Origin of the sequence: Mycobacterium sp. PDNC021 (genome assembly GCF_048282635.1) — a bacterium.
GTDB lineage: Bacteria > Actinomycetota > Actinomycetes > Mycobacteriales > Mycobacteriaceae > Mycobacterium > Mycobacterium llatzerense.
Genome location: NZ_CP182502.1, coordinates 164,790 through 626,162, shown reverse-complemented (window position 1 = coordinate 626,162; position 461,373 = coordinate 164,790). Strand labels below are relative to the sequence as shown.

Sequence of the window (461,373 nt, the reverse complement as noted above, 5' to 3'; positions counted from 1 at the left end):
GTTCGGCTTCGCGGTGCTTGCCGGCGATAAGGCGGTAAACAATTGGCATTACGCTCTCGCGCCTGCCGGTGATGGCACGGATGTCACCGAGTCGTTCTGGATGACGCCTGGCCTGCTCGACACGGTGTTCGGCATCTTCGGTGGCCAATTGCGCATCCGCCGCAACATCCGGGACATGACCACCACGCTCAACCGGATCAAGGCCGAGGTCGAGACGGCCTGATGGTGCCGTGGCCATCTAGGTCACGAGCCGCTGACCGTCTCTAGTGCAATCAGCGGAATCGTCCGTGAAGGTGGAACTCGTCGGGCGTACCTGCGCCAGTGGCTGGTGTACGCGAGCGCTTGAGGCCACAGCGCCCGGCGTTCCGCGGGCCCCAGTTCCCTTGCAGTCATCTCGACGCTGCGAGCACCGATTTGGACGGTCACGACGGGATGCGCCCGCAGATTATGTAGCCAGGCCGGGTTCTTCGGGTGGCCGCCTTTCGCCGCGACGATGAGGTATCGATCTCCGTCGGGCATATAGACCAAGGGTGTCGTCCGCCGCGATCCACTCTTGGCCCCGATGTGGTCGAGCAGGAGCATCGGTGGCACGCCGGGCACGTGTTGTCCAAGGCGTCCTCGACTGGCGCGATAAATCCAGACGTGGCCGCGCACGAGGTGACGAACGATGCTCCATGAGCGATCGATGACCCGCATCAGCAGTTCGACAGGTGACACCGACATGCGGATCCTCCTGGTCGTGAGCGGACTCCCACCAGGGCCGTCCAACCGATCCTCCGACAAAAAGGGTACTCGTGAGTACCCTTTTCGTCTAGAACGTCTCCCGCTTGCACTCCCACGATCGACCAGCACCTCAGCACAACCGAACAGAAAGGTTGCCCCGATATGCCCGCAGACCGCACGGCCAAGGTCGCGCAGCAGCACCTCAGGTTGCTCGACGGTCTCGCCGCGGCGATCCGGGAAAAGGGGCTCGCTCATACCCAGGTCAGCGACATCGTTGGTCACGCGCATGCTTCGCGTCGGACGTTCTACAAGCACTTCGTGGACAAGGACGCCTGCCTCGTCGAGCTTGTTGATCTCAGTACTTCGCGCATCATCGAAACCGTCTCTGCGGCAATCGATCTCGACTCGCCGCGTGCTGTCCAGATCGAACAGGCCATCGACGCCTACTTGGCGATACTTTCTGGCGAACCCGCGTTGGCGCTCGCGCTGTCCAGCCCTTCGGTTGGTGAACGAGTTCTTCGCGCTCAGCGGGAGGGGTTGGAGCGCTTCGTCGAATTCCTCGTCGCATTGATGGCAGGCACCACCCAGGCCGGGGCACCGCCAGCACCGATCTCCGTCGAATGTGCATTCATGCTTGCCAGTGGGCTGCGCGCTGCGGCGCTTCGCGCGATCGAGCGCGCGGACGGACTCGAGCGCGTGGGCGGGGAAGCAAAGGTAATTTTCAAAGCGATACTCGACCGCAATGCGTAGTTGTCATCGTCGGGTCGAACATGTGAAGGCGTAGCCAGAGTCTGATCCTCCAAGGGTGCCCTTCCAGCCGCTATCGGCACGGGTTTTCCCGATAGGTCCATAGCGGGCGCGCAACGATGAAGGCCTTCGTCCTACGCGAACACGAGAGCTCGTGCTCAACGTTCCCTGCCTGGCCGAGGGGATCGAGCTGTGGGAATGTGAAGGCCCGCGATCGGAGGTCCGAGGTGAAATGGGCAGCAAGGGCATTGTGCGCGGCGGCGATGGGTGCGGTGCTGGCCGCATCGGGGTGCAGCCTGGACGGTGCGCGCGGCAACTATGGCACCGGCCCGGACGCGATCATCACCGTCAACGGTGGTGAACCACAGAACGGCCTGGTGCCCACCAACACCAACGAGAACATGGGCGGTCGCGTCGTCGATTCGTTGTTCACGGGGCTCTACAGCTACACCGCCGACGGCACGCCGGTGTTGGCGAACGCGGAGTCCGTGGACACCACCGACAACCAGAATTACACGGTTCACCTCATACGGAACTGGACCTTTACCGACGGCACCCCGGTGCGGGCCGAAAACTACGTCCGCGCATGGAATTTCGGTGCGGCTACGGTCAATGGGCAGCTGCAGCAGAGCTTCTTCGCACCGATCGAGGGATACGACGCCGTCGCCGCCGAGGGGTCCCCGCTGACCGAGATGTCGGGCTTGAAGGTGGTGGACGACTACACCTTCACGGTGCGCCTCACCAGCCCCAACATCGACTTCAAGCTGGGGCTCGGGTTTACGCCCTTCAAGCCATTGCCCGATGTGTTCTTCACCGAGGGCGCGGCCAAGTTCGGCGAGCATCCCGTCGGGAACGGCCCGTACATGCTGAAGGGCCCAGACGCCTGGCTGCACAACGTCAAGCTCGACGTGGTGCGCAACCCGAATTACAAGGGTCCGGACAAGCCGAAGAACGGTGGCCTGAGCTTCATCTTCTACAGCAGCTTCGACACCGCGTACACCGACCTCGAGTCCGGCAACCTCGACGTGCTCGACACGGTGCCGGTGAGTGCGTTGGGCACATATAAGAAGGTGCTCGGGAGCCGGGCGTTGACCAAACCGACCGCCCAGAACCTGCAGCTCGGAATCCCGTATTACCTGCCGCATTTCAGCGGCGAGGAGGGTCGCCTCCGACGTGCGGCGATTTCGATGGCGATCAACAGGCCCGAGATCATCAAGGCGATCTTCCGCGGCGCCCGCGGTGCGGCGCAGGACTTCACCGCCCGGTCGCTACCGGGTTGGGACCCGAACATCCCGGGCAACGATGTGTTGAAGTTCGATCCGGTCAGAGCCAAGCAGCTGTGGTCGCAGGCCAACGCGATCGCGCCGTGGTCGGGATCGTTCGAGGTCGCGTACAACTCCGACGGCGATCACCAGGTGTGGGTTGACGCGTTGTCGAACCAGTTGAAGAACACGCTCGACATCGACGCGCACGGCGCACCGCAGCCGACGTTCAAGCAGGTCCGGGACGCCATCACCAAGCGGACCATTCGGACCGCGTTCCGGAGCGGGTGGCAGGGCGACTATCCGTCGATGATCGAGTTCCTCCAGCCCCAGTTCGTGACCGGCGCGGGCTCCAACGATCCGGTCTACAGTTCACCGGCTTTCGACGCGAAGCTGACAGAGGCCGAACGGGCGCTCGATCCGAACCAGTCGTATGCGCTGGTCAATCAGGCCCAGGCAATCCTCCTGCACGATCTCCCGGTGATCCCGCTCTGGGACTACACCGCTGCCGGCGGCGTCGGGCCGGGTGTGACGGCCCAGCTGACCTGGAACGGTCTGGCTGATTTCACCCAGATCACCAAGGGCGACGTCGCCGAGAACACCAAGGGATAACCGATGCTGAGATACGGATTGAGCCGGGTCGGACAGCTGGTGATCGTGTTCTTCGGTGCCACTTTCCTGATCTATGCGCTCGTCTTCCTGTTGCCCGCCGACGCGATTTCCGCGCTGGGCGGCGGCAAGCCCATGTCGCCCGCGCTGATTGCGACGCTGCGCGCGCAGTATCACTTGGATCAGCCGTTCTACCTGCAGTACTGGCACTACATCAGCGGTGTGTTCCGGTTGGACTTCGGCACGTCCTTCTCGGGCCAGCCGGTGTTCGACGTGATGAAGCGCGCCTTCCCCGTCACGGTCGACCTCGCGCTCATCGCGATCGCCGTCGAGGCGGTGTTCGGTGTGACGTTCGGCGTGCTCGCGGGTTTGAACAATGGCAAGTGGGTCGACACCACGATCCTGATCGTGACGCTTCTCATCGTCGCCGTCCCGATCTTCGTGATCGGCTTTGCGGCTCAGTACCTGTTGGGTGTGCGCTGGCAGATCTTCCCCGTCACCGTCGGCGGCCACCTCGACCTCTATCACCTGCTGCTGCCCGGATTCGTGCTTGGTGCGGTGTCGTTCGCATATGTCGTCCGGCTGACCCGCTCGTCGATCGCGGAGAACCTCTCGGCGGACTACGTGCGGACCGCCACTGCGAAGGGGCTGCCCCGCCCGCGGGTGATCGTGGTGCACGTGCTCCGCAACTCGCTGATCCCGGTGGTGACGTTTCTCGGCGCCGACCTCGGTGTGCTGATGGGCGGCGCGATCGTCACCGAGGGAATCTTCAACATCCCAGGAGTGGGCGGAACCATCTATCAGGCGGTGATCCGGGGCGAGTCGTCGACCGTGGTGTCCTTCGTCACCGTGCTTGTGCTCATCTACCTGGCGTCCAATGTGGTGGTCGACCTGCTCTACGCCGCCCTCGACCCGAGGATCCGCTATGCCTGAGACCCCGACCCAACCCTCCCGGTACCCCGGTCAGGAGCGTTTCGTCGCGGGTCCTGACGCGGTCAGCGTCGCCGCGGTCGACGCGGTCGATGCCGACGTGCAGCCCGCTGGTTTCTGGAAGTCGGCGTGGTTGGAGCTGCGCACCAAGCCGCAGTTCATCGTGTCGATGGTGCTGCTGGCGGTGATCGTGGTCGTCGTGCTGTTCCCAGGACTGTTCACCAGTCAGGACCCGCATTACGGTTCGCTCGAGCAGTCGCTGCTCCCGCCCAGCTCCGAGCACTGGTTCGGGACCGACCGGCAGGGCTACGACATCTACACCCGAACGATCTACGGCGCTCGCGCTTCGGTGGCGGTGGGCGTACTGACCACGATCGTCGTGGTCCTGATCGGTGGCCTGCTCGGCAGCGTAGCCGGGTTCTTCGGTGGCTGGATCGACTCGGTGATTGCGCGGCTGGCGGACATCTTTTTCGGTATTCCGCTGATCCTGGCGGCGGTGGTCACGATGCAGATGATCAGCTCCCGCACCGTGTTCACTGTGGTGATCGTGCTCGCGGTCTTCAGCTGGCCGCAGATCGCGCGAATCGCCCGATCGGCCGCGATCGCGGTCCGCAACGAGGAGTTCATCACGGCGGCGCGGTCGCTGGGAGCGTCCCGGGTTCGCACCCTGTTCACCCACGTCATACCCAACGCGCTGGGTCCGGTGATCGTGGTCGGCACCATCTCGCTGGGCATCTTCATCGTCACCGAAGCGACGCTGTCGTATCTCGGCATCGGACTACCGTCCACGGCAGTGTCGTGGGGCATCGACATCGCGGCTGGGCAGCAACTGCTCCGCGAGGGCACGCCCATCTTGTTCTACCCCGCGGCGGCGCTGGCGATCACCGTGCTCACTTTCATGATGCTCGGTGACGTGCTGCGCGACGCGCTCGACCCGAAGGCGAGGACCCGCTGATGACCCAGACGTCGAAGGACGGATCTGTGCCGCTGCTCGACATCCGCGACCTGCAGGTCGAGTTCCGGGTGCAGAACAAGTCGGTGCCCGCGGTGCGAGACGCAAGCCTCACCGTTTACCCGGGGCAGACGGTGGCGATCGTCGGAGAGTCCGGGTCGGGCAAATCCACCACGGCTGCTGCGGTGCTCGGCCTGTTGCCGGGGACCGGCAGGGTGACCGGCGGTCAGATCCTCTTCGACGGCCAGGACTTGGCCGCCGCGTCCCGCCGCGACTTCGAGAAGATCCGCGGCAGCGGCGTCGGTCTGGTCCCGCAGGACCCCAACACCAACCTCAACCCGGTGTGGCGCGTCGGATTCCAGATCCGCGAAACCCTGCAGGCGAATGGCGCAGCGAAGCGGGGCGACACGCGCAAACGTGCGATCGCGCTGCTGAGCGAGGCAGGCATGCGCGACCCCGACAAGCGAGTCAATCAGTTCCCGCACGAGTACTCAGGCGGCATGCGCCAGCGGGCGCTGATCGCGATCGGACTCGCGTGCCGGCCGAAGCTGCTGATCGCCGACGAGCCGACCTCGGCCCTGGACGTGACCGTGCAGCGGCAGATCCTGGACCATCTCGAGGAATTGACCGCCGAGCTCGGCACCGCGGTCCTACTCATCACGCACGACCTCGGCTTGGCCGCGGAACGCGCCGGCCACCTGGTCGTCATGTACAAGGGGCGGGTGGTCGAGTCGGGACCTGCCCTGCAGATCTTGCAGGACCCGCACCACGAGTACACCAGGCGGTTGGTGCGCGCGGCGCCCTCCTTGGCCTCCCGGCGTGCGCATGGCAAGACTCTCAGCGACCTGGACCACGGCGAGCTCGTCGGCGATCAGGTGTTGCAGCCCAAGGTCACCGGCAGCATCGCCGAATCCACCAAGCACGCGTCGTCCGGTCCTCAGGACGTGGTGGTCGCGGCGAACCTGGTCAAGGAATTCCCGATCCGCGGTGCGGTGCCCTTCAGCGGCGGTTCGACCTTTCGTGCCGTGAACGATGTCAGTTTCACCCTGCGTCGGGGGACGACCACCGCGGTGGTCGGCGAGTCCGGCTCGGGAAAGTCGACGGTGGCACGCATGGTGCTGGGACTGTTGGAGCCGACCTCAGGCACGGTGCACTTCGACGGGAAGGACGTCACGTCGCTGCGCGGCGCCGAAGCGAAGGAGTTCCGCCGCCGGGTACAGCCGGTGTTCCAGAACCCCTACGGGTCGCTGGATCCGATGTACTCCATCTACCGGGCGATCGCCGAGCCGCTGAACATCCACGGCATAGGAGACAAGTCCTCCCGCACCGCCCGAGTGAAGGAACTGCTGGACCTGGTCGCGCTGCCGCAGTCGGTCATGCAGCGCTTCCCCAACGAGCTGTCCGGCGGTCAGCGGCAGCGCGTCGCGATCGCCCGCGCGCTCGCCCTCAACCCGGAGGTGGTCGTGTGCGACGAAGCGGTGTCGGCGCTGGACGTCCTGGTGCAGGCACAGATCCTCACGTTGCTCAGCGAGCTGCAGAAGGAGCTCGGCCTGAGTTACCTGTTCATCACCCACGACCTGGCGGTGGTGAAGGAGATCGCTCACAACGTGATCGTGATGTCCCGCGGCGAGGTGGTGGATTCCGGGCCTACCGACCAGGTGTACGAGAATCCAACGTCTGACTACACCCGAATGTTGATCGACGCCATCCCGGGCGGCACGATCGAGCTCGCTGGCTGATCCGGTGATCGATTGGTGTCCGCCGCTGTGAGGGCTGTGCAGGGGAAACAGCCTGAATTCCTGCGCAGCACTCACACCCGCAGGCTGAATCTTTGATTTGTGCGAGGAACCGGGCTGATCGAGCCGGTAACCCTTCCTCGACCGCGGGGCGATGCGCACACTCGGTACACGAATTTGGGTCGGCGAGCGGGAGTGATCGGCGTGGAGACAAAGATCGTCTACGAAATCCCGGCGCCGACCCGGGTCGCTCCCGCCACCGGCGTCGATTGGTACACCGCGGTCGAGGCGACCGCGACATCCTGGCGCCGACCGTCGGTGCTGCAGTGGGCAGCCAGCACAGATCACCGCGGGACGCACCACCGCTGCGAGCGGTACGACATTTCCGAGCAGTTCACGCCGGGTCTGCCCGCGTATGTGCTGACCGGGTACGGACTGGATTTCATGAGCGGCAGCGTGGACTTCCTGAAGTCGGTCGCCGACGAGCACTACGACCGGATCACGCGCCGTCAGCGCTGGAGTGCGATGAATCCGCACGCCGCGCTGGGCGACCACTGTGAGCCGCCGCTGTGGATGGCTGGGTCCGCTATCGGCGCGGCGTAGCGCCACCGCGTGCCCCGGCGGGCCACATCGGTAAAAGTGACCACATGGTAATATCGGCTGAGTCCCGGTGAGAACACCGTGTGGGAGGAAGCCATGTCCATTCGCAATGCCATTCAAGAGCTCACTCAGCGCAGAACGCTTCTGCCAGAGCGGGTCGATGCCGCGCTGTCCGGACCCGGCCGTGATGTCAGTGACCTCACGATCCTGGTGACGGGCGCCTCGGCGGGCATTGGGCGACAGGCGGTGTCGCAGCTCAGTGCCCGCGGGGCCACGGTCATCGCGGTCGCCCGGCGGGAAGACGAACTGCGGACCTTGGCTGATGAGACCGGATGCCATTGGCGCACGTGCGACCTGAGTGACCAGGACGCGACCGCCCAGCTGCTGGCAGATCTCGCCGACCAGCGCGTGGACGTCCTGGTGAACAACGCCGGCCGCTCGATCCGCCGCAGCATCGTCGATGCCACCGACCGGCTGCACGACTACCAGCGCACGATGTCTCTCAACTACCTGGCGGCCGTCCAATTGAGCCTGGGATTCCTGCCGGGCATGATCGAGCGGGGCCGCGGCCAGGTGATCAACGTCTGCACGTGGGGCCTGCACGCCAATACCTTTCCGCGGTTCTCCGCATACGCGGCGTCCAAGAGCGCTTTGGCGATCTTCGGTCGCAGCCTCAACGCCGAGCGGCCCCATCCCGAAATCCGCGCCACCAACGTGTATTTCCCGCTGGTACGCACCGAAATGATCGCGCCCACAGCCGAATACGCCGGCGCCGTAGCGCTCTCGGCGGAGGAAGCGGGCCGCTGGATCGTCCGCGCGGTCACGCATCAGCCGGTGGAAGTCAGTCCCGCGGTGCTGCGCGCCGTCCTGCCGACGATCGACCTCCTCTCCCCCGCTGCGGCGGACCGCACCATCGCGGCGCTCACCTAGCCGCCGACCGCCCGCTGCTGTCCCGACTCAGAAAAGGACCCGATGAACAAGCACCTGATCTCCCGTGCGCTGTCGCGCGTCGTCATCGACGGCCTGCTGCCGCTGGTCGACAGCCGGCTGCCGGCGTCGCGCCTGCCGTTCGATGCCCCTGAGATTCTCAAACCCCACGATGTCTCACGCGCCTGGGGCGTAACGCATTTCGGGGTGTTCGTCCCGGACCTGCCGGAGCCGTACCGCTACCTCAACACCATGACGCTGCTGGGCGCATCGGGTACGGAACTGTTCGACCTCGACCACCTCGCGGCGCCCGATGCGCGCGATACGTCCACGGTCTTCTCGTCGACGGCTCATGCGGACCAACGCTTCTATCGGGCCTACGACATGCACGCTGACTGTTGGTTCACCGCCGACGCCCGCCGGCTGCGCTGGGCCGAGGACCTGGCCATCAATGTGGCGTTGCCGCGCGTCGTGGTCCGCGGCCGCTACCCGCAGTTCGACGTCGACCTGAAACTCGATGTCACAGACCAGGTTTCGTACTTCGTGAAATCGCCGGTGTACGACCACCTGAGCCTGCTCGCGCCATACACCGGCACCGTCGACGGCGTCGAGGTCAGCGGTCTCGGCACCTTCGAGTACGCGAGAATCCGCACGCACCAGGCACTTACCCGTCGTCCGGTGCCGGCCCGGCTCAAACTGCCGATGGACTTCTTCACCTACCAGATCATCAACCTCGACGAGCGTACTCAGGTGCTGCTGACCGACGTACGGGCTCGGGGCCGGACTGCCTGCAAGTTGGCTCACGTACGCGTCCTCGGCGCTGAAACCGAGGTGTACTCCGACGTCCACTTCGCGGTCGTCGAGTACGGCGAGCCACTGGTCGACGACCGCGGCAACACCATGCGAAGGCCGCGCAAGTTCAAGTGGTCGGTGCGCGACGGCGGCCGGGAAATTCTGGCCCTGGTCGGCACCGTCGACTCGCCGTGGCGCCACGGCCACGGACCGGGATATGCCGCCGCGTACTCGTATACCGGTACCTGGGGTACCGGATCGGTTTCGGGCAGTGCATATCTGGAGTGGATCGACGTTCAGCCCGACTGAATCGGCCCGTTCGTCCCGGGCACCGGTCAACAACGGTTCGAACACCCGACAAGCCTGATTAGGCTGTCACGATGACCACCCGGCCCGTCAGCGGCAGAACCGGCACCAAAGGGGTGCCGCGCGGTGAGCGCGAGCAGCTGATCGTCGAGGCGGCGATCGCCGAATTCAGCCGGGCCACCTACGCGGGTGCGTCGCTGGCTGCCATCGCAGCGCAGGCGGAGGTCTCCAAGACCTTGATCATCAGCTACTTCGGGTCCAAAGAGGCGGTCTACGCCGCGTGCGTCACCAAGATCGGAAACCAGATCGAGCAGGCTGTCGGCGACGCGCTCAAGTCGCTCGATCACCTGGCCGGGGCCGGCGCCGCCGCTGGTGAACCGGTGCTGGCCGCGATCTTCACGACGTTCGAGGGGCATCCGGGCGACTGGCATGTGCTGTTCGACCGGTCGGTGCCCAACGGCCCGGCGCGGGATGCGGCGCGTGAGCAGCGCACGATCCTGCGCCAGCAGGCGTTCGCGGGAGTGTCGAGGTCCCTCGGAGTCGTCGGCCTCACAGATCCCGTCGATCTGGTCGCCGCCACGGGCGTGTGGGAACACATGGTGTCGGCACTGATGCTGTTCTGGCGCAATCATCCCGAGGAGCCCGCCGCTGAGATGGTCGCCCGGGCCCACCGGGTCCTGGCGGCCATGGCCGGGCACACGCTGGACAGTACGACGGGCTAGTTCACGATCCATCCGCCGATACCGTCCGCCAACAACCTGCGGGGCGGCTCGGTCCCGTCGAGGAGCCGGGTGACGCGTTTGACGATCAGCCAGCCATGCGGCGAGTCGGCTGCGCGGATCAGGTGGAAGTGGCTGACGCCGGCCCGGATGGCTTCGTAAGTCGTTGCGCGCCTGAGCAATAGCGTCGATTCGCAGACCGCGACCGCCTCGTCGCCGTGGATGGTGACCACGGCGGGACTCAGGAAGTGGGTACATCCGGTGGTGATGAAGTCCTGATGACCGGGTGAGCGCACCATCGCGGCGATGTCGTCGCGACCCGTCATGAGCCAGTTTTCGACGTCGTACACCCCGTCCGGTGCCCACATCGCGGCGACGGCGTCGGCCTCACCGGCGTCGACGAGCGGTCCGTACGAAGCGATCATCCGCTCGATGGCGCGCTCGTCTTCGATGCGGCGCAGGCGGGCTTCGAGCTCGGCGAGTCGCTGTTCGGTCATGACTGCTCCGTGGCCGGCAGGTTGGTCAGGTCCGCCAGTGCGCCGAGCTGTTCGCAGCAGTGCGCGGCGGATCGGGAGGCGATCACGCACGTTGCCGCCGTCGCACCGGCGTCTTCGAGTGCCCCGAGTTCGTCGAGTGTCTGTTGCGGCGCGCCCATCGGATCCAGCGGCCCCGTGGCGAGCACGATGTCGAAAGGATCCGGAAGGTCCACGGCAGCAAGCATTGTCGCTACCTCGGCTGCCGTGAGGCCGAAGGGCATCCAGCCGTCCCCGAGCTCGACGGCGCGGCGAAGCGAACGCCGGGTTCGGCCGCCCACCCAGATCGGTACCCGCAGTTGCAGCGGGCAGGGGTCCATGACAACGGAGTCGTAGTTGTAGTACTTACCTTGGTGCACAGGGTGATTGGTGGCCAAGGCCCCGCGCAAGGCACTCATTGCCTCGTCTGCCCGGGCGCCCCGGTCGTCCCAGGCGGCGCCCAGCAGGTCGAACTCTTCGCGCAATGACCCGACGCCCACCCCCAGGATCAGCCGGCCGCCGCTGACCTGATCCAGAGTGCCGTAGCGCTTGGCGATCTCCAGCGGATGGTGGTAGCCCAGCACCAGCACCGAGGTGGCCAACTGAATTCGCGATGTTCGCCCGGCGATGAAAGCCAAGGTGGCCAACGGATCCCAGTACGTCGACCCCCGAGTGGCCGCGACATCACGAGGCACGACGACGTGTTCGGAGCAGGTGAGGTAGTCGACGCCGAGCAGATCGGCGACAGCGGCGATCTCCCCGATTTCCGTGGCGCCCGCGGTTCTTTCCCACGTCGACGCGGTGGCCGGAACTTGGATGACCACCGGTGTCTGCAGTCCTATCCGCATGCATACGCCCTTCCGTCTCGGCGTCTGGATCGGATACCCTCGGACGCGGTAAAACTAAAATGAATTTTAGATATGGAGCCTGAACTTGTCTAGCGAGGATGCGCTGCAGTTGCAGCAGTACGGGCCGTGGGCCGTCATCGCGGGTGGCTCGGAAGGCGTCGGCGCCGAGTTCGCGGCACTGCTGGCGCAGGCCGGCATCAACCTGGTGTTGATCGCCCGCAAGCCGGGCCCGCTGCGGGCCACCACGAACCGGTGTCGCGAATTGGGCGTGGTGGTACGCGACCTCACCGTCGACCTCACCACCGACGATGGTGTCGACCAGATCATCAGCGCGACAGCTGATCTGGAAGTCGGGCTGCTCATCTACAACGCGGGCGCCAACACCCACAGCGCGGAGTTCCTCGACGGCGACCTCGGCGCGTTCCAGCGGGTCATCGATCTGAACATCACGACGCCGCTGCGGCTGGTCCAGCATTTCGGAGCGCCGATGCGCGAGCGCGGCCGCGGTGGACTGATGTTGGTCGGGTCGCTCAGCGGGCATCTCGGGTCGGCGCGGCACACCGTCTACGGCGGCGTGAAGGCATTCAGCCGGATCTACGCCGAAGGGCTCTGGCTGGAGCTGCGCGAGCACAATGTGGACGTCCTCGAGCTCGTCCTCGGCCTTACCAGGACACCGGCGATGGAGCGGGTCGGCCTCAGCTTCGACATCCCCGGGATGCCCGCGTCCGAACCGGCCGATGTCGCTCGTGAAGGCCTGGCGAATCTCGCCAACGGTCCGGTGCACATCATCTCGACGCATGCCGACAGCCCGGCCGTCCACGCCACCGGTAACCGCGACAAGGTGCTGTTGGCGTCCCACGCGATGATCCAGAAGATGTTGCAGGGCACGCCTGCTGGACCACCGGAGTAGCCATGCCCCGTGCACCACTCGACCGGGAACCGGCGACCCCGAGGACCCCCGCACAGATCGGCCGCTGCGACCGCATCCTCGCCACCGCCGCGCGGCTCGGGGCGCGGCACGGACTCGAAGAAGTCCGGATGCAGGACGTGGCGGACCAGGCCGAGGTGTCCATCACCACCGTCTACCGCTACTACCCCACCAAGCATCATCTGTTCGCTGCACTGCTGTTTCACCTCACCCAGACCGCCGCACCACCGGGCCCGACGACGGGGCACCCGGTCGTCGATGTCACCGAGTTCATGGTCGGCATCATCCAGAACATGCTGGCCCGTCCGCTATTGGCCCGCGCGATGATCACGTCGGTCAATGCCCGCCGCGCCGAGTCGACGGCCCGCGGCGACTACAACCTGCGAAGCAATATCCTCGATGTCGCCGGCATCTCCGCACCGACCGCGGATGAGACGCAGATCGCGCTGCTGCTCGAGCAGTGCGCGTACGGCATCTTGTCATGGGCCATCACCGGCGAGACGACGCCCGAGCAGGCCGAGCGCGATATGCGCCGCGCCTGTGAGCTGCTCTTGGCGCCGTGGCGCCGACGCACCCGAACGAGACGAAACGAGATCGACCGATGACCGCCGACATCACCCTGAGCACCGGCGACCAGGCACACGCCATCGAGGCCATCAAGCGCACCTTCGCCCGCCGCCTCCGGTGCATGGACACCAAGCAGTGGGAGATCTATCCGACGCTGCACACCGACGACGTCGTCTCCGAAACCTGGGATGGGTTGCCCGACAACAACAATTGGACACCCAAGGCCGGCAGTGGAAACCGTGTCGTCGGCAAAGAGCCACTGACGCGGGCCATTCGGTCACTGCTCGACGGCGGCACCACCGTCACAACCGTGCACCACGGCCACACCCCCGAGATCGAGCTGACCAGTGACACCACCGCCACCGGAATCTGGGCCATGGAGGACCGGCTGTGGTGGACCAACGGAGACGTCGAAGAACATCTACACGGCTGCGGCCACTATCACGAGCAGTACCGCTTGGCAGACGGAAGGTGGCTGATCAGCTACCGCAAGCTGACGCGCCTGCGGGTCGACACCACACCCCGCTTCTTCGACTTCCTCAAGCAGCGGTAGGGCGCACCCTCACTTCAGCTGACTGGCCGCGTAGTCCTCGGGCCGGTTCGTTTTCATCCAGGCCCGCACGGGCCAGAACAACACCCACAGCACGCCGTATCCGGCGTAGTAGATCGCTCCGCACAGCGGCGCCGCGAACAGCCAGCCTGGGTAGATCAGTAGCAGGCAGAACTGCAGAAACTGTTTGACACCAACGGGATAACCGTTGGCCAACGAGAAGAAGAATTTCGGGTGCATCGAATCCAACAGGCCACGCCAGGCCGGGATCTTGGGTTCCGCCGGTGCCCCGTCATCGGCGGCGGTCGGGTCGGGATGGCTCATGAGGCGGGCTCCTTGATGATGGATGTCAGAGGGTCAGGCAGGGCTTGGCGCCGTCGTACACACCGCGGTGGTATGCGTCGATGCGTTCGGTCCCTTGGCCGTGGTGTTCGACGTCCCCGCCATCGGTGCGGTACAGCAGCAGGGCGGCGACGGCCTTGTCCAGGTCGCCGGGAGAGAGGCTGTATCTGCTGTTGGGGCGGTTGTGCAGCAGGATGCTGGCAGCCCACGAACCGGCCAAACAGTCTGCGCGCAGCGAGGTCTGCTTCGAATCCTGAGGCTGGCCCATTCGCATCAGTGCCGCCAGCCCGTACTGCGTCGCGATGAGCGTCGCCACGGAGAAATCGCCGCCGCTGTCATAGATGTCGGGCATCGTCTTGACGTTGTCGAAGGCGACGTAGTCGTCGTCCACGCAGTAGTACAGCACCGAACCCTTCATCGACTTGCCACCGCAGTCGGGGGCCTTGGCGGGATCGATCTTGCGCGGTGCCTTCAGCGGGGTCCAGTCGTATTTGCCGTCCGTCAGCTCGGGGATCAGCTGCGTGAAGTAGTCCTCGAGATCCTCTGGGACACCCTCGATTATCGCGTCATACGGGGCTTCGCCGCCGGAGGCTTGGTCGGCGGCATTGTTGAACGGCAGTTCGACCACCACCGGGTCGCCGTTTCGATAGTCCGCGCAGGCCTTCGGGCCTTTACCGAACCCGGTACGGAACGAGCTCACCCGGTCGAATCCACTCCCGTGCGCACTCAGATCGTGTTTGGCGGTGCCGGGTTCGTCGCGCAGGAACAGGAAACCGGCGAGGGCGTTGTCCATATCGTCAGCGCTGACGTTGTAGATGTCTTTGGCGTGTGCGGCCCATGCCCCGGCGAAGCAGTCGGCCTGGATCTCCTTGGTCACCGTCTCACCCTGGAAGTTGGCCCGCGCCTGGACGGCGTGACCCCACTCGTGGGCCAACACGAGCGGAATGACAAAGTCACCGAACTTCTTTTGCAAGTCGGGTAGCAGCCCCGTGGCGTCCCAGGCCACGTCGTCGCCCTTGGAGCAGTAGAACGCGTTGCCGGCGACCTCTTCCGGTGAGTCCGCGCACGGCGGCACCGGACCCTTCTTCGGGTCCACGCCGTAGAAGCCGCCTTTGACCGGCGTGTAGTCCTTGTTGTAGAGCTCGGGAAACTCGGTCTTCCAGTAACTTTCGATGTTGCCGATGGCTTGTGCCGCGATCTTGTTCACGGGATCCGATGTGTCGCCGTGGATCTCGGCAGGCGGAGCCATCGGCTTCGTCGACGACGACGGCCCCGCTTGCGGTTTCAGGTGTTTCTCGCCGCAGCCGGCGACGGCCAGGGTGCAGACCGCCAGTAGCGCAGATGCCCGCCAGAGGGCCCGGTGCATTCCCATCGCTTACGACTTGGGCTTGTCGTCGACCTTGAACCCATAGTTCACGTCGGAGCCGTCCACCTTGTTGACGGTGACCGTCACGCCGTACGTCTGGCCGCTGTCCTTGAGCTCGCAACGAAGGGTTGCGCCCTCGGTACCCTTCAGGTTCTCCGGGCACGTCAATGATTCGGGCTTGGTCCCGAACTGCTGACCAAGCTCCTCGCTGATCTGCTTGGCGACTTGGTCCTTGTCGATGGTCTGGACCATGTCGAACTTGACCTGCTCACCTTCGATACTGGTGACCGTGACGTTGACGGTGCTGGTCTTGTCGCCGACCTTCATGGTGCAGTTGATCTCGGCACCCTTTTGGCCCGCAAGGTTTTCGGGGCACGTCACCGAATCCGCCTTCTTGCCGTCGGCGCCGGTCATCTTGGTGATGATCTGGCTCTCGACGTCCTTCTTGCTCACCGACGGCGTCCCGCTGGAGCAGGCAGCGGCGCCGAACACGGCAACCGTGATCGCGGATGCGAGGACGAGCCTCTGACACGTCGTGTTGGTCATGTCGCCAACCCCTTCCGAGTTTCGGGCGCCACTCACCGGCGCCGCACTGATCAAGCCGGACGGCAAAAGTTAGCTCCGCGGTGTTGGAATCCGGTTGGAAGTCCAGGCCGGTCTGGTTGGTGGCCGCCGGCGTTCCAACCACGTGCCGCGGCGAGTTCAACGGAATTCCAATCGGGCGTCCATATCGTGACGCCGAGGACGTGACCGACGTCCGTCGTCTAACCCTGAGGAGTCACGATGCAGATGTCGCATCGGCCTGTCATCGCCGTTGCCGCCGCCGTTTGCCTGAGCTTCACGCTGGGCGCCTGCGGAGGCGACAAGGACAAGAGCCCGAGCAGCTCGAGCTCCAGTTCCAGCTCGTCGAGCTCGAGCAGCTCGAGCGCATCGTCGTCGACGAAGGCGGCGCCCAAGCTGAAGCCGCGCAAGGCTGATGAATCCGGGACGAACCCCACGATCGCCGACTACATCAAGGAAGAGAAGATTCAGGAGACGTCGATCCATCCCGGGGATCCGGGCGCGCCCGCCGTGGACATCGAGCGTCCGACCGGCTGGGACAGCGCCGGGGAAGACACCCCTGACTACGCGTACGGCGCACTCGTCTACACCGGCCCCGGCGCGCAGAGCACCGACTACACGGCGAACATCGTCGCGCTGGTGTCGCGCCTGGACGGTCCGGTGGATCCGGACAAGCTACTCAAACTCGCCGGCGGTGAGGTGAAGAACCTTCCCGGGTTCGAATCGGTCGGTGAGGAACCGGGGACCTCGGCCGGCTTCCCCGCTTTCCGGATCGCCGGTACGTACAACCTCAAGGGCGGTGGCAAGGCGGCATTCGGCCAGGAGACCGTCGTGTTCAAGGGGCCCGACGGCCTGTACGTCCTGCAGATCAACGCGACCAGCGATGAGAGCCAGGGCCACGAGCTGTTCGAGGCGTTGGACGCAGTGGACAAATCTCTGAAGATCACCTTCTGACGAGATGGCGACGGCGCCACCCCGAAGTAAGGCCTATCTCCTCAAGAGCCGAACCAACACCTGGTGGGTGAACGTCGAACTGGAGTTGACGGACACCCAGGTGCGGTGCTTGGCGTCCGAATATTCGAAATGGGTCGATGACCAGTTGGACCTGACCGACTATCAGGCGAAGCTGGCCGCGGGCCAGGAGGTGGTGATCTTCGACTACCCGCGGGACGCGGTGACGGTCACCTGGCTGCGTCAGTTGTATCGGGGCGGCTGTGAGGTCAGTCGTGGGAACTCCCGCAAATGGGTTGTCTCCCTGGTGTATCCGGCCGGATTCGGCAGTGTGCTGGATCTGATGACGGACCGGGCGATCTGGCGTCAGTGGCGGGAGGAACTGCCCGACCGGGCCGTGCAGGCCTGATTCAGACCGGCTCGACCGACTGGGCCGCCCGCCGCTGCGCGATGCCACGGGCGAAGGCTTGTTCGCCCGTGGCATCGGCCAGGCGGCCGGCTCGGTGCACCAGGGCGCGGGCACTGTCGGGCCGGCCCTGGTACAGCTCGATGTCGGAGAGCAGGCACAGGAACATCGTGTTCATCACCGTGGTGCCGTCACAGGTGTATTCCTCGAACGCCTGGAAGGCGACGGCGGCGTCCCCCTCGCCGGAGCCGAGCACCTGTGCCCAGACCCGGACGATGCGCGCGCACGCGGCCCATTGCGGGCTGCCCGCCGCGCTGAACTCGACGTCGACCTGGTCGGCCAGTTCGACGATGCCGTCGGTGATACCGAGGACGGCCGCGCATTCGACGTAGGTCAGGCGGGCGGCCAGGATGTTGAACACGTCGCCGCGGCTCTGTGCGAGATGCAGTGCGCGGCGGTGGTATTCGCGCATGGCGTCCACATCACCGCGGACTGCCTCGGCGATGGCCATCCAGCAATAGACGCGGGGATGGAAGAAGTGCAGCGGATCGGTGACGGTCTCGGGCGGCGGGAAGGTGTCCATCATGTGCAGCCCGGTGCTGATCAGCATGTCGGTGTTGCCGCGCAGGGTGTACAGCAGGATGTGCACGAAGTCGTTGACCAGACCGATCACCGGATCACCGGATTTGTCGTACTGGTCCTGCAGACCGATCGCGATGATCTCGACCTCGTCGATGCGGCCGTGCGCGCACAGCAGCATGGACTGCAGCGCGATGGCGCCATAGAAGTTGCGGCCCTTGACTTCCTGGCCGATCTCGAAGGCCCGCTGGACGGCCGCGGCGGCCGACTCACTGGCCTGCCCCTCGAGGATGTTTTTCGCGCCGGCCAGGTGTAGCCACAGGGTGGCTTGCCGGTCCAGGTGTTCGGGCTTGGCCGGCAGCCGGTCACTGATCTGCAGCGCGTGCTCGGCGAGCCCGGCGACGTCGTGGTAAGCCGACCGGTTGAGGGCCCGTTGGATGGACATCTCGAGGATGCCAAGGGCCACATCAGGATTGAGCTCGGCGCCGGCCCGCCAGGCATGGTCGGCGGTGGCGATGACGTGTTCGTACGCGGCCGTCGCAAGCGTGGCAGCTCGGGTGGTGGCGATCGCGGCGTGCACGCTGGTGCGGTCGGTGGTGGCGAGCTGAGCGATGAGCGCGTCGCGTACCAGCCCGTGGCTGAAGCGGTAGGCACCGGGGCGTGCCGGCAGTTCGTCGAGCAGGCCGGTCTGATACGCCGGACGCAGCCGGTTCTGCACTGTGGACACCGAAAGGTCGACGATGTCCGCCAGGTCGGCGACGTTGAATTCGGGCCCGACGACGGCGGCCGCGCACAGCACCCGCCGGCACGGCCGATCCAGCACTCCGAGCCGCCGGCCGACGACGCCGACCACCGCGTCCGAGAGGGCGGGATGGCTGCGTTGCGGGCCGCCGTCGGTATCCAGCGCCCGGGCGAGTTCCTTGATGTAGAACGGGTTTCCGCCGGCCTGTTCCCAGACCTGGGCCGAGACGGCCGGCGGGATGGTGCCGCCGGCCACCGCGTCGACGAGGTGTGCGGCGGCCGCGCGGTCGATGCCGTCCAGATGCATCGTGACGGTGTCGTTCGACCGGACGATGCGTTCGAAAGACGACCGGTTCATCGGCCGGTCGGCGCCGAAGAATGTCCAGTTGCCGATGATCTGGATGGGGATGCGCGGGAACTCTTCGGCCAGCAGCACCAGCGTGTTGATCGAGGCGGGGTCCGCCCGTTGCAGGTCGTCGATGACGAGCATCAGCGGGGCAATCGCCGACAGCTCGCGCAGCGCCGACACGATTCTCTCGACCAAGGCGAATCCCGTTGGTGCGAAACGACTGCCGGTGCTGAGGTCGTCGTCGCCGTGCCATTCGGGCACCAGGGCATTCACCACGCCAGGGGCTTCCCGCAGAACCGCCTTGCGGCCGGCGGATCCGAGCTCGCCGCCCAGCTGGCGCAGCAGCTGGATCCAGGTCCAGTGCAGGGGCAGCTTCACCCCGCTCGGGTGTCCGGCCCAGGCCACGGCGATGCCCGCCGCGCGGGCGCGGGCGACGGCCGCCTGAGCCAACGTCGTCTTGCCGATGCCACTGTCGCCGGTGACGAGCGTCAGTCCGCCCGCTCCGCCCTCGGCGCGGCGCACGGCGGCGTTGACCGCCCCGAGTTCGGTGTCCCGGCCGACGAACGGCGGCGGTGCCGCCGGGTCGGGGTCGAGTGCGTGCAGCGGTGGTGCGACCCGCAGTTCCGCGGCCCCGTCCCGGATCTTCTCGAAGAGGGTCTGCAGGCCTTCGCCAGGACGAGTGCCGACCTCGCGGTCGAGCGTGGTGCAGGCGCGCTCGAACGCCTGGATCGCGTCGGCGGTGCGGTTGGACCGGTGCAGGGCCAGCATCAGATGGCCCCACAACCGTTCCTGCAGAGGATGTTCCGCCAGTGCCGCCTCGACCTCGGGAACCAGTTCCCCGCCGCCGCCGAGTTGCAGGGCGGCGTCGAATCGCGCCTCGATGGCTGTGGTCCGCAGAGCCGCGAAGCGGATGGCCTCAGGCGCGGCGAATTCGTGATAGGCGAACTCTCCGAACGGATCTCCGTGCCAGAGTCCCAGTGCCTCGGTCAGCATCTCGACGGCGGCGCCGGCCGCGTGGCGGACCAGCGCCGTCCGGCCTTGCGCCACCAGGCTTTCGAAGCTGAGCAGGTCGATGGCGTCGCCGGCGAGCAGATTCAGCTGGTAGCCGTGCGGATGCGAGGCGAGTCGTTGGCTCTGGCTGTCGGCCCGGCGGTTGTCCGGGGTCTGGACAGGTCCGATATCTGCGCCCGGATCGAGGACGCGACGGAGGTTGGCCACATAGGAGCGCACGGATGCCAGTGCCTTCGGCGGTGGCTCGTCGCCCCAGACGGCGTCGATCAGGCGGTCGATGCTGACCACCGTGCCGTGATGGGCCAGCAGCACGGCCAGTACGCACCGCTGCTTCGGTCCGCCGAGCGCCGCCGGCGTGCCGTCGACCCGGGCCGTTACTGCACCCGAGAGGTAGTACTGGACCATTTCCCCCGATTCACAGCAAATTTGGAATTGGGGAGACGATACATCCGCGCGTGACCTGCGGCAGCCCGGATGAACCTGGCAATCTGCTGGACCGCCCGGTCAAATCAGAGGATTTCCGGCCCCCGTTTACGCCCGGCCCGGCTCGCGATCCCGAATCCAGCGCCCACCAGGAGAAACGGGGCGCTGATGATGGCGAGCAGGGTCGGCAGGAACCACACCTGCCAATAGGTGTTGATGGTCGCGTCGTGTGGGTCATCGGGGTGGTAGCGGACGTCGACGTGCTCGCCGACCGTGGCCGGTGGTGGATTGCTACTGATCGAGCTGAGGAAGCGGATGTGGCTGCCTGTGGATGTGGCGAATTCGACGCGTGCCCGGTAGCGCGGGCTGCTGCCGCCGCCGCTGGGCACCAACTCGACGACCGTCCCGTCCGCGTGGCGGTCGGACGAATTCGATTGGGCCACAAACCCCGCGCAGACGCCGGCCGCGATGGCCAATGACAGTCCGACCGACAGGAATGCCTTCGCCAGGACCGGTGCCGGGGATTTCTTGGGCACGTCGGCGGTGGTGCCGAGTTCTGTTGCGATGGTCGTGGTGCCGGAGGACGCCTTCCGGGCGCGTTGTTTGCGCAGCAGCGCAACGAGAATCGCGATGTCCACGAGCACGATGACGGCGATCAGCACCACGATGTATTCGACGCGCATGGCCCCTCCGGAAAATGTCGACACGGAGAGGGTAGGACGGCAGACGCCTGTGAGGGTTGTGTACGCGTATCTCGGGTTCCGCGTACACAACCCTCACAGGGATGCGGGGACAGGGACGGGCTAGGCCGGCCTAAGCATCCGTCTGCCCCAAGGTCACCTGCACGGAGCGTTCGGCTCCGGACGGGTCGGCGTAGGTCACGGTGACGTTGTCGCCGGGCGCCTTGGACCGGATCGCCGCGACGAGCGCCTCGGGACCGTCGATCGGCTGGTTGTCGACCTTGGTGATCACCGCGCCCTTGTCCAGGCCCGCGGCGGCGGCGGGGCTGTCGGCGACGACACCGGCCACTGCCGCGCCCTGGGCGCTGGTGTTGGCGGCCAGCTTCACACCCAGCGAGGCGTGCTGCACGGTGCCGGTCGAAATGAGTTGGTCGGCAATGCGTTTGGCCTGATCGACCGGGATGGCGAAGCCGAGGCCGATCGAACCGGGCTGTGCACCACCGGAATCCGGGCCGCCACCCAGCGAGGCGATCGCCGAGTTCACGCCGATGAGGTTGCCGTTCATGTCGACCAGCGCACCACCGGAGTTGCCGGGGTTGATCGCGGCGTCGGTCTGGATGGCACTCATCACCGACTGCTGTCCGGTCTGCTCGTCACCGGTGCTCACCGGACGGTTCAGCGAGCTGATGATGCCGGTGGTCACGGTGCCCTGCAGGCCCAGCGGGGAGCCGACGGCCACCACGTTCTGCCCGACGCGCAGGTCCTTCGATGAGCCGATGCTGATCGGGGTCAGGTCGGACACGCCCTGGGCCTTGACCACCGCGATGTCGTCGGCGGGATCGGCGCCCACCACGGTGAAGGGCACCGTGCGGCCGTCGGACAGGGTGACGGTGGCCTTGGTGGGTCCGCCGGCGGTCATGCCGCGGGGCAGCCGGCCATCCGGGCTCAGCCCGCTCGGCAGTGAATCCTGTTGCGCGGCAGCCTGGTTCGCCTCGGCGACCACGTGGTTGTTGGTCAGGATCAGCCCGTCCGCGGTGAGGACGATGCCCGAGCCCTCGCCGCCCTGCTGGCCGGTCTGGACCTGCAGTTTCACGACGCTGGGCAGCACCTTGGCGGACACCGCTTCGACGGAGCCGGCCGGGGCCGCCGGCGCGTGCGCGGCAGCGGTTGGCAGCGAGCGGTTCTGAATTCCGGTGGCGAGCGGAACCTGCGCGGCCGGCACCACGCTGCCGAAGTGATCGACCGCGGCCATGGTGCCGGCGGCACCGGCCGCGATGGCAACCGCGGCGACGCCGAAGGCCAGCAGTCCGGAGCGGGAACGCTTAGCTGGCGCCGGCGGAACGGGCGCGGCGGGGTACTGGTGCGGTGCCCCGTACGGAGTCCGCAGTGGCTGGGTGTGATCGTCGGAAGCGTAGGGGCGCCGGTAGCGGTCATTGCTCCACTGGACCAGTTTCTCCTGCTCAGTGGCGTACTGCCGCGACCAGAGATGCTGGTTGTCCGGCGTCGGGGGTTCTGACGGGTGTCTCATTGGCGTTGACTACTTTCTCGAAACGTCGGTAAGACATGCGTGTTCACGCTTGATGTCTCCACCGTGCCGTCGCCAACTGAGGCGTTGCTGAGAAAGAGTTCGGGACAGCCCAAGACTTTTCAGATCACAAAAAGTGTCATTCCTGGCCGGGGCTCGGTACCGTCTCCGCATGTTCCGACGCGGCGTCGTGGTGCTCCTGACCATGTGGTTGTCGATCCCGGTCGGCACCGCGCAGGCGTGGGCGGAACCGGGCGTCGACCCCGGCTCACCGGCCGGCGAGGCCATCGTGGCGCCTGCCGTCGCGGCGGTGGCGACCGAACTCGGCAAGCCCGCAACTCTTGCGGTCCAGGTCATCAATAGCTCTGAGCCGTGGGCATTCGTGTACGGCGGCATCCGCGCGGCCGACGGTCAGCCGTTCGACTTCCGCGGCACACCCCTCGCCGAAGGCGCCGCCGAAGGGTTTGTGTCCCGGACCTACGCGGCCCTGTTGAACCACCGAGGCGACCGGTGGACGGTGACGGAACAGGCCGTCGGCCCGACGGACGTCGCGTGGCAGGACTGGCCGCAGCGGTACGGCGCCCCGGCGTCGTTGATCGCGATTCCGTGAATCCCGGCTGAACTTCGGACCTTGATTCCGGTGTTGGGCTCGCGTGACGGTCCGTGCTGGGCCACCATCGACGGGTGCGTCCGACCCGACTGACCGCCGCCGGTGAAATTCCGGACACGGGCCTCCCCGACGACTTGTCGGCGACCATGACCATCGCCGAACAGCACGACTGGCACCAGCAGTACCTGCGCCGGCACCGCGTATCGCGGCGGAACTTCCTGCGCGGGTCGGCCGCAGCCGCCGCGGTGGCGGCCCTGGGCCTGGCACCGTTCGGGCGCCGTGCCTACGCGCAGGACGCGCCGCTGAGCGTGGCCAACCGCCGGGTCGGCTTCGGCGGTGACGCCACCAACCAGCTGAGGCTGTCCGCGCAGCTGTCGCGAAATCCCGGCAGTACCAAAGTGTTCGTCGACCACGGACCCACCGATCAACTGGGCGCGACCTTCGAGGCCGAGGTACGCAACCTCGTCACCCAGATTCCGACCAACGACCGCGGCGTGCTGGCGGCCGAGCAGTTCTACGCTCATGTTCCGGTTGACGGCTTGCCCGGCGGCACCGCGCACTTCTACCGGTGGCGCACCGAAGACGGCTTCGTCAGCGACGTGCGGTCTGCCAGGACGGCGATGCCCAGCGTGCGAAAGACGTTGGCACCGTTCCGGTTCACCATGATGGGCGACCAGGGCACCGATGATGTGCCCCGTCAGCCTGTGGGGCTCAGGCCGGGTGACTACGACGATCGCTACTACAAGCCGGACAACGAGCCCGACGCCCCGCACACCGCGAACGTGTTCAACCAGATCGTCGCGTCCAAACCCGAATTCCATCTGCTGGCTGGGGATATCGCCTACGCCGACCCGTCCGGCGGCGGCAAGCCGCTGTCGTTCGTCGCCTCCGGCAAGCCCGCGCACGGCTTCGACAAGTACAACCCGTTCGTGTGGGACGTCTACCTGGGGTCCATCGAGGCCAGCGCGGCGAGCACACCGTGGATGTTCGCGACGGGCAATCACGACATGGAGGCCTCGTATCCGAGCCACGGATACGGCGGCCACCTGGCGCGCATGGACTTTCCGGACAACGGCCCGGCGGCCTGCCCCTCGGTCTATTCATTCAGCTACGGCAACGTCGCGGTGCTGTCGCTGGACGCCAACGACGTCAGCTTCGAAATTCGTTCCAACACAGGCTATTCCGACGGCACGCAGAATTCCTGGGTCGAGCGGACCCTCGCGGCCTACCGGGCCGACCCCAACATCGACTTCATCGTCTGCTTCTTCCACCACTGTGCCTACTCGACCACCGACTCCCACGCCAGCGACGGCGGTGTCCGGGCGGCCTGGTGCGAGCTGTTCGACCGCTACCAGGTCGATCTCGTGCTGCAGGGACACAACCACGTCTACGAACGCACCGACCCGATCCGCGCCGACCGCCCCACCAAGGTCGCCGGTGACAACTCCACCGTGGACGCGGAAACCGACGGCACCGTCTACTACACCGTGGGCTGCGCCGGCCGGCCGCGATATGGCTTCCAGCCGGGCGAGCCCGAGAGCTACCGCGGCCACGAGTCTCCCGACACCTTCGTCCCCAACAGCTATGTCTGGACGTCCGACGGTGAGAAGAAGGCCGAGGCCGTCGGCTGGTCGAGGGTGCGCTTCCGCAACTACGCCTTCATCCGCGTCGACGTCAGGCCCGGGCAGCTGCTCAGCGAAATGGACGTGACCGCGGTAGACGAACACGGCCGGGAATTCGACAAGGTCACCTATCGTCGCAGGGTGCGCGCATAACCGCGGATCACCCACCTCTGGCAGCTGACGCGGCTGCCTCTTATGGTTAGCCGGTGGATGGGACACCGTTCGGCCGCTACCGGCTGATTGAGCTGCTCGGCCGCGGCGGCATGGGTGAGGTCTGGAAGGCCTACGACACCACCATGAAGCGGGTCGTCGCGATGAAGGTGCTGCCCCCGACCTTCGCGGACGACGAGCAGTACCAGGTGCGTTTCCGGCGGGAGGCCCACGCGGCGGCCGGGCTGGACGAGCCGCACATCGTGCCGATCCACGATTTCGGTGAGATCGACGACCGGCTGTATGTGACGATGCGGCTGATCGACGGCAAGACCGTCCAGGAGCTGCTGGCCAACGGCCCACTGACGCCCGACCGTGCGGTCTCCATCGTCGAGCAGATCGCCGCCGCGCTCGGTGCGGCGCACGGTGTCGGCCTCGTGCACCGCGACGTCAAACCCGCCAACATCCTCGTCACGCCAGACGATTTTGCCTACCTCATCGACTTCGGTATCGCCCGCGCCGCCGGCGAGACCAAGCTGACCCACACCGGCGCCACCATCGGCACGGTCGCGTACATGGCGCCCGAGCGTTTCACCAGTGATCGTGCCGATGCCCGCTCCGACATCTACGCGCTGACCTGTGTGCTGCACGAATGTCTGACCGGCGCCCCGCCGTTTCCCGGCGACAGCATGGAGCGGCAGATCACCAGCCACCTCTACTCGGATCCGCCGCGGCCGTCGACCATGCGGCCCGGCATTTCGGCGTACATGGATCAGGTCATCGCCACCGGCATGGCCAAAGATCCCGAACTGCGTTATGCCACAACCAAAGACCTGGCTGCCGCCGCCCGTGCCGCGTTGGCCGGACCGGCGCAACCCGCTCCGTTCGGTCAGCCCGCGCAGCAGACACCCCCGCCGGCGTGGGCCGCCCCGTCGGTCCCCTACCCCACGACCGGCCCCGAGTCCTACCCGGCGCATGCGCACACGCAATACGCGAGCCCGGCCCCCAGCCCGGGGCCCGGATCAGCGCAGTGGTCACCGCCCCAGCTGGCGAATGCCCAACCGGCACAGTCGTGGTGGCGCAACTCGGCGGTCGTGATCGTCGCCGCGTTGGTCACGGTGGTCGTCCTCGGAGGTGCCGGCATCGCCTACGTGATGTGGCCCGAGAGCGGTTCGAGTGATCAGCCGGCGGCCACGAATGATCCCAGCGCGCAACTGTTTCCGTCGATGCCCACCGGCCCCGGCGGCACCGTTGGGTACCCGACCGGCGGCATGTCCACACCCGCCTCCACGGCGGCATCGACGCCGTCGGGACCGAGCCAGCTGCAGACCGCCGACGGCCTGACCAATCTGATCGGGACCATCAAGGCGAAGTTCGGGGACGCCATGGGATTCAAGCTCGTGGTCTACCCCGACTACGCGATCATGGATCGCGTCTCTCCCACCAACAAGCACGTCGACCAGAGCTTCATGTACCGCGGCGGCAGCTGGAACAAATGGGGCTCGGACACCAGCACCAGTTCGTTCGACGTGCTGGCGGATCTCGGCGCGATCAATGCGCAGGCGGTGGCGGCCACGATGGCCGGCGCGCCGCAGCAGATGGGCGCGGAGCCGGGATCGCAGATGTACCTCATCATCGAGGGTGAAGAGGGCGGCGGCCTGGGCCTGGCGATTCACTCGACCTCGCCGGGGACCGGATACATATCGGCCAACGCCGACGGGACCATCAAGCAGATCTACCCGCCGTAACGGGGCACGCTCCCACCGCGTAGTAACGGAGCGATCGCTCTGTTATGGTGTGCCGGTGCCCCGGCCTCGTGTCTACGACCTCGATGCGGTGCTCGACGCTGCCGAGTCGCTGGCTGTCGAGGCCGGACCGGCCGGCGTCACCACTCGCGCCGTGGCGACTGCGGCCGGGATCTCCAACGGCGCGATCTATCACAACTTCGGCTCGCGGACCGAGCTCGTCGCCCGGACGTGGCTGCGTGCGGCACGCCGATTCCTCGATGTGCAAACGGAATTGGTCGATGCGGCGCTGGCCGACGCGGCTGCCGACCCGGTGGACGCCGTCGTCGCGGCCGCGCAGGCCCCCGCGGTGTTCTACGAACGCCGGCGGCAGTCGGCTCGACTGGTGTGGCGGGTGCAGCGCGACCAACTGCTCGGCCCCGACCTGCCGGCGTTGCTGGCGGCCGAACTCAAAGACCTCGACCGTCAGCTGATCGACCTGATGGTGCGGCTGTCGTCGCACCTGTGGGACCGGCGTGACGGTGCGGCGGTCGATGCCATCACGGTGTGCATCGTGGATCTGCCGACGGCAATCATCTTGTCCCGCAATAGAATCAGCAACAGCTGGGCGCGGGATCGGCTGTCCGCAGCCGTCCGCGCGGTCCTTGCCGACGAACCCACCCCAACCAGGAGGAAACAACCATGACCATTACCGTCAGCTACCAGGACAAGATCGCCATCCTCGATCTCGGCGATGACGAGAACCGGTTCTCGCTGGGCTTCCTCGACGACATCAACGGCGCCATCGACGATCTCGTCGACAATGGCGCCCAGGGTCTGGTCACCACCGGTGCCGGGAAGTTCTACTCCAACGGGCTGGATCTCGACTGGCTGATGGCGCACGGCGACCAGATGCAGTCGTACGTCGGGCGGGTGCATGCGCTGTTCGCGCGGGTGCTGACCCTGCCGATCCCGACGGCCGCAGCGGTCAACGGGCACGCCTTCGGCGCCGGCGCCATGCTGGCGATGGCCCACGACTACCGGACCATGCGCTCTGACCGCGGGTTCTTCTGTTTCCCCGAGGTCGACATCCGGATTCCGTTCACGCCCGGGATGGCCGCCCTGATCCAGGCCAAACTGACCCCGCAGGCGGCGATCGCCTCGATGACCACCGGCCGGCGCTTCGGTGGTGACGACGCCGCCAAGTACGGAATCGTGGAGGCCGCCGCGGCCGAGGACGCGGTGGTGTCTGCCGCGGTGGAGCTGGTGATTCCGGTGGCGGGCAAGGATTCTCAGACCATGGCCGCCATCAAGGCGACGATGTTCGGCCCGGCGATCGCGGCGCTGCGGGCCGAGTAAGAGCCGGCAGCTGGGGCAGCTGGGCAGCTCGCTGCCGGGTCCGATGGGCGGCTCGCTGCCGGGTCCGATGGGCAGCTCGCTGCCGTGGCCTGATAGGCATAGGAGCGTGGGACAGAACGAGCGCAAGAAGATCGTCATGACCGACGACGAGATCGTCGAATTCATCGATCGCAGCCGGACCGCGACCATGGCCACCGTCCTGGCCGACGGCCGGCCGCACCTGGTGGCCATGTGGTACGCCGTGCTCGACGGCGAAATCTGGTTCGAGACCAAGGCCAAGTCGCAGAAGGCGCTCAACCTGCGCCGGGACTCGACCATCACCGTGATGATCGAGGACGGTGACACCTACGGCACCCTCCGCGGCGTCTCGATCGACGGCACCGCCGAGATCCTCGACGACGTCGACACCTGTCTGCGCGTGGGCATCAGCGTGTGGGAGCGCTACACCGGCCCCTACACCGATGAGATGCGCCCGTTCGTCGACCAGATGATGAACAACCGCGTCGCGGTCCGCGTCGTGCCCAGCCGGATGCGCAGCTGGGATCACCGCAAGCTCGGCATGCCCGACATGCCGGTCAGCGGTTCGACCGCGCAGTACCTGGGCCAGCAGTGATCTCGGCGCGCCCCGTATCACTCTCCGATACGGAGCGCGCCCAAACCACTCAGGCCGGGTCGACCAGCGGCGCGTACTCGGGATGCTTGGCGATGTATCCGCTGACCATCGAGCATTCCGGGACGATGCGTAACCCTGCGGCTCGCGTGGCGTCCAATGCCTCGGCGACGAGGATCGTCGCCAGCCCGCGGCCACCGTATTCGGGCTGAACTTCGGTGTGCGGGAAGATGCGTCGGCCGCCCTGGTCGAGGTAATCGATCAGCCCGACAGTCTTGCCGTCGACGGCGATGGTGAATCGTCCGGCTTCGGCGGTGACGGTGGTGGGTGCTCCGGTGTTGTCGGTAACGCTCATCCCGTCACGGTAACCCTCGTGCGTAGAACCGATGCCCGCGCTGCCGCCCCCTCAAACGGCAGCGTGGGCATCGGGGTACTACGCGACTTCGAGGAAGATTCGGCGCTGACGGCGGACCGGGTAGCCATTGGCTTCGGCCAGGGACCGCAGCTGCTTGAGCGCGAACGTCCGGCCGCGACCCTCGTCGGCGGGAATGACGATGCCGGCCCAGAGCCCTTCGGCGCGGGGCAGTTCGACGGCGTCACGCGCGCAGGCCCAGCGGCGGGGGCACTGCCGGCAGAGGCTCTTGGCTTCTTCGCTGGCGATCGTCGTCCACTGCTCCGGGCTCCGGGTGCACTCACCGAGCGGCAGGCCGTCCATGGCAATTGCGGTCATCGGGGTACTCCTTAGCTGTTGCGCTGCGACTGTTCCGTCGCGGTTGAGAAGAATCTATAGCACCAGACTGCAGTAACGCAACAGTTAAACCGTAGCGTTGCATATAACTGCAGGTCAGAGGTCTGCCAGGGCGCCGATTGTGTTCGGTTGAGCAGGAATAACATTGGTGAAAGTCGTCGTTTGGACTGGGTGTACGGTCTAACTGAAGCGCTTGTGGGCCTACCGATACGGTTCAGTGACTGTCAACGCAATAGTTATGCGGGACGGAACGGGCTAAGCTGTATCGGACCGCTGACAGCGCTCCGGATTTCTTGTTGAGCGCGGGCCGCAATGAGATGGAGGTGACCTCGGGTGCCGAACATCGATCCCGATGACGTCACCGAGTACATCGCCCTGCCCGCCGTCGATCCCGGGATGGAGCGCGCCGGTGCGGCCGCCGCAGCTCGGCGCCGCGAGCTCGACATCAGCCAGCGCAGCCTGGCGGCCGACGGCATCATCAACGCCGGTGCGCTGATCTCCTTCGAAAAAGGCCGGAGCTGGCCCCGTGAGAGAACGCGCCTGCGCCTCGAAGAGGTATTGCGCTGGGCGCCGGGAACCATCGCACGGATCCGCAGTGGCGAGCCGGTCCCGGCGCAGGCGCAGTTCGCGGCGGCACCACAAGCCGCGCCTGCCCCACCGTTGACCAACGTGGGTGAGGTTCCGCTGATCGCCCAGGCAGTCGTCGCCGCGGTGAACACCTTGGGTGCCACAGCCGACGCCCTGCCGGCCATCGAGGATTCCGAATTCACGCCGTGGGTGACGCAGATTCTGTCCGACCTGCGGCAGCTCGAAGCCGTCGCCGCGAGCGCCGCCCGGCTCGGGCCGGTATCGCCGCCGCTGATCAAAGCACTGGGACTGGTGCGCGCCCGGATCGACGAACTGACACTGCTCGGCGCCAAAGCGCCGACCGCGACTCTTGGGCAGCGGCTGTACGCCGCGCGGCGCGGTGCCAATCTGACCATCCAGGAGACGGCCCTGGCCGCCGGCGTGCCCGAGGCCGTCGTCGTCGGTGCCGAAGCCGAAGCGACCGTGTCGGAGCAGGACAAGCAGTTGGTCGAAAAGCTGCTCCTGCAGCTGGTCTAGCTGTAGGTATCAGGAACGCTCGCGGTGCCGGTCGTCACTGGTCGGGAAGTTCGCCGCGAGTGCGGCCGCGATCTCGATGAACTTACGCCGCGTCGCCGGCGACAGCTGCCGGGTACCGGCGATGACGCCGCCCGGCCGCAGGTGCCCGTCGAACGGGACCTCGACGACAGCCTGACCCTGCCCGGCGAACTGCTGGGCCAGCACCGAGCGCGTGCGCTTGTCGGCATGGCCGTCGGAATCGTTGAGCACCACCACCGTTCGCTGCAACAGACCGTTGAGGCCGTGTGCCGCCAGCCAATCCAGCGTCTGCCCGGCCGCGCCGGCCCCGTCGACCCAGGGTGATGAGACGACGATGAGCGCGTCCAGATCGCGGAGCACCTCCTGGGTGACGGGGCTGTCCATCGTCGAGCTGCAGTCGATGATCGAAATGGTGAAGTGCCGATCCAGCCGGGAGGCCGCCTCCCGGTACACCGCGGGGTCCAGCACCCGCCGGCGGGCCGGGCTCGCCTCACCGGCCAGCACGAACAGTCCGGCGGCATTGCTGCCTACGCGGTTACGGATATCGGCGAAACTCTCGAGATGCTGGTCGGATGCCAACTCCCAGTACGAACTCAGGGCTTTGGGATCGACGCGGCTGCCGAGCTTGCCGAATGCGGTGTCGGCGTCGACGGCCACGACCCGGTCCTCCTGCCGGAGCTCGGCGAACAGCGAGCCGATCGAGGCGGACATCGTCGTCTTGCCGACGCCGCCCTTGCCCATGACGCCGACCTTGTAGTGACCCGACAACGCCGACCGAATCCGGTTGATCTGCTGGGCCTCGTGGATCTCATCGGGTGACGGCCCGAGGTTGACCAGCCCGAACGTCGCTTTGAACAGCGTCTTGCGCCAGCCACGACCGGGCTCGGGCTTGCGGGCCCGGAGCAGGTCGTCCCGGCGGATGGCGTCGGCGTACGACCCCGGTGCCGTGAACTGACCCTGCGGGCCGTACGGCCACGGCTGCTGTGGCGGGCGACCGGGCTGGATGGGGCCGGGCTGCGGCGGGTAACCGGTCCTGCGCTGCAGCGGTTCGGTGTGCTGCATGCCGGTATTGCCGCCAGCCGGATTCACGCGTGGCCAGGCCGGCGGCGTGTTCACCGGATGTCCGGCAAAAGCGCTTTCCGGGGGGTTGTGCTGCGGTTCGAAGTGGTCAGTCACCGAATACGCGCTTTCTCTCCTCGGTTCGCTCGACGCAGGTGCCAAGACGCAGATGCCCTCCCAGTATCGACCACGTCAGTGGCGATAGCGGGATGGCCGGGCCCAAGACCGTTGCCTGCCGTCCAGCCGACGGTTCGATAGGGGTTCGCGGAGTGCTGTCGAATTACTTGTCCACCAATACCTTTCGGCGCACGACGGTGGCGGTCGACCAGGCCGTGGCGGTGTCGAATTGGTGCGGACCTGTGGTCAGACCCGCTGGTAGGCTCGATGCGGGTTGTGGGGAAGCGCTGTGGGGGTGGTGTGGGGCCGCCTGTGCAGGTCAGATGCCGTGACTCGCGTAGGAGTTTGGCCATCGGCCTGCCGCCTGTGAGGTGGCGTACCAAGATGGTCACGGAGGACAGCGATGCCCGGCGCTTGGCGTCGGGAACAGGGGGTGGAGCCGAGATGCAGCGGGTGGACACAGGTACCGGGCGTGATGCCAGGTCGTTGACGCTGTCGGGGCAGTGGACGTGACCGGCCCGTACTCCGCGGCCAGCAGCGCCTCGGGCGGCATCGACGACGTCGTGGCCGTCGAGGTCACCATCGACGGCATGCTCGTCATCGCCGACCAGCTCGGTCTGATGGATTTCCCGCCGAGCCTGGGCATCCGGCCGAACATCCCGCAACTGGACCTGCGGAACATCGTCTGGGAACAGGTGCGGCGGGATCTGACGTCGCAGGGCGTCCTCGACATCTACGGGAACCCGCATCCGGAAGTGGCCGCGATGGTCGACACCCTCAGCCGCGCCGACCGCACCATCGAGGGTCGTTGGTGGCGCCGCGACGTCGGCGGGAAGATGCTGCGGTTCGTGGTCTGTCGCAAGGGCGAACGGCATGTGGTCGCGGCCCGTGACGGCGAGATGCTGGTCCTGCAGCGGGTTGCCGGGCAGGTGGGACTGGCCGGCATGGTCAACGCCGTGCTCGGCTCGGCCAACCCGGCCAACGTCGAGCCACTGACCGCATCGAGCAGCCGTCTCACCGAGTCCCGCACTCCCGACCAGCTCACCCAGTTCGGCATCAGCCTGAGCTCGGCGCGGACCTACTCCGAACTCATCGGCAACCCCGACTCGTGGGTCGAACTCACCGCCAACGAGCGGCACGAGGGCGGCACCTTCAGCCAGGCCGATGTGGCCGCCGGTGTCCTGGACTCCCGGCTGGGCCGCATCGTGTCCCTGCCGCGGAAGGTCAGTGGGGAGCTCTACGGCAGCTTCCTCGCCGGCACCGACGAGAACCTGGAACGCGCACTCCAGGGACTGATGGAGTTCCTGCCGTCGCGCTCGTGGTTCGACAAGCCCTCCGCGGGTGCCTCCGGCGACGATTACCAGGACTGACGTTGGCGGCCCACCATCCAGACGACGGGTTTGATGACGAACCGTCGGGCGATGATCCGGACGACGGTTCGGACGACGATCTCGGCGGCGCACTCGACTACCTGTACGCCGATGACGACGCGGTCACCCCGGGCGCGGTGGCTGCCGAGGACGGTGAGCCGTCCGTCGACGATCAGCCGGTCCCGTTCGGCTACACCGTCGCGAACCCGCCGCAGACGGTGACCGTCACGGCTCTCATGGACGGCCGGATCCACCGGGTCCGGCTCGCTCCCGGCGTCACCGACATGACGGAAGTCGAACTGGCGCAGGAAGTTCTCTTGATCGCCGACCTGGCCCGCCAGGACGGGCGATCGGCGCAGTACGACGTCATGTACTCGGGGCTTCGGGAACTGGGCCACGACCGCGCCGAGGCCAAGGATTTCCTGTCCCGCAGTCTCGACCTGCCGTCGCCCGAAGAGGCCGCCGCGACCCGCGCCCACATCTTTGCCACCAGATATTCAGGGGAAACACATGAGTGACCAACTCGCCGCCATGTTCAACAACGCCGTGGGCATGCTGGACACCGCCCCGGCGCGCTCGATGCAACTGTTCACCGAGATCACCTCGGTCGACGAGACCGCGTGCGACGCCTGGATCGGACGGATCCGGTGCGGCGACGCAGACCGGACCACGCTCTTCCGCGCGTGGTACTCGCGCGGCAACCTCGGCATGCTCGCCGGGCAGGCCGAGGTGTCGCTGGCGCAGGTCAACGCGCGGGTGCGGATCGGTGGCGAGCTCGGTGACATCACGTATCCCGTGAATTCGCCGCTGGCCCTCACGCTGGCATTCGCGGTCAACGAGGCTGCCGAGGGCAACTACGCCGACGCGCTCGAGGCCGTCGAGGGTGCCGCGGTCGGCGGTTCCGAGCATCTGGTGGCGTGGGTCAAGGCCGTCATCTACACCGGTGGCCAGCGCTGGACCGACGTCATGGAGGTACTCCGGGGGTCGGAGAGCTGGCCGGACGCCTTCCTGGCCGGCGCGGCCGGAGTGGCCCGCGGCGTCGCGGCGGCCAACCTCGGACTCTTCACCGAGGCCAAGGACAAGCTGACCGAGGCCAACGAGTCGCCGGCGGGGACGGCGTGCGGCCGGCCGATCGCCTGGTACCTGGCCATGACCTTCCGGGATCAGGGCAACGAGGAGGGCGCCCGGCGCCTGCTGGAGTGGTTGCAGGCCAACTTTCCGGAGCCGAAAGTCACTGAGGCGCTTCGTGATCCGAACTTCCGGCTGCAGACCACCACGACGGAGAAGATCGCCGCCCGCTCCGACAAGTGGGATCCGAACAGCGTGGTGGCCGACACCTCGGCGCGGGACCGCATGCTCGTCGAGGCGCAGGCCGAGTTGGAGCGGCAGATCGGGCTGGCCAAGGTCAAGGAGCAGATCGAGACCTACCGCGCCGCAACGCAAATGGCGAAGATCCGGGCCGCGCGTGGCATGAAGGTCGCGCAGCAGTCCAAGCACATGATCTTCACCGGGCCGCCGGGAACCGGCAAGACCACCATTGCCCGGGTGGTCGCGAACATCCTGGCCGGCCTCGGCGTCATCTCCGAGCCCAAGCTGGTCGAGACGTCCCGCAAGGACTTCGTCGGTGAGTACCTCGGTCACACGGCGGTGAAGACGTCGAAGGTCATCGACCGGGCCCTGGGCGGCGTGCTGTTCATCGACGAGGCCTACACACTGATCCAGGACGGGCTGCAGGGCGGCGACGCCTTCGGTTCGGAAGCCATCGACACCCTGCTGGCCCGCATGGAGAACGACCGCGACCGCCTGGTCGTCATCATCGCGGGATACAGCTCGGACATCGACCGGCTGCTGGAGGCCAACGACGGTCTGCGGTCCCGGTTCGCCACCCGCATCGAGTTCGAGTCCTACTCCCCCGACGAGATCGTCGAGATCGCGAAAGTCATTGCCAAGAACAATGATTCGTCGATCAATGACGAGGCGGCCAAGCACGTGCTGGAGGCCGCGACCACGCTGGGCCAGCATGAGCTCAATGGCAAGCCGGCCATCGACATCGCCGGTAACGGCCGGTACGCGCGCCAGCTGGTGGAGGCCGGCGAGCAGGCCCGCGACATGCGCCTCGCCCGGTCCATGGACATCGAGAGCCTGGGTGTCGACGCACTCAGCGAGATCACCGGTGACGACATGGCATCCGCGATCAGCGGCGTGCACCGGCGCCTGAACATCGGCGAATAACCGATGGCAGATTTCCGGCTCACCACCAAGGTTCAGGTCAGCGGCTGGCGCTTTCTGCTCCGTCGTGTCGAGCACGCCATCGTGCGGCGCGACACCCGCATGTTCGACGACCCGCTGCAGTTCTACAGCCGCTCGGTGTCGGCCGGCATCGTCGTCGCGGTGCTCATCTGTCTCGGCGCCGCGATGATGGCCTACTTCAAACCGCAGGGTAAGCGGGGCGAGGACACCCTGCTGGTCGACCGCAGCACCAACCAGCTGTACGTCGTCATGCCCGGGACACAGCAGATCCGCCCCGTCTACAACCTCACCTCGGCCCGGCTGGTTCTCGGCCACACCGGTGAACCACAGGTCGTCAAACCTGCCGAACTCGCCAAGATGTCGAAGGGCCAACCGATCGGTATCCCCGGGGCGCCCTACGCGACAGCGGTGAACGGCACGCCGGGCACCTGGTCGGTGTGTGACACCGTCACCAAGCCCGAGAGCGTTACCCCGACCGTCGAGACCTCGGTGCTCGTCGAACCCGTCGTCGTTGGCGGCGGCGTCGGGCCCATCCGCCCGGACCAGGGGGTGCTGGTCAAGTACCAGGACAAGACCTGGCTGATCACCAAGGACGGGCGGCATTCGATCGACCTGGCCGATCGAGCCCTGACTTCCGCCGTGGGCATTCCGGTCGGGTCGAAATCGGCGCCCATCTCGTCCGGCCTGTTCAACGCGCTGCCGAACGTCGGCCCCTGGGCTCTTGCCCCCATTCCGGCCGCCGGCGCGCCCAACACCGTCGGCCTGCCGCCGAATCTGGTGAATGGCACGGTGTTCCAGACCGTCACCGACAACAGCAAGCAGCAGTACGTGGTGCTGCCGGACGGCGTCGCGAAGGTCAACGACACCACCGCGGCCGCGCTGCGGGCGACCAACTCCTATGGTCTGATCTCGCCGCCATCGGTGGAATCCAGCGTGGTGGCCAAGATCGCTGAGCAGACCTACACCTCGCCGCTGCCGGCCAAGCCCATGACCATGCTGCTGCCGCAGGATGATCCGACCGTGTGCTGGACGTGGCAGCGCGAAGCCGGCGACCAGGGCGCCAAGACCACGGTGATCGTCGGCCGGCACCTGCCGATCCCGGTGAGCTCGATGGGCAACGGCATCAAGCAGATCAGTGGCGACGCCACCGTCTACATCGACGGCGGCCAGTACATCCGGCTGCAGTCGCCCGACCCGAGGTACGGCGAGGCCCAGTACTACGTCGACGCGCAGGGCGTCCGGTACGGCATCGCAAATGACGACACCGCCAAGGCCCTCGGTCTCACCGGCGCCTCCACGGCGCCGTGGCAGGTGGTCGGTCTGCTGATGGAAGGCCCGGTGCTGTCGAAGGAGGCGGCGCTGCTCGAACACGACACACTGCCGTCGGATCCGAAGCCGCGCAAGGTCGCTGGCGGAAATGATTCGGCACCCACGACGGTGCGTCCGGGAGGTGCGTCATGACGACCAAGAAGTTCACCCCGTCGATGAAGCGGGGTCCGCGCCTGACTCCGGGCGAGATCAACGTGACCCCGCCTGACGACCTGGGCATCGAGATCCCGGCGTCCGGCATGCAGAAGGCGATGCCGTACGTCATGGGCGGCGGCATGCTCGGGATGATCGCGATCATGATCTTCACCGGCGTCCGCCAGCTGTCGCCGTACATGCTGATGATGCCGCTGATGATGATCATGGGCACCGTCGGCTACATGTCCAGCGGTGGTGGCGGCGGCAAGAAGGTGCCGGAGATCAACGAGGACCGCAAGGAGTACCTGCGGTACCTGGCCGGCCTGCGGACGCGCGTGACGTCGTCGGCGGACGCCCAGGTGACGTTCTTCAGTTATCACGCGCCGCACCCCGCTGATCTGCTGTCGATCGTCGGTACGCAGCGGCAATGGTCGCGCAGCGTCAGCGGCAACAATGCCGACTTCTTCATGGGCGCCCGGATCGGCATCGGCGCGCAGGCGGCGGTGGACCGGTTGCTCAAGCCGAACATCGGGTCGGATCTGGCAGGCCCGATGGCCGCACCGCAGGCCCACCTGGAACCGGTCAGCCACATGTGGGTGACCAAGTTCCTGCGCACTCACGGTCTGGTGCACGACTGCCCGAAGCTGGTGATCCTCAAGAGCTATCCGACCATCGCCATCGGCGGCGATCCGGAAGGGGCGCGGGGGTTGCTCGCCGCCATGATCTGCCACCTCGCGGTCTTCCATCCGCCGGACGTGCTCCAGATCCGCGTCCTGATGGAGGATCTCAACGACCCCGACTGGGCCTGGCTCAAGTGGTTGCCGCACGTGCAGAGCCAGACCGAGTTCGACGACGCCGGGCCCAAGCGCCTGGTGTTCACCAAGCCCGACGGGCTGGCCGACCTGACCGCGCGCGGTCCGCACAGTGCCGACGCACCCCCCTCGGGACCTTATGTGCTGGTCGTCGACCTGACCGGCGGCAAGGCCGGGTTCCCGGTCGACGGGCGTGCGGGCGTCACCGTCATCACCAAGGGCAACCACAAGTCCGGGTACCGCATCAAGGTCAATCCCGACGGCTCGTGCGAGGACCGGGCGGCGAACCAGCCATGGCGCGAGGTGACCACCGTGACCGACTCGGTAACCCCGTCTTCTGCGGGCCGGCTGGCGCGCAAGCTCGCGGGGTGGTCGATCACGGGCACGATCATCGACAAGGGCACCCGCGTCCAGAAGAAGGTGTCGAGCGAATGGCACCACCTGGTGGGCGCGCGCACGGTCGAGGAGGTCACGCCTCGGCGGTGGCGGATGTACTCGGACCTCGATCAGGACCGGTTGCGCATTCCGTTCGGCCACCAGCTCAAGAACGGCGAGATCATGCATCTCGACATCAAGGAAGGCGCTGAGTTCGGTGCCGGCCCGCACGGCATGCTGATCGGTACGACGGGTTCCGGTAAATCGGAATTCCTTCGCACCCTGATCCTTTCGTTGGTGGCCACGCACCACCCGGATCAGATCAACCTGCTGCTGACCGACTTCAAGGGCGGTTCGACGTTCCTCGGCATGGAGAACCTGCCGCACACGGCGGCGGTCGTCACGAACATGGAAGAGGAAGCCGAACTCGTCAGCCGGATGGGTGAGGTGCTCACCGGTGAATTGGACCGTCGGCAGGGCATCCTCCGGCAGGCCGGCATGCAGGTCGGCGCGGCCGGTGCGCTGTCGGGCGTCGCCGAATACGAGAAGTATCGCGAACGTGGAGCTGATCTGCCGCCGCTGCCAACGCTTTTCGTGGTCGTCGACGAGTTCGCGGAGTTGCTGCAGAACCACCCGGACTTCATCGCGCTGTTCGACCGCATCTGTCGCGTGGGCCGGTCGCTGCGCGTGCATCTGCTGCTGGCGACGCAGTCGCTGAACACCGGCGGTGCCCGCATCGACAAGCTGGAGCCGAACCTGACGTACCGAATCGCCTTGCGTACCACCAGTTCCGCCGAGTCCAAGGCGGTGATCGGCACGCCCGAGGCGCAGTACATCACCAACAAGGAGAGTGGCGTCGGCTTCCTCCGGGTGGGTATGGAGGATCCGGTCAAGTTCAAGAGCATCTACACCGGTGGCACCTACGTGCCGACGGTCGCGGAGATCGACGACGACGACGCGCCAAGAGTGGTGGCGCAGAACACCTTCCGCATTCGCCCGTTCACCGCGGCGCCGATGTCTGATTCGGGGGTTGGGCGATGACGAACACCGAACAGCGCGCCCTGCGCGAGGTGGTGCTGAACCAGCTGACCACCGCCGAGAGCCGGGCGTACAAGATGTGGCTGCCGCCGCTGCTGGATCCGGTGCCGGTCAATGAACTGGTGGAGCGCGACCAGCGGTCCCCGCTGCGGTTCGGCCTCGGCATCATGGACGAACCGCGCCGCCACAAGCAGGAGGTGTGGGGCATCGACACGTCGGCCGCCGGTGGAAACATCGCGGTCGGTGGTGCGCCGCAGACCGGTAAGTCGGTGTTCTTGCAGACGCTGATCCTGTCCGCGGCCGCGACCCATTCCCCGCGAGATGTGCAGTTCTACTGCGTCGACCTCGGCGGTGGCGGCCTCATGTACCTCGAGGACCTGCCGCACGTCGGCGGTGTCGCCACCCGCTCCGAACCGGATCGGGTGATGCGCGTCATCGCGGAGATGAAAGCCGTTCTGCGGCAACGTGAATTGACGTTCAAAGAGCACCGCATCGGTTCGATCGCCAGCTATCGGCAGTTGCGTGACGACCCGAATCATCCTGCGTCGCAAGACCCGTTCGGTGACGTCTACCTCGTGATCGACGGCTGGCCGGCGTTCGTCGGTGAGTTCCCGGATCTGGAGCCGGTGGTGCAGGACCTCGCCGGCCAGGGGCTGGCGTTCGGTGTGCACGTCATTATTTCGACGCCGCGCTGGACCGAATTGAAATCCCGCGTCCGCGACTACCTGGGCACCAAGGTCGAGTTCCGCCTCGGTGACGTCAACGAGACGCAGATCGACCGCATCACCCGGGAGATTCCGTCGAACCGGCCCGGTCGGGCGGTGTCGATGGAAAAGCACCACCTGATGATCGGCGTGCCCCGGATGGACGGGGTGCACAGCGCGGACGACATCGTCCCGGCCATCACCGCAGCGGTCGATCACGTCGCTGCGCTACACACCGACATGGCACCCCGTGTTCGCGTGCTGCCCGAGCGGATCTATCTGCACGAACTCGATCCCAGCCCGCCCGGGCCGGAGAACGATTACCGGACCCGCTGGACGGTGCCAGTCGGCGTGCGCGAGTCCGACCTCTCGGTGGCGTACAACCACATGTACAACACGCCGCATCAGCTCATCTTCGGTGCGCCGAAGTCTGGCAAGACCACCATTGCGCACGCGGTGGCGGAGGCGATCTGCAAGCGCAACAGCCCAGATCAGGTGCGGTTCATGCTGGCGGACTTCCGCTCGGGCCTGCTCGACGCGGTGCCGCAGACGCATCTGCTTGCCGCGGGTGCGATCAACCGCAACATCGCCGCCCTGGAGGAGTCGATCAAGGCGCTGGCAGTCAACCTGAAGAAGCGGCTGCCGCCGCCGGATTTGACGACGTCGCAGCTGCGGTCGCGGTCCTGGTGGACTGGTCCGGACGTGGTGCTGCTGGTCGACGACTGGCACATGATCGTCGCGGCCAGCGCTTTGGGATCACCGATGGCTCCGCTGGCTCCGCTGTTGCCGGCCGCCGCGGATATCGGTCTGCACATCATCGTGACGTGTCAGATGAGCCAGGCGCATCGTTCCACGATGGATAAGTTCGTCGGTACCGCATACGGCGCGGGAACGCCGACGATGTTCCTGTCGGGTGAGAAAGCCGAGTTCCCGTCGAGCGAGTTCAAACTCCGCCGCAGGCCTCCTGGCCAGGCACTTTTGGCATCGCCGGACGGCAAGGAGGTCATCCAGGCGGCCTATGTTGATCCTCCCGCGGAATAAGTGTAGGTGACCCCCCAAAACCATCGGTAGTATCTGTTTCAGACGTTCAGCAACGCTAAACGCCCGCTGATCGGCAAAGGGGAACGGGGGTTCCGTGGGGATCTTTATTTCGTTTTCTGTGCCGTTCGCACAATTCCATACCGCGATCTTGAATTGGTAAGGAGAGAAGAATGCAGCCTTTGGAACACAATCCCGGTGCGGTAGGTGTCGGCACGCAGGTGGTGGCCAATGGTGCCCGGGGCCTAGCCACGGGCACCGCAACGTTGACGGAAGCCGGGGCGCTGGTTCCGGCCGGCGTCGACGAGGTGTCGATGCAGGCAGCCATGGCTTTCGCCGTTGAAAGCGCGGAGACCATGGCGCTCCATTCCTTCGCCCAGGAAGAACTGGCCCGCGGTGGTGCGGCGTACGTGGAAGCTGCGGCGATCTACGAAGCGGCCGACACAGCCAACGCCGCGACCTTGATCTAGACGCTGCCAAGCCGAATCTTCCGAGTCCGAGGACAGCGAACTATGGTTGCCCTACCCGCCATGCCGGCGATGTTCTACGGAGCATTCCCCCCGGAGGTGAACACCGGGCGGTTGATGGCCGGCGCAGGTGCTTCTCCGATGATCCAGGCGGCGGCCGGATGGGAAGCCCTGGCGATCGCGTTGGAGGCACAGGCGGCGGAACTTTCCGCCAGCCTCTCCGCGTTGAGCGCGAACTGGTCGGGGATGGCGAGTGAGCGGGCGGTGTCGGCGACCATGCCGATGGTGACGTGGTTGCACACCACTGCCATGCAGGCGCAGAAACGTGCCATGCAGGCTCTGGCGCAGGCAGACTCGTACGCGCTGGCCCTCACGACTACACCGCAGATACCGGAGATCGAAGAGAACCACGTCACGCATGCGGTACTGGAAGGGACCAACTTCCTCGGTATCAACACGGTCCCTATCGGCTTCAATGAGGCGGATTACCTACGGATGTGGGCCCTGGCGGGTGCCGTCATGGAGGCGTATCAGGCGGAGACCAGCATGAATACGCTGTTCGAGCCGATCCTGCCAGCACAGCCGATCGTCATGCCGGGTGTGGCAGCGAGCGGCGCGGCCGCGGCGCTGGCGCAGACCGCTGCTCGAGCGCCGGAAGCGATGGTGCGCGACATGATCTTGGCGCAGGTGACCGGCCAATCTGCGCTAGAAGATGCCGCGCTGATGATGGGTGGCGGTGCGTCGCAGCTCAGCTTTGCCGCTGGACGGGCTGAAGAACAGGCGCAGAAGTCAGAAGGCGCCGTGCAACAGGCCACCGGACAGCAGGACAAGGCGCAGCAGGGCACTCAGATGATGATGCAGGTGGCCTCGCAAGTCGGCTCGCAAGTGGCCCAATTGCCGCAGCAGCTGGGCCAGTTGATCACCCAGCCAGTGCAACAGCTGAGCCAGCCGATGCAGCAGTTCACGCAGATGTTCACCCAACTCGGCAGCAGCTTCGGTCAGAACAATGGGCCGCAGATCGGCCTCATGGGCGCGAGCCCATTCTCCAACCATCCGCTCGCTGGTGGGTCGGGGGCAACATCGGGTGCCGGCCTGGTCCGGGCGGCGTCGCTGCCGGGGATGGGCGGTTCGGTACCGCGAACGCCGCTGATGGCCTCGCTGGTCGGCAGCCTCGAAGGCGCCTCGACCGCTTCGCTGGAGGCGGGCGCGGCAGCCGGCGCGCCGGGCGCCGGCAAGGCGCCGGTGAGCAGTGCCGCTGGCGCCGGGGCCGGCATGGGACCCGGCCGAAAGGGCGAGAAGGGCGGGGGGACGAGGGAGGCCCTCAAAGCCCCCGGGGTTCTGGTCCAGGACCTCGACGACGATGACGACGATTGGTGAGTTGTCGTGTAACACAAAAGCTTTCCGGCCCCGGGGGGTCGGCAAGGACTCGCCATTCCCGTGGTGAGGACACAGGAAAAGAAAAGGTGATCCAAACATGACAAGCATGAATACAGATGCTGCGGTCCTCGCCTCGGAGGCCGCAAACTTCAACCGCATCCACGGTGAGCTCACGACCCACAAGACTGGCGTCGATTCGACTGCGCACGAACTCCAAGCCTCGATGGTGGGCGAAGCCGGTTCCGCGACCACCGTGGCGCTGGCCCGTTTCGATGAGGCCATGCAGCAGCAGCTGAAGGAGCTGGAAGACATCTCCAGCAACATCCAGTCCGCCGGTACGCAATACACCGCGGCTGATGGGGACGCGGCATCGAGCCTCGCCAGCCAGATGCGTATCTGACCCGGCCCAATCCAACACATCTAACTCACAGAGAATACGGAGAAAGAAATGGCACAAGTTTGGCGCTTTGCGGAAAACCACACGCATGTGGGCACCATCATGGCTCACAAGGGCGCCATCGACGGCCTGCTCGACGAGGGCAAGGCCTCGCTGGCGAAGCTGGCGTCCGTTTGGGGCGGCTCCGGTTCGGAGGCGTATCAGGCGGTGCAGCAGCGGTGGGACAACACGGCATTGGAGCTGAACAACGCGTTGGCCAGCCTGGCGCATGCAGTCGGTGAGTCCAACACCGACATGGCCGGTGTTGAGGGCAACGTCACGGGCTCGTTCGGCTAAGGCAGACGGCGGCACCGGAGGTGGGCAGGTTGGCGTAGGGTCGACTCTGCCCACCTCATGTGCGTTCCCGGAGTAATCCACACACAATCGAGAGGTACTCATGTCCGCCGACTATGACCGGCTTTTCAACAACTCGCCGGGCCAGGCCGACAACGAGGAAGCCACGCGAACCGTCGACCATGCGACCCTTGCTGCCGCCGCGCAGATGTCGGCTTCCGCGGCCGCTGCCTCGGCTGCAGGGGCCGATAAGCCGTCGGGTCCGCCCGTTGCCGGACAACCACAGCAGCCGCCTGGCATGGTTCCGCCGCCGCGGCCGTCCGAGGTGACGACTCAAATGCCGCCGACGCCACCGCAATTCATGCAGAACGGCCTGATGCGCTCGCCGCAGGGCGCGCCCATGGCAGGCGCCCAGTATGAGCAGCCGCAGCACGCCCCGATGATGATGCCGCCGCCACCGCGGCATATGCAGCCGCCGCCACAGCATTACGGCATGGATCCACAGGCCGACATGCAGTGGACCGAGCAGCACATGCCCGACCAGACGTCAGCCGCCACCATCGGCGACCACCGTGCCATCGATGCGCTGTCGCACGTCGGCGTGCGCGCCGGGGTGAAGATGCCGTCACAGCGCGGCTGGCGGCACATGCTCTACCTGCTGACCCGCATCAACCTGGGCCTATCGCCCGACGAGTTGTACGAGTTGGACCTTTACACGCGAATTCGTCGCAATGCCCGTGACTCGTACCAGATCGGTGTGCTGGGGCTGAAGGGCGGCGTCGGCAAGACGGCCGTGACCGTCACCCTCGGCTCCGTCATGTCGAAGGTCCGCGGCGACCGAATTCTGGCTGTCGACGCCGATCCGGACGGTGGCAATCTGGCCGACCGTGCCGGCCGGCAGTCGGCCGCAACCATCTCGGATCTGTTGTCCGACAAGGAACTTGCGCGCTACAACGATATCCGCGCCTACACCAGCATGAACGCCTCCAATCTCGAGGTGTTGTCGTCGGCCGAGTACAGCGTCGCGCGCCGTGACTTCAACGAAGACGACTGGGCCGCTGCGGTCAAGATCGTCTCGCAGTACTACAACCTGGTGCTCGCCGACTGCGGCGCTGGCTTATTCCACCAGGCTTCGCGCGCCGTGCTGTCGACCGTGTCCGGGTTGGTGATCGTGGCCAGCGCCTCGATCGACGGTGCCCGCCAGGCCGCGGTGACCATGGACTGGTTGCGGCAGAACGGATATCAGGATCTGCTGGGCCGGGCGTGTGTGGTCATCAATCACGTGACACCCGGCAAGACCAACATCGACGTTGACGATCTTGTGCAGCAGTTCGAGCGGCATGTGCCTGCGGGCCGCGTCGTCGTGCTGCCTTGGGACAAGCACATCGCCGCCGGTTCGGACATCCAGTTCGATCTGCTGGGCAAGACATATCAGCGCCGGATCACTGAGCTCGCCGCGGCCCTGTCCGACGACTTCGACAGGCTCGAGCGCCGGTGACCGCATCGGCCGGCCCCGCCACCGTCGCGCCTGCCGCGGCAGCTGACAATCCGACACGGCAGTCGACCACCCGGGTCACCATCCTGACCGGTCGACGTATGACCGACCTGGTGCTTCCGGCGTCGACGCCGATCGAGACCTACATCGACGAAACGGTCAACGTCCTCGCCGATCTGCTCGACGACACCCCGGCCGACGTGCTGGCCGGATTCGACTTCAAGGCGCAGGGCCTGTGGGCGTTCGCACGCCCGGGTTCGCCGCCGCTGAAGTCCACCGAGTCGCTCGACGAAGCCGGAGTGGTCGACGGTGCCCTGCTGACCTTGGTGTCGGTGAGCCGGACCGAGCGGTACCGACCGCTGGTCGAGGACGTCATCGACGCCATGGCGGTTCTTGAGGAGTCCCCCGAGTTCGACGGCAACGCGCTGAAACGTCTTGTCGGACTGGCTATCCCGATTGCCACGTTCGCCACCGCCGCAGCGTCGTTGTGGTCGTGGTCGCAGTCGGGACACGGATGGTGGTGGCCGGCCGCTCTTGGGCTGCTGGGTGCGCTGGTGTTGGCCGGCAGCTTCATCGCCAAGGGGCGCTACGACAACGTCGACCTGTCCGAAAGTCTTCTGGTGGCCTCGTTGCCGCTGCTGGGTGGCGCGGCGGCTCTGGCCGTGCCGCTGCCCCGCGGCATCAACGACATGGGCGCGCCACAACTTGCGGGTGCGGCGTCAGTGATCCTGATCGTCGTATTGGCAACCCGCGGCGGGCCACGGAAGCGCGCGGCGGTGGCGTCCTTCCTATCGGTCATGGCGGCCGCGGTGACCGGTGCCGCCATCGCGTACGGGTACGGCGGAGCCTCGTGGGTTCCCGCGGGGGCCATCGCTCTCGGCCTCATCGTGATCACGAACGCCGCGAAGCTGACGGTGGCGGTGGCGCGGATCGCGCTCCCGCCCATCCCCGCCCCGGGTGAGGTGATCGCGAACGAGGAACTGCTGGATCCTGTTGCCGCGCACAGTGACGTCATCGACGAGGAATCGGCGACATGGCGCGCGATCATCGATTCGGTGCCCGATTCCGCGGCGCGGCTGACCGAACGCAGCACGCTGGCGCGGCAGCTGTTGATCGGATTCCTGAGCGCGGGTGTGACGGTGCTGACCTACGGTGCCATCGCGGTCGTCGTGCAGGGGCACTTCTTCGTGCACTCGTTGATCGTCGCGGGATTGGTCACGGTCATCTGCGGATTCCGGTCGCGGCTGTACGCCGAACGGTGGTGTGGCTGGGCGCTGTTGGCGGCGACCGTGGCCATTCCCACCGGCGTGATGATCAAGTTGGTGTCGTGGGACCCGGACGGCTCCTGGCTCGTGATTCTGTTGTACGTCGCCCTCGCGGTGGTGGCGCTGATCATGGTCGGCGCGACGGACGGTGTCGGGCGGGTGTCGCCGGTGACGAAGCGAATCCTGGAGCTGACCGATGGGGCGGCGATCGCTGCGGTGATTCCGTTGTTGCTGTGGATCGCGGGGGTCTACGACAACATCCGGAACATCCGGTTCTGAGGCCGGTTCGGTCGCGCAGGTGTGTGACGACACCGCCGCGCGACAGACCGGTCGGCGCCCGTACGGTGTCTTGAGCAGTCAATTTTTAGGGAGACCACGATATGTCCGAAAATCACGACGCCGGCTCGGTGAATGCGCAGCAGCCGCCGGTGGTAGGTGATCTCGAGGAGAAGACCCAGTTCGTCGACCGGTCGGCGTTCCAGCCGCCGGCGGCAGCTGCCCCGGAGGCCGGCGACCAGACTCAGGTCGTGCCGCCGACCGTCACGGCCCCGCAGTGGCAGCCACCGCAGCCGCCCGCCGCGCCCAACCCCTACGGCCAGGAGGCGCCGCCCGCGGCGCCGCAGTGGCAGCCGCCGCAGCAGCCGGGCTATCAGCCGCCGGCTCCGCAGCCGCAGTTCGGTCAGCAATCGCAGTTCGGTCAGCCCGGCGCGCCGGTGCCGCCGCAGCCTGAGCAGCCGTGGAATCCGGTGGGTGCTCCCGTGCCGCCGCCCCCGCCGGGGTTCGGCGCTCCGACGTACGGCGCCCCCGGTTTCGGTGCTCCGGTGCCGCCGCCGGGATTCGGCCCGGGTGGTGCCCAGCCGGGTTTCGGCGCACCGCAGCCAGGCGGGTACCCCGGACCGGGTGGGCCGCAGTTCCCTGGTCAGATGGGGCCGCAGCAGACTCCCGTCGACATGGCCAAATCGCTGCTCAACAAGGGTGATTCGTTCATCTTCCGGTTGATGACGCGCGGTGTCCGCGGCGAGCTGATCCAGCAGCCGTGGTTCCAGAACATGCGCAACAATCCGCAGGGCTCCAATCAGTTCGTCTACCTCGGCTACGGCGGAGCTGTGCTGATCGGGTTGTTCCTGAGCCTGTTCGGCGGTATCGGTTCGCTCGTCGCAGCTGTGGTCTGGCTCGGCTTGGCGTACTGCTTCTTGGCGTTGGGCACGAAGCTGGCAGCGCAGTTCGTGGCTTACGGCATCTGTGGTGTGGGTGCGGCAGCCAGCTTGCTGGGTGTATTGATCGGCGTCATCGGCCTTGCCGGCGTAAGCAGCAGTCCGTATGTGTCCGGCAGCCTTACCGCGATGCTGGTGCTGGCCGTGGTGATCAACGGCATCATCGCAGTTGTGCTGGGCTACATCGGGATTCAGGTCCACAAGGGCATTCAGAAGATCGCTACCGGTCAGTTCTGACAGCCCGACCGATGAACGGTGCACCCTGAACTCGGGGTGCACCGTTCGCTGTTCTGAAGCTGCCGGCAGGCCATAGTCTGAACCGAAGGTCAGGGGGCACGATGACAGACGATTTCGGATTGCGGATGGTACGCGGAACTGCGCTGCGACGCTCGCTGGCGGTGTGCGCGGTGGTGCTCCTGGCAGGCTGTGCGCCGACAGTCACCGGCACGGCGGTGTCGCCCGTCAACGACCCCTTCCACGTTGCTGACCTGCCGGCCGAGGACGGTCCGAGCGGACTGCGCGACAACGCACCCGCTGCGGTCGGCAAGGTGCAGAACACCAACAACAGCGAAGTCGATCGACTGGCACTACAGGCGATCAACGACATCGCCGAGTACTGGCAACATGACTACAGCGCTTCGGGTTTGAAGGGTTCGTTCAAACCCATTGAGAAGTTCCTGTCGTACGACGCCCGCGATCGGCAGAGCCCGACAGCGTGTGACGAAGACACCGCCGGCCTGGTGAATGCCTTCTACTGCCCCAGCGAGAAGCTCATGGCGTGGGACCGCGGCGTCATGGTGCCGACCGGTCGCAAGTACTTCGGCGACGTCTCCGTGGCGGGCCTGATCGGGCATGAATACGGCCACGCTATCCAGTACATGGCGAAATTGGTGACCCGTAGTACACCGGTCATCGTCCGTGAACAGCAGGCCGACTGCTTCGCCGGCGCGTATTTGCACTACGTTGCGGCCGGCGATTCCAAGCGGTTCATGATGAGCACCGGAGACGGCCTCAATCATGTGCTGGCCGGATTGATCACCGTCCGCGATCCAACGCTGGGTCCGCACGACGACGACATGCTGACCGACGGCCACGGCACGGCACTGGATCGCGTCAGCGCGTTCCAGCAGGGTTTCACAGTCGGGCCGCAGGCCTGTGCGGCCATCGATCTGGAGGACATCAAGCAGCGCCGCAAGGGGCTGCCGATGGAACTCGAAGATGAGCCGATGGATGATGACCACCGGTCCGCCGATCTACCTATCGACAAGGACACGATCGGCACCCTCGTCGAGTTGCTCGGGGTGATCTACTCCCCGAAGCAACCCCCGAAGTTGACGTATGAGCCGGCGAAATGCGATGTCAGCCAGGGTGATTCACCGGCTTCGTACTGTCCGTCGACGAATACGATCTCGGTTAATCTCCCTGCCCTGAAACAAATCGGCACACCGGCCGACATGGCTGAGAAATCCCTCATCCAGGGCGACAACACGGCGTTCTCGATCGTCGTGTCGCGGTACATGATGGCGCTCGAGAACCAGCGCGGGGTGAAGCTGGACAACCCGACAGCCGCGCTGCGCACGGCCTGCTTGACCGCGCAGGCTCAGCGCCAGATGGCCAAGCCGCACGACCTACCCAGTGGCGCCAGCTTGCAGTTGACGGCCGGCGACCTGGACAAGGCCGTCGCGGGGCTACTGACCAACGGCTACGTCGCCACGGCGGTCGACGGGCAGGGCGTCCCGGCAGCATTCACCCGGATCGCGGCTTTCCGGGCGGGCCTGGCCACCGACGACGAGGGCTGCTACCAGCGCTACCAATGAGGAGAGTGCATTCGTGAGCTCCGTCCCGCCGCTCATCGTGACGCTCGGCGGCGCCATGTTCACCTTCCCGCCCGGCAAGGAGGTCACCGTCGGCCGCGGCGAGGCGTCGGACGTCAGAATTCCTGACGCCGGCCCCGGCGCCAAGCATGTGGTATCCCGGTTGCACGTCATCATCCGGGTGGACCCCGGCGTCGGTCAGTGGGTGGCAATCGACAAGTCCCGCAACGGAATCTTCGCGAACCGGACGCGGGTGCCGTCGGCTGTCATCAGCGACGACCTCGTGCTGGCAGTCGGTGCCCCGGACGGACCACAGCTGCATTTCCGGACGGCCACGCAGGTCATCCCCGTCGCCAAGTTCCGGCCGCCGCCGGCGCAGGCGGTTCCGCCGCGGCCGTCGCAGCCGATGCCCTCGTCGCGACGGCCCGTCCCGCCGCCACCGGCACCACCGCGCCCACCAGCGCCCGCGCCGCAACGCTCATCGGGTCCTCCCCCGGGGGCGGTCACCATCGGGCGGCACTCGACCGCGACCATCAAGGTCGAGGATTCGCTGGCCTCCCGAATCCACGCGTACCTGGTGGCCGCGCCGACCGGAACTCAGCTGTACGACAACGGTTCGGGCAACGGCACTTTCGTCAACGGCCATCGTGTCGACGCGGTCACGTTGCGGCCCGGGGACGTCATCACAGTCGGCAACACCGACTTGGTGTTCAGCGGCGGTACCACGGTCCAGTCGCGTCAGGCGGTCGCCACCGGTGGTATCGAAGTGCGTCAGGTCGGCCTCGCCATCGACGGTCATCAGCTGCTGACCAACGTCTCGTTCGACGCTCGGCCCGGCACCCTCACCGCGGTGATCGGGCCGTCGGGGGCAGGTAAGTCGACGTTGATCAGGCTGCTCGGCGGCGTCACCAAACCCACGTCCGGACAGGTCACCTTCGATGGACATGACGTACACGCGCACTATGCGTCCCTGCGGTCGCGGATCGGCATGGTGCCCCAAGATGACGTCGTCCACCGGCAGTTGACGGTCAGCCAAGCCCTGAACTATGCCGCCGAACTCCGGTTGCCGCCCGATACCAGCAAGGAAGATCGACAGGCGGTGGTGGAACGGGTGCTTGCTGAGCTTGAGCTCACCCAGCACCGCGACAAGCGCGTGGACAAACTGTCGGGCGGGCAGCGCAAGCGAGCTTCCGTAGCGCTCGAATTGCTCACCGGCCCATCACTTTTGATCCTTGACGAGCCGACCTCAGGATTGGACCCGGCGCTGGACCGGCAGGTCATGCAGATGCTGCGTCGACTGGCCGATGCCGGGCGCACGGTGCTGGTGGTGACGCACTCCCTCACCTACCTGAACATGTGCGATCAGGTGCTGCTCCTGGCGCCCGGCGGTAAGACCGTCTACGCGGGACCGCCGCAGGCGGTCGGTTCGGCAATGGGTACCCAGGACTGGGCGGACATCTTCGCCTGGGTCTCGGGCAATCCGGATGCCGCGCACGCGGTGTTCTTGCAGAACAACCCGGCCGCGAATGGGCCGCCGGCACCGCCGGAACCCGCGGGCCCGCTCGGCGCTCCGGCCCGCACAAGTACAGGTCGACAGATGTTCACCGTAGCGCGCCGGCAATTGCAGCTGATCTTCGCCGATCGGATCTACACCAGTTTCCTGTTGCTGCTCCCGTTCATCCTGGGTGCGATGTCGCTGATTGTGCCGGGGGACACCGGGTTCGGGGTGGCGACTGTGGGTCACTCCCCCAACGAGCCGAACCAGTTGCTCATCGTCGCCAACATCGCGGCGGTGTTCATGGGGACCGCGCTGACGATCCGCGACCTGGTGGGTGAGCGCACGATCTTCCGCAGAGAGCAGGCGGTCGGTTTGTCGGCCGCGGCGTACCTATCTGCGAAAGTCATTGTGTACAGCGCATTTACCGCCATCCAGACGGCGATCGTGGTGGCGATCGTGGTGATCGGGAAGGGTGCGCCCACGCAGGGCGCGTTGGCGCTGGGTAGTCCGACGCTGGACCTGTACGTGAGTCTGACTGTGGCAGCGATTGTTTCGGCGATCCTGGGTCTACTGCTGTCCTCGGTGGCGCGATCCAGCGAGCAGATCCTGCCGATGCTCGTCGTCGTCATCATGCTGTCGATCGTGTTCTCCGGCGGCATGATTCCCGTGACGGGACGTGCGGGATTGGATCAGGCGTCCTGGTTCCTGCCGGGACGGTGGGGATTCGCGGCCTCGGCGAGCGTGGTCGACCTGCTGAAGATCGCCCCACTGATGTCGGTAGACGACCAGCTGTGGCATCACGAATTGCGTTGGTGGGCCCTCGATATCGGTGTGCTGGTCCTGCTGGGTGCGGTGGCGGCGTTCGTGGTGTACCGGCGGCTGCGGTTGCCGGGTGACCGTGGTGCGAAGGCCGGGTCGTCCAAAGTTGTCGCGATCGTGGTTGCGGTGGTGTTGGCCGCGGGGTTTGTGGCCGGCATGACCTACCTGACCCGGGACTCCGGGAACCGGCCGACGCAACCGACGGCACCGACAGCGCCGCCCAAGGCTGCGGCGCCTCTGGGGCACCGCCTCGACCTGGCCAACCTGCTCCCTGATGGGAAAGCGGTGAGCGCCGTCATGCAGTCGCCGCCAATGGCGGCGGCGACCATTGTCACCGCGGAAACTCCACGAGCCGGGACAGCCACTCCCCCGCCGTGCGCGGGTATCGCGGATGCGGGCAGCGCCACGACCTTCGCGCCGGGATTCACCGGGATGTCGGGTATGGAGTTGCACAATCCGGCGGATCCGAACACCTGGATGGTGGCGTATGTCGTCGGCTACCCGGGAACGCAAGCGGCAGCAGGGATTCCGGCTGCCGCGACGTGGTCTGGCTGTGCGAATACGCCCGTGACATTCACGGCCGACGGTCAGCCGCGGCAGCTGGCGGTCGGTGCAGTCACCGCCGACAAGGGCACGATCACCGCGACGTTCACTGAGCCGGGGCACAGCTGCCAGCACGTATTGACCAGCAAGAATGACGTGGTCGTCGATGTGTTGACGTGCAGCCCGGCTGGCGGCACTCAGGCAGCGGAGCTGGCCAAGCAGATCGCTGACAAGGTCAGCTGAGAAAGGAACAGATGAACCGGGTCGGAGTGTGGCGCGCACCTTTGGTTGTAGGCGTGGCGGTCGCATTGGTCGCCGGATGCTCCCCGACGATCTCGGGGACGGCCATACGGCAGTCGACGGGAGCCGGACCAACGACGTCGACGTCAGTTCCCCGCAGACCTGTTGATGATGCCGGCCTGCCGGCATTGTTGGCGTCCCCGTCTGAGATCAGCGACGTTGTGGGCGTAGCCATGACGCCGGAGGCGATCTTCCGAAAGCCAGAGACGAAGCTGACGGTCGACCCGCTTCGGTGTGCCGACGCCTTGATGCCGGGTCTCGACACGGGGTCGTATTACGGTCGAACTGGTTACGCGGGGCAGCCTCTCCACGGCGATCGGCACACGCGAGTGGTGCAGGTGCTCGCGTCGTTCCCATCGGATGCGGACGCTGAGACCTATCAGGGTTACACCGTTGACCGCTGGCGACGGTGCCAAATTCAGCAAGCCACGATTACGGACGGTAAGAGCACTGGCACCTACGAACTGGGCAACGTCGACTCTGTGAATTCCGTCGTCAGTGTGTCGATGTCGGGCACCGCGGCAGACGGTGACAGCGTTCGATGCCAGCATTCGCTTGGTGTTCGTAAGAACGTAATCGTGGACGTGCGGGTCTGCGCCTTTGACGTGGGCAACGAAGCTCGCGATCTTCTGTCGAAAATCACCGCTAAGCTGAGTTAGCGTATGTTCCCCATCAGCGGGACGAGGTTGCTGTCGAGGTATTCGGTAGCCAGGTAGCCGCCGGGATCAGCAAGTGCCGCAATGATATTAGGGTCATCCACGATGATCATTGAGCCGCGGTACGTCGCGAGTGGGCGGGGCAGGCCCGCAGCGCCCCCATGCCCGGCACCTTTATCGGTTCTCACCACCACGAGCACGTCAGTGCGAACTTGGTATAACTTGACCACGTCGGGCATTGTCCGGGCAGAACCCTGGTCGCCGGCTTGGCGCCCCAGGCTCGGGTCGTAGTTTAAGCCAAGCGAATTCAGGTAGTCCGCCGCATTCGACGGGGTGAGTGTCTGGCTGACACCACTGTCGGACACATTGATCACCTGAACGCTCTTCCCGGCGGCCTTGGGATTCTGGTTCTTGAGATCGGTTTGCTGCGAGGCGACCTGGTCGATCAGTTTGTCGGCGTCCTTGTCGCGCCCGACGATCTTGCCGATCCATTTGAGCTGGGTCTGCCAGTTCCAGGTCCGGCTGGAGTCTTTCGGCGCTGTGACGGTCGGAGCTATTGCCGCGAGGCGCTGATAAGTCGTGTCGTCGATGTCCCCGGTGGCGATGATGACGTCGGGTTTCGCTGCCTCGATGGCGCTGGTGTCAATGAAACCGACAGTGTCTTTGACCGACGGGTCTCCGGTGATCTTGGACTGCATCCAGGAAGGCAGGGTCGTGCCCGCGCCGGCGATTGCCACGGGTTGTAGGCCGAGCGCCAGCACGGCATCGGCATCGCCGGGGCCCAGGGCGGCGACAGCGGTTGGCGCCCTGGTGATTTCGGTGGTGCCGTGGGCGTGGGCGAATGTCTGCGCAGTGTAGGCGGGAGCGCCGGGCTTGCCGAGCAGCATGATCGAGGCGACGACCACGATGACGGTGACGACAGCGGCGGCCGCGCCGCCGATGACCAACCGGCGCTTACGTCCGCTGGTCGGTGGAGCGGTCAGCGGCCCCGCCCCCGTCATCTGCGGTGGCATCGGGCCGCGTGGCGGTCCCGGGGGGTACGGGCCGCTGAACTGCCCGCTCGGATAGGTCAGTACGCCGTTCGGTGGTGTCGGTTGGCGCGGCTGCCAGGATTGCTGTGCCGGCGGCGGTAGTTGGCTGGGTGGTGGCGCCGCCGGGTTGGTATTCGCTACGGCGGCTGTCGCTGCGGCCGCGAATTCGCGCGCGGTCTGGAAGCGGGCATTGGGGTCTTTCGCCATGCCGCGGGCGATGACCTCATTCAGTGCCCACGGCAGATGGGGCACGCGATCGGTGACACGCGGGATTTCCCCCGTCACGTGTGCTGCCGCGATGGCGGCGATGCCGCCAGGTAGGCCGCCGTACGGTGTCCTGCCGGTGAGCAACACGAAAAGGCTGCAGGCCAGCGAGTAGACGTCGGCGCGCGAGTCGACGTGCTGCCCGCTGAGTGCTTCGGGTGGGGCGTAGGCGATGGACGCCATGACTGAGCCGTCGGTGGTCAGGTGTGCGGCATCGTCGAAGGCGCGGGCAATCCCGAAGTCCGCCAGGAACACTCGCTCGTCGTCGCCGGGACCCTCCGCTTTGGCGAGCAGAAAGTTGGCGGGCTTGACGTCGCGGTGCATGATGCCGCGCCGGTGGGCGTAGTCGAGCGCCTTCGCAACTTCGGTGATGATGCGGGCCGCGCGTGCCGGTGACATCCTGCCCGAGCGGACTTCCTGGTCGGCATCGGTACCGGCGACGTACTGCATGGCGATCCAGAGTTGCCCGGCCTCGGTTTCGCCACGGGAATAGACCGCGACAATGTTGGGGTGGTCGAGCGTCGCCGCGACGTTGGCTTCGCGCAGGAAACGTTCCCGAAACTGTCCGTCACCCTGTATCGACGTGGTGAGGACCTTCAAGGCGTCGCTGCGGGGCAGCTGAGGGTTCTTGGCCTTGTAGACCACGCCCATGCCGCCGACACCGAGGACGGCTTCTATGGTGTAGCCGGCCACGATGTCGCCGGGATTGAAAGTCGATGTCATCGCGGTCGATTATTTCGCAGTCAGGAGCAGATACTGCGCAGCCATCTTCTGAGTGGTGTCAAACGGCTGAACCGCAAAGGCTTCGAACGCCCACCTGCCGACGGCTGAGTAGCAACTGTTGACCTGGGCCTTTATTCGTTCGTTGGTGGCAGCCACACATCTGGCCGACGGCAGGCCCGGGACGGCGGGGCCGGGCTCGGTGCCGGCACTCGGTTCGGTGAACTTGGCGGCCAAGCGAGTTGCGGCGGCGGCGTCGCGCGTCTGGAAGACATGCGTCCCCCGAATTGATACAACGTCTACCCCGGCGTCGGTAAGGATGGCCGAGCTGGCGATGGGATCGTCTTCGAAATGGAGATAGCCGCGCGGCGCCCACAATCCCTGGTTCAAAACCGGGTCCTTGGTGGGCATGGTGCGCCTGAGCAGTCCGTCGGGATCGAACTGCATGTTGGCAAACTGGCTCGGGTCCGTCGGTCGAAAGCCATCAATTCTTGGGGCCTGCAAGTCAAGCATCTTGACAGCCAGCTGCGTCGACACATCGGCGCCCTGCTCTGCATCGGCATACTGTGTCAGCACAAATGGGCCGTGCGGCGAGTACGCCACGGTGGCGAATTGCCTATCAGCCATCATAAAGCGATATGCATGTGTCTCGGGGTGACCGGGTATCGGAAGATCGAGCTGCGCCGATGGATCGTGGGTCATGGGATCCTGCGCATAAAGCTCCGCCGCGGCGGCAGCCGCGGCCTCTGGGTTGGGAAAGCGTATTACCGCGTTTTGTACTCCGCGTGGGTGGTCCGCGTGAGCGCCCGCGCCGCGCGCTGAGCCGAACCCGTAGATGAATTGGTGTTTTCTCGCGATGTCGTCGGCCACGGATGACAGGGGCTTTGCATCGAGCCACAGACCCGTCGAGGTCGCGTCGACATCCAGGAGCTGGGGGTCAACCTCCCACGGCCCGGCGACATATGCCCCCATGCGTTCGCCGTCGATGATCCGTCCGGTCTCTGAGCCCGGCTTCAGCGCAGGCCCAGGCTTGGGTGCCGTCGGGTAGTTCCCCGGATTCAGCAGGCTGACGATGGCGTCACCCGGCTTGAATGACGGGTCTTTCGTCGCCTCGCCGTTCGTCACCGTCGTGCAGCCCGCCAGCAGTGACACTGCTGCGGTTGCTGCGGCCAACTTGGCCATCTTCATGACGCTCCCCATCGTCTCCCCTGACTGCGCAGCACCGTAAGGCGCTGCGCAGTGACTCTCCGCGAACTGTACGCACTGGAGCGTTTGAGTGCGTCGGGCGACGCTATGGCTGAGCGGGCGGATTACCGGCCGTGATCTCCGCGACCAGCTCGTTGAGCCGGGCCCGGTCGGCGTCGATGGACTCAGTGGCCTTGGCAGTCGCATTGCCGAGGGCCTCGTTGATCCGGGCTTCGACGGTGTCCGCGCCGAGGCGGAGCAAGCCGTCTTCGATGAACAGATCCGTCAGCCAGTGATGGCCGTTGAGGGTGACCTCGACGGTCTTGGCTTCGTCGGTCGCGGTGAACGACTCGGTGTTCATCTTGGCGAGTTGCTCGTCCATGACCGACTGCAGGCGCTGGGCCTGCTGGAGAACCGCAGCGACCTCGGGGTGCATCTCGATCATTTGGTGTCCTTCTTGTCATCGATCTTGGTGCGGCGCCGGTGCCCGATGACGCCGTCGGTGAAGGCGCGGTCCTCCTTGTACAAGACCTCGTCGGGCGACAGATTCGCGTTCCGCTTCTTCTCCTTGCCGCCTTCGCGGCCACCGCCGTGGCCGCCCATGCCGCCACCCATGCCGCCGCCCATACCGCCGCCGCCGACCGGGGGACGGCCTGCGGCTTGGCTGGCGCCGCCCGCTTCCGCACCACCAGCGCCCAGTGCGGGTGCGACGGCGGCCGGCTGCATGGGCTGGCCGCCCAGTCCGCCGCCACCGCCGCCGGATCCACCGCCCGCGCCGCCACCGGCGGACGCCGGGCTCACGCCCGGGCCGTCGGGCAGGCTCGGCATCTCCGGTTTGTCGCCGCCCAGGCCGCCGGGCATGCCGCCGCTCGGTGAGCCTTGTCCCGAACCGCCAGATGGTGAGCCACCACCGGAAGGTGAACCGCCAGAAGGTGATCCACCGCCCTCGGGTTTCTGGGCTCCGGCACTGGCCGGGCCGACGCTCGGCGACTCCGGCATCGAGGGCTGCCCGCCGCTCGGGGTCCCGCCACCGCCACTGGGCGACGGACCGCCGCCGCCAGGGCCCCCGGGTGTGTTCTTTCCTGGGTCGTTCTTCGTGGGCGCCACATCTCCCGGTTTGACGGCGGGCCACGCGCTTGACCCGAAGTTGGGGGGCGGCGGTGTGACGAGGGAGCGGATCGCCGCCTGCTGCGCGTACTTCGCCCGCACGGTGTCGGATTCGTGCTGCTTGGTGGCATGGCCGGCGAAGAAGTCGTATGCCGCCTGACCCACGGTCGCGAGCACACTGGCGTTCTCGTAGTCCGCCACGTCCTGCATGCTGGGGTGCTCCGGTCGCCTCCCGCCATGGATCGCGGACAGGTCTATGGCCTGGACGGCCAGGTTGTTCGCCGCCTGGGTCATCGCCGTCAGCCAGGTCGAGTAGTCCTTCAGCGCTTTCTCTGCGGCTTCGGCAGCGTCGCCTTCCCACTCGACGCCGGCCATATTGAACTTGCTGTTCAGTTCAGCCAGTTTCGCTGCCACTCCGGTCATTTGCGCGCCGAACTCGATCATCGAGGACCCTTGGTCGCCGCTGTTGATCTGCGCAGCGGCCTCCTCCCAGTTCAACCCGGGGTTGCTCGGATGCGATTCCGCCCCTCCGAGCGATTCGAGCATCCAGGGCAAGCTCCCGACCGGGTCCGCGGGGGGCGGGGCGGGGGGCAGGTTGGGCGTGATCGGTGCACCCCCGCCGGCGCCCAGCGCGGTGGCATCGATACCGGCTTTACCGGCGGCGTCGGCGGCGTCGTAGGCCGCGGCGGCCGCCCGCAGGCAGGCGGCCAGTCGTTGATTCTGGCTTCTCCCTGCCTTGAGTGCGGCGTCGAGTTGCTGCAGGTTGTTCTTGAGGAAACCGGTGGCGTCATGCGCGATGGCCAATTCGCACGGCGCTTGGGGCGCTTGCGGCAAGGTCGGCAGATCTACGTCAACCTCAGCGGCCTTGGCGTTCAGGGTCTCCGAGGAGACCTTGAGTTTTCCGGACATCTCCCTGCTCCCCCCTACTTCTCCAGCGCCATCTGGAACCGGCTCTCTTCGCGCGGGTTGATCAGCTGGATCGGCAGCTGACGGTGGCGCGGAGTGTCGATAAAGTTGTGGCGCAACAGAATTCGTGAAACTCCAGGGTGTGGCCCCAGGTAGGTGGTGGCATTCGGCCACGCCACCTTGGGGACGTTCCCGATCCGGGCGTTGATGAACGCCGCGAATTCCTTGAACTGCGGTGCCAGGGTGACGACGGCTCCGGCCGCCGCCGAGCGGACCACGAACTGCGTGAACAGGTGCGCGTCACCGAGGTTGATCGTGGAATCGACGTTGTCGAACGGCATGTATACCGGGTAGCGGTCGGCGGTCTCCCCCACGAGCACGCCGGCCGAGCCGATCGGCAGCTCGTAGTGCCGGTCGGTGATGGGGCTCAGCCCCTCCAGCGCGGCGCGCTGGCCACCGAAAAGGCACGAGAACCCACGGGGCGTCGTCGGCGTGGCCAGCGTCGTCAGCAGCACCGTCGCTGTCGGGGCTTGGCCCGGCTTGACCCGGACCCGGGTGATCGTGTGGTCGGCGCGAGCCGACCACCACGTGTTCGGCCCACCTGGCGCGGAGTACGCCGCGGTAAATGTGCTGCGGCCCTTGATGGTTGACCACGTCTCGCGCTCGAAGCTGATCGCGGTCGCCCGATCGAATTCCTCGAAGCTGCGGGCCGGGCGAGCGTCGATGCCGTGACTCGCCAACTGGTCGGCGATCCGGGTCGTGGTCGCCACCAGGTAGCTGGCCAGGCCGGACACCCCGGTGCCGCGACGCATTGCCGAGCGGCGGGTCTCGTCGGGGTTGGCGCGCAACACGATCCAGGTCCGTCGGTTCGCCGGTGCGGCGTAGGGCCCGACCACCTGTTCGTACAGCGCGACGACGCTCGACGGCGCGGTCTTGCCGACGCGGTACCCCGCGGAGACGATGTCGGCCTCGAGGTCCGGCGCGTGCCCCACGAGCAGCTGCTCCACCAGCCGGGTATCGAGATTGTCGTCGGTGAAGGCCTCGCCGTTGACGATCACCGTCGGCGTGAAGGAGCGCGGCACCAGTTCGACCACCGAGATCAGGTGATCGCCCAGCCAGCGCACCGCCACGTGATCGCCGGGCATGACCGTCGCGCCCACGGCGGGCTCCGACGGTGCGGGCGGGGACACCTTGCGTCGGCGCTGCCACGCGAACATTGCGGCGATCCAGCCCGTCAGCCGCCGTCCGCGGATGGCGAGGACCGAGAACAGCGCGATCAGCACGCCGAACGTGATGCCCAACCACAGCAGGTCGAAATGCATGCACAGCAGCACGACGGCGGGCACCAGCGTCGCCGCCCACAGCAGATGCCCCGTGGTGAAGCGGAACCCGAAGTGCCTCATCGGCGCCTCAGCGCCCGGCGGGTCACCGCGCCCAGGCCGAGCAGCACGACCAACGCGGCGCCGGCCACCACGACCATGGTGATGGGTCCGCGGTCCGGCGGCGGGATGTACACCGGCGGCGGGATGCTCTTGACCTGATAGGGCGCTTGCTTGGGGCCGGCGGGCACATCCCAGGTCAGCGCCGCCACCGGGTCGATGACACCGGCGCCGACGTAGTTGTCCACTCCCCCACCGGGATGCCGGGCTGTCGCGGTGATCCGGGTGACGATCTGCGCCGCGGTCAGGTCCGGGAAACGTTGCCGCAGCAAGGCGGCCAGCCCCGAGACGTACGCCGCGGCGAACGAGGTGCCGTTGATGGGGATGGGGCCGTCCTGCCCCGCCAGCGCGTTGACCGGATTGCCGTCATAGCCCAGCGCGGTGCCGCCTTCCGCGGGAGCGGCGGCACCGACCCACGGGCCGGACATCGAGAAGTTGCTCGGCTGCCCCGTCTGCCCGATGCCGCCGACAGTCAGCACCAGCGGCGAGTACCAGGCGGGAGAGACGATGGTCTGCACCTGCTTCCAGCCCCGCGGGTCCGACGGCACTCCGGCGTCCGGTGGCGGGTTCTGGGTGCAGTCCTGGCCGGTGTTACCGGCCGCCACGACGACCACGGCGTTCTTGACGTTCACCGCATAGGCGATGGCCGAACCCACAGTGGTCTCGTTGATGGCGCGGGTCACCTTGTAGCAGGCGGCTTCTGAGATGTTGATGACCTGGGCACCGAGATTCGCCGCGTGCACGATGGCGCGCGCCAGGCTGCGCAGTGACCCGGCGGTCTGGGTGGTGTTGGGGTCGTTCGGATCGCTGCGGGAGTCCTTCGGCTGGAAGGCCTCCGAGGTCTGGCGTAGCGACAGGATGCGGGCCTCGGGGGCGACGCCGATGAACGCGTCCGTCGGCGCCGGGCGGCCGGCGATGATCGACGCCGTCAGGGTGCCGTGGGCATCGCAGTCCGACAGGCCGTTGCCGCCCTTGTCGACGAAGTCGCCGCCGGGTTCGGCGGGCACGCGCGGCGAGGCGTTCACGCCCGTGTCGATGACCGCGACGGTGACGCCCGCCCCGGTGGCGAATTTCTGCGCCTCCGCGAGGTGCAGATAGTCGGCCGCCCACGGCTTGTCGGCGAAGTTCGAGTTCGGCAGCACGGTCGGCGCGGAGCAGATCTTGCGCTGCTCCATCGCCTGGTCGGGGCCGGTGTCGTCGGGAGGGACGGCGCCGGGGTCGATGGCCGGCGGTTCGATGGCCAGTGCGGGTGGCGCGCTGGCGACAGCCAGCAGCAACGCCGCAGCGACGGCGGCTAGTCGACGCACGAGCTACCGCCCCCACCATGGGGACGACCGCTCGTGAACTTCCGAGTCCCCCGTGACATTTTCCCTGCTACGACATCTGCGTGAACCGCGATGCCTTCCCCGTAACCATGTAGCACGAATTCATACTAGTGGTGTGTAGCGGGGGCTCTGTGCGCTTTCTGTGGCCGCTGGGAGTGACCCCGAGCGGTGCGTGTCAGGCGTCGAGGTCCTGCGACACCAGGTCGGCGACCACCGCGAGCGCGGTTTCGTCGTCCGAAGCCACTGTGACCTGGGCGCCGTTGCCGGCCCCGAGCGTCATGATCATGAGCGCCGAACCGGCGTCCACGGGTTCGCCGCCGTCGACCGCGAGGGTCACCTGCGCGCCGGAGTTGACGACGGCCTCGGAGATGACGGCTGCCGGACGGGCGTGCAGGCCGATGGCGGATCCGACGGTGACGATCTTGCTGGGCATGGCTTCTCCTTTGTGGGGTTGGGTTGGTTGTCTGATCTGGAAGTTGTTCAGCTGCCGGCGGGCTGCAGGGACGCGCTGGCCTCGGCCGCCGGGACTGCCCTGCCGGCGCTCTTGGCGACGATGACCGCCAGCGCGCTGCAGACGGCTCCGACGACGACGGCCACGACGAACCAGATGAGGTGGTCGATGGCGAAGAAGACGAAGATGCCGCCGTGCGGTGCCTTGGAGGTCACGTCGAACGTCATCACCAGGGCACCGGTGACGGCGCCGCCGAACATCATCGACGGGATGACCCGCAGTGGGTCGGCCGCGGCGAACGGGATGGCGCCCTCGGTGATGAAGCATGCGCCGAGAAGCCAAGCGGCCCGGCCATTTTCGCGCTCGGGTTCCGTGAAGAGCCGGGGCCGGACGGCCGAGGCCAACGCCATGGCCAGCGGCGGCACCATCCCGGCGGCCATGACGGCGGCCATGATCCGCAGCGATGCGACGTCGGTCATGTTCAGACCGGCGGCGGCGAAGGCGTAGGCCGCCTTGTTGACCGGTCCGCCAAGGTCGAAGCACATCATCAGGCCGAGGATGACGCCCAGCAGGACCAGTGAGCTGCCGGTCATGCTGCCGAGCCAGTGGGTCAGGCCCGAGGTGACGGCGGCCAGGGGACGGCCCAGCAGCAGGAACATCAACAGGCCGACGATCAGTGAGGCGCCCAGCGGGATCACCACTACCGGCATCAGGCCGCGGAACCACTGGGGCACTTTGAACGACCCGATCCACAGTGCGGAGAACCCGGCGATCAGCCCACCGACGATGCCGCCGATGAACCCGCCCCCGACGGCGACGGCCACCGCGCCGGCGGTGAAACCCGGTGCGATACCGGGACGGTCGGCGATGGCGAACGAGATGTAGCCCGCGAGGGCCGGGACGAGGAACCCGAATGCCAGCCCGCCGAGGGTGAACAGCACTGCACCGAGGTACTGCAGGAGCCCCCCGGCCGGCAGGTTGGTCAGCGAATTGGTGGTCGCGATGACGTGTGCGAGTGAATCAGTTTGTCCGGCAGGCTTGTTGGCGATCTCGTAGCCCGCGAACAGGAACCCCAACGCGATCAGCAGGCCGCCGGCCGCCACGAACGGGATCATGTAACTGACACCGGTCAGCAGGATCTGGCGCAGCCGCGTGCCCCAGCCCAGTCCGCTGCGGGCATCGGTGGCCGCGGGGGCCGCGGTCTCGCCCTGCACCCGGGCGGCCCGCGGATCCTTCGCCGCGGCAACGGCTTCGGCGATCATGGTGTCGGGTTCGTTGATGGCCCGCTTCACGCCGGAGGCGACGACGGGCTTGCCGGCGAACCGCTGCTTGTCCTTGACCCCGACATCGGTGGCGAAGATGACGGCATCGGCCGCGGCGATGGTCTCGGCCGATAGCGGGGTCGAGCCGGATGACCCTTGGGTCTCGACGCTGAAGCGCACTCCCGCGCGGTCGGCGGCCAGTTTCAGGGCGTCGGCGGCCATGTAGGTGTGGGCAATTCCGGTGGGACAGGCGGTGATTGCGATGAGCGAGGCCGCAGGTGCCGATTCGGGGGCAGGGGCCGGGGCCGCCGCCGGAGTCGCAGGTGCCGGGCTGACGACGCCCTCGACGAGAGCGACCACCTCGGCGTCTGTGCCCGCGGCACGGAGCTGTTCGACGAAGTCCTTGCGCACCAGCGCCCGGGCCAGGCTGGACAGCAGCTTCATGTGTTCGGCACCGCCCGATTCCGGAGCCGCGATCAGGAACGCCAGGTCGGCGGGACCGTCGGGTGCGCCGAACGGGACCGGGGGTGCCAGCCGGGCGAAACCGATGGTGGGCTCGTCGACATGGGGCGATCGGCAGTGCGGGATCGCGATGCCGCCAGGAAGTCCGGTGGCGGACTGGGATTCGCGCGCCAGCGCCGCTTCGATGAGTCCGTCGCGGTTGGTGGCGCGACCGGCCGCGGCCATCCGGTCGGCCAGCAGTTCGATCACATGCTGCTTGTCGGGACCGGCGTCGACGTCGAGTGCGACGAGGTCCGAGGTGATGATCGGCATGGGTGTTCCTTTGATTAGACCGGGATCAGAGAGGGGCTGACTCGGATGTGACTGCCTGTACGCGAACGGTTTTCACATCGATCTGCTCCGGGTTGGGCAGGGCGGAACCTGGTAGCGAGGCAGCGGCGCTGCCGTAGGCGACGGCTGTCTGGAGCCGCTGCGCGGGCGGGGCGCCGGCGATGGTGGCGGCGAGATACCCCGCGAGCGACGCGTCACCCGCGCCGACGGTGCTGCGCGGCACGATGGACGGGGCCGTTGCCGCCCACACGCCGTCGTGGTCGACCAGGACCGCCCCGGCGCCGCCGAGCGTGACGAGCACGGTGTGCGCCCCGCGGGTGACGAGCTGCTGAGCCGCGGAGACCACCGGCGAGGGATCACCTTGTGCGGCAGCATCTTCCAGCTGGTGCGCTGAGCGGCCGGTCAACGACGCCAGTTCCTCGGAGTTGGGCTTGATCAGATCGGGCGCCGCGGTCGAGAAGGCTCCGGCCAGTGCGGTGAGCGGCCGTTCGGAGGTGTCGACCGCGACGCGGCACGGCAGCGCTGCCAGCTGGGCGACGATGTCGGCGTACCAGCTGTCCGGAACGCCCGGCGGCAGCGATCCGGACAGCACCACCCAGGTGGCCCGCGCCGCGTGATCGCGGACGACGGCGGTCAGCGCCCCCAGGGCGGCGTCATCCAGATGTGCCCCTGGCTCGTTGAGTTTGGTTGTGGTGCCGTCATTTTCGGTGATCGTCAGATTGCTGCGCACGGTGCCGGGGATGTCGATGTTGTGAAACGGCACCCCGCGGGTCCGCAGCTCCGCCAGGATCGGATCGTGGCCGGCGGCCGGCAACAGGGCGACGGTGTCGACACCGTTCTGCGTCAGCGCGCGAGATACGTTGACGCCCTTGCCCCCTGGCTCGGTGGAGACGGGGATCAAGCGGTGTACCGCTCCCCTGGTCAGCGGTTCGTCGAGGGAGAGGGTGCGGTCCAGGCTGGGGTTGAGGGTGACGGTGACGATCACGAGCTGGCCTCCGCGCAGATGACGTCGACTCCGGCGTCGATGAGTTGGCGGCGCTCGTGATCGCGGATCTCGTTGTCGGTGACGACGGTCCGCACGGCCGACAGCGGTGCGAAACTGACCAGGTCCTCGCGGCCGAACTTGCTCGAATCAGCCGTCACCACAACGTGGTTGGCGCACTTGACCATGGCGCGCTTGATGGCGGCCTCGTCACTGTCGGGGGTGGAGAAGCCGTGCCGGACGGTGATGCCGTTGGTGCCGAGGAAGGCGACGTCGACGCGCAGGGAGTCGAGGGTGCGCAGCGCCTGCTCCCCCACCACGGCCTGGGTCAGGCTGCGGACCCGGCCGCCCAGCAGTTGCAGGGAGATTGTCGGGTTGGACGTCAGCTTCGCGGCCGCGGGAATCGAGTTCGTGATGATGACGAGGTCGCGGTCGGTGGGGATGAGTTCGGCGATGCGCGCGGTGGTGGTGCCGGCGTCGATCAGCACCGTCCCGCCGGTGGCGGGCAGCAGGGCAACCGCCGCTGCGGCGATCGCGGCCTTCTGTTGGGTCTGGGTGGAATCGCGCTGGACCACGCCCTGCTCCACCAGGTGCAGTGTGCGGGCCGGCACCGCTCCCCCGTGCACTCGGCGGATGACCCCCGCTTTGTCGAGGACGTCGAGGTCGCGGCGCACCGTTTCTGTGGTGACGTCGTAGGCGTCTGCCAGTTCGTTGACCGAGGCGCGGCCGTCGGCGAGCACTCGCGAGGCGATGGCTTGCTGCCGTTCTTCCGCGTACATGACCCTCCAAGATTGTGGGAACACATCCGATTCGATCTTTGTATAGTTTGTTTTACGCTTGGATATGTTGACTTGTCAACGGTTCGGAGTAATCTACATCACATGAGCCAGACATCTGTGAGCCCGGCCCCGACGCCACAGTCAGTGCCAGTCGACGTGGAAACCGGCGGCGCGCCGGTGGTACTGCGCGGAGTTCCCGCAGTCGGCGGAGTGCGTTACGCGCCGGTGCTGTGGCCAGGGGCGCGACCCACGCCCGAGGCCGACGCCGCGCCCGTTGAACTGGGGGAGCCGGAGCGGGCGGGGGAGCGGGATCGCTTCGCGGCCGCGTCGGTCACCGTCGCGGACCGCCTCCGGACCCGGGCGGCCAAGGCCACCGGAGCGGCCGCGGAGGTGTTGGCCACGACGGCGACGCTGGCGCAGGACCGGGCCTGGGCGGCGGCGACGGACAAACGCATCGCCGACGGCATGTCCGCGGTGCGGGCCGTCGTCGCGACGGCAGACCAGTTCGTCGAGATGTTCACCCGGATGGGCGGATTGATGGCCGAGCGGGTCGCCGACCTCAGGGATATCCGGGATCGCGTGATCGCCGAACTGCGCGGACTTCCCGAGCCGGGGGTGCCGGTGCCGGACGTGCCGTCGGTGCTGTGCGCCGAGGACCTGGCGCCCGCGGACACGGCCGGGCTGGACCCGCAGCTGGTGGTGGCGTTGGTGACCAGCCTGGGCGGGCCGACGAGCCATACCGCGATCATCGCCCGCCAGCTGGGCATTCCGTGCGTGGTGGCCGTTTCCGGGCTCGAGCAGGTGCGGTCGGGCGCGATGGTGCTGGTGGACGGCACCCACGGCACGGTGGCGATCGAGCCCGACGCGGCCGCGGCGGCCGAGGCCGTGGCGCAGGCGCGGCGTGAGTCCGACCTTGCCGACAGCTGGCGTGGCCCCGGATCCACCGCCGATGGGCATCGGGTAGCGGTGCTCGCCAACGTGCAGGACGGCGCCGCCGCGCACGCGGCCGCCGCGACCCCGGCGGAGGGCATCGGGCTGTTCCGGACCGAATTGTGCTTCCTGAACAGGGATCTGGAACCGACCGTCGACGAGCAGGCGCACATCTACGGCGACGTGCTGGCGGCGTTCCCGGAGCGAAAAGTGGTGGTGCGCACCCTCGACGCGGGTTCGGACAAGCCGTTGCGATTCGCCGGGCATGCCGATGAGGCCAACCCGGCGCTCGGGGTGCGCGGCATCCGCATCGCCCAGGGCAATCCGGATCTGCTGACCCGACAGCTCCAGGCGATCGCGGCTGCGGCCGCGGCGACCGGCCAGCGTCCATGGGTGATGGCCCCGATGATCGCGACGCCGGCGGAGGCGAAAGCCTTTGCGGCGCAGGTGCGGTCCTTCGGCCTGACGCCCGGCGTGATGATCGAGGTGCCCGCCGCCGCGCTCCTGGCCGGCCGGATTTTGCGGCACGTCGACTTCCTGTCGATCGGCACCAATGATCTGACGCAGTACACGATGGCGGCCGACCGGATGTCGGCCGACCTCGCGACGTTGAGCGACCCGTGGCAGCCCGCCGTGTTGGCGTTGGTCCACGCGGCGGCCAAGGCCGGCGCGGAGCACGGCAAGCCCGTCGGCGTGTGCGGCGAGGCGGCGGCGGATCCGGCGCTGGCGTGCGTGCTGGTCGGGCTGGGCGTGACGTCGCTGTCGACGGCGGCTGCCGCGGTGCGCGCGGTCGGTGCCGCGCTGGCGGGGGTGACGCTGGAGCAGTGCCGTGCGGCGGCCGACGCCGCGCTCGCCGCCGAGTCGTCGGATGAGGCGCGCAACCTCGCGATCGCGGCGCTGGAAGGGCGTTGACCTGCGCTGTTGTTGTTCGGAATTAATCGGACTACGGTCCGGTTATAGATGGCATGCCTGCTATCACTGCTGACACGATCAGCTTGCCGCGTATTGCTCCTGCTGCGCCGAGCGATACAGAACGCCCGGTGCGGTCCATCACCACCGGCCCCCGGGGCTACGAGGGCGAGGGTTTCCCTGTGGTCCGCGCCTTCGCCGGGGTGAGTCCCGCCGACCTCGATCCGTTCGTCCATATGGACCAGATGGGCGAGGTCGAGTACGAGCCCGGCGAACCGACGGGTACCGACTGGCACCCGCACCGCGGCTTCGAGACCGTGACCTACATGATCGACGGCCGCTTCGCGCACCAGGATTCACACGGTGGCGGCGGCCTGATCACCGACGGCGCCACCCAGTGGATGACCGCCGGATCGGGCATCCTGCACATCGAGACGCCGCCGGCCGAACTCGTCGAGAGCGGTGGCCTGTTCCACGGCCTGCAGCTGTGGGTGAACCTGCCCAAGAAGGACAAGTTCGCCGCCCCCAGGTACCAGGCCATCGAGGGCACCGACGTGACCCTGTTGTCCTCTGACGACGGCGGCGCGCTCGTGCGCGTCATCGCCGGCGAGATCGGCGACGCCACGGGGCCGGGCGGTACCCACACGCCAATCACCATGGCGCACGCCACAATTGCGCCCGGAGCTCGACTCGACGTGCCGTGGAACCGCAAGTTCAACGCGCTCGTCTACATCCTCTCCGGCCGCGGCACCGTCGGACCCGTCGGGCACCCCATCCACCAGGGCCAGTTGGCCGTGCTGGGGCCGGGGGACCGCATCACCGTGGCTGCCGACGCGGGCCAGGACTCCAACCGGCCCGCGCTCGAGGTGCTGTTGCTCGGGGGCCAGCCGATCCGGGAACCGGTCTTCCACTATGGCCCGTTCGTGATGAACTCCAAGTCGGAGCTCATCGAAGCGTTCGAGGACTTCCAGTCCGGCAAGTTCGGCCAGATTCCGCCGAATGCGTTGAAGCCGCACCGGCCCGGCCGCTGATCAAGCGGGCGCGGGGTCGGGGTAGAGCAGCTCCAACTCACCGAGGCTGGCCGCGACGGTCACCAGAGGCAGTGCGGCCTCGACCGACAAGCTTCCGCCTCCGGATTCGGCGCGCAGAGCGAGCACGAAGTCGTCACTGATCGGGCTGCGCTCCGCGGCGCCGGGATCTTCGGTGCCCGAGATTCGGGCGCAGATCGACGCGGTGTGCTCTTCGAGTACGGCACGGGCGGCCGGGTACGGGGCCAGAGGCGGCGGCACGACGTCAGCGATGAGGTCGGCCGCCGCCCGCAACCGGACCGTCTGATTGGCGGCCCGGACCACCGGCGCCCGCAACTCCGTGGCCCCACTGCTCTCCGAAAGAAAGTGGCGCACAGCATCATCCACAGTTCGGGAGGCGGTCAGGGCGTCATGGCTCAGTGCGTGCACCCGGTCGGTGGCTGCCTCGGATGCGCCGCGGGTCACGCGCCGCACGGCGGCGGTCAGGTACCGCGTGCCGGCGGTGCGCGCCGAGTCCAGCGTGCGCTGCACCACCGCCGCTGAACCTCGTGGCCACAGCAGCAGCGACACCACGACGCCCACCGCGGCGCCGACCAGGACATTCTCGAGCCTGATCAGCCCGACCCGCCAGCCCGCCGGACTGAGCAGGTTGTAGATCGTGAGCACCAACATCGTGAACATCGCCTGGCCCGCGACGAACGAAAACACGTCGGGCACATAGGCGGAACCGAACGCCACGATCGGCAGGAGCAACCACAGCAGGACGGGATTCGCCCCGATCAGGTGGATCACCACGGTGCCGAGCAGGAACCCGATCGCGGTGCCGCCGACCGCACGCACGACGCGCGTCCCGGTGGTCAGCGCACTGCTGCGCAGCACGGACAGCGACGCCATGGCGATCCAGAATCCGTGCTGCAGGGGAAACAGATGAACGACGGCCACCGCCACGGCCAACCCGATGCCGGTGCGCAGGCTGTTCTGCACCACCACGGCCCGGGTCGCGACGAACCCCGACGGGATGGCGGACACCGCCTGGGATTCGGACAACACCCGGTCGAAGTTCCCGGATACCGGCAATCGCCGACCCAGGACGCGGGCCCACACCGGGCGGGCGTCGGCGTCGGCCGCCAACCCGATGACCCGGCCGGTGGCCCCCACACATGCGGAGAAGGTCCGTAGCCGCAACAGTTTTCGGCCGGCCGCGACAGCCAGGAGGTCGTCGGGCTCGCCCCGGATCAATTCGATGTCCTCGCGGTAGCGCCCGCGGGTCGCGGCGCGATGCGCGGTCAGCGCCTCGGCCAGATCGGCGCGGTAGCGATCGCGGCCCTCGGCCCGCGGCGTGCTCAGCACCCGGGCGCAGTCGTTCAGTACCCGAATGGCCGGCCCACGGGTTTCCGCCAGCAGCGAGCCGGTGGCGTCGGTGGCACGGTCGCACAGCCAGCGCAGATCGTCGACCACCCGCACCAGGGCGCGACTGCCGGCGGTCAAACCGACCGGGCGGAAATCGGCGCCGAGGAAGTTGTCACCCAGCACCTCCATCGCATCGGAGAGCTCCTGAGCCGTTGCCGACCCCTCCAGCCGGGCCGCCAGCAGCCGGCACACCTGCGCCGCGTGCTTGCGCAGGTCGTCGTGATGCGTGGGCGGCAGCAAGAACAGGGCGGCGGGGACGGCAATGGTCCAGGCCACCGCCCAGCCGAGCAGTCGATCGGGGACCGGGCCTGCCGGCGTGCACACGGGTAGCACGAACGTCATCAAAGTGGAGCGCTGGCCGGCGGCGATGATCTCGCTGAGGACACCGGAGAACGTCACCAGCACCCCGACGGCGAACATCGTCGGCACCGCCACCCACGGATGCGGGGACAGCAGCGTGCCCAGGGTGATCAGGACCGCACCGTTGAAGCCGAGGCCGGCATAGGCCAGCGCCCGCGCCGGCCGGTTGCCGGGAAAATCCACCACCACCAACAGCGCGACCGCGCCGAAGATGGCGAACATCGTCGTCTGCGAACCGCTGCCCACGGCGGTACCGACCGCCAGTCCGACGACCGCGACGACCGGCAGCACCAATCCCGCACGGGTCGCCCGGCGCAGGGCGTCATGTTCGGGATCACCGTCGTGCGGCCGCGCACGGAACTGCTGCCAGCGCACCGCCAGAGACTCTCGCGACACCACGCCCGCCATGGCGCCCAACATTAATTTGGCTGACGTCGTCGTGCGCCGGCAACGACACGCCACCGGGCCGGCTTTCTCCCGGCCGCCGCCGGTGCGGGGTCGTTCCTGGCCGGGCTACCGATCGGGACCGGCCGGTGGCCGCGAACCTTGCGCTGTGCGGCAATCGGTCATTGACATAACTGCAAGTTTGCTGGAAGAAGCAATTTCGGCGGCTGTGCTTCGCATACGAGCAGGGACGGGCCGAGATCTGTGGCACAATTTGACGATGCCGTACATCGCCACCCGAGGCCCGGGTCGCCCTCCCGCGGCGAAGGCGGCCGAAACCCGTGAGCGCATCCTGCGCGCTGCCCGCGAGGTTTTCAGTGAACTCGGTTACGACGCAGCAACATTCCAAGCCATCGCCATCCGCGCGGATCTGACGCGCCCAGCGATCAATCATTACTTCGCGAACAAGCGGGTGCTGTACGGCGAGGTCCTCGATCAGACCAACGCCTTGGTGGTCGCTGCGGGCCGTCGCCGGGCCGAGGAGGAGACCACCTTCATCAGGCGCTTGTCGTCCTTCTTCGTCGCCGCCATCCAGGGTGACTCCGAGGACCGATCCGCCGCGGCGTTTCTGGTGACCTCGATTCTCGAGGCTCAGCGACATCCCGAATTGCGCCAGGAGGAGCACGACGCGCTCGTGGCCTCCCGTGACTTCGTGACCTGGGCTGTCACCGACGCCATCGAGCGCGGTGAGCTGGCCGTCGACACCGAGGTGCCCACCGTGGTGGAGATGCTGATCGCCGTCATGTGGGGGATGGGCTTCTACGCCGGATATGTCGGCAGCCACCAGGAGCTGACCGCCGTCATCGAGCGGCTCGAACTATTGCTCGCCAACAAGTTGTGGCGCGTAACCGAATAAGCCCGCGTCAGCTGGTACATCTAGTACATGGGCAGCGAACGCTCCGACGACGACACCTGGGACATCGCTAGCAGCGTCGGCGCGACGGCGGTGATGGTTGCCGCGGCGCGGGCCGGGGAATCCGAACGTGACGACGCGTTGATCCGCGATCCGTTCGCCAAGATCCTGGTCGCCGGCGCCGGTACCGGCGTGTGGGAGACGATCCTGGACGCCGACTTCAACAACCGGATGGCAGGCGCCGATCCTGAGGTCGCCGCGGTGCTCGAGCACATGGGCAACTACCAGGCGGTGCGCACGCATTTCTTCGACGCGTACTTCGCCGACGCCACCGCGGCCGGGATCCGGCAGGTGGTGATCCTGGCGTCCGGGCTGGATTCGCGGGCCTACCGATTGGACTGGCCGGCCGGCACGACGGTCTTCGAGATCGACCAGCCGAAGGTGCTGGAGTACAAGGACCAGACCTTGAAGGCGCACGGTGCGACGCCGGTCGCGGTATTGCGCCAGCTGCCGATCGACCTGCGCAACGACTGGCCGAAAGCGTTGCGGGACACGGGATTTAACGATTCGGTACCGACCGCCTGGCTGGCCGAAGGGCTGCTGATGTACCTGCCGGCCGACGCGCAGGACCGCCTCTTCGACAACATCACCGCGCTGAGTGCACCGGGTAGCCGCATCTCGGTCGAGACGGTCGGTGAGCACGCCGCCGAACGCCGGCAGCGGATGCGCGATCGGTTCGACAAGCTCGCCGGGCAGTTCGGCATGGGACAGGTCATGAACGTGCAGGACCTGATGTACGAAGACCCCGATCGCGCCGACGTGGCCCAATGGCTCGACTCGCACGGCTGGTCGTCCAGGTCGGTCACCTCCCAGGACGAGATGCGCCGGCTGAATCGCTGGGTGCAGGTTGATGCCACCGATGACAAGGCGTTTTCTACGTTCGTGACCGCACTCAAGCGCTGATCCGGAGCGGCTGGCCCTTCTAACCAACCGGCCGGTTGGCTAGGATTCGAATGTTGCCTGGCTCACGTAAGGACGTTCGTCATGACCCTTGATTCAGCTGTATCCGTCGGCCCAACAGCTGCTGATATCCCGGCGGTTGTCGCCGGCCTACGCAAGACCTACGCCACCGGGCGCACCCGTGACCTGCAGTGGCGCAAGAAGCAATTGCTCGCGCTGGCCCAGGCGATGGAAGAGAACGAGACCGCCATCGCCAAGGCGCTCGAGGCCGATCTCGGCCGCAAGCCCTTCGAGGCCTGGCTCGCGGACAGCGTCGGCACCATCGCCGAGGCCAAGGACGCGGCCAAGAACTTGCACAAGTGGGCGAAACGTCGCTACCGCCTGTTGGAGCGCTCGCAACTGCCCGGCCGCGGCTGGGTCGAGTACGAGCCCTACGGCACCGTCCTGATCATCGGCGCCTGGAACTTCCCGTTCTATCTCACCCTCGGTCCGCTGGTCGGCGCGCTCGCCGCGGGAAACACCGTGGTGCTCAAGCCATCTGAGATCGCCCCAGCCTCGTCGCGACTGATGGTCGAGCTGGTCGAGAAGTACCTGGACACCTCGGCCATCGCTGTGGTGGAGGGCGACGGAATGGTGAGCCAGGAACTCATCGCGCAGGGCTTCGACCGCATCATGTTCACCGGCGGCACCGAGATCGGCAAGAAGATCATGGCCGCGGCGGCGCAGCACCTGACGCCCGTGACACTGGAACTGGGCGGCAAGAGCCCGGTGATCGTTGCCGCTGACGCCGACATCGATGTCGCCGCCAAGCGCATCGCCTTCGCCAAGGTGATCAACTCGGGCCAGATCTGTGTGGCGCCGGACTACGTGGTGGCTGAGAAGTCCATCCGCGACGAGCTGGTCACGAAGATCCGCGACGCCATCGTGGCCTTCACCGCCGACGACGCCGACGGCCTGCCGATCGTCAGCGAGCGCCAGTTCAACCGACTCAGCAGCTACCTGGGCACCGGCGGGGACGTCGTCACCGGAGGCGGCACCAACCCGGCCCGGCTCACCATGCAGCCGACCGTTGTGGTCGACCCGCCGCTGGATGCACCGGTGATGACCGAGGAGATCTTCGGCCCCATCCTGCCGGTGATCACCGTCGATTCGCTCGACCATGCCATCGCCTTCGTCAACGCCCGGCCCAAGCCTCTGGCTGCGTACCTGTTCACCAAGGCCAAGGCCGTCCGCGAGCGGTTCATCCGTGAAGTGCCGGCCGGCGGCATGCTGGTCAACCACCTGATCTTCCAGGTGTCGACGGCCCGGCTGCCGTTCGGTGGCGTCGGACCGTCCGGCATGGGCGCCTACCACGGCCGGTACGGCTTCCTGGAGTTCAGCCACGCGAAGTCGGTGATGACGAAGCCGACCCGGCCCGACCTGGGCAAGCTGATCTACCCGCCGTACACCGACAAGGCGTGGAGGATCGCGCGCAAGTTCTTCTAGGCCGGTCGACGTCAGACCGGACCCACCGATGCGGCGGCCAATCGGTCGCCGTATACACAAGGGGACGCCCACTGCGGTGTCCCGTTGACCTTCCACGAGAGGAAACCCATGCCCGGAGTGCAGGATCGCGTCATTGTCGTCACCGGTGCCGGTGGCGGCCTGGGTCGCGAATACGCGCTGACGCTGGCCCGTGAAGGCGCCTGCGTCGTGGTCAACGACCTCGGCGGCGCGCGTGACGGCACCGGTGCCGGCCACAACATGGCCGACCAGGTCGTCGAGGAGATCAAGGCCGCCGGTGGCCGCGCCGCTGCCAACTACGACAGCGTCGCCGAGGCCGAGGGCGCCGAGAACATCGTCACCACCGCGATCGAAGCCTTCGGCAAGATCGACGGCGTGGTGTCCAACGCGGGCATCCTGCGGGACGGCACCTTCCACAAGATGACCGCCGACCAGTGGGACATCGTGCTCAAGGTGCACCTGTACGGCGGGTACAACGTGATTCGTGCCGCCTGGCCGCACTTCCGCGAGAACGCCTACGGCCGCGTCGTGGTCGCCACCTCGACCAGCGGTCTGTTCGGCAACTTCGGTCAGGCCAACTACAGCGCCGCCAAGCTGGGTCTGGTCGGTCTGATCAACACCCTGGCCCAGGAAGGCGCCAAGTACAACATCAAACTCAACGCCGTCGCGCCGATCGCGGCCACCCGGATGACCGAGGACATCGTGCCGCCGGAGGTCTTTGCAAAGCTGTCGCCGGAGTACGTGGCGCCGGTGGTGGCGCAGCTGTGCAGCGAAGAGCTGCCGGAGACCGGGTCGATCTTCATCGTCGGTGGTGGCAAGGTGCAGCGCACCGCACTGTTCCAGAACGACGGTGTCACCTTTGACGACGTGCCCAGCGTCGACGAGGTCGCCGCGCGGTGGGGCGAGATCACCGACCTGTCTGCCGCCAAGGCCGCGTCGTTCGCGCTCGGCTGATAGGTGAAAGCGCTTGTCGCACAGTCGCTGACTGGTCCCTCGGGTCTTGCCTACGCCGATATCGATGATGCCGCCGACCCTTCGGGCAATGCGGTGGTCATCGATGTCGGTGCGGCCGGCGTCTGCTTCCCCGATCTGCTGCTGATCCGCGGCGAGTACCAGCTCAAGCTGCCGCCCGGGTTCACCCCGGGCATGGAGGTGGCGGGTACCGTCCGGTCGGCGCCCGAGGGATCCGGTTTCGTTGCCGGTCAACGGGTTTCGGCCTTCACGATGATGGGCGGCTATGCCGAGCGGGCGCTGGCCCTGCCGTCGTCGGTGATCCCGACGCCCGACGGACTGGATGACGCCTCGGCGGTCTGCCTGCTCGGCAACTACTACACGATGTACTTCGCGTTGGCCCGCCGCGGCGGGCTGTTGGCGGGGGAGACGGTGCTGGTGCTCGGCTCGGCCGGCGGCGTCGGGGTCGCGGCCATCCAGATCGCAAAGGCCATGGGCGCCAAGGTGATCGCGATGGTGCACCGGGTCGAGGCGATGGATTTCGTGGCCTCGCTCGGTGCCGACGTGGTGCTGCCGCTCACCGACGGCTGGCGCGACGCGGCGCTGGCGGCTACCGACGGTCGGGGAGCGGACCTGGTGGTCGACCCGGTCGGCGGCGACGCCTTCGATGACGCGATTCGGGTGCTGGCCACCGAGGGCCGGCTGCTGGTGCTGGGTTTCGCTGCCGGACAAGGTATCCCGTCGGTCAAGGTGAACCGGCTGCTGCTGCGCAACATCAGCGTGGTGGGCGTCGGTTACGGCGAGTTCATCAACCGGGTGCCCGGGTCGGCCGCCGAGATCGGCGCCGGCCTGGCGAAGCTGGTCGAGGCCGGGCTGCGACCGCCGGAGCCGATGCGCTTTCAGCTGGCCGACGGCGCCGCGGCGCTGCAGGCGTTGGCCGACGGGAAGATTCACGGCAAGGCAGTTCTGGAGCCCTAGTCGTGAATACCTTGGGAACAGTGCTGGTTGCGCTGGTCATCGCGATCGGCCTGGTCGGCATCGTGGTGCCGGTGCTACCCGGCGGATTGGTCGTATTCCTCGCGATCGCGGTGTGGGCGGTAGTCGTCCACACCGCGACGTCGTGGGTGGTGCTCGGCGTCGCGGCGGCATTGTTCTTGGCCGGCGAGGTGATCAAGTACCTCTGGCCGATGCGCCGGATGCGACGGGCCGACGTCGCCACCCGCAGCCTCGTCGTCGGCGGAATCCTCGGTGTGATCGGGTTTTTCGTGATCCCGGTGCTGGGGCTGGCTCTCGGCTTCGTGCTGGGGGTCTACCTGTCCGAGTACTCGGCGCTGCGGGACAAGGGCCGGGCCTGGACGTCTACCAAGCACGCCATCAAGGGCGTTGCATTGGCCATGGGGGTCGAGTTGACGGCCGCGCTGCTCTCGACGGTCGCCTGGGTGACGGGTTTGGTGGTGGGCAATTGACCGCTACGCAATGGAGTCTCGGCGTAGCCGACGGAGAGTTGTTGTTGCACACGGGCGTTACCGGTAGCGCGGCCCGGATGGGCCACCGCTTGACCATCGCGTTGCGCTCCTGGCGGGCGACCGTGGACTGGGACGGAGACAAACCCGCCTCAGTCGAGCTGATTGTCGACCTGAACTCACTCGACGTGCTGGCGGGCGAGGGCGGGATGACTCCACTGTCCGGCGCGGAGAAGTCGTTGGTGCGGACCAATGCACTGAAGACGTTGCAGGCCAAGCGCTTTCCGCAGGCGACATTCCGCTCGTCATCGATCGAACCCGACGCCGACTCGTGGCGGCTGACCGGAACCCTGGACCTCGGCGGACGCAGCAACGAGCAGACCGTCGACGTCGAGGCGATACGGGACGACGCCGGTTGGCGGTTGAGCGGCGCCGCGGTCGTACGCCACAGCGACCACGGCATCAAGCAATATTCGATGCTGATGGGCGCGATGAAGGTGACGGACGAGGTCAGGGTGACACTCACCGCGAGACGCGGCTAGGCGCAGCCTCAGCCCCGCAGGACGCCCCGCAACCGCGTCAACTGGTCCTCGGTAACCCCGATGGCGGCAAGGTAATTCGCCAGCGAACCGTACTCGGCATCGACAACGCCGAGAGCGGTGTCCAGGTACTCCTCGCGGACCCCGAGCACCTCTTCGGTCAGCCGTGCCTCGGCGAAGGTGACCACCTCGGCCGTCTGCCCGGCCCGGGTGCGGATGGTCTCCAGGATGCCCTCCCGCAGCTGCGGCACCGCGTCGTTGCTGCGCAGGAAGTCGGTCAGGATCGCGTCGCGCCCGACTCCGACGGCGCCCAACACCGTTGCCACCGTGAATCCGGTGCGGTCCTTGCCGGCGAAGCAGTGCGCGATCACCGGGCGGGCGTCGGCGAGCATCGAAATGACCTGGCGGACCGCAAGATGCGCGCCCGGCAGGGTGGGGAAGCGGCGGTACTCCTCGACCATGAAGCGACCGGCGGCTGCCGCGACGTCCTCGTCGTCGGGCTTCTCCGTCATCAACTTCTCGAACGCGTTCTCGTGCGGCGCCTCGGCTTCCTCGGTACCCGCGGCGGCCAGCTCGTGGAACGGCAGCAGGTGGATCGCGACGCCGTCGGGCACCTGCCCGGGGCCCCGGCGCTCGACCTCGCGCAGTGACCGCAGGTCCGCAACGTCGCTGATGCCGTAGCGCTGCAAGGCTTCACGGCCGTCGTCGTCCAGTCCGCTCAGCTCGCTGGAACGGAACAACCGGCCACCGGCGATGCCCGTCTCCTCGGCGACATCGCGGAAGTTCCAGGCGCCGGCGAGCTCCAAACCCGTCGACTTCATCAGCGACCCAACGCCGCGGCCGCCAGTGCCGACTTCTCCCGGCCGAGTTCGGCGCGGGCGATGGTGCGCATGTGCACCTCGTCCGGACCGTCGAACAACCGCATCGCCCGGTGCCATCCGTAGAGCCGGGCCAGCGGGACGTCGTCGCAGATGCCGGCGGCGCCATGCACCTGGATGGCGCGGTCGATCACATCGCACGCCACCTGCGGGGCCACCGACTTGATCTGCGACACCAGCACATGGGCAGCCTTGTTGCCCTGCTGGTCGATGGTCCAGGCCGCCTTCTCACACAACAGCCGGGCCTGGTCGATCTCGTTGCGGGAGCGGGCAATCGACTCGCGCACCACGCCCTGCTCGGCCAGCGGCTTGCCGAACGCCACCCGCGTGGACACCCGGTCGATCATCAACGCCAACGCCCGCTCAGCGGCACCGAGGGCACGCATGCAGTGGTGGATGCGGCCCGGCCCCAGGCGGGCCTGCGCGATCGCGAACCCCGAACCCTCCTCGTGCAGCAGGTTCTCCGCCGGCACCCGGACGTTGTCGAAGACGATCTCGCAGTGCCCGTGCTGGTCCTGCCAGCCGAACACCGGCAGCGACCGCTGAATATCCACGCCAGGGGTATCGACGGGCACCAGGATCATCGACTGCTGCTGGTGTGAGGCCGCATCAGGGTTGGTGCGGCCCATCACGATCAGAATCTTGCAACGCGGGTCAGCGGCGCCGGTGATCCACCACTTGCGGCCGTTGATGACATAGTCCCCGCCGTCGCGCAGCATCGTCGTCTCGATGTTGCGGGCATCGGAGGAGGCCACGGCGGGCTCGGTCATGGCGAACGCGCTGCGAATCTCCCCGGCCAGCAGGGGTTCGAGCCACTGCTTGCTCTGCTGCTCGTTCGCGAACAGGTGCAGGGTCTCCATGTTGCCGGTGTCCGGCGCCGCGCAGTTGATGGCCTCGGGTGCGATCTCCATGCTCCAGCCGGAGATCTCGGCCAGCGGGGCGTACTCCAGGTTGGTCAACCCGGACTCCGACGGCAGGAACAGGTTCCACAGGCCACGCTTGCGGGCCTCGATCTTGAGCTCCTCGACCACCGGCGGGACCGTGTGGTCTTTCGGGCCCTTCTCCTCGCGATAGGCGTGGTAGGAGGCCTCGGCCGGCAGCACCAGTTCAGTCATGAACTCGGTGAGCCTGTCCTGGTAATCCTGCGCTTTAGCCGACAACGCGAAGTCCATGACCGCCACGATATGCCACTTGTCTAACGATGTGACGAGCGGTCGCCGGCGCGATGCCCGGCCCCGCAATGACGGATTCCCTCCCCGCGACGACTTCGGGGAGGGAATCCGGGTTTGGGTCCGGTCAGCGGCCCTGCAGGGCGGCTACCCGGTAGACGCCGCGGTGCCAGATGGCGCCGGGCAGCGGCGTCCCCGCCGGCGGAGCGATGATCGACGGGGTCGCGACGATGTGCGGCGGGCGGACGTCGGGTCCGAGGGTGGTGGCGCCGGCGGCGCCGGCCAAGCCGAGTGCCGAGCCACCCAGGATGCCGGCGGCGATGATCGAGAAACCGAAGGTGCGGACGGTGGTGCTCATTTTGAATTCTCCTGTGTCAGTAGGTTTTTGGGGTCTTGCTCCGGTGTGTTCCGGTGATGACTCAAGAGTGCCGGGTTGGGGGTCCGATGTCTGTCCGGTGATCGGCTGGTCCGCCGGTGGATTCGGATGTCCCCTGATCGGGGGACACTCGGCCGCCAATCGGCGATCTTGTTACTTTTTCGCTGGTCGCCGTGCGACGCTGACGGCATGACCGACGAACGGGTTCGCGTGGTGGTGGGGGACGACCACCCGATGTTTCGCGACGGCGTCGTCCGCGCGCTGACGGCGAGTGGTGCCATCGAGGTACTGGCCGAGGCGGACGACGGGACGTCGGCGCTCGAGGCGATCCGGACCCACAAACCTCAGGTCGCTCTGCTGGACTACCGCATGCCTGGCATGGACGGCGCCGAGGTGGCCGCGGCGGTGCTGCGCGACGGCCTGCCGACCCGGGTGCTGCTGCTCTCCGCCCACGACGAGGCGGAGATCGTGTACCGCGCCCTGCAGGAAGGCGCGGCGGGCTTCCTGCCGAAAGAGTCGACGCGCAGTGAGCTCGTCAACGCGATCCTCGAATGCGCGAAGGGTCGCGACGTCGTCGCACCCAGCCTGGCCGCGGGGCTGGCCGGCGAGATTCGTCGTCGGGCCGAGCCGGACGCGCCGGCGCTCAGCCCGCGTGAACGCGAGGTACTGAAACTGATCGCCGGCGGCAGCAGTATCCCGGCCATGGCCAAGGAGCTGTACCTGGCGCCGTCGACCGTCAAGACCCACGTGCAGCGGCTCTACGAGAAGCTGGGGGTCGGGGACCGCGCGGCGGCCGTGGCAGAGGCGATGCGTCGCAAGCTGCTGGACTGACGTGAGCCCGACACTCAGCCGGATCGGCGAGTACCTGGCTGCCGAGCCGGTGCGGATTTCCGCCGGTCTGCGGCTTCCGCTGATCGCGTTGATCGGCGTCCTGGTGTGGATCTGGGAGGTCGACCACTGGCTGCCCGTGCTGTACGCCGTCATTCTGGGGCTGTACGCCATCGCCGCGGTGATCTGGCTGGTGGCGGTGCTGCGCGGGCCGGTGCCGCGATGGGCGGATTGGGCGTCCACCGGCATCGACCTGCTGGTGATCCTGGCGCTGTGCCTGGTGTCGGGTGGCGCGACCGCGGCCTTGCTGCCGGTCTTCTTCCTGCTACCGATCTCGGTGGCGTTCCAGGACCGGCCGCTGATGACCGCGGCCATCGGCACGCTGACGGCGGCCGGCTATCTGTCGGTGTGGATCTTCTACTCCAAGCACGATGACCGTATGGGCCTGCCGAACATGGTCTACACCCACTTCGGGTTCCTGGTCTGGCTGGCGGTGGCCACCACGGTGTTGTGTTTCGTGCTCGTACGGCGCCAGGAAAACGTGCAGGCCTTGCAGGAGGTGCGCCGCCAGCTGGTGTCCGAGGCCATGCAGTCCGACGAACGGCACAACCGGGAAGTCGCGGAAGGGCTGCACGACGGTCCGTTGCAGACGCTGCTGGCAGCCCGTCTGCAGCTCGACGAGGTCCGGGAACGGACCCCCGGGCCGGAACTCGATGCGGTCTACGCAGCGTTGGAAGACACTGCAGCGGCGCTGCGCTCGACGGTCACCGAGCTGCATCCGCAGGTGCTCGCGCAGCTCGGCCTGACCCCGGCGGTGCGGGAACTGTTGCGGCAGTTCGAGTCTCGTACCCACCTGGTGGTGCGTGCCGACCTCGAGGAGGTGGGCAAGCCCGATTCGCAGCAGCTGTTGTACCGGGCGGCCCGCGAGCTGCTGACCAATATCGGCAAGCATGCGCAGGCCACGACGGTGTCGGTGCGGCTGGGCCCCATCGGCGATCGGATCGTCCTGACCATTGCCGACGACGGCGCCGGGTTCGACGCGGCCGTGGTCGCCCAGTACGTGGCCGACGGCCACATCGGCCTGGGCTCGCTACTGGCCCGGTTCGACGCGATGGGTGGCTCGATGCTCGTCGACTCCGCGGCCGACGGCGGCACCCGCGTGACGGTGACGTCACCTCCCGAGCGCGAACAGACGTGAAAACCCCCTATTTGAGCCTGATTTGGGGGTTTTCACGTCTGCTCGGCGGAAAATGGTGTGCCTGCCAGCAGGTGGTGACGGTAGCGTCGCGCCATGAAGCTACGCATTCTGGTCGGTCTGGTGGTCGCGGCGGTGGTGGCGCTGGTCGTGAACATGGTGGTCGTGGAGCACACCAGCCGGGCGGCAGAACCGTTCGCCGGCGGTCACGTCCTCAAGCTCGATGGTCCCGACCTGAATGTCCGCGAGTACGGGCCGCCTGGTGACCGGGCAATCGTTCTGCTGCACGGTTATTCGGCCTCTATCGAGTGGTGGGAGAAGGTCGCACCAGCGCTGGCCGCGCATCAGCGGGTGATTGCCATCGACCTCGTCGGCCACGGTGGCTCCGAGGCGCCGACCGATGCCGCGCCGTATCACGTCGACGGCCAGGCCGAGGCCGTGCATCGGGCGCTGGAGGCGATGGGTGTCCGGCACGCCGAACTGATCGGACATTCGATGGGCGGTAAGGTGGCCGCCGAGTTCGCCACCAGATATCCGGAAATGGTTGAGCGCGTGGCGGTTTCGGATACCCCGGCCGCCGAGGATCTGGTCGCGATGCCGTTGCTCGGCAGGATGCTGTGCTGGCCGGTCATCGGGCCCGCGCTGGATCGCTTCCGCGGCGTCGACGCCATCAGTGAAAGCTCGCTGCAGACCGGGTTCGCCGCCGACTACCCGGTTCCGCCGCTGGCGTACCGCTCGTTGAAGCAGCTGAACTACGCGGGGGTGTGCGACTCCAAGGAAGCCGGCCGTCCTGTCGTGGAGACGCTGAAGGGGCTCGGGAAACCGGTGCTGGTGCTGTGGGGCGACAAGGATGTCCTGACCCCGACCGCGTCCAACGTCGCGCGCTACACCGCCGCCGGGCTGCCGCCGCACCTCATCGCAGGCTCCGGGCACAGCCCCATGGTCGAGAAGCCGGACCAATTCTTCGCCGCGATCGGCGATTTCGTCCGCTGACGGGGTTGGGGGACCGCAACCGAGTACGCGGCGCAATCACAACGTCGGGCTGAGAGCGTCGATAACCGTATATAGCCTTAACGGCGCTCTCAGCCCGACGTTGCGTTCGGCACCGACACCACAGAAACCACAAAGCCGCCAATCCCGACGGGGAGTGGCGGCTTTGTCGTGTACTGGGTTGCTACAGCGCAGCCAGGATGTCGTTGACGCGGTCGCGGGCGTCGCCGAAGAGCATCTGGGTGTTGTCGCGGAAGAACAGCGGGTTTTGCACGCCCGCATAACCCGAGGCCATGGAGCGCTTGAACACGATGACGTTCTCGGCGTTCCAGACGGTGAGCACCGGCATGCCGGCGATCGGGCTGCTCGGGTCCTCGGAGGCGGCCGGGTTGACGGTGTCGTTCGCGCCGATGACGAGCACGACGGCGGTGTCGTCGAAGTCGTCGTTGATCTCGTCCATCTCGAGCACGATGTCGTAGGGCACCTTGGCCTCGGCCAGCAGCACGTTCATGTGACCGGGCAGGCGGCCGGCGACGGGGTGGATACCGAAGCGGACGTTGACGCCCTTTTCGCGCAGCTTGCGGGTCAGGTCGGCGACGCCGTACTGGGCCTGGGCGACAGCCATGCCGTAGCCCGGCGTGATGATGACCGAGTCGGCGGAGCCCAGCAGCTCGGCGGCGCCTTCGGCGGTGATCTCGCGGTGCTCGCCGTAGTCCTTGTCCTCGGCCGGGCCGGCTTCGATGCCGAAGCCACCGGCGATGACGGAGATGAACGACCGGTTCATGGCCTTGCACATGATGTAGGACAGGTAGGCACCGGAGGAGCCGACGAGCGCGCCGGTGATGATCAGCAGGTCGTTGGACAGCAGGAAGCCCGACGCCGCGGCGGCCCAACCGGAGTAGCTGTTCAGCATCGACACCACGACGGGCATGTCGCCGCCGCCGATGGAGGCGACCAGATGCCAGCCCAGCAGCAGGGCCAGGACGGTGACGCCGACCAGCAGCCACAGGTTCGGCGAGATGCAGAACCACACGGTCAGCGCGACGAACAGCACCAGCGAGCCGACGTTGAGGAAGTTCTTGCCCGGCAGCATGAGCGGGGAGGAGCTGATCTTCGCCGACAGCTTCAGGTTGGCCACGATCGAACCGGTGAAGGTCACCGCACCGATGAACACGCCGATGAACACCTCGGCGGAGTGGATGCCGAGCATCCCTTCCTTGGCGAGCTCGAGGGCGCCCTGGCTGTTCGGGTCGAACTCGGCGTGCAGGTAGCCGCTCCAGCCGACGAGCACGGCAGCCAGACCCACAAAGCTGTGCAGCAGCGCGATCAGCTCTGGCATGCCGGTCATCTCGACGACGCGGGCGCGCCACAGACCGATGGCCGCACCGACGGCCATGGCGCCGACCAGCAGCGCCAGGCCCAGCGGCTCGATCTTGTTGTTGATGGCCAGGACGATGGTGGCGATCAGTGCCACCCCCATGCCGGCCATACCGAAGGCGTTACCGGCCTTGGAGGTCTCGTGCTTGGAGAGCCCGGCCAGAGCGAGGATGAACAACAGGGCAGCGACGACGTAGGCCGCGTTCGCCACGTTGGTGATGGTTTCTGCGTTGAACATGAATCCGTTCCAAAGGTCTCTGAGGTTCGCAGGCTCTAGCTGCGGGAGAACATGGCCAGCATGCGGCGGGTCACCGCGAAGCCACCGAAGACGTTGATGCTGGCGAGCAGAATCGCGACGCCGGCGAGGGCGGTGATCGGGGTGTTGTGATGCCCGATCTGCAGCAGCGCGCCGACCACGATGATTCCGGAGATCGCGTTGGTCACCGACATCAGCGGGGTGTGCAGGGCGTGGTGCACGTGCCCGATCACGTAGTAGCCGATCACGATCGCCAGCGCGAACACCGTCAGGTGGACCTGCAGGGCGGCCGGCGACGCGGCGATCAGGGCGAAGAGCACGGCTGCGGCGCCGAACGTCACACCGAGGCGACGCTGCGTCGACATCGGCTCCTTGGCCTTGGACACCACCGGCGCGGCAGCGGCCGCGGCTTGGGCGGGGGCGGCGGAGACCTGCACCGGCGGCGGGGGCCAGGTGATCTCGCCGTCGCGCACGACGGTCACGCCGCGCTGCACCACGTCGTCGAAGTCCAGGACGACCTGGCCGTCCTTCTCCGGGGTGAGCAGCTTGAGCAGATTGACCAGGTTGGTGCCGTACAGCTGCGAGGCCTGCGCAGGCAGGCGGCCGGCCAGGTCGGTGTAGCCGATGATCGTCACCCCGTTGTCGGTGACGATGGACTGGTCCTTGACGGTGCCTTCGACGTTGCCGCCGTTGGCTGCGGCCATGTCGACGATCACGCTGCCGGACTTCATCGAGGCGACCATGTCCGCGGTGATGATCCGCGGCGCGGGACGGCCCGGGATCAGCGCGGTGGTGATGATGATGTCGACATCTTGGGCGAGTTGGGCGTAGAGCTCGGCTTCGCGGGCCTTGTAGTCGTCGCCCATTTCTTTGGCGTAGCCGGTGGCGGAGACTTCGCCGGCGTTGGGGTCGACCGAGACGTATTCACCGCCGAGGGAGGCGACCTGGTCGGCCACCTCGGGACGCGGGTCGGTCGCTCTCACGACCGCACCGAGCGAACCGGCGGCGCCGATCGCGGCCAGACCGGCGACTCCGGCGCCGACGACGAGGACCTTGGCCGGCGGGACCTTGCCGGCGGCGGTGACCTGGCCCGTGAAGAACCGGCCGAATGCGTGGGCGGCTTCGACGACGGCGCGGTAGCCGGCGATGTTGGCCATCGACGACAGCACGTCGAGGGACTGGGCACGCGAGATACGTGGCACCGCGTCCATGGCCAGGACGGTGATCGGGCGCGTTGCGAGCTTCTCGACCAGTTCGGGCTTCAAACCGGGGGAGATCAGCGACACGAGGGTGGCGCCGTCCTTGACCGCGGCGATCTCGCCGTCGTCGGGGGCGTTGACCTTCAGCACGATGTCGGCGGCCCAGGGGGAGCCGATGTCGGCCCCGGCCTCTACATAGGCGGCGTCGGCGAAACTGGACAAGTTGCCCGCGCCGGACTCGACCACTACCGAATAGCCGAGCTTGATCAGCTGGCCGACAGTTGCAGGAGTAGCGGCAACCCGCGTCTCACCAGCCAGAGACTCGCGGGGAATCCCGATGATCATCGAATTCGATCCGATCTGTGTTGGTTTGCTTGCAAGAGTCTCCCCCATCCACGTATGGATGGTGCTCTTACCCCCCTATACGAGTTAGCAATCGCTTATAAATTAGCAGTCGCTCATAAGTCCATCAAAAGCTCACTGCCGACATTGCCTGGATATGTCTACGTCACCGACGGGGGTTCGGGTACGCAAAATTCCGGCCGGTGGGACGACGTGCGTCTGACACCGGCCGGTGGGGTGAAACTGGTTGTACGTCTACACCGGGGGGTACGCCGGGGGCGGGTATACGCCGCGGATGCCCCACGGGACCCAGTTGAAGAAGTACTCGACCTCGTCGCTCGCGTCGTAATCCGGACTCGGATCCATCAGTACCTCCAGCCGACATGCTTGTTACTGCGGAGTTTAGCTGCTGGAGTCCGCCTGCGAGTGGCAGATCGGCCGTCGAGATGCCACGGCATAGACTGGCCAACCAGTTGATTGGGTCCCGGGCCGCGCGCCCGGCTGCATAGAGTTGAGCTGATATGTCCACAGAGTCGTCGACAAAAGGGTCTGCAACAGGATCCTCCGCAGGCGTCGCGGCCGCGTCGAACGGCTCGTCGCGGCGCGAAGAGTTGCTGGCGGTGGCCGCCAAGTTGTTCGCGGCCCGCGGCTACCACGGGACACGCATGGACGACGTGGCCGACGCTGTCGGCCTCAACAAAGCGACGGTCTACCACTACTACGCCAGTAAGTCCTTGATCCTCTGGGACATCTACAAGTCGACCGCCGACTTCACCGTCGACGCCCTGCACGACGACCCGACCGCATCGGCGCGGGAGACCATCTTCAACTTCACCCGACGGCTGCTGACCGGCATCGCCACGGATCTGGAAGCCGCGGCGGTGTACTTCCAGGAGGGGCCGTACATCACCGAATGGTTCACCGAGGAACAGGTCGCCTATATCCGCAAGGCGGAGACCACGGTCTATGAGCATGTCCGCGACGTCATCGACCGCGGTATCGCCAGCGGCGAGTTCAACGACTGCGACTCGCATGTGCTCGCCCTCGGCTACATCGGCATGACGCTGGGCGCCTACCGGTGGCTGCGGCCGCACGGCCGGCGCACGGCCTCCGAGATCGCCGTGGAGTTCAGCACCGCTCTGCTGCGCGGCCTGATCCGTGACGAAACGATCCGTACCGAGGATCCCCTCGGCGGCGGCGCATAAACCCGCGATCGAGAGGTACCGAGGTCCGATGAAATCTCTGCTGCTGTCCCGACGAGACCTCGACTTCCTGCTGTACGAGTGGCTGAAGGTCGACGAGCTGACCGCTCGCAAGCGGTTCGCCGACCATTCGCGCGAGACCTTCGACGGGGTCCTGGACCTCAGCGAGCAGCTGGCCGAACGCTACTTCGCGCCGCACAACAAGAAGAGCGACGCCAACGAGCCGACCTTCGACGGGCAGACCGTCACCATGGTCCCCGAGGTCAAAGAGGCCTGGGACGCGTTCGTCGCGGCCGACCTGATCGGCATGTCGATGGAAGAGTCCGTCGGTGGGGCGCAACTGCCCGCGGTCGTCGCGCAGGCGGCGTTCGCCTGGATCGCCGCCGCCAACGTGTCGACGTCGGGCTACCTGATGCTGACCATCGCCAACGCCAATCTGCTGACCAAGTTCGGTACGCCCGAGCAGATCGAGACCTACGTCAAACCCATGCTGGCCGGCCGCTTTTCGGGCACCATGGCGCTCTCGGAGACCCAGGCCGGGTCGTCGCTGGCCGACGTGGCCACCCGCGCCGAACCGCAAGACGACGGCACCTATCGGCTGTTCGGATCCAAGATGTGGATTTCGGGCGCCGAGCACGAGATCACCGACAACATCGTCAACCTGGTGCTGGCCAAGCTTCCGGGTGGACCTGCCGGCACCAAGGGCATCTCGCTGTTCATCGTGCCCAAGTGCCTGGTGAACGCCGACGGGTCGGTCGGCGAGCGCAACGACGTCGCGATCGCGGGCCTGAACCACAAGATGGGGCAGCGCGGCGTCACCAACACCGTACTGAATTTCGGTGACACGCAATTCAATCCGGGCGGCGAGAATGGCGCGGTCGGTTATCTGGTGGGCGAGCCGCACCGCGGCATCGTCTACATGTTCCAGATGATGAACGAGGCCCGGCTGGCCGTCGGCATGGGTGCGGTGGCGCTGGGCTACACGGGTTACCTCAAGTCGGTGCAGTACGCGCGGGAGCGGCCGCAGGGCCGCCCGCTGGACGTCAAGGACCCGACGACGCCGCAGGTGCCCATCGTCGAGCATCCTGACGTCCGGCGAATGCTGTTGGCACAGAAGGCCTATGTCGAAGGGGGGCTGGCCCTGGGCCTGTACTGCGCGCGACTGGTGGACGTGCAGCACAGCGCGGAGTCGGACGCCGAGGCTGACGCGGCCGGGCTGTTGATCGACATCCTGACCCCGATCGGCAAGAGCTGGCCGTCGCAGTGGTGCCTGGAGGCCAACAACCTGGCGATCCAGGTGCACGGCGGGTACGGCTACACCCGCGAATACGATGTCGAGCAGCATTACCGGGACAACCGGCTGAACCCGATCCACGAGGGCACCAACGGCATCCAGAGCCTGGACCTGTTGGGCCGCAAGGTGACTCAGCGTGGCGGAGCCAGCCTGGCAGCGCTGGGGCAGGTCATCTCGGAGACGGTCCGGGCGGCGAACGAACTGGGCGGCGATGGCGCCGAACTGGCGGGCGCGCTGGATGCGTCGTGGCAGCGGCTGGTCGCCGTGACCACCGGCATGTTCGGTTCGGGCGATATTCCCGCCGTGATGGCCAACAGCCACGTCTACCTGGAAGCGTTCGGGCACATCGTGGTGGCGTGGTTGTGGCTGGAGCAGTTCGTGGCCGCCGCGGGTAAGGACGGCGACTTCTACGACGGCAAGCGGCAGGCCGCCCGGTACTTCTTCCGGTTCGAATTGCCCAAGACCGCACCGCAACTGGACCTACTCGAATCGCTCGACCGCACCACGCTGGAGATGCGGGACGGCTGGTTCTAGCCGTCGAACGTGAACTAGATTGCGAAGATTCGGCGAATTCACGCGATCTACTTCACGTTCGGCGACTAGAACTCAACGATCTGGCGCACCGCACGTCCGTCGGCCAGGGCGTCCATGCCGGTGTTGATGTCGTCGAGGGAAATGGTGTCGGACACCAGCTTCTCGACAGGCAGCCGTCCGGACCGCCACAGCTCGATGAAGCGCGGGATGTCCCGGGCCGGCACCGCCGATCCGAGATAGCTGCCGATCAGGGAGCGACCGTCGGCGACCAAAGCCAAGGGCGACACCGTGATTCGCGCATCGGGGTGCGGCAGCCCGACCGTGATGGTCTTGCCGCCGGGTGCGGTCATGCCGATCGCGGTTTCGAGCGCGGCAGGATGGCCGGCGGCTTCGATGACCACATCGGCCTTGAGGTCGCCGGGATCGGTGACGGCGTCGTGCGCGCCGAGTGCGCGAGCCTGCTCGAGCTTGTCGGGCAACCGGTCCACCGCGACGACGCGGACGTCGTCGTGCGCCAGCGCGGTGAGCATCGCGGCCATCCCGACCCCGCCCATACCCACGATGGCCACTGTCTGGCCCGGTTTCGGTTGTCCGGCGTTGAGCACCGCGCCGCCGCCCGTCAGTACCGCGCAGCCGAGCAGCGAAGCAACGACCGCGGGTACATCACTGTCCACCGGAACCACCGAACGGCGGTCCACCACCGCGTACGTCGCGAAGGCGGAGACCCCGAGGTGATGCAGAACTGTTGTGCCGCTTCGGGATAACCGCGTCGCACCGCCGAGTAGCGTGCCCGCGCCGTTGGCGGCGCTGCCCGGGATGCAGGGCGCCAGGCCGTTCGTCGCGCAGGACCGGCACGCCCCGCAGCGCGGTAGGAACGTCATGACCACCCGTTGGCCGACGGCCAAATCAGAAGTGCCGCCGACCTCTTCGACGATGCCGGCAGCCTCGTGGCCGAGCAGCATGGGAACCGGTCGGACCCGGTTGCCGTCCACCACCGACAGATCGGAATGACACAGCCCGGCGGCCTCGATGCGGACCAGCACTTCGCCGTCGCCCGGCGCGGCCAGATCCAGTTCACTGATCGTGAGCGGCCGCGATTCGGCGTACGGGCGGGGCCGCCCGATCTCCTCGAGTACGGCACCGCGAATCTTCATGGCCTCAGCCTGACAGACTGGCCGCCATGGAGCAGGCACTGACCACCGCGGACTTTCCGGTGCACTGGCCCGTGCAGACCCGGTGGACCGACAACGACATGTTCGGCCACCTCAACAACGCGGTCTACTACGAGCTGTTCGACACCGCGATCAACGCATGGATCAACACCACGCGCGACGTCGACCCGGTGGCAGCACCGTGGCTTGGGGTGGTCGCCGAATCGGGTTGCCGCTACTTCGCCGAGCTGAAGTTCCCGTCGCAGCTGGTGGTCGGGCTCGCGGTGAGCCGGCTGGGCAACAGCAGCGTCACCTACCGGACCGGGTTGTGGGCGGACGGCGACGGCACACCTGCCGCGGTCGGCAGCTGGGTGCACGTCTACGTCGACCGCGACACCCGTCGTCCGGTTCCCATCCCGGCTCCCATCCGGGAGCTGCTGGAGACCGCCGTCGCGCGTTGAGCCTGTACTCAGGGCGGGAAATGCCGAGAGACGTGCGCCCTCAGTTCAGGGTCAACGGCTACACGCGCGGGATCGACGGAATAGCGGCCTCGATATGCTCTGGCCCATGCCGATCGTGAGCAAGACCGTCGAGGTCGCCGCACCAGCAGCGCAGATCCTGGGGATCGTCGCCGACTTCGAGGCCTACCCGCAGTGGAACGAAGAGGTCACCGGCTGCTGGATCCTGCACCGCTACGACGACGGCCGGCCCAGCCAGCTCCGTCTGGACACCAAGATTCAGGGCATGGACGGCTCCTACATCCAGGCCGTCTACTACCCGGGTGACGGCCAGATTCAGACCGTCATGCAGCAGGGCAACCTGTTCTCCAAGCAGGAGCAGCTGTTCTCCGTGGTCGACCTCGGGGCGAGCGCCCTGCTGACCGTCGACATGGACGTCGAGGTCGATATGCCGGGTATCCCGGCGATGATGGTCAAGAAGGTCGTGGGCGACGCGCTCGATCACCTGGCCGGCAACCTGAAGACGCGCGCCGAGCAGCTCGCCGCCAACTAGCCCGGCCACAACCCGAGCTCGTCCAGCCGCCCGGTCAACCGCTCGGCGGCGTCGTCGAACTGGCGGCGGGTCTGCCGGACGACCTCGTCGATGTCCTTGTCCCGCAAGGCCGTAATCAACTCCCGGTGATTGGCCACCGCCGCTGCACCCCATTGCGGGTCGGCGGCGTAGATGCGGACCGGCAGGTACCGGGCCGCGTGCAGCAGGAACCACGCCAGCTTGGTCCGGCCCGCGGCGCGGTTGAACTCCTTGTGGAACAGGAACTCCGCCAGAGCGATCGCGTCGACGTCGCCCGCCGCGACGGCATCGGCGAGTTCGTCGGTGAGCCGGTCGAGTTCGGCGATGCCGGGTTCGGTGATCCGCCGGGCCGCGTTCGCGGCGATCTCGGTGGCGATGGTGGCCTGCAACCAGAAGATGTCGGTGATGTCGTCGCGGGTGAACGCGGACACCACGTGACCGCGGTTGGGCTCGAGCTGGACCATGCCCTCGCCGCGCAGGGTGCGCAGTGCCTCGCGGACCGGCGTGATGCTCACGCCGAGTGCGGCGGCGGTCTCGTCGAGCCGGACGAAGGTGCCCGGCCGCAGCGTGCCCGACATGATCGCCGTTCGGAGATGGGCTGCCACCTCGTCGGACAGCTGTTCGCGCCGGCGCAGGCCGGGCAGCGGTTTCGCCGAGACGTTCACGGCATTCCTTCGGGTGGGCGGGGCAGGGGTACCCGGAGGTTGTCCGGATGGTGGGGTCGTCCTATTGTGACGGCGGCAACACTATATTTGATCAAATATCAGCATCGCTTGTCGCGACCATTCCATTTCCGCTGCGATGCCGATCGAGACACAGGAGTAGACCGTGTCATCCGCAGCACTCGAGCAGCCCTACCTGGCCCGTCGGCAGAACTGGACCACTCACCTCGCCCGCCACGCCCTCATGCAGCCGGAGGCGACCGCGCTGCGGTTCGTCGGCCAGACGGTCACCTGGGGTGAACTGGAGCGACGCGTCACCAAGCTCGCGGGAGCCCTGAGCCGTCGAGGGGTCGGCTTCGGCGACCGCGTGCTGATCCTGATGCTGAACCGCACCGAATACGTCGAGGCGTTCCTGGCCGCCAACCTCCTCGGCGCCATCGCGGTCCCGGTCAACTTCCGCATGACCCCGCCCGAGATCGCCTACCTGGTTCGGGACTGCGACCCGAAAGCCGTGATCACCGAGCAGGTGCTCGCCCCGGTCGCCACCGCGGTGCGGGAGCTGGAACCGTCGCTGGGCACCGTGATCGTCGCCGGCGGCGCGACCGACGGCGGCGTGCTGGGCTACGAGGACGTGCTCGCCGAGGAGGGAGCGCCACCCGCACCGGTCGATATCCCCGAGGACTCACCGGCGCTGATCATGTACACCTCGGGGACCACCGGATATCCCAAGGGTGCGGTGCTCACGCACGTCAACATCATGGGCCAGGGCATGACGGGCCTGTTCACCATCGCGCCGGACATCAACAACGACGTCGGCTTCATCGGTGTGCCGTTCTTCCACATCGCCGGCATCGGCAACATGATCAGCGGCCTGCTGCTGGGCCTGCCGACGGTGATCTACCCGCTCGGTGCGTTCGACCCCGGCGCCCTGCTCGACGTGCTGGAAGCCGAGGGCGTCTCGGCGATCTTCCTGGTCCCGGCGCAGTGGCAGGCGGTGTGCGCGGCGCAGCAGGCCCGGCCCCGCGACGTGAAACTGCGGGTGTTGTCGTGGGGTGCCGCGCCGGCGTCGGACACTCTTCTGAGGGAGATGGCGTCGACGTTCCCCGGCGCGCAGATCTTTGCTGCGTTCGGTCAGACCGAGATGTCGCCGGTGACGTGCATGCTGCTGAGCCAGGACGCGCTGCGGAAGCTGGGATCGGTCGGACGGGTCATCCCGACCGTCGCCGCCCGCGTCGTCGACGACAACATGAACGACGTTCCAGTGGGCCAGGTCGGGGAGATCGTGTACCGGGCCCCAACTCTCATGGCCGGGTACTGGAACAACCCGAAAGCGACAGCCGAGGCGTTCGCCGGCGGTTGGTTCCATTCCGGTGACTTGGTTCGCCAGGACGACGAGGGTTACATCTGGGTCGTCGACCGTAAAAAGGACATGATTATTTCCGGCGGCGAAAATATTTACTGCGCAGAAGTAGAGAACATTCTGGCCGCGCATCCCGCGATAACCGAAGTCGCGGTCATCGGGCGCCCGCATGAAAAGTGGGGTGAGGTGCCGGTCGCGGTCGTTGCTGTGACGCCGAATACCAACGCCGAGAGTGAAAGTGCCCTGACCCTGGCGGATCTCGATGATTTCCTGACCGAACGACTGGCGCGGTACAAACACCCGAAAGCGCTGGAAATCGTCGACGCATTGCCCCGAAATCCTTCTGGCAAGGTCCTTAAAACGGAACTCCGCGAGCGGTTCGGTGATACAAGTGTGTCGTAAGCGTGGCAAGTGACGTCGCGCTGAGAAATTCGACCACCTGAGTGGAGGGCGGATGTGCCCATGTCGCGTTTGCTGAAACTGAACGCAATTATCCCTCGGTTGGGTCACGGGGTACGCGGTGTATCGGGTACTCTCCTGTGGTCCGTCTTACTACTCGGGAGTAGCGAGACGGAAATCACTCAGTTTGTGCTAGGGGCTAAGGAGGGGGCGTGCCACGCGTGAAACCGCGGAACGGCCGTATTCCGGAAGGGATGGCTGATCGGTGACAGCCTCAGACAACACCTTGGTCGGTTATCTCAAGGACCAGCTGGACAAGCCATTTACCAAGATCGGTGGCTTCGTCAAGATGTGCATCTTGACCTTCAAGGCGCTGGTCTCCCGGCCCTTCCAGTGGAAGGAGTTCGTCCTTCAGTGCTGGTTCCTGATCCGGGTGGCCTTCTTGCCCACGCTGGCGGTCTCCATCCCGCTGACGGTGCTCATCATCTTCACGCTGAACATCCTGCTCGCGGAGTTCGGTGCGGCTGACGTCTCCGGCGCCGGTGCCGCCCTGGGTGCGGTCACCCAGCTGGGTCCACTGGTGACGGTGCTGGTGGTCGCCGGCGCGGGGTCGACGGCCATCTGCGCCGACCTCGGCGCCCGGACCGTGCGTGAAGAGATCGACGCCATGGAGGTGCTGGGTATCGATCCGATCGAGCGCCTGGTGGTGCCCCGCGTGGTCGCCTCCACGTTCGTCGCCTTCATGCTCAACGGCGCGGTGATCATCATCGGTCTGGTCGGTGGCTACTTCTTCGGTGTCTACATCCAGAACGTCAACGCCGGCGCCTACGTCTCGACGCTGACGCTGCTGACGGGCTTCCCCGAGGTCGTGATCTCGGTACTCAAGGCCACCATCTTCGGTCTGATCGCCGGCCTGGTCGGCTGCTTCCGCGGGCTCACCGTGGCGGGCGGCTCCAAGGGTGTCGGTACCGCGGTGAACGAGACGCTGGTCCTCTGCGTCATCGCGCTGTTCGGGGTCAACGTGGTGCTGACCACGATCGGTGTCAAGTTCGGAACGCAGGCCGGGTAGCGATATGAGTACATCGACAGTTCTCCGGGGCCGGTTTCCCCGCGCCTTCTCCAAGGTCGCCGAAATCGGCGCCGCGCCGGCCCGGCTGTTCGACAGCCTGGGCCACGTCGCGGTCTTCGTGGTTTCGGCAGTCGGGCACATTCCGCACGCGTTCCGCTACTACCGCAAAGAGGTATTGCGCCTCATCGCCGAGGTCGGCATGGGTACCGGCGCCATGGCCGTCATCGGCGGCACGGTCGCGATCATCGGCTTCGTCACCCTGGCCGCCGGCTCCCTGATCGCCATCCAGGGCTTTGCCTCCCTGGGCAACATCGGTGTCGCGGCCTTCACCGGCTTCTTCGCCGCATTGGCCAACATCCGCGTCGTCGCTCCGGTCGTGACCGGTCAGGCCCTGGCCGCGACGGTCGGCGCCGGCGCCACCGCCGAGCTCGGCGCCATGCGCATCAGTGAGGAGGTCGACGCGCTCGAGGTCATGGGCGTCAAGTCCCTGTCCTTCCTGGTGTCGACCCGGCTGATCGCCGGCATGGTCGTCATCGTGCCGCTGTACGCGATGGCGATCCTGCTGTCGTTCCTGTCGGCCCAGCTGGTCACGACGCTGTTCTACGGACAGTCAGTCGGTACCTACGAGCACTACTTCCACACCTTCCTCCGCGTCGACGACGTCATGTGGTCGTTCCTCGAGGTCATCATCATGTCGGTGGTCGTGCTCCTCAACCACGCCTACTTCGGCTACTACGCCAGCGGCGGTGCCGTCGGCGTGGGTGAAGCGGTGGGACGCTCGATGCGCACCTCCCTGATCTCGATCGTCACGGTCGTCCTGCTCTTCTCGTTGGCGCTTTACGGCACCGACCCGAACTTCAACCTGACGGTGTGACGCGATGACGAACTCAATGCCGACCCCACCCGTTGCCGAGGGCCAGGTCCACGCCGAGCTCAACAAGGACCGGACGCCGCCGTACAAGATCGCCGGCGTGATCCTGGCGCTCGTCTCCGCGCTGGTCTTGGCCCTGACCTGGGCCCAGTTCCGCGGGTATTTCGAGACCAAGGCCCAGCTGTACGTCTTGACGCCGCGTTCCGGCCTCTCCATGGATCCCGGTTCGAAGGCCACCTACAACGGCGTGCCGATCGGCCGCGTGAAGGATGTCCAGGTCGTCGGCCACGCCGGTCAGCGGCCGGAAGCCCGGTTGGTGCTCAACATCGACCCGCAGTACCTGAACCTGCTGCCCAAGAACGTCGACGTGAAGCTGTTGGCCACCACGGCCTTCGGCAACAAGTACGTCTCGTTCACCTCACCGTCGAACCCGGCGTCGCAGCGCCTGCGGGGCGGCGACACCCTCGATGTGTCCAATTGCTCGCCGCCGACGCCGCCGACCGCGTGCGTCACCACGGAGTTCAACACGCTGTTCGAGACCATCACCGCGATCTCCGAGCAGGTCGACCCGATCAAGCTGAACGCGACGCTGACCGCGGCCGCTCAGGCGCTCGACGGGCTGGGTGACAAGTTCGGTCAGTCGCTGGTCAACGGCAATACGATCCTGGCCGACCTGAACCAGCGGATGCCGACCTTCCGGCACGACACCAAGGCGATCGCCGACCTGACCGAGGTGTACGCCCAGGCGTCGCCGGATCTGTGGGACGGCCTCAAGAGTGCCGTGACCACCGAGCGCACTTTGAACGACCAGCGCGGCAACATCGACCAGGCGCTGATGTCGGCGGTCGGGTTCGGCAACACCGGTGGCGACATCCTCGAGCGTGGCGGCCCCTACCTGGTCCGCGGCGCGCAGGACCTGTTGCCGACCGCCCGGGTGCTGGACAAGTACGCCCCTGAGCTCGACTGCCTCTTCCGCGGCTTCGCCGCCGGTGCGCCGGCCGCGGCCAAGGGCCTGGGTGGCAACGGCTACTCGCTGGTGACCCACACCGAGCTCGTCGGTGCGGCCAACCAGTACGTGTACCCGGACAACCTCCCGCGGATCAACGCCTCCGGCGGTCCGATGGGTCGCCCGGGTTGCTGGACGGTCACGAAGGACATCCTCCCGATGCCCTACATGGTGATGGACACTGGCGCGTCGATCGCGCCGTACAACCACTTCGGTCTCGGCTCGCCATTCGCGTCCGAATACGTCTGGGGTCGTCAAGACGGGGAGAACACGATCAACCCATGAGCATCAAGGGCACGGCGTTCAAACTCGCCATCTTCTCCGCGGTCCTGCTGGCTTTCACCGCAGGCATCTTCATCGTGTTCGGTCAGTTCCGGTTCAGCCGGAACAACGAATACTTCGCGATCTTCGACAACACGAGTGGCCTCAAGGCCGATCAGTTCGTGCGCGCCTTCGGCGTCGAGGTCGGCAAGGTCACCGAGGTCGAGCTGATCCCCGCCGGCAAGGTACGGGTGCACTTCAACGTCGACAAGTCGGTTCCGCTGTACCAGCAGACCGCGGCGCACATCCGCTACCAGGACCTGCTCGGCAACCGGTTCCTGGACCTCACCCGCGGCGACAGCAACCAGGTACTGCCGCCAGGCGGCACCATCCCGGTCGAGCGCACCGAACCCGCCTTGGACCTCGATGCGCTGGTCGGTGGCTTCCGGCCGCTGTTCCGTTCGCTGGATCCGCAGAAGGTCAACACCATCGCCTCGTCGATCGTCACGATCTTCCAGGGCGAGGGCGGCACCATCAACAACATCCTGGACCAGACCGCGCAGTTCACCTCGACGGTCGGTGAGCAGGACCAGGCCATCGGTGAGGTCATCAAGAACCTCAACACGGTGCTGAACACCACGGTCAAGCACCAGAAGCAGTTCGACGACACGCTGAAGAACTTCGAGGCGCTGGTGACAGGGCTGAAGAACCGCTCCGACCCGATCGCCGACTCGGTCGCGAACATCAGCAACGCCGCCGGCTCCCTCGGCGACCTGCTGGGCGATAACCGCCCGCTGCTGCACGACACCCTCGGCTACCTCGAGACCACGCAGCAGTCGCTGGTCGACCAGAAGGAACAGCTCAACGACACCCTGCAGAAGGTGCCGCAGGCGCTGAAGATTCTGGGCCGCTCCGGCGGTGTCTACGGCGACTTCTTCAACTTCTACGTCTGCGACATCGAGTTGAAGATGAACGGTCTGCAGCCCGGTGGGCCGGTGCGCACGGTCAAGCTCACAAACCAGCCGTCCGGAAGGTGCACGCCGAAGTGAGGACCATAGAGGGATCCGACCGGGTCCGCAGGGGCATGATGGGCCTCGCCGCCGTTGCGCTGGTCACCGCGGTCGGAGCGTCCGTCACCAGCGTGCCGATGCTGTTCGCGGCGCCGACGTACTACGGCCAGTTCACCGACACCGGCGGCCTCGTCGTGGGTGACTTCGTCCGCATCGACGGCGTCAACGTCGGTCAGGTCAAGACCATGGACATCGACCGCGACAAGGTGATCATCGGCTTCCAGATCGGCACCAACACCATCGGTTCGGACAGCCGTGCGCTGATCAAGACCGAGACCATCCTCGGCCGCAAAGCCATCGAGATCGAGCCCAAGGGCACCCACAAGCTGCCGCCGCGGGGCGTCCTGCCGCTCGGTCAGACGTCCACGCCGTACCAGATCTACGACGCGATCTTCGACGTCACCCGTGCCTCGCAGGGCTGGGACACCAAGACGATCAAGGACTCGCTCAACGTGCTGTCCGAGACCGCCGACCAGACGTCGCCGCACCTGACCGCGGCGCTCGAAGGCGTGCAGAAGCTCTCGGAGACCATCGGTAAGCGCGATGACGAGGTCCGGTCGCTGCTGGCCAACGCCAACAAGATCGCGACGGTCCTCAGCGACCGCAGTGGTCAGGTCAACGCGCTGCTGGTCAACGCCCAGACGCTGCTGCACGCCCTGAACCAGCGCGGCGAGGCCGTCGGCCTGTTGCTCGAGCGGGTCTCCAAGGTGTCGAACCAACTCCAGGCGACCATCGACGAGAACCCGAACATCAACCACGTGCTGGAGCAGCTCCGGACCATCAGCGACATCCTCGTCGCCCGCAAGCAGGACCTGTCCGACACGCTGGTGTCGGCGGGCAAGTTTGTGGCCTCGCTGTCGGAGGCCATCGCATCGGGCCCGTACTTCAAGGTCATGGTCGAGAACATCCTGCCGCCGCAGCTCATGCAGCCGTTCGTGGACGCCGCGTTCAAGAAGCGCGGACTGAACCCCGAAGACTTCTGGCGCAGCGCCGGCCTGCCCGAGGCCCAGTGGCCGGATCCCAACGGCACGCGCTTCGCCAACGGTGCGCCGCCGCCGGCTCCGCCCAAGCTCGAAGGCACACCGGAGCACCCCGGCCCCGCGGTGCCTCCCGGCTCGCCGTGCTCGTACACCCCGGGCGCCGGTGCCGACCCGTCGCCGGCCGATCCGCTGCCGTGCTCGCACCTCAGCGTCGGCCCGTTCGGCGGGCCCGATTACGCCCCGCCGAACGTCGTCTCCTCGGCACCGAACCCGGCCGGTGTGCCCACCGGCCCGGGGGTGCCGTCGGCCGCCTTCCCGGGACAACCGGCAGAGAACGTGCCCGGTACTCCGGTGCCGTTGCCGCCCGCTCCCGTCGGTGCCCGGACGGTTCCGCTGACGCCGCAGCCTGGCGACAGCGACATTGCTCCAGGATTCGCTCCGATCCCTGGGCCGCTGATCGCCCCGCCGGCGCCGCCGGGGCCGGGTCCCAACGCAGCACCGGCTGGTACCGCGCCGCTGCCGGGTAACCCGCCGTTCCTCCCGCCTGGGTCGCAAGGATAGGGCCGCCACGATGTCGACTGTTTTCAACATCCGAAACATCAAGAAGCCGAACCTGTCTCGCGGGACGCTCATCGGCGGTGCCGTCGCGCTCGTGGTGATCGTGCTCGCCGGTTTCTTCGGGCTGCAGGCATACCGCAAGCTCACCACCACCACGGTGACGGCGTACTTCCCTGAGGTGCTCGCGCTGTACCCGGGCGACAAGATCCTCATCATGGGGGTCGAGGTCGGCGCCATCGACACGCTCGATACGCACGACGGCAAGATGAAGGTCGTCTTCCACTACTCGAACAAGTACAAGGTGCCGCAGAACGCGTCCGCCTCGGTGCTGAACCCGAGTCTGGTGGCGTCCCGCGTCATCCAGCTGTCCCCGCCGTACACCGGTGGGCCGGTCATGGAGGACGGCGCGGTCATCCCGATCGAGCGCACCCAGATTCCGATCGAGTACGACGAGCTGCGCAACCAGCTGACCCGCATCCTCGCCGAGCTCGGTCCGACCAAGGAACAGCCCAAGGGCCCGTTCGGCGACATCATCGAGTCGTTCGCCAACGGCTTCGAGGGCAAGGGCGCGCAGATCAACAAGACCCTCAAGGGCCTGTCTGATGCGGTGAACACCCTCAACCAGGGCCGCGGTGACTTCATCCAGGTGATCAAGAGCCTGGCGGTCTTCGTCAACGCGCTGCACAAGAGTGACCAGCAGTTCGTCTCGCTGAACAACGACCTGGCCTCGTTCACCAACAAGTTCACCAACACCGACCAGGAACTGGCCACTGCGCTCAAGGACCTGAACAAGGTGATGGCGACGACCCGCACCTTCCTGGACAAGAACGGCAGCGTCCTCGCTCACGACATCAACAACGTGTCCGAGGCGACGACGGCCATCCTGCAGCCGGAGCCGCGGGACGGTCTGGAGCGGGCGCTACACGCCTACCCGAACTTCCTGGCCAACCTCGAGAACATCTACTCGCCGGCCACCGGCGGTCTGATCGCCTCCGGTGTGCTCCCGGGCATCACGAACTTTTCGAACCCGCTGCAGTTCATCTGCAGCTCGATCCAGGCCGGCAGCCGGTTGGGCTACCAGGACTCCGCTGAACTGTGCGCGCAGTACCTGGCGCCGGTCATGGACGCGATCAAGTTCAACTACCTGCCGTTCGGCATCAACATGGCGACGACCGCCATGACGCTGCCGAAGCTGGTCACCTACTCGGAGCCGCGTCTGCAGCCCCCGGGCGGCTTCAAGGACACCACCGTGCCCGGTGTGTTCTCGCGCGACACCCCGTGGTCGCACGGTCAGCACGAGGCGGGCTGGATCACCGCTCCCGGTATGCAGGGGCTCAAGGTCGGTCAGTCGACGCAGGACCTGCTGACCCCGGAGTCGCTGAGTGAGCTGATGGGCGGGCCGGACATCATTCCGCCGACCGGTGGCGTCAACATGGCGGGTCCGCCGGATGCCTATAACGAGAACAGCCCGCTGCCCCCGCCGTGGTACCCGCAGCCGGGACCGGTCTCGCCGCCGCGACCGGGTAACGATCCGAGCCCGATGAGTGCCATGGCACCTGGGCCTGCCCCAGGACCGGCGCCCGCGCCGGCCGGACCCGCCCTTCCTGCCGAAGTTGGAGGCCAATGATGACCGGGTCCATGGGGCCGAAGTCACCCTCGGCAAATTCGCGGCACCGCCGCGCGTGGGCGCGTAACGCCCGCCGGGTCGGCGTGTTGTCGGCCGCGGCGCTGGTGCTCAGCTCCTGCGGCTGGCGCGGTATCGCCAACGTGCCACTGCCCGGTGGTCCGGGCACGGTGGACGGCCACTCGACGATCTACATCCAGATGCCGGAAACGTTGGGCCTCAACGCCAACAGCCGGGTCCGGGTGGCGGACGTGTTCATCGGGCGCGTCCGGTCGATCGAGCTGAAGAACTGGGTTCCCACCTTGACGGTGGATCTGAACCCCGGCATCCACCTGCCGCGCAACGTCCAGGCCAAGATCGGTCAGACCAGCTTGCTGGGTTCGCAGCACGTTGAACTGGACGAGCCGGCGAACCCGTCGTCGCAGCAGCTGAAAAACGGCGACACCATCGAGCTGAAGAACTCGTCGGCCTTCCCGACCATCGAGCGGACGCTGGCGGGTATCTCCGGCATCCTGACCGGCGGCGGTGTGCCGAACATCGAGAAGATCCAGTCCGAGGTCTACAACATCCTCAACGGGCGCGCGGATCAGATCAAAGAGTTCCTGCACCGGCTGGACACCTTCACCGACGAGCTCAACCAGCAGCGTGACGACATCACGCGGGCGATCCGGTCGAGTGACACGCTGTTGAAGGTGGTGGCTGACCGCAACGACACCCTGGACCGGGTGCTGACCGAGACGCCGCCGCTGATCGAACACTTCAACAAGACCCAGGACCTGTTCACCAACGCGGTGCTGGCGCTGGGCCGGTTGTCGAAGGCTGCTGACACGACGCTGTCGAACAGCAACGCCAACATCCACACCAACCTGGCGACGTTGCAGCGGGCGCTCAAGCAGATCGCCAAGACGTCACCGAACCTGGTGCCGGCCATGAAGCTGCTGTTCACGCTGCCGTTCCCGATCGACAACATCCCGAAGGTCATCCGCGGCGATTACATGAACATCTCGCTGCACCTCGACCTGACGCTGAGTGCGATCGACAACGGCATCCTGACCGGCACCGGCCTGTCGGGTATGGCCCGCGCCCTGGAGCAGTCGTGGGGCCGCGATCCGGCGACGATGATCCCGGATGTCCGATTCACCCCGAACCCGGCCACCGCGCCGGGCGGGCCGCGAGTGGAAAGGGGGGAGTGACCGATGCTCACCCGGTTTCTGAAGATGCAGTTGGTGATCTTCAGCCTCCTGACGGTGGCCGCGCTCGTCGGCCTGTCCCTGATCTACCTGCAGTTGCCGACCTACCTCGGGGTGGGCATGTACCGGCTGTACGCCGACCTGCCGAACTCGGCCGGTCTGTACAAGACGGCCAACGTCACCTACCAGGGCATCACCATCGGCAAGGTGCTGGCGGTGGAGCCGACGGAGACCGGCGCCCGCATCAAGATGGACATCGACGACAAGTACAAGATTCCGGTGGACTCGGTCGCGAACGTCCACTCGGTGTCGGCGGTCGGTGAGCAGTTCATCGACCTGGTGTCGCCCGGTAACCCCAGCCAGGTGTTCAAGGAAGGCCAGACCATCACCAAGGGCACGGTGCCCAAGGAAGTCGGTCCGGCACTCGATTCGGCCGAGAACGGCCTGAAGGCGCTGCCCAAGGAGAAGATCGGGGCACTGCTCGACTACACCGCGGAGGCCGTCGGCGGGCTCGGTCCGTCACTGCAGCACCTCATCGACGGCACCCAGGCGCTGGCGGGGGACTTCAAGGACAACATCGGTTCGGTCGACGACATCATCCAGAACTCGGCGCCGATCCTCGACAGCCAGGTCAAGTCCGGTGACGCCATCTCGCGGTGGGCCCGGAACCTGAACGTGCTGGCCGGGCAGTCGGCCCAGCAGGACGCGGCGCTGCGTGGTGCCATCCAGCAGGGTGCGCCGACGGCTGATCAGCTCAACGCGGTGTTCGGCGAGGTCCGGGACGCGTTGCCGCAGTCGCTGGCCAACGTCGAGATCGTCCTGGACATGCTGAAGCGGTACAACAAGGGCCTCGAGCAGGTGCTCGTGGTGCTGCCGATGGCCGGTCCGATCGTCGACTCGCTGACCGCGGTCTACGAGAAGGAACTCCCGATCAACCTGGCGCTGGGCATCAACCAGCCGCCGCCCTGCCTCACCGGCTTCCTGCCGGCGTCGCAGTGGCGTTCACCGGCGGACACGTCGACCGCGCCGCTGGAATCTGGCCTGTACTGCAAGATTCCGAAGGACGCCCAGAACACGGTCCGCGGTTCGCGCAACCTGCCGTGTGTGGATGCACCGGCCAAGCGCGCGGCGAGCCCGATGGAGTGCCGCGACAACAAGCCGTACGAGCCGCTGGGCACCAACCCGTGGTACGGCACCCCGGATCAGATCGTGAACTGCCCGGCCCCGGCCGCCCGCTGTGATCAGCCTGTCGATCCGGGCAAGGTGATCCCGGCACCGTCGATCAACAACGGGATGAACCCGTTGCCGGCCAACATGCTGCCGCCCCCGGAGCGGGCGTCGGCTCCGTCCAGTGACCCGATCAGTGCACCGGGACAAGGCACCGTCGCCTGCAGTGGACAGCAACCCAACCCGTGCATCTACACTCCGGCACCAGGACCAGAGGCCACCTACAACCCGCAGAGCGGTCAAGTGGTCGGACCGAATGGTGTGAAGTATTCGGTCAGTAACTCGAGCAACCCAGGAGACGACGGATGGAAGGAGATGCTGGCACCAGCCAGCTGAACCCCACCGATGAGCAGGACGTCACGTCGCAGGACGTGGTGACGACAGAGCCGTCTGCCGAGGAATCGATCGAGGAGCCGGGCGTACCCGGTGAATCTGAGGGTGCACAGCGCCCCGCCCGGATCGGGCGGGGCATTGCCCTGACGGTGTGCGTGGTGCTCGTGGCCCTCGCTGCCGCAGTTGGCGCGGGCGGCTGGTTCGCGCTCAAGTCACATCGGGAGAGCCAGACGCTCGCGGCGAACGAGACAGCCGCGATCGCTGCGGCCAAGGACTGCGTGACGGCCACCCAGGCCCCGGACACGTCGGCGATGATCGCTGCCCAGACCAAGATCATCGAGTGCGCCACCGGTGCGTACGCGACACAGGCCTCGTTCATGAGTGGCATCACGCTGGAGGCGTACAAGGCCGCCAACGTGCAGGTGCAGATCTCGCAGATGCGGGCCGCCGTCGAGAAGCACAACGACGACGGATCCATGGACGTCCTGGTGGCGGTGCGCGTGAAGATCAGCAACAGCGCCGAGAAGGACAAGGAAGTCGGCTACCGGATGCGGGCGCAGATGGCGCCGGTCGACGGGAAGTACAAGGTGGCCAAGCTCGACCAGGTCACCTCGTGACGGTTGGTCACGAGACGACGAGTACCGAGTCAGTGAGCACCGAGTCCGAGTTCGAACCGGCCCCGGAGCTGGCCTCCTGGCCGGCGCGGGCCGGTGCCTTCGCGCTGGACGTCGTGCTGGGTGTGGCGGTCATCGCCGTGATGGCGCTGCTGGGCTACGCCGCTCGGGCTGATTGGACGCTGTGGGTGTACGCCGCGGTGGCGACGCTGGCAGCGGCCGCGATCCTGGTGAACCGGTGGCTGCTGCCGTCGATGACGGGGTGGAGCCTGGGCCGTTCGCTGTTCTCGATCCGGGTGGAGCGGGTCCCGGACGGCGTCCCCGCGGGTATGGGCCGGCTCATTGTGCGGGACTTTGCGCATCTGCTGGACACCGTCGCGGTGCTGCTGGGCTGGCTGTGGCCGCTGTGGGATCCGCGGCACCGCACGTTCGCAGATCTGTTGCTGCACACCGAAGTTCGCGTTGCGCCGGCTCCCGAACACGACACCGGTCGGCGGGCGGGGCAGGTGCTCGCGGCCGGTGCGCTGGTCTGTGTGGCGGCGGTGGGACTGAGTTACGGCGTGCAGTTCCGGCACGATCGCGCGGTCAACGAGACGCGGCACCAGATTTCCGAGCAGGGCCCCAGGATCGTCGAGCACGTACTGAGCTACGGCGTCGATACGTATCAGAACGACTTCAAGACCGCCCAGGCCTTGGTCACCGACGGCTACCGCGACCAGCTGGTCAAGCAGCAGCAGGTGGTGAGCAAGAAGCCGACGACCAACCAGTACTACGCGGTGAGCAGCGCGATCCTGAGCGCCGGCACCGACCAGGCCTCGATGCTGCTCGCGCTGCAGGGCCAGCGCGGCGTCGACACCAACTCGCTCCGGTTCATCACCGCCACCGTGCGGGTCGACTTCGTGAAGTCGCGTGACGGTAAGTGGCTGCTGTCTAATCTGACGGTCCTCAAGAGTCCGCGGGGAGGACGCTGATGAGCCCGCGCCGCAAGATCGATGCCGCCGAGCGTTTCGTCGCCGGGGACTACTTCAAGGCCGTGGCGGCTGCGCCCGGTCGGCTGGTGCTGACTGTCATTGCCTGCGTCACAACGGTTTTGGTGATCGCCGCGATCGCGTCCAGCACTTACCTGGTGGTCCAGCACGAGAAGGACGTGGCGAGTCAGGCCAAGTCGGCGGCCGTGCTGGGTTACGTGGAGGAGTTCATGAAGGGCTTCACCGCGGTCGACCCGTTCCACGCCAACGCCTACGTCGAACGCATCGCGGGGCAGGCCACCGGCGACTTCGCCAAGCAGTTCAAGGACAAGCACGACCAGATCCTGATGCAGGTGGCGCGCGCGCAGCCTGCGGAGGGGGCCGTCGAAGACGCGGGTGTGCAACGGTGGAATGACGACGGCAGCGCTGACGTGCTGATCGCGATGAAGCTGACGACGACGACGCCGGACGGCAACGCGACCGTGGAAAGCGGATCGCGTTGGGTGGTAACGGCTACGCAGGAAGGGCAGCAGTGGAAGATCAGCCGCATGAATCCGGTGATGTGACCCCCGGGGAGTCTGTGGCCGACGCTCCGCAGGGGACGGCCGACGCGCCGCAGGGCAAGGCTGCCCGGCGTCGGCATCGCCTGCCCCGGCATCAGACCGCCGACACCGCGCCTGCGGAAGACGTAGCCGCCGACGACACCGATGCCCCGGCCGATGTGGCTGACGAGGCTGACGATAAGCCGGAAGATGCTGCCGCCCAGGATGATTCGGCAACCGAGACGGTTGACGAGGTAGCGGCAGACGAGGCCGAAACGGCCCCGGTCGTGCTGGTGCCGCACCGTCCTGCCGGGCGCAAGCTACTGGCCGCGGGTGTGGTGGCGGCGGCGTTGTTCGTCGGCGCCACGGCGTTCGCGGGTGCCGCGGTACAGCCGTATCTGGCCGATCGTGCCCTGGTGCAGAACAAGTTCGAGGTCGCCAAGACCGCGGCCGCGGCGGTGACCACGCTGTGGTCGTACTCGCCGAACGACATGGACAAGCTGGCGGACCGTGCGCAGCAGTACCTGACCGGCGGCTTCGCCGAGGAGTACCGCAAGTTCGTCGATTCGATCGTCGCGAGCAACAAGCAGGCCCAGGTCACCAACCAGACCAAGGTGATGGGCACAGCGGTGGAAAGTATCGGTGCAAATGAGGCGACCGCCATCGTCTACACCAACTCGGTCGCGACCAGCCCGCTGACGAAGGGCATCCCCTCGCTGCGGTACTTGTCGTACCGACTGAGCTTGAAGCGTTCCGGCGCCGATTGGAAGGTCAGTCAGATGAGTGCCCTGACCAAATTGGATCTGACGCCGCAGCTGTAGCCGCGGGCCTTGTTGGGCGTGTTTGCCTGAGTGGGCGCGCACTGCCTGTCAGCACACTGTGAACCAGCCGCCTTCGCCTCGTGGCGAAGGCGGGGGCGGCCGCTGCCCGCGCATCGACTATGGCCTGAATCACGTTCGGACCTGCGGTGGGCGTCTGTCACAGTGACCGTGCGCGTCAATATTTGCCAAGACGCGGCCCTGGCGGGAGGGTCCGCCACCAATCTGCCAGCAAACTATTTTCCCGAAACGAAAATTAGCTGACTGCCCGGTGTTCACCTGGCAGTGCGGGCTCCGTTCGCCTGTTTGCCAGATTTGGGAAAGCGGCAGGTCAAGGCGGGTGTTGGAGCTGCGATGCATTAATGTTACCGTCCGGTTGATAACCGATTGTGGCGGCTGAGGGGACGAGGCAAATGGCTGTTACGCATCTGGCTGGGCGTGTTCAAGCAAAGCGGGCGGCATTGCTGGGGGTGACTGCCGCAACAGTTACCGCGATGACGGTCACGGCGTCGGTACCGAACCCGCCGGCCCCCAGGGTGGTGCCGGCGTCGCACTCGGCCGTCAACCTGTCCGCGTTCACCACGCCGTTCCCGAAGCCGGGCGTGCTGCCCGACATCACCTTCGGCGTCGGCAACGCCGCGTACAACCTGGCGCAGAGCGGCGTCGAAGCGCTGCTCCCGCCACTGGTCCAGGCGCTCAGCGGCGTCGGTGGCCTCAGCGGCCTGAACCTCACCAACCTCATCAACCAGCTGCCGAAGAATCTGCTGAGCCAGATTCTCGATGCGCTGCCGATCAAGCTGACGCCGCTGCTCAACGCGGCGCTGGGCCCGCTCCTCACGGGCGCGCTGGTCCCGCTGCTGAGCGCGCTGGGCATCATGGACGCCCAGGGCAACGTCACCCTCAGCGGTCTGCTGGACGTGCTGGGCATCCACCTGGACAACATCCTCGACTTGAGTGATTTGGACATCCCGGGCGTCAACATCGTCACCGCCGGACCGGTGTTCACGCTGCTGAAGATCGCGGGCCTGGACCTGGGCTGGACCCCGGGCACCGCGAACGCGATCGCGAACGAGATCAACAACACCGACTACCTCGAGGTCGGCGCCATGGGCCTGATCAACGAGGTGCTGGACCGGGCCTCGAACCTCGGCGGCCTGGGCCCGCTGATCAGCGCCCTGCAGGTGGTGATCAACACCGTGGGCGGTGCCATCGGCCTGGACAACCTGGACCTGATCGACGTGCGCGTGCCGCTCAGCGTCGGCTTCGGACTCGGCGCGTTCTCCATGGGCCAGGCGTACTCGAAGGTGCTGGCGGACCTGTCGAACCAGCCGGGTGGCACCACGCACGCCGGAGCCAGCCCGGTCCTCGGCAGCCTCACCGTTCTGCCGATGATCCTGCTGAACAACCTGGGCCGCGCCAACGGCGGCCTGCTGGCGCGCTTCTACCCGCTGGGCGATCTGCTGGGCATCAACCTGATCACCCCGGATGTTGCGGCAGCGCACAGTGGCGGCATCCCGCTGCTGAACACCGGGTTGTCGATCGGCGGCGCGAACCTGTTGCCGATCAAGGTCGACGCCACCCTCGAATACCAGCCGTTCTCGGACCTGGCGGCCTGGCCCAACCCGTTCAGCCTGGCCAACAACCTGGTTGCCGGAACCCTGCCGACCTACCTGCTTCGCGGCATCTCCACCGCCACGCTGACCAACCAGCTGACCACTCAGCTCGGCGCCCTCGCCGGTGGTCTGCTGACCGGAAATCCGTTGGCCGTCAACATCTATCTGACGATCCCGACCAACACGCTGCCGTTGATGGAGCCGATGTACCTGACCGGCGACGTGCTGAACATGGTCAGCTTCGGCACGCTGGGCAGCCCCGTCTACAAGTTGGCCAATGCACTCGCCCCGGCCATGACCAGCCTGGTGAACCTGGGCTACACCGACGTGGTGCGCAACCCGGACGGCACCTACAGCCGCACCCTGAACGACCCCGGCACCCCGACGCCGTTCTTCTCGTTCCCGAACGTCAACTGGCAGAAGGTGCCGGCGGACATCATGAACTCGCTGGTGGCGGGGTTCAAGAAGGAATTCTTCAGCGCCAACCCGACGGATGCGCCGGACAACGCGGTCGAGGCATTGCTCAAGCTGCTCACCGGCGGCAAGCTCAACGGCTTCAATCCGCTCGGCGGCTTGGCCGGCACGGTGCAGAACCTGCTCAAGAGCGTGCTGGGCACGGTGGGCGGCCTCACGCAGGGCGCGACGATCAACTCGCTGGCGGCGAAGGAGGGCGTCGTCAGCCCGACGGCCGCGACCGACATTCCGTCGACCACTCCGAAGCTGCAGTCGCTTTCTGCCGGCCTCACCGGGCTCACCGGCTCGAGCAAGAAGGACGGCAAGCAGTCCACCGAGCAGACGGCAGCCGAGAAGGACAAGACCGGCACCGAGCCTGCCGCCGAGGACCCGAAGACCGACCCGAAGGCCGACCCGAAGACGGAGCCCAAGGCGGAGGACACCAAGACCGAGCCGAAGACCGACCCGAAGTCCGACACCAAGACGGGCACCGAGGAGTCCTCGGGCAAGCACGCCGCCGAGGAAGGTACCCCGTCCACGCCGGACAGCGGCAAGAAGCCGAAGCACGCCGCTGACGATGCGGACGGCACGTCGGCCGCGAGCAAGGACAAGAAGGACAAGAAGGCCGACAAGCCCGCGAAGGCCGCCAAGGACAAGTCCGAGAAGGCGACCAAGGCCGACACCTCGGACAAGGCCGACGGCCCGAAGACCAAGCGGCAGAAGAAGGATGGCGCCGCGAAGGCGAGCTCCGGCACCGGCGGTGGCTCCGCCGCACACGCCGGCTGACACACGGCAACAAAGACGCCCGACGTGACTCCACGTCGGGCGTTTTTGTTTCTCCGCCGGTCCTACCCGGCGGGTGTACGCAGTGCCCGATCGCGGGGTGAAGTACGTCAGTGCAATCGTGGCCGCGATGTGCTGATGGTTGTTGCGCTCAAGGACCTCTGATGCCCGGAAAAGGTACCTGGGTTCAATCAGACGAGCGGCGCGCGCCTGGTGATTGAAGCTACGTATTTCTCTGGCCGGGGTCTGCGCAACGACTTGCTGGGCACGCTGATCGGTCTCGCGCAGGTCCGGCGAGCAGCTTGCCGGCGGCGAACGCCGGCGCCGTCAGTGCGCCGGTCGTAACCGTGATTCCGTTGACCGCTCCGAGGCCGGCGCTGCTGTCTTTCAACTCGGCCGGTGTCAGGGACCTGCCCGCGAAGAACGAAAACCACGGCCCGGAACAGTCGGCGGGCAACAACGACAAGGCCGACGAGCAGCTGGCCCAGCAGCCACAGGAACAGACCAAGGCTGACCCCGACGGCGAGCCCAAGACAGAAGAGCCCGAGGCCGATACGGAGGCCGATCCCCAGGCCGATCCGCAGGCACGCCGGGAAGCGTTCGATCTCGAGACCGATGACGGGAGGTCGGTGTCGGCGCCGGACGGCGCGGAGGATGAGCCGCATCAGGCCGCGGGCCGAGACGGGACGTCCCGGGCCGGCAGCCCCAAGCCCGAGCAGCAGTCGAAAAGCGCTGGCGCCGAGGCTGATTCCGGTGCCGAGAGCGGCACCGGTGGAGTGGCCTGACGCCTGACGCCTCAAGCGAAGCCGAGCCAGCCGGGTAGCGCGCGTTCGCGCGAGTCGCATAGGACCGCTGGGGTGTCGCAGGAACCGCGCGGGGTGCCGGACCCGGCCCAGCGGCCTCCGGTGTCGCGCCGCAGCACGATGGCCGACGAGCCACCGCCGTCCAGGAGGATGGCGGTGTCGCTGCCTAGTGCCCGGAACAGATCCTGAATCTGGTCGGGGGTGTAGCTACCGCCCTGGAAGATGTACATCTCGTCGCGGCTCCGCACGTAGGCCAGTGCGGTGCGGGCGGCGCTGGGGCCGCCGTCGTTCAATTGGCTGGTGTCGCCTGGTGCCAGTAGGCCGATGCCGCTGACCGCGACGAAACGGGCGCCCTGGTTCACCAGATTGTTGATCGCTCCGGTCGCGGCGTTGAAATCGTTTGTGCTGCTGGGAGTTATCACGTACGGGGCGCCGTCGGACGGGATGATCATGGTGCTCAGCGCGGTCCAGATCTCATTGCCGCCGGACAGGCCCTGTTTACCGGCATAGGGGATGGTGCCGGTGACCGCGGCGTTGGCGCGGCCCTGGCCGCGGGTGTTGTCGACGTAGGCGCCGAGCGGCGAGCTACATCCCGTGGAGGTCCACGACCCGCCCTGCTGACCGCGGATGTCGAAGAAGTTGGCGTTCACCGCGATGGTGGGCCGGCCCAGCGCCTGCCAGGCTTCCAGCGGCGTGAAGATCTCGGAGGCCTGAAACAGTCCTTCGCCGGTGCGGGCGCGGGGATCGCGCTCGCAGCGGGACTGGATGCCGCGGTGGGAGTCGACGAGTAGCCGCGGGTTCATGCGTTGGGACGCCGCTTTGATGACGGTCAGGTGCCCGCCGTTGCCCGATTCGTACCAGTTGCCCGCGGCGTTGAGCAGTGGTGCGGGATGGTCGCCGCCGAAGTTGTAGACCAGGAAGCTGCCGCGGTAGTTGGTGATGGCGTTGACCAGCAGAGCGCGGCCGTCGGCGGCGTGCGCCGCCGGTACTCCGATGGTGCCGACCAGGCCGGCGGTCAGGGTCAGAAGCGCTGTGCGCCTGAGGATTTTCCGTGCGCGACGGAAGGTGTCGCGTCGGGGAATCGGCCCGAGAAACGACATTGTGGCCCTTCCTCCGGTCCGATACAACGACCTTCAGCGTAGCCACAGCAAACACTCTGTCAACTTTGGTCACGCCCGCATCACGGGGCGGTGACGGTTGAATCACCTTGGTGGACAGTGCAATTGGCCCCGCCGCCGACCGGGGCCGGGGCGGGGCCAACTGCGCTGGGCTATGAGCCGGACAGATCGGTGTGCATTTCCCACACCAGGATCTCGGCCGGCGTGGTGGCGGTGACGCGCTGCCCGCCCGACGCGGTGAGCCGCACCGCGTCACCTTCCTGCAGCGGTCCGGCGCCCTCGAGCGCGACCTCGCCACGCGCCACGAACAGGTGCAGGTACTTCGCCGACGGCAGTTCGACACTGTCGCCCGGCTCCAGCCGGGCGCCGTGCAGTGCGGCGTTGCGCTGGCCGATGGTGATGGCGGTGTCATTGGAATGGCCGGGCATGCCCGAGGCGATGGTGACGAGCTTGCCGCGCAGCAGTTCGTCGTCGATCTCCAGCTGCTGGTAGCCGGGCGTCTTGCCGGACTCATCGGGAACCACCCACATCTGGACGAAATGCACGGGTTCGCTGTGTGATTCGGCTCCGGTGAGGCGCCAGGAGTCGTTCTTCTCCGAATGTAGGATGCCGCGTCCGGCTGACATTCGTTGGGCCAGTCCGGGGTAGATGACGCCGGAGTTGCCGGTCGAGTCCTGGTGGACAAGCGACCCGCGCAGCACCCAGGTGACGATCTCCATGTCGCGGTGCGGATGGGTCTCGAACCCCGAGCCGGGGGCGACGCGGTCGTCGTTGTTCACCAGCAGCAGGCCGTGGTGGGTGTTGTCCGGGTCGTAGTGACCGCCGAAGGAGAACGAGTGCTTGGAATCCAGCCACGAGATGCGGGTGGCGTCGCGGTCGGCGGCGCGCCGGATGTCGACTGTTTCGGCCATGTGGTCCCCTGTCGTTGTCGGTGAGCTTAGGTGTCGCTACTGGACGGCACAACATAAATGATGTGTCATATATTTCATGTGGCTGACCGACGACCAGCAGGACCTGTGGCGCGCGTATCTGGCGATGAGTGGCCGATTGCAGACGGAGCTCAACCGGCAGCTGCAGCGCGATCACGGGCTGTCGCTGGCGGACTACGACGTACTGGTCGCGCTCAGCGAGCTACCGGACTGCCGGATGGGTGAGCTCGGTGCCCATCTGGGGTGGGAGCAGAGCCGGGTGTCCCACCAGCTGACGCGCATGCGGTCCCGCGGTCTGATCGAGCGATCCGGGTCCGCGGATGACCGGCGCGCCGCCGTGGTCACCCTCACCGCGGGCGGGCGGGATGCGCTCGAGGCTGCCGCGCCCGGGCACGCCGAGTTGGTGCGTTCGGTGGTGTTCGACGGCATGAGCCGATCGCAGGCGGACGCGTTGCGGCGGTGGACCGCGACGGTCCTGGGGCGGTTGTCCTGAGCGGACCCTGTGAGTCGGAGCGAATTCGCGGCTACAGTAGGGACCGTCGGGTTTGCGGGGAGGATTCACGTGAAACATTCAGTCGCCGCCGTTGTGACGGGGGGCGCGCTGATGGCCGGGCTGGTGTCGTTGCCGGCTCCGCAGGCGCATGCCGAACGCTGCGTGCCGGTGGACGGTACACCGATGGTGCTCAAGCGGGAAAAGAGCTTCGGCATCGGCAAAGACCTCCAGCTCCTCAGGACCTTTACCTATACCGATGGCATGGTGAACTGGACCATCGAGCAGTCCGGCGGCATCAAGAACAACACCGGTTTCGGCTTCGGCGCGCGGATCAACCAGGTGTACATCCCGGAACTGGATTCGAGTGGATCGGTACCGGGCAACCCCGGTGACTGGGTGAACATCGATAGTTGGCACTTCCACGAGCGGGTCCTGATCTGCCCGCAGTAGTCCCCGCCGGCCGCCGGCACGTTTGCTGACCCGGTGGCACCCCTTGTCGCCATATGACACAACCGTCAATTCCGCGGAAATTGCTGTTCCGTCGGTGTTAGCGTCCTGTCGTCGCAGTCAATATTGCGGGACGGGGCGGGGCACATGGGCGGTAATCATCGCGAACTCGACGTACGCGGACCACGTTTGGCGCTGCTGGGCATAGCGGCGGCGACGGCCACGGCCACCGCTGTCGTCGCGCCGGCTCCCACGCCCACGGCGTTGCTCGCACAGAGTCAGCGTGCGGTGAACCTGACGGCCGCCACCACGCCCTACCAAGCGTTCCAGCACACCGTCGACGCCGTGCTGCCGGCGCTGGTCAACCAGTTCGGCCGGCCGCCGACCGTCACCCTGCAGACACTGCTGGCGCAGATCCCGCCGAGCCTGCTGACCGACGTCCTCAACGCCAACGTCGGCAACATCAACGTGCCGTCGCTGCTGAATCTGCTGAGCCCCGACCTGGTTTCCGGCCTGACCTCGCAAGTGGGCTCTGGCACGACGTCGCAGTTGAGTTCGGCGATCAGCGCGGCCGTCAGTGCCGCGCTGGGCAGCGCCCTTTCGGGCCTGACGGGCACGAGCTTCCTGAACACATTGCAGACGGGACTGGTGAGCGCACTGGTTGCGCCCTTGCAAACCATGCTGGGCGGACTGTCCATCACCGTGCCCATCCTCGGGATACCGCTGAACCTCTCGGGTCTGGTCAACGTCTCCGGCCTCGCCACGACGGTGGCGAACCTCGTCGCCACCGACCTGATCGGTCAGCTGACCACCGGCATCACCAGCGGTCTGACCGGCAGCCTGTCCGGCAGCGCGCTCACCAACGGCCTCGGCGGCACCCTCGCCGGCGCGCTGAGTGGCATCGTCGCCGGCAATCTCGGTGATCTGGTGAATCCGCTGCTACAGGCCGCCGGCTTCGAGGACGCCGCGGGCAACATCGGCGTCGGCTCGCTACTGAACCTGGCCGGGCTGAACCTCGGCAGCCTCGTCGAGAGCAATGCGATCTCCGTGACCACCGCCGGCCCGGCCTTCACCCTGGCCAGATTGCTGGGCGTCGACCTCGGCTGGACGCCCGGCACCGAGACGGCCATCGCCGACCGGGTCAACAACACGGCGTACTTCACCCTCGGCACCGACACCCTGAAGAACGCGCTCGCGACGAACCTGACCAATGCGCTGGGCACCGGCGCGCTGGCGACCAGCCTGACGCCCATCCTGACGAGTGCGCTCACCAGCACCCTGACCAATTCGCTCACCACCTCGCTGACGACCGCGCTGACCAGCGCCCTGACCAGCACCGTGGACGGCACCGTTGGCAGCACCACCTCGCTGACTTCTGCGTTGACCACTGCCATCAGCACGGCCGTCGGCGACCTGGGGCTGAGTTACATCCCGCTGGTGGGTAGCGCGATCGACCTGACGGGCACGGTCGTGAATGCGCTCAATCCGCTGATCGGAGGCCTCGTCACGGGCCTGACCAGCGGGACGAGCATCAGCACGCTGGTGAACGCCACCGTGTCCAGCACCGTCACGAGCGTGGTCGGCAGCGTCGTCACCGGTGCCACCAGCGGGCTGTCGGGCACCGTGTCCAGCGCGCTGACGGGTGTGCTGAGCAGTGCGGTGCTCGGCGTCGTCAATGCGATCCCGTCGATCGACATCGGGTCGGTGCGGATCCCGATCGTGGTCGGTACCGGCCTGGGCGCGTTCTCAGCCGGTGCGGCGTACCGGGATGTGCTGGCCAAGCTGTCGTCGCAGCCCGGCGGGCTCCAGTACTCGGGTGCCACGTCGATAGCCGGCAGCCTGACACTGTTGCCGGAGATTCTGCTCAACAACGCGGGCCGCGCGAATGGCGGTGTACTGGCACGGTTCTTGTCGGTGTTGCGATTGTTGGGCATCAATGCCGTCACCCCGGACGTGGCGATCACCAGCAGCGGCGGAACGGCGGTGGGCAGCACCGGCCTGGCGCTGGGCGGCGCGAACCTCGTTCCGGTGAAGGTCGACGCGACCGTCGAGTACCAGCCGCTGTCGGACTTCGCCGCCTGGGCGAATCCGGTGACGCTGATGAACAACCTGGCCGCGGGGCTGCTGCCGACGTACATCCTGCGCGGCGTCGACCAGGCGACCACGGCCGGCCAACTGATCACGCAACTGGAGTCGATGGTCACCAATCTGCAGAACGGTGGCCAGACCAACACCAACATCTACCTGACGGCCGCGGCGAACCACCTGCCGCTGCTGGAGCCGGTCTACCTCGCGGGTGACGCGATGAACCTCATGGGCCTGACGCCCGTCGGGAACGCCGCCTACCGGTTGGGCAATGCACTGTCGCCGGTCCTGACCAGCCTGGTGAACCTGGGGTACTCGGACGCGTACTGGGATCCTGCGTCGGGCCAGTACCTGCGCACCCTGAGCACCGCGGCCACGCCGGTGCAATTCGGCACCTTGCCGAACATCGACTGGTCGAAGGTGGGACCGCGCCTGTTCACATCACTGGTCACCGGATTCGAGCACGCGTTCACCGGCCCGGTGTCGATGCCCAACGCCATCTCGCAGGCGATCTCCCTGATCAGCAAGGGCGGAAATCTCCTGAGTCTGGGTGCGCTGCCGTCCACCACCGCGGCCGTCAAGGCGCCGACCGCGCTGCCGACGGCGGCCACTGCGCCGACCGCGACGGCCAACAAGTCGAAGACGCCGACGGCCATCGCGGCCATGCCGGCGGGGACCGCTGCGGAGACCGGGAAGCAGACGACGTCCGCGACGGTGACCAAACCGTCGACTGAGACCGCGCCGTCGCCCGCCACCGAGTCGCCGAGCCCGGAACCGAGGACCCAGGAACCGGCCAAACCCAAGCACGCCGCCGACGACGCGGACGCCGGAGCGACGGGGGTCGCCGGGGCTGCGAAGGACAGTGCCGCGTCGGATGACGGCAAGCCCGCCGCCGCGGTCAAGGACAAAGGCAAGGGTGAGCGCAAAGCGGGCAAGCCCAAGGGCACCAAGTCCCCGAAGCCGAAAGACAATGCCGCGAGCGGGGATTCGTCAGCTGCTGCGGCAGACGGGGACAGCTCCGGAACAGGCCGGCACCGTGCTCCGTCGTCGACCGGCGGCAAACACCGTGCCCCGGAATCGGGCAGCGGCAAGCACGCTGCCTGAGCATTGCCAGGTCCGTCCCACTCAGTGGTTGGCCTCGCATACGCTGTCGGCGTGGATATCAATGGAGCTAGCGCGGTCGTCACCGGCGGCGCGTCAGGAATCGGTGCGGCTGTAGCCCGTCAGTTGGCCGCCAAGGGTGCCCGGGTCGTCATTGCCGACCTCCAGGCCGAGAAGGGCGAGGCGCTCGCCAAGGAGATCGGCGGCGTCTTCGTCACCGTCGACGTCACCAACACCGAGCAGATCATCGACGCGGTCAAGACCGCCGCTGACCTCGGCCCGCTGCGCGCCCTGGTGAACTCGGCCGGCGTCGGCTGGGCCCAGCGCACCATCGGCAAGGACGGCGAGTTCGAGTCGGCGCACAGCCTGGACCTCTACAAGAAGGTCCTCGACATCAACCTGGTCGGCACCTTCGACTGCATCCGCATCGCCGCCACCCAGATGAGCAAGAACGACTTCACCGAGGCCGGTGAGCGTGGCGCCATCGTCAACATGACCAGCGTCGCGGCGTTCGACGGCCAGATCGGCCAGGCCGCGTACTCGTCGTCCAAGGGCGGCGTCGTGGGCCTGACCCTGCCGGTCGCGCGCGACCTGTCGGCAGTCGGCATCCGCGTGAACACCGTGGCCCCCGGCCTGATCGACACCCCGATTTATGGGGAAGGAGAGGCCTCCGAAGCGTTTAAAGCCAAGCTCGGCGAGTCCGTGCTGTTCCCGCACCGCCTGGGCAAGCCCGAAGAGCTGGCCTCCATGGTCGTCGAGCTGCTGACCAACTCGTACATGAACGCCGAGGTCGTCCGCGTCGACGGCGGCATCCGGATGCCTCCGAAGTAGTTTCTTCGCGACCAGACACAGAGCTGCCCCTTTCCTCGGGAAGGGGCAGTTTTGCGTCTACTGACGGCGCGATGCCGCCGCGAGCGTGCACGGAGATCGCGGATCTAACGGGCAGCGCGGTCTGGCTGCACATTCGCCGGGTAATTCCTGTGAAACGCTGCGTACGCTGGGATGGCATGACGCGCACGAGGTTCCGGCCGGTCGCTTTTCTCGCTCTGTTGATCGCCTCGCTGTGGCTGGTCGCCGGATGTGGCGGCAATGGTCGCCATGCCGATTCCAGCGCGCCGGCGACCGCACAACTCAAAGCCGGCGCCCCGGACTCGAGCGGCATCGCCGGCAAGGGCGGGGCTCCGGAAGCTCCCGCGCCACCTGTCGATCAGGCGCGGGACGTCGTCAAGACCGCATCGTTGATCCTGGTCGCCGCGGACCCGGCGGTAGCGGCGGACAAGGCGACCGCGCTCGTCGACAAGGCGGGTGGACGCGTCGACGAGCGCTCGGACGACGCCGGGTCGACGTCGGGCCGGGCGAGCGTCCACCTGGTGCTGCGGGTTCCGGCAAATGGGCTCGACGCCGCGCTGGCCGCACTCAAGGCGCTCGGGACCGTCCAGACGCTCGAGGTGAAGACCGACGACGTCACCGCGCAGCGCGTCGACCTCGACGCCCGGATCACCGCGTTGAAGACGTCAGTGGACCGGCTGCTGGCGATCATGCGTGACTCCAAGGATCCCGATGCGTTGATCAAGGCCGAGGATGCGCTGTCGTCGCGGCAGGCAGAGCTGCAGAGCCTGCAGGCCCAGCGCGACACGCTCCGCGACCAGATCACCTATAGCTCGGTCGACGTCCAGATCACCGCCGAGCGTCAGGGCGGCCCCGCTCCGGTCCGCTATCACGGGTTCTTCGGGCAGGTCGAGCATGGCTGGGATACGTTGTGGGCCTTCGGTTCTCACCTGGTACTGGCGCTCGGGTTCCTGCTGCCGTGGCTGCTGCCGCTCGCGGTACTCGGCGGGGCGATCTACGGGTTCATCAGGTGGACCGGTTCGCGGCGCAACCGGCCGGTAGCGGCCGCTCCCGCGCCGCCGCAACCAGAGCCCGTGGAGTCGCCGAAGTAGTTACCTGCCGAGCAGACGCAAAAACCCCCAAAACCTGAAGTGGTCCCCGAAAGTTGGACTCTGAGGGTTGGAGCTTAAGCGGCAAGGGCCTGGGCCCGGTATTGGACCGGGCTCAGGCCCTTGAGCTTTGTGGAGATGCGTTCGGTGTTGTACCAGCAGATGTAGTCATCGAGCTCAGCGGTGAAGTCCTCGATGGTGTCGAATCGGTTGTGGTGGAACATTTCTGACTTCAGATGGCCGAAGAAGTTCTCGGCGACGGCGTTGTCGTAGCAGTTGCCCTTGCGTGACATGGACTGCGAGGCATCGGCATCGTTGAGCAGGCCACGCCAGGACCGGTGCCGGTACTGGAAGCCTTGATCGGAATGCACCAGGGGCCGCTCGCCGGGTTCGAGGGTGGCGATCGCCGAGGCCAGCGATGAGTTGGTCAACTCCAGATTCGGTGACAGTGACCAGGAGTGCGCCACCACCGATCGGTCGAACAGGTCGAGCACCGGCGACAGATAGACCTTGCGATCGCCGATCCGGAACTCGGTCACGTCAGTGACCCACTTCTGATTCGGCGCGGTGGCGGCGAAGTCGCGATCGAGGACGTTGTCGGCGATCTGCCCGGTCTCACCGGTGTGGGAGTTGTAGCGGCGGCGGCGCCGCACCCGGCAGATCAGCGCGAGCTCGCGCATCAACGCCAGCACGGTCTTTTTGGCCACCACAAAACCCCGTCTGGTCAGCACGGTGTGCAGCCGGCGGTGACCGTAGCGGCCGTAGGCGGCCTCGAACTCCTCGGCGATCGCGGTCTTGAGGTCAGCCCGCGGGTCGGGCACCTCAGGTTTGCCCTGGTGGTAGTAGAACGTCGACCGCGCCAGTCCCGCGACCTGCAGTAACAACGGCAACCGATGGTCAGCCTTGAGTGCGGCAACAGCGGCGGCTTTCACCGCTGTTCGTGCGCCATCAAGGCCCGCAATTTTTTTAGGTAGGCATTTTCCGCCCGCAACCGCAGATTCTCCTGCTCGAGCCGCTGCAGATCGGTCAGCTCCTGTGGCGGGGAGTCGGCGTTTTTGGGTTGACGCCCTTTGAGTTTGGGTTTCAACCCATCCTCACCCAGTCGGCGATAGGACCGCACCCACGATCGCACGAGCTGGTCCGAGGACAGCCCGTACTCCATGGCCACTTCGGCTGCAGTCGCGCCATCGTTGACGACCTTGCCCACCACTTCGAGCTTGAACTCGAACCGATACTGCGTGTTGGTCGGTTTAGCCACTAGCGCCTTCCTGCCGTGCAGGACCCATCGACGACGCAGATCGCGAACCGCCCAACGGCTCACTCCCAGATAACTCGCCGTGGCACCATAGCCCCGACCCTGCTCGAACAACGCTACCGCCACACTGCGTTGGGCCTCAGTCAACGAACACTGTGGATGCAAAAAAGTACTCCCCAGACGAAGGAACCGAATTTCTCGGTCCAACTTCTGGGGAGCACTTCAACCGAGTGATTTTGGGGGTTTTTGCGTCTGCTCGCGAGAAGCAGTTACCAGTCGGACTCGTCGAAGGTGACGACGCCGCGAATGTTGTTGCCGTCCAGCATGTCCTGGTAGCCCTGGTTGATGTCCTCGAGCTTGTAGGTCCGGGTGATCATGTCGTCGATGTTCAGCAGACCGGACTTGTACAGCGCGGCCAGGCGCGGGGTCTCGATGTGCGAGCTACCGCCACCGAAGATGTTGCCCTTCAACGTCTTCTGCAACATGGTGAATAGGAAGAGGTTCATCTTGACGTCGGCGTCCATCATCGAGCCCATGCCGGTCACGACGCAGGTGCCGGTCTTGGCCGTCAGGATCATGGCCTCTTCGATGTACTCGCCCTTCATCTCGCCGACGGCGATGATCACCTTGTCGGCCATCAGGCCCCAGGTCAGGTCGATCATCGGCGCGATGGCCTCGGCCATCGACGGGTAGACGTGCGTGGCACCGAACTTCAGCGCCTGCTCGCGCTTCCACGGGTTGGGGTCGATGGCGATGACGTGCTTGGCGCCGGAGATCACCGCACCCTGCAGCGCGCTCATGCCGATGCCGCCGACGCCGACGATGGCGACCGACTCACCGGGCTGAACCTGCGCCACGTTGGTGGCCGAACCGAAGCCGGTCGGCACCGCGCAGCCCATGATGGCCGCGGACTCGAACGGGATGTCCTTGTCGATCTTGACGACCGAGTCCTTGTGGACGGTCATGTACGGCGCGAAGGTGCCCAGCAGGTTCATGGCCGCGACCTCTTTGCCGCGGGCATGGATGCGGTTGGTGCCGTCGGCGATCGACTTGCCACCCAACAGGACGGCGCCGCGGTCGCACAGCGAGCGGAAGCCCTTCATACACGGCGGGCAGGAGCCACAGGCCGGGATGAACGCGAGGATGACGTGGTCGCCCTCTTCGATGCCGGTGACGTTCTTGCCGACCTTGGTGACGACGCCCGCGCCCTCGTGCCCGCCGAGGCAGGGCAGCGGCATCGGGGTGGCGCCGGTGGTCAGGTGGTAGTCCGAGTGGCACATGCCCGCGGCATGCATCCGGATCTGTACTTCGTCGGCGACGGGGTCACCGAGGTCGATCTCCTCGACCTGGAACGGGGAGTTCACTTCCCACAGCAGAGCACCTTTGGTCTTCATGACGAAGATCATAGCCATAAATCGAGAACACGTTCCAGAAAGATGCTATGGCAGGCACTCTACCTGCACGTATATGGCATCAGAACATGTCGTACGAGTGGGCTGAAAACTAGCAGCAGTAGTGCGCAGCCCCAGGAGTAGACATGCGGAAACCACGGCGGGTGCGAACGCGGGCGGCTGTCAGAGGTGCGGAGCCAGCCTGAACTTCTCGAACAGCGTCGGGTCCATGAACGCCACGACGTGCGAGATGCCGCCCGGCTTGATGTCCAGCACGTGCAGCTGGAACGCCTCGTGCCGGCCGGTCTCGGGGTTGCGCATGTACATGCCCGCCGCGGACTGCCCATTGGCGGTGGTGACGACGAACCGCATGTCGCCCGGGTGCTCGGCGGGGCATTTGAACCGGGACAACTCGACGATGTCCCGGGGGCCGGAGTACCAGGTGTCGAACGGGGGCATCTCCCACACCGAGTCGGCGGTGAACAGCTCGACCAGGGCGTCCATGTCGTACGACTCGAACGCGTTGACGTACTTGGCCAGCAGGTCGCGCGCCTCATCGGACTCCGGGGCGACCAGGACGTCGTCCTGGCTGGGGCCGACGGCGTCGAGTTGGGCGCGGGCCCGCTGCAGCAGGCTGTTGACGGCGGCGGTGGACGTCCCGACGGCCTCGCCGACTTCGGCGGCCTTCCACTGCAGCACGTCGCGCAGCACCAGTACCGCGCGCTGGCGCGGCGAAAGATGTTGCAGCGCAGCGATGAAGGCCAGGCGCACCGATTCGCGGGAGCCGACGATGGTCTGCGGGTCACCCGGTGCGTCATGCACGTCGGGCAGCGGCTCGAGCCACGCGGTGTCGGTGCGTTCGGTGATCTCGGCCTGCGGATCGGCCGCCGGCTGGCCGAGCCCGGACGGCAGCGGCCGGCGCTGACGGCCCTCCAGCGACGTCAGGCAGGTGTTGGTGGCGATGCGGTACAGCCACGTGCGCACCGATGACTTGCCCTCGAAGTTGTCGTAGGCCTTCCAGGCGCGCAGGTAGGTCTCCTGCACCAGGTCCTCGGCGTCGTGCAGGGAACCGGTCATGCGGTAACAGTGGGCCAGCAGCTCGCGCCGGTGCCGTTGGGCGTCGGCCAGGAACGCATCGCGTGACCGGGATGACGTGTCTGCTGCACTGGATTCGCTGAGGACACTCACCTGACCCAGGGTACGCAGGGGGTGTGACATCCGGCGGGAGTCGCGGCGGCGACGGACGCGCCGACGGCAGACCCCAGATATTGTCTGTGCATGGCCACCACCCGCAGCGAACGCAGCTTCGACGGTATCGGCGGCACCAAGATCGTCTACGACGTCTGGGTGCCCAATACCGACCCGACGGGCGTGGTGGTGCTGTCCCACGGTTTCGGTGAGCACGCCCGCCGCTATGACCATGTGGCGCAGCGGTTCGGCGAGGCCGGGCTGATCACGTTCGCGCTCGATCACCGGGGCCATGGCCGCTCGGGCGGCAAGCGCGTGCTGGTCCGCGACATCTCCGAATACACCGGGGACTTCCACCACCTGGTCGGCATCGCGACCGCCGAATACCCCGAACTCAAGCGGGTCGTACTCGGCCACAGCATGGGCGGCGGGATCGTCTTCGCGTACGGCGTCGAGCACCCCGACGACTACCACCTCATGGTGCTGTCCGGGCCTGCGGTCGACGCCGGGTCCCAGGTCGGCCTGCCGTTGACGCTGGCGGCGAAGCTGCTGGGCTCCATCCTTCCTGGGCTGCCCGCGCAGAGCCTGCCGTTCGACGCGGTGTCGCGTGATCCCGAGGTGGTCGCGGCCTATAACGCCGACCCGCTCGTGTACCACGGCAAGGTGCCCGCCGGGGTGGGCAAGGTGCTGATCGAGGTCGGCGAGACCATGCCGCAGCGCGCCGCCGCCCTCACCGCGCCGCTGCTGGTCGTGCACGGCGAGGCCGACAAGCTGGTGCCGGTCGCCGGCAGCCGCAAGCTGGTCGAGTGCGTCGGCTCGACCGACGTGGCACTGAAGGTGTACCCGGAGCTGTACCACGAGGTGTTCAACGAGCCCGAGCAGGCAGTGGTGCTCGACGACGTCGTCAGCTGGATCGAAGTGCGCCTATGACCGGAGCGTGCCCATGAAATGGGTTGTCCGCCTACTGATTTGGCTGACGGTGCTGGCGGTCGCCGCGTGTGGTTCGACCACCCCGGCAACCGACTGGGTCGATGAGGACGTCAGCTTCGTCGCCGATGGACTGACCATCCACGGCAGCTACCGCCATGTGCCCGGCGCCGCCGCGGCCCCGTCGGTGTTGCTGATCTCCGAAAGTGGCCAGACCGACCGCAACGGCGACAACGCCGTCGCCGGCAAGGTCGGCAACATGCGACAGCTCGCGGAGTATCTGTCCGGCAAGAACGTCGACAGCCTGCGCTACGACAAGGTCGGCACCGGCAAGACCGGCGTGGGCCCGCATGCGCAGAACCTGCGCGACGTGGGCAGCGCCGTCTACACCGCCGGCGCCAAGGCGGCCGTGCGGTTCCTGTCCACGCAAAAGGGCACCGACACGTCACGAATCTCGGTGTACGGCTTGGGTGAAGGCACGGTGCATGCGTTGGCGCTGGCCACTGATACCAGCGAGGGTGCCCCGAAGGTTCATTCCCTCGCACTACTGCAGCCGCTGGCCGGCCGGTATCTGGACGTCATCACCAATCGGGTGCGCTCCTCGGTCGACGCCGACGTGAAGGCCGGGGCCAAGACCCGGCAGCAGGCTGACCAAGTGATGACGGACTGGGCGGCGGCGGTCGCGACGACACGGGCCACCGGCATCCCGCCGGCCAAGCTGCCCGAGGGTCTGAGCGCGATCCTCAATTCCGCCAACGCCAAGGCGGTGCTGGAGGCGGACGCCATCGATCCGCTGGCGCTCGCCGCGAAGATCCCGAACGGCACCCCCGTGCTGTTGACCTGCTCCGACTCAGACGTGCAGGCATTCTGCGAGGCGGAGCAGCCGCTGATCAACGCATTGGCGCACACGGCGCTGACCGTGGTCCCGCTGAAGGGCGTCAGCCACGTCCTGCGCGACGATCCCAGCGACAACGTCGCCAACTACGCCAACAAGGCGCCCCTGTCTCCGCAGCTGGTCAGCGCGCTGGACGGATTTGTCGGCCGGTAGTCGTACACTGCCGCCATGGGGGATGAAACAAGCACTATGTATCTGAAAGGTCTTGTCGGACAGGGTAGTTGGTACGATGAGTGACGACAAGATGTTGGCCCGGATCGCGGCGCTGCTGCGGCAGGCCGAGAACACCGACAATGAGCATGAGGCCGAAGCGTTCATGGCGGCCGCGCAGCGGCTGGCCACCACCACCTCGATCGACCTGGCGGTGGCGCGGTCGCATGCGGCGACCCGAACCTCGGCGCAGGAGCCGGTGCAGCGCACCGTCACCATCGGGGAGGCCGGTACCCGGGGGCTGCGGACGTTCGTGCAGTTGTTCGTGCTGATCGCCCGGGCCAACGACGTGAAATGCGACATCGCGTCCAACTCGACGTTCGTCTACGCCTATGGGTTCGCCGAGGACATCGACGCCACGCACGCCCTGTACGCCAGTGTGGTGGTGCAGATGGTCAAGTCGTCCGACGCGTATCTCGCGACCGGTGCGCACCGGCCGACGCCGACCATCACCGCCCGGCTGAACTTCCAGCTGGCGTTCGGCGCGCGGGTCGGGCAGCGGCTGGTCGACGCGCGGGACGAGGCCCGGCAGGCGGCGACGGTCGAGCGCGCGGACCGGCCGGGGACCGCGGTTGCGTTGCGCAACAAGGACCTTGAGCTGGTCTCGTTCTACAAGAAGACGTCGCAGGCCCGCGGTAGCTGGCGGGCGACGAGCGCGTCTGCCGGCTACTCGTCGGCGGCGCGGCAGGCCGGGGACCGCGCGGGGCGCCGGGCGCGGCTGGGGCCGAGTCCCGAGTTTTCCGGTGCGCGTACTGCCCTGGAGAGGTGACCCGGTGGAGCGATGAGCCGGGACGCCCAACGGTCCGCGGTGTATGCCGCTGAGCAGTTCGTGCGCACCTTGTTCGACCGCGCGTCCGATCGTGGCAACCGGGCGGTCGAGTTCTTCGGAGCGCAGCTGACGCTGCCGCCGGAGGCCAGGTTCGGGTCCGTCGACGCGGTGCGCCGCTACGTCGACCAGGTGCTGACCATGCCGGCAGTGGCGGCGCGGTGGCCCGATGCCGGTGCGGTGGCCGTGCGGGCGCGCCGGGGCGTGACGGCCGCGCACTACGAAGCCGGCGACTGCGGCGCGGTCATCGCGGTACCTGAACGCCAAACAACCTGGGCACTAAGGGAATTGGTGGTGCTGCACGAGGTGGCTCACCACCTCTCTGCCGCGGTGCCGCCGCACGGGCCGGCATTTACTGCGACGTTCTGCGACCTGGCCGACGTGGTCATGGGTCCCGAGGTCGGGCACGTGCTGCGGGTGGTCTACGCCAAAGAGGGAGTGCGCTAACCCCTCCCGCGAGCCGTGCTGGGGGTACCTCCCGCGAGCGTGCGTGTCTGTGCGGCAACACGCCGTGTTCGGCGTGCATTTCGCGCACACTCGCGGGCGTCGAGCGGGCGAAAATCAGTGCGGTGGACCCAGATACGGGAAGACGTCGAGGGTGTCGGCGTGTGGACTCAGCCCTGATGGTGGGCAGTCGCCCTTGGTCAACGACGCCAGGCGGTAGTCGATCACATCGTCGGTGAACACCCGCCCGTTCGGGTACCTGGCCGGTTCGGCGGGGTTGAAGGTCAGCATGTCGGGCAGGATGCCCTCGGCGTCGACAGCGGCGACGGCCTCCTCGTCCGAGTAACCGCCAGTGTGCCCCAGTAGGTGGACGAACATGGGCAGCCAGCGGTCGCGATCATGGATCGGCAAGCTGGCGTTGTACTCCTCCTTGGTGTCGTCGGTGTTGAAGAAGCTGCTGACCGACGGATGCCCGGCGCGGTCCACGTGGAGCAGCTCACCGTTTCGGCGCACGCTGCAGCGGCCCCAGATCCGGATGTCCGGCGCGGCGCCCAGTTGCGCAGTCGGCAGTTCCAGGACCATCGAGCACACGTTGGCCTGCGTGTTGGAATCCACGCCGGTCCAGGGGAACTCGCCGCTGAGATGGAGTGCGGTGAAATTGCGCCCACCCCTGATGTCGAACAGGTTCTTGATGCCGTCGAAGTCGAAGAAGAAGGCATCGCTGCGCGCGCCGGCGAAGAACTGGTATCCGTCCGACTCGGCGATCACGGGCTCTTTGCCGAACGACACCTCGACGCCCTCGAAGATCTTGTCGCCCACCGCTTCCGGTGACTCGGCGTCCTTGCCGGTCGCGAGATATACGTCGACCGTCTGGCGGCCGGAGCTGGGCTCGGAAAACACATAGCTGAAGGCGATGTCGTTGCAGAGGTCGCCGTCGTTGTCGATGGCCAGCCGATAGATGGCATCCGGGTGCAGGGCGTCGGCGCTGGGGTTGGCGTTGAGGATCAGGACCGTGCGGGCCGGGTCGGCCGGCGATTGGAACGCGTACAGATCGCAGAGGTCCAGCCGCTGGTCGCCCAGCGGCGGACCCAGGCTGAGCCCGGTGAAGTGATTCGACATAGGCGTCATTCAAGTCGTCGGGGGTCTGCCGCGAGCCTGAATCGGCCGATCACCGACGGGTTCCGCCCGCGCTAGCCTGGCTTTGTGACGGAACCAGATCCGAAGACTGTTGACGAGATGTTCAACCAGGTGCTGCGCACCGAGGACGAGGCGCTGGCTGCAGCCCGCCAATCTGCGGTGACGGCCGGGATGCCGGCGATCGAAGTGTCCGCGCAGCACGGAAAGTTGTTGTCGCTGTTGGCGACGATCAGCGGTGCCACCCGGGTGCTGGAAATCGGCACGTTGGCCGGCTACAGCACCATCAACCTGGCGCGCGGCGTCGGCGCGGCAGGCCGCGTGACGACGCTGGAATACGACGCTCGGCATGCCGACATTGCCCGGGCCAACTTCGAGGCTGCCGGCATCGACGATCAGGTCGAGGTGCTGGTCGGCGCGGCCCTGGACACCTTGCCGCAACTGGCGGAGCGCGGCGAGCAGTTCGACTTCTTCTTCATCGATGCCGACAAGGAGAACAACAGCGCCTATGTGGAATGGGCAGTGCGGCTGGCGGTTCCGGGCGCGGTGATCGTCGTCGACAACGTGACCAGGATGGGTCGGGTGCTGGAACCAGCTGCTGCTGACCTGCAGGCCCGCGGAGTGCGCGACATGCTGGAGCTCGTGGGCAATCACCCGCGTCTGCAGGCCGCCGCTATCCAGACCGTCGGCACCAAGGGCTGGGACGGTTTCGCCGTGGCCCGGGTGGGGGAGTAGTGATCCGGGCGGGGCTGAGGACGTCGGTGGCGGGATTGCTGCTGGCTGTCGTTATCGCGCCGCCGGCATCGGCCGATCCGACGCCGCTGCCGGAAGTGCCCGGGTCGCCCGGAACGACGTTCATCGATGATCCGGCGATCCTGGACGCGCACCTGCTGACGGCCGAATCCTGGAGCCGGCTGGACCCGGAACCCGCGTTGGCGCTGAACATCTCGGTCGGATCGCCCGACTGCTACGGGGTGCACGCCGCCGTGCAGGAAACGGAACAGTCCGTGGCGGTCACGCTGACGTCCGGCCGCCGGTCTGACCGCGAGCGCATGGTCTGCACCATGATGATCATGCCCGGCAAGATCATTGTGCCGCTGAGCAATCCGGTCGGGGAGCGGACAGTGCTGGTTGCCGAATAGGGCCGTCGGACGCCACGATCGGAGCCGCCCAAGGCCGACCTTCTCCGGGCGCTCTCGATGTGCCAAATCCGCGTAACCTGGGCAGTGATGGATGGGTGCGGCGAGGCCGAACCCCTTGCCGCGTAACGGAAGGGGTATGAAATGACTACGGTCCATTCATCTATAGATCAACACCCCGACATCCTGGCGCTGCGGGCCCGCTACGACCGCGTTGCCGAATCGATGGCGGCGCAGGCGACCTTCGGGCTGACCCTGCTCACCGCGGTCTACGTCGCGATGTCGCCGCAGATCATCGGCTACCAGGGCTCCGCCAAGCTGACAGTCAACGCGCTGATCGTGGGCGGCACCATCGGGTTCCTGGCCATGTGCTTCGGCTGCGCGCTGGACCGGACCCATGGGATGACCTGGACACTGCCGGTTCTCGGTGTGTGGCTGGTGATTTCACCATGGATCTATGGCGGCGGACCCACTGCCGGCGTGATGTGGTCGCACGTGATCAGCGGTGTGCTGGTCGCGGTGCTGGGCATGTACGCGATGTACTTCGGGATGCGGGTGCGCAACTCGGACCGGCACGGGTGATCGCTACTTGCCGTGGGTAGGTCCCACGGCAGACTGCCCACCAGCCGAGCGTCAGCAGCTCGGCCGGCGGGCAGGTCTGTGCTCGGGCTGAGGGTCCCGCATTGCCAATTTGACGTGTCGGATAATTCCTGGTGCTACGTTTCGGTGAGGGTGGGCATCGAGGCGTGAGGAATTGCGGTGACAGCTTTGGCCGAGGTCCGACATTTCCGCCGCACCGATGCGGGCTATGACGAGGCTCGCCGCGCGACGGTGTGGAATGCGCTTGTGCCACAGCGCTTTCCGGACATCATCGTGCAGGCGTCCAGCAGTGCCGACGTGGTGGTGGCGGTCCGGTATGCCCGCGCGAACGGCCTGTCTGTCGGCATCCGTTCCGGTGGGCACAGTTGGGCGGCCAACCATCTACGCGACGGCGGCATGCTGCTCGACGTGAGCGGGCTCGATGTCTGCCGGGTCGATCGCGACGCGATGATCGCCGTCGTGGGCCCGGGCAAGGGCGGCAGCGTGCTGGCGACCGAACTGGAACGGCAGGGTTTGTTCTTCCCGTCCGGGCACTGCCGGGGCGTCGCGCTCGGTGGCTACCTGCTGCAGGGCGGATATGGGTGGAACAGCCGGGTGCTCGGGCCGGCATGTGAAAGCGTGCTGGCGCTGGACGTGGTCACCGCCGACGGCGAGCAGATCCGTTGCGACGCCGAGCATCACCCCGACTTATATTGGGCCGCACGGGGATCGGGCCCGGGATTCTTCGGTGTGGTGACGGCATTCCACCTGCGGCTCTACCCGAAGCCGCCGGTGTGCGGCAGCAGCCTCTACGTCTACCCTTTCGAGGCCGCCGACGAGATCTACGCGTGGGCCCGTGCGATCAGCGCCGACGTCGACCGCCGGGTGGAGCTGCAGATCGTCGCCTCGCGGGCCATGCCCAGTTCTGGTCTGGATGCACCCGGCATCGTGCTGGCCTCGCCGGTGTTCGCCGATACTGACGACGAAGCGAAAGATGCAGTGGCACTGCTGGATACGTGCCCGGCACGGGCACACGCCCTGATGGCCGTGCCGTACGCGCCGACGAACCTGCCCACCTGGTACGAGGCAGTGATGAGTAACTACCTGAGCGACCACCGCTACGTCGCCGACAACATGTGGACGTCGGCCTCGGCGGCCGAACTGCTGCCGGGCGTGCGGAACATCCTCGACACCATGCCGCCGCACCCGTCGCATTTCCTCTGGCTGAACTGGGGTCCGTCGCCCGCCCGCCAGGACATGGCGTACAGCCTGGAAGACGAGGTCTATCTCGCGCTCTACTCCGGCTGGGCCGACCCCGCCGATGACGAGAAGTACGGAGACTGGGCCCGGTCCAATATGGCGGCGATGTCCCACCTGGCCACCGGGATACAGCTGGCCGACGAGAACCTGGGGGCGCGTCCGGCCCGGTTCGCCACCGATGCGGCCATGGCGCGACTGGACGCTGTGCGCGCACAATATGACCCGGACGGTCGCTTCTACGCGTGGATGGGTCGGACATGAGCTACCTGGGTTATCGCGGCGACGACGCCGACACGGCATTCGGCAGGTTTTTCAACCCGGACATGGCGGCGCTGCCCCGCCATGTGGTGCAGGCGCTCGAGCACGGGCCGCAGGCCGGCCCGGTGCTGCCCGACTTCGATGAACCGCTGGGTGAGGACGGTTATCAGCAGACCGAGAACGGGTACGGCAGCCTGTCGGACGGCGGCTACACCGTTGCCGTGCGCACTGATATGCCGGGCGTGACGCCGCAGATGTGGGACTGGTGGTTCGGCTGGCACGGCTGCGATCCGCGCCGCTACAAGCTCTGGCATCCCCGGGCGCATGTGTCGGCGCAATGGCGCGACGGCCGTGACGACCTCGCCTATGTCGGCCGGACGTCGCTGGTCGAGGAGTATCTCGGGTCGGCGCTCAGTTCGGTGGCAATCCAATTCGTCGACCCGACGTCCCAAGGGCACGCTGGGCTGGCCATCGCGGCCCGGCTGGGTTCGGCCGACATCCCGGTCGACATCGGGTGGCTGGTACATCAGGTGCGGCCGACGCCGGATGGTGCCGAGATGCGCTCCCGATTCTGGATGGGCGGCCAGCACGTCAGTTTCCGTGCCGGTAAGTCCTTGGCGGACCACGCTTTTCGGGTACTTGCCGCGCGTCAGCTGCCTCGTCCACGGGATCTGCTGGTGCACTGCGCGCAGGAGATGAACCACCTCGCCGGCTTTCTGCCCGAGCTGCACGCCGAATTCGCCTGACCGCCGACTGGCCAGTTATCGCGCGCGAAACCTGGAAACGCGTGCCATAACCGGCCGCTCGGCGGGTGTGGCTGACGCCACCGCCACAAAACTATCAGTCACGATACGATCGTTTCATGACTGATAGTTTTGAACGGGTTCGTCGCCGCGCTGGCTGGGTGCGTCGCACGCTGATCACGCTGGGCTGTGTCGTCGCGGTGCTGCTCTCGGCGGGCGGTTGGGTGCTCTACGCCAACAACTTCGCGATCCGCGAGCAGCACGTCACCATCCCCGGGCCGGTGCAACCGCTCGACGGTGTGCTGGCGCTGCCGAAAACCGGAACCGGACCGTTCGGGCTGGTGGTGTTCGTGCACGGCGACGGGCCCGCCGACGCCAGCCGCGACGCGGTCTACCGGCCCATCTGGGAATCGTTCGCGCAGGCCGGCTACGCGTCGTTGTCGTGGAACAAGCCCGGCATCGGTGGCGCTCCCGGCAACTGGCTGGACCAGAGCATGGCCGACCGGGCCGACGAGACGAGTGTGGCGATCGACTGGGCCCGCACCCGAGCCGACATCGATCCGCACCGGATCGGAGTCTGGGGCATCAGCCAGGGCGGCTGGGTGGTGCCCGAGGTGGCGGTGCGCAAACCCGACCTGCAGTTCGTGATTCTGGTTGGCCCAGCGATCAATTGGCTGCGCCAGGGCGAATACAACCTGCGGGCCGAGCTGCGGGCGCGGCAGGCGCCGCAGTCGGAACTCATCGCGGCGCTCGACCGCCGGGAACGGACGAACCAGCTGCTGCGGGGCGGCGCCACCTACCGCCAGTACCGCGTGGCGCACATCGACTCGTCGCCGATGTCCGCGGACCGCTGGGGATTCGTCGCCCGCAACTACCGCGCCGACGTCAGCGCCACGCTGTCGCGCCTCGCGGTCCCGGTACTGCTGGAGCTCGGCGAGGACGATCTGAACGTCGACGTGGCCGAAACCGAGCGCGTCTACCGCGAACTGGTGCGGCCGGAGCTGCTGACGGTCCAGACCTATCCGCACGCATCGCACAGCCTCGCCAGAGGCGACCTGGAACGCAATCCAGACAGCGTAAAGGCCTATGCGATAGGAACTTTCGCGCCGCGGCAGATCTACGCACCCAGCTACCTGGACAACCTCCGGCGCTACGTCCAGGAACTACCGGCCACTAAGGAGGCCCGATGAGGATTCTCGCGCTGGGCGGTCCCGGGGCAATGGGTGCCGTCGCGGTCCGGCTCGCCGCGCAGCTGCCCGGGGTTGACGAGATCGTCATCGCGGACCGTGACGGTGCCGCCGCCGGCCGGCTGTGCGGACAACTCGCCGACGCCCCGGTGCGGATCAGCGCCGCCCAGGTCGACGTCACCGACGACGCGGCCCTCCGCGGTCTGCTTGAGCCGGCCGACCTCGTCGTCAACACCGTCGGGCCGTACTACCGCTTCGGGGTCCCCGTGTTACGGGCCGCGATCGCGACCGGGACGCACTACGTCGACATCTGCGACGACTGGGAACCGACGGTGCAGATGCTCGAACTGGACGAAACTGCCCGTGCCGCAGGCATTTGCGCCGTCATCGGCATGGGAGCCAGCCCGGGCGTGAGCAATCTGCTCGCCGCGACCGCGGCCGCCGAACTCGACACGGTGCGCGATGTCTACACCGCGTGGCCGGTGGACGTGCCCGGCACGGGAGGCGACGGTGGGGAGGTGCTGCTGGGCCCGGACGGGCGGCCCTCGGCGGCGGCCGTGCACTGGATGCTGCAGAGCAGCGGCAAGATTTGTACCGTGCGGGCCGGGCAGTTGACGTTCGAGCGCCCGTTGCGCCCGATCGGGCTGACCTTGCCGCGCGGCCGCCACGGCACCGCGTACTCGATCGGTCACCCCGAGCCCATCACGTTGCGGCGGACGCTCGGGCTGACCGGCGAGGCCGTCAACCTCATGGTGATCCGGCCGCAGACGCTGGTCTATCTCGACGTGCTGCGCCGCGACATCGACCGGCGCCGATTGACCCACGAGACAGCGGCGTTGCAGTTTGCGAAGCCGAACCTGTTGCGCTACTTGCGATCTGTCCCGTTGTCCCTGAGAAGCAACGGACCGGGCACGCTGCCGCCGTTCTTCGCCGCGGTGTCCGGTGTCAGTTCCGGACGCGACTGCATGGTGCTGGCCCATCTCGACCTGTCCGGTACCGCGGCGGGCTTGTTCGGTGACATGGCCCGGGCCACCGGCATCCCGCTCGCCATGGGGCTTTCGCAGATCGTCGACGGCACGGCGCGACGTCCCGGGGTACATCCGCCCGATGCCGTCATCGATGCGCGGCGGTTCTTCGCGGACCTCGCCCGCCAGCTCGACCGGCCCGCCGACCGGCCGCTGGTCGTCATCGAACGGGACGAGCGTGCCTAGACTTGGGAGCCCCGCCGATTGTGCCGCGGGCGCAAGGAGCTGACCGTTGGAAGACCAATCCATCGAGGTGCCGACCCGCACCCTCGTCGAGAGCATGCTGCGGGACGACGCGACCATCGACGCCGGCGCGCTGTATGACGTCGCGGGCGAGCTCGGCATGACGGACCAGCAGGTGCGGCTGTGCATCAAGCGGCTGGTCGCCGACGGCCAGTTCACGCAGGACGGGCGCGGCCGAAAGGCGGTGCTGCGCGCGACCGATGAGCTGCGCAGCACCATCACGCCGGATCGCGACTACATCCGATTCATGTATGCCCAGGACCGGGGCGACGCTCCGTGGGACGGGCGCTGGCATGTGGTGGCGTTCGCCGTCCCGGAGTCGGTCCGGGCGGCGCGCGATGCGATGCGTGACGCCATCGTGCGCCTCGGCGGTGCCGCGATTCAAGGCGGCCTGTACGTCTCCCCGAACGACTGGGATAGCGAGATATCCGCAGCGGCAGAGCAATTGGGAATCTCCGAGCACGTCACCACGCTGACGACTGCGGATTTGGCCGTCGGCGACATCATCGAGCCCTGTGCCCTCGCCACTCATATCTGGCCGCTGGACGAGATCGCCGAGCGGCACCGACGGCTGCTCGCCGTCGCGGAACGCGCACTGCTCGCCTTGCCGGACGCCACCCCGACCCGGCAGCAGACCATTGCGATCGAACTGGCCGCCGAGTTCACCCGCGCCATCGAGCCCGATCCGCTGTTGCCGCCGGAGTTGTTGCCGCAGCCGTGGATCGGTGCGGCGGCGCGCGCGGCAGTCGCGGCCTGCTGGGCGGAGATGAGCAAAAGCGATGCCCCGCAACGCATCAAGCTGTTCCAGTGGTACGCCGACGTGATCGACGAGGTGGCACTGCCGCGAGGTTGACCCGGCGAGTGGCCAGTTGACGCACGCAAATCACGAGAACGCGTGCGATAACTGGCCATTCGGCGGAGGTGTCAGTGCGGAGGAGGCCCGGAAGCGGCACGGAGGAACTCCGCGGCCTCGGTCTGATAGGCGTGTTCGGCCCACTCCAACGGCGTGGAACCGAACCGCGTATCGGTGGTCGACGGGTCGGCGCCCGCCTCCAGCAGCCGCCGGATCAACGGCAGGTCGCCTTCCCACGCGGCCTGGTGCAGCGGTGTCGCGCCCTCGTCGTCGCGGGCATTCGGATCATCGGGAAAGGCCGGAACGACAACTCTGACACCGGATACGTCGATGCCGTGCCGGGCGAGCAGGTCGAGGCGATCGCGGAAGCCGTGCTCGGCGGCCCAGTGAATCTGCCGCTGCCACAGCTGTTCCCGGGTCTCCATCGCCTCACCGAGTCGACGTTCCCACGGACTCGGCCCGGCGTCGGCCAAGCCGTGGGCGAACAGCAGCTCCAGGTGCGAATCGTCGGGGCGGAACATCCGGTTGTAGAGCGTCTGTTGATCGACCGGATGGGCACCACGGCGCAGCAGCAGCGCCGCGAGTTCGGATGCGTGGGGATGCCGGGGCTGACGGCGCGGCCCTTGTTCGCCTTCGCCGAACACCCCGGTCAACAGCGTGAACGGCGTCGACATGCCGCACCACAGATAGCCGGCGTTCGGGTCTGCCCCGGCGTCGAGTAGTGCCGTGGCCACCGTCATGACGTCGTTTACGCTGCCGACCAAAGGGATACGTGAGTAGCACAGATAAATCAGGGGTACCCAACCGAAGGGCCCGCCGCCGGCGTTCGCGAGCGCCGGCCGCCCGGCGAGATGGTCGGCGAGCGCGACCGGATCCGCAGCGCAGGCCGCGGCCCAGACGCTATGGGAAACCAGCCCGGGATCGGCCGCGAGCAGGTCGGCGGCAGACTGCCAACGGGGTGGGGCGTCGGATTCGTTGTAGCGCAACGTCGCCCACGAGCAGAAGCGGTCGGCAGGGGAGAGAGCGTCTTCGTCGACGGCGCCCGCGTCGACGCTCAGATCAGCGGCCAGCCGAAGGTAGTGCACCAGGGCGGGCCACCCGGTGAAGCCATAGTTGCGGGCGACGGCGAACTGGGCGGCGTGCAGGGCAATGCCGTTCGCCCGTTGCAGCGTGCGTGCTTCGACGCGAAGCTTGTCCAGGGACGGATTGGTGGGCAGTGTGCTGGCCATGACGGCCTCCTCTCATGCGCCCGCGTCCGCGAATCGGGCCGAGAAGAGGTCGGTCACAAAAACTCAACAGGCAGGGAGGCTGAGCCTCTTCGAGCGGACGTCGGGCGGTCCTGCGCGCCCGATCGTCACTGTACCGGCCCGCGAGCGTGCGCGAAATGGACGCCATTTGCGGCGTGTCCATGTACAGACACGCACGCTCGCGGGAAGGGGACGCCTAGTTGCAGACCGCGCCGACGGCCGCCGACTGGACCAGCTTGGTGTACTTGGCCAGCACGCCGGTCTTGTAGCGGGGCGGCAACGGCTCGAATCCTTCACGGCGCGAGGCCAATTCGGCCTCGTCGACGAGGAGGTCGAGCGTGCCGTTCGCGACGTCGAGCCGGATGCGGTCACCGTCGCGCACGAACGCGATGGGCCCGCCGTCGACGGCCTCCGGCGCGATGTGCCCGACGCACAGACCCGTCGTCCCGCCCGAGAAGCGGCCGTCGGTCATCAGCAGCACGTCCTTGCCCAGGCCGGCGCCCTTGATGGCACCGGTGATGGCCAGCATCTCGCGCATACCCGGCCCGCCCTTGGGGCCCTCGTAGCGGATGACGACGACGTCGCCGTGCGTGATGGTGCCGTCCTCCAGTGCGTCGAGGGCGGCCCGCTCGCGCTCGAAAACCCTTGCGGTGCCCTCGAACACGTCGGAGTCGAAGCCGGCCGACTTCACGACGGCACCTTCGGGGGCCAGCGAGCCGTGCAAGATGGTGATGCCGCCGGTCGGGTGGATCGGGTTGTTCATCGCCCGCAGCACCTTGCCGTCCGGGTCGGGCGGGGCGATGTGAGCCAGGTTCTCGGCCATGGTCTTGCCGGTGACGGTGAGGCAATCACCGTGCAGCAGGCCGGCATCCAGCAGCGCGCGCATCACCACGGGCACGCCGCCGATCTCGTCGACGTCCTTCATCACGTGGCGGCCGAAGGGCTTCACGTCGGCGAGGTGCGGCACCTTGTTGCCGACGCGGGTGAAGTCGGCGAGCGTCAGCTCGACCTCGGCTTCGCGGGCGATGGCCAGCAGGTGCAGCACCGCGTTGGTGGACCCGCCGAACGCCATGACCACGGCGATGGCGTTCTCGAACGCTTCCTTGGTCAGGATGTCGCGCGCGGTGATGCCGCGGCGCAGCATCTCGACGACGGCTTCACCGGACTTGCGGGCGTATTCGTCGCGGCGCTTGTCGATCGCGACGGGAGATGCGCTGCCCGGCAACGACATACCGAGAGCCTCGGCGGCCGACGCCATGGTGTTGGCGGTGTACATACCGCCACAGGCACCCTCGCCCGGACAGATGGCGCGCTCGATGATGTCGACGTCCTCGCGGGACATCAGCCCACGGGCGCACGCACCGACGGCCTCGAAGGCGTCGATGATGGTGACTTCCTTCTCGGTGCCGTCGGTCAGCTTCGCGACGCCGGGCATGATCGAGCCGTTGTAGAAGAAGACGCTGGCCAGGTCCAGTCGGGCGGCGGCCATCAGCATGCCGGGAATGGACTTGTCGCAGCCGGCGAGCAGCACGGAGCCGTCCAGGCGCTCGGCTTGCATCACCGTCTCGACGCTGTCGGCGATGACCTCGCGGGACACCAGCGAGAAGTGCATGCCCTCGTGGCCCATCGAGATGCCGTCGGAGACGGAGATGGTGCCGAACTCCAGCGGGTAACCACCGGCCGCGTGCACGCCGGCTTTGACGTCCTGTGCCAGCCGCTGCAGCGACATGTTGCAGGGGGTGATCTCGTTCCACGACGACCCGACGCCGATCTGCGGCTTGACCCAGTCGTCGTCGCCCATCCCTACCGCGCGCAGCATGCCTCGGGCTGCGGTTTTCTCGAGGCCGTCGGTGACGTCGCGGCTGCGGGGCTTGATATCGGGCTGATCTGCAGACATGCAGGTAATTATGCCCGCCGCCGCCAAGCGAAATTCCATTGGATACCCCTAAGGGGTATGCGGTACGCTGGGCTTATGACGGCAGACGAGTCGGGGGCCGCAAGGGGCCACGCTGAGACTTCTCACGGCGATGCGCCGCAGGAGGCCCAACACGGCTATTCGCCGAACAAGGACAACTACGCCAAGAGACTACGGCGGGTCGAGGGCCAGGTCCGCGGCATCGCCAAGATGATCGATGAGGACAAGTACTGCATCGACGTGTTGACGCAGATCAGCGCGGTGAACAGTGCGCTGCAGTCGGTCGCGCTGGCGTTGCTCGACGAGCACCTGGGCCACTGCGTGAGCCATGCGGTGGCGGTTGGCGGCGACGAGGCCGAGCAGAAGCTGGCAGAGGCCTCCGCGGCGATCGCGCGGCTGGTCCGGTCCTGACGCCGAGTCCGATCACGATGTCGGCCCGAGAGCGCCGTTGAACGTATATACGGTTATCTCTGCCCTCAGACCGACGTTGTGATCGTGCCGCGCCGCTAATGCCCCGCAACCACGTCAGACTCGTCGACCGTGACCGGGTCGTTGGCGCCGGGTAACCGCGAATACCCGGCGCACACCAGACCGAAGAACAGGTAGCCCAGGGCCACCTGGGGATTGGCCGCCCACGACACCTCGGGCGCGTGGATCAGGCCGATGAACGACAACGCCGCACCGACGACCGACGCGATCGCCGCGTAGAGGAACTTCTTCTCCAGGATGAAGGTCACCATGGTGCCCAAGATCAGACCGACCAACACCGCGCCCTGGCCCAGGGTCTGCAGACCCTGATAGACCACGCCCGCGCCGTTGAGCTTGTCCATCCCCACCGCACCGGCCGAGGTGCCTGCGGCGTTCAGCGCGTTGTCGACCAGGCCGCCGGCCCACTGCGCCAGGTTGGGTAGCAGGGCGGCAACCACGGCGACGGCGTGCAGGCGGGGCACTGCCTGGAACGCCTGGGCGCCGATCAGCAGACCGATGTAGAGCAGGATCGGGACGATCGCGGGTACCGGCAGCAGCGCGTCGAGCACGCCGAACAGGCCGAGGAAACAGAAGACCCCGATCACCACGCCGCTGGCCAACGAATACCCGGCCCGGCCGCCGGCGTCCTTCCAGCCGGGGTGGCCGATGTAGACGGCGGGTGGGAAGGGTGAACCGAAGGCCGATCCGATCACCGCGCCCGCGCCGTCCGCTAGCAGCACGCTGCGCAGGTTGTAGTTGTCGCCTGCGGCGGCCGCGCTCTCCACGTTGCTCATCGCTTCGGTGAAGTTGTACACGCCCAGGGGGATCGCGGTCCCGAGCAGCGGGGCCAGATGCGACAGGCCGGAGAACAACATGCCGATCCGCAGATCGGGCAGGCCGATCGCGATGTCGGACACCGCTTTGGCGACATCAGGGGGCGACATGAATCCGCCGATCCACCCGATGGCGGTACCGACGAGCAGGGCGGCCAGCCCCACCGGAATACCGAACGGCAGCTTCACGTCCGTGAAGAAGCCGATGAGGATGATCGCCAGCACGGGCAGACCGATCCAGGCGGCCTCCCACATCTGGGCGGCGGGCCGCATCGAGATGAACGTGATCGAGATACCGGCCAGGGTGCCCAGCATCGCCGCCCGCGGCGTCAGCTTGCGGATATAGGGCCCGACGAAGGCGCCGATCATCACGATGATGCCGATCATGAAGGCCCAGGCCAGTCCGGCCTGCCAAGCTTGCATCGCGTCCTTGGTCTTCAGGTACACCGGCAGCATCACCACGAAGACGACGATGAACATGTGCGGCACACTGGGGCCGTACGGCAAAGCCGTTACATCCGTGCGGTTTTCGCGCCGGGCGAGCCGGTGGGCCAGGAACGTGTAGTAGAGGTTCCCGAGGATCAGGGCCACCCCGAGTGCGGGCAGGATGGTGCCCAGTACGTCACCGGCCGGAACCTTGACGACGCCGATCATCAGACCCGTCAGCGTCAGCACGTTGACCAGGATGTTGAACCCCAGCCCGAAGAACGCGTTGGTATCGCCGCGCGTCCACCACGGGATGGACATGGCCGGCTTCGGGGTGTCGGCGGCCGGGGGATCGGAGACGTCGGTGGACATGGGCAGTCCTCTCTAGACCGCAGAAGGTGACGGGGTGGCGAGTTGTTGCAGTGCGGGAATGACCGCCGCGGTGTCCGCGACCCAGCCGAAGATGCCGCCCTGCGCGGTGATCATCTCCAGTCCCACCCGCTGGAAATCCGGGAAATACGAACCGACGCAATCGGATACGACGAGGCACTCGTAGCCACGGTCGTTGGCTTCGCGCGTGGTGGTGTGCACGCACACCTCGGTGGTGACACCGGTGACGAGCAGCTGCGTGATGCCCGCACCGGTCAGCACGTCCTGCAGCTCGGTGGCGTAGAACGCGCCCTTGCCCGGCTTGTCGATCACCACTTCGCCGTCGATCGGGGCCAGTTCGTCGACGATGTCGTGGCCGTATTCACCGCGGATCAGGATGCGCCCGTACTTGCCGGGGTCACCGATCCGCTTCGAGGGCGCACCGCGGCTGAGCTTGGCGGGCGGGCAGTCAGATAGGTCGGGTTCGTGGCCCTCCCTGGTGTGGATCACCAGGATTCCGGCCGCGCGGGCCGCGGCGATGAGTGCCGCCAGCGGTGGCACCACCTGGAGCAACTGGTCCACGTCGTTGCCAAGGCTCTCGCCGAACCCGCCGGGCAGCAGGAAATCGCGCTGCATGTCGATCACGATCAGCGCGGTCTGACCCGGCACGAGCGGGAACGGCGTGGGTTCGGCGGGGACGGCGACGGTCGTCATGCGCACTCCTCGACCATCGCCGCGGCGACCGCGGCTGTCGGGCGGGGCTCATCGAGGATTCGCGCGGCCAAGGTCAGTGCGGTGTCGTCCGACAGCGCGTTGCCCAGCAGCATCGCGCTGTACGGACGTCCGTCACCGGTCGCTCCGAGCGGGACCGCGACGCCCACCAGGTCGAGCAGATTGCCGAAATGTGTGTAGTGACCCAGCATCGTGTTGCAGTTGATCGGATTCGCCAGGACCTGTTCGACGGTGAACGTGGTCCCGATGGTCGGCACCACCAGGAGGTCCATGGTCTGCCAGAGGCGGCCCACCTCGGCTTTGAGCTCCTGCAGTTTCTGCAGTGCCGCAAACGCGTCCACCGCGGTGTAGTTCAGCCCGCTGCGGAAGATCTCCCGCACCACGGGGTGGATCGAATCGGGTTGCCGGGCAAGGAAATCGCCGAACTCGACCAGTCTTTCGGCCACCCACGGGCCCTGATAGAGCAGCGCTCCCGCGGCGAGGAACGGTTCGAGCGACACGTCCACGATCACGGCCTGGCGCTCGAGGTGTGCACGGAAATTCAGATGCGCCGCGCGCATGGCGTCGTCGCTGAAGAACTCCAGCTCGGCGACCGGAGGCAACCCGACCCGGATCGGGCCACCGTCGTGGCGCGGGCCCCGGTCGCGCGACCACGCGTCGGCGTCGTCGCGGGCGGCCATCACGTCGAACACCCGGTCGACGTCGTCGATGCAGCCCGCCATCACACTGAGGCAGTCAAGTGACTTGCACGCCGGTACCAATCCGACCGTGCTGATCAGCCCGCGGGACGGCTTGAAACCCACCACACCGTTGAGGGCGGCGGGTACCCGTCCGGACCCGGCGGTGTCGGTGGCCACCGCGAACGGCACCTGGCCCAGGGCCACCGCCAGCGCGGAGCCCGAACTGGACCCGCCCGAGATGAGGCCACCACCGAAGACGCTGCGCGGCACCGGGTAGGGCGTGCGGGTGCCGTTGAGGCCGGTGGCGAACTGGTCGAGGTTGGTCTTGCCGACGTAGAGCGCACCCGCGTCGAGCAGGCGTTGCACCGCCGGGGCGGTGCGCTCCGCGACGTACGCGTAGTCAGGGCAGGACAGGGTGGTGGGAACCCTGGCGACGTCGATGCTGTCCTTCACCCCGAAAGGCACGCCGTACAGCGGCAGGGTGCGGGCACCGGGCCTGTTCTCGATCTCGACCGCGGCCGCCAGCAGCTCCTCGCGGGGCACGACGGACAGCCAGGTGCCGTCGTCACCCCGGGCGGCGATGGCGTCGGCGACGCGGGCCGCGGTCTTGGCTGGGGAGCCGGTGCCACCGGCGTGGGAATCGAGGATCTCGGCCACCGACGGGCCGATCGCCGGACCGCTACTGATTCCCCGGTCGCTACGTTCCTGACCGTCGTGCGCATCTGAACCCATGCCTGACGATTGTCGGCAGAATAATGGCGCTGGCAGTACCGCCGTGTGTCGATCGTGTTAGCGGTCGCGGTGGAGCGAAATCCGGCTACCTGCCGAGTTCACGTTCGATGCGCTGGACCTTCGCGGTGAGCTGGCCGGTGTAGCCCGGGCGGATGTCGGCTTTGAGGACCAGACTGACGCGGGGCGACACCGCAGTTACCGCTTCTACGGCCCGTTTGACCACGGCCATCACCTCGTCCCATTCGCCCTCGATGTTCGTGAACATCGCATTGGTCTCGTTGGGCAGGCCCGACTCTCGCACCACTCGCACGGCCGCTGCGACGGCTGCGCCGACACCCCCGGCTTCGTCGCCACCCATCGGGCTGACGCTGAATGCAACAATCACATGGTCGATTGTGCGCGGATCGTTTGGCGATCGCCCGATTGGTGCGGTCCTAGCGGGTCGCGGGCCTTTGCGGCGTAGGTAACAGATGACGCCGCGCGGCCGATGAACAACCCAGGTCAGGGGGCATTCCCGCCTGACGTACTGCGGCTGCGCCGCAGGTCAGTCCCAGTAGCCGGCCAGATTGCTGTGCGACACTGGGGAAAGTTGTGAACTGGAGGTGGCGGATGCCGCAGTGGAAGAGCAAGCTCCTGACCGCGGTCGTGGCGGCCGGACTGGTCGCCGGGATGACCGTCGTAACCCCGTCTGCGCTGGCCGACCCGGATGCGCCGGACCCAGGCGTGGCAGCTGCGCCGATTGATCCTGGCCTGCCCGTCGAGGCCCCACTGCCGCCGCCGATCCCGCCGATCGGTGACCCGTTCGCTCCCCTTCCGCCTCCCGTGCCGATCCCGGGCGCCCCGGTCCCCGGCGACCCGCAGCCGATCCCGGCAGGCACCCCGGCCGGACAGAATCCGACCCCGTTCGTCGGGCAGCCGCCGTTCAACCCGCCGACCTTCAACCCGGTCAACGGGTCCATGGTGGGCGTGGCCAAGCCGATCTACATCAACTTCGCGCGGCCCATCGCCAACAAGCAGATGGCGCAGGACGCCGTGCACATCTCGTCGAACCCGCCGGTGCCGGGCATGTTCTATTGGGTGACCGACACGCAGCTGCGCTGGCGGCCCATCGCCTTCTGGCCGGCGAACACCGTCGTCAACATCGACGCCGCGGGCACCAAGTCCAGCTTCCGGACCGGCGACTCGCTGGTCGCCACCGCGGACAACGCGACGCACCAGATGACGATCAGCCGCAACGGCGTGGTCGAGAAGACCTTCCCGATGTCCATGGGCAAGGCCGGCGACGAGACCAAGAACGGCACCTACTACGTGCTGGAGAAGTTCGCGGAGGTGGTGATGGACTCGTCGACCTACGGCGTTCCCGTCGACTCCCCGCAGGGCTACAAGCTGAAGGTGCAGAACGCGGTCCGCATCGACAACAGCGGTGCGTTCGTGCACAGCGCGCCGTGGTCGGTGGCCGATCAGGGCAAGCGCAACGTCAGCCACGGCTGTATCAACCTGTCGCCCGACAACGCCAAGTGGTTCTACGACCAGTTCGGCAGCGGCGACCCGATCGTCGTGAAGAACTCGGTCGGCTTGTACAACTACTCGGACGGCGCGGGCGACTGGCAGTGGGGCATGCAGACCCCTGCCGCCGCGGCTCCCGCGACCTCGAGCGGTTCCGGCACGCGCTGACGCACGCGAAAGACCCCTATTTCGTTGGAAATAGGGGTCTTTCGCGTTTCGGGGAACTCTCCGCCTGGTGTGTGTGCGTTGACTGTGCGTCTACGCTGCTCGCTACTCGATCTTTCTCGGCGCCAACGCACGCTCAACACACGATGTTCGTTGAGTGTGCGCTGTGGCTGACTTTCTTCGAGTACCGAACGGCTAGGACGCACAATCAAATTCGGCTCGATGTTGACCCTGCACTTACCCTCACCGTCACCTCGGGAGTTGTCGCGCCCTGCCGCAGAATCAACTGACTCTGCGCTCAGGTGACGCCGGCTAGTTCCAGATCCGCACGCGCTCGGCGGGCTCGAGGTAGAGCTCGTCGGAGGTGCTGACATCGAACGCCTCGTAGAACGAGTCGATGTTCCGGATGACGCCGTTGCACCGGAACTCCGGCGGCGAGTGCGGGTCGACGGCCAAGCGCCGAATGGCTTCGGCGTCACGGGATTTGGTGCGCCACACCTGCGCCCAGCCGAAGTAGACGCGCTGGACACCGGTCAGCCCGTCGATCACCGGGGCTTCCGCGCCGCCCAGTGACAGCTCGTAGGCCAGCAGCGCGATGGACAGTCCGCCCAGGTCGCCGATGTTCTCGCCGACGGTGAACGCGCCGTTGACATGATGAGAGGCTTCCAGTGCGCGCGGCGAAAACGACTCGTACTGCTCGATCAACGCCTTTGTGCGCAAACCGAATTCGGCGCGGTCGGCGTCGGTCCACCAGTCGACGAGGTTGCCGTCGCCGTCGTACTTGGCGCCCTGGTCGTCGAAGCCGTGCCCGATCTCATGCCCGATCACCGCGCCGATGCCGCCGTAGTTGGCGGCGTCGTCGGCGTCGGCGTCGAAGAACGGCGGCTGCAGAATGGCTGCGGGGAAGACGATCTCGTTCATGCCCGGGTTGTAGTAGGCGTTCACCGTCTGCGGCGTCATGAACCACTCGTCGCGGTCCACCTCGCTGCCCAGCTTGGCCAGTTCTCGGTCGTGCTCGACGGCCTGGCCGCGCAGGTAGTTGCCGTACAGGTCGCCGGCGTCGATGACCAGCGCCGAGTAGTCGCGCCAGCGCGCCGGGTAGCCGATCTTGGGGGTGAACTTGTCCAGCTTGGCCAGCGCGCGCTGCCGGGTTTCCGGCGTCATCCACTCCAGGTTGGTGATGCTGACCCGGTAGGCCTCGCGCAGGTTGGCCACCAGTTCATCCATGCGGGCCTTGTGTGCGGGCGGGAAATGCCGGTCCACGTACAGCTTTCCGACGGCGTCGCCCATCAGGCCCTCGACCAGGCCGACGCCGCGCTTCCAGCGGTCCCGGATCTCCTCGGTGCCGGACAGCAGGCGGCCGTAGAACGCGAAGTTCTCGGCGATCAGGTCGTCGGTCAAGATCGGGGCGCGGCCGCTGATCAGGCGCCAGCTCAGCCACGCCTGCCAGTCCTCGAGCGGTTCGGCGGCCCACAGCGCCGCGAACGCGACCAGGAAGTCCGGTTGCCGCACAACGACTTCCGCGACCACGTCGGTCGACGTACCCACCGCCGACAGCCAACCGGCCCAGTCGAAACCGGGTGCCTCGTCGGCCAGATCGCTGAACCGCCGCAGGTTGTAGCTCAGGTCCGCGTCGCGGCGCTTCACCACATCCCAGTGCGCCGCGGCCAGTTTGGTCTCCAGCGCCACGATCCGGGCAGCGGTCTCGGACTGGTCGCCCCCGAGCACCAGGCTCAGCATGCGCGCGATGTGCTCCGGGTAGGCGGCCAGCACCGCGGCGTGCGCCGGTTCGCGGTAGTAGGACTCGTCGGGCAGGCCGAGGCCGGACTGCGTGAAGTGCAGCAGGTACCGGGTCGAGTCCTTGGAGTCGGTGTCGACGTACGCGCCGGCGCCACCACCGACGCCGGTGCGCTGCAGCCCGCCCAGCACAGTGGCCAAAGCGGCAGCGTCTGCGGCGTCGGAGACCAGAGCCAACTCAGTCAGCAGCGGTGCCAGGCCGACGGCGTCGACCCGCGCGGTGTCCATGAAGCTCGCGTACAGGTCGCCGATGCGCTGAGCATCGGAGCCAACAGGGCCCGAGGCCGTCGTGATGAGATCGCGCACCTGTTCCTCGGCACGGTCGGCCAGCAGCCGGAAGGCACCGTCGGTGGCCCGGTCGGCCGGGATGTCGTAGTCGGTGAGCCACCGGCCGTTGACGTGACCGAACAGGTCGTCCTGCGGGCGGGCCCCGGCGTCGAGGTAGCTCAGGTCGATACCGGATCGGGGAGAGGTAGCTTCGAGAGTCACCTCGCCATCCTGCCATCGCCGCTGCAGTGCCGGCGGGCGCTGCGGGTAGCCTCACGCGCATGCCCGACGAGCGCAGCGAAGACTCCGCCGAAACAGACGCAGCGGAAGACGCCGCTCCGGCCCGCGCGGCCACGGATGCCAAGCCCGCCGCCAAGGCCACGCCGCCGAGCGATCAGGCTGATCGAATCTTCAGCCCCTACGGCATCGTCTCGGCGGTGCTGGGCGTCCTTGCTGTTGTGGCGGTGGTGACGGCTACCTGGGTCTACCTGGGCCACCGCGCCGACGATGCGGAGCGCGCGCACGAGGCGCAGGCGATGAAGGCCGCCGCCGAGTGGGCCAGCCTGCTGATCAACATGACCAAGGACAACGTCGCCGTCAACGTGCCGAAGCTGCACGAGGGCACGGTCGGCCAGCTCAACGCCGACTTCGACGCGACGGTCGCGCCGTTCACCCAGCTGGTGCAGAAGCTGCAGAGCCAGACTGCCGGACAGATCGAGTCCGTCGCGCTGGAGACGCTGCATCACGTGCCGCAGGGGGAGCAGGGCAAACCGCCGGTCCAGCCGGAGCTGGCGGCCATCTCGTCGGACACCACGACGGTGATGGTGATCGCGACATCCGTGAGCCAGAACGCCGGTGCCAAGCCGCAGACCGTGCGCTGGCGGCTGCGCCTCGGGGTGTCCGACGTCGGCGGCAAGATGCTGATCTCACGATTGGAGTCGCTGCGATGAGGAACGCGTGGCGGGTACTGGCCTTTGACGTCCTGGCGCCGCTCGCGGTGCTGGCGAGCCTCGTCTACATCGGGCTGGCCCTGGACCGGCCGCTGTGGTGGGTCGTGGTGGGCACGATCGTCGGGCTGCTGGTGCTGCAGGCGTCGGTGGTCAACTTCGTGCTGTTCCGCCGGGACGGCGTGACGATGGGCACCGATGACGACGCGCCCAAGTTGCGGCTCGCGGCCGTCGGGCTGACGGCGGTCGCCGCGGCCGCGGCCGCCATCGTGGGCTACACAAAGTGGACGGTGCCGGACCGCGCCACCAGCAACGACATGTCCACGGTGGTCGGTATCGCCAGCAGCGTCGCGGAGGCGTCGGCGACCTTCACCCCCGGCGCACCGAACGTCTCCATCGACCGCGCCACCTCGCTGATGGCGCCGCAGCGCGCGGAGGCCTACCGCAACGAGTTCAATGCGGTCACCAAGGATCTCACCAGTCGCGGGGTGGCCGGCCAGGCCAGCACCATCTCGGCCGGTATCGAGACCATCGGCCCGAATTTCGCGAGTGTCGCGGTGGTCATGCGGGCCACTCAGAACAGCCCCAACAAGCCTGCGCAGGCGACGGTGCTGGGCCTGCGGGTCACGCTGACGAAGCAGGACGACCGCTGGCTGGTCATGGACGTGACCCCGATCGCGTCACGCTAGGCGGTCGAGAAGGACCAAATGGTCGTGGCCGGCGAGTCAGAAGCAACCATTTGGTCCTTCTCGACGGGCGTCTATGAGCGGGCGGAACGCATCCTGGCGAACCGGTCCGAGAGCCGGCGCATCCGCACCAGCAGCGCGGCCGACGGGCTGGTGGTACCGGCCACGTAGGTCGAAAGTTCTTGTGCGCCAACACCGATGCGGGACGCGAACTCGGTCTCGCTGAGGCCGGAGCGTTCCATCAGAAGCCGGATCTGGCGGGCCACCTCGGCGCATTCGTTGGCCTCGAGCTGGGTGCGGGTGCGGTCCAGCACCTCGGATAGTGCCTTGGAGATGCCGTAGGGGTTGGTCGTCGCCAGGATCTCTTCGACCTGACGGGCCGTGCGGCCGAACGGGTCACGTTTGATGGCCACGACGATGCGCTGCCAGACCGCGAGGTCGTCGTTCTCCAACGCGGCGCGGATGGCCGACGTCGACCAGAACTCGACGGGCTTCTCGCCGGGGGCCTGCGCCGGGAACGCGACGGTCGGTGCCCCGTTGGTGCCGGCTGCGGTAGAGGCACCGGGATCGTCGGCACCAGAAGGGGTGTCCCTCACTTCGGATGTCAACGTCACCTCGCCTCCTCCAACATGGCCACTGCCACCGCCAGACAACGCTGTTTGACGTCGGGCCAATCTGCCGTTTCCTGGTCGTCGAACGGGTGCGGGTCGGCCAACCTGCGGACCAACTGGGTGGCCACCCACTGGTTCTTCGACCGTTCTCCACAGTAATACCCGTCAATTCCGGCGAGAACCGCGGCCGCAGTCCGGATGTCCATGCATGACACCAGGTCGACGAAGTCGGCGTAGTCCTGGACGCTGTTGCGGGACATGATCAGGTAGCCCTTGAGCCGCAGTGTTTCGGCGCCCGTCGGGATCTCCAGCCGGTCGCCGGTGGGCAGCAGCACCGTCGTGGTCTCCACCGGGCTGCGGCGCTCGATGGCGGGGCCGTCGCTCTCGCTGAGCGACAGGGCGTCGAGGGCGACCGACAGCCGTCCGCCCCACATGGTGACCGGGTGCACGTCGGGGTTGTCCGACGCGGACCGGGACTGACCGTGCGAGCGGCGTCGCAGCAGTGCCAGCCCGGTGCGCGACCCGTCCTTGCGAGCGGGTGCCGCCGCGATGCGGCGCGGCACAGCCCGCGGCACGTACTGCGGCTCGCCGGGCTCGCCGCCGCTGCAGCCGCTGAACGCCAGCGGGTCGGAGACCGTAACCGTCTGTGCGGCAAGGGTTTGCAGCTTCGCCGCGGACTTGACGACGCTGCGCAGTTCGGAGCCGGAGGGGCCGAGGGCAGAGATGTCGTCGGGGATGATGACCAGACTGCCGGTGTCGGTGGTGGGCAGCGGCTTCTCGAAATCCACCGACGGCAGCAGGCGGTCCAGCCACGCGGGCAGCCACCAGTTCCACTGGTCGAACATCGCCATCAGCGCGGGCACCAGGACCAGCCGCACCACGGTCGCGTCGACCGCGATGGCGACGGCGCACGCCACGCCCATCTGCGCCACCAGCGGCATGCCGGCGAACGCGAAACCGATGAAGACGGCGATCATGATCAGCGCGGCGCTGGTGATGGTCCGGGCGCTGGTGCTGACGCCATACGCGACGGCGTCGCGGGTGTTGCCGGTCTGCAGGAAGCGTTCCCGGATGCGGGTCAGCAGGAAGATCTCGTAGTCCATGGACAGACCGAAGGTCATCGCCAGCACCAGCGGCGGAATGGTGGTGTCCAGCGATTCCAGGGGCTTGAACCCGAGCGCGCTGAACCAGCCCCACTCGAAGACGATCACCAGGCTGCCGTAGGCCGCGGCCACGGACAGCACCGTCATCAGGACGCCCTTGAGCGCCAGCACGACCGAGCGGATGGAGATCAGCAGCATCACGAACGCGATCAGCGACACGAAGACGAACACCAGAACCTCGGTGTTCGCGACGCGGTGGTCGAAGTCCATGATCAGCGCCGTCGGTCCGCCGACCGCGATCGCGACATTCGGGCCCGCGACGCCCGGCAGATGCTGCCGCAGCCACGTGATCGAATCGCGCGCGACCAGGTCCTCGGGATCGACTGCCAGCACGACTGAGAACAGGGCGCTGCGGTTGTCGTTGCTGAACACCGGCGGTGCCACCTGCGACACGTCGGGCGCCTGCGTCATGGTCTGGTGCAGCGCATCGAGGGTCGCGGTGTTCTGCGGGTCGGAGGCCGTCGCGTCGGGGAAGGTCGCCAGGATCCGGATCGGGCCGAGGGCACCCGGGCCCAGCGCTTCGGCCGCCGCGGCCACGCCGCCCCGGATTTCGTGGGTCGGCTGGAACTGCCGCAGCATGCTGTTGCCCAGCTGCATGCCGAACGACGGTGCCGCCAGAGCGATCAGGAAGACGGTGGCCAGCAGCGCCGACAGCCATGGTCGGCGCATGGTGCGTTCGGTCCACTGGGTCCAGAACCGGGACTGCGTGACGTCCGGGCGGCGCGTGACGTGCAGCCACGACGAGCGTTTGGCGACCCGCTTGCCGAACGTGGCCAGCACCGCCGGGATCAAGGTGGTCGAGGTCAGCACCGCGACGGCGACGGCCAGGATGGCGCCGGTGGCCATCGACGACAGCACCGGCGTGCCGATCAGGTAGATGCCGGTGATCGAGGCGATCACCGTCAGGCCCGACAGCAGTACCGCCAGCCCGGACGTCGCCATCGACGCGTCGACGGCCTGTTCCGGGTCCCGGCCGGCGCGCAGCTCCTCGCGGAAGCGCATGAGGATGAACAGCGAATAGTCGACGGCCAGCGCGATGCCGAACATCGACAGCGTCGTCGTCACGAAGACGCTCATGGTGACCCAGATGGACAGGAGGAAGACCACCCCCATCGTCACGATCACCGTGCAGGCGCCGAGCAGCATCGGCATGGCCGCGGCGGCGAGTGACCCGAACACCGCGAGCAGCACGATCAGCACGATCGGCAGGTTCCACTTCTCGGCCTCTGCGACGTCGTGCTTGGTGGTCTCGCTGGCGGCCGCGCCGAGCGCGCCCTGCCCGATGACGTACAGCCGGACCTTGCCGTCGGCGGTCTTACCGGGCTTGCCACCCTCGATGCCGACGGCCTTACGCAGCTTCTTGGCGATGTCGACGGCGCCGCTGTTGTTGAAGTCGAGCTGCAACGTCACGACGTAGGGTTTGCCGGCCTGCGGCTCGGCCTGCGTGGGGTCGGGCACGACCTTGACGTTGGAGACGCCCGCGGCGATGCGTTTCAGCTCGTCGACGGCGGCGGTCATGTCGTCTTGCGACGCGTTGGCGTTCGGGGCCGCGACCAACGCCAGCGGCGAGGCGCCCTCGTCCGGGAAGTGGTCCTCGAGCTCGTACTGGACGTGCAGGGACTGGGAGCCGGCGACTTCGAACCCGCCTCCGCTGAGATTGCTGGACTGGGTCGCCGCGAGATACAGAGACGGCACCATGAGCAGCAGCCAGGTGGCGAAAACCGCCCAGCGCCAACGCCGAAGCAGACCGCTCAGCCGCATCATCAACTGCTGGATGGCGAACCTTCTTCCTGCGGTCGTCCCGGTTGCCACCGGAGTGTTTTTGATCGGCGTTGCGTGCGGCCGACCCTACCCCAGTATGGGGTAGGGTGACCGGCTCGCGAGCGCCGTTGAGGCGCCTGGCGGGAACCTTGATCCAACTGCAACCGGGCGATTTCGGGACCCGCCAGCAACCCCGGGTGTGACGGTTGGGGCGTCGCTCGGGCCGGAGCCAACCGGCCGGTGACCTGGATGTTTGCTGTGTGGATTGGGCAGTGGCCCGGCGCCGATGGCAAGATGGCGGGAGCCGAATCCCGGATGCGGTCCGGCACCTCTTCAGGTGCCACGCCGGGAAAGCAGTGTTTGCCGAGTGTTTACACGGCCGTAGTTGGCCGGTAAACCCGTGAGGAGATTTGCCATGAAGACGACCAGCGTGACCGTTCGCCGTGGACTTGCCGGGGTGTTCGCTGTAACAGCGCTCGGCGGTGTCGTGGTGACGTCGTTCGGTGCCCCGTCGGCCGGTGCGGGCCAGGATCCGTGCGCGGCCAGCCAGGTCGCCAAGACCATCGGCATGGTGGCCACCTCGACCGGCACCTACCTGGACGCACACCCGGTCGCCAACCAGACCTTGACCACCATCTCGCAGCAGCAACCCGGCCCGCAGTCGTTGGCAGCGCTGAAGACCTACTTCGACGCCAACCCGCAGGAGGGTGCCGCGCTGCAGAACCTCCAGGCGCCGCTGGTGACGTTGTCCTCGCAGTGCAAGCTGCCGTTGACCTTGCCGCAGCTGATGGGGCTGATGCAGTCGGCGCAGCAGAGCAGCGGCCTGCCGGCCACGTTGCCGGCGATGCCGAGCGTGCCCGGTGCCGTGCCGTTCACGCCCACCCTGCCCGGTGTCACGACGGCGACGGGTTCGGTGCCGCCGGCCCAGGCGGTGTCGGCGGCGCAACCCGCCGCACGCTAGGCACAACAGGCGGTCAGCAGCTCTTTCTGCTTATCTTTGTGGGGCCGGTAGCCCCGTCGGGGTTTCGCTACCGGAACTCTCGACGAAGGGGTTTGACCACATGATGCTCACCGCTCTGGCCAAGCGACGCGTTGTTGCCGGTTTCATCGGCACCGGCGCGATCGCCGGCACCATGCTGTTCGGTGCCGTCCCGTCGGCCCTCGCCGACGATCTGCCGCCGAACTGCACCTCTGCGGACATAGCCGGCGTCAAGTCAGGCGTTGAGGCGTCGACCTCCGCCTACCTGTTCACCCACCCGGATGTGAACGACTTCTTCACCAGCCTGCGGGGCCTGTCCAGGGATCAGGCGCACGCCAAGGTCAAGCAGTACCTGGCCGCGAACCCGCAGACGAAGGCCGAGCTGCAGGGCATCCGGCAGCCGCTCAAGGACATCCGCGACCGCTGCGGTCTCCCCGGCCCTGCCGCGCGCTAGTTTTCAGCGATTTCGGCGTGATTCGTAACGGCTATCGATACGAATCACGCCGAAATCACTTGCGGAATCGAGCCACGCCGCGCCAGCCGAGCAGGAAGACGGCGGTGACGGTCGACGCGACGATGACGAAGCTGACCGCGACGCCCTGCGATGAGGCCTTGCGCAGCAGCATGCCGATCACGATGGTGCTGATCCAGATCGCCAAGCCGGTCGGGACCAGTGCCGTCGGGCGACGCCAGCCCTGCGACAGCGCCCAGCCCGCGACGGTGCCGGTCAGGAACGGCCAGCTCGTGTGCGCGACTCCCGCGAGGGTGATGCCCTCGGCGTGACTGCGCCGCCCGATGGCGCAGAAGATCACCACCAACACCACGTCTGTGAGGAAAGCCTTTGCGGCGCTGCGGTTTCCGGTGGCCTGCTCAGTTGTCATAAGTCATCACGTCCAGGTTCAATGGGCTGACATTGTCTTCGTCGCGGGCGGTGAACCCCGGCTGCATCCGGGCGGGGCCACCGACGTCGAGCGCGTCGGCCGCCGCCATGTCGGCCAGCCGGCCGGTGAGCTTGAACGACCGGAAGACGAACGGCAGGCCGTCCGCACGCAGCGGGTCGGGTGTGCTCATCACGTGGAAATGCAAGTGCGGCGCAGTGGAATTGCCGGTGTTGCCCACGTTCCCCAGCACCTGTCCGGTACTCAGCCGATCACCCGGCTTGACCTTGACGGTGCCGGTCTTCAGGTGCGCGTAGAACGCGAAGTTGCCGTTCCCGATGTCCTGGACGACGTGGTTGCCGCCGTACTGCGCCAGCGTGAGGCCGGTCGGGTCGACGCCGGGCACCTGTTCGGGCAGGCCGTCGAGCACGGCCACCACCGGGCCGTCGGCAACCGCGTGCACCTCGGAGCCGAAGTAGGCATAGCTGTCTGTCCTCGCGCGATCCCCGCTGAACAGCTGCCCGTCGGCCAGTAGCTGCTCGTAGTCGATGGCGAATCGCTCTGCGCCCCAGAGCTTTCCGTCGATAGGGTTCAGCGCCATCCGGTGCGGCGTCATGTCGCAGCAGCTGTTGGCGTCGGCCCAGCCGGAGCCGCGCAGTGGCGGGTCGATGGCGGCGGGCTTTCGGTCGGACACCGTCACGGGCGCGACGTTCTCGGTCACCACCGGCGGCACGAGTGGCGGCATCGGCCTGGGTACCTTGACCACGACACGGTGTGAAAGCTGTTGGGGTACCGCGCTTCCCGCGGTCAGGCTGACGTCCAGCCACACTATCGACCGCTGGCCGGGGCCCAGCTCGTTGGTGCTGACCCGGGTGCCCATGGTCCGGGTCCAGTAGCCGAGGCCGGCGCCGGACAGTTGCAGCAGCGGACCGGCCGGCCCCATGACGGCGACGGAGTCCACCGTCACGGGCTCGGGCGAGGTGTTGGTCAGCAGCAGTTCGTACGCCAGGTGCACGCGGCCGTCGGTGGCCGGAACGGGGACCGGCGCGGCCACGACGTCGGCCAGCACCGGCGTGACGATCGGCTCGGACGAACTGGTGGAACTGCTTGGGGGAGTGGATGATTGAACCGGTTTCGGAGCCGGTGCGCAGGAGGTCAGTGCGGCGACGAGCAGGAGCGCCGCCGCCCGACTACCCGGTGTCATGCGGTGCCTCGGGCGCGTCGGGCGCCGGACCCGGCGCGGTGTCAGAGGACCCGGGAGCATCTGGATCGAAGTCCTTCTCGGTGCGGAACAGGAAGAAGAACACCACCCAGCCGATCGCCGAGATGAAGATCCAGCTGACCAGTCGATAGATCAGCATCGTCGAGATGGCCGCCGCGAGCGTCATGCCGCTGGACACCAGGCCGGGCACCAGCACCGCCTCGACCACCAGCAGCCCACCGGGCATCAGGGGAATCGCCCCCACCGCGCGGGCCGCGGCGTACGCGACCGTCAGCCCGGCCAGCGACGGATGCCCGCCGGTGGCGTAGGCCGCGCACGCCAGGCACGCGACGTCGGCGACCCAGTTGAACAGCGACCAACTGAACGCGACGGTCAAGGTCCGGCGGCTCAGGCTCACCGACTCCAGCTGGTTCAGGGTGCGGCGCCAGCCGTCCAGCCCGGCATCGGCGGGCTTGCCGCGCAACGAGTTGAACCACGACAGCAGGCGCACCCCGATGCCGTCGATCTGCTGGGGGTTGGCGGCGACGGTCTGGGCCAGCAGCAGCAGTGCCACGAAACCGCCGACCGTGAAGATCAGTGACAGCGGGTTCTTGCTCGCGCCGAGCAGGACCGCGCCACCCAACCCCAGCAGGGCCAGGCCGACCACCTGCAGGGCCCCGGACATCACCAGCTGCCACGACGCCACCAGCGGCGAGGCGCCCCACAGCCGCTGCTGGCGGTACACGAAGGTGGCCGAGAGCACCGGACCGCCGGGCAACGTGGTGGACAGCGCGTTGCCCGCGTAGAACGCCGCCTCGGACCGCCATTGCTTGACCTCGACGCCGGCCGAGCGGAGCAGGGTGCGCTGAATCTGCGCGAAGCTGTGCATGGAGGCCAGGGCCGCGACGGCCGCCGCGGCGACCCACCACCACGTCGCCGACAGCAGACTGCGCCACGCCTTGGCCAGTTGCTCCCACACCAGCACGACCTCGATGGTCAGCACGGCAACGGCGACGCCGATGAGAACCCAGCGCAGCCACCAGTATTTGCCGCGTGCCCGACCCGACTGCGGACGGGCGTCACCGCGACGGCACGCCATCCAGGAGCCGCGACGGCGAGCCGTCAGCGGACCTCCTGAAGCCTCGTGAGACACGCACACAGCGTATCCGGCGTGTCGCGGGCGGCTCGCCGTGTGCGGTAAGCATTGTGCAACAACGTCGTGGAATCATGCGCGATCCCCTCCGGCTCTCGCTGGGCGTCACCCCGCGGCGCTACGCTGGCGCCCATGTCACAAGCCGACGCAGCGGTCGATCCGGTGGTACGTAAGGCCGCAGCCTGGTCATGGCGGCTGTTGGCGATCTTCGGTGCGGTGCTCGCCGTCCTGTGGGTGGTCATCAAGCTCGAGGTCATCGTGGTGCCGGTGCTGCTGGCGACCCTGGCGGCAGCGTTCCTGCTGCCGGCCGTGGACCTGCTGACGCGGCGCGGACTGCCGCGCGGTGCAGCCGTCGCGGTGATGCTGCTGAGCTCCATCGTGGTGATGGGCGGCATCCTGACGTTCGTCGTCTTCCAGTTCATCGACGGCGCCCCGGCGCTGGTCGAGCAGGTGGCCAAGAGCATCGACGGCGCCCGCAAATGGTTGACCGAAGGCCCGATCCTGCATCTGAGCAGCGATCAGATCAACAGCGTCGGGCAGACCGCCATCGACGCTCTGAAGAACAATCAGGCCAAGTTGACCAGCGGGGTCTTCTCCACCGCCGGCGCGCTCACCGAGATCATCACCGGGATGCTGCTGGTCCTGTTCACCCTGATCTTCCTGCTGCACGGCGGACGCGACATCTATGCCTTTGTCACCAGGATCTTCCCGGCCTCGGTCCGGGATCGGGTGCGGGATGCCGGCCGGGCCGGATTCGGCTCGCTGATCGGGTATGTCCGCGCGACGTTCGTGGTCGCTCTGGTCGATGCCGTCGGCATCGGCACCGGGTTGGCGATCATGGGTGTGCCCCTGGCCCTGCCGCTGGCATCCCTGGTGTTCCTGGGTGCGTTCGTCCCGCTGGTCGGTGCCGTGCTGACCGGTTTCGTGGCAGTGGTGGTGGCGCTGATCGCCAAGGGCTGGATCTACGCGTTGATCGCGCTCGGCCTGATCATCGCGGTGCAGCAGCTGGAGGCCCACGTGCTGCAGCCCATCGTGATGGGCCGCGCGGTGTCCGTCCACCCGCTCGCAGTCGTGCTGGCGATCGCCGGTGGCGGTGTCACCGCCGGCATCATCGGCGCACTGATCGCCGTGCCCATCGTCGCGTTCCTCAACAGCGCCATCCGGGTGCTGATCGCCAGCGATCCTGAGGCCACCGAGGCCGAGCTACTCGCCGAGGCCGGCGCGGTAGCCGCCGCGACGGTCTCGCAGGGGCCGACGCCGCCTGCTACAGACGGCCCTCGCGGCGCAGCAGATCCGCAGCGCTGACCCCGCCGCCGGTACCGCGACGCTGGGTCTCCCCGGTGTCGATCTTCTCGGTGGAATCCGGGGCATCGGCCGGCTGGGCGCGGAACGCCGTGGTCGGCTCGTTGCCCTGATCGGCAGGTGCGTCTGACGGAGTCTGGATCTGCGGCCCGGAGGCGCTGAGGTTGCCCCGCAGCTGACCGAGCCACGACTCGATCTCCCGGTTGCCGGTGGCGCCCTGGCCCGGCTCGGCCGGCCGGACACCACCCGGCGCGCGGAACGCCGTAGTGGCGGGATCGGAGGGCTGACGGAAGGCGGTGGTCGCCGGGTCGCCGATCGCCGCGGTCGGCGGCGTCGGGTCGTTCTGCGGGGTGACCGCGCGGGTCACGTTCGACACCACGTTGCGGAAAGCGCCCTTGGCGGCGCTGAATCGCGTGGTCGCGGGCTCAGCGGGCTCAGTGGACTGAGCAAGCGAGGCCGGCGGGGCCGACGGCGGCACAGGCGGGGCCTGCGGAACCGGTGGCAGCGGGGGAGCGCTCGGCATCCGATTGGTCGGTGCCTGACTCGGCGGCTGCGGCTGACCCGGGTTGATCCGGGTCGGGACGGCACGCTGGCCGGCAGCCGGATGCGTCGGATCATGCGGCGCGCGGACCGGGGCTCCGGAACCGACCAGGGCACGCGGGTCTTCGGGTTCGCGGACCGCGGGACGCTTGCGCTCGTCGGGCAACTCGGTCTCGCCGAGACCCAGCTTCTGCTGAACGCGCTTCATCCACAGCGGCGCCCACCAGCAATCGTCGCCGAGCAGCTTCATGACGGCCGGGACCAGGAACATCCGGATCACGGTGGCGTCGAGCAGCAGCGCCATCAGCAGGCCGAACGCCAGGTACTTCATCATCACCAGGTCGGAGAACGCGAACGCGCCGACGACGACGGCCAGCACCAGCGCCGCGCCGGTGATCAGGCGACCCGTCGTCGCGGTACCGATCCGGATGGCCTCGGCGGTGGACATGCCGCGTTCGCGGGCCTCCACCATGCGGGACACCAGGAACACCTCGTAGTCGGTCGACAGACCCCAGATCACCGCGATGATCAGGCCGATCATCGGCGCCATCAGCGGCTGTGCGGTGTAGTTCATCAGCCCGGAACCGTGCCCGTTCTCGACGAACATCCAGGTCAGGATGCCCATTGTCGAGCCAAGGGTCAGGGCGCTCATCAGGGCGGCCTTGATGGGCAGCACCAGCGAGCCGAACGCCAGGAACATCAGCACGGTGGTGGTGACCACCAGGATCAACACCATCAACGGCAGCTTGTCGAACAGCGTGCTGATGCTGTCCTGCTCCAGCGCGGGCGTGCCGCCGACCATCACGTGCACGCCGTGCGGTTCCTGCAGGGCGCGCAGTTCGTTGATCTTCTCGGCGGCGTCGCCGCTGTTGATGAGGCCGTTGGACAGCACCCGGACGGACGGGTCCTTGGAGCCGCCGTCCTGGTAGGTCCGCTCGGCCCACATCTTCGACTTGTCGTTGCCGTCCGGGGCGACGAATCCGCTGACGGTGCCGGCGTTGGCCCGCACCTGGGCGATCTGCTGATCGCTGACCGGCTGACCGTTGTCGCTCTTGATGACCAAAGTCAGGGCGTTGGTGCGGAAGCCGGGGAACAGCTGATCGAATTCCTCCTGGGCCACGCGAACAGAGTTGTCCGGCGGCAGGTACTTCTCGCTCATGCCGGCCAGGGCCAGCTGGCCCAGCGGGATGACCAGCAGGATCATCGCGATGGTGATGGGCAGCGCGAAGGCCAGCGGACGCTTCATCACGACGTTGACCAGGCGGCCCCAGAAGCCCTTCTCGACCTCTTCGCGGGTCTTGGTCTTCTGGGTCTTCTCCGCGAACCAGTCGATGATCTTGCGGGAGAACGGCCAGTTCGCCAGGAACGGCACCTTCAGCAGGGTGCGCACACCCAGTGCGTCGACGTTGGTGCCGAGGATGGCCAGCACCGCGGGCAGCACGGTGATGGACAGGAAGGCGGCCAGCAGCACCGACGCGATGATCGCGTAGGTGATGGACCGCAGGAAGCCCAGCGGGATGAGCAGCAGCGGCAGCGACGACGCGACGATGATCACCGCGGAGAACGCGACGGTTCGGCCGGACGTCATGACGGAGCGTCTGACCGCCGCTTCGACGTCATATCCCTCGGCCAGTTCTTCTCGGAACCGGCTCACGATGAACAGGCCGTAGTCGATGGCGATACCGAAGCCCATCATGGTCACGACGGGTTGGGCGAAGAAGTGCACCGGCCCGAACTCGGCGGTGAACCGCAGAATGCCGAGCGCGCCGCCGATGGTCAGACCACCGATGATCGCGGGCAGCGCGGCGGCGATCGCACCGCCGAAGACGAAGAACAGCACGACCGCGACCAACGGCACGATCGCGAGCTCGGCGCGCTTCTGGTCGGTGCCGATGGTGCCGGTCAGCTCGCTCGCGAGCGGCTCCAGGCCGGCCAGCTTGATGTTGCCGCCGTTGACTTTGTACAGGTCAGGGGCGACGGCCTGGTAGTTCTTCAGGATCGCGTCGTCGTTGTCGCCCTTGATCGGGACGGTGATGAAGGTGTGCCGCAGGTCCTGCGTCGTCATCTTCTTCAGGCCGTCGCCGGGGGCCTTCAGCCACCCGACCCAGGCCACGACCTTGTCCTTGTGGTCGGTGACGAAGGTGTCCAGCTCAGCGCTGACCTTCTTCTGCCACGCCGGGTCGGTGATCTTCTTGTCGTCGGGCGGCGTCAGGATTGCCACCACGAGGCTGGTCCGGTCGCGGCCGTAGACCTCGTCACCGAGGACCGACGCGGCGACGGACTCGCTGCCTTCGTTGTAGAAGCCACTCTGGGTGACATGCTCGCCGAGGCTGGACCCGTATACGGCGCCACCCAGGCACAGTGCGACCATGACACCGATCACTATGTATCGGAATCGGTACACCGTTCGACCCCACCAGGCGAACACGTCAGCTCCTCACGATTATCTGCATAAAGTCCTGCTCAAAGTTGTTGCCATTTTTGGCCACCGCACACGTCATCTGTAGTTGTTCCTAAACGCGCGAGCTCAGCAGCGCGGACAACGGCCGGAAGGGCTGCAGCCACGCGCCCTGATCAGGCAGCGAATCCAAGCCGATTCGCGGCAGCGGCTCCCGGAAGACACCAGGGATGTCTTCCAGGTCGACGAAGTCCAAGGTATCCGACGCTAACGCCCAACTGGCATGTTCGCGAAATCCGACCACGGTCGCGGGAGTGCCGTCATGGGCGATGTCTTCGAGCGGTTGCCGGAACGCCTGGCCGTCGGCTGAGGCCACATAGATGCCGGCCAGACCCTCGCTGCGGCGCAGCGCGATGTGCGCGAGCATGTCGCTGTCGACGTCGCTGCCCTCGTCGAGTTTGGGCTTGGCGAACACCGCGAAACCGACGTTGCGCAGCGCCTCCACCCACGGCCGCACGACATCGGCGCTACCAGGGGCGATGTTGGTGAAGACCGTCGCCTCGGGCTCCAGAGCCACCGGCGGCTGGTCCGGCCGCCTGCCGCTGGCGATCTCGTTGGTGCGGGCCAGCAGCCACCGGCCGAGCGCGTCGAATCGTGGTCGGTGAGCGGCGGTCGGCCGGCCGCCGAGGATCGACCCGAGGCCCATGTCGAGGTTCGGTGCGTCCCAGACCAGCAGCACCCGGTGCGGCCGGGGTCCCGGCGGCGGGGTCGGTGGGTAGGGCTTGACCTGAGGAATGGCCTCGGTGATCGTCACTCGGGCTTCTCCCAGATGAGCTCGGTGATGGGACTGCCCATCCGCATGCCCCGCGCCTCGTATTTGGTCGTGGGCCGCTGCACCGAGATGGGCAGGTCGGCGTCGACCGAGGTGCGCTTCAACGTCGGCTCGGCATCGCCCACCTCGGCGATCTGCACGGCGTAGTCGGCGTGGTCGGTGGCCGCGTGCAGGATGCCGCCCGGCTTGAGGCGGCTCGAGATCAGCGCCACGGTCTCCGACTGCAGCAGCCGGCGCTTGTGGTGCCGGGCCTTGGGCCAGGGGTCGGGGAAGAACACCCGGACCGCCGTGAGGCTACCCGCCGCGATCATGTGTTCCAGCACGTCGACGCCGTCGCCGCGGACGAATCTCACATTCGTCAGGCCGGCCCGGTCGACGCCGCCGAGCAGTTGGGCCATGCCCTTGCGGTAGACCTCGACCGCGATGACGTCCAGGTGCGGTTCTTCCTGCGCCATCGCCAGCGTCGAGATGCCGGTGCCGCTGCCGATCTCCAACACGACGGGTGCGGTGCGGCCGAACCAGGCGGCGGTATCGATCAGCGGTGCGGGTTCGCCGTCCTCGGACCGGGCGACTTTGCCCAGCTCAGGCCAGCGACGGTCCCAGGTGCTCTGCTGACCGGTGGACAGGCTCGACCGGCGGGACCGGAAGCTGGTGACGCGCCGGTGCTGGTGTGCGGGGGCCGCCGTGGTTTCGGAGACGGACTCGAAATCGGCCGCCGAGGCGCCGGCCGACGAGGCAGCGTCGTCCTCGCGCTGGGCATACATCCGTCCATCGTCTCTCATCTGGCTGTGAGAGCCCGCATCGTGGTGCAGATTGATACCCAACAGTTGCCTGAAAACGGCGTCGGTCACACCTGCGCGGAGGTGCGACGATGGCATCGGGCGGGCATCTGGGGGGTGTGTTGTCAGGGGATGTTTGGCAGCGGTTCACCGCTGCGCTGGACGAGTTGGTGACGGACGTTCCGGGCCTGGCGCATGTCGTCTCCGGTCCCGATGCCGGTGATGCCGCCGGCCGCTACCGGGCGATTTGTGTGTCGATGAGTGAAATCACCTTGGCTGCAACAGAATTGGATGACGACCGCGTGCGGCGCTGGCTGGCGTCCGACGCGACGGTGGCACTGGTCACGGCGGCCGCAACCGCGGCGCTGGCAGCCGACGGCCTCGTCGTCGACCCGGCCATGGACGCCGACGCCCACCTGCGCCGGGCGCTGCACTGGCGCCGCTACAGCCGCCGTACCACCGACGACCTGCACCGTCGCTGCGCCGCCGACGTCAGCCGGGGCTCGCTGCGGTTGCTCGTGCAGTCCGGCGCGTGGCCTGGGACGTCCCGGCTGGAACTGCAGCGGCTGCGGCTGGAGCTGGTCCGGGAGACCCGCCGGCGGTACGGCGACCTGCGTGCCGATCTGCTCAGCCGGGTGCCGTCCGGCCGGGATGCGGCCGAGGGCTTCGAGGCCGACGCCCGCGACCGGCTGGCCGCGGCCGCCGACGGGGTTCGCGAAGCCACCGTCGCCGCGCTGGGCGGCCCCGGTCCCGGGCGGCGATGGCCACCGCCCGAGGTCACGGGCCCGGTGCTGGCCCAGCGTGCCGACGAGATGTGGTTGGGCATCGTGCTGGGCGCGGGTTTCGGCCTGGGGGCGGCATTGGGGCTGGCCAGGATGGCGACCGGGGTGGCCGGGGTGCCCGACGGGATCGGCGGGGTAATGGGATTGGCCCTGGGCCTGGCGCTGACCATGACCGTCATCGGCGTCCGCGTACGGCTGCATCGTCGGGCGATGCTGGACCGCTGGGTCGGGACGGCTGTCGCGGCGGCGCGGCAGGCGACCGAGGAGGAACTGGCGTACCGGTTACTGGAGGTCCAGGCGGGCCTGGCGTCCGCAGATCACAAAACGAGAAATTGAGCGATTTTGGAATTGTGCGGAGCGAGGCTCTCGCGCTACTGACCGGTAACCGTCCGTCACCCGCCCCGAATCGCGGTACCAGCGGATACAGGACTGCCGATTGAGCTTTCTGAATCGTTCTTGTGAGAGATCGGACAGCCGCCCGATTGTCCACTTGTATGTCACTCACGTTAACCTCTAAAGAGGTATAGCTGCGATTTGCGAGCAGGAGAATTTGATGACCTCAGCGACCATTCCCGGTCTCGACGCCGCTCCGACCACTCACGCCGGGCTGCTGGCCTGGGTGCGTGAAGTTGCGGAGCTGACTCAGCCAGACCGGGTCATGTTCGCCGACGGCTCGGCCGAGGAGTACGACCGCCTCGCCGCTCACCTCGTCGCGGCAGGCACCTTCCAGAAGCTGAACGACGAGAAGCAGCCGAATTCGTATCTCGCGCTGTCGGATCCGTCGGACGTCGCGCGCGTCGAGTCGCGCACCTTCATCTGCTCGGAGCGCGAAGAGGACGCCGGCCCCACCAACAACTGGATGGCCCCGGCCGAGATGCGCGGCATCATGACCGACCTCTACCGCGGCAGCATGCGCGGCCGCACCATGTGGGTCGTGCCCTTCTGCATGGGCCCGCTGGACGCCGAGGACCCCAAGCTCGGTGTCGAGATCACCGACTCGGAGTACGTCGTCGTCTCGATGCGCACGATGACCCGCATGGGCGCCAAGGCGCTGGCCAAGATCGGCGACGACGGCTTCTTCGTCAAGGCGCTGCACTCCATCGGTGCGCCGCTGGAGCCGGGCCAGCAGGACGTGCCGTGGCCCTGCAACGAGACGAAGTACATCACCCACTTCCCCGAGACCCGCGAGATCATGAGCTACGGCTCGGGCTACGGCGGCAACGCGCTGCTGGGCAAGAAGTGCTACTCGCTGCGTATCGCCTCGGCCATGGCGCACGACGAGGGCTGGCTCGCCGAGCACATGCTGATCCTCAAGCTGATCTCCCCGGAGAACAAGGCGTACTACGTCGCCGCGGCGTTCCCGTCGGCGTGCGGCAAGACCAACCTCGCGATGCTGCAGCCCACCATCCCGGGCTGGCGCGCCGAGACCGTCGGTGACGACATCGCCTGGATGCGCTTCGGCAAGGACGGTCAGCTGTACGCCGTCAACCCCGAGTTCGGCTTCTTCGGCGTCGCGCCGGGTACCAACTGGTCGTCGAACCCGAACGCCATGAAGACCATCGCCGCCGGCAACACCGTCTTCACCAACGTCGCCAAGACCGACGACGGTGACGTCTGGTGGGAGGGCCTGGAAGGCGAGCCCGAGCACCTGATCGACTGGAAGGGCCAGGACTGGATCCTCCGGGAGACCGAGACCAAGGCCGCGCACCCGAACTCGCGCTACTGCACCCCGATTTCGCAGTGCCCGTCGGTCGCCCCCGAGTGGGACGATCCGCAGGGTGTGCCGATCTCGGCGATCCTGTTCGGTGGCCGTCGCAAGACGACGGTGCCGCTGATCACGCAGGCCCGCGACTGGCAGCACGGTGTGTTCATCGGTGCCACTCTGGGCTCCGAGCAGACCGCGGCCGCCGAGGGCAAGGTCGGTACCGTGCGCCGCGACCCGATGGCCATGCTGCCGTTCCTCGGCTACCACGTCGGTGACTACTTCCAGCACTGGATCAACATCGGCAAGAACGCCGACGAGTCCAAGATGCCGAAGATCTTCTTCGTCAACTGGTTCCGCCGTGGCGACGACGGCCGCTTCCTGTGGCCGGGCTTCGGCGAGAACAGCCGGGTGCTGAAGTGGGCCATCGAGCGCATCGAGCACCAGGCCGAGGGCAAGAGCACCCCGATCGGCATCGTTCCCACTGCGGCCGATCTCGATCTGGCCGGCCTGGATGTGGAGGCCGCCGACGTCGACGAGGCGCTGGCCGTCAACGTCGAGGAGTGGCGCAACGAGCTGCCGCTGATCGAAGAGTGGTTCGAGTTCGTCGGCGAGAAGCTGCCCACCGGCATCAAGGACGAGTTCGACGCCCTCAAGCACCGCTTGGCTGAAGAGGCCTGAGGCTCTCCGCGTACAAACACACAACCCCCGTCTCCCAGGAGATCGGGGGTTTTGTGTATTTGCGCCCGTTCTGTGACGACTGTGCGGCCAGATCGCGGATCCGGCGTCTGGGCCGCGCTGTGCGCACGTTCGCCGCGACACCGTGCCTCCCGGTGGCCGCGAGGGCTGCCCGCGACAGCTGATCTTGATTAGCCATACATTCAAGTTAGGGTGACCGAACTTGAAATATTCAGGACGCTGACCAGCAAATTTAGCACCGCACACCACAGTAATTCGTAGCAACACTAAGTTGCTGCGTCGATTTTTGGTGGGTACCGTCTGCGACGTGACCAGCAGCCGATCAGCCGGCCCGACCACGAGTCGGCCGCTTGTGCGATCCCTGCTGCTGGCCGCTGTGTTCGTCGCGCCTGCGGTGGCGCTGCGCCTCACGGGCGTGCAGCCAAACCCCGTCGTCTCGCTGCTGGCCTTCGGCGCGGCCGTCGTCGCCGCCAGCTTCGTGCTGGCCTGGGCGGCGGAAGCGGCGCAGGTTGACGTGTCCGGTGGCCTCGCCGTCGCCGTCCTGGCCTTGATCGCGGTGCTGCCCGAATACGCCGTCGACCTCTACTACGCCTACGTCGCCGGCCACAATGCCGAGTACGTGCAGTACGCCGCCGCCAATATGACCGGCTCCAACCGGCTGCTCATGGGTATCGGCTGGCCGGTCGTGGTGATCGTCGGGTTGTACGTCGCGCGGCGCATGTCGGCCGACCAGACCAGCAAATCGATGCTCGCGCTGGAACCCGGCAACCGGGTCGAGCTGGGCTTCCTGCTCATCGCCGGACTCGTCGCGTTCGTCATCCCGGCCACCGGCCGCATCCATCTCGTGCTCGGCGTCGCAATGCTGGCCTGGTTCGGCTTCTACCTGTACAAACTGACTCGCGGCGAGCCCGAAGAGCCCGAGCTCGTGGGTACGGCCGCGGCCATCGGCGCGCTGCCGGACCGGGCCCGCCGGATCACCGTCGTGACGCTGTTCGCGGTGTCCGGAGCGGTCATCCTGATGTGCGCGGAGCCGTTCGCGAACAGCCTGATCAACGCCGGCACCGAACTGGGCGTCGACCGGTTCCTGCTGGTGCAGTGGCTGGCGCCGCTGGCCTCGGAGGCGCCGGAGTTCATCATCGCGACGATCTTCGCCGCGCGGGGCAAGAGCACCGCGGCGATCGCCATGCTCATCTCGTCCAAGGTCAACCAGTGGACGCTGCTGATGGGCTCGCTGCCCATCGCCTACCTGGCCGGCGGTGGTGCTGGTGCGCTTGTTCTTGATGGCCGGCAGATCGAAGAAGTGCTGCTGACTGCCACCCAGACCATGATGGGCGTCGCGCTCATCCTGTCGCTGCGCTTCCACCGGGCGACGGCGTGGCTGCTGTTGGCGCTGTTCGTGGTGCAGTTCGCGATCACCTCGACCACCGGCCGGCTGGTGCTGTGTGGCGTCTATGGTGCGCTGACGGTCGTGGGGCTGATCATCAACCGTCGTCATGTCGCCGCGACCCTGTGGGCGCCGTTCGCCTCGCCGGACGACGATGCCGACGAGCCCACGATTGACGGCAGGGCACTGATTCCCGCCGGTCGCTGACACCACTTGACAGGTGTCAAGTTGCCTGTCGTAGAGTGCCGTCATGCAGATTCGCCAGCACGTGGGCAATGGAAAACCGGCCGTCATCCTGCACCCGTCGGGCACTGTGGTGACATTCGACGAACTCGAGGCCCGCGCCAATCGGCTGGCACATCACTTCCGAGCCAATGGACTCGTCGAAGGTGACGTCGTCGCCATCCTCATGGAGAACAACGAGCACATGCATGCCGCGATGTGGGCGGCGCGGCGCAGTGGCCTGTACTACGTGCCGATCAACATCCACCTGACGGCAGCCGAAGCCGCGTACATCATCGAGAACAGCGGAGCCACCGCGGTGATCGGCTCAGCGGCCCTGAGCGACACCTGCGCCGGCCTGGCCGAGCACCTCGACGGCGGACTGCCCAAGCTGCTCCTCATTGCCGGCGGTGAGCTGCCGGGCTGGGACAGCTACCCGGAATGCGTTGCATCCCAACCTGATACGCCGATCGCCGACGAGATCGAAGGCGACCTGCTGCAGTACTCATCGGGCACCACGGGCCGCCCCAAGGGCATCAAACGGGAGCTGACGCACCTGCCGCCCGCCGAGGTGCCCGGGCTGATGAAGATGCTCATGAGCTTCTGGCTGCCGAAGGACGCCGTCTACCTCAGCCCCGCGCCGCTCTACCACACGGCGCCGTCGGTGTGGTCGATGCAGATTCAGGCCGAGGGCATCACCACCGTCGTGATGGAGAAGTTCGACGCCGAGGGCTGTCTCGACGCCATCGCGCGCTACGGCATCACGCACGGCCAATTCGTGCCCGTGATGTTCACCCGGATGCTGAAACTGCCGCAGTCCGTGCGGGATTCGTACGATCTGTCGTCGCTGAAGCGCGTCATGCACGCGGCCGCCCCGTGCCCGGTGGAGATCAAGAAGCAGATGATCGACTGGTGGGGGCCCATCGTCGACGAGTACTACGCATCGTCCGAAGCCATCGGCTCCACCCTGATCACCGCCGAGGACTGGCTGACGCATCCCGGGTCGGTCGGCAAGCCGATGCTGGGCGTCCTGCACATCCTCGACGAGGAGGGGAACGAGCAGCCGCAGGGCGTGCCCGGCGAAATCTACTTCGAGGGCGGGAACACCTTCGAGTACCTGGACGACGCCGAAAAGACGGCGGCTTCACGGGATCAGCATGGCTGGGCCACCGTCGGCGACATCGGCTACCTCGACGAGGACGGCTACCTCTACCTCACCGACCGGCGCCACCACATGATCATCAGTGGCGGCGTGAACATCTACCCGCAGGAAGCGGAGAACGTCCTGGTCACCCATCCCAAGGTGATGGACGCCGCGGTGTTCGGCATTCCAGACGCCGAGATGGGCCAGAGCGTGAAAGCGGTTGTGCAGACCGTGGATCCAGCCGACGCCACTCGCGAGTTCGGCGGCGAGCTGCTGGCCTGGCTGCGAGAGCGCCTGACGCACTACAAGTGCCCGCGATCAATCTCGTTCGAGGAGCAGTTGCCGCGCACGGATACCGGCAAGCTGTACAAGCAGTCGCTGATCGAGAAGTACTCTGTCTGACATGTCGGGCCAAACAGCCGCTGGTGGACCGTTTTTCGAGGACCTCAGCGTAGGGCAGGTCTTCGACTGGGCGCCGGGTATGACGCTCACGGACGGCGCGGCGGCGGTACATCAGGCGATTCTCGGCGACCGCATGCGGCTGCCACTGGACGCCGGATTGTCCGCGGCCGTCACGGGATCAGCGCGGGCACTGGCGCATCCGGCGCTGGTGTGTGACGTGGCAATCGGTCAGTCCACGCTGGCGACCCAACGGGTCAAGGCGAATCTGTTCTACCGCGGCCTGCGGTTCCACCGCTTCCCGCATATCGGCGACACCATCACCACCCGCACCGAAGTGGTTGGCCTCAAACAGAATTCAGCCAAGCCGGGTAAGCCGCGCACCGGGCTGGCCGCGCTGCGGATGATCACCATCGACCAGGACGGCCGCACGGTGCTCGATTTCCACCGGTGTGCCATGCTGCCGCTGCGCGATGATGCCGCCGACACCGGCCGCGCCGACGACCTCAGCGCCATCGGTGCCGACGTGCCGGGCCTGCCGGACCCCGCCGCGGAGTGGAACATCGATGCCTGGCGCTCCGCGGTGCCCGGCCCGCAGTTCGATCCGTCGCTCGCCGGCCAGCTGTTGACCAGTACCGCCGATGTCGTCAGCAGTGCCCCGGAGCTGGCCCGGCTGACGCTCAATATCGCTGCCACGCACCATGATTCGCGGGTGGCGGGCAGCCGCCTGGTGTACGGCGGGCATACCATCGGCCTCGCGCTGGCCCAGGCCACCCGGCTGCTGCCGAACATCGTCACCGTCCTCGGTTGGGAGTCGTGCGACCACACCGGACCCGTGCGCGAGGGCGACACCGTCTACAGCGAGCTGCATATCGAGGCGGCCCACGCGTCACCGTCGGGCCGCGGCGGCACGCTGGATCTGCGGTCGGTGGTGTTCGCGGCCGCCACCGACGGCCCGGACCGGCAGGTACTGGACTGGCGGTTCAGCGTCCTGCAGTTCTGAGCATTGTCAGAATGGCGGCGTGAGCGCGTTGCGATTGTCCGAGCTGGGCAGTGACCCGGAGTCGGTGCTGCGGCTCGTCCGGTTCTTCGACGATCTCGACGCCACCGGCGTCGACGCGGTGCTGGAGGCGGCGCGGGGAGTGGCCGGGTGTCCCATCAACGTGCGCTGGGACGGCCCGGCGCCGGAGGTCTGGCTGGAGCGCGACGCCCCGGCCCACCCGCTCGACGGCGTCCTGCTCGACCGGGTGCGGCACACGCTGGGGGCCATCGGTTCCCGGGTGCCGCCCAGCTTCGGTGACCCGGCGCTCGTCGAGGTGGTGCTGTCGAGCCGGGAACGCCCGGAGGACCGGGCGCGCGCGATCAGACTGCTGGGGTTCGACGAGTCCCGCGAGGTCCGGGTGCTCGCGGTGTCGGCGCAGTCGTCGCCGGAAGCGTTGCGGGTCATCACGTCGGCGTTGACGTCGGTGTCGGTGCGGACCGCGGACCTGGGTACCGCGACGGCGGTGGTGTGCCAGGGCCGGACCAACACGCGCGCCCTGTCCGATGAACTGGACCAGGCGATCGTCACTGCGTTCCCGGCGCCACTGCCCGTCGGCGCCGACCGCGGGCCGTGGGTCGGGCTCGGGGCTGCCGGCGGGGTGTTCGCTGCGCCGACATCATGGGGCCAGGCGCTGCGGGCGTTGCAGTTCGCATCGTCGACCGGCTTCGGTCGGCGCGCCGTCGCCTACGAGCGGTTGAGCGCGCTTGAGCTGCTGGCCGAGCTGCCGCCCGACGCGACGCGCGGCAATCACGCGCTGGCCCGGCTCAACGAGATCGCCGCGACCCCCGTGGGCCGACTGCAGGTCGAGACGGCGGAGGCGTTCTGTGTGTTCGGGTCGCTGCGGCGGACCGCCGAGGAACTGCACGTGCATCACAGCACGGTGGCCGCGCGGCTGGCGCACATTGAATCCCAGTTGGGCTGGGACATGGACGACCCGCTGGACAGGTTCTCGGCGACCCTGGTTCTGATGATCCGGCGGATCGCGCTGTCATCGGCCGAGTTGACGGACTGACTCCGAGTGGGGTGAGCGGCGCCGCGTCGTCAGCCGTCGAACGGGACGATCATGAACGTCGCTGTCGACCGGGCCAGGACTCGCTCGGATGCGTCGACGATCGTGCATTCGCAACTCAGCAGTCGGCGGCCGACGTTCACCACCTGGGCTTCCGCGACGAGCGGTCCGCCATGCGGCTGCCGGTAGTAACGGACGTGCATGTCGGTCGTCACCGGGATTTCTGATTCGAGGTCGAAGAAGCCTTCGAGGCAAAAGCCGGAAGCGGCGTCGGCGAGCGTCGCCAGCATCCCACCGTGGACGCTGCCCGGCGCGAGCCCTGCCAGGTCCGGCGCGAGCGGCATCGACAGGATCGCGACGCCCTGTTCCTGCGACACCACGCTGAGCTGCATGTGTTGATGCACGGGAGATCGGCGCAGGTCTTCGGTCGCTTCGAGCGGATCGCGGATCGCGTGCGCCATGGCCGGCACCTCCTGTCGCCCCGGAAATTCGCATGTTATCGCCTCCAGCAACGACCAGCGACGTTTACGGATATCCGACGATCGTCGGACAATTCGGGGAAACAACCCGACGTACGTCGGATGACCGAGGGTGGTCGGGTTCGTGATGATGGCCACACGAGCTGAAGAGCCCACGCTCAGTCGCAGACCCGAGGAGTACCCACATGGCCATCATCGACCCCACCAAGACCTGGGAACTCGTCGAAGAACGCCTGTCGCGCACCACCAACGAGCGCCATCGCCAGGTGCTGAGCATCGTGCTCGAGCACATGTCGGCCGAGGCGGTGCCGGACATGGACCGCTTGATGGCCACCTTGTCCCCGAACCCGGACTACCACTTCTGGTACGCCAACACCGACATGGGCCCCAAGACCACCGAGGGTGTGCGTGCCTACTACGAGGCGTTCGTGGCCAGCGGCGCCAATCACCTCGTCTTCGAGATCGATCGCCTTGCCGTGGACGATGATCTGGTGATGACCGAAGGCTGGATGAAGATGATCTACCCGGGCGCGGCCGCGCAGGCGATCGGCGTCGACGTCGAGGATCCGAACGGCGATTACCTGCTGGTGTTCCGGCAGCTCATCAACTGGCCGATCGACGCCGACGGCCTGATCATCGGCGAGGACGCCTACCAGACCGGCCCGGTCAGCGTCACCAAGCTGAGCCTCGAAGACCTGCCGCAGGAGTACATCGACCAGAAGGCCGCCGCCGCCAATGCCTGAGCTCCGCGAGGACATCGCGGCCCTGCTGCTCGACCGCCTCGGCGACGAGCGGTTGGGATTGCGCACCCGGCACCAGGACTGGACCTGGGACGAGGTGGTCCGTGAGTCCGCCGCCCGCGGCGCTTACGCCGCGGAGTTGCGGGCTGACGGCCCCTTCCACATCGGTGTCCTGCTGGACAACGTGCCCGACTTCATCTTCTGGCTGGGCGGTGCCGCTCTGTCGGGGGCGACGATCGTCGGCATCAACCCGACGCGCGGCAACGACGAACTGGCCGGCGAGGTCCGGCACGCGGACTGTCAGCTGATCGTCACCGATTCGGCTGGGCGGGAACGGCTTTCGGGCCTGGACCTCGGCCTGACGCCCGACCGCATCCTGGTCGTCGACGACCCGGCCTATCAGGACGCGATTTGTGCACGAAAATCCGCGGCAAGCGCGGAAAATCGTGCACAAATCACGGCGGCCGACGGAGTCGACGACCAGTCTCTACTTTTATTGCTGTTCACCTCCGGCACCACCGGCGCGTCGAAGGCCGTCAAGTGCAGCCAGGGCCGTCTGGCGTGGATCGCCTACTCGGCGGTGGACAAGTTCAACCACGTCCGCGGCGACGTCGACTACTGCTGCATGCCGCTGTTCCACGGCAACGCCATCATGGCGCTGTGGGCCCCGGCTTTGGCCGTCGGCGCGACGGTCTGCCTGACCCCGAGTTTCTCGGCGTCGGGTTTCCTGCCGGACGTGCGGTACTTCGGCGCGACGTTCTTCACCTACGTGGGCAAGGCGCTCGGCTACCTGCTGGCCACGCCCGAACAGCCCGACGACGCCGACAACCAGCTGGGCCGCGGGTTCGGCACAGAGGCCTCTCCGGAGGACCAGGCCTACTTCAAGCGCCGCTTCGGCGCCGATCTCTATGAGGGCTACGGCTCGAGCGAGGGTGGCGGCGCCGTCGTGCTCGACCCCGACCAGCCCGAGGGCGCCCTCGGCCGGCCGGCCCATCCGGGTGTCGCGATCGTCAACCCCGAAACCATGATCGAGTGCGTCCCAGCGGTCTTGGATCAGCACGGCCGGCTCCTGAACCCCGACGACGCCGTCGGCGAGATCGTCGACAAGCTCGGCACCAAGAAGTTCGAGGGCTACTACAAGAACGACGCCGCCGATGCCGACCGCATCCGAAACGGCTGGTACTGGACCGGCGACCTCGGCTACGTCGACGCGAACGGGTTCATCTACTTCGCCGGCCGGCGCGGTGACTGGATCCGGGTCGACGGCGAGAACACCTCGGCCCTTTCCATCGAGCGCGTGCTGCGGCGTCATCCCGAGGTGATCGCCGCGGGCGTGTACGCGGTGCCGGACTCCCGCTCGGGAGATCAGGTGATGGCGGCCATCGAGGTCGCCGACCCGATCCTGTTCGACGTCGACACGTTCGTGAAGTACCTGAACGACCAGGATGACCTGGGCAAGAAGGGCACGCCGCGCTTCCTGCGGATCTCGGACTCGCTGCCGGTCACCGGCTCCAACAAGGTGCTCAAGCGCGAGCTGCAAGCGGACAAGTGGCACACCGAGGAACTGGTGTACCGCTGGGTGGGTCGCCCAGTGGGAAACAGTGTGCCGGTCTTTCAGCTCATGACCGAGGATGCCAAGCGCGCGTTGGACGATGAGTTCACGCAGTACGGACGGCAGCGATACCTATAGGGAGTTTGGGCATGACGGACTGGGACTCGACGGTTGACGTGCTGGTGGCGGGCTCTGGTGGCGGTGGCGTCACCGGTGCCTACACCGCCGCGCGTGAAGGACTCGAGGTGCTGCTGGTCGAGGCCACCGACAAGTTCGGCGGCACCACCGCCTACTCCGGTGGCGGCGGCGTGTGGTTCCCCTGCAACCCCGTGCTGCAGCGGGCCGGCACCGACGACACCATCGACGACGCGCTGGAGTACTACCACGCCGTCGTCGGCGATCGGACGCCACGCGAGCTGCAGGACACCTATGTCCGCAGTGGTGCTCCGCTGATCGAGTACCTGGAAACCGATCCCAACATCAAGTTCGACATGCTGCCCTGGCCGGACTACTTCGGGAAGATGCCGAAGGCCCGGGCGGACGGGCAGCGGCACGTCGCGGCCCGCCCGCTGAAGATCGAAAAGGCGCCTGAGTTCAAGGAATTGGTGCGCGGCCCGCTGGACAACGACCGGCTCGGCGTCCCGCAGCCCGATGACTACTTCATCGGCGGCCGGGCGCTGATCGCCCGTTTCCTGGTGGCGCTGAAGCAATACCCTTCGGCCACAACGCAACTGGGCACCGCTCTGGTGGAGCTGGTGACCGAGGACGGTGCCGTCGTGGGTGCCGTCGTCGAGACCGACGGGGTCCGTAAGGCGATCAGGACGCGCAAGGGTGTGCTGCTCGCGGCCGGCGGCTTCGAGGGCAATGACGAGCTCCGGCACAAGTACGGCGTGCCGGGTGAGGCGCGAGACACCATGGGGCCCTGGGGAAATCTCGGCCAGGCGCATGAGGCGGGCATCGCTGTCGGCGCCGACACCGACCTGATGGAGCAGGCCTGGTGGTCACCCGGCCTCACGCACCCGGACGGCCGCAGCGCATTCGCGCTGTGGTTCACCGGCGGCATCTTCGTCGACCAGGACGGCAAGCGGTTCGTCAACGAGTCCGCGCCGTACGACCGGATCGGCCGCGTCGCCGTGGACCGGTTGGCCAAGGGCGAGATGACGCTTCCGTTCTGGATGATCTACGACGACACCGATGCGGGCGTGCCACCGATCAAGGCCACCAATGTCTCGATGGTGGAAACCGAGAAGTACGTCGACGCCGGGCTGTGGCACACCGCCGACACCCTGGAGGAGCTGGCCGCCAAGATCGGGGTGCCCGCCGAGCAGCTGGTCGCGACCGTGGCGCAGTTCAACGAATACGCCGACGCCGGTTCCGATCCGGACTTCGGCCGCGGCGACGAAGCCTACGACCGCGCCTTCTCCGGTGGCGCCTGCCCGATGGTCCGCATCGACAAGGCGCCGTTCCACGCCGCCAATTTCGGCATCTCCGACCTCGGCACCAAGGGCGGTCTGCGCACCGACACCACCGGCCAGGTGCTCGACACCGCAGGCAACCCGATCACCGGCTTGTACGCGGCGGGCAACACCATGGCCGCGCCGAGTGGCTACGCGTACCCGGGCGGCGGCAACCCGATCGGCACCAGCATGGTGTTCTCCCACCTGGCCGTGCTCGACATGATCGCTCGGACGAAGGGGTAGACGGATGCAGGCGTGGCGGTTACACGGCGCGGCTGACGCCCGGCTCGACGAGATTCCCGAGCCCGACGTCACTGCCGGCAAGGTCAAGATCCGGGTCGCGTGCAGTGGCATCTGCGGCTCGGACCTGTCCCTGTACGAGACTGCGCCGGTGCCGGTGGACTGGCCGCATCCGCTCGTCGGGCAGCCCGGACCGCACGTCCTGGGCCATGAGTTCGCCGGCTACGTCACCGCGGTCGGTGACGGCGTCGACGGCATTCCGGTCGGCGCGCTAGTCGCCGTCCAACCGAGTTTCGAAGACGGCACCTGTCCCGCCTGCCTGCGTGGTGAACCAAACCTGTGCGAGCAGTTCGGCTTCCTCGGCGTCAACGGCGGCGGTGGCGGTTTCGCCGAGTACGTCGTCGCCGCTGCGGACAAGGTGTTCGTGCTGCCCGACGGCTTCACGCCCGAGACCGGCGCGCTGGTCGAGCCGCTGAGCGTTGCGCTGCACGCCGTGCGGCTCAGTGGCATCGGTGCCGGACAGACGGCGCTCGTCGTCGGCGGCGGACCCATCGGCCTCGGCCTGCTGCTGTGCCTGAAAGCGCAAGGCGCGCAACGCGTTATCGTCAGCGAGATGAGTACCGCCCGGCGTGAGCTGGCGGCAACCCTCGGCGCCGACGTCGTGGATCCCCGCGAGACCGACCTCGGTGGCTTTGTCCACGAGCTGACCAAAGGCCAGGGCGTGGACGCGTCGTTCGACGCCGCGGGGGCGGGCCAGGCCACGTTCGACACCGCGGTCAACGCGCTCCGCAAGGGCGGCACCACCGTCGTCGTCGCGATGTACCACGCCGACGTGACGTTCAACCCCAGTCTCTTCATGATCACCGAGAAACGGGTTACGGGAAGTTTCGCCTATTCCAGGGACGACTTCCGTACCGTTATCGACATGATCGCCGACGGGCGACTGGACCCCGTGCCGCTCGTCACCAGCCGTATTCAGTTGGCCGACGCTCTGGAAAAAGGCATTCACTCTCTGCAGTCGACAGGCCGGGATACCGAAGTAAAAATCCTGGTCAACCAGGAGCAATTCGGAAGGGGCACAATATGACTGAGGCTGAAGTCAGGCATATCGACGCGGGCGTCGAGATGACGCGCTTCGCACGCGGCTGGCACTGCATCGGATTGGCCGAGTCATTCCGCGACGGCAAGCCGCATGCCATCCAGGCGTTCGGCACCAAGCTGGTGGTGTTCGCCGATTCGCAGGGCCGGTTGAAGGTGCTGGACGGCTACTGCCGGCACATGGGCGGGGACCTGTCGCAGGGCACCGTCAAAGGCGACGCGGTCGCGTGCCCGTTCCACGACTGGCGCTGGGGCGGCGACGGCAAGTGCCAGCTGGTGCCGTACGCCAAGCGCACCCCGCGGCTCGCTCGCACCCGCGCCTGGCGGACCACCGAGGTCAATGGGCAGCTGCTGATCTGGCACGACCCCGAGGGTTCGACGCCCGCACCGGAGCTGACGCCGCCGACCATCGAAGGCTACGAGGAAGGCCGATGGTCGCCGTGGCAGTGGAACTCGCTGCTGATCGAGGGGTCGCACTGCCGCGAGATCGTCGACAACAACGTGGACATGGCGCACTTCTTCTACATTCACCACGCCTACCCGACGTACTTCAAGAACGTCATCGAGGGCCACACCGCCAGCCAGTTCATGGAGTCCAAGCCGCGGCCGGACTACGCGACGCGCGAACTGTGGGACGGTACCTACCTGCGGTCGGAGGCCACGTATTTCGGGCCGGCGTACATGATCAACTGGCTGCACAACGACCTTGCCCCGGAGTTCACGGTGGAGATCGCGCTGATCAACTGCCACTACCCGGTGACGCATGATTCGTTCGTGCTGCAGTGGGGCGTCGCGGTGCAGAACAACCCGGCGTTGCCGGCGGAGAAGACGGAGAAGCTGGCGGCGACGCTGAGCCGCAGCTTCGGCGACGGCTTCATGGAGGACGTCGAGATCTGGAAGAACAAGACGCGCATCGAGAACCCGCTGCTGACCGAGGAAGACGGCCCGGTTTACCAGCACCGTCGCTGGTACGAGCAGTTCTACGTCGACGCCGCCGATGTCTTGCCGGACATGGTCGCCCGGTTCGAGCAGGAAGTCGACACCACCCACGCCAACGACCTGTGGCACGAAGAGGTAGCCCAGAACATGGCCAACCGCACGCCGGTCGGCAAGGCGCACGCCACCCAATAGTCGCCGAATAGCACTGAGCCGCCCTCGATCTCGAGGGCGGCTCAGTGCTCAGATGAGTATTGGGGCCTAGCGGGCCGGGTGTGCCTGCGGCACCTGCGGGCTCTGCACGATGGCGGCGAGCTGGCCCAGGTTCTGCAGCTTGTCCAGGTCCGGAGCGGACGGGACGGGGACTGCGGAGAACGTCGGCAGCACCGGGTCGGCCGGCTTGTCCTGCAGCATGCCGAGGGCCATGTAGCCGGCCACGCCCAGACCTGCCGCCGTCAGCACCACCACAGCGGTGGATCGCCGGAACAGCTGCCGCAGGGGGCCGATGTTTTCGGTCGTCTGATGGGTCAGGGTGGTCATTGCCGTGCCTCTTCTCGGTGAAGATCAGACCGTTGTGGTCGTTGGTCTGTTCAACAACCATGCGCCCCGAAATGCTTCCCCGCAAGGGTTTATTTGATCGGCTAATTTCTTGAAAACCGTGTTTGACCTGCGTAAACATCAATTAGATAGCATAAGCTAAGTAACGAAGATCACGCTCGCGCGACCAATGAGGCGCGGGATCGGCAGTGCCGCAGTGGGGTTACGGCAGCTGGGTGATCGGCGTGGGCGGCCGACGAGTTAGCCGACGGGGCTAGCCGACGACGGCCGGGTTCAGCATCGGCCGCAGGAATTGCACCTGACTGGCAAAGAACGCACGAGCCACCTGAGTCTTGGCGGCGACGCCGTCGAACCCGTGGTACGCGCCCGGCACCACTTCCAGTTCGCATGGGACACCCGCCGCGCGCAACCGCTCGGCATAGTCGATGTCCTCGTCGTGGAAGACGTCCAAGGTTCCGACGCCGACCCAGGCAGGCGGCAGGCCGGACAGATCGGTCCGTCGGGCAGGGACGGCGACCGCGGGATCGGCACCGCCGAGGTAGGCGCGCCAGCCGAAGCGGTTCGATTTCTGGGTCCACAACCGGTGTCCGGGATGGTCCAGTCCGGGCCGGTCACCTGACCGATCGTCGATCATGGGGTACACCAAAAGCTGTGCCGCCAAAGCAATTTCACCGCGGTCATACGCCAGCTGAGCCAACGCCGCGCTCATGCCACCGCCGGCGCTGGAACCGCCGACCGCCACCCGGGCCGGATCCACCGCCGGCAGTTCGACCAGCCAACGCAGCGCCGTGTAGCAGTCCTCCAGCCCGGCCGGATACGGATTGTCGGGCGCCAACCGGTACTTGACCGCCGCCACCGTGATGCCGAGTTCTTTCGCGAAACGCCGGCACAGCACGTCGTCCTGCGCCGGACTGCCGATCAGGTAACCGCCACCGTGTATCCACAGCAGCGCGCCGCCACGGTCGGTGCCGGCAGGTGGCCGGTGCAGCCGAATCCCGACACCCGACGGCAGCGTCAGCACCTCGGTGCCCTCCGGAGTGCGGCGTTCCTGCAGGTCGGACAGCATCCGGACAAAGCGGAGATTCCACGGCGTGATCGGGCTGCGCGGCATGAACCGTGCGGCACGTGCCAACTCGGGGTGGAACTCGACTGTTTGGGAGATGCCCGACATCTGACCGACAATACTGACCCGAGCCCGTTGTGGACACGCCTGTGTTCACACACAGGAAACCAATTGTCCTGCGCCGGATTGCGAGCCGGTGTTCACTGAATCGCTATGACTGCCACGCCGCATACCCATGTCGAGCCACCCGGTCTGACGGCCGAAGACGCGGGCTATCACCACACCCTCAAGCCACGCCAGCTGCAGATGATCGCGATCGGCGGTGCCATCGGTACCGGCCTGTTCCTGGGCGCCGGTGGCCGGCTGCACAACGCGGGGCCGGGCCTGTTCCTGGTCTACCTGATCTGCGGCGGGTTCGTGTTCCTGATCCTGCGGGCCCTCGGGGAACTGGTGCTGCACCGGCCGTCGTCCGGGTCGTTCGTCTCGTACGCACGTGAATTCCTCGGCGAGAAGGCGGCTTACGTCGCCGGTTGGATGTACTTCCTGAACTGGGCCATGACGTCGATCGTCGACTCGACCGCCATCGCCACCTACTTCCACTACTGGAAGGCGTTCGACGCGATCCCGCAGTGGCTGATCGCGCTGATCGCGCTGGGCATCGTGATGGGCATGAACCTGATCTCGGTGACCCTGTTCGGCGAGCTCGAATTCTGGGCGGCGCTGATCAAAGTCGTTGCCCTCGTGACCTTCTTGGTGGTCGGCACGGTGTTCCTGGCAGGCCGGTTCAAGGTCGACGGCCAGACCACCGGCTTCAGCGTCATCTCGGACAGCGGCGGGCTGTTCCCCACCGGGTTGCTGCCGCTGGTGGTCGTGACCTCGGGCGTCGTCTTCGCTTATGCCGCAGTCGAACTCGTCGGCACCGCGGCGGGCGAGACCGCCGAGCCGCACAAGATCATGCCGCGCGCCATCAACTCGGTGATCTTCCGCATCGCGCTGTTCTACGTCGGGTCGCTGGTGCTGCTCGGGCTGCTGCTTCCCTACACCGCCTACAAGGCGGGCGAGAGCCCCTTCGTCACGTTCTTCTCGAAGATCGGTTTCGAGGGCGCGGGCACCCTGATGAACGTCGTCGTACTCACCGCGGCGTTCTCCAGCCTGAACGCGGGGCTGTACTCGACCGGCCGCATCCTGCGCTCCATGGCGATGAACGGCAGCGCCCCGAAGTTCACCGGCGTCATGTCCAAACGTGGTGTGCCGTATGGCGGTATCTGTCTGACGGCCAGCATCGGGCTGCTCGGCGTCGTGCTCAACGGCGTGGTGCCCGCCCAGGCGTTCGAGATCGTGCTGAACATGGCCGCACTCGGCATCATCGCGTCGTGGGCCACCATCGTGATCTGTCAGTTGCAGCTGTTCCGCTGGTCCGAACGGGGTGAGATGGAGCGGCCGTCGTTCCGGATGTGGGGCGCGCCGTACACCGGGTACGCGACGCTGGTGTTCCTCGCGGCGGTGCTGGTGCTGATGGCGTTCGACAAACCGGTCGGCACCTGGACAGTGGGGACGCTGGTGATCATCATCCCGGCGCTGATCGTCGGCTGGTACGCGGCGCGTGGCCGGGTCCTCGAGATCGCCAAACAGCGGCAGGGCTTCACCGGCCAGTTCCCGGTGGTCGCCAACCCGCCGCCGCCGGGCGAACGCCAGCCCTGACGCGGCAACCTGGTCCACCGCCCGCCGAATAGGGGTTTACTTGGCGGGTGGAGATCATGTCGCCAACCGATGCCATGTTCCTGCTCGGGGAATCGCGGGAGCATCCGATGCACGTCGGCGGCCTGCAGCTGTTCAGCCCGCCCGAGGGCGCCGGGCCGGAGTTCGTGCATGACCTGTATCGGGACATGTTGGCGCACACCAACTTCAACCCCACCTACCGCAAACGCCCGGCGCGGATTCTCGGCGGCATCGCCAGCTTCGGCTGGGCGTACGACGACGACATCGACGTCGACTACCACCTGCGCCGCTCGGCGCTGCCCTCCCCGGGACGAGTACGCGAGTTGCTCGACCTCTGCGGCAGGCTGCACACCAGCCTGCTGGACCGGCACCGTCCACTGTGGGAGACGTACCTGGTGGAAGGTCTCGAGGACGGCCGGTTCGCGATCTATTCGAAGGTCCACCACGCGCTGCTCGACGGGGTGTCCGCACTGCGGATGACGATGCGCACGCTGTCCGACGACCCGGCCGAGCCGGAAGTGCGGGTGCCGTGGGACCTGCCGTCCCGCAAGCGCGTGTCGAAGCAGAGCTCGTCGTTGGTGGGCTCGGCGATCGAGGCTGTCGGCGCGGCGGCGGGTCTCGCGCCGTCGACGTTCCGGGTGGCGCGTGCCGTCTTGTTGGAACAGAACCTGACCCGGACGTTCAGCGCGCCGAAGACCATGTTCAACGTCAAGATCGGCGGCGCCCGACGGGTGGCGGCCCAGTCCTGGCCGCTCGACCGCATCAAGGCCGTCAAGCAGGCCGCCGGCGGTGTCACCGTCAACGACGTCGTGCTGGCCATGTGCTCCGGGGCGCTGCGGGGCTACCTGCTCGAGCAGAGCGCCCTGCCTGACGCTCCGCTGATCGCGATGGTCCCGGTGAGCCTGCGGTCCGAGGCCGACGCCGATGCCGGCGGCAACCAGGTGGGCGCGATCCTGTGCAACCTCGCCACCGACATCAAGGAACCGGCGACGCGGCTGCAGGCCATCTCCGATTCGATGCGCGGCAACAAGCAGGTGTTCGCCGGGCTGTCGAAGACGGAGTCGATGGCCCTGTCGGCGCTGCTGCTGTCGCCGATCGCGCTGTCCACCGTGCCCGGTTTCGTCGACGCCACCCCGCCGCCGTTCAACATTGTCATCTCGAATGTGCCGGGACCACGGGTGCCGATGTACTGGAAGGGTGCGCGGCTCGACGGGAACTATCCGCTGTCGATCGCGCTGGACGGGCAGGCGCTGAATATCACGCTGGTCAACAACGGCGACAACCTCGACTTCGGGCTCGTCGGCTGCCGGCACAGCGTGCCGCACCTGCAGCGGCTGCTTGGCCACCTCGAGGACTCCCTGGCCGACCTCGAGGCTGCCGTCCGCTAGCCGCCTCGGCCGGCGTCGTATCCGCGCGAACCTGACTGGGCGGCGGAAAACCCGCCCGAAATTCTCCCTGCGGTCAAGGCTCGGCGCGGGCTTACAGCGGCGGCGGTGCCCAGGGCAGGGTGATCGGGGCGAAGCCCGGAATCTCGAGCACGTGCGACGGCGCCGCGGGCTCGGCCGGGGGTGCCGGCTCGGCAGGATGTGCCGGTTCGGCCGGGGGAGCCTGCGGCGGATGCGCCGGGTTGTCGACGGGTGAGGCCGGGGCTGCCGGTGGCGCCGTGGTTTCGGTGACGGAAGCGCTGGGCGCCTCGGCTGCCTGCGATGCCACCGACGACGAGGACGACGGTGGCGCCGCGGTACTCGGAGCGACCGCCGGAGCCGCGACGGTGGTCGGGGCATTGCTCGTCGGGGCGATGGTGGTCGTTGTCGTGGCGGGCGCCGGAGGTGCCGCCGGGCGCGGGGCGACGGGAGCGGGAGCGGGCACGGCCGACGCGGCGCCGGGAGACTTCACGCTGCCGGTCAGGGGGCCGGGCGTCCGCGATGCCAGCGCGCACAGCGTCTGGTGGCTGCCGGCGGACCAGCTGGATGGGCCGATGGGCCGGTAGTTCAGGCTCAGGTCGCTGGCCGACAACGTCTTCGGCGCCAGGTACGCGGTGGTCATCGTGCTGCAGGTGGGGCGTAGCACCGCCTCCTGCTCGGCGTCCGATGGCGGCGGGCCGTCGTGGAAGTGCGCGCCGAGATCGACGGGGCCGACTGCCTCGACCGAATGCGGTTCGGCGCAGTCCACGGGCACGAGGCCGGTCTGCCCGCCCTTCATGTCGGCCCCCAGACACGTGCCCGGTGGCCACACCCGCGACTGATCCTGCTCGGCGACCTGCCCGCGGAACGGCAGTTGCTGGCCGTTCGGGCCGGGCAGTTGCAGTCCGCACAACGCGATGTGACTGCCGGATCCGGAACCGCCAGCGCTCACCGAGCGCAGCAGGCCGTACGCGAACCGGCTGTTCGGGTCGAAGCGTGGTCCGAGGTACCGGCGTCCTGATACTGCGCAGGCTCCCTGATCGCCGTCGCCTTCGACTGAGTTGACGACCTCGAACAGGTGCGGGCTGCTGCACTGCACGAACGCGGGCCGCTGGGGCGGTTCAGGTTGCCAGGTCAGGCAGCTGCCGGCGTGGGCACTGCGGAACACGGCGTCGGTGTGGTCGTCGTCGGTTGCACCGCCGGCGGACGGGCCGACGGCAGACACAGTGACCACCCCGGCGATCAGCTGGGCACACAGCAACGCCGCCAGCAAAGCGCGGCGGGGTACCCAGGACCTGACCGATAGCAAACTCATCGGTCCATAGCGTGACATATCCGACCGATCGGCGCAGCGTGGCGAAGCGATCTTCGCTAAGTCTCAACCGACTCGTGATGCGTAACGACCTACTTGAGCAAAGGATCGCGGGGCAGCCCGAGAATTCGTTCGGCGATGGTGTTCCGGGTGATCTCCGAGGTGCCGCCCGCGATGGTCATGGCACGGTAGCCCAGGTAGGCCTGGGTGAGCGCCGGAGTTTGCCCGGTCACGGCCGCGGGGCCGGCCAGCTTCATCCCCAGCTCGGTCTGGCGCTGCCCCTGCTCGGCGACCACGAGTTTTGTGACATTGCCCTCGGGTCCCGGGCCGGTGCCCGCGATGGCCCGGCTGATCCGCCGCAGATTCAGCAGCCGCAGGGTGTGTCCCTCGGCGATCACCGCGCCGGCGCGGTCGCGCAGCCCGGCAGCCAGCTCCGGCTGGGCAGCGTCCAACAGCGCGATGAGATCGTCCGCGGTGAAGCCGGATTGCGCACCGGATCCACCGCCGATCGACAGCCGCTCGTTGCCCAGCGTCGCCCGCGCCACCAGCCAGCCCTTGTTGACGTCACCGACCACGTCGGCGTCCGGGACGAACACCTCGTCGAAGAACACTTCGTTGAAGTGCGCGTTGCCGGTCAGGCCCTTGAGGGGGTTGACGGTCACACCGGGGGCCTTCATGTCGATCGCCATCATCGTGACGCCGGCGTGCTTGGGGGCGTCGGGATCGGTGCGCACGGTGGCCAGGCCCCACTGGCAGTACTGGGCCAGGCTGGTCCACACCTTCTGGCCCGTCACCAGCCAGCCGCCGTCGACCTTCTTGGCGCTGGTGCGCACCGCGGCCGCATCCGAGCCGGCCTCGGGCTCGGAGAACAACTGGCACCACATGATGTCGCCGCGCAGCACCGGGTACACCCAGCGCTCGCGCTGGTCGTCGGTGCCGGCCTGGGCGATAGTCAGCGTCACCCAGCCGGTGATGCCGAGGTCGGGGCGCTCGACGTCACGGAACTCCTCCTCGATGGCCAGCTGCTCCAGCACGCCGGCATCCCGGCCCCACGGCTTGGGCCAGTGCGGCACCAGATAACCGGAATCGACAAGAAAGTCCCGCTTCTTGTCCTCGGCCAGCGACTGCAGCGTCGCGACGGCATCGCGGGCGGCGGTGCGGTATTCGGCCGCTTCCTCGGGGAGCGCGAACGACGCACCATGGGCCCGGCCGGTGCGCTGCCCGTCGACCACATCGGCCAGCGGGTCGGCGCCATCCCCGGTCAGCGCGGCCAGGGTGAGGGCGCGGCGCAGATACAGGTGCGCGTCGTGTTCCCAGGTGAAGCCGATGCCGCCGTGCAGCTGAATGTTGTTCTCTGCGTTGAAGACCTGACTGTGGATCGCCTGGACAGCGGCGACGGCCGCGCCGAACCAGGCGTCATCCAGATCGTCGGCGCGAGCTGCGTCCCACGCGGCCGCGGTGGTGAGTTCGGCCGCCACCAGCATGTTGGCGGCATGGTGTTTGACGGCCTGGAACGTGCCGATGGTGCGGCCGAATTGCTCACGCACCTTGGCGTATTCGACGGCCATGTCCAGCGCCGCCCAGCTGACCCCGACCGCCTCGGCGGCGGCGAGAATGCGAAAAGCTGTGTGCGCCTTGATCGCAGCGCCGCGTAGTACTGCGGTCGCCTCGACCTGGTCCAGTGTCACCGAGCCGATGCTGCGCGTGGTGTCCGCCCCGTCCAGCGGTGTGACGGTGACGCCGGTGGCGTGGGCATCGACGATCACCACGTCATCGCCGGCGACCAGGACCAGCAGGTCGGCATCCGGGGCGCCGAGCACGGTCGGGCTCTCCCCGAACACGGTGTGGCCGGCGATGTGAACGTGTCCGGACAAGCCCAGGGCGGCGGCGGTGTTGCCGTCGGCCAGCCCGGGCAGCAGTGCGGCGCGCAATTCTTCGGTGGCGCATCGGTCGATGACGACGGCGGCGGCGACGGTCGGCAGGAACGGTCCGGGACACAGCTCGCGGCCCTGCGCCTCCAGGACCACCGCCAGTTCGGGCAGTCCGAATCCGGAGCCGCCGTAGGCCTCGGGGATGGCCAGCCCCTGCCAACCCAGATCGGCTGCAGCCGTCCAGAATCCGGCCGGATGCGACGGCCCGCCCTCCAGCGTGGCACGGGCCGCGGCCCGGCTGCCGAGCCGGTGCAGCAGTCCGGTGGCCGAGTCCGCGAGGTCGTTGTGTTCGTCGGTGATCGCCAGCGCTGAGGTACCCATGGCTTGACTGTAAGCACGACGGTACGACTTCGAATAGCCCCTGATCAGCTGTGATGCACTTCACAAGTGAACAGTCTCCGAAATGTGACCACAAACATGCAGTGGCCCCGAAAGCGCGTGGTCAGCGCGGTGTACGCTCGCGAAATGACGGCTCGACCGGACAATGACGTTCACAGCCCCTCGCTGGCGACCAGGCTCCGCTGGTTCATGGCAGCCAAGCCCTCCGATCACCTGCTGGCGATGGCGACGGCGGCCGCGTCGTTGCCCGTGATCGGCAAGAGCCTCGAGCCGCTCGGCGGGGCCACCGCGATGACCCTGTGGGGCATGCGCCACGTGCCGAGCTTCTGGGCGTCGACCTCCAAGGCGTTGTTCACCCCGAGCGTCGCGGAGATCCGTCGGGCCGAGCGTGATTGCACCAACGAGGTGGTCCGGGCCGCGCTGACCGGGGTTGTGCCGCCCGCCGAACTCGACATCGAATGGCCTGCGCCCGAGCGCACGCCGCCGTTCTGGCGGGCCCGTGAACATCGGCGTCAGGTGCACCGCACCTCGGTGCGCTACGGCGATAACCCGTCGCAGCTCCTGGACGTCTGGCGCGCCGACGACCTGCCCAGCGAACCGGCCCCGGTGCTGATCTACCTGCCCGGTGGGGCCTGGGTGCACGGCAGCCGGCTGCTGCAGGGCTACGCGCTGATGAGCCACCTGGCCCAACAGGGCTGGGTCTGTCTGTCCATCGACTACCGTGTCGCTCCGAACCACCGTTGGCCGCAACACATCACGGACGTCAAGACCGCGATCGCGTGGGCCCGGGCGAACGTCGACAAGTTCGGCGGTGACCGCGACTTCATCGCGATCTCCGGTGGCTCGGCCGGCGGGCACCTCGCCGCGCTGGCCGGCCTGACGGCCAACGATCCCGAACTGCAGACCGACCTGCCCGAAGGAGCCGACACGTCGGTCGACGCCGTCGTCGGTATCTACGGCCGCTACGACTGGGAGGACCGGTCCACCAAGGAGCGCGAGGAGTTCGTCGACTTCCTCGAGCGCGTCGTGGTCCGGCGCCGGATCGACAAGCACCCGGAGATCTACCGTCAGGCCTCTCCGATCGCGCGGGTGCACCGAGATGCGCCGCCGTTCCTGGTGATCCACGGCAGCGGCGACAGCGTCATCCCGGTGGCGCAGGCGCGGGACTTCGTACACGAGCTGCGCGCGGTGTCCGAGTCAACCGTCAGTTACATCGAATTGCCCGGCGCCGGACACGGTTTCGACATGACCGACGGTGCCCGCACAGGGTCGATGGCCACTGCCATAGGGTTGTTCCTCGACGAGGTTCGCAGGAACCAGAACCAGCAGTGTGTCGAAGAGGTCGTCTAGACCGTTCGACTGGGCGAGGTCTGACCGAAGCGCAGGAGAGGTCGAGTGAAACGACTGAGTGGGTGGGACGCGTTCCTGTTGTATTCGGAAACGCCCAACGTGCACATGCACACCCTCAAGATTGCCGTCATCGACCTTGCCGGACTGGGTGATCGCACCTTCGGGATCGACGAATTCCGTCGTGTACTCCGGGAACGACTGCACAAGCTGGACCCGTTCGGCTATCAGCTCGTCGACATCCCGTTCAAGTTCCACCACCCGATGTGGCGCGAGCACGCCGAGGTCGATCTCGAGTACCACGTCCGGCCGTGGCGGGTGGCGGCACCGGGTGGCCGCCGCGAACTTGACGAGGCGATCGGCGAAATCGCCAGTACCGCACTGGATCGCAGCCGGCCGCTGTGGGAGATGTACCTCGTCGAAGGCTTGGCCAATGGGCGGGTGGCCGTGGTCGGCAAGATCCACCACGCGCTGGCGGACGGGGTGGCCTCGGCCAACCTGCTGGCCCTCGGCATGGACATCACCGAAGGGCCGCAGCGCGATCAGGACCTCTACATCGCCGATCCGGCCCCGTCCCGCGGCGAGCTGGTGCGTTCGGCCTTCGTCGATCACCTCCGGCAGATCGGCCGGATTCCGGGCGTGGTCAAGTACACCGCCGACGGCATGGCGCGGGTGCGCAAGAGCACGCGCAAGCTGTCGCCGGAACTGACCCGGCCGTTCACCCCGCCGGCGAGCTTCATGAACCACGTGCTCACGCCGGGGCGGCGTTTCGCCACAGCCACTTTGGCGCTCGCGGACGTCAAGGAGACCAGCAAGAAGCTGGGCGTCACCATCAACGACCTGGTGCTGGCCATGTCATCGGGCGCGCTGCGGGAGCTGCTGCTGAAGTACGACGGCAAGGCCGATCACCCGCTGCTGGCCTCGGTGCCGATGAGCTACGACTTCTCGCCGGATCGCATCTCCGGCAACCGATTCAGTGGCGTGCTGATCGGGCTGCCGGTCGACGTGGACGACGCCGAGCAGCGCGTCAGGCAGGCCCGGGAAGCCGCCATGCTGGCCAAGGAGAGTCACCAGCTGGTCGGTCCGGAGTTGGTGGCCCGGTGGGCCGCCTACATGCCGCCGGCGCCGATGGAGTCGATGTTCCGCCGCCTGTCCAACATGGACGGCCAGAACAAGGTGCTGAACCTCAACATCTCCAACGTGCCGGGGCCCCGGGAACGCGGCAAGGTGGGTGGCGCCACTGTCACCGAGATCTACTCGGTCGGCCCGCTCACTGCCGGCAGCGGCCTGAACATCACCGTGTGGAGCTACGTCGACCAGCTGAACATCTCGGTGCTGGCCGACGGCGCGACCACCGACGACCCGCATGAAGTGACCGCGGGCATGATGGCGGACTTCAAGAAAATCCGAAGGGCCGCAGGGCTTTCCGAGGAGCTGACGGTCGTCGAGACTGCCATGGCGCAGTAGGGTCTGCGCCTGGCGGCCGGCGTTCTGCGAGGGTGCACAGTCAATGTGGCTCGGCGTTGAGTGTGCGTGGGCGCAGACAAAGGTCGAGTGACGATCTGCTGGGACGCACTGTCAACGGTGCGCAGGCGCTCCGCCGTGACTGCAGCCGCGGCCCTGCTACCCGACCTGGTCCGCAGCGGCCACGGCGTGACCCCTCTCGGCCCGCACCCACTCCAGGAACCGGGTGATCGCCTCGGCGGTGTAGCGGCCGTGTGCCGAACCGAAGACGTCGAATGCGTGCTGGGCGTACGGGATCTCGGCGTACGCCACCGGCGCCGGTGACCGCTCGCGCAGGGCGGCCACGAAGTCCCGTCCCTCCTGGACGGCGATCATCGTGTCGTTGCCGCCGTGCAGCACGAAAAACGGTGGGGCGTCGGGGCCGATCCGCGTGATGGGCGAGGCGTCCAGGAACTCCTGGGAGTTGGTGGCGAACGGCTTCTTGATGATCAGCTGCTCCAGCGCCTGCATCATCTCGGGGCGCCCGGGGCCGTCGTAGCTGAACCAGTCGTACCGGCCGTACACGGGAACCGCGGCCACCACCGAGGTGTCGGCGTCCTCAAAGCCGGGCTGCCACTGGGGATCTCCGGGAGTCAACGCGGCCAGCGAGGACAGGTGACCGCCCGCCGAGCCGCCGCTGATCGCGACGAAGTCGGGGTCGCCGCCGTAGTCGGCGATGTTCTCCTTGATCCAGGCGAGGGCCTGCTTGACGTCGATGATGTGTGCCGGCCACTGGTGTTTCGGGCTGACGCGGTAGCCGATGGACACGCAGATCCAGCCGCGGTCGGCGAGAGTGCCCATCAGCGGATAGGCCTGCGGCCGACGGTCGCCGAGCATCCACCCGCCGCCGGGAACCTGCAGCAGCACCGGGGCTTTGCCGTCGAGCGGCAGGTCGGGGCGGCACCAGATGTCGGCCAGGTTGGCGCGGTGCGGACCGTACTTCACGGTCTTCTTGTTGTACTTGCGGCGCGACAGCATGGTGCGCGCGATGCCGGGCAGGCGCGGGACGCCCGGATCAGCCGGGTTGCCCGGCCCGATCACGTCGCGCAGTGGTTCTTCGAACGCCGGCCGGGAACTGCGGCTGCGGCTGACGATGTATCCCAGGATGGCCCAGGTGATCACGTTGAGCACCAACGCGATTCGGCCGCTGGTGCCGGAGAACGCGCCGCGCCGACCGCGGCGGATGGTGGACAGCACCGAGGAGCTGAGCACGAATCCGGCCGCTTCGCTGGACGGCCAGCCGTATGCGAAGGTGAGGATGCCGGGGTTCCCGGCGCGGGCCAGCGGGGTGGCCGCGTTGGTGGCGTTGACGAGTCCGAGGACGGCCCGGATCAGAGTCACTGATTTACGCGCCATTGGCCAGCGCCTTCAGCTCGCGGCGATCGATCTTGCCGGTACTGTTGCGCGGCAATTCGGCGAGCACGGTAATCGACCGTGGCACTTTGTAATTGGCCAGGTTGTCTCGTACGTGCTGCTTGAGGGATTCCTCGGTGGCGGTCGCGCCATCGGTCAGTACGACGAACGCCGCCAGGCGCTGGCCGTACTGCTCGTCGTCGACACCCAGCACGGTGGCTTCGGCCACGTCCGGGTGGGTGGACAGCGTCTTCTCCACCTCGATGGGGTAGACGTTCTCGCCGCCCGACACGATCATCTCGTCATCGCGGCCGACGACGAACAGGCGGCCGGCGATATCCAGGTATCCGACGTCACCCGACGACATGTAGTCCTGGTGGAAATCTTTTGTGGCACCGGAGGTGTAGCCGTCGAACTGGGTCGAGTTGCGCACGTAGATGGTGCCCACCTCGCCCGCCGGCAGCTCCTTGAAATCGGCGTCCAGGATCTTGATCTCGGTGCCCTCGGCGGGCCGGCCGGCGGTGTCGGGTGCGGCGCGCAGGTCGGCCGGGGTCGCGGTGGCGATCATGCCGGCCTCGGTGGCGTTGTAGTTGTTGTAGATGACGTCACCGAACTGGTCCATGAACGAGGTGACGACGTCGGGGCGCATGCGCGAGCCGGAGGCCGCGGCGAACCGCAGCGAACGGCCGCTGTAGCGGTTGCGGATGTGGTCCGGCAGTTCCATGATGCGGTCGAACATCACTGGGACAACACACAATCCGGTCGCCTGGTACTTGTCGACCAGGGCCAGGGTGGCCTGCGGGTCGAACTTGCGGCGAGTGACGACGGTGCAGGCCATCGACGCCGCGAACACCAATTGTGAGAAGCCCCAGGCGTGGAACATCGGAGCCACGACCACGGTGGTCTCCTCGGTGCGCCACGGCGTGCGGTCCAGGATCGCCTTCAACGCGTCCAGGCCGCCACCGGAATGCTTGGCGCCCTTGGGAGTTCCGGTGGTTCCGGAGGTCAATAGGATCACCCGGCTCTTTTCGCCGGTGCGTCGCGGCTGCAGCCCCAGGTGGTCGATGATCAGGGACTCGACGGTCAGGGGGTGGTCCTCGGTGTCGGTCCACGCCACGATGCGGGTAACAGGAGGCCGGCCCGTCTGACCTTGATCCTGCAAGGCCCGGTCCACCGTCGCGGTGAACTCTTCGTCGTAGATGATGACGTCGACGTTCTCGCGGTCCACGACCTCGGCCATGGCCGGGCCGGCGAAGGAAGTGTTCAGTAGCAACACATCTGCGCCGATGCGGTTGGCCGCGATCAGTGCGTCGACGAAACCGCGGTGGTTGCGTGCCATGATGCCGACGACCTTGGCCGAGGGCAGCAGCTGCAGGGCGGCGGCGAACGCGTCGCCGCGCTTGTCGAGCTCGCTGAAGGTCAGCGTGCCCAGCTCGTCGATCAGGCCCGGACGGTTACCGCAGCGCTGCGCGGAACTGGCGAAACCTGAAGTGACGCTCATGTTTTCGCGGGCCATGGCGCCCGCGATCCGGACGTACTTGTCCGGCCGCAGTGGGGCGATGACACCGGCGCGGACCATGGTGTTGACCAGGCCGGCAGTGGCGGTCAGCTTGTCGGTGATACCCACGGGCGGTCAGCCTAGTACCGGGAAGCGCCGCTCTTCGGCGAGTTCGTCGAGAGCGTCCTGCATGACCTTGCGGACGCGTGCGTCGACCGCGTCGATGTCGGGCTCTTCACCGAACTCGGCCTCGATGTTGATGGCCGGCAGCACCTGCATGACGATCTTCGACGGCAGTGGCACGTTGAAGGGCAGCACGGCGGACAGGCCGAACGGCAGGCCGACGGACAGCGGCACCACCTTGGCGCGGGCGGCGCGTGCGATGGGGCCGAGGGCCTTGGCGATGCGCTCGCCGCGGGTCAGGAACAGCTGGGTCTCCTGGCCGCCGATGCCGACCATCGGCACGATCGGCACGCCGGCATTGATCGCGGCCTTCACGTAACCCTTGCGGCCGTCGAAGTCGATCTTGTTGGCGTCGGTCGACGGCCGGTAGACGTCGTAGTCACCGCCGGGGAACACGACGACGAGGCCGCCGGAGCGCAGCGCTTCGTCGGCGTTCTCGTGGCTGGCCAGGATGTAGCCGGTCTTCTTGAAGAAGTCCGCGGTCGGGCCGACCATCAGCATGGCGTGGCTGAGGGTGTACACGGGACGGTCGTAGCCGTACTTCTCGTAGAAGTGCGAGGTAAAGATCGGCACGTCCATGGGCAGCATGCCGCCGGAATGGTTGCTCACCACCAGCGCGCCACCCAGCGGAATGTTCTCCAGTCCGCGGACCTCGGAGCGGTGATAGACCTTCAGCAGCGGTCGGAGAATCCCCATGACCTTCTCGGTCAGGTCCGGGTCGAATTTGGTGATTTCGGGCAGCTTGGCCACGGTTTCTCCTCTGGCTGCGGCAAAAACTAGAACATGTTCTAATTTTTGATTATTCACTGGTTGACCGCCGGACGCCAATCCCCTGTGGCTAGCATCACCGTCGTGACCCAAGAAGCCACCAGCGAAGATGCCGTCCTCGTCGAACAGCGCGACCGCATACTGATCATCACCATCAACCGGCCGCAAGCCAAGAACGCTGTCAACTCAGCGGTCAGCCAGGGCTTGGCCGCGGCCGCGGACCGCCTCGACGAAGACCCGGGACTGTCGGTCGGCGTGCTGACGGGAGCCGGCGGCACGTTCTGCGCCGGCATGGATCTGAAGGCCTTCGCAAAAGGGGAGAACGTCCTCTCGAGCCGCGGTCTGGGCTTCACTCAGCGGCCGCCGGCCAAGCCGCTGATCGCGGCCGTCGAGGGCTTCGCTCTGGCCGGTGGCACCGAGCTCGCCCTGTCGGCAGACCTGATCGTCGCCTCCAACGCGTCGGCGTTCGGTATCCCCGAGGTCAAGCGCGGTCTGGTGGCCGGTGGTGGCGGCTTGCTGCGGCTGCCGCAGCGCATCCCCTATGCCATCGCGATGGAACTCGCGCTCACCGGCGACAACCTCACGGCGACCCGGGCCCACGAGTTGGGACTGGTCAATGTGCTGACCGAGCCCGGCGCCGCACTGGATGCCGCCATCGAGCTGGCCGAGCGCATCACTGCCAACGGCCCGCTCGCCGTCGCCGCGACCAAGCGCATCATCGTCGAGTCGCCCGACTGGTCCGACGCCGAGAAGTGGGACAAGCAGGGCGCCATCCTGGGTCCGATCTTCATGTCGAAGGACGCGCGCGAGGGCGCGGTGGCCTTCGCCGAGAAGCGTGCCCCGCAGTGGACCGGTAGCTGACCTTCGTTACTTGGGTTTCTTTTCCGGCTGCTGCACCGGGCACTGCTGCTCAACCCAGTTGTTGAGCGTGCGGCTGAACTGGCTGCGGTCGGGATCGCTGGAGTGCAGGCCGTTGGTCTTGACGAAATGCGTCACGGCGGCCTGCACATCGGCCGGCGGGTGGAAGCCGTTGATGGTGTCCCCGGCCGCCTTGGCGTCGTCGGGGGACGCGCCGGACATCAGGTTCACCACCGCGCCGGTGAGTTGCAGGCAGGTCCCGCCGTCGAGCTGACGGCTGGTGGGGGACGGCGGCGCTTCGGCTGCGGGAGTGCTCGGGGCGGCAGCGGTGCTCGGCGCCGGAGCGCTCGACGACGCAGTGGTCGGCTGCGGCGGTTGCTTGTCGCCCGAACATCCGGCCAGCAGCAGAGCGGCTGCCAGGACTGCGGCCTGACGGCCATTGAATCGCCGCGACGTCACGATCTCCCGGTAGGACATGTGTTTGTTCTACCGGGAGACAGCTGCCGTCGGCTACCGGGGTCGAACAATGGTCAGACTGCGGCGACGAAGTCGCTGCTGTAGAACTCGGCCGGGGACTGCGAATGCGGCGCGGGCAGATCCACCTGGAGCCACACGCCGGTGGTGCCGGGAGCCACGTTGACCTGCACGGTCGAGTTGCCGTTGCCGAAGCCATCGGTGCTCAGTGTGCCGGTGCCGATGCTCGGGTCGCCGGCCAGGCAGCCCAGCGCGGCGTGGGGGGCCGGGATCAGCCGGACCACATATTGCGCGTTGCGTGCGCCGTCGAGCATGTCGATGTGGGCGACGGCGGTGCGGCCGTCGGAGGTGATCTCAGCCGTCGGCACTGCCGGAAAGCGGAACTTCATGTAGTTGATCGGCTGCCGGTCGCAGGTGTAGGACCGCGACATCAGAGTCATGCGGTGCGTGCCGGCGGCCTGGGCGGGCGCGGCGACCACGGTCGCGGCGGGGAGGGCGGTGCAGACGGCCAACGCAGCCAGGGCGCCGCTGATTTTTGACATTCGTCAAGTTTTTACCGGGACCGCGGGTAGCGCTATGGCCGCTGTCACAACCGGACCGAGCCCACGTTCGGTGTCGATAATGACTTAGGTCACAAGCACTTTCAGATCCGACCCACCGTCACATCCCATGGGTCGGTCGTCGCGGTGCGGGTCGCGAGCCTGCGGGCGTGCCAGCTGGTGCTGCCGTACTCGTCGGCCCAACTGCGGGCCCGCATGGTTGCCCGCCACAGCGGATGTTCCGCGGTGGTGCCGATGGCGCCATGCAACTGGTGGGCGATGGTCGTCACCGGCGCGACGGCCCGGCCGACGGCGATCTTGGCCACGGTCGTGGCATAGGCGGTGCGGGCGTCGCCGAAGCCGTACTGTGCGGCGGCAGTTATCGCCAGAGTGGTTGCCGCCCTCGCTCGTTCGACCTCGCCGAGCATCGAGGCCAGTGAGTGCTGCACCGCCTGGAAGGCGGCGAGCGGGCGGCCGAACTGCACCCGTGTTTCGGTGTGCGCGACGGTCAGCTCTGCGGCGGCATCGAGTGCGCCGACGATCTGGACGCTGCGGCACCAGGCGCCGCGGATGGTCAATTCGTCGGCGACCGTCAGTGGCAGCTGGACGACATCGCTTGCCGCGGTGTCGAATTCGATGGTCGCCCGGGGCTCGCCGGCGAGGTTGTGTGCACTGTCGATGAGCGCCGGTGAGTCGCGCAGTGCGACGTACAGGGCGTCCGGCCCGCGCTTGGTCACCAGCACCGGCCCGCACTGCGGCCAGGTGGCGACCTGCTCGACCGCCAGGGTCAGGGGCCCGGACTCCGGTACCGCGAGACCGGCTTCGGCCGCCAACCACGTTGCCAGCACGTCGGTTTCGGCGATCGGCACCGCGGCGGCATGACGTGCCAAGGTGCCCAGCACGACGGCCGTCGCGGCGGGACCGGCGTCGGCGTCGCTGCTCAACCGGGTCAGTCCGGAGCTCTCGGCGGTGCGCCACAGGGCGTCGTCGAAGGTCAGCGGCAGGGTGCGGGCGGGCTGTGCGGACTGCCCGATCTGGTCGGCCAGTTCGCGTAGTTCGGCCAACTCATCCGAATGCTGTTTGGCGGCAGCCTGTTTGGTCCAGTTCTTGGCGACGATGCCGCGCAGTACCTCATTGGTGCCGCCGCGCAGGGTGAACAGCGGCGCATGCACCCGAGCGGTGTCCAGCATCGCCTGCAGCCGCGGACGGTCAGGACCTTCGTACCGGTCCAGCAGCTCCGCGGCGATCTCCACGGAGTCCTGCTCGAATCGGGTGCCCAGGTCTTTGACCAGCGCGGCGGGGACGGCGGCGTCTTGGCCGGCGGTCAACGCGCGCGCGACCGAGATGGAGAGCTGACGCAGCGAGATCATCCGTGCCAGCAGATCGCCGATATCGGCACGGGGGTCGTCCCGCAGCGCCTCGATGAGTACGAAAAGCAATGTGGCCGTGGACAGGAAGCGCTCCGGTCCGCTGCGCTCGAAACCCAGTTCCGAGGTCACCTGGTGCCAGCCCGCGCCGACGGTGCCGAGCAGATCGGCGTCGGTCAGCGCGACGTTATCGAACAGCACCTCGTTGAAATGATGTTCGCCGTTCATCTGGACGATCGGCTCGATGGTGACGCCCGGGGCGTCGGTGGGCACGATGAACTGGCTGAATCCCGCGTGCCGATGCGCGGGGTCCAGGGAGCTGGTGCGGGCCAGCACCACGATCTGGTGTGCAAGGTGTGCGCCGCTGGTCCACACCTTGCTGCCGTTCAGCAGCCAGCCGGCGTCGGTGCGGGCGGCTTTGGTGGCGACTGCGGCCAGGTCGGAACCGGCCTCGTGCTCGCTCATGCCGATCGCGGAATACAAAGTACCGGAAGCGATTCGGGGTAGCAGTCGGCGCCGCTGATCTTCGCTGCCGTAGGTCAGGAGGGCCGGCGCCACCTGCCGGTCGGCGATCCAATGCGCGGCGACCGGTGCGCCGTGGGCGAGCAGTTCTTCGGTGACCACGTACCGGTGCATGTGGCTGCGGCCGCGGCCGCCGTACTCGACCGGGATGGTGAGACCGACGAAGCCGGCTGCCGCCAGCCGCATGCTGAAGTCGGCGTCCCACTTCGACAGCCAGCAGTCGACTCCGGGTTCCCAGCCGAACTCCTTTGCGTCCTCGGCCAGGAACCGGCGCAGGTCCGTGCGCAGTTCGGACAGGTCGTCGTCGTCGGCGCGGAGGGCGTCGAAATCGTCCATCCGGCAACAGTAATCGGGGCGCCTCGGATTGTCGGTGGGTCGCGGCATACTCGGAGCGATGGCGACCATTTACTACACCGCATCGAGCTTGGACGGCTTCATCGTCGACTCCGCGGGAAGCCTGGACTGGCTGCTCTCGCGTGATATCGACGTCGACGGACCGTTCGGCTACAAAGCCTTCGAGCAGTCGGTGGGTGCCCTGGTCATGGGGTCGACGACGTACCGGTGGGTCGTCGAGAACGAACCGGGTGATTGGCCGTACCCCCAACCGACGTGGGTGCTCACGTCGCGGCCGGACGTCGTCGTCGAGGGGCACCCGGTGTGCCCGGTCAGCGGCGATGTCGCACAGCTGCATCCGGCGCTGGTCGAAACGGCGGGCGAGCGTGACATCTGGATTGTCGGCGGCGGGGACGTCGCAGCGCAGTTCGTGACGGCCGGCCTGGTCGACGAACTGGTGGTGTCCTATGCGCCGTGCTCCCTGGGTGCCGGCGCACCCGTGTTGCCGGTGCGCTCGGAATGGCGATTGCTCGAGTCCGCGGTCAACGGGGACTTCGTCTGTGCGCGCTGGGCTCGCGCGGACGGTTAGCTGCCGGCGGTGGGCAGGCCGTTGTTCTTGACGAAAGCCTTTGCCTTGACGAGGAATTCGAGTTGAGTCGCGACGTCGTGCAGCGGTGCGACGCTCTGCGACGACCGGCTCAACACCACCGCGCCTTCCAGAGCGGCCAGGCAGGTGACAGCCAGGGCTGACGCGTCGGAATCGCTGAATCCCTCGGCGGTGAAGGAGTGTCCGAGCGCGGTGCGCCACCGGTCGAAGATCTCGGCGGCAATGGGGGTCAGTGTCGGCGCTTCGTCGCCTGAGCCGACCGCAGCGGCGACCACCGGGCACCCCGCGGTGAAGTCGCTGTCGGCCAGAATCTGGTCCCAGAAGGTGACGAATCCGCGCACGAGTGCGATGCCGCCGTACGCGGCGGAGCCGTCGATGTGGGCGGCGATCGCGTCGCCGGCGAACTGCAGTGCTTCGATCAGCAGCTGGCTGCGGCCCTCGGGAAAGTGGTGGTAGACCGACCCGCGGGGTGCGCCGCTGCGGACCAGCACCTCGTCGATGGTCAGGCCGGCGGCGCCGCGCTCACGCAGCACGGCGGCGGCGCTGCGCACCATCCGTTCCCGGGTGGCGCCGCGCTTGTTGACCGTCTTGATGGCGGGCGCTGCCGCGCTCAATGCGTGACCCGGTTCCGAAACTGTGTCATCCGGTCCTGCACACCGCGAGCTGCTTCACGCAGCCGTTCGTTGGCGCCCAGGACGGTGTGCGTGAAGCGATGGCCTTTCACGTTGACCTCGACCACCCACATGCTGCCCTCCTCGATATGGGACTCAGCATAAAACGCCCAACACATCGGACCAAAGAATGTATTCCAGGTCACAGATATCCGAGGTTTTGAGCGCTGGGGGATCTACACTTCCTTCCAACTATGGTCTATTACATAATTTCTTGATCAGGAGTTCACTGCTCGCATGACCACCGATCTCGATCTGCAGACCGTCACCCTCGAACGGGACGGGCATGTTCTGGTGATGGGCCTCAGCCGGCCCGAGAAGCGCAACGCGTTCGACCGCGCGATGCTGGCCGACCTGTCGCGGGCCTACGGTCTGCTGGAGCGCGACGACAGCCTCCGCGCCGGAGTGCTCGTCGCCCATGGCGACCACTTCACCGCCGGTCTGGACCTGCTCGACGTCGCTCCCGCCATCGCCGCGGGGGAGAGTCCGTTCCCCGCCGATGGCCGCGACCCTTGGCGGCTCGACGGGCCGTGGACCAAGCCGCTCGTCGCGGCGGTCCAGGGCCGTTGCCTGACGCTGGGCATCGAACTGCTGCTCGCCGCCGACATTCGGGTGGCAGCCGCCGACGCCCGCTTCGCCCAGATCGAGGTGCTGCGCGGCATCTATCCGTTCGGCGGTGCCAGTGTCCGGCTACCGCGCGACGCAGGCTGGGGCAACGCCATGCGCTGGCTGCTCACCGGTGACGAATTCGACGCGGCAGAGGCGCACCGCATCGGTCTGGTGCAGGAGGTCGTGGAAGATGCCGCGGCCGCTCGCGCTCGGGCAATCGAGATCGCGCACACCATCGCGGACCGCGCGGCGCCGTTGGGTGTCCACGCAACCCTGGCCTCGGCTCAGTTGGCTCGCAGCGCGGGTGAGGCCGCGGCCTTCGAGCGACTCCAGCCCGAGGTGGCCAGGCTGTTCACGACCCAGGACGCCGCCGAGGGCGTGCAGTCCTTCGTCGAGCGGCGCGCCGCCCAGTTCCAGGGCCGCTGACCACCTCGCCCAGCAGACGTGAAACCCCCCAAAACCAGATGATTTTGGGGGTTTTCGCGTCTGCTCGCGCTGGAAACCTAGCCGGCGTTCTCCAGCGCGACGAGTGCGGCGGCCACGGCGAAGTACTTGTTGGCACCGAGCTGGCGCACGGTCTTGATGTTGAACGCCGCGGCGAGGTGCTCGGCGTCGGAGTCACTGACCCCGGCGAGCGCGGCGGGCGATGCGTCGAGGATGTCCTTGAGGGACTTGTCCTCGTAGGCCTTGTCGAGCGACTTCTCGAGATCTACAGAAACTGCCATGGGTTGCCTCCCAGATTGTTTGCCAACGACCTTCGAACGGGCGTGACGGTATCAGCGATTACTGGGGTTCGCCTGGGATAAAACACCCGTGCTGAAAAGCCGAATGGCCACCCGGCCGAGTCCCCCGAGGGGTGAAGGACAACGGAGCGGGTGGCCATCCGGACGAAGGTGGAATTACGCCGGGGTGTAGCCGAACGGCATGAGCACGCTCTTGGCCTGGCAGTAGGCCTCGATGCCCTCCGGGCCGTTCTCGCGGCCGATGCCCGAGTTCTTGTAGCCGCCGAACGGAGCGCCCGGATCGAACGCGTACATGTTGACCGCGTAGGTGCCGGTGCGAATCTGTGCGGCGATCTTCATGGCCTTGGGTACGTCGGTGGTGTAGACGCTGCCGGCCAGGCCGTAGTCCGAGTCGTTGGCGATCCGGATGGCTTCCTCTTCGGTGTCGAAGGGGATGATCGCCAGCACCGGGCCGAAGATCTCTTCCTGGGCGATGGTCATCGAGTTGTCGACGTCGGCGAACACCGTCGGCTGCACGAACCACCCGGAATCCAGGCCCTCGGGGCGGCCGCCGCCGGTGGCGATGCGCGCGCCCTCTTCGACACCCTTCTTGATGTAGCTCTCGACGCGCTCACGCTGCTTCTCGCTGATCAGCGGGCCGATCATGGCGGCCGGGTTGTCGGGCAGGCCGACCTGCATGGCGGCCGCGCCGGCAGCCACCTTCTCGACGACCTCGTCGTAACGCGACCGCGGGGCCAGGATGCGGGTCTGGCCGACGCAGGCCTGGCCGGTGTTCATCAGGCCGGAGAACAGCAGCATCGGGAGGGTGGAGTCCAGGTCGGCGTCCTCGAGGATGATCGCCGCGGACTTGCCGCCCAGTTCCAGGGTGCAGGGCTTGAGTCGCTCGGCGGCGACCTTGCCGATCTCCTTGCCGACGGCCGAGCTGCCGGTGAAGGTGAACTTGTCGATCTCCGGGTTGGCGGTCAGCGCGCGCCCGGTGTCCGGGCCACCCGGCACGACCGACAGCACGCCCTCGGGCAGGCCGGCCTCGGCGAAGGCCTGGGCCATGGCGAACACAGACAGGGGCGTCTCGGCGGCGGGCTTCAGCACGACGGTGCAGCCGGCCAGCAACGCCGGGCCCAGCTTGTTGGCGGCCAGGAAGAACGGCACGTTCCACGCGGCGACGGCGGCGACGACGCCGATGGGCTCGCGGGTCACCAGCGTCTGGCCGTAGATGCCGTCGCGGATGTCGCTCCACTGGAACTTGTCGGCAGCGCCGGCGTAGTAGTTGAACGACGACATCGCCGCGCCGTACTGCATCATGTCGACGATGCTCGGCGGCTGGCCGGTCTCGGCGGAGAGCAGGAACTTCAGCTCGTCAGCACGCTCGGTCATGATGCGCGACGCCTCGGCGATCACCGCGGCGCGCTCGGCCGGCGTCATCTTGGGCCACGGGCCCTCCTCGAACGCCTTGCGGGCGGCGGCACACGCGGCATCCACGTCGGCCTTGGCGGCCAGCGGCACCTTGCCGACGAGCTCGCCGGTGGCCGGGGAGTGCACCTCGATGACGTCCGACGTCGACGGTGCGGTCCACTGACCGCCGATGAACAGCTGGTCCCAGGTCGTACGGAATGCCGTGCCTTGTGTCATAGATGTGCTCCTCGCGTGCGCGGTGTCATGGGCGTCACACTACCGAGTTTTCGGCCAAACGAGAACATGTTCCAATTAGGTCGCTCAGCTGGGCTTGAGCACCAACACCAGGTTGCTCGTCAAGAACTCCTGTAACAGCGGTACAGAAGTCGCACGCCAGGCCCATTGCGGGTGGTAGCGGGGGAATGCGGCGACCAGCGCCCCGGTGCTTCGTGCCCACTCCAGTCCAGCTGCCGCGGATACCGCGAACAACGACGACTCGTAGTCGTTCTTCGGCCGGTGACCGTGTTTGCGGGTGTACATCTCCGCGGCCCGCCGGCCACCGAGGTAGTGCGTCAGGCCCATCTCGTGTCCGCCGAAGGGGCCCAGCCACACCGTGTACGACAAGATCACCAGCCCGCCCGGCCGCGTGACCCGCAGCATCTCCCGGCCCATCAGCCAGGGCTCGCGGACATGTTCGGCGACGTTCGACGACAGGCAGACGTCGACGCTGCCGTCGGCGAAGGGCAGCGCCAGGCCCGAGGCGCGCACGAAGGTGCCTGCGCCGTCGGGTTGGGCGGCTGGGCCGGCGTGCATTTCTCGGGGGTCGGGCTCGACGCCGATGTACGTCATTCCGGCGCCGGAGAATTCGGTGGCGAAGTAGCCGGGGCCGCCGCCGACGTCGAGCACGGTTGTGCCCTCGGGTGCGGTTCCGTTGAGGTCGCGCCACAGGCCGTCCACCAGAGCGACGGTGTCGTGGGCGAGGGTGCCGTAGAAGCGGGCCGGGTCGCTCTGCTCGAAACGGAACTCACCGAGCAGCCGGATCGAGCGGGCGAGGGTGGCTCGCCTGCGGGTGGTGACCAGTCCTTTGGCTGCCCAGCGATTCACTCCGCAACCCTACTGACCGGTACCCTGCATTCGATGCCAGACCACCCCCAGCAGCCTGCTGGATCTCCTGACGAGATCCGGTCGGTGCTGCTGCTCTGCTGGCGCGACACCGGCCATCCCCAGGGCGGCGGCAGCGAAACGTATCTGCAGCGCATCGGCGCCCAGCTGGCCGAGTCCGGGGTGCGAGTGACGCTGCGGACCGCCCGGTATCGCGGGGCATCGCGCACCGAGGTCGTCGACGGCGTCCGGATCAGTCGCGGCGGTGGCCGCCTTTCCGTGTACATCTGGGCCGGCTTGGCCATGGTGCTGGCGCGGGTCGGCGTGGGTCCGCTGCGTGGCGTGCGGCCCGACGTGGTGATCGATTCACAGAACGGCATTCCGTTTCTGGCCCGGCTGGCCTACGGTCGGCGGGCCATGGTGCTGGTGCACCACTGCCACCGCGACCAGTGGCCGGTTGCCGGCCGGTTGATGAGCAAGTTCGGCTGGTTCGTGGAATCGCGGCTCTCGCCCCGGCTGCATCGGGACAACCAATACGTGACGGTGTCGCTGCCGTCGGCCCGGGACTTGGTGGATCTGGGGGTCGACGCTTCGCGGATCGCCGTCGTCCGCAACGGGGTCGACCTCGCTCCCGCGGCGTCCCTCTCGCTACCCCGGGCCGCTGCGCCGCGCATCGTGGTGCTGTCGCGACTGGTGCCGCACAAGCAGATCGAGGACGTGCTCGACGCCGTCGCCCTGCTGGCGCCGGTGGTGCCGGGGCTGCGCCTCGACGTCGTCGGAGGCGGTTGGTGGGACGAGCGGCTGGTCGCGCACGCGCGCAGGCTCGGCATCAGCTCCGCGGTGACGTTCCACGGCCATGTCGATGAGGTCACCAAACACGAAGTGCTGCAACAGGCTTGGGTGCACGCACTGCCGTCGCGCAAGGAAGGCTGGGCGTTGGCCGTCATCGAGGCCGCGCAGCACGGCGTGCCAACGGTCGGCTACCGGTCGTCGGGTGGCCTGACCGACTCCATCGTCGACGGTGTGACGGGCCTGCTGGTCGACGACCACCGCGGCCTGGTCACCGCACTCGAGACCCTGCTGACCGACGATGTCCTGCGCGCCCAATTGGGGGCCAAGGCCCAGGTCCGGGCCGCCGAATTCTCGTGGCCGCAAAGCGCTTCCGCGATGCTGACGGTTGCCGAGGCGGTCCGGGACGGCCAGTTCGTCAACGGGATCGTCTGACGGCTCACCGCTGCCGCGACGACGCTGCAGGCGGGCACCAAGCCCGCTTTCAGAAATTCTTCGTGACGACGATTCAAATCCGTCGTTTTGCTGTTGGGCGAGACCATGACGCATAAACTGACGCCCAGGTCAAATTTAATAGCAATGAGGGCTACTCTCGGGTTTCCGGCTTTCGGGCGTCCCTCCTGAATTGCGGATCCAGGCGACTGGGCCCGGTGATGCAGTGCGTTCGAACTCCGTTGTCTTTCAAGCAAATTAGACATACCGCTCCATCGAAGTGCCACCGGGTCTGAGGAGTTGAACATGTGGAGTTGCCGATGACGCTCTCGACGTTCGGGCTTACGCGACTTCCGAGTTCACGCGTGGTGTGGCAGCCGTACTACGCGCGTCGGGTGCTGATCACCGACGCCGTGACGATCGTCCTCTCCATGTTGTTCGCGCAATGGGCCCGATTCGGCGGAGCGGGTTACGGCCCGTCGGCCTCCATGCTCTACACCGCGTACTCGCTGGTGCTGGCGTGCCTGTGGCTGGGCGTCCTGACCTTGCACCGCGCCCGTTCCGCCTCGATCCTCGGATGCGGCATCGAAGAGTACCGCCGTGTTGTCGCCGCGTCCTTCTGGACGTTCGGGGTGATCGCGATCGTGGCCTTGCTCGCGCGGCTCGAGATCGCGCGCGGTTACCTGGCCATCGCATTCCCGTTGGGCACGATCGGACTGTTGATCGGGCGCAAGGTGTGGCGGCGCCGGGTTCGTGCGCGCCGGCAGGCGGGCGATTGCCTGACATCCGTTCTCGCCATTGGTGATCGGGACGCGATCGCGGTGCTGGCCACCGAACTCATGAACGATCCCGGCGATGGTTACGTGGTGGTCGGCGCGGGTATCCCGGGCGACCCCGGTGCGCGCGGTGACGTCATCAGGATCGGCGATCGGGTGATCCCGATCTTCGGCGACGAGAACGACGCCCTCGGCGCGCTCGGCGACCGATGCGCCGCTGACACCGTGGCACTGACCGACGCAGAACATTTCGGGGTTGCCGGAATCCAGCGGCTCACCTGGCGTCTCGAGGCCTCCGACGTCGACCTGGTGGTGTCGCCCGGCTTGCTCGATGTGGCGGGAGCGCGCCTCGCGATGCGGCCGGTGGCCGGCATGCCGCTGCTGCACGTGGAGAAGCCGCAGTACCAGGGTGCCAAGAGCTTCTTGAAGAAGGCGTTCGATTTCGGGTTCGCGCTGGCGGCGCTGATCGGGACCGCGCCGCTGTTGGTGCTCGCGGCGGTCGCCATCAAGATGACGAGTCGCGGCCCGGTGTTCTACCGGTCGGAACGCATAGGGCTGGACGGTGAGCCGTTCACCATGATCAAGTTCCGAAGCATGGTGGTCGATGCGGAAGAGCGTCTCGGCGACCTGCTTTCGGCCAACGAGATGGCCGGCGGCGTCATGTTCAAGATGCGGGAGGACCCGCGGGTCACGTTGGTCGGAAAGGTCTTGCGCCGCTTCAGCATCGACGAGCTGCCGCAATTCATCAACGTGCTCAAACAGGACATGAGCGTGGTCGGTCCGCGGCCGCCGCTGCGCCGGGAGGTCGAGTCCTACGATGGCGACATCAGGCGGAAGCTGCTCGTCAAGCCAGGAGTGACGGGGCTGTGGCAGATCAGCGGCCGCTCGAACCTCACGTGGGACAAGGCTGTGCGCCTTGACCTTTCGTACGTCGACAACTGGTCGATGGTCACCGACGTCGGGATCATCCTCAAGACGATCAGTGTGGTGGCACGCGGCGAAGGGGCGTACTGAGTCCCCGCCACCGCTGAATGCCCATCGCGGCCAATCCGCCGATCAGCATCCCCAGCCACACCATGTGCGCGGCGATCAGCAGCGCCCGCCCCGAAGCGGCGGGCATCGTCCCGCCCACCCGATACAGCGTGATGTCGTTGTCCCGGTAGGCAATAGGTAATGATGGCGCGGGAACTTCGCCTTCTCTGCCCTCCACAACCACCCAACCGACCCCGGCTGCGGCCAACTGGTGCACGTCGGCGCCGCGCAGCAGCAGGTCCTGTATCCGCCGCGCCCGCGCGCCCTCGCCGGGCACGGTTCGTCCCCCGATCACCAGGTCCCCGGTCGCCAGCACATCGGCGGAAACCCAGCGGGGCAGCGGGTCCAGCACCGGCGTCGGCCCGGCCCACGGGAACTGGCGGATGACGTCGGGCGGTAGTACCGCGACGGGCTTGGGGTCCGAGTTGATCTGCGCCGCCACCGAATACCAGCCGGCCGGATATGGCACCGACCGTAGCTGACCGCCGACGCCCCAGGCCAGGTCCGGCAGTGCGGCCAACACCGCCACACAGCACGCTGTGGCAGCGAAAGCTGTTGGTAGCCAAGGCCGAAGCGCCGCCACCGCGGCGGCACCGGCGAGGGCATAGCCGGGCATCGCGAGGGCCACCCACTTCTGCCCGTCACGCAGCACGCCCGTGCTGGGAATGGTTCGGATGAGCCAGTCGAGGAACGCCGACCCCGGGTCCGTCGCCAGCAGCGCGGGCACCAACACCGCGACGACCGCGAGCACCAGCAGCGGCCGGGCTGCCGCCACGGACCACGCCTTCCGCGCACCAAGGGCCATCACAGCCAGCAGCGCCACCGTCCCGGCCACGGCGAACAGCGTCGTCCGGGACACCGGCACCGCACCGGCGTTCCAGATGCCACCGAGCCCGGCCAGGCTGCCCAGCGTGCCGAGCCCAGGCTCCGCCCGCGCCGCGAACGCCGGTACGCCGGCGCTGGCCACCGGCAGCACCGAGCGGGCCACCACCGTCGCCACCAACCAGGGCAGCGCGGCACCGATCGACGCCGCCAGCGCGACCCAGACGCCGCGCCACGTGCGCGAACACACCAGGGCCACGACCAGCGCGAGCAGCAGTCCGGTCGGCGTCAGCCCGGCCAGTGCGATCCAGAACACGAGACTTGTGCACGATTTTCCGCGCTCGCCGCGGGAAATCGTGCACAAATCACTGGAAAGGGCGACCCAGGGCAGGCAGCCGTAGCCGACCAGCAGGCTCCAGTGCCCCTGCAACAGCCGCTCGGCGACATACGGGTTCCACACCGCGATGGTGACGGCCACGAGCTGCCCGCCGAGACCCACGTCGAGAACCGCGGCGGCCAAGCGCGCCGCACCCCAGCCGGCGAACCACAGGCCGAGGATCAGCAGGGCCTTGACCAGCACGCCGCCGTCGACGACGGGCGAGAGGATGGCCAGGAAGAAGTCCTGCGGCAGGGCCCGCGGCGCGGCCTCGGACAAGCCGAGGGCCGCATCGGACAGGTAGGACCGTGGTGTGGAAACCGCGTCACGCAGCAGCAGATAACCAGGCGCCAGCAGCGGCGCGGTGACAGCGAGCGTCAGCCCCAGCGCGTACAGCGCCGGCAGGGCACGACGAAAAGCAATCAGATCCGGTCCGGTGGCAGATCGGTCGGCCGCTGCGTAGGCAGCTTCTCGGTCATGGCCTCGGCGGCGGGCATCGGCCCGGAATCAGTGTCACGTCGGCCGAAGAAACCGTGCCCGGCGGCGTCGAGGCCCGGGTCGATCAACGCGGCCTGCGAACGCAGGCTGTACGCGGCCAGCAGCACGCCGCCGACCAGGAAGACCAGCCCCAGGCCACCGAAGGTGATGGGCAGGATGCGGTCCCACAGGGCCAGTTTGTCGCGTTCGTCGTGGGCGGCCGCGACCTGTGACTCGACCGTCTGCTCGTTCGAGGTGACGGTGAAGTCGGCGAACGTCACCTCAGGTTTGAGGGCGTCGCGCGAGTAGTAGTGGAAGCCGCGGTCCTTCTCTTTGACGATGGTGCCGGAGACCGGGTCCACCCAGAAGGTGCGGGCAGCAGCGTAGTAGCGCTGCATGGTGATCGGGTCGGTGGGCTCGGCGGACGGCACGCCCCACAGCTCGGCCCGGGCGGTCACCGAACCGTCTTCGTCCTTGTCGTACAGCGACGAGAACTTGATCGGCTCGACCAGCTTGCCGTCGGCGTCGAAGCCGACGTTCTGGGTGAACTTGTAGACCGACAGCCCGTTGACGTCTTCTTCGCCCTCGTAGTTGGCGTCGTACGCCTTCTGCGCGATCGGGTCGAACACCTGGTAGGTCTTCTTCTCCGTGCTGAACGGGAAGCGGTAGCTCAGTCCGGTGTGGGGCAGCGCGACGTTGGTCGGCGGGTTCGGGTCCTCGATGGTGCGCGGCTTCTGTACCGAGCCGGCCGCACCCGTCACCGCGGCGGCGGTGGTGCGGTTGAGCGTCACGGTGTCGACGAGCGCCAGCAGGAGGCCGTTGTCCTGCTGCTTGTCGGTGCGGCGGACGGTGTTGCCGACCTGCAGCGTCACCACGTCGGCGTTCGCCGGGTTCTCAACGCTGAGCTGGCGCTGCAACACCACGGGAACGTTCTTGTTGACGATGAACTTCTCGCCCAGCAGCGACGCCGGGTCCAGAGCGGTGCCGGTGCCGTTGCTGACCAGAGTGGTGTCGATGTCGAGCGGAATCTTGGCGATCTTGCCCGACGTATAAGTAGTCAACAGCAGAGCAGCAATCAGCAGGGCCGCGCCGAGCCCCATCAAGACGCATGCTGCGATTCGCAACCCCACAGCGCGGTTCAACCCGTGCTCCTCACTTTGTCTGCCAGCCACACAGCAACCCGACTGACCCTAACAGCCCTTACTAAGGCACACCCTCATAGTGGTGTCGGGGTGGAAGTGAGATTCGCCGCCGAGTACGGGCACCCGGCACACTGGGTTCGTGGGCGACGAAGGACACGACACCGCGGACAGCGCTCAGGTGAGCGGCACCCGCAGTTTCCTGCCCGCTGTCGAGGGCCTGCGGGCCTGCGCCGCCATGGGCGTCGTGCTGACTCACGTGGCGTTCCAGACCGCCAACAGCAGCGGCTGGTACGGCCGGTTGTTCACCCGTTTCGACCTGGCGGTCGCGGTGTTCTTCGCGCTGTCGGGGTTCTTGCTGTGGCGGGGGCACGCGGCCGCCGCGCGAGGGTTGCGGCACCGGCCGCCGACGGGCCACTACCTACGGTCGCGCGTGGTCCGGATCATGCCGGGGTATGTGGTGGCGGTCGTGGTGATCCTGGCGCTGCTGCCCGACGCCCACGCCGATCTCACGGTGTGGCTGTCGAACCTCACGCTGACCCAGGTCTACGTGCCACTGACGCTGACCGCCGGGCTGACCCAGATGTGGAGCCTGGCCGTCGAGGTCAGCTTCTACCTGGTGCTGCCCGTGCTGGCGCTGCTGGCCCGCCGACTGCCGGTGGACTGGCGGGTGCCCGCCATCGCGGTGCTCGGGGTGGCGAGCTTCGCCTGGCCCGCGCTGCCGTGGCACCTGCCGTTCGGCGTCAACCAGATGAACTGGCTGCCGGCGCTGTTCTCCTGGTTCGCCGCGGGCATGCTGCTGGCGGAGCTGACGGTCATGCCCGTCGGCCGGATGCACCAGCTGGCCCGGCGGCCGTGGGTCATGGCCGCCATCGCCGGTGCGGCGTTCGTCATTGCGGCGACGCCGTTGGCCGGCAACATCGGGCTCGCGCCGGGCACCGTCAGCCAAGTTGTGGTCAAGACCGCGATGGGCGCCGTCGTCGCCGGGGCACTGCTGGCGCCGCTGGTGCTGGACGCGCCTGGAACCCCGCACCGGATCCTGGGCAGCACCCTGATGGTGACCCTGGGCCGGTGGTCCTACGGCCTGTTCATCTGGCACCTGGCGGCCCTGGCCATGGTGTTCCCGGTGATCGGCGAGTTCCCGTTCAACGGCCACATGCCGATCGTGCTGATCCTGACCTGGGTTTTCGGGTTCGCGATCGCTGCAGTCAGCTACGGGCTGATCGAGTCACCCTGTCGCGAGCTGCTGCGTCGCTGGGAGTCCCGGCATGCCCCGTCGCCGCGGGACAGCTCGATCACCGACGTGCCGGAGCCTGCTGCGGTGGGTTAGTCGGCGCATCCCACAACGACGCCGCCAGCGCGGCCACCGAGATGAGCGCCAGGAACTGCACCCACGGCGAATGTCCGACGTAGCCGTCCACCGACCGCCACGGGTACGCGCTGAGCACCGCCCCCGCGCCGATCAGGCCGCTCGCCGAGGCGATGACGGTCCACCCGTCCAGCCACTGCTCGCGCGAGCGCAGCAGGTACCGGATACCGATGGCCGCCGCGACGGTCACCAGGCCGGCCCATCCGGCCACCAGGAATCCGAACCCGGCCAGGGCCACGCCGACGACTGCGCGACGCGGCTGCCAGGTCTGTGTCGGTTCGTCATCGACGGGCCGACGCATCGGTAGCAGCGCCAACAGCGCCAGCAGCGGAAGCAGGGCGAGCCCGCCGAACAGGCCGATGCGGTAGGGGGTGTTGAGCGCGAACGTCAGCGTGACGATGCCGCCGGTACCGGCCGGCAGCACCCAGCCCTGCTGCCAGCCGTTGATGGTCACCGGGGTGAGGATTGCGCCGTTGGCGGTGTGGGCGGTCCAGCCCGGGTTCACGCTCTCGGGGACGACGAGCACGCGCTGCACCGGCGACGGGGTCACCTGCACTTCGCGGTGATCGGACGTCCACTTCTTCAGCTGCGCGGGAGTCGTTGGGGCGCTGTGGATGTGGGCCGCGAGCGGGCCGGTCAGCCGGGCGCCGATGACGGTGAAGTCGGGACCCGGGTTGATCAGGAACTCCTGTTGCCCGGCGGGCAGTTGCAGCGGCGCGGACTGGCATGGCTGGGCCGCGATGGGCTCACCGTCGAGCAGCGCGCCGACGGTGGTGTGTATCGAGGTCTGCAGGAACTGGCCGGCGATGGCGACGATCGGGCCGCGGCCACACGGCACCGTGATGGCCCGACGCCGGTTCGCGGCCGCGTCGGCAGGAGCGATCGGTGTGTCGCGCTCGTCGAGGGCGGTGACCTCGGCGAGGCCGGGCGGCTTCACCTGGTCGAATCCCAGTGCGGTGCGGTCGATGAGGTCGTGCCAGTCCAGGATCGACAGCTTGATGGTGTCGGTCTTCGCGGGGGCGAGCTTGATGGTCTGTGGCCCGTCGCCGATCCGTCGCACCTGCGGTCCATTGCCCAGGTCCACCGCGACGACGGTCGGGTGGGCCGGCAACTCGGAGGCGCTCGGCACCAGGCGCAGGGCGCTGACGGTCGTCGGGGCCGGCAGGTGCACGGTCAGGTTGGCGCCATCGCGGAACTGCACGATGCTCTGCGGGGCAACCCAGGCGGTGCGCGGGTCGCCGTCGGTGGCGGCGTAGGCCGAGCCCGCGACGTCGATGACGTCGGCGTCCCCGGTGGCCCGGGTGGTGCCGGGCTGGCTGACCAGATCGGCCAGGTGCGGACCCTGCCTGGCCTGCACCCACACCGTCGGCACGACGGCCATCGGCGCCGGCACGGTGAGGGTGCGGCTCATGTTCACGGGCTCTTCGGGCGACTGGGCCATGGTGGCGGCGCACCGGACCCCGTTCGGTCCCTCGGCGCAGCCTGGCCGGCCCAGCTGGTCATTGCCCAAATCCCATTGCACCACAGCCGATCCCGCGGGCGGTCCGGGCACGTCGACGGTGTGCCGCAGGCTCACCGCATGGGCGAAGCCGGACGCGTCGTACTGCGTCACGGAGAAGTCGGTGATGCCGAACTGCACGCCCGGTGAACCGTCGTCGGTGCCGGTCGCGGTGAACCGGACCCACGAGGTCTCGCCGTAGGGTAGCGCTGCGACCAGCGGCTTGCCGGGCTGGTCGAAGCGAATTGTGCTGGTGCCGTTGGCTGTTGCCACTTCGACGCGGCGCACCTGGGCGCCGACCGCGGTCGCACTGGGCGTCAGGGTGACGGTCGCGTTGGTCACCGGATGGTCGAAGTCGACCTGAAGCCATTGCCCCACAGCGGTTTGCAGCGAGTTGGACACCCAGCTGGTGGAAGAGTCGCCGTCGATCGTGGCGGCCGCCCCGGCTGCCGTGGACACGTTGGGCAGCGCGGTGGAATCGGACGACGAGCTCGAGGTGGTGATCCGTCCGCCCGGCCACTGGCCGTACGCGGGAGTGGCGCCGGGGCTGGGGTAGTCCATGACGCGGTTGTAGGTGCGGCGCGGGTCGTCGGGCGCCCGCACGGCCGACGAATGGTCGTCGACGCGCCCGTAGTCGGTCTCCCGGACCAGTGGGGTGTCGGTGACGGTCACCTCTGGCACCGGGAGTCCGGCTCGCTGCGCGTCCTGCGTCAAGATCATGGGGCCCAACGGGTTTCGTCCCATCAGGCGGCGACGCTCGTCGATGCGCAACAGGGATTCGGGCCCGCCGTCGATGCGGGCCATGGTGTCGGCGTCGGCCAGGTACGGCTGGGTGGTGGTGGCGCCGGTCACGCGGTAGATCTCGACCGCGGGGTAGCGGGGCCGCAGGCCGCTGTCGGAGACGAAGCCCTCCAGCAGGCCGGGCCCGACCGGGTCGCCGAACTGGGCCACCTTCGTCAAGCCGCGGGACCCCTCGATGGCCCGGTGTACCAGCAGTGGCCGGGCGGACCGGGAGTTGTCGGGGTCCAGATCATTGCGCACGACGACGAACGAGATGCCTTGACGGGCAAGGGTGTCGGCCAATCCGGCGGACGGTCGTCCCGTGGCGAACAGGCGCTGCACGGAATCCAGGGCGCGGATGGTCGCGGGCGGGGTCAGCGGAATCGAATCGCGCACGCCCCAGGCGCCGCGCTCCAGTACCTGCAGCGGCTCGTCGTGCGTGTTGCCCCAGACCTGGTTGGCGAACGGCGCGCCCGGCGCGACCAGCACCCGGCCCGGCGTCTCTGCGTTGTGTGCGTCGAGCCAGTCCGCGGTCTGGTGCCAGTACTGCGGGATCGCACGGTAGGTACCGGGTGCGGCGAGCCGGCCCGTCCACGCCAACGACGTCCCGGCGGCCAGCGCCGTCAGCAGCACCACCGCGACGGCCATCCGCTTGTCCCGCTCGAGGTGGGCGAACGCGTTGATCCATTCCCGACGCGGTGCGGAGCCCGGCAGCGGAATCCGGCCCAGCACGTGGGCCAGGCCCAGCGCCAGCGGCAATCGCAGCACGGGTTCGAGCTTGTGCACGTTGCGCAGCGGGGTGCCGCCCGCGTCGAGGAAGGCCCGGACCTGGTGCGCGATCGGGGAGCCCAGCCCACCCGCGTACGCGACCGCGAGCAGCAGCAGGCCGATCAGCAGCATGGAGATGAGCCGGCCCCGGGCCGGCATGCTGCGCATTGCCAGGCCGGCCAGGCCGCCGGCCGCGACCAGGGTCGTGGCCAGCACCGCCACCGAGCCGGTGACCAGCGACGAACCGGCCGTCGCGTTGGTCGCGACGAACGCCGTCCAGCCGTAGGTGCCGCGCAGCACCTCGGTCAGCGACAGCCACTGGGTCGTGACGCCCGACGATTCGATGAAGTCCAGGAACGGCGGGCTGATCCGGCCGAGCAGCAGCAGCGCCACCGCCCACCACAGGATGGCCAGCAGCGTGCAGCCGAACCACCACGCCGTGAAGCGCCACCAGCGGCGGTTGGGCCGGTGCGCCGCCCACCAGATGATCGCGGCCAGACAGCCGGTCAGAGTGGCGACGGCGTTGACCGCGCCCATCAGTGCGACGGCGACCGCCGAGCGGGCGGCGAGCTGGCGGATTCGCGGATCGCCGCGCAGGGCAAGGATGACCGGCAACAGCACCCACGGCGCCAGCATCATGGGCAGGGTCTCGGACGAGATGGCGCCCAGCGTCGTCAGCGCGCGCGGCGACAAGGCGAACGCCACCGCGGCCAGCACCCGAGAGGATCGGCTGCCGATGCCCAAAGCCTCGGCGACCCGGACGACCCCCCAGAACCCGACCACCAGCAGCAACGCCCACCACAGCCGCTGGATCACCCAGCCGGGCAGGCCGATGACGTCACCGGCGAGGAAGAACGCGCCGTGCGGGAAGAGGTAGCCGTAGGCCTGGTTCTGCGACTGGCCGAAGGGCAGGTCGCTGCTCCACAGGTTGGCCGCCCGCGCCAGGAAGCGCGCGGGGTTGGCGGTGAGATCGAGTTTGGTGTCGGGCGAGACCCGGCCCGGTGACTGGGCGAACGTCAGGACCAGTGCGGCCGCGCTGACGACCCATAGGCAGCGCCGGGAGAGCGGCGCTGCGGGATCAGCTGCGGTTGCCGTATTCGACCCGGTTGAGCACCGATGACGCTGGATCGCCCGATTGCAGCGTCGGCTTGGTGTCCTGCTCCAGCATCAGCGTGGTGCCGAAGACCGCTGCGGCGCCGAGCAACAGACCGACCACGATGCTGGCTCCGGCGGGCACGAGGAAGCGGTCCATGGCGCCCAAACTAGCATGACGACCTGCCCGCTTCCGTGTTCGCCAGCCCGCTACCAGGTCATCGCGGGACCTGGGCGCCGCTGTCGCGCGGCTAGGCTCGGTGCCCATGTCCTTGCCCCGAACCCTTGGCGCGCTCGCACTGGTGTCTGGATTGGTAGCCGGTTGCTCGTCGTCGTCCGACCACCCCGCCGCTTCCAGCACGTCCAGCCAGGCCAGAAGCACAGCCGCGTCGAGCAAGCCGATGGACGCGCCTGCCCCGACCGCCCCGCCGTGCGATCCGCACGCTCTGCTTAGCACCCTGACGCTGCGGCAGAAGCTGGCCCAGCTGCTCATGGTGGGCGTCAAGGACGCCGCCGATGCCCGTGCCGCCGTGACGGAACAGCAGGTCGGCGGCATCTTCATCGGTAGCTGGACGGACCTGTCCATGCTGTCGGACGGCAGCATCCCGGCACTGCAGGCCGCGTCCGGTGCGCTGCCGCTGGCGGTCAGCATCGACGAAGAGGGCGGCCGGGTGTCCCGGCTGAAGAAGTTGATCGGCCCGCAGGAATCGGCGCGGGTGCTGGCGACGACCAAGACGCCTGCCGAAGTACAGGCCATCGCCAAGGACCGCGGGCAGCAGATGAAGGACAAGTTCGGCATCACCGTCGACTTCGCGCCCGACGCCGACGTCACCGAAGAGCCCGACGACGAGGTGATCGGCGACCGCTCCTTCGGTTCGGACCCGCAGAAGGTGACCGAGTACGCCGGCGCGTATGCCGCGGGCCTGCGCGAGGCGGGCCTCGTTCCGGTGCTCAAGCACTTCCCCGGGCACGGGCACGGCTCGGGCGACTCGCACACCGGTGGCGTGAAGACCCCGCCGCTGGCCGCGCTGAAGGACAACGACCTGGTGCCGTACCGGACGTTGACGACGCAGCAGCCCGTCGCGGTGATGGTCGGCCACCTGCAGGTGCCCGGCCTGACGCTCGGCGACGACCCGGCCAGCCTGAGCAAGCCGGCCTACGACCTGCTGCGCAGCGGCGAGTACGGCGGCCCGCCGTTCGATGGTGTGGTGTTCACCGACGATCTGACCGGCATGGCGGCCATCACGCAGCACTTCGGTGTCGCCGACGCGGCGCTCAAGGCGCTGCAGGCCGGCGCCGACGTCGCCCTGTGGATCACCACCGACGGCATTCCCGACGTGCTGGACAAGCTGGAAGCGGCCGCGCAGGCCGGGCAGCTGGACCAGGCGCAGGTCGACAAGTCGGTCCTTCGGGTGGCGGCCATGAAGGGGCCGGGCGCCAAATGCGTGAAGTGAGCTGCGCGTTGAATACCCTGTTCTGATGGCAGGTGGAACGAAGCGGCTGCCGCGGGCCGTCCGCGAACAGCAGATGCTCGACGCTGCCGTGCAGATGTTCTCGGTGAACGGCTATCACGAGACCTCGATGGACGCGATCGCCGCGCAAGCCGAGATTTCCAAGCCGATGCTGTACCTCTATTACGGCTCGAAGGAAGAGCTGTTCGCCGCGTGCCTGGATCGGGAGCTGACGCGCTTCGTCGACACCGTCCGGGCCGACATCAACTTCGCGCAGAGCCCACGCGACCTGCTGCGTAACGCGGTGCTGTCGTTCATGACGTACATCGACCGCAACCGGGCGTCCTGGATCGTGCTCTACACGCAGGCCACCAGCTCGCAGGCCTTCGCCCACACGGTGCGCGAGGGCCGCGAGAAGATCATCGATCTGGTGGCCCGACTGCTCAGTGCTGGTACGCGAAACCCGCAGCCGGACAGCGACTTCGAGATGATGGCGGTGGCCCTGGTGGGTGCGGGTGAGGCCATCGCGTCGCGCGTCAGCGCAGGCGACACCGACGTCAACGACGCCACCGAGCTGATGATCAACCTCTTCTGGCGCGGTCTGAAGGGCAAGCGCGCCGAGCCGTAGCGTTTCTCCCCGCTCGCCAGGGGTGGTGAACCCATTGCGCTGGTATGGTCCGCTTGAGCCAGTCGAACCCAACACGGTTGGGTCAGGGAATCCGGTGTGAACCCGGAACTGACGCGCAGCGGTGAGGAGGACAGGCGGAGCAACGGCCACTGGCCCCACGCGGGCTGGGAAGGCGCTCCGGCTGGATGATCCCGAGTCCGAAGACCTGCTGGCTCGGGCTCTCGTGGCCTGGCGGCGCGAGGACCCCCACGGATGGACTCCGCGACGCGAGTCCCGGATCGGAAGGCCCGCCGTGTTTGTCCGCACCATTGTGCTTGTCTCACTGGTTGTTTCGCTCGTCTGCTCCTGCGGTGGTCCGCCGGCCGTGGAGTCCGCTGCTGCCGGCGCCGGCGGTTATCCCGTCACGCTCGAGAACTGCGGACGCCAGGTGACGGTGAAATCGGCTCCGCAGCGTGCGGTTTCGATCAACCAGCCGGCCAGCGAACTGCTGCTGTCGCTCGGGCTCGCCGATCGCATGGCCGGCACCGCGTCGTGGAGCGACGCCGTGCGCCCCGACCTTGCCGCCGACAACGCCAAAGTGCCTGTGCTGAGCCGGGATTTCCCGTCATTCGAGCGGGTGCTGAAAGAGAAGCCCGACTTCGTCTACGCGACATTCGACTGGTCGTTCACCGACCAGGGCGTGGCCCCACGAGATCGCTTCGAGCGCCTCGGTGTGCCGACGTATCAGTCGTCGAGCGAATGCGGTGGTCAGGATGCCGCACAGCAGCGCCCGTTGACACTCGATGACATGTATGCCGAAATCGGGGACATCGCAAAGATATTCGGTGTACCCGAGCGCGGCGACAAACTGGTCTCGTCGCTGCGTGCGCGGATGGCGACCGCGACCAGCGGACTCGACGCAGACGACGTCTCCCTGATGTGGTGGTACGCCGGTACCAGAACCCCGTACATCGCGGGCTGCTGCGGGGCGCCCGGCATCATCACCACCGCGGTTGGGGCGCGCAACGCTTTCGCCGACAGCCGGCAGCTGTGGCCGGAGATTTCGTGGGAGGCCATCCTGCAACGCGACCCTGACGTGCTGGTCCTCGCCGACCTCACCCGAGGCGACGACGGCGACAGCGTCGCCGCCAAGATCAAGTTCCTCGAAACCGATCCGGCCGCAAGCAAGTTGAAGGCCGTGCGCGAGCGGCGGTGGATCGTGTTGCCGGGCAGTGCGATGGACCCGTCACTGCGCAACGTCGGCGCAGTCGAGACCGTCGCGGCCGGGCTGCGCTCGTTCGGGCTGGGCGGGAAGTCCTGACGGCGGTGCGCACCGCCGGGATGGCGATGCTCGGCCTGACCGGGCTGGCGCTGTCGATCGCGGCGGCCATGATCATCGGGCCTGCCGATCTAGGGATCGGTGACGTGTATGCGGTCGTCGCGCAACATCTTTGGGGCCGTCCTGCGGACATCGCACCGATCGATGACGGCATCGTCTGGGAACTACGGCTGCCGCGAGCGTTGTTGGCCGCCATCTGTGGGGCGGGCCTGGGTATCTGCGGGGCGATCCTGCAGTCGCTGATGCGCAACCCGTTGGCCGACCCGTTCATGCTGGGCGTCTCCTCCGGTGCGTCCACGGGAGCGGTGTTGGTCGTTGTGGTGGGTATCGGTGGCGCGCTGACGCTGTCGGGCGGCGCGTTCGTGGGTGCGGTGATCGCCTTCGCGATCGTGCTGGCCCTCGCGGCGGCCGCCGGCGGTGGACCGGATCGGGTGGTCCTGGCCGGAGTCGCTGGTACTCAGCTCTTTTCGGCGACGACGGCGATGGTGGTGTTCTCGTCGGCCGACGCGCAACAAACCCGCGGGGTGCTGTTCTGGTTGCTCGGCTCGCTGGGCGGCGCGAGCTGGCATCAGGTGGCGATGTGCGGCCTCGTCTGCGCGGCCTGCCTCGGTGTCTGTTGGCTACAGTCAGATGCGTTGGACGCGTTCGCCTTCGGTCGTGACGCGGCCACCGCGCTGGGTGTCTCGGTGCGGCGGGTCCGGATCATCCTGCTGCTGACGACGGCGCTGCTGACGGCCGTGCTGGTGAGTGCCGCGGGCGCAATCGGTTTCGTCGGGCTGGTGTTGCCGCACGCGGCGCGGATGATCGTCGGGCCGTCGCATCGCCGCTTGCTGCCGGTCACCGCGATCGCCGGCGCCATTTTTCTGGTCTGGGTCGACGCCGCGGCTCGCACGGTGTTCGCGCCGCAGGAACTGCCAGTCGGTGTGGTGACCGCACTCGTCGGCGTGCCGATCTTCATGTGGATTCTTGCCCGCCGCAGGAGGATTCGATGACGGGACCGATCGCTGCGGAATCCGTCAGCTGGTCGGCCGGCGGTCGGCTCGTCATCGACGGGGTGTCGCTGGTGGTGGCCGACGGGGAGACGCTGGGCCTGCTCGGACCCAATGGCGCCGGCAAGTCGTCGATGCTGCGGCTGCTCGCCGGACTACGGCGCGCCGACGGCGGGGCGGTGCTGCTCGACGGTCATCCGCTCGCCGACATCCGGCGGCGGGCCGTCGCTCAACGCATTGCCGTGGTCGAGCAGCAGGTCAGCACTGACCTGGACTTGACCGTCGAGCAGATCGTCCGGCTGGGTCGAATTCCGCACCGCGGCATCTGGTCTGGCGACACCGAGGCGGATGATCGCGCCGTCGAGCGGGCTCTTGAACAGACCGAGACGACGGCCATGCGCGGCCGGGATTGGCGGACGCTGTCGGGCGGGGAGCAACAGCGGGTGCAGATCGCCCGGGCGCTCGCGCAGGAGCCCCGCGAACTGCTGCTCGACGAACCCACCAACCATCTCGACGTCCGGCACCAGTTCGAGCTGCTCGCGCTCATTCGCGCCCTGCCGGTGACGGCGGTGGTGACGCTGCACGACCTCACCCTCGCGGCACTGTTCTGCGACCGCCTCGTCGTGCTCGATCAGGGCCGTGTCGTCGCGGCCGGGACACCCGCCGAAGTCCTGACCGCCGAACTGATCTCGTCGGTCTACGGCGTCGCGGCCCGCGTCATCCCCGACGGCGCCGGCGTAGGCCGCCCCACGATTCAGCTCCTCCCGCCGTCTGCTCGCGAGCGCCCGAAATTGCCGACCGGTAGCACCACTTCGGCCACTTAGTCTGGAAATGTGCACAAACGCGCATGGCGCATCCCGGGCGTCATGACGCTCACTGACTACCTGCACTCCGAGGGGGGCTGGGAGTCACCGGACTATTCGACACTGCCCGGCGACATGGTGCTCTACGACAAGCCGAGCCCGAAGGGCCAGCACGTCAACATCGTGCTCATCAACGACAACGGCACGCTCACCACGGTCGGCGGGGGCGAGGGCACCAACGTGGGCCTGTCGACCTACAAGATCGCCGACGACCCCGGCATCCGCGGCTTCGGCCGCTACGAATGACGAGCTTGAATTCGGCGCCGAACGTGAAGTCGATGGTGAGATTTCACTGGGATCTCGCCATCAACTTCACGTTGGTAGCGATCTTCGGCTTCTGTCTCCCAACATGTTTCGACAGAAGCCGTCAACTTTCCCTGACTGGCAAGGAAAGTTGACGGCTCCAAATCGGAAGTGCCACAGGAGAGCCGACGCGCCCGAGCGCGTTGCCCACGTGTCGAGCTACAGCCCGGTGACCGTCGCGGTCAGGTGCGGGTAGCCCTTCGACAGGTTGCGCAGCGCCAGCTCCCAGCCGCCGTCGATGGCGTCGACGTACAGCCCGACCTTCGCCGGCAGCAGCACGGGCTTGCCAAACTTGACGGAATACCGAACCGCATCCGGCAGCTGGCCTTCGACGTTGGCCAGTACCGCTGCGGCGCTGAACATTCCGTGCGCGATCGCAGTCGGGAAGCCGAACAGCTTGGCGCCGATGGAGCTGGTGTGGATCGGGTTGTGGTCGCCGCCGACATCGGCGTAGTGCCGAATCTGACCCGGCGTGATGCTGATGACCGCGTTGGGCGGCGGCAGCTTCGGTTGCTTGACCGGCTCCGGCTTCGGGCCACCCGACAGGCTGGTCCGCTGCTGGTGCAGGAACGTGGTGACCTGGTTCCACACCAGGTCATTGCCGACCTTGATGTCTGTCACGATGTCGACCAGCAGGCCCTTGCGGTGCTCACGCAGGTTCTCCGCCCGCACCGCGACGTCCAGCACATCCGTCACGCGAATGGGCCGGTACTGGGTGATGTGGTTCTCGATGTGCACCGAACCCATTGCGGCGAACGGGAAATCGAACCCGGTGACCAACGACATCATGGTCGGGAACGTCAACGCGAACGGGTAGGTGAGCGGCACGGTGTCGCCGAACCGCAGGCCGGTCACCGCGGCGTACTCGGCCACGTTGGTCGGGTCGATGGTCAGACCTGAAACCTTGACCGTGCGCACCGGCAGGGTGGAACCCCGCGACACGAACGGCAGCGCACCCGCCACCGCCCGTGCCATATTCAGAAGACCGTTGGGCTGGGACATGTCAGGCCCCCAACAGAGCCTGGCCGCATACCCGAATCGTGTTGCCGGTCACGGCATTCGATGCAGGGCTGGCGAAGTACGCGATCAGCTCGGCGACGTCCACTGGCAGGCCGCCCTGGAACAGCGAGTTGAGGCGACGGCCGACCTCGCGGGTGGCCAGCGGGATGGCGTCGGTCATCTTGGTCTCGATGAAGCCCGGTGCGACGGCGTTGATGGTGACGCCCTTCTCGCCGAACACCTCTGCATACGCGTCGGTCATGCCGATCATGCCGGCCTTGGTGGCGGCGTAGTTGGTCTGGCCGCGGTTGCCGGCGATACCGGCCATCGACGACAGGCCGACAATCCGGCCGCCATCACCGATGGCGCCGTTCTCCACCAGGCCCTGCGCAAGGCGTTGCGGCGCAAGCAGGTTCACGGCGATGACCGAGTCCCAGCGGGCGTCGTCCATGTTGGCGAGCAGCTTGTCGCGGGTGATGCCGGCGTTGTTGACGAGCACGTCGGCCTTGCCTCCGTGGTGCTCGGTCAGGTGCGCAACAATTTTTTCGACGGCGTCGTCGGCCGTCACGTCCAGGGCCAACGCGGTGCCACCGACTGCGGCGGCGGTCTCGGCGAGCGCGTCGGCCGCCTGTGGCACGTCGATGGCGACGACGGCAGCGCCGTCGCGTGCGAACACCCGGGCGATCTCGGCACCGATGCCGCGGGCGGCACCGGTCACCAGCGCGACCTTGCCGGCCAGCGGCTTGTCCCAGTCGGCCGGGGCGACGGAGTCGGCGGCGCCGACGTAGAACACCTGGCCGTCGACGTAGGCCGACTTGCCCGACAGCAGGAAGCGGACGGTCGACTCGATGCCGGAGGCGGCCGGCGAGGCGCCCGCCGACAGGTAGACCAGGCCGATGGTGGCGCCGCGCTGCAGCTCCTTGCCGAGCGAGCGGGTGAAGCCTTCGAGGGCGCGCTGGGCGATGCGCTCGTCGATGCTGTCGGTCTCATCGGGCGTGGTGCCGACGACGACGACGCGGCTGTTGGCGGCCAGGTTGCGCAGCACCGGGGTGAAGAACTCGTGGAGCTGCTTGAGCTGCTCGGGCTTGGTGATGCCGGTGGCGTCGAACAGCAGACCACCGAACGAGTCGGCCCAGCGGCCGCCCACGTTGTTGCCGACCAGGTCGTAGTCGTCGGCCAGAGCCGCGCGCAGCGGCTCGGCGACGCGGCCTTCGCCGCCGATCAGCAGCGGACCGGCCAGGGCGGGCTCGCCTGCCCGGTAGCGGCGCAGCGGCTGGGGCTGCGGCACGCCGAGTTGCTTGGCCAGGAAGGACCCCGGGCCGGAGGTGAGGACTTGGGAGAGGACGTCAGCCATTGCAAGCCTTTCTGCGGACGTATTTGCCAGAGACGGAAGCGTCTTGTCACAGACGAACTTACTCCAGAGTAAGAACGGTGGGTAATATGGGCGTCAAGCAACATCTTGCCTCAGTCATCCAACTCAACGAACTGGAGAAATACCGTGGCCGAGACCAACAGCCGCCGCCGCGTGGCCGTCCTGGGTGGTAACCGCATTCCCTTCGCACGATCCGACGGTGCGTACGCAAACGCCTCCAACCAGGACATGTTCACCGCGGCGCTGGACGGTCTGATCGACCGCTTCAACCTCAAGGGCGAGAAGCTCGACATGGTGATCGGCGGCGCCGTCCTCAAGCACAGCCGTGATTTCAATCTCATGCGCGAGTGTGTGCTGGGCACCTCTCTGTCGCCGTACACCCCGGCGTTCGACCTGCAGCAGGCCTGCGGCACTGGTCTGCAGTCGGCCATCGCAGCCGCTGACGGCATCGCGGCCGGCCGCTACGAGGTGGCCGCGGCCGGTGGCGTGGATACCGCCTCGGACGCACCCATTGCCCTCGGCAACGACCTGCGTCGCGTGCTGCTGAGCCTGCGCCGAGCCAAGTCGAACGTTGACCGCCTCAAGCTCGTCGGCAAGCTGCCGTCGGCTGTCGGCGTCGAGATTCCGGTCAACAGCGAGGCCCGCACCGGGCTGTCGATGGGCGAGCACGCCGCCATGACCGCCAAGGAAATGGGCGTCAAGCGCACCGACCAGGACGCCCTGGCCGCTGCCAGCCACCAGAACATGGCCGCCGCCTACGACCGCGGCTTCTTCGACGACCTGGTCAGCCCGTTCTTGGGCCTGTACCGCGACAACAACCTGCGTGCCGACTCGTCGACCGAGAAGCTGGCCAAGCTCAAGCCAGTCTTCGGCGTGAAGCTGGGCGACGCCACCATGACTGCCGGCAACTCGACCCCGCTGACCGACGGTGCCTCGGTGGCGCTGCTGTCCACCGATGAGTGGGCCGCCGAGCACAACATCCCGGTGCTGGCTTACTTCGTCGACTCCGAGACCGCCGCCGTCGACTACGTCAACGGCAAGGACGGCCTGCTCATGGCCCCGACCTACGCCGTGCCGCGCCTCCTGGCCCGCAACGGCCTGACGCTGCAGGACTTCGACTTCTACGAGATCCACGAGGCCTTCGCCTCCGTGGTGCTGGCCACGCTCGCGGCCTGGGAGTCGCCGGACTACTGCAAGGGCCGCCTGGGCCTGGACGCTCCGTTGGGTGCCATCGACCGGTCCAAGCTCAACGTCAACGGCTCGTCGCTGGCCGCGGGTCACCCGTTCGCCGCGACCGGCGGCCGCATCGTGGCCCAGCTGGCCAAGCAACTCGCAGAGAAGAAGAAGGAGACCGGCAAGCCGGTTCGTGGCCTGGTTTCCATCTGCGCCGCAGGTGGACAGGGCGTCACCGCGATTCTCGAGGCGTAATTCTCGGGGCGTGTAACGCCTCGCGAAGCCTCGGCGATACCCCAAGTGCCTCGTGTTTCCGTCTGACCCCCGACCTGACGGAGACACGGGGCACTCTCATTTCCCGGGTGATTTGTGCACGATTTTCCGCGCCACCCGCGGATTTTCGTGCACAAATCCTTGGAGCAGCGCCGCCAACACCGGCACGTGGCTGATGGCGATGTCCTTGGCCGAGGTGGTCAGCGTCACCGGGCCCATTGCCCGGAGCTTCGCCAACTCGTCCGAGTCAGCCAGTTCCTCCCGGTAGCGGGCCGCGAAATCCTCGTACTGATCCAGATGCGCGTGGTACCACTTGCGCAGCTCATTCGACGGCGCGACGTGCGGCATCCAGGTGCCGACCCTCGGGTCATCCTTGTGAATTCCCCTGGGCCACAACCGGTCCACGGTCACCCGGGGCGGCTGGGCCGGATCAACCGGGTCGTACACCCGAGCAATGTCGATCATTTCGGGTCCTTGTGAATGGCGGCCGGAGCAGGCGGCGGGGTGAACAGGCTGCCTCCGAGGCTGCCACGCAGCGTCCGCACCGCGACCAGCCCCCAGGTGCACAGCAGGAAGGCGTACGCCAGGACTGCGGCGACCCGGAACGCCGGCAGGCCGGTGTGTGCGGCGAGTTGCGACGTGCCGGTGACGAACGTGCCGACGGGGAACGTCAGGCTCCACCAGGTCAGTGCGAAGGGCATGCCGCGCCGCATGGTCCGCACCGTCAGGGCGCCGGCCAGGCTGATCCACAGCACCGCGAAACCCCACACCGGAACGCCGAACAGCACCGCGAAGATGTTCATGCCCGACGCCAGCTCTGGGCTGACGGCCAAGGTCGCCGCTGTTCCCAGCAGTCCCGCGGCGGTGATGCCCTGCCCCAGCGGACCCAGCACGATCCACAACGTAGGGACCCGCGCCGATCCCGAGGTGCCGTAGTGCGCCAGCCGGCTCCAGATCATCGTGATGATGATCAGCGCCGCGACCAGCGACAGCCCGAACATCGCGAAGCAGCCGTAGAACATTGTGGTGCGGGCCGTGCCCGGTGGCAGATGCTGCAGCAGCAGGGCGCCGGACGCCGCCGACACCATCGGGGGCACGACGGGCATCAGCCAGCCACCGAACGCGGCGTCCGGCCCGACTTCCAGCTGCGTGAACATCAGGAACGGGATGGTCATCGCGGTGAACAGGCCGCCGATGGTGCCGGCGGTCCACAGGATCCAGTCGAGGTCGACGGCCAGGCGCGTGCCGATCAGGTCTTTCCCGAGCAGCAGCGCGCCGAGGCCGACGGTCATCAGCGCCATCGGTGCCGCGCCGTAGAAGTGCGTCATCTGCGGGTTGCGGACCTGACCGCGCGCCACCTTGGGGTGGCGCACCCACTGCACCGACACCGCGACGATCAGCAGCACCAGCAGGGCGGTGGCGATCACCCATACGCCTTCGGCGAAGCCCCGCAGCCCCGGCAGGTGCACCGGCAGGGACGCCGCTGCGGTGGCGACGATGCCCGTGCCCATCACCGACGCGAACCAGTTGGGTCCGAAATATTGCAGTCGGGCAGTCTCTGGTGCATCGGTGCTCATGGTTCGATACTCACAGGTGACGTAACCCGGACTCAAGGAGCATCCCGTGCAGATCAGCATTTTCGGTTCGTTGAGTGGTCTCAAATCTCCCGTCGATGACACCGTCGCGTACCTGAATCAGCTGCGCGACGAGGGTTTTCGCCGGGCCTGGTTCGCCCAGATGCCTTATGAGCCAGACCTTCTCACGGTGCTGGCGGTCGGGCTCCGCGAGGTCGACGGCATCGAGGTCGGCACCGGCGTGCTGCCCATCCAGAATCAGCATCCGATGCTGCTGGCGCAGCGTGCGCTGACCATCAGTCAGATGTCGGGCGGACGGCTGCTGCTCGGGCTCGGGATGACGCACCAGGCCGTCACCGAAGGCATGTGGGGCATCCCGTGGGACAAGCCGGTGCGCCGACTCAACGAATACCTCGACGGACTGCTGCCGCTACTGAACGGCGAGAAGGCCGGCGCCACCGGCGAGACCGTCACCACCCGTGGTGCGCTGATGATCCCCGGGGCGCCGACGCCGCCGGTGTACATCGCCGCGCTCGGGCCGAAGCTGCTGCAGATCGCCGGACGACGTTCGGCGGGCACCGTCACCTGGATGACGGGGCCGAAAACCCTTGCCGGACATGTCGGTCCGACCTTGCGTCAGGCGGCTGCGGACGCCGGCCGCGCTGACGCCGTCCGAGTGGTCGCCGCCATCCCGGTATCCGTGACCGACGATGTCGACGGCGCCCGCAAGCAGGCCGCCGAGCAGTTCGCGATCTACGGGCACCTGCCGTCGTACCGAGCCATGCTCGACCGCGAGGGCTATGCCGGTCCTGAGGACATCGCGATCATCGGCGACGAGCAGACGGTGCGCGATCGGCTCGCCGAACTCGAGGCCGCCGGTGTCGACGAATACGTCGGCGTGACGTTCGATCCGTCCGCCGAGGGCCGGGCCCGCACCCGCGCGGTGCTCAAAAAACTGGAATCCTGACCAGGTTTGGCAAGGCTTCTCTGGCTGGCGGATCGTCGCCGGCCCGCATAGCGTTGCAGGAATGGCGATCTCGTCGCACGACGCCGAACCTCATGCGGGTTCGGTTGCGTCGAAACTGAACTGGTTGCGTGCCGGCGTGCTCGGCGCCAACGACGGCATCGTGTCGACCGCCGGCATCGTCGTCGGCGTCGCGGCCGCAACGGCGGAGCGCGGACCGATCTTCACCGCCGGCATGGCCGGGTTGGTGGCCGGCGCGGTGTCGATGGCGTTGGGCGAGTACGTGTCGGTGAGCTCCCAGCGTGACACCGAACAGGCCCTGCTGGCCAAGGAGCGGCGCGAGCTCAAGGAAGACCCGGTCGCCGAACTGGACGAGCTGGCCGGCCTGTTGGAAGGCCGGGGACTGTCGGTGTCGACGGCCCGCACCGCGGCCGAGGAACTCACCGACCACAATGCGTTCGCGGCGCATGCGGCCGTCGAATTGGGCATCACGCCAGGCGATTTGGCAAACCCGTGGGCGGCTGCGTTCTCATCGGCGGTGTCGTTCACCGTCGGAGCGTTGTTGCCCCTGATCGCGATCCTGCTGCCCCCGACGACGCTCCGCGTGCCGGTGACGATGTTCGCGGTGCTGCTGGCGTTGGCGATCACCGGTGTGGTGTCAGCTCGGCTCGGTGGCGCGCCCGTCGGAAAGGCCGTGGCCCGCAACGTGATAGGCGGGGCCCTGGCCCTGGGCGCCACCTATGCCGTCGGCCACCTGGTCGGTACCTTCGTCTGACGCCGAGTGGCCACCTATCGCACGGATTTCCGTGAAATGCGTGTCATAGGTGGCCGTTCAACAGTTACGCCCGCTCTCCAGGCTCGTTGAGGAACGTGGCGATCACCGGCGCCAACTCGGTCGCATTGGTGATGAGATCGACGTGCCCGCCGGAATGCAGATGCAGCTGCGAGTGCGGCATCAGGAAATTCATGATCCGCGCGTTGGCCACCGGGATGATCGGGTCGTCGGTGCCGGCCACGATCAGGGTTTCCTGACGGACCGCGGGCAGTGCGTGGATGCTCGTCCACACCGCGCCGGCCAACAACTGGTGCAGGTAACCGATCTTCGAACCGGCATGCAGCTGCTGCAGGAACAGCTTGGCGATGTCGTCGCCGTGCTGGCGGACGGTGCCGCCATAGAGTTCCCCGGCGATCGAGGCCGCATACCCGGCATTCGAGAACCGTTTCGGCGTGACCATTTTCGCCAGGACCCTCGGGTGTCCGGGGATCATCACGGCGCCTGTTCCGGTCGCCACCAACACCAGCCGCCGGCAGCGCCTCGGGTTCTGGAACGCGAACTGCTGGGCCAGCGCCCCGCCCCAGGACAGGCCGAGGACGTCGACGACCGTGAACCCCAGCTTGTTGAGCATGCGGCCCAGTACCCAGGCCAGGTAGGGAAAGCCGTAGGGCGCGAACGACGTCGGTGACCCACCGGTCCCGGGCACGTCGAACCGGATCACCGTGGTGCCCGGGAGGTGCTCGACGAAGGGATCGAGCACTTCGAGGCTGGCGCCGATGCCGTTGCACAGCACCAGTGGAACCGCGTTGGGGTCAGTGCCTCGGTCGACCCGGACCCGCAGCCGCTGGCCCCCGACCGACACATACCGCTCCGTCGTGGTCATTTCTGCAGCACGTACGTGCCGGGCGCCGGACCGGTGGCGACGAAGCCCTCGGCGCCCAGCGTCGTCGGTGCGTCGACATCGTCGCCGCTGCGCTCGGCCAGCCATGCGACGTAGTCGGGCCACCAAGAGTCACTGGACTTTTCGGCCTCGGCCAGCCATTCCTCGGGCGTCCCGTCCTGCACCTGGGCAATCCGGTACGACGCCTTCGGGTTGCCCGGCGGGTTGACCAGCGCGGCGATGTGGCCACTGGTGGACAGCACGTAGCGGTTGTCTTTGCTGCCCAACAACTTCGCGCTGCGGTAGGTCGCCTGCCACGGTGAGATGTGGTCGGCGATGCCGCCGATGACGTACGCGTCGCAGGTGATCTTCGACAGGTCGACGGGCGTGCCGAGCATGCTGATCGCGCCCGGGGTGACCAGCGAATTGTTCAGGCCCATCAGCACCATGTCGCGGTGCAGCGCCGCCGCCATGCGGGTGGTGTCGGCGTTCCAGAACAGCACGTCGAACGCTGCCGGGCTGCGGCCCTGCACGTAGTTGTTCACCCAGTACCGCCACACCAGGTCGGTCGGCCGCAGCCAGGCGAACATCTCGGCCATGGCCTTGCCGTCCAGGTAGCCCTTGCGGGCCGAGGTGGCGATTGCGGCCTGGGCGGCGCGGTCACTCATTGCGGCAGAGGCGAATCCGGCCCGATCCTGATCCAGCACCGTCACCGCGAGGGTGAGGCTCGCGACCTTGTCGCCGTCGCCGGTCTCGGCCAGGTGGGCTGCGGTCATGGCGGTAACGATGCCGCCGGAGCAGCTCGCCATCAGGTGGGTGCCGGCCGCGCCGGTGATGGTCCGCACCGCGTCGATGGCCTCGATGATAGCCGCGCCGTAGGCGTTGATGTCCCAATCCTTGTGCCGGGCTTGCGGATTGCGCCACGAGATGGCGAACACCTGCTGACCCTGCTGCACGAAGTATTCGATCATGCTGCGTCCGGGCGCGATGTCGATGATGTAGTACTTGTTGATCACCGGCGGCACCATCAGCAACGGCACCGCGTGGACCGTCGGGGTCTGGGGTGCGTACTGGATCAGCTCGAACATCCGGGTCTGCAGCACCACCGCACCTTTGGTCACGGCCACCGTCTCTCCCACGGTGTAGGCGTCCGGCTCGACCATGGCCGGCACCCGTGGTGACGACATGATGTCGCGGGCAAAGGCTTTCAGGCCGCGGACCGCACTGAGCCCGCCGGTGTCGATCATTGCTTTCCAGCCCAGCGGGCTGATCAACGGGTTGTTGGTGGGCGCCAGGCCTTCGATGGCGTTGTCGAACACGAACCGCATCCGGGCTTCGTCGCGCCAGTCCAGGTCGGCGTCGGAGAACAGCTTCTCGGCGGTGTCCGACGCGGCCAGGTAACCCTGCATGATGCGGTGCAGCACCGGATTCTGTTGCCACGCAGGGTCGCTGAATCGCTTGTCGGCACGCAGCGGGGCTCGGTCGCAGTCGCCGCTGGCGATGCTGCCGAGCTCACGTGCCAGTTCCTTGCCGCGGTCGAGCACCGTGCCGGGCTGCTTGGCCAGACTGACGGCCATCCGGGCCCAGGCCTGGTCGGGCATCATCCGGCGCGCGAAGGGCTTGGTGGCGCTGGTCAGCAGCAGGTCGAGTGGGGCAGCTAGTTCATCGGGTGGTGTCATGGCCATGTCAGTTGTCGCTTTCCGTTGTCGGGATGGTGATTTCGCGACGGAGCAGCTTCCCTGTCGGGCCCTTGGGCAGGTCGTCGAGGAACCAGATGCGTCGCGGGTACTTGTAGGCGGCCACCTGGCTCTTGACGAACTCACGGAGTTCGGCGGCGGCGACTTCGATACCGGGCTTGAGGCTGACGGCGGCGCCGACCTCCTCGCCGAGCGAGTCGTGCGGGATGCCCACCACGGCCGCCTCAGCGACCGCGGGGTGCGTGTAGAGCACCTCCTCGATCTCGCGGGGGTAGACGTTGAAACCGCCGCGGATGATGAGCGCCTTCTTGCGGTCGACGATGTAGTAGTAGCCGTCCTCGTCGGTCCGGGCGATGTCACCGGTGGCGAACCAGCCGTCCGCGTTGATCGCTTCTGCCGTGGCCTCGGGCAGGTTCCAGTAGCCCTTCATCACGTTGTGGCCGCGGATCTGGATTTCGCCGGGCTCGCCCTGCGCCACCTCGACGCCGTCGTTGTCGACGACCCGCATCTCGACGCCCTCGACCGGTATACCGATCGAGCCGGGCTTGCGCGGGCGGTCCGGGTGGTTGAACGCCGCCACCGGCGAGGTCTCGGACAGGCCGTAGCCCTCCAGCACCGGGCAGTCGAAGGTCTTCTCGAAGTCCTGCAGCACCTGGACCGGAATCGCCGCGCCGCCGGAGACCGCCACCCGCAGCGTGGCTGTCGACGCCGCACCGGCTGTACCCAGCAGCGCCGAGTACATCGTCGGCACGCCCTCGAAGATGGTGACGCCGTCGCGCTCGACCAGCTCCAGCGCCTTGGCCGGATCGAAGCGCGGCAGCAGGCTCAGGGTGGCCCCGGCCAGGACGGCCGAGTTCAGGCCGCACGTCAGGCCGAATACGTGGAACAGCGGCAGGCAGCCCATCACCACGTCGTCGGGCCCGATGTTGAGGAGGGTCCGCACGCAGACGTCGGCGTTGCGGCCCAGGCCTCCGTGGGTGAGCTCTGCGCCCTTCGGCTTGCCCGTCGTGCCGGACGTGTGCAGGACGACGGCGGTGTCGTCGTCGGCGCGCTCGACCGGCGCGGCTTGTGCGGGCAGGTCCGCGATCAGCGCCGCCAACCCGGCGTCGTCGACCACCCAGCAGCCCGCGCCCGCCGATTCGGCACCCGCCTGTGCTTCGTCGGCGAAGGCGGGCGGGGCGAACAGCGCCTTGGCTGTCGTGTTGGACAGGTAGAACGCGATCTCGGGGGCCTTGAGCAGCGGATTCATCGGCACCGCGACGGCACCGGCGTAGAGGATTCCGTAGAACGCGGCGGCGAAGGCCGGACCGTTCGGCAGCATGACGCCGACGCGGTCGCCGGGCTCGATGCCGGCCTGCTGCAGCAGCGTGGCGACGCGGGCGGCGGCGTTGTCGAACTGGGCGTACGTGTAGGTCTGGTCGTCGCAGCGGAGGGCGACGTGATCGGGGCGGCGGGTCCGGCTCGCGACGAGGTTCTGGCTCAGGTTGGTCATGTATTCAAGCGTGATTCCGTGCGGCCCCGGAAGCGATGGTGGCGGGAACAACAGTGGCCACCGCCAAATGTGATCGCCCACAATCGGCACTAAGGTGGGCTGATGCGGGCCGGGGTCGACGAGGACATGCTGGAACTCAGCCGGATCATGCTCACTCGGGTGGAGGCTCTCGGTGAGCAACTGGCCGACCGCATCTACAGCCGGATCGACGGCTACCGGGCGACGCCGTCAGCCCGCGACAATGTGCGCGAAAGTTGTGTCGCCAACATGACTTTCGTGTTCCACACGCTCTGTAATGACGGCGAGGCGGACCTGTCGCCGGCGGAAGCGACCGGCCGGCAGCGGGCTGTCGAGGGCATTCCGTTGGCGGCGGTGATGACGGCCTACCGCATCGGTTTCCGGTACATGTGGGAGAGCAGTGTCGCTGCCGCACGGGAGGCGGGCATTCCGACCGAGTCCATCCTGGAGGCCAGCGCGCGCATCTTCCTCAGCCAGGACGAGTTCACTCAAGCGATGACCGGCGCCTACCGGGAACAGCTCACCAGCCAGATCGTGGACCTGGAAGAGGAGCGTTCGGCTCTGGTGGAGGCGGTGCTGCTCGGCCGCATCACCGACAACCAAAGCCTTTGGGAGGCAGCCGATCTGCTGGGCCTCCCGACAACGGGCCCGTATGTGGTTGCGGCAGCGGAGATTCCGGCGATCGGCAAGCTGGGGTTGCCCGAGATCGCGAGCAAGCTCGCGGCCCGCGATATCCGGTCCGCCTGGCGCCTGCTGCCCGACCTGCAGGTCGGTGTCGTGCACCTGCGGCAGGACGCGACGTACGGCGTGCTGGTCGAGGTGCTGCGCAAGATCGCGACGGCGCGGGTCGGCTTGAGCCCGGCGTTCACGAGTCTGGCGGCGACCGGCGAGGGCCTGCGGCTGGCCCGGCTGGCGGTGACGGGCAAGCCGGGGCGCGACGGTTGGGTGAGTGCGTTCGACGACGCCCCGCTGGCGTTCGCCGCCGTCAGCGCGCCGGAGGTGATGAACCGCATCGAAGAGTCGGTCTTGGGTGGGCTCCGCGAGCTGCCGGCGGAGGAACGGGCCGTCCTCTCCCAGACGTTTCAGGCCTGGCTCGACGCGGGCGGCTCGGCCAACGAGGCCGCGGCGGCAATCTTCTGTCACCCCAACACCATTCGGCACCGGCTGCACCGCATCGAGGAGCGGACGGGACGGTCCCTGTCCCGCCCCCGCGACGTCGCCGAGCTGTGCCTGGCCTTCGAGATCAGCCAGCGCCTGCCCGATTAGCCGTTGACCCTGCGTCCACGCACACCGCTACTCGCACAAATGCGCCCTCAGCGCGGAATCAACGCAAAAGAAAACGGCCCCCGCCGGAGCGGGGGCCGTTCACTTTGACACGGATCAGAAGGACGCTTCGTCCAGCTCCATGGTCTCGTTGTCGATGGACTCGACGACGGTGCGGACGCTGGTGAGCAGCGGCAGCATGTTCTTGGCGAAGAACGATGCGGACGCGATCTTGCCCTCGTAGAACGCGCGGTCCTCGCCGGTGGCGCCGTTGTCCAGGGCCTTGATGGCGACAGCAGCCTGCTTGAGCAGCAGCCAGCCGATGACCAGGTCGCCGACCGAGAGCAGGAAGCGGACCGAGCCCAGACCAACCTTGTAGATGGCCTTCGGGTCTTCCTGAGCGGCCATCAGGTAGCCGGTCAGGGTGGCGGCCATGCCCTGGACGTCGCCCAAGGCGGTGGCCAGCAGCTCGCGCTCGGCCTTCAGACGGCCGTTGCCGTCCTGGTTCTTGATCAGCGACTCGATCTCGCCGGCGACGAATGCCAGGGCCTGGCCCTTGTCGCGGATGATCTTGCGGAAGAAGAAGTCCTGCGCCTGGATGGCGGTGGTGCCTTCGTACAGCGAGTCGATCTTGGCGTCACGGATGTACTGCTCGACCGGGTAGTCCTGCAGGAAGCCGGAACCACCGAAGGTCTGCAGCGACTCGGTCAGCTTCTCGTAGGCCCGCTCCGAACCAACGCCCTTGACGATCGGGAGCATCAAGTCGTTGACCTTGAAGGCCAGCTCGGCGTCCACACCGTGGACCGCCTTGGCGACCTCGGGGTCCTGGAACGACGCGGTGTACAGGTACACGGCGCGCAGGCCCTCGGCGTAGGACTTCTGGGTCAGCAGCGCCCGGCGAACGTCCGGGTGGTGCATGATCGAGACGCGCGGAGCCGTCTTGTCCATCATCTGGGTCAGGTCGGCGCCCTGGATGCGGGTCTTGGCGTACTCGAGAGCGTTCAGGTAGCCGGTCGACAGGGTCGCGATGGCCTTGGTGCCGACCATCATGCGGGCCTGCTCGATGACGTCGAACATCTGCGCAATGCCGTTGTGCACCTCACCGACGAGCCAACCGACGGCGGGGGTGCCGTGCTGGCCGAGCGTCAGCTCACAGGTGGCCGAAACCTTCAGACCCATCTTGTGCTCGACGTTGGTGACGAAGGCGCCGTTGCGCTCGCCGGGCTCACCGGTCTCGGGGTCGAAGTGGAACTTCGGCACGAAGAACAGCGACAGACCCTTGGTGCCCGGTCCGGCGCCCTCGGGGCGGGCCAGCACCAGGTGCATGATGTTTTCGAACAGGTCGTCCGAGTCGGCCGAGGTGATGAATCGCTTCACACCGTCGATGTGCCAGGTGCCGTCGGCCTGCTGGACAGCCTTGGTGCGGCCGGCGCCAACGTCAGAGCCGGCGTCGGGCTCGGTCAGCACCATGGTGGCGCCCCAGCCGCGCTCGGCAGCGAGGACAGCCCACTTCTTCTGCTCGTCGGTGCCGTTGTTGTAGAAGATTTCGCACATGCCCGAGCCCATGGCGTACATGTAGGCGGCCGGGTTGGCGCCGAGGACGTGCTCGATGAGCGCCCACTGCAGTGCGCGGGGCATCGGCATGCCGCCGAGCTCTTCCTTCAGACCGACCTTGTCCCAGCCGCCGTCGAGCAGTGCGCGCATCGACTTCTTGAAGGGCGCGGGCAGGGTGACGGTGTGGGTCGCGGGGTCGAAGACCGGCGGGTTGCGGTCGCCGTCGGCGAACGAATCGGCGATCGGGCCCTCTGCGAGGCGCGCGATCTCGTTGAGCATTTCCCCGGCGGTGTCGGCATCCAGGTCGGCGAACTTGCCGTCACCCATCGCCTTGTCTACGCCGAAGACCTCGAACAGGTTGAACACCTGGTCACGGACGTTGCTCTTGTAGTGGCCCACGATTTCTCCTCGATGAGATGGAACTGTCGGTTGGGTACTCAGGGCTAAGTTACCCACCAGTAACTGCGCTTAACTATACCGCCGGGTAACTTCTTCGCAAAGCACTTGCGGGCAATTTGTGAGCAAGGACCAACCCAGTAGTTGATCGGAGCCCCATCCCGACCGTCAAAAACACCGCGACCTGCGTTTTTCGGAGGGTGTGAGGATCGTCACTCGGGGGTGAAGTACGGTGCACAAATGCGTCGAATTGTGGTGTGGGGAACAGGAAATATGGGGGCCACGGCGATCCGATCGGCGGTGGCGTTCCCTGGGCTCGAGCTGGCGTCGGTCATCACCTCGAGCGAGGACAAGGCCGGTCGCGACGCGGCGAGGTTCGCCAACCTGGACACCCTGACCGGCAAGGTCGCCACCACCGACATCGACGCGGCTCTGGCTGACTGCGACGCGGTGGCCTATATGTCCTCCGGAGACATCCGCCCGGAGGAGGCCATCGCCGACATCGTGCGCTGTCTGCGGGCCGGCAAGCACGTCGTGACGCCGTCGCTGTACTCCCTGTACGACCCGGCCTCGGCGCCGGCCGAGTGGGTTGAGCGACTCTCTGACGCCGCTGAGGCGGGCAACGCCTCATTGCTGGTGTCGGGGGTCGATCCCGGGTGGGGCAACGACGCGCTCGCCGTGACGGCAGCGGGCCTGTGCACCCGGATCAAGACCATCAGGTGCCAGGAGATCTTCGACTACTCGACCTACAACCAGCCCGAAGCGGTGCGGGTGCGCTGCGGTTTCGGTGGCTCGATGGATGAGACGCCGCTGATGCTGATCCCGACCATTCCGACCATGGTGTGGGGCGGCAACGTCCGGCTCATCGGCCGCGGGCTCGGCATCGAGATCGACGACATCACCGAGACCTGCGAGCGGCTGCCGCTGACCGAGGCCGTCGAGAACGTCATGGGCCGATTCGAAGCCGGCACCCAGGGCGCCTTCCGGCTGGAGGTCATCGGGTGGTCGCAGGGTGTGCAGCGCGTGATCATCGAACACATCACCCGCATCGACCCGTGGTGCGCGCCGGACTGGCCGCAGCCCGACGAGGGCGTGGGCGACCACCGGGTGATCATCGACGGCGATCCGCAGCTGACCATCGTGGTGCGCGCCGACGTCCCTGGCGGTACCCGGGCCGACGGCGGCAACACCACCGCGGCCAACCGGCTGCTCGGCGCTATCGAGTGGCTCGCCACCCAGAAGCCGGGCATCTACGACGGGCTGGACGTACCGCTGCACCCGCCGCTGCCGGCTGAGGTCGAGGCGACGCGCTGGGTGTGAGCAGTCCGCCGCCTCAGCGGGTCAGCTACTCCGCTCGGCTACTCCGCAGTCTGTGGCCGGCCTGGTGCGCGCTCGACAGCGCGTGCTTTGCGGAATAGGAAGCGTCGGATGACAGTTTCTGCAAGGCGAAATCGAGGTTGGCCTTGATGCGCGGTTTGTGGGCTTCCGGTACCTCTGGCCACTCCAACAGTTCCCGGCACACCTCCGCGCTGTTCGCATAATTGCCCAGCCAGTAGTCGGCGACTGCCAGCTCGTCCAGGCACCGCCAGGTGTAGTACTCGATATCGAGAAACAGTGTATCCGTGGGCTTTTCGATCTCCAGACCTGCGGCCGCGAATAGCCGGGCCGAGGCCATGTGGTTGTGCTCGCGGAGGTAGCGCGCCAAGTTGCCCAGCGCTTCGGCGCGCGTCGGCCGAAAGTCGTAGGCCCGCATGTACAGATGAATCACCACAGACTCGTCGAATTCCAGACGTTCGGCGATGCAGGCGCATTGGTACATGGAATACCAGACCTCCTCGTCCCATCCGCCCATGGTGATCCGGTGTTCGTACGCGGCCAACGCCCGTTCCAGGTGGCCGGCGTCGCGATGGCTCTGGGCAAGGTAGAACACATAGCGGTCATTGTCAGGGTCGTCCTCTAACGCGCGCTCCAGTATTCGGGCGTCGTTGCTGTACTTCTCGTGGAGGCTGACTTGGCTCCGTCCGCCGTCGAAGTAGCCGACGATGCACGGGCCGTCAAGCCGACCTCCGGGGCGTTCGACGTCGCACGCCGGGAACTCGTGGAGCACGCCGACATAGCGCCAATCACAACTGTCGCGTAGCAGGCTTCTCCGCCAGAACACATTCTCGGCGATTCCATTGGCGTGCAGTACATCGTAGTAATCCAGATCGAGGGCGGGCCATTGGAATCCGTCCGGCACCACCAGCTGCTCGTCGGCATCGATGATGAGCATGAAATCCGCTCTGCCACGGGCCAGTTCGAGCGCTTCAGAGCGGTTGGTGCCGAAGTCTTGCCACGGACGGTGGTGCAGTTCCCCCGGGATGTCGGCCAGTAATTGTCTGATGAGGTCGGGTGTTCCGTCACTGGATCCGGTATCGACAATCACCCAGCGGTCGATCAGTCCTTTCACCGATTCCAGACAACGACCGATGACATGTCGCTCGTCCTTCACGATCATGTTCAGACAGATCGTCGGGCTCATGTGATCTCCTCGCCGCACGCCGATATCCGATCAGTCCAACTTGATGTCCGGCGGGACACTCTGGGCGAAAGCGGGGTCCGCGGCTACAACATCGCGAATCAGACTGACACCGTCGGCATCGCCTGACCGCACCATCAGAACGCCGAGGTTGAACTTCGCGGCGGGTGAATCGGGATTCAGATCGAGAACTCGTTGATACAGCGCGATCGCTCGCGCCGGGTTGGAATCAGAGTTCATGACGGCAAGGTTGTACAGCGGTTTCGCAAAGGTCGGGTCGATGGACAACGCAATGCCGTATTCGCGTTCCGCCTCGGCAATCATGTTTCGCTGTTGATAGAGGTGACCCATGTTGAAGTGGACGAATTTGTTACCGGGATCCCGATAGGCAGCTGTCAGGTAGGACCCGAACGCGGAGCCGAGGTCGCCGTTGCGTTCCGCCTCGATACCTTGCGCGATGATCGCTCCGGTCGACATCCCGACAAACGATGTGAATCTGGTCGGTGGCACAACGTGTTTGACGTGCTTGTAAATCGTCACTGTCGAAGTCTGTTGGACAGCATCGAAACTCGACAGGAACCATTGACTCAGCTCGGGAGTCCACGGGATGTAGCTGCTGAGCGGCGCAACGAGCGCGACGTAGTCCGCGCGGTTGAGTTTGTCGGCGAAGGCGGCGACGAAGTCTGTCGGGTACGTGCCGTTGTACAGCCCGTGTTGATCAGTCTGCGCGATCCACTCCCCGTACGGGTCGACCATCGTCGGGCACGTGTTGCTGTTCGAGGTGAACCGGTCGGCGACGATGGCGGATGTGGTGAGGTCGGTGACCAAGCATGACCCATCGGGGACAGCGGCCTGTATGACGTCCGCGGGGTTGAACGAGCCCCCGAGTAGCGCGCGGGCATGGGCGCTGGCTTGCACCAGCATTCCTGTCGACAGCACGCCGGCCAGAACAAGACCCGCCAGTGCCGCCCGCTGAGTGGAGACGAGACGTTTCGCAAGTGCCCCGACGAACGAGCCCGCTGCCATGCTGATGAATGCTGCCGGAAGATAGGCCTGCGTCGAATACAACTGGCCGCCAACCAATGCCGCGGCGACGGTGGCCATCAGGCCCGCGACCACGAACCAGTCGATCACGACGAAATCCGTACGCGATTTGAACACCCAATAGGTGAAACCTGCGGTCAGCAACACTGCGGCGCCGATGACAACGCTGTTCGGCACGTCTAACCATGAAATGCCCTCGACGCCAGCCAGTTGGCGGACCTTGAACATTATCGACGCGTTGCCCGCCCACTCGTGTTGAAGGGGGGCGACGACGACGTCGTCGATGAATCGGCCGGGTGCGACGGCGAAGAATGGCAGACAGAGTGCCACGAACATGCCGACCATCGACGCTGTCAATCTCAGTATGGACTGTCGCTGCAGAACGCTGATCACAACCACCGCGGCCAACGCAACGGGTATTGCCGCCAAATCCACAGCGCAGGCAGTTCCAAAAGCCGCGCCTGCCAGCAGGATCCGGCGTGGACTCGCGACACGTCCGGCCCCGAAGAGCAGGACAGCGCCGATCAAACAGAAGAGCACCGTGTACGGCGCGAGCAACAATGTATGAGTTGCATTGATTGCCAACGGGAATAGGGCGAATAACACACCCGCGGCCAATGATGCGACCGGGCCGCGTCTGCGCACTGCTGCTGCCACCAGTACGGCGTTCGCAATGGCAACCAGCAGGGTCACGACGCGCGCCAGTATCAGCGCCGTCGACGACCCCGCGACTGCACCGACTGCTGCGACAGGCGACATCAGGACAGACATTCCTGGGGGATGCAGTAACAAGAAGCTGCTATAGGGCAGATCGCCGTGGATCAGCCTGATCGCCGAGCCCAGCAGTATGCCGTCGTCATAGCCCACGCCGCTCGCCGCCGCCCCGTGAATACCGGTCAACGCGAACGGCTGAGTAAGGACGAATATGCTCAAACACGCAGCCAATATTGCCGGCGTAATCAACGAAAGGCTTTCCGCGGAAGGCCATCCCCTTCTGGGCGCCTGCGTGGAAGTTGCCGTCTCTAGCTCAAGCTGAGAATGCATGCACTGCCCCACTATCACTCGATTTTTTGCTCTCAAAAGTCATTGGGTGCGAGATAGTCGCGGATTCGTCGTCAGGCCGACGCCGGCCCCTTATCTTGCTCATCCACGCTTCACCGGCCGCAAGATTGACATCGGTCGCCCCGAAGTGTTGAACGCCCGATAGCCCGCCGAAATCTACGTGCATCGGTAGACGCTGCCCGTCCTGATCACGCTGCCCAAGATCGATACGCCCGCATAGGTGTCGTACATCTTGCTGCACGTGACGGCGGGGCCCGTGGGAGCGCCGACTGTGCCACCTAGGCCCGTGGTGGCATCAACTGCGTAGGCCGGCACCATATATGTACCGGCTCCGGGCACACTCGAGGAGCATGTACCACCCAGCCCAGCGAGAGAACCGGTGCAACCAGAAATAGTCACGTAGCCGGCCGTTGCGCCGGTGGCGCCTTGGGTTCCGGTTGCGCCTGTGGCACCCGTTGCGCCAGTGGCGCCCTGTGCTCCGGTTGCGCCTTGGGCTCCCTGGGCTCCGGTGGCTCCAGTGGCACCTTGGGCACCGGTCGAGCCCTGGGCTCCGGTAGCACCTTGGGCACCGGTTGTACCTTGTGCGCCTTGGGCTCCTGTTGCGCCGGTGTCGCCGGTGGCGCCTTGGGCACCGGTCGAGCCCTGGGCTCCGGTAGCACCTTGGGCACCGGTTGTACCTTGTGCGCCTTGGGCTCCTGTTGCGCCGGTGTCGCCCGTGGCTCCTTGGGCACCGGTCGAGCCTTGGGCTCCGGTTGCTCCCTGGGCGCCAGCTGCGCCCGTATCACCGGTTGCACCTTGGGCACCGGTTGCTCCCTGGGCGCCGGTTGCGCCTGTATCACCGGTTGCGCCTGTGGCTCCTGTTGCGCCGGTGTCGCCTTGTGTGCCCGTGGCGCCGGTGTCGCCTTGTGTGCCCGTGGCGCCTTGTGCGCCTTGGCTTCCGGTCGCTCCTTGCGGGCCGGCAGCACCAGTATCGCCGGTGGCTCCTTGAGCACCGGTTGCGCCGGTGGCACCTTGGGCACCGGTCGAGCCTTGGGCTCCGGTCGAGCCTTGGGCGCCAGCTGCGCCCGTATCACCGGTTGCTCCCTGGGCACCGGTTGCGCCTGTGGCTCCTGTCGCGCCGGTGGCTCCTTGTGTGCCTTGGGCTCCTGTCGCGCCGGTGTCGCCTTGTGCGCCCGTGGCGCCGGTGGCTCCCTGGGCGCCAGCTGCGCCCGTATCACCGGTTGCACCTTGGGCACCGGTTGCACCTTGGGCACCGGTTGCTCCCGGGGCGCCGGTTGCGCCTGTATCACCGGTTGCGCCTGTGGCTCCTGTTGCGCCGGTGTCGCCTTGTGTGCCCGTGGCGCCGGTGGCGCCTTGTGCGCCTTGGCTTCCGGTCGCTCCTTGCGGGCCGGCAGCACCGGTGTCGCCGGTGGCACCTTGGGCACCGGTCGAGCCTTGGGCTCCGGTCGAGCCTTGGGCGCCAGCTGCGCCCGTATCACCGGTTGCTCCCTGGGCACCGGTTGCGCCTGTGGCTCCTGTCGCGCCGGTGGCTCCTTGTGTGCCTTGGGCTCCTGTCGCGCCGGTGTCGCCTTGTGCGCCCGTGGCGCCGGTGGCTCCCTGGCCACCGGTCGAGCCTTGGGCACCGGTCGCGCCGGTGTCGCCGGTAGTTCCTTGAGAGCCGGTGGCGCCTTGTGCGCCTTGGCTTCCAGTCGCTCCTTGCGGGCCGGCAGCACCGGTGTCGCCGGTGGCTCCCTGGGCACCGGTCGAGCCCTGGGCTCCGGTAGCTCCTTGAGAACCGGTGGCGCCTTGGGCACCGGTTGCGCCCGTATCACCGGTGGCGCCCTGTGCGCCTTGGCTTCCAGTCGCTCCTTGCGGGCCGACAGCACCGGTGTCGCCGGTAGCTCCTTGAGAACCGGTCGAGCCCTGGGCTCCGGTAGCTCCTTGAGAACCGCTAGCTCCTTGAGAACCGGTGGCGCCTTGAGCACCAGTGGCTCCTTGGGCACCGGTTGCTCCCTGGGCGCCAGCTGCACCGGTATCACCGGTGGCTCCTGTCGCGCCGGTGTCGCCGGTGTCACCTTGTGCGCCTTGGCTTCCAGTCGCTCCTTGCGGGCCGGCAGCACCGGTGTCGCCGGTAGCTCCTTGAGCACCGGTCGCGCCTTGAGCACCTGTTGCGCCTTGAGAACCGGTTGCACCTTGAGCACCAGTGGCTCCTTGGGTACCGGTAGCTCCTTGAGAACCGGTGGCGCCTTGGGCGCCGGTTGCGCCCGTATCGCCGGTATCACCTTGTGCGCCTTGGCTTCCAGTCGCTCCTTGCGGGCCGGCAGCACCGGTGTCGCCGGTGGCTCCCTGGGCACCGGTCGAGCCCTGGGCTCCGGTAGCTCCTTGAGAACCGGTGGAACCTTGGGCGCCGGTTGCGCCGGTGTCACCTTGTGCGCCGGTGTCACCTTGTGCGCCGGTGTCGCCGGTGTCACCTTGTGCGCCTTGGCTTCCAGTCGCTCCTTGCGGGCCGACAGCACCGGTGTCGCCGGTGGCGCCTTGAGCGCCGGTCGAGCCCTGGGCTCCGGTAGCTCCTTGAGAACCGGTGGCGCCTTGAGCACCGGTGGCGCCTTGAGCACCAGTGGCTCCTTGGGCTCCGGTTGCTCCCTGGGCGCCAGCTGCACCGGTATCACCGGTGGCGCCTTGGGCTCCGGTTGCTCCTGTCGCGCCGGTGTCGCCGGTAGCTCCTTGGGCACCGGTCGCGCCTTGAGATCCGGTGGAACCTTGGGCGCCGGTTGCGCCCGTATCGCCGGTGGCGCCTTGTGCGCCTTGGCTTCCAGTCGCTCCTTGCGGGCCGGCAGCACCGGTGTCGCCGGTGGCGCCTTGAGCACCTGTTGAGCCTTGTGTGCCTTGGGCTCCCGTGGCGCCTTGGGCGCCGGTCGAGCCCTGGGCTCCGGTAGCTCCTTGAGAACCGGTGGCGCCTTGGGCACCTGTTGCGCCTTGAGAACCGGTTGCACCTTGAGAACCAGTGGCGCCTTGGGCTCCGGTGGCTCCTGTCGCGCCGGTGTCGCCGGTTGCGCCTTGAGCACCGGTCGCGCCTTGAGAGCCGGTGGAACCTTGGGCGCCGGTTGCGCCGGTGTCACCTTGTGCGCCGGTGTCACCTTGTGCGCCGGTTGCGCCGGTGTCACCTTGTGCGCCTTGGCTTCCAGTCGCTCCTTGCGGGCCGACAGCACCGGTGTCGCCGGTGGCGCCTTGAGCGCCGGTCGAGCCCTGGGCTCCGGTAGCTCCTTGAGAACCGGTGGCGCCTTGAGCACCAGTGGCTCCTTGGGCACCGGTTGCGCCTTGAGAGCCTTGGGCTCCGGTGTCGCCAGTGGCTCCTTGGGCACCGGTTGCTCCCTGGGCGCCAGCTGCACCGGTATCACCGGTGGCGCCTTGGGCTCCGGTGGCTCCTGTCGCGCCGGTGTCGCCGGTAGCTCCTTGGGCACCGGTCGCGCCTTGAGAGCCGGTGGAACCTTGGGCGCCGGTTGCGCCCGTATCGCCGGTATCACCTTGTGCGCCTTGGCTTCCAGTCGCTCCTTGCGGGCCGGCAGCACCGGTGTCGCCGGTAGCTCCTTGAGCACCGGTCGCGCCTTGAGCACCTGTTGCGCCTTGAGAACCGGTTGCACCTTGAGCACCAGTGGCTCCTTGGGTACCGGTAGCTCCTTGAGAACCGGTGGCGCCTTGGGCGCCGGTTGCGCCCGTATCGCCGGTATCACCTTGTGCGCCTTGGCTTCCAGTCGCTCCTTGCGGGCCGGCAGCACCGGTGTCGCCGGTGGCTCCCTGGGCACCGGTCGAGCCCTGGGCTCCGGTAGCTCCTTGAGAACCGGTGGAACCTTGGGCGCCGGTTGCGCCGGTGTCACCTTGTGCGCCGGTGTCACCTTGTGCGCCGGTGTCGCCGGTGTCACCTTGTGCGCCTTGGCTTCCAGTCGCTCCTTGCGGGCCGACAGCACCGGTGTCGCCGGTGGCGCCTTGAGCGCCGGTCGAGCCCTGGGCTCCGGTAGCTCCTTGAGAACCGGTGGCGCCTTGAGCACCGGTGGCGCCTTGAGAACCAGTGGCGCCTTGGGCTCCGGTTGCTCCCTGGGCGCCAGCTGCACCGGTATCACCGGTGGCGCCTTGGGCTCCGGTTGCTCCTGTCGCGCCGGTGTCGCCGGTAGCTCCTTGGGCACCGGTCGCGCCTTGAGATCCGGTGGAACCTTGGGCACCGGTTGCGCCCGTATCGCCGGTGTCACCCTGTGCGCCTTGGCTTCCAGTCGCTCCTTGCGGGCCGGCAGCACCGGTGTCGCCGGTGGCGCCTTGAGCACCTGTTGAGCCTTGTGTGCCTTGGGCTCCCGTGGCGCCTTGGGCGCCGGTCGAGCCCTGGGCTCCGGTAGCTCCTTGAGAACCGGTGGCGCCTTGGGCACCTGTTGCGCCTTGAGAACCGGTTGCACCTTGAGAACCAGTGGCGCCTTGGGCTCCGGTGGCTCCTGTCGCGCCGGTGTCGCCGGTTGCGCCTTGAGAACCGGTGTCACCTTGTGCGCCTTGGCTTCCAGTCGCTCCTTGCGGGCCGGCAGCACCGGTGTCGCCGGTAGCTCCTTGAGAACCGGTGGCTCCCTGGGCTCCGGTGGCTCCTGTCGCGCCGGTGTCGCCCGTGGCGCCTTGAGCACCTGTTGCGCCTTGTGTGCCTTGGGCTCCCGTGGCGCCTTGGGCACCGGTTGCGCCGGTGTCGCCAGTGGCTCCTTGAGCACCTGTTGAGCCTTGGGCTCCGGTGGCTCCTTGGGCTCCGGTGGCTCCTTGGGCGCCGGTCGAGCCCTGGGCTCCGGTAGCGCCTTGAGAACCTGTCGCGCCTTGTGCGCCTTGCGCTCCGGTGGCTCCCTGGGCTCCGGTTGGACCTTGAGAACCGGTTGCGCCTTGAGAACCGGTGGCTCCTTGAGAACCGGTGGCTCCTTGGGCACCCTGCGCACCTGTTGAACCTTGGGCGCCTGTCGCGCCCTGAGGTCCGGTCGCCCCCTGCGTTCCTTGCGGGCCCTGCGGACCTTGGGGACCACGCGGATGAGGCGGTTTCGGAGGCCACGGGATCGGTGGTAGGCGAACCCAAGGCGGCGGCCTCCACCGTGGTGGTGCTGGGATGCGGCCAGGATTGACATGGGACCCGGTACTGGGCGTATTCGGACCGGAAGATGACGGCGCGGTTGGATCGGTAGGGGCTGGCCCGAGCGGCCCGGGACTCGTTCCCGTAGGCGGCGCGCTCGCAGGCAACGGTGGACGCTTTGGCGGGCCGGCGGTAACCGGCCGTGGCATAGGATGGGGCTGGCCAGGAACAGGATTAGGTTCTTTTGGCAAAGCCGACGCTACCGGCGTGCCGACGGCGCCGACGGCTGTCGATGCCGCCATCACCGCCATCAGCGCTTTGGAGAGCGCTTTGCTTATCGGTGCTCTCGACTTCCGATGGCGCGCCATAGGAGCTACCTCATTCCTCAGCCGGGAGCGCCGTTGGCGCCTACCATCTCCACCGACCGCGCCACACAGCCCTCCGGCCTGCAGGTAATTTATAGCGCGAGCGTCAATTGTTGCGGCGAATCGTCAATATTGGGTTCGTCGGCTCGGCTCGGCTCGGCGCGTGGGCTGCGGCAGGGAGTGCACTCGTGTTGCTCGCAGGCCAGATCGCTGCGGGGTTGGCAGTCCGGGTCGGGGAGCCGCAGTGATGTTCGCGCGCGACCGAGACTGTGTGGGGCTTGCCAGCAAAGAATCCATACTGGTTGGGGACAAACCGGAGGCATCTGACCGGTTCGTCTGTCCCGTGCAAATCTCCAGTGTTGCAAACCTCGGTCGCCTATATTGTCTGCCACCACCCGCACCCGAGAGCCCGGACCGACGACGAATTGCGGCCTACACTGAGCGTTGCGACAGGATTGAGATGTCATTCGATTTGATCAGAGTCTGCGTGTTCGGGCTGACTGACTCAAGAGAGCTCACAAAGATACGGCTATCGCACGCGTTCGAGACAGAAGCTGATCGATTCGATATCGTCGCTTTCGACGGGTCATCCAATTTTGGCAGCATTGTCGTAGAACATCGTCCGCAGGTTTTCATTACATTCGGTGCAGATCAAGAGTCTTTTCCCGAACTGATGAACGCGCCGATGGAGATTCGGAAGCGGTGGCTACACTTCGCCGCAGATGACGTCGATTTCTCCAACGTCGCGGAGCAAATACTTCACAACTACGTGGCTAATGCAGCGGAGCGAAGATTGCCCGTGCAGCCGTTGGTGAGTGTTTTCACGGCAGCGTATCTTACGGGCGCAAAAATCGATCGCCCGCTCTCGTCGCTCCTCGCGCAGTCCTACACCAATTGGGAGTGGGTGATCTACGACGACTCACCCGACGATGGCGCGACCTTCGAAGAGCTATGTGAAATTGCGCGAAGTGACCACCGGATCAGCGTTCACCGAGGTGATCGACCGTCGGGAGCGATCGGCGAAGTGAAGAGACGGGCGTGCGGCCTCGCGATCGGTGAACTGCTGCTCGAGCTGGACCACGACGATGAGTTGCTCCCTGATGCTCTATTTAACCTTGTCGAAGCTCACCACAAGTACCCCGACGCCGGCTTCTTCTACTCGGATTGTGCCGATATTTTGGAAAGCGGGGAGAATGCGACCTTCCCGGAAGGCTGGGGATTCGGATTCGGCAGCTACCGAGGTGAATACCACAAGTACGCCATGTATCTGGTTGCAAATTCTCCGGAAGTGAACTCGAAGACTATTCGTCATATCGTTGCCGCGCCGAATCATTTCAGAGCCTGGACTCGTCACGGATATCAGGTAGCCGGCGGATACAACTCCGAATTGCACACATGCGAAGACTACGAACTGATCCTACGGACTTTCCTCACTACCCGCATGTGTCATATCAAAAAGTGGGGATACATCCAGTACAACAACAACTTGTCATGTGGAAATACTCAGCGGACGCGAAATCCTGAAATTCAACGTCTTGTCCGCGCATTCATGCTCCACTATAACGATCGTATTCATGATCGCTTCGTCGAGCTCGGTGTGGATGACTTCATTTGGCGTGACAATGGGGTTCTTGACTGGGAGATGAAGAACCCTGAGAACGCGCCCTACGCGAACTACGTCTACTGATGCTTCTGGCGGCAGAGTGCGAGGACCGGCGGCAGCAGTGCGGCGATCTGTTCGCCGATCGCTAGGAAGGCATTGATGTCTTGGCCGATCGGATCGGCGATCTCCACCGGCCGATGTTCGGCCAGGTGGAGGCGCAACGCCGTAAGGTCCTCGACCGTGCATGCACCGTATGTGGAGGCCAGGAGGGAAGCTTCACCGAGGGTGAACGTCTTTCGGAACTGGCGCGGCGCCAGTTCCAGTACGGCGGTTCGTTGCGCTGTGGTCATGGTGAGGACAAGGTCGGCGTCGGAGGCGATTCGCGGAGTCAGCTGTCGCGCGGCGAAGTTCGCGGGATCGCCGCCCAGTCCGACCAGGACCTCGGCCGCAAAGCGATGAACCGGATGGGCAATCACGGCGTGGATTCCTGCGCTGGACGCGGTGAAGTCGGGGATCCCCGTCTGCGCGGCGATTCCCGCTGAAAGTCGTTCTGCGGTGGGCGATCTGCAGATGTTGCCGGTGCAGACGAAGAGGATGCGCAGGTCGACCTCCCAAAAGAGCCTTAACGCAAACGTCAATAATCCTGTGTGCGTGATCCTGGCGTGCCACGATATGCCCGTGAAGGGCATCATCCTAGCGGGCGGGTCGGGCACCAGGCTCCACCCGATCACCCTGGGCGTGTCCAAGCAGTTGATTCCGGTTTATGACAAGCCGATGGTCTATTACCCGCTGTCGACGCTGCTGTTGGCGCAGATCCGCGACATCCTGGTCATCACAACACCTTTCGACGCACCGAGTTTTGAACGACTCTTGGGCGATGGTTCGCGATTCGGCGTATCGATCACGTATGCACGGCAGGCGTCGCCGGACGGGTTGGCACAGGCGTTTTCTATCGGCGCGGACTTCATCGGGGGCGACAAAGTCGTGCTTGTACTGGGTGACAATCTGTTGTATGGCCCGGGTTTGGGTACACGCCTGCAGAATTTCAACGAAGTCGATGGCGGCGCCATTTTCGCGTATTGGGTGGCGGAGCCCAGTGATTATGGCGTCATCGAATTCGATCCGCAGGGATTGGCTGTCTCCCTTGAGGAAAAGCCAAAAGTTCCCAAAAGCAATTACGCTATTCCTGGGCTGTATTTCTACGACAACGACGTTGTTTCCATTGCCCAGGATTTGAAGCCGAGTGACCGCGGCGAGTACGAGATCACCGATGTCAACCGCCGGTATCTCGAGCAGGGGCGGCTGCACGTGCAGGTGCTGCCGCGCGGCACGGTGTGGCTCGACACCGGCACGGTCGACCACATGACCGACGCGGGGGAGTTCGTCCGCACGATGGAGCGGCGGACGGGCCTCAAGATCGGCGTCCCCGAAGAGATCGCATGGCGGCAGGGCTTCCTCACAGACGACGAGCTCCGGGAGCGCGCCGAGCGGCTCGTGCGGTCCGGTTATGGCAGCTACCTGCTAGATCTTCTCGATCACGGGTGGTGAAATCCGGCGCTCGTCGGCTCTGCGGGGTCTGGCCGGGTTGCGCTGTTCTGAAAGTTGCTGAGGCCCGGGCGGGCTACATCGTGGTTTTACCGAAGGCAGCGTGCGCCGAGTCTTTGGCAACGGCCGGTACGGGGTAGTGCAGCGCCTTGACCTGCAATTATTTGACGCATAGGTAAGTTTTGGTCAGCCCGGGTCTCTGAAACTGTTGTCGAAATCCGCCGCTGGCTATGCAAACACCCCATCGGTTGCTGGCGGAGATATTCATAAATGAGACTAACAAAAATCCACCTTTTAATATTGACGTTTTAGAAAAAAACTTTGTGAAATCGCTTCCTGGGTGTCCACCGTGGTCGTAGCATCGGCCTCGTATCGGGCCTTCGTGTGGGTTCCATGAGCTGCGCATTAGAAGCCCGCTTACTTACCCTAGGTATTTGGTCTAGATCGGGGGCCTGATGTCTTCAGTGGCAATAATCGGAACGCGCGGATACCCCAGCTATTACGGGGGATTTGAGACGGCCGTCCGAAAACTTGCACCCGATTTGGCGGATATGGGGTGGGACGTCACGGTCTATGGCCGGCACGGTGCCACGAAGCCGGACGACCCGACCTTGGACCCGCGCATAAAGCGAAGGGTCACCTGGGGCTTGGAGACCCAGAAGTTGAGCACGCTGTCGCACGGCCTGACGGCTGCGCTTGATGCCGCAGTGCGCAAGCCAGACGTCGCATTGATCATGAATTGCGCAAACGGATATTTTCTTCCGATCCTGCGGGCGCGTGGTATCCCGACGCTGGTGAATGTCGACGGACTCGAATGGGAACGCGATAAGTGGAGTCCGCTGGCCAAGCGGGTCTTCAGGCAGGCGGCCGAATGTACGGCGCAATGGGCGGACGGGCTCGTTTTTGATGCGCGCAGGATCGCGCAGTACTGGAAAGACACATTTGACGCTGAGGGGACGTTCATTCCCTATGGCGGCGATATCGCGCCTGAGCTGGCTGCGCCAAAGGGGCTGGCGCATCGCGAATACGTCCTGGTGGTAACACGATTGGTGCCCGAGAACACTGTGGCACAGTTCTTCGAAGCAGTGCCGGCGATTGCCGAACAGTACCCCGTGGTGATCGTCGGCAGCTCCGGCTACGGAGGTGAATTGGATGAGACCGCGCGACGCTTGTCCGCTCACCCATCTGTCACCTGGCTGGGGCACGTACATGACGATGAGCTGCTACTTGCGCTGTGGCAGCACGCCGGCCTCTATTTCCACGGCCACAGTGTAGGTGGGACCAATCCGGCCCTGGTGCAGGCAATGGCCGCCGGTGCGCCGATCTTGGCCCGTGACACCGACTACAACCGCGAGGTGCTCGGTTCGGCCGGTGAGTTTGTCTCTGACGATCCGGAGCTGATCGCCAAGACCATTTTGCATCTGATGGACAATCGTGCTGCGCGGGAACAGGAATCGCACGCCGGCATAGTGCGGGCGGCGCAGCACTATTCATGGGCGCAGGTTGCCCGCAGCTATGACGGTGCGATGCGTGCAGTGATGGAAGCGCGTGGTGTCGCTGCACATGCTGAAGTCCATCCCATCCTGAGTCGTGCTGCGGCGCTTAATATTCCAGTCCGGAGCCCGGTCGGGTCGCAACGGCTGGCCATGTAGCGGCAACGGAATCCGGACGTGTGCAAAGGGCACTGCCTATTGGGCGGGTGTCGATCCACTGTCTGGGTGTGTGTCACACCATGCGCCAGAACCACGAGATATCCATAGCCACAGCGACATTCGGTAGTGGCTAGCTGCAATGTTGGTCGGCGCTCAACTGGAGAGTGGTCTGCGGGCGCGAGGCTCGCCGCAGGTAAGGAACCTCGGGACGACGCGAGAAAAAGCATTTCCGAAGAATCTGAGCGTGGCATACTTCGACAGTGAGCATTGAAGGAACGGCCGAAAGGCTGCCGCTCGTGAGTCCAATCGCCTGTCCTGAATGTCATGGCGGCCTGGAGCATCACGAGGCAGGCGCCATGTGCCGGTCCTGCTCGGTTACCTATCCGGTTCTTGATGGCGGCTATCTCAATTTGATGCCACCGACATCAACAATTGCACTGGTACCGGATGACGACTATTTGGCTGAGCAGATAAATTGCGGGGCCGCCGACCGCGCCGAACGGTGGCTGGCCCGCCAGCTGCGGCCCGAAGACCGGAACGCGCTTGACGTCGGATGCGGAACGGGGTCCATCGGAAAGACGATTGTCGAGTCATATCCGGCGATCGACGCTTGGGGCGTCGACCTCCCCGGCAACCTTCCGGGCTGGCTGAGCGCGGGGGCAAATCCCGAGCGCGTCGTGTCCGGCTCTGCGTTGGATCTGCCGTTCGAGTCCAACATGTTCGACCTGGTCTGGTCCTTTGGTGTCATCGAGCACATTGGTGAGCCTGACCCACCGGCAGCACGAGAAGCCGACCGCCAGCGCTACATCAGCGAGATGATGCGGGTCCTCAGGCCTGGTGGCCGCGCCATCATCGTCGCGCCAAATAAGCTGTTCCCGTTGGATCCCGCGCACGACTGGTCGACGAGCAAGCTTGGTCACCGCCTCTTCGAGCGCACGCACCTGAACCTGCACCCAACGTGGGGGCCCCACCCGTTGATGTCATTCGCCGAGGTTCGGCGAATGGCGCGCGCGGCGGGTGCCAGCAGGGTTCGTCCGCTCAACATGGCGAACTATTTCCAATTCGTACGCGTCGGTTCGGCGCGTGCAGCGTGGTTGGTGCCAGCGGCGCGCTGGTATCTGAATCACCTGCCGAGCTGGCTGGGCGCAACGCCGTTGGCGCCATTCCTGGCAGTCGAACTGACCCGTGGAGAGCGTTGAGTCCGAGCTCAGGCGCATCGCGTCCCGTTGGCAGCGCTGAGAACTCCGTGCGACTGACTGAAATCAGATAGCGCCACCGGCAGCACCAGGTCCACTAGAATTCGACCCATGGGGCGTAGTTTTCGGATGAAGCTGGTGCCGTTCATGCGCATCTGGGCGTACCCACTTTGGTTCGGTGTCAACAGATCTGAGGCTGCGGCGACAGTTGCTGCGGATGTCGATTGGTGGGTGCGCTGTCTTGGCGACGGCGAACTCCAGGCGCTCGATCAGTACTCACGATTCGCGTATCTGAGCGGGGCGATGCCGGAATTCCGGACTTTGGTGCACTACCGGCTGCGGTGTGCGCCGATGCCGGTCCGCGTGATTCTGTACGTGATGTACCGCCCGCCTGCGTACCCCAAGCTCGTAGCCGACCGAATCGGTCCCGCGCTGTTCATTCAGCATGGGGTGGGGACCATCGTGAGTGCCGAGTCGATCGGAAGTTATTGCTGGATCAACCATCAGGTGAGCATCGGCTACAACGCAAAGGGCCGGCCGACGCTCGGCGACCGAGTCTGGGTCGCGGCCGGCGCCATCGTCCTGGGGCCGATTACCCTCCACGACGGCGCGACAGTCGGAGCCAACGCGACGGTGATGCACGACGTCGCAGCGGGCGAAACCGTCGTGGCGCCACTTGCCGTCCGTCTCGATCGACGGCGCCAGGACAGCGACCAGCCGAACTCGAACTGAGCCAAGAGCGCAGACAATACCGAACCATCAACGGGTGTGGCTTGGCAGCTCTTTTCCCTTGAAAGCCGTGCGCAGTTTCGAAGGAAGCGGCAATTGGGGTAGATATCCGCGCTTCCAACTGATGAACAAGTAGGTCGCAAAGAATACGATGGCTGATGCGCAGAACGGCAAGATGGCCGATCTACGGTCGTCGATCGGAGCGATGAAATTGAATGGTATTGCGGCTATGGCAGCGACTACAGCGGCGGTGAACGGCCCCACGACACCACGGGTGTAGAGCTTCAACGGGATGCTGAGCTTCACATGCGCATAGCGAAGACCGAGAAATTTCGCGGTGGGAACGCAGATTGCAAGTGCCCCAGCCAGTCCCGCGAATCCCCAGAAGTGCGTGGCGGCTACTGCGGCTATCGTTTGAATTATGCCGGTGACCACTGAGACCTGTGCGATCACTGCCGGCCTGCCGATCGCCGATAGTGTGCATGAACATATTGCAGTCGACAGGTTGACGGCTATTCCGGCAAGTAGCGCGAGCAGTACAACGGTCACCTGCTGGTGATCGTTGCCGAGCCACACAGTAATGGCGGAAACTGCGGTGGCCGCCATGGCAAATGGGAATATCAGTGCGACCGATGTGTTGCGGCGCGTCAGATGCTCATACTGATGGAGGACGCCGTCCATGCCCCTGGTGATGTACGCGTGTGTCAGATGCGGGGTCAAGGTAGATGCGGACGCGCTTCCCAAAACTTGTGCCCCCATCGCAAGTCGATTGGCAAGTTCGTAGATGCCCGCCGCAGAAGGGCCGATCATGAGGCCCGCGATGATTTTTCCGGATTGCAGCGCCAGCGTATCGGCTGCGGCAGCAACTTGTGATGTCAGCGCGTAACCGAAATACTCGCGCATGAACGCTGGTGTCGGTATCGCGAAGGGGATGCGTCGTTCGCCGGCAAGCTTGATGGCAAGCACCACGACACAACCGAGAGCCGAGCCGGTGACGGACCCATACGCGAACCAAGTCAATGATGGGTTCAACGCCAACCCGACGACCCCTCCGGAGGCTTGGAGTACCGACAAGATTGCCAACCCCACGGTTGTGGGCACTACCCGGCCTATACCGATGGAGGCAGCTGTCAATACCCAGCCGAGGATGCCCAGAACCAAAATCGAGATCGAACTCAGGAACAGGCACCGCGTGAGCGCTGGATCCTCCAATCCGAGGACGCGGGTCATGGGCTCTGCAGCCAATACTGCTGCGCCGCTGAGGATTGCCCATATCGCAAGCAGCATCCCGAAGCACATGGTGAGGACGCTGCCCTGGCCCTTGACATCACCTTTGGCGTGGAACAAGGCCACATATCGCACGGTCGCTCGTGCGGCGCCCAGGTCGAGGAGGGCCCCGTACTGCACGATGGCTCCGGTGACGGCCCAGATGCCGAAATCATGCAAGCCCAGGCGAGCGACAACGTACGGCGTGCAGACAATCTGAACGCTGTAGCCGGCCACAATAGGCAGCATTTGAACCGCGGAACCCAGTTTGAGTGAGGTTGCGCTCTTCGCCGGCCGCGCTTCCTTGGAGTCTGTCAACTTGATCGAACCCCACTCTTACCAAGGGCCTGTGCGTAGGTCGTTCCCATGACGGTCAGCTGATTCTGGATTTGGCTGAAAGACCGCGTAATTACTGTGAAGTTATCCCAACTGAATCTGCCTACGACACTACAGTTGCAAGGGTGCGCCCGTGCCGAGAAAGCCCGAAGCGAGATGCCCTCGAAGGGAGTGGATCAGGGTCGGGCCCGGCACAGATGACACACCGGATCGGAAGTGAGTAAAGTGCTCAAGCCCGGTAGCCGCATATTGCTTCTGCACCCCGCCGATGAAGCCTACGGGTCTGATCGGGTGCTGTTGTCGGTGGCAACGTACCTGTGTCAGATGCAGGCGCAGGTGCATGTGCTGCTCCCCGACGATGCGCGCCCGGGATGGTTGACCGATCGTCTGACGGAGATTGGCGTCGACGTCCGCCATGGACCGTTGGGAACGGCCCGGCGACGCTACCTGACCAGGAGCAACCTGCCGAACTATTTCGCCGGTGTCGTGAAGGCCCGGCGGTTCGTGCGAGAGCAGATCAGGGCGTTCGATCCTGAAGTGGTGTACGTCAATACGTCGGCGCTGATCATCGGGGCATTCCTGGGCCGTCGGCGTCGCTGGTGCCTGATCTGGCATGTCCACGAGATAATTGAGCATCCGCGGTGGCTGGCGTGGGTCTTTCGAAAGTTGCCACTGACCGCCGATCAGGTCATTGCCGTGTCGGGAGCCGTGTTCCGACACTTGTGCGGTGAGGCGCAGCCGCCGCGTCAAATTGCGTTGCTGCGCAATGGAATAGCATCCCGCGCACTAGCTGCAAAGCTGGAGCCGGCGCCGCTGCGTGTGTGCTTTGCCGGCAGGCTGAGCGACTGGAAGGGGTATGAGGTATTCCTCGATGCCGCAATCGAACTCGCTTCGCAGGGTGCGCCGATCGAGGTCGTCATCGCCGGCGATCCGGTGCCGAACGAACTGTGGCGCATCGGTGAGATCCAGTCAACAGTCGATCGTCACGGGCTGACCGGGCAAATACAGCTGGTCGGCTTCCACCCGGACATCCCAGCGCTCTTCGATTCGATGCACGTCGTCGTGGTGCCATCGATCCTGCCTGATCCTCTGCCTACCGTCGTGCTCGAGGGGATGCGCAGTGGGTGCGTGGTCATCGCGACGAGACACGGTGGCGCGGTAGAGATGATCGAGGATGGCGTATCCGGCTTGTTGGTGACGCCCGGCGACTCGGTGAGTCTGCAGCGCGCCATTCTGCGCGTGCTCGCCGAACCCGGTCTCATCGACGACATCGGGTTCGCCGCCTGGTCTCGGGTCGAGTCCGAGTTCACGACGGAAGTGTTCTGGCAGAATCTCTCGCCGGTCATTTCTCGGGCACTCGACCTTGCCGCGAAGCGCCGCAGGCGAACTGGGAGGAATGGCACCGCCGCTGTTCCCAATAGCCTGCCCCGAGTCTAGGGTCGATCAGCGATGGAGCCCGGCCCCCCGACACCAGACGAATCCGGATCGAGTACCGGTATCCGCGTATTGATGATCGCGGACTGGTTTGTCTATTACGTTGCGCCGTTTGCTGCCTCGCTCAACGAGACGGCCGAAGTGAGATGTGTACTCAAGGACCACGGCTCGGAATTGGGGCTGCCGGGCCAGGCCGTCCGCGAGAAGAAGGCGATGTTTGATCCACTGCAAGTCGACTTCGTAACCGGCAAACAGTTCGACCCCCGCAGCCTTGGCACGCTATTTCGAGTGATCAAGAACGCCAGGGCGTTTCGGCCCCAGATCGTTCACTCACAGTGGCATTCGGACTGGCGGCTGCTGCTGCTGTCGCTTGCCGTACCGCGGTCGACACGGATCGTGACCGTGCACGACGTGACGCCCCACCCCGGACGCCAGTTCCACACCAGCTATCTGAAACGACTGGTGAGGTGGGCCCTCTACAAGACCGCCGACGGGTTCGTCGTCCACGGCGACCGGCTGGTGCAGAAACTTCGCGAAGACCCTCGGGTGCCGGCGAAGGCCTACGTCGGAGTAGTTCCACATGGTGCGCTCGCCCAACCGTCAGGGAGTTATCCGCTGCCGCTCGGGCGGTCAATGCTGTTCTTCGGGTGGTGGGAGTACTACAAGGGCCTCGATCTGCTGATCCAGGCGACGGAGGCCGCTGCGAAGGTCCTCGGCGATCTCCGGCTCATCATTGCCGGCCACGGGGCTGAGGGTCCGCGAGCCCGTGCGCTCGTGCAGAACCCCGAATTGTTCGATTGGCGAGAGGGTTTCGTCGCCGACGAGGATCTGCCGAAGCTCTTCGGATCGGTCAGCGCGGTGGTGCTGCCCTACCGGGAGGCGAGTCAGAGCGGCGTCGTACCGCTGGCGTTCGCGAATGGGCGCCCCGTCATCGCAACCGATGTCGGTGCCCTCGGCGAAGCCGTTGACGATGAGGTGAACGGACTTCTCGTGGAGTCTCCGACAGTGGAAGGGCTCCGCGCCGCAATCGTGCGCCTGTTCACGGAGCCCGACTTGCTCGCCGCATTGGCCGATGGCGCTCAAAGGACAGCTGACGAGGCACTTGCGCCTGACACCATCGCCCGCCGGCATCGCGAGGTTTACGCTGCGGTCGCAGCAGCGAAGGCGCGTCGAACTCGCTGAGCGTCAGTCTGTTTGGGAGCAGGGCGGTGGTTCTGCCATTCGACGACGCGCCCCGCAGATCAGTCCGGCGGCCGCGGCGCGGTACCAGCTGCGGCCTCTCTCAGACCGCCAGCCAATTCTCTTGCGAAGGGGTGTCAGGACGGCCATCAAGTGGAGCACAACCCATAGGGTGCAGATCGTCGGAAGCGCAACGAGCTTGCGGCGGAACAAGATCAGCGACAGCGCAAGCGATCGAAAGTACTGACCCGCGGAGAAATCGGGGAACTGCGACGTGGAACATCCAACGAGGTGAGTGATGACCGCGTTGGGCTCCAGACGGTTCTTCACTCCGACTTCGAGCAGCCGCCGAGCCAGGACCTCTTCTTCCTGGTACAGGTAGAAGCGCTCGTCGAAACCGCCCACGCGCCAGAAGTTCTTCGCGCTCAACGCCATGCACGACCCCTGTACGAATGCGACCTCACCACCGTCGGTGTACACGGGGTCGGTTGGCGGAATGTCGCGGAGGAACCTCCCGACGATCAGAGCGTTTGGCGCGAACACGTCCACGATGTCGGCAACCGGCCACGACCAGTATCTGGCCCGGGTCCGATCCTCGCCGAAAGAGTCGAGGATTCGCGGACCGGCGACAACGTCGTTCTGGGCTGCGCTCTCGCTGAGGATTTTTACGGCGTCGGGTGATTGAAACGCAGCATCGGGGTTCAAGAAGATGAGCATCTCCGACGTCGCGTTTGCCGCACCCAAATTGCATCCTGCGCCGAAGCCCCGGTTCTCCCCGGCCCTGATCAGCGTGGCGTCAGGCCGGTACTCCAGCGCGGTTTGCACCGACGAGTCTGACGACTGCTGATCGATGAGAACCACCTCGCACTCTGCCGGGATTGACATCATGCAGTCCGCCACCGTCGACGCAGAATTGAACATGACGACGACTATCGAAGCGGGTGGGTTGCTCATCGCGCGGACTTGCGATACGCCGCGAGCCAGATGTTCCTTGACACGCCAACCTTGCTCAACAGCGCCCTGAGTATCCGCCTCGACCTGGTGCGGGTGATCATCCGGTCTTCAATTCGGTCCAGCAGGCGCAACAGAAGTAGACCAATGCGAGTCTGGATCACCACGCCGGGAAAAGCGATCACCGCCTTGACCGTATCGAAGCCGGCGGCCTTCAGTGCGGTCGCGAGTTCGTCGTGCGTGTACTCCTTCAGATGCATGAATTGCGCGTGGTCGTACTCGAATACGCGAGAAAGGTCGTGCGGGCCCGAACTGCGGTGCGGAGTGTCGAAGAGGTAGCGACCACCGGGGCGAAGGATGCGGTGCGCGTTCTCGAAGTGTGTCGGCAGATCGTCCGGGTGGAAGTGCTCGATGACCTGTGTAGAGATCACGACGTCGAACGCCTCGTCAGGTTCGAATGATGCGAGATGGATGCCATCGGTGATGTGCCACTGGAGTACGTCGGACTCCGCGAGATGTTTTGATCCCCGCTCTGGGGAAATCTCGGTGGCGACGCACCGGTGCCCGGATCGCACGAGGTCCCGAAGGAGTGCCGCCCGACCACTTCCGATCTCGATGACGTCGGATTGCGCCGGCACCAGCTTGAGCCAGGCAGCCGTCCACCATGCGGGTCTCGAGTCGTCTGTTGTGTTCAGCCAGGGTAGGGATTCATACAGCTCGGTGTACGCCGCACTGAATACCTCCCAGCGCAATTCGGGCGTGGAGTCCAGCAGTTCGCGTGTCAACCGAGCCTCGAGCTGCTCGTGGGCTTGGACCTGTTCGATCCCGATCTCGTCACCCAAGCCGTAGTTTCGGCGGTATCTCAACACGACGTCTGACATCAAACCGCCACCTCCCAACTAGGCGCTCACTGTCGATTCCGAAATTTTTGCACTCCCTCGATGGCGGCGGGGGGAACCCAGCGCTTCAGCTTTTGCTTGAGCGTGGAGTTCAAGGACTCACCCGGGCGAGCGCGGAAGAGCGTCGAGTGCTCGCTCGATGATATTTCCTCGTCCGGGCGGCCGTTGGTGTAGTAGTAGAGCGCCATTGACCTGCGTGCGCGATGTGGCGGGCAGGTGAGGGGATCTGGATGACCGTGATACGAGAAGTCGGTTGTCGCAAAGAGCAGGAAGCGGTTGAAGATGGGCAGTGATTTCTGGACGCAATGCTGCATGTCGCGATCCCACAATTGAATATGCCCGCCCCATGATTCTTCCCAGTCCTTGTTCAGATAGAGAAGTCCGTTCAACCGCCGGTCCAGGTTCAGTCGGTGGTGGCGATTGAAATCAGCGTGGACCTTGAGGAAGCCGCCGGTCCGGATTTGATGCAGTCCACCGCCGAAGAAATGTGGATCAGGGACGATCCCCTCGATCCCGGTGAGTCGTTCGATGAAGTCCACAAACGGCGCGGAGTTGAACTGCGCCAACAGGTGTTGCGTTGCTGGTCCCATCCGCTCTGAATCCGCAAGTGCAAGCTTCACCTCACGGCCATTGTCGTACTGTTGCCATTCGGTGTCGCCAGGCTCTGGGAACTCGCGAAGAACGGGCTCGAGGACCTCGGCGGGTAGGAAATTGTCAATGACGATGTGCGGGAACGGGTCTGCGTTCTGAAACTTCTCGCGATGCGCGTCAGCGATCGGGAGCAGGTCTTCCCGGCTGAACGCAAAATCCATGGTCTCGTTCATTGGTTTCAGGTGCCGCCTTCCTTCTGGTCCCGGCTGGGGTCGCCCTCATGTGTCGCCGTCGGCTCGGTACTGCAGCGATCGATGATGGTCGCCGGATCTCGGCCCGTCTGCGCAGGTGCACGTGGTGAACGCGGCAGGTTCGACGTGTGTGAAGGCAATCGGATTGGCAGCGGTCCCCGCGATTGACAGCGTATACCCGTGCTCGAAGGCGGACGGAGCTTTCGGCAGTGATCAACGGGGTCCAGCCGGGCGCTTACGGCAGATAGGTGCCGTCGACGCCGGACCGATGGGTCGACGCCGAGAAGTCCTGTCGGACCGGCCGGTGACGCTGCGCTCGGTTTCATAGTGTCGCGTGCGTTCGACCCTGGACCGGGATGCGATCCTTCGCCTTGAGGAACGGACTCTCGATGAATCGCCAAGACAAGATTGCGACGGCGAATGTCAGTGGAACTCCGATCATCCCGGCTGCCACCGGACGAGTGATCCCGAAGCCAAACATGATGATCATGAATATCGGGAAGTGCCAAATGTAGAGGCCGTAACAGATGCGGCCGAGGAACACCAACGGCGGTGTGCGGAATACCTGATGGGGAATCGTCTGCTCGGGTAGCACAAGTGCTGCTATCAGGCAGGCGGATGCCAACGTGAAGAACAACGAGACTCCGGCATACATCGCCCGGTTGTGTTGGTCCATCGTGAACCCGCCGATGAGCAGCACGATCAGCGATGGGGCTGCCAGGACCCTCGCGGTCCGATGAAGGGTTGTGCTGTTGCGTACCTTGGGAATTGCCATCGCGACACCTAAAGCGCAGCCGATCAGGAGGGCGTCGGCGCGCACATCGGTCCCGTTGTACAGGCGTTCCATGGATGCGCCCTGGAAGGTGAGCCAACTGCGCCAGCCGGCCGACCCGAGCGCGAGGACCACCAGCAGTGCGACGAGTCGCACCCGGAGTCCGGTCGCCCGCAGCAGAATTGTGAGTAGAACCGGCCAGATCAGATAGAACTGCTCTTCTACCGCGAGTGACCAAGTGTGGCTCAAGAATCCGGGTATGGGAGCCTCGAAAGCTCTGGTCCAGTTGGATATGTACGTCGCGGCCGCGGCCGCCTCGATTGCGTGCCAGATGAAGTCGTCATCGAGAATCAGGTAGGCGGCAACGACAAAGCAAAGAATCATCGCGTAGTTCGCGGGAAACAGTCGAAGTACGCGGCGGGTGTAGAACGTGGCGAATCCGACGTTTCCCGTCTTGGTCCACCGCTTCAGCAGCAGCGAAGTGATCAGATACGCGCTCATCACGAAGAACATGTCCATGTACAGGAAGGCGCCGGGGCACCAGCTGGGACTCAAGTGTGCCGCTAGAACGGAAAGCGTTGCCGCGCCGCGTAGTCCGTCGAGCCCGGGGTTGTAGCCGAGCGGATACCGACTTGGATCGTATCGAAGCCATTCAGACAGTCGCGTCATCTGTCCATCCGAAAGCGGCGCGGGATCGACAGCTGCAACGCGGCGCAGATAGCCGGTGCGCCAGGTCAGCTGGCGCGACCGAACCGCGCTCCACCGGACATCTCGCGGCGACCTCCGATCTCGTGGGCAGGACCCAAAAGACCTGCCTAACTGACGTTTTCACACCCTTCTACCGGCTGCTTGAACCATTCGGGATGAGACATCTTCATCGTCCGGCAGTAGTCGGGATTCTCCCGTAGCCACTTGACCTGTGCCTCGTGCTTTACGGCATTGCGCCCCTCTGGGGTTCCCATCGACCTACCGGGTTCGCCCGCAGTTGCGTACGCACTGTCGCAGTAGAGGGTCAGCAGGTACGTATTGGTCTTCTTTTCTTTCCTGGACGAAGACACGATGCACTCGTCGCGTTTGAGTTGGTCTCCGACGACGGCAACGACTTCGGATTTCCCGTTCCATGACTTGAGAGACTCGACGACCTTGTCGTAGCGCATCCCCGCGAAGGGGTCGACCGCAGACGCGACTCCGCCGCCGACGCCCGCCGCTATCGTTAGCGCGAGCGTCCCTCCGGTGATGGCTGCTATTCGTCTGACGGAATTGGTCACGGTGGTCACCTCTCAGCCGATGCGTCAAAGCTTACGACGATGTTGACGTTGGCGTCAGTAAATCGCGAAGCCTACGGGAGATGTGGGCGCCGAGTCGGTTCCTGGTCGCGTTGTACGACACTCGACAGGCCCGAACATCGAGGTCAGAGCCCAGATGCGTGACGAGGAAGAGCCCTCGCTGACGCACGCCGATGGACTCTGCGGGTGGGTGTTCAGCTAGCGGTTCGTCTGCCGTGAGGGAGCCGGCGCATGCCGGCGATGGGTCGATCGCGTGGCCGGCCGCGGCAGGGCGCCGGCCGTCCTAGCCGATGGCGGTTTGAGTGAACGCTCCGATTTGGGGAATGGGAATTTGAACCTCTGGGCGTCGCTCCTTGCGGTACGTTGACCACTGCTGCGAACTGCATCCCAATTTGCACCCTTGTGGAGAATTGTCAGAGAGCGGGGGTGGGCCCGTGCCGATAGCGGAACTCGTGGGGAAAACCATCCGCCGGGCAGTGCTCGCGTACAGCCTGTACAACCGGAGAAGAAAAGCGCAGTACATCCTCGGCTTCATGGCTGAGCAGCGTGCCAGAGACGTGCTCCTGGTGGGCGCGACTGGCGATGAACATGGTGACAATCCGAACTTGGCGAACTCCGGCGTCATCGAAAAGTGCATCGCAGAGCACTATCCGGTGAGAATGGGCATCAACATCGAACCTGCCACGACCTCGTATCCGTTCATGATTGCCGACGCGCGCGCTCTGCCCTTTGTCGATGACTGCGTCGATTTTGCGTTGGCGAACGCCATCATTGAGCACGTGGGTCAGGAAAATGACCAGCGACGAATGGTCGAGGAGATGACCCGGGTGGCCCGAACCTGGATCATCACCACGCCGAATAAATGGTTTCCTGTTGAGTCGCACACCTCGACGCTTTGCCTGCATTGGATTCCGGCTTGGCGTAAGCGTCACGAGAAGGATTTCACGCGGCTGCTGTCGAGGCGTGAGTTTCGTGCGCTGTTGCCGCGCGCGGCCAAGGTGTCCGGTGGGCTACTCAGCCCGACATTCATCGCCTGTTACGTACGATAGGCGCCCAACAAGTGTTCAGTCATTGTCTGCCGGTCATGTGGGCATCCCGGGGCGATCATGCAGTCGCGCAAGGTAAGTCATGCTGCCGAGGAACAAGATCAAAGCAGGCTGGCCAGCACAACGTGTTTCGGTCTCATGGTGAACGTCGCACGGATGCGGGCGGCCATCCGTGGGTTCTGCACCGAGTCGATGAGCCGCTGCGTGGTGGGTGACTCGTCTGGAAGCGAAACTGGTTGAAAGTTCTCGTGCGGACCGTCCAGGCTGCAGATCAGCTCAGCCAGCTCGGATTGCTGCGAAGTCGGCGCCTTCTCGATGGCGGGTCGTTCGATGTGGCGAATGCGTGCACCGAAATCAATATCTGCATCGGTCACTTTCAGCCCAGCTGCCACGCAGAAGTCGAAGAACTGGCGGAACCAGGCCTCGGGCCGCTCGGTAAGGTGCGAATAGTCGCTGAAGAGGACGGGGCGACCTGTCACGGTCGTCAGCATCTGGCGCGAATGACGTTCCCATATCGCAAGGGCCACATCAAGATTCACATCGTCGCGACGCGAGATGCTCGCCGCGACCGAGACTGGGTCTCGGTACGGTGCCAATGCCGGCTGCATGCCGAGCACTTGATCCCAAAACGGTAGCAACATGGGCAGTCTGGGGTCTTTCCATACCCACCCCGGCCCAGTCCCGAATGAGGTCTTGAACGCTTTCATGGCGCGGCGAATGCAGCGGTATTCAGTTGCGGAGTTGCGGTCGGTGCGGCATGGCTTCAGCCACGTCTGGCCGCTGGCGGCAAGCAGGCGGTCATTGAAGTGAATGAGACTGCTGCTTTCGAGGTACCCGTCAGGGTTCCACTGATCGGCAGGAAGGACATCGTGGGGCAGGCGTAGTCCAGCAAACTCGGCAAACGCTGTTGCCGTGGAAGTGCCGCTGCGGCCAACTCCAACAATGGTCAGCCCGTCTGCCATGTACGCACCTCGTTGTTGTCTTGGTAGCGAAATTGCGAGAAGTTGATCCGTCCGGTGCGGGGCCAGCCTTCCGAGAATCAATAGTTTCTGGCGCCGGGCCATGAACTTGGCTCGGCCCTCGGTACCTCGCAGATGCTACGTCCACAGGTCATGTACAGGCAGCGCTTTCTTGAAGGTTTTTTCCTATACGTCAATATCGTGCGGTGACGCGCTCTATGGCTCGATGAAGCAGGTCGACTCGCAGCAAATATCGAGACGCACTACGCCGGCTTCACGCGTCGGATGATCGGGGACCTGCAGACGCTGTGGGCAACGCCCGGTGTGCGCTTCTTGCCGGTCCTGTGCTGGTCACGGATGCGCTTGTGGGCGGCATCGACCGCGACCGGCAACGTGCAGTCGCGGACTGGGTGGTCGAAGAAGGCTGACGAGGGTAGGCGTAAACGACTGGGGCCGGGCGTCTTCGGCATGCTGAGAGCGGGATTCGGTCAAACGAACGGATGCGTCAATATCCGGGGTGATCGTCGCAGCTCTGGACTACCATCTGTTGGATGCAGACGGTGGTTATCGTCGCCTTCATCGCGGTCTTTGTCACGATCGCGGTTCTGCGCGCGCCACAATGGTGGATAGGCGCCGTCGTCATCGTCACCTTCTCGAGCTTTCCGGCGTTTATCCCATCTCAGATTCGCATTTTCGGATCGGGTATCTATTTGCACGAGATTCCGTTGATCATTACTGCGGTCTACCTATTGTTCTGCCGACCCCCAAACCGCAATACGGACATGTGTGCCGCAGGCATCGGGGTGATCACAACCATCGGCATTGCTCATGGGCTATTGAATGGTCACGGGGTACCGACCACGGTGAACGATGGTCGGAGCATCTTGATGATGGCTTTGTATGTGTTCATCGTCGGCAGGATCGCATCGACGCCGGAGATTTATGCCGCACTCCGCGCGGTGAAGATCACCCTGTGGATGTCGTTTGTTCTGATTCTGCTCAGCACTTTGAATTTCGTGAACCTCAACGCGCGTATCGAGGACGCTGCGCTGTTCGGCACGACCGTCCACGCCAGGGCCGATGTAGAACGAGTGTTGGGACCGACAACGCACCTGGCGAGCGCCACTCTCGCGATAGTGATCGCATTGTGGGCGATCCGGCCTGATTTGATTCGAAAGACAGTTAGCTACTTGATTCCCGCACTGGGTGTCACTGCCATAGGTTTCTCCCGAAACGCTATTGTCCTGGTCGTCGTCACACTGCTGCTGACGCCGCTGTTTTATCGAAGTGCCACTGCTTCGGACCGACACCAGACTCGTAGCGGAATGGTGCGCGCCATTTTCATAGCTGTCGGCGGGATCGCGCTGTTTGAGCTGATGGGGCTGTTCTTATCTGCGTCCGCAGGTATCCCGGGGCTGAACTATATCGGCTCAATTTACACCGCGTACTCGGCACGAGTTCTGGAAGGATTCAGCAGTACTGCGCAACAGTTCGATTACTCATTGCTGTATCGACAGAGTGAAGTCAAGTGGCTGAAGAGTGGAATCGTGGATCATGAGCTATTCGGTAACGGTTTGGGATTTCTCTACAGACCTCCCGTGGGCCGGGGATTCACGGCCACATCGGGGACGTACTACGCGCACCATTTCTATTGGTGGGCAATTGCAAAGGTCGGCTGGTTGGGGCTTTGCGCGTACATGATCACGTTCGTCGCGCCAGTCCTTCATGCGATCTTCGGCCGTGGTGGATTTGCATTGCGGTCGGCAGCAGCGGCGGCGGCAGTCGGATACATGACAACCATGGTGGTAACTCCGATTCCTGAGGATGCCTTCGGTGCGCCTGCGTTCGGGATCCTGCTCGGGATCGCCCTGCTGGTTCGTGACCCTCGGGCGACCACCGAGGTCAGCGATGCCGGCATGAGTGTGGCCCAATTGCGCTCCGGCTCGAACGCACGAGAGCGCAGATTCGCCGTCCGTCGCGGGTAGGGCTCAGTGTCAAATCGTCGTGAAACACTGCAGCTAGCGGACCACTTCGGCCCCGTGATCGCGGCCCAGGCGACGTCGTCAAATTTCATTAGTATGTCGCGCTGGATGTGGTTTGATTTGACGGTGGCTGTGCCTGGATTTGCAGGCCTCGATCTTGGCTGACAACGTCGCTTGTTCTCAGGAGGGAGGACCGTGGGCAAACTGACGCAAGCTCTGGCGCCACTGATCGACGTCATCTTCGTTCCGATTGTCTTCGTCGCCTCGCTCGTAATGAAACTTGTTCGCCGTTTTGGAATTGAGCGATTGCCGCGTACGCGGTGGCTGTTCCGGAAAGTGGGAATATTCCCGATCCGCAATCACTACTATGAGCCGCTGTTCGACACGACGGTGCTGACGAGGCCACTCGAAGAGGACCGGGTATTGCCTGGGCTGGACTTGAATGTCAGCCAGCAGTTGGATTTGCTCACGAAATTCTCGTACGGCAATGAGCTATTGGCATTTCCTATGGACAGCCAATCAGAGTCGAGTTTCTATTACGACAACCACGTCTTCGGGCCCGCTGATGCTGAGTTCCTGTACAGCATGATCAGATACGCGAGGCCCAAGCGGATCATCGAAATCGGCAGCGGCCAATCAACGCTGATGGCACGTCACGCCATCGCCGCCAATCGAGCTGAGGAAGCTGCGTACGCATGCCGTCACGTCTGCATTGAACCGTATGAAGCGGGGTGGTTGAACGAGTTGGATGTGGAACTCATACGCACTCCTGTGGAACAAATCGACCTCGACGTTTTCAGAGAGCTCGAAGAGGGCGACATACTATTCATTGATTCGTCGCACATGATCCGGCCGCAGGGCGATGTGTTGTTCGAGTACTTGCAGATTCTACCCGTGCTCCAATCGGGTGTGTTTGTGCATATCCATGACATCCGAACGCCCAAGGATTACCAGCAGGGGTGGCTCAGTCGCGAGGTCCGATTCTGGAATGAGCAGTACCTGGTTGAGGCATTTCTCAGCTTCAACCAGGAGTACAAGATCGTTGGCGCTCTGAATTTCTTGAAGCACCACTACCTGCAGGAACTCTCCAATTCGTGCCCCGTATTTGGGAAGCGGACCGATCTTTGGGAGCCCGGTTCGCTGTGGATTCAGCGGTCTTAGTTTCCCGGAGTGGCGATTGATGTCGCGACGGGTTCCGCGGGTAGGCCGTCTTCGAGCGCCCACGCCTTGTCGAAGTCAAAGATACCGCCAGCAGACGGTCGGTCTGGATACTCGCGCCAGAATCCGTATACGTTGAGTGGTAGCTGCGACGGCACTAACTTGGCTACATCGAGGCCCGGACCGGTAATCCTGACTTGGCCGTCGGCGATGCGCAGTAGAAACCTGTAGTTGCGGCCCAATTCCAGGGGATGGGCATATTGGCCACTTGCTATCGCCTTGAGCTTGCTGCTGGCGACCTGGTTTCTCAGATGTACGCCCCAGGCGGTCCGGCTGGACGTAAATATGACCATATTCGTCTGAATGTTGCTGTCCTCGGCGGTGCCGAACATCATGATGGTATCCGCGGTGGAGCCGCCGCGTCGAACGAATTGTCCCTCCGCGCCAAGACTTAGGATAGGGGCGCGAAACTGGCGTAGCGCAATGACATCGCTTTTTCCTGCATAGCTGAAATGTCCATCCTTGATGTATCCGTCAGTCGCCGGACGCAGGGCGGGCTCGCCGCTCTGTGCGGTACGCATGTCCCAGCCTTCGCCGAGTCCGGCTGTCGTATCTGGTCGGTCGAAGTCGTCGACAAATGAGGCCTCTGCCGGCTGTGAATCAGGCTGTGCTGCTTCGGGTTTTGGTGATTGACGGGAAGCCTTGGGCGATGTGACTTCCCGCGATTCATAGTGCGGGGGTTCCGGAGTGCACGCGGACAGTGCCGATAGGACGCCGATCAGACACAGACTCTTGGTGGTAACCAGTCTTGCGCGATTCCACGTGATGCGATGGCGCACGGCGCCAATGTTCTGGAGGGTCATCGCTTGAATGACTTAAGCCTGGCTGTGACGTCCATCAATACGGCTCTTGCCGTGATAATAGTAATAATAGGAGCCGGCGTACGGTGAATGATTGCGCGGGGGCGTCATCGAGAAGACCGTGCCAAGCAGCGTGGCGCCCACGTTCTCAAGGGCGTCTGATGCGTGTGCCAGTTGATCGAGCCTGGTCTTCCCGTACCGTGCCAGCAACAAAGCTCCATCCGCATTCGCCGCGATCAAAGTGGCATCCGTAACGGCCAACAGCGGGCATGAATCGACGATCACATAGTCGAATTGTCCGCGAAGCTCAGCCAGTAGCTTCTTGGCAGCCTGTGATGCCAAGAGCTCGCTTGGATTGGGCGGTATGGTGCCGGCAGCCAAGACTGTCAGGCCGGAGAATTGCGTCTCCTGCAGAGCCTCCGGCAGGGACACCGCACCGCTGAGGACCGTGCTCAGGCCCACCGCGCCGTCGAGTTTCAGATATTGATGCACCATCGGACGACGCATGTCGCCATCCACAACCAGCACGTTGTTTTCGGCCTCTGCCAACGCCAGTGCGATGTTTATCGCTGTTGTCGATTTGCCCTCATTCGGAATCGAGCTCGTAATCACGATCACCCTCGGAGGGTTGTCGACGGCCAGGAAGCTCAGATTGGTGCGCAACTTTCGGAAGGATTCGGCAATCCGGGAATTGTCGTTGCTGAACGTAATGGCCGGCGCCGTGCGTCGGGGTTTGTCCACCGGGATCTCGCCTACGACACTGACTCCTGTGATGCCCTCGAGATCCTCGCGCTTCTTGACGGTGCTGTCGATCACGTCGAGAGCGACAGCCATTGCGACACCGAGGAACACGCCGGCGAACAGGCCGAGCACCAGGTTCCGTACCAACTTCGGCACAGCTGGAGAGCTGGATACCGCGGCGGGCTGCTCGACCACAACCCGCGTGTCGGGGAGGTTGCCGTCTCCGGAGGTTTCGAGCTCCTTGACCATCGTGACGAATTCATTCGAAAGCGTATTTGCGATATCCCTGGCGCGGACCGGTGACGGGTCGAGAACGTCCACATCGATGAGAACGGTACCTGCTTTGGACCGAGCGGTGACTTCCTTGCGCAGTGCCTGTGCGGACATATCAAGATGGAGTGCATCCACAGTGCGTTGCGCGAGTACTTCGCCCGTGAGCAGAACCGTATATGAATTGATGCGCTCTTGAGAAAACAGATTGCCTTGGTAGGCGTCGGTCAGTGAAGTGCCGGCGTATGTAGAAACGAATAGTCGCGTCGATGATTTGTATAGCGGAGTAGTTGTGGCAGTGATTATTACAGTGCCGAGTAGGGCCACGACAATAGCGGCCACGACCGGTATCCATCTTGTCCGGAGTATTCGCAAGAAGTTCTGGAGATTCACTGCAGTCCACTCCTTCTGGTGGCCCGGCACGGTCGATCTCACACGTAAACGGTTGGAGGTTGCGGACAGCCTCCACATCCCTCAACGCGGCGATGTCGCTATCCAATGTAGGTCAACGCTAACGTCAATTAAGCGGAACCGTGATTATTTCTGCGTGCACTCGGGAACCGCGACCGTCGGGGCGGCTGTGTCGATGAGGGGCTGCGCGGGAACGCGGGCGGCGCCCGGAACCGTCGGCTCAGCAAGCCGGAAAGTCAGTTCACCCGACTGCCTCGGGGGAATCGCTACCTGGATCTCAAACGTCGGATGACCGCGGTCAGTCCCGGTGAACACCGGTATCTGTTGGCCATTGGAGAACGCCCCCACCAACGCCGCTCCCTTGGTGGCGACCAGCCGGACTGACGTCAGCATCGAGCCGCTCGGCAAGGTGATCGGGACGTTACGGCTGAGGCCAAGGGAGCCGGCTACATACTCTGGCAGCGGTACGTCCGGCACGGTGCTGGTCAGCTTGACGGTCACCGTGGTGTTGCGAGTGGTGCCGGCGCAGCCGTCGGCCTGATAGGTGACATGCGACCGCAGGTAGTAGTCGACTTTGTTACCCGCGAGGTTGTTGAGGATGACTGCGGCATAGGGCGAGGCGTCATCTGGGATCGAGTGCGCAAGTGGCGTCTGCTCCAGCAGTTTCTCCGCTTCAGGGGAGGCGCTCCAGATGGCGATTCGGCGTTCGCCGGCCGCTTTCCCGAGCGCGTCGAGCAACTGCCGCGGTGACTCGACCGCGCTGGTCATCTTTCTCACGACAGCGTTGGCGATGTCCTGAAGATACTGCTTGCGCGCAGCCTGATCCGTGGGAAACCGTCGGTACGCAGTCGACTCGGTGAGCTCGACGACGTTCTCTTTCGTGATCAGTTCGCCGTCCTGCATCACGACGGGTCCAGTCGCGCCTAGCACGTAGCTCAAGGCGACTGGGTCCATCGCGATAGCGCCATCGACTTCCTGGCCCGTTTGTTGTGCCCACATTGAGCGCCATATCTGTGCTGCGTACGGGAAGTGCGAACTGAGATTGCTGTTCCGGAAGTCAGTGCTCGGATTCGTGTAGCCGTACTCTTGGCCGAACTCGGGCCCGAGGTCCAGCGGTTTGAACGGCCCCGCGAGTTCTGTGTTGGGGCCCAACGCAATTACGCTCGGCGAGCCGTTGTCGAACCGGAGTATTCCGAACCCGCCGAGTATCCCGCCCGTACCTCTGACTTCGGCGTTGGTCTGAAAGCCCATGAAGTAGCTGCGCGGGCCGTCCACGCCCATCAGTAGCGGCGCCAGCTTGGCCGTGAGGGCAGCCTTGTCCAGGAGGCTGGTGACTTTCGCGGTCTGCGCTTGAAGCTCCGAACGTGCGTTCCGCAGAGCATCCAGGTAAGCCGGATCGGCGATCGCATCCGCGTCCGCTTGCAGCCGCCGTGACTCCTTGGCGATCTTCGCCAGGCCCGGCTCCTTGTCGCGAAGTGCCTGAACGTCGATGTGTGAGCCATTGATGAGGTGGGTTGGCGAGAGCGCTGTGCCCAACTCTGCTGCCGGCTTCAGTACATCGGACGCCAGCCCCAGAACGACCTGAGAGATTTGTTGTGCGGATTGGAACGGACTGCCCAGCCACGGTATGCGTGCTGCGACAGCCCACGGCAATGACCGCACGGCGTCATTCGCGTGTTCGGCATCCGTTTGTGCTGCAGCGGCAGAACGAACAGCTGCGTCAACGTCGCCGGCGGACAGCGCTTCTTTGGTGTGCTGTGCGTTTACGCGCGCTCGTTCCAAGTGGGACTTGGCTGAGTAGCCTTCGAATCCAAGCCAGCACAGGAATCCGGCGGCGGCGAGTAGGGCAGCCAATGCGACTACGCGAAAACGCCGGCGATGCAAGGTCTTTCGGTGCCGCGTGGTTTCGCCGCCGACTTCGTCTTCGTCGTCGCCAGTCGGTTCATCCGCCGTCGCGCGTGGAGAATTCTCGCTCACTCAGGAACGTTCCGCATTGGCCGACAGCCCTGCTGTATCCGCAGAACAATCAATGTCCGGCCTTACGAATCGCCGCGCGGACTAGCAGCCGCGAGTCAGTGAAACCGTGATGGTGCCGTACGGCCCGATCTTCGCGCCAACGCCGAAGGCGCAGACTGAGAGATTGATGTTCTGTGTCAGGCGTTTCCACGGCTCCTGGAGGAAGCCGGGGATGATCGAAAGTGGGGTGAAGGTGCCCACCAAGATGGGGGCGGGGGTGGAGGGGTTCGGGCCGGTCCCCACCCACCACCAGGGATCGTTCTGCCACCACGTTGCCTCTGCCAGGAAATGCGGCGCTTGGGCGACGTTGTCGAGCACCTGGGTGATCGGGGCGAGTGGAGCCGGCGCGGAGATGTCCGCCTGCGCCATCGCGGGAGTCAGGATGGCGGCCCCGGCAACTGCACAGGCGGCCGTGCCGGCCTGCAACTTGGCTTTGGTGTTCGAAACATGCATCGCGAGAACAGACATTGTCCGAGCCTTCCGCTGATGAGATCGCTCCTCATAGGAGCCTGACAGAAATTGTGGTCGGCGTCAATACGTGGACGGCGCTGATGATGGGCCGCTCTGGTGGTTCGTTCGAGTCGGCCGAAGCGGGGCCACATCCCACGTGGAGTCGGTCTGCCGGTAAGCAGTCAAAAAAATTAACTAGGTCGTAAGCTTGCGTCGCAGTGGGTGAACTGCCCTGCCGATACGGAGGCTGGCCATGGGCTCATCTGGGCATACGAATCGTCGGCGTCGCCGCAGCACGAACGGGGCGCAACAGCGGCTCGACATCCAAGGCTTACGGATGGTCAGCATGCTCACCGTCTTCGCCTACCACCTATGGGGATGGCCACGAGGTGGCGTTGCTGCCATCGACGTGTTCTTCGTGATTTCCGGGTTCTTGATCACCGGAAACCTCATGCGTGGCGCGGAGAAGACCGGAACGGTCTCGTTCAAGCGCTTCTATTGGAACCGCATTCGCCGGATCGTCCCGGCCGCCACCGTGGTGCTGGTGCTCACCTATCTGGCATCGACTCTCGTGTTTCGGGGATTTCGATCCCACGAGATCGGCGTCGACGCATTGTGGGCATCTGTCTTCTGGTCGAACTGGCACTTCCTGAGTATCGGTACGGACTACTTCCACTCAATGGCAGCGACGGTGTCACCGATTCAGCACTACTGGACACTGTCGGTTGAAGAACAATTCTACTTCGTCTGGCCCGCAGTGATTTTCGCCGTGAGTGTGGTCATTATCCGTAAGAGCTGGTCTCATTCACGGCGGATGGCAATCGCCGGCGGAGTCATGGGTGTCATCGTCCTGGCATCGTTGGCGTGGGCCCTGCGCGAAACCGCGGAATCACCGCCGGCTGCGTACTTCGATACCTTTGCGCGCGTGTGGGAGCTGGGCATCGGCGCACTTCTGGCAACCGCAGTCGGCCTGCTGGCCCGGATTCCGCGAGTTCTCAAGCCCATCCTGTCTTGGGGCGGCCTGCTGGTCATTGGTGTCAGCTTCGCGCTGATCAGCGACAACGAGGCTGGTTTTCCGGCGCCGTGGACCATCCTTCCGGTGCTCGGCGCGGCATTGGTGGTTGCTGCAGGAGTGGGGCGCGAGCCCGACTATCAGCCGTTCTTACGTAATCGGGTTTCCACGTACATCGGTAACATTTCTTACTCCCTGTACTTGGTGCACTGGCCCGTGATCGTTCTTCTCGGCGCAATCATGGGTGTGAGCGGCGCCTACTACGTGGCTGCTGTGGCTTTGACCTTCGGCCTGTCGATCGCCTCGTACCACATGATCGAAGATCCGTTGCGGCGCGCCAGTTTTGCGGAGCTTGGCGAGTTGATGCGAAAGATCCAGCGGCACAAGTACTCGCCGGCGAGGTCCACTCAATACGCCGCACTCGCAGCCACTGCGCTGGTGGTCGTCGCCGGTACAGCGTGGTTGGCTCGGCCGGTTACGCCGGCGGACACCTATGAGGTGGGTGACGCGGCGATTGACCTGACGCGTGAGAAGGTCGACTCAGCGCTTCCTCCGATCACTCTGGGGCCGCGAGCCAGTGCGCTCCAGGCCGAGATTTCGGAGGCGTTGAAGGCGCGCGAGTGGCCAGTTCTGGAACCAACGATGGACTCGTTGTTCAGCGCGGGGGGAGTCGCGCAGCTCGTCACGCCGGAGACGGCCAAATGCTCTACGTCGGCGATTGCACCGGCGGACCTCTGCACCTATGGGCCACCAGATGCGCCGCTGAAGGTCGTTCTTGTCGGTGATTCGGTCGGGCTGGGCTATTCAGAGATCTGGCGCCAGCTCGCATTGAGCTCGAATGGTGCGGTACAAGTGTTCAATCAGGCGATGGGTTCTTGCGTCTTCACTCAGGACACCATCGACCGGGCAACTGTGAGCCCGGAATGCACCGGCCGCAAGGACAGTGCCGTTGAGTTCATCAACGCCGTCAAGCCAGATGTCGTCGTCATTTCCAACGCCTACGCTCGCGACCGCATCGTCGGCGCACGGCGCGAGATGTCAATCCAGGACTGGTCCGATTCGCTCGGTCGAATCATCGATCGGTTCAGAGAAAATACGAAGAAAGTGGTGCTGGTTGCGCCGCCGCCGAGTGACAAAGAGATCAAGGATTGCGTCAGTAAGGTATCCAGCACACCGCCGAGCTGCGTCGGCACCATCCCGCCTGTTTGGTATGCGAAGGCCAAGGCCGAGCAGAAGCTGGCCGTGGAATTCGGTGGAGTATGGGTCGACTCGCGGCCCTGGTTCTGCAACGAGACTCAGCGGTGTCCGAGTTTTGTGGGAACTACGCCTGCGCGAGTCGATTGGGCACACATGGCGCCGCCGTATTCCCACAAGATTGCCCCGGCATACGCCGAAAGTCTCACGGAGGCAGGAGTTCCGCTGGCCGACAACCAGCCTTGAGTGTGAGGGCTGTGCACGTGTCAGCGTCGATCGACGTGCACAGCCCTCACACTCGTGAGGTCAGTCCTCTTTCGCGGCCTCGGTTGCGGCCTCGGCGGCCGGAGCCTCTGCCGGCGCCTCCGGTGCATCCGACGGCGGCAGCTGCGACGCTAGGTGCCCGGCGAGTTCGCCGAGGGTCGGGTAGTCGAAGATCGCGGTCGGGCTGATGTCGAACTTGCCGCCGAACTGCCCGAACAACCGGTTGCGGAGCTCGACCGCCATCAGCGAGTCGGTGCCCAGATCCAGGAACCGGCTCGTCGCGGCGGGCGGCTGCGCCAGGCGCAGGAAGCCCTGCACCTCTTTCTGCAGGAACTCGGTGATGAACCCGGCGCGCTGGGCGTCGGGAATCTCCTGCAGCTGACGGAGCAGCTCGCTGTCGCCGGTGGCTGCCGCGTCGCTGGTCGGCAACACCTGGTCGAGCAGCGGTGGACGGATGCCGCCGAGCATCTTGGCGGCCCGCTGCCAGTTGGCCTTGAGGACCGTCGCCTGCGCCGCGCCATGCCGGATGACCTCGCCGAGGGCCGCCAGAGCCGCCGATGGCTCGAGCGGCATCATGCCCTGCGCGCTCAGGTTCGCTGTGGCTGCCTGCGAGCTGGCCATACCGCCCCGGCCCCACGGACCGAAGTTGACGGCCGTCGCCGGCAGGCCCAGCGCCCTGCGGTGCGCGACGAGGCCGTCGAGCAGCGCGTTGGCAGTGGCGTAGTTGGCCTGCGCCGGTGAACCCAGCACTGCCGACGCCGACGAGTAGACGATGAAGAAGTCGAGATCGTCGTCCTGCGTCAACTTGTGCAGGTGCAAGGCACCGAAGGCCTTGGGGCCCAAGGTCTTCCGGAAACGTTCGAGATCCTGCTGGGGGAGCAGCGCGTCGTCGAGGACACCCGCCAGATGGGCCACACCGGCCAGCGGCGGCAATTCCGTGCGGATCCGGTCGAGCAACGCCGCAACCGAGGACTCATCACCAACGTCACCGGAGAAGACGTGCACCCGGCAGTGGAAGCGCTCCATCATCGCGTCGATGGCGCGCTGCGCGTCGGCGTCCGGCTCGCGTCGGCTGGTCAGCACGATGTCGCCGGCACCCAACTGGGCCAGGTAGGCGGCGGTGTGCAGACCGAGTGCGCCGAGACCACCGGTCACCAGGTAGGTCCGATCACCGTGCGGCTGCAGCGGTTTCGGCATCTGCACGACGATCTTGCCGATGTGCCGGGCCTGTTGCATCCGGCGGAACGCGGTCTTGGCCTCGGTCAGCGGGTAGACCTCGGCCTGCACAGGCGTCCACTCGCCCTTGGTCAAGCCATCCGACACCTCTTCCATGAGGCGCTGGATGTGTGCGGGGTCGGTCATCATCGTGACGTCGAGCGCGACGATCTTGTAGTTGATGTCCGGGCGAACTTCCGCCATGCGCTCGGGGGTCCAGATGTCGCGCTTGGCGATCTCGGCGAACCGGCCACCCTGGGCGGTCGCCCGCACCGTGGCCTCGACGAAGCCCTCGTTGGTCAGGCTGTTGAGCACCACGTCCACGCCCTCGCCGTCGGTGTCGGCGAGAATCTGGTCCGCGAAATCGGTTGTGCGCGAGTCGTAGACGTACTCGACACCCATCTTGCGCAGCGTCGCGCGCTTGTAGGTGCTGGCGGTGGCGAAGACGATCGCGCCCTTCTGGCGCGCCATCTGCACTGCCGCCAACCCGACACCACCACTGGCGGCGTGGATCAGCACGCGGTCGCCCGGCTTGAGCTGCGCCCAGTCGAACGCGAGCCGGACCGTCAGCGCCGCCGCGGGCAGCGTCGCCGCGTCGACGGGCGTGATGCCCTCCGGTACCACCGCGAGCAACTGCTCCGGCACGTTCAGGCGGCTCGAGAAGGCGCCCTGCATGGAACCGAAGACGCGCTGGCCGACCTCGAATCTCGTGACCTCCGAACCCAATTCGGTGATGACGCCGCACAGGTCACCGCCGATGGGCCCCGGATCACCCGGGTAGAGGCCCAGCACGTTGAGCACGTCACGGAAGTTGAGGCCGGCAGCCTCGATCCGGACCTGCACCTCGTGCGGTGCGGGCGGCGTCACGTCCTTCTCGGTCAGCCGCAGGTTGTCGATCGCACCACGCTCGGTCGGAGCCAGCACGTAGTCGTCGGACCGCGGCATCGGCAGGTGGCCGCTGCGCGCCCAGTGCATCAGCCGCGGCACGAGGAACTTGCCCTGCCGCAGTGCGAATTCCGACTCCGTCACCGGAGTGCCCAGGATGCCGGTCAGCCAGTTGGTGGCGTTGTCGTCGGCATCGTCGAGGTCGACGAGCCGCAGGCGCAGGGTCGGCTGCTCGTTGATGACGGTGCGGCCCAGGCCCCACAGCGCGGCCTGCACGGGGTCGACGGGCTCGCCGGGCTCGGTCGCCACGGCGCGTTCGGTGACGATCCAGAGTCCGCCGGTGAGGTTCAGCTTTTCCTCGGCGAGGGCGGTCTGCATGGCCCCGAGCACTGTGGCGACCTCGGACTCCAGCCGCGCCGCGATGTCGGCGTCCTGTTGTCCCGAAGCGCGCCAGACGATTCCGGTGACCGGGGAGCCGCTTTCGGCGGCTGCTGCGATCGCCTGCTGCCAGGCGGCGGCGTCCACCGTCTGATCGAGCGTGACCGCGCCGGGCAGACCGGCCGCCAACTCGTCGAAGCCGGCGATCAGCCAGGTGCCGGTGGTCTTGCTCTCTGCCTCGTCCGCAGCGCTCGGTGCGGCGCCCTCCTGCCAGCCCAGCGTGTACAGCAGGCGAGTGGTGTCGCCACCGAGCCCGCGCAGCAGTGCCTCACGCGGCGCCCGCTTCACGGTGAACTCGGTGATGCCGCCGAGCCGCTTGCCGTCGCGATCGAGGAAGTCGATGTCGAAGACCTGCGTCTCGTTGGTCAGCTCGCTGGTGTGCCAGCGCGCCCGCGCATAGAACCGCCGCGGCATCTTGTCGCGCAGCTCGACCTGGCCGTACCGCAGCGGCAGGAACAGGTCGTGCATGCCGTGTTCGGCGGCCAGCAGCGCCGGGAAGGCCGGGAAGGCCACACCGGTGCAGAGGTCGAGCAGCACGGGATGGATGGGCTCGGTGCTGAGGTGCTCGGCGAGTTCGTCGCCGACCGACACGTCTCCGATGGCCATACCGTCGCGCACCCACAACGACTTGAGTGACGTGGACCACGTTGGGCCCCAGGCCAATTCCATGTCGTTGAACGTCTCGAACAGCTGCTGTGGACGCAGCCGCTCCATGCGCTCGACGACATCCTCCATCGAACCGGCGACATCGTCCGAGGCGTCCGCTTCACTGGCACCGGCCAGCAGTGTGCCGTCGGCGTTCAACGACCACTCGGCTTCGCGAACCCCGTTCGGTCGGCTGTGTACCTGGAACTTCCAGCCTTCGCCGCCCTCCAGGGAGCGGATGGTCAGCTGCGTCTCGCGAGCCGCCTTGTCCGGCAGGATGATCGGCTCGTAGAAGAAGACTTCCTTCACCCGCGCCGGTGCTCCGACCGAGGCCAGGGCCATCGCCGCATACGTCGCGCCCGGCACCACGACGGTGCCGTAGATGACGTGGTGCGACAGCCAGGGCTGGGTCTTGACCGACAGCACGTTGCTGTAGATCGTGTCGCCGGTGGCCAGATCCTTTGCGCTGCCCAGGATTCCGGACGTGGCGGCAAATCCGCCGGAACTCATACCCACCACATTGGCGGTCTTGGGCCAGAAGCGGCGGCGCTGGAACGGGTAGGTCGGCAGTTCGACCCGCTGACCGCGGTTCTTGGCCGCGAAATCAGGCCGGTGCCCGGTGATATACGTGGTGGCCAGCGCTTCGGTGATCTGCCGCTGTGCGTTGGCGCCCTTGCGCAGGGAGACGATGGCGCGCGGGGTCTCCGAGGACTCGGGCCAGCACTGCAGGGCGGCCGCGGTCAGGATCGGCTGCGGGCCGATCTCCATCAGCACCGAGCAGCCCAGCGCCGCGACGGTCTTGACGCTTTCGGTGAACTGCACCGGCTGACGCGAATGCCGACGCCAGTACGGCGCGTTCAGCGGCGTCTCGGCGGTGAGCACCGCGCCGGTGCGGTTGCAGATCAGCGGCAGGGTAGGCACCGCGAACTGGAACTGCGTTGCGAAGGACTCGAATTCGTCGAGGACCGGGTCCAGCAGTTCCGAGTGGAAGGCGTGGCTGGTCTCGAGCCACGTGCAGCGCGTGGCGTCCTCGCTGCAGGCTGCGACGATCTGCTCCAGATCCTCACCCGGGCCCGACAGCACGGTGTTGCGGCCGTTGTAGGCGCCGATGGACACCCGCGGGAACGCCTCGGCGGCGCGCTCCACGTACTCGGGATCGGCGAACACCGCCACCATGCGGCCGCCGGCGGGCAGGCTGCCGAACAGTCGGCCGCGCTCGGCGATCAATCGGACGCCGTCCTCGAGGCTGAACACCCCGGCCACACAGGCCGCCGCGTACTGGCCGACGCTGTGGCCTAGAACCGCATCCGGTTCGATGCCCCACGACTGCCACAACCGGGCCAGGCCCATCTCGACGGCGAAGATCGCGGGCTGCGCAAACGCGGTGTTGCGCAGCGTTTCTGCCGCTTCCCGATCGGTGCCGAACATGACCTCCAGCAGCGGGCGCGGCAGGATCGGGTCCACTGCCTCTGCGCACCGGCGCACCACGTCGGCGAAAACCGGTTCGGTGTCGAACAATTCGCGGGCCATGCCCGGGTACTGGCTGCCCTGACCGGGGAAGAACCACGCGGTGGTCGGCGGGTCGGCGCACTCGCCCTTCAGCACACCCGGCCGCAGCTTGTTCGCCACCAAATCTTCTAGGAGGTTCTTGGCGTCGTGGACGGTGTTCGCGACCACCGCGGCGCGGTGCTCGAAGTGCGAACGCCCCGAGCCGGCGGTGAAGCAGACGTCGGCGATCGAGGCGTCGGGGTGCTCGTCGAGCCACTCGCGGTACCGCTGCGCCAGCGCCGTCAGGCCCTGCGCCGAGCGCGCCGACAGCGGCAGCACGCTGATGGGTTCGGTGACAGGAGTTTCGGGCGTCACGTCGTCCGCGGCATCCTCGTCGGAGGGCACCACCGGGGCCTCTTCCAACAGCACGTGCGCGTTGGTGCCGGTGAACCCGAAAGAGCTGACGCCGGCGCGGCGCGGGCGGCCGTCGGTGTGCCACGGCGTCGGCTTGTCCACCACCTGCACCGGCAGCGAGTCCCACGGGATGTGCGGAGACGGCTTGTTGAAATGCAGGGTCTGCGGAAGCATTTCGTGCTCCAGCGACAACACGACCTTGACCAGACCGGCGACGCCGGCCGCCGACTCGAGGTGACCGATGTTGGTCTTCGCCGTGCCCATCAGCAGCGGCCGGTTCGGGTCGCGGCCCGCGCCGTACGCGGCCGCCGCGGCCTGGACCTCGATCGGGTCACCGAGCGGGGTGCCGGTGCCGTGCGCTTCCAGGTAGTCGACGTCGCCGCCGCTGAGGCCGGCCCGGGCCAGTGCGGAGTTGATCAGGCGTTGCTGCGCACCACCATTGGGCACCGTCAGGCCGCTGGACGCACCGTCCTGATTGACCGCGGTGCTGCGGATGATCGCGGCGATGCGGTCGCCGTCGCGCTGCGCGTCGCTGAGCCGCTTGAGGACCAGGACACCGCAGCCCTCACCGCGGACGTAGCCGTCGGCAGCGGCGTCGAACGTCTTGCAGCGGCCGTCGGGCGCCAGCATGCGGGCGCGTGACGCGGCGACAATGGACGCCGGGCTCAGCAGCACGTTGACACCACCGGCCAGAGCCATGTCGCAGTCGCCCGAATGCAGGGCCTGCGTGGCCTGGTGCACGGCCACCAGCGACGAGCTGCAGGCGGTGTCGACCGCCATGGCCGGCCCTTCCAGGCCCAGCGTGAACGACACCCGGCCCGCGATGGCGTTCAGCGCGTTACCGGTGATGAAGTGCGGTTCGAGGTTCTCCACCGAGCCGCCCGACAACAGGTGCGAGTACTCGTTGGCGCCGACGCCGACGAACACACCGGTGCGGCTGCCGCGCAGCGATGACGGCGCGTACCCGGCTCTTTCCAAGCCCTCCCAGGCGATTTCGAGCATCAGTCGCTGCTGCGGGTCGATCCACACGGCCTCGCGCGGCGAGATGCCGAAGAACTCGGGATCGAACGTGTCGACGCTCTCCAGGTAGCCACCGGAGCGGGTGTAGATCTTGCCCGGCGTCATGGCGTCGGGGTCGTAGAACTCGTCGACGTCGAAGCGGTCCTCGGGGATTTCGCTGATCGCGTCGACACCCTCGGACAGCACCCGCCAGAACGCATCCGGGTCGGGCGAGCCGGGGAAGCGGCACGCCACGGAGATGATGGCGATGGGCTCGTCGGCCGCGGCGAGCGACTTGACCGCGGCGACGGCCTTCGCGCCGGCCTTCTCGTTGAGGTTCAGGATGTCGCTGAGCAGGTAGTCCGCGACGTCGGTGAGCCGCGGGTGGTCCATGGCGAGAGTCGCCGGAAGTTCCTTGCCGACACCCTGTTCCAGCCGACGACGCAATTCGACGGCCATCAGCGAGTCCATGCCGAGGTCGAAGAAACCGGTCTCCTCGCGAATCTCGGAGGCCTCGATGCGCGTCACCTCGGCGACGGCGTCGCGCAGGTATTCCAGCACCAGCTTCTTGCGCTGCTGCACCGGCGCGGCGATGAGCTGCTCGACAAAGCGCGTGTTTCCGGAGGCGCCGACCGCGCCGGAGACCCCGACGGGCTCTGGCACTTCTCGGGCCACCTCGGCCAGCAGGGCGCGCGAGCCGGCCTGCGAATAGATCGGCAGGAACTTGGCCCAGTCCATCCGGGCCACAACAGCTTCCGCGGGGGAGCCACCGGCCACCAGGATGTCGGCCATGCCGGTCAGGGCATCAGCGGGGGACAGGGTGCGGACGCCGCGGCGCTCCAGCTGGGCACGGGCATCGGGGTCGGCCATACCGGCGGACCACGGACCGAAGTTGACGCTCATGCCGGGCACGCCCTGCTCACGCAGGCGCCAGGTCAAGCCGTCCAGGAACGCGTTGGCCGCGCTGTAGGCGGTCTGGCCGTAGCTGCCCCACACCGCCGAGATCGACGAGGTGGACAGGAAGAAGTCCAGCTTCAGGTCGGCAACGGCCTCGCTCAGATACCAGGCACCCCAGACCTTTCCGGAGAAGACTCGCTCCAGCTCGGCGCCGTCCAGGGTGGCCAGTGGGGTGGTGCTGTTCTCGCCGGCCGCGTGCACGACACCGGCCAGTGGCGGCAGCTCGGCGCGCAGGGTGGACATCAGGCGGGCGACGTCGTGCGGATTCGCGACATCTGCGGTGATGACGCGAGCCTCGCAGCCGTGCTGCTCGCGCAGCGCGTCAATGCGCTGCTGCGCGGCCTCACTCGGCGCGCGCCGGCTGGTCAGGACCAGGCGCTTTGCGCCATGCGCGGCCAGGTACTCCGCGATCTCCAGCCCGAGCGACCCGAGACCACCAGTCACCAGATACGTGGCATCAGAACGCAATTCGAGCTGCGTCGGGTTCGGCTGTCCGGTCCGGCGGACGAGGCGCGGCACGTGCACGCCGTCGGCGCGTAGCGCGATCTGGTCCTCGCCGCGCGGGGTCGCGACCACCTGGGCGATCAACCGTGCCCACTCGTCGGCACTGCCCTCGGCGAGATCGGCGAGGCCGCCCCACACCTGCGGGTACTCCAGCGCGGCCGAGCGGCCGAAGCCCCACAGGCTCGTCTGCTCCGGTGCGACGGTGTCGGTGTCGATAACCCGTTGGGCGCCACGCGTGATCACCCAGATCGGCGCCCGCAGTTCGGCGGTGGCCGCCGCCCGGAAGAGGCGCTGCGTGCCGCTGAGGACGCGGTGCTGCATGCGCAGGACCGCTTGCATCGAGGCGGCATCGGTGTCGAGGGCCGCGACGTGCAGGATGCGCAGCGTCGGCTCGTCTTCGACGGCCGCGCGCAGGTTGGCTGCCAGCTGCTGCTCGTCGGCGTCGGACCCCGGCAACGCAAGGACGCGGTGCCGGTGGCCGAGCCGGGTCAGGGCCTCGGTCAGCGGCTCGAGCACCGCAGCGTCGTCACCGATCAGAACCCACGCCGAGCCTTCGCCGATCTCCGAAGTGGACCCAGCCGCGGCTTTCTCCCAGCGGATTTCGTACCGGGCATCCGAGACAGACTGCGCGGTGCGCTGCCGGTTGTGTTGCGCGGCAAACTTGTTCAGCACATCAATGGTCGACTGATTGCCGGCAGTGTCACCGGCCACGCCGCCCAGCAGGGTGGCGAGCTCGTCGATGCGGCCGTCTTGGAGCAGCTGGACGGCTTCGGTGGTGGCGCCACCGGTCTGATGCGAGGTCCACGTCGGCTTGATCCGCTCGTCGGTGAACCAGTACGCCTTGCGCTGGAACGGATACGTCGGCAGGTCGAACTTGTGTGCCGAGCCCGGCCGGACGGCGGCGAAGTCGGGCAGGTGCCCGGCGGTGTAGGTGGTGGCCAGCGCCTCGGTGATCTGCCGGTGGTCGGCGCCCTTGCGGCGCAACGACGCAATGGCCCGCGGCGCGGTCGCCGGGTCGGGCCAGGCGCGCAGGGCCGCGGCGGTCAGCACCGGCTGCGGGCCGACCTCGAGCAGCACCGCGCAGCCGAGCTTGGCGAGCGTCTCCGCGCCCTTGGCGAACTCGACGGGTTGACGTGCGTGGCGGCGCCAGTACTGGCCGTCGAGCTTCGCGGTGCGGCCCAGGGTGTCGCCGGTCCTGTTGCACACCAGCATCCGCTGCGGTGCGTTGAACGTGAATTGGTTTGCGTACGACTCGAATTCGTCGAGCGCCGGATCGAGCAGCGCCGAGTGGAAGGCGTGGCTGGTCTCCAGCCAGTCGCAGCGGACACCGTCTCCGGTCAGCCCGGCGACAGCACGTTCCAGGTCGGCGCCGGGACCGGAGAGCACGGTGTTGGCGCCGTTGTACGCGGCGACCGACAGGCTCGGGTACTCATCGGTGAGGCGCTCGACGCGCTCGGGCGTGGCGAAGATCGCCGCCATCCGGCCGCCCGCAGGCAGGTTGCCGAACAGCCGGCCGCGCTCCGCGAGCAGCCGCATGCCGTCTTCCAGGCTGAACACGCCGGCGACACACGCCGCGGTGTACTGGCCGACGCTGTGGCCGAGCACCACGTCGGGCTCGAAGCCCCACGACTGCCAGAGCCGGGCCAGGCCCATCTCGACGGCGAAGATCGCCGGCTGGGCGTAGCTGGTCTGCCGCAGCGCCTCCTCGGCGCCGGGGCCGTCGTCGAAAATGACATCCAGCAAAGGCTTTTCGAGTACATCAGCGACCGCGGCAGCGCACTGCTCCATGGTCGCGGCGAAGACCGGCTCGGTCTCGAACAGTTCCTTGGCCATGCCGGCGAACTGGCTGCCCTGTCCCGGGAACAGCCAGGCCGTCTTCGGCTTGTCCGCGGAAGTTCCGCGCACCAGGCCCGGCGCCGGACGGTCGTCGGCCAGCGCGCCGAGCAATTCACGTGCGGACTCAAGGGAATTCACCACGAGCGCGGCGCGGTGCTCGAAGTGGGCGCGGCCCGCACCCGCGGTGATGCAGACGTCGGAGAGGGTGGCCTCGGGGTGTGCGGCCAACCAGCCGCGGTAGTCCTCGGCGGACTGCAGCAGGGCGGCCGGGGTCCGGGCCGACAGGGGCAGCACCATGAAGCGCCGGTCGTCGGGCTCCTCGACCGGGCTCTCCGAAGGAGCGGCGGAAGGCGCTTCCTCAAGCAGGACATGGGCATTGGTGCCGGAGAAGCCGAACGAACTGATGCCCGCGACGCGCGGTCGGTCGCCGCGTGGCCAGGTGGTGGCCTCGTCGACGACCTTCAGGGGGATGCGGTCCCACGGGATGTGCGGAGACGGGTTCGTGAAGTGCAGGTGCTTCGGCAGTTCCTGATGCTCGAGCGACAGGATCACCTTGATGATCCCGGCGACGCCGGCGGCGGCTTCGAGGTGCCCGATGTTCGTCTTCACCGAGCCGATCAGCAGCGGATCGGTCGCGTCGCGTCCGGTGCCGTACGCCGCGGCCGCGGCCTGGACCTCGATCGGGTCGCCCAGCGACGTGCCGGTGCCGTGCGCCTCCAGGTACCCGACGTCGCCGGGTGTCAGGCCGGCGCGCTCCAGTGCCTCGGCGATAACCCGTTGCTGGGCAACACCGTTGGGGACAGTCAGGCCGCCCGAGGCGCCGTCCTGGTTGATGGCGCTACCGCGGATGACGGCGCGGATCCGGTCGCCGTCGCGGATGGCGTCCTCGAGTCGCTTCACCACGATGACGCCGCAGCCCTCGCCCCGGACGTAGCCGTCGGCGGAGGCGTCGAAAGTCTTGCACTTGCCGTCGGGTGCCAGCATGCGCGACTGCGAGAAGGTGATCATGGTGGCCGGGCTGAGGATGACGTTCGCGCCACCGGCCAGCGCCAGATCGCACTCGCCGAGCTGCAGGGCCTGGCAGGCCTGGTGGACGGCGACCAGCGACGAGCTGCATGCGGTGTCGACGGTGACGGCCGGACCTTGCAGGCCAAGGCGGTAACTGATGCGGCCGGCGGCCGCGGCGCCCGAGGTGCCGATGGCCATGTAGGCCTCGATCTCCGGGTAGGTCAGCTCGCCCGAGGCCATGCCCAGGTAGTCGTGGGTGGCCAGGCCGATGAACACACCGGTCTGCGTGTTGGCCAGGGCAGACGGGGCGGTGCCCGAGTGCTCGACCGCGCGCCACGCCATCTCGAGCAGCAGGCGCTGCTGCGGGTCCATCATCTTGGCTTCGCGGGTGGACACCCCGAAGAACGGTGCGTCGAAGCCGACGGCGTCGTCGAGGAAGCCGGCGCGGCGGGTGATGATCTTGCCGCGGGCGTCCGGGTCGGCATCGAAGAACTCGTCGACGTCCCACCGGTCCTGGGGCACCTCGGATACGGCGTCCCGACCTTCGTGCAGCATCTCCCAGAAGGATTCGGCGTCGGTGGCTCCGGGGAAGCGCGCGGCGTAGCCGACGATCGCAAAGCTGGACGTTTCCGGAGCTTCGATCCTTGCCATGAAAAAGTTGTCCTCCCGCGTTTGCCGGTGACGTCCGGTCCCATGCAGGAGACCGTGTTCAGCGCCAGAAATTATGTGTGAAGGGCCGGCCCTATCGACTGGTCGGCAGATCTACTGAACGGCCTCGGCCAGTTGATCTTCCGAACGGCCACGGCCAGCTCATCTTCTGCGGGCCAGTATTACATGTAGGTTGCTGAAGCACGAGGATTATGCGCAGCGGTGGTGATTGGTCAGCGAGGACCGTCCTACCAGGCGTAACGGCGCCGGCCAAGGTTGCCGGGGTATGTTGATGACGCCAACAGCGTTGCCGGGCCTCAGTGTGTCCAGACCTGGGAGGAAAGTAATTGCGCATCGGGAAAATCACGATCGGAAAGATCGATGATTGGACGCCGATCCCAGGTGTTCTGACCTCTTGGCACCCGACCGAGGCGGCTCGTGAAGTAGCCCGGCAGGCACCTGTGAGTTCGGTGCCGGTCAGCTACATGCAGGGCCAGCACATCCGCGGCGTCGTCGAGCGCACGGGCTCGGGTCTGGAGTACTCCCGGCAGATCATCGCGACGTGCGAAGTTCCTGGTCAGTGCGATATCGCGGCCATGAACGAGGCGCTCAACTCCTATCTGCGCAGGCACGACACCTACCGCAGCTGGTTCGAGTACACCGATGCCGGTCACATCCTCCGGCACACTCTGACCGATCCCGATGACCTCGAGTTCGAGCCCATCGATCACGGTGTGTTGGCGGTCGAAGACGTCCGCAAGCATCTGGTGGACATCCCGACGCCACTGGAGTGGGGCTGCTTCTCCTTCGGCATCGTGCAGAGCGAAGACAGTTTCAACTTCTACGCCGCCATCGATCACGTCCACGGGGATGCGGCGCTCATCGGCATCACCATGCTGGAGGCTCATGGCCGGTACACAGCATTGACAACAGGGGGCTCAGCGTTTGCTCTGCCGGACGCCGGCAGCTTCGACGAATGGTGCGTCCGGGAGCATGAGCGCACCTCGGCGCTGACCGTCGACTCGCCCGAGGTGCAGGCCTGGATCGAGTTTGCTGAGAACAACAACAACAGCATGCCGGAGTTCCCCTTGCCGCTGGGGAACGCGATGGAGCCGTCGGTCGGCGATATGGTCGGCGAATCACTGTTGGACCCGGACCAGACGGCGCGGTTCGAGGCCGCCTGCGAGGGAGCCGGCGCCCGGTTCGTCGGTGGCCTGTTCGCGTGCATGGCCCAGGTCGAGCACGAATTGACCGGTGCCGCAACCTATTACGGCCTTACTCCGCGGGACACCCGGCGCACGTCGGACAACTTCATGACGCAGGGCTGGTTCACCGGCCTGGTGCCCATCACCGTGCCGATCGCCGCGGCGACCTTCAACGAAGCCGCCTGGTCGGCGCAGGAATCGTTCGACGGCAACCTGAACATGGCGCGGGTTCCGTACTACCGCGTGCTTGAGCTGGCGCCGTGGCTGGACTGGCCGCGGCCCAACTTCCCGGTGTCGAACTTCCTGCACGGCGGCGCGGCCCCGCTCAACACAATTCTTGCGGCGACCGAGATGGGGTACGCCAACAACATCGGCATCTACTCCGACGGCCGGTATTCCTACCAGCTGACCATCTACGTGTTCCGGTACGAGGGTGGCACGGTCATGGAGGTCATGTACCCGGACAACCCCATCGCCAAGAAGTCCGTGACCAGGTACCTGGAAGCGATGAAGTCGGTCTGCTCGCGGATCGCCGACGGCGGGAACTGGTGACCTGACTTGCGACGGCTAGCCGATTTTGTAGTGCGGTGGCCTTGGGTGGTGATCGGCCTGTGGATCACGCTCGCCGTGGCCCTGCCGCTGGCTGTGCCGAGCCTGGGCGACATGGCCCAGAAGCATCCGCTGGCCATGCTTCCCGCCGACTCCCCGTCGAGCGTCGCCGCCCGGCAGATGACCGAGGCGTTCAAGGAACCCGGCACCGACGACCTGCTGCTGGTGGTTCTCGTCAACGACCGCGGCCTGGATCGGGCCGACGAAGCCACCTACCGCAAGTTGGTGGACGCCCTGCGCGACGACCCGCACGACGTCGTCATGCTGCAGGACTTCATCAGCACCCCGCCGCTGCGGAACTTTCTGACCAGCAAGGACAAGAAGGCCTGGGTGTTGCCGGTCGGTTTGACCGGCGCGCTGGGCACGCCGCAGTCGTACGCCGCCTACAACCGGGTGGCCGACATCGTCAAACACAGCACCGCGGGCAGTCCGCTGAAGATTCAGCTCGCCGGGCCGGCGGCCACCGTCGCCGACCTCACCGTCGCGGGTGAGAAGGACCGGATGCCCATCGAGATCGCCATCGCGGTACTGGTGCTCCTGGTCCTGCTGGTCGTCTATCGCAACCCCGTCACCATGATGTTGCCGTTGGCAGGCATCGGCATGTCCCTGGTGATCGCGCAGGCCGCGGTCGCCGGGCTGTCCCAGCTGACCGGGCTGGGAGTGTCGAACCAGGCCATCATCCTGCTGAGCGCCATGATCTTCGGCGCGGGCACGGACTATGCGGTGTTCCTGATCAGCCGCTACCACGACTATGTGCGGCAGGGCGACGAGTCAACCGACGCGGTGCGCAAGGCGCTGACGTCCGTCGGCAAGGTCATCACCGCCTCGGCGGCGACGGTCGGCGTCACCTTCCTCGGCATCAGCTTCGCCAAGATGGGCGTCTTCTCCACCGTCGGGGTGTCGTCGGCGATCGGCATCTTGGTGGCCTTCCTCGCCGCGGTGACGCTGCTGCCCGCGATCATCACGCTCGTCGGGCCGAAGGGCTGGATCAAGCCGCGGAACGAGCTCACCGCACAGCTGTGGCGCCGGTCCGGCGCCCGCATCGTCCGCCGTCCGCGACTGCACCTGGTGGCCAGCCTGCTGGTGCTGATCCTGCTGGCCAGTGCCGCGAGCTTCGCGAAGTTCAACTACGACGACCGCAAGGCCGTCGCCTCGTCGGCCCCGAGTTCCGTCGGGTACGCCGCGCTCGAGAGCCACTTCAACGTCAACCAGTCCGTGCCGTCGTACGTGCTCGTCCAATCGCCGCGCGACCTGCGCTCCCCACAGGCCCTCGCGGACCTGGAACAGATGGCGTCGCGCATCAGCCAATTGCCGGACGTCGCCATGGTCAGCGGCATCACCCGTCCCCTCGGTGAGGTGCCGCCGGAGTTCCGAGCCACCTTCCAAGCGGGGCTGGTCGGCGACCGGCTGACCGAAGGGGCCGGACTCATCGGCGAGCGCACCAACGACATCAACCGGCTGGCCAAGGGCGCCGACACCCTGGCGACCAACCTCGCCGACGTGCGCGGCCAGGTCGGCCAGATCGCCACCAGCCTCCAGACGACGCTGGAGGCCTTCACCGCGATACGCAGCCAGTACGGCGGCAACAAGCTGGTGCAGAACGTCGAAGTCGCGGCCAAGCTGGTCAACAGCGTCAGCAAGTTGGGCAACACCCTGGGGCTGAATTACACAGCGGCCAAAGACATGTTCGGCTGGGTCGGCCCGGTGCTGGCGGCCCTGCAGAACAACGCGGTGTGCGACCTCGATCTGTCGTGCGCCGAAACCCGCGGCCACTTCCAGCGATTGGAAGAAGCGCGCCAGGACGGCACCATCGACGAGATCAACAAACTCGCCGGGCAGCTACAGACCATGCAGGACCAGAAGACGCTCAACGCGTCGGTGCAGCAACTCCAGAGCGCGATGACCAACCTGACCAAGGTGATGCGCAGCATGGGGATGGACAGCCCCGCCGGCGCGCAGGCCAACCTCACGAAGCTCCGCCAGGGCGCGGATCGTTCGGCGAGCGGAAGCCGCGAAGTCGCCAACGGGGTCGACGAAGTCGTCGAGCAGATCAAGCTGATGCGTTCCGGTCTCGACCAGGCCGGGGCGTTCCTGCTGTCGATGAAACAGAACGCGGGCGGTCCGACCCAGGCAGGATTCAACATCCCGCCTGAGGTGCTGAAACTGGAGGCCTTCAAGTCGGCGTCCAAGATGTTCATCTCGCCCGACGGACACTCGGTGCGGTACCTGGTCCTCACCAAGCTCGACCCGTTCAGCTCCGCCGCGATGGATCAGGTCAACACCATCCGCGACACCGCCCGCGGCGCCCAGCCGAACACGTCGCTGTCCGATGCCACGGTGTCCATGGGCGGATATCCGGTGGCGCTCAAGGACACTCGCGACTACTACCAGAACGACATCCGGTTCATCATCATCGTCACCATCGCCGTGGTGCTGCTGATCCTGATGCTGCTCCTGCGGTCGCTGATCGCGCCGCTGTATCTGGTTGGCTCCGTGGTGCTTTCGTACTTCGCCGCGCTCGGTATCGGGGTCGTGGTGTTCCAGTACCTGTTCCACGAGCCGCTGCACTGGACCGTCCCACCATTGGCTTTCGTGGTGCTGGTCGCCGTCGGCGCCGACTACAACATGCTGTTCGTCTCGCGAATGCGTGACGAATCGCCACATGGCATGCGGTACGGCATCATTCGCACGCTGTCGTCGACCGGCGGCGTGATCACCGCGGCCGGCCTGATCTTCGCGGCCTCGATGTGGGGTCTGCTGTTCTCCAGCATCGGCACGGTGATCCAGGGCGGATTCGTCATCGGCGCCGGCATCCTGCTGGACACCTTCCTGGTACGGACCATCACCGTGCCCGCCATGGCCACGCTCGTCGGAGAGGCGAACTGGTGGCCGTCACGACCAAAACCGCAGGGGAGCAACGCATGAAGAAGCTACTTGCCATCGCCACCACGCTGCTGACGGTCGGTGCCTCAGGGCCTCTCGCGGATTGGATCGCCACGGCCGACGAGCCTTCGGGTGGCTCCGGGTCCGGCGACACGATCGTCCCCGCCATCCCGCCGATCGGTACTCCCGGCCGCGGGTACGCCCTCGGCGGCGCCCACGTCATGGGTATTCCGTACGACGAGTACATCCGGCGCACCGGCGCGGACTGGTTCCCGGGTCTGCAACGCGAGATCGTCGACTACCCCGCCGGCCAGGTTCAGGGCCACGTGCTCAGCTTCATCCCGGGCGTCGAGGAACTGCACCAGAAGATGCCGGAGATCGGGTTGAACGGTCCGAGCATCGGTGAGTCCGTCGACATCGGGCAGGACAACGTCATCCGTCGGGTCCGTGAAGGCGGCCCCGGCACCGTGATCGGCCTGTCGGAAGGCGCGATGGTCGTGCACGCCGTGCAGGACCGGCTGGCCTACGACCCGGCTGCGCCGCCGCCGAACGAGCTGTCGTTCGCCACCTACGGCGACCCCCTCACGGTCAACCCATGGACCCAGAGCTTCCTGCGGCAGACCTTTCCCGTCGGCAGCACGGTGCCCGCGCTGGACTTCCTGATGCCGCCGGCGGTCGACAGTCAGTACGACACACACCAATTCGTCTCCGCATACGACAGCATCGCCGACTGGCCGGACCGGCCGGACAACCTGATGGCGCTGGCGAATGCGGTCGTCGGCCTGGCCACCGGCCACACCGCGGTGGCGTTCACCAACCCGAAGAACGTGCCGCCGCAGAACATCATCACGACCGTCAACTCCCGTGGCGCCAAGACCACGACGTACCTGATCCCCGAGCAGCACCTGCCGCTCGTGGTGCCGTTCAAGTACCTCGGCATGTCCGAGGCGGACATGAATCACCTTGACGCCGTGATGAAACCGATGATCGACAGCGGGTACTCGCGCAACGACGACCCGGCGACCGCGCCCATCGAGGTCGACCCGGTGCACGGCTACGACCCGGCCGCCGCCACCGCCCCGGCCACGCAGGCCGCCTTCGGTGGTGCCGCCGACCCGGTCTCGCAGCTGATGTCGGGCATCAATTACGTGCTGAGCCACGGGCCGAGCGCGCACTAGGGGTCGGGCGGCGTCGTCGCGGTGCGCCGAGCGTGCACACAGAGCGCCGAAATCGCGATCGCGGCGCGCTGGCTGCACATTCGAGGAGACTGGGGCACCCCCGGGGTCGCGAGTGTGCGTCGAGATCGCGGATCCGGCCCGTGGGAGGCGCTGGTTGCACACTCGCGACTCGGCTGTCTGGCTATCCACAGTGCGCGATATATCCACAGATCCTGTCTTCGGGGTTTTGTCGGTGCCTGCAGTGCCGCAACGTGATTACGCATGCAGACCCCATTCATCGGCAGCGAGGCCGTAGGTGCTGGGCGGGTCCGGAAGCACCAGTTGCGCAGCCGGTTCACGGCGATGTTCCCTGACGTCTACACCGACAGACAGAGCGATGACATCACCACGTTCCACCGCGCCGAGGCGGCTTGGCTGTGGTCCCGCCGCGGTGGCGTGGTTGCCGGACTCACTGCCGCCAAGCTGCACGGATCCAAGTACCTTGACGATTGCTTGCCGATCGAACTGGCATGGTCGGGCCGTCGTCCACCACCGGGAATCGTCACACACAAGGTTCAACTGGCCACAGACGACGTCGTTGTTCGGGGCGGACTCCCCTTCACCAGTGCCGACCGGACGGCGTTCGACATCGGCCGCCGCGGAACACTCGACGAGGCGATCGCTCGGCTCGATGCGCTTGGCAACGCAACCGGTTTCACGGCCGAGTCTGTGCTGCAGCTTGCGGGCAGGCATCGTGGTGCTCGCGGCATGCGGCAGTTGGTCGCGGCCCTCGATCTCTATAACCCTGGTGCTGAGTCACCACCCGAAACTTGGATGCGGCTCTTGCTGATTCGCGCGGGCTACCCAAGACCGGCCACGCAAATCCCTGTCCTCAGCCTCGATGGCAAGCGGCAGTACTTCCTCGACATGGGGTGGGAGAAGTACAAATTGGCGGTCGAGTACGACGGCGACCATCACCGGACGGATCCGCGCCAGTTCGCCCACGACATCCTCCGATCGGAGGACCTTGATGAGTTGCGCTGGACGCGGATACGAGTGGTCAAACGGCACAATGAAAGCGATGTGCTGGCCCGGGTTGCCCGAGCGTGGGTGGCGACTGGCGAGCCCGCGCCGGAGCCTGTGGCCGAGCGTGCTTACAGATCGCGAAAAGTCGCGTAGCGAGGCGCTGATCGCACACTCGACGAGTAAGGTCGCGACCGACGCCCTAGATTCCCACCCAGCCCGCCGCGACCAGCACCACGCCGACCGCCGCCAGCAGCCCAGCGACTTCGTGCCGCTGCCGGGCGCGAATCCAGTTGTGCAGCTTGCTCATTGCCGCGCGCGTGCGTTGCGGCGCGATGAGGTAGGCCAGCAGCGGGACCTCGACCAACGAGAACGCCACCACGTTGAATGCCACCAGGGCGCTCATCCGGACGTCGGCTTCGACGCGCGCGGCGGCGATCACGGCCAGCGCGGCCAGATAGTCGACCGAGGGCAGCGCGATGCCCAGACCCGCGACGCCGGCGACCCACAGCGACCGGCCGTCGAGCAACCGGCTCAGCCACTCAGGCACCTGGCGGTCGCGTCCCGTGGTCACGGCCAGGAACAACGACGCCACCAACGCCAGGACGCCGATGACGATCTGTACCGTCGGCAGATTGAAATGCGCTGAGGCCCAAGCGGGTAACCGGGACTCGAGGACGAACAGCACCACCGCGCCGACGGTCAGGCCCATCAGGAAACCGCCGCACAGGAAGGCGGCCAGCTGCAGGTGCGGGCGCGGCCGGTTCAGCATGACGACGGACATGCCGATCCGGAACGGCTCCAGGCTGACCGCGACCGCCATCACCAGCAGGGTGATCCACATCGGGGCGCGGGCTACGCGTCCAACCGAGTGAACTGCCCTTGCCGGTACTGCTCGGCGCAGGCCGAGCGGCGCATCTTGCCGCTCGTGGTGGTCGGGATCGAGCCCGCTTCCACCAGCACCACGTCGGCGACCTGCAACCCGTGCGCCCGCGAAATCGCGGCGACCACATCGTTTTTCATCGCCGTGAGCTCGTCGGCGTCGGCTCGCGCCTTGAGTTCGATGATGGTGACCAGCTGGTCGGTGTGGTCGTCGGTCACGGCGATCGCCGCCACCCGGCCACGGCTGATCTTCTGCACCGTTGCTTCGATGTCGTCGGAGTAGTGGTTGCGGCCGCGCACGATCAGCATGTCCTTGATGCGGCCCACGATGAACAGGTCGCCGTCGGAGATGAAGCCCTGGTCTCCGGTACGCAGCCAGCCCGCCTCGGGTGTGCCCTCAGGGGCGTCCGCCAGGGTCGCGTCGAATGCGGAACCGGTCTGTTCGGGCTTGCGCCAGTAGCCTGCGGAGACGTTGTCGCCGCAGGTCCAGATTTCGCCGACGACGCCGTCAGGGCAAGGCTGGCAGGTATCGGCATCGACGATCTGCAGCAGCGGTGCGGCCGCCCGTCCGTACCGCATGAGGGGGGTGCCACCCGCTTTGCGCAGCGCGATGCCCTGGGTCAGTTCGTCGGCGGCGAACTCGACCACCTCCGGCGGACGGCCGTGGGCGCCGCTGGCCACGAACAGCGTCGCCTCGGCCAGGCCGTACGACGGCACCATCATCTCGGGCCGGAAGCCGACGGCCGCGAAGCGATCGTCGAACTTCACCAAGGTGGGCGGGTGAATGCGTTCGGCACCGTTGTTGATGCCGATGACGCCGCTGAGATCGAGTTCGGCCATCTCGGCCGCGGTGACGCGCCGGGTGGCGAGATCGAACGCGAAGTTCGGGGCGGCCGACCACGCGGGGTTGTTCCGGGACAGCGCCTGCAGCCAGCGGACGGGGCGGGTCAGGAACGCGATCGGACTCATCAGGTCGGCCTGGTGGCCGGACAAGATGGGCACCGCGATCCCCAGCACCAGGCCCATGTCGTGGTAGAAGGGCAGCCACGAGACCAGAGTCGACCCCGGCGGCAGCGCCCCGCCGTGCTGTGACAGCAGATCGGCGAGAAGTTGCTCGATATTCACCCGCAGGTTCTTGTGCGAGATCATCACGCCGGCCGGCAGCCGCGTCGAGCCAGAGGTGTACTGCAGGTACGCGATGTCCGGGCCCGCGGGTACGTCTTCGTCGAAATCTCGGTCGGCGTCCAGATCGAGGGTGTCGACGGCGATCACGGCGACCATGGAGGCGCCGTCGTCCACGTTCTGCGCCGCGATGTCGAACGCGGCGGCGGTGGTCAGCACGACCGTCGGCGACGTGTCGGTGATGACGGCGCTGACGCGCTCGTCGTGCGAGCCCGGTAGCGGCACCGACAGCGGTACCGCGATGAAACCCGCCTGCATGGCGCCCAGGAACCCGACGATGTACGCGAGCCCCTGCGGCGCGATGATCAGCGCCCGGTCGCCGGGGGCGCCGTGCATGCTGAGCTCGTGCGCCACGTTGAGGGTGCGGCGGTACAGCTGGGCCCAGGTCAGGCTCTCGGTGACGCCGTCCCAGTCGTGGTCGTAATCGGTGAAGGTGAACGCCACGTCGTCGGGAGTCAGGCCGGCGCGCTCTCGCAGCACAGAGAGGATCGACGCATCGGACATGGCGCCAAGGCTACTCAACTCCCATGAGAGCGGTGGTAGCTGGTTTGCCGGTGCGGGCTCTCCACAGACACCTTTCGTCGGGAGCCGTCAACTTTCCTTGACGGTCAAGGAAAGTTGACGGCTCCAAATCGACTGCGTGGAGGGAGCGCCGGTCCGCGGGAAGCCGGTTGTGTCCGCCAATCGGAGGACATCGATTTCGTCCGGTCGGGGGCCCGATCAGCGGACTGACCTGGGGCGTCACTTCCGCGAAGGTTGCTTCAACACCGAAGCACACCCCAAACCTTCAGGAGACAAGATGACCGCCACGACCGTGACCACCCGCTCCCGCTTCACCCGCCGGATCGCGGCCGCCGCCGCCATGGTGATAGCGCCGGCGCTGGCCTTCGGTCTGTCGCCCATGGCCCACGCCGAGACCGGCACGCAGCACTTCCAGGGCTGCGACAACGGCAAGGACGACCCCATCTGGGACGGCGTCCGGCCGCCGACCCACTCGCACCCGCTGGAGCACTCACCGAAGCACCCGGGCCGGAACTTCGACATCCAGTGGCCGGGCCACGATTCGACGCGCGGTTGGGCAGTGCACCCGGGTGTGGACATGAAGACAACCCAGGATCTTCTGGTGGTGCCGACCGTCCGCGAGACCGGCATCGAATGCGACAACCTGCTGCGCAACGACAGCCCGAACTACTTCAAGCACGCCTACGACTCGGTTCACTTCATGACGGGCGGCCCGGACTGGGCACTCGGGATCAACTCGGCGGACGCTCGCCGGCTCAACCAACTCCACATCCACCTGACCCGGCTGTACGCCCCGGCACGCGACGACATCGCCCAGGCGGTCAAGGCCGGCAAGGTCAGCACCGACGAGCACAAGTGGGTCGACCAGGTTGTCGAGGTCACCGGCCACAACGACAAGTGGCAGGACAGCAAGCACCAGTACCGGGCCTGGATCACCGACAGCGTCGACGCCAACTTCTTCAAGAAGCTGGACGACGACATCGTCACGCCGCTGCACAAGCAGGGCAAGTCCGCTGCGATGGCGCACGAAACCCTGCTGATTACCCGCAACCCCGCGGGTAAGGGATTCGTGGTCCTGGAAAGCAACACCACGTCCGGCATCCACGGCGTCGCCAACATCGAGGGAATCCTGGATAAGCGCTAGACCCCGCGTCGACCGGCGGTCATTCGAGCGAGTCTCGAGTGGCCGCCGATTCGTGTTCTGGCAGTTACGATCCGACCATGTCGCTGCCCGATGGATCGGTCTTCGCCGGGTTCACCGTGGTCAGAAAACTGGGTGCCGGCGGCATGGGTGAGGTGTACCTGGTTCAGCATCCGCGACTGCCCCGCACCGACGCGCTGAAAGTACTGCCGGCGTCACTGTCCGCCGACGCCGAATACCGGCGGCGCTTCGAGCGCGAGGCTGACGCCGCGGCGACGTTGTGGCATCAGCACATCGTCGGGGTGCACGACCGCGGCGAATACGACGGGCGACTGTGGATCTCGATGGACTACGTCGAGGGCTCCGACGCCGGTGATGTGGTCCGCAGGCAGTGCCCCAGTGGGATGCCGCGAGACCAGGTGATCGCGATCGTCACCGCGATCGCCGACGCGCTGGATCACGCGCACAGCCGCGGGCTGCTGCACCGCGACGTCAAGCCCGCGAACATCTTGTTGGGCGCGGGGGGCCCGGGCCGTGGCCGGGTGCTGTTGGCCGATTTCGGGATCGCCCGCCGCGTCGACGATTTCGACGGACTGACGTCGACGAACATGACGCTCGGCACGCCGAACTACGCGTCGCCAGAGCAATTACTCGGTGAGGCACTGGATGGTCGCTCCGATCAATATGCCTTGGCCGCCACGGCTTTTCAGCTGCTGACCGGCCACTCCCCGGGTGGGGACTCCACCCCGGTGGTGATCATCAGCCAGCGCTTGAGCGGAGTGGTGCCGCGGCTGGCGGAGTTCCGTCCGGACCTCGCCGATCTGGACCCCGTGATGGCGATCGCGATGGCCCGCCGACCTGCCGACCGCTTCCAGTCGTGTGCGGATTTCGCCGCCGCACTGGCACGTGGCGCGGCGGCGACGCTGCCGCCGTCCCCCTCGGCTCCCGCGGTACCCGGAGCGCCGACAGTTCAGGCCGCGCCGGTCGTCGCGCCCATGGGGCTTGCGCACCAGGCACATCCGCCGACCACGACGCGGCGCGGACTGAGCCCGACGGTCTGGGCGCTCATGGGAATCGGGGTGCTGCTGGCGGTGGCCCTGGTCTTCGCCGGCGTGGCGTTGATGGGTGGGCGTGACGGCCATAGCGGCGCAACGACTTCGGCCGAGGCCACGACGACCCCGGTCGAGACGTCGGGCGTGACCGTGACCTCGGTCGAATCCACTGCGCCGGAGACCTCCACGACGCTGACGCCCACGACAGCGCGAATGGTGCTGCCCGACGCCGACTCCCACGGCTTCACCACCTACGACGGGGCCGCCCGGTGCGCCGGCGCGGACGAGGCCGCGATGATCCTGCGGACGCCGCAGTCGGCGGTCGTGGTCTGCCGCAGCAGCGTCGGCGTGCTGTATTACCTGGGGTATCGGCTGTCCGACGGCGCGAAGATCCGGCTGGGCACCGTGCACGCATCCGGCGACGGCTATGTCGCGATCAACGATCCCGATTCGGCCGAGTACCACGTCTCGTCGTCCGGGCTGGAGATCGTGCAGGACGGCAAGACGCTGGCGTCCGAGCCGGCCCTCGAATCCGCGCGCTGAACGGCCCGCCGGGCAGGCGTGTCCAGCGCATGCCGCTCTGTCGCCGGCGGCTGTATGTCAGGATTGCTGAGTGAAAGGGATCATCCTGGCGGGCGGCGCGGGGACGCGACTGCACCCCGTCACGGCCGGGGTCTCCAAGCAGCTGATCCCGGTTTACGACAAACCGATGATCTATTACCCGCTGTCCACGCTGATGCTGGCGGGGATCACCGACATCCTGGTCATCACGACGCCGCTCGATGCGCCGAGTTTCGAGCGGCTGCTCGGCGACGGGTCGCAGTACGGCGTATCGATCAGCTATGCCCAGCAGCCGTCGCCGGACGGCCTCGCGCAGGCCTTCACCATCGGCGCGGATTTCCTTGACGGACAGAGCGTTGCACTGGTGCTCGGTGACAACCTGCTCTACGGCCCCGGTCTGGGCAGTCAGCTGCAGCGGTTCACCAACGTCGACGGCGGGGCGATCTTCGGCTACTGGGTCGCCGAGCCCTCGGCCTACGGTGTCATCGAATTCGACGACGCGGGGCGGGCGGTCTCCCTGGAGGAGAAGCCTGTCGTGCCGAAGAGCAATTACGCCGTGCCAGGCCTGTACTTCTACAGCAACGACGTGGTGTCGATCGCGCGCGAGCTGAAGCCCAGCGCCCGCGGCGAGTACGAGATCACCGACATCAACCGAACCTATCTGGCGCAGAACAGATTACGGGTGCAGGTGTTGCCGCGCGGGACGGCGTGGCTCGACACCGGGACCTTCGATCAGATGACGGACGCGGCGGAATTCGTGCGGACGATCGAGCGGCGCACCGGTTTGAAGATCGGGGTGCCCGAGGAAATCGCTTGGCGGCGTGGCTATCTCAGCGGCGACGAACTGCGGCAGCGCGCCGAGCCGTTGGTGAAGTCCGGCTACGGCACGTATCTGCTGGACCTGCTGGCCAGGGGACTTTGATGGCACGGCTGCTGGTCACCGGGGGCGCCGGATTCATCGGCGCCAACTTCGTCCGATACGTGCTGGACCACACCGACCATCACGTGACGGTGCTGGACAAGCTGACCTACGCCGGTAACCGGGAATCCCTCGCGGGCCTGCCGGAACAGCGGATGACGTTCGTCCTCGGCGACGTCGCCGACGCGGCATTGGTCGACGAGCTGATGGCCACGACCGACATCGTGGTGCACTTCGCCGCCGAATCGCACAACGACAACTCGCTGCGGGATCCGGAACCGTTCCTGCACACCAACGTGATCGGAACGTTCACGCTGCTGGAGGCGGTGCGCAAGCACGGCGCCCGGCTGCACCACATCTCGACCGACGAGGTGTACGGCGACCTCGAACTCGACGACCCCGCCAAGTTCACCGAGGGCACGGCGTACAACCCGTCGTCACCGTATTCGTCGACCAAGGCCGGCAGTGACCTGCTGGTGCGGGCCTGGGTGCGCTCGTTCGGGGTCCGCGCCACAATTTCCAACTGCTCCAACAACTATGGGTCCTACCAGCACGTCGAGAAGTTCATCCCACGCCAGATCACCAACGTGCTGTGCGGAATCCGGCCGAAGCTCTATGGCGCGGGCCGCAACGTGCGCGACTGGATCCACGTCGACGATCACTCGTCCGCGGTGCTCGCGATCATCGACCAGGGCCGTATCGGCGAGACGTACCTGATCGGCGCGAACGGCGAGAAGGACAACAAGGCCGTCATCGAGATGATCCTGACGCAGATGGGGCAACCGGCCGCCGCGTACGACCAAGTCACCGACCGCGCCGGTCATGACCTGCGTTACGCCATCGATTCGACCAAGCTACGCACCGAACTCGGTTGGCAGCCAAAGTATCTCGATTTCGCCGACGGGCTGAGCGCCACCATCGCCTGGTACCGCGACAACGAGGCATGGTGGCGTCCGGTCAAGGACGCGACTGAAGCGCGCTATGCCAGCCAGGGCCAGTGAGCGACGGGCGACCAGTGACCGAATACGGGAAACCGTTGTCCGCCAACACCACACCGATCCCCGGGCTGACCGTCTGGGAATTGCCGGTCCACGGCGACAACCGCGGCTGGTTCAAAGAGAACTGGCAGCGCGAGAAGATGACGGCGCTCGGGCTGCCGGACTTCGGCCCCGTCCAGAACAACGTGTCGTTCAACGACGCGGCCGGCACCACCCGCGGCATCCACGCTGAACCGTGGGACAAGTTCGTCTCTGTCGCGACAGGCCGGATCTTCGGTGCCTGGGTCGACCTGCGGGACGGCCCGTCGTTCGGGGCCGTATTCACCGCCGAGTTGGACCCGTCCCGTGCGGTGTTCGTGCCGCGTGGGGTCGGCAACGCGTATCAGACCCTGGCAGCCGACACGGCATACGTCTACCTGGTCAACGACCACTATTCGTTTGACGCCCAATATGTTTCGGTGAATCTGGCCGACGAGACGCTGGCCATCGACTGGCCGATTCCACTCGAGCGCGCCGAGCTGTCGGCCAAGGACCGGACGCATCCGCGGTTGGCGGACGTGCAACCCGTCGCACCGCGAAAGACGTTGGTGCTGGGTGCGAATGGTCAACTCGGCCGGGCGCTGCGCGCCGACTACGGCGACGACCCGAGCGTCGAGTTCGTCACCCGGGACGAGGTGGATCTGGCCGGGGACCTGGAGACAGCGGTCCGCTGGCAGGACTACGACACCGTCATCAACGCGGCCGCCTACACGGCGGTGGACGACGCCGAGACGGCAGGCGGTCGGGCCGACGCCTGGGCCGTCAACGTCACCGGGGTTGCGGCACTGGCGCGTATCGCGACGGCCCGCGGCCTCACGCTGGTGCACTTCTCCAGCGACTACGTCTTCGACGGCACGTCCGAGTCGCCGTACCGCGAGGACGACCCGATCGCCCCGCTGGGCGTGTACGGCCAGACCAAGGCGGCGGGCGACCAGGTCGTCGCGACGGTGCCGCGGCACTACCTCCTGCGGACGTCATGGGTGATTGGCGACGGCCACAACTTCGTCCGCACCATGCTGTCGCTGGCCGAGCGCGGCGCCGACCCGTCGGTGGTCGACGACCAGTTCGGGCGGCTGACCTTCACCTCCGAGCTGGCCCGGGCGGTCCGACACCTCGCCACGACCGGCGCTCCCTACGGGACGTACAACGTCACCGGCGCGGGGCCGGCCACGTCGTGGGCCGACATCGCCCGCCGGATATTTGAGCTGGCCGGACACGACCCCCAGCGGGTCACCGGGGTCAGCACCGACGCCTATTTCGCCTCGGCGACCAGGGCGGTAGCACCCCGCCCGCGGAACAGCGTGCTCGACAACCAGAAGCTGGAATCAACGGGATTCATACCCGAGGCGTCCGAAGACTCGCTGGCGCGCTACCTGGGCCGGTAGCAGCGCATTCCCGCCAAGCGGACGCTTGCTCGGGTGCGCCGGGGAGCGCCATGTGAAGATGGAGGGACTATGAGCTCCACAGATCTCAGCCCGGCGTCCCTGCGTGCAGCGTTCGGCTGCTTCCCCATCGGTGTCGTCGCCATCGCAGCCGAAGTCGAGGGCGTCAAGGTCGGCCTGGCCGCCAGTACCTTCGTGCCGGTGTCGCTGGAACCGCCGCTCGTGTCGTTCTGTGTGCAGAACACCTCGACCACCTGGCCCAAGCTCAAGGACCTGCCGGCCCTGGGTATCAGCGTGTTGGGACAGCACCACGACGCCGCGGCGCGCACCCTCGCCGCGAAGACCGGCGATCGGTTCGCCGGCATGGAAACCGAGGCGCGCGAGAACGGTTCGCTGTTCATCCATGGCACCAGCGTGTGGCTCGAGACGTCGATCGATCAACTGGTTCCCGCCGGTGATCACACCATCGTGGTCCTGGCGATCAGCGACATCATCGTCAACCCGGACGTCGAGCCGATGGTCTTCCACCGCAGCTCATTCCGCCGCCTGGAGGCCTGAGTCTCAGCCGCTGCGTCGGCCCGACGACGCCCGGTGCCGACGGACTGCGTCGCGGTTCGCGCAACCGTGGCTGCAGTATTTCTGCGTCCCGGGCCGGGTGAAGTCGACGAAGGCGTTCGTGCAGTCGGTCCGCGCGCAGCGACGAATCCGGTGCATGCCCCGTTCGGCGAGGTAGTGAGCCGCGGCGGCGCTCGTCGCGCCGGCCATCGTGGCGGCGAATCCGACGTCTGGAGCGCGGTAGTGCAGGTGCCAGCCGCTGCCGTCGTGATTGGTGATCGAGGGGCTGGTCGTATAGCGGGCCAGCAGCCGGTTGAGAACGTTCACCCGGTCCTCATCGGTGGGGGCCTCGACCAGGGTTTCCCACTGCCGCAAGAACTCTCGCACCTGCTGTAGATCTTCGGCCGTAGCGTCGTGCTCGGTGGGCATGGCTCGTGCGGTCCATCGATCCTGGAGTTCTGCGGGCGTGGTTGCCGGCCGGTTCAGCAGGTCGGTCACGTTCTGCAGCAGCGGTTCGGTGTAAGGGTTTACACGCATAAGGGCATTACACCAACGTGGCACTGTGCCGTCAACGTCCTCCGTATCGAAGCCCACCAAACCCGTCGCGATGGCCAACCGGCTCGCCGACCGGCGTCCGCTGTTGGCATGTTGCGCCGCAACGTTTCTCCTCCTCGTCTACACCACCGTGGTGACCGTCAGCGCAGCCACCATCGCCGACGACCTCGGGACCGGATTCGCGGTTGCGCAGTGGATCGTCGACGTCTACACCTTGGCCCTCGCCGCCCTCGTCTTGGCGATGGGAACGCTGGGCGACCGAATAGGACACCGGCGGTTGTTCCTGCTCGCCTTGGCCGCATTCGGCGCCGCGTCACTGGCTTGTGCGCTGGCCGAGTCCGGCGGTCTGCTGATCGTCGCCCGCGCGGCCCAAGGCGTCGGCGGCGCCGCGATATTCGCGACAGCGGTGCCGCTGCTGACACAGTCGTATGTCGGACGCGCTCGTGGAATCGCGTTCGCCATCTGGGGTGCGGTTGCCGGCGCGGGCAGCGCGGTCGGCACGCTCGCCGGTGGTGCCGTCACCGAATTCCTCAGCTGGCGTTGGTTGTTCGTCGCTGCAGTACCCGTGTGCGGCTTCGCGCTACTCCTCGGCGCCGTCGCGCTACCGCGCGAGGACCACCGCGGCGGCCGGGTCGACGTCGCGGGCGCAGCGCTGATCACGACAGCGATGACCGGGATCACCTACGCGATGATCAACGCCGGAGAGCACGGCTGGGTCTCGACGGGCACCGTCGCGGGTGCCGCGACCGGTCTGGTGTCCGCCGGCGCATTCGTCGTGGTCCAGCGCTACGTTGCCAATCCGATCCTGCCTGCGGGCCTGTTCGCCACCCGCGGCTTCACCGGCGCACTCGCCGCGGCGTTCGCCTACTATTTCGCCGGTTTTGCGGCACTGCCCGCGTTGTCGCGATGGCTGCAGGGCACCGCGGGCCTGAGCGCGCTGCAGGCATCGCTGATCCTGACCATTCAGCTGGTGGCTTTCATCGGGGTATCGCTCACCTGTAGCGCCCGACTACACGATGCACCGCGAAGCTGGGTGCTCGGCGGTGGCACGGTGCTGACCGGCCTGGCATGTCTGTCGGGCGGCGCCATCGTCGCCCGGCCGCAGTGGACGACGCTCATCGCCGCGCTGGCGGTGACCGGTGTCGGCGCCGGAATCGTCTCACCTGTGTTGCCCGCCGTCGCCGCAATCTCGGTACCGCCGGCGCGCGCCGGCACCGCGGCCGCGGCGGTCAACGCGGCGCGCCAGCTCGGTCTGACCATCGGCGTCGCGTTGTGCGGTGCGTTGGCCGCGGGCGACAGGGGCGCCGGCATCTCGACACCTGGACTCAGCGCGGCGTTCGTCGTCGCGGGGCTGGTTGCGATCTGTGGTGGAGCGATCAGCTTCGGCTTGCTCCGTGCCTAGCGCGTCAGGGTTTGGCGGCCAGTTCCCGCCGGTAACCGTCGACCCGCTGTTCGAGCTCGGCGGCGTCGTCGGGCCGGCCCTCTTTCCGCGCCAGCTCGGCGCGTGCGGAAAGCTCGCGGATCGCGGTGCGGATGTCGTTGACGCTCTTGGTTTCTTGACTCATGCGGCTGCCTTTCGTCGCGGATTGGCTGCCCTTCCGACAGTACGCCGACCCGAAAGAAGTGCCGTGAAATAGACGAAATGGTCGTTCCCAGGCGCTGGGAACGACCATTTCGTTGATCTCGGCGGCTGCCGCCTACCTCCGGAAGAGCTTGTTACCCAGCCAGACGATCGGGTCGTACTTGCGGTCGGCGACACGCTCCTTCATCGGAATCAGCGCGTTGTCGGTGATCTTGATGTGCTCGGGGCAGACCTCGGTGCAGCACTTGGTGATGTTGCAGTAGCCCAGGCCGAACTCGTCCTGCGCCATGTCCTTGCGGTCCAGGGTGTCGAGCGGGTGCATGTCCAGCTCGGCCACGCGCATCAGGAAGCGCGGCCCGGCGAATGCCTGCTTGTTCTCCTCATGGTCGCGCACCACGTGGCAGGTGTTCTGGCACAGGAAGCACTCGATGCACTTGCGGAACTCCTGCGACCGTTCGACATCTTCCTGCTGCATCCGGTACTCGCCGGGCTTGAGGTCCTTCGGCGGTGCGAAAGACGGGATCTGGCGCGCCTTTTCGTAGTTGAACGACACGTCGGTCACCAGGTCGCGAATGATCGGGAAGGCGCGCAGCGGGGTGATCGTGACGGTCTCGGCCGGGTCGAACGTCGACATCCGGGTCATGCACAGCAGCCGCGGGCGGCCGTTGATCTCCGCCGAGCACGAGCCGCACTTGCCGGCCTTGCAGTTCCACCGCACCGCCAGATCGCCGGCCTGGGTCTGCTGAATTCGATGGATGATATCCAGCACTACTTCACCGTCGTTGACCTCGACCTTGAAGTCGTCGAGCCCGCCGCCGGTGTCGTCTCCGCGCCAGACCCGCACATTGGCTTGGTAGCTCGTGCTCATCACTTGCTCCGTTCCGGGTGGGTGGCCAGTTCGGCGTCGGTGTAGTACTTCTCCAGCTCGGACAGCTCGAAGCAGGCCTGCAATTCGGCGGGCATCGGCACCTGTTGTTCCGCGGTGACGGTGACGTCGGGGACGATCTCGTCACCGCCGCCGGCACGGCACACCAGCAGGATGTTGCGCCAGTCGGCGTTCATCTCCGGGTAGTCGTCGCGGGTGTGGCCGCCGCGGCTCTCGGTCCGGGCCAGCGCGGCGCGGGCGACGCACTCACTGACCAGCAGCATGTTGCGCATGTCGACAGCCAGGTGCCAGCCGGGGTTGAACTGGCGGTGGCCCTCGACGGTGATGTTGTGCATGCGGCGCTTCAGGTCATCGAGCTTGCCCAGTGCCGCTTCGATCTCGTCCTTGGTGCGGATGATGCCGACGAGGTCGTTCATCGACTGCTGCAGCTCGGTGTGCAGCGTGTACGGGTTCTCGGCACCGGGATGCTCGTCGAACGGCGCCAACGCTTCTCGGGCCGCGGTGGTCAGCGCGGTGTCCGAGACGACGGGTCGCGCGGGCAGTGCCTTCACGTACTGCGCCGCACCGAGGCCGGCCCGCCGGCCGAACACCAGCAGGTCACTCAGTGAGTTGCCGCCGAGCCGGTTCGAGCCGTGCATGCCACCGGAGCACTCGCCGGCCGCGAACAGACCCGGCGTGCGGGCCGCACCCGTGTCCGGATCGACCTCGATGCCGCCCATGACGTAGTGGCAGGTCGGGCCGACCTCCATCTCGTCCTTGGTGATGTCGACCTCGGCCAGCTCCATGAACTGGTGGTACATCGACGGCAGGCGCTTCTTGATCTCCTCGGTCGGGATACGCGAGGCGATGTCGAGGTAGACGCCGCCGTGCGGGGTGCCACGGCCGGCCTTGACCTCTGAGTTGATGGCGCGGGCCACCTCGTCGCGGGGCAACAGGTCAGGGGTGCGGCGCGCGGAGTCGTTGTCCTTGAGCCACTGGTCGGCTTCTTCCTCGGTTTCGGCGTACTGGCCCTTGAACACCGAGGGGATGTAGTCGAACATGAAGCGCTTGCCCTCGGAGTTCTTCAGCACTCCGCCGTCACCGCGCACACCCTCGGTGACCAGGATGCCCTTCACCGAGGGCGGCCAGACCATGCCCGTCGGGTGGAACTGGATGAACTCCATGTTGATCAGCGTCGCGCCGGCCCGCAGGGCCAGGGCGTGCCCGTCGCCGGTGTACTCCCAGGAGTTCGACGACACCTTGAACGACTTGCCGATACCGCCGGTGGCCAGCACCACGGCCGGCGCCTCGAACAGCACGAACCGGCCCGACTCACGCCAGTAGCCGAAGGCGCCTGCGATGCGATCGCCGTCTTTGACGAGTTCGGTGATGGTGCACTCGTGGAACACCTTGATCCGGGCCTCGTAGTCGCCGGTCTCGGCGAAATCCTCCTGCTGCAGCGAGACGATCTTCTGCTGCATGGTGCGGATGATCTCGAGGCCGGTGCGGTCGCCGACGTGCGCGAGCCGCGGGTAGGTGTGACCACCGAAGTTGCGCTGGCTGATCCGGCCGTCCTTGGTGCGGTCGAACAGCGCGCCGTAGGTCTCCAGCTCCCAGACCCGGTCCGGTGCTTCACGCGCGTGCAGCTCGGCCATGCGCCAGTTGTTCAGGAACTTGCCGCCGCGCATGGTGTCGCCGAAGTGCACCTGCCAGTTGTCCTTGGAGTTCGCGTTGCGCATCGAGGCGGCGCAGCCGCCCTCGGCCATGACGGTATGGGCCTTGCCGAACAGCGACTTACACACCACCGCGACCCGCAGACCCTGTTCCCGGGCCTCGATGACCGCACGCAACCCCGCCCCGCCGGCTCCGATTACGACGACGTCGTATTCGTGCCGTTCGAGTTCAGCCATGAAATAACTCCAAATTGTTGTGAATAGTGTTGAAAATCAAAGAGTTTCGTCGCCGACAAAACTCATCCGACAAACCTGAGGTCGCTGAACCACCCGGCGGACAGGGCCATGACGTAGAAGTCCGTGAACATCAGGGTGCCCAGGGTGATCCACGCGAACAGCTTGTGCCGGGTGTTGAGCTTGCTGACCTGGGTCCAGATCCAGTACCGCACAGGGTGTTTCGAGAAGTGCTTGAGCCGGCCACCGGTGACGTGCCGGCAGGAGTGGCAGGACACCGTGTAGATCCACAGCATGATCACGTTGCCCAGCAGGACGAGGTTGCCCAGACCGAACCCGAAACCGGTCGGCGAGCGGAACGCCACGATCGCGTCGTAGGTGTTGATCAGCGAGATGAGCACGGCGGCGTAGAAGAAGTACCGGTGGGTGTTCTGGATGATCAGCGGGAGCCGCGTCTCACCGGTGTACTTGGCGTGCGGCTCGGCGACGGCGCACGCGGTCGGGGACTGCCACACCGTGCGGTAGTAGGCGCCTCGGTAGTAGTAGCAGGTCAGCCGGAACAGCAGCAGGAACGGCAGGGACAGCGCCGCGTAGGGGATGAGCGAGAAGAGCCCGTCAGCAGGCAGGATCTGCGGCCAGAACTCACTGGCCGCCCCGCACTTGACGCTCAGACACGGTGAGTAGAACGGCGTCAGGTAGTGATAGTCCGCGACGTAGAAGTGGTCCCGCTGGAACGCGCGCGCTGTCGCGTAGATGACGAACGCGGCGAAACCCAGGTCGATGAGAATCGGGGATTTGAGCCAGTTGTCGGTCCGCAGGGTGCGCTGCGGTATCTGCGCACGCGTGGGGGAGAAGACGCCGGTCCCGGGACGGTTGGCGGCGGGTGCGCTCACGAAGAAAGCCTCGATTCCATTGGGGACACGGTCTGTCTATGCAGTTTTGGGACGGCCGCTGGTGGGCACGACCGACTGCCGTGCCCACTGCCGGTCAGCCGCCGACGCCACCGTCGTCGTTGTTCCAGAATTCGCTGGAGTAGTCGTGATCGGGGATCACGATCTTTTCCTTGGCCGGGCCTTGCTGTTTGATGCCGCGGCTGAATTCCAGCTCTTCGATGTCGATGTGCAGCCGATCGATGTCGACGGCCAGGCGCTCGGCGTCATTCGCGATGCGGCGAGTGGCGGGGGAGTCCCCGTATTTGGCGGCCAGCGAGCTGACGGACCGGCGAAGATTGCCGATCAATTCGTGCAGTTCGGTGAGCTCAGTGGTGGTGGACATCATGCGACCTCCTTGGGCTGAAGGGTGTCATAAATCACAGTACGACACCGGATGCTAGTCAGATCCGGAGATGAAAGTGAGACAGGTCACGTTTGTCGGCACGGCGCCGGCATGTCCGACCGGTGTGTGTCGGTACGGTGTGACCATGTCCGATGCGGTACTGGCGCAGCGCGCCGAAGCACTGTTGGCCCTGCACCGGCCGGGAAATCCGGTCGTCCTCCCGACCGTGTGGGACGCCTGGTCGGCGACGCTCGCGGTGGCCGCCGGGTTCTCGGCGCTGACGGTCGGCAGCCATCCCGTGGCCGACTCGGTGGGCAAGCCCGACGGCGAGGGCATGTCGTTCGACGACCTCACGACGCGCGTCAGCCAGATCACCTCGGCGGTTCAGGTTCCGGTGTCGGTCGACATCGAATCCGGCTATGGCGAGGCCCCGACCCGCCTCATCTCTGGCCTGCTGGCCGCGGGCGCGGTCGGCTTGAACATCGAGGACACCGTGCACAAGGACGGTGGGCGCATCCGCGACGCGCAGGAACACGCCGACCTGGTCGGTGAATTGCGCAGGGCGGCAGATGCTTCCGGTGTCCACCTGGTGATCAATGCGCGCACCGATCTGTTCCTGCGCCAGATCGGCGACGAGGCCGACCGGTACGACCGCGCCGTACAGCGGTTGCAGCTGTGTGCGGCGGCAGGGGCGGACGCCCTGTACCCGGTGGGCCGCCACGATGACGACACCCTGCGCCGATTGGCCGCCGACCTGCCGTTGCCGATCAACGCCATTGCGATCCCCGAGTCCGACGACCCCGCGTCCTTCGGTCCGTTGGGCGTCGGGCGCATCAGTTTCGGACCGTTCCTGCAGCGCGCATTGGCCGTGCAGGCCGCGGATATTCTGGCGCGATGGCAGTGAGCGACAGCGACCACGAGCGCAACGCCGACGAAAATTACGGGTTGTGGTGGGCCGCCGGCGTTGCCGCCGCGGTGCTGTTGATCATTCTGATCTACCAGGTGATTCAGACCTCTGACGCGTCCGAGCAGCCGCCCGGTCCGGTGGGCGAACCCACGGTGCTGACGACGCATCCGACGACCACCAAGCGGACGACGACGACCCGAACCACCACCACGACGACCACCACCACGACGACAACGACGACGGAAAGCACGTCGGACACGTCGACCACGGATGACACGACCTCGTCGACCAGCACCACCACCAGCGGGACTTACACGCCGTCGAGCACTTCCGGTTACGGGACCAGCCCCACGACCACCACGACGACGATCTACAACCCGTACACCACCGCGACCACCTCGTCGCCCGCCGGCGTCGGGTAAGTACCCGCGGCGAACCATCCCGCCGGCCACTCGCCGAAACGGCATTCCAGCAGGCTGCTACCCGCACTTTTCCTGCTGGAATGCCGTTTCGGCGTGGGTAAGCGCAGGTCTGTGACCGGGGCCACTCACTTCACGGGCCTGCGTCGCGGCCTGTGAGAAGAGCGTGACGGTCGATTCACACGCGGCAACACAATCCGCAATATCGGCTCCCTACCTTTTGGTGCATGGACGCGAAGAACCTTGTGGTCGTAGGCCACGGAATGGTCGGGCACCGCCTTGTCGAGGCGCTGCGCTCGCGGGACACCGCGGGCCAGTGGCGCATCACTGTGCTGTCCGAGGAAGCGGACGCCGCCTACGACCGGGTGGGGCTCACCGGATACACCGAGCACTGGGACCGGTCGAAGCTGGCGTTGCCCGGCAACGACTATGAGGGCGACGGACTCGTCGACCTGGTGCTCGGTGACAAGGTCGGCGGTATCGACCGCACCGCCAAGACGGTGGTGACCGAGTCGGGCCGCGGTATCGCGTACGACAAGTTGGTAATGGCCACGGGCTCTTACGCTTTCGTACCGCCGGTGCCAGGTCACCAGCTGCCCGGCTGCTACGTCTACCGCACCCTGGACGACCTCGACGGCATCCGCGCCGCCATGCAGCGGTCGGCCGGACACGGCAACAACACCGGTGTGGTCATCGGTGGTGGTCTGCTCGGCCTGGAAGCCGCGAATGCGTTGCGCCAGTTCGGCATGCAGGCTCACATCGTCGAGCGCGCACCGCGCCCGATGAACCAGCAGCTCGACGACGCCGGCGGTGCGCTGCTGGCCCGGATGATCGGCAAGCTGGGCATCTCGGTGCACCTGGATGTCGGCACCGACGCCATCGAGCCGCTCGACGAGGGCATCCGCGTGCTGCTCAGCGACGGCACCCTGATCGACGCCGGCCTGGTGGTCTTCGCCGCCGGTGTACGCCCGCGGGATGAGCTGGCCCGTGAGGCGGGCCTGGAACTGGCCGAACGCGGCGGCGTCCTGACCGACCTGTCCTGTGTGACAAGCGATCCTGACATCTACGCGATCGGTGAGGTCGCCGCGGTCGAAGGCCGGTGCTACGGCCTGGTCGGTCCCGGTTACACCACCGCCGAGGTGGTCGCCGACCGCCTGCTCGGTGGCGCCGCGGAGTTCCCCGAAGCCGACATGTCCACCAAGCTGAAGCTGCTCGGCGTCGACGTCGCGAGTTTCGGTGACGCCCAGGGTGTTACGCCCGACTGCCTGCAGGTCGTGGTCAATGACCCGGTGAAGCAGACCTACGCCAAGCTGGTGCTGTCCGACGATGCGCAGACCCTGCTGGGTGGCATCCTGGTCGGCGACGCGTCGTCCTACGGCGTACTGCGCCCGATGGTCGGTGAGACGCTGCCCGGCGACCCGCTGGCGCTGATCGCCCCGGCCGGATCCGGTGAGGGCGCAAGCGCTCTCGGTGTCGGCGCCCTGCCGGACGCCGCCCAGATCTGCTCCTGCAACAACGTCACCAAGGGCGACCTGTGCGGCGCGATCGACGGCGGTTGCTCCGACGTCGCCGGCCTGAAGGCCTGCACCAAGGCCGGCACCTCGTGTGGCTCCTGCGTGCCGCTGCTCAAACAGCTGCTGGAAGCCCAGGGCGTCGAGCAGTCCAAGGCTCTGTGCGAGCACTTCCCGCAGTCGCGGGCCGAGATGTTCGAGATCATCTCGGCCACCTCGATCCGTACGTTCTCCGGCCTGATCGCCAAGTTCGGGTCCGGAAAGGGTTGCGACATCTGCAAACCCGCCATCGCCTCGATCCTGGCGTCGACCAGCAGTGGTCACATCCTGGACGGCGAGCAGGCCGGCCTGCAGGACTCCAACGACCACTTCCTGGCCAACATCCAGAAGAACGGCAGCTACTCGGTGGTGCCGCGGGTTCCGGGCGGTGACATCACCCCGGAACAGCTGATCCTGATCGGTGAGATCGCCAGGGACTTCGGGCTTTACACCAAGATCACCGGTGGCCAGCGCATCGACATGTTCGGTGCGCGGGTCGACCAGCTGCCGGAAATCTGGCGGCGTCTGGTCGACGGCGGCATGGAATCCGGGCAGGCTTACGGCAAGTCGCTGCGCACGGTCAAGAGCTGCGTCGGTAGCGACTGGTGCCGCTACGGACAACAGGATTCGGTGCAGATGGCGATCGATCTGGAGCTGCGTTACCGCGGTCTGCGTTCGCCGCACAAGCTCAAGATGGGCGTCTCGGGCTGTGCCCGGGAATGCGCTGAGGCCCGCGGCAAGGACGTCGGCGTCATCGCCACCGAGACCGGCTGGAACCTGTACGTCGGCGGCAACGGCGGGATGACGCCCGCCCACGCGCAGCTGCTGGCCGGCGATCTCGACGACGAGACCCTGGTCCGCTACATCGACCGGTTCCTGATGTTCTACATCCGCACCGCGGATCGGTTGCAGCGCACCGCACCGTGGGTCGATCAGATGGGCCTGGACCACGTCCGCGACGTTGTGTGCAGCGACTCTCTCGGTCTGGCAAGCGAATTCGAAGCCGCCATGGAACGGCACGTCGACGGCTACTCCTGCGAGTGGAAGGGCGTGCTGGACGACCGCGCGAAGCTGTCGCAGTTCGTCTCGTTCGTCAACGCGCCCGACGTCGCCGACCCGACCATCGAATTCACCGAACGCAACGGCCGCAAGGTGCCGATCGGTATGCCCACCGTCCCGCCCGCGAAAAGCTGATCAGGAGGCCGCAATGACTCTCAACGACCTTTCCGAAGTTGCCCAGTACCAGGACCGTTCGGAGTGGACCGCGGTGTGCTCCTACCACCGGTTGGTGCCCGGACGCGGTGCCGGTGTGTTGCTGCCCGACGGCACCCAGGCGGCGCTGTTCCGCCTGCACGACGGCTCGCTGTATGCGGTCGGCAACATCGACCCGTTCTCCGGTGCGGCAGTGATGTCGCGGGGGCTCGTCGGTGACCGCGCTGGCCGGGCTTGCGTGCAGAGCCCCATCAAGAAGCAGGCCTTCGCTCTGGATGACGGTGTCTGCCTCGATGATCCCTCGGTGAGCCTGCCGGTCTACCCCATCCGGGTCTGGGCCGGGCTGGTCGAGATCGGTCCGCTGGGAGTCGACGTAGCCGCCTAGATTTCCGCCGAAACGGCATTCCAGCAGGGAAAGTGCGAGTACGCGCCTGCCGGAATGCCGTTTCGTCGGAATTCAGCGCGTGCAGCTGTTGTCCTCGATGGTCTGCGCCACCCAATAGGCCGTGAACTCGATGATCAGGGCGATCTCCGCGATCAGCACCGCGTGGTTGAAGCCGTTCAGCGTCTGATGCAGCACCACCGTGGTCAGCAAGGTGCCGGCCATCAACAGTGAGATCGTCTGGTAGGCAACGCGGTACCGACGCCCGCATTCCGGCGCGGCTCCGAAGGCCGAGCTGAACACCGTCAGCACGATGGCGCCGAACATCGCCGCCGCGGCGATGCCGTGCGCATTGACCCGGAACCAGTCCGGAGCCGCGATCAGCACCACGACGCCGGTGCCGAGTACCGCGCGCTGCAGCCACACCGCGGCGCTGCCGAGAAGGGTGTTGGGCCGGGTGGGCCGGAACAACAACCACGATGCGACGCGCGAGCCGGCGAGCACCACCGTGACCGTCCAGGCGTTGAACAGCACTGCGGCCCCTGTTTGCACGGCTACGGGATCAGTTGTGCCGCAATGTAGTACGGGCCGAGTAGTGGGGACGACGGCGATCACGAAGGCCAGCACCCCGGCCAGATTCAGCAGCGTGTTCTCGGTGTCGCTGGCGCCCTGGTACACGATGAGCATGGCGCCGATCGCGAACAGCGCGCCGATGAAGACGGCATGTGCGGTGGTGAAGTAGTAGGCACTGATCGAGGTCTGCCAGCACGTGGCGTGTGCCCGCTCGACGACCAGCGCTGCACCCAGCAGGACAGCCATGACGACCATGCCGCCGCGAAGGAACCGGTAGGTGTCCAGCGCCACGTCGTTGCCCGACCGCTTGGCCATGCCTCCAGTATCCCAGGCCGAAACCGCATTCCAGCAGCGAAAGTGCGAGAGGCGGCCTGCTGGAATGCCGTTTCGGCGGAATCTAGGCGGCGATCGACAGGCGGGCGGTCCGGAACCGGTGCGCAACCAGCTTGGCGACGCCCGGGTGCCGGCCCAGCGGGTCGGTCACCACGTCGGCCCCGCACGTGTACAGCCGGTCCTGAAAGAGGCCGTCGGCCAACAGGAATGACGCCACGGCCACCCGCTCGGCGCCACGCTTGCGCAGCCGGGTCACCACGTCGCCGACCCAGTGCGTGCCACTGATCGCGAACGCAAGCTCGACGCGGCTGCCCAATGTCGCCGACAGCATGGCGCAGGTTCGGCGCAGGTCGCTGGCGGCGCGCGGGTCAGTGGTCCCGGCAGCGGCCAGCACCACGGCATCCGATGGACGCCAGCCTGATTCGATCAGCCGGTCGGCCAGTACCCGGACCATCGCGGTCGAGGGGCCCAGTGCCGGCGTCACAGTGACGTCCAGATGTCCGCTCGCGGCGATCCCTTCCGGGATGTCCTTGTGGACGTGGTACCCCGAAGACAAGAAGGCCGGAACGACGACGGCCGGACCGTAGGGCAGCCCCGACAGCACTTCGGCCGGCGTGGGGCCGAGGACGTCGACGAACGCGGTGTGCACCCGGCGGTCCAGCAGTCCGCTCACCCGCTCGGCCAGATCGCCGATCATCGCGACACCCGAGCCCTTGCGGGTGCCGTGGGCGACCAGGACGGGGTTCACAGCGCACCTGCCGCGTAGTCGTCGACCGCCAGCCGGTAGCCGCGCTTGACCACAGTTGCGACGATTTCCTTGTCGCCCAAGGTGGTTCGCAGGCGGAGCACCGCAGTCTCGACGGCGTGCGTATCCGTACCGCTGCCGGGCAGCGCGGCCAGCAGTTCCTGCCGCGACACCACCGCGCCGGGCCGCAGCGCCAGCGCACGGACGATGGCCATCCCGGCAGGCGACAGGTCCCGGACCACACCGTCGACGACGACACAGGTACCGCGGATCTCCAGGTCGTGCCCGGCGGCCCGCAGCTTCCGGGCCTGCAGCACCGGCAGCTCGTCGGCGATGTGCCGGGCCAGCGCACCCAGGCGCATTCGCTCGGGCGCGAAGGTCGGTACTCCCAGCCGGGCGAGCGGCCGTGCCGTCACCGGTCCGACGCACATGGCGCGCACCTGGGTCCGAAATGCTTCCAGCACTTGATCTTTGACGCCGAGTTCGGTCGCGCGCAGCAGGGTCGCCGCAACCGCGGGCGCCGAGGTGAAGCTGACGGCGTCGAGCCTGCGCTCGGCGATGTCGTTGACCAACGAGTCGAACGGCCCACCCGGCGGCATGGGTTGCCACCGGTAGACCCTGATCGGGACGACTTCGGCGCCGGCACGGCGCAGTTCGTCGAGAAACTCGGGGAAGGGGTCCCAGTCGTCGGTGGCGCCATGCAGCTGAACGGCGATCCGCAGGCCCGAGATGCCGCCCTGCAACAGGTAGCCCAGCACCTCGCGGGACGACTCGGACTCGGGTGACCATTCCTCGGGCAGCCCACCGGCGCGGAGCGCGCCGGTGGCCTTGGGGCCGCGGGAGACGATCCGGGCGCGGCTGAGGGCATCAGTCAGTTCGCCGGAGACTCCCCAGTCGTCGGCGGCGGACATCCAGCCGCGGAACCCGATGCCGGTGGTGGCGATCAGCACGTCGGGCGGTGTCTCGATCAGGGCGCGCGTGTTGATGCGCAGCTCGTCGTCGTCGGGCAGCGGCACCATGGCAATGGCAGGGGCGGCGATCACCGTCGCGCCACGGCGGCGCAGCAAGGTACACAGCTCATCGGCTCGTCGTGCGGCGGTCACCGCCACCCGAAATCCGGTGAGCGGGGCCCGATCGGGTTCACTCATGTGTCTAGTGAACGGACCGTGTGTTTCCGAACGGTTACCCGGCCATTGCTCAGCGGTGTCACTCATGATCGATTGATGAAGTTGTCCTCACAATCGATATTGACCTGGTGTTTTCCCGGTCAAAACCTCACAGCGCTACCAAACGTCGCCGTCGCGCCAGTCGCAGGTGAGGTCGGCGGTGGTGTCGACCTCGACCGAGACCGGCAGTACGAACAACGAGTGATCGTCCTCGGGCGTGCGGTTGACCCCGGCCGGAGCCAGCACCGACGTCGTGCCGCGCCACGGCTGCCAGCCGCGCGCGGTGTAGATCGGGCGCCCCGCGTCCGAGGAACTGAGCGCCCCGATCTCGTAGGCGCCCCGAATCACCTGCTCGACGGCGTCCAGGACCGCGCCGGCCAGCCCCTGTCCGCGCCAGTCCTCGCGGACGGCAACGGCTTCGACGTACCCGCATCGCAGTGCGGTGTTGCGATAGATGAGCCGACGCTGCACGACTGCGCCGTGCGCGATGATCGCGCCGTGGTGGCAGATCAGCGCGTGCATACCACCCAGTGAGTGCTCCCAGTCCGCATCAGAGAAATCGCCGTCGTAGGCGTCGATGACCATCTGCCGTGCGCCATCGCGGGTCTCGGCATCGAGATCAGCGGTGTGGACCAGGCGCGCCGTGTGAACGTTGTGTACGCGGGAGAGATCCGTGGGGTGCACCCCCTCGTTCTACCAGGATTGCGCAGCCCGCGCTGGTGCCTGCGGGGGTTCAGCCGCCGAACGGGTGACGCGGCCTGGACCAGTGCATCCGCACGTGCTGGCCGGGCCGGATCTGCCCCACCTTGTCGATGTCGTGGTCGGCGACCACACCGATCACCGGGTACCCGCCGGTGACCGGATGGTCGGGGCCGAGGATCACCGGCAAACCGTTGGGCGGCACCTGAATTGCTCCCCGCGTCGCCCCCTCGCTGGAGAGCTGGCGGTCTGGCCAGCGGTGCTGTAGTGGCCGGCCGTTCAACCGCATGCCGACCCGGTCGCTGCGGTCGGTGACCACCCACTCCGTGTGCACCAGGGCGTCCGGGTCGACGAACCAATCGTCGCGCGGACCGGGGACCACCAACAGCTCGAGCAGGTCCTCGGCGATGGCGGCCACGGGTGCTTGATCCAGTTCCGGGAACTCTGCGGTGTGTTCGCCGATGGTCAGTACGTCACCGGCCTGCAGGGGCCGCGGGCCGATGGCCGACATGACGTCGTAGCTGCACGATCCGAGCACCGGATCCACCACGAAGCCGCCGCGGACCGCGACATAACTGCGCAGGCCGGTGTGCGGGGCGCCCAGGGAGATGACGTCTCCGTCGTGCGCGTAGTGGATGCTGTTGGTGCCGAAGAGCTTTCCGTTGGCCGATGGATCGGCGTCAGCGCCCGTGACTGCGACCGCGACGCCCTCCTTGCCGCCACCGTGGACCCTGGCGGAAAAGCCGCCGAATGTCACCTCGATGGTGGCCCGGTCGTTCGGGTTGGCCACCAGCCGGTTGGCCAGCGTGTGCGAGCGGCGGTCGGCGGCGCCCGAACGGCTCACGCCCATGTGAGCCAGTCCGGGACGGCCCAGGTCCTCGACCAGCGCGAGCGGACCGGTCTTGAGAATTTCGAGTGTTGCGGTCATCGCTGTTCCCCTAACCGATCGCCCGGAATTGCACGCACATGCCCGGAATCAGCAACGCCGGCTGCGCCCGCTCGATGTCCCACAACCTGGCGTCGGTACGGCCGATCAACTGCCAGCCACCCGGGGTCTCCCGCGGGTACACCCCGCCGAACTCGCCGGCGAGGGCCACCGACCCGGCGGGCACGCGGGTTCGCGGCTCGCTGCGTCGCGGCACCTGGAGCCGCTCGTCGCCACCCACCAGATAGGCGAAGCCCGGTGTGAAGCCGCCGAACGCGACCCGCCACAGGGATCCGGTGTGGGCGGCGATCACCTCGTTCGGAGCCAGCCCGGTCAGCGTGGAGACCTCGTCGAGGTCCATGCCGTCGTACACGACGTCGATGATCACGTCGGGCTCCTGCGAGGCGCTGGCCTCGGTGTTATCGGAGGCTTCGAGGTGCAGCTTGGACAGCCGCTGCCCGGTGGGAATCTGATATCGCGGCGCGGCGAGTTTGATCAGAATCGTCCGCGAGGCCGGGACGATGTCGAGCACGCCGGGTAGATGCGCAGCTCTCAGCGTGTCGGTCCACGCCAACACCTCGGCGGTGCTGTTCAATTCCAGGAGCAGCGCCTGGTCGCCATAGTCGCGGATACTGTCGAGCGTTGGCGATTTTGCCGTGTCAACGTCTTGAACTGTGACGGTCATCACCAAAATCTACTCGCGAGTAGCGGGAAATTGACGCTTCTTTAACAGCTCGCCAGAGGAGCCTTAAGAATCGCTCAGACAGCAAAGTCGTAGGTCGGTTCGCGACGCTTGATGTAGCTGATCACGCGGTAGGTCACCGGCAGGAAAAGAACCTCGACGGCGGTCTTGTACAGCCAGCCCTGGCCGGTGTAGACGGCGAAGTCGTGGAAGGTGCTGATGCCGATGGCGTTGGCGGCGATGGCGCAGAACACCAGGGTGTCACCGAGCTGCCCGGCGAAGGTCGAGCCGACCAGCCGCGCCCACAGGTGCTTCTCCTTGGTGCGTTCCTTGATGGCCACCACGACCCACGCGTTGATGGTCTGTCCGACGATGAACCCGGCCAGACCCGCGATGATCAGCTGCGTGTAGGAGTGCACGACGTTCTCGAAGTGCGCCTGGTTCGGGTAGAAGTCGGCGGCCGGCAGGTAGATGGTCGCCCAGAATGTCAGGGCCGCAAGGATATTCATCGCAAAGCCGAGATAGATCGCGCGCCGCGTGGCCTTGAATCCGTACACCTCCGACAGCACGTCGCCGATGATGTAGGTGAGCGGGAAGACGATGAAGCCGCCGTCGGTGATGATCGGCCCGAATGCCACGCCCTTGGTGGCGGTGACGTTGGAGATGATGACCAGGGCCGTGAACACCGCGATCAGGATCGGATAGTAGGTCGATCCGACCTGCGCGAAGCGGGCGTGCTGTTCGGGGCGCTCGGTGCCGATCACGCCGATCATCTTGGCAGGCGGAACGGCGGGTGCAACCCGGAGCCGGGTTCGGGCCCGGATCGGGTCAGGCTAGCGCCGCGGTCAGCAGGGGCGGCAACTGATCGGCCACGGCCGGATAGGACAGCACCGAGGCGAACGCGATCGCCGCGGACAGGTCCTTGTTGGGGAAGACGATCCGGTTGGCTTTGGCCTGGCTCAGCTGAGCGACCGTCGGGTCGGCCAGCACGGCGGGCCGCTGGTCGTCAGCGTCGAGAGTCCAGATCAGCACGTCCGCGCCGCGGAGCGCACTGGCCATCTGGTCGCGGGGCACGAAGGCGTGTTGTCCCTTGGTGAAGGAGTCCAGCCCGTCCGGGATGGCGATGCCCAGCTCGCCGAGGAACTCGGTGCGCCACCCGGAAGGCGTGATCTCGACCCCGTCCGCGGTCGGAAGGCCGTTGACGATCAACATCTTTCGGCCGCTGAGTCTCGGGTTCGCCTTACCCGCGCCGGCGAACTTCGCGTCGACGCCGTCGATGAGCTTCTTCATGTCGTCGGCCTTGAAGACTGCCTGTCCGATGACGTTGGCCTGGTCTTTCCATGGTTCGAAGAAGGCGTCCTGGCCCGATTGGGCGATTGTCGGTGCGATGGCCGACAGCTTCTTGTAGGTGTCGGCATCCAGTCCGGCGTTGGTGGCGATGATGAGATCGGGCTTCAGGGCGGAGATCTTGTCCACCTGGATGCCGTCGTTGAGGTTCAGGACGGCCGGCTGTGCCGGACCCAGAGCGGGCTGGGCCCACGGCCACACCGCGAACGGTTGGTTTCCGAACCACTCGGTCACGGCGATCGGGACCACGCCGACCGCCAGCAGTTCGTCCTGCCCGGTGAGGCCGGCGCACACCACGTTCTTCGGCGGTGCCGGAATCCGGGTGGAACCGAATGCGTGATTGATCGTGACCGACCCGTCGCCGGCAACGGTGCCCGAGGCCGGCGGCTTGGTGCATGCGGCGACCGCCACGGCACCGGCGGCACCGGCGGCCAGTGCCAGGAAGCTACGGCGCGAGCGGTTTGGGTGCACGTCGGTGAGTCTTTCACCTGCCCCGGGGAACGGCAGCGGTAACACGCGCACGGGGTCGGTACCGGCCGGGTGCCTCGAGCTGCGGCACCAGACGCTCGCGGCCCGTTGATCTAGTTTGCCCACAACGTAAATATCGATGGCGTGCCGGCATCGAGGCGAATGGAATCGCGCAGCATACCTTGGGTACGTACTCCTTCAGATTATTAGCTGTACACCAGAGTGTCGTCCGTCGGTCGGCGGCCGCTAGCTACGTGCTTGCCTAGGGTAGCGATTCTTAAATTGCTGGTAAATACCGGTGTGTAACCGGCGTTTCCGGTGGGTCGCGTGGTCCGTGCGTTACCTGTGAGTCGCTTGATGTTGTTAGCGGAAACCGGGTGATGTCAGTCGTTTGACGTATCGTCGGGCACCCCATCGCCGTGCTGTAATTGGGATGAACGTCGTTCTTTGACGGACAAGAGGGATTTGCTGGGAGGCGGCTATGGCGATGGATTCTGGCGGACTGAGCGTCCCGCGTCGACGTGGTCGGACCGAGCCCGCGGCGGTACGCCAGGGGCTCGCCTCGAGGCGGCCGGAGCTGGTCGTGACACGGCATCTCCCCGAGCTGCTCGTTGGCCTGCGGTGGATGTACGACACCGCGCAACCGGACGGGGCTGCGGTGAGTGCGGGCGGTCAGATCGTGCGGTCTGGCCGGCGGACCTTGCGGTTCCGTCCGCAGGACTGGCAGGGGCATGCGGTGATCGAAATCGTCGGTCCCGCCGCCGCCGGCGATCCGTCGCCGCGAGCCGAACTGGAGGCGTACGTCCAAGCTCTCGATGACATGGGCGAAGAAGTGGTGGCCAGCTGGATCGGCCGCGGAGGCCAGGTGCGGAGCATTGCGTTGGCTCGGCCGGTGCATCCGACGCTGCGCGCGGCCGTTGATCGCTATGTGGCCGGCTGCTCCGAGCATCCCGGCCGGCAGTGCGCGTGCGGCCGGCGGGCCCGCGACTGCAGCGTGTCGCTGCGCGCGGTTGAGCGGGCCGTCGGCCGTCACCAAGTAGAGTTCGACGCGCTGGCGGGGCCGTGGCCCGATGCGCTGGACCCGTCGGGAGAATTGAGGGTGATCGCCGCGGGAGTGGTGCCTCAACTCGCCGAACACATAGTGACCGGCAGCGCCGTCTGACCGTTTCGCCGGTATCACGCCGATAAGTCGGGAAAGTTTCATTTCCCGTTCGGTTATCGCTATGCCCGAATGATCTTTATTATTCCGTTACGGACACCGCGGGGGCGGTGCCGGAATTAATTGACGGAAGCGTCTTATATGGCGGTCGGGAGGTGTTGTTGCGATGACTGCGCGAGTGATTACCGGCCTGCTGCTGGCGGCCCTGGCAGTGGCTGGTCTCGGCGTTTCTGCCCCCGCATTGGCTGATGTCGGAACGGGCCAGATGGCGGCCTGCGCCGAACGGGGCAACCCGCTCGACTGCGTGCCGACGAATGCCGCGGCCAACGCGGCAGAGGTCGCCTATCTCACCGAGCTGCACGGCCGGCTGAAGAGCAGCGACGCCGACCTGCTCAAGACCGGCCGTCTGACCTGCAATATGTTCGTGTACGCGGGTCAGCCGACGGGCGATGCGGTGAACAATATTTCCAATTCGTTGAAGGTGAACAAGGCCTCCGCGACTTTCGTGATGGATATGGCGATGGTGCATTTGTGCCCCGGCCTCAACATCGGTCCCGACGGAGTGCCGCGCCCCCGCTTTTAGGCCGGGAGGGCATTCACGTCGAACCGGCGTGAAAGCGATGTAGGTAAGAGGGCCAGTCCCAGGTATTCAGGAATTCCTTTGCGGCGGCGTAGCCGTTGTCGTAAAGACGCTTCCGATCCGCCTGGGAAATGTCGAAATTCAGGTATCCGATGCCCGCGGCATCGACGACGATCGTGCGCGCTGCGACCGATGGCTGCCGCAGATAAGTCTGGTCATGTCCGAGTAGTGCGGTGTTGATGAGGTTCTCCAAGAGCCGCGGTGCACCGGGTAGATCGACCACCGGTGCCAGCCCTGGGCCCGGGTCGCCGTCGCCCTGGGCGGCACGCTGGGCCGTGACGGTGATGCCGAAGCTGGGCCAGCGCGGCACCTTCCCGTCGGTGCGATCGAGCGAATACATCGGGAAGTTCGACAGCAGACCACCGTCGATGAGGGTCGACATCGTGCCCGAGGCGCCGGTGATCGTCACCGGACGAAAGATGAACGGGATGGCCATCGACGCGCTGACCGCGTCGGCGACGGACTGTTCGTCGGGATCGAGGCCGTACATCCTGCGGTAGTCCCAGGGCAGTCGGACCAGCGTGCCGCGGGTGATGTCGGCGACGGTGACGACCAGGCGGTAGCGCTGCTCGGGCGGCAGCTCGCGGTCGTCGAGTGCCAGATCGCCGAAGGTCCGTACCCCCAGATTGCGCAGCTCGCCGGCGACCCAGTCGTGGACGGTGTCGCCCCGGTACATCCCCTGGCCGCGGAAGGCGGTCCAGTACTTGCCCAGCACCGGGATTCGGCTGGTGCCAACGGGATCCAGGAACTTGCGGTAGGGCAGGGACATCGCCAGCTCGTGGAGTTGGTCACCGCTGAGCTGACAGCCGGCCGGCTGACGACGATTCGCGGCGGCGATGACAGCGCCCACCAGGGAGCCGGCCGACGTTCCGGAGACCCGGCCTACGCGATAGCCGGCGTCACCGAGGGCGACGACGGAGCCGACCAATCCGATCGCCTTGACGCCACCGCCCGACAGCACCAGATCGGCGGTCTTGACCGGGACCGCAGGGGAGTCGTCGGGCCTGTGCACCATTGGTCACGATGCTAGGTGAACGACTGCGGTTTGCCTTGGACTGCAACGGCTTGTGACGGCAATGCGGCGCTGGTTGCGGGTGTGGCGGGCGTTACACGGGCACTCAGCCGATTCTTAGGCGCAGACTAAGCCGCCCTCAGTACGCATCCCTAATGTTGCTGGCACATCGAAGATTTCACCGGAGGGGGGTGGCGAATGGAGCATCGGTACTGTGACCGCATGTTGGCGGCACGCGCATTTGTAATGGCAATGTCCATGGTCCTTCTCGTCCCCACCGCGGTGGCAGCTGCAGACGACGACGCACCTCCTCCCGGCCCTGCGGGGCCGCCGCCGGTCTCGTTCTCCATGACCTCCGGGGCGCCGATTCGAGACGGCGCGACCTACGGCATCGGAACGGTGATCGTCGCGCACTTCGGCGGTCCGGTCGATGAGGCTGCGGCCGCTCGGGACCTCGTGGTGACCGCGAACCCGCCGGTGGCCGGGTCCTGGCACTGGGTCAACAACACCACCGCGCACTGGCGCCCGCCGCAGTACTGGGCGCCGGGCACCGTGGTGTCGGTGGCCGGGGGCCCGACGTTCACCATCGGCGCTTCCCATGTGTCGATCGCCGACGACGCGACCAAGAAGGTCAACGTGTACGACGGCGGCGCGCTGGTGAAGACCATGCCGACCTCCATGGGGCGCGGCGGCACCGAAACCGTCAACGGCAAGACCCTGAGTTTCTGGACCCAGCCGGGTGTTTACACGGTGCTCGACAAGAGCAATCCGGTGATCATGGATTCGTCGACGTACGGGCTGCCGATCAACAACCACCTTGGATACAAGGAGACCATCCCGTACGCCGTGCGCGTCAGCACCGACGGTGTGTACCTGCATCAGCTCGACGCCACGGTGTGGGCGCAGGGCAACACCAACACCAGTCACGGGTGCCTGAACCTGAACCACGACAACGCGCAGTGGTTCTACAACTTCTCGGTGCCCGGCGACGTGGTCGAGGTGCGGAACACCGGCGGCAAGCCATTGCAGCTGTGGCAGAACGGCGACTGGAGTGTGCCGTGGGACCAGTGGTGATAACGATGCGGTCAATGTTGAATTGCGGTCGCGTCGATGTGACGCACACCACAAAGCATTAGGTACACTGGGCAGTGTCACGGCAAAAGTCCTAGTCACGACCGGTACTTAGCCGATAAAATTAGATAGCTGAAACAAACAGTTTGAGGTCAGGAGTGGTCGTGGGAGCAGTAGCGCATTTGCCGAACCAGTTCGAGCCGGCACAGCAGTCGGCGGCGGACGCATCGTTGATGGACTTGTTGACGACGTGTTCGGGCATCATCGAGTCGACCTTCGCCGACCGCATCCGTGAGCTCGGTGGTACGGAAGCCGAAGTTCACCGGATGTCGTCTTCGGCGGCCTACGCGGTGTTCGCCTGGTCCACCGGCCGCGGCTTCGGCGTCTGAGTCGGTAGACCGGTAGCGTCCGCGCCGACGTTCGGCGCGCGCTGCCTCCGGTAGCCCACCCGGCCTGGCCGGCCCCGTCATTCCACCCGTACACCCGCTGGTGCCCGTTTCGGTGCGACAACCCTGTCGCACCGAGGCGGGCATTTTGCGTTCTGGCGGCAGGGCCCGCGCATATGCGGCCAGCCCCCTCGTCCCGATTCAAGCGGTCGCCGCAACAAATGTGGACGGAGTGCGTGTGTTCAATCGTGATGGCAATCTGCCGCCGGTTGCCGAACCCAGGGACCTCTGACGTCCTGAAAAGGTACGTGGGTTCAATCGGGATGACTGCCAGTAACAACCTTCGCGCCACTCTCCTCTAGCGCACAGAAAAACGCCGCGCTGAGGCAGGCAGTCTCAGCGCGGCGCTTTCGGTACGACGGGTCAGACGGTCGCGTCGACCTTCTTGTCGGGGGTCGGCCAGGGCACCGGCACCGGACGCTGGCGCACGATCTGCGGCCACCAGAACCACTTGCCCATGAGGGCCGCGATCGACGGCATCATGAACGACCGGACGACCAGGGTGTCGAACAGCAGGCCCAGGCCGATCGTGGTGCCCACCTGGCCGATGATGCGTAGCTCGCTGATGATCATCGACGACATGGTGAAGGCGAAGACCAGGCCGGCGTTGGTGACCACCGAGCCCGTGCTGCCCATGGCCCGGATGATGCCGGTGTTCAGGCCGGCATGGATCTCTTCCTTGAACCGGGCCGCCAGCAGCAGGTTGTAGTCCGCGCCCACGGCCAACAGGATGATCACCGACATCGGTATCACCATCCAGTGCAGCGGTAGGCCGATCAGGTACTGCCAGATGAGAATCGACATACCCAGCGACGCGCCCAGCGAGATCGCCACCGTCGCCACGATCACCGAGGCCGCCACCACCGCTCGCGTGATGATCAGCATGATGACGAAAATCAGTGCGAGAGCGGAGATTCCGGCGATCATCAGGTCGTAGTCAGAGCCCTCGGCCATGTCACGGAAGGTCGCCGCACTGCCGGCCAGGTAGATCTTGGAGCCCTCCAGCGGGGTGCCCTTGATCGCCTCCTTGGCGGCCTGCTTGATGGCATCGATGTGCGAGATGCCTTCGGGGGTAAGCGGATTGCCCTCGTGCTGGATGATGAACCGCACCGACTTGCCGTCCGGCGAGATGAAGTTCTTCATGCCGCGCTTGAAATCGGCGCTGTCGAAGGCCTCGGGCGGCAGGTAGAACGAGTCGTCGTTCTTGGACTTGTCGAAGGCCTCACCCATGGCGCTGGAGTTCTTCTGGCCCTCGGCCTGCTGATCCAGCTGTCCCTTCTGGGTGGCGTACATCATCTGCATGTACTTCTTCATGTTCTTCATGGTCTCGATCTGCGGGGGCATGACCTGGACCATCTGCTTCGTCAGCGCGGACATCTTGTCCATGTCGGGGATGACGGTCTGGAAGTCGTCCGTCATGGTGTCGATGCCGTCGAGGGTGTCGAACACCGAACGCATGGACCAGCAGACCGGGATGTCGTAGCAGTGCGGTTCCCAGTACAGGTAGTTGCGGATCGGCCGGAAGAAGTCGTCGAAATCGGAGATGTGGTTGCGCAGATCCTCGATGTCGCCCAGCATGCCGTGCATCTTGCCGACCATGCTGTCCATGACGGTTGACATCTGAACCGTGATGGCCTGCATCTTGGTCATGGTGTCGATGCTCACCTGGATGTCAGCCACCTGCTTGAGCATGTTGGCCATCATGTCCTGCTGGTACTTCTGGTTCATCACCTGCGTGGTGCTCTGCATACCCAGCTGGAACGGGATGGTCGAGTGCTGGATGGGCGTGCCCTCGGGCCGGGTGATGGCCTGCACCTGAGCGATACCAGGAACGGCCACAACGGCTTTCGCGATCTTGTTGATCACCAGGAAGTCCGACGGGTTGCGCAGGTCATGGTCGGACTGGACCAGCAGCAGATCGGGATTCATGCGGGCGGGCGAGAAGTGCCGGTTTGCGGCCGCGTAGCCCTCGTTGGACGTGAGGTCCGCAGGCATGTACTGGCGATCGTCGTAGCTCGTCTTGTAGCCCGGGATGGCGACCAGGCCGACCAACGCCACGGCGATCGTGGCGACCAGGATCGGGCCCGGCCAGCGGGTGATCGCCGCGCCGATCTTGCGCCAGCCGCGCACCCGCATCGCGCGCTTGGGTTCCAGCGTCTTGCCGAACTTGGTGACCACGGTGATGAGGGCCGGGCCGAGGGACAGTGCGGCGAGCACCACGGTGACCATGCCGATGGCCAGCGGGATGCCCAGCGTCTGGAAGTACGGCAGTCGGGTGAAGTGCAGGCAATATGTCGCGCCGGCGATCGTCAGACCCGAACCGAGGATCACGTGCGCGGTGCCGTGATACATGTCGTAGTAGGCGTCCTCTTTGGACATCCCTGCGGTGCGCGCTTCCTGATACCGGCCGATCAGGAAGATCGCGTAGTCGGTCGCCGCCGCGATGGCCAACATCGGCAGCAGGTTGGTGGCGAAGGTCGACAGGCCGATGACGTTGTAGAAGCCGAGCACCGCGACCAGGCCGCGCGCCGCGCCCACCAGCACCATGACGATGAACAGCTCGATCAGCACCGTGACGAACGATCGGTACACCAGCAGCAGCATCACGATGATGACCGCGAATGACACGGCCTCCATGACCTTCAGGCTGCGATCGCCGGCGACGTTCATGTCGGAGGCCTGGGCGGCCGCGCCGGTGACATAGCTCTTGACACCAGGCGGGGCGGGCACGCTGTTGATGATCTTGTCGACGGTCTCGACGGACTCGTTGGCCAGCGACTCGCCTTGGTTACCACGCAGGTAGACCTGCACGTAGGCGGACTTGCCGTCCGCGCTCTGGGAGCCGGACGCGGTCAGCGGGTCGCTCCAGAAGTCCTGGACGTGCTCGACGTGCGCGGTGTCGGCCTGGAGCTTGGCGACGATCTGGTCGTAGTAGGCGTGCGCGGCGGCGTCCAGCGGTTCTTGGCCTTCGAGGACCACCATGGCCGAGCTGTCGGATTCGAACTCCTTGAAGTCGGAGCCGACCTGCTTCATCGCGATCATCGACGGCGCGTCGTGCGGTGACATCGAGACCGACCGCATCTTGCCGACCTCGTCCAGCCCCGGAACGATCGTGCTCAGCACTACCACGATGGCGATCCAGGCGAGGATCACCGGGATCGCGAGCGTGCGCATCAGACGCGGGATCAGCGGCCGGTGCGGCGGTTGCTCGGCCTTGGGGAACGAGTCGGTGGGGGTATCGAGGCTGTGGTTGCTCATGCAGATTTCACCAGGCAGAAGGTTTGGGCGTGCACGCCGGTGGAGGTGCGGGTGTCTTTGAGTTCGTCGTCGACGTGGACGGTGCAGGTGATGGAGTCACCGTCGCCTTGGGCGACGATGTTCGGCGACGCTGCCGGTGCGGTGGTGGACAGGACGAGTTTCCAGGGCAGCATGGCGTGGTCGACGCGCTGCGGTTTGGCGTCCAGGTCGAGGTAGTTGATGTCGGCGTAGGCGCCGGGTTCGCCGGTGATCTCGTAGGTGACGACCTTGGGCTTGAACGGTTTGGCGTCGTCGGCGAAGTTGCGCGGGGTGACGATGACGGGGTTCTGGCCGAAGTAGCCGCGCACGCGCTGCACGGTGAAACCGGCGACGAGGGCCACGGCGAGGATGAGCAGCGGGATCCACGCCTTCTTGAGCGCAGTGCCGATCATGCAGCGATCTCCTTGGTCATGCTGACCTCCCCGTTCCTCGATTGCTCGACATGCCTTGGCGGATTGCGTGACCTGGGGCGCTGCGCACCGTTTGTGCGGCGCCGCCAGCTGTGTCACATTCAGTCTGCCGATCGGCAGACTCAGAGTATCCACCAAGGTAAACTTAGACAAGTTAAGCGAATGAATTGATGCAGGTCGGTGCGCACATCGGGGCATCCCGTGTGACGCACGTGACGTCGCCGTGACAGCGGTGGCCAGGGCTACACGGCGACCACCCGGTCGGCGGTGAACAGGGAGCGGGGATTGGCCAAATCGGTGGGGCCGCGCGGATCAGCGCGCACGCGGGTGATCGAAGCGGCCCTGGCGTTGTTTGCGGAGCACGGCGTGAACGGCACATCGCTGCAGATGATCGCCGATCACATGGGGGTCAGCAAGGCCTCCGTGTACTACCAGTTCCACTCCAAGGACGACATCGTGCTCGCCGTTATCCGGCCGGTGTTCGCCGACCTCGATCAGCTGGCCACCGCGATCGAGGCCGAAGAGCGAGGGCCGGCCCGGCAGGAGGCCGCGATCACCGGGTTCGTCGAGCTCGCGGTCCGGCACCGGCGCGTGACAGCAGTCTTCTATCGCGACCCGGCGATCGACACCCTGGTCAACTCCCACGAGGAGTGCAGCGCCATCAATCGGCGGCTACGCAGCGTGCTCGGACTGGACGGCGCAGACACCGAGACCAGGGTGACCATGTCGCTGGTGATCTCGGGCGTCTACGGCAGTGCGATGGACCCCGAATTGCAGGACATTCCCGACGGCGAACTACATCGCATCTTGTTGCAGTCCGCGCGTCGGTTACTGCCGATCGGGGAGCGGGAAGTTATTCGGCGATGAAGACCGGGATCAGACGGTCGGTCTTGGTCTGATACTCGGCGTAGGGCGGGTAGGCCTCAACTGCCCGGTCCCACCACTCCTGGCGTTCGTCGCCCTCGAGCTCGCGGGTGGTCAGCTCCACGACCGTCTCGCCGTCCTGCGCCGTGATCTGCGGGTTGGCCTTGACGTTGTGGTACCACGACGGGTGCTCCGGGGCGCCGCCCTTGGACGCCACCAGGGCGTAACGGCCGTCGTGCTCGACCCGCATCAACGGCACCAGACGCTTCTTGCCGGACTTGGCTCCGGTGGTGGTGAACAGGACCACCGGCCGATCGAGGATGTGCACGCCATCGGTGGTGCCCTGCGCCAGAATCTGTTCGGTCTGCTTGCGGACCCAGTCGGTGGGGCTCAGTTCATGTTCGGTCACGTCAGTTCCCAACGGATTGAGGAAGCCGGGTTATTCCGGTCGAACCCAATTCTTACCGGTCGGCGGATGTCCCGGGGCGATCCTCGGCCGAAATCCCCTTGGGCGCACTGAGGTGGCCAACCCGAGCGACCTAACTTAGGTTAGCCTAAATTATGTGTCGACGATATGGGAGACGCTGCCGCCGGAGGTGAGTTCGGCGATGCTCGCGACCGGGCCGGGGCCCGGTTCGTTGTTGGCGGCCGGCGCAGCGTGGCGTGGATTGGCTGCCCAATATGGCGACGCCGCAACGCAATTGACGGGCATCCTGGCGGCGGTCCAAAGCGGGGTGTGGGACGGCTCGACTGCCGAGCAGTACGTGGCCGCCCATCAGCCGTTCTGTCACTGGCTGACTTCGATGAGTGCCGTCGCCGAGTTGATCGCCCAGCAGCACGACACCGTCGTCGCCGCCTATACCGTCGCCGTCGCGGGCATGCCGACGCTGGCCGAACTCGCTGCCAACCATGCCGTTCACACCAGTCTGCTCGCGACGAATTTCCTTGGCCTCAACACCATTCCGATCGCGCTGAACGAAGCCGACTACGGCCGGATGTGGTTGCAGGCGGCTGCCACCATGCGGGTGTACGAGGGCGTGTCCACAGTGAGCGTGCAGTCGTCGCCGACCGCATCGCCGGCTCCGGCCGTCCTGTCCGCTGATTCTGGCGCTTCGGCCCGCGCCGCGTCGGCGACGTCGGGTTCCGGTCAATTCACGTTCCGCGATCCCGCGGGCATTGTGGTCGAGCAGGTGCGAAAACTCGTCAACGCGCTGGCCGAGTGGGCCCGTGAGCTGCCGGAACCGTTGCGCAGCATTGCGACTCAAGCGTTGGACGGCGCGGCTGCCGCGGTGAACGCCAAACTCTTCAGCATCCTCACCTACTCCGTGCTGGATCCGCTCATCTATTTCGGCCCGTTCGCCGCGGTGCCTGCGCCGGCGGCCGCTGCTGCCGCGGCCGCGGCAGCGAGCGGTGTTCCGCCGGCCGAGCCCGTCCCGGACGTAATCCCGGGTCCGGTGGCCGAATCACCTGCATTGGGCCACAACGATATTCAGGATCGCAGTGATTGGCCGACGGCCGGAACGACGCCGGCGGGCATGACGTCATCGGCCGCGCCGCAAACCGGTTCGACGCCGGCTCCGTCATCGCCGGCCGCACCGATGGCTCCTGTGCCCGACGTGCCGTACCTGTACGCCGTGGGTGTCGGCCCGGACGGGGAGGGTTCCGCGCCGACGGTGCGTGGTTCGGCTACGCAGGTGGCATCCGCCCCGGCTCAAGAACCGGTGGCGGCGAGCGTGGCCGTGGCCGAGCGCCGCGCGGCCCGCCGGCGCCGGAAAGCGCGGCAATACCGGCACGAAACAATGGCGGCCGATGGTCGGATGACTCTGCCTGGCACACCGGCAGAGCCCGACGTCATCGGAACCAATCGCGATGCGGGACTTGATGTCTCGGCTCGCGGGTTGGTCGGCCCGCGGGCGACGGTGTTACGCGAAGTGGTGCGTACGCCGATGCTGCCGTCGACCTGGGCTGGGCCTAGTTGACGAACCGCTGGGCGCGACTGGGTGCCGATGCGGTGGCGCGGGCCTGCCGGTATCCGACCAAGCCGCCGGCGGCGGTGAGGGTGATGATGCCGGCGAACCCGGGGACGGCGACCGCCGCCACCTCGCTGAGTCCCGCGGCCCGCAGGTAGTCCGGATAGCCCGGCCGGAAATCCGTCGATGCGACGAGGTGGCTCTCGGCGGCGAAGACGTTGCGGGGCTGGATCGGCGGGACTGGCTTGACGGGTGTGCCCGGAGCGCCGGGCGAGACGTCGCGCGGTACCGAATCCGTGCTTGCGGCAAAGGTTTTCGGAATCTGGGGCGCGTTCTGCTGGAGGGTCCGGTTGTCCAGCGGCGACTGGATGAGGGGCATGCCCGGCTCATATTGCAGGAACGGCAGGTTGGACGCGGCTGCCGCCAGGTCTCGGACGGTGCTCTCGATGGGGTTGATCAGGGCATCGGCGAAGACCGGCAGTGCGGCGAGACCTGGAATCGGCACGGCTTCGACGACTGTCGGGAGGGTGGTCTTGACCAGGTCGAGCGCCGTCAACGGAACCTGGGCGGCCATCAGTGGGAGTTGCGCCAGCGGGGGCTTGGGTGCGGCCGCGGCGGTGGTGTCCTCGGTGGTCTTGGCCGGCTCCGGCGCCAGGGCGGCAGACGGTTGTGGTGCCGCGATGTTCGTCGGCGCGGGGGCCGACGCGGCGAACGTCGATGCGGCGCCAGGCGTCAGCTGCGGGGCGTTCTGGTTGGGCTTGATGCCGGGGATGATGCCGGTCAGCGGTGCGCCGCCGATGATGCTGGTCGGGTGCTGGATGATGCGGGTGAACTGACCGACCATGCCGCCCAAGGTGTTCGGCAGACTCGACGACGAGCTGCTGCCCGTGGTCGAGCCCGTGGTGGTCGAGGATCCGCTGGTCGTCGATGTCGTGCCGGTGCCGGTGCCGGTGCCGGTCGTCGTCGACGTGTCCGAGCTGCCGGTGGTGCCGCCAGTGGAGGTGCCCGTCGTGGTGCCGGTGGTGCCAGTGGTCGAGCTGCTGCCCGTCGTGCCCGTAGTTGAGCTACTACTACTGCCGCTGGTGTCGGAGTCGGAGGACGGAAGCGCGAATGCGACGGCGGCTTCGGGAAGGAATGCCAGGCAGCCCGCGGCGAGGAGGCTGGAGGCGGCGGCGAGCCGCGCGTGGGGCATCACGCGGAGATCACCTCCCCTTTTCTGACCAAAGTGCAGTATGTCACACCCGTCTGACCATTACCTATGAACAAAGTAAGGCCCTACTCCGGCGTCAATTGATGCGGGGTGTGTTCGGTGCTCGGTGGCGGGTCAACCGGGTTCTGGCGGAACTCCCGAAAGCCTGCATCTGGCCCGGTATTGACGCCTCTTTCAAATTGTTCCAGAAGGTGCTAATGAGGCAAATGTGACTACTGGTGTTATTGAGTTGAAGCCCCCATAAGAAAAGGAGACAGAATTTCAGTCCGGTCTCAGAGATCAACGTAGCGAAACGCATAGGGTTCGAACGGTTATCGGTCCGTGTTGTATTTGTGACATTTGTAGCCCACCGTTACCGAAGTGAAATCAGTGCCCAATGTGGCGCCGAGCACTCAGGAACAGGGAGCGTGCTGATGACCGCAACGACTGAAGTGACGTACCGCAGGCGATCGGTGGCTGCCCGCCCGGGCCGGCCGAAGACCGGAAGGACACAGGTCGGCTCCGTGGATGTCATCGCGACATCTGCCGCGGTGCTGCGGCCTGTCGTGGTGGCCGGGGCGATCGTCGCCGCGGCTCTCATGTGGGGGCCGCGCGCCCAGGCCGACGTCGTCCATGACGCGCTCAATGATGTCGGCATCGGCAACAACGGGCCCGTCAGCAACGCGATCGCCGAGGTGGGTACCTCGATCTGCCCGCTGCTCGTGCAGCCCGGCAGTCAGATGGCCAGCACGGCAACTCAGATGAGTGGCAACGGCGGCATCGCGCCGCCGCTGGCCGGGTTCGCCACGCAGGTCGCGATCCAGACTCAGTGCCCCGCCTTCATGACGGCGCTGGCCAACGGGAACATCCCGGCGTTGATGAACGGCGGCTTGCCGGTGGCACCGCCGGGGCTGCCCTCCGTCGGGCTGCCGGACCTGTCGGGCGCCACCGCGGCGCTTCCGGGCGCCCTGGGCGCGGTTCCGGGCACGCTGGGCACGGCTACCACTCCCGTATCGAGCGTCTTGGGCGCGGCCACGGCTCCGGTGCCGGGAACGTTGGGTGCGGTGACGGCACCGCTGCCGGGGACGTTGGGGGCCGCGACGGCACCGGTTCCTGGTGTGCTCGGTGCGGCGACCGCGCCGTTGGCTCCCGCGCCTGGTCTGGCCACCCTGCCGGCGGTCACGGCGCCCGCGCAGGGCCTGCTGGCACCCGCGGCGCAGGCGCCGTTGCAGCTGGCTTCGTCTCCGGTCGTGCCGGCGATTCCTGGTTACTGACGTCTGACCCCGTCCACCGGATGCGGGCGGGAATGCATTGAGGGCTGTGGCTTTTCGAAGCCACAGCCCTCAATGTTGTTGTACTACGTGCTAGCTGTCGTGGCTGCTGCTGCTGCTGCTGCTGCTCGAGCCGTGCGACGAGCTGCCGCCCTCGGGGGCACGGTGCTTGCCACCGGTCGAACCCGCGGGCACGGAGACCGAACCGCTGGCACCATCGGGAGCGCTGTGCTTGCCGCTCTTCGAGGTGGACTTGTCGGTCTTCTTGGACTTGCTCGAGTCCGCCTTCGTGGACTTGTCGGCGGTCGACTTGTCGGTGCCCGTCTTGTCGTCCGACTTGCTGTCCGACTTCGTGTCGGACTTGGTGTCCGGCTTGTCGGTGCCCTTGGACTCGGTGCCCTTGGCGTCGGTGCCCTTGGCGTCGGTGCCCTTGGTCTCGGTGCCCTTGGTGTCGGACTTCTCGTCGGTCTTGCCGGCGGGCTTGCTCGTGTCCTTGGCCTCGGTCGGGCTGTCCGTGGTGGCGCCGGAGCCGGTGCTCTCCGTCGTCTTCCCGGTGTCGGTGGCGGCGGGCGTCTTGTCCGGCGTGCTGGACGCAGGCGACGTCTTGGCCGAAGCGCTCGGCGTATCCGACTCGGCGGCAGCGGGTTTGACCGTCAGAGACAACGGCTGGGTCGTGGGCACGACCGTGGCCGCAGACAGTGTCTTCAACGAGGTGGTGGCGGCCAACGGCGTTGCGGCCAAGGGGAATCCGGAGAGAATGGCGCCCGGCAGGGCGTTCAGTCCGGCGATGAGCGCGCCCGGCAGGGCGCTGATGCCCTTGATGATGGTGGCGGGCAAGGTGCTCAGGTTCTGCAACGCAGCGATCGCGGTCTTGATCGCGGTGTTGATGAGCACGGGGATGGTCGCCGTCGTGCCGTTGAAGAACGAGGCGTTGATGGCGTTGATGCCCTTGATGATGGCGTTCGGTGCCGCGATCAGGGTGTTGACGATCGGGAGCAGCGTGGCGGCGTGAATCGCCTTGTTGATGTTGTTCAGGCCCGTGATGATCGCATTCGGGCCCTGGATGAGCTGGGCGACGAACGGGCCGACCGTCTGGGCGTAGAGCGCGGCGTTGAGCGTGTTGAAGGCCTTGATGAACTCATTGGGGCCGGCGATGAGGTTGTTCACGAACGTCTGGTACGTCGTGAATGGCAGCGAGATCAGCTGCAGCAGGTCTGCCGGGAAGGCAGTCAGGTAGTACTTCTCCGCGTAGGTGGAAACGGCGGTCACCGCGGAATGCGCCGCGGGCACGGTCTGTGGCCCGGGCAGCGGCGCCACGGCTCCGACCGAGGCGACGATGCACACCGAGCACATTCCGGCAACGAGAGACGAAGGCAGTGCGTTGTGCCGAACAGCGATTTGCATGATGGACCCCGGATTCAGTGAAGCAGAACGGAATTAGGCGGTCTGAAGGTAGCGGAAACCAGGACTCGCCTCTAGCTGAGAAAATTCACCCCTCGGCCGTCTGACCTGCCGATACGTGCGCAATTTGCCCGCCCGGGTAAATAAATCAAGCTGAAGTTTTCCAAGAATTCATCCAGGGTCCAGGGGTTACGACCGGCAATCGGTTTGCCGGGACGCGGTGTGGGCGCTCGCCGAACGGGTCGCGGTGTGATGTGGTGGTGACGATGTCCGACTTCACATTCCGCGCCGCGGGGCTGCTGGCTGCAACCCTGACGGGTGCGGCGCTGGTGCTGGCCGGGAGCCCGGCGGCGTCTGCCGATCCCGCCACGGACGCGCAAGGGTTCGTGGATTCGACGGCGCGCTGCCCGACGGGCGATACCGCGGTGGCTTTCGGGAGCACCGCCTCGTCGCGGGTGGCCATCTGCAAGAGCGCCGGCGGTCAATATCAGTACCGCGGCGTGCGCATCAGCGATGGTGCGAAGCTGATCATCTCCGCCACCGCGGACGGCAGCGGCCGCTACACCGCGACGAGTGACGGCATCACCTATGTCGTGAGCGCCAAATCGCTTGACATCAGCGCGGGTTCACAATCCATCAGGTCCGAGCCCATGACCTTTTATCGCAGCGGCGGGCCGCTGACCGGCACGGCCGCCGCCGCGCCCGCGCCGGCGGGCACGCCACCCGCACCTGTCACAGGAGCTCCCGCGCCCGTGCCGACCACTCCACTTCCGCCGCCATTGCCTGCGGAAGTCGGTGGTGCCCGCCCTAGCGGGCACTGACGCGATCAGCCGACGGCAGTCTGGGAGTCCCAGGGCTTGGCGGGGTGAATGCCGCAGCTGCAGGCGTCGATCGACGGGCAGGTGCACTGCAGGCCCCACTCGACGATCGCCCGGGCGAGATGTAATTCCGCGATCTTGGTGTCGATCTCGACGAGCTTGGCCGTGGCCAGTGCGCGCGTCGAGGGGCGGCCGGGGGCGTCGTCGGCGAACAGCAAGAGGATCTCGTCCAGGGAGAACCCGGCGGTCTTGCACACCCGGATGACGTTGAGCCGATCGACGACGGCGCCGTCGTATCGGCGCCGGCCGCCGACCCGCGCCGGTGCGGGGATGAGACCGATCTGTTCGTAGTAGCGCAGCGTCGTCGCGGCGACGTCGGTGCGCGCCGACACTTCGCCGATGGTGAACGTGGCCATGACCCTCCTGGATCGGGCTTGACTTGGAGCCAACTCTAAGTCGTTGACTGTGTGCATGGCTACCAACGCACAGCGATCAGACATCAGCGAGTTGAGTAGGACCCGGTACGCACTGCTCCGGAGCTACCGGAAAAGTGGCGAGCCGGTCGATACCCCGATGTGGTTCGCCGCTGCGGGCAACTCCGTCATGTTCCGGACCAAGCGCGGACCGAAAACCGCACGTCTGCGGGCGCATCCGCAGGTGGAGCTGACCGCCTGTGACTATCGCGGCCGAAAACTCAGCGGCGCCACCGTATTCACCGGCACGGCGACGATCCTCGACGACGTGGCTGCGGCTGCCGCGAATCGCGTGCTGCACCGACGCTATGGGTGGCAGTGGAATCTGGTGCCGCTCCTCAGGATTCCGGGCGTGACGCAGGTACACGCCGGTCTGCCGTGGCGCGAGAAATGGCGCAAGGCACGGAATCGGAATGTGTGGGACGACAGCGTGATCGTGCGCGTCGACTTCCCATAGGCGACGCCCACGCAAAAACACGGTGCCGACACCAGGATTGGTGTCGGCACCGTGTTGGAGGTCGAAGGTGTCAGAAAGCCGGCGTCGCGAGATGCGTCCTACGACGGTGGTGGTGAAGCAGGGCACTCAGCCAGCGGAGATCGATCAACATGTTCAGTTCCTGTCTTACGCGGACTTCTTGGTGAGGAACGGCAGCAACCGACGGCGCTCGTACATGCTGTCCGAGAAATGGTGCAGCGCTTCGGAGACGGAGGTTGCGGTCGGGAAGGCGGACTCTGCGCCGCAGGCCAGCAGTGCGGTCGAAACCGGCTGGGATGCGATCAGGGACCACTCATTACCTGCTGCGATGCAGCTGTCGTTGACCTTGTCGAGCAGTTCGACACAGGACACTGCGAACGAGGTGACCCCGCTCAGGTCCAGGATGAACGGCTTCTCGGGAAGGACGCAGCGCCGTGCCTGCGCTGCTACCAGGTCCACATCGGATTCGTCGATGACTCCGGTGACGGTGAGTACCGTCGCCAGTTGGCGGCACTGGGCGCGCACCTCGGCGTCGCCGCAGGCGACCGCCGGATTGCCATAGCGGAAAGCGGCTGTCGATGCCGAGTCGCTGGTGACCATAGCCATGTGATGCCTCCCTTCGATGTTGCCGAACGCCCGACTGCTGTGTCGTTTCTTCGGCTCAAGATCGAAGTTATGTGCCCAAGTTAAGGTACCGGGGAGTAAGTCCTAAATCATCGCTAAGAAGTCTGATAGCTCCAGCTAGCAAACATGGTCTCGGCGGGGTAACGCTCACGGACGGCGCCACTGGTTGCCCTGATAGCCCACCCACGGCGAATAGTCGGCGATGAGCGGCTCCTGCGGCGGCCGCAACTGCTCCGGCACATGCTGCAGATTGATCCGGATGCGGTACCAGATCGAGCTGGGTCCACGCATGCCGTCGACCAGAACATCGATGGCTTCCAGGGCAGATGCCGCTTCGGGATGACGGAACCGCCACACCTCGAGGGCGGCCATCGCCTCGTCGCGGGTCTTGGTGCGGGCAACCTCGATGAGCGGCATCTGCGACGCGCGCCGCCCGTCGGCCGATGCGCCGCCCTCGGGTTTCTCCGCCTTGGGCATCGGACCCAGTTCTTCGGCCAGCGCCAGCAATCCCTCCAGACCGCCTGCAGCGGCGTCCATCCCGGCCCACGGGTCGCCGAATTGCGCGTACCGGCCGGGCACCGTCGCCACGGTGAATTCCTCGGGACGGCAGCCCGGGACCTCGTCCCAGAACAGCGGTGTCGAGACCCGGGCGTCGGGCCGCGACCGCACCGAGTACGCCGACGCGACCGTGCGGTCCTTGGCGTTCTGGTTGAAGTCGACGAACACGCCCTGGCGTTCCTCTTTCCACCATCGGCTGGTCGCCAGGTCGGGTGCGCGTCGCTCCACCTCGCGTGCCACCGTCTGGGCGGCCAACCGCACCTCCTTGTACGACCAGTTCCGCTCGATCCGGGCATAGATGTGGAAACCCCGCGAGCCGGAGGTCTTGGGCCATGCCGTCAGCCCGTAGTCGGTGAGCACATCGCGCACCACGATGGCGACGTCGAGGATCTGTGGCCACTCGACACCCGGCATCGGGTCCAGGTCGACGCGCAGTTCGTCCGGGTGTTCCAGGTCGTCGGCCCGGACCGGATGCGGGTTGAAGTCGATGCAACCCAGGCTCACCGCCCACACCAGCCCGGCGGCCTCGTCGATCACGGCTTCTTTCGCAGAGGTACCGGAGGCGTATTTCAGCTCGGCCACCTCGATCCAGTCCGGCCGTTTCTCCGGCGCCCGCTTCTGGAAGATCGCTTCCTGCGCAATGCCTTTCACGAACCGCTTCAGGATCATGGGCCGCCGGGCCACGCCGCGCAGCGCGCCGTCGGCGACGGACAGGTAGTAGTTGACCAGGTCGAGCTTGGTCACCCCGGGTTCCGGGAAGATCACCTTGTCCGGGTTGCTCACGGCAACCTCGCGTCCGCCCACCTCGAGGGACCGCGAGTCACCCATGTGGACAGCGTAATCGGCCCGATAATTGGGGCGGGAGTTCCGGCCGTGTTGCCCGGGGTGTCACATATGGTTGGCTCATGGCGAAGCTGACTGACCTCCCGTCGCAGGTGGCAAACAAGGTTCAGGAAACTTTGGAGAAGTCGGTCGGTAAATACGTCGACCGCGGCGCCGCCGAACTCCACTACGCCAGGAAGATGTTCGAGGCGGGCGCCCTCAAGCTCGAGTCGCCGCAGCACATGGCGGCCATGCTGGCCGACATCGTCCGCTGGGGTGAGATCGGCATGGTCCCGGCGCTCAATGCGCGCCGGACTCCGCACCGCACCGCCGTCATCGACGACGACGGCGACATCACCTTCCAGGAGTTCGACGACGCCGTGAACGCGACGGCCAACGCGTTGCGCGCCAAGGGCGTTCAGGCGGGCGAAGGCGTCGCGATCCTGGCCCGCAACCACCGGTGGTTCCTGGTGTCGGTGTACGGCGCGGCGCGTGTCGGTGCGCGAATCATCCTGCTCAACACCGAGTTCTCGGGTCCGCAGATCAAAGAGGTCTCCGAGCGCGAGGGTGCCCAGCTGATCATCTACGACGACGAATACGCCGACGCCGTCGCGCTTTCGGAGCCGCCGTTGGGCAAGCTGCGGGCGCTGGGGCACAACCCGGACAAGCCGGAACCGTCGGGCAGCGTCGACGAATCACTGGCCGACGTTATCGCTCGGACCAGCAGCCTCGCGCCGCCGAAGGTCGCGAAGTCGGCTTCCATCATCATCTTGACCAGTGGCACGACGGGAACTCCCAAGGGCGCCAATCGAAGTGCTCCGCCATCGCTGGCCCCGGTGGGTGGTGTGCTGTCCTCGGTGCCGTTCAAATCCGGCGAGGTGACCAGCCTGCCCGCGCCGATGTTCCACGCGCTGGGGTACCTGCATTCGACCATCGCGATGCTGCTCGGCAGCACGCTGGTGTTGCGCCGCCGGTTCACGCCGGCCACCGTGCTCGCCGACATCGAACGCCACCAGGTCACCGCCATGGTGGTGGTGCCGGTGATGCTGTCGCGCATTCTCGACGAACTCGACAAGACATCGCCGAAGCCGAACCTGTCGAGCCTGCGCATCGTCTTCATCTCGGGTTCGCAGCTGGGGTCCGAGCTGGCGACGCGGGCACTCAAGGATCTGGGCCCGGTGATCTACAACCTGTACGGGTCGACCGAGATCTCGTTCGCCACCATCGCCCGCCCTCAGGATCTGTCGATCAACCCGGCGACGGTCGGCCCGGTGGTCAAGGGCGTCCGCGTGAAGATCTTCGACGACAACGGCAAGGAGCTGCCGCAGGGCAGCGTCGGGCGCATCTTCGTCGGCACCACCTTCCCGTTCGAGGGGTACACCGGCGGCGGTGGCAAGGAGATCATCGACGGGATGCTCTCGTCGGGCGACGTCGGTTACTTCGACGAGCGCGGACTCCTGTACGTCAGTGGCCGGGACGACGAGATGATCGTCTCCGGCGGTGAGAACGTGTTCCCCGCCGAGGTCGAGGATCTGATCAGCGGGCACCCCGAGGTGGTGGAGGCGACCGCGATCGGGGTCGACGACAAGGACTTCGGCGCGCGCCTGCGGGCGTTCGTCGTCAAGACCGAGGGCGCGACGGTCAGCGAGGACGACATCAAGACCTACGTCCGAGATCACCTGGCGCGCTACAAGGTTCCGCGCGAGGTCGTCTTCCTCGACGAGTTGCCGCGTAACCCGACGGGCAAGATCCTCAAGCGGGCGCTGCGGGAGATGGACCTCTAGTTACCGTTGACGTACCAGGACAGGCAGCCGGGCTTGTCGTGGCACGCGATGATGGCACCCGCGTCGGGAGCCGCGCCGCGCACCTTGGGGATGTTCCGCACAGGCAGGTTGCAGTTCACGACGTACGGGTTCCACGGGACGACGCCGTTGACGCACGGGTCACCGCCCGCCTGCAGCGTTGTCGTCGGGCTGCGTAGGGCAGTCGGGACGACCGTGAACGAGATCGCGATGGCCCCGATGGACACCAGTCGCAGTACCCGCGCCGCACGTGTCGTCAGCTCGTTTGTGGTCATGATCGTCACCACCAACCAAATCTTCCGCTTACGTCAACGGTACGCCTGGTCCATACCTGCGAACAGTCGGGAAAACCCCCATTTCTGCTTCGAAATGAGGGTTTTCACGTGCGCTCGCGCGAAACGGTTACGGGTCGCGGGGCAGGCCCAGCAACCGCTCGGCGATGATGTTCAGCTGCACTTCGGAGGTGCCGCCGTAGATGGTCGTCGCGCGGCCGGCCAACAGATACTCGTCCCACCGGCCCGAGGGCTGTTGCGGATCGCCGATGACCGCGTCGCTGCCGAATGACGCGACCCCGAACTCGGCGTAACCCTGACCGGTCTTCATGGACAGCAGCTTGGAGATCGCGGCGGCGGGCATCGGATCGCCGCCGGCGAGGGTCAGCAGCGTCGACCGCATGTTGAGCAGTTTGGCTGCGTGCCCCTCGGCGATCAGCTTGCCGGCCTCGTGACGTTGCAACTCGTCGAACTCGCCGGCGCGCAGGAACTCCACGAACTGTTCGAGACTGGCCAGGAACGGCGGTTCGCTGCTGCCGATCGACACCCGCTCGTTGGTCAGGGTGTTCCGGCTGACCTCCCAGCCGCGGTTCACCTCGCCGAGCACCATGTCGTCGGGCACGAACACGTCGTCGATGAAGACGGTGTTGAACATCGCGTTGCCGGTGAGTTCGCGCAGCGGCTTGACCTCGACGCCTGGGCTGTTCATGTCGAGCAGGAAGTACGTGATGCCCTGATGCTTCGGCGCGTTCGGGTCCGTCCTGGCCAGCAGCGCGCCCCAGGCGGAGAACTGGGCTCCCGTCGTCCAGATCTTCTGGCCGGTGATGCGCCAGCCGCCGTCGACCTTGACGGCCTTGGTGGTCAGGCTGGCCAGGTCACTGCCGGCGCCCGGCTCGGAGAACAGCTGGCACCAGATCATGTCGCCGCGGAACGTCGGCGGCAGGAAGTCCTGCTGCTGCTTGCTGGTGCCGAACGCCACGATCGAAGGGATGATCCAGGCCGCGATACCCATCTGGGGGCGCCGCACCTTTCCGGTGCTGAACTCCTGGGCGATGATGATCTGCTCGATCGGCGCGGCGGCCCGGCCCCACGGCGTCGGCAGGTGCGGTTGCACCCAACCGCCTTCGGCGATCGCGGTGTTGCGTTCCGGCCCGCTCGGAAGCGCTTTCAGCGCAGCCACTTCCGCGCGTATCTCGGCGCGCAGCTTCTCGGTGTCCGGATCGAGGTCGATATCGATGGACCGCATGCCGGAGGTCGTGGCCAGGTCCACCACTTGCCGTGGGTGGTCGGCGGCGCGGCCGAACCCTGCGACAAGCGCGATGGCGTGCCGGTAGTAGACGTTGGTGTCGTGCTCCCAGGTGAAGCCGATACCGCCGTGCACCTGGATGCAGTCCTGAGCGCAGTGCTGGGCGGCGACGGGCGCCAGGGTGGCGGCCACGGCGGCGGCGAACTGGTAGTCGGAGTCGGCGTCGCCGGATGCGTGCTCGTCGAGTGCGCGGGCGGCGTCCCAGACCGCACCGGTGGCGCGCTCGGTCTCGGCAATCATGTTGGCGCACTTGTGTTTGATGGCCTGGAACTGACCGATCGGCCGGCCGAACTGTTCACGAATCTTCGCGTACTCGGCGGCGGTGTCGGTGGCCCACCGCGCGACACCGACACATTCGGCCGACAGCAGCGTGGTGATCAGGGCCCGGGCATGCGCCGGCGTCAGGCCGGTGAGCACGCGGTCGGCACCGACCGCGACGCCGTCGGCGCGCACCTGGGCCGCGGGGTGCAGTGGGTCGACGGTCTGGATCGGGTCGATCTGCAGCGCCGCGGTATCCAGCACCACCCACTGAGTGCCGGCGTCGACCGGGACGACCAGCAGTGCGGCCTGCGCCGCGGCGGGGACGGCGCGGATGTCACCGCTGACGACGAGTCCGTCGCCCTGGGTGGTGGCGGTCAGACCCGAGGCCAGGGCGTACGCGGCGATGGTCTCGCCGGAGGCCAGGTCGGACAGCAGGGGTGACTTGGGGTCGTGCGCGGCGATCAGCGCACTGGCGATGGCCGAGGGGACGAACGGTCCGGGGACGGCGCCGTAACCGAACTCGGCCAGGGTGATCGCGAGCTCGAGGATGCCGAAGCCTTGTCCGCCAACGGCTTCCGATAGGTGCAGGCCCTGCAGGCCTTGGTCGGCGGCTGCGCCCCAGTAGGGCGGCGGGTTGCTGATCGGGGTCTCGAGGGCCTCGTGCAGCACCTCGGACGGCGCGACGCGCGCCACCAGGGATCGGACCGAATCGGCCAGATCGTTGTGCTCGGACATGATCGCGATGGGCATCGTTGCCTCCTGTGACCTGCTGTGGGCGTGGAATGGCGCACCCAACCAAATAACTGGTCGGTTGGTTCCGAGGGTAACCCACTTGACGGGTGTCTAGAAGTGCACCTCGTTCACTACGTTCGCCAGCTGCTGTCCAGTGGCGAGTCGCTCGCAGTTGGCGACGGCTTCTTCCAGATAGCGACGCATCGTGTCGGCGGTGTACCAGGTGACGTGCGGGCTGACGACGACGTTGTCGAGCATCAGCAGCGGATTGCCCGGATCGACGGGCTCGGTGGCGAAGACGTCGAGGCCGGCGGCCTGCAGTGGCCCGTTCTGCAAGGCAGAGACCAGTGCGGCTTCGTCGATGACGGCGCCGCGTGACGTATTGACCAGGACCGCACCCGGTTTCATCCCCGCCAGTGCGTCGGCGTCGAGCAGTCCTTCGGTGTGCTCGGTGAGCGGCAGGTGCAGCGAGACGACGTCGCTGGTGGCGAGCAGCTCAGCGAGCGTGCGCCAGCCGGGGTGGCCTTGTGCGCCAAGGGTATTGGTGTGCACGACGGTCGCGCCCATCGCGGTGACGATGGTCTCCACGCGCTTGGCGATGTTGCCGTAGCCGATCAGGCCGACGGTGCAGCTGCCCAGGTCCCGCACCGTCTCGCCGAGGGTCGGGTCGGTCGGCCAGCCGTCGCCGGCGCGGGTGGCGCGGTCGAGTTCCGGGAGCCGCCGCAGTGCGGCCAGCATCAGCATCACCGCGCCCTCGGCGACCGAGGGGGCGTTGGCGCCGGGCATGTTGGCCACCGCGATACCGAGTCGCGTCGCCGCCTCGACGTCGATGGTGTTGACGCCCGCACCCATCTTGTGGACGAGCTCGAGTCGGCGGCCTTGTTTCAGGTCATCGGCGCTGACCGGCCGCAGGACATGCCAGAGCACGTCGGCGTCGGGCAGTTCCCGGTAGAACGTCGCGTCGTCGTCCGCCGCGCAGAATCGTACGTCGATCAGATCGTGCAGTGGGGCAAGGAAATCGGTGACTCGCGGACCAGGGGTGAAGTGCGCCAGCACCCGAACGGGTGGCGTCACCGCCATCTCTTGGCGATCCATTTGGCGATGAGATCGGCCTGCTCACTGCGGGCGCCCGGGGTGGTGAAGTAGTGGTCGGAGTCGATGGCGTGCAGTGTCTTGTCCGTGGTGGCCAGCGCATCGAAGATGCGTTGTGCGTCAGACGGATACACACCCGAATCCTGCTCGGCGTTGATCACCAGTGCGGGGTTGTCGATGAGGGCCAGGTGTGGCTCGGCCCGGGTCTGGGCGTGCCGCAGGCTCCACATGGTCAGCCAGCTGCGCAGCGTGCAGGCGGCGGCGATGCCGTTGGCCGACCGGTTGGCCTGGACGGGGACGCCCGCGTAGCACTGATTGGCCGGGCGTTTGGTGGGTTCGAGGGTGGGGTCGATCATGCGCAGGTCGGCCCAGGTCCGCATGACGGTGAACGGGCGGTCCCGGAATCCTGCGGCGCGGACGCGTGCGTACTCGGTTTCCACCCAGTCGGTGATCGCGTGGTTGCGGGCGACCTGCGCGTCGCGGTAGCGCTGGATGAATTCAGGGGAGAAGGGTGGGCCGTTGTGCTCGGCGTACGGGTCGAGATCGGGATCGGTTGCCAGCGCGTCGGATTCGTCGGTCACCGAACCGTCCATCCAATTGGTGAGTACGTCCGGTCGGCCGGGATGGGCGGCGCTGGAGATGTAGCCGTCGGCCGGCAGCAGGTCGTAGACGCCCGCTGCCGGGCGCATGCCGTCCAGCGGGGTGATGTGCGGGGACAGCGACTGGGCCTGGTAGGCGGCCATCAGCGATCCGCCTCCTGAATTACCCAGCAGAATAACGGTTTCCACGCCGGCCACCTCGCGCAGCCAGCGCACCCCGACGCCGATGTCCACGAGCGCGTGATCGAGCAGGAAGCTGGACTCGTAGCCGCGGAATCGGGTGTTCCAGCCGAGGAACCCGATACCCCGGGTCGCCATGTAGTCGGCGAGATAGTGCTCGGCGAAGTCGATCTGGTAGTGCGCGGCGATCATCGCCACCTTGGGCTTGCGGCCCATGACCCGGTAGTAGATGCCCTGGCAGGGATGTCCACCGGACCCGGCGCGCAGCGCGGTCGGCGAATCCATCCCGATGAACTCTCGGGTGACTCCCGCGGCGGACGAACTTCCGGGTTTGTTCATGTACGCGGATTCCCCTCGTGGTAGATGGTCCGGTAGAAGATGTTGGCCAGGGTGGTGACGCAGGCGTCGTCGTCTGCGGTGGTGGCGCCATCGCCTGACAATTGGGTATAGCAGAACTGGTTCAACATCGATACCAGAGCCACCGCGACGAGGCGTGGTTCATCGTCGGGGCAGAAGCCTTGCTGCTGAGCATGTTTGACCATCGCCATGATCAGCGAGATGGGGAGTTCGCAGATTTCGGCCCAGCACTGCGCGAAATCGTCGTTGACCATTGCCAATTGAGAAATGCCGATGACCTCGGCCAACCGGTGTCGGTAGGTGTCCCAGTGCGCGGCGGCGGCCTGATGGGAGCGTTCCCAGTTGGTCAGCTCGGGGCCGGTGCCGGCCAGCGCGCGATCACGGGCCTCGTCGCGGAAGCGCTCAGCCCATTCGCGGACCATCGCTTCCTTCGAGTCGTAGTAGTTGTAGAACGACGCGGTGGACCGGCCGGCTTCGGCCGCGATGTCCGAAATGGTGGTCGCCAGAATGCCTTTGCGGGCGATGACGGCGCGGGCGGCGTTGTCGATGGCCGCCTGCGTCTGGCGGCCCCGCACGGTGGGGAGCTGCTCGCGTGGCGCGACGGTCACGGTGGCTACCTTTCGAAACGTCATTGATCAAATCTGAACCTGATGTTAGATTCAGATTCGGTGATTGACCAGACCCTGGCGTCAGGAGTGGCACGATGATCAAGCCGGACAACCGCAACACTGAATTCGAGCTGGGTGGCATCAACCATGTCGCCCTGGTCTGTGCGGACATGGCGCGGACGGTCGACTTCTACTCGGGCGTACTGGGTATGCCGCTGGTGAAGTCGGTCGATCTGCCAGGTGGCATGGGTCAGCACTTCTTCTTCGACGCCGGCAACGGGGACTGCGTGGCGTTTTTCTGGTTCACCCAGGCGCCCGACGGTGCGCCCGGCATCTCGCAGCCGGCGGCGATACCCGGCATCGGGGAGTTCATGAGTGCCGTTGGTTCGTTGAACCACTTGGCCTTTCACGTGCCTGCCGAGAAGTTCGACGAGTACCGGAAGCGGCTGAAGGAAAAGGGTGTCCGGGTCGGCCCGGTGCTCAACCACGATGAGAGCCCCATGCAGGCGTCGCCGACGGTGCATCCGGGCGTGTACGTGCGGTCGTTCTACTTCCAGGACCCCGACGGCATCACGTTGGAGTTCGCCTGCTGGACCAAGGAATTCACCGCGGCCGATACGGTGACAGAGCCGCGGACCGCGGCCGACCGGCGGCCCGCGGTGACCGCCGCGCACTGAGTCTGGCGGTATTGCAGTCAGGTTCGCATCGAGTGTGCGCACCGAGCGCCAGATTCGCGGGCGATGCGCTCTGGATGCACAGTCGGGGCGCGATGTGTTTCAGTGACTTCGCGAGTGTGCATTCAGACGGTCGGATCCGTGAAATCGACGATCTGCTGGCACAGTCGCGGTCTCCGCTGCTGGGCACTTGACAAGCAAATGCCGTGTGGGCGTTGACTCTGCGCAGACGCGCACAAGAGGTCGAGTGCGCAAGACGACGAGCGCAGGATCAAGACTTGCCATGTTCGGCGACAACCTATTTCACCGCCTCGACGAAGTAGCCACGTGGCACGTCGGGCACGTCCATCGGTACCGCGGGGGCGAACCACCGGCCCCAGGCGTTGCCCGGCTCGGCGACGTCGGTGACCACTGCCGACCAGCCGTGGCGCTCGGCGAGTTCGCCCGGTTGGTCGGTGCCGAACAGCCACGGTGCGCCGTTGCGCGCCATCGACTGCCGCACCGCGGCCAACAGCTGCGCGTCCAGCAGGGTCTTGCCGACGATGTCGTACAGCAGCACCGAACCCGGCGCCGACAGCGCGTCGACCCGCGCGAACACCGTGCCGACCGCGGCTTCGTCGAGGTATTGCAGCAGCCCTTCGATCAACCACGCCGTCGGCTGACGGGCGTCAAAGCCGTTGGACCGCAGGCTGTCTGTCCAGTTGCCGGTGAGGTCGGCGCCGATGGCCACCCGCGTGCACGACGGCTGCTCGCCCTCAAGCGCTGCGGCCTTGGCTGCGATCACCTCGGGTTGGTCCAGTTCGTAGACCGTGGTGCCGGCGGGCCACGGCAGCCGGAACGCGCGGGCATCCATACCCGCCGCGAGAATGACGACCTGGCGGACTGACTGCGTGGCGCGGAGCAGGGCCTCGTCCCAGAATCGGGTGCGCACCACGATCTGGCGGGTCGGCCGGTCTCCGGCTTCGGCGACGGCCTCGGCGAGCAGCCGGTGGCCGGTCTCGCCTGCCAGGCGTTCGGCGAACGGATCGGTGAAAAGACGGTCGGGACGGCGGGATTCGTCGGCGCGGATGGCGGCGACCAGCAGGCCGGTGTTCGCCACGGCTTTGGCTCCTTCGTGCATCCCACCATGGTGCCGGTCTGCCGGGCGCGACGCTTGGATATTTTTGCCGCGGCTCGATCAGCCCGGCAGCCCGACATGGCTGGGTAGCGCACTGCGCCGCAATGCGTACTGCGTCGGGGTGACCGAGGTGAACCCCCGGAATTCGCGCACGAAGTGGGGTTGATCGAAGTACCCGAGTGTGGCCGCGACGTCGGCGCCGTCGCCGGTGCCGGCATCGAGTAGACGCAGGGCGGACTGGAGCCGCCGCACGCGTAGATACGCCTTCGGGGTCAGGCCGATCTCGTGGCGGAACGTCGCGATCAATCGCTTGGGGGACAAGCCCGTCAGCTCGGCTGCCTCGGAAACCCGAAGCGACGGTTGGTGTTCGGCGACGTGCAACACGGGCATGAGCGTCAGGGGTGTCGGCCGCAACCGGGCGAACAGAAAATCCTCCACGATCTCGATGCGCCGCGGCCAGGCCGGTGTCGCGATCAGTCGCTCACGCAGCAGCGCGGCATCTGCGCCCCAGAGGTCGGTCAGGTTGACGCAGGAATTCTCCAGGTCCGCCAACGGAATTCCGAAGAACGGGAGTGCGCCGCCGGGGCGGAAGTGGATGGTCAGTACCGCTTCACCCGGGTCGATGCGGGTGACGTACGACAGGGTGCCCGGGCCGGTCAGGAACGCCGGTTCCGCCGGCATGCGGGTGGTCCCGTCGGCCGAGTAGAAGTCGACCCGCTCCCGCCCGCCGACATCGATCACGACGGTGGCCGCGCCGCGGGGCAGAGCTCTGCTGCGGTCGGAGACCTCGCCGTCGTGCGACCAGTAGCCGAAGAAGTCGATGTGCTGGTTCAGCGGCGGCCGGGGTCGGAGTAGTTGCGGCCCTGTCACCGGCGGACGGCCCGCTTACCGAGCGTATCGAGTAGCAGTGCCAGATGGTCGACCAATTCATCTGGGCTGAAGGTGATTTCACCCGCCAGCCAGGCGCTCAAGGTCTGCCCGACGCCCCCGACCGCGAAATGCGTACCGGCCCGGCGCCGATCCCCGGCGGGCAACTGCAGGGCGTCACCGGCGTACTGGCCGAGCAGCACAGCGAAGAAGACAGTCGACTCGCTGCGTTTGCGCGCCACCGCTTCGTTGGACAGCTGGGTGCTGAACAGCAGCCGGCCGACCCTGGGGTCGTCGGCGATCGCGTGCACGATGTTGGCCATGCCGGCACGGCTCTGCTCATCGGGTGGCGCGGCTGCCACCGCAGCCTGGGTCGTGGCGGCCAGGTCGGCGATGACATGGTCGTACACCGCCTCGACGAAAACGTCCTTGTCGGTGAAGCTTTCGTAGAAGTAGCGCATCGCGACACCGGCGCCGCCGCAGATGGTTCGGACGGTGAGTTCGGGCGCCGGCGGCGCGGCACCCAGAATCTCCAGTCCGGCGTCGATCAGCCGGGCCCGTCGTTGGGCCAGGCGTTCTGTCGCGTCGATCCCGCGGTACGGGCGTACCTGAGGCACCCCGCCATCTTGACACCCCACCGCGGCGCAGGCAATATCGGGAATCAATCGTTCTCACTTTTACGAGGAGTGACCAATGACGGTCGATCTGGTCGGACTGCCGGTCAACGCGTGCGCGCCGGGCCGTCGGGTGCGTCGCGACGTCCAGTACGCCGACGGGTTGGTCGGCGCCGCGCTGCTGGCGGGCCCGGCCAACGTGATCATGCAGCTGGCCCGGCCGGGCGTCGGATACGGCGTCGTGGAGAGCCGGGTCGAAAGCGGGCGGACCGACCTGCACCCGATCAAGCGGGCCCGCACCACCTTCACGTACCTGGCTGTCGCGATCCTCGGATCTGACGACCAGAAAGTGGCGTACCGCAGCGCGGTGAACAAGGCGCACCGGCAGGTCTACTCGACTGAGGACAGCCCGGTGAAGTACAGCGCCATGGACAAGAACCTGCAGCTCTGGGTGGCAGCGTGCTTGTTCAAGGGCGCGCTGGACGTATATCGCATGGTCGTCGGAGAGTTGGACGACGAAAGTGCCGAGGAGTTCTACCGGCAGGGCATGACGATGGGCACCACGTTGCAGGTGACGCCGGACATGTGGCCGGCCGACCGGGCCGCGTTCGACAAGTACTGGCAAGAGTCGCTGGACCAGGTGCACATCGATGACACGGTGCGGGACTACCTGTATCCGATCGCCGCGGTGCGGATGAAGGGGCTGCAACTCCCGGGGCCGCTGCAGCGCCGGCTCGAGGCGTTCTCGTTGTTGCTCACCACCGGCTTTCTGCCGCAACGCTTCCGCGACGAGATGCGCCTGCCGTGGGACGCCAAGCGGCAGAAGCGGTTCAACTCGCTGATGAAGGTGGTGAAGGTGGTCAACCGGGTGCTGCCCGGGCCGCTGCGGCGTTTCCCCTTCAATTGGATGTTGCGGGACCTGGACTGGCGCATCCGCACCGGGCGTCCGCTGGTCTGATCAGAATTCGGGCGTACCCTCGCGCACGTGCGTACCGACAATGACAGCTGGGACATCACGACGAGTGTTGGATCGACCGCGGTGATGGTTGCCGCGGCGCGGGCGTTGGAGGCGGCCAAGCCGAATCCGCTTGCGGTGGACCAATATGCCGAGGTGTTCACCCGCGCGGTCGGCGGTGTGTGGGCCGACGTGTTGGACGGCGAGGCCCCGGAGCATCCCTTGGCGACGTCCGAGTTCGGCGAACCGTTCATCAACTTCCAGGGCGCCAGGACGAAGTACTTCGACGCCTACTTCCGCAGTGTGATGGATGCCGGGGTGCGTCAGATCGTCCTGCTGGCCGCGGGTCTGGATTCGCGTGCCTACCGGCTGGACTGGCCGGCCGGCACCGTCGTCTATGAACTGGATCAACCGCAGGTACTCGAATTCAAGCGTGAGGTGCTGGCCGGCATCGGGGACGAACCGAAGGCCGGGCGCCGGGAGATCGCCGTAGACCTGCGCGACGACTGGCAGGCGGCGCTCACGGACGCCGGATTTGATCCCACGCAGCCTTCGGCATGGATCGCCGAGGGCTTGCTCATCTATCTGCCGGCCACCGCGCAGGACCAGCTGTTCGCCGGTATCGATGCGCTGGCGGCGCCCGGCAGTTGGGTGGCGGTCGAAGAGGGCAAGCCGATGCCGGCCGATGTGTTCGCGGCAAAGCGTGCGGCGTCGGACGAGATGGCAGACGGCTTTTTCAAGCTGATCTACAACGAGCAGATCGCGCCGGCGGCGGATTGGTTCGGCTCCCGGGGATGGCGCGCTGAGGCCACCGGGCTCGCCGACTACTTCCGCGCGGTCGGGCGTCCGGTGCCGACGAATCCGGAAGCAGCAACCATGATCGCCTCGAACAGCCTGGTCACTGCCGTTAAGGAGTGAGCGTCGTCACCTGCTCCGACGGACGGGTACGTCTCGACAACTTAAGTTATGCAATGCTAACTTCGCAGGGTTAGCTTAGGCATACTTAAGGAGATATGCGGGGACTCTAATATCCCGCGAACACCACCATGGGCACTGACACATTTGCGGTATCCGCCGCGGTGCATTTCGAGCAAACCGCGCCCGCGCGGCTCAGTGCCCGTCTCGCGGCCCGCCGGGAACCAATCCGTTCCGGGTGCCGACTCCTTATTAGGACGGCTGCCGCATGAGTGGTGGAACGTCCTCTGGCGTGTCGATGACGGAAAGGACCCACGTGCGACCGAGCAACGCGGGCAGTAACACAGTGGTCGCCGATGGTGACGCCGCGCAGCGGGCAGCACGCGTCGATCGCGACGTGCTGACCCGGTTCTCCAGCAGTTGTCTGGCGCTCGGCCTGAGTGTCGACGGTCGCCGTCGCCCGGCCGACCTCGACGCCGCCCTGGGTGGCTTCCTGACTTTGACGCGTATTGCCGGCGAGCACTGCGATGCCTGGACCGGTTTGGCTGCCGCGGGTGCGGCAACGCCCGATGTGATCGAGGCGATCTGGCGCACGGTGTCCTCGGCGGGCGTGCTGCAGCGGGCCCTCGACCTCGCTGACGGCGACCTCGGCTTCAGCTACGACAGCGGTCTGTACCTGCAGTTCCGGGCGACCGACCGAGACGGCTTCCAGTTGGCCTATGCCGCAACGCTCGCCGGCGCCGGCGCCTACGAAGAGGCTGATCAGCTGGTAGGCGACCTGCTCGACCGCAAGCCGGGCTGGCCGCCGGCCCGCTGGGTGCGGGTGGCGATGTACCACCGCACCCGCCGCTGGTCGGACGTCGTCCGGCAGCTGACCCCCATCGTGAGCGACCCGAATCTGGACGCGTCCTACGCGCATGCCGCGCGGGTGGCGCTGGGTATTGCATTGGCGCACTTGGGCATGTTCGCTCCGGCGCTGTCGCACCTGGAAGACCCGGAGGGGCCGGTCGCGGTCGCCGTCGTCGACGGGACCTTCGTCAAGGCGCTGTCCCTGCGCGCGCAGGGCGAGGACGACGAGGCCACCGACGTGCTGGCCGAGCTGTACGCCGCGCACCCGGACAACACCGCCGCCGAACATGCGCTGACCGACACCAGCTTCGGCATCGACCCGACCACCGCGGCCCGCATCGAGGCCCGGCACAACCCGTGGGATCCCGAGACCGAGCCGACCGAGGCCGATTTCGTCGACCCGGATGCCAAGTCCCGCAAGGCGCACCTGCTCGTCGAGGCGGAGGCCGAGCTGGCCGAGTTCATCGGCCTGGAAGAGGTCAAGTACCAGGTGGCCCGGCTGAAAAGCTCTGTGGCCATGTCGATTCGGCGCCAGGAGCGGGGCCTGACCGTCGCCCAGCGCACCAACCACCTGGTGTTCGCCGGGCCTCCCGGAACCGGTAAGACCACCATCGCCCGGGTGGTCGCCAAGATCTACTGCGGTCTGGGCCTGCTGCGCAAAGAGACTGTGCGCGAGGTGCATCGTGCCGACCTGATCGGCCAGCACATCGGTGAAACCGAGGCCAAGACCAACGCCGTCATCGACAGTGCGCTCGACGGCGTGCTGTTCCTCGACGAGGCGTACGCGCTGGTGTCCACCGGCGCAAAGAACGACTTCGGGCTGGTCGCCATCGACACCCTGCTGGCACGCATGGAGAACGACCGCAACCGGCTGGTCGTGATCATCGCCGGCTACCGCAAGGACCTGGACATGTTCCTGGACACCAACGAAGGTCTGCGGTCGCGTTTCACGCGGAGCATCGACTTCCCGTCGTACTCGGCCACTGAACTCACCGAGATCGCCATGCGCATGGCCGAAAAGCGGGACAGCGTTTTCGAACCCGCCGCGCAGGCCGAGATGGAGCAGTTGTTCGCACACCTCGCGACGGCGACCACGCCCGACGCGGCAGGTGTCGCGCGCCGCAGCCTCGACATCGCGGGCAACGGCCGTTTTGTGCGAAATCTGGTGGAGCGCTCCGAAGAAGAACGTGAGTACCGGCTGGATCACCTTGCCGCACACGACTTCACCGACGACGAACTCATGACGATCACCTCGGGTGACGTCGGCAACTCGGCCGCGCCGTTGCTGCGTGGTCTCGGACTGGTGGTGCCCCAACCGTGAGTGACGACCGAAAGACTTTCAGTTCCCGTACTCCGGTGAACGACAACCCGGAGCAGGTCGAGTACCGCCGCGGCTTCGTCACCCGGCACCAGGTGTCCGGTTGGCGATTCCTCATGCGGCGCATCGCCTCTGGCGTCGCCATGCATGACACCCGGATGCTGGTCGACCCCTTGCGGACCCAGAGCCGCTCCGTTCTGGTCGGTGGGCTGGTGCTCGTCACCGCACTGGCAGGCTGCTTCGTCTTCTCCCTGATCCGGCCCGCCGGTGTCGCGGGTAACGACGTGATCCTGGCCGACCGGGAGACCTCCGCGCTGTACGTCCGGGTGGGCGACCAACTGCACCCGGTGCTGAACCTGACCTCGGCCCGGCTCATCGCCGGACGGCCGGACAACCCGACCACGGTGCCGAGCGCCGAACTGGACAAGTTCGCTCGCGGCAGCCTCATCGGGATCCCGGGCGCGCCGGAACGTATGGTGCCCAGCACTTCTCGCGATGCCGACTGGACCGTCTGCGACGCGGCCACCGGTGACGTCGTGGGCGTCACCCTGATCACGGGTCCGCTGGCCGACGGCGCCTCCCGCGCCGCCGCACTGGGTGCAAATGACGCTGTGCTGGTTCGCAACGATGGCGTCGGTTCCGCCGGGGTCAACGGCGGCAGCTGGCTGTTGTGGAACGGCAAGCGCAGTGCGGTCGACCTGAACAACCGCGCGGTGACGGCGGCACTCGGCCTGGGCGCCAACGGAACTGCGCTGCCCGCGCCGCGCGCCATCGCCGACGGACTGTTCAACGCGATCCCGGAATCGGCCCCGCTGGCTGCCCCGGCGATCGTCAACGCCGGCCAGCCGACGCCGTACCCACTGCCGGTCGCCGCACCCGTCGGCGCGGTGGTCACCGCCATCACGACCGGAGCCGGCTCGGACAACGCGGGCAACGCCCTCCAGTACTACGCGGTCCTCGATGATGGCCTGCAACCGATTTCACAGGTCGTCGCGGCGATTCTGCGCAACACCGACTCGTACGGTCTGGAGCAGCCGCCGCGGCTGTCCGCCGACCAGGTCGCCCGTATCCCGGTCTCCACCGCGATCAACACCGCGGCGTACCCGGAGCGCCCGCTCACCGTCGTCGACGTCACCAAGGCGCCACTGACCTGCGCCCGCTGGACCAAACACGATGGCGCCACGACCAATTCGCTCACCCTGCTGTCCGGAGCGATGTTGCCGCTGCCCGCCGACGAGCACACCGTCGCGTTGGCCGGCCCCGCCGGCACCGCGCAGCGCGTGGCGGTGGCCCCGGGCACCGGCTACTTCGTCCAGGCCACCGGACAAGCCGGCACCCCGGCGCTGTCCGGCTACTGGATCAGCGACACCGGCGTCCGCTACGGCATCTCCACCGAAGGTGACGCCACCAACGCAAATCGCAAAACCCCTGCCGCGCTGGGGCTTACCACGTCACCGCTGCTGGTGCCGTGGTCGATCCTCAGCCAGTTCGCGCCCGGCCCGACATTGTCGCGGAGTGACGCGTTGCAGCTTCCGGCACTGGTTCGCCCAGCTGTCGACACCGTCTTGAGGGAGAACCCGTGAGCCGTCTGATCTTCGAAGCGCGGCGCCGGCTGCCCGTCCCGGCGACCCGCGCGAGCGTCATCACCATCGAGCCGCCGCCCGAGCTGCCGCGGCTGGTGCCACCGTCGCTGCTGCGCCGCGTGCTGCCCTACCTGATCGTCATCCTGATCGTCGGCATGGTCGTGGCTCTGGTGGCCACCGGCATGCGCGTCATCTCGCCGCAGACGCTGTTCTTCCCGTTCGTGCTCCTGTTGGCCGCCACCGCCTTCTACCGCGGTTCGGACAACAAGACCCGGACCGAAGAGGTCGACGCCGAGCGCGCCGACTACCTGCGCTACCTGTCGGTGGTTCGGGACAACGTCCGGGCCCAGGCGGCCGAGCAGCGCGCGGCCCGCGAATGGTCCCACCCCGCACCCGAGCAGCTGGCCGCCGTCGCGGGCACCCGGCGCCAGTGGGAGCGCGACCCGCACGACGCCGACTTCCTGGTGGTGCGCGCCGGGCTGCATGACGCGCGCCTGGAGACGGTGCTGCAGGTGAAGGACACCGCGGCCGAGATCGACCTGGAGCCGGTGTCGCACAGCGCATTGCGCGGACTGCTCGACGTCCAGCGGACACTCCCCGCGGTTCCCGGTGGTATCGACCTGACCAGGGTTTCGCGGATCACCGTGCTCGGCGATGCCGACGAGGTGCGGGGCGCGTTGCGCGCCTGGATCGCGCAAGCGGTGACCTGGCACGACCCGGCCCTGCTCGGGGTCGGTCTGGCGGCCGCGGATGCCGAGGCTCTCGAATCGGAATCTTGGTCCTGGCTGAAGTGGCTGCCGCACAGTGACATTCCCGGCCAGATCGACGGTGTCGGCCCGGCGCGCTACCTGGCCGCCGGTGTTCCCGAACTCGCCGACATGCTGTCCGATGAACTCGCGGACCGGCAGCCGTTCGGTGCCGCCGACATCGCACCGCTGCGGCACCTGCTGATCGTCGTGGACGACCCGGATGCCGACGTCAACGAGCTCCTGCCGCGGGCCGGACTGGCCGGCGTCACCGTGGTGCAGCGCGGCACGGAACAGCCGGAGTACGCGGACCCCGACCGCCCGGTGCTACGGGTGGCCGGCGGCCGTATCGAGCGGTGGGCGGCAGCCGGCTGGCAGTCGTACTTCGATGTCGCCGACGGCTTTTCGCCGCGGGCCGCCGCGCACCTGGCGCGCAGTCTCGCGCGCTGGGACTCCAACCCGAACCGGGCCCGGAGCACCGGTGCCGGACTGACCACCTTCGGCACCCTGCTGGGGATTCCCGATGCGGCCGCACTGGACGTTGCGGGCCTCTGGGCGCCGCGGACGCGGGCCGACGAGCTGCGGGTACCCATCGGCGTCACCGCCACCGGTGAACCGTTGATGTTCGATTTGAAGGACGAGGCCGAAGGCGGCATGGGGCCGCACGGTCTGATGATCGGTATGACGGGCTCCGGCAAGTCTCAGACCCTCATGTCGATCTTGTTGTCGCTGTTGACGACTCACTCGGCCGAACGCCTGATCGTCATCTACGCCGACTTCAAGGGCGAGGCCGGCGCCGACATCTTCCGGGATTTCCCGCAGGTGGTGGCCGTCATCTCGAACATGGCCGAGAAGCGGTCGCTGGCCGACCGGTTCGCGGACACCCTGCGCGGTGAGGTGGCGCGGCGTGAGCAGCTGCTGATGGAGGCCGGCCGCCGCGTGCAGGGCAGTGCCTTCAACTCGGTGCTCGAATACGAGGCGGCGCAGGCGGCTGGGCACGACCTGCCCCCGATCCCGACGCTGCTGGTGGTCGCCGACGAGTTCTCACTGATGCTCGCCGACCATCCCGAATACGCCGAGCTGTTCGATTATGTTGCCCGCAAGGGCCGTTCGTTCCGCATCCACATCCTGTTCGCGTCCCAGACGCTGGACGTGGGCCGGATCAAGGACATCGACAAGAACACCTCGTATCGCATCGGTCTGAAGGTCGCGAGCCCGTCGATCAGCCGGCAGATCATCGGTGTCGAGGACGCGTACCACATCGAGGCCGGTCCGGAACACAAGGGCGAGGGCTTCCTGGTCCCCACCCCCGGCGCCGTGCCGGTCAAGTTCCGCAGCACTTACGTGGACGGTATCTACGACCCGCCACGGGTCGAGAAAGCCGTTGTGGTGCATGCGGTTCCGCAGCCACAGCTGTTCCCGGCAGGCCACGTCACCCCGGCTCCGGACACGGTGATCGTCACCGACACGGCTCCGGATCTGCGTGCGCCGCGCAAGCTGGTCGCGACCGTCGGCGAGCAGCTGGCCCAGTACGGTCCGCAGGCGCCGCGGCTGTGGCTGGCGCCGCTCGACCAGCCGATCGCGTTGCCGGAGCTGTTGGCCGGCACCGAGATTCCTGCGGGACATGGCCGTTGGCCTCTTGGCGAGATCGACCGTCCGTTCCAGATGCGTCGCGATCCACTGGTCTTCGACGCCGGTTCGGCGGCCGCCAACCTGGTCATCCACGGTGGGCCGAAGTCCGGGAAATCGACGGCACTGCAGACGTTCATCCTGTCCGCGGCCGCGACGCACTCGCCGCGCGCTGTCACGTTCTACTGCCTGGACTACGGCGGCGGCGGGCTGCGCTCGCTCAAGCCACTGGCCCATGTCGGCAGCGTCGCGTCGCCGCTGGAGCCCGAACGCATCCGTCGCACCTTCGGTGAACTCGAGCAGCTGCTCGCGTCCCGGCAGGCCCGTGCCGCCGCCGGTGACGGTGACCTGCGCGATGACGGCTACGGCGACGTGTTCCTGGTGATCGACAACCTGTATGCGTTCAGCCGGGACAACACCGACACGTTCAACACCCGTAACCCGTTGCTGTCCAAGGTGACCGAATTGGTCAACTCCGGCATGGCCTACGGCATCCACGTGGTGCTCACGACGCCGAACTGGCTCGAGGTGCCACTCGCGATGCGCGACGGGCTGGGTCTGCGGCTCGAACTCAAGCTGGCCGACTCGCGCGACAGCAATGTGCGGTCGCCAGGTACCCCCGGTGTGGCGGCCCTGTCTCGCCCCGCCGACGGTGTCCCCGCCGACCAGCCGGGCCGCGGGCTGACCATGGCAGCCGAGCACTTCCTGTTCGCCGAACCCGATCTCGGCGCGATCGCTGCCATCAACGCCCACTACCCGGGGCAGACGGCGCCGCCCGTGCGTCTGCTGCCGACGGACCTGGCGCCGGAAACCCTTGCGCCGCTGTATCACAGCCCCGAGTCGGTGGTGATCGGTCAGCGCGAGCAGGACCTGGCACCGGTGCGGGTCGATTTCTCGGCCAACCCGCTGCTGATGGTGCTGGGCGACGCCAAGTCCGGCAAGACCACGCTGCTGCGGCATCTGATCCGCACCATCCGGGAGAACTCCACGCCGGAGTCGGTGGCGTTCACCGTGATCGACCGCAGACTGCATCTGGTGGACGAACCGTTGTTCGCGGACAATGAGTACACCCCCAACGTCGACCGGGTCACCCCAGCGATGCTCGGACTGGCTGCACTGCTCGAAAAGCGCAGGCCCCCAGCGGGTCTGTCGGCCGCGGAGCTGAGCGGGTGGACCTACCGGAACGGGCAGGGCAACCACCTGCACTACCTGATCATCGACGACGTCGACCAGATCCCGGATGCACCCGCGGTCAGCGGTCCGTTCGTCGGCCAGCGGCCCTGGACGGTACTGCTGGGGCTGTTGGCCCAGGCCGCCGAACTGGGTCTGCGAGTGATCGTCACCGCCCGGGCCGCCGGCTCGGCCCACGCGGTGATGACTGCCCCGCTGTTGCGCAGGCTCAACGAGCTGCAGGCCACCACCGTCATGCTGTCCGGCAACCCGCAGGACAGCGGCCGGATCCGCGGCCACCGGTTCAACCGCCTGCCCGCCGGTCGCGCCATGGTGGTCGGCGACAGCGATGAAGCCACGTATGTCCAGCTGATCAATCCGCTGGTGGCAGACCCGATTACGGGCCGACCCACCGGACCACAACGAGGGGAGTTCCACTGATGACCTTGCGCGTTGTTCCCGAAGGACTGACGGCAGCCGGGGCGGCCGTCGAAGCACTGACCGCCCGCCTGGCCGCCGCCCATGCCGCGGCCGCTCCGGCGGTCACCGCGGTGATCCCGCCCGCCGCCGACCCCGTGTCGCTGCAGACGGCGATTGGGCTGAGCGCCCACGGCGCCGAACACGAGGCCGTCGCGACGCAGGGCGTCACCGAACTCGGCCGTGCCGGTGGCGGTGTCACCGAGGCGGGCATCGGCTACGCGACGGGCGATGCCGAAGCCGCCGCCACATACGTGACGGTGCTGGGCTGACATGACCGCCCCTGTCTGGATGGCGCTGCCACCGGAGGTTCATTCGACGCTGTTGTCCAGTGGCCCCGGTCCGGGTTCGCTGCTGGCCGCCGCGGCTGCCTGGCAGTCGCTGAGCACCGAATATGCCTCGGCCGCAGCTGAACTCACCGCGCTGTTGGGTGAGGTCCAGGCGGGAGCATGGGAGGGACCGAGCGCCGAGCAGTACATCGCCTCCCATGCGCCGTACCTGACCTGGCTGGCCCAGGCCAGCGCCAACAGTGCCGCCAGCGCGGTGCAGCACGAGACCGCCGCCGCGGCCTACAGCACCGCCTTGGCCGCGATGCCGTCGCTGCCCGAACTGGCCCTCAACCACGTGGTGAATGCGGCGCTGGTCGCCACGAACTTCTTCGGTATCAACATGATTCCGATTGCGCTCAACGAAGCCGACTACGCCCGGATGTGGCTGCAGGCCGCGACGGTGATGGGCACCTATCAGGCGGTGTCGGGTGCCGCGGTGGCGGCGGCCCCGGCGACCACGCCGGCCCCGATGATGCTGGCGGCCGGCGTCGGCGAGGCCGGTACCGCCACGGCGAGTGCCACGCAGGCGGGCGCCCAGTTGCAGGCGGCCGATGCGGGCACGTCGTTGAACGCGTCGAACGCGATCACCGATTACCTGTACAACTACATCAAGACGCTGCCGGGCGGCGACCTGATCTGGAAGTTCCTGCAGGACCCGCTGGGCCAGATTCAGCAGATGATCTTCGACTTCCTGACCAACCCGTCGCAAGCGCTGACCACTTGGGGGCCACTGCTTTTCGCGTTGGGCTATCAGGCGTTCTTCCAGCCGGTCGGCTGGGGTTCCTGGGGCTTGATGCTGTCCGCACCGCTGTGGGGGCCGGCTCTGATTGCGGTCGGTCTGTCCAGCCTCGGGTTGTTGACGCTGTTGGAACCCGACTATGTGCCGGATCCCGAAGTCGCCGATGCATTCCCGCCGCCGCCGCAGTTGCAGGTTGTCGACCATCAGATGCCGGTGGTCAGCGTCGCCCCGACGGTGCCGGCCACCCCCGCCTCCCCGGCGAGCGCGCCTGCGCCCGCACCGGCTTCGGCGGCGGCTCCCGCGCCGGCGGCCCCGGCGCCGATGATGGCCTACGCGGTGGCCGTCGACGACCCGGGTCCCGGATTCACCCCGACCCTGCGGGACGGCGCCACCGCGCCGGCCCCGGCGTCCGGTATCGCTGCCGCGGCAGCGGCGGCTGCCGCGGCAGCCGCGACCGAGCGGCGGCGCGCCCGTCGCCGTCGCGCGGCGAAAGAGCGTGGTGTCCGCGACGAGTTCATGGACATGAACTCGGAAGTCGATCCGGACTTCGGCGATGACGCCGGCGCGGACAGGGCCCCACGCACCGATGTTCTGGCTTCCGCCCGCGGTGCCGGACCGATCGGCTTCACCGGCACGGTGAACCGCCAGGACCAGCAGGCGACAGGCCTGAACCGCCTGACCGGCAACGGTTTCGGCGGCGGCGTCACCGACCCCATGCTGCCCGGCAGCTGGGGCTCGGAAGGCGGTGCCAACCGCTGAACCTGCAGACCAGAAGACCTGACCACCAAAACAATCCGGACGTACCCCGAGAGGAATCACAATGAGCATGCTCGACGCACACATCCCCCAGCTGGTCGCTTCCGAGTCGGCCTTCTCGGCCAAGGCCGCGCTGATGCGCAGCACCATCGCCCAGGCCGAACAGGCTGCGCAGTCGGCGCAGGGCTTCCACCAGGGTGACTCGGCAGTCGCGTTCCAGGCCGCACACGTGCGATTCATGGAAGTTGCGGCCAAGGTCAACGCCCTGCTCGACATCGCGCAGGCCAACCTGGGCGACGCGGCAGGCACCTACGTCGCGCAGGACACCGCCGCGGCCGGCACGTACACCTCCGTCTAGCCGCCGCACGCCTACCCCGACAATCAGGAGCGAGGAAATCCCATGTCCCAGATCATGTATAACTACCCGGCGATGCTGGCCCACGCCGGTGAGATGACCGCCTACTCGGGTGCCCTGCACGCCGTCGGCCTCGACATCGCCAGCGAGCAGGCCGCCCTGGCCGGCGCCTGGCAGGGTGACACCGGAACCAGCTACCAGGCGTGGCAGGCCCAGTGGAACACCGCGATGGAAGAACTCGTCCACGCGTACCGCGCGATGGCGACCACCCACGAGACCAACACCCTGTCGATGAGCGCACGCGACAGCGCCGAAGGCGCCAAGTGGGTTTAAGTCCAACGGTTTCGGCGCGTTCCGGGGTGTCAGGTACCCCGGAACGCGCTGAAATCCCGGTCTCCGCGGTCGAGCTGACCGCGGAGCAAGCCTGGTTCCTCGCGGATCGTCTCGGCGCTGGGAGCTTTCCGTGGGTGCTGGCCATCACACAGCCCTACAGCGAGCCCTCCGCCAAGGCCGGATTCGATGCGGACCAGGTCACCGCGCTGACGCGGATGGGGGTGCTGTCTGCCGACGGCTCCGTGCATCCCGCTGTCGCGCACTGGATTCGGACCGTGTGCCGGCCCCGCCGCTGGCTGGAACTGCGATGGGTGTCCGGATCGGGCGCCATGTTGCGCGGGATTCTCGCGCGCAGGGGCGACACCACCGTGGCGGTCCTGCGCAGCGAGCACCTGATGACCTGCACCGAACTGACCGTCGCGTCCCCGGACGCGCTGGTGCCGGTGCTCACGGCAGGGTTGTCCGGCCGCGCGGCCGCTCGGTTCGACGAGTTCGCCATGCCCGCCCGCATCGGGGCCAAGGCCGACGAGCGCTTGCGCCGCGGCGATTCGCTGGACGACGTGATGGATCACCTCGGCATCCCGCCGACCGCGCACGCCGTGGTGCGGGCCGCGTTCGCGCCCGGCCGCAGCTACGTGGAGATCGTCGCGGGCGATCACCGTGACGGCCACCGGATCAGCACCGACGTCGGCGTCAGCATCGTCGACACCACCGCGGGTCGCGTCGTCGTGGCCCCGGTGAAAGCCGCCGACGGCACCTGGATTTCAACATTTGCCCCGGGTACGGACCTTGCCGTCACCGCTGCCGTGCAGCGACTGACCGCGACCCTGCCCGACGGTCCCTGGTTCCCCACAGTGAACCCGACCCGAGACTTCGAGACCTCGACTGGAGAACGGAAAGAAAATGTCCCAGAACACGTCTGGTAGTACCGCGATGCCGATTGTGCGGGTCGCAGTGCTCGTCGCCGGCGACGAGCAGGGTGGTCGCGGGCGACTCACCGACGTCGCACTGCCGGCGGGCCTGGCCTTGCGGGAGATCGTGCCCGCGGTGCGGCGCATTGTCGCGCCCGACGCCGCGAGCGGCGCCGAATTGTCGCTGGCCCCGCTGGGTGGCGCGGCGTACAGCCTCGACGCGACGCTCGACACGGTCGGCGTCGTCGACGGTGATCTGCTGGCGCTGCAGCCGGTGCCCGCGGGTCCGCCGGCGCCGCGCATCGTCGAGGACATCGCCGATGCCGCTGCCATCTTCTCCGCCGCTCGCGAAAACCCTTGGGGTAACGCGCATATCCGCCGTCTGGCCGGTTGGGCAGTCGTGGCCTTGACGGTGCTCGCCACCGCGCTGGCGACGCTGGTGCGGGTACGCACCGGCCAGCCCGCCGGCCTGTTCACGGTCGTGGGCGTGGCGGTGCTGACCGTTGCGGCCGCTCTGCTGACCCGGCCCGCGCTGCCGAAACTGGCGACAGCCCTGAGCCTGGCCGCCCTGCTGCCGGTCGGCGCGGCCTTCACGCTGGCGGTCCCCGGTCCGGCCGGTCCGGCCGGCTTGCTGCTCGGTGCCGCGGCGGTCGCCGCCTGGTCGATCGTCAGCATCACCGTCGGCGGGCAGGCCATCGCGGCCTTCACCGCCACGACCGTCCTGGGTATCGCGGGCGCGATCGTCGGTGGCGCCGCTTCGGTCTGGCAGTTGGGCAACACCGTGATCGGCGCTGTACTGATCGTTTTCGCGCTGTTGGTCGTGGTCCAGGCCGCTCAGCTCTCGACGCTGTGGGCCCGGTTCCCGGTCCCGAACATCCCGGCGCCGGGTGACCCGACGCCGTCGGCCCTGCCGCTGTCCGTGCTGGCCGATCTGCCGCGCCGCGTCCGGGTATGCGACGCGCACCAGACCGGCTTCCTCGCCGGTGCCGTGCTCACCCTGACCGCCGGGTCGGTGGTCCTGGTGGCGGGAACGCACCCGTCGGAGTGGGCCTGGTACGTGGTCGTTGCCGCCGCCCTCGCGACGGCGCTGCGGGCCCGCATCTGGGACTCGGTGCCGTGCAAGGTGTGGCTGCTGAGCCAGCCGTATCTGGTTGCGGCCGTGCTGCTTACGATGTTCGCCGCCGGCGGGCACTACTCCAACGCATGGTGGTCGCTGGGCGTGCTCGCGGTGCTCGTGGCGGTGGGCGTGGTGGCCGCGCTGAACCCCCAGGTGGCCGACCCGCAGACCTATTCGCTGCCGATGCGTCGCCTGGTCGGCTTCGCCGCGACGGCGTTGGACGCTTCGCTGATACCGGTGCTGGCCTACCTGGTGGGTCTGTTCGCCTGGGTCATCAACCGGTGATGGTGGCCATCCGGCGCGGAATCTCCGTCCTGACAGTCGCTTTCGCCGCCTCATCCGCAGTACTGCCGGCGGCGATGTTGCCGGCCGCCGGTGCCGTCGTGCCGCCGCACGTCGACGAGCATGCGGCACCGCCGTCGGGCAGCGTCGGTCCCGTCGCGGCGATGGGCCAACGCGGACAGTGCGTCACCGCCGGCGTGCTGCCCGGCACCGACCCGGGCGCACCGGGTCCGGGCCACACGTTGCTCAACGTGCCGGGCGCCTGGGCCTTCAGTCGCGGTGACGGACAGACGGTGGCGGTCATCGACACCGGCGTGCATCCCGGACCGCGGTTGCCCAATGTGGAGGCCGGCGGTGATTTCGTGGAAAACACTGACGGACTTACCGATTGCGATGGCCACGGCACTCTGGTCGCCGGCCTGGTCGCCGGTCAGCCGGGCGCGGACGGGTTCTCGGGCGTTGCGCCGGGCGCCCGCATCCTGGCCATCCGTCAGACGTCCGAGCGCTACGCCCCGCGCGGAAACGGGGGAGACGCGGCTGCGGCGCAGGCGACCATCGCGGTCACGTCACTGGCCCGGGCCGTGGTGCATGCCGCCGACCGCGGCGCCAAGGTCATCGCCATCACGGCGGTCACCTGCCTCCCTGCCGATCGGCCCGTCGATCAGACCGAACTGGGTGCGGCACTGAAATACGCTGCGCAGGAAAAGGATGCGGTGATCGTCGCCGCCGCAGGCAATGACCGGGCCGGCCTGGCCGGCGGCCCATCGTGCGAGGCCAACCCGCTCGACAACCCCGGGAATGCGGCCGACCCGCGCAACTGGGCCGGCGTCAAATCGGTGTCGATCCCGTCCTGGTGGCAGCCGTACGTGCTGTCGGTCGGGTCGCTGGACGCAGCCGGACAGCCGTCGGACTTCACCACTCCCGGCCCGTGGGTCGGCATCTCTGCGCCCGGCGAGAACATCGCGTCGACTGGAGTGAACGGTCTGGCCAACGCGCTGCCCAACGAGCGGGGCGACCTGTTCCCGTTGCGCAGCAGCAGCTATGCGGCGGCCTACGTCGCAGGCGTCGCAGCCTTGGTGCGCAGTCGATTTCCCGCGCTCAACGCGGCTGACGTGACGCACCGGCTGACCGCCACCGCGCACGGTGCCGCGCGCATGCCGTCGAACCTGGTGGGTGCCGGCGTCGTCGACCCGGTTGCGGCATTGACCTGGGACCTGCCGGCGACCGGTTCGGCACCGAAAGCCGTGTCTGTTGCCATGCCGCCCGAGCCGGCCCCGAAGGACACCACGCCGCGGACCATCGCGTTCGCCGGTGCGGCAGTGCTGGCGATCGCCGCACTGATCGCACTGATCGCGTACCGAAGAAAGGACGGCGCCCGATGACGGCCCGAATCACGTTGGCATTGCTGGCGATCACCCCGGCGGCCATGACGTACCCGTGGCACACGACGCCACAGAAGTGGATCCTGGGCATCGCGGTCGCCGTGGTGCTGCTGGTGTTCGCCTGGTGGCGCGGGATGTTCCTGACCACGATGGTGGCCCGCCGATTCGCGGTGTGGCGCCGGAACCGGCGCGGTGCGGAGGCCCCGGCGGCTGATCAGGTCACGGTGGTACTGGAAGCCGACGGATTCCATTACCACGCACTGCCTCTCGTGGCTTCTTACGTCGACCGCTACGGCGTCCGGTGCGACTCGGTGCGCGTCACGGAACGTCAGCTCGACGGCACGCGCAGTGCATGGGTCAGTGTCACTGTGACGGCGGCGTCGAATCTTGCTGCCCTGCAGGCACGGTCGTCGGATCTGCCGCTTGCAGACACGGCGGAGAAGGTGGCCCGGCGGCTGGCCGACCAGCTGCGGGAGGCCGGGGTGCCGGTCGCGGTCACCGAGGCAGCGCCCTCGCCCATGGCAACCGACGCGCGCGAGACGTGGCGTGCGGTCCGCGACGGGGACGGCTACCTCACCGCCTACGGATTGCCCGCGGATCCGAGCCTGCCGGAATGCCTGGCTGCACTGGCGTCGACGACGGAGCTGTGGACGGTGCTCGAATTCTCTTCTGGTGCAACCATTTCCGCGGCCTGCGCGGTGCGCACGGCCAACGCGCCTGCCGCGGCCGCAGTCGCGGGCCTGACGCGCGAGGCGGGTCGGCAGGGCCCGCTGCTCACGGCGATGGCCCCCGCATCGGCCGGTGGCCTCGCCACGCGCGCGGGTGTGCTGACCGCCGGGTTGCTTACCGACCTGGAGAACAGCCCGGCACCGGCCGCAATCAGCTGAACATGAACGGGCTCATGAACTTGGTCATCCGGCGCAGGTAGTCCGGCTGGCTGACGTGCAGGATGTGGTTGCCCGGGAACCAGTGGAACGCGCAGCGATCCCAGTGTTCCCAGAGCAATTCGGCCTGCTGCGGCGGCGCCAGGCGATCACCCAGGCCGGCGATGATCAATCGGCGATCCCGGGGCACCAGCGGCGCGTAGTTCAGCGGTGAGTGGTACCGGCCGGCAGCTGAAACCAGATCCTCATCGATATGCGCCAGTCGGTTGCTCAGCCTGACGAGCAGGTTGGCCGGGAACCATTCGTCGACCGTCCGGTCCGGTGTCACGACCGGAACGTTCGGGATGACTGCCTGGATGCGGTCGTCGACCGAGGCGATCAGTGATGAGGTGTAGCCGCCCAGCGACATTCCGGTCAGCGCAATGCGATCGACTCCCGTGTGTTGCAGGTAGTCGACGACGGAACGGAAGTCGTGCACCGCTTGCGCCATGGCTTCGGCGAAGCCGGGGACGCCGTCCATGAAGAAGCCGTATCCACTGTAGGGAGAGCCTTTCTCGGCCCGGGGCCCGTGGAACGGGAGGGTGTACAGCAGCACGTCGTATCCGGACCGGAAGAACCACGGCAGCGAGAAGAACAAACCATTGAACAGGTACGGCGAGCCCATGAACCCGTGGATCACGCACAGTGTCGGGCGCGGACCGTCGTCATGCCGCCAGTGCTGGGCATGCACCACGTTGTTGCGCGTGTAGCTGCGGCGGCGCTCTCGGATGCCGGGATACCCGGCGTCGTAACTGCTGGGGAACCAGATGTTGTCCACCCGGCCGCGTGCAACCCACTGCGCGACCGGGCCGGCGGGACGAGCGGATACCAGCGGAGGACCGCTGGGCGCCGGGAAGCACTGCTGTGGGTCCTTGGTGGCGGCGAGTTCGGCGTAGAACCGCAGGGCATCAGGGTCGTCGCCGGCCCGGCTTCGTACCGCCGAGGCGGCCATCCGCGGAATCATGCCGGCGCCGATCACCGAGGCCAGCGCCGTGCGAAGCCCCAGGTCGGCCACCGCCGAGGAGTCGACGATCAGCTTCTGCTGCCAGGTCAGGTCGGCCCGTCGTGGCAGTCCACGCGCGGTGGCATCCGCACCCGCTACGTCGGGAACCGGGACGGGTGGGTTGAACGCATCGCCTGGCGGACTGGTCACGTTCGGATGCTAACCTCGGTTCTCGGCCCCCGTCAGCTGATCTTCCAGATCGAACAGCCTGGCGGCGTTGTGGTACAGCACTTTTCGCAGCCAATCGTCGTCGGCGGCGACCTTGGTGAGCACCTCGAGGGACTCGGCGTACCGGTACGGAATGTTGGGGAAATCGCTGCCGAACAGGATTCGGTCACCGAGCTCACCCAGACGCGGCAATTCGGCGGGTGGGAACGGCATGTTTTCCTCGATGAACGGCGTGAACGCCATGGTGGTGTCCAGGTGGACGCCGTCGAATTGCTCGCAGAGGTCGAGGAATTCGCTGTACTCGGGCATACCCAGGTGCGCGATGATCAGCTTCAGGTCGGGGTGGCGGTCCAGCACGGTGCGGACCTGGTCGGGGCCGGTATGAGTACCGGGCGCCGGACCGGAACCGCAGTGGATGATCACCGGGACGTCGGCGTCGGCGATGGTCCCCCACACGTCATCGAGCAGTGGATCGGCCGGGTTGTAGTCGCCGACCTGAACGTGCGCCTTGAACACCCGAGTGCCGCCGGCGATGGCCTCGGCTACGTAGGCGGGTGCGCCGGGCTCGGGGTAGAAGGTGGCGGTGGACAGACAGTCGGGGGTCTGCGCGGCGAACTGAGCGGCCCACTGGTTCAGCCAGGCCGCCATATCGGGCTTGTGCGGATAGACCAGGGAGGTGAACGCCAGCACCCCGAAACCGCGCAGCGTCTCCAGCCTGTGCTGCTCCTCGGTGCGATACGTGATCGGCCAGGTCCGGCCGGTGAGGGGCCCGGCGCTGTCGAAGTACTTCCACACCTTGTCCATCACGGACTTGGGCATGAAATGGGTGTGCACGTCGATCAGGCCGGGGAGGCCCAGCGACTGCCAGAGGTCGCGTACTGACTCGTCCATCGCCTACCAGAATGGCAGGCACTCATCAGCCTCCGGCGGCAGGATGGGGTTGTGTGGAATCCAGACATCTACCTCGCCTTCGCTGACCACCGCGGCCGGCCCTTCTACGACCTGCTGGCGCGCGTCGGTGCCCAGACGCCGCGGCGGGTGGCGGACGTGGGTTGTGGTCCGGGAAACCTGACCGCCACGCTGTCGGAGCGCTGGCCCGGCGCGGTGATCGAAGCAGTGGACAACTCACCGGAAATGGTGGCGGCAGCCCGGGCTCGCGGCGTCGACGCCCGGGTGGTCGCCGCTGCCGACTGGTCGCCCGCGCCGGACACTGATGTGATGGTCAGTAATGCTGTGCTGCAATGGGTTCCGGAACACCGCGAACTGCTGCGGCGGTGGGTGACTCAACTGCCGAAAGGCGCCTGGCTGGCCTTCCAGGTACCCGGCAACTTCGACTCTCCGTCGCATCAGGCCGTACGGGAGGTGGCCCGGCGCCCGGAGTTCGCCGGCGCGCTGGCCGATATCCGATTCCGGGAGACGAACGTGGTCGACGACCCGGCGGGTTACGCCGCGCTGCTGACGGCCGAAGGTTGCACCGTCGACGCCTGGGAGACGACATACCTGCACCAATTGACCGGCGAAACCCCGGTGCTGGACTGGATCACGGGAACCGCGCTGACCGACGTCCGCTCGCGGCTGGCCGACGATGCCTGGGAGCAGTACCGGCAGGAGATCGTCCCGCTACTGGCGCAGGCGTACCCGCCCCAGCCCGACGGCACCACGTTCTTCCTGTTCCGCCGGATTTTCGTGGTTGCCCAGACGTGAATTAGTGGAGCTGCTGGTACTGGTGCTGAATCGGCGTCCCGGGCTGGGGAGCGCTGTTCTGGTGCGCGACGATCTGGTGCACCGAGATCGAGCCAGTGTTCGGCGCGGCGTGGGCGGACGTGGCCAGGCCGATCGCGATCAGTCCGGGCGCGACGGTCAGGCCGACGACGATGATGAAGTAACTGACCCAGCGGGTGACGATGCTCATCTGAATTCTCCTGCTGCTGTGGGCTTTTGAGGTTGACTCAAGAGTCCCGCAGCAGGCCCCCGCTGTCTGTCCACCAGCCGGCCCTCAGCAGGATGAATCCCGTGTCCCCCAATCGGGGGACACGATGCGATTTCGGCGTGATTTGTGGCGGCGAGCGCGACAAATCACGCCGAAATCGTGACTAGCGGAGGGTGTTGAGCGCCCCCAGCACCTGGGCCACCAGGGTGTTGATGTCGGCGCCGGTGGTATCGACCACCAGGTCCGGGTTCTCCGGCGGCTCGTACGGGGCGTCCACCCCGGTCAGGCCGCGCAGCTCGCCGGCCTTGGCGCGGGCGTAGAGGCCCTTCGGGTCGCGCCGTTCGCACTCGGTGCGTGGGGTGGACACGTAGACCTCGATGAACGGCAGCTTGGCGACGGAGCTCAACTCGCGGGCGGTGTCGCGGTCCGACTTGAGCGGCGACACCAGCGACGCCAGTGCCACCACACCCGAGTCGGCGAGCAGCCGGGCCAGGTGGCCCACCCGGCGGATGTTCTCGGCGCGGTCGCCCGCGGAGAACCCCAGGTCGTCGGACAGCCCGTGCCGGATGTTGTCGCCGTCCAGCAGGTACGCCACCTGCCCGGTCTCGACCAGCGCCCGCTCGACCGCGACCGCCAGCGTCGACTTCCCGGATGCCGGCAACCCGGTGAACCAGATGGTGGCGCCGCGCTGCCCGGTACGTGCCCACCGGTAGGACCGGTCCAACGATGAATGGTGCCAACGGATATCGCTGCGTGAGTGGGTGCCGAGCTTGACCTCGCGCGGCTCGGTGATGGTGCCGGCGCCGACGGTGTCGTTGGACGTCTCGTCGATCAGGATGAAGGCGCCGCTTTCGCGGTTGCCGCGGTACGGGTCGGCGACCACCGTCGAACTGGTCCGGAGCGTGACGGCGCCGATGTCGTTGAGTACCAACTCGACCGGCTGATCGATGTCGTCGAGCGTCTCGGGATCGAGCCGCGTGTGCAACGCCTGCACCGTGGCTCGCACGGTGCGGGTGCCCTGCTTGAGCGCCAGCCGGTCACCGGCTCGCAGCGGGGTCTCCGCGAACCAGCACACCGTCGCGTCGAGTTCGCGGGCCAGTACCGGAAGCGACGCGTTGTCGGCGCTACTGACCAGCACATCACCGCGGCCGACGTCGATGTCGTCGGCCAGTTCGATCGAAACCGACAGTGGGGCAACGGCAGTGGCGCGGTCGTCGTCGAGGGTGTCCACGGCGGTGACGGTGGAACTGGTTCCGGCAGGCAGGCTCAGCACGGTGTCGCCGACCTGCAGCGTGCCGGCACTCAGGCGGCCGGTGTAGCGGCGCCGCTGTTCGGCGGTGGGCCGGGACACCCACTGGATGGGCAGCCGGAGCTTGGCCGGCTCGGGCTGGGGCGCGCTGAGTTCGATGCCCTCCAGATACTCCAGCAGCGTCGGACCGTCGTACCACGGGGTGTGCTCCGAGCGATTCACGACGTTGTCGCCGTGCTTGGCGGCCAGCGGGATAACCGTCAGATCCACCGCGCCGAGTCGAGCCGCGACCTGACCGAGTTCGTCGTGCACCGCGTCGAACCGCGCCTGGTCGAAATCGACCAGGTCGATCTTGTTCACGGCGGCGGCGAAGTGCTTGATACCCAACAGCTTTGCGATGCGGGCGTGGCGCAGGGTCTGCCGCAGCACGCCGGCCCGGGCGTCGACCAGCAGGATGGCCACGTGCGCGTTGGACGCGCCGGTGAACATGTTGCGGGTGTACCGCTCGTGGCCCGGGGTGTCGGCGAGGATGTAGCTGCGCGACTCGGTGGAGAAGAAGCGGTAGGCCACGTCGATGGTGATGCCCTGTTCCCGTTCGGCGCGTAGACCGTCGGACAGGGCTGCCAGGTCGGCCACCCCGTCGTCGTCGGTGACCGCGTCGAGGTGGTCCAGGGGCAGGCTGTCGGTGTCGTGCAGCAGCCGGCCGATCAGGGTGCTCTTGCCGTCATCTACGGAGCCGGCCGTGGCGATCCGAAGCAGCTGTCTCGTGCTCATCAGAAGTAGCCCTCTCGCTTGCGGTCTTCCATCGCTGCGACCGAGGTCCGGTCGTCGGCGCGGGTCTCGCCGCGTTCCGACACTGTGGCAGCGGAGATTTCGTCGATCACACTCGCGATGTCAACGGCTTTCGACCGCACGGCGCCGGTGATGGTGAGGTCGCCGACGGTGCGATAGCGCACCCATTCGACGGCGGCGGTCTCGTCGCCGGTCGGTTGGGTGTACTCCGACACCGCGAGCAGGATGCCGTCGCGCTCGAACACCTCGCGTTCGTGGGCGAAGTAAATCGACGGCAGCTCAAGGCCTTCCAGCTCGATGTAGCGCCAGATGTCCAGCTCGGTCCAGTTGGAGAGCGGGAACACGCGGACCTGCTCGCCCCGGCGGATACGGCCGTTGTACAGCGACCACGGCTCGGGCCGCTGCGCACGCGGGTCCCACTGGCCGAACTCGTCGCGGAAGCTCAGGATGCGTTCTTTGGCGCGGGCGCGTTCCTCGTCGCGGCGGGCCCCGCCGAACGCGGCGTCGAAGCCGCCCGCCTCGAGCGCGTCGAGCAGGGTGCGGGTCTGCTGCCGGTTGCGTGATGCCCCCGGCCCGGGATCGGCCACCCGTCCGGTGTCGATGCTCTCCTGTACCGACCCGACGAGCAGCTTGTGCCCGACGCCGGTGGTACGGCGATCCCGGAAGTCGATGACCTCCGGGAAGTTGTGGCCGGTGTCGACGTGCAGAATAGGAAAAGGTAGAGGCCCGGGGCTGAATCCGATGTCGCCGGCCTTCCGGCCCCGGAAAGCCTTCTCCGCCAACCGGAGTAACACGATCGAGTCCTTGCCCGCCGAGAACAGCAGCACCGGGCGCTCCAGCTCGGCCACCACCTCGCGGATGATGTGCACAGCCTCGGCCTCGAGCAGCCGGAGCTCGTCGACATGGATACTTGCGGTGCTCATACCGGCAGTCCTTCCTGTTCGGCTTCGGCGCGGTAGCGCTCCACCCATTCGTCCGAACGCTGATCGGCCTGACGTTCCAGCACCGGTCTCGGTGCGAGCCTGCGGTCCTGGCCGAGTGCCTCGAGCACGTCGCCGACGACCTCGGTGAGGTTGCGCCACAACACCGGATAGGGCACTTCGATCCGGTTGACGTTCTCGTCGAGGAACCATTTCTGCCAGCCCTCCTCCTGAGCGCGCAGCATCCGTACGACGTGCGCGATGGCTCCGGCGTGGTACTCGGCGCGGGCGTCGCGCACCGGGTCCGGGCGACCTCGCCACACGCGGGTCTGCACCGCCCGCCAGAACGAGACCGCCTGAGACACCACGTCGGGCCGGTGGATGTGGATCAGGACCGGATCGGAGCCGACGACGTCGCGGATGGCGGCCAGCAGCCCGTCACCGGAGCGGTCCGGCAGATCCGCGGCCCGACGTTGCAGCTGTGCGGTCTGGTTCCACATGAGCTTGCCGCCCCAGATGCCGTTGGGCGTGCGGCCGGCGGTCTGGATGTAGTCACGCCAGATCGTCGCGGGCGCCAGTTCGGGCCTGCCGTCGATCAGTGGATCGAGCAGCCGCAGGATCGATTCGTCCTCGGTGTCGGCGAACCATTCCCGTGGCTGCGGCGACATGCTGGTGTGTGGCAGGTACTGAAAGAACTCCTGCGGTTCGCCGGCCACACCGGTGGCGCGCAACGACTCAACCAGCAGCGTGCTGCCGCTGCGCTGTGATGCGAGGACCAGATAGGCCGTCGATGCTGTCATGGCGCAAGAGCCTAGCTTGCGTCGAAATCCCTTGCAGAAGGGGATTTTTCGCACACTGAGTATTAATCTTGCGAGGTTGAATCCGGGTTGATTCCGCGGTCGGACGCCGCTGCGGACCGGCTTGACGCGGGGCGCCCATGGAGGCTCAGATAGGTCCCGGTGAAACGGTTCGAGATCTGTGTTCCGGTGAAATCTGAGGGTATGACGTCGCCCGTCTGCTGCCGCCAGGTGTTGAGCTTGAGTGCCAATTGCGCTGCCACTGCATGATATTCGGGTTGCACGTCGAGGAGCAGGTTGTGCCGCTCAGTGGGGTCGGCGTGTAGGTCATACAGCTCACGGGCCGGACGCGGGTCTGAAATGGCCGGCTGTACTGCCCGGCCGGGTGGGCTGTCGGCGATGTCCCACGGTAGATCCAACAACGGACGCGAAGCATAGTTCTCGATGTAACTGAAGTCTTTTGTTCGCACTGCGCGAATGGGGTCGAACGAGTCGTGATAAGTCTTGGCGGTGTAAACCTCGGTGCGGATTTCGGCGCCTGCCGCCGTGCGGACCAGCGCCTCCGCGTGTGAAAGCCCTTCCACCTCAACCGGAACCGGCACGCCGAGCAGATCGAGCAGCGTCGGCAGCAGATCCACTCCGCTGAACAGTTCGTCGTAGACATGCGGCTCGATTTCGGCATCCCGCGGTGGCCGCACGACCATCGCGATCCCGGTCCCGGCGTCGTACAGCGTCGACTTGGCCCGCGGCAGAGCCGGCCCGTGATCGGTGAGGAACACCACCCAGGTGCTGCGATCCAGCCCTCCCGCCTCCAGTGCGTCCAGCAGTCGGCCCACCGCCGCATCGGCGACGGCGATGGACCCGTAGAACTCGGCCAGGTCGTCGCGGATGGCATCGTTGTCGGGCAGGTAGTCGGGGACGGTGACGGTGTCGCTGGCGGCGGGCTCGTAGCGTTCCCGTGGGTACGGCCGGTGGGTCTCGAAGAACCCGGCGGTGAGCAGGAACGGTTTCTGCGGTGGTTCGCTGAGCCACCGCAGGGCCTGTTCGACGACGTACTCGCAGTAGGAATTCGACACGTCGAACTCGTCGAAACCCAGCCGCGACGGGAACGACGTCTCGTGCTGCATCCCGAACAGCGCTGTGTGCCAACCGGATTCGGAGAGCAGCTGGGGTAACGTCTGGACGCCGGCGTGGTATTCCCAGCCGTGGTGCGCCAGCCCGACCAGCCCGTTGCTCTGTGGGTAGCGCCCGGTGAAAATGGAACCGCGCGACGGCGAGCACAGCGGGGCGGTGGCGTGGGCCCGGGTGAACAGGATGCCTTCGGCGGCCAGTTGGTCCAGCCGGGGACTGCTGACGTCAGGGTGGCCGTATGCCCCGAGATAGCGCCCGAGGTCGTGCCAGTGCACGAAGAGTACGTTCTGGCCCGGCGATGGGGACACGAGTCGGCTACCTCCTACGATTCTGCTGCCGAACCAGCCATGCCACCCTGTGTTGGATTGTTGGACAAGGGTTTTACGCTGCGCGATTTGTGCACGATTGTCCGCGCCGACCGCGGAAGATCGTGCACAAGTCACTCACCGCCAGGCGAACACCGGCTGCTCGAGCTCGTCCACGCGGTCGGGCCGCCCTTCCAGGCCGAGCCAGCGCATCTGCAGCAGGACCGCACCCGTGGGCGCGTGGATGAGGTCGTTGCCCAGCGGAATCTGCACCACCGGACGGTCGCTCTCCGGGATCGTGATGAACCGCGGCGAGTCCGGCCGTTGCAACTGGTGCAGCCCGACCCGGTAGACGGCCACCACCTCGTCCGGGGAGGGCTGCGGGTCCAGGCGGCCGCCACCCCACAGCACCACCGGCGTGATGACGTATCCGGAGCGGGTCGGGTAGTCGTCCAGTAGGCCCAGCACCGACTCGTCGGACAACTTGATGCCGACCTCCTCGTGCAGCTCCCGCAGCGCGGCGTCCACCACCGTTTCGCCGGGGTCGAGGCGCCCGCCGGGCAGCGCCCACTGGGCGGAATGGGAGTTCAGCCGGGAGGTCCGGCGGCACAACAGAAACGCCGCGCCGCCGGCGACGTCGACCATGCGGCCGTCCAGATTCTGGTCGGGCAGCGGCCGCCCGCCGATCCATTGGTCGACCGGAGCCGGGTCGATGCGGTCCTCACCGGGTTCCGAGTCCACCAGCACGATGGCCACCGCGGCGTGGCGCTTGCTCGGGTCGTCGACCACTCGCCGCCGGTGACCGGCCAAATGCGTCCCGACCTGCTCGCGCAGCGTTTCGTCGTACCGGATCGTCATCGGCCCGACGCTACGCCCCGGCCAGGTCAGGTGGTGGTGGGCATCCCACAGGCGAGGTAGACGTACTTGCTCGGGACGTCGAACGTGAACTTGCGCGCCGGTAGGGCCGCCAGCACCTCGGCCGGCAATGGGGTCTTGTAGCGCAGCGACATCGAGCCCTCGAAAGTCGGATCGATGGCGGAGATGTCCGTGGCGTCCAGCAGTAGCCCGGAGTCGTCCAGTTCGGCCTGGACCATGGTCCCGGCCGGTGCGTCCCACGCGTGGTTGACGGTCTTGACGGCCTTCTTGGGGGCCGAGGACAGCGTGCCGATGAGCCGTTTCTCCGTCACGATCAGCGCGCCGACCAGGCTGCGGAGGGTGCTCTTGGCGACCTTGCCGGGGATGTGGCCGGAGAATCGGAAGGTCACCGGCACGAACTCGGCCACGTGCAGGATGCCTTCGGCCTGGAGTTGCTCGCGGATGTCGTCGGGCACGTTTCCGATGCCGAGCATCTTGCGCAGCAGAACGGGCATGCCTTCAGCGTAGGCCTCGGGGGTGAATCCACCACGCGAAACGGCGCCGAGCGTGGACGTGTTGTCCCGCTCGGCGCCGTTCGTGGCCGTGTCGCCGTCAGGTCTGCGCAGGCAGGACGTGCTGTCCGGTCTTGTCGGTCGCCAGGCACAGCGAACAGATGTAGCCGCCCTCGGGCGAGGCCAGCATGTCCGGCCGCTCGTACTCGTGGTGGCAGTTCTGGCACAGCAGGTGCGCGTCGGACGGGTTGCCGTACTCGTCGTACATCGGCAGGTCGATGCCGTCGTCGGTGCGGCGCAGGTAGTACTTGCCCTTGGTCGCGATGGCGAAGATCGGCGGCAGCACCAGGCCCAGCACGATCGCCACCAGCGGCGAGTACGGCCGCAGCGCCTCACCCAGCCCGCCGAAGAACGCGATCACCGACAGACCCGCCGCGATCAGCATGGATCCGAATCCGACCGGGTTGAAGGCGTAGAGCATGCCGCGGCGGAATTCAGGCTGCATCGGCGAGAGCTTCAGCAGGAACTTGTTGATCGCGATGTCGCTGGCCACGACCACGATCCAGGCCATACCGCAGTTGGCGTAGAAGCCGAGGATGGTGTTCAGGAAGTCGAACATGTTGGCTTCCATCAGCACCAGCGCGATCAGCAGGTTGACGCCGAGGAACACGATCCGACCCGGGTAGTGGTTGGTGACGCGGGTGTAGGAGTTGGTCCAGGCCAGCGAGCCCGAGTAGGCGTTGGTGACGTTGATCTTGATCTGGCTGATGACCACGAGGATCACGGCCAGGGTCAGCGCCAGCCACTTGGGCAGGAAGTTGTCGTAGATCTCCAGGAACTGATGCACCGGCTGGTTGGCGACGCCGGCGCTGTCGGCGACGTGCCCGATCAGGTAGACGGCCAGGAACAGGCCGATGATCTGCTTGATGGCTCCGAAGAACACCCAGCCCGGGCCGGCCAGGATCATCCAGGTCCACCACGACCGCTTGTTCTCGGGCGTCTTCGGCGGCATGAACCGCAGGTAGTCGTTCTGCTCGGCGATCTGGGCGATCAGCGACAGACACACACCGGCCGCGAGCAGCGTCGAACCCATGTCGAAGCCCTGCGCCCCGTTGGCGCCCTGATAGGCGAAGAAGTCGTGGATCGATTCCGGATGCGAGATCAACAGGTAGCCGAACGGCAGGACCATCAGGACCAGCCACAGCGGGGTGGTCCACACCTGCAGTGTCGAGAGCACCTTCATGCCGTAGATGACCAGCGGGAAGATCACCAGCGTCGACGCCGCGTAGCCGAGCCACACCGGTATGCCCAGGCCCAGTTTGAGGCCCTGGGCCATGATCGACCCTTCGAGCGCGAAGAAGATGAACGTGAACGTCGCGAAGATGACGTTCGTGACCACCGAGCCGTAGTAGCCGAAGCCGCTGCCGCGGGTCACCAGATCCAGGTCGATGTTGTAGCGGGCCGAGTAGTAGGCCACGGGAAACCCGGTCAGCAGGATGACGACCGCGAAGATCGCGATTCCGGCGAGCGCGTTGGTGGTGCCGTACGAGATGCCGATGTTGGCACCGATCGCGAAGTCGGCCAGGTAGGCGATGCCACCCAACGCCGAGATTCCGACCACGCGCGTCGACCATTTCCGGTAGCTGCGCGGTGCGAATCGAAGGGTGTAATCCTCCAAGGTCTCTCGCGTCGCGGTCAACCGGTCCTGATCGACTTCTGGTACAGCTGTGGCCGGCGACGGCTCCTGGCTGAGGTCTTGGGTCATGGTTAGCGAAGCTATGGTCAGTTTGTTTCGTGGCCGTGACAAATATGTTCCGGCCCGTAGCGAATTTCTCGCCAGAAACAGAACTGAGAAGGAGACCGGTGACGAACCGCAACCGCTGGCTGATCGTAGCCGGGGCCGCGAGCGGTTACGCCCTGCTGTGGGTGGGCTGGGTCGCACAGTGGTCCTGGGTGACGACGCTCGACGAGTCGCTGCTCGAACCCGCGCACCGTTACGGCGTGGCGCACCCCGGCTGGGTGCTGGGCTGGCGATGGCTGTCCTTCGTATTCGGTCCGTGGACCTTTCAGATCACTGCCGTGCTGGTCGCGTTCATCGCGCTGGCCCGGCGGCAGCGGCGCACCTCGATCTTCCTACTGGTCGCGGTCGTGCTGTCGGGTTTGGTGACCGAGGTCGCCAAGGACATCGCGCAACGGGCACGGCCGCTGACCGCGCTGGCGCACGAACCGTCCTGGTCGTTCCCGTCCGGGCATGCGCTGGGCACCATGGCCGGTGCGCTGGGGCTGTGCGCGGTGTTCCGGATGGCTCAGGTGGCCCGCCTCCGGCTGATCGAGGTGCTCTGCGCGGTGATCGTGGTGGTCGTCGGGGTGAGTCGGGTGGTGCTCAACGTGCACAACCCGACGGATGTCCTCGCCGGGTGGTTGCTGGGCGGCGTGTGGTTCCTGGTGTGCCTGCCACTGCTTGCACCCAGCGGGTTTTCAAGCCGAAGCCCTATCGTGCCCAAACCTTGACCCGCCCTGGCTTGACCAGCCATCGGACCGTTCTCGACCATGGACGGGTGCGCCGACTGTTCGCTTTGCTGTGTGCTGCCGCGCTGGCGGTGGCACTGGCTCCGGTCGGCAACGCGGTGGTCACGCCGTGGTTCGCCAACTCGGTGGGTTCGGCCACGCAGGTGATTTCGGTTGTGGGCGTGGGCGGTTCGTCGGCCAAGATGGACGTGTACCAGCGCGGGCCCGCGGGGTGGGACGCCGTCGCCGTCGGCATCCCGGCGCACGTGGGCTCGAAGGGCATGGTCCCGCAGAGCCACGACGGCAACCTGCAGACCCCGATGGGCATCTTCACGCTGCCGTTCGCGTTCGGTACCGCGGCCAACCCGGGGACGGGTCTGCAATACGTCCAGACCACACCGGATCACTGGTGGGACGGCGATATGAAGAGCCCCACCTACAACACCATGCAGGTCTGCAAGCAAGCGCAGTGCCGCTTCGATACCGACCCGGCCAGCGGCACCGAGAACCTCGACATCACGCCCTACAAGTACGCCGTCGTCATGGGCGTCAACCCGCAGCGGACGCCCGGTAACGGTGGCGCGTTCTTCGTGCACATCGGCGACGGCCCGACGGCCGGATGTGTGGCGATCGACGAGGGCACCTTGGTCAAGGTCATGCGATGGCTGCAACCGGGAGCGCTGATCGCCGTTGCCAAGTAATCAGATATGAAGAGCAGCACCGGTTTTCAGCTTGAAATTCAAGTTTTCGAGCGATCTCGCCGCGTCGTCGCCCAGGCCGGACATTGCAGCACAACGGGTGCACAGGCTCAGCCGGTTTGGTCCACAGGGTGGGCACAGCGGACGAAAAGTAATCTGCGAGAACGCCGTTCGTACGTGTCACAAGCTGCGCTGACACGGTCGCGCGTTAGGGTGGTGGGGTTATGAGCCACCAGCTGGGGTTGTCGATCGGGACGACCAACCTGGTCGCGGCGCGCGTCGGTGAACCGCCCATGGTGCGGCGCGCGGTGTTGAGCCTGTTCCGCGACCGCGCGCCGCAGGTCGGGCTGCCCGCGGATGCCGTCGACGATGGAGTGACGCTCCGCGGCTTCGTCGAACGCGTCGGTGATCCGGTGCCGATGGTGGCGCCCGACGGCACGGCGTATCACGCCGATCAGCTGGTCGCCGAGGCCCTGGACGCCATGATCGAGGCGTCCGGCGGGGAGCCGCCGACGGGGCAGCTGGCGATTTCCGTTCCAGCGCACTGGGATACCGCGACGCTGCGGGCCATGCGGGCCGTGATGCGATCCAATCCGAGTCTGGCGCCCAACGGCGTACCGGCGCGGCTGGTGTCCGATGCGGTGGCGTCGCTGACGGCTCTGCACGCCAACCCGGGTCTGCCGGCCACCGGTACCGCCGCGCTGCTCGATTTCGGTGGCGGCGGCACCAGCATCACGCTGGCCGCGGCGGACTCATCGTTCGAGCCCATCGAGACCGTGCGGTACACCGAATTCTCCGGCGAGGCCGTCGATCAGCTGCTGCTGTCACACGTGCTCGCCCAGGTCAGCGGTTCCGGGGGAGTGGATACCGCGGGCACCGCGGCTGTGAGTTCACTGGAGAAACTCCGTGAATCCTGCTGTGCGGCAAAAGAACACCTGTCGGAGGCCGGGACGGCCACGGTGCCGGTGGACATTCCGGAGCACCAGGGCGACGTCGAGGTCACCCGCGCCGAGTTGACCGGCCTGTTGGACGAACCGCTGACCGGGGTGCTGGCCGAGCTCGATGATCTGTTGCAGCGCAACAAGATTACCTGGCAGGCCATCAGCTCGGTGGTCGCGGTCGGTGGCGGCGCCTGCATACCGATGGTTGGCACGCGGCTCGCCGAACATGTCGCGGCACGTGGTGCCGCGGGCACCCTTGTCACGACCCCGCAGCCCGCGCTGGATGCCGCGGTGGGCGCGGCTCTGTTCGCGGTGTACGGCGCCGACGCGGACGCCCAGACCGGGATGGCCCCCGCTGCGCTGCTGAGTGGCACCGCGCCGACCGCCGCCGTCGACGGCGGCTCGGCCACAGCGCCTGCCGCCCTCGTCACCGACCTCGAGCTGCCGGCCGACACGGCGGCCGACCGCGTGGTCAAGGCCACCGGCCCGTCGTTGGCCTGGTCCGAGGATTCCGACGGTGGCGGCGACCTGCTGCCCTACACGGGCGACGACGCCTTCGGCGACACCACGACGACCCGCGCGATCGCCAAGTACGTGGCACCGGCGGCGCCGGTGGACGCAGAACCGTCCAAGGCCTGGCAGCGGCTGCCACTCATCGTCTTCGGCGTCGCAGCCCTGGCGGCGATCGCCGCCGTCGGTGGCGTGACCATCGCGTTGACCGGCGACCGCAAGCCGGTCGCCCCGCCGACCACCGCGCCGCCGTCGATGAGCGAGTCGCCGACCCCGCCGCCTGCGCCGCCTCCCGCCGAGCCGCCGCCCAGCACGGTCACCGTCACCAACGAAGTCCCCGCGCCGCCACCGCCGCCGCCGAGCCCGACGTACCAGCCGCCGGTGACCCACGCGCCGGCGCCGACGCACACCACGACGACGCACGCCCCGACGACTACTCCGCCGCCGTCGACGACGACCACCACGCCCACCACGACCGAGCCGCCGCCTCCGCCGCCGCCGTCTACGACGGAGACGACGACCTCGGCGACGCCGACCATGACGACGAGCTATATCCGGCTGCCGTTCGTCCCTGTGCCGATCCCGATCCAGGTGCCAAAGGGGCCCGATCAGCCAGTGGAATCTCAGCCGCCGGCGAACCCGTACTACCCCCCGCAGCAGCAATATCCGTACGGGCAGTACCCGCAGCAATATCCACAGCAATACCCACAGCAGTACCCATATTGATGATTTGAACTGCGTCAATCGCTATTGACGCCAACGTCAGACAATGGCGTGAACAGGAATTTAACTTGCCCGCATATCACGAATGCGGGAACCTTGTTCTATGAATTTGGCAAGAACTCGTTTGGTGGGCCTGGTTGGCGCCGCGGCGATGGTAGCGGTCGGTGTGATCGGCGCGGTTGCCGCCGGAGTCACTGATGGCGGCGCGGTCGCAGGTTCTGACCACGCTCCGACCAACACCGTTTTCAACAAGCCTGAAGTGCCGGATGTGAACATCGGCGCGACGCAGACGTGGGCTCCGGCGACGTCAACTGCGCCGACAATGAGCGCCGCGCCGGCAATTAAGGCAGGATAGGCGCCTATGAAAACTGCATGGGGTGTTGCTGCGGCAACGTCGCTGGGTGCTGTTGCGTTGATGTGTAGTGGCGTGGCTTCTGCCGGCTCTCCACCCAATGTGGTCGGCCAGAAATTCAGTGACGCACGGTCTGCGCTGTCGAGCGCGGGTTTCAAGCCGTTGGTGTCGACGACGGTGGGCGATCAGCTCCAGTGGCCGAGCTGTGTGGTGACCAATCAGGTCGCCCGCACGGTCTCGGCGCCGGCCAACAGTGGCGGTTCGAGCAGCAATCAGGTTTTGCTGTCGCTGAACTGTGAGGCCGCGTTCGCGACCCCGGGCAGCCCCGGCAACTCGCTGGGTAGCCCGGCGGGTTCGCAGGCCTACGCCTCTGCGTCGGCATCGGCCGCTGCGGCTGCTTCGTCGGCCTCGGCTGCCGCGGCCGCTGAAGCGGCCGCCGCCGGCCAGGAGGGCCAGGTCTGGGAGGGTCAACAGTCCGGACGCTGAACCTGAACGGCTTGTTACCGGACGGTTTCAGTTTTTTTCGGCGGTGTCGAATACCCGGCTGATTGCAAAACCGGGTACTCGGCATTGCTGATTCGGAGAGTTCTTCATGGACTCGCTGGCTGGCACGGATATTTCACGTGAACCATGTTTTGCTGATGGCGTGCTGGGGCACGCCCGAAGACGATGAGAATGCCGCTCTGACAGGTGATTTCAAGCGTGTCGCAAGTTGCGTCAAGTCTGCCTGAGCGGCTTGTATATTCCACTGTGCCGGAAATGGATCGTCGTAACTTGATGCGCGCGTCGGGGCTGGGCCTGTTGGCCGCCGCCGCGATGCCGTCCCCCGCCGCTCTGGCGGATCCCCAACCGGGCAGCTCGCCCACGCCGCCGCTGGCCCCGCCGCCGGCCGCGCAAACGCCTTCCTACATCTTCCACGACGAGTTCGACGGCCCGGCTGGTTCGCGGCCCGACCCAGGCAAGTGGAACATCTCCCCGCAGCGCGAGACCATCAAGAACCCGGTGTTCTGGGACCGCCCGGAGAACATGGGCCAGTACCGCGACGACCGGGAGCACGTCTTCCTGGACGGCAAGGGCAACCTGGTCATCCGCGCCACGCGCGACGCCAACGGTAGGTACACGAGCGGCAAGGTCTTCGGCACCTTCTGGGGTGGCATCAACACCACCTGGGAAGCTCGGATCAAGTTCAACTGTCTGACCAACGGTTGCTGGCCGGCCTGGTGGCTGTCCAACGACCACCCCGTCGTCGGTGGCGAGATCGACCTGGCCGAGTGGTACGGCAACGGCGAATGGCCGTCGGGCACCACCGTGCACGCGCGGTCGGACGGCACGTCGTTCGATACCCACCCGCACCCGATCGACGGCGGCTGGCACACCTGGCGCGTCACCTGGAACGACGCCGGTATGTCGTTCTGGCAGGACTACGCCGAGGGCATGCAGCCGTACTTCTTCGTGCCCGCGAACTCGCTGGACGACTGGCCGTTCAACTTGCCCGGCTACTCGGTGTTCCCGGTGCTGAACCTGGCTGTGTCCGGTTCCGGTGGCGGCGACCCCAAGGGCGGCAGCTACCCGGCCGAGATGCTCGTCGACTACGTGCGGGTCTGGTAGACCGCCGACAACTGTCAATGGGCCCCGCTTCGGCGGGGCCCATTCTTTTATCGAGGCCCGCGACCGCGGAACGTGGTGCCGGCCCGCTCGAGCAGTCCGCGCACGCGGGTGATGCCGTAGCCGGTCTCCTCGGCGAGCTGGCGGATGCTCTCGCCGTTCTCGTAGCGGATTCGCAGTTCCTTGCCGATGCGTTCGGACGTCGTCGGGTCCAGCCGAACGTGCTTGGTCACGGGTGGCACGTCGATGGCGCCGCCGGCGTAGCCCCTGTGCACCTGGCCGCGCGGCGTGACGTCGTCGGCGGACTCGTCGCCCCAGGCGGTCCAGCCCGGCTGCGGGTGCCGGGCGAACAGTTCCAGGTACGGGCCGGGGGAGCAGGCCTCGATGAAGCCGTACTGCTCGTCGGGCTTGCGGGAGTGCTCGCGCTTGCGGGTCTCGATCATGTTGACCTGGCTGCGGGCGTGCGGCAGCGTGCGCATGCTGCCGCGCACGCCGAACAGGATGATCTCGGTGACGTTCCGGAAGTAGAAGCCGACGCCGCGGCCGTCGGGCCCGCCGTCCTTGCGCCGCTTGGCCCAGATGACGTTGGAGACGTAGCGGTAGCCCCAGGCTTCCATGACGCGCAGGCCTTCGGGCAGCAGTGCGTTGGGCACCCACAGGTACAGGTGCGAGTCGCGGGCCGCGACCGTGGAGACCGGGATGTCGCAGATGGCGTCGAGATCGAGAGTGGAGTAGCGGTCCAGGCGCCGGTGCTCCGGGGCGACCTTGCCGGTGCGGTTGGTGAAACGCCAAGGGGGGTCGGCCAATACGGTCTTCCAGCCGCCGTCGACGGTGGGCAGCGGCGGCGGCGCGGCGATATCGCGCAGGGGAGCGGCCTGTTCCTGGTCGCTGCGTTTCGCCACGTTGACACTCCTACCTTCGAATTAGATCTTTTCGAACGGAGAAGATCTTCACGAAATCGTAGGCGATGACACCGACAGGTCAGGCCTCCCAGAGGCCAGCGAGTCCGGATTCGTCGGATGTGGTGTCTGCGGCGTCCGGGTCTGGGGTGTGCTCAACCCAGGTGCGGGCGCAGATCGCGACCGCCAGCAGCGGGCAGCCGCCACTGTCGCCACGTTGCATCCGCGGCCGCAGTTTCTCGGTGTTGGTGGTGGTCGTGGTGGCCAGAATCCGGCGGGCGCGCTCGTCGTCCATGCCGGCCTCGATGCCCAGCCGGTAGCCCAGGGTGCGCAGGTCGGTCTGGGTGCGGGTGATGATCACGGCGACGTCGATCAGCGCCGCGTCGTACAGCGCGCGGTAGGCGCTGAGATCGCGATCGAGGTTGCCGTCCTTGGCATTCCACTCCACATCGAGTGCCAGCCGGTCGACGAAGTTGTCCACCTTATAGCCCTCGTTGAACACCTCGGTCTCGTCGAGGGTGGGGTGCGCTTCGCCCGCGGGCTTGTGCGGCATCTTGCGCAACTCGAGGCGGATGCGCGTGTCGACGCGTGCTTCACGCCAGCCCTTGTCGCGGAACGCGGTGTTGAGCCGGGCCGCCAACTCGGTCTCCTGGCCACCGGGTTGGACCAGATCGTCGGTACGGAGCTGGAATTCGTGCAGGGCGGCGAGGAGCTCGTCGAACCGCTGCGGGTTGGTGGCGGCCAGGATGGCGGCGGCGTTGCGGGTCTCGATGAACTCATACCGGTCGCGGATGTGCGGCGGCAGCACGCGGGTGTACGAGTCCGTCAGATCCACGGGGCGAAGCTACCAGGCAGGGGCGTAGTCCGATTCGGTCTCGACCGGCATGCCCGCCGCCGACGCGAGCGCGGCGAGCGCCATCGGGCCGAGCGCCAGGAACCCATCGGGATTCCTCTTACGGTCGGCCTTGGACCAGTACTTCTTGTGCCGCTGCAGGGCGAACTCGAAAGATGTTCGAAAAGACGCATTTTCGTGCAGACCGAGGTAGAACAGCAGCTGCATCTCCGGCACTAGGATGTTGAGGACGAACTCCTCGTCGATGAGTGCCACCGCTTCCGGGTCGGTCGCCTCGACCGCCGCTTGTACGCTGTCACCCCAGGTCGGGGCCTGACTCTGATAGCCCTGCAGCGCTTCGACGAAGCGGTACTGACATTCGTCGGTCGCGGTGTCGGAGGCCCGCAGCAATTCGATCGGTGTCGCGGCCAGGGTGTCGATCGCGGCGTCATCGCCGACGAGATGCGCCATCCACCATCCGATGCGCCAGGTGCCCGGGTACGTCGCACCCGTCGGTCCGGTGGCCGCATGCCGCATCGGCCGGCCGTCAAGAGTGAATTCGATTTCACCACTGCCGGTTCCGAGCGCGAAGATGGCGTTTGCGGCCTCGGCACCGATCCGCAACGCGCGACCGACCTCGGCGCGCGGCGCGTTCGCCGCCGCGAGATATCCGGCGTGGCCGCGGGCCGCTTCGAGCACCGTCGGCAGTGCTCCTGGGCGCTCGACAAGGGTGGTCAGGCTTCGAGCGAGCGTCTTTTCGAAGCGCTCGACGCCTTCGTCGACCAGCTCCGGGTCCACGGCGTGACGGGCGATCGATGTCATGGCTGCATCCTAGGGCGGTGTGAGGACGAACTGGCTGACCTGGATGTCCTTGATCACGGCTTTCCCGGCCTTTTCCCCGATCGGCGCGCGCACCAGGACGTAGTCGACCTTGCCTTCGTCGATCGCGATCAGCAGCTCCGCGCCAAGGTCGCGAATCTTCTTCGTCGGACCGTTGACGGACATGTTCTTGGCGATGCTCTTGGCGTATTCGATGGTGCCCTGCTCGGCACGCGCGCCTTCGCCGATGGACCGGGAGCCCAAGCCGCTGGACCCGCCCTTGCCTTCGACCAGCTGGAAGCGCTCGCCCGTCTTCCACACCTGATCGAAATCGCCTGAGGTGGAATGGCCCTTGTCCAGGGGGTAGAGCTTGGCGGCTCCCTGCTTCTCTCGCATGATGCCCTCGGCGGCCTGCTCGCCCATCTGTCGGCTCTGCTCGTTGATCTGGGCGTAGATTTTGCCGAGCTCGTCGTTCTGTGCCTTGGTCAAGGGCCGTGGCAGCTCCTCGAGCACATCGCGTCGGGCCATGAACTTGCCGCGCTGTGCAAAGGCGTTCTCCACGGCGTGCCGTTGTGCCTCAGGCAGTTTGGCCACCGACGTCGGACTCTCGGTACCCCACTGGGCGCGGTGGAACTTGCCGGCTTCGCCGATGTCGTCGAACAGTTTGGTCTCGGGGTTGAACCGCTTCGGCGGCTGCCCCTGGTAGTGCAGCGTGCCGTGTTCGTCGAGCATGAAGCGGTAGCCGGGCTCGGCCTCGACGTCCATGCCGTACCGGAACTTCGCCTCGTCGGAGCCGGTCCAGTACTTCGGGTGGTGGTCCAGTTCCGCGGCGACCGAACCCCGTCTACGCACCATGTCGGCGAACTTGGCGGGGTCGTGGTCCGGTATCTTCCAGGCGCCGGGCTGGATGGTGGTGCGCATCTCGTTCTCGAGATTGGCTGCGCGCTTGGCGAGTTCGCCGCGTGCGACTACACCCTCCTTGCCCTTGGGTATCTTTGCGGCATCTGCCTCGATCTCGTCGAGTCTGGCCAGCCACTTCTTCTCCGATGCCGCTTCGCTGTGCAGCAGGTCCTTGTAGCGCTCGCGCATGGTGGTGCACGGGGAGGAACAGCTCCACAACGTGCCGCCCTCGGAGACCTTGACCAGACGTCCCGTTTCGGTCTCGGCGACCCCTGCGGCGACACGCGTCTCGGTCTCAGCCATCGCCTCGCCGGCACGAGCGAGCGCGCCGGCTTCCTCAGCGGTTTCGCCGACCTCCATAGCGACCGCGCCCATGCGGACGTCGCGCCCGACGGTCCGGGCCAGCGCGGGGCCGCCGACGGTCGTGGCCGCCCGCTCCAGGTTCTGCGCCGCTTGCTCGATTGCCTCTGCGTCCCTGGCCAATTGGGCTGCGCGCGCGGCCCTCGCGGCCGGAGCGAGCGCGCGGAACACGGACAGGGCGGCCCCGGCCGCGGCACCGACGTCGAACCCCGCGCCGATGATGTCGACCGCCAGCCAGAACAGGGACGGCTCCTCCGATGACAGTGCCAGGGCACCGAAGTCGGTGCCGTGCAACATCTGTGCGCGCTCGTATTCCTTGAAATGCGTGTACGCCTGGTAGCCGGAGATCGCGGCGGCCGGGATCAACGTCAGTCCTGCGGTGAACGGCGCCGCCAGCACCAGCACCAGCTGCAGCAGCCCGATCAGGATGCTGGTCCAGATGCCAGGCGCCTCGTCCTTCACCTTGTCGTCGACCAGGCGGCCCCACATGGTGCCGGCCGCGGCACCGGTGGCCGAGCGGGTGCCCTCGATGATCCGGGGTACGCGCCAGATCTTGGTTTCCTCGCCGTTGTGATTGTTGATGTCGTCGCGCACCTCGCCGATGTGCTCCAGCCGCGTCTTGATCTCCTCGCCCATGAGGTTCGTCGCGGCCGGGCTCTGCCCGTTGGCCAGCTGCTGCAGCGTCGCGAGCTTGCCCTCGTCGATTTCCTCGTCCGACGCGTACGCGGCCAGGATGGGGAACTCGGCGGATTTCTGCATCCGGAACACGTCGAGGTCGCGCTTGGCCGGTTGCCACACCGCCCGTAGTTCGGAGAGCTTCTGCAGCTGCGGATCCCAGCCGGCGACCCGCTGGTGCACGAGTTCGCCCCAGGCGCCCATGTTCTCGTCCCGGCCGAAGTCCTTCATCGCCTTGTCCGCCGCGTCGAATTTCTTCTTACGGGCCAGCAGCCCGGTGGCAGCTTCGGCGAGTGCTCGCGAACCGGGGCTGTCCTGCATCGAGTACTCCGTGACCGACGCCTGATATGCCACCGGCCCATCTCGACCTTGCCGATATCGTGTGCGCTGCACCGTTTTCCAGTCGATGCCGTACCGGGTCATCTCTCCGTTGACCCGGTCCTCGCTTTCCTTGAGCATCCCGAGAACTACCTGGTGGGACTGTTTTTCGAAGTCGGCCAGCCAGATCTTGTTGGTGCGGAACAGCTCCTCCAGTGATTCGTTGACGGCGACATAGATCTGTGCGTCGTTCGACAACGGCTCGGTGGGGCACTCCTTCAGGAGCTTGGCCGTCTCCAGCGTGGCCTTGTCGGACTCGGGTACCCGTTTACCCACATGCTCGCTCAACCGATCCCGGAAATCTCTGGCACCATCTTCGCCGTGCGTGGCGATGTACTGGCGCATGACGGGCATGACGTATTCGGTGTTGGTGCCCAGCAGTACGCCTTCGAAGATCATGGTCTCGCCCTGTGGCGCGACTTCTGCTTTCTGCGACGGTGCCTCCGGGACCTTCGAGGCGGGGTCGGCCGGTAGTGGCGGCGGGGCCGGCACCACGGTGTCGCCGACAGGATCTCGCGAAATATGCTGTGCGGTATCACTGTTGGATTGCTGCAGCACGTGGGTCAACTCGTGGGCGAGCAGGCGGCGCCCGGTTGCGGAGTCCGGGGCGAACTGGCCCGGGGCGAAGGCGATGTCGGAGCCCAAGGTGAAGGCGCGCGCACTGATCGATCGGGCCGCGCGGCCCGCGTCGGCGTCGGTGTGCACCCGCACATTGCTCAGGTCGGCGCCGAAATGCGGTTCGAAGAACGACCGGACCGGCGGGGCGAGTTCGGTGCCGCCGCCCCGTAGGCCGGAGACCGCCGGGGCGGACGCGACCCCGGCCCCCGGCAGCGCCTTGCGCTGAATCTTCTTCTCCTGCGCGCATTTCGGACAACTCGACCCTGATGTCGCGCACGACGCACAGGGCGCCGGCGAAGAACTGTTCGAGGACATGATGTGGTCGGCGACGCGATCGGCCTCGCGTTCGTCGGCGTCGCCTGGCCGGCTCATCGTCAACTTGGCCTGCACGCCAGGGGCGCGGCGGCCCACGTCGACCGGGCAGACGGGCGAACCTGAAGCGCAATCACCCAGCAGCGCATGGGCATTGGTGTTACCGATGCGGCTGAACGCAGCGCGCAGCCGCTGGGACGCCGTCGCCGGTTTCGGCGCCGCGGCGGTGTGGGCCGTGGGCGCCTTGTCACGGGCCGCCGCGGTCACCGGGCTGTGCGCGTGGGTCATGACCCGCCCAGCAGCTCGAGAATGTCGCCGAAGCGGTCACCGAATTCGGTGCGGCTGGGGTGCCGGCCCAGCTTCTGGTATTCGCGGGCGACAGCCACCATCACCTCGGGCTGACCGATCGGTGTGCCCGCGGCGGCGGCCAGCAGCCGGGCGTGCACCGCGCAGTTGCGGATGTTGCCGCCGGCCAGCTCGAAGCGCTGGGCCAGTGTCGGCACCTCGACATCGTCGGTCACCGCGGCGCCCCGCAACATCACCTCCCACAACCGCGCGCGCAGTGCCGCGTCGGGGAACGCGAATTCGACGACCTGGTGCACCCGCCGGGTGAATGCGTCATCGAGGTTGCCGCTGAGGTTGGTGGCCAGGATGGCCACCCCGTCGTAGGCCTCCATCTGCTGCAGCAGGTAGGCGACCTCGATGTTGGCGTAGCGGTCGTGGGCGTCGCTCACTTCGGAGCGCTTGCCGAACAGCGCGTCGGCCTCGTCGAAGAACAGGATGGCGTTGGAGGATCGGGCGGCCGAAAAGACTTGGCGGAGTTGCTTTTCGGTTTCGCCGATGTACTTGTTGACCACTGTGGCCAGGTCGATCGCGTACAGATCCAGGCCGAGTTCGGCGGCCAGCACCGAGGCGGCGAGCGTCTTGCCGGTGCCGCTGGGTCCGGCGAACAGGAACGACAACCCCCGCGACCGCAGGGCCACCGAGTGGGTGTCTGCCAGTAGGTGCCGGGACCGGACCACGGTGGCCAGTTCGCGCAGCTGCCGCCCGGTGGCCGGGGAGACGACGAGGTCGTCCCAGCCCACGTCAGCATCGAGCCGCCGGGCCAGTCCGCCCAGCCCGTGCGCCAATTGTTGTCGCGCGGCCATGGTGAGCGATCCCGGCACGACGGTGGTGCGCGCGGCATGTGCGACGGCACGCTGTATCTGGCCCGGCGACAGTGCGAACAGGGCCGCCACCGCGTCGAGTTCCGCCGGATCGGGACTGAGCCGCGCCCTGGACAGAGCGGCTGCCCACCGATCGCGCCGCGCGGTGAACGGTTCGATGTCGACGGTGTGCCGCTCGGCGATGACGCCGTCCAGCAGGACACCGTCGGGCCAGCCGGCACCGCAGACCACGATGACCGGCGTCGGTGGCGCCGCGAGCAGTCGGGTGATCTCGTCCCGCACGGCTGCCGCGCGGTGCTCCTGGCCGGGGCTGGGCAGCAGCGCCTGCCCGTCGGTGATCACCACGGTCGCCTCGCGCAGTGCGGCCTCGCGGGCCAGCAAGCGGACGGCCTCGGCGATATCGCCGTCGCCGAGTGTCAACCCGGCCAACCGGATGTGCAGCGAACAGCGCCCATCCCCTGTGGACAGCGCTGCGGCCGCATCGGCGGCAGCCCGCCCGTCGAGCAGCACCACGCGGCCGGTCAGCTCGCGCAGAGTCGGGCCGACGCAGTCGCCGAGCGCGGCGTCGGCTGTGGCGACGGCGACCCAGCCGGCCAGACGCGCATCGACTGATCCGGTGCGGTCGACCAGTTCGTCGAGGACGCGGTCGTCGACGGCGAGGGTGCGGGACAGGAACGGGCCGTCACCGTCGATCCGGATCAGACCGTGGCGGACGAGCGGCGCGCCTCGGTCGAAGCGACGGCCGGCGTTCCAGCGGCCGCCGAGGTCACCGCCGAGCACCCGCAGTGCCAACCCGATGGATGCCCGCCGCCGGCCGATGTCGTCGTGGAGGTACGCGTACAGCGTTTCGAAGCGGTCGTCGAGGTCGGGTGCCGCGGCGAGCAGCAGCACCACCAGGTCGTCGGCGTCCAGGGCAAACCGCGAGGCCAGCCGCTGCAGGCCGGCGGCGTGACCGAACGCCCCGACGGCTCGGGCGGCCTCGTCGACGCGCACCCGCGCGGCGCGTACTTCCGCGCCGCGTTCGGGTTGGGGCCTCGTCGGGGCCGGTACCGGCTCGGTGAGCAGATGATCGACTTCGGCGTCGTCGATCGTGAAGCCCAGGAACGCTTCCGGTGACCGGTGCCGTCCCGCCCGGAAGCGTTCGACCTCCTCGGCGAGGACCAGCCGCAGCCAGTCGAGCTCGGCCGCCAGCCGGGCGCGGGCCAGCGCGACGCCGACCTCCGCGGCCGGTGGCGTGCTGCCGTTCCCGGCGATGACCGGCCGCGTCACGGGTCATCCCGACAGAAGCGCAGTGCACCACCGGGTAGCCAGGGCGCGGCCACCACGCGGTCCTCCCAGCCCGCCATCTGGAGTGCCACCCGTAGCGGGACGTCCGGCAGCGACGCGGCGCTGGCCGCAGGTTCGAAGCGGAAGCGGCCCGCGCCGACGAGCAGGTTCACCGCGATGTAGGGCGCGGAACTCGCCGAGAACCCCGGCAGCCGGCGACCCAGGTCCCGCACCGCGAGCAGCGCGAGTACCTGCACCACCGCGGCGACGTCGGAGTCGGGGAGCAGGTCGCCGATGTCCAGGTGGGCCGTCTCCATCGGCGCGGGCTCGGCCGGCGGGCGCGGTGACGCCCGCAGCTGGTTCTGCAGCGCGGTGCAGACCGCTGCGGGCAGCAACCCTTCGACGACGTCGGCGCCGTACGCGCCGCCGGGATCGCCGGCCAGTCGCGCCAGCACCGGATCGAAGCGGGCGCGCGGACGGTGCTCGCGGCCCAGCGCGGACAGCAGTGCCCACCAGCGCAGCCGGCCCGCCAACGGCGGGGCAGCGGCGGGCGGGACGCCCTGTTCGCAGAGGGCGCGTTCCAGATCGATCACACCGAGCCCGGCCAGCAACAGCGCGCACCCGGCGAACCCTGACATCAGTGGCCCGGAGCCTGCGGCGGGCTCATCGGTGCTGTGCTGTTCGATCCGCTCGAATTGTGCGACGACATCGGGAATCAGCTTGTACAGCAAGGCAATTCGCTGCTCGCGGTCTGGGGTGCGCGGAGCGTTGTCGGTCGCTTCGGTAGCGTCGAGCAATTCCAGCTCGGCCAGCTCGGGACCCCACGCCGCCACCTCGCCGATGGCCCGTCGCACGTCGCCGTCGGCCGGCCTGACAGCACCCGGGCCTGGCGCATGCAGCGATGCCAGCAGCCACAGCGCGAGATGATCGGGCGAGGCGGCGAATTGGCATCCCGACCGCAGCGCGCGCACCACCGCGTCCGCGCCGCCGAGCACCGCGGTCTGCAGCGGGCCCGGACCGGCTCGGCGGAGCCCGGCGGTCACCGCGATCCGGGCTGCCTCCTCGACCGACAGCATGGCGAGCAGCTGCTGCAACGGCTCGCCGGGCGCCGCCGCCAGCGTCGCCAAGGCCGGTGCGATGTCGTCGGGATGCGCCTGGCACGCCGCGGTGGCGGCACCGGCAGGACCGAGGGCACGCCAACGTGTGAACTGGGCGAACTCCCAGCGGGCGAAGGCATCGCCGGTGCCGAGGACCTGCAGAAACGCAGCCAGGTAGGCGGCCCGGGACGGGTAACGGGCGACGGTGCCGTCGTCGCGATCCAAGGCTCGCACGATGGCCGTGGCCAGACCCCTGGCCCAGAGGTCGGTGGCGGCCAGGAGGTCCGGGTCGGTGCCGCCCAGCAGGACCCGGACGCCGAGGCGGCGGATCACCACGACCCCGTCGCCGGGCGGCAAGACCGCGCTCAGTGCGTCGGCCAACCGGGCCGGGATGCGCTCGGCGACCACCCCGTCCAGCCCGCGCCGCACCGCGGCCGGGTCGGGGTGCGCCCGCGGCACCCGGTAACGGCAGTGGTGGTGGTCGAGCAGCAGCCGGTCGGTCATGGCGGCGCTCCGCGTACCCGACGGGTGGGCGGGTCAGTGCGGTGCGGGCACCGCCGTCGGCCGTGCCGGACCGAGAAGTTCGCGAAGCACCGTGATGGCCCCGTCGATCCGCTCGATGGTGGCGGCCAGTTCGTCGCGCTGGCCGTCGAGACGGGCCAGCTGACGGCAGCCGTTGGCATGCTCGGCGGACAACTCGTCGAGCCGGGCCCGCAGGGTCGCGGTCGGAATCGTCGCCTCGGGTATTTCGGACGCGAGCGTGGACATGGGGCCTCCGATGGTCGGCGGGACGGGGAAGCGGGGCTGCGGATCACGGGTAGAACACCGCGGTGTAGGAGACATCGTTGATCGAACCGTCGTCGACGATCCACCAGAAGAACATGAACTCCCAGGTCTGGGCGTCGATCTTCGTCACGGGGGTGGCGAAGACGCTCCATGAGGCGTTGACCGCGGTCGAATAGTTGTAGATGTTGGCGAGGCTGACCGTGACCTGCGGCGTCTTGGCGGCGTCGGCCAGGTTCGATTTGATCTTGAAGGTTCGCGTCCCGGTCGGCGCTTGGGTACCGACCCAACTCGCGGCGAAGTTGGCAATCGGGAAGACCCCGGGAAGCAGGTCGCTCAGCCGACCGACCTTCACGTCGATGGGCGTGAACACCGGCACCTGGTTGCCGCCGACGTACACATTGCCGCTGACATGCAGATCGCTGGTGGTGCCGCCGACCTGGCCGACCACGACGTCCTTGCCGTTGGCCCAGTTCAGGTACAGGTTGTCGACGGCGTCGCTGCCCGACGCCTTGCCGATCACGTGCCGCGACTGCACATGGCTGTCGTTGCCCCAGCCCACGACGAGCGCGTTCCGCACCCGCACGCCGAAGGCATCCGCCTGCAGCACCTGGTGATCCTTGTCGGCGGTCGTCTCGTCCAGGTAGACCCGCAGGCCGCTGGGCGCGCGGGCGTACAGGACCTGAGAACTGGCTTCCAGCCCGAGTGCCACGGTGTTGATGGCATCCCTGGCGCCGTTGAGCACGTAGGTGTCCTTGTCGGTGCGCCCGGTCGTGAGGATGTTGCGCACCAACAGGTTTCGGCCGACGATGCCGTCGCCCTGGTCGTCTATGGAGAACCGGTCGGTGTGTCCGGAGGACCGTACGACGAATCGGCTGTCGCCCTGGCTGGCATTGCCGATCTGCAGGGCCAGGGTGGCGCCCGGGTCGAGCGACGTGCCGAGCCGATTGAAGGTGATCGGCACCGTTTCGTCGCCGTTGTCCAGCGCGAACGACAGCGGTCCGCCGTCGAGCCGGACCCTGGCCTTGGCGACCAGTCGGTGGGTGACCGTGAGCCGGCCGCGGACCGTGGCATCGACGATCGGGCGCACGACGGGTTTTGTCGCATCGGTGGGATACGGCGCGACGGCGGCCAGCTCCCACGTGGCGTCGGGTGCGTAGGTGTGCGAGCCGACGTCGCCGCCGTAGATGCGGCCCTTGATTTCTTTGGCTTTGTCGATGTCGTTCGCGGCCGCGATGAATCCGTCGGTGCCGTTCCAGTGCACGTAGCCGATGGGTATCAACCACCACGAGCCGGTCAGTTCGTCGTCGTCGGGCAGAGCCTGGAACGGAACGGTCAGGATGTCGGGGTGGTCGTAGTCATTGGCCACCTCGACCATGGCCTTGCCGTCGACCTGGATGGGGTCGTGGACGCGGGAGATTTCGCCGACCTCGCCCAGCTCGACCCGCACCGTCTCGAGCGTGCGGTAGGTGACGTTCGGGTCGTCGCAGCTCTGGAATCCCGAAGTCGGTGGATTGATCAGCTCGGTGTCATACCGTAGCCAGACGCGCACCCACTTCTCCGACGGGTAGCGCTGAAACTGCGTAGGGGACAAGGGAAGTGGGTGGTACACGCCCAATTCGCGGCCGAACCCGTCGACGGCGAAGCCGGGTGAGATGTACAGGTCGACCTCCGTGGTGGAGCCGGCGCGCGGTTGCTCGACCAAATCGAGGCCGCGGAAAATGCCCCAGGCGTGCTGGGCCAGGCTGAGGCGGCGCCGCATCTCGCGGCCGTACTCGACGGTCGCGACGAAATCGTTCGGTCCCAGGTATTGGCCGTCCCAGAAGTTCGGCCGTTCTGCATCGTCGACCCACATGGTCTGCTCCTCAGCCCTGCCTCTTGACGGCCTTCTTGACCGGGCCCGCGCCCTCCAGTGCGGTGACCCGCCGGTCGAGCACCGCGACGCGGTGGTCCAGTCCACCCACGCCGGTGGGCGCCGGCTGGAATCCGGCGACCCGCCCGGCGGTGACCAGCGCGATCACCTGGTCACCCGGGTACACCCGCACCTTGGCGGAGGCCAGCGTGGCCAACGGGCCGAACGGATTGGCGTCCCGATGGTGGGCCAGCACCTCGACCTCGTGCTCGGCCAGTCCGGCGGTGACGTCGGCGATCGGTTTGCCGAGCCAGCCGATCAGCTCGACGGCCATCTCCGGGTTCATTGGTTGCCTCCTTGCACCGGGCCGGGGCGTGCCCGGTTCATGACGGTGTTGAGTAGGTCGCCGAGCATCGCTGCCATCTCGGGGGTACTGGCCGGCTGGCCGAGCAGGCCGGCGTTCAACTTGGCGCCCTCGACGCCGCCGAACAGCCGCCCGGCCGGGCGGAAGGCGTTCTCGCCGCAGCACAGCCGCTCCAGCGCGGCGCTCACGACCGGGCCCAGCGGTAGCGCCGAGAGCCACCACAGCAGGGCCGGGATGGTGATGAGCTGTTTGCGCTCGAAGTTGCAGATCTCGATGATCTGACCACCGCGCACCCGCATGCAGGCCAGGGTGATGCGGTCATCACCGGGATCGGTGGGGCACGGCGGCAGCAGCTGCAGACAGACGCAGTCCATGAACAGCGTCCACAGTGCGTTGCTGATGGTGGTCATCGACCGGTCGATCGATTCGTAGTAGGCGGCGACCTCATCGGGGGCGGCTGCAGCGCCTTCGATGTCGTGCCCGAACGTCGGGGGCGGTGCGGGCACTACGGCGCCCCGCACCGCGTCGAGCAGGTCACAGCGCGCGGTGTGATGTGCGGTCATGAACCGCAGCACGTCGGCCTGCATGGCGACCAGCGTCTGATGGTTGGCCGCGGCCGAGGCCTGCGGATCGGGCTTGCGCAGCAGCGCGGCCACATCGGAGAAGCACTGGTAGAGGTGGCCGAAGAGCGTGTCGCCCAGTACGTCGCCGTAGGTCGGCCGGTCCGAGCCGGAGTCCTGCTGGCACAGTTCGAGCACGTAGCCCTCACACCACCGGGTGGGTTCGCACTGCGGCTTCGCTGGGCCGGTCGCCACCGAGCTGGTCGCGCCCGTTCCGCAGCCGCCACCGCAGCCGACGGACGTGGCGCCGTGCGACGACTTGCCGCCGCAGTGGCAACCGCCGCCCCCGTGCCCATTCGACTTGCCTGAACTGCCGCTCGACCCGCCGCAGCTACAGCCGCCGCCGCACGTCGACGGGGGCCCGCAGCTACAGGCCTTGGTGCCGCCCTCGGTGCCCGAACGCAATGAGCTGACGGCCCGGCTGGCGGTCTCCTGGTACCGGATGGTCAGACACCAGACCCCGTCCGGATCACAGTTGGAGGAGACCGGGGCGCGCGGCGAGCAGTCCCGCGGGTTGTCGTGGGCCCGTCGGCGCAGGCAGTCGTCGATGGCGCCCAGCACGTCGAAGTCGGTGGCCTCGCACACCACGATGTCGTCGCCGCAGGGGCTGATCGCATAGCCCGGCTCGACGGTGACCCACCCCGAGCAGGTGTCGTGGCAGACCACCCGCAGTCCGCACACCACACCCCAGCCGTGCAGATAGAGATTGTGCAGCCGGTTCTTCTTGATGACGTACTCCTGCTCGGCGTTGAGGTCGTCATCGGTGAGCAGTTGTCCGGCGAAATATCTTGGGCGACAAAGGCATTCCAGCGTGTGACACACCGGGCACACCTTCGACGCCGGCGTGGTGGGCCGGCGGAAGTTGGTCACGGTGGAGCGGATGGCCCGCCCGACGGTGGTGGTCGTGAACATGGGTTGTCTCCAGTCCTGTCAGCCGTTGACGATCTCGAACCAGCTCTCGAAGGTGCCGCCTTCGACCCAGTCGCCAGACGGACAGCGCGCGGGCAGCCCGCGGGGGCCGACGCCGCCCGGGCCCAGGACCCCCGGGGCCAGGTGGTTGGCGTCCAGCACGGCCTGCGCCTTGAAGGTCGAGCCGTCGTTGCGGGTCTTGGTGATGGTGCGCTCGGCCAGCACGTAGTCGCCCTTGAGCACCACCCGGTAGCGCCCGGGTATCCACTCGTTGTTGTACGGGCGGAACCGCATGCCGGTGGCACCCTTCTGCACGGTCCCGTCGTCGGCGACGATGCCCTTCTCACAACTGGACTCGAGACGCAGCGCTTGCACCCGTCCGACGACTTCGCACCAGCATCGGGTGATCAGCGGTCCGTTGTCCTCGGGCCGACCTTGGTAGAGCACGCTCAGGCTGGACCAGTCGCGCCGCGGCAGGACCAGCGTCTCGGGCATCATCGGCTCCGAGAAGCCGACGAGCAGGCCCTCCTTGTTGATGTCGACCTGAGCCAGCACGTTGCCCTGGTCATCGAGCACTTCTCCGGGCATGGTGATTCGGCCGCCGTGCGGCCAGTTGATGGCCACCACGTGGGGCAGTTCGGAATCCAGGCCGGGGCCGGCCGGACCCGTGGACCCGGTCGGACCGGTTGGGCCCGTGGGGCCCGTTGGGCCGGTTGGCCCTGTCGGACCGGTGGGACCGGTAGGTCCGGTGGGACCCGTCGGACCGGTCGCGCCCGTGGCACCGGTCGCGCCCGTGGCACCGGTCGCGCCGCCGCCGGCCTCGTCCTGCTCCAGCAGGCACTGCACCACCTCCGCGAGCAGGCTGACGCTGGGCAACAGCCGGCGATCGGACAGGTTGTCGATCCGGGTCTCATCAAGGACGTCGCCGTGGTGGTAGGCCCCGATGGTCGCGAGCACGAGGATGTCGTGGTCGCCGCATGAGGGGCAGCCGTCCAGCGCGCGCTGCCACAGGTCGCGGCACACCCCGACGGGCGGGCCCACGACAGCGACGCCGCCGGGGTCGCCGCCGGGAGTGCTCATGGTGGCGGCCACCAGCACCCGTCCGCGGGTGTCGACCGTCACCGAGGTGGCCTTGGTGCCGACCTCGACGACGACGGCGGCGGCCGGAGCTGGTGAGGTGAGGTCGGCGACGGTGACGATCTGAACCACCGCGGTGCCGTCGGTGCGATCACCGGCCGCGGCCACATATTGGGCGTCCCGGTCGACGGCGAGCGCACCCGCAGGCACGGTGAGCGGCTCGGCGAACCGCTCCGAGGACCCGTCGGCATGCCGCACCACCAGCACGAGCACCGGGCCGGCCGCATCGTTGCCTGCGATCACCAGGTGGTCGTCGGCGCCCGGATACGTCGCAGGCAGGAGGGCGATCAGTTGGCCGCTGACACCGGCGCCCAGCGGCAGCGTGGTGGTCGGGGTGGCGGGGTTGTGTGCATCGGCGACGGTGATCGAGGCGGACCCGTCGACCAGATAGATCCGGTTGCCGTCGGATGAGATGGCGACGTCGGTGGCGCCGGCCAGGGTGGTGACGGTGACCAGGCCGCTGCCGTCGGTGGCGAACCCGCGTAGCTGTCCGTCGGCCGCGGTCAGGGCCAGGGCGCGTGCGTCGACGCCGTCGTAGACCAGGCGCAACGCGCTGCCCCCGCCGCCCACGAGGGTCACCGCGGCGACCTCCGCCAGGGCCGGGTCGGCACCGTCCAGGATGTGCACGGTCGCGTCTGCACCGGCGTCTTCGCCGACGAACACGCGGGTCCCGTCGTCGCTGACGGTCAGCGCGGTGGCCGGCGCCGTCAGAGCGGCCGAGGCGATCGCCGGCAGGTCGGGGTCGTCGTACGCCTCGATCGTCGGGGTCGCGCCGCCCCGGGTGACGAACAGCCGTCCAGTGTCGGCCACGGCCAGCAGGCCGGCGTCGGCAATCGCCAGCCGTTCGAGCACGGCGCTCGGCAGGGGCGGCGCACCGAGCGGATGAACGGGATCGTCGACTGTGACATCGATGGCGTAGCTCTCAAGCACCCGGTTGGGCTGACAACGAGTGTCGTCGCAGCCGGCGTCGTCGAACAGCACCGGGACGTCCTCGGTCGGGCACTCGACGTACCGCAGCACCAGCTGCAGCGTGTGTGCGCTGCCGTCGTCGATCTTGGCCGGGTCCTTGCCCTGCTGGACCCACCACGCCTCGAAGGCGGCGCGCACGTCGACGTATTCGGGTTCGCGCACCACGATCTCGCGCCCGCAGCAGTCGACGGCAACCCCGGGCGCCACCACGACCCAGCGGTCGCGGCACGGCGGCTGGGGGTGCGGGGTGACCTCCAGGCCGCAGACCGTGCCCCATCCGTGCAGGTACTCGTCGTGCCGGCGCAGCTTGCCGAGGAAATAGCGTTGCTCATCGGTGAAGTCGCGGGCGGCCATGAACTTGCCCGTGAAGTAGTTGTTCCGCGTGAATACCGGCAGCTCGCACTCCTGGCACAGCTCGCCGGCCCTCGCCTGTCCGCAGCCGCAGCTCATGGCTGGTCCTCCTAGTCGCTGGGGTTCTGGGATTGCACGACTACCTCCTCTAAAGCACCGAGGACCCCAGCAGCGCGTCGCGCGCCACCTGGAATCCCGGCACAGCCGGTCTCGATGGGTCGTCTTGCAGGACGGTGTCGGAGCCGAGGACGCCCTGGCCCAACGTGGTGGGCCCGGGGTAGCGCCCGACGACGGTGTCCAGGCCGACGGTGGCCTGCACACCGACCAGAAAGCGGGGTTCGACGAACTCGACGGTCGTCTCTACGTGGGCCGGTGTGAACATCTCGGCGAGGCTCGCGACCATCCGTCGGGTGCCCTCGTCGCGGGCGCCGGCGGCAGGGAAGAAAACCGTCGCCCGGTGCGCGTACACGAGGAACGGATCACGCACCGGGTCCGGCAGGTCGGTGACCTTGAAGGTGCCGATGGTGGAGTGCCGGCCGACCTGCAGTCGGTCGGTGATCCGCTTGCCCCACAGCATCGTGTTGTCGCCGACGAGTGAGCCGTCGAGAAAGAGCCAGCGGCGCAGCTTGAACGACTCGAGCACTGTCGGCAGCGCGTCTGCCGCGGAGTCGCAGGTGCAGCCCTCCTCGGGGTCGGGCCAGTGCCGGTCGCAGTCGATCAGCCCAGCGCCGGGGCCGGGGTCGAGACCCAGCACGATGCGCAGCGCGGTACGCAGTGCCGCGGGTGTGCCGCGCCGGGCGAACAGGTAGGCCGCGTGCGCGACCAGGGACCGGCGCACTGACTCGCTCCACACCGGTTCCAGCGCCAAGCCCAGCCAGGAGGCCAGCCAGGCCAGCGCGTCGCGGTCGACGGTGGCCGGGGTGGCCATGGGGTCGAACAGCGCCGGCAACGCATCCAGCGTGTTGTCGACGGTGGCGGTGGCGGCGTCGAGCAGGGCCATCAGCCGTTGCACGAAGGCACCTCCGTCGGGGCCGCTGAGGAACACCGCGGGCAGGTGCTCAGCCGAGGTCATGCGTCCGTACACCACTCGCACCGCTTCGATCAGCGGCGAGCCGCGCCGGGTCCCCAGGAGGATCAGCCGGAGCCAGAGGTAGCGGCCCGGCGGGCTGAGAATCAATGCGTCCCAAGGTGATTCGCCGGGTCCCGACCAGGCGCACGCCGGGCTCCAGTGGTCTTCGGCGACGGCCGACAGGTCCTCGTCGTCCAGCGGCTGGTCGTCGGTGTAGGTCTGCACCAGCACGGTGGCGGCGTCGGGGACGCAGCCGTCGAGCACCACCCGGTGCCACTGGCAGCCGGCGATCCCGCTGTCCAGTGGACCGGCGACCAGCCGGCCCTCGGGGGCGAACGTGCACGGCCCGGCCAGTGCCACGACGGTGCCGGTGGGGCCGGAGGCGACGAGCGGGTCACCGTCGGCGGTGAACCCGAGCCCGTCGATCGGCTGCCCGGCATCGCATGACGCACCCGTGAAACGCACGGCGGTGCCTGGCACCGCGCAGGTCTGATAGCAGCCGTAGCGCCACAGCGTGCCGGTCGCCGACTGGGCGATGTAGAGGTTGCCGTCGGCGTCGGTGGCCAGCGGCCCGGGGGCGAACCGCCCGGCCAGTGCGTCGGGCGCCGGCGCGATGCCGAGGGGTGTCCCGTCGGCGGCGAAGACCTGGACGTCGGGCTTGCCGTCCTGCACCACGTACAGCCGATCGTGGCGGTCGAGTGCGAGGTGCGTCGGCGCGACCAGCGCCGTCCCGTCGGCCGTCGTGGAGATGGTGCCGTGCCGTCGGCCGTCACGGTCGAACCGGTGGATCAGGCCGTTGGCCTGGTCGCTGACCAGGAACCACCCACAGCGCTGGGCGACGACGTCGACCGGATCCCAGAGCCCGGCCGAAGGTGGCGCCGGGCACCCATCGGCCCCGATCGGACCGATCATGGCGACCAACGTCAGTGACGACCCGTCAAGGATCTGGACGCGCCGGTTGCCGCCGTCGACGACCGCGACCAGTCCGTCGCAGCCCGCGGCGATTCCGCGTGGCTCGCGCAGCCGGCGCGGTGCGGAGCCGATCCCGCCGAAGCAGGGCAGCATCTCGAAACCGTCGCCGCACGGGTCGAACCGTTTGATCCGGTCGTCCCCGCGGTCGGCGACGTAGATCCGTCCCCACGGGTCGACGGCCACGCCGGTGGGTTCGGCCAGCCCGGCGAAGGTGCCCGCCCCATCGACCAGCGCGCGCTGGGTGCCGGGCAGGCGCACCAGGCGCACCCCGCGTCCGGCGGTCTCGACGCGATCGAGGGTGTGGGCCTGCCAACCCAGGCGATCGTCGAGACGCACGTGCGCCTCGGGGACCGCGCCCCATCCGTAGGGGCGGGTTGGGCAGGCCGTCGAACCGGGGATGGTCATCGGCGGTAGCTCGCGATCACGTTGTGCGCGTCGGAGCGCAGCAGTTCGCCGGCGCCGATGGTGACGTCTTGGCACTCGGGGGTCACATCGTCGTCCAGCCAGATCAGCAGCTGGTCAACCTTGGCGACACCGGGCACCACGAGGATGGTCTTGTAGACCAGCGAGAACGGGATGGCGCCGCCCAGCGGCCAGCCGGTGCCGTCTTCACCACCGGTCAGCGGGTGGAAGTAGGTATCCAGCGCATCGACCACCGCGTTACGAACGATGCCGAGGTCGCTGGTGGTCTCGACCTGCAGCGTGACGTCGATCCGCACCTTCCGGTAAGCGGGGCCGGTGACGTGCAGCTCGGTGGTGAGCAGCCGGTGCACGTTGAGGTGCGCGCAGACGTTGTGCAGCGTGGCCTCGCTGGGCATGGGTGCCGGCGAATCGTTGTCGGGGATGACGATGACGGTGACCGATCCCGGTACGTCGACACCGGGGAAGCCGGGATGTACCCGGGGTTGGGCGATCGCGCGCGCGACGGCAGCGCCGGGGGTGGCCTGGGCCAGCAGCTCGAAGTCGTCGTTGGTGACGGCGCGGTCCCGGGTCTTGAGGGACTGCGGTGCCCGGTTTTTCGCGTCGGTGAGCGACTCGTCGTCGACGCCGCCCTCCGAGGAGAACAGGTTGGTCACGGCGGCGATGCCGTCGACCGCGCTCTGCAACTGCGTGATCGCGTCAGGGCCCAGGTTGCCGGCCCGCCCGCCGCCGTGGCGGTAGATGGTGGCCACCACGTTGGCCAGCGGGTTCTGTGGGTTGGCGACGGGCAGGTGTCCGTGCACGCCGTCGCCGACGCCAATGGTGCCGGTCGCGCGGTCCAGGGTGAAGTGCAGATCGTCGGGTCCCGAGCTGTACAGGTCGTCGACCTCGGTCCACGTGGTGAACCCGCTGCCTTCGTCGATCTGCAGGACCAGGGTGCCGTCGAGCACCGGCCGGGAGAACAACTGGAACTGTTGGTAGGCCACGCCGCTGGTGCCGCCGACGACCTCGTCGCGCACGGTTTCGGCCTGGGTGGCCGTCACTGTGTTGGACAGCAGGGCCTGCAGGCGCGGCGGAGTTTCGTAGGTCGCGGTGGCCAGGCGTGCGCGCAGCCAGTACCGCGGCGTGCTGCCGGTGGGCAGTGCCAGCAGTTGCATGCGCTCACCGCGTACGTCCAGCTCGATGTGACCGGACTGGCTGAACGCCTTGGAGTCGTCGCGGTTGACCCCGAGCGGTTCCCAAGCGATGCCGTCCCAGTACTCCCACACCACGACGGCCGGCGGGATCACGTCGGAGGCGGCGAGGTCGCAGTGCACCGGAACGGGCCGGTCGGTCGCCATGGTGATGACGGCGAGGAAGTCGACGATCGCATCGGGGAACGGGCCGGGGTACTCGTAGCCGAGCAGCAGGGCCGAGTCGACCCGCGGGATCGGCCCGAACGGCTGGAAGCCGCCGCTGCCCGGACCGCTGGGCCGGTTGGCGGTGGTGACATCGTCGTAGCCGAAGCCGTCGAACACCAGTATCGAGGTGACTTTCGGGCCGAGCACCTGCAGGGTCCGGTCGGTTTCGAAGATGACCGGCGGCTGGTCCTGGCCGCCGTCACCCGACACTCGGGTGCCCTTGGCGATGGCGGTGACCGGTGCGGCCGGGTCGACGGGCGTGAACGTCAGTTCCGCGCGCGCCGGTTCAGCCGGGCGCAGCTGTAATCCGATGAGTTCCAGGAATTTCACGTAGGCCAGGTCGGGCACCTGGTTGATCCGGTAGATCAGCAGCTCGGTGAGCCAGGCGTGCAGCTGCAGCAAGGTGATGCCCGGGTCGCTGTCGTTGAAGTCGGTCCATTCGGGGGTGTAGCGCGGGATCCGCGTCAGCGCTTCGGCGACCAGGTCGCGGTAGGTGCGGTCGTCGAGGACCGGGGTGGGAAGGACCATGTCAGTGCCTGCTCTCACCGATGAAGAACGGGTAGACGAGGTTGTGCACGGTGTTGGCGCTGCGCACCCGGTAGTCCACGCGGACCACCATCACGTTGGGTTCGCCGTCGCCGTCATCGACGGTGACGCCGAGCACATCGATGCGCGGCTCGCCGCTGATCAAGGCCTGCTGGATGTCGGCGGCGATCGCGGCATGCGCCAGCTCGGAGTTGGGTTCGAAGACCAAATCGGCTACCCCGCAACCGAATTCGGTCAGCATGACCCGTTCCCCGCGGGAGGTGGACAGGATCAGCCAGATGGCTTCCTCGATGGAGCGCTCGGCGACCGACCATTGCAGCCGGCCCCGGGCGTCGGGAGCCACCGGGAAACGCCACCCGGTGCCGAGGAAGGCGCGGTCGCCGCGCGGATCGGTCAGCACGGCAGCACCGCGATCACGCCGTCGATGACGGATTTCACGTCGGACAGCACGGTGACGACGGGTTCGGCGGCACCGCCGGTGAGGTTGTCGAGCGACGGCAGCTGCATGCCGCCGGCGCCGACCATGGCCAGGAACGGTTCGACGAGCTTGAGCGTGGTGAACACCGGTGCGCAGCTGTTCATGGCCTGCTGGGTCATCACCTCGGTGCACTTCTGCGAGGCGTCGAGGACCTCGAGCAGCGCGGGATTGCCTTGGGCCTCACCCATTTTGATCTGCAGGCCGATCTGCTGCTGCAGGATGCTCTCGAGCAGGTCGAGGATGCAGCCGAGGAACGCGCTGATCATCTTGAGGATGTCCTTGACGAAGGAGCAGATGCCGATCGGCGACCAGTCGGTGACGCACCCGAGGACGTCAGCGGCGATCGGCGGCAGGTCGCCCAGCTTGTCCAACAGCTTGGTGGGATTGGTGACGACGTCGGGCACGGCCTGGACGAACTCGATGATCCAGGCGCACAGGTTGAGCACCTTGACCAGACATTCGGTGGCGCCCAGGAACGGCCCCAGTTGCAGCAGCAGATTGAAGTTGACGTGACAGTCGTCGTTCATGCCCTTGGGCAGGTCGACCATGCCGATGAGCTGGCCACCGCCGGGCAGTGTCAGGGTGCTGTTGGTCGGCGCCGGGGGGAACGGCGGCAGCGGTGGCGGTGGGCCCTGCGGCGGGACGACGGTCATCACACCGTCCCAGTGCCAGGGTTGACCGGGCGGCCGTTGAGGGTGAGCACATCGGCCCGGATATCGAGGTGGCCCAGTACGTTCACCGCGACGTGCCCGTTGGTCATCTCGATGGCGCTGCCGTGCGCGTCTTTGATGAGCAGCCGGCCTTTGTCGCCCTGCGCGGGGTCGGGGTCGTGGAACACGATCTGGTGTCCGTTGACCGAGGCGATGACGCGTTCCTGCGGATCGGCAGTCGGGGGTTTGTCTGCGCCGTTGTGGGTGAACCCGACGATGAACGGGTGGTCGGGGTTGCCGCGGTCGAAACTGACCAGGCACTCGTCGCCGATCTCGGGGGAGAAGCGGAAGCCGCGGTCGCCGCCCGCCATCGGGTTGGCGATGGGCGCCCAGAAGCTGCCCAGCGAGTCGGGGAAGGTGGGGAAGCGCACCTGGATGCGGCCTTCCTGTTGGGGATCGTCGCGGTCGGTGACCACCCCGATGAGCACCCCGGCGAAGTCGTTGGTCATCACGCGGCTCCTCTCGTGCATTGCTCACGGCGCGCGCTGAACTGGGTGCGGTAGCCGTTGTCGTCGAACGTGTGCGTGGTGTTGGTCAGGAACCAGGAGCCGTCGAACGGTGCGCCGATGCCGGCGACCTCGACGCGGGACGCGGCCCGCAGGTCCGGGCGCCCGACAGTGGTGCCGTCGGCGGTGATCATCTGCAGGTAGTTCTCCCGCAGCACGTTTCGCACCAGGTCCTGGGCCTCGCCCAAGGTGTGCGCCGGGCTGTCGGTGACCTTGTTCTCGGCGGTGACCACCGGTTCGATCAGCTCTTTGAGGTCTTCGTTGATGCCGCGTTCGCGGTCCCACAGCTCGGCCAGATCGCACGAGACCAACGGATTGGCTTTGGTACGCCTGTCCCAGAACTGCGTGGAGACCTTGCGCCACAACGTCGTCGACAGGTTGATCGAAGGCCGGAACTCGATCAGGGACCCGCCCCAGGACAGCCGGTAGGGCGACTGACGCTCCCCGAGCGCCTGCAGTTCGGCGGGGCCCAGCATGTTCGACGGGCCGAAGTAGATGACCTTCGTGGGCTGCGGCGGCGCCGTGGGTGGCGCTCCGGCGGCCGCAGGTCCGGGCTTCGGCAGGATCTCACGGAAGAACACGATGTACCCGCGGGCCTTGGCTCGCTTGATCAGGAACGAGATGTCGGTTTCGTTGCTCTGCGTGACGCTGGGCACGCCGGCCTCTGTCGACTTGTTCGGCACCACCGCCGTGGCACTGTCGGTCTTGACGATGCGTTCGGCGATCGCGCTGTCGGTGATGGTGGTAGCACCCTTGTCGGGTTTCCAGATGAAGCTCTTCGGCGCGGCGCGCAACGCCTCCAGCGTCGAGAGCGCGCGCACCGTCAAGGTGGTGCCGCCGTCGGCGGAGAACGACGGGGTCACCTGGGTGACGCGGCCGGTGAGCATGGGCCGCAGCTGCTCGGTGGAGTAGCCGAGCCACACCCGTACGTAGGCGCCCGGCAGCAGCGACGGTGCGTCGGGGTCGGGCGGTTGGCCCGGCAGCCGGTCGGCGTAGCGGGCGGTGCCCGGTGCCCAGGCGCCGCCGTTGATGGTGAATTCGAACGAGTCGATCTGGTTGATCGCGTCCTTGTACGTCACGGTGGTGACGTCGGCGACGGCCTTCAGAGCACCCGCGGACGGGCCTACCTCGACCCGGCGCATCGGCACGTAGAACGTCTCGGTGGCGCCGCCGTCGAGCTCGTAGAGCCAGCTGGTCGCGGACATCAGACGGCGACCCCCTGTTCCAGTGGCGGGATTTCCAGCACCGCGCCGACGGGCAGCCGCCGTGGGTCGGTGAGGTGGTTGTGGTCGGCCAGCGGGCGCCAACGGCCGGGGTCGCCGTACACGTCTGCCGCGATCGATGACAGGGTGTCGCCGCGCGCCACGATGTGGCTGCGGGTCCGGTCCGGGGAGTTGAGACGCAGTTGATCACGTTGCGTCGCAAGGGTTTTGAATTCGCGCATCGCCACGGTCAGGGTGGCGCGCAGCGGGATGCCCTTGACGCTGAAGAGCGTGTACTCCTGCTGGATGCTCTCCACCACGCCGACGAAGTAGTGCATGCTCTGGCTGGACTCGGTCAGGGCCGAACCGGGAAACTTGCTGCCCCACACGAATTTACAGATCGGTGGCGCGTGGGTGTCGGACTCGATGGTCACCAGATCCAGGAAGGCGTCGGTCTGGCCGGTAACGCCCTGGGCGAACACCCCGCTGCTCTGGTCGGTGGAGTCGAAGAACAGCTTGACCGACAGTTTGGCCGCCGTGCCGCGCACGAACTGCTGCAACGGTGTGGCGAGCCCGGCGATGTTCAGCTCGGCGATCTGCGCGCCCTTGGTGATGGAGAAGTCGGTCGGGTTGAACATCACCGGGATCTGCGGTCCCCGCGCCGAGTTCCCGTCGGCGCTCATCCGCTGGAAATAGGCCTTCACCGTCGGTTGCATGGGTCAGCGTCCTCTGGTCACCGGGCTGGCGCTGCGCTCGCGGGCCTCCCAGGCCCGTCCGGATTCCTGCGTCTGCAGGTGCGAGCCGACGGCGGCGACGATGCGGCGCAATACCTTCGGGTCGAGCAGGGCTTCCTCAGAGCCGACTTCCACGGTGCTCTGCAGGTCGTTCACGACGATGTCCATGGTTTCCTCACACAGGGCTGAACAGTCCGGGCCCGAGCTGCACCTCGAGGCCTTCGTGGGCGATCTCCAGCGATTCGATGGCGATCTCGTTGCCCTTGCCGGTCAGTTGCGGTCCGGTCCACTTCACGGGTAGGCCGCGTTTGAACTTCCAGAACATGACGGGTTCGCGGGCATCGTTCATCAGCACGATCAGTCCGTCGCGGCGCATACCGCGGCCGTTGTAGTAGTCGGCGTACCAGTCCCACATCTCGCTGGACAGCCCCACACCACGGGAGAGGGTGATGTTGCTCCACGTCATCCGGGTGGGGAACTTGAGCACCCGGTTGTTGGTGCCGCCCTCGGGATGTTCCTGCACCTGCAGGGTGCCCTCCAGGCCACGAACCTCGGAGAAGCCGGCGTCGGCGGTCACCGTGACGCCGAACAGGGAGGCGATGCCGCTGACCAACATCGAAGCGGCGTCGAGCAGTCTCACCGCGAAGTTGTAGTTGCCCACGGGCTGGGTCAGATCGCTCATCGGTTGGCTCCTGCGCCGTCACCGTGCGCCAGCACCGGGTCCAGGACGGTGATCTCTTCGCGGGTCTTGCCGATGCGCAGCACCACGAACTCGGCCGGCGCGGTGGGGGCGACGCCGATGTCCAGCACCAGTAGCCCGTTGGCCACGTCGGCGGGTGGGTTGTTGGTGTCGTCGCACTTCACGTAGAACGCCTCGGCCGCGGTGGCGCCGTTGAGCGCGCCTGTGGCCCAAAGTGTTTCGAGTAGACCCGCGACGCCGAGACGCAGCAGCTCGCGGGTGATCCAGTTCGCCGGTTCGAACACCGCCCATTGAAGTTGTTGGCACAGCGCCTTTTCGATCATCGCCAGCAGCCGGCGCACGTTGACGAATCGCCACAGTGTGTCGCTGCTGAGCGTGCGGGCGCCCATCGGGCGGATACCGCGGCCGGCGTCGGCGCGGATCGCGTTGATGGCCTCGTCGTTGAGCACGCCGTGCAACACATCGGTGAGGTGCATGCCGACGTCGTGGGTCCACCGCAGCGCGGTGTTGGCCGGCGCCCGGTGCACGCCGACGGACAGATCCAGTTGCGCGTAGACACCGGCCAGGAAGCCGCCGGGCGGTACCAGGCGTTGCGCCGGGGTGCGTTCGCCGTCGAGGGTCACCAGCCACGGGTGGTACAGCGCGGCGTACGAGGTGTCGAAGCGCTTGCGCCACGCACGCACGATCGCGAGCTGGGTCTGCGGGTCCCCGTCGCGCGCGGGCGCGTCGAGGATCGCGACCCGGTCGCGGCGCTGCTCGCACTGCGCCACCAGCGCCTGCTGCACGGTGTAGGTGTCGTCGTCGGTGAACCACGGGGCCCGCTCGACCGGCGCCGGGGGCAGGTTTTGCGGGGCGGCCTCGGCGCGGACGCACGGGTCGCAGGGGTCGGGCGGTGGTGGGGGCGGCAGGTAGGCCGGGACCGGGCCGGGCCGCAGGTGCGCGTCGGGTGCGACCAGGATCGCGATCTCGTTGACGGCGGCCAACGCGGCGATGCCGTAGGCGGGCCCGGCCACAGGGCCGGTGAGGTCGACGGCCGTGATGGCGGCGAGCCCGTCGCCACCGCCGACGAGGGGCTGTGCGCGCAGGCCGGGAACCAGCGCGGCGGCGGGGTCGGGCCGGGGCGACGGCGTCGTCGCGGCGTCCAGCGGGGTCAGCGTGATCAGCGGTTCGGGCCCGGCGGCCACGATCGGCGGCGCGTAGCGCTGATGTTCGGCCAGCAGCGACAGCCGCCCGTAGGAGGCGCGCAGTGCGTTGCTGACCTCGACTCCGACGGTGAGGTCCAGGCGAACGACGACCATCGGCAGGCGATGGTCGATCGCGCCGGGCAGCGTGCCATCCCACTCGGTGCGACGGATCGGGTCGGGGTGCTGCCAGATCAGTTCCCGCCGTTGCGCGTCGACGGCGGAGACGACGGCGTGGGCGGGCCGGCCCGGGCGGCCGGGCTGGGTGATCCGCACCAGGTCACCCCGCGAGAACCCGCTGACGTCGAGAACCCGCGTGGCGGTGCGGTCGGCGGGTTGCTCCACGCCGTCCGGGGTGGCGGTGCCGGCGCCGTCGGCGCAGCGGACCAGGACAGTGGCGGTGTTGCCCCAGATACCGGGCGACGAGGCCGTCACCTCGAACAGCGGGTCGCCGGATTCGTTGGCGAATACCGCACTGGCGCAGGCGGACCCGGTGGCCAACGTCAATGCGGGATCGGCCGCGAAGTCGGGTGGCAGAGCCTGCTCCCACACCAGTCGGCGGCCACCGTCGAGGACGTCGATGATGCGCCGGGGGACGGTGCGGGAACGCTCGGTCTGCAACAGCTCGATCTGCTGACCTACCCGGAAGCCGCCTACCGAGCGCACGATCAGCGCGCTGTGGTCGTGCGGCTGGGTGGCGCCGTCCGCGGTGGCGGTGGCGGCGCCGTCGGCGGCGGTGACGATCACCGGGCGGTCGGTCCACAGGTCGGCGATGCCGCCCGGCAGCGGGGTGGCCCAGGTCAGCGTCGAGCTGCCTGAATCGACGCCGGCCAGGCTCACGGTGACGGCCACCGGTGCCTTGGTCAGGGTCACGTTGGCCACCGCACCGGCGACAAACCCCGGGGCCGGCACGATGACCGTCGACGCACCCGTCGGGTCCGGGGGGATTGTCGGGTCGACGGCCGTGCTCGCGGCGGGTGCCGCGGCCCGCACGACGTGGGCGCGGCGCCCGCCGTTGTCGAAGAAGCCCTTCACCGCATCCGCCAGCCGTGCGTCGGGGTGCAGCCCCCCGAACGCCGACTGGAACTGCCGCCACGACCCGATCGGCACCGCGTTGCCGACGGGACCGCGCGTCGCCACGCCGACGAAGCCGGCGATGTCGGTGCGCAGCGGCTGGATCCCGGTCGCGTCGCGGTCGATCAGTTCGACGGTGACACCGGGGTTGGCGGGATGGGCGGTCATGGCACTAGACGAGCCGCAGGCCCTCGTGGGCGAGTTCGAGGGTTTCCACGGCGACCTCGTTGCCTTTTGCGTTGAGAGCCGGTCCCTCGTACTTGACCACCCAGGCGTTCTCGAACTGCCACTCGGCGACCCGGGTGCGCTGCTCGTCCAGCAGTACCACGGCGCCGTTGTGCCGTTCCACGTTGCCGTTGATGACGTTGAGCCGCCACTGCCACAACACCCGGCTGGTGGTGTAGCCGCGTTTGAGGGTGATGTTGGCGTATTTGCGCAGACCGGGCATCTTGCGCACGGTCAGCGGTAGGTCGGTGCCCTCCCGGTACTCCACCACGTCGCCGTCGCCGGACAGCCCGCCGACCTCGCTGAAGCCGGCCACCGCGACCGAGTCGATCTCGACGATGAAGTTATAGGCCCGGTACGGGTCTTCCCGGGTTGCCGTTTCGGCCATGGGTGTGTCCTTTCAGGTGATCGGAGCTGGGTCGTGGCGCGCTGCGCCGGGTCACGCCTCCTCGACGGCCGAGCCGCCCTGCCACTGCCCGATCCGGATGACGACGAACTCGGCGGGCATGGTCGGGGCGATGCCGATGACGAGGATGAGCCGCCCGTTGTCGATGTCGTCCTGGGTCATGGTGGTGCGGTCACAGCGCACGAAGAAGGCCTGCTCCGCGGTCAACCCCATCAGTGCGCCGCTGCGCCACACGGTGGTCAGGAAGTTGGACACGGTGCGGGTGACCCGGGCCCACAGGTTCTCGTCGTTGGGCTCGAAGACCACCCATTGCAGGCCGAGTTCCAGCGAGCGTTCGACGAAGATGAACAGCCGCCGGACGTTGACGTACTTCCATTCGGGGTCGCTGGTGATGACGCGGCCACCCCAGCTGCGCAGGCCGCGGAAGTTCTCCCGGAAGTCGCGCAGCACGTTGATGTTGGACGGGTAAGGGTTGAGGATGTCCTGCTCGCCCTTGGTGATCGAGCGCTGGAAGCCGGTGATGCCGGTGATGACCTCGTTGGCGGGGGCCTTGTGCACGCCGCGCGTCACATCGGTGCGGGCGTAGACGCCGAGCAGGTGCCCGCTCGGCGGGACCGAGATGTCCGGCGGCATCGAGATCACCGCCGAGAACGGGTCGGGCAGCCGCAGCCACGGGTAGTACAGCGCGGCGTACTTGGTGTCGAACTGCTGGCGCTGATCCTGCACGTCGGCCAGACCTGCGCCGGTGGATTCGGTGCCGGGCAGCGCGTCGAGCACGGCGAAGCGGTAGTGCATGGATTCGCAGTGGGTGATGACCTCTTGCTGCAGGTCTGTGGAGACCCGTCCGGGGATGGCGACCAGCGCGACGTCCTCCACGCTGCGCAGTGACTGCAACCCGGTGCGGGCCAGCGGGTCGACATTGTCGTTGCCCTTGTAGGTGGCGTCGGCGAGGGCGGCGATGTCGTCATCTCCGCCGGACAGGTAGCGGCCCACCGGCCGGCGCCGGCCGCCGGCCACGACCTCTTCGATGATGTCGGGACCCGGTTGCATCGGGTCCAGCGGCGTGGTGACGCGGATCAGGTTGGACTGCCCGTGGGTCCGCCGGTCCCACAGCCGCACCGGCCCGGTGGTCAGCCCGATCACGGTGCCGACGTACTGGCTGTGCCGACTGTCGAGGGTGAGGTGCCGGTAGGTCTCGGTTTCGACGATGAGGTCGAGGCCGGGGTTGCGCGGGTTCGCGGGCCCGCGTTTGACCCATTCGACGGTCAGCTTGAAGTCGCGGCTGCGGATGGTCCAGCCCGCGGTGACCGGCACCGGCAAGCCGCCCCCGTCGAAGCGGACCGAGTTGGTGCCGACCCGGTCGGCGACGGCGGCCAAGCGCGGTAGGCCGCCGGCGCCCATCCGGTCCACCCATTCACCGGTCGAGTGGTCCCGGGTCAGCGGCCGGTTGACGTCGACCGCGTCGGTCGGGGCGGCCGGGAGTGCGGCGATCCGCACGTATTCGGCGTCGGTGCGCCCGACGCGGACCCAGTCGCCGACCAGCAGGCCGGCGCGGTTGTCTACCCGGATCCGGGTCGACCCGGCGAGCACGTAGCTGTCGATGGTGGTGCTGACTTCGAGGATTTCCAGCAGGCTGCCCGGTTCGACACCGGTGATCGAGGTGACCGGCACGTCGGCGCCGGGGGGTGTGGTGACGGCGACGGTGGTCTGCACCGTGCCGGCTGCTTCTTCTTCGACCTTGACGCGAAGTTCGTTGCCGTAGCCGCCGACGTCGAGTGCTTCGACGGTGAACAGGGTGGAGCGGGCCAGCAGCCCGACGCCCGGCCGGTGTCCGTTGGCGACGGTCGTGACGGGTGGGCCGGCCGGTAGCGCGATCACCTGCGGGGTCAGCACGGCACCGAGTTCGAGGTATTCGAATCCGGCGGTGCCTGGGGTGCCGATCTGCAGCACATCACCGGTCAGCGCGGGCACGGCGACGGTGAAGCCGAGCAGGGCGGTCGTGTTGCCGGGGCGCAGTACCTCGATCAGCGTGGTCGCCTGGGTGGCCGGTGCCTGCACGGTGGCGGTGGCGGCGCCGTCGTGGGCGAAGCGTGTCGGCTGGGCCAGCGTGACGGTGTTGGTGGTGGCGTCGGCGCTGTGCACCAGGGCGAATTCGGGTCCGCTACCGGGACCGGAGTTGCTCAGGGCCAGCCAGGTGCCCGCGGGGGTGGCGGCGACCGCGGTCAGTCGGATGACGGTGGCGCCCGCCGGTGCGGCGGCGGCAAAGTTGACCACGGCCCCGGCCGCCATGGTCAGCACGGAGACGACGCCGCCGGTCGGGTGCTCGATGGTCACCGGCTGGCGTAGCCCGACCGCAGCCGGAGTACCGACGACCTGGTACGTGTGTGCGCCGTTGCCCAGGAAGGCGACGACCGAGTCCGGGGGAATCGGGGGGCCGCCGAGGAACGCCATGCCGTCGCCCTGGTTGACCCGACGGTTGATCGGCTGGTTGGTGGGGGCGCCGGCGGTGACGCGCTCGACCGCGACGCCGGCGGCATGGGTGCGGGCCAACCGGGTGGCCAGGCGAAGCGACAGGTCGGCGGGGTCGGCGGGGACCTCGCCGACGGTGACGATCTCGCGGTAGGCGTCGACCCCGATCTGCAACAGGTCGCCGGGCGCGAACGCCTTGGCCGGCGGGGCGTTGACGTTGATCAGGTCGCTGCCGGCCGAGGCTGTGACGGCCAGCGCGCCCGCGTAGTCGTCGGGTGCGACAGCCGCGGCGATGGCGCGCAGCTCGGCGTTGACCGGTACCGCGGGCGGCGCCGCGAAGTCGTCGGTGGCGTAGGCCGGGGACATCAGCGCCTGGGCGAGGGTGTCGAGCGCACCCAGCGCCGACCCGAATTGGATGTATTCGGTGACAGCGCCGTCATCGATGCGCAGGGTCTGGCCCGCGACCAGGCCGGCGTCGTCGGTGACCACCAGTTGGGTGTCGCCGGTCTGGATCTGGGCCAGCACGGTGGCCGAGAAGCCGGTGGGGCTGCCTTGCCCCATGAGGTCGACGGCGGCCTTGGTGGCGCCGTCGGGCACCACGCGCACGACGTAGGCTCGCTGGCCCTGGTTCTGGAAGAAGCCGCGGATGGACAGCGGTAGGTACCAGCTGTCGGGGAAGTCGTCGGGTCGCAGCGGGCCGCCGTAGACACGGCGGTAGTCACCGTCGCTGGTGATGAGGACCGGCACATTGACCGGGCCTCGCTCGGCGACTCCGACCACGCCGGCGGTGCTGGTGCTGACGCCTTCGATGGGCCGCGGGCCGAGTTCGACCTCCTCGACGTACACCCCGGGCGAGAGGTATTCAGGCATGGAGCCCTCCTTTGGTGACGGTTGGGATGTCAGGCGCTGAGGTTCAGGACGTTGTCGGGCTGGTCGTAGCGCAGGACGACGGTGACCGCGACGGGCGGCGCCGAGGGCGTGACCGTCACGGTGGCAGTTCGGGCCGCGCCGACCGGTCCGGTGCGGTAGTAGCCGGCCGCGTCCGTGGTAGCGCTGGGTGCCTGGGTGCTGCGGTACTCGACGCGGGTGGGGTCGGTGTCGTCGATGCGGCAGGCGGCGCCGTCGGGCAGCCGTTCGGGGTGATCGACAAGGGTGATCAATGCGGCGGCGTCGGTGCCGGTGATGGTGGTGGCGGACGGGCCGCTGGCGACGACGGTCGCGCGCTGGGCGGGCGCGCCGGCGCGATGCACCCGGGTGATCGGAGTCGCCAGAACCGCGGTGCCGGGGTCGGTCAAGGTGGCCGGACCGGTGAGTGCCGCCACCCGCACGAGGTCGTCATCGGCGGTGCCGAGGTGGATGAGGCTGCCGACGGCCAGGTTGGTGCGCCGGCCCAGGCGCAGCTGGGTGTCGCCGGGGAACACGTCGCCCCTCAGTGCCAGGTCGGGCCCGACGAGGGTGACGGTCAGCGGGACGATCGGAGTGCCGGTGGCGTGCGCCCAGCCGGTCGGGGTGTGGAATCCCGTCAGCCCGGCGGGTGCGGTGACCGCGATGGTGCGACCGGGCAGCGGTACCGGGACCGGGCCACCTGTGGACATCAGTCGTCCGCGGAGGCGGACGGCGGGGCGGCGTAACCGGATGTCGGGCAAGGGAATTGGGAAGGCGGCACCGGCCGGGATGTTCACGCTGCGGGTGACCGGCAGGAAGCCGGGGGCGCCGATCGTGAGGTCGACTATGCGGGCAACGGCGGTGAGTTGTGCCAGGGCCCAGTCGTTTTCGGCGGCGACGCCGAACAGGCCACCGGCGCCTGCGATGATCGAGAAGCGGCGGGCCTCGCCTGGGCCGGTCGGGTCGACGCCCCGCAGCCGCGCGATTATCTGTGCCGGCCCGGGCTTGGGCAGGTCGAGGGCGGGGGTCGTCAGGTCGTCGACCACGCGCCCGGTGATCAGCGCGAGGAACCCGAGCCGGGCCTCGTCGGCGACGGTGGCGGTGAGATCGCCCAGGGTCAGTTGCCGTCTCATGGCGCCACCGGGTCCAGCACCTGCTCGTAGCTGGTTTCGCGATCGAGGACCGCGGCCGTCTGGGCCGGCTGATCGCCCGATTCGACGTCGACGACGTGCACGAGGTAGCTCATACACAGCTCGTAGGGCGCTTCCAGTGCGGTCCACACCCGGGTGATCGATTCCAGGTCAAGGGTTTCCAGCGAAATCCGGAGGGTCTCCCGTAGCTCGGGTCGGGCGGGGTCGGGCGCGACGGTGGTGCCGTCGTTGAGCACCTGCAGGACCTTGCCGATGATGACCTGTTCGGTCTCGGTGTGCTCGGCGATCGGGGTGAACAGGTAGTGCAGATTGATGGGTAGCGGTGGGCGGCGCAGCTCGGTGGGGCTGATCCGGACGACGGGGCGGTTGGTCAGCTCGGCGCTGCGTTCGAGTTGGTAGAGCCAGACCGAAAGCCCCTTCTCAGGTGGGCTGCCGGTGCGCATCTCCTTGGGCGATTTGAGACTGACCTTGTAGTTCATCGCGGTGAACAGCGAGTTGAGTTGCGGGTCGTCGACGAACGCCTGGGTGAGCCGGTCCTTGAGGGTGAGGCTGGTTTCGCGGATGCCGGTGTAGTCGCTCATGGCGCCGACTCGTTCGCATCGGGGTCGGGCGCATCGCTGAGGTAGGACTCGATGAAGCCGACGATGTCGATGAACGCGGACACAGGTGCGCGGGCGTCGTCGAGGACATGGACGATGTGGCCGCGGGGGATGGCCCGACCCTGGGCGCTGCGGTATTCGCTCCATACCCGGACCAGGAACGAATGGGCGGCGACCACGGTGACCTCCTCTTCGGACAAGGAGTATCAGCGTGGGTGGGTCGCGGCCGTCTCAGCGGCGTCTCGGCAGCGTCTTTCCCGTGGGCTAGGTGCTCGGCGAGCCCAGGTGGCGCGCGATGAGCGCCGCTGTCTGGCGTAGCGATGCGTACAGCTCGGTCAGTTCGTCGGTGTCGAGGGTTTTCGGCACCACGAGTTCGGGTCGGTGCCCCGGCCCGTTCCCGAGCCGCCAGTCCCACCACCATTCGTCGGCGTCGTCGGTGGAGATGATGTCGGCGATCCGCAGCGAATGTCCTTCGCGCGCTTGCTCGTACACGGCGACGACGTCAGGACCGGGCTCGACGGCGAACTCTTGCTGCAGCGCGTCGCGGCAGGCGGCGTACTGACGGATGGCGCCGGTGCGGTCACCGCGGGCGACGTGGATGCGCATCAGGCGCAGGTGGGTGCGCTCGTGGGCGCGGTCTTCTTCGAGGATCGTCTCGGCGTAGGTACACGCCTCGTCCCAGCTGTGCGCGTGTTCGGCGTGGCTGAGCAGCTTCTCCAGCAGGGCTAGGCGCATGGCACGGTAGCGCTCGCGCTCGTGAATGCACCAGTCCTGGTACCAGCCCTCGAGCAGCTCGCCCCGATACAGTTCGACGGCCTTGCGGGTCGCCGCGACGTCAGCGGCGTCGAGGTCGGCGCCGCACCGGTTGCGGACCCGCTCGTGAGCTTCGCGCAGTTCACGGGCGTCGGTCCACCAGCGCGCGTCCGCGTCGACCTGGAGCCATTCGCTGTCGATGCGCAGTAGCGTGCCGGCCTCCGGACCGGCCAGGGTGGTCAGCTCGGTCTGCAGGTGCCAGACGGCCTGCCGCAGGTGTTTTCGCGCGTTGAGTGAGTCGGACTCGCCCCACAAGAGGTCGGCCAGTTGCTCGCGGTGGTGGGCCTTGGGTGCGACGAGCAGCAGAAAACACAGCACTTCGAGCATCCTGCGCGGCGGACGGTGCGCAGGATCGGGGGTGTGCGGCCCGGACATCTGGAATCGGCCGAACAGCTGAAAACGCAGTGGGCATAGGCATATCTCGTTGCTCATGGCGGCGGCCTGACTATTTCCCGGGCCCGATGCCGCCGGTACAGCCTTGCTCACCGGCGAGGTTGCGTACCGCGTCTTCGACTTCGTCGCCGACGAGCCAGTCGGTCAGCAGATACCCGCCGAAGCCGACGATGAACCCGACCGCATTGCCCGGCCCGGGCACCTCGCTGCCGGCCAGCGCGCCGTAACCACCGGCGGCGAGTGCGCCGCCCAGAGCTCCGACCGTCGAACGGCTCATCTTCGCCTCGTAGTCGATGGTCGTGTACTTCTCGTCGCTGCAATACATCTGCAGGCCGGTCGTGATGGGCGCGATGACGAACGCCGCGCCGGCACTGCCGGCCAGCTTGCCGCCGACTCCGGACGCCGCGTCACTGAGGCCGGCGCTGGCCAGGGTCCGGGTCAGATAGGGCTGCGCGGCGGACTCGAGGAACGTCTGCGCCTCACCGGAGGCGTAGCCAATTCCGGTGTCCGCCAGGTAATTCGGGTTGGCCCCGTGCTGGCTGGACCATAGGTCGCCGAGGAGCATCAAGCTCGCACCGGCCAGGCCCGACTTCATGCCGGGGCGCATGCCGCCGGCGGGCTCGCCGGGTACGGCGACGCGGCCGTCGGGTCCGATGGACGGGCCCGGCTCGACGACGGGTGTGGATGCCGGTCCGGCCGGGCGCGGTGTGCCGGACAGCACCACATCGTTGGGGGCCAACCCCATCCGGCTGTAGATCTGGTACTCGAGCGCGAACTGCAGGGTGCCTTTCATCTTCGGGTTGACCACGTTGTCCGGCGCGTTCGCGAACGACCGCCGCACGATGTCGTGGACGTCGGCGACGGTGAGTTGCTCTCCGTTGGCTTTGGCGCGCTTCCACGCTGCCTTCCACTGCCGGTCGATCGCGGAGTTCACTTCCTTGGGCGCCAGGGCGGCCAGTCCTGAATCACCGCTCAGCCCAAGGGTCTCCAGAACGTCGTTCGGTAAAACGTGCGCCGATTCGAGTTGCTTTCCGGTCATGCCGAACTCGTCGCGGATGGTGCTGGCGACGCCGTGGGTGTGCAGGCCTAGTTGGCCGCTGCTTGGGTCGAGCAGGCCCGATTCGAATGCTCCTCGCGCGGCCTTGGCCTGGCTGCGGAACTTGAGCGGCTTGCCAGAGCTGGGCGCGAACAGGTCGCCGAAACTCGGTCCGGTGGGCGTCATGGTCGAGAAGTCCACTCCGCCGCCCGCCGGTAGGTCGACGCTGCCGGAACCGGCAGACGGCGGCCCTCCGATGGTGAGGAACCCGTATGGGCTGATCAGGATTTGGGGACCCCGTCTGGTTGCACCAGCGGGCCGGAACAGTCGCTCGGGCCCACCGGAGGTCACGCTCGACGGAGAGTCGGCGACGTCGCGCAGCGTGGTCGCAGCGGTGGGAATGACCGTGGTGTTGTGCCAGCCGGGGGCCGTGAAGGGGGACGCGTTGGCGCCGAAGGCGAACGACGTGTCGAACGTGTTGGTGCCCAACGTGTTCGGTGGGCCGAACGGCAATGCCGGGCCGGTGTCATTGGGCACCAGCTCCTGACGGGGACGTGCGGGCAGCGTCAGGTTCAGCGCTTCGTTGGCTTTGGGATCGCGGCTGCCGAAGTAGCTGGCGGCGTCTACTTGCGGTATTCCGTTGCGCGCCAAGAACACATCGAATTGCTCTGGGGTCAGAGTGAGTGCGCCGGTGGGTGCGGTGCGGTTGGCCGCCTCACCGGAGTCGGCGGTGCGCACCGCGATACCCATTACGCCGGACGGTTCCAGCGAATACAGCACCGGAGGGGTGGCGGCTAGCCCGCGCTGCGCGAGCCACGCGTCGCCGCCTGTCGCCCGCCGGCGGCGTTGTGCGCTGAGCCGGCGCATCAGATTCGCCCAGTCGTAGGTGGCGTCCTCGCCCCATTCGTGGTCGGTCAGATAGATGCGGGCACGGTTGAGTTGCAGGAGCAGTCCGTCGTTGGACAGCGCCGCCGCGTCGACGCCGCAGGGGCCCGCGTCGGCCTGCTTGTCGGGCACCTTCGACCCGGCGCCGGAGGGGGTTCGGTTGATTCGCGTCTCACCGGTCTGGGCATGTTGCAGCGTGTGCGCCACCTCGTGGGCGACGAGGCGCAGCCCGTCCGTGGTGTCTGGCTGGTAGGCGCCCGCAGCGAAGGAGACATCGGATCCGACCGTGAACGCGCGGGCATCGAGGTCATCGGCGGTGCGGGCCGCTTCTGCGCCGGTGTGGACCCGGACGTGGGTGGTGTCGACGCCGACCTTGCCGAAGGCAGATTGGACCGCGGGATCAAGTGGGCGGCCGGCAGTCGACGCGGCGCAGTGCTCGCAGGGTGTGCCGCTTGCTTCGCACGCACAGGAAGGGCCGGCCGGCGCCGCGGCGAGCACCGAGTCGGCGAACGCGTCAGCTTCACGTTCGCGGGGGTGGTCCGGGGCATCGGTTCGGTGTTTGGCGAGGACGCCCGCGGTCGACTGGTTGCCGATTCGGGAGTGGATGGACCGCAGTGCGTCGGCCGGTGACCGTGGGCGGGACGGCAGGTGGGTACGGCCGGGGTGGCCTGGGAGCTGCGGGCGCGACGTTTTCGTCGACTGAAACGATGCACCCAGTCCGCCCACGATGCGTCCCCTCTCACGGGTGCGGTCAGGGAATTATCCCGCGTGTTGGGCCGGAGGCAAAGGGTATTCGACCACCGGAAATCAGAAATTTACGGCCGCGGCAACTGTGCTCACCTGCCCGATTTTCGGGAAGCTAATTTCGGAGACTGCCTTATTGGATGGTGTCGTGCCGCAAAACCGCAGGCGATGGAAATTGCGAGCAAACTACTGCCATATTGAAGGAATTGACGGCGAGAATTATTCCGCCGCTCAATTCCGGGTAGCTGGCGCGGTGCCGGGCTGCCGTAGCTGCCGCAAACGCCGAAGCTGCGTGGATGGCGGCCAGCCGGTTGCCGCGCTTGGTCCGGCTCCACCATCGAGCCACCGCCTTGGCAAGAAGTCGGGCTGGAATTCAATGCACGACATGGCGGACCAGCCTGCTTCAAAGGCATGCCTAGTCGAAATATTCGTACTGGTGCAATGGCGTCACAGGTATATGCGACAGGTGGGCCCAGTGTTGAAACTTCCGCTCGCGCGCATTTTCATCGCATCAATTCCATTTCACCGAGAACGCAGCACTGTCTCCAACTGTTCGGCGGTGAGTGCCCAGCCGTTGTGGAAATTCTCCTGCTCGTGAGCCGGCAGCAGGGAGTGCTCGATCGCCATCAGCGTCTCGCCCTCGCCGTGGGGTTCGAAGGTGACGTTGACGACGCTGGCCATTGTCGGATCGGGCCAGTTCGAATTGCTCCACGTGAAACGAAGCAGACGCGGGCGGTCGATCTCCAGGAAGCGCCCGATGATCAGAACGAGGCTGCCGGAGTGTTCGACGTCGAACTGCAGCTTGCCCCCGACGTGCGGCTCGACGGTGATGGCGACACAGCGGTCGGGGCGCGGACACATCCAGTCCGCCAGTGACTCGACATCCAGCCATTCGCCGAACACCACGTCCGGCACCGCCGGCATGATGCGCTGGACGCGTACGGTGACGGGCTCTGTCATTGGCCATTTCCTTTGCGGCGCAAGCGGTCAGCGAGGGCGTCTGCCCGCACCGACCAGAAGTTGGATTGTTCGTTGATCCACTGCTGCGCCACGGTCAGCCCATCGGGGCGCAGGGACACCCATCGTTCCCGGCCGCGGACATCGCGTTGCACCAGGCCCGCCGATTCCAGCACGCCGATATGGCGGGAGACGCCGGCGAACGTCATCGGCAACGGTGCGGCCAGATCGGTGATGCGCGCATCGCCTTGCCGCAGCGTCTCCAGCAGCCATCGTCGCGTCGGATCGGCCAGGGCGGCATAGGCCCGATCCAGCAGTTGATCTTCAACCATCTTGTTGACTATAGCGATGGATCATGCTCTGCTGGAATAGAGATGTTCAACAAAGTTGTTTAATGATTCTGTAGAGGAGGAACACCATGCAGAAACCCGAAATCGTGACAGCGGCCGAGTGGGACGCCGCGCTCGAGAAAATGCTCGTTGCGGAGAAAGAATCGACCCGGCAGCGGGACCAACTGGCCGCGATGCGCCGCCGCATGCCCTGGACGCCGGTCACCAAGGACTACACGTTCATCGGACCCGACGGCGAACTGAGCCTGACCGAATTGTTCGGTGGGCGAAGGCAACTCGTCATCTACCGGGCGTTTTTCGAGGAAGGCGTGAAAGGCTGGCCCGAGCATGCGTGCCGCGGCTGTTCGATGATCGCCGACAACGTGGGACACGTCGCGCATCTGAACGCTCGCGACACCACGCTGGCATTCGCGTCGCGCGCGCCGCAGCCCGACATCGCGCGGATGACGGCCAGGATGGGCTGGAAGATGCCCTGGTACACCATCGCCGACGACTTCGACGTCGACTTCGGCGTGCACGAGTGGCACGGCACCAACGCCTTCATCCGGGATGGCGACGCCGTCTTCCGCACCTACTTCATCAACAGCCGCGGCGACGAAGCGCTGGGCAGCTCGTGGAGCTACCTCGACATGACGGCGCTGGGCCGGCAGGAGACCTGGGAAGACTCCCCACCCGGATATCCGCAGGACGCGCCCTACGAATGGTGGGACTGGCACGACACCTACGGCGAGCACCAACCCTCCCGCTGGTTCGGCGACCCCGACCCCAGCAAGCCCGATGATCCCCGTCCGCCGCGCGTAGAAGGGTGCGACTCCTGTGAGCGATGAATCCGAACTTGCGGTGCTGTACCAGCAGACCCTGGACCGCATCATCGAATTGGTCAGTGCGCCAGGTACTTCGGCAGAGGCGGCGGTCGCCGCCTGCCCTGGCTGGTCGGTGCGGGATGTACTGGCACATATGGCCGGAGTCGCACAGGACTGGGCTGCGGGCCGCCCGGCCGCACCGCCCACCGACGCGCAGACGGCAGCTCAAGTGGCCCGGTTCGACGGGCGCGGCGTGGACGACATCCTGCGGGCCTGGGGCGAAGCGGCAACGGAAATGCCGCGGCTGGCCCGGGAGGGCATCGCCCCGCCCCTCGGCGACATCGTCGTCCACGAACACGACATCCGGGACGCGCTCGGCCGGCCGGGTGTGCGGGATTCCGCTGGGGTGCAGAGTGCGTCCGATCAACTGCTGCGCATGCTGGAGACGCCGGTGCCGGTGCGGGTGATCGTCGAGGACGGTGAGTACCGCTGCGGTCCGGATGGGGACCCGGCGATCGATCTGAAGACCACGCGATTCGAATCGATCCGCTGGCGCACGGGGCGGCGCAGCCGCAGCCAGATGGCGGCCATGGCCTGGTCCGGAGACCCGGCGCCGGTACTCGATCATCTGTACCTGTTCGGGCCGGCGACTGCTGATGTCGTTGAATGACAGTCAGTTCCAGTCGACCAGGCCCAGCTCGATCAGTCGGGTGGCCGTGCTGAGGGCATCGGCCCTGATCTGATCGGAGGCGAAGCCGGTGGCGTCCGCTGCTGCGACAATGAGGTCGCGCAGCGGCCGTCGCCCGTCGAGCTCGAGCACCACAGGGAGCGCCACCGGAGATACGGTGGCGCACACGCTGAGCCCAGGTAGGGTCCACAGCTGTGTCGGCGCCGGTTCGTACCCGCCGTCCCCACGGGACAACGTCTGGTCCAACCGGTTACCGGGCAGCGGCGTCAGCACCGCGTCGAGCAGGTCCTCATCGGTCAGCTGGGCCAGCCGTCGCCGGTGCGCGAACACCCGTTGAATCTGATCACTGGCCGACCCCGTGGGGGAGCCCGGCATTTCGTCGGTCCACAGGTGCTCGGTCCGAGTGTCATTGCGCTGCATGATGATTGCGCCGGTCGTCAGCGCCTCGATGCCCTGGTCGCGATAGAACGCCAGCCAGCGATCGAGAGCGGCCGCGAAATCGGCGGTTGCGTGCACACTCTGCACCAGCCAGGTCTCGGCATGCTCGATGGGATCATGCGTCGCGAACCGCAGAACCCAAGCGTCGCAACCTGATTCCGCCAACCACGAGCGGACCGGCGCCACCCAATCGCCGTCCGCCGGATGTGGCCAACTCGCCAGCATGGTGGCCCAGCCGCCGGTGCGCAGCCGCGGCACGATGTCGTGCACCAGCTGTTGGCCCAGGCTGCCGGGCTTGCGGGCCGCCTGACCGGCGTCGCGCCACAGGTAGGTGTTGTCGGGCGAGATGATGAAAGGCGGATTCACCGTGATCAGGTCAAAAGTCTGATCGCCGACGGGTTCCAGCAGGCTGCCTTCGCGCCAGCTGACATTGGACAGGCCGTTGAGTCCCGCGCCGAACTCGGCCAGCCGCAATGCTCGGGTGTTTACGTCGGTACCTGTCACGTGGGCAGCGTGGTCGGCGGCTTGGAACGCCTGCACACCACCGCCGGTGCCGACGTCGAGCGCATCGACGTCGGGGAGGCGCACGGTGAGGTCGGCCAACGTCATGGACGCCTGCGCGACGGCGACGACGTGTTCCCGGCCGGTCGGGCGCCCGTCCTGCCAGTCGTGGGCGACGAGCGCGTCGTCGGCCCAACCGATGCACATGGTCGCCCGCACGTCGTCGTCGCTGCGCGTGAGCAGGCAGGCGTCGACCAGGTCGTCGATGTTCAGTGGGTGTAGCGCCCCCGCTGCGTCGGCGGTGGGCACCTTCGAACCGGCCAGGAACAGGTTGACCAGGGTGGCCAGTGGATCGGAGCCCAGGCGGTGGGCCAGCACAACCGCCTCAAGGGGATTCGGCGCGATGCGGCCGCTGCCGAGCCCGCTCGGTGAGTAGCGCGCGGAAGCGAGCACCTTGCCGAGGTCTGCGGCGCAATCGACCAGTCGTGCGCCGGCTTCGGTCACTTGTGGAACGGGTTGGTGATCGAAAGCGATGGTGCGCCAGTGATCTTCTGGAACACGTTGAACTTCTGGAAGACGTTGACCTTCTGCAAGTTGTCGAACTTCTGCAGGTTGTCGAACTTGATGAACGGGAAGTTCACCTTCTGCATGTTCCAGAACTTGATGAATGGCGCGTTCAACTTCAGGAACGGGGGCGGTGCGGTATTGATGCCGCCGACGTCGCAGCCTGTTTCGCAGGTTGCCGGCGCGGCCGCGGCCGACGAAGCGGTGGCCAACGTGACACCCGTGGTGGCAGCCAGCGCCACCAACGACAACGTCACGGTCCGGTTCAACTTTTCGCTAGCCATGGCAGCCTCCGATTAGCCACACGGTGCAAAAACATGCAGGTCAGATGCTATCAGCGAACAGTCCGGCGGACCTAGGAAAATATCTCCGTATGGTTTGCCACTACCGTCGCGGCTGGGTCAGCAACGCGACGACGGCATCGGTCAGCGCCGAGCGGGCGACGTCGAGATCCGAGGTGAAACCGATCTGCCGTTCGTTGCTGAGACCGCGGATCGCAGCGGGCAGCAGGCATCGCACGCGATGCAACTGGTCCGGGTCGACGTCGAGCCCGTCCATCAGATAGTCGAAACCCTGTATCCAGTCGAGCTCACGGGCCGCGAAAGCCGCTGCGGTGCACGGGTATTCGGCAGCGATATCGGAACGCCGCGCCGGCAGTGACGTGCGCAGTGCGGTCAGAGCCCGTCCCTCCGCGGTGTCCAAGTAGCGCCAGACGGATTCGATGGCCCCTTCCACCCGCTCCCGCAAGGTGCCGCTGCGCGGCGTTTCCGGGCCGGAAGACCAACTGCGGGAATGGATTTCGGTGATGACCGCAACCCAGAGTCCGTCGAGGTCGGCGAACTGGTGCTGCACCGTGCCCCAGGTGACGCCCGCATCCTTGGCGATGCGGTTCGCCGACACCGGCTCGCCACCGCTGTCGGCCAGACAGCGGATGGCGACGTCGAGCAGGCGCGCCCTGGTTTCCAGGCCGCGTTTGTTCAGCTTGGTGCCGGCACCCGACTGGGTGACGACGGCCTGCCACTGCTCCCGGGCAAGGGCCGCCTGCGGGGAATCCCGGGCCGCGTGCTCAGGCAAATCGACCGGGATTCGCCGCGACCGCACGGTGCAGCGTCGGCCGGTCGGCGCGGTAGGCCTCGACCACCGGGGCGAGTTCGTGCGGGCTGGCCCCGTGCATGATCACCGAGTGCACGCCCAGATCATACTGGCGGGCAATGGTTTTCGCGCAATCCTGTGGCGAGCCCTTGGCGACGGCGTCCAGCCATTCGGTGGGGATCAACTCCGCGATCCGCTGCAGCGTCTCGAACGACGCACTGGCATCGATGGGTCCGGCAGTGGCCGCATCGGTGAACAGGTCGGATTGGCGGATACGGTCCCACGTCGCTCGATCCCAGCCATTGGCCGAGACCAGCACATCCGGATAGGCCTGCAGATAGGTCGCGAGCCGCCCGACACCACGCCGGATCCGGTCGTCCTCGGACAACGCATCGGGGACCGTCGCCAGACATGCCCAGATGCGGACGCTGTCGGGGTCCCGGCCTGCCTTCTCAGCGCCCCGGCGCACCGCGGCAACCGACTTCTTCGTCGCTTCGTCCGAGAAAAAGGTGTGCAGCACAACGAAATCGGCGATCTCGCCGGCGAGCTCCATGGTCTTCGGGCCGACGGCCACCAGGCCGATCGGCGGCCCGTCCTCGAGGCCGTTCACGTGGCGCAGCATGGGCCATTTCCCGGCCGGGCCATCGTGATCGAGGATCATTTCGCCGGCCCAGAGCCGGCGCAGGATGCCGAAGAAGTCGCGCAGGCGGGCCTCGGTGACCACCGGCAGCCCGATCGCCTGCCAGTACGGTCCCATCCCGCGGCCGAACGCCATGGCGAACCGGCCCTCGGTCAGGGCGTGCATCGTCGACCCGATGGTCGCGGTCACGGTGGGGTGCCGGGTGTGGTGATTGGTCGACGGCGCGATGCCCAGCGTCGTACTTGCGCCCGCCACCGCGCCACTGAGGACGCCGGCGTCCTTCACGGTGAAGCGCTCGCCGATGTGGCAGGAGCCCAGCCCGAGCGCCTCGGCCGCCCGGGCCTCGGGCAGCACCACCCGGGTGTCGGCCGGGTGTCGAGTGACGGCGTAGTAGCCGAGCTCGTTGAGCTGGTCTGGCGTGCTCATGGTGCGCCTTTCATCGGAGACGCTTAGCACTGTTAACCATCTGGGAGCAATTGTCAATGAGGGTTCTCAATAACTTGGTGAGGGCGTATCCGCCGAGGCGCCCGCTGTGTCGATGCAGGGGAATCGGGCATGCAAGCGATCGATCAGGAACTTGGCCTCATCGAGGTCGCGGCGGAGCTCGTGGGCGCGTCGCCGCATCGACCGCGCCCGCTCTGACCACGCCGACGCATCAGGTAGCGACTCAACCCGGGACAGCCTGGACGTCAGGTCCCACGCATGCCTGCGTAGCTCCGCGCGCAATGCCCGAGCCTGTGCCACATCGGCATCTTCAGTCACAAGGGACATATTTACACCACGGTAAATTGCCTTGCATGGCGGCCTGCGGCTCGCGGAGCGCTAGTGGGCCCGCTCGGGGTTGGGTGACAGCTTCTTGTGGCTTGATGTCGACACCGTCAGAACGATGTCGACTACAGCGTCGAGGAAGGTGTCGTCTATCGGTTCGCCCGTCACGATCACGCGATGGTGAATCGGGCCGACGAGCCACTCGGCCAACGCGGCCACGTCGGTCTCGGGGGGCAGCTCATCGCGTTCGATTGCGCGGAGGAACGGTTTCTGGTCGCGGGTGCGCTGATCGGAGAGGTAGCGGGATCGAAATGTCTGTGCCAATTCCGAATCATGTTGGGCTTGGCCGATGAGTGCGCGGTAGACGACGCCCGCGTCATCGGTGGTCAGGAAGTGAGCGGTACCGCGCAGATGTGCGCGCAGATCGGAGTCCAGACGGCCGGTATCGGGTGGCTCCAAAGCTGCGGCGGCATCTTCGAGGAATGCGTCCATGAGGACTTCTGTCTTGGAGCCCCACCAGCGATAGACGGTCTGCTTGGCGACCCCTGCCGCTTTGGCGATGCCTTCGATGGTGACCCCGGAAAAGCCCTTTTCGACGAGTAGGTCATCAGCAGCGCGCAGTACGGCTTCCCGCGCAGCTTCACTGCGACCGTGCCGGTTTCCGTGATGCGGTTGCGCGTCTGCCATGGCTCGATTGAACACCATCGTAGCCCTAGCCTAGACGCAACGTTGCGTCTATTGTAAAACGCATGACCTCAACCTTGAACCGACCGGAATACGCCTCGATCATCGATCGCCTGTTCGCCGATGCGCAGTTGGACGATCAACGGCGGCAAGGGCTTTCGCCGACCGCCTATGCCATTGCAGAACGTGCCGATATTTGCCAGGACTTCTACCTTTCGGTGGCTCCTGACTCGGGCCGACTGCTTTACAGCCTGATTCGTGCACTGAAGCCCTCGACCATCGTGGAGTACGGGATGTCCTATGGCATCTCCACCCTGCACCTGGCCGCCGCAGTCCGGGACAACGGCGTCGGGCGGATCATCACCACCGAGATGAGTTCGCGGAAAATAGCGGCAGCCCGCGCGACATTCGCCGAGGCGGGAGTTGCTGACTTGATCACGATTCTGGAAGGAGACGCCCGCACGACCCTCGAGACCGTCACGGGCCCAGTGCAATTCGTGCTTCTCGACGGCTGGCCCGATCTGGACTTGCCGGTGTTGAAGATCCTGGAGCCGGTGTTGGCGCCCGGCGCGCTGATTCTCGGCGACAACGTCAGGCTCGACCCGGAGCACGTCTACCTCGACTACGTCAACGCGCCGGCGAACGGTTACGTCAGTGCCCCGATTCCCCTCGACAAGGGCATGGAATTGACCGTTCGGGTGTAGTCCCGACCTACAACTCTCGGATCACCCGCGCCGGCGAGCCGACCGCCAGGACGCGAGGTGGCAGGTCGCCAGTGACCACCGAGCCGGCTCCCACGACGGTGTCGGCGCCGATGGTGACGCCCGGGCACACGATGACGCCGCCGCCCAGCCACACGTTGTCGCCGATCCTGATCGGTTCGGCTGCTTCCCACTTGTCTCGGCGCGCGCCCGGCTCCAACGGGTGGGTGGCCGTCAACAGCTGCACATTGGGGCCGATCTGGACGTCGTCACCGATGCTGATCGTGGCGACGTCGAGCAGGATGAGGCCGAAGTTCGCGAAAGTGCGCGCGCCGATGGTGGTTTGGTATCCGTAGTCGCACTGCAGCGGCGGACGGATCTCGCTGCTCTCGCCGAATGCGCCGAGGAGTTCCCGAAGCAGGCGGTTTCGTTCCTCGAGGCCGGTGGGATCGAGGGCGTTGATCCGGTGAGTGAGCTGCTGCGCGCGTTGTGAGTCGCGGGTCAGTTCAGGGTCGTCGGCAATGTAGAGGTCACCAGCGAGCATGCGGTCGCGCATCGAACGATCCATAGAACCACGTTAGGTGCTTCGGCCGCGGTGAACCTTTTGGACGGCCGCTTCGTTCAATTGGTATGAGCATCATCGACTTCCGCCGCCGGCGCTCCGCAGCGCCGACCTTCGTGGTGGTCGACCGTCTGCATGGCCGGCGCGCCGAAGAGGTGCCCGGCGAGCAGATCGCGGCGACGGTGTCGACGTGGCTCGCCGAGTTGGGCGTGGAGAGCCCGCTGATCGACGCGCTGGAAACGGCCGCGCAGAGTCAGGACTGGCCGACCGTTTACGCCCTTGGGGAGCGGCTGTCGGTCGACGTCATGGTCGCGTAGCTGAAACCTTCAGCGCCGCTGGTCAATCCACAGCCAGCTTCGTCGGCATCCCGTCGATGCTCGACAGGTTCTTCTGCTGCCAGTACTCGGCGACGCCCTCCGGGCCTTTCTTCTCGGCCCAGGTGTCGAGCAGGGCGCGCTCGGATTCGACCGACATGAGCGGCACGCCGAAGCCGCACGAGGTCTGGACGAGGTCCACGGTCATGTCATAAATCTGGCGGGCACTGACGTGGGGCGGGAACTCGCGGTAGAGCTCGTCCCAGTCGGGGTCTTTGGGCTGGACTTCGCGAGCGGTGCCATACAGCCGCAGGATCAGGGGCTCGCGGTCGAACGAGCAGAACATCAGCGTCATCCGCGGGTTGTCGAGCAGGTGCGCCGACGTCTCATTGCCGCTGCCGGTCAGGTTCAGCCAGGACACCCGATTCGGCCCGAGCACCCGGAGCGAGTCCAGGCCCTTCGGCGAGAGGTTCACCCGGCCGTCGCTCGCCGCCGTCGCCACGAAGTACATGCTCTGCGCGGCAATGAAGGTGCTGAATCTGTCAGTGATCTCCGGGAACTGCTTGCCCATAGAGGCATGGTTGCACGCCGGAGTGGAATTGGTCGACAGAGTTTCGAGCGCGCTATGGAGCTGTGTTGGCGACTGAGTCGTGATGCATCTGGACTGCCGGTGCGACCCAGCGACGGAGGAAGGCGCGTAGTTCCTCGCCGTGCCGCTCGGGGCCGCCGGGATCCAAGATGAACGACTGCAGTGTCCGCAGCATGAACTCGACCAGCTCGTCGAGTTGCCTACCGCTGAAACCGGCTGCGGGCCAATCGACCTGAAAGCGCTCGAGGATCGAGCGACCGAACGAAATTGACGTTTCGGAGGTGACGCCGGCGGCGAAAGCGCTCGCCTTGCCGGGGTGCATGACCAAGCTCAGATGGCGATCGTTGGGGAGTTGTTCCAATGTGTACGCGATGCCTTCGATCACGGCCTCGGTGGGGTCGGTGATCGATTGCAGGTCTTCGGCCAAGCGGTCCAGAAAGCCTTCGACTGCCGACAACGCGGTGCCGGTCATCAGCGCGTCGAGGGTGGGGAAATAGCGATACACGGTCTGTCGGGTGATCCCGAGTTCGGTGGCTACATCAGACACGCTCACCGAACCATGTGCGTCGATCGACGAGCGGGCCGCGCTGACGATGCGGCGCACCGCCTCGTCGTCGTCGACGGGGATGTCACCAGACCAGCCGTGTCTGCGCATCACCGCATACTTCCATCTCGCTGCTCTCCGGCGGACCTCATCCACTCTTGACCATACATAGTTGCTCTGATGTATGGTCCGAGTAATCCGCCAATGTGAATTGAGGTCAGCCATGACGGCGATCGCCGAAGGACCGGTCAGCAATCAGGACGAAGCACTGACGAGGCGTGCCTTGCGCCATGCCGTCGACAAGACGACGGATATGGCCGACCGCGAACTGCGGGTGCCGTTGCACTACTACCGGGATCCGAAGATCACTGAGATCGAGGAGTCGCAGGTGCTGCGCCGCGTACCGCTGGCGATCGTGCCGTCGGCCCAGATCCCCAACGCCAATGACTACGTCGTGCGTTCGGTGCTGGGTGATTCGCTACTGGTGACCCGCGATCGCGACGGTGTCAGTCACGTGTTCCTCAACTACTGCCGCCATCGCGGCGCGAAGCCGGCCTGCGGCGCAGGTAATGCCGCCCGGTTCACCTGCCCGTACCACGCGTGGAGCTACAAGAACACCGGCGAACTTTTCACCGTTCCCGGCAAGGCGGGTTTCGATTCGATGGACAAGGCCGACTACGGACTCGTTGAGCTGCCGAATGAGGAGCGCCACGGCTTCATCTGGGCCGTCCTGACCGCCGGCGCCGCCATCGACGTCGACAGCCACCTCGGGCCCATCGGTCCAGAACTCGAGCTGATGAACTACGCCGCGTACGGGTATCACACCGAGAAGGAGTTCCAGTCGCAAGTGTCGTGGAAGGGAGCCCTCGAAGCATTCGCCGAGGGGTACCACTTCCCATTCGTCCACGGCGAGAGCGTGATTGGCCAGAACACCCTGCCCAACACCGGGGTGTATGACGAGTACGGCAAGCACCACCGGATCGGCTTTCCCTTCAACTGGGTCGCCAATCTCGCTGACGACCCGTCCGGCTCCTGGGACCCGCACCAGAACATGGGCGTCATCTACTGGATCTATCCCAATCTGATCCTGGCCAACAGCCCGATCGGTGTCGAGATCATCGACATCCTGCCCGCTGGGGAGCCAACCCGATGCTCGGTGCGCCACAGCTGGATGGGGCGCGTGCCGGCCACTGATGACGAGATGCGTGCGGTCTACGACCAGGTGTACGACAACGTCCACGCCGCGGTCGTCGATGAGGACTTCGCCATGTTGCCCCAGTGCGGGGAAGGTGTCAGGCACGGCCAGCACGACCACATGATCATCGGCCGCAACGAGATTGGCGTGCAACACATGATCAGGGTGTTCGCCCAGGAGCTCGGCGTAGCGCTCCAATAAGGACGCGACCCTCGCTCGTTGGGACGATGTCTGCGCCGACCAATCGGAATCCGCCGTCTCGCGGTCGTCCGAGGGCTAGATTCGGTGCCAAATCCGGACCGAAGAAGGTGCGCCCCATGCCGAATGCCCGCGGACTGCTGCTCAACCCGAACGATTTCGACCCTCAACGTCTCGATCCGGAGACGCGGCGCCAGTTGCGTGCGCTGATCGAGTGGTTCGAAGATCGCGGCAAGGTGCGGTTGCTGCAGGACGACCTGGCGGCGAGCTGGGTGACCGATTTTCTCGATTTCATCAAGCGGGAGAAGGTTTTTGCGACGTTCCTGACACCGTCGGAGTTCGCCGACGGCGATCCGAACAAGCGCTGGGACACCTCGCGCAATGCTGTGCTGAGCGAGATCCTCGGCTTCTACGGGCTGGCGTACTGGTACGCCGAGCAGGTCACCATCCTCGGCCTCGGTCCGATCTGGCAGAGCGACAACATCAAGGCCAAGGAGCGGGCCGCCGCCCAGCTCGAGGCGGGTGGCGTCATGGCGTTCGCGTTGTCCGAGCGCGAGCACGGCGCCGACATCTACAACACCGACCTGCTGCTGACGCCGACGACGGACGAGGGCGTGGTGTTCCGGGCCTCGGGGGAGAAGTACTACATCGGCAACGGCAACGTGGCCGGCATGGTGTCGGTGTTCTCGCGCCGCACCGACGTCGACGGACCCGACGGCTACGTCTGGTTCGTCGCCGACAGCGGCCATGAGAACTACGAGCTGATCGACAACGTGGTGCACGGCCAGATGTACGTCAGCACGTTCCGGCTCAACGACTATCCGGTGCATGAGGAGGACATCCTGTGCACCGGGCCGGAGGCGTTCTCGGCGGCGCTGAACACCGTCAACGTCGGCAAGTTCAATCTGTGCAGCGGGTCGATCGGGATGTGCGAGCACGCCTTCTATGAGGCGATCACGCACGCGAACAACCGAATCCTCTACGGCAACCCGGTCACCGACTTCCCGCATGTGCGTGCGTCATTCGTCGACGTCTATGCCCGGTTGATCGCCATGAAGCTGTTCAGTGATCGCGCCATCGACTACTTCCGCAGTGCCGGCATCGAGGACCGCCGCTACCTGCTGTTCAATCCCGTCACCAAGTCCAAGGTCACCTCCGAGGGCGAGCGAGTGATCACCCTGCTATGGGATGTGCTGGCCGCCAAAGGATTTGAGAAGAACACCTACTTCAACGAGGTGAACCGCCTGATCGGCGCCCTGCCCCGGCTGGAAGGCACGGTGCACGTGAACGTCGCGCAGATCCTGAAGTTCATGCCGAACTACATGTTCAACCCGGGCAGCTACCCGCAGATCGGCACCCGCGACGACGCGGCCGACGACGTGTTCTTCTGGGCGCAGGGTCCGGCGCGCGGCGCGTCCAAGGTGCAGTTCGCGGATTGGGCGTCGGTGTACGAGCGGAACCTCTCGGTGCCGAATGTGGAGCGTTTCTACGAACAGGTGCTGGCGTTCAAGAACTTGTTGGCGACGGCGGCACCCGATGCCGACCAACAGCGCGACCTCGACTTCGTCCTGGTTGTCGGGCACTTGTTCACGCTGGTCGTCTACGGGCAGTTGATTCTCGAGCAGGCCGAACTGACCGGACTCGACCGTGACCTGGTGGACCAGATCTTCGACTTCCAGATCCGCGACTTCTCGTCGTATGCGGTTGCGCTGCACGGCAAGCCGAGCTCGACGGTGGCGCAACAGGAGTGGGCGCTGTCCGCGATCCGCAAGCCCGTCGCCGACGCGGCGCGTTTCGATCGGGTGTGGGAACAGGTCGCGGCCTACGACGGTGCGTACGAGATGCGGCCTTAGGTCAGGGGACGAAACACCGGCAGCGCCCGGTACCGCACACTGAACTTCGCCTCGCTGAGCTTCTCGCCCACCTCGCCGTCGTGCGCGACGGTCGTGGGTCCGTCGACGGCGACGAACCGGAACTCGGGCACCTGCAGCTCGTGGTACAGCGGGCTGCGTTCCAGTCGGCCCAACGCCACGGACGTTGCGATGCGCAGCCGGCCGAACCGCCGCCCGGTCTCGAGGATCCGTACGTCGATCAGCCCGTCGTCGAGGCGTGGTCGCTGCGACGGGGCGAATCCGGACGGGAAGTACTTCGAATTGCCGAGGAAGAAGAGTTCCGTCTCAAGTGTCTTGTCGTCGTAGCTGATTCGGACCGGGGCTTCCCGGCGCAGCGTCAGATAGAGCGCGCACAGCCCGGCCAGCGGCTTGCCCATCCGGCGCTCCAGCTTCTCGCGCGTCCGGACGTACTTCGGGTAGGCGCCGATGCTGGCGGTGTTGATCACCATGCGTTCGTCATTGAGGCACACCAGGTCGACGTAGGCCGCGGTGCCTTCGGTGATCGCCTGGACGGTCCGGGCCACTGAATCGCAGCCAATGTCCTTGGCGAAATGGTTGAACGTCCCGCCCGGGAACACTGCGAGTGGGACGTTGGCCTCGACCGCGATGCCCGCCGCGCACGCCACCGTCCCGTCGCCGCCACCGATGGCGAGCACCTCCGTACGTGCCGCTGTTTCCCGCAGCACGGTTTCGATGTCATCGTCATCGCTGAGTTCGATGATCTCCATGCCCGGCAAGGCTTTTCGGGCTTCGTCGATGATTCGTTTGCCTGTCCCGTCGCCGGAAGCCGGGTTGATGACGAGCGCGACGCCGGCGCCGTCGGGTCGGGGCTCGGTCGGGTATCGCAGCGGTTCGGAGCGCGGCAGGGTGGCCGCGGGGATGGTGGGGACGACGCGGGCGCCGAGGACCGCGATCGCGGCGCCGACGCCGAATCCGGCGAACACGTCCCCGGGATAATGCGCACCGGTGGCGACCCGCGACAACCCGACCAGGCCGGCGAGCAGCGCCAGCGGCAGGCCCGCCGTCGGGGACTCCAGTCCGACACCCACCGCGAACGCCGCGGCGCTGGCGGAGTGGCCCGACGGCAGGGAGTGCGAGGTCGGCATGCGTCGACTGCGGCGTGCGAGGGGAATCCGGCTGTGGTCCGGCCGCGGCCGGCGCCAGATCCGCTTGGCCAGCTGGTTGGTCACCAAGCTGGCGACCGCGAGGCTGACGACGCCGCGTGCGGCTCCGCGCCGTACCGATGCGGTGCCGACCGCGCCGAGGGCGGCAGCGATGGCGAACCACAGCTTGGAATGGTCTGCGGCCCTGGTCAGCCGGGGCATCACGTTGTCGAGAAGAGGGCTCGGTGACTCGGCTACCGCCTCGAAGACCTCACGGTCCAACGTCCCGAGGCCTCTACCGATCGCGTGCAGGTCCATGGAGCCCAAAGTATCCGTTGTGGCGGGAATTCAATCTTCGTCGAGCCGATGGCCTCATCTTTATCTGGCGCGTGGCCGTCGGCCCGCTGGTCGTCCGCCGCGGGACAACGCGGTGACCTCACGGACTGACTGCTCAAGTAGTTCGCTTACGGATCAGACAATTTGCCGCCGGATGTGGCGTCCTGAGACCTTGGGTCACCTTTGTTTCGTCCGTGGATACCAGAAAAAGTGCAGATCAGCGCCGGAGTGGCCCTCGTTGGAAGTACGCTTTTCGCACGCGTGGTGGTTCGCTTGAGAAAGGCAAATCATGATTGCTAGGTCGGTCTCAACGGCAGTATTCGTGGCGATGCTGGTAGTCAGCAGCGGCGTGTGCGGTATGGCCCATTCCGAGGTCTGCGTCAAGAAACTGGGCGGCGATGTCAGTTGGTGTCCATCCTCGGGCTCGGTCACCAACCTCAACGACAAATGGGTGGTCGCGCTGACCCCGATCGGATTGACCCCCCAACCAACGCAAGGGGATTCAGGACAGTCCTTGGTGGGCAAAGTGATAAGCGGCCGGTCCAACGGAGGGGCGCTGCTGGAAGCGCCTGGCGGTTCGGCCACCGTCTACGGCCCGACCCGCGTGGACTATGACGGCTGGTGGACGGTCGCGCTACAAGCCGGGACGGCGTTGTGTAACGCGTCAAAACTGTGCAGCTATCTTCAGGCCGCTCTCGATGTCTTCATCACCTGCATTGAGGGCGCAGCCCAGACGCTCTACACGACGACCGCGGCGATGCCCACGCCGTCGGAAATCGAGTCATACGTAGAGGCGGCTAGCGCCTGCATCGCCACGGTCAAGACGATGAACGCACAGTGGCGGGCACTGCAGAACAAGCGGCTGCTGACTGAGCCGGAGGCTACGTCAGCCTCGGAGGAATTGCTGAAGAAGCTGTCCACGGACTCCGGCATCGAGCGGATGCCCAAACCTGCCTCTTTCGCGGAGGAATTGGCCCAGGTCTTGGCCAAGGTCGGCAAGAGGTAGAAGGCGGTGTTGACCACCGCCGAGCGATCGCACGGGAGCTTCGCCTGCGCGGTGCCGCCCTGGTGACGTGGAGCCGATGACGGGAATCGAACCCGCGTATTCAGCTTGGGAAGCTGATGTTCTGCCATTGAACTACATCGGCACGGTGGTGCTGACGCAGGATATCAAGCTGGCCGATAGTCTCGTCGGGTGCTCCTCTCCGACCGCGATCTCCGGGCCGAAATTGCTGCTGGACGCCTCGGCATCGACCCGTTCGATGACGCCATGGTGCAGCCCTCCAGCGTCGACGTCCGGCTGGACAGCCTGTTCCGGGTCTTCAACAACACCCGCTACACGCACATCGACCCGGCGCAGCAGCAGGACGAGCTGACCACTCTGGTCGAGCCCGACGAAGGCGAACCCTTCGTCCTGCACCCGGGCGAATTCGTGCTGGGCTCGACGCTCGAAACCTGCACGCTCCCAGACGATCTGGCGGGCCGCCTCGAGGGCAAGAGCTCATTGGGCCGGCTGGGCCTGCTGACTCACTCCACCGCCGGTTTCATCGACCCGGGCTTCTCGGGGCACATCACGCTCGAGCTGTCGAACGTCGCCAACCTGCCGATCACCCTGTGGCCCGGCATGAAGATCGGGCAGCTGTGCCTGCTCCGCCTGACCAGCCCGGCCGAGCACCCGTACGGCAGCGACAAGGTCGGCTCCAAGTACCAGGGCCAGCGCGGGCCGACCCCCTCGCGGTCGTACCTCAACTTCTCCAAGCCCTAGCCCCTTTGACTGCGAACTGACGCAGGACTTGTGCGAGTGGCGAACTGCGTAGATTCGCAGTCAACTCAGCCTGGCCACTGAGGCCGTGTTGAGGGCGCTCGTTACTCGGCATTTCTCGCCGTAGGCGCAGAGTCAACGCCCGCGGGCTCCTTGCCGAGGTTGACCCTGTAACCAGGGCGCGGCTTACTCGCACTTTTGCACCCTCACCTCAGGGCCAACGCAGCCCCAAGCTCAGCCACCCGGCATCGGGCTCGTCGGCCCGACCGGGCTGGTGGGCACCGTCGTCATCGAAGTAGTCGGCACCGTCGAAGTAGTCGTGGTGTTCGTGGAAGACGAAGTAGTAGTGGTCGTATGAGTAGCCGGCGGCGCCACCGGCACATGCGTCGTCTCGGTGACCGTTTCGGTCGACGGAGACGCCGAAGAAGAACCAGCCGGAGCCAGCACCGCACACGCCACCCGCCCGCCGGCGTCACCCGTTGCCAGAGTCTCGGCGTCTGGGCCAGGAACCCCGCCATGCGTGTACCGCGGCGGAATGTTGGCGAAGTTGTCCGGTCCCTGATGGATGATCAGCGCGCTGCCCTCCGGCCCCTTCAAGGCCGCCTCGGTGAACGCGTCGGTCGTCGCAACGACCTTCCCGCTGCCGTCGCCGCGGATGTTCAGCGGCGTCAGATCACCGCTGGCGGGATGTCCGGTATGCCCGGCGACCTGCAGATGGCCACCGGCGGATGCGAAGTCTCCCTCGCACCTGCCCACGGAATGGATGTGCATGCCGTGGCTGCCGGGGGCGAGGATGCCGCCGCCGGTGGTCTCCACGGTCACCGTGGCGTAGCCGTCAGAAAAGTCGATGGCGGCATTGGCGACTGGTCTGCCGTCGGACGTCTTCAGCACGACGTTCAGTGCTGACGGATTCGCCTGGGTCCAGGTGGTGGGCGGCGCGGAGGTCGACGGCTTCGACGTCTGGCCGGAAGTGCAGCCCGCCAGCACAAAGACCGGCGCGGTGAGCAGAGCAGCAGCTGCAGTTGCGCGATTCAACATCAGGGCCGAATACCCGGAATGACCACTGTCTAACCGCACGATGTTTCACGCGAAACCGAGCCAGAGCTACTACAACCTCCGCCGAGGCGCCACTCGAAAGCCCCATGTGAGGCTGGTGTAACACGTCGGAAACGCAGTCGCCGCGTGCCGGAAACTCTGCCGATACATCCTCGTCAAGATTGTCGAAGGAGACCCACGTGCAAGGCATCGATCCCGCCGCCACCGCCTGGCTGCTCGCCAGCACCGCCCTGGTCCTGTTGATGACCCCGGGCCTGGCCATCTTCTACGGCGGCATGGTCCGTACGACCGGCGTGCTCAACATGATCATGATGAGCTTCATCTCGATCCCGCTGGTCACGGTCGCATGGCTGCTGCTGGGATACACACTGGCCTTCTCGGAGGGCGACGGTTTCCTCGGCAACCTCGAACACTTCGGCATGCTCGGCATCGGCCCGAGCACGAACCACGGCGCCGTCCCGGAGCTGTTGTTCGCCACCTTCCAGCTGACGTTCGCGATCATCACTGCCGCCCTGATCAGCGGCGCCATCGCCGACCGGGCCAAGTTCTCGGCGTGGATGGTCTTCGTCCCGGTCTGGGCGATCGTCGTCTACAGCGTCATCGCGCACTGGGTCTGGGGCCCGGACGGCTGGCTCGCCAAGATGGGCGCGCTGGACTACGCGGGCGGCCTGGTCGTCGAGATCGCGTCGGGTGCCTCGGCGCTCGCACTGGCGATCGTGCTGGGCCCGCGCATCGGCTTCAAACAGGACTCCATGCGTCCCCACAACCTGCCGTTCGTGCTGCTCGGCGTCGGTCTGCTGTGGTTCGGCTGGTTCGGTTTCAACGCCGGCTCGGCGCTGGCCGCCAACGGCACCGCCGCCGCGATCTTCCTCAACACCCTGGTCGCAGGCTGTCTCGGCATGCTGGGGTGGCTCACCGTCGAGCAGGTGCGTGACGGCAAGCCGACGACGTTCGGCGCCGCGTCCGGCGTGGTCGCCGGCCTGGTCGCGATCACCCCGTCGTGCGGCACGGTCAATACGCTCGGCGCGCTGATCGTCGGGCTGCTGGCCGGAGTCATCTGCTCGTTCGCGGTCGGCCTCAAGTTCAAGCTCAACTACGACGACTCCCTCGACGTCGTCGGCGTGCACTTCGTCGGCGGTGTCGTCGGCGTCGTGCTGATCGGCTTGCTGGCCACCGACGTCATGACCGGCGGCGCCCGCGGCCTCTTCTACGGCGGCGGTTTCGCACAGCTGGGTAAGCAGCTGCTGGCCATGGCCGTCGTCGCGGCGTACGCCTTCACGGCGACGTTCGTGCTCGGCAAGATCATCGACAAGGTGATGGGTTTCCGGGTCAGCGCCGAAGACGAAACCGCCGGCGTCGACTTCACCCAGCACGCCGAAACCGCCTACGCCGAGGGCGTGCACGGCCACCTTGGCACCCGCCGACCGTCCGGTTCCAGCTCGCTCACCGATCTGCTGAGGCAGCCCCGCCCGGACGCCGAAGACGCCTAAAACTGCTTAGGTCATCTACGCCAAACGCGGGTAGGGTTGAACCACCGGCATTGGCGGGACTCGGTCAGCCAGCGCCGCGGCAAGAACTTCATCAGGCTCGGTGAGCTGCGGGAAGCGGTAACGACTCCGCCGTTCGCCACGATGAAGTTTCTAGTTGTGGCCTGCGCGGCAGGGGATCCTCGGTGTCGGCCTAGATAGCGTAGCGAACACTATTGGAGGGTCAGTGGACATCGTTTTGGGCGTGTCTATGACGCCAACGACGGTGCGTATGGCGCTGGTTGAGGGCGATAAGGCCGACGGTGAAATCGTCGACCACGATATTTTCGAAACACAGACGGCGGACGGTTCAGCAACGCCCGTCGAGCAGGTTGTCAGCGCCATCCTGGGTACCCGGGAGAGTGCCGCCGAGGGTGGTCACCACCTGAAGTCGGTGGGTGTCGCCTGGAGTGACCACGACGCTGCCGCGCGGTTGCGCGACGCGTTGGACGCCGCCGGCGTCAAGGACGTCATGATGGTTTCCGAGCTGCACGCGGCCGGCTCTCTGGCGCAGGCCGCGGGGCAGGCTGTCGGCTACTCGAGCACCGGTCTGCTGTTCGTCGACCGCGACACCGCGACCATGTCGGTCGTCGATCCCGACGGTTCCATCTCCAAGGTGCTGAGCCGCAGCCTGCACAGCACCGACGCGATGGCCGTGCTCGGCGATATGGCCGCCGCCGTCGCCAGTGCGGACTCGTCGCCGCAGGGCATGTTCGTCGTCGGCGCCGGTGTCGACGTCACCGCCGTGCAGGCGCACCTGGCCGAGCTGCTCGACATCCCCGTGAACGCCCCCGGCGACGCAGACCTGGCGCTGGCACGCGGCGCCGCCCTCGCCTCGGCCAACGCGCCGATGTTCGACGCCGCCACCGCGGGTCTGGCCTACTCGGCCGCGCCGGGTGGCGCTATTGCCGCAGCTCCGCTCGCGGCTCCGCTGCTGACCGCCGACGAGTTCGGTTTCGACGAGCTGGGCGACGCCCCCGTGGTCGTCGACCAGGGCCGCAAGCCCTTCCTGCTCGTTGGTAGCGCGCTCACCTCGATCTTCGTGGTCGGTGTTGTGGCTCTTGCCATTTCGCTGGCGGTGAGTATCCGCCCGACGGTCGATCAACGGCCCGCGCCCGCGCAGGCCGCGATCGTGCCCAGTGCTCCGGTCGTCGCACCCGTGCCGCCGCCGGCCGCGGTCCCGCCGCCCGCGCCCGCCGCGGTCCCCGAACCGGCGCCCGAAGTGGTCGCCCCGGCGCCGCGGCATGTCGAAGCGCCGCAGGTGGTCAAGGAATCCGCGCCCCAGGTGCACGTACCGGCGCCCGAAGCTCCGGCGCCCGCTCCCGTCCCGGTGTCGATGCCTGACGTGCCGGCCGCTCCCGTGGTGCCGCCGCCGGCCGCCGTGCCCGACCCGGTCCCCGCAGTCCTGCCGCCCCCGGTCATCGCAATCCCCGGTCCGCAGCCGCCGGCCTGGAACCCGTGGGCTCCGCGGCAGCGCCAGCCTCAGTGGGTCGATCCGGGCAACAACTACCCGGACTACCCGAGTCGCGGCGGCCGTGGCCACGACGACGACGGCTACCCGGGCAACTACCCCGGCAATGGCTACCCCGGTAACCAGTACCCGGGCAACGGTTACCCCGGTAACCAATACCCAGGCGGCTCGAACGGGTACCCCGGAAACCAGTACCCCGGTGACAGCGACCGGAAGCCAAAGCAGCCCAAGCAGACTTGCTTCCTGATTTTCTGCGCCCCGAAGTAGTCACCTGCCGTTGGCCTGACGCTCAGTGTCGCGTAGCGACGCGCTCATCGGGGCTGCCTATCAAGGCAGTATGAGATGCACCGTGTTCGGTACTGGCTATCTGGGCGCGACGCACGCCGCAGGCATGGCGGAGCTGGGTCATGAGGTCCTGGGTATCGACATCGACCCCGGCAAGATTGCGAAGCTGGCCGCCGGTGACATCCCGTTCTACGAGCCCGGGCTGCGAAAGATGCTGCGTGACAACATCGAAGCCGGGCGGCTGCAGTTCACTACCGACTACGACGAAGCCGCCGAGTTCGGCGATGTGCATTTCCTCGGCGTGGGCACCCCGCAGAAGAAGGGGGAGTACGCCGCCGACCTGCGGCACGTGCACTCCGTCATCGACACCCTGGTGCCGCGGCTGCGCCGATCCGCGGTGATCGTCGGCAAGTCCACGGTTCCGGTCGGCACCGCCGCCGACCTCGTGGCCCGGGCCCGTGAGCTGGCGCCGGTGGGCGTCGACGTCGAGGTGGCGTGGAACCCGGAGTTCCTGCGCGAAGGCTTCGCCGTCAAGGACACCCTGCACCCGGACCGCATCGTGCTTGGCGTGCAAGCGGATTCGCAGCGCGCCGAAGCGGCGGTCCGTGAACTGTATGCGCGCATCCTGGAACGGGGCGTGCCGTTCCTGCTCACCGACCTGCAGACCGCGGAACTGGTCAAGGTCTCCGCGAATGCCTTTCTGGCCACCAAGATTTCGTTCATCAACGCCATCGCTGAGGTGTGCGAAGCGACCAACGCCGACGTCACCGTATTGGCCGACGCGCTGGGCCACGACCCTCGCATCGGGCGGCGATTCCTCAACGCCGGCTTGGGTTTTGGTGGTGGCTGCCTGCCCAAGGACATCCGTGCCTTCATGGCCCGGGCCGGTGAGCTGGGCGCCGACCCCGCGCTGACCTTCCTGCGCGAGGTGGACAGCATCAACATGCGCCGGCGCACCCGCATGGTGGAACTGACCACCAAGGCGTGTCGCGGCACGCTGCTGGGCGCCAACATCGCGGTGCTGGGCGCGGCGTTCAAGCCCGAGTCCGACGACGTGCGCGATTCGCCCGCCCTGAACGTGGCCGGGATGCTGCAGCTCAACGGCGCGGCCGTCAACATCTACGACCCCAAGGCCATGGACAACTCCCGCCGGGTCTTCCCGACGCTGAACTACTCCACCTCCGTCCTCGAGGCCTGCGACCGCGCCGACGCCGTGCTGGTCCTGACCGAGTGGCAGGAGTTCCTGGACCTGCATCCCGAGCAGCTGGCCGGCACGGTCCGCGCGAAAGTGATTGTCGACGGCCGCAATTGCCTCGACGTCGCGAAGTGGCAGGGCGCGGGCTGGCGGATGCACGCGCTGGGCCGCAATCTGACGGCCTGATTTCCTACTGCGGTATGTAGCCCGACCCCGCCCGGCGTGCCTAAGCTCGGCTGCATGACGCTGAGGCAACGTCTCAACTGGTTCGCGCTGCATGCGGTCATCCGTCAGCTCGCCGGCTACGCGGCGAAGCACGGCGAACTGCAGGGCCGGATGATCGCGGACCCGACGGTCCGCGCCGACCCCGGTGCCTTCGCCGACGAGCTGCGCAGCCACGGGCGCATGTACCGCGGTCGAGCGGCGTGGATCACCGCGGATCATGCTCTGGTGCACCAGATTCTGCGTTCGGAGGACTTCACCGTCACGCAGATCGGCGGCACCCTGCCCGGCCCACTGGGCTGGCTGGAGGGCAAGACCACCGTCAAGGGCCGGTTGCATCCGTTGTTGCCGCCGTCGCTGCTGTCGGTCGACGGAGAGCAGCACACGCGCTACCGCAAGACCGTCTCAGCGGTGTTCACGACGCGGGCCGTCGCGGCGCTGCGAGAACGTGTGCAGCAAGCCGCGACCGTGCTCATCGACGAGCTGGCGGCGGGTGCCACCGTTGACGTCGTGCAGAGCTACTGCTCGCAGCTGCCGGTCACGGTGATCGCGGACATCCTCGGGGTGCCCGAGCATGACCGGTCGCACATCCTCGAATTCGGCGAGCTGGCCGCGCCGAGCCTCGACATCGGGCTGACCTGGCAGCAGTACCTCAGCGTGGAAGGCGGTCTGGACGGGTTCAACACCTGGCTGAGCGACCACCTGCGCGCGCTGCGGGCCAACCCCGGCGACGACCTCATGAGCCAGCTCATTGCCGCGAGCGACGGCGGCGCTCGGCTCAACGACGAAGAGCTGCGGGCCACCGCCGGGCTCGTGCTGGCGGCCGGCTTCGAGACCACGGTGAACCTGCTGGGCAACGGTATTCGGCTGCTGCTGCAACACCCCGACCAACTGGCGCTGCTGATGGCACAACCCGACCTGTGGCCGGGAGCCGTCGAAGAGATTCTGCGGCTGGAGTCACCGGTGCAGATGTCCGCCCGCATCGCCAAGGTCGACGCCAACATCGCCGGCTACGCCGTGCTGGCCGGCGAACCCGTCATCGTCTACCTCGCCGGAGCCAACCGCGACCCGGCGGTCTTTCCCGATCCGCACCGCTTCGACGTCACCCGCGACAACGCGGGCAAGCACCATTCGTTCTCCGGCGGACGGCACTTCTGCCTCGGCGCGGCGCTGGCCCGGTCCGAGGGAGAAGTGGGCCTGCGGACGTTCTTCGAACGGTTCCCCGACGCGCAACTCGCGGGTCCCGGTACCCGGCGCGACACCCGAGTGCTCCGCGGTTGGGCGGCATTGCCGATCGCACTCGGGCAGGCGCGTGCAGCGGTACCGTCGTGAAATGGCCTTCCGCACAGCCCTGATCGAGGAAACTGCCGCTTTCGGCGAAATCATTCGCACTGCTGATCTCACCACCGAGGTGGCCACCTGTCCGGGGTGGACGCTCAAGCAGTTGTTCAAGCACGTCGGACGCGGTAACCGTTGGTGCGCGCAGATCGTCGCCGATCACATGAAGGAGCCACTCGATCCCCGCGACGTGCGCGACGGGAAGCCGCCCGAGGATCTCGACGGCGCCATCGACTGGCTGAACGCCGGCGCGCAGGCCCTCATCGACGCCGTCGAGCACGTCGGGTCGGACGCCAAGGTGTGGACGTTCGTCGGGCCGAAGCCTGCGGGGTGGTGGATCCGGCGTCGGCTGCACGAGCAGACCGTGCACCGCGCCGATGCTGTTCTGGCGCTGGGCCTTCCGTTCGTACTCGATCCGGAGCTCGCGGCCGACGGGGTGACCGAGACACTGGAGCGCGTGGCGCTGATGGCCCCCGCGGCCGATCCGCCGCTGGAGCGCGGTCGGTCGCTGCATCTGCATGCCGCCGAATCCGAGCTGGGCCCGACCGGCGAATGGCTGGTGGTCAACGACGAGGATGGCTTGGGTTGGTCGCACCAGCACGCCAAAGGTGATGCGGCAGTGCGTGGTCCGGCGTCCGGGTTGCTACTGGCGGTCAACCGTAGGCAGACGGTCGAGGAAGCCGGCCTGGAAGTGATCGGCGACGCGGCTGTGTGGCAGCGCTGGGTGGATCACTCGGCTTTCTGACACGTGCGGGGGTAGCGTTTCACCCATGACGACTTCCGAGATCGCGACGGTCCTGGCCTGGATCGACGCCCTCAACGACAGGGACCTGGACACCCTGGACAAGCTGTCCAGCGGCGACATCGAGATCGGGGACCCCAGCGGGGCAACTCAGGGGCGGAATGCGTTGCGGGCCTGGGCAACTGACCTCGATGAGAAGTCGACGGTCGGTCGGCTGTTCGTGCACGACGGCGTCGTGGTGGCTGAGCAGACCATCACCGGTGCCGGCGCCGACCGTCAGGCTGCGACGGCGTTCCGCGTGGTCCACGACCACGTCACCTCGGCATTCCGGCACGATGACCTGGCGTCGGCACTGGCGGCGACGGAGCTCATTGAGTCGGACGCGGTGTAGTTGCCGCAGTCGGGCGTGTCGGCTCTCCTTTGGCACTTGCGATCTGGACCCGTCAACTTTCCTTGACGTCAAGGAAAGTTGACGGGTCCAGATCGAACATGTGAAGGGAACCGGGTCAATCCGTAGCGGGCCGCGGGGTAGCCAGCACCGCGGCGATCGCGGTGGTCAGCGGAACCGACAACGCCAGCGCGATGCCGCCGACCGCTGACCGGGCGATCTCGATGGCCACGCTCTCGCTGGTCAGCACGTCGCCGAGCGACCGGTTGGCCACACTGAACAACAGCAGCAGCGGGAGCGCGCTGCCGGCGTACGCCAGCACCAGCGTGTAGACGGTGCTGGCGATGTGGTCGCGTCCCACGCGCATGGCGCCGGTGAAGATGGCCCGTCGCGAGGCGCCGTGCTCGGCCAGCTCGAAGGCCGTCGACGCCTGCGTGACCGTGACGTCGTTGAGCACACCCAGCGAGCCGATGATGAACCCGGCCAGCAGCAGCCCGGTGATCGACACCGACCCCATGTAGGCCGCGATCTCGTTGTTCTGATCCTCGGACAACCCGGTGAGGTGCGCCAATTCGATTGCTCCCCAGGACAACACCGCGGACAGCAGCAGCGCGCTCAACGTGCCGAGCAGCGCAGCGCTGGTGCGCAGGCTGACGCCGTGCGCCAGGTAGATCACCGCGTACAGGATCACCGACGAGGCGACGAGAGCGACTGGGATGGCCGGGCCGCCGTCGCGCAGCGCCGGTAGCAGGAACACCGTCAGCACGACGAACGCGACGGCGATACCGACCAGGGCACGCAGTCCGCGCCAGCGGGCCACCGCGACGACCACCACCGCGAAGACGGCAGCCAGCGCGGTGAGTGGCCAGGTGCGCTCGAAGTCGAAGAAGGCGTAGGTGGTGGTGCCGGAGTCGTCGACCTGTCGCGTCACCCGGATGTGGTCACCGGCGGCGAGATGCGGCTGGCCGGGGCCGGTGCTGAACTCGAGCAGCGTGTTGGCGCCGGAGTTCGGCCCGGATTCGATGCCGATCAACGCCTGCACGCAGCTCCCCGCGCCGGGTGGTGCGGTGACCGGAGCCGAGGTCAGGACGGCGCCGACCGACGGGCTGCCGCAGTTGTTCATGCTCGTCGACGCGACGTGCCCGCCCTCGGTGCTGACGGCGCCGCCGTGGGCGTTCTGGAACGGTAGCGGGATGTCGACGGCTTTGCCGTGCGGCCACAGCAGCACAGCGCCGATCACGGTGGCCAACCCGATCACCGCCAGCAGCCCGACGACGATCTTCGCCGCCAGGGGACTCAACGGCGCCGGGCCGGAACTGTGCGAGTGGGAATGGGAGTGCGCCACCCGAGCCAGCCTAGGGGGTCGGCCTGAGAGCTTCCCGTCGCTCGGCTTCGATCACCAATTTGGTGGCCAGCGTCGTCAGCACGTACTTCACGACAGCGCGGTAGCCCAGACCGATGACGCGCCAACGGCTTTCGAACGTCCCGTGCCAGTCGATGCGGGTGCCGTCCTGCTCGGGGGTGAAAGTGACCTGCGCCTGGTAGTTCCGAACCGGGGTTTTCGAGATGATGGTGTACCCGTGCCGCTGCCCGGGCTCGTGGATGGTCGTCTGCTCCCGGGCGGGAAAACGCGGCGTCCCGACGGCGCGGATGGCTCCGACGCCGCCGTCGTCGGCAGGTCCGCGGGTCTCCCAGACGGAGTAATTGATCAGCGGTCGCGCCCACTCGGACCAGCGGGATCCGTCCGCCACCACGTCGAACAGCGTGCTCGGCGTGGCCTGTGTGTGCCGGGTGACCAGGACTTCGTAGCGGTGTGTCATGTTGACCAAGTTAACGGAACGGTGTTCTATTAAGCAATGGATTCGCCGGATTCCGCAGTGGCGCTGCCTTTTGCGCGAGCGCGCAGCCCGCGGCAGCGCGAGGATCGCGTGCGTCATCTGACCCAGGTGACCCGCGCACTGTTGGACGACACCCGGGCCAGCGAGCTGACGCTCGGTGAGATCGCGGCCGCGGCCGGCTTGGCCAAGTCGGGCGTACTGCGTTACGCGGGTTCGCGGGAGGCCTTGCTGCTCTTGGTGATGTACCACGAGCACCTGGGCTGGCTGGAGGACCTACACGCCCAGCTACAAGACGAACGACGCACTCTGGCAAAGGCTTTGGCGCACACGCTGGCCCAGCGCCCGGTGCTGTGCGACCTGATCAGTGCCGCCCCGGTGCTGATGAACCGGCTGACGCCTGAGGCGGCCGAGGCGGTGCGTGGTCAGGCGCGCGATATCGAAGACCGGCTGCGCGAGACCCTCGAGCCCCGGCTGTCGTTGGACCGGCAGCGCCTGGTGCTGCTCACGGCGGCGATCCACGCCTTCGTCGGTTCGGTATGGGGTTGGGCCGCAATCGATTCCGACAGGCAGCCCGAACCCGGCACCGAACTCGAGAACACCCTCGCCGCGCTGCTGCGGACCTTCATCGCCGGTCTCGAACAGTGATTTCGGCGTGATTCGTAGCGCTCACCGCTACGAATCACGCCGAAATCGCGAGAGATTACTGGCGGTAGCTCGCCAGGAAGTTGCCCAGCCGCTCGATGGCGTTGGACAGGTCCCGGGCCCACGGCAGCGTCACGATGCGCAGGTGATCCGGTGTGGGCCAATTGAATCCGGTGCCCTGGGTGAGCAGGATCTTCTCCTGCAGCAGCAGGTCGAGGACCAGCTGTTCGTCGTCCCGGATCTCGTGCACCTCGGGGTCCAGCCGGGGGAACGCGTACAGCGCGCCTTCGGGCTTGACGCAGGAGACGCCGGGAATCTCGTTCAGCTTGTTCCACGCGACGTCGCGCTGCTCGAGCAGTCGGCCGCCGGGCAGGATCAGGTCCTCGATGCTCTGGTGTCCACCGAGTGCGACCTGAATGGCATGCTGCGCAGGCACATTCGGGCACAGTCGCATGTTCGACAGCAGGCTGATGCCCTCGAGGAAGCTGGACGCGTGCTCCTTGGGGCCGGTGATCGCCAGCCAGCCGGAGCGGTAGCCCGCGACGCGGTAGGCCTTGGACAGACCGTTGAACGTCAGGCACAGCATGTCCGGCGCGATCGACGCCATCGGGATGTGCTTGGCCTCGTCGTAGAGGATCTTGTCGTAGATCTCGTCGGCCAGCAGCAGCAGCTGGTGCTTGCGGGCGAGGTTCGCGATCGACTCCAGCGTCTCGCGGCTGTACACCGCGCCGGTGGGGTTGTTCGGGTTGATCACGACGATCGCCTTGGTGCGGTCGGTGATCTTCGATTCCAGGTCGGCGATGTCGGGGTTCCAGCCCTGCGTCTCGTCGCACAGATAGTGCACCGGGGTGCCGCCGGCCAGCGCCGTCGACGCGGTCCACAGCGGGTAGTCCGGGGCCGGGATCAGCACCTGGTCGCCGTTGTCGAGCAGCGCCTGCAGCGTCATGGTGATGAGCTCGGAGACACCGTTGCCGAGGAAGACGTCGTCGACGTCGAACCGGGGGAAGCCCTCGACCAGTTCGTAGCGCGTGACCACCGCGCGGCGCGCGGACACGATGCCCTTGGAGTCGGAGTAGCCCTGGGCGTGGGGGAGGGCGGCGATCATGTCGCGCATGATCACGTCCGGCGCCTCGAAGCCGAATGGCGCCGGGTTACCGATGTTGAGCTTGAGGATCCGGTGGCCCTCGGCCTCGAGCCGGGAGGCCTGCTCGTGTACCGGGCCACGGATCTCGTAGAGGACGTCCTGCAGCTTGGTCGACTGCGCAAACGTCCGCTGGTTACGAGGGTGGCCGCTATGCCATGTGCGGTCAGCGGGTACCTGGTGGGTGGTCACGGTTTCCATGCTCTCATCGGTGTCGAATTCTTTTGCCCATCTGCGATCTGGGCCACATATGCCAATGGCCAGCTACGACGCTCCTGGAGGCGGGTCGTAGCTGGCCATTGCGGTGTACTTCGCGTTACCGCTTACCGGGGCGCCGTGCGCCCGGCTTCATGCCCAGTCCGACGACCGGCGGTTCCGGCTTGGCCTCGGCCGCCGGGGCCGGTTCGACCGCAGTCGAGGCAGGCTCGGTGGCGGTCGATGCCGGCTCAGCAGCCGCCGGGGCAGCCGGAGCTGCTGCCGGAGCTGCTGCCGGAGCGGCAGCCTTCTTGGCACCCGGACGCTTCGCGCCCGCAGCCAGACCCAGCCCGACGACCGGAGCCGCAGGAGCGGCCGGTGCGGCGGGAGCCTCGGCAGCGGGAGCCGCCTCAGCAGCCGGGGCAGCAGCTGCAGCCGGAGCGGCAGCCTTCTTGGCACCCGGACGCTTGGCGCCGGCAGCCAGACCCAGACCGTTGGCCGCAGCAGCAGGGGCAGCTGCCGGAGCGGCGGCCTCAGCAGCGGGGGCAGCAGCCTTCTTGGCACCCGGACGCTTGGCGCCGGCAGCCAGACCCAGGCCGGCGGCCGGGGCGGCGGCCGCGGCCGGCGCTTCAGCGGCCGGAGCGGCAGCCTTCTTCGCGCCCGGACGTTTGGCGGCCATGCCGAGACCGGTCACCGGCTTGGCGGCTGCGCCACCGGCGGCCGGGGCGGCAGGTGCCTCGGCCGCGGGAGCGGCTTCAGCGACAGGCTCCGGAGCCGGAGCAGGCTTCGGGACTTCCTTGGCCTTCTTCTCCGCCAGCGCAGCGGAAGCCTTTGCCGCCGTGCCCTTCTCGGGCAGCGTCACCTTGCTGGTGTCCAGCGAGTTCAGCAGCAGCTGAGCGACGTCGAGCACCTCGGTCTTGTCGATGCTGCGGGTCGCGGCGACGTCGTCGACGCCGTCGCTCATCATCACGCGGCAGAACGGGCAGCCGGTCGCGATCGCCGAGGCGCCGGTGTCGACGGCCTCTTCGGCGCGCTCGGTGTTGATGCGCTTGCCGATGTGCTCTTCCATCCACATGCGGGCACCACCGGCACCACAGCAGAGGCCGCGGTCGGCGTGGCGAGGCATTTCGGTGAGCTTCGCGCCGGCAGCACCGACCAGCTCACGCGGGGCCTCGTACTCCTTGTTGTGGCGACCGAGGAAGCAGGGGTCGTGGTACGTGACCTCTTGGCTGGTCGACGACACCGGGATCAGCTTCTTGTCCCGCACCAGGCGGTTCAGCAGCTGCGTGTGGTGCACGACGGTGTAGTTGGCGCCCAGCTGCGGGTACTCGCGACCGATGGTGTTGAAGCAGTGCGGGCAGGTGACGACGATCTTGCGCTTGGCCGGGTCGACGCCCTCGAACAGCTCGTTGATGGTCTCGACGTTCTGCGCGGCGAGCTGCTGGAACAGGAACTCGTTACCGGCGCGGCGGGCCGAGTCACCGGTACAGGTCTCGCCGGTGCCCAGCACCAGGAACTTCACGCCCGCGGTGGCGAGCAGTTCGGCGACGGCCTTGGTGGTCTTCTTGGCGCGGTCCTCGTAGGCGCCGGCGCAGCCGACCCAGAAGAGGTACTCGAAGCCGTCGAAGCTCTCCACGTCCTGGCCGTAGACCGGGATGTCGAAGTCCAGCTCGTCGATCCAGGTGGTGCGTTCCTTGGTGTTCTGGCCCCAGGGGTTGCCCTTGAGTTCCAGGTTCTTGAACAGCACACCCAGCTCGCCGGGGAACTCGGACTCGACCATGACCTGGTAGCGGCGCATGTCGACGATGTGGTCGATGTGCTCGATGTCCACCGGGCACTGCTCGACGCAGGCGCCACAGTTGGTGCAGGACCACAGCACGTCGGGGTCGATGACGCCGCCCTGCTCAGCAGTGCCGACCAGCGGGCGCAGCGCCTGCTCGGGGCCCGAACCTTCGATGCGGGCGAAGCCGTCCTCGGGGACGCCGTGGCCGTGCAGGCTGTCGCCCAGCGCGGCGAAGTCGACCGAGCCCTCTTCGGGAATCTGCTTGCCCTCGATGATGTACGGCGCCTTGGCGAACAGGTGGTCGCGCAGGTTCATGATGACGAGCTTGGGGGACAACGGCTTTCCGGTGTTCCACGCCGGGCACTGCGACTGGCAACGACCGCACTCGGTACAGGTGGAGAAGTCGAGGTTGCCCTTCCAGGTGAAGTCCTCGATCTTGCCGCGGCCGAACACTGCGTCCTCGGCGGGATCGTCGAAGTCGATGTTCTCGCCCTTGTACTCCATGGGCAGCAGCGGGCCGAGGCCGTCGGGCAGGCGCTTGAAGGTGACGTTGATCGGGGCCAGACCGATGTGCAGGTGCTTGGAGTGCAGCACGATCAGCAGGAACACCAGCATGACGCCGATGTGGCCCATCAGTGCGATGGTTTCGATCCAGACGTTGGCGGTGTGGCCCAGCGGGGCCAGCAGGGCGGCCATGCCGTCGGAGAAGAACGCGCCGTTCTGGTACGGGAAGTGCTCACCGAGGACGTTGACGGCGGCACCGCGGAAGATCGCGTAGGTCAGGATGACCAGGAAGATCATGATGAGGATCTCCCACGCGCCACCGTTGTGGGATCCGTAGAACCGGGACTCACGACCGATGTTGTCGGGGTTCTTGGTCAACCGGATGATCGCGAAGACGATGATGCCGGCCAGCACGGCCAGGGCGAAGAAGTCCTGCAGGAAGCCCAGGACGGCCCAGTGCCCGACGAATGGGATGGCGAACTTCGGATCGAACAGGACGCCATAGGCTTCCAGGTAGACCGACGCCAGGACGAAGAAGCCCCACATGGTGAAGAAGTGCGCAATGCCGGGGATCGACCATTTCAGGAGCTTCGACTGGGCGAAGACTTCCTTGTTCTGGTTGAGGAACCGGCGGACGAGATCGTCCTTGCGGCCACGTTCGTCGCCGAGCTTCTGGCCCGAGCTGATCAGCTTGGTCAGCCACAGGACGCGCTTGGCGGCGAACCCCAGGACGATGACCGTTGCCAACAGCCCGATGACCAGTCTGGCCACGTCGAGCGTGTGTTCGAGATTCTCCACCGCGCCTCTCCCAGTTATGTAGCTACCGACTGGTTGGTTAGTCGGAGTTACTCATCGGTAACTTAAGCTAGATGCCTGCTCATAGTCGCATCCTGGGCAGAACGCACGCTAGCAAGGCTGTCCTAACTTGAGCTGCAGGTTCGGGCCGGCTTTTTGCCATGAACCGGCGTTCGCCGGGCACGCGCGTCGCGGCCCTATATATAAGGCAGGCGTCAGGCCTTTTCGACGAGCAGCGCGCGCAGCATCGACAACATCTCCGACCGTGATTCGGCCCCCAACCTGCGGCGAATGCGGGCGACATGGTGTTCGACGGTCTTGGCTGAGATCAGCAGGCGAGCCCCGATGTCGCGGTAGGGCATGCCCTGCAGCACCAGTTCGGCGACTTCGCGTTCGCGGTCGGACAGCCGGGTCCAGGCCGGTGTTGCGGCGGATGTGGCCCGAGCGTCGCCCGAGGCAGGAGGTGGTGTGGTGTTGCGCACATCTGCATTCGGACGGGGAATAGCCGGGGCCGCAGGCTCGATGGGATCGGCCGCGGCCTCGAGGGCTGCGTCCTGCTTGAGGTCACGCGCCAGCTGCAGCATGGCACCCGAGATTCGGCCGTCCGCCGAATGCAACGCCGCCTGACTGGCCAGGCGCGTGGCATCCCACGTCAACCCGAAGCGGGCCAGCCCGCGGGCGGCCGTCGTCACCTCCGCGGCGTCGACGCCGTCGGCCAGCACCCGCAGCCAGGCACGACCGGCGCCGGCCAGCGCGGTGGCGTACGCGCCATGTGCACCCTCGGCACGGCTGGCCGCGGCCAGCGCCTGCCCGTGCGGGGCGACGGCCTCGGGTGCGTTGGCCAGGATGCCGGCGTGCACGCCCGCCCAGTGCAGCGGAACCGACCACAGCGCCGGATTCCCGGCGGCCCGCAGCAGCCCGAACGCCTCGGCCAGGGGCTGGCGCAGCTGATCGACCTGCTGCAGCCGGGCCGCGGCCACCCACAACTCACCCAGCGGCAGCAGCGCGAACAGGTCCAGCGAGTATTCGGCCAGCACCTCCATGGCCGCGTACCAGTGTTTCTGCAAGGCGCCGGTGTCGCCGCTGCGCCGTGCGACGGCAGTCTGCAGCGCGCTGAACCACAAGGCGTCGCGGCGGTGCAGGTCGGCAATGTCGGCTGCGCCCAATGCCGGGACCGCGGAATCGAGTTGGCCGTCGAGCATCCGGATCCAGCCGAGCAGCAGTCGATGCCGAAGACCGGAGAAGCCCTGGTCGGTGCCGGTCCGGACCGCCCGGCCGATGACGCTGCGCGCGCGGACGGCGTCGCCGCCGTGCAGCGCGACGAGGCTCAGCAGCGCGGCAGGGCTGTCGGGTGCGACCGAGTGGACACCGTTGGTAGATCCGACGGCCTGCGTGAGGCGCGCCATCGCCACGGCGAACGGCTGGTCGAGCGTCAGCAGCATGCCCTCCGCCATGCCCCGCGCAGCACGCGCGGAAGACGTTGGCGGCATGGAGTTTTCGGCCTGCAGGCAAGCCCGGGCCAGCTCCGTGTCGGCCGTGGCGACACCGACCACGGCACCCGCGGCAGCGACGAACGGGTCGGCATCAGGGCCGAGCCACCGGAACAGGTCCGCGGCGTGCGCGGTGGCACCGTCGTGCATGGCGACACTGGCCGCGATGCGCACCGCCTGGGCGCGGACGCCTGCGTCCGCTGCGGTGAGCAGCTCGTCGGCCAAGGTGCCTGCGGTGGTGCAGTCGCCGGTGACGGCCAGCGCATCGGCGAGGTGGACGTCCGCCGGGGCGGTGCCGGCGCGGGCCGCGGCGCGGTACAGGCGAGCTGCCTGCCGGGGCTCGGCGGTCGCGGCGCGGTGGATCAGGTCGGCCGCCAGCAGGTCGTCGACCGTGCCATGCTCGGCCAACTTCAGTGCCAATTCTGTTGACAGCGTGGATGATTCGATCTGCGAGCGCAGCAGCCGGGACTCGGTCTCGCGATGTCGCGCAGCGCCGACCAGGCGGGTGAGGCATCGATGCAGCGTGTCGGTGAACCGCGGGTGCAGCGCGGCGGACAGCAGGCCGGTGGCGCGGGCCCGGTCCATCAGTACCGCTGCCGCGTCGCCGGGCAGTTGCAGCGCGGCGGCGATGTCGTCGGGCCCCAGTTCGGGGCTGAGCGAACACAACAACAACGTGTCCAGCAGGTGCTCCTCCAGCCGACGCAACCGCTCGCTCAACGCGACAGACGCGGCCCGGACCGGATCGCCGCCCGAGGCCAGGGCGGACAGTGCCGAGTACACCAGCAGCGGGATGCCGCCGGTGCCGGCGATCAGTCCGGGCACCTGGGCGCCGGAGACGCCGGCGCGGGCCAGCGCCTCGTTGATGTCGCGGGGCGTCATCGGCGCCAGCTGAATCGGCGGATGCTGCCGGCTCAGGGTGGTGGTGAGGGCGTTGAGCGCGCGCTCATGCGCGAGCGGCTCGGCGCTGACCACCACGGTGCGGCCCGGATCGCCGGCCAGCTCGGTCAGGACGTCCAGTTCTGTCGGGGAGAGCAGCTGGGCGTCGTCGATGACGATGGCCGCGTCCGGTGCTTCACCGGACTTAGGTACCCGAGCGAGCATCGTCGTGCCGTTGGCCCGCAACGTTTTTCGCACCGCTTCCAGCGCGGTGGTCTTGCCGCTGCCGATTCCGCCGAGCACCAGCGACGTGCCGGCTGCCGCGGTCATTGGCTGGTCGACGCCGAGGGTTGCGCGGTGATCGGTGCCGACGCGGTGGCCACCGACGCCGTAGGTGCCGACCCGGTTTCCACCGATGCCGAGGCCGTCTTGGGGGCTTGCTCCACCGGGGCCTGGGTGGTCGGCGCCTGCGTCGTCGGTGCAGCCGTGGGTGTCTGCGTGCTGGGCTGCGTCGTCGGCGGCTTCGTCGTGGTCGGCGGTGGCTGCGTGGTGGTGGGCGGCTGCGTCGTCGTCGGCGGTTGCGTCGTCGTCGTGGGCGGCTGGGTGGTGGTCGTGGTGGGCGGCTGCGTCGTGGTGGTCGTGGTGGTGGTGGTTGTCGGCGTGGTGGTGGTCGTCGTCGTAGTCGTGGTGGTGGTCGAGCTGGTCGTCGAACTCGTGGTCGACGGATCGGTGGTGGTGGTCGTGGTGGTCGGCGCGTCGGTGGTGGTGACCGGGTTGGTCACCGTCGACGTCTCCACCTGGCCATTCTGATTCGTCTGTGTCACAACGGACTTCGTGGCCTTGTAGGTGCTCGTGGTGATGGATCCGTCGGGGCCGGTGATGGTGGTGGTGACGTCGACGGTCACCGGACCGGACGGGGTGTCGTTGCTGGTGAGCCCCACCGCGGCCCAGCTGCCGCCGGCGACCAGGAACGCCGCCGCGGCCGCGCCGAAGAGCAGCGGTGGGCGCCGGTACCAGGGCATCGGCGCCACGTCGGGCAGGTTGTCCTCTTCTTCATGCGCGAAGTCCATCGCCGGCCGGGCGGTGGTGCCGCCGGCGTAGCCGGTCGCGAAATCCGCCGGGTATTCGCCGCCCGAGTAGGGCTCGACACCGTCGTCCGGGAGACCTACCGCGGCGCCGGGCTCCTCATCGTCAGACCAGGCCAGGGACGGCCCGACGGTCGAGGACGGGTTCGCGTCTGCCGGAGGCACCGGAGCGGCCATGGTTGCGGGGCCACCCGACCAGCCCGCGGGGCCGGCCGCCCAGCCCATGGTGGGAGCCATGCCCGTCGGTGCGTCGGCGCTCATGGTGTTCGGGTCCACCAGGGGGGCGCCGGCGGCCGCGGTGAGCGCGGGTTGCGGCGAGGTCACCACCGGAACTCGGAAGTACTCCGAAAGTCGTTGGGTGACAATCGGAATCGAGGCTCCGCCGCCGACGGTGGCCAGGGAGGTCAGGACGCCGGCAGGAATCTGGTTGCGCTGCAGGGTTTCCTGGACCACGGCGAGCAGCCCCGCCAGGGCCGGTTCGAGCAGTCGCTCCAGCTCCGGGCGGGTGATGCGCAGGGCCGACGCGAAGCCGGGCAGGTTGGCGTTGACCGACGTCGCGGTCTCCGACGACAGCCGCTCCTTGGCCTGCCGGCACTGGTCGCGCAGCTGGGACAACGAGCCGACCGCCGCGGTACCGGCCGGGTCGGCGTCGGCCGACTCGGTGATGCCGGCGATGACGTGGTTCAGCAGCGCCTGATCCACCAGGTCGCCGGAGAACTCCGGGTAGCGCACGGTCTCGCCGATCTGGCTCAGGGTCGCGGCGTCGGCGATGGTGACGCTGGTGCCGCTGCCACCGAAATCGCAGAGCGCCACCACGCCGTGATCGGGCAGCCCGGACCCGGCCTTGAGGCCGGCCAGGGCTGCGGCCGCGTCGGAGACGACCGGTGCGGCAGCCAGACCCGGCTTGCCGCGCAGCGCCGCGGAGAGTGCGCCGATGGTGGACATGCCCCAGTGCGCGGGCGCGGCGATGACGATCGGGGCGCCGCCGCCTGCGGTGCGGGCCATGGAGTCGAGGGCCTCGGCCAGGACGGCTTCACCGCGATGCGCCGAGCCGTCGGGGGCGATCAGCGGGATCGGGTCGCCGACGCGCTCCACGAACCCGGTCAACACCAGACCCCCGGGCTGCGTGGGAATGCCGACTTCGGACGGCCGATCCGGGTACAGGGACAAGATGGCGCGACGACTCACCGGCGGTCGCCCGGCCGGCACCGCCACCAGGTTGGTCTGGCCGATCGACAAACCGAGGCTCATGAAGTCCACTCCTTTGACACGCTATCGACTCAGGCCACCCTATGTGCTGGCGGCCCGGGGGCAGGACACAATCCCCTAACGATTGGTGAATCCCTAATGGGAGTGCCCCTAACGGGCGGTGTCGGGTGCTGGGGTCAGCACCGATCTCCAGGAGCTATATCGGCGATAGCATCAAAATAGTTATCGAGGGGTCTCCCAGGAAGGAGTAGGTGCCGTGGCAAATCCGCTACTGGATTTCGTCATGTCGGTGGTCCGTGATCCCGACGTGGCAGCCCACTACGCCGCCGACCCCGCCGGTGCCATCGCCGACGCCAACCTCAGCGGCGTCACCACGGCTGACGTCGCGCACCTGATCCCGGTGGTGTCCGAGTCCCTGGGGACGGTGTCCTCCATGGCGGGTGGCGTACCGACCGTCGGATTCGACGATCCGGGCGTCAACGTATGGACCAGTGGTGCTGCCACCGCGGCCTTCGACGCCTTCGACGCCGTCAACACCCAGGTGCCGACGGTCGTGTCCCCGCACGTGATTTCTGATCCTGACCTGGGTGGATTCGACAGCGGACCGGGCCTGCCGGTCCACGACACCGTGCCGGACCTGGCCGTGTCCGACGACCTGGGCCTGCACAACGATGTGCCGGTCGTCGACGCCGGGCAGCTGTCGGATCCGGGCGCGCTCGATTGGCATCCGATCGACACCGCAGACCCGTCGGCCGGCCTCGAGCACCATCAGGGCTTCGACTTCTTCAGCTGACCAGCTCACCCCCGACAAACGCCGGTGGCCACCATGGCCACCGGCGTTTTGCGTTTTCTCACCGCATACTCAGCAAACACCCTAGTTATCCCCTAATCCCCTAATTGGGGGAGTGGCGATACCCCACTATGTTCCATTGGGGGTAGGGGTGGTTGCCCCGTTTGCAGGGCCCTTGACGGCCCCTAACGTTGTTCTCAGTTCGCCGGACAGCGGCGAGGAAACTTCCAAAGAGCAACACCCCAACGAAAGGGACTCCAATGACCAGCCTGATCGAATTCATCATCGACCTGTTCCGCTTCCCCACCGTCGCGAGCTCGTTCGTCGCGAACCCCGAGCAGACCATGCGCGACGCCGGCCTCGCCGGTGTCACCTCCGCGCAGATCGCCGCAGTCGCCGCCAGCGCGGTGCCGGCCGGTGTGGTGCTCGGTGGCGGCGACCCGGTTGTCGGCCTGCAGAACGCGGTCTCGGACTACTACAGCATGTCCTCGCCGTTCTCCCCGCAGACCGGCTTCGTCTCGCAGCCGACCTTCGCCCCCAACACCGACTTCGCGAGCCACAACAACGTGCCGATCGCCAGTGGCAACGACATCCCGGTGCTGAGCCCCGACCAGCACGCCGGTGCCAACGCCCAACAGGGTGCCTTCAACCTGGGCTTCGGTGACATCACCCTCGGCGGCAGCCACGTCCAGCAGGGCGACGGCGGTGTCAACATCGCGGGCAACAACCACGGTGACATCGCCAGCGGCAAGGGCGCTGTGCAGGGCGACGGCAACACCGTCACCAACGGCGACATCCTCACCGGCAGCCACTCCCCGGTGATCGTCGGCACCGGCAACCACGCGAGCGACAGCTCGACCACCGCGGGCGGCAACGTCATCGCCGGTAACCACGGCCCGGTCATCAGCGACGTCAACACCGGTGGCGGCAGCGGTGGCAGCGCCAGCGCCGGCGGCGGCCTGATCGGCGGCGGCCACGCCAACGCCGGCGGTGGCGGCAACGGCGGCAACATCGTCATCAACGACGGCAACACTTCGAACACGCACGTCGGTGGCAACCAGACGACCACGACCGTCGGTCACGACCTGGGCAGCGGCAACAGCAGCGTCATCGATTCCTCGTCGCACTCGTCGGCGGTGAACACGAGCCTGAACAGCGGGAACACGGCCAACACCAGCATCGGTAGCGGCAACAGCACCCACACCAACATCGGCAGCGGGAACACCACCCACACCGATCTGACCGCCGACAACTCCGTGCACAGCACGGTCGCCGACAACTCGGTGCATGAGGCCAGCATGAACACCTACGCACCGGTCGAAACCCACACCACCACCGACATGAGCCACAACACCCACATCGATCCGCACATGCACTGATCGATCGCGACAAACCGTTCCGGCGGGGCCACTTACAGGCCCCGCCGGTCGTTTGCGCATACCGTTAGTCAGCGAGAATGCAGTCGAGGAGAACCCAGTGACGCAACCGAACGAGGCGAATCCGCGCCCGGTCGCGGTGATCGTCGAGTTGATCGACCACACCAGCCGGATCGCGGGCCTCAACGACCGCGACGACCTGGCGCAGCGGTTGCTGGCGGCCAAGACCCGGATCAGCGATCCACAGATCCGGGTGGTCATCGCCGGCCAGCTCAAGCAGGGCAAGAGCCAGTTGCTGAACTCGTTGCTGAACATGCCGGTCGCGCGGGTCGGCGACGACGAGAGCACCGTGCTCACCACCGTCGTGCACTACGGCGATGCGGCGGCCGCGGAACTCGTGCTGGCCTCGCCCCAGGAAGGTGGCGATCCGTCCGTCATCGCGATCCCGCCCAACCAGTTGTCGACCGATCTGCGTCAGGCTCCGCAAGCGCAGGGCCGTCAGGTGCTGCGCGTCGAGGTCGCGGCGCCCAGCCCCATGCTCAAAGGCGGACTCACCTTCGTCGACACTCCCGGTGTGGGCGGGCTGGGACAGCCTCACCTGTCGGCGACGCTGGGACTGCTGCCCGACGCCGACGCCCTCCTGATGGTCAGCGACACCAGCCAGGAGTTCACCGCCCCCGAACTCACGTTCATCCGCCAGGCTGTCGAAATCTGTCCGGTGGCAACGATTGTCGCTACCAAGACCGACCTGTACCCGCACTGGCGGGAGATCGTCGCGGCCAACGATGCGCACCTGCAGCGGGCGCGCTTGTCGCTCCCGGTGACTCCAGTTTCTTCGGCACTGCGCACCCATGCGCTGGCCCTGGGTGACAAGGAACTCAACGACGAGTCCAACTTCCCGGCGATCATCAAGTTCCTCACCGACAAGGTGCTGAGCCGTGAGAACGACCGGATCAAGGACGAGGTCGTCACCGAAATCCATGCGGCCGCCGAGCATCTCACGCTGACGGTGTCCACCGAGCTGGCCGCGATCAACGACCCCGACAAGATCGAGCGGATCAAAGCCGAGCTGGAGCGCAAGAAGGACGAAGCGCAGGAGGCGTTGCAGCAGACCGCATTGTGGCAACAGGTGCTCAACGACGGTATCGCCGACCTGACCGCCGACGTCGACCATGACCTGCGCAACCGGTTCCGCAACATCACCTCGCACACCGAGCGCATCATCGACGGTTGCGATCCCACCCAGCACTGGGCCGAGATCGGCGCTGAGCTGGAGAACGTGGTCGCGACCGCCGTCGGCGACAACTTCGTCTGGGCCCACCAACGTGCCGAGGCGCTGGCCGCCGAGGTGGCCCGCAACTTCGTCCAGGCCGGGTTGGACTCGGTGGAACTGGCCGAGGTCAGGGCCCGCGACATGGGTGCCGGCCTGGGGGAGTTCAACCCCGTGGCGCCGCTGGAGTCCCAGCCGATCAGGGCCGGACACAAGGTGATCACCGGGATGCGCGGGTCGTATGGTGGTGTGCTGATGTTCGGCATGCTGACCTCGTTCGCCGGGCTGGGCATGTTCAACCCGCTGTCGCTGGGTGCCGGACTTGTGCTCGGCCGCAAGGCCTACAAGGAGGACATGGAGAACCGGATGCTGCGCGTGCGCGGCGAGGCGAAGATGAACGTCCGCCGGTTCGTCGATGACGTGTCGTTCGCCGTCGGTAAGGAGTCGCGCGATCGGCTGCGAAACATCCAGCGCCACTTGCGTGATCACTACCGTGGCATCGCCAACCAGACCAGCCGATCGCTCAACGAATCGCTGCAGGCGACGCTCGCCTCAGCGCAGATCGAAGCGGGCGAACGCGACAACCGCGTGCGGGAACTGGAGCGGCAGTTGAACATTCTGCGCCAGGTCCTCGACAACGCGGTGAAACTGACGCCGTCCCTGGCCCAGTGAGCACAAGCGCACGCGTCCGCGCCATCCTGGGCGGCGTCACCTCTGCCTACCGATCCGACCCCGTCTATCAGCACCGGCCGCAGGCCCTGGCCGAACTGGACTGGATCGCCCGTCGGCTCGATCAACCCATCCGGATCGCCTTGGCCGGCACCCTCAAGGCCGGCAAGTCGACACTGGTGAATGCACTTGTGGGTGAGGAGATTGCGCCCACCGATGCCACCGAGGCCACCCGTTTGGTCACCTGGTTCCGGCACGGCACGGCGCCCCGCGTCACCGCCAATCATCGGGACGGCCGCCGCACCGACGTGCCGATCACCCGTGCCGACGGCCTGACGTTCGACCTCGCGAGGTACTCCGGGGCGCAGGGCGCCGCCAACGTGGGAGACATCGTCGACCTCGACGTGCAGTGGCCCGCAGTCGAATTGGAACACACCACCATCATCGACACCCCGGGCACGTCGTCGCTGTCGCGTGACGTGTCCGACCGGACGCTGCAACTGCTGGTGCCGCGGGATGGCGTCCCGCGCGTGGACGCCGTCGTGTTCCTGCTGCGCACCCTCAACGCGCCAGACATCGCGCTGCTCAAGCAGATCGGCGAACTCGTCGGCAGCGGCTCGGGTGCCCTTGGCGTCATCGGGGTGGCATCGCGCGCCGACGAGATCGGGGCAGGACGCATCGACGCGATGATGTCTGCCCGTGAGGTGGCCACCCGGTTCACGACGGAGCTGGACCGGACCGGAGTCTGCCAGGCCGTCGTCCCGGTATCGGGGCTGCTGGCGCTGACCGCGCGCACGTTGCAGCAGAGTGAGTTCACGGCACTGCAGAAGCTGGCTGCCCTCGACGGTGACGGTGCCACCGCGCTGACCAAGGCCATGCTGTCGGCGGATCGTTTTGCCCGGCAGGATGATTCGCTGCCGGTGGACGCCATCACCCGGGCCGCGCTGCTGGACCGGTTCGGCATGTTCGGCATTCGGATCGCGATCGCGGTGCTGCGCGCCGGTGTCACCGACTCGCAGGGGCTGGCCGACGAGCTGCTGGAACGCAGCGGGCTGGTGTCCCTGCGCGACGTCATCGACCAGCAGTTCGCGCAGCGCGCCGACATGCTCAAGGCACACACGGCGCTGCGCTCCCTGCGCCGCTTCGTGGAAGCCAATCCCATCTACGCGACGCCGTTCATCCTGGCGGACATCGATCCGCTGCTGGCCGATACCCACGCCTTCGAAGAGCTGCGCCTGCTCGGTCAATTGCGTTCCCGGCCAACCACATTGAACTCCGACGAGATGGCCTCACTGCGCCGCATCATCGGCGGGTCGGGCACCGATGCGGCGAGCCGGCTGGGGTTGAGCAACGATGCGCCGTATGACGGCCCGCGGGCGGCGTTCGCGGCGGTGCAGCGGTGGCGCCGACGGGCCGATCACCCGCTCAACGACCCCTTCACCGCACGCGCCTGCAAGGCCGCTGTGCGCAGTGCCGAGGCCCTGGTCGCCGACTACGCGGCGCAGGGAAGGTGAGATATTCGAGATCGTTCGCCATTTGGTACCCCGCGCAGCTACCGTTTGCGGGTGGCTCAATCGTTTGACCCCTTTGGACTGGTAGGACGCGCGGTCGACGCCGCTCGACTCGGGCTCGACGTCTACAGCTGGACCGAACAGCAGATCGTCGGCGCCCTGCGTAAAGGCCTCAACGAACTGGAACCGGAAGAAGGCGACGACGACATCGTCTCGGCGGCTGATACGTCGAAGCCGGCAGACAGCGACGACTCGCTCAACTCCAAGATGAGCCAGCTGCTGAATCGGGCGCTCGACCAGAACACCGCCGGCAGCCAGACCGAGCTGTACCACCACCTGCTCGATCAGTTGGTCGCCGACGAGGCCCGCATCGTGGGTGCGCTGTCCGACGGCTCCGTCTCTCCCTTGGTCAACGTGTTCGACCGGACCCGCAAGGCGGTGCTGGAGAACGCGGCACTGGTCGGCCGGACCGCGAACGTCGCGCTCCCGCAGATGACGCCGCAGTACGTCGGGCATTTGCTGGCGCTGCGCCTCGTGGAGATCGGACCGGAGGATTCTGCGCTGAAAACCGAGTATGAGGTGTTGATGGCTGAGACCATCGTCCTCAACGCGATCAAGGCCGCGTCGAAGGGTCCGCTACCCGCCAAGGTGGAGAAGCTGACGTTGACGTTGTCGCCGCTGGGCCGATCGCTGTGGGCCGCCGCCACCGCGGAGGACAACCAGGACGGGTGGCACTGATGTCTTTGACCGAGATCCTTCTCGACTTCCGCGAGCACTGGATCATCTACTTCTCCATGCCGCTGGTGGCCGCGTTCGTCGGCTGGAGCACCAAGATCGTCGCGATGGAGATGATCTACCGGCCGCTGGAGTTCAAGGGCATCGGTCCCATCGGCTGGCAGGGCATCATCCCGCGGCGCGCCGGCAAGGTCGGCTCCACAACCATCGAGCTGCTCACCGCGAACCTGCTCAAACCCGAGGAGCTGTTGTCCCGGATCGACGCCAAAGAGGCCGTCGAGGCGTTGCGCGAACCCCTGGCGGCGTCGATCAACGACATCGCCCGCGACGTCGCCGAAGAGATCCGCCCAGGCCTGTGGAATTCGCTGCCCGAGGCCGGTCGGCAGGCCATCCTGAACCGCATCCACTCCCAGGCGCCGCGCATCACCGAGAAGATGCTGAACGAGATGCAGTCGGACCTGAGCCGGTTCGTCGACCTGCAGTTCCTCTCGGTCACCACGCTGGTGCGCAACAAGGAGAAGCTCAACAAGCTGATGCGCGGCCTGAGCGACGACGCCATGGCGTTCGTGCGGCGCAGCGGCATCTACTTCGGTTTGATCATCGGCACCGCGCAGATGTTCGTCTGGGCGATCTTCAAACTGCCGTGGATCATGCCGGCGTTCGGTTTCGGTATCGGTCTGGTCAGCGACTACATCGCGCTGAACATGCTGTTCCGCCCGGTCAAGCCGACGAAATACTTGGGCTTCATCAAGTTCCAGGGGCTGTTGCACGCCCAGCGCGAGAAGATCACCGCCGACTACGCCCGCATCCTCTCCGAGGACCTGTTCGCCCCCGACATCCTCTTCGACGGCATCCTCAAGGGTCCGGGCGCCGACAAGCTGTTCGCGATGATCGCGCGCGAGGTCGAGGCCGCCATCGACAGCGAGGTCGGTGGGTTCACCGGCACCGTCGTGAAGTTCGCGGTCGGCACGTCGAAGTACAACGCGCTGAAGGACAAGATCGTCGACCTGGTGGTCGAACGGCTGCCGGACACGCTGCTGGACGCGCAGGACTACGCCATGAGCCAGATCGACCTCGAGCGCACGATCATCGAGAAGATGAATCAGCTCTCCAACGAGGAGTACGAGTCGATTCTGCGGCCGGTGTTCAAGGACGACGAGCCGTTGATGATCGCCATCGGCGCCATCCTCGGTGGCTGCGTCGGTGAACTCCAGGTCCTGATGATCGAGTTCTTCACGCACTAGTTGTGCGGGCGCGGTCCCGTCGGGTGGGTGCGCCGGGACTGGGTGATCGACGTCGACGTCGTCGGTGTCGGGGTGCGTCTGGTGGTCGTGCTGTCTCCCGAGGGCGGGGTCGTGGTCGACGTCGTGTCTGTCGTGAGCGGCAGGTCGATGTCAGTGGTCGTCGGCGTCGTCGACGGGTAGCTGGTCGACGTCGGGGAGGTCGTCGCCGTTGTGGTCGTGGCCGAGTGGCCCGAGTCGTCGACGATGACGGGCACCGGCGGGGGCTGCGGCTGGTTGTAGTGCCGCGTCAACCATGACCCCGCGAAATACAGCAGTGCGATGGCGGCGATCGCCGCGATGCTGGCGCCGACGACGTGCGGGGTGCGCTCGTGCCACGGCCGCTCGGTCATGGCCGGTCAGCGTAGCTGTGGAATGACCTCCGTGCTGAACAACTCGAGGTGGTCGAGATCGGCCATGTCCAGCACCTGAAGGTAGATGCGCTCGACCCCGGCGGCGACGAACGGCGCCAGCTTGTCGACGATCTCGGCCGGAGTGCCGACCGTGGGGGAGTTGCCGCGCATCTCGTCGACCTCGCGGCCGATGGCGGCGGCCCGGCGGGCGATCTCCGCATTGTCTTTGCCCGCGCACAGCACGAAAGCTGCCGAGTACGTGATGCTCTCGGGTGCCCGGCCGGCTGCTGCCACGGCCGCCCGCACCCGGCCGAACTGGGTAGTGAGCGTGTCGATATCGACGAACGGAATGTTGAACTCGGACGCGAACCGCGCCGCCAGCGCCGGGGTCCGCTTGGCGCCACCGCCACCGATGATCACCGGCGGGTGGGCCTGCGCCGGCTTCGGGAGGGCCGGGGAGTTCTTGACGGTGTAGTGCTTTCCGACGAAGTCGAAGTGTTCGCCGACCGGGGTGTCCCAGAAGCCGGTGAGGATCTGCAGCTGCTCGTCGAGCCGGTCGAAGCGCTCGCCCAGCGGCGGGAACGGGATGGCGTAGGCCTCGTGCTCCTCGGCGAACCAACCGGCGCCCAGGCCCAATTCCACACGGCCACCGCTCATTTCGTCGACCTGCGCGACGGCGATGGCGAGCGGGCCGGGATGCCGGAACGTCGCCGAGGTGACCATGGTGCCGAGCCGGATGGTGCTGGTCTCGCGGGCGATGCCGCCGAGTGTCACCCACGAATCGGTGGGGCCGGGCAGCCCGTCACCGGCCATGGCCAGGTAATGGTCGGACCGGAAAAACGCCGAGTAGCCGAGGCTTTCGGCGGCCTGCGCCACGGCAAGCTGGTCGGCGTAAGTGGCACCCTGCTGCGGTTCGACGAATACCCGGAAGTCCATGCCACCTAGCCTAATGAAATCAGAACGCCTTCACGCCCGCGGTAGAGACGAACATCCCGTGGCCGGTACCGGCGTTGGTGAAGCGGGTGCCTTCGGCTCCGGCGAGGATCGTCCAGCCCACCGCCGAGTACGTCTGGTAGTCGAGGGTGATCGTGGGGATGGCGCCGAGATTGCCTACCACCCAAGACAATTTGCCGGCGGCTGTGATCCGGACGCCGTTCGCGGTCTCCCCGTCGATCGTCGGCGCATTGGTGAACGCCGACTCGCAGTCGACCTCGGCGCTGTTGAGCTGGCACCGGGTCTGGCCGGACTTCGTCGCGACGAAGACGTAGCCGTTCTGCGGCGCGAGGGCCTGCGCGGTGGGTGGCGCGGCGCTCGGTGCCGGGATCGGGCTGACCGGCACCGGGCGGATGGCCTTCTCGGATGGTGTCGGGGTGCTCGCGGCAGACGATTCGCCCGTGGGGAGTCCCGACTTCGGGCTTCCAGGGGTGGTGCTGTCGCAGCCCGCGAGCAGGGCGACGGCCAGCGCCGCGGTGGCAGACCTGGTGAGCCGTGTGTGGTTCATCGGCCATCAGGCTACGGGAGATCCGATCGCGCTGATCCAGACCGCTGCCCCGGCGCGTCCTGCTGCCTAACGTCGATCTTCCGTAGTGAACAGAGGTGGCGATGAGCAGAAAACACATATCCCCGCTCGGTGTGGTCGGCGTCGTCGCCATCGCGGTGGCCGGAGTTCTGATCGGGTTCAAGAACATTCACGGTTCATCGCCGGATGCACTGCTGAACGTGTCGTACGATCCGACGCGCGAGCTGTACGCGGCGCTGGACCCGCAGTTCATCGCGCAGTACCGCAAGCAGTCCGGCGTCACCGTCGACATCACGCAGTCGCACGGCGGATCCGGCCGGCAGGCGCGCAACGTCATCGACGGCACGTCGAAAGCCGGTGTGGTCTCACTGGCCTTGGTCAGTGACGTCGACAAGCTGGCCAAGCGCGGGCTGATCGCCAAGGACTGGCAGCACCGGCTACCCAACAACTCGGTCCCCTATACGTCGACCATCGTGTTCGTGGTCCGCAAGGACAACCCGAAGAACATCCATGACTGGCCCGATCTGGTCAAGGGCGATGTCTCGGTGGTGACCCCGGACCCGCGCACGTCGGGCAACGGCAAGCTCAGCGTGCTCGCCGGGTGGGGTTCGGTGACGACCCGCGGTGGCTCCGAGGCGGCGGCCCACGACTACCTGGCGGCGTTGTTCAAGCACGTCGCCGTCGCCGATGAGGGCGCGCGCGGCGCGGCCACCAGCTTCGCCGTGCAGAAGATCGGCGATGTGCACCTGACGTGGGAGAACGAAGCCATCCGGGAGGTGGCTGCGGCACCGGGCGAGCTGCAGATCGTGTATCCACCAGTGAGCATCAAGGCCGAACCTGCGGTGGCCTGGGTAGGTGCGAACGTGGCCGGCAAGAAGACCGAGGTCTATGCGAAGGCCTACCTGAACTACCTGTTCACCGACCCTGCCCAAGACGTCATTGCGCAGTACGGCTACCGCTCGATCAACCCGCAGATCCAGGCCAAGTATCGGGCCAAGTTGCCGGACATCTCGCTGTTCCCGGTGTCCGCGATCGCCAAAGACTGGGACGACGCCGCCGAAAAGTTCTTCGGCGACAACGGAATCGTCGACACCATTCATCTTCCTGCGCAACGAACGGTGGTGGGATCGTGAGCCTGCTTTCGAACCTGAAACACAACTACGACCGCACCCTCGCCCGGCGCGATCTGATCGCCGGCCTGACGGTGGCCGCCATCGCCCTGCCGCAGGGCATGGCCTACGCCCTGATCGCCGGCGTCGACCCCAAATACGGCGTCTTCTCGGCCATCGTGGTGACGCTCATCGCGTCGATATTCGGTTCGTCGTCACACCTGATCAACGGACCCACCAGCGCCATCTCGCTACTGGTGTTCAGCTCATTGGCGTTCATCGATCCCGAGAACCGCACCGAACTGTTCGAAGCGCTGTTCCTGCTCGCGGTGCTGGTGGGCACCATTCAGATCCTGATCGCGGTATTCAAACTCGGTGACCTGACCCGCTACATCTCCGAGTCCGTGATCGTCGGGTTCATGGCGGCAGCGGCGTTCCTACTTGCCTTGGGCCAGTTGGGAAATGCGCTCGGCGTCAAGGACCGGGGCAATGGCAACATGCAGGTGCTGTACCGCACCTACCTCACGCTGTTCCACGGCGACGCGATCAACTACCGAGCCGTGGTACTGAGCGGCACAGCCGTCGTCGCAGCCGTGGTGCTCCGAAAGTTGGTGCAGCGCTACGGCTGGCCGCAGATCGACATGCTTGCCGTCTTGGTCATTGCGGCGCTGATCGCCTACTTCTCGGGCTGGTCGACACCCGGACACGGGGGCAAGACCGCGGTGTCGATCACCGGAAAGATCCCCGCCAGCCTGCCCGACTTCCACATTCCGGTGGTGCATTGGGAGTGGCTGCCGCACCTGTCGGAGGGCGCGTTGGCGGTCGCTTTCATCGGCTTGATCGAGGCGCTGTCGATCGCGAAAGCCATTGCGCACCAGACGCAGCAGAAGATCGACTACAACCGGCAGATTCTGGCGGAAGGGTTGGCCAACCTCAGCGGCGGCTTCTTCCAGAGCCTGCCCGGTTCGGGTTCGTTGTCGCGGTCTGCCATCAACTTCCAGGCCGGTGCGGCCACCAGGTTTTCCGGCGTCATCGCGTCGGTGGCGGTCGCCGGCGCACTGCTGCTGTTCGCACCGCTGCTGAGCTACATTCCGAAGGCGGCGCTGGCCGGCCTGCTGCTGGTGACCGCGGTTCGCCTGGTTGATTTTCAACGACTGGTGCACACGGTCAGGGCATCTCGCTACGACGCCGGGTTGGTGATCGTCACGGCAATCACCGGCGTGGTCATCGACCTGGACAAGGCGGTGCTGCTCGGCGTGCTGCTGTCGATCCTGCTGTTCGTTCCGCGGGCCTCCAAGCTCAAGATCGCCGAGCTCGTGGTCACCCCGGAACGCGTCGTCCGGGAACGGGTCGGCGACGAGCCGGACAATCCGGCGGTGCTGATCTACGACATCGAAGGAGAGTTGTTCTTCGGTGCCGCACCGGAAATCGAGCACGCATTGGACGCGCTCACCGAGCGGGTCAAGGCCGAAGGCACCCAATTCGTGGTGCTCCGTCTCAAGCGGGCCCGCAACCCTGACGCGGTCGGTATCGAGCGTATCGAGCGGTTCCTGCATGACCTGACCGAGTTGGGCGTCACAGTCCTGCTGGCCGGCGTTCGGCCCGACACTCTGGACGTCCTGGGCAACGTCGGGCTGCGAAAGTGGTTCCCGGACGAGCGCATCTTCCCCGAAGGGGAGAAGGAGTTCTCGGCAACGCTCAAGGCGGTCCGCTACGCGGAGTCGCGGCTGGCCCCCGGTGGCGTCAGCA

General features: G+C 67.0%; 391 protein-coding genes, 1 tRNA gene, 4 pseudogenes and 1 riboswitch (2 of these 397 running past the window's edge). Of the genes and pseudogenes, 205 read left to right on the top strand and 191 right to left on the bottom strand.

Features of this window, described 5'->3' with window-relative positions:
* On the top strand, nucleotides 1–223 hold the end of the coding sequence (locus ACNO8X_RS02860) for an SRPBCC family protein (RefSeq protein ID WP_418004077.1). 233 nt of this gene lie to the left of the window's left edge; 223 of the gene's 456 nt are visible here — the last part of the coding sequence; its start codon lies beyond the left edge, outside the window; its stop codon occupies nucleotides 221–223.
* Between the two features lie 20 nt (nucleotides 224–243).
* Here the strand turns inward: ACNO8X_RS02860 and ACNO8X_RS02855 are convergent, their stop codons facing one another.
* A complete protein-coding gene (locus ACNO8X_RS02855) occupies nucleotides 244–717 on the bottom strand; it encodes a nitroreductase/quinone reductase family protein (protein ID WP_418004076.1) in 474 nt (157 codons plus the stop codon).
* Nucleotides 718–885: 168 nt separating this feature from the next.
* Between ACNO8X_RS02855 and ACNO8X_RS02850 the strand changes: the two genes are divergently transcribed.
* The 9 genes from ACNO8X_RS02850 (at nucleotide 886) to ACNO8X_RS02810 (ending at nucleotide 10,306) form a co-directional block, all read left to right on the top strand.
* Nucleotides 886–1,473 carry a TetR/AcrR family transcriptional regulator gene (locus ACNO8X_RS02850; RefSeq protein WP_418004075.1) on the top strand — a complete coding sequence of 196 codons (588 nt, stop codon included), beginning with the start codon at nucleotides 886–888 and terminating at the stop codon, nucleotides 1,471–1,473.
* Between the two features lie 260 nt (nucleotides 1,474–1,733).
* A complete protein-coding gene (locus ACNO8X_RS02845) occupies nucleotides 1,734–3,344 on the top strand; it encodes a peptide ABC transporter substrate-binding protein (protein WP_418005751.1) in 1,611 nt (536 codons plus the stop codon).
* 3 nt (nucleotides 3,345–3,347) lie between these two features.
* A complete protein-coding gene (locus ACNO8X_RS02840; protein WP_418004074.1) occupies nucleotides 3,348–4,274 on the top strand; it encodes an ABC transporter permease in 927 nt (308 codons plus the stop codon).
* Nucleotides 4,267–5,226, top strand: a complete 960-nt coding sequence (locus ACNO8X_RS02835; protein WP_418004073.1) for an ABC transporter permease — start codon at nucleotides 4,267–4,269, stop codon at nucleotides 5,224–5,226. Before ACNO8X_RS02840 ends, ACNO8X_RS02835 begins: the two co-directional genes overlap by 8 nt.
* Nucleotides 5,226–6,962, top strand: coding sequence for a dipeptide ABC transporter ATP-binding protein (locus tag ACNO8X_RS02830; protein WP_418004072.1), 1,737 nt, complete (start codon nucleotides 5,226–5,228; stop codon nucleotides 6,960–6,962). Before ACNO8X_RS02835 ends, ACNO8X_RS02830 begins: the two co-directional genes overlap by 1 nt.
* A gap of 201 nt (nucleotides 6,963–7,163) precedes the next feature.
* Nucleotides 7,164–7,562 carry a hypothetical protein gene (locus tag ACNO8X_RS02825; RefSeq protein WP_418004071.1) on the top strand — a complete coding sequence of 133 codons (399 nt, stop codon included), beginning with the start codon at nucleotides 7,164–7,166 and terminating at the stop codon, nucleotides 7,560–7,562.
* A 93-nt stretch (nucleotides 7,563–7,655) separates the two neighbouring features.
* Nucleotides 7,656–8,489 (top strand): SDR family NAD(P)-dependent oxidoreductase, encoded by an 834-nt coding sequence (locus ACNO8X_RS02820; RefSeq protein WP_418004070.1) that lies wholly within the window; start codon nucleotides 7,656–7,658, stop codon nucleotides 8,487–8,489.
* A 42-nt stretch (nucleotides 8,490–8,531) separates the two neighbouring features.
* Entirely contained in the window at nucleotides 8,532–9,587 is a 1,056-nt protein-coding gene (locus ACNO8X_RS02815) for a DUF6670 family protein (RefSeq protein WP_418004069.1), read from the top strand.
* 113 nt (nucleotides 9,588–9,700) lie between these two features.
* Complete coding sequence (locus tag ACNO8X_RS02810; protein ID WP_418005750.1) at nucleotides 9,701–10,306, top strand: TetR/AcrR family transcriptional regulator; 606 nt, start codon at nucleotides 9,701–9,703, stop codon at nucleotides 10,304–10,306.
* Here the strand turns inward: ACNO8X_RS02810 and ACNO8X_RS02805 are convergent.
* Nucleotides 10,303–10,800, bottom strand: a complete 498-nt coding sequence (locus ACNO8X_RS02805; protein ID WP_418004068.1) for a nuclear transport factor 2 family protein — start codon at nucleotides 10,798–10,800, stop codon at nucleotides 10,303–10,305. The genes ACNO8X_RS02810 and ACNO8X_RS02805 overlap by 4 nt on opposite strands.
* Nucleotides 10,797–11,663 carry an LLM class F420-dependent oxidoreductase gene (locus ACNO8X_RS02800; RefSeq protein ID WP_418004067.1) on the bottom strand — a complete coding sequence of 289 codons (867 nt, stop codon included), beginning with the start codon at nucleotides 11,661–11,663 and terminating at the stop codon, nucleotides 10,797–10,799. The genes ACNO8X_RS02805 and ACNO8X_RS02800 overlap by 4 nt, the downstream gene beginning before the upstream one ends.
* 85 nt (nucleotides 11,664–11,748) lie before the next feature.
* On the opposite strand from ACNO8X_RS02800, the gene ACNO8X_RS02795 reads away from it, so the two are divergent.
* From ACNO8X_RS02795 to ACNO8X_RS02785, 3 genes are read left to right on the top strand one after another with little or no spacing between them, the layout of a single operon-like run.
* On the top strand, nucleotides 11,749–12,573 hold the full coding sequence (locus ACNO8X_RS02795; protein ID WP_418004066.1) for an SDR family NAD(P)-dependent oxidoreductase: 825 nt from the start codon (nucleotides 11,749–11,751) through the stop codon (nucleotides 12,571–12,573).
* A 2-nt stretch (nucleotides 12,574–12,575) separates the two neighbouring features.
* Entirely contained in the window at nucleotides 12,576–13,196 is a 621-nt protein-coding gene (locus ACNO8X_RS02790; protein WP_418004065.1) for a TetR family transcriptional regulator, read from the top strand.
* The gene (locus ACNO8X_RS02785) at nucleotides 13,193–13,711 is read left to right on the top strand and encodes a nuclear transport factor 2 family protein (protein ID WP_418004064.1); all 519 of its coding nucleotides are present in this window, start codon (nucleotides 13,193–13,195) and stop codon (nucleotides 13,709–13,711) included. Before ACNO8X_RS02790 ends, ACNO8X_RS02785 begins: the two co-directional genes overlap by 4 nt.
* A gap of 9 nt (nucleotides 13,712–13,720) precedes the next feature.
* On the opposite strand, the gene ACNO8X_RS02780 is transcribed toward ACNO8X_RS02785, so the two are convergent.
* Genes ACNO8X_RS02780 through ACNO8X_RS02770 form a run of 3 tightly spaced genes read right to left on the bottom strand, consistent with a single transcriptional unit; the run spans nucleotide 13,721 to nucleotide 15,962 of the window.
* Nucleotides 13,721–14,032: a hypothetical protein gene (locus tag ACNO8X_RS02780; protein ID WP_418004063.1), complete on the bottom strand. Its 312-nt coding sequence runs from the start codon at nucleotides 14,030–14,032 to the stop codon at nucleotides 13,721–13,723.
* 25 nt (nucleotides 14,033–14,057) lie between these two features.
* Nucleotides 14,058–15,422 carry a neutral zinc metallopeptidase gene (locus tag ACNO8X_RS02775; protein WP_418004062.1) on the bottom strand — a complete coding sequence of 455 codons (1,365 nt, stop codon included), beginning with the start codon at nucleotides 15,420–15,422 and terminating at the stop codon, nucleotides 14,058–14,060.
* A 3-nt stretch (nucleotides 15,423–15,425) separates the two neighbouring features.
* Nucleotides 15,426–15,962: a DUF4333 domain-containing protein gene (locus ACNO8X_RS02770; RefSeq protein ID WP_418004061.1), complete on the bottom strand. Its 537-nt coding sequence runs from the start codon at nucleotides 15,960–15,962 to the stop codon at nucleotides 15,426–15,428.
* A gap of 237 nt (nucleotides 15,963–16,199) precedes the next feature.
* Between ACNO8X_RS02770 and ACNO8X_RS02765 the strand changes: the two genes are divergently transcribed.
* Both ACNO8X_RS02765 and ACNO8X_RS02760 read left to right on the top strand, forming a co-directional pair.
* Complete coding sequence (locus ACNO8X_RS02765; protein WP_418004060.1) at nucleotides 16,200–16,931, top strand: LpqN/LpqT family lipoprotein; 732 nt, start codon at nucleotides 16,200–16,202, stop codon at nucleotides 16,929–16,931.
* A 4-nt stretch (nucleotides 16,932–16,935) separates the two neighbouring features.
* Complete coding sequence (locus tag ACNO8X_RS02760) at nucleotides 16,936–17,337, top strand: hypothetical protein (RefSeq protein ID WP_418004059.1); 402 nt, start codon at nucleotides 16,936–16,938, stop codon at nucleotides 17,335–17,337.
* Nucleotide 17,338: 1 nt separating this feature from the next.
* On the opposite strand, the gene ACNO8X_RS02755 is transcribed toward ACNO8X_RS02760, so the two are convergent.
* From ACNO8X_RS02755 to ACNO8X_RS02745, 3 genes are all read right to left on the bottom strand, one after another.
* Nucleotides 17,339–20,419, bottom strand: a complete 3,081-nt coding sequence (locus ACNO8X_RS02755; RefSeq protein ID WP_418004058.1) for a BTAD domain-containing putative transcriptional regulator — start codon at nucleotides 20,417–20,419, stop codon at nucleotides 17,339–17,341.
* 104 nt (nucleotides 20,420–20,523) lie between these two features.
* A complete protein-coding gene (locus tag ACNO8X_RS02750) occupies nucleotides 20,524–21,120 on the bottom strand; it encodes a DUF3592 domain-containing protein (protein WP_418004057.1) in 597 nt (198 codons plus the stop codon).
* Nucleotides 21,121–21,250: 130 nt separating this feature from the next.
* On the bottom strand, nucleotides 21,251–22,420 hold the full coding sequence (locus ACNO8X_RS02745; protein ID WP_418005749.1) for a S1C family serine protease: 1,170 nt from the start codon (nucleotides 22,418–22,420) through the stop codon (nucleotides 21,251–21,253).
* A gap of 394 nt (nucleotides 22,421–22,814) precedes the next feature.
* On the opposite strand from ACNO8X_RS02745, the gene ACNO8X_RS02740 reads away from it, so the two are divergent.
* The 6 genes from ACNO8X_RS02740 to ACNO8X_RS02715 all read left to right on the top strand — a co-directional run bounded on the left by ACNO8X_RS02740 (nucleotide 22,815) and on the right by ACNO8X_RS02715 (nucleotide 28,720).
* On the top strand, nucleotides 22,815–23,252 hold the full coding sequence (locus ACNO8X_RS02740) for a hypothetical protein (RefSeq protein ID WP_418004056.1): 438 nt from the start codon (nucleotides 22,815–22,817) through the stop codon (nucleotides 23,250–23,252).
* A gap of 146 nt (nucleotides 23,253–23,398) precedes the next feature.
* A complete protein-coding gene (locus tag ACNO8X_RS02735; RefSeq protein WP_418005748.1) occupies nucleotides 23,399–25,027 on the top strand; it encodes a metallophosphoesterase in 1,629 nt (542 codons plus the stop codon).
* A 53-nt stretch (nucleotides 25,028–25,080) separates the two neighbouring features.
* A complete protein-coding gene (locus ACNO8X_RS02730; RefSeq protein ID WP_418004055.1) occupies nucleotides 25,081–26,772 on the top strand; it encodes a protein kinase domain-containing protein in 1,692 nt (563 codons plus the stop codon).
* 55 nt (nucleotides 26,773–26,827) lie between these two features.
* Nucleotides 26,828–27,454, top strand: a complete 627-nt coding sequence (locus tag ACNO8X_RS02725; RefSeq protein WP_418004054.1) for a helix-turn-helix domain-containing protein — start codon at nucleotides 26,828–26,830, stop codon at nucleotides 27,452–27,454.
* Nucleotides 27,451–28,107: an enoyl-CoA hydratase-related protein gene (locus ACNO8X_RS02720; RefSeq protein WP_418004053.1), complete on the top strand. Its 657-nt coding sequence runs from the start codon at nucleotides 27,451–27,453 to the stop codon at nucleotides 28,105–28,107. The genes ACNO8X_RS02725 and ACNO8X_RS02720 overlap by 4 nt, the downstream gene beginning before the upstream one ends.
* A 106-nt stretch (nucleotides 28,108–28,213) precedes the next feature.
* The gene (locus ACNO8X_RS02715) at nucleotides 28,214–28,720 is read left to right on the top strand and encodes a pyridoxamine 5'-phosphate oxidase family protein (RefSeq protein WP_043391371.1); all 507 of its coding nucleotides are present in this window, start codon (nucleotides 28,214–28,216) and stop codon (nucleotides 28,718–28,720) included.
* Nucleotides 28,721–28,769: 49 nt separating this feature from the next.
* Here the strand turns inward: ACNO8X_RS02715 and ACNO8X_RS02710 are convergent, their stop codons facing one another.
* Nucleotides 28,770–29,072: a GNAT family N-acetyltransferase gene (locus ACNO8X_RS02710; RefSeq protein ID WP_260934620.1), complete on the bottom strand. Its 303-nt coding sequence runs from the start codon at nucleotides 29,070–29,072 to the stop codon at nucleotides 28,770–28,772.
* A gap of 78 nt (nucleotides 29,073–29,150) precedes the next feature.
* A complete protein-coding gene (locus ACNO8X_RS02705; protein ID WP_043391368.1) occupies nucleotides 29,151–29,447 on the bottom strand; it encodes a WhiB family transcriptional regulator in 297 nt (98 codons plus the stop codon).
* A gap of 351 nt (nucleotides 29,448–29,798) precedes the next feature.
* Here ACNO8X_RS02705 and ACNO8X_RS02700 point away from each other — a divergent pair, with 351 nt between their 5' ends.
* Nucleotides 29,799–30,569: a transcriptional regulator gene (locus ACNO8X_RS02700; RefSeq protein ID WP_418004052.1), complete on the top strand. Its 771-nt coding sequence runs from the start codon at nucleotides 29,799–29,801 to the stop codon at nucleotides 30,567–30,569.
* Nucleotides 30,570–30,578: 9 nt separating this feature from the next.
* Here ACNO8X_RS02700 and ACNO8X_RS02695 read toward each other — a convergent pair whose 3' ends face one another.
* Complete coding sequence (locus ACNO8X_RS02695; RefSeq protein ID WP_418004051.1) at nucleotides 30,579–31,763, bottom strand: MinD/ParA family ATP-binding protein; 1,185 nt, start codon at nucleotides 31,761–31,763, stop codon at nucleotides 30,579–30,581.
* Between the two features lie 509 nt (nucleotides 31,764–32,272).
* On the opposite strand from ACNO8X_RS02695, the gene ACNO8X_RS02690 reads away from it, so the two are divergent.
* From ACNO8X_RS02690 to ACNO8X_RS02615, 16 genes are all read left to right on the top strand, one after another.
* Nucleotides 32,273–33,133 carry an ESX secretion-associated protein EspG gene (locus ACNO8X_RS02690; protein WP_418004050.1) on the top strand — a complete coding sequence of 287 codons (861 nt, stop codon included), beginning with the start codon at nucleotides 32,273–32,275 and terminating at the stop codon, nucleotides 33,131–33,133.
* Between the two features lie 2 nt (nucleotides 33,134–33,135).
* Complete coding sequence (locus ACNO8X_RS02685) at nucleotides 33,136–33,651, top strand: YbaB/EbfC family DNA-binding protein (protein ID WP_418004049.1); 516 nt, start codon at nucleotides 33,136–33,138, stop codon at nucleotides 33,649–33,651.
* A complete protein-coding gene (gene eccA, locus ACNO8X_RS02680; protein ID WP_418004048.1) occupies nucleotides 33,644–35,365 on the top strand; it encodes a type VII secretion AAA-ATPase EccA in 1,722 nt (573 codons plus the stop codon). The genes ACNO8X_RS02685 and eccA (ACNO8X_RS02680) overlap by 8 nt, the downstream gene beginning before the upstream one ends.
* A 3-nt stretch (nucleotides 35,366–35,368) precedes the next feature.
* On the top strand, nucleotides 35,369–36,844 hold the full coding sequence (gene eccB, locus ACNO8X_RS02675) for a type VII secretion protein EccB (protein WP_418004047.1): 1,476 nt from the start codon (nucleotides 35,369–35,371) through the stop codon (nucleotides 36,842–36,844).
* Entirely contained in the window at nucleotides 36,841–39,075 is a 2,235-nt protein-coding gene (gene eccCa, locus ACNO8X_RS02670; protein ID WP_418004046.1) for a type VII secretion protein EccCa, read from the top strand. Before eccB (ACNO8X_RS02675) ends, eccCa (ACNO8X_RS02670) begins: the two co-directional genes overlap by 4 nt.
* On the top strand, nucleotides 39,072–40,817 hold the full coding sequence (gene eccCb, locus ACNO8X_RS02665; protein WP_418004045.1) for a type VII secretion protein EccCb: 1,746 nt from the start codon (nucleotides 39,072–39,074) through the stop codon (nucleotides 40,815–40,817). The genes eccCa (ACNO8X_RS02670) and eccCb overlap by 4 nt, the downstream gene beginning before the upstream one ends.
* Nucleotides 40,818–40,987: 170 nt before the next feature.
* Nucleotides 40,988–41,284, top strand: a complete 297-nt coding sequence (locus ACNO8X_RS02660) for a PE domain-containing protein (RefSeq protein ID WP_418004044.1) — start codon at nucleotides 40,988–40,990, stop codon at nucleotides 41,282–41,284.
* 69 nt (nucleotides 41,285–41,353) lie between these two features.
* The gene (locus ACNO8X_RS02655) at nucleotides 41,354–42,658 is read left to right on the top strand and encodes a PPE family protein (RefSeq protein WP_418005747.1); all 1,305 of its coding nucleotides are present in this window, start codon (nucleotides 41,354–41,356) and stop codon (nucleotides 42,656–42,658) included.
* A 106-nt stretch (nucleotides 42,659–42,764) separates the two neighbouring features.
* Complete coding sequence (locus ACNO8X_RS02650; RefSeq protein ID WP_418004043.1) at nucleotides 42,765–43,058, top strand: WXG100 family type VII secretion target; 294 nt, start codon at nucleotides 42,765–42,767, stop codon at nucleotides 43,056–43,058.
* A gap of 48 nt (nucleotides 43,059–43,106) precedes the next feature.
* On the top strand, nucleotides 43,107–43,391 hold the full coding sequence (locus ACNO8X_RS02645; RefSeq protein WP_418004042.1) for a WXG100 family type VII secretion target: 285 nt from the start codon (nucleotides 43,107–43,109) through the stop codon (nucleotides 43,389–43,391).
* A gap of 100 nt (nucleotides 43,392–43,491) precedes the next feature.
* Nucleotides 43,492–44,886: a MinD/ParA family ATP-binding protein gene (locus ACNO8X_RS02640; RefSeq protein WP_418004041.1), complete on the top strand. Its 1,395-nt coding sequence runs from the start codon at nucleotides 43,492–43,494 to the stop codon at nucleotides 44,884–44,886.
* Nucleotides 44,883–46,427, top strand: a complete 1,545-nt coding sequence (eccD, locus tag ACNO8X_RS02635; protein ID WP_418004040.1) for a type VII secretion integral membrane protein EccD — start codon at nucleotides 44,883–44,885, stop codon at nucleotides 46,425–46,427. The genes ACNO8X_RS02640 and eccD (ACNO8X_RS02635) overlap by 4 nt, the downstream gene beginning before the upstream one ends.
* A gap of 101 nt (nucleotides 46,428–46,528) precedes the next feature.
* The gene (locus tag ACNO8X_RS02630; protein ID WP_418004039.1) at nucleotides 46,529–47,599 is read left to right on the top strand and encodes a hypothetical protein; all 1,071 of its coding nucleotides are present in this window, start codon (nucleotides 46,529–46,531) and stop codon (nucleotides 47,597–47,599) included.
* A gap of 101 nt (nucleotides 47,600–47,700) precedes the next feature.
* Nucleotides 47,701–49,179, top strand: a complete 1,479-nt coding sequence (locus ACNO8X_RS02625) for a neutral zinc metallopeptidase (RefSeq protein WP_418004038.1) — start codon at nucleotides 47,701–47,703, stop codon at nucleotides 49,177–49,179.
* A gap of 55 nt (nucleotides 49,180–49,234) precedes the next feature.
* Entirely contained in the window at nucleotides 49,235–52,279 is a 3,045-nt protein-coding gene (locus ACNO8X_RS02620; RefSeq protein WP_418005746.1) for an ATP-binding cassette domain-containing protein, read from the top strand.
* Nucleotides 52,280–52,290: 11 nt separating this feature from the next.
* A complete protein-coding gene (locus ACNO8X_RS02615) occupies nucleotides 52,291–52,995 on the top strand; it encodes a sensor domain-containing protein (RefSeq protein WP_418004037.1) in 705 nt (234 codons plus the stop codon).
* On the opposite strand, the gene ACNO8X_RS02610 is transcribed toward ACNO8X_RS02615, so the two are convergent.
* From ACNO8X_RS02610 to ACNO8X_RS02565, 10 genes are all read right to left on the bottom strand, one after another.
* On the bottom strand, nucleotides 52,992–55,010 hold the full coding sequence (locus tag ACNO8X_RS02610) for a serine/threonine-protein kinase (RefSeq protein ID WP_418004036.1): 2,019 nt from the start codon (nucleotides 55,008–55,010) through the stop codon (nucleotides 52,992–52,994). The genes ACNO8X_RS02615 and ACNO8X_RS02610 overlap by 4 nt on opposite strands.
* Before the next feature lie 9 nt (nucleotides 55,011–55,019).
* The gene (locus ACNO8X_RS02605; protein WP_418004035.1) at nucleotides 55,020–56,195 is read right to left on the bottom strand and encodes a hypothetical protein; all 1,176 of its coding nucleotides are present in this window, start codon (nucleotides 56,193–56,195) and stop codon (nucleotides 55,020–55,022) included.
* A gap of 103 nt (nucleotides 56,196–56,298) precedes the next feature.
* Nucleotides 56,299–56,637 carry a YbaB/EbfC family nucleoid-associated protein gene (locus tag ACNO8X_RS02600; RefSeq protein ID WP_285030221.1) on the bottom strand — a complete coding sequence of 113 codons (339 nt, stop codon included), beginning with the start codon at nucleotides 56,635–56,637 and terminating at the stop codon, nucleotides 56,299–56,301.
* On the bottom strand, nucleotides 56,634–58,208 hold the full coding sequence (locus ACNO8X_RS02595; protein WP_418004034.1) for a PPE domain-containing protein: 1,575 nt from the start codon (nucleotides 58,206–58,208) through the stop codon (nucleotides 56,634–56,636). The genes ACNO8X_RS02600 and ACNO8X_RS02595 overlap by 4 nt, the downstream gene beginning before the upstream one ends.
* 14 nt (nucleotides 58,209–58,222) lie before the next feature.
* A complete protein-coding gene (eccE, locus tag ACNO8X_RS02590; protein ID WP_418004033.1) occupies nucleotides 58,223–59,608 on the bottom strand; it encodes a type VII secretion protein EccE in 1,386 nt (461 codons plus the stop codon).
* Entirely contained in the window at nucleotides 59,605–60,951 is a 1,347-nt protein-coding gene (gene mycP / locus ACNO8X_RS02585) for a type VII secretion-associated serine protease mycosin (protein ID WP_418004032.1), read from the bottom strand. Before mycP (ACNO8X_RS02585) ends, eccE (ACNO8X_RS02590) begins: the two co-directional genes overlap by 4 nt.
* Nucleotides 60,952–61,144: 193 nt before the next feature.
* A complete protein-coding gene (locus ACNO8X_RS02580; RefSeq protein WP_418004031.1) occupies nucleotides 61,145–61,402 on the bottom strand; it encodes an HPr family phosphocarrier protein in 258 nt (85 codons plus the stop codon).
* 47 nt (nucleotides 61,403–61,449) lie between these two features.
* The gene (locus ACNO8X_RS02575) at nucleotides 61,450–63,456 is read right to left on the bottom strand and encodes a PTS fructose transporter subunit IIABC (protein ID WP_418004030.1); all 2,007 of its coding nucleotides are present in this window, start codon (nucleotides 63,454–63,456) and stop codon (nucleotides 61,450–61,452) included.
* Nucleotides 63,457–63,481: 25 nt separating this feature from the next.
* Complete coding sequence (pfkB, locus tag ACNO8X_RS02570) at nucleotides 63,482–64,459, bottom strand: 1-phosphofructokinase (protein WP_418004029.1); 978 nt, start codon at nucleotides 64,457–64,459, stop codon at nucleotides 63,482–63,484.
* Nucleotides 64,456–65,235 (bottom strand): DeoR/GlpR family DNA-binding transcription regulator, encoded by a 780-nt coding sequence (locus tag ACNO8X_RS02565; protein ID WP_418004028.1) that lies wholly within the window; start codon nucleotides 65,233–65,235, stop codon nucleotides 64,456–64,458. The genes pfkB and ACNO8X_RS02565 overlap by 4 nt, the downstream gene beginning before the upstream one ends.
* 102 nt (nucleotides 65,236–65,337) lie before the next feature.
* On the opposite strand from ACNO8X_RS02565, the gene ptsP reads away from it, so the two are divergent.
* The gene (gene ptsP, locus ACNO8X_RS02560) at nucleotides 65,338–67,077 is read left to right on the top strand and encodes a phosphoenolpyruvate--protein phosphotransferase (protein ID WP_418004027.1); all 1,740 of its coding nucleotides are present in this window, start codon (nucleotides 65,338–65,340) and stop codon (nucleotides 67,075–67,077) included.
* A gap of 53 nt (nucleotides 67,078–67,130) precedes the next feature.
* Nucleotides 67,131–68,105 (top strand): pirin family protein, encoded by a 975-nt coding sequence (locus ACNO8X_RS02555; protein ID WP_418004026.1) that lies wholly within the window; start codon nucleotides 67,131–67,133, stop codon nucleotides 68,103–68,105.
* On the opposite strand, the gene ACNO8X_RS02550 is transcribed toward ACNO8X_RS02555, so the two are convergent.
* Nucleotides 68,106–70,280: an FUSC family protein gene (locus tag ACNO8X_RS02550; protein WP_418004025.1), complete on the bottom strand. Its 2,175-nt coding sequence runs from the start codon at nucleotides 70,278–70,280 to the stop codon at nucleotides 68,106–68,108.
* 256 nt (nucleotides 70,281–70,536) lie between these two features.
* Here ACNO8X_RS02550 and ACNO8X_RS02545 point away from each other — a divergent pair, with 256 nt between their 5' ends.
* The 7 genes from ACNO8X_RS02545 to ACNO8X_RS02515 all read left to right on the top strand — a co-directional run bounded on the left by ACNO8X_RS02545 (nucleotide 70,537) and on the right by ACNO8X_RS02515 (nucleotide 76,588).
* Complete coding sequence (locus tag ACNO8X_RS02545; protein ID WP_043391310.1) at nucleotides 70,537–71,172, top strand: TetR/AcrR family transcriptional regulator; 636 nt, start codon at nucleotides 70,537–70,539, stop codon at nucleotides 71,170–71,172.
* A 27-nt stretch (nucleotides 71,173–71,199) separates the two neighbouring features.
* A complete protein-coding gene (locus ACNO8X_RS02540; RefSeq protein WP_418004024.1) occupies nucleotides 71,200–72,132 on the top strand; it encodes a class I SAM-dependent methyltransferase in 933 nt (310 codons plus the stop codon).
* An 81-nt stretch (nucleotides 72,133–72,213) separates the two neighbouring features.
* Nucleotides 72,214–73,614 (top strand): aldehyde dehydrogenase family protein, encoded by a 1,401-nt coding sequence (locus ACNO8X_RS02535; RefSeq protein WP_418004023.1) that lies wholly within the window; start codon nucleotides 72,214–72,216, stop codon nucleotides 73,612–73,614.
* A 108-nt stretch (nucleotides 73,615–73,722) separates the two neighbouring features.
* Entirely contained in the window at nucleotides 73,723–74,586 is an 864-nt protein-coding gene (locus tag ACNO8X_RS02530) for an SDR family oxidoreductase (RefSeq protein WP_418004022.1), read from the top strand.
* 3 nt (nucleotides 74,587–74,589) lie between these two features.
* Entirely contained in the window at nucleotides 74,590–75,561 is a 972-nt protein-coding gene (locus ACNO8X_RS02525) for an NADPH:quinone oxidoreductase family protein (RefSeq protein WP_418004021.1), read from the top strand.
* A gap of 2 nt (nucleotides 75,562–75,563) precedes the next feature.
* A complete protein-coding gene (locus ACNO8X_RS02520; protein ID WP_418004020.1) occupies nucleotides 75,564–76,049 on the top strand; it encodes a DUF456 domain-containing protein in 486 nt (161 codons plus the stop codon).
* On the top strand, nucleotides 76,046–76,588 hold the full coding sequence (locus ACNO8X_RS02515) for a YceI family protein (protein ID WP_418004019.1): 543 nt from the start codon (nucleotides 76,046–76,048) through the stop codon (nucleotides 76,586–76,588). Before ACNO8X_RS02520 ends, ACNO8X_RS02515 begins: the two co-directional genes overlap by 4 nt.
* 8 nt (nucleotides 76,589–76,596) lie before the next feature.
* On the opposite strand, the gene ACNO8X_RS02510 is transcribed toward ACNO8X_RS02515, so the two are convergent.
* The 3 genes from ACNO8X_RS02510 to ACNO8X_RS02500 all read right to left on the bottom strand — a co-directional run bounded on the left by ACNO8X_RS02510 (nucleotide 76,597) and on the right by ACNO8X_RS02500 (nucleotide 78,990).
* A complete protein-coding gene (locus tag ACNO8X_RS02510) occupies nucleotides 76,597–77,406 on the bottom strand; it encodes a tyrosine-protein phosphatase (RefSeq protein ID WP_418004018.1) in 810 nt (269 codons plus the stop codon).
* The gene (locus ACNO8X_RS02505) at nucleotides 77,406–78,623 is read right to left on the bottom strand and encodes an acyl-CoA dehydrogenase family protein (RefSeq protein WP_418005745.1); all 1,218 of its coding nucleotides are present in this window, start codon (nucleotides 78,621–78,623) and stop codon (nucleotides 77,406–77,408) included. The genes ACNO8X_RS02510 and ACNO8X_RS02505 overlap by 1 nt, the downstream gene beginning before the upstream one ends.
* A 136-nt stretch (nucleotides 78,624–78,759) precedes the next feature.
* Nucleotides 78,760–78,990, bottom strand: a complete 231-nt coding sequence (locus tag ACNO8X_RS02500) for a hypothetical protein (RefSeq protein ID WP_418004017.1) — start codon at nucleotides 78,988–78,990, stop codon at nucleotides 78,760–78,762.
* 207 nt (nucleotides 78,991–79,197) lie between these two features.
* Between ACNO8X_RS02500 and ACNO8X_RS02495 the strand changes: the two genes are divergently transcribed.
* The 3 genes from ACNO8X_RS02495 (at nucleotide 79,198) to ACNO8X_RS02485 (ending at nucleotide 82,024) form a co-directional block, all read left to right on the top strand.
* Nucleotides 79,198–79,839 (top strand): response regulator, encoded by a 642-nt coding sequence (locus ACNO8X_RS02495; protein ID WP_418004016.1) that lies wholly within the window; start codon nucleotides 79,198–79,200, stop codon nucleotides 79,837–79,839.
* Nucleotide 79,840: 1 nt separating this feature from the next.
* Nucleotides 79,841–81,034, top strand: a complete 1,194-nt coding sequence (locus ACNO8X_RS02490; RefSeq protein ID WP_418004015.1) for a sensor histidine kinase — start codon at nucleotides 79,841–79,843, stop codon at nucleotides 81,032–81,034.
* A gap of 93 nt (nucleotides 81,035–81,127) precedes the next feature.
* Entirely contained in the window at nucleotides 81,128–82,024 is an 897-nt protein-coding gene (locus tag ACNO8X_RS02485) for an alpha/beta fold hydrolase (protein WP_418004014.1), read from the top strand.
* A 181-nt stretch (nucleotides 82,025–82,205) separates the two neighbouring features.
* On the opposite strand, the gene pntB is transcribed toward ACNO8X_RS02485, so the two are convergent.
* From pntB to ACNO8X_RS02470, 3 genes are all read right to left on the bottom strand, one after another.
* Nucleotides 82,206–83,636: a Re/Si-specific NAD(P)(+) transhydrogenase subunit beta gene (gene pntB / locus ACNO8X_RS02480; protein ID WP_418004013.1), complete on the bottom strand. Its 1,431-nt coding sequence runs from the start codon at nucleotides 83,634–83,636 to the stop codon at nucleotides 82,206–82,208.
* 35 nt (nucleotides 83,637–83,671) lie between these two features.
* A complete protein-coding gene (locus ACNO8X_RS02475) occupies nucleotides 83,672–85,198 on the bottom strand; it encodes a Re/Si-specific NAD(P)(+) transhydrogenase subunit alpha (RefSeq protein ID WP_418004012.1) in 1,527 nt (508 codons plus the stop codon).
* Between the two features lie 252 nt (nucleotides 85,199–85,450).
* Entirely contained in the window at nucleotides 85,451–85,564 is a 114-nt protein-coding gene (locus ACNO8X_RS02470) for a hypothetical protein (RefSeq protein WP_418005744.1), read from the bottom strand.
* Nucleotides 85,565–85,716: 152 nt separating this feature from the next.
* On the opposite strand from ACNO8X_RS02470, the gene ACNO8X_RS02465 reads away from it, so the two are divergent.
* Both ACNO8X_RS02465 and ACNO8X_RS02460 read left to right on the top strand, forming a co-directional pair.
* Entirely contained in the window at nucleotides 85,717–86,400 is a 684-nt protein-coding gene (locus tag ACNO8X_RS02465; RefSeq protein WP_418004011.1) for a TetR/AcrR family transcriptional regulator, read from the top strand.
* A 28-nt stretch (nucleotides 86,401–86,428) separates the two neighbouring features.
* Nucleotides 86,429–88,225, top strand: coding sequence for an acyl-CoA dehydrogenase (locus ACNO8X_RS02460; RefSeq protein WP_418004010.1), 1,797 nt, complete (start codon nucleotides 86,429–86,431; stop codon nucleotides 88,223–88,225).
* Nucleotides 88,226–88,290: 65 nt separating this feature from the next.
* Here the strand turns inward: ACNO8X_RS02460 and ACNO8X_RS02455 are convergent, their stop codons facing one another.
* On the bottom strand, nucleotides 88,291–89,379 hold the full coding sequence (locus tag ACNO8X_RS02455) for an alcohol dehydrogenase catalytic domain-containing protein (protein ID WP_418004009.1): 1,089 nt from the start codon (nucleotides 89,377–89,379) through the stop codon (nucleotides 88,291–88,293).
* A 26-nt stretch (nucleotides 89,380–89,405) separates the two neighbouring features.
* Here ACNO8X_RS02455 and ACNO8X_RS02450 point away from each other — a divergent pair, with 26 nt between their 5' ends.
* Both ACNO8X_RS02450 and ACNO8X_RS02445 read left to right on the top strand, forming a co-directional pair.
* On the top strand, nucleotides 89,406–89,837 hold the full coding sequence (locus tag ACNO8X_RS02450) for an acyl-CoA thioesterase (RefSeq protein ID WP_418004008.1): 432 nt from the start codon (nucleotides 89,406–89,408) through the stop codon (nucleotides 89,835–89,837).
* A gap of 106 nt (nucleotides 89,838–89,943) precedes the next feature.
* Nucleotides 89,944–90,387, top strand: a complete 444-nt coding sequence (locus ACNO8X_RS02445; protein WP_418004007.1) for an SRPBCC family protein — start codon at nucleotides 89,944–89,946, stop codon at nucleotides 90,385–90,387.
* Here the strand turns inward: ACNO8X_RS02445 and ACNO8X_RS02440 are convergent.
* Nucleotides 90,384–91,070 (bottom strand): GntR family transcriptional regulator, encoded by a 687-nt coding sequence (locus ACNO8X_RS02440; RefSeq protein WP_418004006.1) that lies wholly within the window; start codon nucleotides 91,068–91,070, stop codon nucleotides 90,384–90,386. The two genes, ACNO8X_RS02445 and ACNO8X_RS02440, sit on opposite strands and share 4 nt — an antisense overlap.
* Nucleotides 91,071–91,233: 163 nt before the next feature.
* Here ACNO8X_RS02440 and fadD5 point away from each other — a divergent pair, with 163 nt between their 5' ends.
* From fadD5 to ACNO8X_RS02365, 15 genes are all read left to right on the top strand, one after another.
* Nucleotides 91,234–92,829: a fatty-acid--CoA ligase FadD5 gene (fadD5, locus tag ACNO8X_RS02435; protein WP_418004005.1), complete on the top strand. Its 1,596-nt coding sequence runs from the start codon at nucleotides 91,234–91,236 to the stop codon at nucleotides 92,827–92,829.
* A 262-nt stretch (nucleotides 92,830–93,091) separates the two neighbouring features.
* The gene (locus ACNO8X_RS02430) at nucleotides 93,092–93,895 is read left to right on the top strand and encodes an MlaE family ABC transporter permease (RefSeq protein WP_043391256.1); all 804 of its coding nucleotides are present in this window, start codon (nucleotides 93,092–93,094) and stop codon (nucleotides 93,893–93,895) included.
* Between the two features lie 4 nt (nucleotides 93,896–93,899).
* Nucleotides 93,900–94,769: an MlaE family ABC transporter permease gene (locus ACNO8X_RS02425; RefSeq protein WP_043391254.1), complete on the top strand. Its 870-nt coding sequence runs from the start codon at nucleotides 93,900–93,902 to the stop codon at nucleotides 94,767–94,769.
* Nucleotides 94,770–94,773: 4 nt separating this feature from the next.
* A complete protein-coding gene (locus tag ACNO8X_RS02420) occupies nucleotides 94,774–96,057 on the top strand; it encodes an MCE family protein (RefSeq protein WP_418004004.1) in 1,284 nt (427 codons plus the stop codon).
* A complete protein-coding gene (locus ACNO8X_RS02415) occupies nucleotides 96,054–97,082 on the top strand; it encodes a virulence factor Mce family protein (protein WP_418004003.1) in 1,029 nt (342 codons plus the stop codon). Before ACNO8X_RS02420 ends, ACNO8X_RS02415 begins: the two co-directional genes overlap by 4 nt.
* Nucleotides 97,079–98,644, top strand: coding sequence for an MCE family protein (locus ACNO8X_RS02410; RefSeq protein WP_418004002.1), 1,566 nt, complete (start codon nucleotides 97,079–97,081; stop codon nucleotides 98,642–98,644). The genes ACNO8X_RS02415 and ACNO8X_RS02410 overlap by 4 nt, the downstream gene beginning before the upstream one ends.
* 10 nt (nucleotides 98,645–98,654) lie before the next feature.
* A complete protein-coding gene (locus tag ACNO8X_RS02405; protein ID WP_418004001.1) occupies nucleotides 98,655–100,268 on the top strand; it encodes a virulence factor Mce family protein in 1,614 nt (537 codons plus the stop codon).
* An 11-nt stretch (nucleotides 100,269–100,279) separates the two neighbouring features.
* Nucleotides 100,280–101,458, top strand: coding sequence for a virulence factor Mce family protein (locus tag ACNO8X_RS02400; RefSeq protein WP_418005743.1), 1,179 nt, complete (start codon nucleotides 100,280–100,282; stop codon nucleotides 101,456–101,458).
* A 3-nt stretch (nucleotides 101,459–101,461) separates the two neighbouring features.
* The gene (locus ACNO8X_RS02395; protein ID WP_418004000.1) at nucleotides 101,462–103,018 is read left to right on the top strand and encodes an MCE family protein; all 1,557 of its coding nucleotides are present in this window, start codon (nucleotides 101,462–101,464) and stop codon (nucleotides 103,016–103,018) included.
* Nucleotides 102,988–103,632, top strand: a complete 645-nt coding sequence (locus ACNO8X_RS02390; RefSeq protein WP_418003999.1) for a hypothetical protein — start codon at nucleotides 102,988–102,990, stop codon at nucleotides 103,630–103,632. Before ACNO8X_RS02395 ends, ACNO8X_RS02390 begins: the two co-directional genes overlap by 31 nt.
* A gap of 32 nt (nucleotides 103,633–103,664) precedes the next feature.
* Nucleotides 103,665–104,600, top strand: coding sequence for an RDD family protein (locus ACNO8X_RS02385; protein ID WP_418003998.1), 936 nt, complete (start codon nucleotides 103,665–103,667; stop codon nucleotides 104,598–104,600).
* Complete coding sequence (locus ACNO8X_RS02380; RefSeq protein WP_418003997.1) at nucleotides 104,600–105,163, top strand: mammalian cell entry protein; 564 nt, start codon at nucleotides 104,600–104,602, stop codon at nucleotides 105,161–105,163. The genes ACNO8X_RS02385 and ACNO8X_RS02380 overlap by 1 nt, the downstream gene beginning before the upstream one ends.
* Nucleotides 105,130–105,960 (top strand): mammalian cell entry protein, encoded by an 831-nt coding sequence (locus tag ACNO8X_RS02375; protein ID WP_418003996.1) that lies wholly within the window; start codon nucleotides 105,130–105,132, stop codon nucleotides 105,958–105,960. Before ACNO8X_RS02380 ends, ACNO8X_RS02375 begins: the two co-directional genes overlap by 34 nt.
* Nucleotides 105,961–106,451: 491 nt before the next feature.
* The gene (locus tag ACNO8X_RS02370) at nucleotides 106,452–108,809 is read left to right on the top strand and encodes a hypothetical protein (RefSeq protein ID WP_418003995.1); all 2,358 of its coding nucleotides are present in this window, start codon (nucleotides 106,452–106,454) and stop codon (nucleotides 108,807–108,809) included.
* A 353-nt stretch (nucleotides 108,810–109,162) separates the two neighbouring features.
* Nucleotides 109,163–109,591 (top strand): hypothetical protein, encoded by a 429-nt coding sequence (locus ACNO8X_RS02365; protein ID WP_418003994.1) that lies wholly within the window; start codon nucleotides 109,163–109,165, stop codon nucleotides 109,589–109,591.
* Nucleotides 109,592–109,602: 11 nt separating this feature from the next.
* On the opposite strand, the gene ACNO8X_RS02360 is transcribed toward ACNO8X_RS02365, so the two are convergent.
* Both ACNO8X_RS02360 and ACNO8X_RS02355 read right to left on the bottom strand, forming a co-directional pair.
* Nucleotides 109,603–110,709, bottom strand: a complete 1,107-nt coding sequence (locus tag ACNO8X_RS02360) for a phosphodiester glycosidase family protein (RefSeq protein ID WP_418003993.1) — start codon at nucleotides 110,707–110,709, stop codon at nucleotides 109,603–109,605.
* A 170-nt stretch (nucleotides 110,710–110,879) separates the two neighbouring features.
* A complete protein-coding gene (locus ACNO8X_RS02355; RefSeq protein ID WP_418003992.1) occupies nucleotides 110,880–111,638 on the bottom strand; it encodes a pirin family protein in 759 nt (252 codons plus the stop codon).
* A 76-nt stretch (nucleotides 111,639–111,714) separates the two neighbouring features.
* Between ACNO8X_RS02355 and ACNO8X_RS02350 the strand changes: the two genes are divergently transcribed.
* From ACNO8X_RS02350 to ACNO8X_RS02330, 5 genes are all read left to right on the top strand, one after another.
* On the top strand, nucleotides 111,715–112,149 hold the full coding sequence (locus ACNO8X_RS02350) for a MarR family winged helix-turn-helix transcriptional regulator (RefSeq protein ID WP_418003991.1): 435 nt from the start codon (nucleotides 111,715–111,717) through the stop codon (nucleotides 112,147–112,149).
* A 69-nt stretch (nucleotides 112,150–112,218) separates the two neighbouring features.
* The gene (locus ACNO8X_RS02345) at nucleotides 112,219–112,599 is read left to right on the top strand and encodes a hypothetical protein (RefSeq protein ID WP_418003990.1); all 381 of its coding nucleotides are present in this window, start codon (nucleotides 112,219–112,221) and stop codon (nucleotides 112,597–112,599) included.
* 144 nt (nucleotides 112,600–112,743) lie between these two features.
* Nucleotides 112,744–115,785 carry a hypothetical protein gene (locus tag ACNO8X_RS02340; RefSeq protein ID WP_418003989.1) on the top strand — a complete coding sequence of 1,014 codons (3,042 nt, stop codon included), beginning with the start codon at nucleotides 112,744–112,746 and terminating at the stop codon, nucleotides 115,783–115,785.
* Nucleotides 115,786–115,836: 51 nt separating this feature from the next.
* Entirely contained in the window at nucleotides 115,837–116,613 is a 777-nt protein-coding gene (locus ACNO8X_RS02335) for an SDR family NAD(P)-dependent oxidoreductase (RefSeq protein WP_418003988.1), read from the top strand.
* 176 nt (nucleotides 116,614–116,789) lie between these two features.
* Nucleotides 116,790–117,722, top strand: a complete 933-nt coding sequence (locus ACNO8X_RS02330) for a DUF4349 domain-containing protein (protein ID WP_418003987.1) — start codon at nucleotides 116,790–116,792, stop codon at nucleotides 117,720–117,722.
* A 74-nt stretch (nucleotides 117,723–117,796) separates the two neighbouring features.
* Here ACNO8X_RS02330 and ACNO8X_RS02325 read toward each other — a convergent pair whose 3' ends face one another.
* The 4 genes from ACNO8X_RS02325 to ACNO8X_RS02310 form a co-directional block, all read right to left on the bottom strand.
* A complete protein-coding gene (locus tag ACNO8X_RS02325; protein WP_418003986.1) occupies nucleotides 117,797–118,651 on the bottom strand; it encodes an IS3 family transposase in 855 nt (284 codons plus the stop codon).
* The gene (locus tag ACNO8X_RS02320; protein ID WP_418002669.1) at nucleotides 118,648–118,977 is read right to left on the bottom strand and encodes a helix-turn-helix domain-containing protein; all 330 of its coding nucleotides are present in this window, start codon (nucleotides 118,975–118,977) and stop codon (nucleotides 118,648–118,650) included. Before ACNO8X_RS02320 ends, ACNO8X_RS02325 begins: the two co-directional genes overlap by 4 nt.
* A 266-nt stretch (nucleotides 118,978–119,243) precedes the next feature.
* Nucleotides 119,244–120,368, bottom strand: a complete 1,125-nt coding sequence (locus ACNO8X_RS02315; RefSeq protein ID WP_043391875.1) for an NDMA-dependent alcohol dehydrogenase — start codon at nucleotides 120,366–120,368, stop codon at nucleotides 119,244–119,246.
* Between the two features lie 180 nt (nucleotides 120,369–120,548).
* Complete coding sequence (locus ACNO8X_RS02310) at nucleotides 120,549–121,583, bottom strand: sigma-70 family RNA polymerase sigma factor (protein WP_418003985.1); 1,035 nt, start codon at nucleotides 121,581–121,583, stop codon at nucleotides 120,549–120,551.
* Nucleotides 121,584–121,643: 60 nt separating this feature from the next.
* On the opposite strand from ACNO8X_RS02310, the gene ACNO8X_RS02305 reads away from it, so the two are divergent.
* The 4 genes from ACNO8X_RS02305 to ACNO8X_RS02290 all read left to right on the top strand — a co-directional run bounded on the left by ACNO8X_RS02305 (nucleotide 121,644) and on the right by ACNO8X_RS02290 (nucleotide 124,858).
* Nucleotides 121,644–122,483: a lysophospholipase gene (locus ACNO8X_RS02305; protein WP_418003984.1), complete on the top strand. Its 840-nt coding sequence runs from the start codon at nucleotides 121,644–121,646 to the stop codon at nucleotides 122,481–122,483.
* A 13-nt stretch (nucleotides 122,484–122,496) separates the two neighbouring features.
* A complete protein-coding gene (locus ACNO8X_RS02300) occupies nucleotides 122,497–123,528 on the top strand; it encodes a hypothetical protein (protein WP_418003983.1) in 1,032 nt (343 codons plus the stop codon).
* 76 nt (nucleotides 123,529–123,604) lie between these two features.
* Complete coding sequence (locus ACNO8X_RS02295; protein ID WP_418003982.1) at nucleotides 123,605–124,354, top strand: DUF2786 domain-containing protein; 750 nt, start codon at nucleotides 123,605–123,607, stop codon at nucleotides 124,352–124,354.
* A gap of 12 nt (nucleotides 124,355–124,366) precedes the next feature.
* Nucleotides 124,367–124,858, top strand: coding sequence for a TIGR04338 family metallohydrolase (locus tag ACNO8X_RS02290; RefSeq protein WP_418003981.1), 492 nt, complete (start codon nucleotides 124,367–124,369; stop codon nucleotides 124,856–124,858).
* A 114-nt stretch (nucleotides 124,859–124,972) separates the two neighbouring features.
* Here ACNO8X_RS02290 and ACNO8X_RS02285 read toward each other — a convergent pair whose 3' ends face one another.
* On the bottom strand, nucleotides 124,973–125,974 hold the full coding sequence (locus ACNO8X_RS02285; RefSeq protein ID WP_418003980.1) for a DUF4331 family protein: 1,002 nt from the start codon (nucleotides 125,972–125,974) through the stop codon (nucleotides 124,973–124,975).
* A 117-nt stretch (nucleotides 125,975–126,091) separates the two neighbouring features.
* On the opposite strand from ACNO8X_RS02285, the gene ACNO8X_RS02280 reads away from it, so the two are divergent.
* The 8 genes from ACNO8X_RS02280 to ACNO8X_RS02245 all read left to right on the top strand — a co-directional run bounded on the left by ACNO8X_RS02280 (nucleotide 126,092) and on the right by ACNO8X_RS02245 (nucleotide 133,276).
* Nucleotides 126,092–126,724, top strand: a complete 633-nt coding sequence (locus ACNO8X_RS02280) for an O-methyltransferase (protein WP_418005742.1) — start codon at nucleotides 126,092–126,094, stop codon at nucleotides 126,722–126,724.
* A gap of 26 nt (nucleotides 126,725–126,750) precedes the next feature.
* Nucleotides 126,751–127,131 (top strand): hypothetical protein, encoded by a 381-nt coding sequence (locus ACNO8X_RS02275; protein ID WP_418003979.1) that lies wholly within the window; start codon nucleotides 126,751–126,753, stop codon nucleotides 127,129–127,131.
* A 141-nt stretch (nucleotides 127,132–127,272) separates the two neighbouring features.
* Complete coding sequence (locus tag ACNO8X_RS02270) at nucleotides 127,273–127,710, top strand: SPW repeat protein (protein WP_260934478.1); 438 nt, start codon at nucleotides 127,273–127,275, stop codon at nucleotides 127,708–127,710.
* 177 nt (nucleotides 127,711–127,887) lie between these two features.
* Entirely contained in the window at nucleotides 127,888–129,228 is a 1,341-nt protein-coding gene (locus ACNO8X_RS02265) for an FAD-binding oxidoreductase (protein WP_418003978.1), read from the top strand.
* On the top strand, nucleotides 129,225–129,971 hold the full coding sequence (locus ACNO8X_RS02260) for a DAPG hydrolase family protein (protein ID WP_418003977.1): 747 nt from the start codon (nucleotides 129,225–129,227) through the stop codon (nucleotides 129,969–129,971). The genes ACNO8X_RS02265 and ACNO8X_RS02260 overlap by 4 nt, the downstream gene beginning before the upstream one ends.
* 116 nt (nucleotides 129,972–130,087) lie before the next feature.
* Nucleotides 130,088–131,158 (top strand): alpha/beta hydrolase family protein, encoded by a 1,071-nt coding sequence (locus tag ACNO8X_RS02255; protein ID WP_418003976.1) that lies wholly within the window; start codon nucleotides 130,088–130,090, stop codon nucleotides 131,156–131,158.
* A complete protein-coding gene (locus ACNO8X_RS02250; protein WP_418003975.1) occupies nucleotides 131,155–132,366 on the top strand; it encodes a saccharopine dehydrogenase family protein in 1,212 nt (403 codons plus the stop codon). Before ACNO8X_RS02255 ends, ACNO8X_RS02250 begins: the two co-directional genes overlap by 4 nt.
* A 94-nt stretch (nucleotides 132,367–132,460) precedes the next feature.
* Entirely contained in the window at nucleotides 132,461–133,276 is an 816-nt protein-coding gene (locus ACNO8X_RS02245; protein WP_418005741.1) for a PaaX family transcriptional regulator C-terminal domain-containing protein, read from the top strand.
* Nucleotides 133,277–133,347: 71 nt separating this feature from the next.
* Here ACNO8X_RS02245 and ACNO8X_RS02240 read toward each other — a convergent pair whose 3' ends face one another.
* Both ACNO8X_RS02240 and ilvD read right to left on the bottom strand, forming a co-directional pair.
* Entirely contained in the window at nucleotides 133,348–134,505 is a 1,158-nt protein-coding gene (locus ACNO8X_RS02240) for an ankyrin repeat domain-containing protein (protein ID WP_418003974.1), read from the bottom strand.
* 214 nt (nucleotides 134,506–134,719) lie between these two features.
* Complete coding sequence (ilvD, locus tag ACNO8X_RS02235; protein WP_133760165.1) at nucleotides 134,720–136,420, bottom strand: dihydroxy-acid dehydratase; 1,701 nt, start codon at nucleotides 136,418–136,420, stop codon at nucleotides 134,720–134,722.
* Nucleotides 136,421–136,495: 75 nt separating this feature from the next.
* Between ilvD and ACNO8X_RS02230 the strand changes: the two genes are divergently transcribed.
* The gene (locus ACNO8X_RS02230) at nucleotides 136,496–136,849 is read left to right on the top strand and encodes a metal-sensitive transcriptional regulator (protein WP_418003973.1); all 354 of its coding nucleotides are present in this window, start codon (nucleotides 136,496–136,498) and stop codon (nucleotides 136,847–136,849) included.
* Nucleotides 136,850–136,944: 95 nt separating this feature from the next.
* Here the strand turns inward: ACNO8X_RS02230 and ACNO8X_RS02225 are convergent, their stop codons facing one another.
* The 4 genes from ACNO8X_RS02225 to ACNO8X_RS02210 form a co-directional block, all read right to left on the bottom strand.
* The gene (locus ACNO8X_RS02225) at nucleotides 136,945–138,537 is read right to left on the bottom strand and encodes a regulator (RefSeq protein ID WP_418003972.1); all 1,593 of its coding nucleotides are present in this window, start codon (nucleotides 138,535–138,537) and stop codon (nucleotides 136,945–136,947) included.
* 12 nt (nucleotides 138,538–138,549) lie between these two features.
* Entirely contained in the window at nucleotides 138,550–139,248 is a 699-nt protein-coding gene (locus ACNO8X_RS02220) for a cysteine hydrolase family protein (protein ID WP_418003971.1), read from the bottom strand.
* Nucleotides 139,245–140,678, bottom strand: a complete 1,434-nt coding sequence (locus tag ACNO8X_RS02215) for an allophanate hydrolase (protein WP_418003970.1) — start codon at nucleotides 140,676–140,678, stop codon at nucleotides 139,245–139,247. Before ACNO8X_RS02215 ends, ACNO8X_RS02220 begins: the two co-directional genes overlap by 4 nt.
* 85 nt (nucleotides 140,679–140,763) lie before the next feature.
* Nucleotides 140,764–141,063 (bottom strand): MTH1187 family thiamine-binding protein, encoded by a 300-nt coding sequence (locus ACNO8X_RS02210; RefSeq protein WP_418003969.1) that lies wholly within the window; start codon nucleotides 141,061–141,063, stop codon nucleotides 140,764–140,766.
* Nucleotides 141,064–141,287: 224 nt separating this feature from the next.
* Between ACNO8X_RS02210 and ACNO8X_RS02205 the strand changes: the two genes are divergently transcribed.
* On the top strand, nucleotides 141,288–142,352 hold the full coding sequence (locus ACNO8X_RS02205) for a L,D-transpeptidase (RefSeq protein ID WP_418003968.1): 1,065 nt from the start codon (nucleotides 141,288–141,290) through the stop codon (nucleotides 142,350–142,352).
* Nucleotides 142,353–142,661: 309 nt separating this feature from the next.
* On the opposite strand, the gene ACNO8X_RS02200 is transcribed toward ACNO8X_RS02205, so the two are convergent.
* A complete protein-coding gene (locus ACNO8X_RS02200; protein ID WP_418003967.1) occupies nucleotides 142,662–144,635 on the bottom strand; it encodes a M13 family metallopeptidase in 1,974 nt (657 codons plus the stop codon).
* Nucleotides 144,636–144,694: 59 nt separating this feature from the next.
* Between ACNO8X_RS02200 and ACNO8X_RS02195 the strand changes: the two genes are divergently transcribed.
* Entirely contained in the window at nucleotides 144,695–145,363 is a 669-nt protein-coding gene (locus ACNO8X_RS02195) for a hypothetical protein (RefSeq protein WP_418003966.1), read from the top strand.
* A complete protein-coding gene (locus tag ACNO8X_RS02190; RefSeq protein WP_418003965.1) occupies nucleotides 145,360–146,049 on the top strand; it encodes a hypothetical protein in 690 nt (229 codons plus the stop codon). Before ACNO8X_RS02195 ends, ACNO8X_RS02190 begins: the two co-directional genes overlap by 4 nt.
* 71 nt (nucleotides 146,050–146,120) lie before the next feature.
* On the opposite strand, the gene ACNO8X_RS02185 is transcribed toward ACNO8X_RS02190, so the two are convergent.
* On the bottom strand, nucleotides 146,121–146,660 hold the full coding sequence (locus ACNO8X_RS02185; protein ID WP_043391179.1) for a helix-turn-helix domain-containing protein: 540 nt from the start codon (nucleotides 146,658–146,660) through the stop codon (nucleotides 146,121–146,123).
* Nucleotides 146,657–149,584, bottom strand: coding sequence for an MMPL family transporter (locus ACNO8X_RS02180; RefSeq protein ID WP_418005740.1), 2,928 nt, complete (start codon nucleotides 149,582–149,584; stop codon nucleotides 146,657–146,659). The genes ACNO8X_RS02185 and ACNO8X_RS02180 overlap by 4 nt, the downstream gene beginning before the upstream one ends.
* Before the next feature lie 412 nt (nucleotides 149,585–149,996).
* Between ACNO8X_RS02180 and ACNO8X_RS02175 the strand changes: the two genes are divergently transcribed.
* Both ACNO8X_RS02175 and ACNO8X_RS02170 read left to right on the top strand, forming a co-directional pair.
* Nucleotides 149,997–150,542 carry a hemophore gene (locus ACNO8X_RS02175; RefSeq protein ID WP_418003964.1) on the top strand — a complete coding sequence of 182 codons (546 nt, stop codon included), beginning with the start codon at nucleotides 149,997–149,999 and terminating at the stop codon, nucleotides 150,540–150,542.
* 100 nt (nucleotides 150,543–150,642) lie between these two features.
* Complete coding sequence (locus tag ACNO8X_RS02170; RefSeq protein ID WP_418003963.1) at nucleotides 150,643–151,014, top strand: heme-binding protein; 372 nt, start codon at nucleotides 150,643–150,645, stop codon at nucleotides 151,012–151,014.
* A 55-nt stretch (nucleotides 151,015–151,069) separates the two neighbouring features.
* Here ACNO8X_RS02170 and ACNO8X_RS02165 read toward each other — a convergent pair whose 3' ends face one another.
* The 3 genes from ACNO8X_RS02165 to ACNO8X_RS02155 are packed head-to-tail and all read right to left on the bottom strand — an operon-like array spanning nucleotide 151,070 to nucleotide 153,738.
* Nucleotides 151,070–151,441: a DUF3054 domain-containing protein gene (locus ACNO8X_RS02165; RefSeq protein WP_418003962.1), complete on the bottom strand. Its 372-nt coding sequence runs from the start codon at nucleotides 151,439–151,441 to the stop codon at nucleotides 151,070–151,072.
* Nucleotides 151,431–152,642: a M23 family metallopeptidase gene (locus ACNO8X_RS02160; RefSeq protein WP_418003961.1), complete on the bottom strand. Its 1,212-nt coding sequence runs from the start codon at nucleotides 152,640–152,642 to the stop codon at nucleotides 151,431–151,433. The genes ACNO8X_RS02165 and ACNO8X_RS02160 overlap by 11 nt, the downstream gene beginning before the upstream one ends.
* Entirely contained in the window at nucleotides 152,629–153,738 is a 1,110-nt protein-coding gene (locus ACNO8X_RS02155; protein ID WP_418005739.1) for a lysylphosphatidylglycerol synthase transmembrane domain-containing protein, read from the bottom strand. Before ACNO8X_RS02155 ends, ACNO8X_RS02160 begins: the two co-directional genes overlap by 14 nt.
* Before the next feature lie 186 nt (nucleotides 153,739–153,924).
* Between ACNO8X_RS02155 and ACNO8X_RS02150 the strand changes: the two genes are divergently transcribed.
* Nucleotides 153,925–155,097, top strand: coding sequence for an AI-2E family transporter (locus tag ACNO8X_RS02150; protein WP_418003960.1), 1,173 nt, complete (start codon nucleotides 153,925–153,927; stop codon nucleotides 155,095–155,097).
* Here ACNO8X_RS02150 and ACNO8X_RS02145 read toward each other — a convergent pair.
* The 3 genes from ACNO8X_RS02145 to trmB all read right to left on the bottom strand — a co-directional run bounded on the left by ACNO8X_RS02145 (nucleotide 155,057) and on the right by trmB (nucleotide 159,646).
* The gene (locus ACNO8X_RS02145; protein ID WP_418003959.1) at nucleotides 155,057–158,062 is read right to left on the bottom strand and encodes an MMPL family transporter; all 3,006 of its coding nucleotides are present in this window, start codon (nucleotides 158,060–158,062) and stop codon (nucleotides 155,057–155,059) included. The two genes, ACNO8X_RS02150 and ACNO8X_RS02145, sit on opposite strands and share 41 nt — an antisense overlap.
* A gap of 85 nt (nucleotides 158,063–158,147) precedes the next feature.
* Entirely contained in the window at nucleotides 158,148–158,828 is a 681-nt protein-coding gene (locus ACNO8X_RS02140) for an NYN domain-containing protein (RefSeq protein ID WP_133760244.1), read from the bottom strand.
* A 14-nt stretch (nucleotides 158,829–158,842) separates the two neighbouring features.
* Nucleotides 158,843–159,646: a tRNA (guanosine(46)-N7)-methyltransferase TrmB gene (gene trmB / locus ACNO8X_RS02135; RefSeq protein ID WP_418003958.1), complete on the bottom strand. Its 804-nt coding sequence runs from the start codon at nucleotides 159,644–159,646 to the stop codon at nucleotides 158,843–158,845.
* Nucleotides 159,647–159,735: 89 nt separating this feature from the next.
* Here trmB and ACNO8X_RS02130 point away from each other — a divergent pair, with 89 nt between their 5' ends.
* The 6 genes from ACNO8X_RS02130 to ACNO8X_RS02105 all read left to right on the top strand — a co-directional run bounded on the left by ACNO8X_RS02130 (nucleotide 159,736) and on the right by ACNO8X_RS02105 (nucleotide 168,029).
* Nucleotides 159,736–160,761, top strand: a complete 1,026-nt coding sequence (locus tag ACNO8X_RS02130; protein ID WP_418003957.1) for a hypothetical protein — start codon at nucleotides 159,736–159,738, stop codon at nucleotides 160,759–160,761.
* 217 nt (nucleotides 160,762–160,978) lie between these two features.
* Nucleotides 160,979–162,808, top strand: a complete 1,830-nt coding sequence (locus ACNO8X_RS02125; RefSeq protein WP_418003956.1) for a phosphoenolpyruvate carboxykinase (GTP) — start codon at nucleotides 160,979–160,981, stop codon at nucleotides 162,806–162,808.
* 325 nt (nucleotides 162,809–163,133) lie between these two features.
* Nucleotides 163,134–164,417 (top strand): sodium:proton exchanger, encoded by a 1,284-nt coding sequence (locus ACNO8X_RS02120; RefSeq protein WP_418003955.1) that lies wholly within the window; start codon nucleotides 163,134–163,136, stop codon nucleotides 164,415–164,417.
* A 43-nt stretch (nucleotides 164,418–164,460) separates the two neighbouring features.
* Nucleotides 164,461–165,978 (top strand): fatty-acid--CoA ligase FadD4, encoded by a 1,518-nt coding sequence (gene fadD4, locus ACNO8X_RS02115; protein WP_418003954.1) that lies wholly within the window; start codon nucleotides 164,461–164,463, stop codon nucleotides 165,976–165,978.
* Nucleotide 165,979: 1 nt separating this feature from the next.
* Nucleotides 165,980–166,978 (top strand): MaoC family dehydratase, encoded by a 999-nt coding sequence (locus tag ACNO8X_RS02110; protein ID WP_418003953.1) that lies wholly within the window; start codon nucleotides 165,980–165,982, stop codon nucleotides 166,976–166,978.
* A 19-nt stretch (nucleotides 166,979–166,997) separates the two neighbouring features.
* Nucleotides 166,998–168,029, top strand: coding sequence for a PucR family transcriptional regulator (locus ACNO8X_RS02105; RefSeq protein ID WP_418003952.1), 1,032 nt, complete (start codon nucleotides 166,998–167,000; stop codon nucleotides 168,027–168,029).
* Between the two features lie 29 nt (nucleotides 168,030–168,058).
* Here ACNO8X_RS02105 and ACNO8X_RS02100 read toward each other — a convergent pair whose 3' ends face one another.
* Nucleotides 168,059–168,643: a PaaI family thioesterase gene (locus ACNO8X_RS02100; protein ID WP_418003951.1), complete on the bottom strand. Its 585-nt coding sequence runs from the start codon at nucleotides 168,641–168,643 to the stop codon at nucleotides 168,059–168,061.
* Between the two features lie 47 nt (nucleotides 168,644–168,690).
* Here ACNO8X_RS02100 and ACNO8X_RS02095 point away from each other — a divergent pair, with 47 nt between their 5' ends.
* Genes ACNO8X_RS02095 through ACNO8X_RS02075 form a run of 5 tightly spaced genes read left to right on the top strand, consistent with a single transcriptional unit; the run spans nucleotide 168,691 to nucleotide 174,723 of the window.
* On the top strand, nucleotides 168,691–169,248 hold the full coding sequence (locus tag ACNO8X_RS02095) for a nuclear transport factor 2 family protein (RefSeq protein ID WP_418003950.1): 558 nt from the start codon (nucleotides 168,691–168,693) through the stop codon (nucleotides 169,246–169,248).
* A complete protein-coding gene (locus ACNO8X_RS02090) occupies nucleotides 169,241–170,935 on the top strand; it encodes an AMP-binding protein (protein ID WP_418003949.1) in 1,695 nt (564 codons plus the stop codon). The genes ACNO8X_RS02095 and ACNO8X_RS02090 overlap by 8 nt, the downstream gene beginning before the upstream one ends.
* Before the next feature lie 11 nt (nucleotides 170,936–170,946).
* Nucleotides 170,947–172,497: an FAD-binding protein gene (locus ACNO8X_RS02085; RefSeq protein ID WP_418003948.1), complete on the top strand. Its 1,551-nt coding sequence runs from the start codon at nucleotides 170,947–170,949 to the stop codon at nucleotides 172,495–172,497.
* 4 nt (nucleotides 172,498–172,501) lie between these two features.
* On the top strand, nucleotides 172,502–173,581 hold the full coding sequence (locus tag ACNO8X_RS02080; protein WP_418003947.1) for a 2,3-butanediol dehydrogenase: 1,080 nt from the start codon (nucleotides 172,502–172,504) through the stop codon (nucleotides 173,579–173,581).
* A complete protein-coding gene (locus tag ACNO8X_RS02075; RefSeq protein ID WP_418003946.1) occupies nucleotides 173,578–174,723 on the top strand; it encodes a Rieske 2Fe-2S domain-containing protein in 1,146 nt (381 codons plus the stop codon). The genes ACNO8X_RS02080 and ACNO8X_RS02075 overlap by 4 nt, the downstream gene beginning before the upstream one ends.
* Before the next feature lie 66 nt (nucleotides 174,724–174,789).
* Here the strand turns inward: ACNO8X_RS02075 and ACNO8X_RS02070 are convergent, their stop codons facing one another.
* The gene (locus ACNO8X_RS02070; RefSeq protein WP_043391134.1) at nucleotides 174,790–175,068 is read right to left on the bottom strand and encodes a hypothetical protein; all 279 of its coding nucleotides are present in this window, start codon (nucleotides 175,066–175,068) and stop codon (nucleotides 174,790–174,792) included.
* 271 nt (nucleotides 175,069–175,339) lie between these two features.
* Nucleotides 175,340–176,257 (bottom strand): alpha/beta hydrolase, encoded by a 918-nt coding sequence (locus tag ACNO8X_RS02065; RefSeq protein ID WP_418003945.1) that lies wholly within the window; start codon nucleotides 176,255–176,257, stop codon nucleotides 175,340–175,342.
* Nucleotides 176,258–176,362: 105 nt separating this feature from the next.
* Here ACNO8X_RS02065 and ACNO8X_RS02060 point away from each other — a divergent pair, with 105 nt between their 5' ends.
* Nucleotides 176,363–177,850, top strand: a complete 1,488-nt coding sequence (locus ACNO8X_RS02060; protein WP_418003944.1) for an amino acid permease — start codon at nucleotides 176,363–176,365, stop codon at nucleotides 177,848–177,850.
* 47 nt (nucleotides 177,851–177,897) lie between these two features.
* Complete coding sequence (locus ACNO8X_RS02055; protein WP_418003943.1) at nucleotides 177,898–179,256, top strand: WS/DGAT/MGAT family O-acyltransferase; 1,359 nt, start codon at nucleotides 177,898–177,900, stop codon at nucleotides 179,254–179,256.
* Nucleotides 179,257–179,347: 91 nt separating this feature from the next.
* On the opposite strand, the gene ACNO8X_RS02050 is transcribed toward ACNO8X_RS02055, so the two are convergent.
* Nucleotides 179,348–180,586 (bottom strand): septum formation family protein, encoded by a 1,239-nt coding sequence (locus ACNO8X_RS02050; protein ID WP_418003942.1) that lies wholly within the window; start codon nucleotides 180,584–180,586, stop codon nucleotides 179,348–179,350.
* 89 nt (nucleotides 180,587–180,675) lie between these two features.
* Nucleotides 180,676–182,835: an acyl-CoA dehydrogenase gene (locus ACNO8X_RS02045; protein WP_418003941.1), complete on the bottom strand. Its 2,160-nt coding sequence runs from the start codon at nucleotides 182,833–182,835 to the stop codon at nucleotides 180,676–180,678.
* Between the two features lie 144 nt (nucleotides 182,836–182,979).
* Here ACNO8X_RS02045 and ACNO8X_RS02040 point away from each other — a divergent pair, with 144 nt between their 5' ends.
* Complete coding sequence (locus ACNO8X_RS02040) at nucleotides 182,980–184,203, top strand: alpha/beta hydrolase fold domain-containing protein (protein ID WP_418003940.1); 1,224 nt, start codon at nucleotides 182,980–182,982, stop codon at nucleotides 184,201–184,203.
* Between the two features lie 45 nt (nucleotides 184,204–184,248).
* On the top strand, nucleotides 184,249–185,667 hold the full coding sequence (locus ACNO8X_RS02035; RefSeq protein WP_418003939.1) for a WS/DGAT/MGAT family O-acyltransferase: 1,419 nt from the start codon (nucleotides 184,249–184,251) through the stop codon (nucleotides 185,665–185,667).
* Nucleotides 185,668–185,823: 156 nt separating this feature from the next.
* Here ACNO8X_RS02035 and ACNO8X_RS02030 read toward each other — a convergent pair whose 3' ends face one another.
* From ACNO8X_RS02030 to ACNO8X_RS02020, 3 genes are read right to left on the bottom strand one after another with little or no spacing between them, the layout of a single operon-like run.
* Nucleotides 185,824–187,059: an alpha/beta hydrolase gene (locus tag ACNO8X_RS02030; RefSeq protein ID WP_418003938.1), complete on the bottom strand. Its 1,236-nt coding sequence runs from the start codon at nucleotides 187,057–187,059 to the stop codon at nucleotides 185,824–185,826.
* Nucleotides 187,049–188,635, bottom strand: a complete 1,587-nt coding sequence (fadD12, locus tag ACNO8X_RS02025; RefSeq protein WP_418005738.1) for an acyl-CoA ligase FadD12 — start codon at nucleotides 188,633–188,635, stop codon at nucleotides 187,049–187,051. The genes ACNO8X_RS02030 and fadD12 overlap by 11 nt, the downstream gene beginning before the upstream one ends.
* Nucleotides 188,636–188,689: 54 nt before the next feature.
* Nucleotides 188,690–189,433, bottom strand: coding sequence for a lysophospholipid acyltransferase family protein (locus tag ACNO8X_RS02020; protein ID WP_418005737.1), 744 nt, complete (start codon nucleotides 189,431–189,433; stop codon nucleotides 188,690–188,692).
* A gap of 147 nt (nucleotides 189,434–189,580) precedes the next feature.
* Between ACNO8X_RS02020 and ACNO8X_RS02015 the strand changes: the two genes are divergently transcribed.
* Entirely contained in the window at nucleotides 189,581–190,366 is a 786-nt protein-coding gene (locus tag ACNO8X_RS02015; protein WP_418005736.1) for a crotonase/enoyl-CoA hydratase family protein, read from the top strand.
* 6 nt (nucleotides 190,367–190,372) lie between these two features.
* Here the strand turns inward: ACNO8X_RS02015 and ACNO8X_RS02010 are convergent, their stop codons facing one another.
* From ACNO8X_RS02010 to ACNO8X_RS01995, 4 genes and pseudogenes are all read right to left on the bottom strand, one after another.
* Nucleotides 190,373–190,840, bottom strand: a complete 468-nt coding sequence (locus tag ACNO8X_RS02010; RefSeq protein ID WP_418003937.1) for a hypothetical protein — start codon at nucleotides 190,838–190,840, stop codon at nucleotides 190,373–190,375.
* A 53-nt stretch (nucleotides 190,841–190,893) separates the two neighbouring features.
* Nucleotides 190,894–191,379: a hypothetical protein gene (locus tag ACNO8X_RS02005; protein WP_418003936.1), complete on the bottom strand. Its 486-nt coding sequence runs from the start codon at nucleotides 191,377–191,379 to the stop codon at nucleotides 190,894–190,896.
* Nucleotides 191,380–191,480: 101 nt separating this feature from the next.
* Nucleotides 191,481–191,927: pseudogene (locus ACNO8X_RS02000) on the bottom strand (acyl-CoA dehydrogenase family protein); the annotation flags it as partial.
* Between the two features lie 555 nt (nucleotides 191,928–192,482).
* A pseudogene (locus tag ACNO8X_RS01995) lies at nucleotides 192,483–193,601 on the bottom strand (acyl-CoA dehydrogenase family protein); the annotation flags it as partial.
* Nucleotides 193,602–193,659: 58 nt separating this feature from the next.
* On the opposite strand from ACNO8X_RS01995, the gene ACNO8X_RS01990 reads away from it, so the two are divergent.
* Entirely contained in the window at nucleotides 193,660–194,187 is a 528-nt protein-coding gene (locus ACNO8X_RS01990; RefSeq protein ID WP_418003935.1) for a dihydrofolate reductase family protein, read from the top strand.
* Here the strand turns inward: ACNO8X_RS01990 and ACNO8X_RS01985 are convergent.
* Nucleotides 194,184–194,759 (bottom strand): TetR/AcrR family transcriptional regulator, encoded by a 576-nt coding sequence (locus tag ACNO8X_RS01985; protein ID WP_418005735.1) that lies wholly within the window; start codon nucleotides 194,757–194,759, stop codon nucleotides 194,184–194,186. The two genes, ACNO8X_RS01990 and ACNO8X_RS01985, sit on opposite strands and share 4 nt — an antisense overlap.
* 56 nt (nucleotides 194,760–194,815) lie before the next feature.
* Complete coding sequence (locus ACNO8X_RS01980; RefSeq protein ID WP_260934362.1) at nucleotides 194,816–194,950, bottom strand: hypothetical protein; 135 nt, start codon at nucleotides 194,948–194,950, stop codon at nucleotides 194,816–194,818.
* 163 nt (nucleotides 194,951–195,113) lie between these two features.
* Between ACNO8X_RS01980 and ACNO8X_RS01975 the strand changes: the two genes are divergently transcribed.
* Nucleotides 195,114–195,911 (top strand): crotonase/enoyl-CoA hydratase family protein, encoded by a 798-nt coding sequence (locus tag ACNO8X_RS01975; RefSeq protein WP_418003934.1) that lies wholly within the window; start codon nucleotides 195,114–195,116, stop codon nucleotides 195,909–195,911.
* 77 nt (nucleotides 195,912–195,988) lie between these two features.
* On the opposite strand, the gene ACNO8X_RS01970 is transcribed toward ACNO8X_RS01975, so the two are convergent.
* From ACNO8X_RS01970 to ACNO8X_RS01960, 3 genes are all read right to left on the bottom strand, one after another.
* Complete coding sequence (locus ACNO8X_RS01970; RefSeq protein WP_043391103.1) at nucleotides 195,989–196,210, bottom strand: hypothetical protein; 222 nt, start codon at nucleotides 196,208–196,210, stop codon at nucleotides 195,989–195,991.
* A 174-nt stretch (nucleotides 196,211–196,384) separates the two neighbouring features.
* A complete protein-coding gene (locus ACNO8X_RS01965) occupies nucleotides 196,385–197,857 on the bottom strand; it encodes an aldehyde dehydrogenase (protein WP_418003933.1) in 1,473 nt (490 codons plus the stop codon).
* A gap of 84 nt (nucleotides 197,858–197,941) precedes the next feature.
* Nucleotides 197,942–198,700 (bottom strand): class I SAM-dependent methyltransferase, encoded by a 759-nt coding sequence (locus tag ACNO8X_RS01960; protein WP_418005734.1) that lies wholly within the window; start codon nucleotides 198,698–198,700, stop codon nucleotides 197,942–197,944.
* Nucleotides 198,701–198,757: 57 nt separating this feature from the next.
* On the opposite strand from ACNO8X_RS01960, the gene ACNO8X_RS01955 reads away from it, so the two are divergent.
* Nucleotides 198,758–199,945 carry a glycosyltransferase family 4 protein gene (locus tag ACNO8X_RS01955; RefSeq protein WP_418003932.1) on the top strand — a complete coding sequence of 396 codons (1,188 nt, stop codon included), beginning with the start codon at nucleotides 198,758–198,760 and terminating at the stop codon, nucleotides 199,943–199,945.
* 317 nt (nucleotides 199,946–200,262) lie between these two features.
* On the top strand, nucleotides 200,263–201,732 hold the full coding sequence (locus tag ACNO8X_RS01950) for a sugar transferase (protein WP_418003931.1): 1,470 nt from the start codon (nucleotides 200,263–200,265) through the stop codon (nucleotides 201,730–201,732).
* Here ACNO8X_RS01950 and ACNO8X_RS01945 read toward each other — a convergent pair.
* Both ACNO8X_RS01945 and ACNO8X_RS01940 read right to left on the bottom strand, forming a co-directional pair.
* Nucleotides 201,698–203,353, bottom strand: a complete 1,656-nt coding sequence (locus tag ACNO8X_RS01945) for a hypothetical protein (RefSeq protein ID WP_418005733.1) — start codon at nucleotides 203,351–203,353, stop codon at nucleotides 201,698–201,700. The genes ACNO8X_RS01950 and ACNO8X_RS01945 overlap by 35 nt on opposite strands.
* A gap of 17 nt (nucleotides 203,354–203,370) precedes the next feature.
* Nucleotides 203,371–204,567 (bottom strand): DUF3068 domain-containing protein, encoded by a 1,197-nt coding sequence (locus ACNO8X_RS01940; protein WP_418003930.1) that lies wholly within the window; start codon nucleotides 204,565–204,567, stop codon nucleotides 203,371–203,373.
* Between the two features lie 139 nt (nucleotides 204,568–204,706).
* On the opposite strand from ACNO8X_RS01940, the gene ACNO8X_RS01935 reads away from it, so the two are divergent.
* Nucleotides 204,707–205,894 carry an acyltransferase family protein gene (locus tag ACNO8X_RS01935; protein WP_418003929.1) on the top strand — a complete coding sequence of 396 codons (1,188 nt, stop codon included), beginning with the start codon at nucleotides 204,707–204,709 and terminating at the stop codon, nucleotides 205,892–205,894.
* Here ACNO8X_RS01935 and ACNO8X_RS01930 read toward each other — a convergent pair.
* Both ACNO8X_RS01930 and ACNO8X_RS01925 read right to left on the bottom strand, forming a co-directional pair.
* Nucleotides 205,860–210,005: an alpha-(1->3)-arabinofuranosyltransferase domain-containing protein gene (locus ACNO8X_RS01930; RefSeq protein ID WP_418005732.1), complete on the bottom strand. Its 4,146-nt coding sequence runs from the start codon at nucleotides 210,003–210,005 to the stop codon at nucleotides 205,860–205,862. The two genes, ACNO8X_RS01935 and ACNO8X_RS01930, sit on opposite strands and share 35 nt — an antisense overlap.
* Before the next feature lie 52 nt (nucleotides 210,006–210,057).
* Nucleotides 210,058–210,231: a DUF2613 domain-containing protein gene (locus ACNO8X_RS01925; RefSeq protein ID WP_020103457.1), complete on the bottom strand. Its 174-nt coding sequence runs from the start codon at nucleotides 210,229–210,231 to the stop codon at nucleotides 210,058–210,060.
* A gap of 106 nt (nucleotides 210,232–210,337) precedes the next feature.
* On the opposite strand from ACNO8X_RS01925, the gene ACNO8X_RS01920 reads away from it, so the two are divergent.
* The 6 genes and pseudogenes from ACNO8X_RS01920 to ACNO8X_RS01895 all read left to right on the top strand — a co-directional run.
* A complete protein-coding gene (locus ACNO8X_RS01920; protein ID WP_418003928.1) occupies nucleotides 210,338–211,525 on the top strand; it encodes a glycoside hydrolase family 3 N-terminal domain-containing protein in 1,188 nt (395 codons plus the stop codon).
* 25 nt (nucleotides 211,526–211,550) lie between these two features.
* Nucleotides 211,551–212,150: a TetR/AcrR family transcriptional regulator gene (locus ACNO8X_RS01915; protein WP_418003927.1), complete on the top strand. Its 600-nt coding sequence runs from the start codon at nucleotides 211,551–211,553 to the stop codon at nucleotides 212,148–212,150.
* A gap of 42 nt (nucleotides 212,151–212,192) precedes the next feature.
* Nucleotides 212,193–212,378, top strand: a riboswitch (cobalamin riboswitch).
* Nucleotides 212,379–212,442: 64 nt separating this feature from the next.
* Nucleotides 212,443–213,450: an ABC transporter substrate-binding protein gene (locus ACNO8X_RS01910; RefSeq protein WP_418003926.1), complete on the top strand. Its 1,008-nt coding sequence runs from the start codon at nucleotides 212,443–212,445 to the stop codon at nucleotides 213,448–213,450.
* Between the two features lie 20 nt (nucleotides 213,451–213,470).
* The gene (locus ACNO8X_RS01905; protein ID WP_418006072.1) at nucleotides 213,471–214,460 is read left to right on the top strand and encodes a FecCD family ABC transporter permease; all 990 of its coding nucleotides are present in this window, start codon (nucleotides 213,471–213,473) and stop codon (nucleotides 214,458–214,460) included.
* On the top strand, nucleotides 214,457–215,281 hold the full coding sequence (locus ACNO8X_RS01900; protein ID WP_418003925.1) for an ABC transporter ATP-binding protein: 825 nt from the start codon (nucleotides 214,457–214,459) through the stop codon (nucleotides 215,279–215,281). Before ACNO8X_RS01905 ends, ACNO8X_RS01900 begins: the two co-directional genes overlap by 4 nt.
* A gap of 6 nt (nucleotides 215,282–215,287) precedes the next feature.
* Nucleotides 215,288–215,566, top strand: a pseudogene (locus ACNO8X_RS01895) (CHAP domain-containing protein); the annotation flags it as partial.
* A gap of 216 nt (nucleotides 215,567–215,782) precedes the next feature.
* Here ACNO8X_RS01895 and ACNO8X_RS01890 read toward each other — a convergent pair.
* Complete coding sequence (locus tag ACNO8X_RS01890) at nucleotides 215,783–216,625, bottom strand: MaoC/PaaZ C-terminal domain-containing protein (protein ID WP_418003924.1); 843 nt, start codon at nucleotides 216,623–216,625, stop codon at nucleotides 215,783–215,785.
* A 1-nt stretch (nucleotide 216,626) separates the two neighbouring features.
* A complete protein-coding gene (locus ACNO8X_RS01885) occupies nucleotides 216,627–217,976 on the bottom strand; it encodes a 3-oxoacyl-ACP reductase (RefSeq protein WP_418003923.1) in 1,350 nt (449 codons plus the stop codon).
* A 144-nt stretch (nucleotides 217,977–218,120) separates the two neighbouring features.
* Between ACNO8X_RS01885 and ACNO8X_RS01880 the strand changes: the two genes are divergently transcribed.
* Complete coding sequence (locus ACNO8X_RS01880; RefSeq protein ID WP_418003922.1) at nucleotides 218,121–219,422, top strand: acetyl-CoA C-acetyltransferase; 1,302 nt, start codon at nucleotides 218,121–218,123, stop codon at nucleotides 219,420–219,422.
* A gap of 96 nt (nucleotides 219,423–219,518) precedes the next feature.
* Here ACNO8X_RS01880 and ACNO8X_RS01875 read toward each other — a convergent pair whose 3' ends face one another.
* The gene (locus ACNO8X_RS01875) at nucleotides 219,519–219,905 is read right to left on the bottom strand and encodes a DUF488 domain-containing protein (protein ID WP_418003921.1); all 387 of its coding nucleotides are present in this window, start codon (nucleotides 219,903–219,905) and stop codon (nucleotides 219,519–219,521) included.
* Nucleotides 219,902–221,017, bottom strand: coding sequence for a TDT family transporter (locus ACNO8X_RS01870; protein WP_418003920.1), 1,116 nt, complete (start codon nucleotides 221,015–221,017; stop codon nucleotides 219,902–219,904). Before ACNO8X_RS01870 ends, ACNO8X_RS01875 begins: the two co-directional genes overlap by 4 nt.
* Before the next feature lie 46 nt (nucleotides 221,018–221,063).
* Here ACNO8X_RS01870 and ACNO8X_RS01865 point away from each other — a divergent pair, with 46 nt between their 5' ends.
* Together ACNO8X_RS01865 and ACNO8X_RS01860 are read left to right on the top strand one after the other, a co-directional pair.
* A complete protein-coding gene (locus ACNO8X_RS01865) occupies nucleotides 221,064–221,981 on the top strand; it encodes a TIGR03564 family F420-dependent LLM class oxidoreductase (RefSeq protein ID WP_418003919.1) in 918 nt (305 codons plus the stop codon).
* A 61-nt stretch (nucleotides 221,982–222,042) separates the two neighbouring features.
* The gene (locus ACNO8X_RS01860; protein ID WP_418003918.1) at nucleotides 222,043–222,753 is read left to right on the top strand and encodes a VIT1/CCC1 transporter family protein; all 711 of its coding nucleotides are present in this window, start codon (nucleotides 222,043–222,045) and stop codon (nucleotides 222,751–222,753) included.
* Nucleotides 222,754–222,817: 64 nt separating this feature from the next.
* Here the strand turns inward: ACNO8X_RS01860 and phaZ are convergent, their stop codons facing one another.
* Genes phaZ through ACNO8X_RS01845 form a run of 3 tightly spaced genes read right to left on the bottom strand, consistent with a single transcriptional unit; the run spans nucleotide 222,818 to nucleotide 226,822 of the window.
* Nucleotides 222,818–223,636, bottom strand: a complete 819-nt coding sequence (phaZ, locus tag ACNO8X_RS01855) for a poly(3-hydroxyalkanoate) depolymerase (protein ID WP_418003917.1) — start codon at nucleotides 223,634–223,636, stop codon at nucleotides 222,818–222,820.
* Nucleotides 223,633–225,312, bottom strand: coding sequence for a PHA/PHB synthase family protein (locus tag ACNO8X_RS01850; RefSeq protein ID WP_418003916.1), 1,680 nt, complete (start codon nucleotides 225,310–225,312; stop codon nucleotides 223,633–223,635). Before ACNO8X_RS01850 ends, phaZ begins: the two co-directional genes overlap by 4 nt.
* A 7-nt stretch (nucleotides 225,313–225,319) precedes the next feature.
* Nucleotides 225,320–226,822: a long-chain-fatty-acid--CoA ligase gene (locus tag ACNO8X_RS01845; protein WP_418003915.1), complete on the bottom strand. Its 1,503-nt coding sequence runs from the start codon at nucleotides 226,820–226,822 to the stop codon at nucleotides 225,320–225,322.
* A gap of 102 nt (nucleotides 226,823–226,924) precedes the next feature.
* Here ACNO8X_RS01845 and ACNO8X_RS01840 point away from each other — a divergent pair, with 102 nt between their 5' ends.
* Nucleotides 226,925–228,106 (top strand): PucR family transcriptional regulator, encoded by a 1,182-nt coding sequence (locus tag ACNO8X_RS01840; protein ID WP_418003914.1) that lies wholly within the window; start codon nucleotides 226,925–226,927, stop codon nucleotides 228,104–228,106.
* A gap of 114 nt (nucleotides 228,107–228,220) precedes the next feature.
* On the opposite strand, the gene ACNO8X_RS01835 is transcribed toward ACNO8X_RS01840, so the two are convergent.
* Nucleotides 228,221–230,056 carry an acyl-CoA dehydrogenase gene (locus tag ACNO8X_RS01835; RefSeq protein WP_418003913.1) on the bottom strand — a complete coding sequence of 612 codons (1,836 nt, stop codon included), beginning with the start codon at nucleotides 230,054–230,056 and terminating at the stop codon, nucleotides 228,221–228,223.
* 237 nt (nucleotides 230,057–230,293) lie between these two features.
* On the opposite strand from ACNO8X_RS01835, the gene ACNO8X_RS01830 reads away from it, so the two are divergent.
* A complete protein-coding gene (locus ACNO8X_RS01830) occupies nucleotides 230,294–231,373 on the top strand; it encodes a dihydrodipicolinate reductase (RefSeq protein ID WP_418003912.1) in 1,080 nt (359 codons plus the stop codon).
* Between the two features lie 25 nt (nucleotides 231,374–231,398).
* Here the strand turns inward: ACNO8X_RS01830 and ACNO8X_RS01825 are convergent, their stop codons facing one another.
* The 3 genes from ACNO8X_RS01825 to ACNO8X_RS01815 all read right to left on the bottom strand — a co-directional run bounded on the left by ACNO8X_RS01825 (nucleotide 231,399) and on the right by ACNO8X_RS01815 (nucleotide 239,611).
* Nucleotides 231,399–232,574 (bottom strand): glycosyltransferase, encoded by a 1,176-nt coding sequence (locus tag ACNO8X_RS01825; protein WP_418003911.1) that lies wholly within the window; start codon nucleotides 232,572–232,574, stop codon nucleotides 231,399–231,401.
* A gap of 30 nt (nucleotides 232,575–232,604) precedes the next feature.
* Nucleotides 232,605–234,548 (bottom strand): tetratricopeptide repeat protein, encoded by a 1,944-nt coding sequence (locus ACNO8X_RS01820; RefSeq protein WP_418003910.1) that lies wholly within the window; start codon nucleotides 234,546–234,548, stop codon nucleotides 232,605–232,607.
* Between the two features lie 524 nt (nucleotides 234,549–235,072).
* Nucleotides 235,073–239,611 (bottom strand): hypothetical protein, encoded by a 4,539-nt coding sequence (locus ACNO8X_RS01815; protein WP_418003909.1) that lies wholly within the window; start codon nucleotides 239,609–239,611, stop codon nucleotides 235,073–235,075.
* 953 nt (nucleotides 239,612–240,564) lie between these two features.
* On the opposite strand from ACNO8X_RS01815, the gene ACNO8X_RS01810 reads away from it, so the two are divergent.
* Nucleotides 240,565–241,791 (top strand): glycosyltransferase, encoded by a 1,227-nt coding sequence (locus tag ACNO8X_RS01810; protein ID WP_418003908.1) that lies wholly within the window; start codon nucleotides 240,565–240,567, stop codon nucleotides 241,789–241,791.
* Here ACNO8X_RS01810 and ACNO8X_RS01805 read toward each other — a convergent pair.
* Nucleotides 241,785–242,345 carry a protein-tyrosine-phosphatase gene (locus ACNO8X_RS01805; RefSeq protein ID WP_418003907.1) on the bottom strand — a complete coding sequence of 187 codons (561 nt, stop codon included), beginning with the start codon at nucleotides 242,343–242,345 and terminating at the stop codon, nucleotides 241,785–241,787. The genes ACNO8X_RS01810 and ACNO8X_RS01805 overlap by 7 nt on opposite strands.
* Nucleotides 242,346–242,385: 40 nt before the next feature.
* Here ACNO8X_RS01805 and rfbA (ACNO8X_RS01800) point away from each other — a divergent pair, with 40 nt between their 5' ends.
* The 4 genes from rfbA (ACNO8X_RS01800) (at nucleotide 242,386) to ACNO8X_RS01785 (ending at nucleotide 246,832) form a co-directional block, all read left to right on the top strand.
* Nucleotides 242,386–243,255: a glucose-1-phosphate thymidylyltransferase RfbA gene (gene rfbA / locus ACNO8X_RS01800; RefSeq protein ID WP_418003906.1), complete on the top strand. Its 870-nt coding sequence runs from the start codon at nucleotides 242,386–242,388 to the stop codon at nucleotides 243,253–243,255.
* Nucleotides 243,256–243,707: 452 nt separating this feature from the next.
* A complete protein-coding gene (locus tag ACNO8X_RS01795; RefSeq protein ID WP_418003905.1) occupies nucleotides 243,708–244,904 on the top strand; it encodes a DUF1972 domain-containing protein in 1,197 nt (398 codons plus the stop codon).
* Nucleotides 244,905–245,164: 260 nt separating this feature from the next.
* Nucleotides 245,165–246,103 carry a methyltransferase domain-containing protein gene (locus tag ACNO8X_RS01790; RefSeq protein WP_418003904.1) on the top strand — a complete coding sequence of 313 codons (939 nt, stop codon included), beginning with the start codon at nucleotides 245,165–245,167 and terminating at the stop codon, nucleotides 246,101–246,103.
* Nucleotides 246,104–246,211: 108 nt separating this feature from the next.
* Nucleotides 246,212–246,832 carry a serine acetyltransferase gene (locus ACNO8X_RS01785; protein ID WP_418003903.1) on the top strand — a complete coding sequence of 207 codons (621 nt, stop codon included), beginning with the start codon at nucleotides 246,212–246,214 and terminating at the stop codon, nucleotides 246,830–246,832.
* A 27-nt stretch (nucleotides 246,833–246,859) separates the two neighbouring features.
* Here ACNO8X_RS01785 and ACNO8X_RS01780 read toward each other — a convergent pair whose 3' ends face one another.
* Nucleotides 246,860–248,413 (bottom strand): oligosaccharide flippase family protein, encoded by a 1,554-nt coding sequence (locus ACNO8X_RS01780; protein ID WP_418003902.1) that lies wholly within the window; start codon nucleotides 248,411–248,413, stop codon nucleotides 246,860–246,862.
* Nucleotides 248,414–248,647: 234 nt separating this feature from the next.
* On the opposite strand from ACNO8X_RS01780, the gene ACNO8X_RS01775 reads away from it, so the two are divergent.
* Nucleotides 248,648–249,868 (top strand): glycosyltransferase family 4 protein, encoded by a 1,221-nt coding sequence (locus ACNO8X_RS01775; protein ID WP_418003901.1) that lies wholly within the window; start codon nucleotides 248,648–248,650, stop codon nucleotides 249,866–249,868.
* 12 nt (nucleotides 249,869–249,880) lie between these two features.
* Nucleotides 249,881–251,047, top strand: a complete 1,167-nt coding sequence (locus ACNO8X_RS01770) for a glycosyltransferase family 4 protein (protein ID WP_418003900.1) — start codon at nucleotides 249,881–249,883, stop codon at nucleotides 251,045–251,047.
* Nucleotides 251,048–251,050: 3 nt separating this feature from the next.
* Here ACNO8X_RS01770 and ACNO8X_RS01765 read toward each other — a convergent pair whose 3' ends face one another.
* The 5 genes from ACNO8X_RS01765 to ACNO8X_RS01745 form a co-directional block, all read right to left on the bottom strand.
* A complete protein-coding gene (locus ACNO8X_RS01765; RefSeq protein WP_418003899.1) occupies nucleotides 251,051–251,998 on the bottom strand; it encodes a glycosyltransferase in 948 nt (315 codons plus the stop codon).
* The gene (locus ACNO8X_RS01760) at nucleotides 251,995–252,633 is read right to left on the bottom strand and encodes a class I SAM-dependent methyltransferase (RefSeq protein ID WP_418003898.1); all 639 of its coding nucleotides are present in this window, start codon (nucleotides 252,631–252,633) and stop codon (nucleotides 251,995–251,997) included. The genes ACNO8X_RS01765 and ACNO8X_RS01760 overlap by 4 nt, the downstream gene beginning before the upstream one ends.
* Before the next feature lie 269 nt (nucleotides 252,634–252,902).
* A complete protein-coding gene (locus tag ACNO8X_RS01755) occupies nucleotides 252,903–253,718 on the bottom strand; it encodes a 2OG-Fe(II) oxygenase (RefSeq protein ID WP_418003897.1) in 816 nt (271 codons plus the stop codon).
* Nucleotides 253,719–254,058: 340 nt separating this feature from the next.
* Nucleotides 254,059–255,177 (bottom strand): acyltransferase family protein, encoded by a 1,119-nt coding sequence (locus tag ACNO8X_RS01750; protein WP_418003896.1) that lies wholly within the window; start codon nucleotides 255,175–255,177, stop codon nucleotides 254,059–254,061.
* Between the two features lie 146 nt (nucleotides 255,178–255,323).
* On the bottom strand, nucleotides 255,324–255,776 hold the full coding sequence (locus tag ACNO8X_RS01745) for a hypothetical protein (protein WP_418003895.1): 453 nt from the start codon (nucleotides 255,774–255,776) through the stop codon (nucleotides 255,324–255,326).
* 452 nt (nucleotides 255,777–256,228) lie between these two features.
* On the opposite strand from ACNO8X_RS01745, the gene ACNO8X_RS01740 reads away from it, so the two are divergent.
* Nucleotides 256,229–256,843 carry a class I SAM-dependent methyltransferase gene (locus tag ACNO8X_RS01740; RefSeq protein WP_418003894.1) on the top strand — a complete coding sequence of 205 codons (615 nt, stop codon included), beginning with the start codon at nucleotides 256,229–256,231 and terminating at the stop codon, nucleotides 256,841–256,843.
* A 98-nt stretch (nucleotides 256,844–256,941) separates the two neighbouring features.
* On the opposite strand, the gene ACNO8X_RS01735 is transcribed toward ACNO8X_RS01740, so the two are convergent.
* Nucleotides 256,942–257,802, bottom strand: a complete 861-nt coding sequence (locus tag ACNO8X_RS01735) for a hypothetical protein (RefSeq protein WP_418003893.1) — start codon at nucleotides 257,800–257,802, stop codon at nucleotides 256,942–256,944.
* Between the two features lie 548 nt (nucleotides 257,803–258,350).
* Between ACNO8X_RS01735 and ACNO8X_RS01730 the strand changes: the two genes are divergently transcribed.
* Entirely contained in the window at nucleotides 258,351–259,784 is a 1,434-nt protein-coding gene (locus ACNO8X_RS01730; protein ID WP_418003892.1) for a hypothetical protein, read from the top strand.
* 192 nt (nucleotides 259,785–259,976) lie between these two features.
* The gene (locus ACNO8X_RS01725) at nucleotides 259,977–260,942 is read left to right on the top strand and encodes a class I SAM-dependent methyltransferase (protein WP_418003891.1); all 966 of its coding nucleotides are present in this window, start codon (nucleotides 259,977–259,979) and stop codon (nucleotides 260,940–260,942) included.
* On the opposite strand, the gene ACNO8X_RS01720 is transcribed toward ACNO8X_RS01725, so the two are convergent.
* From ACNO8X_RS01720 to ACNO8X_RS01705, 4 genes are all read right to left on the bottom strand, one after another.
* Nucleotides 260,939–261,802, bottom strand: a complete 864-nt coding sequence (locus ACNO8X_RS01720) for a hypothetical protein (protein ID WP_418003890.1) — start codon at nucleotides 261,800–261,802, stop codon at nucleotides 260,939–260,941. The genes ACNO8X_RS01725 and ACNO8X_RS01720 overlap by 4 nt on opposite strands.
* Nucleotides 261,803–261,814: 12 nt before the next feature.
* Nucleotides 261,815–263,203 carry a polysaccharide biosynthesis tyrosine autokinase gene (locus tag ACNO8X_RS01715; RefSeq protein ID WP_418003889.1) on the bottom strand — a complete coding sequence of 463 codons (1,389 nt, stop codon included), beginning with the start codon at nucleotides 263,201–263,203 and terminating at the stop codon, nucleotides 261,815–261,817.
* 144 nt (nucleotides 263,204–263,347) lie between these two features.
* Nucleotides 263,348–265,198, bottom strand: a complete 1,851-nt coding sequence (locus ACNO8X_RS01710; RefSeq protein WP_418003888.1) for a DUF4012 domain-containing protein — start codon at nucleotides 265,196–265,198, stop codon at nucleotides 263,348–263,350.
* An 81-nt stretch (nucleotides 265,199–265,279) separates the two neighbouring features.
* Nucleotides 265,280–265,705, bottom strand: a complete 426-nt coding sequence (locus ACNO8X_RS01705; RefSeq protein WP_418003887.1) for a hypothetical protein — start codon at nucleotides 265,703–265,705, stop codon at nucleotides 265,280–265,282.
* Nucleotides 265,706–265,940: 235 nt separating this feature from the next.
* On the opposite strand from ACNO8X_RS01705, the gene ACNO8X_RS01700 reads away from it, so the two are divergent.
* Entirely contained in the window at nucleotides 265,941–268,139 is a 2,199-nt protein-coding gene (locus ACNO8X_RS01700; protein WP_418003886.1) for an acyltransferase family protein, read from the top strand.
* Between the two features lie 60 nt (nucleotides 268,140–268,199).
* Here ACNO8X_RS01700 and ACNO8X_RS01695 read toward each other — a convergent pair whose 3' ends face one another.
* The gene (locus ACNO8X_RS01695) at nucleotides 268,200–279,197 is read right to left on the bottom strand and encodes a type I polyketide synthase (protein ID WP_418003885.1); all 10,998 of its coding nucleotides are present in this window, start codon (nucleotides 279,195–279,197) and stop codon (nucleotides 268,200–268,202) included.
* Nucleotides 279,198–279,541: 344 nt separating this feature from the next.
* On the opposite strand from ACNO8X_RS01695, the gene ACNO8X_RS01690 reads away from it, so the two are divergent.
* From ACNO8X_RS01690 to ACNO8X_RS01675, 4 genes are all read left to right on the top strand, one after another.
* Complete coding sequence (locus ACNO8X_RS01690; RefSeq protein WP_418003884.1) at nucleotides 279,542–280,951, top strand: condensation domain-containing protein; 1,410 nt, start codon at nucleotides 279,542–279,544, stop codon at nucleotides 280,949–280,951.
* Between the two features lie 6 nt (nucleotides 280,952–280,957).
* The gene (locus tag ACNO8X_RS01685; protein ID WP_418003883.1) at nucleotides 280,958–283,933 is read left to right on the top strand and encodes an RND family transporter; all 2,976 of its coding nucleotides are present in this window, start codon (nucleotides 280,958–280,960) and stop codon (nucleotides 283,931–283,933) included.
* Nucleotides 283,930–285,069, top strand: coding sequence for an acyltransferase PE (gene pe, locus ACNO8X_RS01680; RefSeq protein WP_418003882.1), 1,140 nt, complete (start codon nucleotides 283,930–283,932; stop codon nucleotides 285,067–285,069). The genes ACNO8X_RS01685 and pe overlap by 4 nt, the downstream gene beginning before the upstream one ends.
* 261 nt (nucleotides 285,070–285,330) lie before the next feature.
* On the top strand, nucleotides 285,331–286,227 hold the full coding sequence (locus ACNO8X_RS01675) for a hypothetical protein (RefSeq protein ID WP_418003881.1): 897 nt from the start codon (nucleotides 285,331–285,333) through the stop codon (nucleotides 286,225–286,227).
* A gap of 46 nt (nucleotides 286,228–286,273) precedes the next feature.
* Here the strand turns inward: ACNO8X_RS01675 and ACNO8X_RS01670 are convergent, their stop codons facing one another.
* Nucleotides 286,274–286,915: a GAP family protein gene (locus ACNO8X_RS01670; protein WP_418003880.1), complete on the bottom strand. Its 642-nt coding sequence runs from the start codon at nucleotides 286,913–286,915 to the stop codon at nucleotides 286,274–286,276.
* A gap of 11 nt (nucleotides 286,916–286,926) precedes the next feature.
* The gene (locus tag ACNO8X_RS01665; protein ID WP_418003879.1) at nucleotides 286,927–288,639 is read right to left on the bottom strand and encodes an AMP-binding protein; all 1,713 of its coding nucleotides are present in this window, start codon (nucleotides 288,637–288,639) and stop codon (nucleotides 286,927–286,929) included.
* 295 nt (nucleotides 288,640–288,934) lie between these two features.
* Here ACNO8X_RS01665 and ACNO8X_RS01660 point away from each other — a divergent pair, with 295 nt between their 5' ends.
* The 6 genes from ACNO8X_RS01660 to ACNO8X_RS01635 all read left to right on the top strand — a co-directional run bounded on the left by ACNO8X_RS01660 (nucleotide 288,935) and on the right by ACNO8X_RS01635 (nucleotide 295,307).
* A complete protein-coding gene (locus ACNO8X_RS01660) occupies nucleotides 288,935–289,801 on the top strand; it encodes a CDP-diacylglycerol diphosphatase (protein ID WP_418003878.1) in 867 nt (288 codons plus the stop codon).
* Nucleotides 289,802–289,878: 77 nt separating this feature from the next.
* A complete protein-coding gene (locus ACNO8X_RS01655; RefSeq protein WP_418003877.1) occupies nucleotides 289,879–291,393 on the top strand; it encodes a serine/threonine-protein kinase in 1,515 nt (504 codons plus the stop codon).
* Between the two features lie 70 nt (nucleotides 291,394–291,463).
* A complete protein-coding gene (gene rfbA, locus ACNO8X_RS01650; RefSeq protein ID WP_418003876.1) occupies nucleotides 291,464–292,333 on the top strand; it encodes a glucose-1-phosphate thymidylyltransferase RfbA in 870 nt (289 codons plus the stop codon).
* Complete coding sequence (gene rfbB / locus ACNO8X_RS01645) at nucleotides 292,333–293,331, top strand: dTDP-glucose 4,6-dehydratase (RefSeq protein WP_418003875.1); 999 nt, start codon at nucleotides 292,333–292,335, stop codon at nucleotides 293,329–293,331. Before rfbA (ACNO8X_RS01650) ends, rfbB begins: the two co-directional genes overlap by 1 nt.
* Nucleotides 293,332–293,345: 14 nt before the next feature.
* Entirely contained in the window at nucleotides 293,346–294,752 is a 1,407-nt protein-coding gene (gene rfbD / locus ACNO8X_RS01640) for a dTDP-4-dehydrorhamnose reductase (protein WP_418003874.1), read from the top strand.
* A gap of 69 nt (nucleotides 294,753–294,821) precedes the next feature.
* The gene (locus ACNO8X_RS01635; RefSeq protein WP_260934211.1) at nucleotides 294,822–295,307 is read left to right on the top strand and encodes a flavin reductase family protein; all 486 of its coding nucleotides are present in this window, start codon (nucleotides 294,822–294,824) and stop codon (nucleotides 295,305–295,307) included.
* 3 nt (nucleotides 295,308–295,310) lie between these two features.
* Here the strand turns inward: ACNO8X_RS01635 and ACNO8X_RS01630 are convergent, their stop codons facing one another.
* On the bottom strand, nucleotides 295,311–295,841 hold the full coding sequence (locus tag ACNO8X_RS01630; RefSeq protein ID WP_418003873.1) for a CGNR zinc finger domain-containing protein: 531 nt from the start codon (nucleotides 295,839–295,841) through the stop codon (nucleotides 295,311–295,313).
* A gap of 25 nt (nucleotides 295,842–295,866) precedes the next feature.
* Here ACNO8X_RS01630 and ACNO8X_RS01625 point away from each other — a divergent pair, with 25 nt between their 5' ends.
* Entirely contained in the window at nucleotides 295,867–297,261 is a 1,395-nt protein-coding gene (locus ACNO8X_RS01625; protein ID WP_418003872.1) for an MFS transporter, read from the top strand.
* Nucleotides 297,262–297,265: 4 nt separating this feature from the next.
* Here ACNO8X_RS01625 and ACNO8X_RS01620 read toward each other — a convergent pair whose 3' ends face one another.
* The 5 genes from ACNO8X_RS01620 to ACNO8X_RS01600 all read right to left on the bottom strand — a co-directional run bounded on the left by ACNO8X_RS01620 (nucleotide 297,266) and on the right by ACNO8X_RS01600 (nucleotide 301,488).
* Nucleotides 297,266–297,424 (bottom strand): hypothetical protein, encoded by a 159-nt coding sequence (locus tag ACNO8X_RS01620; RefSeq protein WP_260934206.1) that lies wholly within the window; start codon nucleotides 297,422–297,424, stop codon nucleotides 297,266–297,268.
* Nucleotides 297,425–297,556: 132 nt separating this feature from the next.
* Nucleotides 297,557–298,309, bottom strand: a complete 753-nt coding sequence (locus ACNO8X_RS01615) for a succinate dehydrogenase/fumarate reductase iron-sulfur subunit (RefSeq protein WP_043403303.1) — start codon at nucleotides 298,307–298,309, stop codon at nucleotides 297,557–297,559.
* Nucleotides 298,309–300,216 carry a fumarate reductase/succinate dehydrogenase flavoprotein subunit gene (locus tag ACNO8X_RS01610; RefSeq protein ID WP_418003871.1) on the bottom strand — a complete coding sequence of 636 codons (1,908 nt, stop codon included), beginning with the start codon at nucleotides 300,214–300,216 and terminating at the stop codon, nucleotides 298,309–298,311. The genes ACNO8X_RS01615 and ACNO8X_RS01610 overlap by 1 nt, the downstream gene beginning before the upstream one ends.
* Nucleotides 300,217–300,278: 62 nt before the next feature.
* Nucleotides 300,279–301,106 (bottom strand): hypothetical protein, encoded by an 828-nt coding sequence (locus ACNO8X_RS01605; RefSeq protein WP_133763518.1) that lies wholly within the window; start codon nucleotides 301,104–301,106, stop codon nucleotides 300,279–300,281.
* Between the two features lie 94 nt (nucleotides 301,107–301,200).
* Nucleotides 301,201–301,488 (bottom strand): hypothetical protein, encoded by a 288-nt coding sequence (locus ACNO8X_RS01600; RefSeq protein ID WP_418003870.1) that lies wholly within the window; start codon nucleotides 301,486–301,488, stop codon nucleotides 301,201–301,203.
* A 145-nt stretch (nucleotides 301,489–301,633) separates the two neighbouring features.
* Between ACNO8X_RS01600 and ACNO8X_RS01595 the strand changes: the two genes are divergently transcribed.
* From ACNO8X_RS01595 to nirD, 4 genes are all read left to right on the top strand, one after another.
* Complete coding sequence (locus ACNO8X_RS01595) at nucleotides 301,634–302,392, top strand: isocitrate lyase/PEP mutase family protein (RefSeq protein ID WP_418003869.1); 759 nt, start codon at nucleotides 301,634–301,636, stop codon at nucleotides 302,390–302,392.
* A complete protein-coding gene (locus tag ACNO8X_RS01590; protein WP_418003868.1) occupies nucleotides 302,383–302,817 on the top strand; it encodes a hypothetical protein in 435 nt (144 codons plus the stop codon). Before ACNO8X_RS01595 ends, ACNO8X_RS01590 begins: the two co-directional genes overlap by 10 nt.
* Nucleotides 302,818–303,041: 224 nt before the next feature.
* Complete coding sequence (gene nirB, locus ACNO8X_RS01585; RefSeq protein ID WP_418003867.1) at nucleotides 303,042–305,558, top strand: nitrite reductase large subunit NirB; 2,517 nt, start codon at nucleotides 303,042–303,044, stop codon at nucleotides 305,556–305,558.
* A 13-nt stretch (nucleotides 305,559–305,571) separates the two neighbouring features.
* A complete protein-coding gene (nirD, locus tag ACNO8X_RS01580) occupies nucleotides 305,572–305,961 on the top strand; it encodes a nitrite reductase small subunit NirD (protein ID WP_133763513.1) in 390 nt (129 codons plus the stop codon).
* Nucleotides 305,962–306,033: 72 nt separating this feature from the next.
* On the opposite strand, the gene ACNO8X_RS01575 is transcribed toward nirD, so the two are convergent.
* From ACNO8X_RS01575 to ACNO8X_RS01540, 8 genes are all read right to left on the bottom strand, one after another.
* The gene (locus ACNO8X_RS01575) at nucleotides 306,034–306,846 is read right to left on the bottom strand and encodes a hypothetical protein (RefSeq protein WP_418003866.1); all 813 of its coding nucleotides are present in this window, start codon (nucleotides 306,844–306,846) and stop codon (nucleotides 306,034–306,036) included.
* Between the two features lie 82 nt (nucleotides 306,847–306,928).
* On the bottom strand, nucleotides 306,929–307,612 hold the full coding sequence (locus ACNO8X_RS01570; protein WP_418003865.1) for a sirohydrochlorin chelatase: 684 nt from the start codon (nucleotides 307,610–307,612) through the stop codon (nucleotides 306,929–306,931).
* Nucleotides 307,609–308,757, bottom strand: coding sequence for a uroporphyrinogen-III synthase (locus ACNO8X_RS01565; RefSeq protein ID WP_418003864.1), 1,149 nt, complete (start codon nucleotides 308,755–308,757; stop codon nucleotides 307,609–307,611). The genes ACNO8X_RS01570 and ACNO8X_RS01565 overlap by 4 nt, the downstream gene beginning before the upstream one ends.
* Nucleotides 308,758–308,892: 135 nt before the next feature.
* Nucleotides 308,893–309,459, bottom strand: a complete 567-nt coding sequence (locus ACNO8X_RS01560) for a GNAT family N-acetyltransferase (RefSeq protein WP_133763509.1) — start codon at nucleotides 309,457–309,459, stop codon at nucleotides 308,893–308,895.
* A gap of 49 nt (nucleotides 309,460–309,508) precedes the next feature.
* On the bottom strand, nucleotides 309,509–310,402 hold the full coding sequence (locus ACNO8X_RS01555) for a 5-oxoprolinase/urea amidolyase family protein (protein WP_418003863.1): 894 nt from the start codon (nucleotides 310,400–310,402) through the stop codon (nucleotides 309,509–309,511).
* 10 nt (nucleotides 310,403–310,412) lie between these two features.
* On the bottom strand, nucleotides 310,413–311,084 hold the full coding sequence (locus ACNO8X_RS01550) for a 5-oxoprolinase subunit B family protein (RefSeq protein WP_418003862.1): 672 nt from the start codon (nucleotides 311,082–311,084) through the stop codon (nucleotides 310,413–310,415).
* Nucleotides 311,085–311,158: 74 nt separating this feature from the next.
* Nucleotides 311,159–311,842, bottom strand: a complete 684-nt coding sequence (locus ACNO8X_RS01545; protein ID WP_418006071.1) for a queuosine precursor transporter — start codon at nucleotides 311,840–311,842, stop codon at nucleotides 311,159–311,161.
* 67 nt (nucleotides 311,843–311,909) lie between these two features.
* A complete protein-coding gene (locus ACNO8X_RS01540) occupies nucleotides 311,910–312,899 on the bottom strand; it encodes an ABC transporter substrate-binding protein (protein ID WP_418003861.1) in 990 nt (329 codons plus the stop codon).
* A gap of 580 nt (nucleotides 312,900–313,479) precedes the next feature.
* Between ACNO8X_RS01540 and ACNO8X_RS01535 the strand changes: the two genes are divergently transcribed.
* Nucleotides 313,480–314,058 carry a hypothetical protein gene (locus tag ACNO8X_RS01535; protein ID WP_418003860.1) on the top strand — a complete coding sequence of 193 codons (579 nt, stop codon included), beginning with the start codon at nucleotides 313,480–313,482 and terminating at the stop codon, nucleotides 314,056–314,058.
* Nucleotides 314,059–314,221: 163 nt separating this feature from the next.
* Nucleotides 314,222–314,638, top strand: a complete 417-nt coding sequence (locus tag ACNO8X_RS01530) for a DUF732 domain-containing protein (RefSeq protein WP_418003859.1) — start codon at nucleotides 314,222–314,224, stop codon at nucleotides 314,636–314,638.
* Nucleotides 314,639–314,651: 13 nt separating this feature from the next.
* On the opposite strand, the gene ACNO8X_RS01525 is transcribed toward ACNO8X_RS01530, so the two are convergent.
* Complete coding sequence (locus ACNO8X_RS01525) at nucleotides 314,652–315,710, bottom strand: patatin-like phospholipase family protein (protein WP_418003858.1); 1,059 nt, start codon at nucleotides 315,708–315,710, stop codon at nucleotides 314,652–314,654.
* Between the two features lie 315 nt (nucleotides 315,711–316,025).
* Between ACNO8X_RS01525 and ACNO8X_RS01520 the strand changes: the two are divergent.
* Both ACNO8X_RS01520 and ACNO8X_RS01515 read left to right on the top strand, forming a co-directional pair.
* Nucleotides 316,026–316,781, top strand: a pseudogene (locus ACNO8X_RS01520) (L,D-transpeptidase); the annotation flags it as partial.
* 161 nt (nucleotides 316,782–316,942) lie between these two features.
* Nucleotides 316,943–317,167: a hypothetical protein gene (locus tag ACNO8X_RS01515; protein WP_418003857.1), complete on the top strand. Its 225-nt coding sequence runs from the start codon at nucleotides 316,943–316,945 to the stop codon at nucleotides 317,165–317,167.
* Nucleotides 317,168–317,587: 420 nt separating this feature from the next.
* Here the strand turns inward: ACNO8X_RS01515 and ACNO8X_RS01510 are convergent, their stop codons facing one another.
* Entirely contained in the window at nucleotides 317,588–320,482 is a 2,895-nt protein-coding gene (locus ACNO8X_RS01510; RefSeq protein ID WP_418003856.1) for an RND family transporter, read from the bottom strand.
* A complete protein-coding gene (locus ACNO8X_RS01505) occupies nucleotides 320,479–320,913 on the bottom strand; it encodes an MmpS family protein (protein WP_260940947.1) in 435 nt (144 codons plus the stop codon). The genes ACNO8X_RS01510 and ACNO8X_RS01505 overlap by 4 nt, the downstream gene beginning before the upstream one ends.
* A gap of 303 nt (nucleotides 320,914–321,216) precedes the next feature.
* Here ACNO8X_RS01505 and ACNO8X_RS01500 point away from each other — a divergent pair, with 303 nt between their 5' ends.
* Nucleotides 321,217–321,798: a TetR/AcrR family transcriptional regulator gene (locus tag ACNO8X_RS01500; RefSeq protein ID WP_418003855.1), complete on the top strand. Its 582-nt coding sequence runs from the start codon at nucleotides 321,217–321,219 to the stop codon at nucleotides 321,796–321,798.
* Here the strand turns inward: ACNO8X_RS01500 and ACNO8X_RS01495 are convergent.
* On the bottom strand, nucleotides 321,785–322,204 hold the full coding sequence (locus tag ACNO8X_RS01495) for a nitroreductase family deazaflavin-dependent oxidoreductase (RefSeq protein ID WP_418003854.1): 420 nt from the start codon (nucleotides 322,202–322,204) through the stop codon (nucleotides 321,785–321,787). The two genes, ACNO8X_RS01500 and ACNO8X_RS01495, sit on opposite strands and share 14 nt — an antisense overlap.
* 154 nt (nucleotides 322,205–322,358) lie before the next feature.
* On the opposite strand from ACNO8X_RS01495, the gene ACNO8X_RS01490 reads away from it, so the two are divergent.
* Nucleotides 322,359–323,774 carry a PPE domain-containing protein gene (locus ACNO8X_RS01490; RefSeq protein WP_418003853.1) on the top strand — a complete coding sequence of 472 codons (1,416 nt, stop codon included), beginning with the start codon at nucleotides 322,359–322,361 and terminating at the stop codon, nucleotides 323,772–323,774.
* Here the strand turns inward: ACNO8X_RS01490 and ACNO8X_RS01485 are convergent.
* Complete coding sequence (locus ACNO8X_RS01485; RefSeq protein WP_418003852.1) at nucleotides 323,767–324,960, bottom strand: hypothetical protein; 1,194 nt, start codon at nucleotides 324,958–324,960, stop codon at nucleotides 323,767–323,769. The two genes, ACNO8X_RS01490 and ACNO8X_RS01485, sit on opposite strands and share 8 nt — an antisense overlap.
* Before the next feature lie 428 nt (nucleotides 324,961–325,388).
* Here ACNO8X_RS01485 and ACNO8X_RS01480 point away from each other — a divergent pair, with 428 nt between their 5' ends.
* Complete coding sequence (locus ACNO8X_RS01480) at nucleotides 325,389–326,228, top strand: hypothetical protein (RefSeq protein WP_418003851.1); 840 nt, start codon at nucleotides 325,389–325,391, stop codon at nucleotides 326,226–326,228.
* A 90-nt stretch (nucleotides 326,229–326,318) separates the two neighbouring features.
* Here the strand turns inward: ACNO8X_RS01480 and ACNO8X_RS01475 are convergent, their stop codons facing one another.
* Nucleotides 326,319–327,629, bottom strand: a complete 1,311-nt coding sequence (locus ACNO8X_RS01475) for a hypothetical protein (RefSeq protein WP_418003850.1) — start codon at nucleotides 327,627–327,629, stop codon at nucleotides 326,319–326,321.
* Between the two features lie 263 nt (nucleotides 327,630–327,892).
* Between ACNO8X_RS01475 and ACNO8X_RS01470 the strand changes: the two genes are divergently transcribed.
* Entirely contained in the window at nucleotides 327,893–328,447 is a 555-nt protein-coding gene (locus ACNO8X_RS01470; protein WP_418003849.1) for a hypothetical protein, read from the top strand.
* Nucleotides 328,448–328,452: 5 nt separating this feature from the next.
* Here ACNO8X_RS01470 and ACNO8X_RS01465 read toward each other — a convergent pair whose 3' ends face one another.
* A complete protein-coding gene (locus ACNO8X_RS01465) occupies nucleotides 328,453–328,860 on the bottom strand; it encodes a MerR family transcriptional regulator (RefSeq protein ID WP_418003848.1) in 408 nt (135 codons plus the stop codon).
* A gap of 55 nt (nucleotides 328,861–328,915) precedes the next feature.
* On the opposite strand from ACNO8X_RS01465, the gene ACNO8X_RS01460 reads away from it, so the two are divergent.
* Entirely contained in the window at nucleotides 328,916–329,374 is a 459-nt protein-coding gene (locus ACNO8X_RS01460; protein WP_418003847.1) for a PPOX class F420-dependent oxidoreductase, read from the top strand.
* 165 nt (nucleotides 329,375–329,539) lie between these two features.
* Here ACNO8X_RS01460 and ACNO8X_RS01455 read toward each other — a convergent pair whose 3' ends face one another.
* Complete coding sequence (locus tag ACNO8X_RS01455) at nucleotides 329,540–329,998, bottom strand: STAS domain-containing protein (protein WP_043389992.1); 459 nt, start codon at nucleotides 329,996–329,998, stop codon at nucleotides 329,540–329,542.
* A gap of 165 nt (nucleotides 329,999–330,163) precedes the next feature.
* Complete coding sequence (gene ligD / locus ACNO8X_RS01450) at nucleotides 330,164–331,402, bottom strand: non-homologous end-joining DNA ligase (RefSeq protein WP_418003846.1); 1,239 nt, start codon at nucleotides 331,400–331,402, stop codon at nucleotides 330,164–330,166.
* A 77-nt stretch (nucleotides 331,403–331,479) separates the two neighbouring features.
* Between ligD and fadD2 the strand changes: the two genes are divergently transcribed.
* A complete protein-coding gene (gene fadD2 / locus ACNO8X_RS01445) occupies nucleotides 331,480–333,180 on the top strand; it encodes a long-chain-fatty-acid--CoA ligase FadD2 (protein WP_418003845.1) in 1,701 nt (566 codons plus the stop codon).
* Here the strand turns inward: fadD2 and ACNO8X_RS01440 are convergent.
* The 5 genes from ACNO8X_RS01440 to ACNO8X_RS01420 form a co-directional block, all read right to left on the bottom strand.
* The gene (locus tag ACNO8X_RS01440; protein WP_418003844.1) at nucleotides 333,177–333,473 is read right to left on the bottom strand and encodes a hypothetical protein; all 297 of its coding nucleotides are present in this window, start codon (nucleotides 333,471–333,473) and stop codon (nucleotides 333,177–333,179) included. The genes fadD2 and ACNO8X_RS01440 overlap by 4 nt on opposite strands.
* Nucleotides 333,474–333,600: 127 nt before the next feature.
* The gene (locus ACNO8X_RS01435) at nucleotides 333,601–335,787 is read right to left on the bottom strand and encodes an acyl-CoA dehydrogenase (RefSeq protein WP_418003843.1); all 2,187 of its coding nucleotides are present in this window, start codon (nucleotides 335,785–335,787) and stop codon (nucleotides 333,601–333,603) included.
* Nucleotides 335,788–335,880: 93 nt separating this feature from the next.
* Nucleotides 335,881–336,864, bottom strand: coding sequence for a 2-hydroxyacid dehydrogenase (locus tag ACNO8X_RS01430; protein WP_418003842.1), 984 nt, complete (start codon nucleotides 336,862–336,864; stop codon nucleotides 335,881–335,883).
* Nucleotides 336,840–337,979 carry an alpha/beta hydrolase gene (locus ACNO8X_RS01425; protein WP_418003841.1) on the bottom strand — a complete coding sequence of 380 codons (1,140 nt, stop codon included), beginning with the start codon at nucleotides 337,977–337,979 and terminating at the stop codon, nucleotides 336,840–336,842. Before ACNO8X_RS01425 ends, ACNO8X_RS01430 begins: the two co-directional genes overlap by 25 nt.
* Complete coding sequence (locus tag ACNO8X_RS01420; protein ID WP_418006070.1) at nucleotides 337,976–338,605, bottom strand: TetR/AcrR family transcriptional regulator; 630 nt, start codon at nucleotides 338,603–338,605, stop codon at nucleotides 337,976–337,978. Before ACNO8X_RS01420 ends, ACNO8X_RS01425 begins: the two co-directional genes overlap by 4 nt.
* Nucleotides 338,606–338,700: 95 nt before the next feature.
* Here ACNO8X_RS01420 and ACNO8X_RS01415 point away from each other — a divergent pair, with 95 nt between their 5' ends.
* Nucleotides 338,701–339,282 (top strand): VOC family protein, encoded by a 582-nt coding sequence (locus tag ACNO8X_RS01415; protein ID WP_418003840.1) that lies wholly within the window; start codon nucleotides 338,701–338,703, stop codon nucleotides 339,280–339,282.
* A 295-nt stretch (nucleotides 339,283–339,577) separates the two neighbouring features.
* On the opposite strand, the gene ACNO8X_RS01410 is transcribed toward ACNO8X_RS01415, so the two are convergent.
* From ACNO8X_RS01410 to ACNO8X_RS01400, 3 genes are read right to left on the bottom strand one after another with little or no spacing between them, the layout of a single operon-like run.
* The gene (locus tag ACNO8X_RS01410; protein WP_418003839.1) at nucleotides 339,578–340,399 is read right to left on the bottom strand and encodes an SAM-dependent methyltransferase; all 822 of its coding nucleotides are present in this window, start codon (nucleotides 340,397–340,399) and stop codon (nucleotides 339,578–339,580) included.
* 57 nt (nucleotides 340,400–340,456) lie between these two features.
* Entirely contained in the window at nucleotides 340,457–341,266 is an 810-nt protein-coding gene (locus ACNO8X_RS01405; protein ID WP_418003838.1) for a helix-turn-helix domain-containing protein, read from the bottom strand.
* On the bottom strand, nucleotides 341,263–341,880 hold the full coding sequence (locus tag ACNO8X_RS01400; RefSeq protein ID WP_418003837.1) for a TetR/AcrR family transcriptional regulator: 618 nt from the start codon (nucleotides 341,878–341,880) through the stop codon (nucleotides 341,263–341,265). The genes ACNO8X_RS01405 and ACNO8X_RS01400 overlap by 4 nt, the downstream gene beginning before the upstream one ends.
* Nucleotides 341,881–341,956: 76 nt before the next feature.
* On the opposite strand from ACNO8X_RS01400, the gene ACNO8X_RS01395 reads away from it, so the two are divergent.
* The 13 genes from ACNO8X_RS01395 (at nucleotide 341,957) to eccE (ACNO8X_RS01335) (ending at nucleotide 358,610) form a co-directional block, all read left to right on the top strand.
* A complete protein-coding gene (locus ACNO8X_RS01395) occupies nucleotides 341,957–342,835 on the top strand; it encodes an oxygenase MpaB family protein (RefSeq protein WP_418003836.1) in 879 nt (292 codons plus the stop codon).
* A 27-nt stretch (nucleotides 342,836–342,862) separates the two neighbouring features.
* Nucleotides 342,863–343,750: a class I SAM-dependent methyltransferase gene (locus ACNO8X_RS01390; RefSeq protein WP_418003835.1), complete on the top strand. Its 888-nt coding sequence runs from the start codon at nucleotides 342,863–342,865 to the stop codon at nucleotides 343,748–343,750.
* Between the two features lie 343 nt (nucleotides 343,751–344,093).
* On the top strand, nucleotides 344,094–345,917 hold the full coding sequence (eccA, locus tag ACNO8X_RS01385; protein WP_418006069.1) for a type VII secretion AAA-ATPase EccA: 1,824 nt from the start codon (nucleotides 344,094–344,096) through the stop codon (nucleotides 345,915–345,917).
* A complete protein-coding gene (eccB, locus tag ACNO8X_RS01380; RefSeq protein ID WP_418003834.1) occupies nucleotides 345,914–347,497 on the top strand; it encodes a type VII secretion protein EccB in 1,584 nt (527 codons plus the stop codon). Before eccA (ACNO8X_RS01385) ends, eccB (ACNO8X_RS01380) begins: the two co-directional genes overlap by 4 nt.
* Complete coding sequence (eccCa, locus tag ACNO8X_RS01375; RefSeq protein ID WP_418003833.1) at nucleotides 347,494–351,483, top strand: type VII secretion protein EccCa; 3,990 nt, start codon at nucleotides 347,494–347,496, stop codon at nucleotides 351,481–351,483. The genes eccB (ACNO8X_RS01380) and eccCa (ACNO8X_RS01375) overlap by 4 nt, the downstream gene beginning before the upstream one ends.
* A complete protein-coding gene (locus ACNO8X_RS01370; protein WP_418003832.1) occupies nucleotides 351,483–351,791 on the top strand; it encodes a PE family protein in 309 nt (102 codons plus the stop codon). The genes eccCa (ACNO8X_RS01375) and ACNO8X_RS01370 overlap by 1 nt, the downstream gene beginning before the upstream one ends.
* A gap of 1 nt (nucleotide 351,792) precedes the next feature.
* A complete protein-coding gene (locus tag ACNO8X_RS01365; RefSeq protein WP_418003831.1) occupies nucleotides 351,793–353,346 on the top strand; it encodes a PPE family protein in 1,554 nt (517 codons plus the stop codon).
* Nucleotides 353,347–353,407: 61 nt separating this feature from the next.
* Nucleotides 353,408–353,701 carry a WXG100 family type VII secretion target gene (locus ACNO8X_RS01360; protein WP_043390021.1) on the top strand — a complete coding sequence of 98 codons (294 nt, stop codon included), beginning with the start codon at nucleotides 353,408–353,410 and terminating at the stop codon, nucleotides 353,699–353,701.
* A 42-nt stretch (nucleotides 353,702–353,743) separates the two neighbouring features.
* A complete protein-coding gene (locus ACNO8X_RS01355) occupies nucleotides 353,744–354,031 on the top strand; it encodes a WXG100 family type VII secretion target (protein ID WP_043390023.1) in 288 nt (95 codons plus the stop codon).
* 53 nt (nucleotides 354,032–354,084) lie between these two features.
* Nucleotides 354,085–354,957 (top strand): ESX secretion-associated protein EspG, encoded by an 873-nt coding sequence (locus tag ACNO8X_RS01350; protein WP_418006068.1) that lies wholly within the window; start codon nucleotides 354,085–354,087, stop codon nucleotides 354,955–354,957.
* Nucleotides 354,935–356,344 (top strand): type VII secretion integral membrane protein EccD, encoded by a 1,410-nt coding sequence (gene eccD, locus ACNO8X_RS01345; protein WP_418003830.1) that lies wholly within the window; start codon nucleotides 354,935–354,937, stop codon nucleotides 356,342–356,344. The genes ACNO8X_RS01350 and eccD (ACNO8X_RS01345) overlap by 23 nt, the downstream gene beginning before the upstream one ends.
* Nucleotides 356,344–357,723 carry a type VII secretion-associated serine protease mycosin gene (mycP, locus tag ACNO8X_RS01340; RefSeq protein WP_418003829.1) on the top strand — a complete coding sequence of 460 codons (1,380 nt, stop codon included), beginning with the start codon at nucleotides 356,344–356,346 and terminating at the stop codon, nucleotides 357,721–357,723. The genes eccD (ACNO8X_RS01345) and mycP (ACNO8X_RS01340) overlap by 1 nt, the downstream gene beginning before the upstream one ends.
* Nucleotides 357,720–358,610, top strand: a complete 891-nt coding sequence (gene eccE / locus ACNO8X_RS01335) for a type VII secretion protein EccE (protein ID WP_418003828.1) — start codon at nucleotides 357,720–357,722, stop codon at nucleotides 358,608–358,610. Before mycP (ACNO8X_RS01340) ends, eccE (ACNO8X_RS01335) begins: the two co-directional genes overlap by 4 nt.
* Here the strand turns inward: eccE (ACNO8X_RS01335) and ACNO8X_RS01330 are convergent.
* Nucleotides 358,603–359,799, bottom strand: a complete 1,197-nt coding sequence (locus ACNO8X_RS01330; RefSeq protein ID WP_418003827.1) for an alpha/beta hydrolase family protein — start codon at nucleotides 359,797–359,799, stop codon at nucleotides 358,603–358,605. The genes eccE (ACNO8X_RS01335) and ACNO8X_RS01330 overlap by 8 nt on opposite strands.
* Before the next feature lie 9 nt (nucleotides 359,800–359,808).
* Complete coding sequence (locus tag ACNO8X_RS01325; RefSeq protein WP_418003826.1) at nucleotides 359,809–360,708, bottom strand: amidohydrolase family protein; 900 nt, start codon at nucleotides 360,706–360,708, stop codon at nucleotides 359,809–359,811.
* A gap of 51 nt (nucleotides 360,709–360,759) precedes the next feature.
* On the opposite strand from ACNO8X_RS01325, the gene ACNO8X_RS01320 reads away from it, so the two are divergent.
* On the top strand, nucleotides 360,760–361,521 hold the full coding sequence (locus ACNO8X_RS01320; RefSeq protein WP_418003825.1) for a trans-aconitate 2-methyltransferase: 762 nt from the start codon (nucleotides 360,760–360,762) through the stop codon (nucleotides 361,519–361,521).
* A gap of 1 nt (nucleotide 361,522) precedes the next feature.
* Here ACNO8X_RS01320 and ACNO8X_RS01315 read toward each other — a convergent pair whose 3' ends face one another.
* The 8 genes from ACNO8X_RS01315 to ACNO8X_RS01280 form a co-directional block, all read right to left on the bottom strand.
* Nucleotides 361,523–361,729, bottom strand: a complete 207-nt coding sequence (locus ACNO8X_RS01315) for a hypothetical protein (RefSeq protein ID WP_064860584.1) — start codon at nucleotides 361,727–361,729, stop codon at nucleotides 361,523–361,525.
* Between the two features lie 181 nt (nucleotides 361,730–361,910).
* Nucleotides 361,911–363,770 carry an adenylyl-sulfate kinase gene (cysC, locus tag ACNO8X_RS01310; protein ID WP_418003824.1) on the bottom strand — a complete coding sequence of 620 codons (1,860 nt, stop codon included), beginning with the start codon at nucleotides 363,768–363,770 and terminating at the stop codon, nucleotides 361,911–361,913.
* The gene (gene cysD / locus ACNO8X_RS01305; protein ID WP_418003823.1) at nucleotides 363,770–364,711 is read right to left on the bottom strand and encodes a sulfate adenylyltransferase subunit CysD; all 942 of its coding nucleotides are present in this window, start codon (nucleotides 364,709–364,711) and stop codon (nucleotides 363,770–363,772) included. Before cysD ends, cysC begins: the two co-directional genes overlap by 1 nt.
* Nucleotides 364,708–365,508 (bottom strand): trehalose 2-sulfotransferase, encoded by an 801-nt coding sequence (gene stf0 / locus ACNO8X_RS01300; protein WP_043985860.1) that lies wholly within the window; start codon nucleotides 365,506–365,508, stop codon nucleotides 364,708–364,710. The genes cysD and stf0 overlap by 4 nt, the downstream gene beginning before the upstream one ends.
* Before the next feature lie 62 nt (nucleotides 365,509–365,570).
* Nucleotides 365,571–366,944, bottom strand: a complete 1,374-nt coding sequence (locus ACNO8X_RS01295; RefSeq protein WP_418003822.1) for a sulfatase — start codon at nucleotides 366,942–366,944, stop codon at nucleotides 365,571–365,573.
* Between the two features lie 135 nt (nucleotides 366,945–367,079).
* Nucleotides 367,080–367,799: an NUDIX hydrolase gene (locus ACNO8X_RS01290; RefSeq protein ID WP_418003821.1), complete on the bottom strand. Its 720-nt coding sequence runs from the start codon at nucleotides 367,797–367,799 to the stop codon at nucleotides 367,080–367,082.
* A gap of 26 nt (nucleotides 367,800–367,825) precedes the next feature.
* Complete coding sequence (locus ACNO8X_RS01285; RefSeq protein WP_418003820.1) at nucleotides 367,826–368,311, bottom strand: hypothetical protein; 486 nt, start codon at nucleotides 368,309–368,311, stop codon at nucleotides 367,826–367,828.
* Between the two features lie 97 nt (nucleotides 368,312–368,408).
* On the bottom strand, nucleotides 368,409–370,073 hold the full coding sequence (locus tag ACNO8X_RS01280) for a purine-cytosine permease family protein (RefSeq protein ID WP_418003819.1): 1,665 nt from the start codon (nucleotides 370,071–370,073) through the stop codon (nucleotides 368,409–368,411).
* A 98-nt stretch (nucleotides 370,074–370,171) separates the two neighbouring features.
* Between ACNO8X_RS01280 and ACNO8X_RS01275 the strand changes: the two genes are divergently transcribed.
* The 6 genes from ACNO8X_RS01275 (at nucleotide 370,172) to ACNO8X_RS01250 (ending at nucleotide 375,648) form a co-directional block, all read left to right on the top strand.
* Nucleotides 370,172–370,819: a phosphatase PAP2 family protein gene (locus tag ACNO8X_RS01275; RefSeq protein WP_418003818.1), complete on the top strand. Its 648-nt coding sequence runs from the start codon at nucleotides 370,172–370,174 to the stop codon at nucleotides 370,817–370,819.
* 47 nt (nucleotides 370,820–370,866) lie between these two features.
* Complete coding sequence (locus ACNO8X_RS01270) at nucleotides 370,867–371,517, top strand: L,D-transpeptidase family protein (protein WP_051954405.1); 651 nt, start codon at nucleotides 370,867–370,869, stop codon at nucleotides 371,515–371,517.
* 221 nt (nucleotides 371,518–371,738) lie between these two features.
* Nucleotides 371,739–373,691, top strand: coding sequence for an Hsp70 family protein (locus ACNO8X_RS01265; RefSeq protein ID WP_418003817.1), 1,953 nt, complete (start codon nucleotides 371,739–371,741; stop codon nucleotides 373,689–373,691).
* Nucleotides 373,692–373,791: 100 nt separating this feature from the next.
* Nucleotides 373,792–374,043 (top strand): hypothetical protein, encoded by a 252-nt coding sequence (locus ACNO8X_RS01260; protein ID WP_156127068.1) that lies wholly within the window; start codon nucleotides 373,792–373,794, stop codon nucleotides 374,041–374,043.
* Nucleotides 374,044–374,115: 72 nt separating this feature from the next.
* Nucleotides 374,116–374,526 carry a PASTA domain-containing protein gene (locus ACNO8X_RS01255; RefSeq protein ID WP_418003816.1) on the top strand — a complete coding sequence of 137 codons (411 nt, stop codon included), beginning with the start codon at nucleotides 374,116–374,118 and terminating at the stop codon, nucleotides 374,524–374,526.
* A gap of 273 nt (nucleotides 374,527–374,799) precedes the next feature.
* Nucleotides 374,800–375,648 carry a glycoside hydrolase family 16 protein gene (locus tag ACNO8X_RS01250; protein ID WP_081936485.1) on the top strand — a complete coding sequence of 283 codons (849 nt, stop codon included), beginning with the start codon at nucleotides 374,800–374,802 and terminating at the stop codon, nucleotides 375,646–375,648.
* 47 nt (nucleotides 375,649–375,695) lie between these two features.
* Here the strand turns inward: ACNO8X_RS01250 and ACNO8X_RS01245 are convergent, their stop codons facing one another.
* From ACNO8X_RS01245 to ACNO8X_RS01100, 30 genes are all read right to left on the bottom strand, one after another.
* Nucleotides 375,696–376,547 carry an MT-A70 family methyltransferase gene (locus tag ACNO8X_RS01245; protein ID WP_418003815.1) on the bottom strand — a complete coding sequence of 284 codons (852 nt, stop codon included), beginning with the start codon at nucleotides 376,545–376,547 and terminating at the stop codon, nucleotides 375,696–375,698.
* Between the two features lie 79 nt (nucleotides 376,548–376,626).
* Nucleotides 376,627–377,379, bottom strand: a complete 753-nt coding sequence (locus tag ACNO8X_RS01240) for a BglII/BstYI family type II restriction endonuclease (protein WP_418003814.1) — start codon at nucleotides 377,377–377,379, stop codon at nucleotides 376,627–376,629.
* Nucleotides 377,380–377,388: 9 nt separating this feature from the next.
* Nucleotides 377,389–378,198, bottom strand: coding sequence for an immunity 49 family protein (locus ACNO8X_RS01235; RefSeq protein ID WP_418003813.1), 810 nt, complete (start codon nucleotides 378,196–378,198; stop codon nucleotides 377,389–377,391).
* A 9-nt stretch (nucleotides 378,199–378,207) separates the two neighbouring features.
* The gene (locus ACNO8X_RS01230) at nucleotides 378,208–381,726 is read right to left on the bottom strand and encodes an eCIS core domain-containing protein (RefSeq protein WP_418003812.1); all 3,519 of its coding nucleotides are present in this window, start codon (nucleotides 381,724–381,726) and stop codon (nucleotides 378,208–378,210) included.
* Complete coding sequence (locus tag ACNO8X_RS01225) at nucleotides 381,723–383,873, bottom strand: AAA family ATPase (RefSeq protein ID WP_418003811.1); 2,151 nt, start codon at nucleotides 383,871–383,873, stop codon at nucleotides 381,723–381,725. The genes ACNO8X_RS01230 and ACNO8X_RS01225 overlap by 4 nt, the downstream gene beginning before the upstream one ends.
* Nucleotides 383,870–385,471, bottom strand: coding sequence for a hypothetical protein (locus ACNO8X_RS01220; protein WP_418003810.1), 1,602 nt, complete (start codon nucleotides 385,469–385,471; stop codon nucleotides 383,870–383,872). Before ACNO8X_RS01220 ends, ACNO8X_RS01225 begins: the two co-directional genes overlap by 4 nt.
* Before the next feature lie 33 nt (nucleotides 385,472–385,504).
* Nucleotides 385,505–385,735, bottom strand: a complete 231-nt coding sequence (locus tag ACNO8X_RS01215) for a hypothetical protein (RefSeq protein ID WP_418003809.1) — start codon at nucleotides 385,733–385,735, stop codon at nucleotides 385,505–385,507.
* Between the two features lie 43 nt (nucleotides 385,736–385,778).
* Nucleotides 385,779–387,605, bottom strand: coding sequence for a hypothetical protein (locus ACNO8X_RS01210; RefSeq protein ID WP_418003808.1), 1,827 nt, complete (start codon nucleotides 387,603–387,605; stop codon nucleotides 385,779–385,781).
* 10 nt (nucleotides 387,606–387,615) lie between these two features.
* On the bottom strand, nucleotides 387,616–387,948 hold the full coding sequence (locus ACNO8X_RS01205) for a hypothetical protein (protein WP_418003807.1): 333 nt from the start codon (nucleotides 387,946–387,948) through the stop codon (nucleotides 387,616–387,618).
* On the bottom strand, nucleotides 387,945–389,498 hold the full coding sequence (locus ACNO8X_RS01200) for a hypothetical protein (protein WP_418003806.1): 1,554 nt from the start codon (nucleotides 389,496–389,498) through the stop codon (nucleotides 387,945–387,947). Before ACNO8X_RS01200 ends, ACNO8X_RS01205 begins: the two co-directional genes overlap by 4 nt.
* Nucleotides 389,499–389,516: 18 nt before the next feature.
* Nucleotides 389,517–392,051 carry a YncE family protein gene (locus ACNO8X_RS01195; protein ID WP_418003805.1) on the bottom strand — a complete coding sequence of 845 codons (2,535 nt, stop codon included), beginning with the start codon at nucleotides 392,049–392,051 and terminating at the stop codon, nucleotides 389,517–389,519.
* A gap of 49 nt (nucleotides 392,052–392,100) precedes the next feature.
* The gene (locus tag ACNO8X_RS01190; RefSeq protein WP_418003804.1) at nucleotides 392,101–394,398 is read right to left on the bottom strand and encodes a phage tail protein; all 2,298 of its coding nucleotides are present in this window, start codon (nucleotides 394,396–394,398) and stop codon (nucleotides 392,101–392,103) included.
* On the bottom strand, nucleotides 394,395–396,341 hold the full coding sequence (locus tag ACNO8X_RS01185) for a putative baseplate assembly protein (RefSeq protein ID WP_418003803.1): 1,947 nt from the start codon (nucleotides 396,339–396,341) through the stop codon (nucleotides 394,395–394,397). Before ACNO8X_RS01185 ends, ACNO8X_RS01190 begins: the two co-directional genes overlap by 4 nt.
* A gap of 1 nt (nucleotide 396,342) precedes the next feature.
* Complete coding sequence (locus tag ACNO8X_RS01180) at nucleotides 396,343–396,759, bottom strand: GPW/gp25 family protein (protein WP_418003802.1); 417 nt, start codon at nucleotides 396,757–396,759, stop codon at nucleotides 396,343–396,345.
* Nucleotides 396,753–397,490: a hypothetical protein gene (locus ACNO8X_RS01175; protein ID WP_418003801.1), complete on the bottom strand. Its 738-nt coding sequence runs from the start codon at nucleotides 397,488–397,490 to the stop codon at nucleotides 396,753–396,755. The genes ACNO8X_RS01180 and ACNO8X_RS01175 overlap by 7 nt, the downstream gene beginning before the upstream one ends.
* The gene (locus tag ACNO8X_RS01170; RefSeq protein ID WP_043390087.1) at nucleotides 397,490–397,996 is read right to left on the bottom strand and encodes a phage baseplate assembly protein V; all 507 of its coding nucleotides are present in this window, start codon (nucleotides 397,994–397,996) and stop codon (nucleotides 397,490–397,492) included. Before ACNO8X_RS01170 ends, ACNO8X_RS01175 begins: the two co-directional genes overlap by 1 nt.
* Nucleotides 397,996–399,258 carry a phage late control D family protein gene (locus ACNO8X_RS01165; protein WP_418003800.1) on the bottom strand — a complete coding sequence of 421 codons (1,263 nt, stop codon included), beginning with the start codon at nucleotides 399,256–399,258 and terminating at the stop codon, nucleotides 397,996–397,998. The genes ACNO8X_RS01170 and ACNO8X_RS01165 overlap by 1 nt, the downstream gene beginning before the upstream one ends.
* A complete protein-coding gene (locus ACNO8X_RS01160) occupies nucleotides 399,258–399,971 on the bottom strand; it encodes a CIS tube protein (RefSeq protein ID WP_418003799.1) in 714 nt (237 codons plus the stop codon). Before ACNO8X_RS01160 ends, ACNO8X_RS01165 begins: the two co-directional genes overlap by 1 nt.
* A 3-nt stretch (nucleotides 399,972–399,974) precedes the next feature.
* Entirely contained in the window at nucleotides 399,975–400,157 is a 183-nt protein-coding gene (locus ACNO8X_RS01155; protein WP_043390091.1) for a hypothetical protein, read from the bottom strand.
* Between the two features lie 7 nt (nucleotides 400,158–400,164).
* Nucleotides 400,165–400,671, bottom strand: coding sequence for a phage tail protein (locus ACNO8X_RS01150; protein ID WP_418003798.1), 507 nt, complete (start codon nucleotides 400,669–400,671; stop codon nucleotides 400,165–400,167).
* Nucleotides 400,668–403,112, bottom strand: coding sequence for a phage tail sheath family protein (locus tag ACNO8X_RS01145; protein WP_418003797.1), 2,445 nt, complete (start codon nucleotides 403,110–403,112; stop codon nucleotides 400,668–400,670). Before ACNO8X_RS01145 ends, ACNO8X_RS01150 begins: the two co-directional genes overlap by 4 nt.
* 4 nt (nucleotides 403,113–403,116) lie before the next feature.
* Nucleotides 403,117–403,557 (bottom strand): phage tail protein, encoded by a 441-nt coding sequence (locus tag ACNO8X_RS01140; protein WP_043390096.1) that lies wholly within the window; start codon nucleotides 403,555–403,557, stop codon nucleotides 403,117–403,119.
* A gap of 51 nt (nucleotides 403,558–403,608) precedes the next feature.
* Complete coding sequence (locus ACNO8X_RS01135) at nucleotides 403,609–406,914, bottom strand: phage tail sheath C-terminal domain-containing protein (RefSeq protein ID WP_418003796.1); 3,306 nt, start codon at nucleotides 406,912–406,914, stop codon at nucleotides 403,609–403,611.
* A gap of 29 nt (nucleotides 406,915–406,943) precedes the next feature.
* The gene (locus ACNO8X_RS01130) at nucleotides 406,944–408,062 is read right to left on the bottom strand and encodes a hypothetical protein (RefSeq protein WP_418003795.1); all 1,119 of its coding nucleotides are present in this window, start codon (nucleotides 408,060–408,062) and stop codon (nucleotides 406,944–406,946) included.
* Nucleotides 408,059–408,661 (bottom strand): DUF4255 domain-containing protein, encoded by a 603-nt coding sequence (locus tag ACNO8X_RS01125; protein ID WP_418003794.1) that lies wholly within the window; start codon nucleotides 408,659–408,661, stop codon nucleotides 408,059–408,061. The genes ACNO8X_RS01130 and ACNO8X_RS01125 overlap by 4 nt, the downstream gene beginning before the upstream one ends.
* Nucleotides 408,658–408,879: a hypothetical protein gene (locus ACNO8X_RS01120; RefSeq protein WP_418003793.1), complete on the bottom strand. Its 222-nt coding sequence runs from the start codon at nucleotides 408,877–408,879 to the stop codon at nucleotides 408,658–408,660. The genes ACNO8X_RS01125 and ACNO8X_RS01120 overlap by 4 nt, the downstream gene beginning before the upstream one ends.
* Nucleotides 408,880–408,943: 64 nt before the next feature.
* Nucleotides 408,944–409,924, bottom strand: coding sequence for an AfsR/SARP family transcriptional regulator (locus tag ACNO8X_RS01115; protein ID WP_418003792.1), 981 nt, complete (start codon nucleotides 409,922–409,924; stop codon nucleotides 408,944–408,946).
* A 13-nt stretch (nucleotides 409,925–409,937) separates the two neighbouring features.
* Nucleotides 409,938–412,532, bottom strand: coding sequence for a DUF4157 domain-containing protein (locus tag ACNO8X_RS01110; protein ID WP_418003791.1), 2,595 nt, complete (start codon nucleotides 412,530–412,532; stop codon nucleotides 409,938–409,940).
* Between the two features lie 540 nt (nucleotides 412,533–413,072).
* Entirely contained in the window at nucleotides 413,073–413,510 is a 438-nt protein-coding gene (locus ACNO8X_RS01105; RefSeq protein ID WP_418003790.1) for an SRPBCC family protein, read from the bottom strand.
* The gene (locus ACNO8X_RS01100) at nucleotides 413,507–413,839 is read right to left on the bottom strand and encodes an ArsR/SmtB family transcription factor (protein WP_043987896.1); all 333 of its coding nucleotides are present in this window, start codon (nucleotides 413,837–413,839) and stop codon (nucleotides 413,507–413,509) included. Before ACNO8X_RS01100 ends, ACNO8X_RS01105 begins: the two co-directional genes overlap by 4 nt.
* A gap of 86 nt (nucleotides 413,840–413,925) precedes the next feature.
* Between ACNO8X_RS01100 and ACNO8X_RS01095 the strand changes: the two genes are divergently transcribed.
* Complete coding sequence (locus tag ACNO8X_RS01095) at nucleotides 413,926–414,684, top strand: DUF899 domain-containing protein (protein WP_418003789.1); 759 nt, start codon at nucleotides 413,926–413,928, stop codon at nucleotides 414,682–414,684.
* Entirely contained in the window at nucleotides 414,674–415,330 is a 657-nt protein-coding gene (locus ACNO8X_RS01090) for a maleylpyruvate isomerase family mycothiol-dependent enzyme (protein WP_418003788.1), read from the top strand. The genes ACNO8X_RS01095 and ACNO8X_RS01090 overlap by 11 nt, the downstream gene beginning before the upstream one ends.
* A 3-nt stretch (nucleotides 415,331–415,333) precedes the next feature.
* Here ACNO8X_RS01090 and ACNO8X_RS01085 read toward each other — a convergent pair whose 3' ends face one another.
* From ACNO8X_RS01085 to ACNO8X_RS01065, 5 genes are all read right to left on the bottom strand, one after another.
* Nucleotides 415,334–416,791, bottom strand: a complete 1,458-nt coding sequence (locus ACNO8X_RS01085) for a methyltransferase (protein ID WP_418003787.1) — start codon at nucleotides 416,789–416,791, stop codon at nucleotides 415,334–415,336.
* On the bottom strand, nucleotides 416,788–417,135 hold the full coding sequence (locus ACNO8X_RS01080; RefSeq protein WP_418003786.1) for a hypothetical protein: 348 nt from the start codon (nucleotides 417,133–417,135) through the stop codon (nucleotides 416,788–416,790). Before ACNO8X_RS01080 ends, ACNO8X_RS01085 begins: the two co-directional genes overlap by 4 nt.
* 100 nt (nucleotides 417,136–417,235) lie before the next feature.
* Nucleotides 417,236–417,925: a TetR/AcrR family transcriptional regulator gene (locus ACNO8X_RS01075; RefSeq protein ID WP_418003785.1), complete on the bottom strand. Its 690-nt coding sequence runs from the start codon at nucleotides 417,923–417,925 to the stop codon at nucleotides 417,236–417,238.
* Nucleotides 417,918–419,009 (bottom strand): TIGR03857 family LLM class F420-dependent oxidoreductase, encoded by a 1,092-nt coding sequence (locus ACNO8X_RS01070; RefSeq protein WP_418003784.1) that lies wholly within the window; start codon nucleotides 419,007–419,009, stop codon nucleotides 417,918–417,920. Before ACNO8X_RS01070 ends, ACNO8X_RS01075 begins: the two co-directional genes overlap by 8 nt.
* Nucleotides 419,010–419,405: 396 nt before the next feature.
* A complete protein-coding gene (locus ACNO8X_RS01065; protein ID WP_418003783.1) occupies nucleotides 419,406–420,038 on the bottom strand; it encodes a TetR/AcrR family transcriptional regulator in 633 nt (210 codons plus the stop codon).
* Between the two features lie 62 nt (nucleotides 420,039–420,100).
* On the opposite strand from ACNO8X_RS01065, the gene ACNO8X_RS01060 reads away from it, so the two are divergent.
* Entirely contained in the window at nucleotides 420,101–420,739 is a 639-nt protein-coding gene (locus ACNO8X_RS01060) for an O-methyltransferase (RefSeq protein WP_418003782.1), read from the top strand.
* A gap of 7 nt (nucleotides 420,740–420,746) precedes the next feature.
* On the opposite strand, the gene ACNO8X_RS01055 is transcribed toward ACNO8X_RS01060, so the two are convergent.
* Nucleotides 420,747–421,304 (bottom strand): sugar O-acetyltransferase, encoded by a 558-nt coding sequence (locus tag ACNO8X_RS01055; RefSeq protein ID WP_418003781.1) that lies wholly within the window; start codon nucleotides 421,302–421,304, stop codon nucleotides 420,747–420,749.
* A 62-nt stretch (nucleotides 421,305–421,366) separates the two neighbouring features.
* Here ACNO8X_RS01055 and ACNO8X_RS01050 point away from each other — a divergent pair, with 62 nt between their 5' ends.
* On the top strand, nucleotides 421,367–421,615 hold the full coding sequence (locus ACNO8X_RS01050) for a hypothetical protein (protein ID WP_043390120.1): 249 nt from the start codon (nucleotides 421,367–421,369) through the stop codon (nucleotides 421,613–421,615).
* Nucleotides 421,616–421,637: 22 nt separating this feature from the next.
* On the opposite strand, the gene ACNO8X_RS01045 is transcribed toward ACNO8X_RS01050, so the two are convergent.
* Both ACNO8X_RS01045 and ACNO8X_RS01040 read right to left on the bottom strand, forming a co-directional pair.
* Nucleotides 421,638–422,183: a pyridoxamine 5'-phosphate oxidase family protein gene (locus ACNO8X_RS01045; protein WP_418003780.1), complete on the bottom strand. Its 546-nt coding sequence runs from the start codon at nucleotides 422,181–422,183 to the stop codon at nucleotides 421,638–421,640.
* 52 nt (nucleotides 422,184–422,235) lie between these two features.
* The gene (locus tag ACNO8X_RS01040; protein ID WP_418003779.1) at nucleotides 422,236–422,856 is read right to left on the bottom strand and encodes a TetR/AcrR family transcriptional regulator; all 621 of its coding nucleotides are present in this window, start codon (nucleotides 422,854–422,856) and stop codon (nucleotides 422,236–422,238) included.
* 112 nt (nucleotides 422,857–422,968) lie between these two features.
* On the opposite strand from ACNO8X_RS01040, the gene ACNO8X_RS01035 reads away from it, so the two are divergent.
* Both ACNO8X_RS01035 and ACNO8X_RS01030 read left to right on the top strand, forming a co-directional pair.
* Complete coding sequence (locus ACNO8X_RS01035) at nucleotides 422,969–424,141, top strand: aromatic ring-hydroxylating oxygenase subunit alpha (protein WP_418003778.1); 1,173 nt, start codon at nucleotides 422,969–422,971, stop codon at nucleotides 424,139–424,141.
* Between the two features lie 116 nt (nucleotides 424,142–424,257).
* Entirely contained in the window at nucleotides 424,258–425,991 is a 1,734-nt protein-coding gene (locus ACNO8X_RS01030) for an acyl-CoA dehydrogenase family protein (protein ID WP_418003777.1), read from the top strand.
* Here ACNO8X_RS01030 and ACNO8X_RS01025 read toward each other — a convergent pair.
* Nucleotides 425,988–427,451: a bifunctional phosphatase PAP2/diacylglycerol kinase family protein gene (locus ACNO8X_RS01025; protein ID WP_418003776.1), complete on the bottom strand. Its 1,464-nt coding sequence runs from the start codon at nucleotides 427,449–427,451 to the stop codon at nucleotides 425,988–425,990. The two genes, ACNO8X_RS01030 and ACNO8X_RS01025, sit on opposite strands and share 4 nt — an antisense overlap.
* 346 nt (nucleotides 427,452–427,797) lie before the next feature.
* On the opposite strand from ACNO8X_RS01025, the gene ACNO8X_RS01020 reads away from it, so the two are divergent.
* On the top strand, nucleotides 427,798–428,475 hold the full coding sequence (locus ACNO8X_RS01020; RefSeq protein ID WP_418003775.1) for a hypothetical protein: 678 nt from the start codon (nucleotides 427,798–427,800) through the stop codon (nucleotides 428,473–428,475).
* Nucleotides 428,476–428,543: 68 nt separating this feature from the next.
* Here ACNO8X_RS01020 and ACNO8X_RS01015 read toward each other — a convergent pair.
* Nucleotides 428,544–428,617: transfer RNA gene (locus tag ACNO8X_RS01015), tRNA-Gly, on the bottom strand.
* Between the two features lie 47 nt (nucleotides 428,618–428,664).
* Between ACNO8X_RS01015 and dcd the strand changes: the two genes are divergently transcribed.
* Nucleotides 428,665–429,234 carry a dCTP deaminase gene (dcd, locus tag ACNO8X_RS01010; RefSeq protein ID WP_043987885.1) on the top strand — a complete coding sequence of 190 codons (570 nt, stop codon included), beginning with the start codon at nucleotides 428,665–428,667 and terminating at the stop codon, nucleotides 429,232–429,234.
* Between the two features lie 231 nt (nucleotides 429,235–429,465).
* Here dcd and ACNO8X_RS01005 read toward each other — a convergent pair whose 3' ends face one another.
* A complete protein-coding gene (locus ACNO8X_RS01005; RefSeq protein ID WP_418003774.1) occupies nucleotides 429,466–430,269 on the bottom strand; it encodes a superoxide dismutase family protein in 804 nt (267 codons plus the stop codon).
* A 197-nt stretch (nucleotides 430,270–430,466) separates the two neighbouring features.
* Here ACNO8X_RS01005 and ACNO8X_RS01000 point away from each other — a divergent pair, with 197 nt between their 5' ends.
* The 6 genes from ACNO8X_RS01000 to ACNO8X_RS00975 all read left to right on the top strand — a co-directional run bounded on the left by ACNO8X_RS01000 (nucleotide 430,467) and on the right by ACNO8X_RS00975 (nucleotide 437,457).
* The gene (locus ACNO8X_RS01000) at nucleotides 430,467–431,777 is read left to right on the top strand and encodes an ammonium transporter (RefSeq protein WP_418003773.1); all 1,311 of its coding nucleotides are present in this window, start codon (nucleotides 430,467–430,469) and stop codon (nucleotides 431,775–431,777) included.
* 247 nt (nucleotides 431,778–432,024) lie between these two features.
* Complete coding sequence (locus ACNO8X_RS00995; protein ID WP_418006067.1) at nucleotides 432,025–433,551, top strand: hypothetical protein; 1,527 nt, start codon at nucleotides 432,025–432,027, stop codon at nucleotides 433,549–433,551.
* A gap of 70 nt (nucleotides 433,552–433,621) precedes the next feature.
* Nucleotides 433,622–434,950, top strand: a complete 1,329-nt coding sequence (locus ACNO8X_RS00990; protein ID WP_418003772.1) for a UDP-glucose dehydrogenase family protein — start codon at nucleotides 433,622–433,624, stop codon at nucleotides 434,948–434,950.
* A gap of 54 nt (nucleotides 434,951–435,004) precedes the next feature.
* The gene (locus ACNO8X_RS00985) at nucleotides 435,005–436,318 is read left to right on the top strand and encodes a cytochrome P450 (protein ID WP_418003771.1); all 1,314 of its coding nucleotides are present in this window, start codon (nucleotides 435,005–435,007) and stop codon (nucleotides 436,316–436,318) included.
* A 1-nt stretch (nucleotide 436,319) separates the two neighbouring features.
* The gene (locus ACNO8X_RS00980) at nucleotides 436,320–437,069 is read left to right on the top strand and encodes a maleylpyruvate isomerase family mycothiol-dependent enzyme (RefSeq protein ID WP_418003770.1); all 750 of its coding nucleotides are present in this window, start codon (nucleotides 436,320–436,322) and stop codon (nucleotides 437,067–437,069) included.
* Nucleotides 437,070–437,094: 25 nt separating this feature from the next.
* Entirely contained in the window at nucleotides 437,095–437,457 is a 363-nt protein-coding gene (locus ACNO8X_RS00975; protein ID WP_043390162.1) for a nuclear transport factor 2 family protein, read from the top strand.
* Between the two features lie 115 nt (nucleotides 437,458–437,572).
* Here ACNO8X_RS00975 and ACNO8X_RS00970 read toward each other — a convergent pair whose 3' ends face one another.
* Both ACNO8X_RS00970 and ACNO8X_RS00965 read right to left on the bottom strand, forming a co-directional pair.
* Nucleotides 437,573–438,799, bottom strand: a complete 1,227-nt coding sequence (locus ACNO8X_RS00970) for a YibE/F family protein (RefSeq protein ID WP_418003769.1) — start codon at nucleotides 438,797–438,799, stop codon at nucleotides 437,573–437,575.
* A 10-nt stretch (nucleotides 438,800–438,809) separates the two neighbouring features.
* Nucleotides 438,810–439,274 carry an SRPBCC family protein gene (locus ACNO8X_RS00965; protein WP_418003768.1) on the bottom strand — a complete coding sequence of 155 codons (465 nt, stop codon included), beginning with the start codon at nucleotides 439,272–439,274 and terminating at the stop codon, nucleotides 438,810–438,812.
* Between the two features lie 36 nt (nucleotides 439,275–439,310).
* Between ACNO8X_RS00965 and ACNO8X_RS00960 the strand changes: the two genes are divergently transcribed.
* Nucleotides 439,311–439,937 (top strand): TetR/AcrR family transcriptional regulator, encoded by a 627-nt coding sequence (locus tag ACNO8X_RS00960; protein WP_418003767.1) that lies wholly within the window; start codon nucleotides 439,311–439,313, stop codon nucleotides 439,935–439,937.
* A gap of 55 nt (nucleotides 439,938–439,992) precedes the next feature.
* Here ACNO8X_RS00960 and ACNO8X_RS00955 read toward each other — a convergent pair whose 3' ends face one another.
* From ACNO8X_RS00955 to ACNO8X_RS00940, 4 genes are all read right to left on the bottom strand, one after another.
* Nucleotides 439,993–441,276 carry a pyridoxal phosphate-dependent aminotransferase gene (locus ACNO8X_RS00955; protein WP_418003766.1) on the bottom strand — a complete coding sequence of 428 codons (1,284 nt, stop codon included), beginning with the start codon at nucleotides 441,274–441,276 and terminating at the stop codon, nucleotides 439,993–439,995.
* 115 nt (nucleotides 441,277–441,391) lie between these two features.
* On the bottom strand, nucleotides 441,392–444,355 hold the full coding sequence (locus tag ACNO8X_RS00950) for a heterodisulfide reductase-related iron-sulfur binding cluster (RefSeq protein WP_418003765.1): 2,964 nt from the start codon (nucleotides 444,353–444,355) through the stop codon (nucleotides 441,392–441,394).
* A gap of 212 nt (nucleotides 444,356–444,567) precedes the next feature.
* The gene (gene iniR, locus ACNO8X_RS00945) at nucleotides 444,568–447,048 is read right to left on the bottom strand and encodes an isoniazid response ATPase/transcriptional regulator IniR (protein ID WP_418003764.1); all 2,481 of its coding nucleotides are present in this window, start codon (nucleotides 447,046–447,048) and stop codon (nucleotides 444,568–444,570) included.
* The gene (locus ACNO8X_RS00940; protein WP_418003763.1) at nucleotides 447,045–449,054 is read right to left on the bottom strand and encodes an Hsp70 family protein; all 2,010 of its coding nucleotides are present in this window, start codon (nucleotides 449,052–449,054) and stop codon (nucleotides 447,045–447,047) included. Before ACNO8X_RS00940 ends, iniR begins: the two co-directional genes overlap by 4 nt.
* Before the next feature lie 214 nt (nucleotides 449,055–449,268).
* Between ACNO8X_RS00940 and ACNO8X_RS00935 the strand changes: the two genes are divergently transcribed.
* From ACNO8X_RS00935 to ACNO8X_RS00910, 6 genes are all read left to right on the top strand, one after another.
* Nucleotides 449,269–449,805: an Rv0340 family IniB-related protein gene (locus ACNO8X_RS00935; protein ID WP_418003762.1), complete on the top strand. Its 537-nt coding sequence runs from the start codon at nucleotides 449,269–449,271 to the stop codon at nucleotides 449,803–449,805.
* A 257-nt stretch (nucleotides 449,806–450,062) separates the two neighbouring features.
* Complete coding sequence (locus ACNO8X_RS00930) at nucleotides 450,063–451,181, top strand: IniB N-terminal domain-containing protein (protein WP_418003761.1); 1,119 nt, start codon at nucleotides 450,063–450,065, stop codon at nucleotides 451,179–451,181.
* 97 nt (nucleotides 451,182–451,278) lie between these two features.
* Nucleotides 451,279–453,120: a dynamin family protein gene (locus tag ACNO8X_RS00925; protein WP_418003760.1), complete on the top strand. Its 1,842-nt coding sequence runs from the start codon at nucleotides 451,279–451,281 to the stop codon at nucleotides 453,118–453,120.
* Complete coding sequence (locus ACNO8X_RS00920) at nucleotides 453,117–454,631, top strand: dynamin family protein (protein ID WP_418003759.1); 1,515 nt, start codon at nucleotides 453,117–453,119, stop codon at nucleotides 454,629–454,631. Before ACNO8X_RS00925 ends, ACNO8X_RS00920 begins: the two co-directional genes overlap by 4 nt.
* 51 nt (nucleotides 454,632–454,682) lie before the next feature.
* Nucleotides 454,683–455,366, top strand: coding sequence for an Abi-alpha family protein (locus ACNO8X_RS00915; RefSeq protein WP_418003758.1), 684 nt, complete (start codon nucleotides 454,683–454,685; stop codon nucleotides 455,364–455,366).
* Nucleotides 455,366–456,607, top strand: coding sequence for a DUF445 domain-containing protein (locus tag ACNO8X_RS00910; protein WP_133762897.1), 1,242 nt, complete (start codon nucleotides 455,366–455,368; stop codon nucleotides 456,605–456,607). The genes ACNO8X_RS00915 and ACNO8X_RS00910 overlap by 1 nt, the downstream gene beginning before the upstream one ends.
* On the opposite strand, the gene ACNO8X_RS00905 is transcribed toward ACNO8X_RS00910, so the two are convergent.
* Genes ACNO8X_RS00905 through ACNO8X_RS00895 form a run of 3 tightly spaced genes read right to left on the bottom strand, consistent with a single transcriptional unit; the run spans nucleotide 456,604 to nucleotide 458,497 of the window.
* Nucleotides 456,604–456,996, bottom strand: a complete 393-nt coding sequence (locus tag ACNO8X_RS00905) for a hypothetical protein (RefSeq protein ID WP_418003757.1) — start codon at nucleotides 456,994–456,996, stop codon at nucleotides 456,604–456,606. The two genes, ACNO8X_RS00910 and ACNO8X_RS00905, sit on opposite strands and share 4 nt — an antisense overlap.
* Nucleotides 456,997–457,002: 6 nt before the next feature.
* The gene (locus tag ACNO8X_RS00900; protein WP_418003756.1) at nucleotides 457,003–457,932 is read right to left on the bottom strand and encodes an LLM class F420-dependent oxidoreductase; all 930 of its coding nucleotides are present in this window, start codon (nucleotides 457,930–457,932) and stop codon (nucleotides 457,003–457,005) included.
* A 19-nt stretch (nucleotides 457,933–457,951) separates the two neighbouring features.
* The gene (locus tag ACNO8X_RS00895; protein WP_418003755.1) at nucleotides 457,952–458,497 is read right to left on the bottom strand and encodes a hypothetical protein; all 546 of its coding nucleotides are present in this window, start codon (nucleotides 458,495–458,497) and stop codon (nucleotides 457,952–457,954) included.
* Between the two features lie 101 nt (nucleotides 458,498–458,598).
* Here ACNO8X_RS00895 and ACNO8X_RS00890 point away from each other — a divergent pair, with 101 nt between their 5' ends.
* On the top strand, nucleotides 458,599–459,648 hold the full coding sequence (locus tag ACNO8X_RS00890) for a sulfate ABC transporter substrate-binding protein (RefSeq protein WP_418003754.1): 1,050 nt from the start codon (nucleotides 458,599–458,601) through the stop codon (nucleotides 459,646–459,648).
* Nucleotides 459,645–461,373, top strand: partial view of a SulP family inorganic anion transporter gene (locus ACNO8X_RS00885; protein ID WP_418003753.1) — the 5' portion only. 29 nt of this gene lie beyond the right edge of the window; only the first 1,729 of its 1,758 coding nucleotides appear in the window; the start codon lies at nucleotides 459,645–459,647; its stop codon lies off the right edge, out of view. Before ACNO8X_RS00890 ends, ACNO8X_RS00885 begins: the two co-directional genes overlap by 4 nt.

Coding starts and splice junctions, on each gene's coding strand:
- ACNO8X_RS02090 (WP_418003949.1), top strand. CDS start 169,241: ATGCCTGAGCTCCGCGAGGACATCGCGGCCCTGCTGCTCGACCGCCTC.
- ACNO8X_RS01720 (WP_418003890.1), bottom strand. CDS start 261,802: ATGACCCTCCAGAACATTGGCGCCGTGCGCCATCGCATCACGTGGAAT.
- ACNO8X_RS01505 (WP_260940947.1), bottom strand. CDS start 320,913: ATGATCGGCACTGCGCTCAAGAAGGCGTGGATCCCGCTGCTCATCCTC.
- ACNO8X_RS01465 (WP_418003848.1), bottom strand. CDS start 328,860: ATGGCCACGTTCACCATCGGCGAAGTGTCGGCGCGCACCGACGTCGCC.
- ACNO8X_RS02245 (WP_418005741.1), top strand. CDS start 132,461: ATGCTGCGGGACGACGCGACCATCGACGCCGGCGCGCTGTATGACGTC.
- ACNO8X_RS02155 (WP_418005739.1), bottom strand. CDS start 153,738: ATGGCGTGCCGTCGCGGTGACGCCCGTCCGCAGTCGGGTCGGGCACGC.
- ACNO8X_RS01220 (WP_418003810.1), bottom strand. CDS start 385,471: ATGACCGACCGGCTGCTGCTCGACCACCACCACTGCCGTTACCGGGTG.
- ACNO8X_RS02330 (WP_418003987.1), top strand. CDS start 116,790: ATGACGCGCACGAGGTTCCGGCCGGTCGCTTTTCTCGCTCTGTTGATC.
- ACNO8X_RS01860 (WP_418003918.1), top strand. CDS start 222,043: ATGGCGATCTCGTCGCACGACGCCGAACCTCATGCGGGTTCGGTTGCG.
- ACNO8X_RS01925 (WP_020103457.1), bottom strand. CDS start 210,231: ATGGACCGCTTCCTCGTGCCCGCCGGAGCCAGCATCGTGGTCGGTCTG.
- ACNO8X_RS02260 (WP_418003977.1), top strand. CDS start 129,225: ATGAGCTACCTGGGTTATCGCGGCGACGACGCCGACACGGCATTCGGC.
- ACNO8X_RS01730 (WP_418003892.1), top strand. CDS start 258,351: ATGCAGACGGTGGTTATCGTCGCCTTCATCGCGGTCTTTGTCACGATC.
- ACNO8X_RS01115 (WP_418003792.1), bottom strand. CDS start 409,924: ATGAGCAACGAGATATGCCTATGCCCACTGCGTTTTCAGCTGTTCGGC.
- ACNO8X_RS02620 (WP_418005746.1), top strand. CDS start 49,235: ATGTTCACCTTCCCGCCCGGCAAGGAGGTCACCGTCGGCCGCGGCGAG.
- ACNO8X_RS01550 (WP_418003862.1), bottom strand. CDS start 311,084: ATGACCGTCACAGTTCAAGACGTTGACACGGCAAAATCGCCAACGCTC.
- ACNO8X_RS01620 (WP_260934206.1), bottom strand. CDS start 297,424: ATGAGTCAAGAAACCAAGAGCGTCAACGACATCCGCACCGCGATCCGC.
- ACNO8X_RS02360 (WP_418003993.1), bottom strand. CDS start 110,709: ATGTCGTTTCTCGGGCCGATTCCCCGACGCGACACCTTCCGTCGCGCA.
- ACNO8X_RS01370 (WP_418003832.1), top strand. CDS start 351,483: ATGACCTTGCGCGTTGTTCCCGAAGGACTGACGGCAGCCGGGGCGGCC.
- mycP (WP_418003829.1), top strand. CDS start 356,344: ATGGTGGCCATCCGGCGCGGAATCTCCGTCCTGACAGTCGCTTTCGCC.
- ACNO8X_RS02020 (WP_418005737.1), bottom strand. CDS start 189,433: ATGGGGATTCTCCGACCGCTGCTGAAGGTCTATCACCGCTCCGAGGTC.
- ACNO8X_RS02630 (WP_418004039.1), top strand. CDS start 46,529: ATGTCCGAAAATCACGACGCCGGCTCGGTGAATGCGCAGCAGCCGCCG.
- ACNO8X_RS02150 (WP_418003960.1), top strand. CDS start 153,925: ATGTCACAAGCCGACGCAGCGGTCGATCCGGTGGTACGTAAGGCCGCA.
- ACNO8X_RS02840 (WP_418004074.1), top strand. CDS start 3,348: ATGCTGAGATACGGATTGAGCCGGGTCGGACAGCTGGTGATCGTGTTC.
- ACNO8X_RS02175 (WP_418003964.1), top strand. CDS start 149,997: ATGAAGACGACCAGCGTGACCGTTCGCCGTGGACTTGCCGGGGTGTTC.
- ACNO8X_RS01665 (WP_418003879.1), bottom strand. CDS start 288,639: ATGTCCGATGCGTCGATCCTCTCTGTGCTGCGAGAGCGCGCCGGCCTG.
- ACNO8X_RS01510 (WP_418003856.1), bottom strand. CDS start 320,482: ATGAGCAACCACAGCCTCGATACCCCCACCGACTCGTTCCCCAAGGCC.
- ACNO8X_RS01325 (WP_418003826.1), bottom strand. CDS start 360,708: ATGGACGAGTCAGTACGCGACCTCTGGCAGTCGCTGGGCCTCCCCGGC.
- ACNO8X_RS01615 (WP_043403303.1), bottom strand. CDS start 298,309: ATGAGCACGAGCTACCAAGCCAATGTGCGGGTCTGGCGCGGAGACGAC.
- ACNO8X_RS02280 (WP_418005742.1), top strand. CDS start 126,092: ATGTTCAACCAGGTGCTGCGCACCGAGGACGAGGCGCTGGCTGCAGCC.
- ACNO8X_RS01460 (WP_418003847.1), top strand. CDS start 328,916: ATGGCTACCAACGCACAGCGATCAGACATCAGCGAGTTGAGTAGGACC.
- ACNO8X_RS02425 (WP_043391254.1), top strand. CDS start 93,900: ATGAGTACATCGACAGTTCTCCGGGGCCGGTTTCCCCGCGCCTTCTCC.
- ACNO8X_RS02555 (WP_418004026.1), top strand. CDS start 67,131: ATGCCTGCTATCACTGCTGACACGATCAGCTTGCCGCGTATTGCTCCT.
- ACNO8X_RS02820 (WP_418004070.1), top strand. CDS start 7,656: ATGTCCATTCGCAATGCCATTCAAGAGCTCACTCAGCGCAGAACGCTT.
- ACNO8X_RS01355 (WP_043390023.1), top strand. CDS start 353,744: ATGTCCCAGATCATGTATAACTACCCGGCGATGCTGGCCCACGCCGGT.
- ACNO8X_RS02305 (WP_418003984.1), top strand. CDS start 121,644: ATGGCCACCACCCGCAGCGAACGCAGCTTCGACGGTATCGGCGGCACC.
- ACNO8X_RS01965 (WP_418003933.1), bottom strand. CDS start 197,857: ATGACACAAGGCACGGCATTCCGTACGACCTGGGACCAGCTGTTCATC.
- ACNO8X_RS02655 (WP_418005747.1), top strand. CDS start 41,354: ATGTTCTACGGAGCATTCCCCCCGGAGGTGAACACCGGGCGGTTGATG.
- ACNO8X_RS02780 (WP_418004063.1), bottom strand. CDS start 14,032: ATGAGCCATCCCGACCCGACCGCCGCCGATGACGGGGCACCGGCGGAA.
- ACNO8X_RS01750 (WP_418003896.1), bottom strand. CDS start 255,177: ATGACGCGACTGTCTGAATGGCTTCGATACGATCCAAGTCGGTATCCG.
- ACNO8X_RS02040 (WP_418003940.1), top strand. CDS start 182,980: ATGACGGCTCGACCGGACAATGACGTTCACAGCCCCTCGCTGGCGACC.
- ACNO8X_RS02530 (WP_418004022.1), top strand. CDS start 73,723: ATGCCCGGAGTGCAGGATCGCGTCATTGTCGTCACCGGTGCCGGTGGC.
- ACNO8X_RS01060 (WP_418003782.1), top strand. CDS start 420,101: ATGACCTCAACCTTGAACCGACCGGAATACGCCTCGATCATCGATCGC.
- ACNO8X_RS01145 (WP_418003797.1), bottom strand. CDS start 403,112: ATGACCGCCCATCCCGCCAACCCCGGTGTCACCGTCGAACTGATCGAC.
- ACNO8X_RS01365 (WP_418003831.1), top strand. CDS start 351,793: ATGACCGCCCCTGTCTGGATGGCGCTGCCACCGGAGGTTCATTCGACG.
- ACNO8X_RS01035 (WP_418003778.1), top strand. CDS start 422,969: ATGACGGCGATCGCCGAAGGACCGGTCAGCAATCAGGACGAAGCACTG.
- ACNO8X_RS02845 (WP_418005751.1), top strand. CDS start 1,734: ATGGGTGCGGTGCTGGCCGCATCGGGGTGCAGCCTGGACGGTGCGCGC.
- rfbB (WP_418003875.1), top strand. CDS start 292,333: ATGGCACGGCTGCTGGTCACCGGGGGCGCCGGATTCATCGGCGCCAAC.
- ACNO8X_RS02755 (WP_418004058.1), bottom strand. CDS start 20,419: ATGGTCCAGTACTACCTCTCGGGTGCAGTAACGGCCCGGGTCGACGGC.
- ACNO8X_RS02850 (WP_418004075.1), top strand. CDS start 886: ATGCCCGCAGACCGCACGGCCAAGGTCGCGCAGCAGCACCTCAGGTTG.
- ACNO8X_RS01265 (WP_418003817.1), top strand. CDS start 371,739: ATGAGCCACCAGCTGGGGTTGTCGATCGGGACGACCAACCTGGTCGCG.
- ACNO8X_RS02405 (WP_418004001.1), top strand. CDS start 98,655: ATGTCGACTGTTTTCAACATCCGAAACATCAAGAAGCCGAACCTGTCT.
- ACNO8X_RS01765 (WP_418003899.1), bottom strand. CDS start 251,998: ATGAGCAACCCACCCGCTTCGATAGTCGTCGTCATGTTCAATTCTGCG.
- ACNO8X_RS01845 (WP_418003915.1), bottom strand. CDS start 226,822: ATGACCAACCTGAGCCAGAACCTCGTCGCGAGCCGGACCCGCCGCCCC.
- ACNO8X_RS01395 (WP_418003836.1), top strand. CDS start 341,957: ATGACGGTCGATCTGGTCGGACTGCCGGTCAACGCGTGCGCGCCGGGC.
- eccE (WP_418004033.1), bottom strand. CDS start 59,608: ATGAGGCACTTCGGGTTCCGCTTCACCACGGGGCATCTGCTGTGGGCG.
- ACNO8X_RS02625 (WP_418004038.1), top strand. CDS start 47,701: ATGACAGACGATTTCGGATTGCGGATGGTACGCGGAACTGCGCTGCGA.
- ACNO8X_RS02030 (WP_418003938.1), bottom strand. CDS start 187,059: ATGGCGCGTAAATCAGTGACTCTGATCCGGGCCGTCCTCGGACTCGTC.
- ACNO8X_RS01675 (WP_418003881.1), top strand. CDS start 285,331: ATGCAGACCCCATTCATCGGCAGCGAGGCCGTAGGTGCTGGGCGGGTC.
- ACNO8X_RS02610 (WP_418004036.1), bottom strand. CDS start 55,010: ATGACATCGACTTTCAATCCCGGCGACATCGTGGCCGGCTACACCATA.
- ACNO8X_RS01530 (WP_418003859.1), top strand. CDS start 314,222: ATGACTGCGCGAGTGATTACCGGCCTGCTGCTGGCGGCCCTGGCAGTG.
- ACNO8X_RS01470 (WP_418003849.1), top strand. CDS start 327,893: ATGTCCGACTTCACATTCCGCGCCGCGGGGCTGCTGGCTGCAACCCTG.
- cysD (WP_418003823.1), bottom strand. CDS start 364,711: ATGAGCACCGCAAGTATCCATGTCGACGAGCTCCGGCTGCTCGAGGCC.
- ACNO8X_RS02455 (WP_418004009.1), bottom strand. CDS start 89,379: ATGAAGATTCGCGGTGCCGTACTCGAGGAGATCGGGCGGCCCCGCCCG.
- ACNO8X_RS01525 (WP_418003858.1), bottom strand. CDS start 315,710: ATGGTGCACAGGCCCGACGACTCCCCTGCGGTCCCGGTCAAGACCGCC.
- ACNO8X_RS02270 (WP_260934478.1), top strand. CDS start 127,273: ATGACTACGGTCCATTCATCTATAGATCAACACCCCGACATCCTGGCG.
- ACNO8X_RS01795 (WP_418003905.1), top strand. CDS start 243,708: ATGTCTTCAGTGGCAATAATCGGAACGCGCGGATACCCCAGCTATTAC.
- ACNO8X_RS01610 (WP_418003871.1), bottom strand. CDS start 300,216: ATGGCTGAACTCGAACGGCACGAATACGACGTCGTCGTAATCGGAGCC.
- ACNO8X_RS02370 (WP_418003995.1), top strand. CDS start 106,452: ATGACGGTCACGGCGTCGGTACCGAACCCGCCGGCCCCCAGGGTGGTG.
- ACNO8X_RS02295 (WP_418003982.1), top strand. CDS start 123,605: ATGAGTGACGACAAGATGTTGGCCCGGATCGCGGCGCTGCTGCGGCAG.
- ACNO8X_RS01590 (WP_418003868.1), top strand. CDS start 302,383: ATGGCAGTGAGCGACAGCGACCACGAGCGCAACGCCGACGAAAATTAC.
- ACNO8X_RS01315 (WP_064860584.1), bottom strand. CDS start 361,729: ATGAGCATCGTCACCCGCTGGGTCAGTTACTTCATCATCGTCGTCGGC.
- ACNO8X_RS01130 (WP_418003795.1), bottom strand. CDS start 408,062: ATGAGACGGCAACTGACCCTGGGCGATCTCACCGCCACCGTCGCCGAC.
- ACNO8X_RS01905 (WP_418006072.1), top strand. CDS start 213,471: ATGGCGATGCTCGGCCTGACCGGGCTGGCGCTGTCGATCGCGGCGGCC.
- ACNO8X_RS02460 (WP_418004010.1), top strand. CDS start 86,429: ATGAAATCTCTGCTGCTGTCCCGACGAGACCTCGACTTCCTGCTGTAC.
- ACNO8X_RS01655 (WP_418003877.1), top strand. CDS start 289,879: ATGTCGCTGCCCGATGGATCGGTCTTCGCCGGGTTCACCGTGGTCAGA.
- ACNO8X_RS01200 (WP_418003806.1), bottom strand. CDS start 389,498: ATGTTCACGACCACCACCGTCGGGCGGGCCATCCGCTCCACCGTGACC.
- ACNO8X_RS01900 (WP_418003925.1), top strand. CDS start 214,457: ATGACGGGACCGATCGCTGCGGAATCCGTCAGCTGGTCGGCCGGCGGT.
- ACNO8X_RS02315 (WP_043391875.1), bottom strand. CDS start 120,368: ATGAAGACCAAAGGTGCTCTGCTGTGGGAAGTGAACTCCCCGTTCCAG.
- ACNO8X_RS02165 (WP_418003962.1), bottom strand. CDS start 151,441: ATGACAACTGAGCAGGCCACCGGAAACCGCAGCGCCGCAAAGGCTTTC.
- ACNO8X_RS02250 (WP_418003975.1), top strand. CDS start 131,155: ATGAGGATTCTCGCGCTGGGCGGTCCCGGGGCAATGGGTGCCGTCGCG.
- ACNO8X_RS01185 (WP_418003803.1), bottom strand. CDS start 396,341: ATGGTCCTTCCCACCCCGGTCCTCGACGACCGCACCTACCGCGACCTG.
- ACNO8X_RS02545 (WP_043391310.1), top strand. CDS start 70,537: ATGCCGTACATCGCCACCCGAGGCCCGGGTCGCCCTCCCGCGGCGAAG.
- ACNO8X_RS01970 (WP_043391103.1), bottom strand. CDS start 196,210: ATGGCAGTTTCTGTAGATCTCGAGAAGTCGCTCGACAAGGCCTACGAG.
- ACNO8X_RS01210 (WP_418003808.1), bottom strand. CDS start 387,605: ATGTGGGTCGACGATGCAGAACGGCCGAACTTCTGGGACGGCCAATAC.
- eccCa (WP_418004046.1), top strand. CDS start 36,841: ATGACGACCAAGAAGTTCACCCCGTCGATGAAGCGGGGTCCGCGCCTG.
- fadD12 (WP_418005738.1), bottom strand. CDS start 188,635: ATGGTCCGCGCCGGTGTCATCGCCCCACTGCGGCCGGACAAGTACGTC.
- ACNO8X_RS02790 (WP_418004065.1), top strand. CDS start 12,576: ATGCCCCGTGCACCACTCGACCGGGAACCGGCGACCCCGAGGACCCCC.
- nirD (WP_133763513.1), top strand. CDS start 305,572: ATGACTCTCAACGACCTTTCCGAAGTTGCCCAGTACCAGGACCGTTCG.
- ACNO8X_RS01950 (WP_418003931.1), top strand. CDS start 200,263: ATGACGCTCTCGACGTTCGGGCTTACGCGACTTCCGAGTTCACGCGTG.
- ACNO8X_RS02310 (WP_418003985.1), bottom strand. CDS start 121,583: ATGTCACACCCCCTGCGTACCCTGGGTCAGGTGAGTGTCCTCAGCGAA.
- ACNO8X_RS02230 (WP_418003973.1), top strand. CDS start 136,496: ATGACGGCAGACGAGTCGGGGGCCGCAAGGGGCCACGCTGAGACTTCT.
- ACNO8X_RS01825 (WP_418003911.1), bottom strand. CDS start 232,574: ATGAGCCCGACGATCTGTCTGAACATGATCGTGAAGGACGAGCGACAT.
- ACNO8X_RS01080 (WP_418003786.1), bottom strand. CDS start 417,135: ATGGCTAGCGAAAAGTTGAACCGGACCGTGACGTTGTCGTTGGTGGCG.
- ACNO8X_RS02705 (WP_043391368.1), bottom strand. CDS start 29,447: ATGACCGCAATTGCCATGGACGGCCTGCCGCTCGGTGAGTGCACCCGG.
- ACNO8X_RS01205 (WP_418003807.1), bottom strand. CDS start 387,948: ATGAACCCGGAGATGGCCGTCGAGCTGATCGGCTGGCTCGGCAAACCG.
- ACNO8X_RS02765 (WP_418004060.1), top strand. CDS start 16,200: ATGCAGATGTCGCATCGGCCTGTCATCGCCGTTGCCGCCGCCGTTTGC.
- ACNO8X_RS01150 (WP_418003798.1), bottom strand. CDS start 400,671: ATGAGCGATCTGACCCAGCCCGTGGGCAACTACAACTTCGCGGTGAGA.
- ACNO8X_RS02070 (WP_043391134.1), bottom strand. CDS start 175,068: ATGACCACCCTGACCCATCAGACGACCGAAAACATCGGCCCCCTGCGG.
- ACNO8X_RS01770 (WP_418003900.1), top strand. CDS start 249,881: ATGGAGCCCGGCCCCCCGACACCAGACGAATCCGGATCGAGTACCGGT.
- ACNO8X_RS00980 (WP_418003770.1), top strand. CDS start 436,320: ATGGCCTTCCGCACAGCCCTGATCGAGGAAACTGCCGCTTTCGGCGAA.
- ACNO8X_RS01415 (WP_418003840.1), top strand. CDS start 338,701: ATGATCAAGCCGGACAACCGCAACACTGAATTCGAGCTGGGTGGCATC.
- ACNO8X_RS02415 (WP_418004003.1), top strand. CDS start 96,054: ATGAGCATCAAGGGCACGGCGTTCAAACTCGCCATCTTCTCCGCGGTC.
- ACNO8X_RS01165 (WP_418003800.1), bottom strand. CDS start 399,258: ATGTCCGCGACCAGCTGGCTCTACGAGCTCGACGGCGGCGCCACCGAG.
- ACNO8X_RS01990 (WP_418003935.1), top strand. CDS start 193,660: ATGGCGACCATTTACTACACCGCATCGAGCTTGGACGGCTTCATCGTC.
- ACNO8X_RS00900 (WP_418003756.1), bottom strand. CDS start 457,932: ATGGACTTCCGGGTATTCGTCGAACCGCAGCAGGGTGCCACTTACGCC.
- ACNO8X_RS01875 (WP_418003921.1), bottom strand. CDS start 219,905: ATGATCGACATTGCTCGGGTGTACGACCCGGTTGATCCGGCCCAGCCG.
- ACNO8X_RS02205 (WP_418003968.1), top strand. CDS start 141,288: ATGCCGCAGTGGAAGAGCAAGCTCCTGACCGCGGTCGTGGCGGCCGGA.
- ACNO8X_RS00985 (WP_418003771.1), top strand. CDS start 435,005: ATGACGCTGAGGCAACGTCTCAACTGGTTCGCGCTGCATGCGGTCATC.
- ACNO8X_RS01170 (WP_043390087.1), bottom strand. CDS start 397,996: ATGACCAACGACTTCGCCGGGGTGCTCATCGGGGTGGTCACCGACCGC.
- ACNO8X_RS01135 (WP_418003796.1), bottom strand. CDS start 406,914: ATGCCTGAATACCTCTCGCCCGGGGTGTACGTCGAGGAGGTCGAACTC.
- ACNO8X_RS02800 (WP_418004067.1), bottom strand. CDS start 11,663: ATGCGGATAGGACTGCAGACACCGGTGGTCATCCAAGTTCCGGCCACC.
- cysC (WP_418003824.1), bottom strand. CDS start 363,770: ATGAGCACGAGACAGCTGCTTCGGATCGCCACGGCCGGCTCCGTAGAT.
- ACNO8X_RS01480 (WP_418003851.1), top strand. CDS start 325,389: ATGACCGCAACGACTGAAGTGACGTACCGCAGGCGATCGGTGGCTGCC.
- ACNO8X_RS01430 (WP_418003842.1), bottom strand. CDS start 336,864: ATGGATCGCCAAGAGATGGCGGTGACGCCACCCGTTCGGGTGCTGGCG.
- eccCb (WP_418004045.1), top strand. CDS start 39,072: ATGACGAACACCGAACAGCGCGCCCTGCGCGAGGTGGTGCTGAACCAG.
- ACNO8X_RS02540 (WP_418004024.1), top strand. CDS start 71,200: ATGGGCAGCGAACGCTCCGACGACGACACCTGGGACATCGCTAGCAGC.
- ACNO8X_RS02195 (WP_418003966.1), top strand. CDS start 144,695: ATGCCCGACGAGCGCAGCGAAGACTCCGCCGAAACAGACGCAGCGGAA.
- ACNO8X_RS02475 (WP_418004012.1), bottom strand. CDS start 85,198: ATGATCATCGGGATTCCCCGCGAGTCTCTGGCTGGTGAGACGCGGGTT.
- ACNO8X_RS01290 (WP_418003821.1), bottom strand. CDS start 367,799: ATGACGATCCGGTACGACGAAACGCTGCGCGAGCAGGTCGGGACGCAT.
- ACNO8X_RS01045 (WP_418003780.1), bottom strand. CDS start 422,183: ATGGGCAAGCAGTTCCCGGAGATCACTGACAGATTCAGCACCTTCATT.
- ACNO8X_RS01160 (WP_418003799.1), bottom strand. CDS start 399,971: ATGCAACCGACGGTGAAGGCCTATTTCCAGCGGATGAGCGCCGACGGG.
- ACNO8X_RS01955 (WP_418003932.1), top strand. CDS start 198,758: ATGCCAGACCACCCCCAGCAGCCTGCTGGATCTCCTGACGAGATCCGG.
- ACNO8X_RS01140 (WP_043390096.1), bottom strand. CDS start 403,557: ATGGCCGAAACGGCAACCCGGGAAGACCCGTACCGGGCCTATAACTTC.
- ACNO8X_RS01125 (WP_418003794.1), bottom strand. CDS start 408,661: ATGAGCGACTACACCGGCATCCGCGAAACCAGCCTCACCCTCAAGGAC.
- ACNO8X_RS01830 (WP_418003912.1), top strand. CDS start 230,294: ATGCGTCGAATTGTGGTGTGGGGAACAGGAAATATGGGGGCCACGGCG.
- ACNO8X_RS01190 (WP_418003804.1), bottom strand. CDS start 394,398: ATGACCATCCCCGGTTCGACGGCCTGCCCAACCCGCCCCTACGGATGG.
- ACNO8X_RS02465 (WP_418004011.1), top strand. CDS start 85,717: ATGTCCACAGAGTCGTCGACAAAAGGGTCTGCAACAGGATCCTCCGCA.
- ACNO8X_RS02640 (WP_418004041.1), top strand. CDS start 43,492: ATGTCCGCCGACTATGACCGGCTTTTCAACAACTCGCCGGGCCAGGCC.
- ACNO8X_RS02130 (WP_418003957.1), top strand. CDS start 159,736: ATGGCATCGGGCGGGCATCTGGGGGGTGTGTTGTCAGGGGATGTTTGG.
- ACNO8X_RS01195 (WP_418003805.1), bottom strand. CDS start 392,051: ATGAGCTGCGGCTGCGGACAGGCGAGGGCCGGCGAGCTGTGCCAGGAG.
- ACNO8X_RS02010 (WP_418003937.1), bottom strand. CDS start 190,840: ATGTCCTACCGGGAGATCGTGACGTCGCGGCGATTCAATGGCCGTCAG.
- ACNO8X_RS01600 (WP_418003870.1), bottom strand. CDS start 301,488: ATGTCCACCACCACTGAGCTCACCGAACTGCACGAATTGATCGGCAAT.
- ACNO8X_RS02060 (WP_418003944.1), top strand. CDS start 176,363: ATGACTGCCACGCCGCATACCCATGTCGAGCCACCCGGTCTGACGGCC.
- ACNO8X_RS02740 (WP_418004056.1), top strand. CDS start 22,815: ATGTTCCGACGCGGCGTCGTGGTGCTCCTGACCATGTGGTTGTCGATC.
- ACNO8X_RS01700 (WP_418003886.1), top strand. CDS start 265,941: ATGGGCTCATCTGGGCATACGAATCGTCGGCGTCGCCGCAGCACGAAC.
- ACNO8X_RS01890 (WP_418003924.1), bottom strand. CDS start 216,625: ATGTCCCAGCCCAACGGTCTTCTGAATATGGCACGGGCGGTGGCGGGT.
- pe (WP_418003882.1), top strand. CDS start 283,930: ATGAAGAAGCTACTTGCCATCGCCACCACGCTGCTGACGGTCGGTGCC.
- ACNO8X_RS02500 (WP_418004017.1), bottom strand. CDS start 78,990: ATGAGCACCACCGTCCGCACCTTCGGTTTCTCGATCATCGCCGCCGGC.
- ACNO8X_RS02720 (WP_418004053.1), top strand. CDS start 27,451: ATGACCATTACCGTCAGCTACCAGGACAAGATCGCCATCCTCGATCTC.
- ACNO8X_RS00955 (WP_418003766.1), bottom strand. CDS start 441,276: ATGGAAACCGTGACCACCCACCAGGTACCCGCTGACCGCACATGGCAT.
- ACNO8X_RS02650 (WP_418004043.1), top strand. CDS start 42,765: ATGAATACAGATGCTGCGGTCCTCGCCTCGGAGGCCGCAAACTTCAAC.
- trmB (WP_418003958.1), bottom strand. CDS start 159,646: ATGAGAGACGATGGACGGATGTATGCCCAGCGCGAGGACGACGCTGCC.
- ACNO8X_RS01285 (WP_418003820.1), bottom strand. CDS start 368,311: ATGCCCGTTCTGCTGCGCAAGATGCTCGGCATCGGAAACGTGCCCGAC.
- ACNO8X_RS01155 (WP_043390091.1), bottom strand. CDS start 400,157: ATGGACATCGTCGTGAACGACCTGCAGAGCACCGTGGAAGTCGGCTCT.
- ACNO8X_RS01250 (WP_081936485.1), top strand. CDS start 374,800: ATGGATCGTCGTAACTTGATGCGCGCGTCGGGGCTGGGCCTGTTGGCC.
- ACNO8X_RS02240 (WP_418003974.1), bottom strand. CDS start 134,505: ATGGCCAGCACACTGCCCACCAATCCGTCCCTGGACAAGCTTCGCGTC.
- ACNO8X_RS02535 (WP_418004023.1), top strand. CDS start 72,214: ATGACCCTTGATTCAGCTGTATCCGTCGGCCCAACAGCTGCTGATATC.
- ACNO8X_RS02565 (WP_418004028.1), bottom strand. CDS start 65,235: ATGTACGCGGAAGAACGGCAGCAAGCCATCGCCTCGCGAGTGCTCGCC.
- ACNO8X_RS01040 (WP_418003779.1), bottom strand. CDS start 422,856: ATGCGCAGACACGGCTGGTCTGGTGACATCCCCGTCGACGACGACGAG.
- ACNO8X_RS01575 (WP_418003866.1), bottom strand. CDS start 306,846: ATGGCCAAGCGGTCGGGCAACGACGTGGCGCTGGACACCTACCGGTTC.
- ACNO8X_RS02350 (WP_418003991.1), top strand. CDS start 111,715: ATGTGGCTGACCGACGACCAGCAGGACCTGTGGCGCGCGTATCTGGCG.
- ACNO8X_RS01870 (WP_418003920.1), bottom strand. CDS start 221,017: ATGAGCACCGATGCACCAGAGACTGCCCGACTGCAATATTTCGGACCC.
- ACNO8X_RS01705 (WP_418003887.1), bottom strand. CDS start 265,705: ATGTCTGTTCTCGCGATGCATGTTTCGAACACCAAAGCCAAGTTGCAG.
- ACNO8X_RS00930 (WP_418003761.1), top strand. CDS start 450,063: ATGACCAGCCTGATCGAATTCATCATCGACCTGTTCCGCTTCCCCACC.
- ACNO8X_RS02750 (WP_418004057.1), bottom strand. CDS start 21,120: ATGCGCGTCGAATACATCGTGGTGCTGATCGCCGTCATCGTGCTCGTG.
- stf0 (WP_043985860.1), bottom strand. CDS start 365,508: ATGACAGCATCGACGGCCTATCTGGTCCTCGCATCACAGCGCAGCGGC.
- ACNO8X_RS02045 (WP_418003941.1), bottom strand. CDS start 182,835: ATGGGTACCTCAGCGCTGGCGATCACCGACGAACACAACGACCTCGCG.
- ACNO8X_RS01785 (WP_418003903.1), top strand. CDS start 246,212: ATGGGGCGTAGTTTTCGGATGAAGCTGGTGCCGTTCATGCGCATCTGG.
- ACNO8X_RS01595 (WP_418003869.1), top strand. CDS start 301,634: ATGTCCGATGCGGTACTGGCGCAGCGCGCCGAAGCACTGTTGGCCCTG.
- ACNO8X_RS02815 (WP_418004069.1), top strand. CDS start 8,532: ATGAACAAGCACCTGATCTCCCGTGCGCTGTCGCGCGTCGTCATCGAC.
- ACNO8X_RS01840 (WP_418003914.1), top strand. CDS start 226,925: ATGCGGGCCGGGGTCGACGAGGACATGCTGGAACTCAGCCGGATCATG.
- ACNO8X_RS01635 (WP_260934211.1), top strand. CDS start 294,822: ATGAGCTCCACAGATCTCAGCCCGGCGTCCCTGCGTGCAGCGTTCGGC.
- ACNO8X_RS01660 (WP_418003878.1), top strand. CDS start 288,935: ATGACCGCCACGACCGTGACCACCCGCTCCCGCTTCACCCGCCGGATC.
- ACNO8X_RS00965 (WP_418003768.1), bottom strand. CDS start 439,274: ATGACACACCGCTACGAAGTCCTGGTCACCCGGCACACACAGGCCACG.
- ACNO8X_RS02395 (WP_418004000.1), top strand. CDS start 101,462: ATGCTCACCCGGTTTCTGAAGATGCAGTTGGTGATCTTCAGCCTCCTG.
- ACNO8X_RS00995 (WP_418006067.1), top strand. CDS start 432,025: ATGACGCCAACGACGGTGCGTATGGCGCTGGTTGAGGGCGATAAGGCC.
- pntB (WP_418004013.1), bottom strand. CDS start 83,636: ATGTTCAACGCAGAAACCATCACCAACGTGGCGAACGCGGCCTACGTC.
- ilvD (WP_133760165.1), bottom strand. CDS start 136,420: ATGTCTGCAGATCAGCCCGATATCAAGCCCCGCAGCCGCGACGTCACC.
- ACNO8X_RS01260 (WP_156127068.1), top strand. CDS start 373,792: ATGAATTTGGCAAGAACTCGTTTGGTGGGCCTGGTTGGCGCCGCGGCG.
- ACNO8X_RS01065 (WP_418003783.1), bottom strand. CDS start 420,038: ATGGCAGACGCGCAACCGCATCACGGAAACCGGCACGGTCGCAGTGAA.
- ACNO8X_RS02340 (WP_418003989.1), top strand. CDS start 112,744: ATGGGCGGTAATCATCGCGAACTCGACGTACGCGGACCACGTTTGGCG.
- ACNO8X_RS00975 (WP_043390162.1), top strand. CDS start 437,095: ATGACGACTTCCGAGATCGCGACGGTCCTGGCCTGGATCGACGCCCTC.
- ACNO8X_RS02180 (WP_418005740.1), bottom strand. CDS start 149,584: ATGATGCGGCTGAGCGGTCTGCTTCGGCGTTGGCGCTGGGCGGTTTTC.
- ACNO8X_RS02290 (WP_418003981.1), top strand. CDS start 124,367: ATGAGCCGGGACGCCCAACGGTCCGCGGTGTATGCCGCTGAGCAGTTC.
- ACNO8X_RS02450 (WP_418004008.1), top strand. CDS start 89,406: ATGGAGCAGGCACTGACCACCGCGGACTTTCCGGTGCACTGGCCCGTG.
- ACNO8X_RS01985 (WP_418005735.1), bottom strand. CDS start 194,759: ATGGTGCGCAGCGCCGCCGCCGTGCTGCGTGAGCGCGGCGCCGCCGGC.
- ACNO8X_RS00960 (WP_418003767.1), top strand. CDS start 439,311: ATGGATTCGCCGGATTCCGCAGTGGCGCTGCCTTTTGCGCGAGCGCGC.
- ACNO8X_RS01850 (WP_418003916.1), bottom strand. CDS start 225,312: ATGACACCACCCGATGAACTAGCTGCCCCACTCGACCTGCTGCTGACC.
- ACNO8X_RS02485 (WP_418004014.1), top strand. CDS start 81,128: ATGAAGCTACGCATTCTGGTCGGTCTGGTGGTCGCGGCGGTGGTGGCG.
- ACNO8X_RS02420 (WP_418004004.1), top strand. CDS start 94,774: ATGACGAACTCAATGCCGACCCCACCCGTTGCCGAGGGCCAGGTCCAC.
- ACNO8X_RS02390 (WP_418003999.1), top strand. CDS start 102,988: ATGGAAGGAGATGCTGGCACCAGCCAGCTGAACCCCACCGATGAGCAG.
- ACNO8X_RS01435 (WP_418003843.1), bottom strand. CDS start 335,787: ATGCCCATCGCGATCATGTCCGAGCACAACGATCTGGCCGATTCGGTC.
- ACNO8X_RS02075 (WP_418003946.1), top strand. CDS start 173,578: ATGACTGAGGCTGAAGTCAGGCATATCGACGCGGGCGTCGAGATGACG.
- ACNO8X_RS02445 (WP_418004007.1), top strand. CDS start 89,944: ATGCCGATCGTGAGCAAGACCGTCGAGGTCGCCGCACCAGCAGCGCAG.
- ACNO8X_RS02580 (WP_418004031.1), bottom strand. CDS start 61,402: ATGCCCAGCAAGATCGTCACCGTCGGATCCGCCATCGGCCTGCACGCC.
- ACNO8X_RS02770 (WP_418004061.1), bottom strand. CDS start 15,962: ATGACCAACACGACGTGTCAGAGGCTCGTCCTCGCATCCGCGATCACG.
- ACNO8X_RS02575 (WP_418004030.1), bottom strand. CDS start 63,456: ATGCCGATCATCACCTCGGACCTCGTCGCACTCGACGTCGACGCCGGT.
- ACNO8X_RS01755 (WP_418003897.1), bottom strand. CDS start 253,718: ATGAACGAGACCATGGATTTTGCGTTCAGCCGGGAAGACCTGCTCCCG.
- ACNO8X_RS01050 (WP_043390120.1), top strand. CDS start 421,367: ATGAGCATCATCGACTTCCGCCGCCGGCGCTCCGCAGCGCCGACCTTC.
- ACNO8X_RS00940 (WP_418003763.1), bottom strand. CDS start 449,054: ATGAGCCTCGGTTTGTCGATCGGCCAGACCAACCTGGTGGCGGTGCCG.
- ACNO8X_RS02125 (WP_418003956.1), top strand. CDS start 160,979: ATGACCTCAGCGACCATTCCCGGTCTCGACGCCGCTCCGACCACTCAC.
- ACNO8X_RS01410 (WP_418003839.1), bottom strand. CDS start 340,399: ATGCACGAAGGAGCCAAAGCCGTGGCGAACACCGGCCTGCTGGTCGCC.
- ACNO8X_RS02550 (WP_418004025.1), bottom strand. CDS start 70,280: ATGGCGGGCGTGGTGTCGCGAGAGTCTCTGGCGGTGCGCTGGCAGCAG.
- ACNO8X_RS02355 (WP_418003992.1), bottom strand. CDS start 111,638: ATGGCCGAAACAGTCGACATCCGGCGCGCCGCCGACCGCGACGCCACC.
- eccA (WP_418004048.1), top strand. CDS start 33,644: ATGAGTGACCAACTCGCCGCCATGTTCAACAACGCCGTGGGCATGCTG.
- ACNO8X_RS01915 (WP_418003927.1), top strand. CDS start 211,551: ATGGCAGGTGGAACGAAGCGGCTGCCGCGGGCCGTCCGCGAACAGCAG.
- ACNO8X_RS01105 (WP_418003790.1), bottom strand. CDS start 413,510: ATGACAGAGCCCGTCACCGTACGCGTCCAGCGCATCATGCCGGCGGTG.
- ACNO8X_RS02160 (WP_418003961.1), bottom strand. CDS start 152,642: ATGACACCGGGTAGTCGGGCGGCGGCGCTCCTGCTCGTCGCCGCACTG.
- ACNO8X_RS02380 (WP_418003997.1), top strand. CDS start 104,600: ATGAGCCCGCGCCGCAAGATCGATGCCGCCGAGCGTTTCGTCGCCGGG.
- ACNO8X_RS02300 (WP_418003983.1), top strand. CDS start 122,497: ATGAAATGGGTTGTCCGCCTACTGATTTGGCTGACGGTGCTGGCGGTC.
- ACNO8X_RS01695 (WP_418003885.1), bottom strand. CDS start 279,197: ATGGCAAGGATCGAAGCTCCGGAAACGTCCAGCTTTGCGATCGTCGGC.
- ligD (WP_418003846.1), bottom strand. CDS start 331,402: ATGGGTGACTCGCGGTCCCTCGAGGTGGGCGGACGCGAGGTTGCCGTG.
- ACNO8X_RS01630 (WP_418003873.1), bottom strand. CDS start 295,841: ATGCGTGTAAACCCTTACACCGAACCGCTGCTGCAGAACGTGACCGAC.
- ACNO8X_RS00990 (WP_418003772.1), top strand. CDS start 433,622: ATGAGATGCACCGTGTTCGGTACTGGCTATCTGGGCGCGACGCACGCC.
- ACNO8X_RS01920 (WP_418003928.1), top strand. CDS start 210,338: ATGTCCTTGCCCCGAACCCTTGGCGCGCTCGCACTGGTGTCTGGATTG.
- ACNO8X_RS02830 (WP_418004072.1), top strand. CDS start 5,226: ATGACCCAGACGTCGAAGGACGGATCTGTGCCGCTGCTCGACATCCGC.
- ACNO8X_RS02220 (WP_418003971.1), bottom strand. CDS start 139,248: ATGACGACCGTCGCCGTCCCCGCCGAACCCACGCCGTTCCCGCTCGTG.
- ACNO8X_RS00910 (WP_133762897.1), top strand. CDS start 455,366: ATGTCTTTGACCGAGATCCTTCTCGACTTCCGCGAGCACTGGATCATC.
- ACNO8X_RS01885 (WP_418003923.1), bottom strand. CDS start 217,976: ATGGCTGACGTCCTCTCCCAAGTCCTCACCTCCGGCCCGGGGTCCTTC.
- ACNO8X_RS00905 (WP_418003757.1), bottom strand. CDS start 456,996: ATGACCGAGCGGCCGTGGCACGAGCGCACCCCGCACGTCGTCGGCGCC.
- ACNO8X_RS02615 (WP_418004037.1), top strand. CDS start 52,291: ATGAACCGGGTCGGAGTGTGGCGCGCACCTTTGGTTGTAGGCGTGGCG.
- ACNO8X_RS02095 (WP_418003950.1), top strand. CDS start 168,691: ATGGCCATCATCGACCCCACCAAGACCTGGGAACTCGTCGAAGAACGC.
- ACNO8X_RS02605 (WP_418004035.1), bottom strand. CDS start 56,195: ATGAAGATGGCCAAGTTGGCCGCAGCAACCGCAGCAGTGTCACTGCTG.
- ACNO8X_RS01425 (WP_418003841.1), bottom strand. CDS start 337,979: ATGAACAAACCCGGAAGTTCGTCCGCCGCGGGAGTCACCCGAGAGTTC.
- ACNO8X_RS02660 (WP_418004044.1), top strand. CDS start 40,988: ATGCAGCCTTTGGAACACAATCCCGGTGCGGTAGGTGTCGGCACGCAG.
- ACNO8X_RS02005 (WP_418003936.1), bottom strand. CDS start 191,379: ATGTCAAAAATCAGCGGCGCCCTGGCTGCGTTGGCCGTCTGCACCGCC.
- ACNO8X_RS01565 (WP_418003864.1), bottom strand. CDS start 308,757: ATGAGTGAACCCGATCGGGCCCCGCTCACCGGATTTCGGGTGGCGGTG.
- ACNO8X_RS02510 (WP_418004018.1), bottom strand. CDS start 77,406: ATGAAGTCGACGGGTTTGGAGCTCGCCGGCGCCTGGAACTTCCGCGAT.
- ACNO8X_RS02400 (WP_418005743.1), top strand. CDS start 100,280: ATGGGGCCGAAGTCACCCTCGGCAAATTCGCGGCACCGCCGCGCGTGG.
- ACNO8X_RS02110 (WP_418003953.1), top strand. CDS start 165,980: ATGTCGGGCCAAACAGCCGCTGGTGGACCGTTTTTCGAGGACCTCAGC.
- ACNO8X_RS01215 (WP_418003809.1), bottom strand. CDS start 385,735: ATGTCCACGCTCGCGTCCGAAATACCCGAGGCGACGATTCCGACCGCG.
- fadD2 (WP_418003845.1), top strand. CDS start 331,480: ATGGCGAAGCTGACTGACCTCCCGTCGCAGGTGGCAAACAAGGTTCAG.
- eccE (WP_418003828.1), top strand. CDS start 357,720: ATGACGGCCCGAATCACGTTGGCATTGCTGGCGATCACCCCGGCGGCC.
- ACNO8X_RS02835 (WP_418004073.1), top strand. CDS start 4,267: ATGCCTGAGACCCCGACCCAACCCTCCCGGTACCCCGGTCAGGAGCGT.
- ACNO8X_RS01455 (WP_043389992.1), bottom strand. CDS start 329,998: ATGGCTATGGTCACCAGCGACTCGGCATCGACAGCCGCTTTCCGCTAT.
- ACNO8X_RS02805 (WP_418004068.1), bottom strand. CDS start 10,800: ATGACCGAACAGCGACTCGCCGAGCTCGAAGCCCGCCTGCGCCGCATC.
- ACNO8X_RS01230 (WP_418003812.1), bottom strand. CDS start 381,726: ATGACCCACGCGCACAGCCCGGTGACCGCGGCGGCCCGTGACAAGGCG.
- ACNO8X_RS01975 (WP_418003934.1), top strand. CDS start 195,114: ATGACCACCGATCTCGATCTGCAGACCGTCACCCTCGAACGGGACGGG.
- ACNO8X_RS01980 (WP_260934362.1), bottom strand. CDS start 194,950: ATGTGGGTGGTCGAGGTCAACGTGAAAGGCCATCGCTTCACGCACACC.
- ACNO8X_RS02255 (WP_418003976.1), top strand. CDS start 130,088: ATGACTGATAGTTTTGAACGGGTTCGTCGCCGCGCTGGCTGGGTGCGT.
- ptsP (WP_418004027.1), top strand. CDS start 65,338: ATGAGCCAGACATCTGTGAGCCCGGCCCCGACGCCACAGTCAGTGCCA.
- ACNO8X_RS01095 (WP_418003789.1), top strand. CDS start 413,926: ATGCAGAAACCCGAAATCGTGACAGCGGCCGAGTGGGACGCCGCGCTC.
- ACNO8X_RS02085 (WP_418003948.1), top strand. CDS start 170,947: ATGACGGACTGGGACTCGACGGTTGACGTGCTGGTGGCGGGCTCTGGT.
- ACNO8X_RS01055 (WP_418003781.1), bottom strand. CDS start 421,304: ATGGATCGTTCGATGCGCGACCGCATGCTCGCTGGTGACCTCTACATT.
- eccB (WP_418004047.1), top strand. CDS start 35,369: ATGGCAGATTTCCGGCTCACCACCAAGGTTCAGGTCAGCGGCTGGCGC.
- ACNO8X_RS01360 (WP_043390021.1), top strand. CDS start 353,408: ATGAGCATGCTCGACGCACACATCCCCCAGCTGGTCGCTTCCGAGTCG.
- ACNO8X_RS01025 (WP_418003776.1), bottom strand. CDS start 427,451: ATGGACCTGCACGCGATCGGTAGAGGCCTCGGGACGTTGGACCGTGAG.
- iniR (WP_418003764.1), bottom strand. CDS start 447,048: ATGACCGCGGCAGCCGGCACGTCGCTGGTGCTCGGCGGAATCGGCAGC.
- ACNO8X_RS02760 (WP_418004059.1), top strand. CDS start 16,936: ATGGCGACGGCGCCACCCCGAAGTAAGGCCTATCTCCTCAAGAGCCGA.
- ACNO8X_RS02595 (WP_418004034.1), bottom strand. CDS start 58,208: ATGTCCGGAAAACTCAAGGTCTCCTCGGAGACCCTGAACGCCAAGGCC.
- fadD4 (WP_418003954.1), top strand. CDS start 164,461: ATGCAGATTCGCCAGCACGTGGGCAATGGAAAACCGGCCGTCATCCTG.
- ACNO8X_RS01030 (WP_418003777.1), top strand. CDS start 424,258: ATGCCGAATGCCCGCGGACTGCTGCTCAACCCGAACGATTTCGACCCT.
- ACNO8X_RS02190 (WP_418003965.1), top strand. CDS start 145,360: ATGAGGAACGCGTGGCGGGTACTGGCCTTTGACGTCCTGGCGCCGCTC.
- ACNO8X_RS02225 (WP_418003972.1), bottom strand. CDS start 138,537: ATGTCCACCGACGTCTCCGATCCCCCGGCCGCCGACACCCCGAAGCCG.
- ACNO8X_RS02080 (WP_418003947.1), top strand. CDS start 172,502: ATGCAGGCGTGGCGGTTACACGGCGCGGCTGACGCCCGGCTCGACGAG.
- ACNO8X_RS01005 (WP_418003774.1), bottom strand. CDS start 430,269: ATGTTGAATCGCGCAACTGCAGCTGCTGCTCTGCTCACCGCGCCGGTC.
- ACNO8X_RS02600 (WP_285030221.1), bottom strand. CDS start 56,637: ATGATCGAGATGCACCCCGAGGTCGCTGCGGTTCTCCAGCAGGCCCAG.
- nirB (WP_418003867.1), top strand. CDS start 303,042: ATGGACGCGAAGAACCTTGTGGTCGTAGGCCACGGAATGGTCGGGCAC.
- ACNO8X_RS02215 (WP_418003970.1), bottom strand. CDS start 140,678: ATGGGTTCAGATGCGCACGACGGTCAGGAACGTAGCGACCGGGGAATC.
- ACNO8X_RS01670 (WP_418003880.1), bottom strand. CDS start 286,915: ATGTGGATCACCCTGCTGGTGATGGCGGTCGCGGTCAGCCTGGAGCCG.
- ACNO8X_RS01440 (WP_418003844.1), bottom strand. CDS start 333,473: ATGACCACAAACGAGCTGACGACACGTGCGGCGCGGGTACTGCGACTG.
- ACNO8X_RS01810 (WP_418003908.1), top strand. CDS start 240,565: ATGTCATTCGATTTGATCAGAGTCTGCGTGTTCGGGCTGACTGACTCA.
- ACNO8X_RS02050 (WP_418003942.1), bottom strand. CDS start 180,586: ATGAGTTTGCTATCGGTCAGGTCCTGGGTACCCCGCCGCGCTTTGCTG.
- ACNO8X_RS02735 (WP_418005748.1), top strand. CDS start 23,399: ATGACCATCGCCGAACAGCACGACTGGCACCAGCAGTACCTGCGCCGG.
- phaZ (WP_418003917.1), bottom strand. CDS start 223,636: ATGACCACGACGGAGCGGTATGTGTCGGTCGGGGGCCAGCGGCTGCGG.
- ACNO8X_RS01735 (WP_418003893.1), bottom strand. CDS start 257,802: ATGGCAGACGGGCTGACCATTGTTGGAGTTGGCCGCAGCGGCACTTCC.
- ACNO8X_RS01070 (WP_418003784.1), bottom strand. CDS start 419,009: ATGAGCACGCCAGACCAGCTCAACGAGCTCGGCTACTACGCCGTCACT.
- ACNO8X_RS01175 (WP_418003801.1), bottom strand. CDS start 397,490: ATGACCGTCGTCCCGCCGCAGGGCCCACCGCCACCGCTGCCGCCGTTC.
- ACNO8X_RS00890 (WP_418003754.1), top strand. CDS start 458,599: ATGAGCAGAAAACACATATCCCCGCTCGGTGTGGTCGGCGTCGTCGCC.
- ACNO8X_RS01280 (WP_418003819.1), bottom strand. CDS start 370,073: ATGACCCAAGACCTCAGCCAGGAGCCGTCGCCGGCCACAGCTGTACCA.
- ACNO8X_RS02285 (WP_418003980.1), bottom strand. CDS start 125,974: ATGTCGAATCACTTCACCGGGCTCAGCCTGGGTCCGCCGCTGGGCGAC.
- ACNO8X_RS01020 (WP_418003775.1), top strand. CDS start 427,798: ATGCTGGTAGTCAGCAGCGGCGTGTGCGGTATGGCCCATTCCGAGGTC.
- ACNO8X_RS02065 (WP_418003945.1), bottom strand. CDS start 176,257: ATGTCGGGCATCTCCCAAACAGTCGAGTTCCACCCCGAGTTGGCACGT.
- ACNO8X_RS02170 (WP_418003963.1), top strand. CDS start 150,643: ATGATGCTCACCGCTCTGGCCAAGCGACGCGTTGTTGCCGGTTTCATC.
- ACNO8X_RS02710 (WP_260934620.1), bottom strand. CDS start 29,072: ATGAGCGTTACCGACAACACCGGAGCACCCACCACCGTCACCGCCGAA.
- ACNO8X_RS01475 (WP_418003850.1), bottom strand. CDS start 327,629: ATGCAAATCGCTGTTCGGCACAACGCACTGCCTTCGTCTCTCGTTGCC.
- ACNO8X_RS02495 (WP_418004016.1), top strand. CDS start 79,198: ATGACCGACGAACGGGTTCGCGTGGTGGTGGGGGACGACCACCCGATG.
- ACNO8X_RS02785 (WP_418004064.1), top strand. CDS start 13,193: ATGACCGCCGACATCACCCTGAGCACCGGCGACCAGGCACACGCCATC.
- ACNO8X_RS01235 (WP_418003813.1), bottom strand. CDS start 378,198: ATGACATCGATCGCCCGTCACGCCGTGGACCCGGAGCTGGTCGACGAA.
- ACNO8X_RS02645 (WP_418004042.1), top strand. CDS start 43,107: ATGGCACAAGTTTGGCGCTTTGCGGAAAACCACACGCATGTGGGCACC.
- ACNO8X_RS00895 (WP_418003755.1), bottom strand. CDS start 458,497: ATGAACCACACACGGCTCACCAGGTCTGCCACCGCGGCGCTGGCCGTC.
- ACNO8X_RS02775 (WP_418004062.1), bottom strand. CDS start 15,422: ATGGGAATGCACCGGGCCCTCTGGCGGGCATCTGCGCTACTGGCGGTC.
- ACNO8X_RS01100 (WP_043987896.1), bottom strand. CDS start 413,839: ATGGTTGAAGATCAACTGCTGGATCGGGCCTATGCCGCCCTGGCCGAT.
- ACNO8X_RS01555 (WP_418003863.1), bottom strand. CDS start 310,402: ATGACCGCAACACTCGAAATTCTCAAGACCGGTCCGCTCGCGCTGGTC.
- eccD (WP_418003830.1), top strand. CDS start 354,935: ATGTCCCAGAACACGTCTGGTAGTACCGCGATGCCGATTGTGCGGGTC.